Genomic DNA, 461,373 nt, shown 5'->3' with positions numbered 1-461,373 from the left:
TTGATAAGGTGAGCGTTCACCGATCATGTACTCATCAGCACCCATATGCCAGTACTTGGTGTCAAAAGATTGATCGTATTCATCGATCAAATCTTTGTAAAGCTTACGTGCTTCCGGGTTAGAAATATCCAGGAGGCTTGGACGGTATTCGCCTTTCTTATATCCTTCTTGACGAACCAATTGGTATTGAGGTGAGTTTTCAATCCAGATTTCCATATGACCAGGGGAGTTGATCTCAGGAATAACATCAATGTTGTACTCGCGTGCCTTAGCAACAAACTTCTTAACATCTTCAGGTGTGTAGTAGCTCCAGGTTTGAGTATCTGGGTACTTATCAGACTTCACCTTCATTTCAAGAAGAAGGTAATTCAAGCGAAGATCGGCCATATCGTCAAGGAAACGATCAATCCACTCTGTAGAAATATTAATCTGGCAAGCACATAACGTTGCGCCACGCTCATGGTACTTTGGCTTCGAAATAACGCTTCCAGCAGGAAGAGTTAACTTCGCATCTCCACGATCAGACTGACGTAAAAGTTGAGAAACAGAACGTGTGCCATAGAAAACACCAGCATCGGTAGCTGCTGTAACAACTAAACCTTTGTCGCCAATGGTCAGTTCGAAACCTTCATCGCCTAAAGCTGCTTTTCGTGTTTCGTCACGTGTAAGAACAACATCTTTGGCTGTTCCTTGCCCCGTTGCTGCTGGAACTTTATCGCCAAGAAAAGCAGTAAGTTCCGTGGACAACATGTTAGCGCGCTTCTTCAAATCTTCTGAAGAAACAACACGAGCACCCTTACCAAGGCTCCAGGTGCCTTGAGCCGGTTTAAAGTTATCTAAGCTTGGAATGGTATCTGGCAATTTAATTGTTGAAGCGGAAGCATGGTAGCCGCCTGGTGCAACATCTGGTTCAGCAGATGCTACAGAAGTTGCAAATGCGCTGAAAATAAGTGACATAGCGCCAATTGCTCCTAAGAACCAACGTCGTTTCTTCATAGAAAACTCCTATTAGTGAATGGAAATGATGCAACATATGCGTCATATCTGAAGTGTCGTGGAGAGGAGAAAAGTGGTAAAAACTCCTTTCTAAAAGGCCGTGTTGCGTATCCGACGGCGGAGAGCCTAGCGAGATGCTCCCCGGAAGATGGAACCAACTTCCGGGGCGCACGTCAGAGATGTCGGTTAGTTGCTACGACGCCGAAGCACGAGCGTTCCGCCTGCCAGCAGCAGCGCTGCGGCGCCGATCGACAGGCCTGCGACACCCGCGCCTGTGGCGGGGAGGGTAGGCTTCGCGGGCGCTGGCTTCTCCGGAGTCGGTGTTGTGGTCGGCGACGGGGCAGGAGCCGGCTTCACCGCGACGACCTTGCCCTCGAGCCGGTCAGACGACGTCGAGGTGCCGCCTTCGACCGTCCCGGTAACAACGGTCTTGGGCGCCGGTGCGATGTCGAGGCCGTTCGCCTGCTCCACGTCCCACAGGCGGAACTTTGCCTGCTTGATGTAGGACAGGTCGGTGGTCACGTTGTACTGGCCCTTGCTGGGGTCCAGCCAACTACGTGAAAAATCCTTGTCCCAGTGACCATAGGAGACAATGATGAATGTGCCATCCTCGCGCGTCACGATGCCAGAGTACCCGGTGTCGCCGCCGTAGCGGTTATTCGACCAGTCACGCTCGAGCAGGATGCGGTACTGGCCCGCTTCTTGGTTCATCAGCTGATCGTAGGTGCCGACCCAAGCGACCCAGTTTCCGGCCTTCCAGTCGTTTTCTCCGTCGTGGCGGCCATTCTTGTTGAGGTCGTAGCGGATTTCACGCATGGGGACAACTACGCGGCCGGAAGCCGGATCGTACGTGGGCTTGTGGCGCTCGCCGGCCAACGACCCTGGTAGCTCGACGGGCTTGGACCACGTCTTTCCCTCATTATCGGAATAGATCATCGTGGCACGATGGCTGTGCGACTGGCTACGGGCGAGACCGACAATGCGCTTTCCGTCGGGCGAGCGGAACATGCCGATTTCGCACATCTTGTATGTTTCTTCGATGTTCCTGTGCTCGGCGAGGTAAGGCTCAGGATCGGACCACTTTTCGACCCCATTCTCGAAGGTCAGGTAAGTCTTGAAATTGACGAACTTGTAGTTGTGGTAGACACCCATCCACTTGGGGATGAGGTTGCCGTTGTCATCCTTGAGCTGCACGAGCGAGGCCATGGCGACGATGGCGTCGTTATCTGCGTTGTCCCACGTGCGCTTCGAATGGAAGTGGCTGTACTCGGTCCACGTTTCGCCGTTGTCGTCGGAGTAGGAGGTGTTCCACCCATACTTGTGGCCGGCCTTGTCCGTTCCCCAACCGGGATTGGCCGTGATGAGCATGAGGCGCTCCGTGCCGTCGGGGAGGTTGAGCTTGTACAGGGTCGGCGTCTCCTGAGACCCCGCCCACGACGCCGGAATATCCTTCTTCTCGGTCCATGTCGCGCCGTCGTCGTCGGAGGTCATCATGATGAGCGGGCCCTTGCCATGCCCCTCGGGGAAGGCAGCGATAAGGCGACCCGTGTTCGTCCGGATCATATCTGGCTGGCCAAGATATTGACGCTTGCCGCCCGGTTCGCGCATGACCGTGGACAGGTGCTTGTCGGCTAGTTTGTACTCGGCAACGGTGTTGTTCCAGGGGAGAGCCGGGGTGACGGCGTCGGGAGCCTTCTTGCCCGAAAGCTCCTTGACCTGGTCGGCGGTGAGAACTGAATCAAAGACCTTGACCTCGTCGATGTCGCCGGTGAAGCCCGTACCGCCAATGAGGTCGAGGGGCACGAGCGTGCGGTGCGTCTTCGTCCATGCGTTCGTCTCCGTCAGAGCGCCGTCGACATACATGGACAAGCCGGCGTCCTTCGATTGCGTCCACGTGACGTGATGCCAGGTGGCAGCGTCAAAGGTGTGCTTGAACGTCAAGACGTCTCCGCCGCCCTTGCCCACGTGGAAGCCGGCGGAACGATCTGCGGCCATTTTCAGATCAAAAGAAAAGTCCTTATTCTTGTCCATCAACACCGAAACCCGATCGGCCGGAACCTCATCGGTTCGGACCCAATAGGACACGGTCCACGGATCAGACTCGCCCAGCTCATGGGCGGCAGTAAAGGACATGCCCTTGCCGTCAACAACGCGCAGGGCATTGCCTTCAACGCCCTTTGCGAAGGAATAGTCGCCTGCGTCCGCGTTGCGCGAACCTGTGCTATCCGAACCGTCTGACATATCGAAACTGTAGTGATGGATGGGGGTGGGAAGCTCGCCGAGGGGAGCCGATGTTGCCGTGGTTGGCACCACGACGAAGAGAGCAGTCGCAAAAGCTAGACCTGCCCGAGAGCGTATATGCATGGTTTCTCCATATCGGTAATTCCATCGCAACCGCCAATTCGCAACACTGAGAACTGGTAGCCAAAGCCATGGGCCTCGGACTAGGTGATGTCGTCCTACGATGGATCCAACGCCGTGAATTTATCAGATGTCTCATGAGGTGCGCGACAGGTTTTCGATCATTGGTGTCATCCCAATGTGGCGTACGCCGGCAGGAGAAGAGACAGTTGTGGGGGTGGAATAACTCCCACCCCCACAACGAGCGCTAACGCGATTGACTACAGGTCGTAGTACAGCGTGAATTCGTAGGGGTGCGGGCGCTGGCGGAGCGGCTCGATTTCCTTCTCGCGCTTGTAAGCGATCCAGGTTTCGATGATGTCCTCGTCGAAGACACCGCCCTCGGTGAGGTAATCGTGATCGGCCTCAAGGGCGCGAAGCGCATCCTCCAGAGATTCGGGCAACTTCTCGATATCCGCGTGCTCCTCGGGTGGAAGTTCGTAAAGGTCCTTGTCGATCGGTGCGGGCGGCTCAATGCGGTTGCGAATGCCATCCAGGCCGGCCATGAGCTGTGCGGCGAACGCCAGGTACGGGTTCGAGGAGGCGTCTGGAGTGCGGTACTCGATGCGCTTAGCCTTCGCTGACGAGCCTGTCACGGGAATTCGTGTGCACGCCGAACGGTTGCGGGCCGAGTACACGAGGTTCACGGGCGCCTCGAAACCGGGGACGAGGCGGTGGAAGGAATTGATCGATGGGTTGGTGAACGCCAGCAGCGAAGGAGCGTGTGCAAGCAACCCGCCGATGTACCAGCGTGCGAGGTCCGACAGGCCGCCGTAGCCCCGCTCGTCGTGGAACAGCGGCTGGCCATCCTTCCACAGCGACTGGTGGCAGTGCATGCCCGAACCGGCGTCGCCGAACAGGGGCTTGGGCATAAAGGTTGCCGTCTTGCCGGCCTCGATCGCCGTGTTCTTGATGATGTATTTAAACTTCATGACGTCGTCGGCCGCCGCGAGGAGGGTGTCGAACTTGTAGTTGATCTCCTGCTGGCCCACACCAACCTCGTGATGTGCACGCTCGATCTGCAGTCCGACCTGCTGGCACTTCGCCGTCATCTCGTCACGAAGGTCGGCCATCTGATCGTTGGGGGAGACGGGGAAGTAACCGCCCTTCATCCGATTCTTGTAGCCAAGATTGGGGCCCTCGTCGTTATCCGTGTTCCACCACGCCTCGCGCGAATCGATCGAGTAGCCCACCTTGTTGGGCGTATCGTTGTAGCGGATATCGTCGAAGATATAGAACTCGGCCTCGGCTCCGAAGAAGACGGTGTCTGCAATGCCGCTGGCACGCAGGTGTTCCTCGGCGCGCTTGGCGATATTGCGCGGGTCGCGCGAGTAGGGCTCCCCGGTGAAGGGGTCGACGACGAAAAAGTTCATCACCAGGGTCTTGAGCTTGCGGAACGGGTCGACGTAAGCGGTCGACAGATCGGGCATGAGTTTCATGTCAGATTCGTGAATCTTGGTGAAGCCGCGGATCGACGAGCCGTCAAACATCAGGCCCTGATTCAGCGAGTCCTCGTCGAAGGCCGCGATCGGGATGGAGAAGTGTTGCATGACGCCCGGAAGGTCGCAGAAACGAACGTCAACGAACTCTACGCCCTCCTCAACCAGAAACTTGTTTGCCTCATCAACACTGGTAAACACGCGGTACTCCTGTCCGATAGATCAGCAAGCTATTTAGCTCACCTGAAAATTATTCTACGGACACGGGCCTATGAAAAAGGGACACGGCCAACATGTGGCCGTGTCCCTTCCAACACTTTCCTTACCGCCCGCGCATCGCGCGACGATCCGGGCGAGCGTTGAGTGGGTCAATTCCCTTAGGGATAGGCAACGCGTTGGTCTGGATCGCATTCATGCGGGCGGTCACGGCAGCGACTTCTTCGTGTGAGATCGCCTTGGGCAGCTTCTTCAGGGCTCGCTCAAGTTTGATCAGCGGAGTTTGGTTTTCGCCATGACCGACCTTAATAACCTCGACGGGGACCGACGGCGCCACCCGCTTGATAGCCTTCTTTTCGTCGGAGATCAGTTTGTTGACGCGGTCTGCAGGACCTTCTGCGACGAGGACGATGCCCGGGCGGCCGATCACGCGGAAGAGCATGTCTTGCGTACGAGCGTTGAAGCGCACCGGCTCCTGCTCGATGACCCAGCCGCGCTTGATCTGCCCGAGCACGGCGGCAGCGGCACCCGGCATGCCGTCAATTTGTGCATAGGATGCGCGCCTGACCAGCTGGGTCAGGACGAGCAGAGCGAAAGTAACGCCGAGCAAAATTCCAAGCGGGATCCACACAAACCAGAATTTGGTGATCAGGCCGCCGATAACGCCGAGGATGAGCCCCGCAGCGAGCGCTCCGATCAGTGCCCAGATCGTCCACGGATAGGAGTTCTTTGACACCCGGTAGGCGTCAGCCAGATAGCTCCACCAACGCTTCTTCTTGGGCTTGTTCTTCTTGTCGCTTGCCATCGCACTTCCTTGTTTAGATGATTCACCAGAAGTTTAGTTGATCAAGTGGACTTGCTCAAAGATTGGCGCGTCAGCTGTAGGTACGTTCGTCGGCGCGCCCGATGGTTGCCGAGACGATCATGATCCCGACGCCGAAGATAGCGGCCGACCAAAAGCCGTAGGACACGTTCGTCTCCAGGAGCTGTCCGACGACGGCGGACGCGCCAGCCACGCCCAGCACGTTGGCGGAGACGATCGTGGTGTTAGCGACGCCGTCCCCGCCGCGTGGCGCCCAGCGTCCGGCGAGCGTAAAGATTGACACACCAACTGGGCCGATGAAGCTTCCGGCGATCAGGAGGAGGAAGGCGAGAGCAACGGCGTTGGTGGCGAGAATGCAGGCAGCCGCTCCCAGGAAGAGCCCGGCGCCGCCCCAAAACACGCGCGTGTTGAAACTGAGGCGTTCGGGAAGGGCGACCGCGATGAGTGCGGTGACGGCGGCGGATAGGCCGAGCGCGGAATAGATCAGTCCGCCCAAGCCTGCCATGTTGTGGGCCCGGGCGAAGGCGGTCACCGTGGTCTGCATGGCGCCGAAGAACATTCCCATGAACACCATGGCCAAAAGTGGCATGCGTACCCGCCGCAAAACGAGAGGGAATGACGGGCTGGGCTCACCGGCGTCGTTCGCGGGTCCGCGCGCGTATCGCGAGAGCGCGAAGGGGATCACGCAGGTTGCGATAAGCCCGGCGGCGACGAGGAGGGGAGCACCGGGGGTGATCGCCGCCGCAAGAATGCCCACGGCAGCCGGGCCAAGCACGAAGATGAGCTCGTCGTTGACGGTCTCCCACGACATCGCCGCGGGTAGTTGGCGTGGGGAGGCGAGGGGATACCAACGGATGCGGGAGAGAGGGCCGATGGGCGACGTCGTCATGCCGACGACGGCCGACGTCGCTACGAGGGCAAGAAGAGGAGGATTGTGGGGCGCGAGCCACACGAGGAACACGAGCGCACCAACATTGAGGGGAGCGATGGCAAGGAGGGGGCGGCGCTGGCCAAAACGGTCCGTGAGTCGGCCGATCACCACGTTGCCCACGCCATTGGCAATCGCTAACGACGCCGAACAGTAGGCAGCAACGGAAACGGAGCCGGTCTCGGAAACGATCAGCGTCAGAACGCCAATGATGATCATGGCCGTGGGCAGGCGACCAAGAAACGAGATGGCCATGTGCGTGTAACCGACCAAGCTCGGTAGCTCGCGGTAGCCACCAAAAGAAGACCTAAAGTTGCTCATTCGGCCAGTCTAATCTGGGGAAGTGAAGTCCGAAGGGGAGGGTGCTTGTGGAAAAGCCCATCGTTCGTTGGACGAAATGTGATGCCCTAGAAGCATGGACGTTCAAGCATGGAAGGCGTGGCTGATGGCGTTTGCGGCCATCATGGGATTCGCTGCGGGACTTGCAAATGACAGGACCGATTGGAAGGCGTACGCGCAACAGCTGGTCAACACCCGAAACGAGGCCCTGGTCAGCGGAGATTGGGAAACACTTGCGGCTTTGACCATTGAGGAATCCGCTGCGCGGGCGGAAGATGCCCGCCTGATCGAGTGGATGAAACGGAATGACGTCAATGTTGAGGCCGTCTCCACGCAGATCGTCTCGGTGGATGTCGTGTCTCGTCGTGGCCCGGTGCTTGACGTCGTCTCCCACCAGCGCGGAGCCTACCTAGCGGGAGACGAGGGGAGCCACACAGGCGATCGCCTGTGCCGACGGTGGTATCTCAACGAAGGCCGTCTCGAGGAAATCCGACCCTGCCAGGACGAGTGAACACGCATGGGCTAGACGTGCCGTTGTTATGGGTCTGGGCCAACCCCAAAAAGGTGGCTGGGAACGCCACTCAGCGTTCCCAGCCACCTTTACCTGTGAGGCGAAATTAGAGGACTTCGTTACCGAAGTCGCCCTCTTCGAGGCGGAACTTCACATCACGCAGGTAACGCGATGCCGCGGCGCCGTCGATGATGCGGTGATCGTAGGAGATCGACAGGAAGCACTTCGAGCGAATCGAAATCACTTCGTTGCCGTCCTGATCCTTGACCACGCCAGGCGCCTTGAAGATGGCGCCGGTGCCCATGATGGCCACATTCGGCTGGTTGATGATCGGCGTATCGAAGATGGCGCCGGCCGAACCAGTGTTTGTGATGGTGAAGGTGGATCCGCTGAGCTCGTCACCCTTGATCTTACCCTCACGCGTGCGAGCGGCGAGATCCGCGATCTGCTTCGCGATACCGGAGATATTGAGATCGCCAGCGTTCTTGATCACCGGAACGAAGAGGCCACGCTCGGTATCCACGGCAATGCCGACGTGTTCGGCGTCGTGGTACACGATCTCATTGCCCTCGACTGAGGAATTGATGATCGGGTGAGCCTTGAGCGCCTCGGTTGCAGCCTGGACGAAGAAGGGCAGGTAGGTGAGGTTCACGCCCTCGCGAGCACGGAAGCTTTCCTTCGCACGCGCGCGCAGGTTGACGATGCGGGTGACATCGACTTCCATGACGGTGGTCAGCTGGGCCGATACCTGCAAAGACTCGACCATGTGCTTGGCAATAGCCTTGCGCACGCCCGTCATCTTCTGGCGGGTGCCACGCAGTGACGCGGCCTCCTTGGCCTTCTCGGCGATCTGCGACTTGACGTTTCCAGCAGGCGCAGCGGTCGGGGCGGCGGGTGCCGGCGCAGCGGCCGGAGCCGACGTTGCAGCAGCAGTCTTCGCGGCCTCGGCGGCGGCTTCGACGTCCTGGCGACGAATACGGCCGCCCACGCCAGTGCCGGAGATCGAATCGAGATCGACTCCGAGCTCCCTAGCGAGCTTGCGAACGATGGGGGTCACGTAGGCGGACTTGCCATCGGCCGGGGCAGCGGCAGGTGCCGGCGCGGCGGGAGCGGCCTTGGGCGCCTCAGCCTTCGCCTCCTCCTTGGGTGCCTCAGCCTTAGGCTCTTCGGCCTTCGGCTCCTCAGCCGGAGCCTCGGCAGGCATCTCGCCGCCGATAACGGCGAGAACAGTGCCTACTCCGACCGTTTCGTCCTCGCTGACCTTGATCTCGGTCAGTACTCCCGAAGCGGGAGCAGGAACCTCAGTATCGACCTTGTCGGTGGAGACCTCGACGATCGGCTCGTCTTCCTCAACCTCATCGCCGACCTGCTTGAGCCACGTCGTCACAGTTCCCTCGTCAACAGATTCGCCAAGTGCGGGCATCTTGACCTCGACCCCGCCGGTGGAACCGCCGGACTTCGGGGCCTCGGCCTTCGGCTCCTCCTTGGGTGCCTCGACCTTCGGCTCCTCCTGCGGCTCCTCAGCTACAGACTCTTCGGCCGCAGCTGCACCAGAGCCGTCGCCGATGTAGCCGAGGACGGTGCCGACCGACACGGTCTCGTCCTCTCCAACCTCGATCGACTCAAGCACGCCGGAGGCGGGAGCGGGGACCTCGGTGTCCACCTTGTCAGTAGAAACTTCGAGGACGGGTTCGTCGGCTTCAACCGTGTCGCCAACGTTCTTCAGCCACGTCGTAACCGTGCCCTCATCGACGGACTCGCCCAGTGCGGGCATCTTAATAGGTTCAGACATCTTGTCTTTCTCTCCTAGGTCAGTTGTGGGTGTGGAGTGGCTTGCCGGCGAGTGCGAGGATCGCCTCGCCAACGGACTCGTTCTGGGTGGGGTGAGCGTGGATCAAGCCGTCAAAGTCCTCGGGGTAGGATTCCCAAGCAACCATGAGCATGCCCTCGCCGACCTGCTCGCCCATGCGGGCGCCGATGGAATGGAAGCCCACGATCGGGCCATCCTTCTCACGAACCAGCTTAACGAAGCCGGTGGTGCCAAGCATCTGAGACTTACCGTTACCAGCAAGATTGAAGGTGGAAGTCTCCACGTTCTCCTTGCCGAATTTCTCCTCGGCCTTTTTCTGGGAAAGTCCCACCGACGCGATCTCCGGGTTGGAGAAGGTCACCTTGGGGATGTTGTCCTCGTTCGGGACGGCTGGGTTGTTTCCAGCGATCTCGTCGGCAACGAAGAGGCCCTGAAGGAAGCCGCGGTGAGCTAGCTGGACGCCAGGAACGATGTCACCAACGGCGTAAATGTTGCCCACACCAGTGTGGAGACGCTCGTTGGTAATCACGAAACCACGATCGAGCGTGATGCCCTGCTCCTCGTAGCCGAGGTTGGCCGTGGATGGGCCACGGCCGATGGCGATGAGCAGGTATTCCGCATCGTACTGCTTGCCATCCTGCGTGAAGACATGGACGCCGCTTTCGTCCTCCTCCACGCGGTCGAACATCGTCTTCGTCTTGAAGGCAATCTTGCGCTTACGGAACGAGCGCTCGAGCATCTTCGACACGTCCTCGTCCTCGTTAGGAACGAGGTGGTCGAGGCCCTCGATGATGGTGACGTCGGCGCCGTACGAGCTCCACACGGAGGCGAACTCGCAACCGATGACGCCGCCGCCGAGCACGATCACGGAGCCCGGAACCGTGTCCATCGTCAGCGCCTTGTCCGAGGTGATCACACGATCGGTGATGGTCTGACCGATGGTCTTGGAGTAGGAGCCGCTCGCGAGGACGATGTTCTTGCCCTTAATGCGCTCGCCGTTGACCTCCACCGTGTCCTGTGCGACCAGGCGACCCCAGCCCGAGATTGTCTCAACGCCGGAGGCGTTGACCAGGCCGGTCAGACCCTTGAACATTTTCTCGACGACGCCGTTCTTGTAAGCGTTGAGCGCAGCCATATCGATGCCCTCGAAGCTACCCTTCACGCCGATCGACGGGCCTTCGCGCATCTCGTCAGCGACCTCAGCAGCGTGCAGGAGCGCCTTCGTCGGAATACATCCGCGGTGCAGACACGTGCCACCCACCTTATCGCCTTCAATGAGCGCGACCGACATGCCGAGCTGCGCGGACCTAAGAGCACAGGCGTATCCTCCGGAGCCCGCGCCGAGAATCACTACGTCGTATTCCTTTTCAGTCACTTACCTCTCCCTCGAGATCAAGGAGGACTGGATGTTCCAGACCTATTCAAGATAAGTATTCCACGTTGTTTTCAACTTTTCTTCCTCTTCCACTGTTTCTTCCGGAGGAGGTCAGTCACGGCCCTGGGTGGGATAAACTGGCCTAATGGCTCTATTTTCAAGGAAAAAGTCTCTAGGACCAGTGTCCCAGAGGCGTGCGAAAAAGGACACACTCGCGCATTTGGCCGAATTTGTTCACACTCGGCAAGGCGTGTCGGCATACTTCGAGGCGGCCACGTCTCGTGCGCCGAGCGCCATCGTGCTCGTCGCCTACGACGGCGAATGGACACGACGCAAAATCCCCAGCCTCAACGACGCCGTAGAGGTCGCCGATGAGCTGGGGATCAAGCTCTATGATGTCGCCCGGAGCGGCTATCCGCGTGCCATGCGCGAATGGTCAATCAAGCACGGCACACAACGCTAGCAGCCTAGTTCTCCAACGCCGCGAGGAGCGTGCGCACCATGACGCCGGTGGCGCCCTTGGGCATCACGCCATAGGGCTTGCCGCGATTGAAGGACGGGCCCGCGATGTCTACGTGGGCCCAGTTGGGGGCGCTGACGAATTCCTTGAGGAACAGTCCGGCCACCAACATTCCACCGAATCGCGATCCGGAATTCTTCATGTCCGCCACGTCGGAGTCCAATGACTCGCGCAGGTGCTCGGGCAGGGGCATGTGCCAAGCCGGTTCGCCCACGCCAGCGGCGAGTTCGGTGAGTTCCTTGGCATAGTCGCTTCCCATGATGCCGGTGGTGCGCTCGCCGAGCGCAACCATCTGGGCGCCCGTCAGCGTGGCGATGTCGATGATCGTCTCAGAGCCTTCGGCAGAGGCCATGAGGAGCCCGTCGGCCATGACGAGGCGGCCCTCGGCGTCGGTGTTGTTGATTTCCACCGACACGCCGTTGCGGTAGGTGATGACGTCGTCGGGGTGTCCCGCGATGCCGGAAACCATGTTCTCGGCGATACACAGCCAGCCAACAACCTTGCGTTGCACGCCGAGACGCGCCGCCGCGACGATGGTCTGCAAGACGGTGGCAGCGCCACCCATGTCGGTCTTCATCTCGGTCATGGCCGTGGACGGCTTGAGCGAGTAGCCGCCGGTGTCGAAGGTGATGCCCTTTCCGACGAGCGCAATCGTCTCTCCCTGGGCACCCTCCGGAGCCCACTCGATACGAACGAGACGGGGGAGATTCTTCGATCCGCGGCCGACGTGGATGATGCCCGCGGCGTTAATCTCCTCGAGCTCCTCCTCACGATAGATGCGCACCGAACAGCCCGCCGCGCTGGCCTCGTCCTGCGCGATCTGCGCAAGCACTTCGGGATAGAGCTCGTTGGGAGCGAGGTTGACAAGATCGCGGACGCGGTTAGTCGCCTCGGCAAGGATTTCGCCGCGCGTGACGGCGGCGTCGTCGTCGACAGGAAGGACAAGCGTGCCAAGCGGGGCCTTCTTCGGCGCCTTGTATTCGTCAAACACGTAGGAGCCGAGGAGGCCGCCTTCGACGGCGTCGGCGACGTCGGTGACCTGCGAGGCAACAACGAGCGTGTCGATACCACACGCCGCGCGGGCGAGCTCGCCGAAGGCTTCACGCGTGGTCGTCTTCTCATCACGAACGACGACGAACACGAGCTTGGACTCGTCCGCCGGATTGACCAGGCGCGTCACGCCCGTGCCGGCACCGAGCGTCGTCAACGCACGCACGACGCTGTCGGTGAAGGCCGCGTCGGAAACCAACGTATCGAGGGAGAAAGTATCGTCAGCCTTGGTCGCAAAGAGTGCGAGGTGACGGGAGAGATCCTGATTAAATTGCTGGGAAATGATTTCAGTCATTACCCCAGTATAAGGGGGGAGGCATGAGGCAGGCGATTTCTCACCGGGCGTCATGCCCCAGTATTCCAACAGCAAGGGTAAGGTAAATTCAGCATTAGACATCAGGAGGACCCGTGAGCCAGAAGCTAACCGATACGCGTACGCGTGCCCATGGATGGCCATCCGTGCTCATCGCTTTGCTCGGCGGCGGTGCCCTCATCTTCCTGTGGCGCTCAGTCATTTCCACGCAAATCGCGGTGGGCGCAGGTAGTTACGGTGTTGCCGTGACCTCGGTGGCAGCCGCGGCAGTGTGGCTCATCGGCTTCGCGGGTGTGAAGCACAACGGGCGGCGCATGCGCTACATCGCCTTTGTGGCGTGGACGGTCAACGTCCTCATGCCGCTCCTATCCTTCTTCATCTCCGGTTCTTTGGCGCGAACCAACCCTTGGTTCGCGGCGGGCGAGACCTACTATTACCTGCCAACGATCGGGTCTATCGCTGCCTTGGCTTGGCTCGTGTGGTCACGCCCCGCCGCAATGGCTGCGCGGCAGCTCGAAGAGTCCAAGAAGTAACTAGGACTTGCTCGCCCGGGCCGCCTTGAGGTCCTCCCGCGAACCGCCCTTGGGGAATTCGCCGCGAGCCACCTGCGGGGAGGGCAGGCGCCAGCGACGCAGATAAAAGGCGCGCCCAAGCATTTGGAAGAAGAAGCCCGAGGGCACCTCGCCAAAGCGGTGAATAGCAAGCTTCTTCGCACGCCGCGCGACGAAGATCGCGTGGGCAAGCATGAGAAGGAAAACTACGTACATCGCCCACACCGCCGGGATGACGATCTGGGGGAATTTCGCCTGGAAGAACATCATCGGCAGGAGCAAGATTGCCACGGGCATAAAGAATGCCGAGATCGGCGCGGCGGCATCAATGTAGTCCCGCCCGAAGGCCCGGATCGGGCCCTTGTGCTGGGAGGGCATGTTGCGCTGATCGCCGGTGCGCATGGCCTGCTGCTGGCGATTGTAAAGCTCGTTGGAGCGGGCCCGATCCTCCGCTTTGCGCTGGCGCTTTTCTTCCTTCGTTAGCGACTTCACGTCCGACACGAGGGGGCGGCGATTGCGTGCCTCCACGTCCTTGCGGCGCGGGGTAGGGGCGCCCTTCGAGGCGGTGCGCCCCTTGGGCATATCGCGCCCTTCGTGGTTGGCGCGCGAGGAGTTCTCCACTTCCGAGGTCTTCTTTGATCCGAACACGGTTATCCTTTTTGATTGTGAGCTGTTGGGCATCAGTGTAATAGCTAGGTCCGACAATCACGGAATGCACGCGGATAATCATGCCATCGTGTGCGGTAGGCTGGGACCATGACGTACCAGGATGTTATTTCTTCAGTAGACCAGCGCATGTCGAGGACGACCGCCGATCTCATCGAGCTTGTCGCGATTCCCTCTGTATCGGCGGACTCGTTTGACCAGTCCACCCTCGTTGAATCCGCCCAATGGGTGGCGCAGCGAGCACGGGCCCTAGGCTTGGACACGCAGGTCGTCCAGCTTGAGACGGCTTCCGGGAAGAAGGGCCGCCCGGCCATTCTGGCCACCCGGCCGGCCGAACCGGGCAAGCCGACGGTCGTTCTTTACGCTCACCATGATGTCCAGCCCGTGGGAGACCTCGAGCTGTGGGACACCGATCCGTTCGTCGCCACCGAACGCGACGGCCGCCTCTACGGCCGTGGAACCGGTGACGACAAGGCCGGCGTCGTTGCCCACCTCGCCGCCATCGAGGCCGCTCGGCCAGGGGTCGGCATCACCCTCTTCATTGAGGGAGAAGAAGAGGTCGGTTCGCCGACGTTCGTCGATTTCCTTCAGGCCTATCGTGAGGAGCTCAACGGCGACGTCATCGTTGTCGCCGATTCGAACAACTGGAAGGTGGGAACGCCGTCGCTGACCACCTCCCTGCGTGGCGTCACGCAGCTGTCCGTGACCGTCAGCGTTCTTGACCACGCGCTCCACTCCGGCATGTATGGCGGCCCGGTCCTCGATTCCGTCACGCTCGCCGCTCGCCTCATCTCCACACTTCACGACGAGCGCGGGAACGTTGCCGTCAAGGGGTTGCTGTCGAAGGACGAAACCGACGTCGATTACCCCGAAGCGGACTTCCGCAGGGACGCGGGCCTGCTGGACGGCGTTGAACTTGCCGGCGAAGGCTCGATTACGTCGCGCATGTGGACCAAGCCCGCCATCGCGGTTACCGCCATGGACGTCACCCCGGTCAAGCTCACCTCGAACACCATCTCGCCCTCGACGACCTTCGTCCTGTCGATGCGCGTCACCCCGGGCCAGGACTCCGGCGAGGCGGCCAACATGCTGATCGAGCACCTTCAGGCTAACGCCCCCTTCGGCGCTCACGTCGAGTGCGTTATCAACGAGCGCGGCCCGGCCTTCGCCGCGGGCGAGCCCACGGAGATCTCGACCATGATGGAATGGGCGCTCGAGCAGGCGTGGGGCACCCCGTCCGTCGAGATTGGTGTTGGCGGATCCATTCCGTTCATCGCCGATCTGGCCGAGGCTTTCCCCTCGGCACAGATCCTCGTGACGGGCATCGAAGACCCCGACACCCGCGCACACTCCGCTAACGAGTCCCTGCACTTGGCAGATTGGCGCAACGCTATCGTCGCCGAGGCACTTCTGTTGACTCGCCTCGGAGAATAATGCGCATAGCTCTCATCAGCTCGGCCTTGCCCGGCCTCGGCCCACTGGACGTGGGTGCGTTGGCGGCGGGCGCCTGGCGCGAGGCTCGGCCGGGCGACGACGTCGCCGTCGTCCCGACCTCGGAAGGCCAGCCCGTGGCGCACATCGGCACTGGGCTCGAGGACGTCGTACGCTTCCGTGCCGAGGCTGCCGACACGATCGACGTCCCGGGCGGCAGGCGCTACGTCGTGGCGGGGGCTAGGGCCGTGATCGACCTTGCGGAGATCATGGCGTGGGATGGCCGGGGAGAGCCGATCGGATCGACGGCTTTCCTTGCCTCCGACATATCGATGCTCATCGACCGCGGCGTCACCGACCTTCACCTCCACCTTCCGCAGCTGATGAAGCCCACGGATCTCGGACTCGGGCTTCTCGGCGGGCTCGCCGGGCAGGAGGTCTCCTTCGACGACGAGCCCGGCGACCTCGGGCAGATTCTGCACGACGCGCGGTCTGCCGTTCGTGGCCTGTCCCTGACGGCGACCTACTCCGCCGGCCTGCCGCTGCTCGGCGTCGACGGGATGGCTCGCCGGTGGGCAGCGCTCGGCTACGAGGCTGCGCGCGCCCAGGAGATTGAGAAGAAGGCTGGCGCGTGGGTCCACGAGTTCGAGCGTGCGGCACGGCACTCGACCCGGCGCTCTCTGCTTGCCGGAGGTAGTGACGCAGACTCGCGTGCAGGGTATGCCGGGCCGGGCGGAGGACTGGGCATGACGGCGTCATTGCTTGGGGCCACGACGCGCCTCATCGGCGACATCTTGGTCGCATCGCGCGTGGGGGAGGAGGCCGACCTCATCGTTTACGTGTGCGACTCGATCGGGGTGGACCTGCCCAGCGGGTTGCACGCGGCCGTCCGATGCGGACAAGAGCTCGGCGTGCCCGTGGTTCTGCTCACCGACAGTGCGGGAATGCGCAAGGGAGAAATGCCGCGCCTCGGGCTGAACGGCGCCTATGAGCTTCGCCCGCAACGGGCGTTCCTTGACGAGGACGACGACCCGGCAAGCCTTGCGCTACTGCCACAACTCCTGACCCAGGCCACGCGGAAGGTCGCCACAACGTGGGGATGGGATGGCTAAAGCGGGCGGAATAATATTCGGCCCGTGCGTGTTGGATAATTGCCGATCTGTGTCCAGTTTGGCGTGAACAAAATAGAGAGCCGCGGCTCGAACCGGTAGTGTGAGACCGGTACACAAACTATGGAGGTTTACATGAGCGAATCGCTCGCAACCCACGGCGTGACCCTGACTGAGGTTGCCGCCGCTAAGGTCAAGTCGCTTCTGGAGCAGGAGGGCCGTGACGACCTTCGCCTGCGCATCGCCGTACAGCCCGGCGGCTGTTCCGGCCTGATGTACCAGCTCTACTTTGACGAGCGCATGTTTGAAGACGACGCCGTCGCGGAGTTTGACGGCGTTGAGGTGCTTGTGGACGCCAAGTCTGCACCCTACCTCGATGGTGCAACCATCGACTTCGCCGACTCGATCGAGCGTCAGGGCTTTACGATCGATAATCCGCAGGCCCAAGGCACGTGTGCCTGTGGAGAGTCGTTCCACTGATCGTTTCGCGGCCGCGGTGGCCGCATGTGAGGAGAAATAATGCGCGTTCTTGCCAGCATCGCGGCGCTTGCGCTCACGTTGAGCGTGGCGGCCTGTAGCTCGGATGGGCCGGATTCATCGCCAACTACGTCCGCAAACGGTACATCCTCGGTAGCGCCGAGCATGTCCGGGGAGGGCATGCCCACCCTGAATACCTCGGGTGAGTTCCCGACACTTTCCTTCCCATACGCCAAGGCCCCCCAGGGGCTCCAAGTCGACGTTCTCGAGAAGGGCGAGGGCCGCGAGATCGCGGCTACCGACATGGTGGTTGCCCACTACGTCGGCCAAGTCTGGGGAAAGGAAGAGCCCTTTGACGCCTCCTTTAAGCGTGGCGGGCCCGCAGCGTTCTCGCTGTCGCGGGTCATCAAGGGCTGGACTGACGGCCTCGCTGGACAGACCGTTGGCTCGAAGGTGATTCTTTCCATTCCTGCCGAGCTTGGCTACGGGCCGGCGGGCGGAAATCCGAGCGCGGGAATTGGCGAGACGGACACGATCGCGTTCTATGTCGAGCTCGTTGATGCTTACGGCGTGGATCAGGCTGGCGACCCCAACGCGACCCCGCAGGCCAATCTCGCCGACCTCCCCATTGAGATCACCGGCGATCTTGGCGCTCCGATCAAGGTTAAGGTCAAGGATGGTGCGGCCCAGCCCTCGGGCGAACCCGTGGTGACGATCATCGCGCGTGGCAACGGCGCTCCCGTGGGCGGCAAGGGTACGACCATCTACGACCAGTACGCCATGTCTGTCTGGGACAACTCGGCCAGCGAAGTTACTTACGCAACCTTCGGGCCGCAGTCTCAGACCATCGGCACGGGTAGCTTCTTCGACGCGTTGGAAGGGATCCCGCTGGGATCTCGCGTGCTCGTTGAAGTGCCGGCCTCGGACGGCGGTGAGGGAGAGGTGACCGCGCCAGCTTATGCGGTCGTCATTGATTTGCTTGGTCAGATCATGCCTCCGGCTAACGCGACGCCGACGCCGTCGGCTGAAGAATCCAAGTAGCAAGCATACAAAAGTGGGGCTCGTGCGAGCCCCACTTTTGTATGCGTCAGGATGCTCAGCGGACGATGAGCGAAGACTTCTTGGCGTCCTCAAGGCGAGCGGCGACATCTTCCCAGTTGAAGACGTTCCACACAGCCTTCACGTAATCTGCCTTGACGTTGAGGTAGTCGAGGTAGAACGCGTGCTCCCACATGTCGAGCATGAGGATCGGGTAGGTGCCCACCGGGACGTTGCCCTGCTGATCGAACAGCTGGAAGGTCGTCAGACCGCTAGAAATCGTGTCGTAGGCCAGGACGGCCCAGCCGGAGCCCTGGATGCCGGTAGCGACAGCCGTAAACTGCTTCTTAAAGTTCTCGAAGGAGCCGAAGGCCTCGTTGATTGCCTCAGCCAGCTCGCCTTCCGGCTCGCCGCCGCCGTTGGGGGAGAGGTTCTTCCAGAAGACCGAGTGGTTCGAGTGTCCGCCGAGGTTGAAGGCGAGATCCTTCTCGAACTGGTTGATCTTCGAAAAATCGCCGGCCTCGCGGGCAGCGGCGAGGTTCTCCAGCGCCTTGTTGGCGCCGTCAACGTAAGCCTGATGATGCTTGCTGTGATGCAGCTCCATGATCTTTGCCGAAATGTGCGGCTCAAGCGCTGCGTAGTCGTAATCGAGCTCAGGCAGTGTGTATACCATTTTTCCTCCAACTCGGGAATCCGTGACCCGTGTGGCCGCGGTTCTTTCGTATTCAAGTATCTAACACAACGTGAAAAATGTGGGTATAAAGTCCGTGTATGCGCGCACAGCGAAACCCGCCCGCCTGATGAGCGGCCGTTTGTGGGACTCTTGTGTGATCTTTTCTAAGTTTGCCCACCTAGCCGGTATCATTGGCACGAGCCGATGTATGGAGGTAACAATGGCACAAGAGGTTGCAAAGACCGATTCTTTTGAAGTGATGGTCTACTCGGACAACCGCGATACCCGTAATGACGTCATGCAGGCCGTCGGCCGTCACGTTGGCAAGGGGCTACCCACCATCAATTGGACGGAGGCCGCCACGTGGGAGGGTGCTTACCTCAAGGTGGAAGAGAATCACTTTGATCTCCTCATTCTCGACGGCGAAACTCCGAAGCTCGGCGGAATCGGGTTTGGCAAGATGGTCCGCGACGAGTTGGTGGCGGACATGCCCTACATCGTGCTGATCGGCCGCCCACAGGACGAGTGGCTCGCACGCGTCTCGGCCCCCAATGCCATTTTGCCCTTGCCGGTCGATGCGCGGGCGCTGTCTGAGGCCGTCGCCGCGATTGTCAAGGCCAAAGCCGGCGCTTAAAGCCTGATTACACCTGGCCAGAGCTCACCTGGAAGGTCATGAATCGGCAGGATCTTTCTGCCGACGAAACAGCCTGGCGATGGACAGCGTGATGTGTGGCGAGACCTCTCCGATTGCCCTTGCAGGTTTCCTCACCTCGCTTGCGACCAAGGGTGAGACGACGGAGGAGCTGCTTGGCCTTGCTAATTCGATGCAGGCGCACTCGGCGCCAGTGGACCTTCCCAGCGACTGCGTCGATATCGTGGGAAGCGGTGGCGATCGCCTGCGGACCGTGAATATTTCGACGACAGCGGCCATCGTCGCCGCAGCTAGCGGACTGAAGGCGGTCAAGCACGGCAACCGTGCCTCCTCATCGCGGTCCGGTTCCGCCGACTGCCTCGAGGCACTTGGCGTTAACCTCAACCTCTCGACCGTGGCGGTCGAGCGCGTCTTCGACGAGACCGGAATCACCTTTCTTTTCGCCACTAAGTTTCACCCCTCGATGAAGTATGCGGCGATGGCCAGGCGCGAGCTCGGCATCGCGACGGCGTTCAACGTGCTCGGCCCTTTGACAAACCCAGCCAGGCCAGTTGCGGGAGCAATCGGCGTCTCGAAGTCTTCCCACGCCCCGCTCGTGGCAGGCGTGATCGCGAGGTGCGGCCATCGGGCTTTCGTGTTCCGCTGAGATAATGGACTCGACGAGCTATCGACGGTGTGCCGCAACGACGTGTGGGAGGTCTGCTCGGGGCAGATCACCTTCCATCAGTTTGAGGCCACCGATGTCGGCTTGCCGCGTGCGAGCATCGACGACCTTCGTGGCTCGGAATGCGGCATACAACGCGGCGGTCACCGAGAGAGTGCTTGGCGGCGAGAACGGCCCGGTTCGGGACTCGGTGCTGCTCAACGCGGCCGGCGCAATCGTGGCGGATGGGCAAGTCGAGGGAGCCCGGGCGACGGACGGGAATATCCTCACCCGCGTGCGTCACGCACTGGAGATCGCCGGAGAAGCGGTCGATTCTGGGCGGGCCTGGCAGCTGTTGTGCCGCTGGCGGGAGCTGTCACAGAGCTACCGAGACCTCGAGGAACGAGACCTCTAGCAAGAACCGGGCTAGTCCAAGCCGATGTCGAAGGCGGCCTCGAGATCTGCCCGCGAAAACTCCTGAAAGGCGAGGTAGGTTTTGACGTTCTTCACGCCTGCGACCTTCGCGATCTTATCGGGAATGACGGTTGCCAAGTCTTCGTGCCGGGCGACCGTGACGAGGGCGATGAGATCGACGTCGCCCGTCACAGAATAGACCTGTCGGACGGAAGACAGGGCGGCCAGGGCCTGCGCCACTTCGGGAATCTAGTTGACTTCGGCGTCAATCATGACGATTGCGGTGATCATGCGGGCTCCTTCGCTTAGGGCTCTAGCTTAGTCCGTTGCCGCCGCCGAGCGTGACTGAGAAGGCAACGACGGTAACGCGCAACCGTAGGCACCGTCCACGGCGCGGGAGAGATAGTGGGGGGCAGTGGCTTTCAGCAGCCGGACATCGGGGCGCAACAGCCATTGGGAGAGCAGCCTGACCTCGTCGTGGGAGACATGTTGGCTGGCGAACGTGGGTTCGTCCATGCGGGGCACCATCTGATCGAGCCATCGCGCAAGATCCTCGGGCGACTCACCATTGCGCGTGGTGGCGCTCGTGCGTAGGAGGCCGTAATCGATAACCACCACGTCCCATGCGCCGCGGTTGCCCCGGGCAGCAATGATCCTTTCATTACCGACGAGGCTGAGGAACTCCTCATAGTTTTTCGCACCGGACACGAGCGCGTACAGACGATCTCGCTCGCTCACCGCCTGTTCGAACCTTTCCTCCTGGCTGAGCATCCGCAACTTGGACATGCTCTTCTCCACGATACCTGCCACCCGCCCGTCCAAGCATTTTTCGACGACGCCGACCTGGGCGGCCTGCGCGACGCCGGTGCGGCACGGTGCCGAGCACTTGCCCAGATCGTGCAGGTGGCACCCGCCGCGCCCATCGGGCACGAGGGGGAGCCGTTGCTTGCACTCGCGCAAGCCCGTGGCTGAAGTCAAGAGCTCGGCCGCCCGGTTGGCCTGGGCATTGGACGTGAACGGCCCGAGCGCATTGGTCATTTCTTCGCGTAGGATCTTGCGTTTGACAATGAGGCGGGGGAATGGTTCGTTGGTCAGCGCCAGCCACGGCCGCTGATGGGTTCGCCGAGACCTGCGATTGTAGGGCGGATCTAGTTCCTCGATCAGTCGTACCTCGAGGACATTCGCTTCGAGCTGGGTAGCCGTGGGTGTCGCGTGAACCTCAACACTGAGATCGACCATCTCCGCCATGCGCCTGCGCTTTTCGGCTGCCGTGAAGTACTGACGCACGCGCTTGTATACGTTGATCGACGTGCCCACATACAGAACCTCTCCGCCCGGGCCGATGAACCGGTAGACGCCGGGCCCGTGAGGCAGGTTGTCAGCGAGGCGAGCCTTGGCCCGCCGGTGCTGGGGGACAGCGTCCGTGGCCGTCAGGAGGTCCTCGAGGTGGGTGACGCCAATGCCACCGAGGCGGGAGAGGATCGCGTGAAGGACGTCCACCGTAGCACGCGCGTCATCGAGCGCCCGGTGGCTGGGCTGAACCTGGGCTCCGCACACTTTCGCGAGGCTCGCCAGCTTGTAGTTGGGCGTCTCATCGCGGGTAAAGGCCTTGCGGGCGAGCTTGACCGTGTCAATGACCCGGTTCGATGGGAACGCAAGGCCTAGCTCCCGGCACGCCGCTTTCAGATGCGAGATGTCAAACTGGGCGTTGTGGGCGACGAGGACGAGGTGGGGATCATCGCCCACGAAATCAAGAAACTCGGGCATCACCGCGGCAATCGGCGCTGCCAGCGCAACCATCGAGTTCGTGATCCCGGTCAGAACAGAAATGAAGGCGGGGATAGGCACCTGGGGGTTGACCAAGGTAGAAAACTCGCCGAGGGTTTCGCCACCGCGAACCTTAACCGCGCCGATCTCGGTGATCGAGTTCAGCCCCGGCCCGCCGCCCGTCGTTTCCAAGTCAACGACGAGGAAAGTGACGTCGAAAAGCGACGGCCCGAGCTCATCGAGGGCGAGCTGGACCGAATCTGCCTGAGCAACGCCGCGCTGATGCGGGCGCGACGGCGTCAGGTCGAGGCTGAGACCAGGTCGGTGTCCTTTGACAGTCATGCGACCAGCATAGGAGGAAGCTCCGACAAATTTAGACGCGCGTGCCGTCGTCGTCGGGACCGTGTGCCCACGGAGCGCTGAAGTAAACCCCTGCGGCCGCGCTCAGCAAGCCAAGTGTGCCGAAAACGAGCCACCAAGCGTGGGAGAAGCTGAGAACCTCGAAGAAACCAAGAATATATAAGAGCGCTACTGCACCGGTCAGGCTAAAAGAGATGCGAGCCAACTGAGGCTGGGAAGCGGGGGACGGTGGCTGCGCCTTGGGCAAGTCTGCGGGATCGAAGGGCTCGTCCTCTTCCGGTGCGGGAGTCCAGGTACGAAAGCCCGCCGCCTGCTGGTAGGAGTCCTCGCGGGGATGGTCGGATTCCTTCATCGTGCTTTCAAACCTGATCCACTCGGCGTCCCAGTCACGCCCGCTGTCCTCTTCACGCATGGCCCTACTTTACCGCCGTTTGTCTCGTGCACAACGTGGGCCCTTGTGCACCCACCCCGCCCGTGCGAACCGGTAGTATTAACCCGGACCCAAGTTCCGCGCGCACGCGCTCCCACCAAAGGAAGGTACTTATGACTATTCGCCGTATTGCTCTTTTGACCGCAGGAGGATACGCGCCCTGCCTGTCGACCGCCGTTGGCGATCTGATCGAGCGTTATACCAAGGAACTTCCCGACGCCGAAATCATCGGCTACCAGAACGGATACCACGGCCTGCTCACGGGTAACTTCGTCGTCTTCGACGAGGAAGCACGCCAGAAGGCACATATTCTTACCAAGTTCGGTGGATCGCCGATCGGTAACTCCCGCGTCAAGCTCACCAATTCGAAGAACCTCATCGAGCGTGGCCTGATCAAGCCTGGACAGAACGCCCTCGAGGTCGCGGCGGAGCAGTTGCGTAAGGACGGCGTGGATGTCCTCCACACCATCGGCGGCGATGACACGAACACGACCGCCGCTGATCTCGCCGCTTACCTGCATGATCACGATTACGAACTCACTGTGGTGGGCTTGCCGAAGACGATCGACAACGACATCGTTCCGATTCGCCAGTCGCTGGGTGCCTACTCGGCCGCCGAGCAGGGCGCATTGTTTGCACAGAACATCGTGGGCGAGCACCGCGTCAACCCGCGTATGCTCATCATCCATGAGATCATGGGCCGCGCATGCGGATACCTCGCTGCCGAGACCACGCGCTACTACCGCGACTGGATCGAGGAGCAGGAGTGGGTTCCCTCTGCTGGTCTGTCCAAGAAGCGTTGGGACGTTCACGCACTCTACATTCCGGAGATCACCTTCGACCTCGACGTCGAGGGCTCGCGCCTTCGCAAGATCATGGACGAGCAGGGCAACGTCAACATCTTCCTCTCGGAGGGCGCTGGCGTGAACGAGATCGTCGAGGAAATTCTCGAAGACGGCGGCGAGGTCGAGCGCGATCCGTTCGGGCACGTCAAGCTCGATTCCATCAACCCAGGCGCCTGGTTTGCTGACAAGTTCGCAAAGATCATCGGCGCCGAGAAGGTCATGGTCCAAAAGTCGGGCTACTTCGCTCGTTCGGCCAAGTCCAACGAACGTGACCTCGAGCTCATCGGCCAGATGTGCGATCTCGCGGTTGAGTCGGCGATGAAGGGCGTCTCCGGCGTCGTCGGAAACGACGAGGAGAACGGTGACGTGCTCTCCACGATCGATTTCACGCGCATCGCCGGCCACAAGGCCTTCGATACCAACCAAGAATGGTTCACCGAGCTCATGGATGCGATTGAGCAGCCGTGGGAGGCTCAGCCTACCGAATAGCCAACTGAAGGCATGATGTTGGGGCGGGGAGCATAATGTTCCTCGCCCCAACATTCACCTACCGGACGTGGGCTTGCAGGCGTCGGGATTTGTTTAGAATCAAGATATGTTTGAAGAAGCAGATGAGAAGACCCGGCAGGCTCTAGCGGCGTGGAGGGACCGGCCGGCCAAGCATCAGCCCGTGTACCCCGACGCCGACGTCGAAAGGGCCACGGTCAACTATCTGCGCACCATGCCGCCATTGATCTTCGCCGGCGAGGCGGACTCCTTGACCAAGGAAATGGCACGTGCCGGCCGCGGCGAGACGTTCGTCTTGCAAGGCGGGGACTGCGCCGAATCTTTCGCCGATGCGACGGCGGACCGCATCCGGGCCAAGATTCGCACGATCCTCCAGATGGCGGTTGTGCTCACCTACTCAGCCTCTGTTCCTGTGGTCAAGCTCGGCAGGATGGCGGGTCAGTACGCCAAGCCGCGCTCGAACCCCTTAGAGGATCGTGACGGCACGGAGTTGCCTTCCTACATGGGCGACGCCGTCAACGGCCACGAATTCACGGTGCAATCTCGCACCCCGGACCCGCGCCGCCTAGTGGAGGCATACCAGCACTCGGCTGCCACGCTGAACCTCATTCGTGCCTTCACCCAGGGCGGATTCGCGGATCTGACCAAGGTCCACGAATGGAATAAGGGATTTTCTGCCAACCCGGCCTACCATCGCTACACGGCGATGGCCGGGGAGATCGACCGTGCGATGGAGTTCATGCGGGCGGCGGGAGCATACACGGAGTCGCTGAAGACGGTGGATTTCTACTCCTCGCACGAGGCTCTCATTCTTGATTATGAGGACGCGATGACGCGCATCGATTCGCGCACGGGTCTGCCGTACAACACCGGAGCACACTTCTTGTGGATCGGCGAGCGGACGCGCAATGCCGACGGCGCTCATGTCGAGATGCTCTCCCATGTGCAAAACCCGATCGGCGTGAAGCTGGGCCCGTCGGCGTCGCGGGAGGACATCCTACGCCTGATCGACAAGCTCAATCCCGAGGGTCGGGAAGGGCGCCTGACGTTCATCACGCGCCTGGGGGCGAACAAGGTGGTTGACGTGCTGCCGTCGATCATCGAGACTGTCCGCGAAGATGGGCGCCCAGTGACGTGGATGAGCGACCCGATGCACGGCAACACGATCTCGGTGGGAGCTTTCAAGACGCGTCGTCTCGACGACGTGCTCGACGAGGTGCGGGGTTTCTTCGCCGTCCACCGCCAGATGGGCACGATTCCCGGTGGTCTTCACATCGAGCTGACCGGTGACGACGTCACCGAAGTGCTTGGCGGCTCCGAAGCAATCGGCGAAGACAAGCTGGGAGAACGCTACGAGACGTTGGTCGATCCCCGACTCAATCATCAGCAGTCCCTCGAACTGGCCTTCCTTATTTCGGAGATTCTGCGCGAGAGTTTTTAGGTGACGTAGTGCCCGGCGCGTGTGCGGCGGGCGCTTAGCGTTACGCTAGACGATCGTCAGGGTGATGGTCGAACCAGGTTTGACCATCTCGCCTGCTCCCGGGTTCTGGGAGCGGACAGTGCCGAAGTACCCGCCGAGAATGCGGTGATAGTCAACGTTGAATCCTGCGTCTTTCAGCGCCTTTGTTGCGGCCGCTTCCTGCAGCCCGAAGACGTTGGGAACCTTGATCAGCTCGGGGCCCTTGGAGACCTTGATCGGGAGCGAGTCGCCACGGTAGAGGGTGGTTCCTGGTGCCGATTCTTGGGAGATGACGACGCCGGCCGGGACAGTATCGGAAAACTCTTCCGTAACCTTTGCCTCGAGCCCCGCTTCGGTCAGCCGTGCGGTGGCGTCCTCGATGGTGGCGTTCGTCAGGTCGGGGGTGGAGACCGGCTCGCGTCCGAGTGAGATAGTCAGCGTGACGGGAGTCGTGTGGGGGATGGAGGCGGCTGCCTCGGGCTTTTGCGAGATGACTTTTCCAGCCGGGACGGTATCCGAATATGCCTCGGCGACCTCTGCCTTGAGCCTGCTGTCCTGTATCACCGTCAACGCCTCATCCTTGGCCTTGCCCGCGACGTCGGGAACGATGATGTGCTCGATGCCTGCGGAGACGATGAGGGTGACGGGCGTGGAGGGGTGGATCTTGGCGCCAACCGTCGGGTCAGCGTTGACCACGTAACCCTTGTCGACCTCGTCGGAAAAATCTTCCTTCACGGTAAAGCTCAGCCCCGCATTAGTCAGCGCCGCTTCGGCGTCGGCCTGCACGAGGTTGATGACGTTCGGGACTCCCACACGCAGGCCGGGACCTTCGGAGTAGTACCACCACACGCCGTAGGACCCGCCAGCTATCAGCAGGGTCAATAGCGCGGTGAGAAGCGGCCAGAGGCGCCGACGTCGCTTGGGTACTCCGGCGTAGGTGTCGTTGCGCGAGGCAGCGGCCCGGGTGGTTGGCTGGGACGTTACCGACGACGTCGAGTCGGCGGGCACCACGGGGCTGTGCTGATCGGCGTCGAGAACGGCAGTCTGTGAGACGGGCAGAACCGAGGTCGTGGCGGGAGCCTGCGGGCGTTTTTCGGGCGCCACGGGAAAGACGGGGATCCGGCGAATCAGGACCTCTTCGGGTAGCGAGGCTACGATATCGGTCAAAGCGTCAAGCGCCGCCTCCGCATTCTGGGGGCGTTTGGACGCGCTCTTCGCGGTGAAGAGCGAGATGAGCGAGTCCACGGCGGGAGGCATCCACTCAGCCTGATCGACCAGGCGCGGCATCGTCTCGTTGACGTGCTTGAAGGCGACGTTCATGGCGGATTCGCCATGGAACGGGAGCTGGCCGGCGATGAGTTCGTAGAGCATGATGCCCACGGAATAAATGTCCGACGTCTTGCCTGTCGTCCCTGATGAAACGAATTCGGGCGCGACGTACCCGACCGTGCCGAGCATCGAATTTGTCTGCGTGGAGGTCGCGTCGGAGGCGGCCCTGGCCAGGCCGAAGTCCGTGAGCTTGGCCTGGAACTTCGGACCAAGCGCCGTCGGCTCGAGCGGGGCGGTCAAGAGCACGTTTTCGGGTTTAATGTCGCGGTGAATGATGCCGGCGTGATGGGCTACGACGAGCCCGGCAAGGACCTGTCTGACCAGCTCAAGGCTCATGCCGAGCGGGAAGGAGCCGTGATCGCGTAACTGGGAACGCAAGTCCGGGCCCGTCATCAGCTCCATGACGAGGTAGGGAAGCTCGCCCGACGGCAACTGGGCGACGCCCTGATCGTGGACGGCCACGATGTGGGGGCTCGAGAGGCTGGCGGCTGCGCGAGCCTCGGAGATAAAGCGGCGTACAAAATCCTGTTGCTCCGCCAAGTGGGCATGAATGACCTTGACTGCGACGTTGCGTTCGAGGCGCGTGTCTGTGGCGTGGTAAACGGTAGCCATGCCACCGCGCGCGATGCGGGCGCTGATGGAGTATCGGTTGTCGATGACCGTGCCGAGGAGTGGATCAGGTTTCACGTCTTCTACATTATCTTGAAATGCCGGTCAGCCTGCATGAGACTGACCGGCAATTTCGACTTTCCGCGCTAGAAACGGTCCATCGCGGCTTTAACCTTGGCCACGTAGTTGACCGTGTCGGGACGCATGCCATACTTACGTACGCCGCCCAGACCCTGGTAGTAGCCCGCGATGCCCTGTTCGAGCGAGTCGGCGGACCGCTGAAGGGAGCGGATGATCGCGACGCCGGCGACGATGTTGTCGTAGGGGTTGAGTAGGTTCAGTTGGCGTCCAACCATCTGCGAGGCCCACGTGCCGGAGGAAGGAATCACCTGCATGGTGCCGATGGCGTTGGCGGGCGAGACTGCGTTGGCGTTAAAGCCGGACTCGACGAAGGCGTGTGCCAGAGCCAGCTTTGGATCCACGCCCAACTTGCGTGCGACCTGCTTGATCGTGGTCTGCACCTCGGCGCGCGATGGTAGCTGGGAGTTAATGAGCGCATGCTTATTCTCGTTGGCGGCGGCTACGGTCTCATCGGCATAGGTGTAGCCGGGGAAGTTGTTCTTCACCAGCTGCTTTTTCGGTGCTGCCTTGTGGGCAGCGGGCGCGCTCGGAGCGGGAGTGCCGATGGAGAGCTTTTGCCCGACGCTGATACGGTTGGGATTGGCGATTGCGTTGTCCGCGACAATCTTGGCAACCGACGTTCCGTGCATGAGCGCGATCTTCCCGAGAGTATCGCCCGGGCGCACCACGTAGGTCGTGCCGGTGGCCGGTGCGGCCGGCTGAGCCTTGGCCGGAGCCTGCGGCGCGGGCTTAGCGGGTGCGGCCGCGGTGTTCGCGGCCTGCGCGCTGGGGGCCGGGGCGGTGCTGCCCACCGTCAGGCGCTGGCCGACGCTGATGCGGTTGGGATTGGCGATTGCGTTGTCTGCGGCGAGCTTGGCCACAGTCGTCTTGTAGGCGCGGGCAATCTTACCTAGGGTGTCGCCGGGTTTGACGACGTACACCTCCGACGCCGCGCTGGGCGCGGGGGCAGCCACTGGCGCTGGAGCGGCCGCTGCAGGCTTCGGTGCGGCGGGCGTCGGGGTGGAAACCGCCGAAGGGATGCGAAGCAGCTGGCCGGGGTAGATCAGGTGGGCCGAGCGTAGCTTGTTGGCCTTGACGATGGCGTCAATAGTTGTGCCCGAGCGGAGCGCAATGGCGCTGACGGTGTCTCCACGCTTGACCTGGTAGGTCATCTCGGGGCTCTTGAAGATCGGTGCCTTGACAGGCGTGATCGGGGTTGCGGTTGCGCCGGCGACGGGCGCAATCAGCGTGGCAACGGTTGTAGCTGCGAGTGCGGCACCTGAGCGCCTCATCCATGACGACATGGAACCTCCGTGTGGTGCGATCTTTACAAATGTGACAGATGTGCAACGAGATGTAATTGTTATAAATGGTTCACCTGAGACAGTAGTCGAGTTTTCGGCGTGTTGCCACTCAAATTTTTCTTGTTGCGTTAACATGTGCGCGTGAATGAAGACCTTGAGTATTTCTCCGTCCCCGAAATCGGCCATATGCTTGGCATTCGCCAGCAATCGGTGCGCTCGATGTTGTCCGATAAGAAGCTGCTAGCCGTCCGACGTGGCCCAAATCACGCTCTGTCGATCAGTGCTGATCAGATTGTGGAGAAGGACGGCGTGCACGTCGCCCTCCCGAGTCTCAACGGCACGCTAACGATGCTTGCTGACAGGGGATACTCCGACGAGGAGGCGCACACCTGGTTGTATTCGCAGGAACCTGAATTGGGTACGACGCCGATGCAGGCCCTCCGTGAGGGGCGCCATCGCGCGGTGCGCCGTGTTGTCGTGGGGTTGGGCTTCTAGGGGCGAACGACGCCGTCGTCTGGCTTCCGCCGCCGGACCGGTCTCACGCGCGGCGATTTTCTAGCTCGGTCATGACCGAGCCCAGAATCGGGGCCGCGGTGAACTGGGCCGCCACCTCGAGTGCTGCTCTTTCGTACGCCGCGATCATGTCTTCGTGTTCGGCAAAAGCGCCGGAGTCGACGACGATTCGGCGGATACGTGAAACGTCATCTGAGGACAGTGGGCGGCCGAGCGCGTCGTCGACGAACTTCCTGTCGGCGTCGCTCGCGTGTGCGCGCGTGAGGGCAAGCAACACGGTGTGCTTGCCCTCTGTGATGTCTCCGCCTGCGGGCTTACCGGTGTCCTCGGGGTTGCCGAAGATTCCCAATTCGTCGTCGCGCAACTGGAAGGCGATGCCCAGCGGCCTGCCGAGCTCGGACAGGCGGGCAATGTCGGACTCGGATGCTCCGGCGAGCGCGCCGCCAATCATGAGGGGAAGCTCGACGGAATAGCGTGCGGACTTGTGGCGTAGCACGATGAGGGACTCGTTGATCGCAGCCTCGCGGTGGTCGTTGAGGCACGTCGATTCTGCGCGCAGATCCAGATATTGTCCGTAGGCGGTCTCGGCGGTCATCTCGTGAAAGAGGCGCCGGGCACGGGCGAGGGATTCGGCGTCGGACGCCTCGGCCATCTCGATTTCCACCGCCGCCAAGGACAGCAGGAGATCGCCGAGCAGGATGGCCGCCTTCGTGCCGAAGATTGCCGAGTCTCCGAGCATGGATAAGCCGCGGTGCGAGGTGGCGAAATTACGATGGGCGGCAGGGACACCGCGGCGGGTGGGGGAATCGTCGATAATGTCGTCGTGGACGAGTGCCGACATCTGGTAAAGCTCCGCGGCGACTCCCGCGTGAACCGGGGGAACTTTTCCTCCGCAAGCCTCGTGGCCGGCGGCGATCAGCAAGGCGCGAGTGCGCTTTCCCGACGCGGCGAGCTCTCGGGCCGGCGTAATGAACTCCCGCCACACGATACGAGCGAGGTAGTCGTCGACGAATGGTGCCGACTCCTCGAGGGAGCGTGTGAGTCGATCGGTGACGGCTGCGCGAAAGTTATCCATGGTGAGAGCCTATCGAGACTCGCGAAAGTTAACCACATTCCGCCCAGGTGCATCGGCGATCCACATTTGGCCAATCTCAAAAACGCCGTGGCTGCCTGTGCGTGTTTACTTGGCTCATGAACAAGATCAAACTCAATCAACCTCACGAAATACTCGCCTTCGCCCCTTATGCGCTCGGCTACAAGCCCCGCCAATCGGTGGTCCTTATCGCGATGCGAGGCGCCGGAGGCCTCCCCGGAGGGCCCAGCGCACGCATCGATGCCGCGATCGTCCCCACCGGGCTGTTCGACGTGGTGCTCGACTTCATCGAGACCTTCGACGTTGAAGACCTCTACATCGCCTGGTACGGCGACGATCTGGAACAGATGCTCAGCGATGTCGATTCCATCGATATCCTCGACATGGCCGGACTGGCCGCCCAACAGTGCATCGATGCCCGCAACGGCGGGCAGGGCTTCGTCTCGGTGGGCCTGACCGACTTCACGCAGTGGATCTCGGGTATCGACGCGCGCCAATCTCGCGTCGATACATTCGAGGAGTTGTGCGAGGCCGGATACATCGGCTCTTTCGAAGAGCTCAATTCTTCTGCCGCGGTTGCCGAGGCAGTCTATGCCGGGTCGGCGCCGGTGGAAGATGGTCCTACCTTTCCGCGTTCTCGCGCACCCTGGAGCGAGCGTCAGGAAGCTGTGGCAGCTGCGCGTCAGTGGCGCTCGCGCAAAGGCAGGCGCGGAGTGGGTTTGTGGCAGACGGCGATCGACGCCCTCCAAGAAGGTGCCGATCCGCACGAGGCTGCCGGGACCACCGCAAACATGGGCAAGCTCAACGCGGCGCTTGATCAGATACTCCTTCGTGACCGGCTCATTCTTTTCGGCGTGGACGAATCGATGGTTCGACTCACCAGCGTCTCTGCCAGCCAGTTGGTGCGCAGGCTAGCCCAGGCACACGTCGCGCCTGCGGACAGGGTCACGGCTCTCATTTCCCTCCTCGAACACATCGGCGACTATTCGGACGACGACGACGCTGCGGCCTACGCGGTAGCCGCCTACCTAGCCTGGTGGGCCGATGATCGCGAGCGCGCGATTTCCAACGCTCAGATGGCGATCAATTCCAACAGGCACTACCCGTTAGCCAAGTTGGTTTTGCATGCGCTCTTCGTCAACCTGCCCTCGCCTGCCGAGGAGGCAGAATCGGCGCGGGTGTGGATGGCTGACTGAAATGACAGGGTTTCGAATACCGTGTACATTTGACGTGATCCATATACGCTCGTGTGGAGAGGTTTACATGCATGCCGGTAGTCGTCCCAGTCACACCAGGAGCTCGCGATGACGCGCTCGTTGCGGCCATTGATCTATGCCAGCGCCAGGAACGCCCCCTTGTTGTGCTCCTTCGCCGTCCCGTGTCGGAATTCCATCAAGAAACCGTTGATGCTGAGATTGACGATCTGACGGAGCGACTCGAGCGTGTCGACATCGCTTTCTCGATTGAGGTGCGGCTCGGGGAGGAAGAACTTGCGACCCACATTGCCAACGTCGTGACGCAGACCAAGGCCTCGCTCGTCGTCGTATCATTGGCAAAGCGCCCTGTGAACGGCCGGTTGCGCCTCGGCTCGCAGATCCAAAAGCTTCTGCTTGAGAGCCAGTGTGCGGTACTCGTCGTTCCGGAGAGATAACTCTCGAAGCGCGAGCATTGGGCAAATGCGGGAATAAACGTCGCCGATCGGCGTTAACCTTATCGACGAATAAAGGTTTTTTGAGAAAACCGCTATAATAGGCGAGTTGTACCTACTCCGAGATCGAAAGGTTGCACGTGGCTGCATCTAAGTCCAAGACCGCTTCTTTACCCTCCAAGGCCGATGCGGAGGTTATGGTCGACGTTGCCTCGTTGCCCGGAATGAAGGTCTCCGAGCTTCGTGACATCGCCCAGTCGCTGGGGCTAGATGTCAATTCGCGCGCTGTTAAAGCCACACTCATCGATGCGATCTCCGTTGCGCTGTCCGAGCGTGCGTCCGATGGTGCTGATGTTAAGGTTTCGGGCGATTCGGCTCCCGTGAACGAGGCTGAGCTGAAAAAGCTGAAGGTAGATGAGCTTCGTGAAAAAGCGGCTGAGATCGGTGGAGACGGCACGGGTCTGAAGAAGGCGGAGCTCGTAGAACTTATTGTGAGACTCTCCACGGGCGAAGGCAAGGATGGCGGCGAGCCTTCGAAGGCGCTGCCCGATGTTGATGGCGATGAGTCTGATGCGGAGGACGTGACTCCCGCGACTCCGGATGAGCCGGAGGACCTCGACGACGAAGACCTCGAGGAGGATGATGAGGACCTCGAGGAGGATGACGAAGATCTCGACGACGATTCGCAGTCCGACGACGAGGCCGAGGACGAAGACTCGGACGACGAGGATTCCGACGATGAGGACGATGACAAGTCGGTCGTCATCACGGCCTCTGCGGGCAAGTCCTCCAAGGGCGCCTTCGTAGTGAAGGACTCGGACGACACCGACGAGCCCGCTCAGCGCGTGCTCGTGGCGGGCGCCACCGCCGATCCGGTCAAGGACTACCTCAAGCAGATCGGCAAGGTTTCCCTGCTTAACGCGGCCGAGGAGGTCGAGCTTGCGCAGCGTATCGAGGCCGGCTTGTTCGCCCAGCACATCCTTGAGACCACGCAGATCGACGATCGTAAGTATCGCCGCGAGCTGGAGATCATCGCCCGTGACGGACGCAACGCGAAGAACCACTTGCTGGAGGCAAACCTCCGCCTGGTTGTTTCGCTTGCCAAGCGCTACACCGGTCGCGGGATGCTCTTCCTTGACCTCATCCAGGAGGGCAACCTCGGTTTGGTGCGAGCCGTCGAAAAGTTCGACTACGCCAAGGGATTTAAGTTCTCCACCTACGCCACCTGGTGGATTCGTCAGGCCATCACCCGCGCCATGGCGGATCAGGCACGTACGATCCGTATCCCGGTCCACATGGTCGAGGTGATTAATAAGCTCGCCCGCGTTCAGCGCCAGATGCTTCAGGATCTCGGACGTGAACCCACCACGGAAGAGCTCGCGCGCGAACTCGATATGACTGAAGAAAAGGTCATCGAGGTACAGAAGTATGGCCGTGAGCCTATCTCGCTCCACACGCCTCTCGGTGAGGACGGTGATTCGGAGTTCGGTGACCTCATCGAAGATTCGGAAGCTGTTGTTCCCGCCGACGCCGTTGGCTTCACACTTCTTCAGGAGCAACTCCATCAGGTTCTCGACACACTGTCTGAGCGCGAGGCCGGCGTCGTGTCCATGCGTTTCGGCCTGACCGACGGCCAGCCAAAGACTTTGGATGAGATTGGCAAGGTCTATGGTGTGACCCGCGAGCGGATCCGCCAGATCGAATCCAAGACTATGTCGAAGCTGCGCCATCCGTCCCGCTCGCAGGTCTTGCGGGACTACCTCGAATAAACTGCGTCAATGGGAGCGCGTCCATCCGTGAGCGCGCTCCCATTGTGCGGGCAGAACAGGGGAGCCTTCCCGATTTGTTGCGTGAGAGGTGTAGCGTTGCCCGGCGGCTTCGATGGTGAAGTATCGGCGAAGCAGCTCGGCGCACACCACCGCGTCCTGGAGTGCGCGGTGGTGCGGCTGGAACGGCAGGCCTAGACGGCTTGCCACGCCCTGCAACGAGTGAGGTCCCGGCGGAAGATAGATGCGAGACTGGTCCATTGTGCACACGCACGAATCTTCGCCAATCACATGAGGCAGGCCGGCGCGGGCAAACTCGCTGTTGAGGAAGGCCCGCTCAAATGCGGCGTTGTGGGCCACGATCCGGCGCCTATCAAGGAACGGAAGCAGGCGGGGGAGCAACTCGCGGAAGGTGGGAGCGCCGGCCAGATCGGCGTCGTGAATCCCATGGATGTGCGTTGCCCCCGTGGAACGTTCGGGATTAACGAGCGTGTGCCAATGAGACTCTTCACTGAGGTTCTCATCGAGTAAAACGACTGCGATCTCGATGATGCGGTCCTCGGCTCGGCTCAGACCAGTGGTTTCTAAGTCGATGACAGCGAAGGAAGAATCGGCCATGGCCCCATTGTCGCACAGCGCCATTTGGCCGGGGGCGAACTCGCGTAAGATGAGAGGAATAATTCTCGCCAATCATGCTTTGATCATTGTGTGAATGCAACATTAGAAACACCGACCTTGACAGCTGCAGACCGCTGCGACGCCTGTAATGCACAGGCTTACGTCCGAGTCGAACTAGGATCGGGCGAGCTTTTCTTCTGTGCCCACCATGCGCGCAAGCACATGCCGGCGCTGGAAAAGGTTGCACTGAATATCGTCGATGAGACCGAACTCGTCTCATAATTGAATCCGACCGCCGGGGGATCAGCACGAGCTGGTCCCCCTTTTTTGACCTCTTGGGCCGTTTCTGCCGGGCGAGTGTGTTGCGTACCGCGAGCGTTGCTGACAAAGAACGTCGGGGCAGGCGGATATGATGCAAGGCGTGCCACATACTGAAAAACAGCAATACACAGCCCGCCACCTCTCGGTCCTCGAGGGGCTCGAAGCTGTGCGCAAGCGTCCCGGAATGTATATCGGCTCCACCGACTCCCGCGGCCTGATGCACTGCCTGTGGGAGATCATTGACAATTCGGTTGACGAGGCGACGGAGGGACACGCGTCCTCGATCCGCGTCACGCTCTACCCGGATGGCTCGGTGGAGGTTGAGGACGACGGCCGCGGCATTCCTGTCGACGAGGTGCCAGGAACGGGCGCCTCCGGCGTCGAGGTCGTCTACACAAAATTGCACGCGGGCGGAAAATTCGACTCGGCAAACTATGGTTCTGCAGGCGGCCTGCACGGAGTGGGCGCCTCGGTTGTCAACGCCCTTTCCCAGCGTCTGGACGTCGCTGTCAAACGCGAAGGGAAAATCTGGGAGATGTCCTTCCGCCGCGGAGAACCGGGCATTTACAAGGACGCGGGCCAGCCAAAGCCGGATGCGCCTTTCGAGCCCTTCACCACCCAGTCAGAGTTGCGGGTGACGGGCAAGGTGGCGAAGAAGATCACCGGAACCAGGGTGCGTTATTGGGCGGACCCGGAGATCTTCCCGCGCGATAGCCACTTCAATTACGACCACCTCATCGAGCGCGTGCGTGAAAAGGCTTTCCTCGTCCCCGGGATCGAGATCGTGGTGCGTGACGAGCGCGGCCTGGCCGGCACCCCGGGCGAGGGCGGCCCGATCGAAGAAGTCTTCAAGTTCGATGGTGGAGTGGTTGATTTTGTTGACCACCTTGCCACTGATACCCCCGTGTCTCGCACGATGCACCTCGCCGGCGAGGGAACGTTTACCGAAACCGTGCAGGTGTTGGACAAGAAGTCGGGTCATCTTCGCGCGCGCGAGGTCGAACGCGTCTGTGATGTCAATATCGCACTGCGCTGGGGAAATGGTTACGATACGAGGGAGGAAACCTTCGTCAATATCATCGCCACCCCCAAGGGCGGTACGCACCTGACGGGTTTCGAACAGGGTCTGGTCAAGGTGATCCGCGCCCAGATCGAGGCTAAGTCGCGCCAGCTCAAGGTCACGGCACGCGATCCGCGCATCGAGAAGGATGACATCCTGGCGGGCCTGACGGCCGTCATCGCCGTCCGCTTCCCCGAACCGCAGTTCGAGGGCCAGACCAAGGAAGTCTTGGGCACGGCGCCGATTCGGGCGATCGTGTCGAAGGTCGTCGAAAGCGAGCTTGCCAAGGAACTTTCCTCCACGAAGCGCGATGCGAAGACGGAAAATCAGCGCGTGCTGGAGAAGATCGTTGCTGAAATGCGCGCCCGCGTGGCCGCACGCACGCAGAAGGAAATCTCCCGGCGTAAGAACGCGCTAGAAACATCCACGTTGCCGGCCAAACTGGCCGATTGCCGCTCGGAAGACGTCGAACGTACTGAGCTGTTCATCGTCGAGGGTGATTCGGCACTCGGAACAGCCAAACTCGCGCGCGATTCGGAGTTTCAGGCTCTGCTGCCGATCCGCGGCAAGATCCTCAACGTCCAGAAGGCCTCGCCTGCGGACATCCTCAAGAACCAAGAGGTTTCCTCGATCATCCAGGTCGTCGGAGCTGGTTCCGGGCGGACCTTCGACGTCGATGCGGCGCGATACGGCAAGGTGATCTTCATGACCGACGCCGACGTCGACGGCGCGCACATCCGTACCCTCCTGCTGACTCTTTTCTTCCGCTACATGCGTCCCTTGGTCGAAGCTGGCCGCGTCTATGCGGCGGTTCCACCTCTGCACCGGGTGGAGGTATCCGGCCGCGGAGGCAAGAAGGGGGAATACATCTACAGCTACTCCGACGCCGAGCTGTACCGCATCCTCGCCAGGCTCGAGAAGCAAGGGCGCACGTACAAGCAGCCGATCCAGCGATACAAGGGCCTGGGCGAAATGGACGCCGACCAGCTGGCCGAGACGACGATGGATCCCAAGCACAGGATGCTCCGGCGAATCTCGCTGAGCGACGAGGACGCGTTGCGGTTTGCCGAGGAGACCTTCGAGCTATTGATGGGCTCGGATGTGGCTCCGCGTAAGGATTTCATCATCGAGGGAGCGGACGACATTTCGCGCGAGCAAATCGACGCGTAGGACTTAGGGCGCGTTTGGCGGCGCCGTTGGTAGACTGGGCGATATGCACACGGGAAAAATCACGGGGCGAACGCTTGAACAGCGCCTAGCCGCGCCGAGGGAACTGGCCTATCCAAGCCCGCACTTGGGTTTGTCATGGAGCCAACTCAAGTCTGAGGACTTGGATGAACTCGGCGAGCTTTTACGTCTTTGTGCCGACCCTGAAATCTACGGCGAGCTTCGGATTAGCCAGCAGGTGACTCCGTGGTCCCGGGCACCTGAGTCGGAGCGCGGTAACCTGGACGCGATCGTCGGCCGTGACGCGGCGGGGGCCCTCCAGGCGATTGGGCTCGTCTTCACCAACCCGCATCCCCTCACCGAGGCGCAGGCCAACATTTACGGAGCGATTTCCCCGCACTGGCGTGGCCGGGGGATTGGACGTGCGTTGTTGGAGTGGCAGGACGGGCGCGCTCGGCAGCTGATGCTTGCCGCGGGTTATGACCTTCCCGCGTCGATCCGTTCCCGGGTGAAGCTGACGAATATGGAGCGCCGGCGTCTGCTGGCCGCCGGCGGATTTTCGCCTCAGAATCGCTGGACGTACATGGATGTTCGCCTCGGTGAGGAGCACCGGGAGCATTCGCGTGCGGCGCGCGAGCGCCTCGCCTCCCGCGGCATGGAGGTCATCCCCTTCGACTCGAACTATTCGGAGGAAGTGCTACGGCTCCACAACCGCATTTCGATGGTGATGGATCGTCGGCAGCCCCTATCTGCCGAGGAATGGGAGGAGCGGCTAACGGGGGCGGATCGTGAGGCCTCCGTATTACTGGCAGACGGTAGCAACCTCGTGGGGTATTCTCTGAACTCGATTTTGCATGACAGGCAAATGCGGGTGACGTTCTACGGCATCGACCGAGGTTTCCGCCACAGCGGCAACGGCACCGATCTGATCTTGGCCCAGATGGCCCCTGCCCTCGACGCGGGGATCGTCTCCATGAGCGTTCCGGTCGTCTCTGAATTTACCCCACCCACCGAGTTCCTCACGAAATACGGATTTTTTGAGGGGGCCTCGCAGATCCTTTACTCCATTGATATCTAATGCCTGACGCGCGCTGGATCTGGACCCCGTTGGACGCATCGGATGCCGATGCTATCCACGCCCTCATCCTTGAGATCGAGGAGGCAGACGATTCTGCTAACCGAACCACTCGGGACGAGGTCGACTCCTACTTCCTCAACTCGCACGTGTGGCGGGCCCAGGGCGCATGGGCCGGCCAAGAACTGCTCGCCTTCGGCCTGCTTCGGACACCGGTGGCCAATGGTGGCGAACTGCCGCTGACGATGTCTGGCGGCGTGGCGCCCTCCTGGCGTGCCCACGGCCTCGGCCGAGACCTGATGGAACGCCAGCTCATCACGGCGCGAAGCCTGGCTCGGGAGCTTGGTATGGAGACGGCGTCGGTGCAGATGTACATCGACAATTCTCAGTTCGATCTGCTCGACATGGCCGACCGCCTCGGCTTCGAACGCGAGTCGCAGTACGTTCAGATGCGTCGGAGCCTCGCGATTCCGGTGGGCGAGCCCCAGATATCGCCCTATACTCGGATCCTCAAGCTGACGGGGGAGTGGGTGAACGACACGCGCCGGGCCCATAATCGAGTGCTCGCCGACAACCTGACTTACACCAAGCTCGGCAACGAGGCATGGCAGGCCCGCCTGCGCATGATGGAAGAGGACTGGTGCCTCGTCGCCATTGACTTCTTCGGCGATCGCCCGCGCCTGGCCGGCTACCTGCTGTCCTCGCGCTTCGCCTCCAACACGAAAGAAGGCACGACCAACGATGCCGTCTATGACGAGGGGTACGTGGAGGAGGTCGTGGTCTTGCCGCAATGGCGCGGCAGGCACATCGCGTCCGCCCTCCTCACCGCGGCGATGGGCCGATTTAGAGACGCGGGCCTGTCATACATCGGCCTGGACATCGCCGGTGAGGGCTCGCAACGCTCGAGCCTGATCACCGTCTTCGAACACTTCGATTTCGAGCGTGTGGCGGAGACATACATCGTCACCACCACGGTCTAGCGAGCGCGCACTGAGCCCCTAGCCGATGCTCTTGACGACGGCGGACAGTTGCGTTCCCGAGGCGTCGCGGCGCTCGTCGACATTGGGAAGAGTCACCGGCTTGCCACGATTTCCTGTGGCGCGTGGCGGCAACTGACCCACCCACGCCATCTCGATGACGTCCTCGCCGCGCAGGAACCGCTGGGCACGCACGCCGCCCGTGCCGCGCCCCTTGGCGGGGTAGCGGTCCAGGGGCGTGACCTTCGCCGATCCTGCTACCGTTCCGGGCAGGGATCCGGATGAGCCGGCGATGGTAACGACGCCGTGTGCGGCAAGATCGTCGCCAGGGACAACGCCCATGGCGATGACGGATGCGCCTTCGGCCAGGCGAATTCCCGCAATGCCTTGACCACCCCGGCCCTGGGGACGGACGTCTCCTGCGGGGAAGCGCAGGAGCTGAGCGTTGGAGGTGACCAAGACGATTTGATCGTCCTCGGTAGCGGGCGCGGCGCCGACGACCGTGTCGCCGTCGGCGAGTTTGATGATGTCGATCGCGCCCTTATCCGGATAGTCGGGGTTGACTCGCTTGATCTTGCCCTGCGCGGTTGCGAGGGCAAGGATCGGCGGCTGGTCGAGGTTGACTAGGCCAATGACGTGCGACCCCTTGCCCATGAGGAGAATCTCGAGAATGGGTGCGCCTCCTCCCAAACTCGGAGCGGTCTCGGTTTCGGGAATTGCCGGGATATCGACGACGTTGAGACGGTTGACCGAACCGTCGGAGGTGATGACGCCGATCGAAGAGAGGTTGGTGGTTTTAACCATGGAGACGATCGCGTCGTGGTTGGCGCGCGGCCCGAACCGGGAGGGCTCGGCGTCGGTGACGACGCGGGCGATGAGGCCGTCTCCGGAGAGCATGACCCAACACGGGTCGTCTTCCACCTTCAATGCTGCGCGCGACGACGTCCCCGCGCCGTCGGATTCAAGGAGAACGGTTCGGCGCGCGGTGGCAAACTGCCGAGCGGTTTGGGCCAGCTCCTCGGAAATGAGGGCGTGCAAGCGCGAGTCGGAGGCGAGAATTTCACTAAGGAACTCGATGTCGGCAAGCAGCTCGCTCTTTTCCTTCTCCAGCTCGATCTGCGAGAACTTCGTCAGCCTGCGCAGGCGCAGCTCGAGGATGAATTCGGCCTGCACCTCAGACAGGTCGAAGACCTGTCTGAGCCGTTCCTTGGCGATCGCCGAGTCATCTGAGGAACGAATAACCGCGATGACCTCGTCGATGTCGAGGATCGCGATCAGGAGGCCCTCAACGAGATGAAGGCGGTCCTTGGCCTTGGTGAGGCGGAATTCGGTTCGGCGGCGAGTGACGCTGATGCGGTGGTCGAGGAAGACCTGAAGGAGTTCCTTAAGGCCGAGGGTACGCGGCTGGCCGTTGACGAGCGCGACGTTGTTGATGCCAAAGGACTCTTCGAGCGGCGTGTGCTGGTAGAGGTCCGCCAGCACGGCTTCGGGGTTGAAAGAGTTTTTGACCTCGATCACGAGGCGCGTCCCATGCTTGCGGTCGGTCAGGTTCTGGACGCCGGAGATCCCCAGGAGCTTCTTGTTTTGCACACCGTCCTTAATCTTGTCGATCACCTTTTCGGGGCCGACCATGTAGGGCAGCTCCGTGAAGATAATGCCCTTCTTTCGGGCGGTGATGTTCTCGATGTGTGCGGTGGCACGGGTGCGGAAGATGCCTCGCCCGGTTTCGTAAGCCTGGCGGACGCCGTCGAGCCCCACGATTTTGCCGCCCTCGGGAAGGTCGGGGCCGGGAATGTAGCGCATCAGTTCGTCGAGGCTGGCGTCGGGGTTTTCGAGCAGGAATCGCGCGCCGGCGACGACTTCGCCGAGGTTGTGCGGAGCCATGTTCGTGGCCATGCCGACGGCGATGCCGGACGAGCCATTGACCAGGAGGTTGGGCAGCGCCGCTGGAAGCACCTCGGGTTGCATGTAGGTGTTGTCGTAGTTGGGCACCATGTCGACGACGTCCTCATCGAGGCTTGCCGTCATTGCCAACGCGGCCGGCGCCATGCGTACCTCGGTGTATCGGGGAGCCGCGGGCCCGTCGTCGAGCGAGCCGAAATTGCCGTGGCCGTCAACCATGGGCAGGCGCATGGTGAAGGGCTGGGCGAGGCGGACCATGGCGTCGTAGATCGCGGCGTCGCCGTGTGGGTGGAGGCGTCCCATGACGTCGCCCACGACGCGGGAGGACTTCACGTGGCCCTTGTCGGGGCGCAGGCCCATCTGGTCCATCTGGAAGAGAATGCGGCGCTGTACGGGTTTGAGGCCGTCGCGTGCGTCGGGAAGTGCGCGCGCGTAGATCACCGAGTAGGAGTATTCGAGGAAGGACGTGCGCATTTCCTGCGACACGTCGATGTCAACGATCTGCTCATGAGTAGCCATTGTTCTATTATCTGGCGGTTGCGGATACTTCCCGTGCATCTGACCGACCGTGTTGTCGTGATGTTGGCGACCCGCTTTCGCACATTGGCTCAGCCTTTGAAAGAATGGGCAGATGAATGATTTGCGTTCCGACTTCGATGAGGCACTTGCGCATCTCGTATCCGGGCAGTCTCCCGTCCTCGCTGACATCCGCCACGTCCTGGGTAACGACGCCGTCCGCGCTTTTTACGTCCGACCCGAGACCGTTTTCGATGCCGATTCCGTCTACGACCGGATCGTCGCGTTCATCGTAACTGGGACGCGGCTCCTGCTCGTGTATTCGGATACGAACTATGAGATGGATACTCGGGGCGAATACGTGACAACCACCCAATCCGTCCGGCTGGCCGATATCCGGGAGCATCACGTGATTCGGCGGCGCGAGTTCAAGGGCGACTCGGTGGGAGAACTGAACTCCATCCTTCTTCGGCTGCGGTGGGGAAGCTCGTTCAACCAGGATCTTCAGCCGGGTGCGTGCGACGATCCGGCCTGCACGAACGATCACGGCTACGTCGGGGTTGCCACCAATGAGGATCTGCAGATTTTCCTCGATCGCCATGTCGACACGGCCTATTTCCGCGAGGGTGTGGACTTCATTAATTCTCTCGAAGACATTCTTGGGCAGCGATGAACGGGGCGACGCTTCCGAGCAAGGAGAACGTTTCCGGCGTTCTGGCCAGTGTCCTCGCCGCGCTGGGGGTGGGTGCACACGCTCCGTTCGACTTTCCGCGTGTTGAACGCGCCTGCGTCGTCCTCGTTGACGGGCTGGGGTTTCATAACCTCCAGCAGAGGCGCGGCCATGCGCCGACCTTGCGCGCACTGGGAATGGACCGCGCGATCTCAACTGTGATTCCGTCGACGACGGCCGCCGCGATTACCGCGTTCGGCACCGGACAGCTCCCGGGCAGGACCGCCGTGGGCGGGTATGCGCTACGCGTCCCGCACACCGACGACGTCTTCAACCTCATCGCCTGGAATTCGCCCCAGGTGGATCCCGATACGTGGCAGGCCCAGCCCACACTTTTCGAAACCTCGAATCTTGACACCGTCAAGATTCAGCCCAAGAAGTTCGTCGATTCTGGGCTCACGCGCGCGGCGCTTCGTGGCGGGCGCACAGTCGTGGCCGAGAAGCTTCCGGCCCGGGTGGACGCCACAGTGAGGGAGCTCAAGAGGGGATCCGACCTCGTCTACCTCTACTGGGGAGACATCGATTCCACCGGCCACCACGCCGGGTGGGGCTCGGAGGCTTGGATCGCCCAGCTCGAGCATTTCGATGCCGAGTTGGGGCGCCTGACCAGGTCCCTGCCGGCAGGAACACTGCTTGTGTTGACGGCCGATCATGGCATGATCGACGTCGAGGAGCGACTCGACGTTGCCCACGTCAACCAGCTGACCGCGGGGGTCGACGTCGTTGCGGGGGAGTCACGCGCACTCCATCTCTACACGCGCGAACCCGATGCCGTCGCCGCTCGTTGGGAAGACTACCTCGGCGAGCGCGCGTGGGTCGTGACGTTAGAACAGGCTACATCGGCGGGGATATTTGGGCCGATGAGCCGCTTCGCCAAGGAAGTCTTCGGCGACGTTCTCGCCTTCCCCCGTGACAGGCTCGCCATCGTCGATTCGCGGTATCAAAGCGACGCCGCCATAAACCTCATTGGCGTGCATGGCTCCCTCACCGCGGAGGAAATGCTCGTCCCGCTCGTCGTCCACCTCGCTTAGGTGCGGCTAGTCGTCCTTGGAATATCCGAAGACGATTTCGTCCCACGAGGGCATGGCGGGCCGATTGCGGCGCTTCTTGGCAGGCTTCGGCGTGGCCGCGGAATCTTGCCCGACGCCGGGCAAGACCTGCTGGCTGTTGCCCGGTTGTTGAGAGTCGCTGGCATCAGCTTCGTCGGCAGATTCGGCCGTGGGCGCTGTCGGCGGAGTCGAGAGAGAGGAAACCGGGGTGACAATAGCCTTCTTCTGGCTCTTATCGTCGGCCGCCTCGGGCTTGGGCGAGGGGAAGGCGAGGATGGTCGCGTCCTGAGCCGCTTCGGGCTCGGAATCGGCCGGGTGTGCGCCATCAAATTCGGGCTCTGGCATCGGCTGAGACTTGCCACGCTTGGAATTGAGAGACTCCAGCATAGAATCGATGTCCACCGGCTGGCCGGAGGAGGCCGGGCGGGCGTCAATGGCGGAAATCTTTTCGGCAGGCGCGGCATCCTCGTCTTGGGCGACCGACGGCGTATTCGGCCTGCGCCACGGGTTGGACGGGGCCGGAATCTGGTTCTCGGTCAGCCAGGTGGCTTCGTCGTTGCGAGCGGTCACCGTCTGGGCCTTGGTGTTAATCGTCCACAGCGCCGTGTGGTTGGTGTCCCCGATCCGGTAACGCGCGACGAGGACCCACGGCTCTCCTTGATCGCGGTGGGCATCCCACTCGATGTCATTCGTGTTGACGCTACGTGCCACCAGGCGCGAGACGACGAGCTCTTCGAGAGTCATACCGCCGGCGTCGTGCCCCTGGCGGTAGAGCCGGGCGTTCTGTGCAGTGTATTCACGCTCGGCGAAGATCGGATACGCCAAGGAGTTCAGCTGGGAAGGAGGAAAGGAGGTGATTTTGGAAACTTCGGCGACAGAGAGGCCGGCGCGGAAGTGTGCCTGGATCTCGCGGGGCGTGATGGGCCGCGGCTTGTCGTCAGCCGGTGAGGCGACGTCGGTGCGCAACGCGGCACGGAGCTCGTCAGTAATGGGAAGAACGTAGCGATTACCTTCGGAATCATTCAGGCTGAGCTTTTGCCCCTCCTGAAGTCCCAACAACTCGAGCTCGATCATATGTGTCCTCCTACAGTCCTTCCCTAAGGGTGCCACCTGCGTGGAAAAGATTGGGGCACGGTTGGCGGTGTGTTGAGTGAATTAGCCGAAATCATCTCACTGCTGCGCCATTTCTGATGCGGTCTTGTGAAAACGTCTCACCTCTGGTACAAAGACGGTGAACATTCACCGATTAAGGGACGGTCATGGCCACAGATTACGATGCGCCGCGCAAGCAGGATGAAGAGCTGAAGGAAGATTCGCTCACTCAGCTGAAAGCGCGTGGAAGCAATCACCAGTCTAATTCCGTAGATGAAGACGAGGTTGAGGCGGCGGAGGGCTTCGAGCTTCCGGGTGCCGATTTGTCGAACGTTGAGCTCTCCGTGGCGGTTGTTCCCGCTCAGGATGACGAGTTCACCTGTTCACAGTGTTTTCTCGTCCACCACCGTTCTCAGCTAGCCTACGAGGAGGACGGCCTGCCCGTCTGCGCCGAGTGCGCATCGTAAGGAGCTGAGAGAATCATGGCGTGGTTTTTTAAGAAGAAGGAAGCAGAAGCAGAGCCGGAGCCGGAGCTGATCGCGGACGTCGCGCCCGCCGATGGCGTTCGGGTCGACGGACCGTGGGATGAGTCCGAGGTTGAGCACATAGGCGATCGCCTCGACGCCGGCTCGCTGTGGATTCCGGTTGTTCCGGGAGCCTCGCTTCAATTCACGCTTGATCGCCACCGCCAGCAGGTCCTCGGAATCGTGTACGGCAAGGATGGCTCCGCGCTTCAGCTGCAGGCCTTCGCCGCTCCGCGTTCGGCGCGGCTGTGGGACGAGGTTCGCCTAGACATGCGTACCTCGATAGCCCAGCAGGGCGGGTTTTCTCAAGAGGTCACGGGCCCACTCGGGGTAGAGCTGCAGGCACAGATGCCGGTTCCGAACTCGAAGGCCTTTACCCCGCACCGCTTCTTGGGTGTGGATGGCCCGCGTTGGCTCCTGCGTGCGACCTTGTACGGCAAGGCTGGCGCCGATGAGGCGGCGGCCAATGAGCTCATCGAGATCGTGCGCAACGTCGTCGTCAGCCGTGGCCAGACTCCGCACCCCCCGCGCGAACTGCTACCGCTGGAAATCCCTGAGCTGGTTACGCAGCAGCAATGACCAGGCGCCGGGACCTCATCGGCACGATTCGCTCGATTACCTACCCCGGCGCTGGCCGGGGCAAGCGCGTTACCGCCTACCTTGAACTTGATGAGGGGCCGATCGTCCTTTATTTCATGTCGCGTTCAAACCTTGAATGCATCGATATCGGTTCGAAGGTTCGAGTCATCGGTGCTGTCAGTACCTACCGCGGCGTCCCCACCATGTTTAACCCGTCTTACACCGTTGTTGAGGATAGCGATGAGCACGCATGACCATCCCGAAGCCGCCCCCGACCTTGGCCTGCGCGCCGTCATTCAGGAGGACTTCGATGTGATGGCTACCGTGGGAGGCGTGCGTGGCATCACGGAAGCGACTATCCCGACCGTCCTGTTCCTCGCTTTGTTCACGATTGTGGGGGAGCTCAACCTCGCGCTCCTTGTGGCAGTGGCCTCCTCGCTCGTCTTCATCGGGATTCGAGCCGTCCAGCGCATCGCGGTCACGCCGGCTCTCGGCGGTCTTTTTGCGATCGCACTGTCCGCTTTTGTGGCCTGGCGAAGTGGGCACGCCTCGAACTTCTTTGTCTGGGGCCTGATCACAAACGTGGCCTACCTTGCCGGCATCCTTGTGTCGCTCGCCGTCCGCTGGCCTGCCCTTGGCCTGCTCATCGGATTCCTGCGTGGAGACGCCACCGGGTGGCGCTCGGAGCCCTCCCAGGCGGTCACCCGGCGCCGCTACGCGCTCATTACGTGGATGTGGGCGGGTCTGTTCGCCGCCCGCTTGGCGGTTCAGGCCCCGCTCTACCTGGCCAACGCCACTGAGGCGCTCGGCATTTCCCGCCTCGTCATGGGTGTACCATTCTTCGCCCTCATCGGCTGGTTCACGTGGCTCATGGTCCGTGACCTGCCCGAGCCGCGCTAGAGCATCGCCTCGATCTCAGACAGGCCATCCGAGGCGTTTGCGCCAACGATAAAGATCAGCTGGTCCCCGGCGTCGATGGCCATGTCCGGGCTGGGGAAGAGCGGAACGCCGTCGCGAATCACGCTGGAAACGAGGATGTCTGGCGGCAGCGAGACATGTCCGAGCGCGTGCTCGGTGAAGAGCGAGCCGTTCGGCACCGTGGCCAGATACATGGCGGCACCGGACTGGAACTGCATGCGGCGCACGAGCTTGCCGGTGGACACGGCCTCCTGGATGATCTCCGCCATGATCTGCGGGGTGGACACGGCCACGTCCACGCCCCACGACTCGTCGAAGAGCCAGGTGTTGGCCGGGTTGGACACGCGCGCGATCACCTTTTGAACACCGAACTCGGTTTTTGCGAGAAGGGAAAGGACAAGGTTTGATTTGTCATCGCCGGTGGCGGCGATGACGGCGTCGGTATCCTCGAGGCCCGCGGTCTCCAGGACCGTGAGCTCGCAGGCGTCGCCTAAGATCCAATCGGCTTCGGGAACGGAGGCCACGCGCATGGCTTCCGGCTTGGAATCGATGAGGGTGACCTCGTGGCCCGCCTCGCTCATTTCCCGGGCGAGGGAACGCCCGACGGAGCCTGCTCCGGCTACAAGAATCTTCATCGCGAATCAGCCCCTCCGGGATGGTTGAGGACACGTTGGATGGCTTCGGCTTGGCCGACCGACGCCAGGAGGCGCACCTCGTCGCCGTCTTGAAGGACGGTGTTGACGTTCGGCAAGACGAGCTCGAGGTTACGCGTAATGTAGGCCACCCGTGCGGCCGTGTTACGTTCGATGTCGCCAACGGTGTGGCCGTACCACGTGCTATCGAGGTCCACGTAGAAGAGGGCTGTTCCGGTGGCGGAGTCGATGTGCTCGACATGCGGGCCGAGCGGGATGAGGTTACGCATCACTTGGTCAGAGGTCCACGACACCGGTGCGACGACGTCGATGCCCAGCTTGTTGTAGACACCGGCGCGAGTGGCGTCGTAGATGCGGGCCACGACGTTTTCCACGCCGAAGGTCTCACGTACCACGCGGGCGGCGATGATGTTGGAATTGTCGCCGGAGGAGACAGCGGCAAACCCGGCGGCGTCTTCAATTCCCGCTTGGCGCAGGGCGTTGCGATCGAACCCCACGCCGGTGACCTGCTGACCCTGAAAGTCGTCAGGCAGGCGCCTGAAAGCATGCGAGTTTTGATCGATGATAGCCACGGAGTGGCCTCGATCCATCAGGTTAACCGCGAGACTCGCTCCCACGCGGCCACAGCCCATAATGACGAAATGCACGAGTAAGACGTTACCTCAATTGCAAATACAGCGTAACCTAACCATGTGCTGAATTTTCGCGCCCCCCATTCGAGATCGGAGATCGTTGAGGCGGTCACCCGCTCCACGTCACTGTCGATTATTGCTCTGTGCATGGTGATCGTGCCGCAGATCGTGCTGCGTTCTGCCTCCTATTCAGAGAAGTCGGTGGCGATGCTGTGGGCGCTCTTTAGCGCCGTGGCCTCGCTGGCGGCCGCGATCTACATCGCCGGCCTTCTCCAGCGGCACGTGCCCCGCAGGTCCTCTCACCAGCTCGCCGGCTGGAACATCGGGCACTGGGCCGGCCTCCTGGTCTCCGCGGCCCGCATCCTCGCCTACGCCCTGGTGGTGATCTTGGGTGTGGAGCTCGCAACCAACTCCCTCGAAACCCAGCTGAACATCAGCTGGAGCTGGGTGCTCGATCCGATCCTCATTCTTCTCATCGCCATCGGCGTGCTGGTGATTCAGGTTCATCATCGGCCATGGATGACCTTCTTCACGGTAACCGCGGCGCTGGGTGTCATCGCCCTGCTGGGCTACGGGCTCATCGAGGAGGCGGCCGGGTCGGTCGACTTTGAAAACATCCGCTTGGCCCGCGAGGACGCCTACAACACCGAACGGTCGGCAGGCGTGCGCAATTCGATGGTCGAGGCGGCCCTCGGCGGGGCCATGCTCGGTGGAGCGACAACCCTCATCTCCGAGCGCATCCTCAACGACACGAACTACCGGCGCGTCAGCCGCCGTCGCCTGACGAAGTTCATGACGGGGGCGCTGATTGTCATCGCGATCACGCTCTATTTCAGCGTGGTGTTGCGGATGCCGGGTCAGCGCGTGGCGGTGCCAGCCCTGTCCATGTCCTATGCGTTCTTCGGGGAGAAGGGACAGCTCGTTTTTGTTGTCCTGTTCGTCATGCTTGGCGTGGGGGTGGCGACGGCCGCATACGGGCAGTTACCGCGGTTGTTGCGCGAGCTTGCCCTCGACGGCCTGTTGCCCAGAAGGCTGGCCGCTGCCGACGCCGTCGCCCCGCGTCGCGCCATCGTGGCCATCATCGCGTTGCTGGCAGCGATTGTGACGATCGTGCTCGACTCGGCAAGGTCGATCGCCACCGTCTTCGTCTTCACCGTCTATATCCTCGTGGCAATCGTCAGCCTCGCGATGATTTCGCGATCAAAGACGATCCTGAACGACTCGACGGAAGCCAAGGAGCGCCGCCGTGCGACGGGGTTGGCCTGGATTTTCCGTGCCTACGCCCTCTTTGCGCTTTTCATCGCCGGGGCTGTCGTTTACGCTCAGCCGATGTGGGCGCTGGCCGGGATCGTGGCGCTCAGCGTGCCCGTGGTCTTCCTCGTGGCCTATTCGCGCGGACAGTCCAAGCTCAGCCATCAGCTTCGGCTGGGTGACATGACGTTTGGGCGCAAACTACCCACCCGCGTCCACGGCGTCGTTATCATTGAAAAGGTCGACTCTGCCACGATCCAAGCCGTGACCTGGGCGCGGGCGATGCGGCTATCTACGCTGACGGCGATCTGTGTGGATATCGATCCGCGGCAAACGCGGCAGATCCGTCAGGCATGGGAAGCCGCTCTCGTTCCCGTTGACCTGACGATTCTGGGCGAACCGAAAGGCGCCTGGCGTGGCCCGGTGGTCGAATATATCCGCGCCCGGCTCACGGAGAGCCCGAACGACGTGATGAACGTGGTCATTCCCCGCGTGATCTATTCCAGCTCGTGGGAGCGTTTTTTCTTGCGGCATTCCACGCCACGCGTCATTTCCGATCTGCGCTTTGAACCGCGAGTGATGATTACAGAGGCTCCTTACCGCCTCGGTGAGGAAGAGTAATGCGCCTTGAGATAGTCGACATCGGTCACGGCGGCGTTGGCATCGCCCGTCACGATGGGCGCGTTGTGTTTGTTCGCGGCGCGATTCCCGGTGAGGTCGTCGACGTCGAGGTGGTCTCGCGTCAGTCGAAGTTCTTCCATGCCAACGTTGTCGACGTCGTCGAGGCAAGTCCTCATCGCGTCGAACATCCGTGGGCCGCGGGAGCGGCAGGAGTAACGGGAGCAGCCGATTTTGGCCACGTCGAGCTCGCGTGGCAACGCAAGCTCAAGACGGACGTGGTGGCCCACAACCTTCGCCGCATTGGCGGGCAAGACCTGGCGGAGGCGATCAAGCCACTGCGGGTTGAGGTGCGCGGAGTCGACTCGGCCGACGGCTGGGGGACTCGCACTCGCTTCGACGTGGTGAAAATGGCGACCGGCGTGGGCATGTACATGGAGCGGACGAACCGGCTGGTGCCACTGGACCGCATGCCACTCGCCCTACCCGAGCTTGAGCACCTTGACCTGTTCGGAAATGCCTGGGACGGCGTCGTTGCCGAGGGCGAACGCATGCACGTGGTCTGCCCGGCGTCGGGTCCGGATGTTGTCGTCGCTGGGCAGACCTATACCGCGCCGGGAAGGCAGGCCGATCCCTTCATTCACGAGCGTGCCGTTACGGGAGCTGACGTTTTCGAGTACCGCATCTCGTCGGGCGGATTTTGGCAGATTCATTGCCAGGCTCCGAGCGTGCTCCTTCAAGCGGTGCTAAAGGGTGCCGCAGCCCAGGAGGGGGAGTCTGTGCTGGAGCTGTTCTCCGGAGCGGGCCTGTTCACCGTTCCGCTGGCGCGGGCCGTGGGCGAACGCGGTAGCGTGTTCGCGATCGAGGGCTCCGAGCGTGCTGTCCGCGATGCGAGTGTCAATCTTGCTTCGATGCCGTGGGCGAAAGCCGAGGTCGCCCGGATCGATGAGGGCACGGTCGCGGGCCTGCGCGCCGACGTCGTGGTTGCCGACCCGCCGCGTGCCGGGCTAGGGAAGAAGACGGCTGCGCAGCTGGCCAGGTGCGGTGCCCGCAGAATCGTTCTCGTCTCGTGTGATCCCGCCGCGATGGCGCGCGACGTGGCAGAATTGGTAGCAAACGGGCGCAAGGTCGAGGCCATGGAGGCTTTCGACATCTTCCCTCATACTCATCACATGGAGGTTGTGACTGCCCTATCATGACCGAAAGTGATAGACAGTGGCATCACATCCTGATATTTTGATATCGAGATAGTTGACCTGACGGCCAGCGTTCAAAGGAGAGCAATGAGTATTGATACGTTTAAGGCCAAGTCCACCCTCAATGTCGGTGGCAAGGATTACGAAATCTACCGGCTGGACGCGGTGGAGGGCACTGAGAAGCTGCCCTATTCGCTGAAGGTCCTCGCCGAAAACCTCCTACGCACCGAAGACGGCGCAAATGTCACGGCAGAGCAAATCAAGGCACTGGCTGACTGGGATCCGAACGCCGAGCCCAGCCACGAAATCCAGTTCACGCCCGCACGCGTCGTCATGCAGGACTTCACCGGCGTCCCCTGTGTTGTCGACCTTGCCACGATGCGCGAAGCTGTCACCGATCTAGGCGGCAACCCCGATCAAATTAACCCGCTCAATCCCGCCGAAATGGTCATTGACCACTCCGTGCAGATTGACGTCTTTGGCAGCCCCAACGCTCTCCAGCGCAACATGGAGATCGAGTACGAACGCAACCAGGAACGCTACCAGTTCCTGCGCTGGGGCCAAACCGCCTTCCAGAACTTCAAGGTGGTCCCGCCGGGCACCGGCATCGTTCACCAGGTCAACATCGAATACCTGGCTCGGGTCACGATGGCCCAGGTCAACGACGGCGTCTTGCAGGCCTACCCGGACACGTGTGTTGGCACCGACTCCCACACGACGATGGTCAACGGCTTGGGCGTCCTCGGCTGGGGCGTGGGCGGAATCGAGGCGGAGGCTGCGATGCTCGGTCAGCCCGTGTCCATGCTGATCCCGCGCGTCGTCGGCTTCAAACTCTCGGGCGAGATTCCGCCCGGCGCCACCGCCACCGACGTCGTGCTCACGATTACGCAAATGCTGCGCCAGCACGGCGTCGTGGGTAAGTTCGTCGAATTCTACGGCGAGGGCGTGGGTGCCGTTCCGTTGGCAAACCGCGCCACGATTGGCAATATGTCCCCGGAATTCGGCTCCACCGCCGCGATTTTCCCCATCGACGACGTCACTCTCGACTACCTGCGTCTGACCGGACGTTCCGACGAGCAGATCGCGTTGGTCGAGGCCTACGCCAAGGAGCAGGGCATGTGGCACGATCCGTCACGCGAAACGGCCTACTCCGAATATCTCGAGCTTGATTTGTCGAGCGTTGTGCCCTCCATTGCAGGCCCGAAGCGCCCGCAGGACCGCATCGCCCTCGATGAGGCCAAGCAGTCCTTCCATCAGGCGCTCCCGACCTTCGCGGGAGGCGAGGAAGAGCGCGCCCACAAGATCACCCCGGTGACCATGGCCGACGGCACCGAAACCGAACTTGACCACGGTGCGGTCGCGATCGCCTCCATCACGTCGTGCACCAACACCTCTAACCCGTCTGTCATGATGGCTGCAGCCCTCTTGGCACGAAACGCCAACCGGGCTGGACTCAAACCCAAGCCGTGGGTAAAGACGTCGATGGCGCCGGGTTCGCAGGTCGTCACTGACTATTACGAGGCGGCCGGGCTGTGGGACGATCTTAACGCCCTCGGCTTCAACCTCGTGGGTTACGGCTGCGCCACCTGTATTGGCAACTCCGGCCCGCTTCCGCCGGAGGTGTCGAAGGCCGTTAATGACGCCGATCTGGCCGTCGTGTCGGTACTATCCGGAAACCGAAATTTTGAGGGGCGTATCAACCCGGACGTCAAGATGAACTATCTCGCCTCTCCGCCGCTGGTGATCGCTTACGCCCTCGCCGGCACCATGGATTTCGACTTTGCGACCGAGCCTCTCGGGCAGGACGCGGACGGCAAGGATGTCTACCTTGCAGACATTTGGCCTGATGCGGACGAGGTTCAAAGGACCATCGACGAGTCGGTCAACCGCGAGATGTTTGCTTCTTCCTATTCGGACGTCTTCGCCGGCGACAAGCGCTGGCAGTCCCTCGACACCCCGGAGGGGTCGACGTTCGACTGGGACGCGGAGTCAACCTACGTGCGTAAGCCCCCATACTTTGAGGGCATGACGATGGAGCTTACCCCGGTGGAGGACATCTCCGGAGCACGCGTTTTGGCCAAGCTGGGCGATTCCGTGACGACCGACCACATCTCGCCCGCCGGCGCCATCAAGTGGGACTCGCCCGCGGGCCAGTACCTGGACGAGCACGGCATCGACAAGCGGGACTTCAATTCCTACGGTTCGCGCCGTGGCAACCACGAGGTGATGATTCGCGGAACGTTCGCCAATATTCGCCTGCGTAACGAGCTGCTGGACGGTGTCGAGGGCGGCTACACCCGCAACTTCCTCAACGGTGAGCAAGAGGCCATCTACGACGCGGCGCAGGCCTACCAGGCCGCTGGCGTGCCGCTCGTCGTCCTCGCTGGCAAGGAGTATGGATCGGGTTCATCGCGCGACTGGGCAGCGAAGGGCACGGCGCTTTTGGGTGTCAAGGCCGTGATCGCCGAGTCCTTCGAGCGTATCCACCGCTCTAACCTCATCGGCATGGGCGTACTTCCCCTGCAGTACCCGGCTGGGGAGAGCGCCGAAACCCTCGGGCTGACTGGCCAAGAGACCTTCGAACTGTCCGGCATCACAGAGCTCAACGAGGGCACGACGCCGAAGACCGTCAAGGTGGTCGCCACCGCCGAGGACGGCCAGAGTATCGAGTTCGATGCGGTCGTGCGTATCGACACGCCTGGCGAGGCGGACTACTTCCGCAACGGCGGGATCCTGCAGTTCGTGCTACGCAATTTGGCTCGGACCTCATAAGGGGATAGTTGACCGGTCTCGTCCGCATGGCCCGATCGGCGTTAGCCGGCTTGGTGACCGTGATGGGCGTTGCTGGCTCCATAGGCGTGGTCGGCGTTGACGTTTGCCGCACTTGTCGTGAGGGGCACTTCCGCGAAGTGCCCCTCACGCATGCCTACAAGAGCCGGGCGCGGGTGACGGCGCGAGGTTATCGGTGAGGCCACCCATGCCCGCGCACCATTAATCTGGCTCCCGCTGTAGTAACCTGCGGCAGATTACTACAGCGCGGGGCAGGTTACTACAGCGCGGGTGGGGCCGCGAGGCGCGGGTGGGGCCGCGAGACAGAGCCGAACGACTGGCCCTGAAACCGCGGCGTTCGCGCATGTGGGAGGCGCGAGTATCGGTGGTAATCTATCCCTAGTTGAAGGAGAAGTAGTGATTCTAGATTCGATAAACGGCCCCCAAGATCTGAAGGCGCTCAGGCCCATGGAGCTTGAGAAGCTAGTCGAGGAGATTCGCCGTTTTCTTGTGGTTAACGTCGCCAAGACGGGCGGGCACCTCGGGCCGAATCTGGGTGTAGTCGAACTTTCGATTGCCTTGCACCGCGTCTTTGATTCGCCCCAAGATACGCTCATTTGGGACACCGGCCATCAGGCCTACGTGCACAAGATTCTCACCGGCCGCAAGGACTTTTCGATGCTTCGCCAAGAGGGCGGAATTTCGGGCTATCCATCGCGCGCGGAGTCCTCGCACGACGTCGTCGAGAACTCGCACGCTTCTACAGCCCTGTCTTGGGCCGATGGCCTCGCGCGTGGTGTGCAGCTTTCGGGTCGTGATGACCGGGTGGTGGCAATCATCGGCGACGGTGCGATGACTGGTGGCATGGCCTGGGAGGCGCTTAACAACATCGCCGAAGACCCTGACCGTCCGGTTGTCATCGTCCTCAACGACAACGGCCGCTCGTATGCGCCCACCGTTGGCGGGATTGTTCGGCGCTTCGACCCGGTCCGCAAGCTCGATGCCATGCGCGTCAACAGGGAGTACGAGCATTTCCTCGATTGGGGTAAGCGCACGTTGCAAGGTTCTGGCGTTCCCGGAAAGCTCACCTACGATGCGCTGCGCGGCATTAAGAAAGGGATGAAGGAGATCTTCTTCGACGCCGGCATTTTCGATTCGCTCGGCCTGAAGTACATTGGCCCGATCGACGGGCACGATATCGCAAGCCTTGAAGAGGCCTTGTCAATGGCACGCGATTTTGGCGGCCCGGTCGTCGTGCACGCGATCACGGAAAAGGGGCGCGGCTATAAACCGGCGGAAGAGAACAAGGCTGACCGTTTCCATGCCGTCGGAAAGATCCACCCGGAAACGGGTCTGCCCATCGAGTCGTCCCGGTTCGGCTGGACCTCGATTTTCGCGGAAGAGATCCTCGAGATCGCGCGCAAGAACCCGGCCGTCGTGGGAATTACTGCCGCGATGCTGCAGCCCGTGGGCCTTTCGCTGATGCTCAACGAGTTTCCCAAGCGCGTGATCGACGTCGGAATTGCTGAGCAACACGCGGTGACTATGGCGGCCGGCTTGGCGAAGGCCAACTATCACCCGGTGATCGCGCTGTATGCGACCTTCATGAATCGCGGATTCGATCAGCTCCTCATGGATGTCGCCCTCCACAATGCCCCCGTGACGTTCTGCCTTGACCGGGCGGGCGTGACCGGTGACGATGGTGCGTCGCATAACGGCATGTGGGATTTGTCGATTGCGGCGATGGTTCCCAATCTGCGCACGGCCGTTCCGCGCGATGAGCAGCGCATGCGCGAACTCATGAACGAAGCCGTCGATACCGACGGGCCCACGCTGGTGCGTTATCCGAAGGGCCCAGTGGCCGCTGACCTGCCGGCAATCCGCCAGGGGGGCGAGCTCGACGTGCTTTACGAGCATGTCGTGGACGGCCAGGCGCCTCTTGTCTTTGTGGGCGTCGGCCCCATGGCTCACACGATGGTCGAGGCGGCTAAGTTTTTGGATGAGTCTGTGATCGTCGTCGATCCGAGGTGGGTGCTTCCGATCAGCGACTCCTTACGCGAACTCGTCGCTCGCTCTGCCGGTGCGGTGGTCTTGGAAGACGGCCTGATCAACGGTGGCGTGGGCGATCAACTACGCCTTGCACTGTCCGACGTCGGATGCACGCTTCCTGTCAAGAGCCTGGGGATTCACAAATCCTTCCTCCATCACGCTTCGCGGTCCACGATCATCGCGCGTGAGGGAATGGATGTGCGGGCTGTCGTCGACGCCGCGAAGGCGATCCGCTAAGGCCGCCGAGCCAATGTCAGGATCTAAAGAACCTTGGCGGCCTGCAGGGCGGCGTGAACGGGTTGGGCGACCTGTTTGATTTGCCACGGGCGCGCGCCGTTTTTTGCCAGCAAGGAGACGAGCTCCTCCTGCGTTGTCCAACCCGTCCAGGCCACCATTTTTTGGATAGCGGGTTTGATCAGAAGATCCTGGCGGATGCCGAGTTCCTCGGCGAGGGCGAGCACCTTGGGCCGCATAACTTCCCAGCGAGCGGCGGCTGCTTCGTCGTGGCGATCCCAACGCTTGATCGGCGGGTAGGGGTCCTTATCTTCGGTGTACTTACGTTCAGGGAGAGCGCGTTCGTCGAGCCGCCACGCGATATCGATGGCGTTCCACCACGTGTCCAGGTCGCGCTTGCGTTGGCGCGAGCGAAACAGCGGAGAGTTCACGACGTCCGAGCGCGAACGCGGCTTTCTCGCCGCAAGTTCCGCCAATACCTGGTTGGGGAGCACCTTGCCGGGCGCGAGATCGCGACGCTTGGCAACACCGTCGCGGGCACGCCACAGTTCACGCAGCATGGCTAGGGCGCGCCGGTCTCGGATACCGGCCTGGCGGGAGGTGCGCCGCCAGGGCTGTTTCGCGGGCGGCGCTGGCTTACGGAGACGAACCTCTTCGCATTCTTGCTCGAACCATTCGAGCCTGCCGGCCTCAACGAGCTGGTCGGTGAGCTTCTCTGCGAGTTCGTGGAGGAGTTCGACGTCGAGGGCCGCATAGGCCAACAGCGGCGGGGGAAGCGGACGTTGCGACCAATCGGCGTTGGAATGTTCCTTCGCCAGTGTCCACCCAAGCACCTCTTGGCAGAGCGCCTGGAGCGAGACCCGCTTGTACCCGAGGAGCAGGGCGGCGATTTCGGTGTCGAAAATCTTGGTGGGGTACAGCCCCAACTCGTGCAGGCAGGGAAGATCTTGGTCGGCGGCGTGCAGGATCCACTCGCACGACATGACCCCGCGCAGGTCCTCGAGCTGATCTTCTATCCCGACGGGGTCGATAAGGAAGGTTCCAGCTCCCTCGCGGCGGATCTGAACAAGGTAGGCCCGATTCGAATACCGCAGGCCCATCGCACGTTCGGTATCGACGGCCATCGAACCGCGTCCGGACGCAAGACGCGCGACGGCGTCGTCGATGTCCTCATTCGTGACGGAAGGTAAGCCATCTCGCGGTACGTCGAGAGGGCGGGCGGGGGTAGACGAACTCAAATTTTTTCCACCTTACGAGCAAGGCTGACGACCTGGTCGCTCCAGGGGCCGAGGCCGGCCATGGAGGCCGCGAGATCCGCCCACGCGTGCAGGTGCTCCGTGAGGTAGGGCGTCTGCGGGGTCCACGACGCGCGTAGCTCAAGTTCAACCCGAGAAGAATTAATGTGTAGACCACCGAACGTCTCGTTAAAGACACGCGTCACGGTGCCGTTGAGGCTGTGGTAAGAGGCGCCGGCACCGTCGAGCGCATCAATGAGCCACGTCCAGGCGACCTCACCCAGAAGTGGATCGTCGCCCATCTCGGCGTCCATCGCGGCCTGCGCGTGAATGACGACGCGGAAGGTGCCATGCCAGGCCGGTTGTCCCGCGGGGTCGTGAAGCACAACAAACTTGGCTGACCCACGCAGATAATCGGGATCGTTATCCGGGGAGTCGTTAACCTCAGCTTGTAACGCGACTGCCCAGGGCGCGATCCGGGTCGGGCCCGGAATCTGCCCAATATGCAATTCGGGACGAAAATGTTGGCCTTTGAGGGACTCAAGGGCAGTCACGAATTCCGCTGGCGGCTGATGTATGGTCACCCTTTGACTTTAACGGCGTCACCGCGCCTTTTGGCGGTGCCACGCCGAAGAAGCACGTCACAGCCAACGCGGGATGCTCAAGGCTAGGACTGGTAGACAGCTACGCCGGGGCTACGCAGGTAGACGCCGTCCGCCGTGGCTTGCGTGGGTTCCCATGCCAGCACCTCCTCCTTGCCCGCAACCGGAGCCGGAACGGTGACAGGGGTGGGGGAGACGGAGAAGACGACGACGGTCTGGCCGCGGCTCATCCAGCCCGCCCTGCCATCGACGTGAACGTGCGTGCGGGAGCGATCCCCGGCCCCGACATCGGGATCCGACCGGCGCAATTCAATGAGGGCGCGCACGAAATCATGCATGCGCCGATGAGCGCTATCGTCGAGCTCATGCCAGGGCAACTTGGAAGCAAGGAAAGTCTGCTCGTCCTGAGGGTTGAGCATGACCGCCGGGATGTCGCCATAAATGCTAGCCATATCCCAATCGGCAAACTCCGCCTTGCGCCCCTCCTGAATCATCGCTCCCAGCTCGGGGCCGTGATCGGTGAAGTAATGGAAGGGAGCTGTCGTCGCCCACTCTTCGCCCATGAACAGCATCGGCGTGTAGTGAGACAAAAGGATGAGCGCACGGGAGACGGCTAGCTCGGCAGGCTCAAGCTTCAACGACGGCCGGTCCGAAATGAGGCGGTTACCCACCTGGTCGTGGTTCTCGTCGAAGGCCATGAAGCGGTGTCCCGAAAGCCCCTCAGGAATCTCCGAGCCGCGCGGAGCGGCGGCGAACTGCAGTTCCTGGCCCACGCGCACGAAGCCGTGCTCGAATCCCTGGGCAAGGCTGTGATCATCCGTGTAATCGACGTAGTAGGCGTTCGTCTCGCCCGTCAGCCACACGTGGAGGGCGTGATGGACGTCGTCTGCCCACTGCATGTCCATGCCAAAGCCGCCCTCGGAGGTCGGAAGAACCATGTTCGGATCGTTGAGATCAGATTCGGCGGTCAACGTCAGGTGACGACCAAGGTCGTCTCCCAGCTCCTTAATCTCGTCGGAGAGTTGAGCGAGGAAATGGTAGTCGGACTCGTCGTGAAGGTGGGGGACGGCGTCGAGACGAAGGGCGTCAAAGTGGTAGTCGACCAGCCACTGCTTGGCATTGTCGATGAGGTATCGGCGCACCTGGTCAGCGCCGTCGCCGTCGAGGTTGAGGGCCTCGCCCCAGGGCGTGTGGTGTCTGTCGGTAAAGTACGGGCCAAACTGGGCCAGGTAGTTTCCGTCGGGACCAAAGTGGTTGTAGACCACATCCAAGCATGCAGACATTCCCCGGGCGTGGATCGCGTCCACGAGGGCGGCCAGATCCTCGGGGTGCCCATACGGAGCGTGAATTGCGTAGATGGACACGCCGTCGTAGCCCCACCCGCGCTGGCCCGGCATCGGGGCGATCGGCATGAGTTCGACGACGTCGACTCCGAGCCCTACCAGGTAGTCGAGTTTCTCAATGGCGGCCCGGAACGTGCCGGCGTCGGTGAACGTGCCCACGTGGAGCTCATAAAACACCTTGCCGAGCAGGTCAGTGCCGCGCCAGCCGGCGTCGTGCCAGACGAAGGCGGCCGGATCAACGATTTCGCTCGGTCCATGTGGGCCAAGCGGCTGGCACATGGACCGGGGATCGGGAAGCTTCATCCCGCCGTCGACGCGGACAAAGTAGCGTGTGCCCACATCCAACGGGCGCTCCAGCTCGAACTGGCCATCGCCGGCGGGGCGGAGAGCAAGCTCGCGCCCCGAGTCGGCGAGAACCACGCTGACCGTCGTCGCTGCAGGGGACCAGATCTTGACGTTAGCCATGGACACGCTCCAAAACAGCCGCTGGGAATCGCCCGAGGACAGCCTCGAGGTTCTGCGTACCACCGTCCGTCAGGTCGTCGGTCAGCACATTCCTCCACCTGCCCTCGGGCAGCACGATCGTGTAATCGCCGAAGGTGTCTGGCAAGTGGCGCAGCGAGGCGGTCACGAGCACAGGTTCGTCGCCGATCGTGCGTGCAAAGGCGAGCGCGTAACCCGTCGACACGGGCAGTGCCTGGTAACCGCACTCCGCGGTGGCAAGCTCGGGGTGAGCCTTACGCATGCGAGCAAGGCGCGAGGTGATCCAAAGCTTTTCCTGATCCAAGCTTGGGACGGCCGGCAACCCATCCCGATCGAGCTTGGACAACATCTCGACGAGTGCGGTGAAGTCCACCGGGCGCCGGTTGTCCGGATCGACCAGCGACGTCTGGGTGATCTCCTCACCGTTGTAGGTGTCGGGTACTCCGACGGCGGTCATTTGGATGGCCTTCTGGCCCAGGATCATGGTGCGAATTGCGGGCTTGATGCGCTCATGGAACGCGCTAAGGAGCTCACTAACTGCCTCGTCAGCGAGGATCGCCTGCGCATAGCTGACGAGGGCCTCCTCGGCTGCGACGTTCTGTTCGGTCCACGTCGTCCACGACTTTTGCTCGCGCGCCGCCTTGAGCAGATAGGCGCCCAATCGATCCATATCGATCGGGCCCGCCTCGCTCCACGTACCGATGAGGGTTTGCCACAGGAGATTTTCGGCCTGACCGTCGAGGGCGGCCGGCCGTGCTTGCGAGACAAGTTCACGTGCCTGGGCGAGCAAGGCGATCCACTCGTCGGCATATTGCGAGATTGGGGCGATGCGTGCTCGCACATCCTCACACCGCTTGGTGTCGTGGGTCGAAAGCGTCGACATGGTGACGGGCCAGGTCAGGTGCGTGCGCGCCTGGAAGTCGTGGAACTGGTCAGGAGTGGTCGTAAAGTGACGCGGCCCCCCACCCACCTCGTTGGCGGAGGCCAAGACGGTGTAGCGATAGAAGGTGGTGTCCTCGACGCCCTTGGCCATGACGGCCCCGCACACCTGCTGGAATCGGACGATGACCTCGTTGCGCCGCGCCTCATGGGTCCGCCCGGCCGAGCCGATTTCGTTTCCGAGCAGGATATCGACGACGACACTCAAGCTATCTTGACGATCCTCATCCAAAACCCGGCCGGCCTTCTCGGCGGCCTGGCGCAGGACTCGCTCGTCCTCGGCACTCGGGCGCTCGCCGGGAACCACGTAGGCGCGATAACGATCCATGTGGACGACAAGTTCGACGACGACGTCGCGCAACGATCGGAACGTGTGGTCGCGAAGCCGGACATCGGAATGGCAGATGTCGGCCAAGATATTGGCCAGGCGATCGACCTCGGCGAAGAGGGATGTGGCGATAATTTGACGCTTGGCGGCAGTCTCGACGCTCGCCAACGAGTCAGCAGAATCCGAAAGCTCCCCATAAAGCTGGGTGAGTTCCGGCAGACCGGCGGGGTCGGTGAAGAGGCCCTGAAGGCGCTGCAACGTGTCATAGCCCGTGGTGCCCACACAGGGCCAATCAGTGGGTAGCGCCTCGTCGCCCTCCAGAATTTTCTCGGCCACCGACCACGCCCCGCCGGTGGCCTCGTGAAGGTTGCGGAAGTAGCCGCGCGGATCTGCCAAGCCGTCCGGGTGGTCAATGCGGAACGAATCAATCAATCCCTCGCCCTGGAGCTGCAAGAGCAGGGCGTGAGAGGCCGTGAAAACTCGCGGGTCCTCCACGCGGATGGCAGCGAGCGTGTCAACATCAAAGAACCTACGGTAGTTAAGTTCCTCGTTGGCAACCCGCCAATGAGCCAGCCGATAGTACTGCGCGTCAAGAAGCTCGGCTAAGGGCAAGGCCTCGGTGCCACGCCGAACAGGGAAGACGTGATCGTAATAGCGAACCACCTTCGTCTCGCCCTCAGATTCGAAGCCAGGTACGACCATATCCTCGATGGAGATCTCGCCCGCGGCGAGCACCTGGCCGATCCGATTGCCGAGTACCGGCATGAGAAGACCGTCACCGGCGTCGCTCAACTCAATATCGAACCATCCGTCGTAGGGCGAGTCAGCGCCATCACGAAGCACCGACCACAGGGCACGGTTGTGGAACAGCGGGGTCGGCACGGCCATATGATTGGGCACGACGTCGACGATGAGGTGCATTCCGGCGTCGTGAATCGCGCGCGAAACGCGGCGGAAGCCCTCAATTCCTCCGAGATCCGCGGAGATGCGCTCGTGGTCGACGACGTCGTAGCCGTGCATCGATCCGGGCGCTGCCTGAAGGATGGGGGAGAAGAAGACGTCCGTGATCCCCAAGCTGGCAAGATAGGGGACGATCTGCTCAACGGCCGCAAAATCAAAAGCCGGGCTGACTTGGATACGGTAGCTCGTCAGCGGCTGATGACGATCGATCGGAGGGACATGGGAATGGCGACGAACAACGTCTTCGGTAGTCATAATTCTCCTTGATGGCGTGCCTACATTCTAGGGGAGCCCCCGAAGATTGCTCAACGAGGGCTCCCCAAAAACGCGCGAACTGTTCGCTAGCGCCTTAACCGCGTGCCGGCTGTGCCGTGCAGGGCGTCATTCGAGCGAATGTTAGCTCTGCGCACGTGTTAGCTCTGCACCGGTGAGGCGACGTGCTCACGGACGGTAGCGTCCGTTGCCGCGCCAACCGACGGCGCATTCTCGGCGCGGGCGGAGGCCAGGCGCAACGACGTCGGGCTCAGCGTTTCGCCGTCGAGCGAAGCGTCAACCTCGTGGCGCCGTACCAAAATCGTGATCGAACGCGATGTCACGGAGAACGTGTCTCCTTCGGACAGCGTGGCGCCAATCTCCTGGTCGGCGTCAGTGCTGAGGATCGAATGCCACACGGCCTCCGTTTCAGTACTGGGAATCGTGAAATCCAGGTTCTCGGCGGACGCGTTATAGGCGAGCAAGAAATCGTCATCAATGACCTGGTTGCCGCGCGCGTCAGGCTCGGCGATACGCTGCCCATTGAGGTAGACCATGACTGAACGGGCAAACCACGTATCCCAATCTTGGTCAGCCATTTCGGTGCCGTTATTGGCGAACCACATGATGTCCCCGTGCTCGGATTCTCCACCGCGGCCAGCCGCGCCCTTGAAGAATCGACGACGACGGAAGACCGGGTGGTCATTGCGCAACGAGATAACGGACTGGACGAAGGAATGCATCTCGACCTCCGCCTCGCTCAATTCCCAGTCCATCCATGACAGTTCGTTGTCCTGGCAATAGGTGTTGTTATTGCCTTGTTGCGTGCGCACGAGCTCATCGCCGTGGGAAATCATCGGGACCCCCTGGGAGGTCAGGAGCGTAGTGAAGAAGTTCTTCATCTGCCGTTGGCGCAGTGCGAGAATACCGCGATCCTCGGTGGGGCCCTCAACGCCCATATTCCACGACTTGTTGTTCGGCGAGCCATCAGCCCCGCCTTCACCGTTGGCCTCGTTGTGCTTCTCGTTGTAAGAAACGAGATCATTGAGCGTGAAGCCGTCATGGGCAGTGATGAAGTTGATCGAAGCAAACGGGCGGCGGCCAGAATGCGCGTAAAGATCTGAAGATCCTGTCAGACGTGAAGCGAATTCGGAAAGAACTGAGGGCTCGCCGCGCCAGAAATCACGCATCGTGTCGCGGTAGTTGCCGTTCCATTCTGTCCACAGTGGCGGGAACTCGCCCACGTTGTAGCCGCCTTCCCCGACGTCCCACGGCTCCGCGATCAATTTGACCTGGGAAATGATGGGATCTTGCTGGATGATGTCAAAGAAGGACGACAGTTTGTCGACAGCGTGGAGCTCGCGTGCCAGCGTGGAGGCCAGATCGAATCGGAAACCGTCGACATGCATGTCGACAACCCAGTAGCGTAGCGAATCCATAATCAGCTGCAGCGAATGCGGGGAAGACATGTTCAAAGAATTGCCCGTGCCCGTGGTATCGAAGTAATGGGCGAGGTCGCCGTCAACAAGGCGGTAGTAGGCGCGGTTGTCGATCCCGCGGAAAGACAACGTTGGGCCCATGTGATTGCCCTCGGCCGTGTGGTTATAGACGACGTCGAGGATGACCTCGATATCGGCGTCGTGATACGCCTTCACCATTGCCTTAAACTCCTCGACCTGGGAGCCAACCTCGCCAGAAGACGAGTACGTATTCTGAGGAGCGAAGAAGCCGATCGTGTTGTATCCCCAGTAATTCGACAAGCCCTTATCTTGAAGAGAGGGATCGTTGACAAACTGGTGGATAGGCATGAGCTCCACGGCCGTAATACCCAATTCCTTGAGGTAATTGACCATCGCAGGGTGAGCCATGCCCATGTACGTCCCGCGCATCGCCTCCGGGATGTCCGGGTGCGTGGCTGTCATGCCCTTCAGGTGGGCTTCATAAATGATGGAGTTATGGTACTCGTGCTTCGGCGGGCGATCGTGGCCCCAATCAAAGAAGGGATTGACGACCACAGAAAGCATAGTGTGGCCGAGCGAATCCTCTTCGGCGCGCTGATTGTGATCGAAGAAGTTGTAAGAGAAGTTAGCTTGATGGTTCTCGACTTGACCCTCAATGGCCTTGGCGTAGGGGTCAAGAAGAATCTTTGAGGGATCGCATCGGTGACCGTTTTCGGGCTCGTACGGACCGTGGACGCGATATCCATAGCGTTGACCGGGGCGAATGCCGGGGAGGTAGCAGTGCCATACGTAGGCGTCCACCTCTCGGAGCTCGACGCGCTGCTCGCCGCCATCTTCATCGATCAGACAGAGATCAATCTTGTCCGCAACGGAAGAGAAGATCGCGAAGTTCGTTCCGGTGCCATCAAAAGTGGCGCCGAGTGGGTAGGGTTTTCCTGGCCAAATTTCCATGACTATAGGCTCTCACGGCCCACCGATATTTTGGCGCAACTTACGCTGTTATATCGCTGTGGGCGGGAAAGTCGGTCGTCTTAGCTGCGGGTTTGCCCGCGTTGGGATGGCAGGCTGGCGGGTTGGCGTGCTCGCGGGTTGGCCTGCTGGCGTGCTGCCGGGCTGGCCAACTGGCGTTCTCGCGGGCAGCTTTCATCGTGGTGCCGGCGAGACGGAGCCGTGAGCTCGCCTTTGCGTCGTTCAATGTAGGTTTTTGGACCGATCGTTGTGGATAGCGAAGATCGGTCCAAAAACCTACATCCAAGGACGCGGAGGTTCCTCGGGCCGGGCCAGGAGGGCGTGCGGCTCGCGGAGCGGGGGTTGCGAGGGGCGCCTGTGCCGACAAAAAGAAAAGCGCCACCGAAGTGACGCTTGATTGTGGGCGATACTGGGATCGAACCAGTGACCCCTTCCGTGTGAAGGAAGTGCGCTACCGCTGCGCTAATCGCCCGTTCAGATCTACATAAGTAGTTCTGGTTGCTCACTGAGAGTAGCTGATCCGCGCTTCAGGTTGCAAACAGAATCGGCGTAGCGCACGTCACGTTGACTCGATTAGACATCGTTCCGAAAATCTGGCTATATTTATCAGGCAGTCAACGAGACGGAAAACGAAACGAAAACGTTTCGAGGAACGAAAAGTTGAAAATGCGGATGTAGCTCAGTTGGTAGAGCATCACCTTGCCAAGGTGAGGGTCGCGGGTCCGAGTCCCGTCATCCGCTCGAAGGCCAAGTAGTTTGCTACTACTTCAACCACCTGGTGGGTTGGCCGAGAGGCGAGGCAGCGGCCTGCAAAGCCGTATACACGGGTTCGAATCCCGTACCCACCTCTCATATCGCAAGGGCGATTGGCGCAGTTGGTTAGCGCGCTTCCTCGACACGGAAGAGGTCACTGGTTCGAATCCAGTATCGCCCACCAAAAGCCCCGGATGAAAATCCGGGGCTTTCAGCATCTCGAGGTAAGGCGGCAGGAGACCTTCGCCTTGAGGGAGCTTTCCCCAGACCGCACTAAGCTGATTCGCGCTGTATTAACAAGCAGTAGGTTAATACAGCGCGAATCAGCTTAATAGGGTTTCGAGCGCCTAGAACAATAGGCCCTCGAGCCAGGGTTCGTCACAGGCGCTCGGGTAACTTTTGTCCTTGGATCATTGCCGACTCGCCGAAGTCGCCGGACATCACGCCACCCTCGACGGGAGTTTCGCCGCGATGGGCCACGGGATCTTCGGCTTTTTCCCTGCGCGGCACGAGTGCACTAAGTGCAAGGATGGCCGATGTGGCTAGGAGCGCGATGACGACGAAGATGCGCACATCAATGTGGATTCCGCTCGCCCGAGCAATTCCGGTGGCCGCAAGGACGAGGGCGAGGACGCCGAATGTGGAGGTAGTGGCTCTCATTATTTTCCTTCTTCCGTGGTTGCTGAAGCAGATTGGGATTCAACGCCAGTGCCGGGTTCAGCGCCGGTCGATTCGGGCGCAGCGTCGGGATCGGCTCCGGGCTTCTCGGAGTATTCTTCTGCCACCGGCGGGTCGAAGAAGCTGGGGGAGACGCCGTCTACATCGAGAGAGCCGTAGCTGAACATGATCTTGATGTGGCGCGCTGCCGAAGCGTTAGCGATAGCGGCAGGGCTAGCGAATGTGAGGCTCTGACCTGGGTCGAGTGAGACCGTGGCCTCGTATCGTTGTTCGTCTTGGCTCGAGCGCTGGCCTGGATACCAGGACGTGACTTTTTGGCCGTCGAGGCTGGCCTCCCACGTGCTCGTGCCTGAAAGCCTGACGTGGCTATCACCGTAGGCATCGGGATGCCTGGTGAATTCGAAGATGACGGGAACCTCCTCATTGACGAGGTAGGACTGGCTCGCGACTATGAACGTCTTCACGTGACGGCCTGCCGGGCTGATGTTGTCGATCGACCGAATGACGTTACCCGGAGCTGTGTACAGCAGAGTTGGCGCCTTTGCCGACGTCGACGTGGTCAAGAGCGTCGTGTTGGGCGCCAGCAGGATGTGGTTAGGAATAAAAAGTGCGACGATGAGCGCGATGGTCGTTGGTATGGCAAGTAACCAGGTTGTGGCGGTGAGCCAACTTCCGCGTAGCCCGCGCGCCCCGGCGATCATGACACCGAGGGCGACGACGCCCAGCGGTACGGCGAGAGCCATCAAAATAGACGCGAGGCTGCCACGCGTCGCGAGGAGTGAGATCGCGCCTGCGACGATCGCGAGCGCGAGGAACATGCGTATGAATCGTCCGCTTGCTGCCGGGGTGCGTACGCGGCGAGGTTTGGTCTTCCTTGCTTGGCGCGCGCCGCCGACGCCGTCCGCGCCCGCCACGTCGATCGGTTCTGTCACACCGATCGATTCCGTCACGCCGAGTGGTTGCGTAGTCCCAATCGGTTGAGTTGCATCGATGGGGTGTGCCACACCGAGGCTTTCTGTCACACCGACCGGCTGTGTAGGTGTGACGCCGTCTGGCAGGGACCCGCGGGCAGAATCGAAATCCGACGCATCGTGAGTACCTTGCGCATCGTCAAAACGTCGCGCATCACTAGAACGTGGCGATCTGAAGCGCCCCAAGACGTAAGCCACCGCGACAAGGATGACGAGACCGAAAAACGGTGCGCGCCGGAAAGTGATTCCAGCACTGGCCGTGATGAAAGGCAGGAATACTGCTATTCCGGCAATTGTCAGGACGCTGGCTGCCGCCACGCTGGCGTCGGGATCGTGAAGGGCGCCTTCGAGGAGGATGTCGGCATCGTCGTAGGAAGGAATGAGTAGCCAGCCGAGTCCGTAAAGGAGGAGCCCGATTCCGCCGATAGGAATGAGGACGAGGGCGCCCACGCGCACGAGCACGGGGGAGATGCCCCATCGGTGGGCAAGTCCAGCACACACGCCTGCAACAATGTTGTCCGGTGTACGCCGAAGCGGTTGGGAACGAAGTGAGTCGTATATCTTCATGTCTTAAGTCTTTGACATCGCTTGGCGCGACGCGACCCGGGACACCCCTGAAAGAACCCTGATTTTGCCGAAAAATCCCTGATTTCTTGCCCGGAGGGTTGGGAATGGTCCTGCGAGGTGAGACGATTCAAGCATGAATACGTATGCAGATCTCCGAGCCCCTTGGGCAGTCGAACGTCCTGAGCTTGTCCGGCGTCGACCGTCGGTGCTGGCCGGTGTGTGTCGCGGGATGGCGCAGCATCTTGGTGGAAGCGTGAAAGCGTGGAGGTGGGGGTGCGTACTGTTGATATGGACGTTCTTTGTCCCGCTGGTCTACCTGATCCTTGCGATGATACTGCCGCGGGAGGGGCAGGATCCGACTCGTGCCCGCCTGGTCAGGCCGTTGAGCAGCGGACGTGCGGATTCCTCGCGAGCGACTGTTTCGGTCTTGCTGGCCGGATTGGGCGTAATTGTGCTCATGCTGATGTCGGGAGTCGCCGAGGCGCTGATGGTGTGGATCTTCCCGATGACGCTCGTGTTGGTGGGCGCAGCGCTGGCCTGGTCCTTCCACGAGGGGCGGTGGTCGAACGTCGCTCTCGGTGCGGGCCTCGCCATCGCTACCATGGGCAGCGTGATCGCCGTATCCAACATGGGCTTGCGAAGTGCGACGGCAACTGTGATGCTCACGGGTTTTGCCTCGCTCCTGTCTGCGGCGTTCGTCATCTATCCTTCCCGCCTGCGCGCTCGCCTTTTTGCTCAGGAGCAACAGGCCCAGCTGATTCGGGAGGAGACGAGGGCGGATATCGCCGCGCACCTGCACGATTCCGTGTTGCAGACTCTTGCGCTGATTCGCTCCCGTGCCGACGACGCCGACGCCGTCCGCCTTCTGGCGCGTCGCCAGGAGCAGGAATTGCGTGACTATCTTTATTCTGATCGGGCGGATGAGGCGACGTCGGTGGCGGTGGCTTTGACGAGCAGGGCCCGCGACCTTGAGGTAACGTACGGCGCGCAGATCGACGTCGTGATCACGGGCGATACCGAGATTGACGGGACTACCCAGGCGCTGATCGACGCCGCGGGTGAGGCCATGACGAACGCCTGCAAGCATGGCGGTAGCCCGATCTCGGTTTATGCTGAGCTCGGGCCGGGCGCCGAGGTGTGGATCCGTGACCGTGGAGAGGGCTTCGACGTTGGCGCGATTGGCGAGGATCGCCAGGGCATCCGTCAGTCAATTTATGGTCGAATGGAACGTGCGGGTGGTCAGGCCACAGTCAGGTCCCCGCTTCCCTCGGGAGGAACCGAGGTTCACGTGCGAGCTGCACAAGTAGACTGTAGCGCCGATGTATCTGAGGAGGCATAGATGAAGGTCATCGTGGTGGACGATCATGCCCTTGTCCGGGCCGGGATCATTGCCCAAATCGATGCTCACGATGGTATCGAAGTGGTAGGGGAGGCAGCGAGCGTTGATGAGGCGGTCGAGGCCATCGCAACAGTGCCCTGCGACGTCGTGCTCCTCGATGTCCACCTTCCGGGCGGTGCCGGTGGGGGAGGTGCGGAGGTCATTCGGCGCGTCATGACCACGGTCACGAGGCCGCGCTTCCTGGCGCTGTCCGTCTCGGACGCGGCCGAGGACGTGGTGTCGGTGGTCCGCGCCGGGGCACGCGGATACGTCACAAAGTCGATCAACAGCTCCGATCTTGTGGAGTCCCTTCAGCGGGTGCTCGCCGGGGACGCCGCGTTCTCGCCCAAACTCGCAGGCTTCGTCCTCGACGCGTTCGGAACCAGCGCCAGCGCCGTGGCGGACGAGGACGAGGAACTCGACCGCCTCTCTGCTCGCGAGCAGGAGGTGATGCGGCTGATCGCACGCGGATACACCTACAAGGAGACGGCCGCCGAACTGTTCATCTCGATCAAGACCGTGGAAAGCCACGTTTCTGCCTGCTTGAGGAAACTCCAGCTCTCCAACCGCAAGGAGCTCTCGCGTTGGGCGGCCGCGCGCGGGATCTAGCGCAACATCCGGCGCTCTCTTAACACTCGATCACGTTGACGCCGACGCCGACATGGACGGCGAGGCCGCCCAGCGCGGTCTCCTTATACTTCGACTGCATATCCTGGCCGGTCTCACGCATAGTGGCGATCACCGAGTCGAGCGAGACCATGTGGCTGCCGTTGCCGCGAAGAGCCGTGCGAGCAGCAGCAACAGCCTTAATGGCGGCGATGGCGTTGCGCTCGATGCAGGGGATCTGTACAAGACCACCAACCGGGTCGCAGGTCAGCCCAAGATTGTGTTCCATCGCGATTTCCGCCGCGTTTTCCACCTGGCGGGGGCTGCCCCCGAGTACCGCCGCAAGGCCCGCAGCCGCCATCGAACATGCAGAACCGACCTCACCCTGGCAACCAACCTCAGCGCCTGAAATAGAGGCCGTGGTCTTAAAAATCATTCCGATTGCGCCGGCAGTGAGGAGGAAGGTGGCGACTGCGTCGTCGTCGAACCCGTCAATGAAGTCCCGGCAGTAATGCATGACGGCTGGAATGATGCCTGCCGCGCCGTTCGTGGGTGCAGTGACCACGCGGCCGCCGCCTGCGTTCTCCTCGTTGACAGCGAGGGCATATAACGTGATCCAGTCCATTGCGCGTAAAGGGTCGGTGGGATCGGATTCGACAGATAACTTTGCGTGGAGACTGGGCGCACGCCGTAATACTTGCAGGCCGCCAGGTAAGACGCCTTCGCGGGTGTAGCCACGGGCGACGCAGGTCTGCATGACATCCCAAATTGCTTGTAGCCCTGCCGTGATCTCCTCATCCGTGTGAAGTGCGCGTTCGTTAGCGAGGGCGACCTGCGCGATGGACATGCCGGTGCGCTCGCAGGTGGTCAGAAGGTCGTCGGCGGTACGGAATGGGTAGGGTAAATCCGCGGTGGGCGCGAGCTCCATGTCGGCGTCTTCTTCGCACACCACGAAGCCGCCCCCGATGGAATAGTAGGTACGCTCGAGGATTTTCGCCTCGCCTCGCCACGCTCGAAGCGTCATCCCGTTGGGATGCCCGGGTAGTTCCTCACGCCCGCGAAGGTCGATGTCATACGTCGGGTCGAAATCGATCACGTCGGGCCCCTCGCCGGTTGCCAGCCTGAGGTGATGGTCGGCGCGAACCGCCCGGACGGCGTCGTCGACCCGATCGGGATCGACCTGGGCGGGATCCTCGCCCATCAACCCCAAGATGACTGCCTTGTCGGTGCCGTGGCCAACACCCGTCGCACCGAGGGAGCCGTAGAGGACGACGCGGACCGCCGTCGTGTCGCAGGGCAGGAGGGTGGCAAACATACGTGCGGCGCTCATTGGGCCGACAGTGTGGGAAGAAGAGGGGCCGATACCGATCTTGAAGAGGTCGAAGACGCTTAAACTCATGGGAAGATACTAACGCTATGTAGCGCTTCACATGGAGGAGCGAAAGGGCAGTTGGCGTCGACGGGTATGATGGCAGGGTGCGTACCTTGTATGTGCGTACAGGATTTGAGAGGAGCCACCGTGCCCAACCTGATGATTGATGGGGTCTCGCTGCAGATCGGCGAGTCGATCAATGGAATTGACCACTTTAAGTCCAACCGCGATATCGTCGCCCTCCGGGTCGACGGCGAACTGAAGGACCTGGCCACGGATCTGGCCACGCTTCCCGAGGGCGCCACGGTTGAGGCAGTGTCCATCAACGAGCCCGATGGCCTGAACATCCTCCGTCACTCCGCCACCCACGTGCTGGCGCAGGCCGTGCAGAAGAAGTTCCCCGACGTCAACCTCGGCATCGGGCCCTTCATCACCGACGGCTTCTACTACGACTTTGGCAATATTCCCGCGGTGACACCCGAGTTGCTCAAGGAGCTCGAGAAGGACATGATGCGTATCGTCAAGGAGGGCCAGCGTTTCGTCCGCCGTCCCATCAGCGACGACGACGCCGCGCGTGAGCTGTCCGACCAGCCCTACAAGATTGAACTCATTTCGCTCAAGGGCGGATCGGACGCCGATAACAACCAAGCCGCAGAGGGCGCCTCGATTGAGGTTGGCGGCGGCGAGCTGACGATGTACGACAACGTCAACCGCCAGGGGGAGACGGTGTGGACGGATCTGTGCCGCGGGCCGCACCTGCCGAACACCAAGCTCATCGGAAACGGATTCTCGCTCACCCGTTCCTCGGCCGCCTACTGGCGCGGGGACCAGGCCAACGATTCGCTCCAGCGAATCTATGGCACCGCGTGGCCGAGCAAGGACGAGCTCAACGCCTACAAGACGCGCATCGAGGAGGCCCAAAAGCGCGATCACCGCAAGCTCGGCAACGAGCTCGACCTCTTCTCTTTCCCCGACGAGATTGGTTCGGGGCTGGCCGTCTTCCATCCCAAGGGCGGAATCATCCGCATGGTGATGGAGGAGTACTCGCGCAAGCGCCACGTCGAGGCCGGCTACTCCTTCGTCAATACTCCGCACATTACGAAGGGCAACCTCTTCGAGATTTCGGGCCACCTGGACTTCTATCGCGACGGCATGTATCCGCCCATGCACATGGACGAGGTCGTCGACGAGGCGGGCAACGTCGTCAAGGAGGGCCAGGACTACTACCTCAAGCCGATGAACTGCCCGATGCACAACCTCGTCTTCCGCTCTCGCGGCCGCTCCTACCGCGAGCTACCGCTGCGCCTGTTCGAGTTTGGAACGGTCTACCGCAACGAGGCCTCCGGCGTCATTCACGGCCTGACCCGCGCGCGTGGCTTCACCCAGGACGACGCCCACATCTACTGCACGCGTGAGCAGATGAAGGAAGAGCTGACCACGCTTCTTGACTTCGTGCTGTCCCTGCTGAAGGACTACGGCCTCGACGACTTCTACCTCGAGCTGTCGACGAAGGATCCGAAGAAGTATGTGGGCAGCGACGACGTGTGGGAGGAGTCGACCCGCGTTCTGGAGGAAGTGGCCACCGCTTCTGGGCTCGATCTGATCCCCGATCCCGAGGGTGCGGCCTTTTACGGCCCGAAGATCTCCGTTCAGGCCAAGGACGCGCTGGGGCGCACCTGGCAGATGTCCACCATCCAGCTGGACTTCAACCTGCCCGAGCGCTTCGAACTCGAATACACCGCCCCGGACGGCACACGTCAGCGTCCGGTCATGATCCACCGGGCACTGTTCGGCTCGATTGAACGCTTCTTCGGTGTGTTGACCGAGCATTACGCGGGCGCGTTCCCGGCGTGGCTCGCGCCCGTTCAGGTTCGATGCGTTCCGGTTGCCGAGGCGTTCAACGACTACCTGTTCGAGGTCGCTGACAAGCTTCGTCGCCGTGGTGTGCGTGTGGAGGTTGACACCTCCGATGACCGCTTCGGCAAGAAGATTCGTAACGCCTCGAAGGACAAGGTGCCCTTCACCCTCATCGCCGGTGGCGAGGACGCCGAGGCCGGGGCCGTCTCCTTCCGCATGCGTGACGGCTCACAGGATAACGGCATCGCCGTGGACGAGGCGATTGAGCGTATCGTGCGCGCAATCGAGACCCACGAGAACCAGTAGGGAGTAGCCTCATGCTTTCTCGCAGCGGACGGCCGCTCGCAACCGTCATCTTTGGCCCGGTGGCTAAGGCCTTCGTCAAGATGGGGATTTCCCCCAACGCCGTGACAATCACCGGTGGCGTGCTGTCGTCCGTTGCGGCCCTTGCTCTCTTCCCGGCCGGCTACCTCCTCCTCGGCGCGCTCATCGTGACGATCCTGGTGATCTTCGACAACTTGGACGGCCAGATGGCTCGTTTGACGGGCAAGACCACCAAGTTCGGGGCCTTCCTCGATTCGACGATGGACCGGGTGAGCGACGGCGCCATCTTCGCCGCACTCGCCATGTGGGGTTACCTCCAGGCGGACGACGCCGTCAAGCTCGCCACCGTCACGGGCGCGATCGCAGCCGCCGTCGTCGGCGCAATAGTGCCCTACGCCCGCGCGCGTGCGGAAGGCGTGGGCTATTCGGCGTCGGTCGGCCTAGCCGAGCGCGCCGATCGGCTGATCTTCGCCCTCATCCTCGTCCTCGCCGTCGGGTTCGGCGCACCGCACGCCGTCATGGCCGTTGGCCTGTGGCTGCTGGCGGTTGCCGCACTGTTCACGGTTGGTCAGCGCGTTGTGTACGTCTACACGCAGATGAAGAAGGCCGGCGACGCGTGATTGTCCACGTCTTCCGGCGGGCCATGTGGCTGGTCAAAGTCCTGCCTGAGCCCGTTGGCCGCGCTATTTTCCGGGCGGTGGGCACGCTCGCGGGGCTGAGCTCTTTGGCGGGCGTGCGCCAGCTGCGAGCCAACCTAGAACGCATCGTGCCCGTGGAGGGGAAGTTGGCCGCCCGGCGTCGTTCGGCGCGCGCCATGCGCTCCTACATGGACTACTACTACGAGTCTTTCCGCCTCAACTCGCTCAGCCACGCCCAGATCGATGCGCGTGTCTCCTATGAGAACATCGATGGCATCCGCCGGCACCTGCAGAGCGGGCGGTCGACGTCGGGGGCGCTGCTCCACATCGGCAATTGGGACCTGGCGGGCGCGTGGGCAACCCGCCACCTCGCGCCCGTTCATTCGATTGCGGAAAAGCTCAACCCGCCCGAGCTTGCCGATCTCTTCCTGGATTTTCGGCGCTCAATCGGGTTGACTATTTATCAGACCGGTACCGGCGGAGCCATCACTGATCTTGCGCAGTCGATGCGTGAGGGAGGAGCCTTCGTCCCGCTCCTGTGCGACCGCGACCTGTCGGCGTCGGGGGTCGAAGTGTTGCTTGCCGGAAGGCCCGTCCGCGTAGCGGTTGGGGCGGCCCTGTTGGCCCAACGCACCGGCGAGCCGATGTGGCCGGTGACGATCGTGACGGAGGATTTTAGCGACGACGTCGCCCGTGTTCGCCAAGCCGGCACCCGCTACGGAATCCGATGCATCTTCGGCGAGCCGGTGTGGCCCGCTGTCGGGCAGGAGGCGAGCGAGGAAGATCGGCATGCCGATCTTGTGCGCATGAACCAGGAGTGGCTTGACCAGGTCTCGTCTGTGCTCGCCCGCCACGTCACGGATTGGCATATGCTTCAAAAGGTGTTCGTTGAAGATCTTGACCCCGAGCGGCTCGCCCGCGCCCGTGCCAGGTAAGGAAACTGCATGAAGATTGGCATCGCCTGCGGTTACTCATGGGACGTCCACGGTGGCGTGCAGTACCACATTAGAGACCTCGCGAAGGAGCTCATTGCGCGCGGCCACGAGGTCTCGGTGATCGCTCCCGCTGAGAAGGAGCCTGCCGAGGATTTCGTGTGCCCGGTAGGCGCGGCCGTCCCGGTGCGATACAACGGATCGGTGGCCCGGTTGAGCTTTGGGCCCCGCGTCAATCGTGACGTGCGCAAGTGGTTGAAGGCCGGAAACTTCGATGTGCTTCACGTTCACGAACCATTTACGCCCTCGGTATCGATGCTAGCGCTGATGAGCGCCGATTGCCCGGTGGTCTCCACGTTCCACACGGCGATGGATCACTCGAGAATGCTGAGCCTGGCGGCGCCGTTTATCGTCCCGATCCTGGACAAGATTCAGGCTCGGATCGCTGTCTCGGAGGAGGCCCGGCGTACGGCCGTTCAACATTTGGGTGGGGACGCGTGGATTATTCCCAACGGGGTGTTCGTTCGTGATTTGCAGATTTCGGCGCCCGATGCGCGTTTTATGGGCACCCCGCAGGCCCCGACCTTGGCCTTCCTGGGCCGTCTCGATGAGCCGCGCAAGGGGCTGCAGGTGGTGGCGAAGGCCTTCGGCTCTATTCGCCGCGCACACCCCGGCGTTCGCCTCCTCGTTGCAGGTAAGGGGGACGAGGATGAGGCCCGGAAGATGTTTGGCGACAACGCCGATGCCGTGACTTTCCTTGGCCCGGTCTCGGATGAGGATAAGGCCCTGCTGCTTGGCAGCACCGATGCCTACCTCGCACCAAACACGGGCGGGGAGTCCTTTGGGATTATTCTTGTGGAGGCGATGAGTGCTGGCGCCTTCGTCATTGCCTCAGATATCCCGGCGTTCCGAGCCGTCCTTGCCGACGGCGAGTTTGGTGCCCACTTTCGAAACGAGGATCCTGAAGATCTGGCCCGTGTCACCAACGCGGCTTTGGACGATCCCCACATGCGGGCGCGTGTGGCGGGGCTGGCGGCCGAGGCCGCATGGCGTTTTGACTGGGGAACGGTCGCCTCGCACATCCTGTCCGTCTACGAAACGGCCATCCGCACCGCAAGAATCGAGGTTGACCAGTGACCTGGTGGCAAGTTCTCCTCATCGTGCTCGGCGTCATCGTTGTTGTTATAGGCATGGCGGCCACGCTCATGGCGCGCTCACTCGATCGCATTCACAAGAACGTCATGAAGTCGCGCCTTGCCCTCGAAAGGGCGCTGACGGATCGCCATCAGGCGGCGCTGCGCGTAGCGCGCTCGGGTGACCTCGATGTGGCAAGTTCAATCCTCCTCGCAGACATGGCCACCGAGGCGGTCGAAGTCTCGGTGTTTCCCATCGTCGCGGACGGGCTTGATGCTATCAGCGTGGAAGACGACGACGGGCGCGCGCTTCCCGCCAGGGCGGAGGAATCGCCAGATCGCCTGACGATCGAATCCGAACTGAGCCGGGCTATGCGTCACTCGGTTGACCAGCTTGCGCCCGACGTGCAAAGCCCCGAGCTCGCCGCCCTCGAAAGGGCACGAGTTTACGTGCAAATGACCCGGCGCTTCCACAATAATCACGTCTCGCAGGCGCGCCGCGTACGCAAGAACCGCCTGGTCCGCTTGTTGCACTTGGCCGGAAACGCCCCCGAACCCAAGACGGTCAATCTCGATGACCGGAGGGATCGTGACTGAGCAGCTTCCCGCGCGCTGGCGACAGGCGCCACGTTACGGATCGGGCTATTACTTCTTCGCCACTGCGATCACGGTCGTGGGCGTGATGGCCTTCCTCCATGTGCTACCGCGTCTACTTCAGGCGGGCTCGCACGGATTCTTCTCAGCACTTTTCTTGGCAACCATTCCACTCGGGCTGACGATTTTGTTCGTGGTGTGGGTAGATCGCTTCGAGCCCGAGCCGCTGCAACTCTACATCGTTGCCTTCGTCTGGGGCGCGGGCGTGGCGGTCGCACTCGCTCTCGCGGCCAACAATTGGTTCGAGGCGGAGGTGGCCCCCTCTGTTTTAGGAATGTCGGCGAGCCAGAATGAGATTGCCCGCATGACGGCGTCGGTAGGCGCGCCCCTGATCGAGGAATTCCTCAAGGGGCTGGGGATCGTGGCCATTTTCTTCCTCTTCCGCCGGCACTTCAACGGGCCCGTTGACGGCATCGTGTACGGAGCGCTGATTGGCGCGGGCTTCGCGTTTACGGAAAACGTGTTGTACTTTGCCCGCTACGCCGACACGATCGGCGAGGTTTTCCACCTTCGCTTCCTTGACGGGCCATTTAGCCACGACGCCTATACGGCCCTCTTCGGCTTTTTTCTCGGATTCGCGATCTACACCCGGCGCGCTGCCGTGTTCGCGTGGATGATACCCGCCTGGGTGGGGGCGGCCTTCTTCCATTTCATCAATAACGATGGCATCTATTGGATGAGTTACCGCACCTACCAGTTCGTGAGCAACGTGCCCGTGGCTATCCTCGTCATCGCCATGGTTATCTATGCGCGGCGCGACGAACGGCAAACCGTTATCGCCGGCCTGACGCCGTATGTCAATACCGGATGGATCTCAGCGGCCGAAGCGAACATGGTGTTGTCGATGCGCGAGCGCCAAAACGCCATGAACTGGGCCGAACGGGTCACGCGTAGCCACGGTGCGCCTGCCGGGTCCGGGCGACGCGCCATGAACAGCCTCCAGATGGAACTCATCTACCTTGCTCACGACCGGGCCCGCTACGAGCGGATCGGGCAGGTAGGAACGCCCGATTACTATGCGGCGGCAAACCAGCGCCTGAGCTACATCGAACACGTCCGCAAAGGAATTGCCCACACATGAGCGTATTTCCAGAACACGAATGGCCCCTCGACGCCGACGGCTACCCACATCGCGCGGCGGGCCGGTGCGCGGTATTCAACTCTCGCGGACAGCTTCTGCTCATCCTCGGTCACGACGCCGACAAGCCCGACTATCGTTGGTGGTTCACGCCAGGCGGGGGCCTGGAAGCAGGGGAGAGCCCGGCGCAGGGTGCCGCGCGCGAGCTGGCGGAGGAGACGGGACTCCAGGTGGACCCGAGCCGTATGGTCGGGCCCGTGCTCGATCGTCGTTCGACGTTCTACTTCTATCGTCAAACACGCAAGCAGGATGAGTTGTTTTTCATCCTCCACGTCAATGAGGACGAAGAGGCATTGATTGACGCGCGTGCAGGAGCACAGCTAACGGAGCTTGAAAAGGAAGTGCTTGACGACATGCGCTGGTGGGATCTGGACGAACTCGCCGCCGTCGAAAATGACGGGGAGTTGGTCTTCCCGGTGGGGCTCGTCGACATGGCTCGTGGCTGGCGCCACGGCTGGAATGGCGAACTTATTCGCGCTATTGAGGAATAGTACGTCCGGCAGGGTAGAATACCCGCTGTACTTAACGGAAAGGAAGATACGTGTCAGGACATTCTAAGTGGGCAACCACCAAGCATAAGAAGGCTGCTATCGATGCCAAGCGTGGCAAGCTCTTCGCACGCCTCATCAAGAACATCGAGGTGGCAGCACGTACCGGCGGCGGCGATCCTGACGGAAATCCAACCCTTTTCGACGCCATCCAGAAGGCAAAGAAGAATTCCGTTCCCTCCGATAACATCACGCGCGCGGTCAAGCGCGGCTCCGGCGAAGGCGGGGAGTCGGTCAACTACGAATCGATCACCTACGAAGGCTACGGCCCGGGCGGCGTCGCGCTCCTTCTCGAGTGTCTGACGGACAACCGCAACCGCGCGGCGTCCGACGTGCGCGTGGCATTGACCCGCAACGGCGGCACGTTGGCCGATCCTGGCTCGGTTGCCTACATGTTCTCCCGCAAGGGCGTCGTTGAGGTTCCGACCGAGGGCAACGATGAAGATGAGCTTCTCATGGCCGTCCTTGACGCGGGTGCCGAGGAGATTTCCAACGAGGGCGACATCTTCGAGATTCTCTCCGAGCCCAACGACGTCGTCGAGGTGCGTAAGGCCCTCCAGGCGGCCGGGGTTGACTACAACTCAGCCGAAGTGCAGTTCGTCCCCTCGATGAAGGTCGCCGTTGACGTGGACACCGCACGTAAGGTCATGAAGCTGATCGACGCGATCGATGACGTCGATGACATCCAGGCGGTGTATTCGAACGTGGATATCTCCGCCGAGGTTGCCGCCCAGCTGGAGGCTGAGGGCAACTAAATGCGGGTCTTGGGCGTTGACCCCGGTATGACGCGCTGTGGTATCGGGGTCATTGACGCGCTTGGCGGCCGACGAGTGTCGATGGTCAGCGTCGACGTCGCCCGCACAAAACCCGAGATGGCTCCCCATCAGCGTCTTCTTCTTATCTCGAACGCGATCGAAGAGGCGATTTTGCTCTACCGGCCGGACGTGGTTGCCGTCGAGCGGGTGTTCGCGCAGGAGAACGTGCGGTCGGTTACTGGCACGGCCCAGGTTGCGGGCATCGTGATGCTGGCGGCGGCGAAGGCGAGCTTGCCGCTGGGCATGCACACGCCGTCGGAGGTCAAGGCGGCCGTGACCGGAAACGGGCGGGCGGAGAAGGCGCAGGTGCAGCTGATGGTTCAGCGTGTCCTCAATCTCGACGCTCCACCGCGCCCGAAAGATGCGGCCGACGCTCTCGCCATCGCCATCTGCCACGCGTGGCGTGGGGGAGCTGAGCACATGGAGTCTGTTGATCGATCCCAGCATGGCGGAGCGGGCATGCTCCCACGTGCGGAGGGCAACGACCTCACGCCGGCCCAGAAACTGTGGGCGAAGGCCGAGCGGTTTTCGCGCCGTCACGGAGCAGTGGAACCCAAGGGCTAGCGGCGAGCCGGTGGGAGCGCGTGCCTTCGACACGCTCACGGGCGAGAGGCTACAATCAAACATATGTTCGAATGGGAGGTCTCATGATCGCATCGTTGCGCGGTCCGGTTGTGCGCGTTTCGGCTACGGAAGCAGTGATCGAAGCCGGGGGCGTGGGGTATCTTTTTTCCGCCGCTCCCGATACCTTGGCAGGATTGCGCCCGGGTGAGGAGGCCTTCGTCTATATCGCGATGGTTACCTCGCGCGAGGGGGAGAGCGCGCTGTTTGGCTTCCACGACGACGATTCGCGTGCGACCTTCGAGCTCCTCCGTTCCGTCTCAGGAATCGGGCCGCGATCAGCGCTGACGATCCTTGCTACGTTGCCTCCCGATGATCTGCGGCGCGCCATCTCTTCCAAGGATGAGGCGGCGCTCGTGCGAGTACCCGGCGTGGGTAAGAAGTCGGCGCAGCGAATGGTGCTTGAGCTTAGCGGCAAGCTTGGCCCCGCGGCGGGCGCGCAAGTCACCGCGGCGGACACGTCCGAGGCAGACGTCATTGAGGCTCTCGTGGGCATGGGCTGGAAGGAACGCGACGCGGCGGGCGCCCTCGCCGAGGCACGTAAGCTCCTGCCGGAAGGCACTGTGACGCAGTTGCTGCGGTCTTCGCTGCAAGTCCTGGGTAATCGGAGGTGATCATGGGCGAATACACGGATCCGGATGCGAACGACGTCGAACGTGCACAAGAGGCCGCTCTGCGGCCGAAGGTTCTCGACGAGTTCGTTGGCCAAGAGGTGGTGAGAAACCAGCTTTCCCTCGTCCTGGCGGCGGCGGTGCAACGCGAAAAGCCAGCCGATCACGTGCTCCTGGCAGGGCCGCCCGGCCTGGGCAAAACGACGCTGGCGATGATTATCGCGGCGGAGGTCAACGGCTCGTTGCGGCTCACCTCGGGTCCGGCGATCCAACATGCCGGGGACCTCGCCGCAGTCTTGTCCTCGTTGCAGGAGGGCGATGTCCTATTTATCGACGAAATCCATCGTCTGGCGCGGACCGCGGAAGAAATGCTCTACCTCGCGATGGAAGACTTCCGTGTGGATGTGATGGTGGGCAAGGGGCCGGGGGCGACTTCGATCCCGTTGCCGTTGCCGCCGTTCACGGTTGTTGGGGCGACGACGCGGGCGGGCCTCCTGCCTGCCCCGCTCCGAGATCGTTTCGGGTTCACCGCGCATCTCGATTACTACACCGTTGGTGAGCTTGCCTCGATCGTCGAACGCAACGCACGCAAGCTCGCCGTCGAGCTCACCCAGGACGCGGCCCACGAGATTGCCTCCCGGTCACGAGGCACCCCGCGTATCGCTAACCGACTCCTTCGCCGCGTGCAAGACTGGGCGCAGGTGCGCGGAACGGGTGTTCTTGACCTGCACGCCGCGCAATCGGCACTCGAAGTGTTCGAGGTCGATAAGAAGGGCCTCGACCGCCTGGATCGGGCGGTCCTTGACGTGCTGTGTATCCGATTTAGGGGCCAGCCCGTCGGCCTGTCCACGCTAGCGGTTTCTGTGGGTGAAGAGCCTGAAACGGTGGAGACGGTAGCCGAACCGTACCTGGTCCGGCAGGGGTTCATGATCCGCACACCGCGCGGGCGGCAGGCCACCGAACTTGCCTTCCGGCACCTCGGGCTTGCGGCGCCGGAAGAGACGCTATTTTCGTGACTTTCGTGACTCGATCCACGGGGTGAAATATGCGGTAGCAATCGAAAAATGAGTAGACTTATTTGGTTGTGGCGAAGCAACCGGTGCTTCGCATGATTGGAGATCTCATGCCCCCTGAGTTGATCATTCTAACCGTCGCGATGATCGGCCTATTTTGGCTGATGAGCCGTGGCGCGAAGAAGGCCCAGAAGGCTCAAGCCGCCAAGCGTGAGGAGGCCCTCGTCGTCGGGAACAATGTTGTGACGCAGGCAGGCTTCTTCGGACGCATCGTTGACATCGACGGTGACGCGGTCACGCTCGAGTCGCCGTCAGGTGACGAAACCGTGTGGATGCGCACGGCGATCGTTGCCCAAATGGATATCCCGCTGGGACACACCGACGAGGATACGGGCGACGTTGAAGAGTTCGTTGCCAAGGCCGAATCCGAGCCTTCTGACGCTGGTGAGCATGTCACTGATCCGTCGCCCTTCGACGACGAAAAGCCAACCGATAAGTAACTGACGTCGCGTATGCGACCCTAAGGAACAGCCGTGTCTTCAGCACACCACGCAGAGGAGTCGACGCCCAAGCCATGGCGCCGATTGACAGTCCTCTTTATTCTTATTCTTGCCCTCATCGGCTCGCTCATCGCCGGGACGATGACGACCGACAAGTCGCGCTTTACGCCGTCGCTCGCACTTGACCTCGAGGGCGGCACACAGATCATCCTTTCCCCGGTCACCACCGACGGTTCCGAGGTGACCGCCCAGGACATTCGCGAGGCGATTAACGTCATCCGCCAGCGCGTGGACGCCACCGGCGTCGCCGAAGCCGAGATTACGGCTCAGGGAGGATCGAACATCATCGTGTCCCTTCCCGGAAACCCGTCGAAGGAAACCCTCGACCTCGTCCGCACGTCTGCCGTGCTTCGCATGCGCCCGGTGCTGACGATTCTTGACCCGTCGGCGATGACGGCTGCCAAGGTTGTTTCCGCACTCGGCGACAAGGCCGGCGATCTTGACCCGGCTACCATGGACGAGAAGGCTCTCGACGAAGCGATCACGAAGCTCGCCGACATCAATGGTGACGGCCAGCTTGCGACCGAGCCGACGTCGACGCCGGCGGACGCGTCCGACACGGCGTGGATCACGGAAAAGAACCTCTACGACGCCTACAAGCTTGACTGCGCCGTTCCCGATTCCCGGCCCGCCGCAGAGACGGACAACCCCAAGGGTGCGGTCGTCTCCTGTGACCCTGCAACGGTTACCAAGTACATTCTTGGCCCGTCCGAGCTCGACGGATCGAATCTTGACAACGCCTCGTCCTCGCCGGCCGTGAGCCAGCAGGGTGTGCCGACTGGCGGATGGGCAGTCAACATGTCCTTCGATTCCGAGGGCGCCAAGCTCTTCGGTGATGTGACCACTCGACTGTCCAAGCTTGAGGCTCCGCGTAATTCCTTCGCCTCGGTTCTTGACGGTCGCGTCATTTCCTCCGCCCGCGTGTCCTACCCGATCACGGGTGGCCAGGCACAGATCACCGGTCACTTTAAGGCCGACGAGGCCGGAGCACTGGCGAACCAATTGAAGTTCGGTTCCTTGCCGCTACAGTTCAATGTGCAGTCCGAGGAACAGATTTCGGCGACCCTGGGATCTGAGCAGCTGACGTCCGGTCTCATCGCGGGATTGGTCGGCCTGTTGCTGATCGTCGCGTACATGATTTGGCAGTACCACGCATTGGGCGTGGTTGCCGTTGGTTCGATCCTGCTGTCCACCGGCCTGTCGTACCTGATCATCAGCCTCTTGTCGTGGACGATGGGCTATCGCCTGTCCATGGCGGGCGTGCTCGGCATCATCATCTCCATTGGCGTGACGGCGGATTCCTTCATCGTGTACTTTGAGCGTATCCGCGACGAGATTCGTGACGGTCGGTCGATTCCGGCCGCCGTCCAGCATGGATGGAACCGCGCCAAGCGCACGATCGTGATCTCCGACTTCGTCAACCTTGTCGCCTCGGCTGTGCTGTTTATCTTGACGGTTGGTTCGGTGCGTGGATTTGCTTTCACGCTCGGTATTACCACGGTGCTGGACTTGATTGTCGTCATGATGTTCACCTACCCGCTGATGACGCTGATCGCCAAGACCGCATTCTTTGGCAAGGGCAAGCGCGGTTCCGGTATGGATTCGGCCAAGCTTGAGGCCGCCCCGCGTTACCGCGGCCGTTCGATTCCCGAGCGCACCGTTCGTACCTCTGTTAAGAAGAGCGCGATGACGACTGACGACGGTGTCATCATCCACGACTACGAAATGCCCGACGCGCGCTTCACGGACGCCGGTGTCGGCACAAGCGGTGCAGGCACTGGGGAGTCCCTGGCAAAGCGCCGGGCCCGTCAGCGTCGCGAAGAGCGTCGCGCTCAGCGTGAAGGAGATGAGAACTAATGTCGATGTACTCCTTTGGCAATAGCCTCTACAGCGGCAAGCGGTCGTACAACATCGTTGGACGTCGCAAGTGGTGGTTCTCGATCGCGATTGCGGCCGTGCTGATTTCCTTCGCCGCGTTCCTCATCCGTGATCCGAACCTCGGTATCGAGTTCCGCGGTGGCTCGCAGTTCACGGTGTCCAGCACGACGATCTCCGATCACAAGCCGGCATACGACGTCGTCGCTGAGGTATCGACCTCGGTGCCGCGCGTGTCGAACGTCGGACAGGAGGCCGTGCGTGTCCAGACCGAGTCGCTAGATGACCAGAAGACGCAGCAGGTTCGTGCCGGCCTCGCTCAGGCCTACCAGGTCGACGAGAAGGAAGTCACCTCAACGTTCATTGGCCCTTCGTGGGGCCAGGACATTTTGGCCCAGGCGATCCGGGCCATGGTGATCTTCATGGCGCTGATTTCGATCGTGCTCATGATTTACTTCCGCTCTTGGACGATCGCTGTTGGTGCGATCGGCGCCCTGCTCCATGATTTCATCGTGACGCTCGGCGTCTACTGGCTTCTCGGCTTGGAGGTCACGCCGGCGACCATCATCGGCCTGCTGACGATCATGGGCTACTCGTTGTACGACACGGTGGTGGTTTTTGACAAGGTTCGTGAAAACACGAGCGCGCTCGAAAACCAGCACAAGCTGACGTACGCCGAGGAAGCGAACCTCGCGATCAATCAGACCCTTATCCGCTCGCTGAACACGTCGATCACGGGCCTCCTTCCGGTGCTCGCCGTGCTCGTCATTGGCGTGTGGTGGCTCGGCGCTGATACGCTTCGTGACCTGTCGCTGGTCATGTTCGTCGGCATGTTCCTCTCGGCCATCTCCTCGATTTTCGTGGCAGCCCCGGTGGCTGTGGCTCTCGCTGAGCGCGATCCGAAGATCAAGGCACACACCGAGCGTGTGCGCGAGATCCGTGGCGAACTCGCTGATCCAGCAACTGAAACCAATCAGCCCGAAACCGTGGCTTCGGGTAGCATTACGACCGAACGTGTGTCCGGTGGCCATCGCGGTCAGGGTGCACAACCCAAACGAAAGAAGAGGAATAAGCGATGAGCACTGAGGCCATCTTTCCTGAAGAGACCGTAGAAATTGTTAAGTCGCACGTTCGTGAAGTCGAAGACTTCCCGGCACGCGGAGTGCTCTTCCGGGACATCACTCCGCTGATCGCTGACGGCGAGGCTTTCGCCGCGCTCATCCAGATGCTTGCCGATCGTTATCGCGGTAAGTGCGACGCGATCGCTGGCTTGGAGTCGCGCGGCTTCATCCTTGGCGCACCGCTTGCCCACGAACTGGGCATCGGCATGCTGACCATCCGCAAGGCCGGCCGTCTCCCTGGGCCGGTGGTGGGCGTTAATTATGACCTCGAATACGGATCGGCTCGCATGGAGCTTCAACCCTTCACCGTTGAAGATGGCATGCGCGTGCTCGTGATCGACGACGTGCTGGCGACCGGCGGAACTGCCGGTGCCGCCTTCCACCTCATCGAGAAGGCGGGGGCGAAGCCCGCCGGACTGTGTGTGCTGCTCGAGCTCAGCGAGCTCGCCGGGCGAGGGTACCTCGGCGAGCACTATGACTACCCGGTAGAGTCCGTCATCGCCTACTAGAGACGAGAGCATCCATGTGGGGTGGCGTGACTGCTGGCTGCGGTAGCGTATAATCTCCACATGGATGCTCATGTAGTCAATGAAGAAGAGCCGCGAATCCGTTCGCGGCTCTCGTGGCTTGGGCGCAAGAGTGACGTTCCCGCCTTGCTCGAGCCTTTGATGCGTGCTATTGGCAATCGTAAGTTTGATAGGGCGCGCTTGATCCGTGCCTACGAAACCGCCGAACATGCCCACGATGGGCAGATGCGTAAATCTGGCGAACCGTATATCACACACCCGGTGGCCGTAGCGACCATTCTTGCCGAACTGGGCATGGATGAGGACACGCTCGTAGCCGCGCTTTTACATGACACCGTTGAAGATACGTCCTATTCGCTCAAGCAACTCACGCGCGATTTCGGCCCCACCGTCGCCCTCCTTGTCGACGGCGTGACGAAGCTGGACAAGGTCGAATACGGCGAGGCCGCACAAGCTGAAACCGTGCGTAAAATGGTCATCGCGATGGCGAAGGACATCCGCGTGTTGCTCATCAAACTCGGCGATCGGCTCCACAACGCGCGGACGTGGAAGTATGTCAACCCGGCCTCGGCACAGAAGAAGGCCCGCGAGACGCTCGAAATCTATGCGCCGCTGGCCCACCGCCTCGGGATGAACTCCATTAAGTGGGAGCTGGAGGATCGTTCGTTTAAGGAGCTTTACCCGGCGGTCTATTCCGAGATCGAGCGCATGGTCCAAGATCGCGCTCCCGAACGCGAACGCTACATCGCCCAGATGAAGACGGATCTGGAACGCGAGCTCGGCAAGGCGCGTCTGAAGTGTACGATCTCCGGGCGTCCCAAACACTATTACTCGATCTATCAGAAGATGATCCTGCGCGGCCGGGATTTTGAGGACATTTATGACCTCATCGGTGTACGCGTCCTCGTTGAAGAAATTCAGGATTGCTACACGGCCCTCGGTATCGCGAATTCTTTGTATGTCCCGGTCCAGGGCCGTATCAAGGACTACATCGCCTCGCCGAAGTTCAACTTCTATCAGTCGATCCACACGACCGTCATCGGGCCCGGTAGCAAGACTGTTGAAATTCAGATTCGCACGTACGACATGCACAAGCGCGCTGAGTTTGGTGTCGCCGCCCACTGGCGTTACAAGGAGAACCCGAACGCGTCCAAGACCGACCAAGCAGGGCAGGCCGATACCCAGCTTGAGTGGCTACGCCAGCTCGTGGATTGGCAGCGTGAAACGGCAGATCCAAAGGAATTCCTCGATTCGCTGCGCTATGAGATGTCGGGTAGCCAGGTCTACGTGTTCACTCCTATGGGTGAGGTGATGGAGCTGCCCACGGGATCGACCCCGGTTGATTTCGCCTACGCCGTTCATACGGAGGTTGGTCATCGTACGGTTGGCGCGAAGGTCAACGACAAACTCGTCACGCTCGATCACCGGCTGGAATCGGGTGATACGGTGGAGATCATTACGACCAAGTCTGATGACGCCGGGCCCTCCCAGGGATGGCAGGAATTCGTAGCGACGCCGCGTGCGCGCTCGAAGATCAAGGCGTGGTTCACCAAGTCTCGCCGTGAAGAAGCGATCGAACAGGGCAAGGAAAAGCTAGCCAAGGCTATCCGCCGTAAGAATGAGCCGGTTCAGCGTCTGATGTCTCATGAGACTCTGAAGGGCGTTGCACAGGACCTTTCCAAGGCAGACGTCACAGAGCTATACGCCAGCATCGGTGAAGGAACCGTGTCGGCCGAAACGGTGGTGCGCCACCTGATTTCTTCCCAGGGGGGAACCGGGGGCGTCGAAGAGACAATGGCGGAGGCCGTCACCCCAACCCGCATCCAGCATCAGCAGATCGGATCGGCGTCGTCGGCCGTCGTAGTGTCGGACATCGAGCAGACGGACGTGCTCGTCAAGCTCGCCAAGTGTTGTACACCGGTGCCGCCGGATGAGATCGTGGGCTTCATTACCCGCGGCTCGGGCATTTCGGTGCATCGCAAGGACTGCACCAATATGCGCTCGTTGAAGCGTGAGCCTGAGCGCTTCATCGAGATCGCCTGGGCAGACAGCGCTGACGGCAACGTCTTCTTGGTCCAGGTCCAGATCGAAGCCCTTGACCGCAAGGGACTGTTGGCCGACGTGACGCGCGCCCTGTCCGAACATGACATCAACATGCTGACGGGCTCGATGAACACCTCCAACGAACGCGTTGCACGGCTGAATTTCACCTTCGAAATGGCTGACCCGCATCACCTTCAGCAGGTGCTGCGCGAGCTACGCAAGATCGAAGGAGTCTACGACGCCTATCGTCTCACCGGCTCGGCGAAGCATCCACAACACCGAGATCGTGGGGGAGCTGCCTGAGAATCTCCCTCACACGCACGATTCCGTGGATACGGAGCTTTTGGGCGCGTTTGGCGATTCGATCGACGCTCGTCCCGGCACGCACGAGCAGGCAGAGCAACTCGATGCCCGTGTCCTCCCTAGCGATGAGGAGATCGATGGCGGTCCGCTCGAGCGAGGTCACACGTTGAGAACCGACGATCATGACGTCGACGGCGGGAAGCACGTCCTTGGCTAGCGTGTCGATGCCGTCTTGGAGGTAGGGCGTATGCCAACCGGTGTGGATAAAGAGCGCCGTTTCGCGCACAAACACCATACCGGGCGCGCGAAGCGCAAGTACGCGCGCCCGGTCCGCGGCCGTTCGGCACAGGTCCACGCCGATGTACCCGATTCCGCCGATATCGATCATGAGGCCCTCGCGCACGAGGGAGCGGGCTTCGTGACGTTCAGCGAGGGAACGTGGTTCTAAGAAATGTAGCGTCATGGCGGTAGTCGACCACAGATGGGGCCGCCTTCGGCTGGCTTGGTCACAACTGTGGACAACGCAGGCAGCGAGACCCGATGTGTGATCCGCCTACACGCAGTCGGGTAACCTCTCCAAGAGAGACTGTTGTGGCCCGGGGGATCACCCCGGGCCACAACCTTTGTGTTCTAGCTGTCCAGAATAGCGGAGAGCCAAGCCTGACGCGCGGCGAGCGCCTCCTCGAACTCCTTGACCTTCTTCTCCTCGCCGGCGGCGCGCGCATCGGCGATCTGCGCCTTGAGCTCGTCGATGAGGTGCTGGAGCTGTTCAGCCATCCCGGCGGAGCGCTCGTCCTTGTCCGGGTCGGACTTCTTCCACTGCTCGGACTCTGCGTTACGGATCTGTATCTCGATATCACGCATGCGGCCCTCAGTGCGCTGCATGTCTGCGCGCGGCACGCGACCAATCGCATCCCAACGCTCGCCGATGGCGCGAATCTGCGCCTTAGCGTAGTCGATGTCGGTCACAGGCAGGAGTTTCTCAGCTTCGGCGAGCAGTTCAAGCTTGCGATCGCGGTTCGCGGCGAACTCCTCGTCGATTTCGGCGTTGTAAGCATTGCGCGCGTCGTAGAAACGATTTTGTGCGGCGCTGAAGCGCTCCCAGAGCGCGTCGTCGTCGCGCTTGTTGGTACGTCCGGCGCGCTTCCACTCGTTCATCAGGTCGCGGAACTGGCCGGAGGTTGGCCCCCAATCGGTGGAATCGGCGATGGCTTCCGCGCGTGCGATGAGGTCTTCCTTACGTGCGGTGACTTCCTTGCGTTCGGTGTCCTTCTGCGAGAAGAACTGGCGGCGGTGGCGATCGAACGTGGTGCGGGCGGAAGAGAATCGCTTCCACAGCGCTTCCTCCGTCGACCGGTCAATGCGCGGAGAATGACGCTGAGCGTACTTCCACTGGTCGAGGAGGGTGGACAGTTCGGTCCGCGAGTTCTTCCAATGCGTGTGAGCGGGGTCCTGGGCTGCGATGGCCTCGGCCGCCTCCACAATCGCGGTGCGCTCTTCAACGGCGAGCTTCTTGGCCTCTTCGCGTTCGGCCTTGACCTCTTCGCGGCGCTGGGCGGCCGTGCCCTCGAGTGCCTCGACTCGGCGGCGAAGCGCATCGACGTCGCCCACAACGGCGGGCTCCTTGAGCGCCTCGTTGAGGGACTTCAGCGAGGAGGTGATTTCCTCCGGGGAGATGAGCTGCACGCGTGCTTCGAGGAGACTGACCTGGTTTTCGAGATCGAGGTAGCGGCGCACGTAAAGTCCGAGCGCGTCCTTCTCCGTGCCGTCCATGGTGTACTGGCCGACAATGCGTTCGGCTTCCTTGCCACAGGAGCGCAACCACACGTTACCTTCGTCGTCAACGCGTCCCCACTTTGCGGCTTCGGCTGCTGCGGCGTCGTCGATGTCGGGGACCGGCGCGGCCACCTGTGGCTTGGGGCGGGTCGCCTGAGCGGGAGTCGGGGTCGGGTGAGCCGGCTCCTGGGTCGCCGGGGTAGGGGTTTCGTTCGTGGACTCAGTCATGAGTTTCTCCTCAGTAGACGGGGTTGGCTTCGGCGCCACACCGTTCGCGTATGTCGGGGATAGTCTACGCGTTTTGTCGGCCAGTTTTTTGTTCTCGCGCATGCGAATTCGTATTTCGTGCCAGTTGAGTGAGCGGCGAAAGGGATATATCCGAACTTTGGGCTGTGCGACGGCGTCGCCTCGGCATCTCGAGCGCATCATCGGGTACCGTTGAGGCATGATTTTTCTGCGCAACAGCCAAACCTTCCTCGAAGCAAACACGTACATTCTTGCCGACGACGCCGCGAAGGTCGCGCTCGTGGTGGATCCGGGCGCGGGTTCCCATGCTTGGATCCCGGGCGCGCTTGCGTCGCGGGGACTAACCCTTGGCGCCGTTCTGCTGACCCACGGCCATCCGGACCACGTGTGGGATGTTGCTGTGGTCGCGGGCACGGCGCCGGTCTACCTGCCTGGTCCGGACATGTACCGCATGGACGATCCTCTCAGTCATCTACCACTCGATGCATCGACGAACCTGGCCCTCTCGCGAATGGGAGCCCAGCCGTGGGAAAAGCCCGCCGGCCTGCGCGAGCTTCCGGCTGAGGCGTTCTCGGCTCCCTTTGAAATTGTGCCTGGCATCGTGTTGCGCGCGTTGCCCACCCCGGGGCATTCGGAGGGCTCAACGGTCTTCCTTTTCGAAGGGGACCCGACTCCGGATCGTGAGGGGGCGATGATGTCCACCGGTCGGGTGGAGCCGATTATGATCGCGGGGGATGTGCTCTTTAACGGCGGCATCGGCCGGACCGACTTCCCCGGCGGCGACGAGCAGAAGATGGCATCGTCGTTGCGTTTGCTCGTCCAGGTCATTAAGCCGGAGACCTATGTCTTCCCGGGGCACGGCCCCTCGACGACGCTCTTCCACGAGGTGCGCCACAACCCGTTCCTTCAATCGGCGATGAGCTAGCGCGAAAAGTCGCCGCCGATTCCTAATTCGGGGGCGAAAAGTGGAACAATAGTTACATGGCAAAAATCGCACCTATTTCCGGCTTCCCTGAATGGCTTCCCGCTGGTCGCATCGTTGAACAGCGCATGATTGATATGCTTCGACATACCTTCGAGCTCCATGGTTTTTCCGGGATAGAAACTCGCGCCGTTGAGCCGGTGGAGCGCCTGCTGTCTAAGGGGGAGACGTCGAAGGAGATCTACCTCCTGCGTCGACTTCAGGACGAGGCGGGCGCAGATTCCGAGTTGGGTCTGCACTTCGACCTCACGGTTCCCCTGTCGCGATACGTGCTTGAGAACGCCGGTCACCTGGATTTCCCGTTCCGCCGCTACCAGATCCAGAAGGTGTGGCGCGGCGAGCGCCCCCAGGATGGTCGCTTCCGTGAGTTCCTCCAGGCTGACGTCGATGTGGTCGGCCAGGACACCCTCGCTTTCCACCACGAAATCGAGCTTCCGCTCGTCATGGTCGACGCGCTGTCGAAGCTGCCGATCCCGCGGGTGCGGATTCTGGCCTCCAACCGCAAGGTGGCACAGGGCTTTTACGAGGCCATCGGGTTGGAAGACGTCGAGGAGACGCTGCGCATCCTCGACAAGCTTGACAAGGTGGGCCCCCAGGCGATCACGGAAATGCTGATCGACAGCGTCGGGGCTAACGAGCAACAGGCTCGGCTGGCGCTTGAGCTAGCCGGTATCCGCGCCGACGATGCCTCCGTGGCCGATCGCGTGCTGGCGCTTGGATACCGCTCGGATCTCCTGGACGAGGGCCTGGGCGAACTCGTCGCCCTGGTGGAGGGCGCGAACGATCTCATCCCGGGTGCGGTCATGGCGGACCTCAAGATCGCCCGTGGCCTGGACTACTACACGGGCTCGGTTTACGAGTCGGTGCTCGAGGGCCACGAGGATCTCGGCTCGGTGTGTTCGGGTGGACGCTACGATTCGCTGGTTTCGGACGGCAAGAAGTCGTATCCCGGCGTTGGGCTGTCGATCGGTGTCTCGCGTATCCTAGCCCGCGTCATTGGTCAGGATCTCCTCACGCCTTCGCGTAAGGTGCCGACGGTCGTCCTAGTGGCGGTCAACGACGAAGGTGAGCGCCGCCATGCCGAAAAGACCGCTCAGGCCCTGCGTAAACGCGGCATTGCTGCCGAGGTCTCGCCGAATTCGGCGAAGTTCGGAAAGCAGATTCGTTACGCCGACCGCCGCGGCATTCCCTACGTGTGGTTCTCCACCGACGACGGCGAACAGGTCAAGGACATTCGATCCGGCGATCAGGTAGGTGCCGATGCGGGCGTATGGACGCCGCCCACCGTGGACCTCTCGCCGGAGCTTCGGGGGAGCCATGAGTGAGTTCGCGCAACCGAGCTCGCGCGTGGCCGGGGCACTGAAGCCCTTTCGTGCGAGCCTTGAAAAGTTGCGCTTTCCGCTGGCGATGTCCGGCACCGAGGATTACCTGCTGACCTACACGGACGTGGTTAATCAACTTGATGATTACGTCATCCCGCGCTACGAGTCGCTCGAGGCGCCGTTGCTTGCTGTCTTTGGCGGTTCGACGGGCGCGGGAAAGTCCACCCTCGTCAATTCGGTGCTCGGCGAAGTCGTGGCCCTATCATCGGCGATCCGCCCGACAACCCGGCGTCCACTTCTGCTTCACCATCCCGACGACGCCGACTGGTTCACCGACCAGCGCATCTTTCCGAATCTTGCTCGCGTGACATCGCATGGACCCAACGAACTGTCCACCACGGGTGAGGCGGCTTCTGAGCTGGAGATCCGCTCGACTACCCTGGTCCCGTGCGGGATGGCGCTCCTCGATTCGCCCGACATCGACTCGGTCGTCGTCGAGAATCGTCAACTCGCCGCGCAGTTCCTGGCCGCCGCGGACATGTGGGTCTTCGTCACGACCGCCGCGCGCTACGGGGATGCTATTCCATGGGCAATGCTCGACGAGGCTGCCGAGCGCAACGTCGTCGTCGGCATTATTCTCAACCGGGTGCCTGCGGGAACAGGCGCCGAGGTGCGAGCCGATTTGGACCGGATGCTTGGCGAGCGCGGGCTCGAGCATGCGCCACTCTTTGTGCTCTCGGAGCAAAAGCTCACGGAAGATGGCGTGGTTGCGGCAGAGGATGTCGCTCCGATCCGGGGATGGTTGGAGGGGCTGGCATCGGACGCCCAGGTGCGTTCGTCCGTGGCACGTCAGACGCTATCTGGCACCATCGATAAGCTCGTCGATAACTCGGCGGACATCCTCGAGGGCTACGACGAGCAGCTTGCCGGCATCGACTCGCTGCGCTGGGATGTCAACGCCGCCTTTGACCGCGGTCTGGCCAATATCACCCGGGATGTGTCGGACGGGTCGATGCTGCGAGGCGAGGTGCTCGCACGGTGGCAGGACGTCGTCGGGACGGGGGAATGGTCGCGCAAGCTCGAGCACGGCGTGTCTACGCTCCGCGACAAGATTTCGGGATTTTTCCGTGCCAGCGTCGATACGTCGACGGTCGAGGAAGCCATTGAGGACAACCTCCAGACCCTCATCGCCGCCGAGAGCGAGGCCGCTAACGCCCGCGTGCGTGAGGCGTGGAGCCACGGCATTGCCCAGACGCTCGTGGGGGCCGATGCGTTCCGCAGCGACGAGGAACGCTCGCAGGAGGCTGCGCAGCTCGTGCGGCAATGGCAGACGTCGCTCATCGCGATGATCCGCAATGAGGGCGAGTCGAAGAGGCTGGCGGCGCGCGCCTTGGCCTTTAGTGTCAACGCGATCGGCGTTGCGCTGATCATCGTCGTTTTTGCATCGACGGGCGGGCTCGTGGGAGGGGAGATCGCCGTTGCCGGCGGCACGGCGGTTGTTGCCCAGCGTCTGCTCGAGGCTATCTTTGGCGACGGCGCAGTCCGCCGCATGGCGAAAGAGGCGAAGGCCAACCTTGAGCAGATGGTCAAGGACTACCTCGACAAGGATCGTCATGTGTGGGAAGCAGCCATCGATGAGGTCGGTCTCTCGCGCGAGATCCGAGACGAGTACGCCCAGAACCTACGCGCTCTGACAGAGGCAAAGATTGCCGACGGGAGGAACCTGTGAGTCTGACGGAAGCCATCGGTGACCTGCACGCGGTCAAGGAGATCGTTGAGGCGAAGATGCCCAGCCAGCTGGGGGACGTCGGCCAGATTCTCGACAAGGCTGTTGCCCGGCGCGCCTTGGGCGCGCAGATGACCATTGTGGCTCTGGCCGGCGCCACCGGTGCGGGCAAGTCATCGTTGCTCAACGCGCTCGTGGGAAGCCAGATTGCACACGCGAGCGCTATTCGCCCGACGACGTCACAGCCTCTCGCCGTGTCGAACGTACCGGCGGCCGAGGTGCTGGATTGGTTGGAGATCAAGGAACGCCACGAGGCCGAATTGAGCCACCACGGTCCCACCGTTCTCATCGATCTGCCGGATATCGACTCAACTGAGTTTGTCCACCGCCAGTCGGCGCAGCGGCTCGCGAGCCTTGTCGACGTCGTCGTGTGGGTTCTCGATCCGCAAAAGTATGCCGACGCCGTCGTCCACGAGGACTATTTGTCGATGCTCTCGGAGCATGCGGCGACGACGATCGTGGTGCTCAATCAGGCCGATCGCTTGGATGAGGCGACGCTGGCCGACGTGCTGGCCGATGCGTCCCGGCTGGCGAGGGAAGACGGCCTGGAGGTGGAAATCCTGCCGACGTCGGCGACAACAGGGCGAGGGGTGGAGACTCTACGACACCGGATCGACGCGATTGTTGCAGCGAAAACGGCGGCCGATCAACGCCTGGCCGCAGATATCCGAACTGCCTCTCGGAGCATGCTCGGCCGTATGCACGCCGACGGCGGCCGCCAGGCGTCGACGGCAGCAGACGTGCCCTTCGAGCCGGTGGCCTCCGCACTCGCCGTGGCCGCGGGAGCGAACGTCGTCGCGCGAGCCAGCGCGGATTCCCATCGCAAGCGGGCCCGTGCGGCAACGGGGTGGCCGTTGACGCGCTGGTTCGCCAAGCGTCGCATCGATCCGCTCAAGCGGCTCCGGCTCGATCGCGGGCCACAGGTGACGGGCGTTGCCGATTACGTCTCCCCGGCGCAGCTGAGCGCCGCCCGCGGGAAGGTGCGCGCATACGCTGAGGCAGTGACCTCGCATATGCCCGCCGCGTGGGCTCGCGAGGCGCGTACTGGCATAGCCGAGCGAACGGAGGCCTTCCTCGCGGGCGTCGATGCGACGATCGGAAACGAGGATGTCGAAGCGCGGCGCACGCCCGCCTGGTGGCTGATGTTCAACATCGTGCAGTGGCTCGCGGTTGGCGTGGCGGTGGCCGGCGCCCTGTGGCTGGCGTTGCTCTTCTGTGCCGACACGTTGCAGCTCCAGCTGGGAACGCCACCGGCGTGGGGAATCTTCCCGCTACCGACGATCATGCTCGGCTCCGGACTCCTGACGGGCTGGCTGCTTGCTGGTCTTGGCCGATTCTTGGCCGAGCGCGGCGCAGCGAGGACGCGGGCGAGGGTACGCGCGCGCCTTGAGGGAGCCATCGGCTCACGTGCCGAAGAGGCTATCCTCGCGCCGCTGGAGGCAGAACGCGGCCAGTATGCACATGTTCAAGGACTCCTGACCGGGCTGTTGCAGCTGGGCTAGTTGGTCCCGGCGTCTTGCATGGACCGGCCAGCCGTGGTGGGATTATCTCGCCGCGTCAGTGCGTCGGGTGGTCTCAGGCGCGTGAGGTGACGTCATGCGATCCTTGTAATACTTGGTGACAACCACCAAGAACCGGATGAAGAAGCCAGCAACGATGAGCGCTACGACGAGCGCGAGCACCGGGATGATGAGGAAAGCGGCGCTATTGGCGCCTGCAGCTGGTACGACGAAGCTACTTGTCTGTGTGACCATGTCAATCACCTTTGAGAGATACTTTGCTAGGTAGTAAGCCCGGGCGCGAACAGTACGTGAGAGTCGAGCTCGGCTTTACTTACCACCCTAGCGCGATTCAGGCGCAATGGGGGGATTTAGCAAGGTGACGGATATGGTGGGAATGTTGACCTGGCGGTGGGCTTCCTGAACGAGGAAGCCCACCGCCAGGCGTCGCCTAGTAGGAGTGTCGCGACGTGCGCGGAGCAGAATCAAAGCGCTTGCGCGAATGGTAACGACCATCCTTCCGATCGCGCTTATCCTGCCCAAACTTCCGGTCGGCACGATACTTGCGCTGGGCGCGCTCGTCGGACTGACGTGGGCCGGTGTCCTTCGAGATCTTCAGGTCGCGACCCGAAACGCGGGCCTTGGCGATGCGCCGCTGGGTGTCGCGGTCGATCTCTTGGTTGATCTGGATGAGGGAGAAGGTCGGGTAGATGTCGATCCGGCCGAGCTGCGAGCCGTTCAGACCGCCCTCGTTCGTCAGCGCGCCGACGATTGCGCCAGGCGAGACGCCATCCTTGCGCCCAACCTCGACGCGGTACATCGTGCCCTCGCCCTCGAAGGTCTTCGGCTTCGAGCCGCGCTCCGAGCGATCTCCACGCTCGCGGTGGCCACGCCGTCCACGCTCTTCGCGCCCTTCGAACCGGGCGGTCAGGTGCTCTGGCTCATCGTCAGGCTGCGGCCCCGGATCGCGAACACCGAGGGCGAGCAGGGCTGCGATGAGATCCTCAGGGGAAAGCGGCTTGTCCGACTCGATCTGCTCGTTGCGGAACTCGGCGATGACCTCGCGGTATACCGACAGACGGCCAACCTCGTAGCGTTCCTTGGCCTCGGCCACGAGACGGCGGGCGCGCAGGCCTGAGACCTCGGCGGGGGTGGGAAGCTCAACCTGCTCCATGGTGGCGCCGGTAATCTGCTCGATACGGCGTAGTCGGCTGCGCTCCTTCGGCGTGACGAACGTCAGTGCCGTGCCCTCGCGGCCGGCACGGCCGGTACGGCCGATGCGATGAACATAAGTGTCGACCTCGCGTGGCACGTCAAAGTTCACGACCAGTCCGATGCGTTCCACGTCAAGGCCGCGGGCGGCGACGTCGGTGGCGACGAGCACGTCGAGCGTACCGTGACGCAAACGATCGACGAGCTTTTCGCGGTCGCGCTGCTGAACATCACCGGAGAGCGTCGCGGCGTGAACGCCGCGCGTGGTCAGTTCGATCGCCAGGTCCTCGGCCGTCGCCCGCGTGCGGACGAAGACGAGCGCGGCGTCGGCGGACGTCGTCGCAAGAACGCGGGCAAGCGCGCCGATCTTGTGGCGCGTCGGAACTACGGCGAAGGTCTGGTGGATCGTGGCAATAGTCGAGGCCGGCGGGGTAACCGTGATCTCAACAGGGTCGCTCATGTGGGTCTGCGCGACCTGACGAATCGTTGTCGGCATCGTGGCAGAAAACAGCGCCGTAACACGCTCGCCCGGCAGTCCCGAGGCGATCTTCTCGACGTCCTCAGCAAATCCCATGCGTAGCATCTCGTCGGCCTCGTCGAGCACGAAGTACTTGACGCTTGTGAGCTTGAGGGCCCCCTTGTCGATGAGGTCCATGACACGACCGGGGGTTCCCACAACCACCTGGGCGCCGTTCTTCAGCGCGCCGATCTGTGGAACGTAGGACGAACCGCCGTAGACGGCGACGACGTTGAGGCCCGTGGTGTTCGAGGCGAAGTTGTCGATGGCATCCGCGCCCTGCATTGCCAACTCGCGGGTCGGGGCAAGAACAAGGGCCTGGACGTGGTGGAGGTCGGCGTCCACGTGGGTTAGCATCGGCAGGGCAAAGGCGGCGGTCTTTCCGGTGCCGGTCTGAGCCACGCCGACGACGTCGCGTCCCTCGAGGAGCGGTGGAATGGCCTCTTCCTGAATGGGGGTGGGATTTTGGTATCCCATCTGGGTGATGGCGGACAGGATGTTCTCGGGCAGATTAAGCCCAGCAAAAGTAGTCATACATACCTTGTGATGTGGCGGCATTCGCCGCGTTCAATAAGTGGCGCCCGTGCGCCGCTACACAACAACACAAAACGGCATGGGCCCGGCGCCTTTTGCGCCTCAACTAGTCTAGTGGGCTACTTCCGATGCTGGTAGAGGCGCCGGGGTGACATCAAGCACCCGTTTCGATACGAACAGACCTGAGGTCAAGATAGCAACCATCAGGCCAATCACCCAAGCGAATGCGGCATCGCCCAAGGAGTGTGTAAGTGCGAATATGATGCCTGACCACGCAACGAAGAGCGCCGCCCCGAGAGTGTCAGCGATCGAAAGCGCCGCGGACGTAAGACCATGACGTTCCGGTGGGGTGATTGCAAGTCCATGAACGGTCAGAGCAGGATATGCCCAGCCGATACCTAATCCCGCAATAAGCCAGCCCGCAAGGGCGAAACTGCCGTGAATGTGTTGCCAAGCAGCGACGATAGTCACGGCTGTGCCGAGAAGCTGTGTGAAGGTTCCTACGATCGGCAGAAGCTTTCGATGTTGTGGCAAACTAATTCGGCCACTCATCAGGGAACCGACGGCCCAAGTGATAGAGCCAAGTGTCATAATTATGCCTGCCTGTGTCGGTGACCATCCATGGACTGTCTTGAGCATGAGGGGGAGGAAAATCTCCACTGACAAGAAAGTTCCGTTAATGATGAGGCGCAGAAGGACGGTAGCAGGCAGACCGCGCCCAGCCCTGAAGGTTGTGCGCGGCAGCAGCGGGCGCGCAAGAACAAGTACTAGGATTGATAATACGATGACAGCGCCGATCACCTTTATGCTAAAGCTGTCGGACCGCAATCCGGAGAACATCTGGATCGCTAAAATGCCACTACCTGCGGACACTGCGAACGCGATTGTACGCTTGTAGCCCGACAATGGACGCGGCTCATAGACCCGGGGAAATTTGGCGAACTGTGTCAAGAGCACCGGAATAACAAAAATCATGAGGATCGGCACGATGCCGAAGACGAAACGCCAGTTCAAATGCTCAACGAAGAAGCCTGCGACGAGCGGGCCCACCAATGACGGAACCACCCATGCGGCCGCAAAGGAACCGAAAATCCGAGCTTGGCGATGGGGCTCGACATAGTTGCCCACGAAAACATAGAGCGGGACGATGATTAACCCGCCACCCAATCCTTGGATCGCGCGACCGAAGACAATGGACTGCACATTGGGAGCGAATGTTGCCACGACCAGACCCAGGACGAAAAGGCTAATGCCCGTGTAGAAAGAGGGCTTAGGGCCTTTCGCATCGCACCATGGACCTGCAAATGCAGTTGTCATGAGTTGAGTAGCCATCGCGACGCCGGAGGCAAGAGCATACAGGTGCTCACCGTGAAGGATCTCGACCACAAACGGCATAGCGGTAGCGACGGCCACAGTCTCGAATGCCACAAGGCTGATGAGCGTGACGGCCAGGATTGAAAGCCACTGTTCAAGGCCACGGCTGATGCGTTGTTTTTTGCGTTCTCTCACGTGGGAAATCATAGATCCAGATGTTGGATAGGGCACGTCTCATCAGGTGTGATATTGGGTGGGCTAGGGCGTAGAGTGAGGGGCGTGCATCCCGCCTGTCTCGCGGGAGTGCATCGCCCGCTCGTCTCGCGGGTGAATCGACAACTGAAAGAGGATGAGAGTGCTTCGCACCCGCATGGCAGGTTCCCTGCGCAAGGAAGATATCGGCACCACCGTCACGCTGGCGGGCTGGGTTGATCGCCGTCGTGACCACGGAGGCATCGCCTTCATCGATCTTCGCGATGCTTCGGGCATCGCCCAGGTCACCGTCCGCGAGGAGGTCGCCCACGAGCTCCGTTCGGAATTTGTCATCAAGGTTACGGGCGTCGTCAACGAGCGCCCCGAAGGGAATGCAAACGCGAGCTTGCCCACCGGTGATGTCGAAGTTGAGGCGACGGACGTTGAGATCGTCAACCCCTCAGCGGCGCTCCCGTTCCAGATTTCCGATCACGCCGAAGACGCGGGATCGGTCAACGAGGAAACCCGCCTGAAGTACCGTTACCTCGACCTTCGCCGTTCGTACGAGCAGAAGGCCATCCGCCTGCGCGCGAAGGTCTCCCAGGCGGCACGTCGCGTGCTTGATGGGCACGACTTCGTCGAAATTGAGACCCCGACTCTGACCCGTTCTACTCCCGAGGGCGCACGCGACTTCATCGTTCCAGCCCGCCTTGCCCCGGGATCGTGGTATGCCTTGCCGCAGTCTCCGCAGCTGTTCAAGCAGTTGCTCATGGTAGCTGGCATGGAACGTTATTACCAGATCGCGCGCTGCTACCGCGATGAAGATTTCCGTGCCGATCGTCAGCCCGAATTTACGCAGCTTGACGTGGAGATGTCCTTCGTTGACCAGGACGATGTGATCGCCGTCGCTGAAGACGTCCTCAAGGAGATCTGGGCGCTCATCGGATACAAGCTGGATACCCCGATCCCGCGCATGCCCTACAAGGAGGCCATGGAGCGCTTCGGCTCGGACAAGCCGGACCTGCGCTTCGGCCAGGAGCTCGTGGACCTCACCGAGTACTTCAAGGACACCCCCTTCCGGGTCTTCCAAAACGAGTACGTCGGCGCTGTCGTTATGCCGGGCGGTGCCTCCCAGCCGCGGCGCACGTTCGACAAGTGGCAGGAATGGGCGAAGGCGCGCGGCGCGCACGGCCTGGCTTACGTGACGATTGCCGAGGATGGAACGCTTGGCGGGCCTGTCTCGAAGAACATTTCCGACGCCGAACGCGACGGCTTGGCGGTGGCCACCGGCGCCCAGCCGGGCGATTGCATCTTCTTCGCCGCGGGTAAGCCCTCCGCATCGCGCGATCTGCTTGGCGCTGCCCGCCTGGAGATTGGCAAGCGCTGCGGCCTGATCAACGAAGGCGACTGGGCCTTTGTTTGGGTTGTTGATGCTCCATTGTTCAAGCCAACCGCGGATGCCGAGGCCGAGGGAGATGTGGCTGTGGGCGCGGGCAAATGGACTGCGGTTCACCACGCTTTTACCTCGCCTAAGCCTGAATGGCTCGATTCCTTTGATCAAGACCCCGCCAACGCACTCGCTTACGCCTACGACATTGTCTGCAACGGTAACGAGATCGGCGGTGGCTCGATCCGTATTCACCGTGCCGACGTCCAAGAGCGTGTCTTCAACGTCATGGGCATTGACGAAGAAACTGCCAACAAGCAATTCGGCTTCCTTCTTGAAGCTTTCAAGTTCGGGGCTCCGCCGCACGGTGGAATCGCTTTCGGTTGGGATCGCATCGTCTCCCTACTCGTTGGAGCCAAGTCGATCCGGGATGTTATTGCGTTCCCCAAGATCGGAAACGGCTGGGATCCACTCACTGACGCGCCTGCTCCTATTACGCTTGAACAGCGCAAGGAAGCTGGTGTAGACGCCAAGCCCAAGAAGAAGGGTGAGAAGGCGGACGCGGACAAGGACGCCTAAATGCTCGGAGCGTCATCCGCCTTTTGGCGCCTAGGCGCGTGGAAGCACAATCGCGAGGTCGAGCCTCTCGAGACAATCGAGAAGCCCGACCTCGGGTTGGCGATCGTTGACGGGACGAAGGGTCCTCGGCTCATCGCCTACGGGGAGCCCAAGGCCGCCATCGCCGCGTTGACCGACTTTGCCGGGCGTGGCCTTGTCCCTCACACGACGATGATCAACCGCGAGGTCTATGGGGCGCTCGACGAAGCGACGCGTACCCACTTCGGCCCATACTGGGGACACGCGTGGGACTTCTTTTGGACTGACGCGCCGCTCGCCGAGATTGAGCACTGCGAACGCGTGGAGTTCTTACGCGCGCATTCGGCCAAGCTGGAGCCGGTGCGGGACCAGGTTCGCGCAGCGCTTCTCGCTTCGAATCCGATCTCTGCGGCCGTCGACGAATTCGATCATTTGGATTGGTTTATTCTCCGCGCCCCGGACGGCAATATCGCGACTGTGATGGGCGCTGAGCGCAGTGGCACCGGCATGGGCTTCCACGGTTTGGGCACGGTACCGGCATATCGCGGCAAGGGCTACGGCGGAGCGACGATGGTCGGCGCGGTCAACGCCTCACTCCAGCTCGCTTCGCATATCCAGTTCGGCGTGTGGGGCTGGAACGACGGGGCTATGCGGCTTTACAGCCGGCTCGGCATCCGCCACGACGGCGGGCTGATCTTCGGCAGCGACCAGCCCTTCAAAGAATTGCAGGCGACATGAAGCGCGTCGCGGTTTCGCTGGCGGTACTCCTGCTGGCCGGATGTGGAGCCTCCGATGCCATCTGGTCGGTTCCGCTGAGCCTGGGCAGCCTCTACCAGCAGGTTTCGGTCCTCTCCATCGCCGAGACCGACGACCTCGTGGTCGTGCCGGTCGGACAGACGTTGCACGGCTTCGCGCCTTCTTCGGGCAAGGAGACGTGGACGCTCACGCTGGCTGACGATGTCACCTCCTGCGAGCCGATTGGCGCCAATTTCTTGTGCCAGCTTGCGACGCGCGAGTCCGTCGTCGTCGACAAGGCCGGAACGAGCGAGGCCCGTTCCGGGCTCGTGCTCGAGGGCCGTATAGGTGACAAGCTGTACTTTTCGCGCGGAGGGAGCGAGGGAGTTGAGCTCGTCGAGGAAGACGCCTCGACGTCCCTGACGCAGGTGGGCACCTCCGACGTCGTCCTGGCGCGTTTCGACGGACGCACCAGCTACCTGGTAGATGGGACCAGGGTCGAAAGCGACGCGGGCAACTATCCCGAGCCGCTGGCGAGGCTCCTCGACGGGGGTGTGTTACAGCTGAACTCGCCCTGGCTTAATCCGCCCGGAATCGCGCGCGTGGCCCAACCGCTCAAGGACGGTTTCGTCGTGGTCGAGCCGGGACAGCCAGAACCCAACGCGACGCCCACCAAGGTCAGCGTTTTCGACGGCGCCGGAGAGCAGACGGCCCAAGTCGATGTGACGCCCATGCTTCACCTCACCATCAATCCGCAGTGGACCCGGCAGAACGTGGCCGAGATTCTCGAGCGCGCCCAGACGATCGAGACCGGCCACGCCTTCGTCTTTCCGTCCGGGCAGGTTGAAGGCTTCGACGAGATTCTCACCGATTCGGTCGCACCGTCCTTTGCAAACGTCAAGGGGTTGCGGACCGCCGCTGGCAAATCCTTGGACATCACGCCGGTACGTCCCGAATCGGTCGCGTTCTTCGTGGGGGACTATCCGTTTGTCTCCGTGCGCGGGAGGTCTCAAGACGGCGTCGTCGCAACAACCTTCAACCTCGCCTCGGGTAAGAAGGTCAGCGAGGATGTCACCTGCCAGTGGTCCGCCACCGGCGCGTACTGTTTCGGGCCGGATAAACTGGAGAAGGTCGCCTTCGCCGACTAATGGACGATCTTGAGCTTCTCGTAGAGTCGCTTGAGCGGGGCCGGGGCCCACCAATTCCAGCGTCCAAGAATCGTCATGGTCGCCGGAACGAGGAGCATTCGCACGAGGGTGGCGTCGATGGTCACGATGAGAGCGAGCGCCACGCCCACCTGCTTAATGGCCAGCATGTCGCCGAAGATGAATCCGATGAAGACGGCGATGATGATGGCCGCAGCCGAGGTAATGATGCGCCCCGAGCGCTGGAGACCCTTGGCAACGGCGTCGTCATTCGTTTCGCCACTATCCCAGTACTCTTTGATCCGTGCGAGCAGGAAGACCTCGTAGTCCATCGCCAGCCCGAGCCCGAATGCCATGGCGGAGGCGACGACGAAGGTTTCGAGGCCCTGGGACTGGGGGAGCCCGAACAGGCCGTGTTCGAAGGCAAAGACCGTGGCCCCCATGCCCGCCAGCAGCGAAAGCGAGTTGATGACCAGCGCTTTCACTGGCGCGATGACGGATCCGGTCATGAAGAAGAGCAAGATTAAAACTGCTCCGGCAACGACGCCGAAGGCGAGCGGCGCGCCCTGACGGACGGAGGAGGTGAAATCGAGCTGGAGTGCGGCTGGCCCGCCCACGAACATGTCATAGCCGGGCTCGTAGGAGCGTAGGCTCTTGACGACGTCGGTGACCTCGGGGCCGACCGGGTCTCCCGGCATGTGAAACTTGACCAGCGTCTGGTCGCCATCAAATTCGGCGACGCTGACCCAATCGGCTGGGGCGATGTCACGTATCTTCGCCACCAGGCCGTCGGTATTCTCGGGAGCGGTCTCGGCGAGGATGCTCACCGAGGGCGTGGCCAGTTGCTGATACTTCTGCATGCCGTCGTAGGCCTGCGAGACTCGTGTGTGCGCGGGAATGTATTCCATGAAATTGGAGCGCATCTGAAGGTCGCGGATAGGCATTGCCATGACGATCAGCACGGCGGCCACCGCGAGCAGGATCTGCCAGGGGCGGCGGTGGACCCACTGGGCGAGCCGGGAGAAGAGGCCCTCGTCGGAGGCGGCGTCGCCGACCTTCTTCACGAGGGTGCCGAACAGCGGCGCGCGGGCAAACCAGGAGGGTCGCACGAGCCTCGCGCCCAGCATAGTGATCATGGCGGGAACCATCATGACGGCCGTGGCAACGGCCAACAGTGTGACGATGATGCCGCCCAGTCCGATCATCTTGAGCATCGGCGCGTCCATGAGTAGAAGCCCTGAGATCGCGAACGCGATGGTGAGCGCGGAGAAGGTGACGGTTCGCCCGGCCGTGGCGACCGTGGTTGCGATAGCGCGGGCCACCAGCACTGAGGGCGAGACGGAGTCCGAACTTCGCTGGCGTGCGACCTCCTCACGGAAACGCGAGACGATCAGGAGCCCGTAGTCGATGGAGAGAGCCAGGCCGATGATCGAGAAGATGTTGAGAACGAAGGTGTCCACGTTCGTCACGTGGGTCAACACCCACAGTAGCCCCATCCCCACGGCGATCGAGGTGATGGCCCCGAGGAGCGGTAGGCCCGCGGCGAGCAGTCCGCCAAAGACGACGATGAGGATGAAGAGAGCGATGGGCAGGCCGATGGCCTCGCCGGTGAGCAGGTCCTTCTTGACCAGGTCCATGATGGCGTCCTCGACGACGACGCCGGAGCTCACGTTCGCCCGCGCGCTGGGATCGACCTGTTGTAGCCTGCTTTGGAAACGATCAGTCGCGGCAAGTATGGCTGGGGTGGCGTTCGTGTCGGTGCCATGAACGTTCACGACAACGACGAATCCGGCGTCCTGACGCAGGTCATCGGCGGGATTATGTTCCTTGGATGCCTGCTCTGAGGCGGTCGCGCGCACCTCGTCCTCGATGCGTTTCGTGGCGGCCTCGCGAGCCGCCCGCTCGACCTCATCACTTGCCTGCTGACGGGCCTGGGCGGCCACCTGCTCGGTCGGCGCGCCGGGGTTGGCCTGCCGGAACTGGGCGACTGCACCAGCGACGGCCTGCTGGATCTGCGGCTCGGCCTGCGCGATCGCCTTTTGGGCCGCGCCGTCGATTGCCGCTTGGTTGGCCGCGATCGCCTGCGCGACGGCGTCGTTGACCGCCTTGTCCTGGCCGGCCGCGAACTGCTTGTCGACGTCGAGCGGGTCCACCACCGTCTCTACGCCGGAGATGGAAAGCAATTCGCTACGGAAGGCATCCACCTCGCTCTCCGCGGCGGACGGGCTGATGCCTTCCACGACGACGATGGCCGATTCTGGCGAGGTCACGCTCTTCGTCTTTTGGATGACGACGTCGGACTCAGTATCAGGAACCATCGATTCGGAGGACTGCATGAGGGCAAAGAGATTGCCCTGACCAAAACCCCACAAAGCGGCCGTGCCCCCAAGTACGAGGAGCACGACCCATCCGAAGACGAAAAACTTTGGTCGACGCGCAATCGCGTGGCCCAGACGATCAAACATGACCAACCCTTCCCGTGATGTCTTTCATTATTCCAAGCGGGAGGAGATATTGGGTGCCGTTCACTGACAGCGCGAAATTCCGCGCATAACCCGGGGATGAGCTTGCAGGTACATGGGCCACGAAACTACCTTGTCGGCGCGGCGTACTATGCTAGCGCTATGGATCTGTTCGACTCCCAAGGCTTTGACGACGCCGGCACGCCCGTGGATACGTCGGCGCCCCTTGCCGTGCGAATGCGCCCACGGTCGATCGATGAAGTGCTCGGGCAAGGGCACCTGTTACGCGAGGGCCAACCACTGCGACGCCTCATTGAGCCTGGTGGTGGCGCGCCGTCCTCCGTGTTCCTGTGGGGGCCTCCAGGCATCGGAAAGACGACCCTGGCCTACCTAGTGGCCCGCCAAGGCAACCGGCGCTTCGTTGAGATCTCCGCCGTCTCCGCCGGCGTGAAGGAACTGCGCGCCGTCATCAATGATGCCCGCGGCCACCTGGTCACCTACGGGCAAGAGACCGTTCTTTTTATTGACGAGGTTCACCGGTTTTCCAAGACCCAGCAGGATGCGCTGTTGCCTGCGGTTGAAAATGGCTGGGTGATACTCATCGCGGCGACGACTGAAAACCCCTCTTTTTCGGTCATCTCCCCGTTGCTGTCGCGCTCGCTTCTGCTCACGCTCCATCCTTTGTCCGACGCCGATATCGAGGCACTGGTGCGGCGCGCGTTGGAAGACGAGCGTGGGTACGGCGGGGGCGTCACGGCGAGCGAGGAAGCGATAGGCGAGATTGTTCGGCTGGCGGGCAATGACGGGCGGCGTTCGCTGACGATTCTTGAGGCTGCGGTGACCAGCGATTTTCTCACGCTCGAGGACGTCGAGGCCGCGGTGGACGTCTATGCCGTGCGTTACGATCGCGATGGGGACCAGCATTATGACGTGATCTCGGCCTTCATCAAGTCCATCCGCGGATCGGACGTGGACGCGGCCATCCACTACCTGGCTCGTATGCTCGAGGCGGGGGAGGACCCGCGGTTCGTGGCACGGCGGCTCATGATTTCCGCCGCGGAGGACGTGGGCATGGCCGATCCGTCGGCGCTCCAAACGGCAACCGCGGCCGCCCAGGCTGTTGCCCTCGTGGGAATGCCGGAGGCACGGATCATCTTGGCGGAGGCTGTGGTGCACCTTGCCACCGCGCCCAAGTCCAATCGGGCCTACCTGGCCATCAACAAGGCGATAGCGGACGTGCGCGCGGGAAAGATTGGCGCGGTGCCGGTTCATTTGCGCGATCAGTCGCTCAAATCCTCCCGCATCGCCGCCGATTCGACCGGTAAGAACAAGCCCTACGATTACCCTCACGATTCGCCCGCAGGCGTGGTGGAGCAGCAATATCTGCCCGATGAGCTGGTGGGGACCGTCTACTACGAGCCTCTCGAGCGCGGGTACGAGGCCAATGTCACGTCGAGGATGGCCCGGGTGCAGGCGATTCTTCGGGGGCATTGATGCTAATCTTGTGAGGTTGCTTCGCCGAAGTGACGCTCCGTCATGGAGCACCCCTGGGACCTTAGCCGTTTAGTTGTTGGTCCCGTGCACATCGCACGCCATGAGTCGACAGGAGATTTTTACATGGCAACAAACCGTTCCCGTAAGTCGGTGCGCCAGTCACGCGCCCTCGGTATTGCTCTGACCCCGAAGGCTGAGCGCCTCATGCAGCGCCGCCCCTACCGCCCTGGCGAGCACGGCCGTGGCCGCGTCAAGGAATCCGATTACTCGATTCGTCTGAAGGAGAAGCAGCGTCTGCGCGCCCAGTACGGCATCCGCGAGGCTCAGCTGCGCAAGGTCTGGGACGAGGCTCGCAAGATGGAAGGCATGTCCGGCGAGAACCTCATCGAGCTGCTCGAAATGCGTATCGACGCCCTCGTTCTTCGCGCCGGCTTCGCCCGCACGATCGCCCAGGCTCGTCAGGTCGTCGTTCACCGTCACGTCATGGTCGATGGCAAGATCGTCGATCGCCCGTCCTTCCGCGTCAAGCCCGGCCAGGTCCTTCAGATCAAGCCGCGCTCGCAGGCTTCGGCACAGTTCATGGTTGCCGCCCAGGGCCAGCACGCTGACGTCCTTCCGGCCGTTCCGGACTATCTGTCTGTTGATCTGACCAAGCTCCGCGCCGAGCTCGTGCGCCGCCCCAAGCGCGCCGAGGTTCCGGTGACCTGCGAAGTTCAGCTGGTCGTCGAGCACTACTCGCGCTAAGTCGTCTTTCGCACAACGCGCCGCGGTTTACCCGTGGCGCGTTGTCATATCCCGATAGGCTATCCCCATGGCAGAAATTACTCTTGGGCAAATTGCAGGTCTCCTCGCCGCGATCGGCTTCCTCGTGCTCGTTTACTTCTCGATTAAGCCGTTGCGCAAGGTCTCCGGCGTACTCGACAGGCTGACCGAGTCATTGCGCGAACTGACCGAACACACGCTTCCGGCTATTGATGAGGCGGCACAGACCGTCGCTCAGGCCAATCTTCAGGTCAAGAAGCTCGATGCCATCACCGACGCGGCCACACGTGCAAGTGAGGACATCTCGGCCATGACCACGCTCGTGACGTCAACCGTTGGCGCGCCTTTCCTTGCCGCCCGTCGAGGTGCCGAGAAGGTTAAGGACGTCTTTGGGGCGTCCAAGTCCTAGTTTTCGAAAATACTTCATAGACCACCTAAAATGAGGTGTCATCGCGCCTCAAGACACTATAGGGAGCACAATGCGTACCTCTGAGATTCGTAGCCGCTGGCTCGAATATTTCCGTAAGCATGAGCATGAGATCGTTGATTCGGTGCCGCTCGTGTCCCCGGATCCGTCCATTCTTTTCACGATTGCCGGCATGGTCCCCTTCATTCCTTACATCGTGGGCACGGAGGCTGCGCCCTTCCCGCGTGCGGCTTCAGTGCAAAAGTGTATCCGCACCAACGACATTGACAACGTTGGTCGCACCACCCGCCACGGTACGTTCTTCCAGATGTGCGGCAACTTCTCCTTCGGCGATTACTTCAAGGAGGGTGCTATCGATCTTGCCTTTGGGCTGCTGACCTCTCCCGTTGACGAGGGTGGTTACGGGCTGGAGAAGGATCGCTTCTGGGTCACGATCTGGGAAGAGGACGAGGTTTCGTATAACCACCTGACGAAGGTGATTGGCCTCGATCCCAAGCACGTCGTCAAGCTCACCCGCGAAGAGATTTTCTGGTCCACTGGCCAGCCGGGCCCTGCCGGCGGTTGCGCCGAGATTCATTACGACCGCGGCCCGGACTTCGGCCCCGAAGCTGTGGGCGGCAACATGGATCCGGGCGGCGACCGTTACCTCGAGATCTGGAATCTCGTCTTTGACGAATTCTTGCGCGGCGAAGGCACCGGCAAGGACTATCCGCTCCTGGGCAAGCTAGATCAGACAGCGATCGATACCGGCGCCGGTTTGGAGCGCATTGCTTACCTTCTCCAAGGTAAGAAGAACATGTACGAGATCGACGAGGTATACCCGGTCATCGCCGCGACCGAAGAGCTTACGGGCAAGAAGTATGGCGCCAGCGAGGAAGACGACGTGCGTATGCGTATCGTCGCCGACCATGTGCGTTCGGCGCTCATGCTCATTGGAGACGGTGTACGCCCGGGCAACGATGGGCGCGGCTACGTCCTGCGCCGCCTGATCCGCCGCGCGGTGCGTTCTGTTCGTCTACTTGGTTACGACGCCGTGGCGCTGCCGACTCTTCTGCCGGCGTCGATGAACGTCATGAAGGATTCCTACCCGGAGCTTGAGCGCGACTTTGCGCGCATCAGCCAGATCGCCTACGGCGAGGAGGATGCCTTCCGGCGCACGCTCGAGTCCGGCACGCAGATCTTTGACGTTGCTGTGGAGAAGTCGAAGGCCGACGGGATCGTCCTGCCGGGTCAGACCGCCTTCACCCTTCACGATACGTACGGTTTCCCGATCGACCTGACGTTGGAGATGGCCCATGAGGCCGGCGTCGATGTTGATGAGGAGGGCTTCCGGGCGCTCATGCAGGAGCAGAAGGACCGTGCCCGCGCGGACGCCATGGCCAAGAAGACCGGTCATGTGGACGCCTCGGTTTACCACAAAATCGAGGAGCAAGCCGGCGGCGGCACCCATTTTTTGGGGTACACCGACTACTCGGCGGACGGCAAGGTCGTTGCTATTCTTAAGGACGGCCAGCCTGTGCCGTTCGCGCAGGCCCCGGCCGAGGTCGACGTCGTTCTCGATCAGACCCCCTTCTGGGCCGAGCAGGGCGGCCAGCTTGCCGATCATGGAACTATCTCCGTGGCCGGCGGCTACCTGGAGGTTAACGATGTCCAGATGCCGATCAAGGGCTTGTTCGTGCACCGCGCCTCGTTGACCGAGGGAAGCGTCGCAATCGACGACGCCGTCTTCTCGCAGATTGACGTGGATCGTCGCGAGCAGATTGCCCGCGCTCATACCTCGACGCACATGGTGCATGAGGTTCTGCGCGAGGTGCTCGGACGCGAGGCCACCCAGGCAGGTTCGGAGAACGCTCCTTCGCGCATGCGTTTCGATTTCCGCCACGGCTCCCAGGTTTCGGCTTCGGAGCTCGGTGCTATCGAGGCTGAGGTCAACTCCAAGCTTCAGGACAACCTCGCGGTGACCGATCAGATCATGGGGCTCGACGAGGCGAAGGCCCTCGGCGCCACTGCGCTGTTCGGTGAAAAGTACGGCAAAGAAGTGCGCGTGGTCTCCATCGGAGGCGACTGGTCGCGCGAGCTGTGCGCGGGAACGCACGTGGGGGACACGGGCGAAATCGGCCTCGTGTCGATTCTCGGCGAATCCTCGATCGGCTCCGGCGTTCGCCGCGTGGAGGCGCTTGTGGGCCGTGGCGCGTACGCCGAAGGTGCGAAGGAGCGCGCGCTCGTCTCGCAGCTGACGTCCATGACTCGTGTTCGTGCAGAGGAGCTTCCCGAGCACATCGATGCCCTCATCGCCAAGCTTCGCAAGGCGGAGAAGGATCTCGAGACGTTGCGCACCGAAAGGCTTGCCTCCAACCTCGATGGCCTGCTCGCGGCACGCCAAGACAAGAATGGCATCGCCGTGGTCGCCCACGATTTTGGTCAGGATGCCGATTCCAACCAGGTCCGTCAGCTCGCCACCCAGTTGCGTGAGCGCCTGGGGCAAGCTCCGGGCGTCGTGGCCTTGACCGCGGTTGCCAAGGGGCGGCCCTCGATCGTCATCGCCACGAACGAGGCCGCACGGGAGCGCGGCGCGAAGGCCGGCAAGCTCGTCTCCATCGCCGCCAAGATCCTCGGCGGCGGAGGCGGCGGCAAGGACGACATGGCTCAGGGCGGCGGCCAGGATCCCGCGAAGATTCGCGAGGCTCTGGATGCAGTCGTCGCACAGATCGGCTAATCGTTGAGGATTGGAGTACGCTTCGGGATCGACGTCGGCGCGGCGCGCGTCGGCGTCGCCCGATGCGACGCCTTCGGGATTCTCGCCACGCCGGTGGCCACGCTAAAAAGTGGACGCGGCGACCTCGATAGCGTGGCCAAACTCGTCCGGGAGTCCCAAGCCCTCGAGGTGATCGTCGGCTTGCCGCTGAACATGGACGGCACCGAAGGCAAATCGGCAAAGATGGCCCGCAGGTGGGCCGTGCGGCTCTCGCGCAAGATCGCACCGGTACCGGTGAGAATGATCGACGAGCGCTTGACGACAGTCCAGGCTCATCGTCAGCTTCACGAGGCCGGGCGGAAAGAGATCACCCACCGCAGTGTGGTCGACCAAGCGGCGGCGGTTATCATTCTTGAAAACGCGCTAGAACAAGAACGAGTAAGTGGTCGTGCGCCAGGGAAACTGGCGTTGGCTGTGGAGGAAGAACGTGTCTGAGCTTTTTGATCAACTCCCTAACGCTCAAGCCAAGCGCCAGGCGGCCGCTGAGCGCGCCCGGCAGCGTCGGCGTCGTAAGCTCCGCACGATGGTCGTGACCTTTGTGGCGGTCGCGCTCCTGGCCATGTCCTCGGTGATCGCGTGGCCCCACGTCAAGACTCTCTTGGACCTGAGCGGCACGGCCGCGGCGGATTACGAGGGCGAGGGCTCAGGGGAGGTCATCGTGACCATCCCCGAGGGCTCAACGGGTCGGGACATCGCCCAGATTCTTTTGTCGAACCGCGTGGTTGCCTCCGAGCGCGCGTTCATCGATGCGTTTAATAACGACAAGCGTGCCGCCTCCATCCAGGCGGGCTCCTACAAGCTTAAGCAGAATATGTCGGCGGTGTCGGCGCTGGCCGGTCTGCTCGATCCCGATAGCCGGGCTGAAATCTCCGTGACCATTCCGGAGGGCTTCACCGCAGCTCAGATTTCGGCGCGGCTGGTGAAGGTCATGGGATACGACGCGGCCGACGTCGACAAGGTTCTCGCCGATCCCGCCGCCATCGGCCTCCCGCAGGAGGCGGGCGGTAAGGTGGAGGGCTGGCTCTCGCCGGTGACCTACACCTTCGCCCCCGATACGACGCCGAAGGAAGCGCTCTCGGCGATGGTCTCGCAGCGCGTGAGCGAACTGAACTCGATGGGGCTACCGCGTGAGAAGTGGCAACGGACGATCATCGTCGGCTCGATCGTCGAGCGCGAGGTCAACTGGCCCGACTATTACGGCCAGGTCGCCCGCGTCATTGAAAATCGGCTGACGGACACCTCGCAGGTTAACGGACGCCTCCAGATGGATTCGACCGTCTTGTACGGGGTGGGCAAGTCCGGTGGTGTGCCGACGAAGGAAGAAATTGAGGCCGACACCCCCTACAACACCTACCGCAACGCCGGTCTTCCTCCCACGCCGATCTCGAACCCGAGCGCGGCCGTCATTGCTGCCTCTGCAAATCCGCCTCAGGGCGATTGGCTGTACTTCGTGACCGTGAACCTTGAAACGGGCAAGACGAAGTTCGCTAACAACCTCGACGAGCACAACACCTACGTCGGTGAGCTTCGCCAGTGGGTGGCTGATCACCCGGGCCAGGCGCAGTCGTCGGGGGCGAGCGGGCGTTGACCTTCGCTATCAGCGGCCTGCCACCCGCGGCGTTTGCGCGTCTCAGTTTCGAGGTCGCGCACGACGACGTCGCCCAGCTTCTCGATAGCTACGCCGGCGAGGGGGTCATTTTCACCATTGATCCCCGTCCCGCGCTACGAGAGGCGTGCGGCTTCCTCGATGGCATTGCCGGCCGCGTGGGCGCCGTTGACACGATTGTTTTTCAGCCGATGGGCGCTTCGCGAATGACGGTCGGGTTCGCGGCTCTTCCTGGGGCCCTTGGCCGTGCCATGGACCAGGTCTTTGGCGTGCACTCGGGCCAGTCGGGCAGCTCGATGGCAGTCATCGTGGGTTCTGGGGCGGAGGCCAGCTGCGCTATTGCGGCAGTGGTGCAGCACGGTTATCGGCAAATCTGCATCGCTTCCGCTGTGCCGGGCCCAGCCATGAGTGCGGCGCATCGCATGGGCGTGGACGTCGAGTCGGTGCGGCCGGATTCCCTCGGTGACCTTGACATCGGCGTGCTCGTGAACACGGTTGACGAGCACGTTGCTGCTCGCCCCGCGGCCGTGGTCGATCTTTCCTCAACCTGGGGCGACTTCGACGGTCCGATGGTCGATCGCCAGCTCGTGATGGCCCTGCAGGTGCAAAGCCAGCTTCGCGCTGTGACGGGCTCCAGCCCCTCCATAGAGGAGATCCGGTCCGCCTTGGCTGTGGATTAAAAATCAGGCGGCGCTCGTAGATCGCTAGCCTGAGGGCATGAGTCATCCACTTCTTTACGGCACCCTGTCGAATCGGCGCGCAGTGGCCCTCGCCCTGAGCGGCGCGCTTATCACGCTCGCCGGCGTTTATGCTTTTGCCGGGACCGCCCCCAGTGTCACCTGGACGTGGTGGCCAAAGGCGGCGCTAGGCGCGGCGTTCTATATGCCTCTCACGATTAACGGCTGGATCGACGCCCGCCGGCACGTGCTTGTCAAGAACTTCACTCACCTCGCGGCGGCGATGTGGCTCGTCGGCGTCGTGTTCGTGAGACCGCCCTGGCATTCGTTGCTGATGGCGCTCGTAGTAGCCGTGCCGATGGTAGGGACTTCCTACCTGTCCGGTGGCCGCCTGCTGGGAAAGGGAGATGCCCGCCTGATCGCGGTCCTGGCCATGTGGAACTGTCTGTGGCATCCGTGGGGCGCCCTGACGATGATAACGCTGGCTTTCCTCGGTCACGCCGTGTACGTGACGGGCAGGTTCGTTGCGCGGCGGGCAAACCTAACCTCCCGCCACGCCCTCGGCCCGTGGCTGGTGATGGGTTCGTGGCTGACGTTCGTTCTCTTGTGAGCCGAGGCATCTCTGGCCTCAAGATGGCACAATGGAACCCATGATTCGTTGGAGCACAGCAGGGGAATCGCACGGGCGCGCGTTAGTCGCTCTTTTGGAGGGCATGCCAGCGGGCGTGGCGGTCACCAGCGGGGACATCGAGCACGCCCTATGGCGGCGGCGCTTGGGATACGGACGCGGCTCGCGGCAGAAGTTTGAAAGAGACGAGCTGACGATCCTGAGCGGGCTTCGCCACGGCTCGACTCTTGGATCGCCCATCGCCCTCGAGATCGGCAATTCCGAATGGCCGAAATGGGAGACCGTGATGAGTCCCGATCCGGTGGCACCGGAGGCACTGCTGATCGATGCCGGCACGGGCGATGAACGTGAGGTCTCACGAAACAAGCCGTTGACGCGGCCGCGGCCGGGGCACGCGGACCTCGTGGGGATGAACAAGTACGGATTCGATTCGGCGCGCCCGGTCCTCGAGCGGGCATCGGCCAGGGAGACGGCGGCTCGGGTCGCGGTGGGCGAGCTCGCCAAGCAGCTGCTTCGCCAGGCCGCCGGCGTGGAGATCGTTTCCCACGTGGTCGGGGTCGGCCAGGTGCGTGCGCCCGAAGGCATTGGCCTTCCACGGCCGGCGGATGTCGCCGCGCTTGATGAATGCGACGTCCGCCAGCTCGATTCGGGCCTCGCGCAGTCGTTGAGGGACGAGATTGATCGCGCGAAGGCGGATGCTGACACACTCGGCGGCGTCGTCGAGGTGGTCGCATGGTCGGTGCCCCAGGGCCTTGGCACACACGTCAGCGGCGCCGATCGACTCGACGCGCGCCTGGCTGGCGCCCTGATGTCCATTCAGGCGGTCAAGGGCGTTGAGATCGGCGACGGCTTCGCAACGGCCGCCCGCCGCGGCTCGATGGCCCATGACGAGATGAGCCGCAAGGGCGGGCGGATCGCACGTGAGACGAACCGCGCCGGAGGAATCGAGGGCGGAATGTCCAATGGCGAGCCTGTGGTGGTTCGCCTCGCGTTCAAGCCAATCTCGACCGTTCCCCGCGCGTTGCGCACGGTGGACACGCAGACGGGGGAGCCGGCTACCGCGCTCCATCAGCGGTCTGACACGACCGCCGTGGTACCGGGCGCGGTGATCGCCGAGGCGATGGTGGCGCTCGTGCTCGCACAGGCTCTGGTCGAAAAGTTTGGTGGGGATTCCCTCGCCGAGATCCAACGTAACCTGCGGGCGTGGTGGCAGTCGATCCCTGAGGTGCGCCGCTGATGGGTGCCCGCGCTATTTTCATCGGCATGCCCGGCGCAGGTAAATCCACGGTGGGTAGGCGGGTAGCCGCGGCTCTGGGACTCGAATTTCGCGACTCGGACGAGCTGATTGCCCAGCGTGCGGGCCGAAGCGTCGAGACAATCTTTGCCACTGACGGCGAAGACGTCTTTCGTGAGCTGGAGGCGGATGCGGTCGAGTGGGCTGTCGAAGAATTCGACGGAATCTTGGCGCTCGGCGGTGGGGCCGTCCTTCATGAGCGCACGCGCCGCTTGCTCGCCGGTCAGCACGTTGTCCTGATCGAGGCGACGGATGAGGAACTCGTGCGCCGCGTGAGCCGGTCGCGTACCGTCAGGCCGCTGCTGCGCGAGGATCCCCAGGCCGGAATTTTGCGCCTTCGCCGCCAGCGCTCGACTCTCTATCACGGCGTTGCTAGCTATGTTGTGTTGTCAGATGCGCGGCCGGTTTCGCGGGTTGTCGATGAGGTGGTGAGTCATTTGAAGAATCCTTATGCCCGCATTGGCGTGGGCGGTAGCGAAGAGTATGACGTTGTCATTGGTAGCGGGCTCGCCTCCGAAGTGGTACGGCTCGCGGCAACCAAGGCGGCCGCGTTCGTCGTCTACGGCAAAGACGTGGAGCAGTACGCGCAGCCGATTATCACGGAGTTGAGAATTGCGGACGTGCCGACCGCGTCGTTCGGCGTGCCTCGTGGCGAGGACTGCAAGAGCACCGATGTCCTTCTTGACGGGTGGCGCGCGGCCGGCGAGGCACGCCTGGGCCGGGACGGGGTGGTGATCGCGATTGGCGGGGGAGCCACGACCGACCTTGGCGGTTTTCTCGCCGCTTCGTGGCTGCGCGGCGTCGCCGTCATCCAGGTGCCGACGACGTTGCTCGCCATGGTTGACGCCGCCGTCGGGGGAAAGACCGGGATCAATTCCGAGCACGGTAAGAACATGATCGGGGCGTTCCACCCGCCGCTGGGCGTGTTCTGCGACGTCTATACCCTGGCATCCCTCGACCGCGAGGAGCTGAGGGCCGGCATGGGGGAGGTCGCCAAGTGCGCGATGATTGCCGACACCGAGATCGGCCGCATCATTGACAGATCCGCCGACCCGTTCGGCGGCGAGGACCTGTTCGAGCTGATTTCCCGCAGCGTGCAGGTCAAGGCTGAGGTGGTGAGCGCGGATCTGCGCGAATCCGGCCGGCGCGAGTTTCTCAACTATGGCCACACTCTCGCCCATGCTATCGAGCTGCACTCTCACTATTCAGTGCGTCACGGCGAAGCGGTGGCGGTTGGATGTGTCTTCGCGGCCGCGCTATCGGAAGCTGCTGGGGTGGGACGGCGCGGGCTGGTCGAGCACCACCGGGCGCTCCTGAGCAAGCTCGGGCTGCCGACGACGTACGCGGGCGCGAGCCGCGAGGAACTCCTTCAGATCATGGGCTCGGATAAGAAGGTCAGAGATGGCAAGCTTCGCTTCGTCGTTCTGCGGGATCTGGGCGCACCCGAAATTTTGCTGGCGCCCACGCACGATCAACTTTCGCGGGCCTTCGAGGCGGTGGGCCTGTGAGTGCGATCTTCCTCGTCGGAGCGTCCGGCACGGGCAAGTCGGCGATCGTCAGCGCGCTGGGCGAGGCGGGCTGGACGGTTGCCGATGTTGACCTCGCCGTCGCTACACGGGTGGGCCTGACAGTCGCGGATCTCTATCTGCTAGTTGATCCGGAGGAGCGTCGGGTGCGGATCGCCGAGGCTATCGGAGAGTTACTCGATGATATCGAGGCCGATCCGAGCGGTTCGTGGGCTCTTGCGATTCCCTCCGCGGCGCTCGGAGAGTCTCTCGAGGCCGAGGGCCCGTTTGCGGGCACCAGGGACCGCCTTCGAGCCGCCGGTGAGGTTGTGCATCTGACCGCGGACCTGTCCACGCTCGTGACGCGCAACGGCCTGATCGGCCCGCGGTCAACGGCGGTGGTTATGCCGCGTAAGGAGTTCCGCGCGATGCTCGAGCGCCGCACGCCTATTTACGACGCCGTCTCCACCGCCACGTATGATACAACGGCTTCCACTCCGGCCGTCGCGGCCGAGGAGATCGTTTCCCTCTTAGGGGCGGGATCAGGCTAGGGTAGCCTACTTGAGGATCGCCTTACCTTCGTTGTTATTGGAATCCTTCCAAACTACGATGTGTGTATGGAGACGATCAAGACATTTTTTGTGCGCTATCCGCTGGTTGCCATTGTGGTCATTGCCGGCCTCATCGGCGTCGTTCTGGCGTGGACGGGAGCCGAGCCCGTTGCGCGATGGGTGGTCTCCGGCGTCGCGGTCTTTATCGCACTCCTTCAGCTCAAGGGCATGGTCGAGACGCTCCGCGAGGGGAGCTTTGGCATCGACATCCTTGCAGTGACCGCTATCGTTTCAACCGTGACTGTGGGGGAGTACTGGGCGGCCCTGGTTGTGTGTCTGATGCTCACGGGCGGTGAGGCGCTTGAGGACTTCGCCGAGCACCGGGCCGGTGCGGAGCTGACCGCCCTGCTCGAGGGTGCACCCACGATCGCCTACCGAAAGATGGGCGCAGGCGTGGAGGAGATTCAGGTCGACGAGGTCGAGGTCGGCGATAGGCTCCTCGTACGTCCGCACGAGACAGTACCGGTTGATGCGCGCCTACTGAGCGAACGCGCGCTGATTGATGAAAGCCAGCTCACGGGCGAATCGATGCCAGTGGGCCACGTCAAGGGAGACACGCTGCTGTCGGGCTCGATGAACGGATCGGCGGCGATCGAGGTCGAGGCGAGCGCGACGGCCGCGAATTCTCAGTATCAGCGCATTGTCTCGCTCGTCAATGAGGCTCGCGAGTCGAAGGCGCCTTTCGTCCGCCTAGCGGATCGCGTGGCAGTGCCTTTCACGCTGGCGGCCTTCGTTATCGCGGGGCTCGCGTGGTACTTCAGCGGCAATCCCATGCGCTTCGCACAAGTTCTTGTGGTCGCGACTCCCTGCCCCCTCATCATTGCGGCTCCTGTGGCGTTTATGGCTGGCATGTCGCGCGCGGCACGGGGCGGCATGATCGTGAAGAACGCGGGCACTATCGAGCAGATCGCGAAAATCAAGTCGCTCGCGTTTGACAAGACGGGCACCCTCACGAGGGGTGAGCCGGAGATCGCCGTCGTTTCTGAGTTTGACATCGACGAGCTCATCCGCCTTGCCGCCAGCGCTGAGATGTTTTCTTCCCATCCGCTTGCCAAGGCGATCGTGGCGGCGGCGGGACCCGGCGTCGTTCACCCGGAAGAGTCGCACGACATTGCCGCTCAGGGTGTTGCTGCGACCGTCGAGGGTAAGTCCGTCAAGGTCGGCAAGTACGGATTCGTCACCGGGACGCAGCAGGGCTTGCCCGATCGTTTCGAAGCGGGGCGGTCCGCCATTTATGTCTCCGTCGACGACCAGCTCGTGGGCCGCTTCGAATACAGCGACCCCATTCGCCCCGAGACGCCCGCGACGCTAGAGGCCGTGAAGTCGATCGGCATCGCGAACACGGTCATGCTGACCGGAGACAGCGAACAGGCCGCCACCAGAGTGGCAGGCGAGCTCGGCATCGATCACGTCCGGGCCGGCCTACTTCCCGAAGACAAGGTGGCGGCCGTCACGTCGCTCGGTCCGAGGCCCGTGATGATGGTCGGCGACGGCGTCAACGACGCCCCCGTGCTGGCCGCGGCCGATGTCGGCGTGGCCATGGGTGCGCGTGGCTCTGCCGCAGCCGCCGAGTCGGCCGACGTTGTCATCATGCTTGACGACCTCACGCGACTTCCGCGCCTTCTGCTCGTCGGGCAACGAACAATGCGGATTGCCTGGCAGGCGATCGCGATCGGCGTCGGGCTGTCGGTGGTCCTCATGATCCTCGGCGCCACAGGAATGATGCCGGCCTTCGTCGGGGCATGGATGCAGGAACTCGTTGATCTCGCTTGCATTCTTTGGGCGCTACTGGCGGCACGGCCCTCGAAGCTCGAGGAGAACCTCTTACTTGAGGTTGACGACGCCGAGGGACGGCCCACGATTTGCAGGCGGCTCACTAGCGCGCAATGCCACACGGTGGCAATGGGCGATCGGCGGTCCTTGACGGTAAACTTGACGCGAAACCGAGTCTTACAACGATTGGAAAAATGTGGCAACTACGAATGATCTGAAGAATGGTATGGTCCTCAAGATTGACAACCAGCTGTGGCAGGTCGTCGAATTCCAGCACGTCAAGCCTGGCAAGGGCCCGGCCTTCGTCCGTACCAAGCTCCGCAACGTCCTCTCGGGCAAGAACGTCGATCGGACGATGAACGCTGGCGTGAAGGTCGAGACCGCTACGGTCGATCGCCGCGACATGCAGTACCTGTACAACGACGGCGAAGACTTCATCTTCATGGACCTTGAGACCTACGAGCAGCTCCCGGTCTCGGAAGCTGTTGTCGGCGATGCGAAGAACTACATGCTCGAAAACCAGAACGTCATCGTGGCCATGCATGAGGGCTCGGTGCTCTTCATCGAGCTCCCCGCCTCGGTTGTCCTCGAAATCACCTTCACCGAGCCGGGCCTGCAGGGCGATCGTTCGAACGCTGGCACCAAGCCGGCCACCCTCGAGACGGGCTACGAGATCCAGGTTCCGCTCTTCATCGACCAGGGCACCAAGGTCAAGGTCGACACCCGTACCGGCGAATACCTGAACCGCGCCTAATGTCGAATCGTCCTAACCCGAAGCGAAAGGGCCGTTCGCTCCAGCGTCAGATGGCGCTCGACGTCCTCTTTGAGGCCGACGCACGTGAAGTCGCGGATCTGCGTGGCCTGCTCGAAGAACGCAAGAGCGTGTCTACCCACATGGTGCCGATCGGTGAGTACGGCATCACGATCGTTGACGCGTACGCGGACGCTGCCGCTGACGTCGATTCGATGATCGAGGCCGCGTCTCCCAAGTGGTCTTTGGAACGCATGTCGATCGTTGACCGCAGTCTCCTGCGCGTTGGCGCGACAGAAATCATGTTCCTTGGCGTCGACGTGCCGGTTGTCGTCTCGGAGATCAAGTCGCTCGCGCGCGAGGTCTCCTCTGACAACGCGGTGCCCTTCGTCATGGGCGTGCTGAACAGGGTCGGTGAGATTCGTTACGCGGAAACTGCCGGGTTGCGTGAATCCGGCGATTCTCCGTCTGATACGGGGCGGGGGGACGACGCTCCCTCGGTGAGCTAGTCTCACATCGTGGCAAGCATGCTTGTCGCTATTTGGACGCCGACTTTCGAGTCGGCGTCTTTTATTACGATGAGGTAAATCAACTGGTGGAGGTCACATGAGCACTTCAGCAAGGATCGTTTTAAGTGACGGTCGGGAATTTCGAGGAAAGCTCTTCGGAGCTCGAGGAAGAAGAAGCGGGCCACTGATCATTTCGGCATCGGCCACCGGGTACGAAAAGGAGCTCACGGACGTTGCTCACGCGGGAGCAATCGTCCTCTTTACGACTCCTCACATCGGAAACACGGGCCTCAATCTCGCCGAGGCCGGGGTGGATTCGCTCGCGGCGGCCGGCGTGATCGCGCGTGATCCTGTGTCACGTTCATCGAGTGCCCACGCAGCCGTCGAGCTCGAAGACCAGATGCGCCAGGACGGCGTCGTTGGAATCTGTGAAGTAGATACGCGCGCGATCGTGCGCCACGTACGCGGCCGCGACATGACCGCGACGATTGTGAGTGAGGAAGACTAATGCCACGTCGTAGCGACATTTCATCCATTCTCGTGATCGGATCCGGGCCGATCGTTATTGGTCAGGCGTGCGAGTTCGATTATTCGGGCACACAAGCCTGCCGCGTGCTCAAGGAGGAGGGTTTCCGGGTCATCCTCGTCAATTCAAACCCGGCTACGATCATGACCGATCCGGACATGGCGGACGCCACGTACGTTGAGCCGATCGTGCCCGAGGTCGTCGCACAGATCATTGACAAGGAACGGCCGGACGCGGTGCTTGCCACGCTCGGAGGCCAGACGGCGCTTAACACGGCGATGGCGCTGGCAGAGGACGGAACCTTTGAGAAATACGGCGTGGAGTTCCTTGGCGCCGATGCCGACGCAATTCGCAAGGGCGAAGATCGCCAGGCATTTAAGGACGTCGTCGAGGCATGTGGCGGCGAATCCGCCAGATCCTACATTGCCCACAGCCTCGAAGAATGCCATCGGGCCGCCGATGAGCTGGGCTACCCGCTCGTCGTGCGTCCTTCGTTCACGATGGGCGGCCTGGGTTCGGGCCTGGCGCATAACCCCGCGGAGCTGGAACGGATCGTGGGTGGCGGCCTACACTATTCGGCTACCGCGGAAGTCCTCCTCGAGGAGTCGATCCTCGGATGGAAGGAAATCGAGCTCGAGGTCATTCGCGATGCGAAGGACTGCGCTATCCTCGTCTGTTCCATCGAGAACTTTGACCCCGTGGGCGTCCATACGGGCGATTCGATCACCATGGCTCCCGCCCTGACCCTGACCGACGACGAATTCACCGCCGTGCGAGATCTTGGCATGGCCATTATCCGTGAGGTGGGCCTCGCCGCCGGCGGATGCAACATCCAGGTGGCGATCGACCCGGACACGGGCCGCATGGTCGTCATCGAGATGAACCCACGCGTCTCACGATCCTCGGCGCTCGCTTCGAAGGCCACCGGCGTCCCGATCGCCAAGGTGACCACCAAACTCGCGGTAGGATATACGCTTGATGAGATTGCCAATGACATGACGGGTAGGCCGCTGTCGGAGGGAGATCCGGCCGTCGATTACGTCGTCGTGAAGGTTCCCCGCTTCGCCTTCGAGAAGTTCCCGGCAGCCGACGACACGCTGACCACCACCATGAAGTCGGTGGGCGAGGCCATGTCGCTGGGCCGAAACTTTACCGAGGCGCTACAAAAGGCGATGCGATCGATTGATAAGAAGGGATCGATCTTCCATTGGGAGGGCCAGCCTGATGTTCCTGCTCTTCTTCAGGCAATTGCGCGCCCGACTCAGGATCGCATCATTCAGATCCAGCAGGCGCTTCGCGGCGGGGCAAGCGTCGAGGAGATTCATGCTCTGACGGACATCGATCCGCTCTTCCTCGATCAGATTGCCCTCATCAACCAGGTGGCGGACGAGATCAAATCTTCCCCCGCGCTGACGGTGGATGTGCTGTCGCGCGCCAAGCGTCACGGCTTCTCTGACCAGCAGATCGGGCAGATTCGCGGCATGGGCGAAGAGGCCGTGCGCGAGGTGCGGTGGGCGTATGACCTGCACCCGGTCTACAAGATGGTTGACACGTGCGCCGGGGCACTGCCCGCCTCGACCCCGTACATGTATTCGACCTACGAGCAGGAGAGCGAGGTGCTTCCTCGCGAACGACCCGCCGTGCTGATCTTGGGCTCGGGCCCGAATCGTATCGGGCAGGGCCTCGAGTTCGATTACTCGTGCGTGCAGGCCACGTTCGCGCTCAACGAGGATTTTGAGACGATCATCGTCAACTGCAATCCCGAAACGGTTTCCACGGACTACGATATCTCCGACCGGCTCTACTTCGAGCCGCTCACGCTTGAAGACGTGCTCGAGATCTATCGCGCCGAATCCCTGGCCGGACCGATCGCCGGCGTGATCGTTCAGCTGGGCGGGCAGACGCCGCTTTCGCTGGCCAAGGATCTGGCCGCCGCGGGCCTGCCGATCGTCGGAACAACGCCGGAGGCCATCGACATGGCCGAGGACCGCGCACTTTTCGGCACGGTCTTGGACCAGGGTAACCTTCAGGCTCCCCAGTACGGCACCTCTATGTCGGATCGTCAGGCGATCGAGGTGGCAGAGTCCATCGGCTATCCGGTTCTTGTGCGGCCCTCGTACGTCCTCGGCGGGCGCGGAATGCAAATCGTCTACTCGCGCGAGGAGTTGGAGAAGTACCTTGCACGCCGCGAGTCGGAGAAGACGGACGCCTCGCATCAGGCCGCGCCGTTGCTGATCGACCGCTTCCTCGACGACGCGACCGAGATCGACGTCGACGCGCTCTACGACGGCGAAGAGCTCTTCCTCGGCGGAATCATGCAGCACATCGAAGAGGCAGGCATCCATTCGGGCGACTCCTCCTGCACGCTGCCTCCGATCACGCTCTCTCAAGAGATGATCGACCGGATTTGTCAGGCTACCGAGACGATCGCGCGTGGAGTCGGCGTCGTCGGCTTGGTCAACATTCAGTTCGCAATTCAGTCCGGTGTCTTGTACGTAATCGAGGCCAACCCGCGTGCCTCGCGGACAGTTCCTTTCGTGTCGAAGGCGACGGGCATCAAGCTCGCGCCCGCCGCGACGCGGATCATGATGGGGGAGAAGATCGCTGACCTCAAGGCCAGCGGTGCTTTGCCCGATACGGACGCGAGGATTCTCGACCTCGAGTGTCCGATTTCGGTCAAGGAGGCGGTGCTTCCGTTCAAGCGCTTCGTGACCACCGAGGGCAAAGTTGTCGACACTGTGCTGGGCCCCGAAATGCGCTCGACGGGCGAGGTCATGGGCATCGGCGCGACGTTCCCGGCTGCTTTCGCCAAGTCCCAGAGCGCGGCGTACGGCGGTCTGCCGACCTCGGGCGCCGCATTCGTGTCGGTATCTAATACAGATAAGGCCGGGATGATTCTTCCTGTGCTCCAGCTGGTGGATATGGGATTCGAGATCTATGCGACGACGGGCACGTCTCGCGTGCTTGATCGATATGGCATTCCCACTCAGCCGGTTGCCAAACTCTCCGAGGAAGGTGAAACCAACGTTGTCGATCTCATTTCCTCTAGGGAGGTCGACATGGTGGTCAACACCCCGAATTCGCAGGGGGCTCGCGCCGATGGGTACTCGATACGTGCAGCCACCACCGGTGCGGATCTGCCGATGATGACGACCATTTCCGAGTTCACCGCCGCGGTTCAGGCGATCAAGATGATGCGTGTCGGCAAGCTCGGAATCAATACCTTGCAGGAGCACAACGCGCGCTAGCGCCAGCGAAAATTCGTTGCAGCGTGTCGCCTAATTTTTGTTAGGCGACACGCTGACGTGCAAAAACAACAGAATACCAATTTTACTTACAGCAAATCCCAAAAATGTCCGGAAAATGTCACGTGTGGACGATATATTGGCCTTATCCCAAACGTGAGGAGAGGCACCATGGCTTTACCATCATTAACACCGGAAGAGCGGAAGGCCGCTCTCGATAAAGCCGCAGTAGCTCGAAAGAGGCGGGCGGCTATCAAGGATGACCTCAAGGCAGGAAAGATTCGCCTGTCGAAGGTCCTCGAGCTCGCTAAAGATGACCCGGTCATTGCTAAACTCAAGGTCACTTCGCTCCTGCAGTCTCTGCCGGGAGTTGGACCAGCCAAGTGCGAGGCCATTATGGAGCAGGCGAGAATCGCGCCGTCGCGCCGCGTGGCGGGCCTTGGCAAGCATCAGTTCGCCAAACTCATTGATATGTTCGGCTAAACCGTCCAAGGACGTGAAGAAAATGGCGCTCGTCAGGGCGCCATTTTCCTTGCCCGGTCCTGCCCTGTTACGTGCGTGTGATGTTGTATTGGTAGGCCCGTGTGGCTTGGGGTGATTGCGGCTTTCTGGCACGATAGAGGCATGCAAGCATTCGTACTCACCGGCCCCACCGCGGTCGGTAAAGGAACTGTCATCGCCGAGTTGGTCAAGGCCATTCCAGACCTGTGGTTCTCGGTTTCGGCCACAACGCGTTCGCCTCGTCCGGGCGAAGTTGATGGCAAGAACTACCACTTCATCACGCACGAACAGTTCGACCATATGGTTGCCGATGGGCAGATGCTCGAGTGGGCCGTCGTCCACGGGCAAAACAAGTACGGTACTCCGCGCGGGCCCGTAGAAAAGGCGTTGTCAGAGGGACATACTGTCCTGCTCGAGGTGGATCTCGACGGTGCGCGCCAGATCAGAAAGTCCATGCCTGAGGTCACCCAGATTTTCCTCGCCCCACCCTCGTGGGAAGAACTCGAAGCCCGGCTCAAGGGTAGGGGAACCGAGGGAGAGGCCGAGCAACGGCGTCGTTTGGAAACGGCGAAGGTTGAACTGGCAGCTGAAGGCGAATTCGACGTCGTCGTCGTGAACAATACAGTGGCACAGGCCACCGAGGACCTACTTAAGATTGTGGGCCCCAAGCGCTAGAATTTAAGGTCGATGCCTTGTTTCAAGGCCAAAATTCGTGGAGAGGCAAATATGTTCGGAACCACCCCTAATCCTGAGGGCATCACCTCGCCGGCAATCGATGAGCTGCTGGACAAGGTTGATTCGAAGTACACGCTCGCTGTCTACAGCGCTTCGCGTGCGCGCCAGATCAATTCCTACCGTCAGGAAATGAAGTCGGGCGATCAGAACATCACCAACATCGGACCGCTCGTTGCCGCGCTACCCGAGGAAAAGCCGCTGTCGGTGGCCCTGCAGGAGATCGCGGAAGACAAGCTCTCGCTGACCATTGATTAACATTGAGTCGAGAGCCTCCCATCCGGGGGGCTCTTTTCCATCTACGCCGCCGCGCGTCCTCGTGGGTGTTTGTGGCGGCATCGCCGCATACAAGGTTGCCACTGTCGTGCGGCTGCTCCGCAAAGCGGGCGTTGACGTTCGTGTCGTGCCCACTCCTGCTTCGTTGGACTTCGTCGGGATAACGACATGGAAGGCTCTCTCGGGCCAACCCGTCTACGTCCACACGCCCGAGGGGGCGGAGAACGTCGTCCACGTCAATACCGGCCAGCGGGCCGACCTCGTCCTCATTGCCCCCGCGACAGCCAACACGATGGCCAAGGTTGCGGCCGGCATTGCCGATAATCTTCTCACCGCCTCCGTGCTGGTTGCGACATGCCCGGTCATGATGGCGCCGGCGATGCACACGGAGATGTGGAATAACGCCGCGACACAGGCCAACGCCGCGACGCTTCGGTCGCGCGGGGTCGAGTTCATCGGCCCGGAGAGCGGACACCTGACGGGTAGCGATTCGGGCATCGGTCGGATGAGTGAGCCGGAAACTATCGCCCAGGCGGTCCTCGATCGTCTGGGAGCGCGCGGCCAGGAAGCCGAGACGGCGCACGGGCCCAGCGTGGGCGAGCGCGCGGGAGACCTCGCAGGCCTGAGCATCGCCATCTCTGCCGGGGGAACACGCGAGCCAATTGATCCAGTGCGTTTCATCGCTAACCTTTCCACCGGTCGGATGGGCGTTGAGCTGGCCAACGAAGCCCTCGCCAGGGGCGCGACCGTGAGCCTGGTGTCAGCCAACATCGACGCGTCGGTGGCGGGGATGGTCAGCCCGGGCGTCCAGGTGAGCAAGGTTTCGACGGCGCACGAGCTTGAAGCTGCGATGGAGAAGCTGGCAGCAACTCATGACGTTATTGTGATGTCGGCGGCTGTGTCGGACTTTCGGGTCGACAATAGCGCCGACGTGAAAATTAAGCGAGGGACGCCGCTCAAGCTATCTCTCGTCGAAAATCCCGATATTCTTGCTGGCCTTGCTCGCCATAAGCGGGAAGGCCAGATTGTCGTCGGCTTCGCAGCCGAAACCGGTGATGAACATGTCGATTATCTTGAGTATGGCCGCCAAAAGGCTCGCCGCAAGGGCGCTGACCTGCTTGTGATCAACCGCGTCGGAGCGCAGGCGGGTTTCGGGGATGTGGACACGACTGTGACCATCGTCGATTCACAGGGCCGCACACTCTCCGACGCCACCGGCTCCAAACGTGATGCCGCTGCCGCGATTATGACCGCTATAGCTAGGAAGAAAAGTGACTAAGCTCTTTTCCTCAGAATCTGTAACTGAGGGCCATCCGGATAAGGTCTGTGACCGTATTTCTGACACGATCCTCGATGCGCTGTTGGCCAAGGATCCCCAGTCGCGTGCCGCGATCGAGACGGTTGCGACCACCGGCCTCGTGTTGGTCGTCGGCGAGGTGACGACGTCGGCCTACGTAGATATTCCCGAGCTTGTTCGCGCAGCCGTGCGCGACATCGGCTACACCTCATCGGCAATCGGGTTTGACGCCGATTCGTGTGGCGTGACGGTGTCCATCGACCAGCAATCGCCCGATATTGCAGGTGGCGTGGACGCTTCGCTGGAGGCGCGCACGAGCGGGGAGGTCGATCTTTTCGCCCAGCAGGGGGCAGGCGATCAGGGCCTGATGTTCGGCTACGCGACGAACGAGACCGCGTCGTTCATGCCGTTGCCCATCCACCTGGCGCACCGGTTGGCGGAGCGACTGACGGAGGTTCGTAAGCGTGGCATCGTTCCCGGCTTACGTCCTGATGGCAAGACGCAGGTCACGGTTGGTTACGACGACGAGCGGCCGGTCGCGCTTCGAACGGTCGTGGTATCTACCCAGCACGACGCCGACGTGACCCAGGAATGGCTGGCGAAGGCAGTTCGGGAACACGTGGTGTTGCCGGTCCTAGCAGCGCATGCCGACATTGACACCTCGGACATGGACATCCTTGTTAACCCCTCGGGCCGTTTTGTCATCGGCGGGCCGCAGGGAGATGCTGGCCTGACCGGACGGAAGATCATCGTCGACACGTACGGCGGCATGGCACGCCACGGGGGAGGGGCGTTCTCAGGCAAGGATCCGTCAAAGGTTGATCGTTCCGCCGCTTACGCCGCCCGTTGGGTAGCGAAGAATGTTGTCGCCGCTGAGCTGGCCGATCGTTGCGAGGTACAGATCGCCTACGCGATCGGCCGCGCGCATCCGGTATCGGTGCGCATCGACACCTTTGGGACCAACCATGTGGACGAGGCCACCATCGAGCGGGCAGTGGAGAAGGTATTCGACCTGCGCCCGGCCGCGATCATTCACGACCTCGATCTGCTCAAGCCGATCTACGCCCAGACGGCCGCCTACGGCCATTTCGGCCGGACGAATGCGGAATTTACCTGGGAGCGCACGGACCGCGTCGAGCGGCTGCGCAACGCTCTGTAAAATTTGTCGGCGCGTCATGATTGAATACAGTCATGACGACCAACGTGGCGGGAGGGCTCTTCAACCTCCCAGAATTCGGACATCAGGAAGAGCTTCTCTCCCTAAGCCCGCTGGCGCGCGAACTCGATTCGGGAGTGGATCGTCCCGTCGCGCGCGTCCTGCTGGACATGCCGCAGCCACACATGGATCGCCTGTTCGACTATGAGATTCCGGAAAAGATGGCCGGGATTGAGGAAGGCGCGCGGGTCAAGGTAGATGTGGGCTCGCGCGTGGTTGATGGCTTCGTGATTGAGCGCTCTGAGACGACGGCGGCGGGGCGGCTCCGGCCGCTACGTCGCGTCGTGTCGCCGATGGCGGTGTTGACCCCCGAGGTCTTCGAGTTGTGTCGCACAGTGGCGGCTCGGCAGGCGGCGCCCACAGCTGACGCCGTGCGGCTGGCCGTGCCGCAAAGGCACGCCCGCGCCGAAAAGGAATTTGCGGCGCTCCCCGAGCGCGCAAGCCAGGCCGTTCGCCAGGTCGGCGAATCCGCATGGGATCACTACATCGGCGGTCCGGAATTCGCCGCACAGTTGCGTGCCGGTAGGCGTCCGAGTGCCGTGGTGCAGTTGCGCGCGAGGGATCGCGCTCAGCATTTTCTTCCCTTCCTCATTAGCACCATCCGTCAGGCTGACGAATCCGTCATCGTCGTCGTGCCTACGCCCGTGGTCGCCCGCCGGCTTGCGGCGCTCATTGAGCAGGAGGTGGGCCAGACTCCGGCGCTCATGGTCTCGGAGGACGACCACGCAACGCGGTACGCCACTTTCCTGAGTGTGCTCTCGGGCCGAGCGAAGGTTATTGTCGGCACGCGTAGCGCAGCCTGGGCGCCTGCCCAAGATCTTGGCATGGTTGTGCTTATTGACGATCATCATTCGGCGCTCACTGAACAACGCAGCCCCTACGTGCATGCCCGGGAGGTGCTCGCCATACGCGCCGAGCTCAGCGGCTGCTCATTCGTTTCGCTCGACTACGGACCATCGGCCGAATTGGCCGTTCTCATCGAGCGCGGCAAAGCTCAGTGGATTACTCCGGCCGCGAGCGCGCATCGTGACGGGGTAGCCCAGATCATGTCGGCGAACGATTTTCGTTCCGAGGGCGTGGAGCTCAGCCGGATGCCGTCTGCTGTGTTCGCCGTTGCGCGCGACGGCCTGGAGCGTGGTCCGGTCCTCTTTGTGGTTCCGCGTGCCGGCTACATCCCACTCACGGCGTGCCAGAATTGCCGCGAGATCGCCAGTTGCCCGCAATGCGCAGGACCGCTGTCGGTTACGCACCTGGGCGCTCCGCTCGTATGCTCGCGGTGTTCACTGCGGGTTTCCCGTTTCGTCTGTTCGAACTGCCACGGCACACAGGTGCGGGCCGTGCGGATCGGATCGCAGCGGACGGCCCATGAGATTGGCCGCGCTTTTCGAGACGTACCGATTCATGTGGCCGGTGTGGGCCAGCAGGTGGGGGAGCTGGACGCCTCGCGGAGGATTGTGGTCGCCACGCCGGGCGTCGTACCGAGCGTGGAGGGCGGCTACGCCGCGGCGATCGTCCTTGACTCCGGTTATCTGCTGCGATCGAACCGACTCGAGGCAGAGGTACATTTCCTGCGGACATTGGCCCACGTGGCGGCGCTCGTGTGTCCGCGCTCGTCCGGAGGGAAACTACTTATCGTCGGTGATGTTCCGTCGGATCTCGTCGCAGCCCTGCACACGTGGGACATGGCGGGATGGACATCCATCTTGCTCGCTGAGCGTGCCGAGATTGGACTCCCGCCCACCTCGTGCTGGGTGGAGCTCAGGGGTAGCCGGGACAGCCTTCGAGAGTTTCTTGGGCTGCTGCGTGCCGTGGCATCAGAACAGGGCTTTGTGTCAGACGAAGCGCCGCTGGACGCGTTGTTGGCGGGCGGTGCTCGCGACGTCATTGCGGGACTGACCGTCCTCGGTCCGCACGCGGCGGGTGATGCCCTCGTCGCCTATCTGCGATTCGCCGAATCTGAACGCGCTGTCAAGACCGCTGCCATCTACACAGCGTTGCGCGAGGCGTCGGCAAAGAAGTTGGCTCATGGGCTACGCGTCACGGTCGACCCGGCGTTGTGACGGCGCTTGGGTTTACCACGTAAGATGAGCGCGTGCGTATTATCTTTGCCGGTACTCCAGATACCGCTGTTCCATCGTTGAAGAGGCTCCATCAGGACCACGAGGTGCTCGCGGTGCTCACGCGCGCGCCCGCGCCCGTTGGGCGCAAACGCGTGCTGACGAAGTCTGCCGTGCACGCTTATGCCGAAGAACTCGGGCTACCGGTCCTCACCCCGGCCTCGTTGCGCAAGGGCGAGATTCGCCAGCAGCTTACCGAGCTGGCGCCCGACGCGGTGGCGGTGGTTGCTTACGGCCTTCTCATCCCACCGGCGCTCCTCGATGTGCCTCGGCATGGCTGGCTTAACCTGCATTTCTCACTGCTGCCCAGGTGGCGTGGAGCTGCTCCCGTGCAGTACGCCATCGCGAACGAAGACGCACAGACGGGCACGTCGGTTTTCCAGATCGAGGAGGGTCTCGATACGGGGCCGGTCTTCGACGCCGAAGCGCGCCGGCTGACGGAGGACGATACGGCGGGCGAGGTGCTCGCCACCCTCGCGGAATCGGGAGCTAACCAGCTGGCTCGGGTGCTATCGGCGCTCGAGGCGGGTGAGGCTACCTCCGTAGCCCAAACAGGTGAGGTCACGCTGGCACCTCGCTTTTCTTCTCACCACACCCGCATCGACTGGTCGCTTCCCGCATCGCGCATCTCGGCCCAGACTCGTGGCTGGTGGCCGGCGCCCGGTGCGTGGACGACGCTGGGCGGCACGCGCGTGAAGCTGGCTCCGGTCCGCGTCACTGAGGAGATCCTGCCCGCAGGTAGCATCCGGGTGAGTAAGAACGTTCTGGTCGGCACGGGAACAACCGCCGTCGAGCTCGGCGACGTGGGTCCGGCAGGTAAGTCCTGGATGAGTGCCGATGATTGGGCGCGGGGGATCGCCCTCGACGGGATGGCCTTCGATAACGAGGTGAAAGCATGAGTGAACGCAATACCGGTTGGCGGCCAGGGCGGGCCAAGTCCGATCCGGCACGCCGCGTCGTCTTCGACGTTCTCATGGAGGTGGCGGGCAAGGGCGCCTACGCCAACATCGCGTTACCACGCGCAATTCGCGCCGCGCGCCTGAACAAGCAGGACGCGGCCTACGCCACCAACCTCTGCTACGGAACCTTGCGCCTTCAGGGGCGTTGGGACGCCATTGTCGCTCACTGCATGGATCGCACGCCTGATCTGGCCGTCCAGGTGTTGTTGCGTATGGGCACCCATCAGCTCCTCGAGCTACGCACTCCTGCCCATGCCGCGATTAACGAGACGGTCATGCTGACGCGTAACGAGGTCGGCACCGGAGCCTCTGGCTTCGTCAACGCAGTTCTTCGGCGCGTCAGCGAGCGTAGCCCGAAGCAGTGGCAGGAACAGCTCAAAGCCGACCACGGCAAGGTCAATTCGGTTGGCTTCCTGGCGGACTGGTTCTCCCATCCGGCGTGGATCGTGCGCGCCCTGTCGGAGGCACTGCGGGCCCACGGGCGCACTCACCGCGATCTTCTCAGCGTGCTCAAGGCTGATAACGAGCCCGCCGGCGTCGCCCTTGTTGCCCGGGACATCTCCATCAACGCGCTCCAATCGGATATCGGCCGCGGAAAGATGAGCTCGGAACCGGGTCACCTGGTGGACAGCGCTGTCGTTCTTCACGGGGGAGACCCCGGCCGAATCTTCGCGATCCAGGACAGGATTGCCGGTGTCCAGGATGAGGGCTCCCAGCTGGTGGCCAGAACGCTCGCGGCCGCGCCCCTCGAGGGCCCCGACGCGCGTTGGCTTGACATGTGCTCGGGACCGGGTGGAAAGACTGCCACGCTGGTCGCACTCAACCCCAATGTCACGATTTACGCCAACGAGCTCCACGAGCACCGACTCGATCTCGTGGCCGACTCCGTGGGCCCGTGGGCCGATCGCGTCAAGCTTCGACTCGGCGACGGCCGCGACATCGGCGAGGAAGACCCCCTCAGCTTCGACCGCATTCTCATCGACGCTCCCTGCACAGGCATCGGTGCGCTTCGGCGTCGTCCCGAGGCGCGGTGGAATAAAGACGCGGGCGACGCGCTCGACCTCGTCAAACTGCAGCTATCCCTCCTCGAATCGGGCTGGGAGGCCCTCCGCCCGGGCGGCATTCTCGGATATTCGACGTGCTCGCCGTACCTTCCCGAGACTACCGGGGTTGTGGAGACGTTCCTCGCGGGCCGGGACGACGCCGTCGTTTTCGATGCGAGGCAGATCGCCTCGACGCAGGCCAAGTTCCCCATCGACGGCAGCGGGCCCTACCTGCAGCTCTGGCCCGACGAGCACAAATCGGACTCCATGTTCCTTGCGCTCTTGAGCAAGCGTGCCTGAAGCCCGCCCTCGCTCGTCCACCTTCGATAGACTGGCTCACATGAGAATCTCCCCATCAATCCTGAACTGCGACTTTTCCGATCTGCGTGGCGAATTGAACAAGATTCGTAACGCCGACTGGGCACACGTGGACATCATGGATAACCATTTTGTCCCCAACCTGACCATGGGTGTGCCGATCGTGGAGGCGATTGTGGGAACAAGCCAGATTCCGATCGACACGCATCTCATGATTGAGGATCCGGACCGGTGGGCTCCCGCCTACGCGGAGGCCGGCGCCAAGTCCGTGACCTTCCACGTTGAAGCGGCGGCGGCCCCGTTGCGGCTCGCTCGTGAGCTACGGGCCATGGGCGTCCGCGCGGGACTTGGTCTTAAACCCGCCACGCCCATCGAGCCCTACCTCGATATCCTCGATGAATTCGACATGATTCTCATTATGACCGTCGAGCCCGGATTTGGCGGGCAGTCCTTCATCAGCTCCATGATGCCCAAGGTGCAGCGCACGCGCGAGGCAATTGACAAGTCCGGCTTGGACGTGTGGATTCAGGTCGACGGCGGCATCTCCCGCAAGACGATCGAAATCGCGGCCGACGCGGGCGCGGATACGTTCGTGGCCGGATCCGCGGTATACAAGGCCGAGGACGCTTACGCCGAGGTTGAGGCCCTGCGCGAACTGGCTGGCAAACATTCCCACTAAAGGCGTTATACTAGTTGCGTACGTAAGTGCTCCGGGGTCAGTGAAAATCTGAACCGGCGGTGATAGTCCGCGACCCGGCTCTTCTGAGCCGGTTGATGGGGTGAAATTCCCCGACCGACGGTTAAAGTCCGGATGGGAGGAGCAGGCGGGCAACGCATGTTGCCCTCGCGCGTGGCATGTTGCTACGCCTGCCCTGTCCCGGTGCGATGATCGGGAAGGGAATATGAACGCCATGATGAAATGGGCCGTGCCGCTTGCGGTGGGCCTACTTGTCTTGCTCGCGTGGGTTTTCTCAACTGAGACCGGCCTTGTTGGCAGCTGGGTCTTACCTTCGCCGTCGAAGGTGGGGGACCGGCTCGTGGGCGGCTTTGCGGACGGTTATCTTCTCTCCGCCACGCTTCAGACGCTGAACGAGGCTCTCCTCGGCTGTGTCGTTGCCGCGGGGTTGGGTGTTCCGTTGGGCTTTTCGCTGGCGCATTCGCGCCTGCTTTCGGCCGCAGTTCAGCCGTACTTGGCCGCTTCCCAGGCGATCCCAGCAGTCGCTATCGCGCCGATGCTCGTGCTCTGGGTCGGATATGGAACGACGCCGATCGTGGCCCTGTGTACAATCATGGTCATTTTCCCCATCATCATTAACACGACGGTGGGTGTGCGGGGTATCGATCCTGATCTGATCGGTGCGGCCCGGCTCGATGGAGCCGGATCGTTTCGGTTGCTGGCGATGATCGAGTTACCGCTGGCTGCACCCAACATCCTTGCTGGCCTGAGAAATGGCTTCACGCTCTCGATTACGGGCGCCGTCGTGGGGGAGATGGTCATCGGCGGACGAGACGGGCTGGGAATCTTGCTTGTCGGAGCCCAGGCTCTCAACGATCTCGCCGGGATGTTTGCCGCTATCTCGATTCTCGCGCTGTGCGCGATCACCATTTACGTCATCCTCCTCATCATGGAAAACAGGGCCGTTGAGGCCGTAAGTGAAAGGTAAATCATGAAGAAACTCCTCGCCCTCGTGGCGGTTCTCGCACTGGCTGCCTGCCAGGGAGGAAATTCGGCGCAGCCCACTTCCGCGCCGACCACGCCAAGCACCCAGGCGGAGGTCACGCTTGGCCTGACCTACATCCCTGATGTTCAGTTCGCGCCGGTCTATGTGGCACAGGAGAAGGGCTATTTCGGGCAGGAGGGCGTGCGCGTCAATATTCGTCACCACGGTGTGCAGGAGGCATTGTTGGGTGCACTGCAGTCGGGCGAAGAGGATATCGTCTTCGCCGGCGGAGACGAGATGATGCAGGCCCGATCGACGGGCATTGACGTGGTCAACTGGGCCACGATGTATCAGAACTACCCCGTTGTGCTCATCGCCAAGGCCGATTCCGGAATTGCCTCGCCGGCGGATCTGAAGGGCAAGTCCGTGGGTCTTCCCGGGCCCTACGGCGAGAACTACTTTGGCCTGCTGGCCATGAAGGAAGCTTACGGGCTCGACGACCTCAAGGTCGATTACATCGGCTATACGCAGGCCGCCGCGCTTTCCTCGGGCCAGGTGGACGCCATCATCGGATTTAGCAATAACGACGCCGTCTCGATGGCTCACGCCGGCATCGACGTCGTCGAGATACCGTTGGTTGGGGGGAACCTTCCGCTCGTCGGCGTCGGGCTCGGATCGATGAAGGGCGCGGTGGATGAGGCGACTCTTGCTAAGGTGCTCGCCGCCCTGGAGAAGGCGACGAAGGATGCATCGGAGAATATCGAGGAAACGCTCGACATCGTGAAGAAGTACGTGCCGGCCCTCGCCGAGGCAGACAAGCGGGAGCTGGCCGGCAAGGTCTTGGACGCCACGCTCAAGCTCTACACGGGTGGCAGCGCGTTCGGTGCGCAAGACGCCGCTAAGTGGGAATCGATGGCGGCCTTCCTTGAGAAGAACCAGATTCTCGAAAAGCCGGTTACGGCCAGCGAGGCCTTTACCAGCGCGGTTCTTGAAACGCGGACGAAGTAAAGGCGAGCCTGCTCGAGGGCTTAGGATAGCTTCGTGAAAACTTGTGAAGAACTATTTGCGGAATTGTCCTCCAAAGCCCTCGAGCGCCCCGAAGGCTCGGGCTCGGTCAAGGAACTCGACGCGGGTGTCCATTTCATCGGCAAGAAGATCGTGGAAGAGGCTGGCGAGGTGTGGATCGCGGCCGAATACCAGTCCGACGATGAGCTGGCCGAGGAAGCCTCGCAACTGATCTACCATCTCCAGCTCATGCTTATCGCCCGCGGGCTCACGCTCGACGACGTCTACCGCTACCTCTAGGAGAATCATGCTTCGCATTGCCGTTCCCAACAAGGGATCCCTGTCCGACCCCGCCTCGCGCATGCTCGCCGAAGCCGGGTACCGTCAGCGCCGCGAGTCGCGCGAGTTGGTCTTAGTTGACGCCGATAACGACGTCGAATTCTTCTACATACGCCCGCGCGACGTTGCCGTGTACGTCGGCGCGGGCACAGTTGACGTCGGCATCACCGGCCGTGATCTCCTCCTCGACTCTGAGGCGCCCGCCATTGAGCATCGCGGCCTCGGATTTGCCCGTGCCACGTTCAGGTTTGCCGCGCCGGGCGGGCAGAACATGACGATCGCCGATCTGCAGGGCAAGCGCATCGCAACGTCCTACGACTCGCTTGTGACAAATTATCTGGCCACGCACGGCATCGACGCGACTGTGGTCCACCTCGACGGTGCCGTGGAAAGCTCGGTGCGACTCGGCGTGGCCGATGCGATCGCGGATGTGGTGGAGACTGGCACGACGCTGCGCGCGGCCGGTATGAACGTGTTCGGCGATCCGTTGCTCGAGTCCGAGGCGATCCTGATTCGGCGTGGGGACGAGATCAGCCACGATCTTCAGATCCTCGACGGCCGACTCGAGGGCGTGATCACCGCACGTAATTATGTGCTGATGGACTACGACATTGAGCGCGACAAACTCGACCTCGCCGTCCGGCTCACTCCCGGATATCAGTCACCGACCGTCGCACCGCTGCACGACGAGGACTGGGTTGCGGTCCGGGCGATGGTTGATCGTAAGAAGATGAACAAAGTGATGGATGATTTGCACGACGTCGGCGCGCGCGGCATCCTCGTGACACCGATTTTGACGTCGCGTATTTGATACCGTCTTAGCGAATTGGATGGGAGGGCTCGTTGTCGACGAGCCCTCCCGCGTATGCACCGGCTGCTGCGGTTGCGAGGAACGAGAGGGGATCTTCGTCGAAGGTTCGGCCCATGGTCCGCAGGGGTGCAGGCGGGTTACGAAGCGAGGAGACCAATGCGGCGGTAGGGTAGTCCACCAGCGTTAGGTTCTCGTGCTGGGCAAGCTCAATCAGCTGGCCTGACATCTGAGCGCGGACGTCCTCGGCAACCGTGGCGATCTCGGGAGTGACCACCGTGCACGGTACGTGGACGACCTTCTCCAGCACTGTCATCGTGTGATGGGAGATGCCGAGGTGGCGAGGGCGCGCGTCAGCTTGGGAGGCGCGCAACGCTGCGATCGGGCGTCCGCCGAGCACGTGCGCCGCGTTCAGGGCTTCTCCGATCGATGTGCCGGAAAATCCCCACCGGGTGTCCGTGCCGAGGTTGCCCGGCCCCTGGGTGACGATCGCGATGTCGGCGTTCCAAACGAGCCTAGCGGCGAGGAGAGCCGTGTGAACGTTGACTGCCTCCAAATCGCCGCCGTAGGCTTGGCCTGCGCTAATGGTGCCAAGGATGTGTCCTTTGTCTTTGAGGGCTGCGGCCGTCTGGGAAAACCATGCCGGTAGCGCGCCGCCGTCCGACATGACGTAGGCGATGGTCGCGCCTGGGCTGACAGCGTGCACCCCGGCGACGATGGCGGGGAGTGCCGAGTGCAGGTCGGCGCCGATCACGGGCATTGCGTCGATGGAGTCGGCGTCTTGAAGAAGGCCATGATAGGGAGAATCTTGCTCGTCGACGCCCATGACCATGTACTGTAGCGGCGTATAACGCGCCTTGACGATGTGGCCGGCTGTAGCGTCATCGTCGGCGGGTAGGCGATCGGGGAGCGCGACGATCATGACGTACCCACCGGTGCCAAGGCCGCGAGCGTGCGTGGCGGAGGTAACGAGCGCGCGGTCCCCAGGCTCGGGCCTGCCCACCTGGGGAATATAGGCTAACGCCCGCACGATCTGGCCCTCGAGCTCGGCCTCGTACTCGGCGGCATTTGCCCATGCGTTTCTCTCGCGCAGAATGTGCGCTTCTCGCCACTTCATCACGATGAACACTCTAGTCCACTAAGGTAGAAGTCATGAATGAATCGCGCACGGTCAGTGAGCGCCGCTTTGCACTTTTGGTCCTGTTGCGGCACGCGCGTCCTACCGTCCGTGAGATCTTGGCCCTACCTGCTTACAGTGGCATCGCCCCGGGAAACGTCCAGCGGTATCTCGAACGCGATCTGTTGTCCTTGCGGGAGTCGGGATACAACATCCAGGTCGATGACGAATATCGATATATCCTCGATGATTCTACAAACATCCACGTCGACGGCGGTGACGTTGAAATGAGCATCCTGCGCAGCCTGCTTGGTGCGAAGGGCAAGACGGAGGCGTTCGTCTCCGCCCAGTCGGCCGTGACAAAACTCCTGTCGTCTGCTGAAGCTTCGCAGCCACAAGCACGGCTGAGCATCCACACCCCGCGCGGGGACGCGGCCCTAAAGATTGCACCGGCGATCCAGCTCGGGCGCCGGATCGCCTTTCGCTACCAGTCCGCGACGCGCTCCTCACCGGGGCGATACGTCGTCGACCCGCTCCGCCTCGAGGTGCATTTTGACGCCTTTTATCTGCGTGGCTTCCAGATTCGCGGAGGTAGCGGTGCTGCGGGGGAGCGAATGTACAAGCTCGACCGCATCGCGGGTCCGGTGACGACCCTCGACGAGCGCATCACCCACGAACTCGACGAAGCCGTGGTGACGACGTTCACGCCCGTCGACGCCGTGGTACGCACGCGCCGCGAGCTCCCTCTCATGATGCGCGCGAGCGATGTGCGCCAGGTCGAGGGCGGATATGAGCTCACGCTTGTGGGCATCGACCGCGCCCACCTCTATGAGGACCTCATGTTTTACGGGCTCGATGCCGAGCTGGTCGGCCCCAGCGACCTCAAGGCCGATTTCCTCGCCCGGATCGCACACCTGGAACACCTGGGAGGGGGCGACGGCCATGGCTGACCTGTCACTGTCACGCAAGATCGCCATCCTGTCCCATCTGGATAGCCACACCCCGACCCTGCGCCAGCTCGCCCGGCGATTTGAGAAGACGCCGGCACAGATGCGCAAGGAGCTCCTCGAACTGTTCGTGCTGGAGATTCCGCTGGCGGGCTATGTTGACACGCCCGTTGACGTGTCGATTCCCGACGACGCCGACGGCGAGGTTCGCCTCATCGCCAATACGACGGCGGTCTCGCCGTCGTTGACACTGGCGGAACTCATCACGCTCTTGGCGCTTATCGACGACCTATTCGGCGTCGTCGACTCGGAAACCCGAGTAAACCTTGCACGCCTGCGTGAGCGCCTGACGGCCGGCGCCAAGAAGGCGGGCTATGGAAGTGCGCTGTGGCCCGCTCCGAGCGTCAATCTTTCCGATCGAATATCGGACGCGCTGAACGAGGCGATGAAGTCTCGCCGTCTGATTCGCATGCGTTACCTCAAAGCGGGCGAGGACCTCCACGTTTTCGACGAGGTGGTGACGCTGGCACCGATCACGATCACGACGGGCGCGAGAGCGCTCCTCGTCGCGGCCAAGGACGACCAGCTGCGGACGTATCGCCTCGACCGTGTAGCGGAAGTGACGGTCCTCGACCGGACGTTCTCCAAGGCGCTCGAGGAGGACATTCGCGCCCGCTTTTCCGCACAGAGCCCCTTCGCCGGGCAGCAAGTGACGATCCGGGCTACCCCGGCCGCCCGCTGGGTGGCGGAGACGCTGCCCATTGACGAGTTGACCGAATCCGACGGGCTGCTCGTGATCCACCTGACGGTCTCGTCCATGGCGTGGCTGCGGACCCTTCTGATAAGGATGGGGGAATCGGTGGTGGCAGTCGAACCGGCGCACGTGGCCGAATTGATCTCTTCGCAGGCACGCACATATAAGGAGGCTGGGCCATGTGGTTCTGGGTCTTGCTGATTGGCCTCATCGGGCTAGGCGTATACTTCGGCTTCACGCTGCGGGATATCTGGCGCGCGGCGAAGCGGCTGTTTCTCCAGGCAGGCAAGCTAGGCGAGGTAGCATCGACCATCTCGATACCCGTGAGGGATCTGATTCCAGTCACCGACGTCTATGATGACCCGGCCCGGCGCCGGGCCGCGCGCGAGGATCGCCGCCGAATCCGCGCCGAGCGTGCCAGCCGTCGAAACCGCCGTCTCAACGCGGCGCGGGGCCGTTGGGAGGCCATTGACGAGACGTCGTTCGAATCGATCGGCCCCACCGAACGTGAACGTGCCCGAGCACAGGTCAAGGAACGTCGCAGATGAGAGTGGCTCTTGCACTGAATCCCAGCTCCGGCAAGGGCCGTAGTGATAGTTACAGGAGCGCGCTACGCGAGGTTCTGCTCAAGTATCCGGTCGACATGGTCTGGCTACCCGTGGGTACGCGCGAACAAGCCTTCGTGGCCATGCACGAGGCCAGCCATTCGGGGAAGATCGACGCGCTGATCATCGTCGGTGGCGACGGCTTCATCCACAATGCGGTCAACGCCGTCGGCGACAGCCGCATTGCGCTCGGTATCGTGGCGGCCGGCTCCGGTAATGACATTGCACGCGAGTTTGGTCTACCAATACATAATATTCACGACTCCGTCCACCAGATCGCAGCGTCACTTCTCACTAGGCGCTATCGCGATGTCGACGTCATGGAGATTTCTTGGCATCAGGGCAGCCAACGGGCGCTCGCCATCGTTTCTGTTGGCATCGACGCCGATACCAACGTGCGCACCAACCACATGACGTGGCCCAAGGGCAACCTTCGCTACGTGCGCGCGCTACCGGGCGCGATTGGCGCCTATGAACCGTACGGAGTGCGCGTGAGCATGGGCGGGCACACGCATGCGGGGGCGATGACGCTCCTGTCGATCGCCAACACCCGATACTTTGGCGGGGGATTTTGTGTCTCGCCAGGCGCGCTTCCCGACGACGGCCTGCTCGACGTCGTCCTCACCCCGGGCCTGGGCATGGGCTCCATCGCACATCTGCTGACCCGCCTCGTCTTCTACCGCCACCTGCGCGACCCACGCGTCCACCTCTACCGCACGAGCGAGATACGGATCGATCCTGCCCCCGAGCTCGGTGGTCCCTTGCCGATGATCATGGCCGACGGCGAGGAAATATGCCGCGCGCCAGCCACGGTCCGGGTTCTGCCCGGTGCGTTGAGGCTGGTGATGTAATGGATCTCGTCGCCAACAATTTCGTCGACCGCTATGCAGGGCGCGGCATTTATCTCGATAACTTTCAGCTCGAGGCAATTGAGGCCCTTGGGCAGGATCGTGACGTCCTCGTCTCGGCGCCCACCGGTGCGGGCAAGACTGTGGTTGCAGAGTATGCCGTTGAACTTGCACTGGCACGGATGCAAAAATGCATCTACACGGCTCCGATCAAGGCCCTGTCGAACCAGAAATATCGTGACCTCGCCGAGCGCCTAGGTGTAGAGAACGTCGGCCTGCTAACCGGCGATCAGGCCATCAACAGGGAAGCCTCCATCCTCGTTGTGACCACTGAAGTGCTACGCAACATGCTCTTCCAGCATGACGACGTGGTGGGCGACGTCGGCTACGTCGTCCTCGACGAAGTCCACTACCTTGCCGACGAGTTTCGCGGGCCCGTGTGGGAGGAAGTCATCCTGCAGTTGCCCGCCCACGTCCGGCTGGTCTCGCTGTCAGCCACTATTTCGAACGTCGAGGAGTTTGCGGCGTGGCTACGCTCGATTCGCGGAGTGACCACGGTGGTCGTTTCGCAGGTTCGCCCAGTTCCGCTGGTCCAGCACGTTGCTATCCAGCGGCGGATCGAGCCGCTCTACGACAACGGCGAGCTCAACGCGCGCCTTGTCCAGACGGCGGGCTCCCGTGGCCGTTCGCGACGCCGAACCGGATTGGCCCGCCGCAAGGGAGTCCTCACTCAACTGACAAGCCGCGATCTTCTGCCTGCGATCGAGTTCATCTTCTCCCGCAAGGGTTGCGATAGGGCCGTGTCGGATCTTCTCGACGACGGGCTGACGTTGACCACGCCCGCCGAGCAGCGCCTTATCCGGGCACATCTGCGTGCGCTGCGCCAGGAACTGACGGAGGAAGACCAGCGTGCCGTTCGTTTCGCTTTTTGGTCGAGAGCGATGGTGCGGGGATTCGCAGCTCACCACGCGGGCATGTTTCCCGCCCTCAAGGAATTGGCCGAGGATCTGATGGAGGCGGGTCTGCTCAAGCTCGTCTACGCCACTGGCACGCTCGCCCTGGGAATAGATATGCCGGTGCGCACGGTGGTCCTCGAGGAGCTTCAACGATGGAATGGCTCGGACTTCGTCGATCTGACGGCGACTGAGTACACCCAGCTCATCGGGCGTGCAGGCCGGCGCGGCAAGGATAAGGTCGGCCACGCCGTCGTTTTGCACAGCGACGAGCTGGACCTGGGCGCGTTGGCCAATTTGGGTTCGGGGAGGGTGGAGCCGCTCTACTCGGCGTTCTTCCCCTCGTACAATTCGGTGGTCAACCTGCTGGCTTTTCATTCTTACGAGGATGCGCGGGCCATCATGGGTACATCGTTTGCCCAGTATCAGCGCAACGCCGAGCTGGGCGACTTGCGTGGCCGCATCGCCCGCATTCGTGCACGCCTCGAGGTTCTCGAAGCTGAGCTGGAAAACTCGTGCCTGCTGGGTGACGTGGCCGAATATCTGCGGATTCGGCGTCGTAGCGAGAGAGCGAGCAAGGCTGAGCGTAAGCGCGCCAAGCAGGAGTATCGCAGCCGCATGGAGCGATCGTGGGACGAGGCACGAACCGGGCGGCTCTATGCGTTTGCCCGCCAGGGGGAGCTCGAATACGGCGTCACGCTCTCGGTTGGCCGCAAGCTACGGCTCGTCAACCTGTACGGCGAGATGGTGTGGCTACACGAGGATGAGCTTTCTTCCGAGTTGCGCGACCTGGGCACAAACGACATGCCTTTCGGGTTGTCGCCCAAGGATCCGCAGGTGCGCCAAACCATCGCGGAGTCCATTTGGGAAGCCATCGAGGAGCGCTCGGCGCTGGGAACCGACGCGGATCTGACGAGCTCCTGGGACCGGTTTGCCGTGCGATCCTCGGCCGAGCTCGAGGCACATCCGGTCCACCACTGCCCGGACCTGGGCGACCATCTGCGCCACGGCACCGAGTATGTTTCGCTACTGAACAACCTCGAATCGCTTGAGACGACGTCGGAGCGTTACGACGACTCGGTGGCCAAAGAGTTCGACGCGACGGCGTCGGTACTGTCTCGCCTGGGGTATCTCCAGCCGGGGGAGAGCGGCGAGAGCGCGGCCGGCCACGTCAAGCTCGCCGCGGGGGCGGCCATGCTCCGCGGCATTCACAACGAAGCGGACTTGCTCATCGTCCAGTGCCTGAACGAGGCCGCCATACAGGGACTCACGCCAGCGGAATTCGCAGGGGTTACCTCGGCCTTCCTCTGTGACCGTCGCCTCGGGACGGCACTGCCTCGCCAGGCCACCCTCCGCGCAGCGTGGACCGCAATTGAGCGCAACCTCGACTTCCTGCGCGCGCTCGAGGCGGCGGTAGACATCACGCGCACCTCCGATCCCTTCCCCGGGGCCATGGAGGCCTTTGCCGCCTGGGCAAGCGGCGCCGATCTCGAAACGGTGATGCAGATGAGCGACCTCGTCGTCGGCGATTTTATCTCGGCAAATCGGCGCCTCATCGACCTCCTGGGCCAGATCGAGCAAGTAGCACCCGCTGGGCCGCTACACGAGTGCGCCGGGCGGGCGCGCGACATGATCCGCCGCTGGGAGTGGCTATAGCTCACATCGAGTTGCCCGCAAGTACAAGCAGCTCTACTCTTGTAAAAGCACGCAATAGGTGTGAACGCAGGCTCTTTGTTCGATAGAAAACGATCTGACGATCGGTCCGAGGAACATGGGAGCCTGCGTTATTTTTCCCGTAAGATTTAATGGTGTTCAGAATCCTCCTCGCCATCGCCGGCGGCCTTTCCATGTGGCTGTCGAATGAGCCCATGGGTGTGTGGGCGTTCTCGCTTCCAGCCATCTCCTTGTTGTGGCTCGCGCTGCAGGGCAGAGGCATGCTGGCCGGTTTCGGTCTTGGCTGGGTGTGGGGATTTTTCTTCTTCTTTCCGCTCTTCGATTGGGCGACGGCCGCGACGGGGCTCTACGTTGCACAGATTGCCCTGGCCGCCGTTCAGGCCGCGTTTATCGGCGTTGTGGGAGCATTGTGGGCCGCATTATCGGGCGGAAGTAAGGCCTCGGTGGTGTGGCAGGTTCCCCCGGCCACCTTCGTGTGGCTGGCCGCCGAGCAGGCCCGCGGCACCTGGCCCTTTGGCGGCCTGCCGTGGGGGAGCGTCGGCTTTGCGCTGGTTGATTCGCCGATCGCCCACGTGGCGCCCTACGGCTCGACGGCTCTCGTGGGCGGGGTCGCCATCGCCGGCGGCCTCTTGCTCGCGATGATCCCAAAGCTGAGCTACCTTGGGGCGGCGACAAGCGTCCTCGCCGTGATCGCCCTCGTGATCGTGCCGGTATTCGTCCCCATGGGAGGCCGTGCCGATAGCAGCATCAACGTCGCCGTCGTGCAAGGAAACGTTCCCGACGATGCAGAGAACCGCGCCCTACGCGTGACCGAGAACCACGTACGCGAAACCCGCGCTCTGGTCGAATCCTCCCGCATCAAGCCAGACCTCATTCTCTGGCCCGAATCCTCCTCCGACCGCGATATCAGAACGGACCGGGCCGCGGGGGAGATGGTCTTGAGTATGGTCGACGATGTGGGAATCCCGCTGGTTATGGGAACCCAGCAATACGTTGACGATGGGCGATACAACGACGTCGTCGTCATCGAACCTGGCCGGGGGATCACGGATCGGTATTCTAAGCAGCATCCGGTGCCCTTCGGCGAGTACGTGCCGTTTCGGGAGACGCTCCGGAAGGTCACCGACGTCGTTGACCTCGTCTCGGTTGACATGCTCGCCGGCCAAGGGCCCGCCACTGTGAACGTGCCTATCGGTGAGGGCGTAAGCATTGCGACGCCCATCTGCTTTGAGGTTGCCTACGCAGACATCGTCTCGAAGGCGGCTTCCGCCAGCCAACTTATCGTCATCCCCACGAACAACGCCTCCTTCGGCACCACCGGCCTCAGCGCGCAGCAGTTCTCCATGACCAAGTTTAGAGCCATCGAAAACGGACGGACCGCGGTGCAGGTATCGACGTCAGGAATCAGCGGCATCGTTGACTCTCACGGCCGCGTGGCGTACAAGACCGGACTTTTCGAATCGGACGCCCGGGTCGTCTCGATCGCGCTCCATTCAGCCAACACCTTCGCCGCCACCACCGCGACCCAACGTGGCGTGCTCATCTACCTGCTCGGCGCCGCGGGCGCTATCCTTGCCATAGCATCGAGAACTCGAGGACGATCATGAACGTACTTATCTGTATTCCCACCTATAACGAGCGCGAATCTCTGCCCGGCATCTTGGACCGAACCAGAGCCGCGGCCCCGCAGGCTGATATCCTCGTGATCGACGATAATTCGCCGGATGGTACGGGCATCTATGCCGATGAACGGGCCAGTGAAGATCGCCAGATTCACGTGCTCCACCGCACGGCGAAGGAGGGGCTCGGAAGGGCCTATCTCGAGGGCTTTTCCTGGGCGATCGACCACGGTTACTCGCACGTGTGTGAGATGGATGCGGATGGCTCTCATCGGCCAGAGCACCTTCCTGACCTGCTCAAACGTGCAGATAAGCCGGACAAGCCCGACCTCGTCATCGGCTCGCGTTGGACCGCGGGTGGGCAAGTGGTGGATTGGCCAAAGTACCGCGAGGCTCTTTCGCGCGGCGGCAATCTCTACATCAAGCTTTGGCTAGATCTTCCCGCCAAAGATGCAACTGCCGGATTCCGCGTCTTCCGCACCGACACGCTCAAGAAACTCGATTTCACGAGCGTCGAATCGAAGGGATATTTCTTCCAGGTCGACATGACGTTGAAGTTACGCGACATGGGCGCCCGTATTGTGGAGGTTCCCATTTCTTTCGTCGAGCGCAGCGCGGGCGCCTCGAAGATGTCCGGCAACATCATTAAGGAAGCATTTGTGCGCGCCACGAAGCTCGGGGTTGAGCGGCGTGGCGCGCAGATCAGGCGACTTATCGGACGCTAGCGGCGGCGCTTGTAGAGCCGTCCGGTGCGAAGCAGCTCGAGGCGCTCTTCGAGGAGGACCTTGAGCTCTTCTTCGGAGCGGCGTTCGAGGAGCATGTCCCAGTGCGTGCGCTGGGGCTTGGCCTGCTTCGATTCTTCCTCGTTATCGCCGCCGCCGATCAGCTCGGCCGGCTTGCCGCATTTGCATTCCCATGTCAGCGGCGCCTCGGCGTCTTCGGCAAACGTGACGGTGAACGTGTGCCCGTCTTCGCAACGGTAACTTTCTTCGCGGCGCGCAACGAAGGCGACACCAGAATCCGACTCCAGCGAGTGTGCGCCGATCTTCATTCCGCGTAATGAGCGTTCTGCCATGTTTTTCTCCTTGTCTTTGAGATCTATGTTATCGGAGAGGCGGAGGGTAGCCCGCACACATCATGTCAAACCCCGTCAGCGCGCCGAATGGTGGTGCATGAGTGACGGTAACATCCACACCAGTGAATCCGATAATGTACATTATGACAAATTTGCGGAGCACGACGCGACTCGTTACACCTGCCCGATGTGGCGCTCCTCTGGCAGTGCTCTCCCGCGCTACCCTAGCGTGCTATTGGACGGGCCAGAGCTTAATGACCTTGTATTTCACCCCGGCGAGAAAGCCGTCGATGGCGGCGGCACCAAAAAATGCTCGCGGAGGTTCGGCTTTTTCAGCGCGGAACCTCCGCCCGTCGACGTCAAGGATGATGTCGGGAACGAATTCGACGAACGAGACCTTCTTCTCCTCGGCCGACGCCCACTCCATGATCGCGTCAATCACGCCATCCGTGGTAGCAATGGCTCCGGAGGGCTCAATAAGGTAGGTTGCGTTCTTCACCACCAACAGCTCCTTTAGATGGCGTTACGCTTGGCCGTGCGGCGCGCCGCCAGTTCGTCCACTGGTTCTTCGATGGCGCGCTCGGTGGGTAGCTCCGAAAGTTCGCCTTCCACCTCGCGCCACACCTTACCTACGGCAATGCCGAAGACGCCCTGTCCCCCTTGGATCAGGTCGATGACCTCGTCATTTGACGTGCACAAATACACCGATGCACCGTCACTCATGAGGGTGACCGCAGCAAGATCTTCGACACCGTATTCGGTCAGCTGGGCAATCGCCTGCCGAATCTGCTGGAGCGATACGCCCGTGTCGAGCAGGCGCTTGACCACCTTGAGAACCAGGATGTCGCGAAACGCGTAGAGGCGCTGCGAGCCGGAACCCTTCGCCGAGCGAATGGATGGCTCAACCAGTCCGATGCGGTCCCAGTAATCGAGCTGACGATAGGTAATGCCGAGTGCACGGCAAACAGCCGGCCCGCGGTAGCCGGTCTCGGTGTCGAGATCCGGAACTTGGCCGCCGAATAGCATGCCCTGTGCAAGCTGCGGATGTGCGCCGTGTGCGGGTGCGTCACTCACGTCAGCCTCCTTCAAATTGATCCAAGTTCTAGCTTAAGCCACGTACGGGCGATCCTCCATGAGGTGAGTTGAAACTTGGTCGGTGTGTCTTCCTGCCGTGTCTCAAGTATAACTTTAAGTTTTTGCCGGCCTAACGAAGCTGAACGTCGATATTTTCCGTCAGCAACGCCCGGTAAAGATTGGTCAGCATCGTTGCCATTTCAGCGGACTCGTTGACCACGCGCTCCTTTGCCACCGGCGTGTTTCGCGCACGCTCCGTTGCCAGTTGGGAGACGACGTTGGTCGCGTGTGAGTGCGCCGAGTTGCGCACCTGGCGTAGGCTCCGCAGATCCATGCCGGACTCCCCGAGCATCTTGGAAAAGCGTACGATGTCGACGGCGTGGGCGGTCAGCCGTCCACGCGCGTCCGGGATCAGCATGCCCGCCGCGATCAGATGATCGATCTCGGTCAAGGACGCGCCCGTCAACGCCGCGAGTTCGTCCTTATGGATGCGCGTTCCCGGGGTCGGGCGGGCGTCGTCGGGCAAGGCTCGCATCCGGCCGGGATGGTCCTGGCTCGCCTGTCCAGAGTCGAGCTGGCTGAGCATTTCCTTGATCTGCGGGAGCGGAACATAGCGATCACGCTGTTCGATCAAAATGAAACGCAGGCGCTCAACATCGGCGAGAGAGAATATGCGCTGGTTCGAATCCGTGCGATAGGGCTCTATGAGCCCCTGGGATTCGAAATAGCGGATCTTCGATGACGCCAAGAAAGGAAACTCACGCCGAAGCTGCGATGTCACTTCACCGATCTTCAGTGTCGGTTCGTGAGAAACCTCTTGAGGCCATGTGCGAGGGAGCTCAGCTTCCTCAACACGCTTAGCCTGAGGACTCATTCGCCCGCCTGACGTGAACCATAGAAGGTCAGCTGGTACTTTCCGATGCGCACCTCATCGCCATCGTTCAGCTTCGCCTCTTCGACCTGCTGCATGTTGACGTACGTGCCATTGAGCGAGCCGGAATCGCGCACGAAGAAATTGCGGCCGGAGCGCACGAACAGCGCATGCTTGCGCGAGACCGTCACATCGTCGAGGAAAATATCCGACTTCGGGTGGCGCCCAACGGTCGTGGTATCGGCGTTGAGCAGGAAGCGAGCACCGGCGTTGGCACCGGTGAGGGCGATGAGAAGCGCGGAGGTGGCAGGAAGAGCGTTGATGGTGGCGGTATCTTCGGGATCGAGGCCATGAACCATTTGTTGCGGTTCAAGCGGCACTCCAATCGCCGTAAAACGCGAGGTCGACGTCGGATCGACCCCCTGCGGATGCACCTCAAAATCTGCCATCGCTAGCCCCTCTCTGTTCTTCCTACAACCTTAACGCACTGGTGAATCAGTGTCATTGTCGGCCGGCAAATTTCTCCAAGTTTCCGCGTGTCACCAGCGTGTCGCCTGCGCACGTAGCATGCGCAGGTGCTCGTGGCGGCAATCGAGAATAATCTTGCGAAGGCTGGCCGGTGCCTGCTCGTGCGTCGCCAACCATTCGTCAGCCGCAAGCACCTGAGCGTTGCGCTGAGGAGAAGCAGAATCGAGGTCGCTCATGGGGTACAGACCGTAAATGATGCGCTCGGCAATTTCCTGGGAGTGCGTGGTCCAGATGTCTTCGAGCCGGGCGAAATAGTCTCCCACGGCCGCGGCGGTTTCCCCCGCACGCAACGGCTGACGAAGGCCGTTGATCAGCGCCTGGACGTGATCATTGGACAAGCCACCCGCGACAACCTTGGCAAGGGCATCCGCGGAAGCCCCCGGTAGGCTCGCCGTGGCTTCCAGATACGCGACGACGTCGGCGGCCGTCCCGGTTCGCGCCAGCTCGGCGTCGAGATCGTCAGTACCCAGACTGCCAGTTGCGGCACGCGCCGTCAGAAGCATCCACCGCAGATCTTGGTCGGTCGTCTGGGCGAGGAGCTCGACGACGTCGTCGTCCCGGTCCACCAGCAACTCGCCCGCGCGGGCTACTGCACGGGTCCAAATAAGGCGAACGTCGGCGTCCTCGGAAGCGCGCTTTGTCGCAGCGGCGTCGAAGAAGGAACTGAGCGACTCGATTCGGGTCTGGATCGGCGTGAAGGTACGCAGCGCCGCTACGGCGTTCATGACGCGGCTCGAGAGCAAGCCCGAACCGGTCCCCTCCCCCGAGCGCACCACGAAATCGGCGAAGTCGGCGGCGGACAGCAGCCCGTCGCGAACCATCTCCCACAGCGCGGAGCTCACCACGGACCTGGCGAGCGGATCAGCCAGCTCGTGTGCCATGGCGGCTTGCAACGAGCGCTCGTCGAAGGCGATCTTGATGTAGGACAGCGCCTCGTCGTTGGGGAGGATGAGATCGATGCCCTCTCCCCCGATAGCCTCCCACTCCACGAGCTGGGTCTGTGTCAACTCGACATCCACCGACGCCACGCGGTTAAGCACCCCGTCCTCAATGCGCCAGCCTGACACTTTGAGCAGGTGGGGGCGCGTGATGGACAGGCCGGTCAACGGCTCTGTCCCCACCTGTCGCAGCTGGACGCCCTCGGGCCTGCGCTCGACAGCGACGGTCGACACGCCCGCCGACTCCAGCCACTGCTTGGCCCACGAAACAACGTCCTTACCGGAGACCTCGCCCAACGCGTCAAGGAGGTCATGTAATGTGGCGTTCGCGAAGGCCCTGTCCTTGAAGAGCTTGGCGGCACCGGCAAAGAAGTCATTTTCGCCAACCCACGCCACGAGCTGGCGCAAAACGGCCGCGCCCTTGGCATAAGTGATGCCGTCGAAGGCCTGGTCGGCAGCCTCGAGGTCGACGATGTCTGCCACGATCGGATGCGTGGTCGGGTACTGATCGTTACGCAACGCCCACGCCACTCGCGAGCCGGCAAAGTTCTCCCATCCCTCGCTGTACTGCGTAGCGGCAACCATCGCCCACGCACCCATGAACTCGGCGAAGGACTCCTTCAGCCATAGATCGTCCCACCACACCGGCGTCATGAGGTCCCCGAACCACATGTGACTCATTTCGTGCAGAATCGTATTGGCCCGGTTGGCACGCTGGGAACGCGTGGACTGCCCCCGGAACACGTAGGCGTCCTCGGAGAACGTCACGCAGCCGGGATTCTCCATGGCACCCAGGTTGTATTCGGGCACGAAGACCGAATCATACTTGCCCCACGGGTAGGGATAGTCGAAGACCTTCGGCAGCACGCCAAGTCCCTGCTTGGTCACCGTCACGATGTCATCGATGTCGAAATGATCCTTGAGAGACGTTCGGCAGTAGAAGCCGAGGTCGATCGTCTGCCCGTCGACCTCGGCGACGTCCTTAAACTCGTGGTACGGGCCGCCAATGAAGGCCGTCAGATAGGTCGACATTCGCTTCGTCGTCGCGAACTCATGTCGCACAACGTCGTCGCCCAGGCTGTTCTTGCCTGCTTCGCTCGCGCTGACCTCGGCGCCGTTTGACAGGACGACCCACGACCGCGGCGCGGTGATTGTAATGGCGAAGGTCGCCTTAAGATTGGGCTGTTCGAAATTTGGGTAGACGCGACGGGCATCGGCCGGCTCGAACTGCGTGTACAGATACGTTTCGTTGTCGACCGGGTCACGGAAGCGATGCAAGCCCTCGCCGCTCGTTGAATACGTTCCGCGTGCCGTGACCTCAATGGTGTGTTTGCCGGCGGGAATCTCGAGGTAGATACGTGCGCCATCGAAGGTAAAGTGTACGACGGCGTCGTCAACACGAACCTCGGAAACCTCCGGTCCGATAAAATCAAGGAACGTCTCTGCCGTCTCGCTGGAGGTCAGGGCGATGCGGCTCACCACGCCAAAGGTGGCGAGGGAGCTTGGGGCCTCCGTTACGTCAAGGTCGATCTGGTAGCCGTCCAACTCGAGGTACTCGGCACGGCGATGGGCTTCGGAACGCTTCAGGTTTTCAGTCACAGCGCAATTGTCCCGCCATCAATTTCTCGTTTCAAATCAAAGGTCGGGCCCAAAGTTATACGCTGGATGTATGGAATTGACATACGCACTCGTTCGCGAACCTTCACCCAAGATGGATCAGGGTCAACTGACGCACCTCGATCAACAAGATATGAGCCCGCAGCTGGCACGTGTTCAGTGGCACTCCTACTGCGATATTCTTCGAGACTTTACCGAGGTGGTGGAGGTAGAACCCACCCCCGAGCTGCCCGACTCGATCTTCGTGGAAGACACGGTCTTTACCTATGGAAACCTCGCGGTGAAAACCAAGATGCACCCGACCCGCATCCAAGAACAGGAAAGCCTCGTGCGAGTGCTCGTGGAGCGAGGTTTCGATGTGGTCGACCTTCCGCAGGGAGCACATCTCGAAGGCGGTGATTGCCTCAAGTTCGGCGGAAAGGTCTGGGTTGGGCTGTCAACTCGATCCAATAAGGCGGGCGTGGACGCCTTACAACGCCACCTCGACCCCATGGGCGTCGAGGTGGTTGGCGTGCCCGTCGAACGAGCCTTGCACCTGAAGTCTTGCCTCACCGCGTTGCCCGACGGCACGTTCATCTCCCATCGCGACTATGCGCCACCGGCACAGCACTTTCCGGGCCTACGCTACGTGGAAGAATTTCTCGGCACCCAGGTGGTCATCGTGGATGAAAAGACACTCCTGATGTCCGCCTCTGCGCCCAAGACCGCCCGATATTTGCGGGCCGAGGGCTTCGAGGTTCTCACCACGCCGATGACGGAAATTGAAAAGATGGAAGGCTCGGTGACGTGCCTGTCCGTGCGTGTTCGCAGGTAGACGTTTCGGCCGGGTGAGCTGTACCACCCTCAAACGAGAGGATCGGTTTGGCAATTGTGGGGATGTTTCGGCTAAGATCTATACGTCCACACGACACGGGCTATAGCGCAGTTTGGTAGCGCACTTGACTGGGGGTCAAGGGGTCGTGGGTTCAAATCCCGCTAGCCCGACTCACAAAAGTCTCGCGACACGAGTTGTTGTCGCGAGACTTTTTCATCTTCGGGGGCGGCAGGCCCGGCCGAAACCGTATTAAGCTGATCCGCGCTGTATTAACCTACGCCAGTTTAATTGGGTCGGAGCCAGCTTAATGCTCGAGCGCGGGCGTAAGTGCCGGCGGTTGCGCGTAGCTACTAGTCCCCCATGGCGGTGCCGACTTCGCGGGCGGCGCGAATCCACTCGTGATCCGTGGGAACGTACTTGACCTTGCCAGCGACGGACTCCAAGTCAACCAGTTCCGTCCCGTCGCCGCGATCGGCCACCATGACGTTGAACTGGCCAGCGGCGATCGCGTCAGCTCCGGCAACTCCAAGCCGGGTTCCGAGCAAACGGTCAGCGCCATTCGGCGTACCACCACGCTGGACATGGCCGAGGATGGTGACGCGCGCTTCTAGGCCCGTCCTTTCCTCAAGTGCCTCAGCAAGTGCCAGCGACGTGCCGCGATGAGAATTTTCAATAGCCTTGACCGATTGTTTGGCGATCGCCTTGGCTTCGGGCGAGGAGGCATCGCGAACGAGAGTGCGCGCGAATTCGAGCTGCTGAGCCTCCTCAATCGGCATCGCTCCCTCAGCCACGGCCACGACCGAGAAGCTGAGTCCGTGCGAACGGCGTCGTTCAATCTTTTCCACGATCGCGTCCACCGAGTAGGGAATCTCGGGAATGAGGATGACGTCGGCGCCACCGGCGATACCCGCTCCGAGAGCGAGCCAGCCAGCTCGGTGACCCATCAGCTCCACCACGATAATGCGATGGTGCGAATGCGCGGTTGAGTGAAGGCGATCCACCGCCTCCGTGGCGATCTCAAGCGCAGTCGAGAAGCCAAAGGAGCTATCGGTATAGAGGATGTCGTTGTCGATCGTCTTGGGAAGATGAAGAACGTTGAGGCCGGCCTCGGCCAGGCGATGAGTATTCTTCGCGGTTCCTCCGCCACCGAGACACACCAAGGCGTCCAGCTTGTCGGCATGGTAGTGATCAACGATGGTGGGGATCATGTTCGTCTTCTCCCCATCGACCATCATCTTGTGGACCTTGTCCCGCGACGTGCCGAGGATCGTACCGCCCGTCGTCAAGATACCCGATAGTGCCTTAGCATCAAGCTCGACGAAATGATTCTCCGCCAGCCCACGCATGCCGTCGCGGAAGCCTAAGAGCGTCCAACCATAGTTTCCGATGGCTGCCTTGCCGAAGCCGCGGATGGCGGCGTTCAGCCCCGGGGCGTCGCCACCAGCGGTCAAGATACCAATTCGCTTAGTCGTCATGAAACAATTATGGCCTAGACCGGGCGGCTCCGTCACAGAAAGGCGCTATTTACGCTGGCGGCGCTCCCGCACGCGGACCGAGATCTCCACGGGCGAGCCTGTGAAATCGTAGGTCTCGCGCAGGCGGCGCTCGATGAAACGGCGGTATCCGTGATCGAGGAAGCCCGTGGTGAACAGGACGAAACGGGGAGGCTGCGCGGCCACCTGAGTCGCGAAGAGGATACGCGACTGCCGGCCTCCGCGAACCGGGTGCGGATTGGCGGCCACGAGCTCGCCGAGCGTCGAGTTGAGCTTTCCGGTGGGAATGCGCTTGTCCCACGATTCCAGGGCCTTCTCCATCGCGCGCGTGAGCCGGTTCGTATGCCATCCGGTCTTCGCCGAAATATTGATGCGCTCCACCCACGGCATCTGAACAAGCTCGCGTTCGATCTCCTTGTCCAGTTGCGCGCGCCGGTCGTCGTCAACGAGGTCCCACTTATTGCAAATGAGCACCATCGCCCGGCCAGAATCGATCACCTGTTGCATCACACGGATGTCCTGCTCCGTGAGGTCCTGAGAGGCGTCAATGAGAACAAGCACGAGTTCCGCGTTATCCACCGCGCGCTGCGTGCGCAACGAGGCATAGTAGTCGGCACCCTTCTGGAGATGGACACGACGCCGGATACCGGCCGTGTCGACGAACGTCCACAGCTGGCCGTCTAGCTCGATGGTCTCGTCCACCGGGTCGCGGGTCGTGCCAGCCAGATCGTTGACCACCACGCGGTTTTCGCCCGCGAGCTGGTTGAGCAAGGAGGACTTGCCCACGTTCGGTTTGCCGACGAGGGCCACGCGGCGCGGACCCTCCCCCGGCCGTTCGCGCCGGACGCTGGAGACCTTGGGCAGAATGCGCATGGCCTCGTCGAGGAGATCACCGGAGCCGCGGCCGTGAAGCGCCGACACCGGGAACGGCTCACCTAGGCCCAATGACCACAGGTAGGCAACGTCGGCCTCCTGCGCGGGCGAATCGACCTTATTTGCGGCCAGTACAACAGGCTTACGCGAACGGCGAATGAGCTCGATGATGCGCTCGTCATCATCGGTGACACCCACATGTGCGTCAACCACCAGCAGGACTGCGTCGGCTTCGCGGATTGCGATCTCGGATTGGTCGGCCACCGATCGGTCAATGCCCTGCACGTCCAGTTCCCAGCCGCCGGTGTCAACCACCGTGAAGGGCCGGCCATTCCATTCGGCGTCGTAGTAGACACGATCGCGCGTCACGCCAGGCGTGTCCTGGACGACGGCGACACGGCGGCCGACCACGCGGTTGACCAGCGTCGATTTACCAACGTTCGGCCGTCCCACAATGGCAAGCACGGGATTGGTCGGTGCGGCCTCAACGGGGGCCAGCTCAAACTCGAGGTCGAGGAGGGCTGCGTCGTCGGCCTCCAGCTCGTAGTCGTCGAGCGAGGCGCGCATCAGTTCGTACTGGCGCTCATCTTCTTCAGTCACGGTAAGCCTCCGGAATTAGGGAAATGACGGTGTCGACGACATCATCAATGGTCATGTTCGAGGAGTCGATCGTCGTCACGCCGTCCTCGGCGACCGTAAAGTTCGACACGGTCGAATCGTCGCGGTCACGGCGAAGAACCTCGTCACGCGTGGCCTCGATCGCCTGGCGGTCCGCATTTCCGAGGTTTTCCTTCGCCCGGCGAGCCAGGCGCGCCTCCTCCGAGGCGGTCAGTAGGACGCGAACGGGAGCATCGGGGGCCACAACGGTGGTGATGTCACGCCCCTCCACGACGATCCCGCGGCCTTGCGAGTGGCCCGACGGCGTCGTCTCCTCGGCGATAATCGCCTGCTGCATGCCCACCAGCTCGGCGCGCACGGCAAGGTTAACCGCAACCTTCGACACGACCTTGGCCAGGTCCGACGTACGGATGGCGCCCGTGATATCGCTGTCGGCGCAGACGAAGCGCTGGTCGCGCGGATCCAGATCGATCGACAGCGGCATGTTCTGGGTGGCGCGCAGGACGCTCTCTTCATCGTCAAGATCGATGCCCTCGTGCAGAGCCCACCAGGTGGCCGCGCGATACATCGCGCCCGTATCGAGGTAAGACAGGCCGAGCTCGTCCGCCACGCGTCGAGCGACCGTCGACTTGCCGGAACCCGACGGGCCATCAATAGCAATCACTAGCGGCTGGCGATTCTCAGTCCTCACGACTCTCCATCCCCTCTCTTCGAGCCCGCGCTCCAACGGCAGGCCCTGTTGCGGATTGACCTTCAAGATAACCCTGCCCACCTGCTGCTTGGCAGAATGTTCCATCTCGAGGTCTTCAATATTTACACCGATGTCGCCGATCTCGGCGAAAAGCTTACCCAGCATGCCGGGCTCGTCCGGGATCAAAACGATCACTTCCGCATACGAGGCGCGAGCCCCGCCATGTTTGCCGGGAATACGTGCCACTCCCCTGTTGCCATCGGCAATCACGGACGAGATGCGGTCGAGTCCGCCACCTTGACGATCGAGCGCCGACACGAGTGCTCCCAAGCGGGCAGAAATGCCCCGCAGGACGCCCGCGATCTGCTGGCGGTTGCCGCTAATGATCGACGTCCACAGAAGCGGGTCCGACTCGGCAATACGCGTCACGTCGCGCAGGCCCTGGCCGGCCAGATCGAGCGCTTGTGCGGGAGCATCGCGAAGCGCGCTGGCGACGAGCGAACTCATGACTTGGGGCATATGGGACACGAGAGCAACCGCGTGATCGTGCTCGGCGGAATCGAGCATCACCACGGCCCCGCCCATGTCGACGGCGAGCGTGCGGACGGTGCCGATCGCCGCAGCCGAGGTGCGCTCATTGGCCGCGATCACCCACGGACGGCCAACGAACAGATCCGCGTCCGCCGCAATAGCACCGGACCGTTCCTTGCCCGCCATCGGATGGGAACCGACCCAGCGCTCGAAGCCGGGATGACCCTCAAGCTCGAGGCGAATCTGGTCCTTAACGGAGGCAACATCGGAGACGACGGCGTTGGGGAAACGCTCCAAGGCGGATCGCACGGCCGGCGCCGTCACGTCAGGCGGGATCGCCACGATGACGAGTTTGGGATCCGCCACGGGATCCAACGAGCCCGCGCCGAGGTCCCGAGCTAAGGCGGCCGCCACCGGAGAGGCATCCTCGAGGTGCACGCTGACCCCCGCACGGCGAAGCCGCAAGGCGATCGAGGTCCCCAAAAGGCCGGTGCCGATGATCAGCACCGGAGATTGGGTCAGCACGGTGTCTTTCACAGATCCACCATGCTCATGAGCGCACCCAGCTCGGAGCCTGCGACCGTGCGCACCTGACCGGGCTTGAGCCGCCCGATGGCGATGTTGGCAAACTGCGTACGGACGAGATCGATCACGGGGAAGCCGACCTCCTCCATCATTCGACGAACGATCCGGTTACGCCCGGAGTGCAGGGTGACCTCGACGATGGAGTGCCTCTTGCCCGCCTCACGAATGACGAACCGATCGACCTTGACCGGGCCGTCGTCGAGCGTGATGCCCTTTTCGAGCACCTTCGTCAGCCCACGGGTTACCGTACCCTCCACCCGAGCGATGTACGTCTTGGGCACTTCGTAGGAGGGGTGGGTAAGACGGTGGGCGAGTTCGCCATCGTTGGTCAAAAGGATGATGCCCTCGGTCTCCGCGTCGAGCCGGCCGACGTGGTAGAGGCGCTCCGTTCGCTCAGCCACATAGTCGGCGAGGGTCGCGCGGCCCTGGTCGTCGCTCATGGTGGAGACGACGCCGCGCTCCTTGTAGCACACGAGGGTGACCTTCGTTTCGTCGAGCTGGACCCGGTTGCCATCAACGTGAATGACCGCGGTTTCCGGGTTGACTCGAATTCCGAGCTGACGAACAACGACGCCGTCCACACACACGCGTCCTTCTTCAATGAGCGCCTCGCATGCTCGCCTCGAGCCGACGCCCGCGTGAGCGAGCACCTTTTGCAGACGCTCGCCGTTGGCATCATGCAGGTCCTGTACGCGGCGGCTCATCGTAGCTCCTTTTCGACGTCGTCAAGATCGGCGTCATCTGGTAGGTAGGGTGCCAAGGGGGCAAGGTCATCCAGGGAATTCATTCCCATCTTCTCAAGAAAGAGTGGCGTAGTGCCATAGAGGGACGCCCCGGTTGCGGCCGTCGTACCGACCTGCTCGACGAGACCTCTCGTCACCAAAGTTCGAACAACAGAGTCTACCTCAACACCGCGAATTGACGCGATTTGAGCGCGGGTGGTCGGCTGACGGTAGGCGATCACCGCGAGCGTTTCGAGCGCTTGGACCGAAAGGCGTGTTGATTGGCCGGCCGTGATGAACTCGCCTACGACCTCGCTGTAGCGCGGATGGGAGTACAGACGCCACCCGCCTCCGACCTCCCTGAGAAGGAATCCGCGCTGGTCACCGGCATATTCAGCGGCGAGTTTGCGCAGAAGCCTCAACGTTTCAGCCTCCTCCAGCTCGATTGTTTGGGCGAGCCTGCCAAGCGGCACCGGATCAGGTGCGACCATGAGGATTGCCTCAAGTGCTCCTCTCTGGAATTCCTCACTCATTGCGTTGCTCACTTTCCACGTGCTGTTCTGTACCAGGATTGGGTTCTGCGCTCCCCCACTCGGATTCGTCGACGTCGCGGGAGGGAATCTCCTTCGTCAATCGGGTGACGTACAGCGCGGCGAGCGGCCCCTCTTGAGCGACGTCGACCTCTCGGTTTCTCAGCATCTCGAGCACCGCGAGAAATCGGGAGACGAGCAGCGAGACTGAGTGTGCCTCCCGGCACAGCTCCCGAAACGACACCCTATCGCCGACGATGAGCCGCTCGCGAAGGTAAGCTACCTGGCTCTCCACGGGAATGAGGGGATCATGAAGGTGATCAAGTGTCACCTCATGGGGTGTGCGGGTGAACGCGCGGGCAGCCATGCGCGCCAGATCGTCGAGGTTGATCCGAAGGTCGACCTCGGGCAACAACCGCCGGAAACGATCCTCCATCGGCACGTCACGCGGATGGGACAAGGACTGCACACCAAGCGTCGCGGCGAGGTCGGCCGCCACGTCCTTGAATGCTTTGTATTGAAGGAGCTTGGCGAACAGTAAATCCCGGGCCCCCAAGAGTTCGAGATCCTCGTCCTCCGAATCGTCGTGCGGTAGCAACCTGGCGGCTTTCATATCGAGCAAGGTCGCAGCCACGAGGACAAACTCAGACATTTGTGATAGGTCTGCCTCGTCTTGGGCTCGGACGAAGGCCACGAATTCGTCGGTTACCTCGGCGAGCGACACCTCGGTAATATCAAGCTTTTTGCGGGAAATTAGGGAAAGGAGGACCTCAAACGGCCCCGAGAACACGTCGAGATCAACCGCGAATCCGTCGGAGCTAAAGAGGTCCTCGCCCTGACTCACTACGGCGCGCCGCCGCGGGAAATGAGCTCGCGCGCCAGGCGGCGGTACGCCTCCGCTCCCTTGGATTTCGGGTCGTAGGCGGTGATCGGTTCGGCGGCGATCGTCGCGTCGGGGAAGCGCACGGTGCGCGGAATCTGGGTGTCGAATACTTTGTCAGCAAACTGCTGGCGAATCGTCGAGATGACCTCGCGCGCGTGCAGCGTGCGGGTGTCGACCATCGTCAACAACACGCCGTCAACGGTCAGCTGCGGGTTGAGCCGATCCTGGACGCGCTCGATCTGGTCGATGAGGAGCGCCACGCCGCGCATGGCGAAGAACTCCGCCTCGAGCGGGATCATGACTCCGTGTGCCGCGGTCAGCGCATTGATCGTGAGGAGGCCGAGCGAAGGCTGGCAGTCGACGATGATGACGTCGTACTTGCCAACCACGGGCCGCAAGACCCTCATGAGCGATTGCTCGCGGGCCACCTCATTGATGAGCTGGATTTCGGCGGCGGACAGCTCGATATTGGCTGGCACAATATCCAGGTTCTCGGTGGACGTGTGATGGATGATACGCGTGATGTCAGGCTTGGCCGAGAGCATCTCGTCGTAGAGGGTACGCTCGAGCATCATCGCGTTGATGCCCACGCCCGCCGACGCCGCGCCCTGCGGATCGAAGTCCACAATCAACACCTTCCGACCGTATTCAGCAAGCGCCGCGGCGAGGTTGATCGACGTCGTCGTTTTGCCCACGCCGCCCTTCTGATTACACATCGCGATGATGCGCGCCGGGCCGTGGGAATCAAGATCCGGAGGCAATGGGAAATCGCGGTCCGGATCCAGTTCGTTGAGAAGATCAGTCTGTACAGGAGTCACGACACTAATCTACCCGATCCATCATGTTTCTTACGTGTGCAAGGCACGCGGGTGGGAACTGGCATACATTTCACGGAGGGTCGTTCCCGTCACCTTCGTGTAGATCTGCGTGGTTGTCACCGACGAGTGCCCGAGCATTTCCTGGACGATACGAACGTCTGCCCCGCCCTGGAGCAGGTGGGTGGCAAACGAATGACGGAACGTGTGCGGCGAGACGCCCTCGATCCGGGCTCGTTGGGCTATCTCGGCGATCGCGTTCCACGCCGATTGCCTCGTCAGCGGCTTTCCGCGCTTGTTCAAGAATAACGACGCCGTCCCCGTGCCCTTCGCAGCCAGCGCTGGCCGGCCCCGAACCAGGTAGGCCTCAAGCGCCTCGACCGCGTAGCGCCCGAGTGGCAGGAGGCGTTCTTTACGCCCCTTGCCGAAGAGGCGAATAGTCGCCGAATCGAGGTCGATATCGCCGGCCGTGAGCCCCACGGCCTCGGAGATGCGCGCGCCCGTGCCGTAGAGGATTTCGACAAGGGCGCGATCGCGAAGCGCGACGGTCCCGTCCCCGAACGACGCCGCCTCAATGAGCCTATTCATTTCTTCAACGGTGATGGCCTTCGGGAGTCTGCCCCCAAGCTTCGGAGGGTGAAGGTCGGCTGTGGGGTCCGACGTCGTGCGCCCTTCGAGGAGAAGAAACTCGTGGAGGCGGCGAATGGCCGTCGTCATTCGGGCCACGGACGATGTGGCGAAAGCCTTTCCGGAACGCCCCTCACGCAGGTAGTCGACGAAGGAGACGGCGTCCTCAGCGGTTGCGTCCGTGAAGGCCGAAACGCCGCGGGTGCGCAGATGCGCGACGTAGTGGTCAATGTCCCGGCGGTAGGCGGCGATCGTGTGCTCGGACAGCGAACGTTCGACACTGAGGTGGGCGAGATATTGGCGGATATCGGCGTCAAACGTGTCACTATGCACTTCTGCGCGTCTACTCATGTCCCTTCCTCCCTTTGTGAGAAATACACGTAGGATTAATGCTATCGGCACTCGGACTACGTGCCCCAATAGTAAGGAGAATATTCATGACGACGTTTGAATGGAGCGATCTCGACCAGAAGGCCGTTGATACCGGCCGAGTTCTCGCCGCAGACGCTGTCCAGAAGGTCGGCAATGGCCACCCGGGAACTGCAATGTCGCTTTCCCCTGCCGCCTACGTCCTCTTCCAGAAGGTCATGCGCCATGACCCTCACGATGACCAGTGGCTCGGCCGCGATCGCTTCGTCATGTCGGCAGGGCATTCCTCCCTCACCCAGTACGTCCAGCTCTTCCTCGCAGGCTACGGCCTCGAGATGGACGATCTCGCGGCTTTGCGCACCGAGGGCTCCCTCACTCCGGGACACCCTGAGTATGGGCACACCAAGGGCGTCGAGATCACCACCGGTCCGCTCGGCCAGGGGCTGTCCTCCGCCGTCGGCATGGCCATGGCCGCCCGCCGCGCGCACGGCCTCCTCGACCCCGACGCCCCCGAGGGCGAGTCCATCTTCGATCACTTCGTGTACGTCATTTCCGGCGATGGCTGTCTCGAGGAGGGGATAACCTCCGAGGCTTCCTCGCTCGCGGGCACCCAGAAGCTGGGCAACCTCATCCTCATTTACGACGATAACCGCATTTCCATTGAAGACGACACATCGATCGCCTTCTCCGAGGACGTCCTAGCTCGTTACGCGGCTTACGGCTGGCACACCCAGCACGTGGATTGGCTCAACGGTGGCGATTACCACGAGGACGTCGAGGCCCTCTTCAACGCCATCGAGGAAGCCAAGAAAGTCACGGACAAGCCCTCGATCATCAAGCTGTCCACCATCATCGCGTGGCCGACGCCAACCAAGCAGGGAACCGGCGCCGCACACGGCGCCGCACTGGGCGAAGACGAGATCCGTCAGACGAAGGAGATCCTCGGCCTGGATCCGGACAAGTCCTTCTTCATCGCCCCCGAGGTTCTTGAGCACACCCGTTCCCAGGCCGCAGCGAAGGCCAAGGCTGCCCGCGAAGAATGGCAGGCCAAGTTCGACGAGTGGGCGGCAGCGAACCCGGAGCAGAAGAACCTGCTCGAGCGCCTCCAGGCACGCGAACTGCCCGAGGCCTTCGAAGACGCCTTCCCCACGTTCGAGGCCGGCAAGGCGGTTGCCACTCGCGCCGCATCGGGCGTCGTCCTGAACGCCGTGAAGGATGTTCTGCCAGAGCTGTGGGGCGGTTCGTCCGATCTGGCCGGATCGAACAACACTCTCCTCAAGGGCGAGCCGTCCTTCTTCCCCGAAGACCGCTCCTCGTCGATGTTCCCCGGCAATGCTTTCGGCCGTAACCTTCACTTCGGAGTTCGCGAGCATGGAATGGGAGCGATCGTCAACGGAATCAGCCTTCACGGTTTGACCCGCCCGTACGGCGGCACCTTCTTCGTATTCGCCGACTACATGCGTCCGGCCGTACGCCTGGCAGCGATCATGAAGACCCCATCCATCTTCGTCTGGACCCACGATTCGGTGGGCGTTGGCGAAGATGGTCCGACCCACCAGCCCATCGAGCATCTGTGGGCCTACCGTGCGATTCCAGGCCTCGATATTGTTCGCCCCGCCGACGCCAACGAGGTCTCCTACGCGTGGCGCGGCATCCTCGAGCGCACCGACCGCCCGGCAGGCATCATCCTCTCCCGCCAGAACCTTCCCGTGCCCGCACGTGGCGAGGGCGAGGCAACAGCCGACACGCTTGCCTCCGCCGAGGGCGTTCTCAAGGGCGGTTACGTCCTAGCGGACGCCGAGAGAGTCGACGTCGTCCTCATCGCCACCGGCTCGGAGGTCGCGGTTGCCCTCGAGGCTCGTCAGGAGCTCGCCAAGGAAGGCATCGGTGCTCGCGTCGTTTCCATGCCGTGTATCGAGTGGTTCACCGAACAGGACGAGGACTACCGCGAGTCGGTCATTCCTTCGTCGATCAAGGCGCGTGTCTCCGTCGAGGCCGGTTCTACCTTTGGTTGGCGCACCTTCGTCGGCGACGCCGGACGCATGGTGGGCATTGACCACTTTGGCGAATCCGCCGCAGGCGATCTGCTCCTCGACAAGTACGGCATAAACGCCGCCAATGTCGCACGGGCCGCCAAGGAATCTATCGCGGCAGCGAAGTAAGGAGACTTTCATGACCAATCTTGCACGACTGTCCGATCTGGGCGTCTCGATCTGGCTCGACGACCTCTCGCGTGGCCGCCTCACAAGCGGCAACCTCGCCCAGCTCATCGCGGAGCACAACGTCGTTGGCGTCACAACCAATCCGGCGATCTTCCAGGCCTCGATCTCGGGCTCTGACGATTACCGAGAAGACGTCAAGCGCCTCGCAGACAAGGGCTTGACCGCCGAGCAGATCATTACGGAACTGACCACGGACGACGTCCGCCGCGCCTGCGATGTCTTCGCCGACACCTTCGCAGCGAGCTCGGGTTACGACGGGCGTGTCTCGATCGAGGTCGATCCGCGCCTCGCACACAATCCCGCTCCGACCTTGGCCCAGGCCAAGGAGTTGTGGGCCAAGGTTGATCGACCCAACGCCATGATCAAGATTCCCGCCACGGCCGCCGGGCTTCCGGCTATCCGCGAAGCTATTGCTGAGGGGATCTCCGTCAACGTTACGCTCATCTTCTCCGTTGAACGTTACGAAGCGGTCATCGATGCCTACCTCACCGGCCTCGAAAAGGCGCTAAAGAACGGCAAGGACCTGTCCAAGATCCACTCCGTCGCGTCTTTCTTCGTTTCCCGCGTGGATACGGAAATCGACAAGCGTCTGGAAAAGATCGGTGGCCAGTCCGCGCTGTGCATGCGCGGCAAGGCGGGAGTGGCGAACGCGCGCAACGCCTACGCCGCCTTCGTCAAGCACTTCGAAGAATCCGATCGTTTCCGCGACCTCGAGGAAGAAGGTGCGAACCTTCAGCGGCCGCTGTGGGCATCCACCGGGGTGAAGAATCCCGACTACTCCCCCACCATGTATGTCGACCAGCTTGCGACCAAGTTCGTCGTCAACACGATGCCCGAGGCAACGTTGTGGGCTGTTAAGGATTCGGCGCAGTTCGATGGGGACACGGTTCGCCCCAGTCTTGATAGCGCGAAGAACACGATGGATCACCTCGTCCTACTCGGCATCGACCTGCCGCAGGTTGCGGCCCAGCTCGAGGAAGAAGGTGTGGAGAAGTTCGAAGCCGCCTGGGAGGAGCTCATTGACACAGTGAGTGACGCGATGAACTAGGTAGTACAATTCAGGTGCAGGGTGGCTCGTTGAGTCACCCTGCACCTGTTGTAGAAGGGTGAAATATGGAAAAAGAGTGGGTCAATCCTCTCCTGTCCGACTCGGACACGCGTATGTTGCGCGTTGCTAGCCCATGTGGCTTGGTCCTTTTCGGCATCACCGGCGACCTGTCGAAAAACAAGATTCTTCCGGCGATCTACGATCTTTCGCATCGAGGATTGCTTCCAGCTTCGTTCACGCTCATCGGCGTCGCGCGGCCAAAGGCGTCCATCCCCAACCTCGCCGCCTGGGTGGAAGACGCGATCCGGGACGGCGCGAAGACGGGCATCGACGAGACCGCTCTGAGTCAGCTAATGGCGGGTTTCCGCGTCGTTGAGGGAGACTATGACTCCCCCGAGACGTTTTGCCAGCTCAACGCCGCGCTCTCGGCCGCCGAAAAGGAGCGCGGGACGGGCGGGAATTATGCCTTCTACCTCGCGATCCCGCCCACGCTCTTTCCGCAGGTGCTCACCGAGCTCAAGGAGGCCGACCTCGACAATCACGACCACGGCTGGCGTCGCGTGGTGATCGAGAAGCCCTTCGGAAACGATTTGCGTTCGGCCCAGGAGCTCGACCGCATCGTCACCGACGTCTTCGACGAGTCCTCCATCTTCCGCATCGATCACTATCTTGGCAAGGAAACGGTTCAAAATATCCTCGCCCTGCGCTTTGCCAACGAGCTCTTCGAGCCTATCTGGAACAACGCCCACGTCGACCACGTCCAGATTACGATGGCCGAAGACATTGGCATCGGCTCACGCGCGGGCTACTACGACGGCGTTGGCGCGGCACGCGACGTGATCCAGAACCACCTTCTCCAGCTCTTGGCGCTCATCGCGATGGAAGAACCCACGAGCTTTGAGGCCGATGCGCTGCGACGCGAGAAAGAAAAGGTTCTCACGGCCACGCATCTTTTCGGCAACGCTGGTAATTCCTCCGTCTTTGCCCAGTATGCTTCCGGGTGGCAGGGCGGGGAAAACGTCCGCTCGTATCTCGATGAGGACGGCGTCTCTCCCGATTCGCGGACGGACACATACGCCGCACTACGGCTCGGAATTGATACCCGGCGGTGGGCGGGCGTGCCGTTCTACCTGCGCGCAGGCAAGCGCCTCGGTCGCCGCGTGACCGAGGTCGCCCTCGAGTTTCGCCGCCCGCCCTTCCTCCCGTTTACGGATGAACAGGCAGCGGGAATGGGCTCGAATACGCTGGTGATCCGCATCCAGCCCGACGAGGGCGTGACCTTCCGTTTCGCCTCGAAAGTGCCGGGAGCGCAGATGCTGCTGCGCGATGTCACGATGGATTTCGGCTACGGGCACGCCTTTACCGAATACGCTCCCGAGGCCTACGAGCGACTCATCCTCGACGTCCTCCTCGGTGAGCCGCCGCTCTTCCCTCGTCAAACGGAGGTGGAGCTGAGTTGGAAGCTCGTCGACCAAGTCACGAAATATTGGGAGAATTCGTCACGTCCCCTTGAAACCTATGAGCCGGGCTCGTGGGGGCCTCTCGCCTCAGACGCCATGCTCGGGCAAGACGGACGCACCTGGCGCCGACCCTAGGAGAATCATGCAGATCATTTCGAACACCACCTCAGCGCGGCTGGCGCGCAAGCTCAACGACAACCGCGGCGAGGGCGGGTCAGCGCTAGGCAAGGTACTCAACCTCATCGCCGTCGTGAAGGACGAGGACGGCGTCCGCTCCGTCGTCGAATCGGCCCTCGACGTGGCTCAGGCTCATCCGCTTCGCATCATCGTCGTCCTGCCTGAGGCCTCCGACGAGGCCGAACCACACCTTGACGCCGAAATCATGGATCACGAGGACGTCGGCTCAGCCGAGGTCATCATCCTGCGCCCATACAACGGCGCGGGCACCAACCAGGTCTCCCTCGTCATTCCGCTACTGCTCCCCGACGCGCCCGTGTTCACGTGGTGGGTGCAGGAAGCTCCGCGCAATCCTTCCGACAACGGCCTGGGACAGATTTCCTCCCGCCGCATCACCAACGCCAACTCGACCCGGAATCCCGTGGCCACGTTGACGCAACTCGCCCAGCACCGACAGCCTGGAGACACGGATATCACCTGGGCTGGCATTACCATCTGGCGCTCGCAGCTGGCGGCGCTCCTCAACGAGGCGCCACACGAGGAGGTTACCCGCGCCGAGGTCGGCGGCAACACGAATCGAGCTGGCTCCAACATGCTGGCCGCGTGGCTCGCGCTCCGGCTCGGGGTGCAGGTCAAGCTCGTCCACACGGACGCCGCAGGAATCGACTCAGTCATCCTCCATCGCGCGTCGGGGCCGTTGACCATCAAGAGGCCCAAGGACGGCGACATCGCCGTTCTCTCCCGCCCCGGCCGCTCCGATCTGCAGATCTCGATGCCCATGCGGACCCTCCAGGCCCAGCTCATTGAAGAGCTTCGAACCGTCGGTGATGACAGCGAGTTTGCGGCGGTGATCAGCGAGGGCCTCGGGCTCATTCAGTAAGCCCAAGGCCACAACGGTCGCACGAAAAAACGCGCCCTCTCGGGCGCATTTTTCACACTCTCACTCTAGGACTGAATCTTCGTGATCAACCCAATGAAGACGACGGACAGTGCCCAGACGATCGCGACGCCGATCGTGATGCGGTTCAAGTTGCGTTCTGCGACACCTGAGGAGCGCATCGAGGTCGAGATACCGCCACCGAACACGTCGGAAATGCCTCCGCCACGGCCCTTGTGAAGCAGGATCGAGCCGATGAGAAGCAGGCTCGACAGGACGAGCAGAACAATGCAGATGACAAGGAGTGCCTGCACGATAGAAACTCTTTCATTCGGGGAGGACGCTGAGCGTCAAAGTACCGTTCTAGTGTATAGCACGGGAGGGGAACGGCGTGAATGCCGCTCCCCTCCCGTGTGTGATATCGCTTAAGCGAGGAAGGTCACGATCTTGGCGAACTCCTCGGCGTCGAGCGAGGCACCACCGACCAGGGCACCATCAACGTCAGGCTGAGCCATGATGTCCTTGACGTTGGACGATTTCACCGAGCCGCCGTACTGGATACGCACGGCTTGTGCAGTTGCCTCATTGTACAGCTCGGCGACCTTGCCACGGATAGCGCCACAGACTTCCTGAGCATCCTCCGGGGTAGCGACCTCGCCCGTGCCGATGGCCCAGATGGGCTCGTAGGCGATAACGGAGGTTGCTACCTCGTCGGCGCTGAGGCCAGCGAGCATGTCCTCGATCTGGCCGAGGACGTATTCGACCTGACGGCCTTCCTTGCGCACGTCGAGTGCCTCGCCGCAGCACATAATCGGAGTCATGCCGGCGTCAAGCACCTTCTTTGCTTTCTGACCCACGAGCTCGGAGGTCTCGCCGTGGTACTCACGACGCTCGGAGTGACCGACGACGACGTAGGTGCAACCAAGCTTGGTCAACATCGCGGTGGAAATCTCACCCGTGTATGCGCCCTTGTCGTGGATGGAAACATCCTGTGCGCCGTAGGCGATCTCGAATTCTTCGCCGTCAACGAGGGTCTGAACAGAACGGATGTCCGTGAACGGAACGATGACCGCGGCCTGCGTGGTCGCGAAGTCGTGCTTGAGATCCTTGAGTGTCAGGGCAAGCTTCTGAACGAGGGAGATGGCCTCGAGGTGATCGAGGTTCATCTTCCAGTTGCCTGCCATCAGCGGGGTGCGGGTCATTTAGTCCTCCAGAACTGCAATACCGGGAAGCTCCTTACCCTCGAGGTACTCGAGGGAGGCGCCGCCACCGGTGGAAATGTGATCAAACTTTGCTTCGTCGAAACCAAGGTTGCGGACAGCCGCGGCCGAATCGCCGCCGCCGACGATGGTGAAGCCCTCGGCGTTCTCCATCGCCTCCGCGATAGCCTTCGTGCCGTTGGCGAATGCCGGGAACTCGAAGACGCCCATCGGGCCATTCCAGACGATCGTCTTCGAGTCGGCGATCGCATCGGCGTAAAGCTTGCGGGTCTGCGGGCCGATGTCAAGGCCCATCTCGCCTTCGGGCATGGCGCCCGTGTCGTAGATGGAGGCCGGAGCGTCCGCGTTGAATTCGGGAGCGGTGACGTTATCGACCGGAACCAGCATCTCGACGCCGGCTTCCTTTGCCTTCTTCAGATACTCGGCAGCCTTCTCGACGAAGTCCTCTTCGAGGAGCGAGGTGCCAACCTCGTTGCCCATTGCCTTGAGGAAGGTGTAAGCCATGCCGCCGCCGATGAGCAGGCGGTCTGCCTTGTCGAGGAGGTTATCGATGACGCCGAGCTTATCCGAGACCTTCGATCCACCCAAGATCACGGTGTAGGGACGCGCGGGATTCTTCGTCGCCTTCGACAGGGAGTCGATCTCCTTGAAGACCAGCTCACCTGCGGCACTCGGAAGCTCCTTGGCGATGTCGTAGACGGAGGCCTGCTTGCGGTGTACAACTCCGAAGCCGTCAGACACAAAGGCGTCTGCCAGAGCCGCATATTCCTTGGCCAGCTCCTCGCGCTCGGCGTCCACCTTCGAAGACTCGCGCGGATCGAAACGGACGTTCTCGAGCAGGACGACGTCGCCATCGGCCATCTCGGAGGTCAGGGCCTTGGCAGACTCACCGACGGTATCCTCGGCGAGCTTGACGTCCTTGCCAAGCAGCTCGCCAAGACGCGCCGCCACGGGCGCAAGAGAGAATTCAGGATTGACCTGACCCTTGGGGCGACCAAGGTGTGCAGAGACGATGACCTTCGCGCCGGCGTCGATGAGGCGCGTGAGAGTCGGAAGAGCGGCACGGATACGGCCGTCGTCGGTGATGTTCTTTTCCTTGTCGAGCGGAACGTTAAAGTCCGAACGAACAAAAACCTTCTTGCCGGCGAGATCGCCGAGCGAATCAATGGTCCTCATAAAATCTCCTCATAGATTTTTAAGACAACAGTCGTCATCCACGCAAGTGCTCGGAAGGCTCACGCGCGATACGACTTTTCTGGTGAAAGTGCCCGCACATGTCACGCATGTGCGGGCACTCAATTCACTGGTGCTCTACGAGCGCGTCGGAAGGCTTAGAGCGACTTGCCAACGAGAACGGAGAGGTCAACGAGGCGGTTCGAGTAGCCCCACTCGTTGTCGTACCAGGAAACAACCTTCACCTGGTTGCCGATAACCTTGGTCAGGCCAGCATCGAAGATCGAGGAGTGCGGATCGGTCTCGATATCCTTCGAGACGATCGGATCCTCGGTGTACTTCAGGATGCCCTTGAGCTCGCCCTCAGCAGCCTTCTTGATGGCGGCATTGACTTCCTCAACGGTGACTTCGCGCTCGGCCTCGAAGGTGAGGTCGGTAGCGGAGCCCGTGGGGGTCGGAACGCGCAGTGCGTAGCCGTCGAACTTGCCCTTAAGCTCCGGGAGCACGAGGGCGACAGCCTTAGCGGCACCCGTGGAGGTCGGGATGATCGACAGGGCAGCGGCGCGTGCACGACGCAGATCCTTGTGCGGGCCGTCCATGAGGTTCTGGTCAGCAGTGTATGCGTGAACAGTGGTCATGAGGCCCTTGACGATACCGAACTCGTCGTTGAGAACCTTAGCCATCGGTGCGAGGCAGTTGGTGGTGCAGGAAGCGTTCGAGATGATGGTGTGCTTGGCAGCATCGTAATCGCCGTCGTTAACACCCATGACGATGGTGATGTCCTCGTTCTTCGCCGGAGCGGAGATGAGAACCTTCTTGGCGCCAGCCTCGATGTGCTTCTTGGCATCCTCAGCGTTCGTGAAACGACCGGTCGACTCGATGACGATGTCAACGCCAAGCTCGCCCCAGGGGAGGTTGGCGGGATCGCGCTCAGCGAATGCCTTGATGGCGTGATCACCCAGCTTGATCTCGTCATCGGTGTAGGTGACGTCCTTGTCAAGGGTGCCGAGGATCGAGTCGTACTTCAGCAGGTGTGCGAGGGTCTTGTTGTCGGTGAGGTCGTTAACAGCAACGATCTCAATATCCGCGCCCTGCGCAAGAGCTGCACGCGTGAAGTTACGGCCGATACGGCCAAATCCGTTGATTCCAACCTTAATGGTCACTCTTGTCCTCCTTGTGTGGACGTGCCACACGTTGTAGATGGATAAACGGGAAGTTCCCGCAACGATCGCTGGGCTCGCATCTCGCGTGGCCGCTCACGTTTCCTTCAGATTCTACAACGAAATGACGCTCACAGTCAGGGACCAAAGACGTTTTCAGTTTCCTCTTTCACACTGAGCTGACAAAGTGGCGCGTGTCCACGACGCCGTCGTCACGAGTTTCGCCCAGACCTGCGGGTAACTTAGGAACGCCGCTGAGCGTCCGCGACCGCATCCATGGTGTCGGGAATGCGCAGTTCAGCCGCGCGCTTATCGGCCATCGTGTTGAGCCGACGCAAACGACCCGCCACGGCGTCCTTCGTCGCGGGAGGGTTCAAACGGTCTCCGAGCATATTGAGCGAATCCTCCGGATACTGGATACGGAAGCTTCCAACCTCGCGAAGATTTGCAGGAACATCCTCACCCAAAATCTCAAAGGCGCGCCTGACACGGATGACGGCCACGACCGCCGCATCCGCCGAGCGCCGCATATTGGCGTCATCAAAGTTCGCCAGCCGATTGGCCTGGCCGTGGACCTCGCGCTCGGTGCGCAGATCCTCCCACCGCAACACCGCATCATTGGCGCCCATGCGCGTAAGCATGTCAGAAATGCCGTCACCCTCGCGAATGTCAACACGGAAAGCGCCGCGCGCCTCGCGGGCGCGATAAGGAATCTCCATCCGGCGCGCCAAGCCACCGATGCCGTACGCGGCCTCCAGCGACGGGCACGTCAGCTCCAGCGAGGCGTTACGGCCCGGCTCCATGAGCGTACCCCGAGCCAGAAAAGCTCCCCGCCACGCTGCGGCCGCATCGGCCTTCGTTCCGCCCACAATCTGGGGCGGCAGGCCGCGCACGGGCCGCCCATGCGGGTCAAGCAGGCCAATTCGCCGAGCGATACGCTCGCCGTTTTGACTGATCCGCACAACATAGGTGTTGCCCGCACGCCCAGGATTCTTGACCACAACTAAATCGGCGTCCACAGAAAAGAGGCGCTTGATGAGCTCGCACAGGTGACGCGCCGCGCCCGGGTGGTCAAGCTCAGACTGAAGACTGACCAGGCCTCCATTGATCTGCAATCCGCCACCGAAGCGGAACATTACAGAGACCTCGGCGGTCATTGACGACGCCACCCGCGGGTACACCGCAGAAAGCTCGTCTTTTACCGTTTTGGTCAGGGCGGGCATGTTTCCTCCAATGGCAGATGTGTCCAGCAAGTGCTGCGGCAAGCAAGCCTACCGCGTTTCGAGCTTAGCGGGAACTGAGCATCTCACGAAGCGCTGAGGCAAGGAAAAGGGCGTCGTGAAGGGCAGGATCCGAGCGGTCCGCCAAGGGGCGTGCCAACACCTCAGCTCCGCATTCTCGCGCCGCTACCTGCAGATCCTCCCAATCGGCAGGCGAGTTTTCGTCGATCAGAATCGAGTCGAGTGTGAGACTCGGCGCATGCTCATGGAAGGAGCGGACGTGGTCACTGGGCGAAAGGGTGCGCGTCTCGGCGTCGGGAACAAGATTGATTGCAAGCGCGCGCTTGGCCCGCGTCGAAATCAGCGCCTCATACAGCTCGGGAACCAACAAATGCGGAATGACCGAGGTAAACCAGGATCCGGGCCCGAAGATTACCCAGTCGGCGTCGTTGATCGCGTCGATAGCCTGCGGAACCGCCGGCGGATTGGACGGAATGATGCGCACCTGCTTGATATCGGCATGGCAGGTGGCAACCCCGACCTGGCCCGAGATCGTGTGCTCCCCCACACTGTCGACGACGTCGGCCTCGATACGCAGCGGCGTAGCGGCCATCGGCAGGACCCGGCCCTTCGTGTCGAGCAGACGCCCGACAAGGTCAAGCCCGCCCACTGAATCCCCAAGCAGATCCCACACGCCCGTCATTAAGAGGTTGCCCAGCGAGTGCCCATTGAGCGGCCCGTCGGAGGAAAAGCGATACTGAAGCACGTCTCGCCAGGTCAGGCCCCACTCGCCGTCGTCGCACAGGGCGGACAGGGCCATCCTCAGATCGCCGGGCGGGAGGATATCGAACTCTTGACGCAGGCGCCCCGAGCTACCGCCGTCGTCGGCAACAGTGACAATCGCGGTAATATTGCGCGTCAGCAGACGCAAAGCGCTTAACGTGGCGTACAGGCCGTGCCCGCCGCCAAGCGCAACGACTTTACGACCACGCGCGCCACCTTCACCGGCAATCATTCTCGCCCTAAATCGCGATGGTAGACGCGCACCGAGTGGCCGCGCCCGCGCATGAGTTCCGCAAGCTTTTCGGCCATCGCCACGGAACGGTGTTTGCCACCCGTGCAGCCAATAGCAATCGTGACATACGGCTTGAGCTCGTGCTTATAGCCCTCGAGGATCGGATCAAGGAGCGCCGCATACCCCTCGATGAACTCCTCCGCGCCATCGATATTCAAAACAAAGTCTGATACCGGCTTGTCCTTGCCGGTCAAATGGCGAAGCTCCGTGACCCAGTACGGGTTCGGCAGGAACCGCACGTCGGCCACATGGTCGGCGTCGAGAGGCAAGCCGTACTTGAAACCGAAGGACATGGTCGTCAGGTGCAGATCGTCCTCCCCCGCCTTTTGCAGATTCTGGCGAATCTTACGCGAGAGGTCGTGGACGGAGAGCGTCGAGGTATCGATATAGATATCCGCGCGCCTGCGAAGCTGGGACAACACCTCGCGTTCGAGCCGGATGCCCTCGAGCAAACGCCCATCGCCCTGAAGCGGATGTGGGCGGCGCACCGATTCGTAGCGGCGCACCAGCACCTCATCCGAGGCGTCGAGGAACATGATGCGGTAATCGAGCTTGCGTTCCTGGAGTTGATCGAGAATCTGGACGAACTCTTGGAAATACTCACGCGAACGCACGTCCACGACAGCCGCCAAGCGCCGCACAGACTGCCCGTCGATGGGTGACATGAGCCCGGCAAGGGCGCTGAGCAACCGGGGAGGAAGATTGTCGACGACGTACCAGCCGATATCTTCTAAGGTCGCCGCGGCGCGAGAGCGGCCAGCACCTGACATGCCCGTGATGATGAGGATTTCCGGGACCTGCGTGCTCGGAAGCTCCGCCTCACGATCCAGTTCGGGCACGATCGAGGGGATCTTACCAGTGTCGTTGATGTTCTCGTGCGAGATCTTTTCCATGTGATCTATGGTGCCAGTTTTTCGTCTAACTTTCCTGCAAAGTGTTCGCGGATCGTACGCGCCAAGGCGGGGCCGATTCCCGGGGCGGCCTGCAGTTCTTCCTCGCTGGCAGCCTTGATACAGGCGACTGATTTGAAGTGTTTGATGAGCGCTGCCTGCTTGGCCGGGCCGAGCCCCGCGATCTCGTCGAGTGCCGAGCGGGTCATCGCCCGCGAACGCTTCTTGCGATGGAAGGTGATGGCGAAGCGATGGGACTCGTCGCGCAGATGTTGGAGCAGGCGTAGCGCTGGTGAGGACCGCGAGAGGATGAGAGGGAAAGGCTCACCCGGAACCCATACCTCCTCCAAGCGTTTAGCGAGCCCGATGATCTGCACGTGCGCCCCCAGTTCCTCGACGACACGCTGGGCAGCGTTGACCTGCGGCAATCCCCCGTCGACGACGATAAGATCCGGCCGGTAGGCAAAGCGCGGCTTAGTCTTGCCCGGCGGGGGCTCGGAGGGGTCGTCGTCGGAGGCGTCGGCGGCGTTCGCTGTTTGAGCGAGTCTGGATAAACGACGCCGAAGCACCTCATCCATGGCGGCCGTGTCGTCACGCGCGCCCTGGCCGTCCTCGCCCCGGACGATGAAGTGACGATAGTCTGACTTCTTCGCTAGGCCGTCTTCGAAAACCACCATGGAACCGACCTGGTTCGTTCCTTGGGTATGCGAAATGTCGTACCCTTCGATGCGAAGCGGAGCACGTTCAAGGCCAAGGCCCTCGCGAAGCTCCTCGAGAGCCTGCGAACGCTCAGTGATATCCCCCGCGCGCGCCAGCTTATGGCGCTGCAGGGCTTGCTTTGCGTTGGTCTCGACCGTCTCCATCAGCGCCGCCTTCGCGCCGCGTTGAGGCACCTTGATGGACACCTTCGCCCCGCGCAGCCCCGCCAGCCAGGACCGGAGCGTGTCGGCGTCGTCGGGCAGCGTTGGCACCCAAATCTCTCGCGGAAGCGCGCCCGCGGATGTGTGCTCGACGTCGTCGACTGAGGTGGCGCGTGTCTTCGCCGATTTCCCACCGGCACGCTCCTTGTCCGAAAAACGGCCATAGACCTGTACCAAGAGCTGGTTCATGAGGCCGGTGGCGCCTTCGTCCTCGATCGTCGAAATCCAGCCCTGCTGACCACGGATACGGCCACCGCGGACGTAAAACACCTGCACCGAGGCCTCCAATTCGTCGAAGGTGAGTCCGAAGACGTCGGCGTCCACGTCAGAATCAAGCACCACCGTGTTCCGTTCGGCCACGACCTCGAGGGCGTGAATGTCGTCGCGCAACCGCGCCGCGCGCTCGAAATCCAGATCGGCCGAGGCGGCGGCCATCTCGCGCTTCTTTTCCCGAATGAGTTCTTCGCCGCTACCGTCGAGGAAGCGAACCAGAGCCCGCGCGATGTCCCGATGCTCGTCCTCGCTCACCCTTCCGATACACGGCGCAGAGCACTTGTCGATGTACCCCAGCAGGCAAGCCCGACCGGAGCGCTCGGCGTTGCGGAAGACCCCCGCCGTGCACGAACGCATGGGAAAGACCCGAAGAAGCTGATCGAGCGAATCACGCACCGCCCACACCTTGGTGTAGGGCCCGTAATAGCGGTTTCCCCGGCGATGTGCGTTGCGCGTGACCATCGCGCGCGGAAACTTCTCCGTCAAGGTTACGGCGAGGTAGGGATAGGACTTGTCGTCGCGGTACATGACGTTGAACCGCGGCGCGAACTCCTTGATCCACGAGTACTCCAGCGTGAGAGCCTCGATCTCCGATCCGACCACGACCCATTGGACACGCGCCGCCGTGAACACCATCTGCCGGGTTCGCGGATGCAACAAGACCGGATCCTGGAAGTAGTTCTGTAGGCGCTGGCGTAGGTTCTTTGCCTTGCCCACATAGATGACCCGCTCGTCAGGGTCAATAAACCGGTAGACGCCCGGGTCGGTGGGAATGTCGCCTGTCTTGGGACGATAGCTCTCCGGATTGGCCATTTATTTCAGCGTTCCCGCCTTTTCCAAAATCGGCTTGAGGTACCGACCTGTGTAGGACTCCTCGACGCGGGCGACATCCTCGGGGGTGCCCTCCGCGACGAGCGTGCCCCCGCCTTTACCGCCTTCGGGGCCAAGATCGATCACCCAGTCGGCCGACTTGATGACATCGAGGTTGTGCTCAATGACGATGATCGTGTTTCCCTTGTCGGCGAGCTCTTGCAAGACGCCGAGAAGCTTGCGTACGTCTTCGAAGTGGAGGCCGGTAGTGGGCTCGTCGAGCATGTACACGGTCCGGCCGGTCGAACGCCGGTGTAGCTCGGAGGCGAGCTTGACGCGCTGGGCCTCGCCGCCGGACAGCGTCGTGGCGGGTTGACCAAGCTTGATGTAGCCTAGCCCGACATTTTCCAAGACCTCGAGATACTTGGTAATGCGCCTAACCGAGCCGAAGAACTCCCGTGCCTGGGAGATCGTCATATCGAGAACCTCGGCCACGTTTTTGCCTTTGTAATGGACCTCAAGGGTTTCCCTGTTGTACCGGGTTCCGTGGCAGACCTCGCAGGGAACGTACACATCCGGAAGGAAGTTCATCTCGATCTTGAGCGTGCCGTCGCCAGAACACGATTCGCACCGTCCGCCCTTAACGTTGAAGGAGAAACGCCCGGGGCCGTAGCCGCGTACCTTGGCTTCTTCGGTTTCCGCAAACAGCTTACGAATCGGGTCCCACATCCCGGTGTACGTGGCGGGGTTTGAGCGCGGCGTGCGCCCGATGGGCGACTGATCGACGTGCACCACCTTGTCCAGCTCGTCGAGTCCTTTCACCTTCGTGTGCTTGCCCGGCAAGGATTGTGCGCGGTTGAGTTTGTTGGCCAGCACCCGGTAAAGGATCGTGTTGACCAGCGAGGACTTGCCCGAACCGGACACGCCCGTCACCGCTGTCATGACGCCGATCGGAAACTTGACGTCAATGTCCTTCAGGTTGTTTTCGCGCGCACCGGTCACCTCGATTTGCTTCGTCTTATACACACGACGACGCCGCGCCGGTACCTCGATCTTCTCCCGGCCCTGTAGGTAGGCACCCGTCAGCGACTCCTCGCACTCGAGCAGGCCGGCAGGCTCGCCCGAATAGACGACATTGCCACCGTGCTCGCCAGCACGCGGCCCGATGTCCACCACCCAGTCCGCGGCACGGATTGTATCCTCATCGTGCTCGACGACGATGAGGGTATTGCCCAGATCGCGCAGGCGCAGCAGCGCCGAGAGCAGCTTCTCATTATCACGCTGGTGAAGGCCGATGGACGGCTCGTCGAGCACGTAGAGAACACCGACGAGCCCGGCACCGATTTGGGTGGCCAGGCGAATGCGCTGCGCCTCTCCACCGGAGAGCGAACCGGCAGAACGTGCCATCGTCAGATAGTCGAGGCCGACGGTGACGAGGAAGGTCAGGCGTTCGATGATCTCCTTGAGCACGGCGTCGGCAATCTTCTTTTCCCGCTCGCCGAGCTCAAGATTCTTCAGGTACTCAAGCGCGTCACCGATCGAGAGCTCGGTCAGCTCGAAGATGTTGAGATCACCGACACGGACCGCTAGGACCTCGGGGCGGAGCCTGGCTCCCCCACACGTCTGGCACGTCACTTCGCGCATGAAGCCCTGATAGCGTTCCCGCGACCATTCCGAGCTCGTCTCGTCATGCTTACGCTTGACGAAATGCAAAACGCCCTCAAAGCCCGTCGAATAGACCTTCTCCCGGCCCCACCGGTTGCGGTACTTCATCTTGACCTTGTAATCCATGCCGTGCAGGATCGCTTCGCGAACATTCTGCGGCAGGTCCTTCCACTGGGTGTGGATGTCAAAGCCGAGCTCCTCGCCTAGTCCCTCCAGCTGACGCATGTGATAGTCACGCGCCGGGCCCGATGCGGTGGTCGACCACGGGATGATGGCGCCCTCGTCAATGGTGAGCTCCTCGTCCCCAATTACGAGGTCCTCTGAGACCTGCACGGTGTATCCGATGCCGTCGCAATCCGGGCACGAGCCGTAGGGCGCGTTGAAAGAGAATGTGCGCGGCTCAATCTCTTCGATTTCAAGCTCGTGTTCGTTCGGGCAGGAGCGGAATTCGGAGAACTTGCGCTCGCGGACCGGATCGTCGGCGTCCAGATCGACGAAATCGACGATGAGACGCCCGTCGGCGAGGCGCAACGCGGTCTCCACCGAATCGTTGAGGCGTGAGCGAATGCCGTCGCGTATCGCAAGGCGGTCAACGACGACGTCGATGTCGTGCTTCTTCGTCTTGGCAAGGGCCGGGGGCTCGCTCAGACGCACGAGTTCGCCGTCGACCCGCGCACGCGAATATCCATCGGCGCTCAGCGTGCGCAAAACGTCGGTGTGCTCGCCCTTGCGTCCGCGAATAACCGGCGCAAGTATCTGGAAACGCGTCCCCTCCTCGAGCTGGATGAGCCGATCGACGATCTTTTCGGCGCTCTGGGCCTCGATGCGCTCGCCGCAGACAGGACAGTACTGCGTGCCTGCTCGCGCAAACAGAAGACGCAAGTAGTCGTAGACTTCGGTAATCGTGCCCACTGTCGAGCGCGGGTTACGGTTCGTCGACTTTTGGTCGATGGAGACCGCGGGCGAGAGTCCTTCGATGAAGTCCACATCGGGCTTGTCCATTTGTCCGAGGAACTGGCGGGCATACGCCGACAGCGACTCGACGTATCGGCGTTGGCCCTCTGCGAAGATCGTGTCAAAGGCAAGGGATGACTTGCCCGAGCCCGACAGCCCCGTAAAGACCGCCATCTTGTCACGCGGAATATCGAGCGTGACGTTGCGGAGGTTGTGTTCGCGGGCGCCCTGAATATGTATCTGTTCGTGCACGGGGACAGTCTAGACAATGGCGCGAACACAAATCGAACGCTTGTTTGACGTTTCAGCCACAGGCCGATGAACTAGAATGGGCTCATGGCTATTTACGCAGTTCGATACACCTACAATCACGAAACCGAGCGCCAAGCCGAGGTTCGCCCGGCCCACCGCGTCTTCCTCAAGACCCTCCTGGACGAAGGAGTCCTCCTTGCCTCGGGTCCGCTCGAAGGCGGCCAGGCGCTCATCATCATCAGGGCTGACGACGCCGTCGCCGCCCTTGGCATCCTCGAAGGCGATCCCATGAACACCGAGTCGCTCATTGATTCACGCGAGGCGCTTCAATGGACTGCCGTCTACGGCCCCTGGGCATAGGATGAGGCGGTTTCGGCCGGACTTCCTGCTCACGGGCATCGTCCTGGCCCTCATCTTGGGACTCACGGTGCCCGTGCAGCCGGGCCGACTAGAGACTCTCTCGAGAATCGCCGACATCGGCGTGGGCATGGTCTTCCTCGTCTATGGAATGCGCCTGCGTACAAGCGACGTACTCGATGGCCTGCGCAACATCAGTTTGCAAGCCTCGGTTCTGGCGGCCACGTACGTCATCTTTCCGCTCCTCGGCCTCTTTTTCTACTGGTCAGCGGGCCCGCTGATTGGCTCTGCCTTCGCCACCGGTCTCCTCTACCTGAGCCTGCTGCCTTCCACGGTTCAGTCCTCGGTCACATTCGTCTCGATCGCACGCGGAGACGTCGCAGCCGCGGTCTGCTCCGCCACGATCTCCAACATCGTGGGCATGTTCATCACCCCTGCCCTCGTGCTGGCCTTCATGAATCTCGACGACGCCCACACCGGCGGCGTTCAATCGGTGCTTCTCAAATTGCTGTTGCCGTTCGTCGTCGGGCAATTGTTGCAACCCGTGGTCGAGAACTGGGTCAGGGCACATCGAGCCATCACCAAGTACACAGACAATGCTGCCATCATCTTGGTGGTCTTCGTTGCCGTCGAGAAGGCCACAAGCGAGGGCGCGTGGAGCTCGGTGACGCTTGGGAGTTTCATCCTTCTGCTCGTCGTGCTGATGATCTTCCTCGCCATCATGTTGTCACTGACCTGGCATGCCAGCGGGCGCCTGGGGTTTGCCCGCGCTCAGCGAATCGTGCTACTCATGTGCGGGTCGAAGAAGTCGCTCGCCACGGGGCTACCAATGGCGAAAGCGCTCTTCGATCCTACAATCGTTGGGGCCGTGGCCGTGCCCGTCATTATTTTCCATCAGGTTCAGCTGATGGCCTGCGCAGTTATCGCGCGCAGACTCGCCGACTAGTCGCCGATACTCGGCTTGTGTTCCTCGAGGGGTTCGATCTTCGCCACACGGTCCGCAGGCGTTTTCAAATTCTCATACTTGCGCGAGCCATAAACCGATGCGGCGACCGTGATGAGGATCGTACCGAGAATCACCCCGACAGAGACGCCGATCGAGGGTTCGGGGATGAACATGAGCATGTCGTAGCCATGGAAGGCGTGGACAAGGAGCTTGAGCGCGATGAAGCCGAGGATGACGGCCAACCCATAGTGGAGGTAGATCAGACGCTCGAGCAGGCCGTCGACGAGAAAGAACAGCTGACGCAAGCCCAACAGGGCAAACGCGTTCGCAGCGAAGACAATGAAAGGCTCCTTCGTCAGGCCAAAGATCGCCGGAATCGAATCGAGGGCGAACATCAGGTCGATCGTGCCGATGGAGACGATGCACAGCATTAGCGGCGTGATCCAGGTCTTACCCTGACGGCGCAGGACCAGGCGGTCTCCCACGTACCCATCGGTGACGTTGGCGACGCGAGAGATGAGGCGGGTGACGAAGGTCGGCGAGTATTCGTCGTCGTCAAGCTCGTTCGTCTTGCGTTTACGTCCCTCTTGGATGCCGTCGATGACCTGCTTTACCGCGGTGTAGAGCATCCAGGCTCCGAATACAAAGAACACCGCGATAAACTGCTCGATGAGCTTGGCGCCAATGAGGATGAAGATCAGGCGCAAGATTAGCGCGATCACAATTCCATAGAGGAGCACCTTCTGCTGGTAGATCCGTGGAACTCGGAAGGCCGCGATGATGATGATGAAGACGAAGATGTTGTCCAGCGACAATGAATATTCGGTTAGGTAGCCCGCAAAATACTCGGTGGCGAATTGGCCCCCGTGGCGAACATAGGTCAGGACCCCGAACACGATGGCAAGCGACACGTAGAATGTGGTCCATCGTGCTGCCTCCCCGAGTGTAGGTTCATGAGCGTTTCGTACGTGGCCCACGAGGTCCACAGCAATAAGACCGACGACGATGGCGCCTAGCAGTATCCACTCCCAGGGGTCAACGTGCATCACTGACCCAACGGGAGCTGTATAAATTCCAAGAGTGGACAAGGTATGTGCCTTTCCGGTACGACGAACAAGTACCGGAGGTCTCTTCCCGCCTGAACCAGGCCACGACCCGGGCTAACGCCGTACTGACGAGTCGATATTGAGTGGGAGTACTCCCCTCCGCTGATATTAATTTTAGTGTACGGGCGGTTTTATTCCTTCCCTCCCGCCCGTGCAATGGGCTACATCATGCGTTCTCGATCTGGCGTAGCTCCTTCTTCACGTCCAAAATCTCGTCTCTCAGCCGGGCGGCCAGTTCGAACTGCAACTGCTCTGCCGCAACATGCATCTGTTCGGTTAGGTCCTCGAGCAGTTGGCGGATCTCTCGGCCGTCTTGCGGCAGGCGCTCCGCGATGGAGCTCTCGTGGCGGTAGCCGCCCTCCAGCAGTGCCTCCGTGTCGATGTCTTCGCGCGCGAGCATGTCCGTCACGTCCGAGATCTTCTTACGAAGCGGCTGCGGATCGATCCCGTGCTCTGTGTTGTATGCGATCTGCTTTTCACGACGACGATTGGTCTCGTCAATCGCCTCGCGCATATTTGGCGTGACCGAGTCGGCGTACATGTGCACCTGGCCGGACACATTTCGCGCGGCTCGCCCGATTGTCTGAATGAGGGACGTCGTGGAGCGCAAGAAGCCCTGCTTATCGGCGTCGAGAATGGCAACGAGCGAGACTTCGGGAAGGTCCAGGCCCTCGCGAAGGAGGTTGATGCCCACCAGCACGTCAAACTTGCCCATCCGCAGCTCGCGTAAGAGTTCGACGCGTCGCAGCGTGTCGACGTCGGAATGCAGGTATTCGACCTTAACACCGCGTTCGGCAAGATAGTCAGTGAGGTCCTCAGCCATTTTCTTCGTCAGTGTGGTCACGAGGACACGCTCGTCACGCTCCGTGCGCAGGCGTACTTCTTCGAGCAGGTCGTCAATCTGGCCCTTGGTTGGCTTGACGATCACCTCGGGATCGACAAGGCCAGTGGGGCGAATAATCTGTTCAACCCACCCATCGGACTTCTCCAGCTCATACTTGCCCGGCGTTGCCGACAGGTACACCGTCTGCCCAATGCGTTCAAGGAACTCGTCCCACTTCAGCGGGCGGTTGTCCATCGCTGAAGGTAGGCGGAAGCCATATTCGACGAGGGTGCGCTTTCTCGACATGTCTCCTTCGTACATCGCGCCGATCTGCGGAACGGTGACGTGGGATTCGTCAATGACCAGCACAAAATCATCTGGGAAGTAGTCCAAGAGTGTGTTAGGCGCGGTGCCCGGCCCACGCCCATCAATGTGGCGTGAATAGTTCTCAATGCCCGCACACGAGCCCAGGTTCCGCATCATTTCGAGATCGAAGGTCGTACGCATCTCGAGGCGCTGGGCCTCCAGGAGCTTGTTCTGTTCCCGTAGCTCCTCGAGGCGCTCGTCGAGTTCAACCTTGATCGACGCCATCGCGCGCTCCATGCGCTCCGGACCCGCCACGTAGTGGGAGGCGGGGAAAATGTGGGCGTGATCCGATTCACGGATGACCTTGCCCGTCAGCGGATGAAGGAGTGAAATTGAGTCGATCTCGTCGCCGAAAAACTCAATGCGTACCGCCAGTTCCTCGTAGACGGGGATAATCTCCACCGTGTCCCCACGCACCCGAAACGTGCCGCGTGTGAAGGCCATATCGTTTCGCGTGTACTGCATCGTGACGAATTTTTTCAGGAGCTGATCGCGTTCTAGGCGATCCCCCACTCGCACTTGCACCATGCGATCGACGTACTCCTGCGGCGTGCCCAAGCCATAAATACACGACACCGAGGCGACCACCACCACGTCCCTCCGCGTCAGCAGCGAGTTCGTGGCGGAGTGACGAAGCCTCTCCACCTCGTCATTAATGGAGGAATCCTTCTCAATGAAGGTATCCGACTGCGGAACGTAGGCTTCCGGCTGGTAGTAGTCGTAGTAGGAGACAAAGTATTCGACCGCGTTGTTCGGTAGCAACTCACGAAACTCTGCGGCCATCTGCGCCGCCAAGGTCTTGTTCGGTTCCAAGATGAGCGTGGGCCGCTGGATCTGTTCGATAAGCCAGGCGGTGGTGGCTGATTTTCCCGTACCGGTGGCACCGAGGAGCACGATGTCCGATTCGCCGTTATTGATCCGCTCGGCCAGTTCCGCAATAGCCTGCGGCTGATCGCCCGAGGGCGAATACTCGGAGATAACCTCGAAGGGCGCTTCTTGGCGAATGATGTCACTGATAGGTCGCATGCTTAAAGGCTAGTTCCTCCCTCCGACATTTCTGCAAAGACTATGCCGACAGGGAATCTCGCCGCTGCGCCGTCATATCTAGCGCCGGGTTGGCGAGCCGCCACCGGCCGCCCTCTTCGAACCATCCAGCGGTCAAAAGGCTCTCTTCCGGCCCATCAACTATCAACCCGCCGACTCTATGCTCGGCGTGCAGGCCGCGGTAGCGCAATCGCTCCAGGTGCACGCCAACGTCGTCATTGACGCGTAGCGCCGCATGGGAAAGTGTGCCCGCCTTCCACGCCTTGTTCATCAAGGCGTCATTAAATGGGACAATCCACTCATGCCACGCAGTCTCGGCAGCGGCGCGAACATCGGCCCGATCGGCGTCGTTGGATATCACGAGGTCGCAGATACGCCCGCGTTCCGCGTCGGTAGCTTGCGAATCAATGCGTGCCCGCGCAGCCTGCCTGCTCATCCCCCGACTGCGCGTTAAGCGCTCGATCCGAATCTCCTCGTCAGCCACGATCGACACGTTCGCCATCATCTCGAACTCGCGTCCATAACCGAAGAGCAGTGGAACGTCGTAGACGATGACGGCGGCAGGATCCTCGCTAAGAGCCGCGTCGATTTTGCCCTTGACCGCGTCCCAAATCGCTGGGTGCGTGATGACATCTAGCGCTTCCCTCTCGCGGGGATTGTCAAAAACGATAGCCGAAAGCGCCTCGCGGTCGAGCGTCCCATCGGCTTTGACGACGCCGTCGCCCCACCGCTGCTTGACCTGCTCAAGCGCGCTCCCACCCGGGCCGAGCACGGTGCGAGCCGTCCGATCGGCGTCGACGACGTGGGCACCAAGACCGGCCCAGATCGCGGCCACATGCGACTTGCCCGAGCCGATCCCTCCCGTCAGCGCGATGGTCAGCATAGGCGGTCGACCATCTCTGTCAGCAGGAACTCAACGAGCCCGGCGCCATCTTCTACAGAGAAAGCCTCCGCCGGTGGAAGGTGGAGAAAGCCGGCGCACTGTGACGTCTGGATGGCACTGAACATGACAGTGTTGCACACATACAGCCCTGCTGTACGAGATTCCCTCACGCGGTAGCCCGAGGCATTGGCGTGCTCGATCAGGCGGCGGAAAGGCAGCGTCGTCTCGAAGGCAAGCGGCGCTGACTCGTCGATACTCTCCCCCGCCGCCACGTACCCAGCGTTGTCGGGTGCCGCAGCCTCTTGCCGGTTCATCGCAAAGCGCTCCAACGTGGGCACGTCCCGGTCGGCGGCGAGCCCGAGGGCGAGGTGGACGTCGAAAGGGCCCAAAGCAAAAACGCGCTCCCGTGCGGTGGCGTATTCGACGGGTAAAATCTCCACCGAAAGCTGGGTCGGGTGGGACCACCGCTCCTCCACAAGCCGAGCAACATGCTCAGTCGGATTGTAGGAATGGGAACCGAAAGGGCCAAAGGCCGTTAACAAGATACGCACGTACCCACCCTATGGGTCTGGCCCCACTCATGACCACTTGACTGCCGGCATCTCCTGTCCTGCCCTCGCCATAGGTACGGAAAATGAGAAACTCTCACATCGAATTTGTCATTCTTGACGTAGCCACGCGGCTCCACCAATAACGACGTTCGCCCCACTCACCTATAGGGAGCGGGGCGAACGCCAGAGTTACTCACCGTGCGCGTCGGTCGACGCGCACAGCAAGCGATTAGTTGCCAGTGAGCTTCTCACGAAGGGCGGCAAGTGCCTCGTCGGACGCAAGCGTGCCGGCGGCGTCGTTGCCCGACGAGTAGGAAGCCGGTGCCGGTTCGGCCGGAGCGGAAGTATCGCCCGCTGCGGCGGCCTCGGCGTCTGCCTCCATGTGAGCCAAAACCTGCTTCTTGTGTGCGGTCCAGCGCTCCTCGGCCTTCGCGTACTCGGCCTCCCACGCAGCCTGGTTCTCCTCGAAGCCCTCAAGCCACTCGTTCGCCTCGGGGTCGAAGCCCTCCGGGTACTTGTAGTTGCCCTCGTCGTCGTATTCGGCGGTCATGCCGTACAGCGACGGATCGAAGTCCTCCGAGTGCGGATCCACGCCCTCATTGGCCTGCTTGAGCGAGAGGGAGATCCGACGACGCTCGAGATCGATGTCGATGACCTTGACGAAGACCTCGTCGCCCACCTTGGCAACCTGCTCCGGAAGATCGATGTGGCGCTGGGCGAGCTCGGAGATGTGGACGAGACCCTCGATGCCGTCCTCGACGCGGACAAACGCGCCGAACGGAACGAGCTTGGTCACGCGACCCGGCACAACCTGGCCGATGCGGTGAGTGCGGGCGAAGGTCTGCCACGGATCTTCCTGGGTGGCCTTCAGCGAGAGGGATACGCGCTCGCGATCCATGTCGACGTCGAGAACCTCGACCGTGACCGGGGTACCCACTTCGACAACCTCGGACGGGTGGTCGATGTGCTTCCAAGACAGCTCGGAGACGTGCACGAGCCCGTCAACGCCACCGAGGTCAACGAACGCACCGAAGTTGACGATCGAAGAGACGACGCCTTCACGAACCTGGCCCTTCTGGAGGGTGTCGAGGAAGTGGGCGCGGATCTCGGACTGCGACTGCTCGAGCCATGCACGGCGGGAAAGAACAACGTTGTTGCGGTTCTTGTCCAGCTCAATGATCTTGGCCTGGATCTCGCGGCCAATGTAGGGCTGGAGATCGCGCACGCGACGCATTTCGACGAGCGACGCCGGCAGGAAGCCGCGCAGGCCGATGTCGAGGATCAGGCCGCCCTTGACGACCTCGATGACGGTACCGGTAACGACGCCGTCTGCTTCCTTGACTTCTTCGATCTTGTCCCAGGCGCGCTCGTACTGTGCACGCTTCTTCGACAGGAGAAGACGACCCTCCTTGTCCTCCTTCTGGAGAACGAGAGCCTCGATCTGGTCACCAACTTCGACAACATCATCGGGATCGATGTCGTGCTTGATGGAAAGTTCCTTGGAGGGGATAACACCCTCGGTCTTGTAGCCGATATCGAGCAGGACTTCGTCGCGGTCGACCTTGACTACGGTGCCTTCAACGATGTCACCGTCGTTGAAGTACTTGATGGTTTCGTCGACAGCGGCGATGAGCTCTTCTTCGGTGCCGATGTCGTTGATTGCGACCTCCGTGAAGGTCTTATTGTTGTTTGTCATAGAGTTGGTGACTCCGGATAAATTACTAGTATGGACAATGGTCATGGCTCCAGTTGGCGCCAACAGCCAAGTTTACGGGCATAAGCGCATTTGATTCAAGCGCCAAACCCCGCGATTCTGCCGGATAGCACACATAAGAAGGTCAGACATGAGTGCCGGTTTCATGCCGCTACAGCCCCACGACGACGATGGAGCCGCCAACGCCCAGTGGTGGACGGAGAATTCAGATGAGTATCTGGCTGAGCATGGCGAGGTTCTGGGAGAGGCCGACTTCGTGTGGGGCCCCGAGGGGCTACGCGAGGAAGAAGCACAGGTACTCGGATCCCCGTCCTGCCTCCAAGGCTTAAGGATTCTCGAAATTGGTTCTGGCGCCGCGCAATGTTCTCGCTATCTCGCGGGCCTGGGCCTGGACGTCACAGCCTGCGACATCTCCCCGGGCATGATCGCGGCCGCGGCTCGCCTCAACGCCGATGCTCACCTTACGTTTCCGCTCGCCGTGGCAGACGCACGGCGCCTGCCCTACGAAAACGAGAGCTTCGATGTCGTCTTCACCTCCTTCGGAGCAATCGACTTCATCGAGAACCTCGCCGAGCTTCATCGAGAAGTCCGCCGCGTCCTCGCGCCGGGCGGTCGTTGGGTCTTTTCCGCCTCACACCCCCTTAAGTGGGTGTTTGCCGATGACGCCAATTCCTTCCGCGTCAAGCGCTCGTACTGGGATCGCACGCCCTACGTCGAACGCACCGAATCGGGTGACCTCGAGTACGTCAACTTCCACCACACGCTCGCAGATCACGTCAACGCGTTGGCCGAATTCGGCTTCACGATCGAAGAAATGATCGAGCCCACGTGGCCAGCCGGCCGGACGACGGTCTGGGGCGCGTGGGGACCCGTGCGCTCTTCGCGAATCCCCGGAACGATCATCTTCGCAACCCGAGCTCGCTGACCGCGTCCGATCAGTGTGCGGCTTCGCGCCAGTTCCTGCCAATGCCCACGCCCACCGAAAGTGGCACCGACAGATCGGCAGCGCGCCCCATCTGTTCGCGGACGAGCGCCTCGAGCTGTTCGGCTTCGCTCGCCTTGACCTCCAGAACAAGTTCGTCATGAACCTGAAGAAGGACGCGCGACTCGAGGCCGGCGGAGGCGATCGCATCGTTGACCAGAACCATGGCGTACTTGATGATGTCAGCTGCTGATCCCTGGATCGGGGCATTGAGCGCCATACGCTCGGCGGCCTCCCGAAGCTGTCGGTTCATACTGGTCAGACCGGGAAGGTAACGACGCCGGCCCATGATCGTCGACGTGTAGCCATCCTTGCGCGCCTGTTCAACAACCGATTTCAGGTAGTCACGCACGCCCCCAAAGCGTGCAAAGTAATCCTGCATGAGGCGTTCTGCCTCGCCCACGGAGATGTGAAGCTGCTGAGAAAGCCCATAGGAGGACAGCCCGTACGCCAGCCCATAGCTCATCGCTTTGATCTTAGAGCGTTGCTCGCCCGTTACGGCGTCTTCGGACACGCCAAACACGCGCCCGGCCACGAAGTTGTGCAGATCGGCACCCTTGTTGAAGGCATCAATGAGCGCCTGATCGCCCGATAGATGAGCCATGAGACGCATCTCAATCTGCGAGTAGTCCGCCGTCATGAGGTAGTCATACCCCTCGCCCGGAACGAAGATCTCCCGGATCTGTTGTCCCTCCTGCGTGCGCGCATGGATGTTTTGAAGGTTGGGATCCGTGGAGGACAGCCGGCCGGTGGCTGCCACCGTCTGTTGATACGTCGTGTGAATTCGCCCGTCCTCTTGCACCGAGCGTTGCAGACCCTCCACCGATTGGCGAAGCTTAAGCGCGTCGCGATAATCGAGCAACGCCGACAAAAACTGCTGGGCGGCAAGCGCCGATTCGTCCTCGCGCAAGGCGATCTTGGCCAGGAGCTCAGCCAAAGCATCCGCATTCGTGGTGTATCCCGACTTCGTCTTCTTCGTCTTAGGAAGCTTGAGCCTGTCAAAGAGAACTTCTTGTAGCTGCTTTGGGCTCGAAAGGTTGACCGACGTGTCCCCGATGGCGGCGTGGGCACGCTCGAGCGCGTCCTCAACTCGCGTGTTGAAATCGTGGTAGAGGATGTCGAGTAGCTCGGTGTTAACCGCGATTCCGAGATTCTCCATGTCGAAAAGAATGCCCGACACGGCCATTTCCAGGTCGATGAGCGCGCCCGTCGGATCGACGTCCGTGAGCGCCGCCTCGAACGCCTCGCTCAGATCCTTCAAGACTCCAGCCCGCGGGGTAAGGGTTGTGACTAGTTCACCATCAGCACTGATTCCCAGCGTGTCCTGATCCCCTGCGGAAAGTGGCAGATCCCGCGCGAGATATCGCTGAACGAGATCGTCAAGATCATAGTTTCGTTGATCAGGGTGAAGGAGATAGGCCTCGATCTCGGTATCCGAGGCGATCCCGACCATCTCGATGCCGACGCCGTGCCAGGCGTGGGTGATGCCCTTCATTCCGTGCCCGATCTTCTTGTGCTCCTCGCTTTCGAGGAAGGCGACCAGTGCGCGCTCGTCGGCGACATCGAGCGCAGCGCGGTCACCATAAAACACCGCGTCCGCACTCGCGATCGCGAACATCGTCACGTCTCCGTAGCCGGGCCTGCGATCGCCCTCGATGTCCACACCCCATGGTCCGTTGTGCTCAGTGACGAAGTCCGCCAGTGGCACGCTGCCGGCCTCAATGGCAACCATCTCACGATCCTCGGTGAGTGCCTCAACCTGGTCTGAGCCCGAGCGCATCGGAAGTTCCTTCAAGACCCGTTCGCGCATGCGCGTGAAATCCAAGGTGTCAAAAAGCGCGTGCAATGCCTCGCGATCCACCCCGAGCGGGATCAGCGCATCGAAATCCTCAGCGACCGGCAGATCACGCACGAGATTATTCAACCGGCGGTTGCGGCGCACCAGCTCGATATTGGCACGCAGATTCTCGCCCGCCTTGCCCTTAATCTCGTCAGCGTGCTCGAGCAGGGCCTCGAGCCCGCCATAGTGATTCAGCCACTTCGCGGCGGTCTTCGGCCCCCACAGCGGTACGCCCGGGATGTTATCCGCGCCCTCACCCACCAGCGCCGCGAGATCCGAATACAACGCCGGCTCCACACCAGCCTTGGCGACGATAGCCGCCGGGTCAAGCACCGCCATCTGTGATCGAGGCATCGGATAAAGCAGCGTGATGTTCTCATCCACGAGCTGATAGGTATCCTTGTCACCCGAGGAAACGTAGACCCTCATGCCCCGGCTCTCAGCGCGCGTGGCGAGGGTCGCCACGATGTCATCCGCCTCAAAATCCTCAACCGTCACCCATGCGATGCCCAGGACGTCCAGCACCTGCTGAATGACAGAAATCTGCCCCTTAAACTCCTCCGGCGTAGCCGCACGCCCGCCCTTGTAATCGGCGTATTCGCGGGTGCGGAACGTGCCGCCCGGCAGATCGAATGCCACGGCGACGTGCGTGGGCGAGTAATCGGCCACGAGCTTGAGCAACGTCGAAACAAAGCCGTGGACAGCGTTCGTGTATTGGCCCTGAGCCGTCACGAAAGAATCTGCGGGCAAGGCGAAAAAGGACCTGAACGCCAGCGAATGACCATCAAGGACGAGGAGAGTTTCTTTATTCACTCCCCCAGCCTAGCGCCTAGCGCCGACACTCACATCGCCGAGCAATCGAACGTGATTGGTATTCTTTGCCATATGTGGACCACTCTAGACGAAACGCTCAACATCAGCGTCGAGACCAACACAAGAGAATGCTGCACCGTGAGCATGCCGACCGACCACGCCCGCCAGCCATACGGCGTCGTGCACGGCGGCATCAACGCGATACTCATCGAGCACGCAGGATCGCTCTTGGCCCTTGCCAACGCCCCCGACGGCAAGGTCGCGGTAGGTACCGAACTCTCGGTTTCTCACTTTGTCCCCAACGCCACCGGACTGGCACAAGCTACAGCCACGCTTGTCCACCTCGGGCGCTCGTCAGCAACCTGCCAGGTCATCGTGACCGACGAACACGGCACAACCACAGCCGCAGGCCGAATGACCTGCGTCTTCGTCAAGCGTTAGTTGTCACCAACCTGCTCGACGACGGCGTCCGCCACCTCACGCATCGTCAGACGGCGATCCATCGAGGTCTTCTGAATCCAACGGAAGGCCTCAGGCTCCGTCAGCCCCATCTTCTCCTGGAGCAGACCCTTCGCCTGATCAACCCGCTTGCGCGTCTCAAACTTCTCGGTCAACGAGGAAACCTCGTTCTCGAGCGAGGCGATCTCACGCGAACGGGACAGGGCGATTTCGACAGCCGGAATCAGGTGCTCCGGGGTGAAGGGCTTGACGACATAAGCCATCGCGCCGGCGTCACGAGCACGCTCGACGAGCTCCTTCTGCGAAAACGCGGTCAACATGACGATGGCGACCTGGTGGTCCGAGAGGATCCGCTCCGCGGCCGTGAGCCCATCCATGCCCGGCATCTTCACATCCATAACGATGAGATCGGGATCGTGCTCCTGGGCCAGCTCGATCGCTTCGTCACCCGAAGCGCCCTCAGCCACAACGGTGTAGCCCGCGTCCTGAAGCGTTTCGACAATATCTAGACGAATTAACGTCTCATCTTCGACGACGAGAGCCTTGACGGTTGCAGGATCAGTATCATCGTTGATCTTTTCTACCCGTGCGCCCGCGACTGCATCACTCACGTCTTCCTCCGATCGCTGTTTGGTTCCATGCGAGAAATAAGTTTCCTACATGCTTAATTTTACAAACTGGCAAGATGACATGTGTGCCATTAGGGCAACATCGCCAACCAAGTGCTCCCGGCGGGACTCGAACCCGCACGCCTTTCAGCGCTGCATTTTGAGTGCAGTGTGTCTGCCAATTCCACCACAGGAGCGTGAGACCTAACTGATCATACAGGAAGGTCCTGCGTGATTATCTCAGCCGAAACTGGAGAAAGATCACAGCTCTAGGCAAAAGTTTCGCCCATCTTGTGAACACGAATCGTGTTCGTCGATCCAACCTTCCCCGGAGGCATACCCGAGACGACCACCACGCGGTCGCCATCGACGGCGAAGCCGCGGTCGCGCAACGCCTGATCGACCTGCTCAACCATGTGGTCCGTGTCCTCGACCTCGGGTGTGATGATCGTCTGTACACCCCAGGTCAGCGCCAGGCGCTGACGGATGTCACGGGACGGGGTAAAGACGAGGAGCGGAATGCGAGCACGCAGGCGGGCCATACGACGAGCCGTCTGTCCAGAGGCAGTGAAGACCGCCAGGTACTTCACGCCAAGGGCCTCGCCGATGTCCATAGCCGAACGTGTGATTACGCCGTTACGGGTCCGGTGGAGGTTACCGATCTTCGGGATCGACTCGAGCCCGTGCTCCTCCGTGAACTGGATGATAGATGCCATCGTCTGGACGCAGACGATCGGGTACTTGCCCACCGACGTCTCGCCAGAGAGCATAACCGCATCCGCGCCGTCGAGAATGGCGTTCGCGCAGTCCGAGGTCTCAGCGCGGGTCGGGGTCGGAGAGGTAATCATGGACTCAAGCACCTGGGTCGCGACGATGACCGGCTTAGCATTTCGGCGAGCGATGCTGATGGCGCGCTTCTGGACGATCGGCACCTGCTGAAGCGGAAGCTCAACGCCGAGGTCACCACGGGCGACCATGATGCCATCGAAGACCGAGACGATCTCTTCGAGGGCAGTGACCGCCTGGGGCTTTTCAATCTTGGCGATGACGGGGATGCGCCTTCCGACCATATCCATGATCTGGTGAACATCCTTGACATCCTCGGCCGAACGCACGAAAGAAAGCGCGCAGATATCCGCGCCGTAGTTGAGCGCCCATTCGAGATCGATCTTGTCTTTTTCCGACAGCGCCGGCACCGAGACGGCCACTCCGGGAAGGTTCACACCCTTGTTGTTGGAAACAGTACCACCGATAAGAACCTCGGTCTTAACCTCGGGACCCTCGACGGAAACGACGCGTACCTGCACCTTTCCGTCGTCAATGAGGATGAGGTCGCCGGGCTTGCAGTCACCTGGCAACCCTTTAAAGGTAGTCGAGACAAGATCCTTGTCACCGGGGACGTCCTCAGTGGTGATCGTGAAAATATCACCCTGCTCAAGGAGAACGGGACCCGATTCGAAGGTTCCCAAACGAATCTTGGGGCCCTGGAGATCGACGAGAATAGCCACAGCCTCACCGAGCTCCTCCGCAGCCTCGCGAACCATGTCGATTCGCTGCTCGTGTTCGGCATGAGAGCCGTGGGAGGCGTTAATTCGGGCAACATTCATGCCAGCCTTGACGAGCTCGACAATTCGCTCTTTGGTGTCAGTGGCCGGACCGAGGGTACAAACAATCTTCGCTCTGCGCATGTTTCTATCTTACCTGATGAAATGATGGCGCCGACCCCGACGTCACTGACTTTCTGATGGGTTGATCACGACGACGGCGCTCGCCGGCTCTTCTGTCTGCGGCTCCACCGCCGGGTCGCTGCGCTCTGCCACGCCATCGAGCCCCGGCCCGTCGCCGATCTGCTCGCCGCGTGGGCGGCCGTCGAGATAGATGTCGGCCAGCTGAAGGTGGCTTCGCAGATAGAGTGTCAGCGCCAGAAGAACGACGACGGCGCCGGCGAGGACGATGATTGACGTCCAGACGTTGAGGCGCAAGCCCATAATCATTTGGGCGGTGTCGATTCGCATGTTCTCAATCCATACCCGGCCAAGAACGTACAAGATCACGTATATGACGGCCGTCTGCCCGCCGCGCAGCTTCAGGCGCTTTTCCAACCACACGAGGATGATCGCCATGGCCACGCACCACAGCGCCTCATAGAGGAAGGTCGGGTGGAAAAGCGTACCGGAGGCATACCCAGCGGGAAGGTGGGCGTCGTCAATCTCAAGGCCCCAAGGAAGGGTGGTGGGGCCACCGAACAGTTCCTGATTGAAGTAGTTTCCGAAGCGGCCGATAGCCTGACCGATCAACACACCCGGCGCGACGGCGTCGGCGAACGGGGCAAAACGCAGGCCGCGGCGGTGCAGGGAATACCAGCCCCCCAGCGCTCCGGCCGCGATGCCGCCCCAAATGCCGAGCCCGCCTTCCCAGACGCGCAACGCCTTCCAGGGATCGCCGTTGGGCCCCCAATACGGATCTGGAGTGGTGATGACGTGGTACAGGCGCGCGCCAACGATACCCACCAGCACCATCCATACGGCGACATCGAGTGAGACGTCGCGCGGGCCGCCCCAGCGCGTGTACCGGCGGTCGGCGATCTTCCAGGCCACGATGATGCCCGTCAGGATGCACAACGCATAGAAATGGATCGTCAACGGACCCAGCGGTATGGCGTTGATGGACGGCGATGGGATTGACGTAATCAAGAACGCTCCTTTGGAGAATGCGCGCCCGAGGCGATATCTGTGGTGAGACTGCGCACCTGACGCAGGCTTCCCGCGCGGTCCCCTTCATTATCGATCAGGCCACGAATAATTGCCGAACCCACGATCACGCCATCAGCGTATTGGCCCACCTCGTAGGCCTGTTCCCGGTCCGACACGCCGATGCCCACGCATACGTTGCGCACCCCAGCAGCGCGAGTTCGTTCCACGAGCGAGGCCGTCGAGGGCGCGATCTCCTTTTGCATACCCGTGACCCCCATCCGCGAGGCGGCGTAGACGAATCCGCGCGTGGCCTTGGCCGTGATCGTGAGCCACTCATCGGACGTCGTCGGGGCCACGAGGAAGATTCGTTCGAGGCCGTAGTTATCCGAGGCTTCGATCCATTCGCCACATTCTTCGGGGACGATGTCGGCAATGATCAGGCCGGCCCCGCCCGCGTTGGCAAGGTCGCGCGCAAAATTATCCACGCCGTAGCGGAATACCGGATTGTAGTAGGACATGACGACGGCGGCCGCCTCCACGACCGCCCTGGCCACGTCGATAGAGAAGTCGACGTCGGGGTAACCCGCCGAGAGGTAAGCGATGAACGCCGCGTGGTTGTTCGCCCGGGCCTGTTCGATCTTGTCCGCGGATAAAATATTCATTTCGCCTCCTCGCCCAAGGCAAGGTTGAAGTATGACATCGCCGTCTCCATGTCCTTATCACCGCGGCCCGAGAGCGAGACGGCAATCGTCATCTTTTCTCCGCGTTCGCCCGCCTCGCGGCCCAGTCGCATCGCGGCCGCCAACGCATGGGCCGATTCAATGGCCGGGATGATGCCCTCCGTCCGGGCAAGGGCACGGAATGCCTCCATCGCCGGCGCGTTCGCGATCGGCCAGTATTCGGCCCGCCCGGTGCGTGCCAGCCAGGCGTGTTCCGGGCCGACTCCCGGATAGTCGAGGCCGGGTGAGATCGAGGTGGAATCGAGCGTTTGGCCCTCCTCGTTTTGGAGAACGTACGTCTTCGACCCGTGGAGCACGCCCACCTCGCCTTGCGTGATCGAAGCGGCGTGCCGACCGGTCTCGAATCCATCGCCGCCGGCTTCTGCTCCGATGAGGCGCACGGTCGGGTCGTCGAGAAAGGCGTTGAACATTCCGATCGCGTTCGAGCCGCCTCCCACGCAGGCCACGACGGCGTCGGGCAACTCCCCCGTCAAGTCGAGGATCTGCGCCCGGGCTTCCTCGCCGATGATCTTTTGCAGGTCCCGTACGAGAGTCGGGAACGGGTGGGGCCCGGCGGCGGTGCCGAAAAGATAGTTGGTTGAATCAATGTTCGTCACCCAATCCCGAAACGCTTCGTTGATTGCATCCTTGAGCGTGCGTGCACCGCTATCGACCGCGACCACCTGCGCACCCAACAGGCGCATGCGAGCGACGTTGAGGGCTCGACGCTGGGCGTCCTTCGCCCCCATGTAAATCGTGCAGTCTAGGCCCAGCAGCGCCGCGGCAGTGGCGGTCGCTACCCCGTGTTGGCCCGCACCCGTCTCTGCGATGATGCGTTTCTTACCCAGCGCGCGCGTCAAGAGCGCCTGGCCGAGAACGTGGTTGACCTTGTGTGACCCCGTATGGTTGAGATCTTCGCGTTTGAGAATAATCCTCGCCCCGCCGCAGTGTTGTTCACCGAAACGGTGTGCTTCGGTGATGATGGACGGGCGCCCCGAATAGGTGCGGTGCAGATGATCGAGTTCCTCGATGAACGCCGGATCATCCTTGAGCCTCATCCAGCCCTGCTCAAGATCAGTCAATGCGGTCATGAGAGCTTCGGGGATGAATCGCCCACCGAACTCGTCGAAGTATGGTCCTTGTGCATCAGCCAATCTCATGATCATCCTTCATGGAATCGAGGGAGGGGTGCTGGCCCGCCGCAACCATATCGCGGACCACCTGGAGCGGGTTGCTACTCGTTACGAGCACCTCTCCCATGAGAACCGCGTCTGCCCCCGAGCGGGCGTAATTGAGCATGTCTTGAGTGGACTTCACAGCCGATTCGGCAACCCGGACCACCGAATCGGGAAGCATGGCGACGACGTCGTCAAAGACGCGCGCATCGACCTTAAGGGTCTTGAGGTTTCGTGCGTTGACACCGATCACGCGAGCCCCGGCGTCGAGCGCACGCCAGGCATCGTGGCGGTTGTGTACCTCGACGAGGGCCGTCATGCCCAGCGAGTGCACACGCTCAATCAGCGATGTCAGGACCGTGTCTGAAAGCGCGGCGACAATGACGAGGACCATGTCCGCCCCATGCGCGCGAGCCTCCCAGATCTGGTAGGGAGTGACGATGAAATCCTTGCGAAGGACGGGAATGTCCACCCGGGCACGAACCGCGTCAAGGTCAGCCAGCGAGCCGCCGAAACGCCGCCCTTTCGTCAGTACAGAAACGGCCGCGGCCCCGCCCGCCTCGTATATCTCGGCGAGTTCGGCCGGGTCTGGAATCAGCGACAGCCCGCCCTTCGACGGCGACCTTCGCTTAACCTCGGCGATGACCTGCACGCGGCGATGGTCGGCTGGTTTAAGCACATCGATCACGTTGAGCGGGCTGTGCATCTTCGCGGCCCGCGCTTTGAGGTCATCGAGGCTCACCCGGGCCTGACGCGAGGCGAGGTCCGCGCGGACACCGGCGATGATGTCATCCAAAACCGACATTGCTTTTCCTTCCGCTACGTCTCACTCTACGCAGGGTCCCGGCCAAGACGAAAGCGTTACGCCCCCGCCACCACGTCCGGGATGGTGACGGGCAAGTGCCCGCCTTGCAGGAAGCACGTGCGCTCTCCGGTGTGACAGGCAGCCCCGCGCTGCGTGACGCAGACGAGCAACGTGTCCCCGTCGCAATCTACCTCCACGGAGTGAACCAGCTGGATGGCCCCCGAGGTGTCGCCCTTGCGCCAATACTCTTGCCGAGAACGCGACCAAAACCAAACGCGGCCCGTCGTCAAGGTTCGTTGCAGGGCGACGTCGTTCATGTAACCGAGCATGAGGACCTCGCCGGTGGCGGCCTCTTGGATGATGGCCGGCACGAGGCCATTCGTATCGAACGTGACCCGCGCGGCGACGTCGTCAGGTAGGGCACTCATAGCCGCACCTCGATGCCCGCCTCGGCCAAGGCGGTCTTAACCTCGCCCACCGTCAACGTGCCGAAGTGGAAGACGGAAGCCGCGAGGACGGCGTCGGCACCCGCGCGCACAGCCTCGACGAAGTGCTCTGCCCTGCCGGCGCCGCCGGAGGCGATGAGCGGAACGGACACCTCGCAGCGAACCTTGTCAATGAGCTCAATGTCGAAGCCGTCGGTGGTTCCGTCGGCATCCATCGAGTTCAGCAGGATCTCCCCCGCGCCAAGATCGGCCGACCGAATCGCCCACTCGATGGCGTCAACACCCGCGCTACGGCGCCCGCCGTGCGTCGTCACCTCAAAACCCGAGGGCATGCCCGACGCCCTGCGCGCATCAACCGACAGCGTGATGACTTGGTTTCCAAACTCCGAAGCGACCTCCGTCAGTAGTTCGGGCCGCGCCAATGCCGCCGTATTAATACCGACCTTGTCGCACCCCGCGTCGAGGAGGAGGCGCACATCGTCCACGGATCGCACGCCGCCTCCCACGGTGAGAGGAACGAACACTTCCCTGGCACTTTGCCGCACGACGTCAAGCATCGTCCCGCGATTCTCAACCGAGGCCGAGACGTCGAGGAAAGTGATCTCGTCGGCTCCCATCGCAGAATATCGAGCGGCAAGTTCAACCGGATCGCCCGCATCTTTGAGATTGTCGAAATTGACGCCCTTGACCACGCGGCCGTGGGAGACGTCCAAACAGGGAATAACCCTGACGCTTACGCCCATGCTTCTCCTTTACCTTGATGCCCCATCGTAACGCGAATTAGGCTCTCACCCATGAATGGCCATCTATCGAACATCGCAATCGCCGACATCTGCGACGCGCTCCTCGCCCTGCCCGCCCCCGCCTTGGTGGGCATCGACGGGCGGTCCGGCGCAGGAAAAACCACCCTGGCGAACGCGCTTGCCGCGCGCCTCGAGGCGGCGGGACGCCGCGTGAGCACAGTCGAGGTCGAGGCGTACATTGGCGGGTGGGGCTCGCTCGTCGACGACATCGGAAAGCTCGCGCGCATGGCAGGCGAGCTTTCTCAGCGTGGTTCAACGCAGGCAACGCCGTGGGACTGGGCGAAGGAACACTGGGCGGAGCCCGTTCGCATTCCGCGAGCAGGCCAAGCCGACGTCGTCATCCTCGTCGGGTGCGGATCAACCTCGGCCTCCGTCCGGCCATACCTCGATCTCACCGTATGGCTCGAGGCCGACGCCGAGCTGCGGCTCAAGCGCGTCCGGGCGAGAGACCCTTACGACTGGTCCGAGCACTGGCCGGGCTGGGCCGCGCAGGAGGAAGCGCTGCTAGCAGAATTCCCTTCGAACGAGAAAGCGACCTTCACCCTTCTTTCGGAAGCTTAGCCAGCACGTCCATCACAATCGCAACGTCCGCCTCGCCCTGAGCTTGCGCCGCCGGCACAGCCAACACGAGACGCGAACCGACGCGCGTATCCTTGAGCCCGGACTGCAAGCCGTCGAAGACGTCGTCAACCGTCATCACCACAGGAGCCTTGGACGTCCAGGTGTTCTCAAGAACCTTGCCCTCCCCCGATACAAGGAGGTAGTTCACGACGACGGTATCGCCCGCCTTGACCTGCTGACCGCCTCCGGTAATCAGCTGATTTTCCTGGTAGCCTCCGACCGCCCCGCCGCCGGCCGTGATCGTCGGAAAGCCGTCGGCACCGATCGCCACCCCGGGCAGGCCGTTTGACGGCTCGGTCGCCCCGTGCTGACCGGGCAGGACGGTGTACAAGAGGTCGATCACGGTCACCGTTCCGGCCCTGCGGGTCTCTGGCTGGACGAGGACAATCCGGCTGCCTTCGTGCTTGCCCACCACATGCGCGGCGTAGCCCCCGAGCGAGTCCTCGCCCGCGGCGCCGGTCAGGTACTGCGAGCCCGTCTCCGCCGTCAGCCCGTCCTCGCGCAGGTAGAAGGAGGTGGCCCTTGCCAGCACCTGGGTGCCGGCATCGACGACGCGGCCCTGGCCGTCCTCGTCCACCCGGCTAAATTCGGGGACGAGCCCGTCATCGGCCTCAAAATCGGCCCTGCCCTCAACCGTGACTCCAACCGGCGCGCCGAAGGATCCACCCACGTGGACCGTCATCGGCGCGGAGACCGCACCCATGCGGTATTGCGCCGCGGATGCGGCAAAGCCCATCACCAGTCCCAGGACGATGATGAACACGACGAGGCCGATGCGGCGAAGCTTACTCACTTTCGATGAGCTCCATCAGTTCGGCGACCTCGACATTGACCGGTGCGAACGGGTCCTTGAGCAGCACCTGGCGAGCACCACCGTCCTCGAGCAGGCGAATGTTCATCCAATCCACCATGTAGTCGCGGCGATTTTCCATCGCCAGCGCAACGAAGTCGCCACGCAGTTTCGCGCGAGTCGTCTGCGGTGGGATGCCCGTAGCCCGAGCGACATCTGCCTCACTCACGAGTTTCTTCAGCCCGCCACTCGCCTCGAGCTTGGGGCGCAAACCGGCCCCGGTGATGTCATGCCAGGCAAGATCGAGCCTGAGGATACGCGGATCTCCAAGGTCAGTCCCGAGCCTCTCGGCGTAGCGGGTGAGAAGCTGACGCTTGGCCACCCAATCAATCTCGCTCGATATCGCCACGAGCTCCCCGCGCTCGAGGGCCTCCAGCGTGCGTTCCCACAGGTCAAAGACGTAGCGACGCATCGGGTCGAGTTCGGCCAGCCACCCGTTGTCCTCGAATCGTGACCGAACGAGATCGTGGACCTCGCGCTGAATCTCCAGCGCCGTCATCCTCGACCCGTCCGCCAATTCCAACACGGCGCGGCACGAGGTGTCGGCCGACACCTCGCGGATAGCGCGCACGGGCTCGGCCAGGGTTCGATCCGGAAGACGCAGCCCGTCCTCGATCGCGTCGAGCACCGCCTGCGTCGCGCCCACCTTCAGCGCGGACGTCGAATCCGACATGTTCGAATCGCCCACGATGACGTGCATGCGCCGGTAAAGCTCGGCGTCGCCGTGGGGCTCATCGCGTGTGTTGATCATCGGGCGGGAGCGGGTGGTGGCCGCCGAGACGGCGTCGTTCATCCTGTCCGCACGTTGGGAAAGCTTGAAGCGAACCTCGCCGCCGTCGACCTCGAGGAAGCCGGCCCCCACCATGATCTGACGCGTGACGAAATAGGGAATCAGGCCGTCGATGCGCTGGCGAAAGTCGCGCCGGCGCCGCACGAGGTAGTTCTCGTGGCAACCGAAGGAGTTACCGTAGGAATCACGGTTGTTCTTGAACAGATGAATACGGGCACCCGACGCCGCCAGCTTCTCATTCGCATCGCCGGCCAACTGGGCATACAGCTGATCGCCGGCGCGATCGTTGGCCAGCAGGTCGCCGAGGTAGTCGCACTCCGCGGTGGCATATTCCGGATGCGCCCCAACATCGAGGTACAAGCGGGCGCCGTTGGCCAGGAACGTGCTCGTCGAGCGCGTCTTGCGGAGCAAGGGCTCAAACAGGTGATGGGCAGCCGCCTCCGCGTCCATCGGAGGCTCCCCGCCGTTCGTCGAGGCACACAAGAGACCGTACTCGGTCTCAATGCCCATAATCCGCTGGGGAATCACTGGCCACCCTTTTGCACAAAACCCTGGACGAAGGAGGTCGCATTTTCTTCGAGGATCGAATCGATATCATCCAAAAGATCATCGACATCGAAATCGGCCTGCGAGGCCGTTACCTGCGGCAACTCCTGGCTCTGGCTCTCCTCGCGGCGACGAGGCTGCATAAATTCTTGTTCTGACATGAACTACCTTTCCTTCTTCTCCATCATAGTTCGCCGCACGGGCACGATCAGCGAGCCGCCACCTAAGCCGACGTCAGGCGCACGAGGAAGTCTTCGATCGACGTCGCTTCCTCGAGCATGTCGCCCACCAGATCGTGCCGCGCCCGCTCCGGATACATCAGTGGAATGCGCACCAGCGACTCGTAACCGGGCACGTCAAGCGTGACACCGTCCCACCCAGCCGACATGACCTTGTCGGCGAACCTGCGGATCAGGCCGCCGCGAAGGTAGGCGCGGGTCGACTGCGGGGCATGGCGAGTCGCCCACATGACCTGCTCAGGATGGAAGAGCCGCTCAACGCGGCCCGCCTGATCAAGCCGGTTGACGATCGAACGCTCGGGCCGCAAATCGTGCCACTGCAGGTCAAAGGCGCGCAACTTATCGTTATCCCAGGAACCGCCCGTGCGCTGACGCATCGACTGGAGCATCTGATACTTCGCCACCCATTCGACCTTGCCCGAGGCGGCGAACATGTCGGTGCGGAGCAGGTCGAGCACTTCCTGCCATGTATCGAGCACCTCTCGGGTGTCGTAGTCGATTTTTCCGCGCTCGTCGAGGGCCGAGCGGACGGCGTCGAGATAAATCTGCTGAATCTCGATAGCCGTGCGCTGGGAGCCGTCCTGCATGTCAATCCTCCGCGTCAGCGTGGGATCATGGGATACCTCCCAGGTTGCCCGGATCGGCTCGAAGAACATGAGCGAATCCATGCCCAGGGGCATCGCGTCCTGTTCGATCATCCACAAAACGAGCGAGGTGGCGCCAACCTTAAGCAGGTTCGACACGTCGAACTGGTTGGCGTCTCCGCCAATGACGTGGAGGCGCCGGTAGCGTTCGGCGTCCGCGTGCGGCTCGTCGCGCGTATTGATGATGGGCCGGTTAAAGGTCGTCTCTAGGCCGACGTCGTTTTCCACGTAGTCGGCGCGCTGGGAAATCTGGAATCCCGGATGCTGCGATTTTTGGCCAAGGCCGAGCCTCCCGGCCCCGCAGATGATCGGCCGGGTGACGAAAAAGGGCGTCATATAACGGATAATGTCAGTGAAATCGACGCGTCGATCGACCGAGTAATTCTCGTGTGTGCCGTAGGCGGCGCCCTTGCCATCAACGTTGTTCTTATACATCACCACCGAGCGCCCGGCCTCTTTGAGCAGGTCCATCGACTCGATCGCGATCAATTCACCCGCGCGGTCCCACAAGATGGCCTCGCGCGGATTTATCACCTCGGGGGCCGAGTATTCTGGGTGCGCGTGGTCAACGTAGTATCGAGCGCCGTTGGTCAGCACGGCGTTCGCCGCGCGCGGCAGGGCCAGCTCAGCCTCCGAGGGGCGTCGCACGTGTTCGAGACACGCGTCCCCGGAGGGTGCAGGCAACTCGGGATCGTCCGTGAGCAGCGAGGGATGCGCCGCAGCACGATCGAGGCGGTATCCGCGGGCGTCGTTGAGGGGATCCTCGCCGTGGTAGTCCCACCGGATCGCACCCGCTCCCCCGGAGGCGCTTCCACGCCCGCCAAAGGCATCGACGACCTCCGTCGAGAGCACGATGGGGTTGGCTTGCGGGTTAGATGCGTCGGTGATACCGAATTCCGTCTCTAGCCCGATAGCGCGGCGTACGCTCATATCAGTCCCTTCCGTACGACGTCGTCCCACACGTTAATCGGCCGGTCATCGCCGACGGCCGGCGTCTGTTCTGCTTCCTCGCTCGGCGCGTCGACCTTGCTCGCGGTCAGCGGCTTGACGAAGCTAATGCGCTTACCCGAACTGCGCCCGTGCACGCGAGCCCACTCATCGGGGTTGGTCATCTGCGTAAGGTCCTCGTTTTCCGCCGTCTCCTCGGCGAGGGCGGCAAGCATGTGCTCCGTGCGAATTCCGCGTTCGCCTCGGGAGAGGAGATCCTTGATGGCCAGCTTCTTGGCACGGTCCACGATCGCCGCCAGCATTGCGCCGGACACGAAGTCGCTGACATAAAGGATCTCCTTGGCCCCGTCCGTGTAGGTAAGTTCAACGAACTCGTTGGCCGAATCGCGCGTGAAGAGGCGATCGACCGTGGCACGAGCCATTGCCCGTACCGCGGTCTCGGCACTGCCATGGGCTGCGATTTCGTCGGCGTGAATGGGCAGATCGGGCGTCAGATATTTGAGCAGAATGTCCCACGAACCGTATTGGTTGGGCCGTTCAATGCGAATCTTGACGTCGAGGCGGCCCGGGCGCAAGATGGCCGGATCGATCATGTCCTCCCGATTCGAGGCGCCGATAACGATGACGTTGTCAAGCTGCTCGACACCGTCAATCTCGGCCAGAAGTTGCGGAACGACGGTGGTTTCGACGTCTGAGGACACGCCCGATCCGCGCGTGCGGAACAAAGCCTCCATCTCGTCGAAGAAGATGACAACGGGGATTCCCGACGCCGCCCGGTCGCGTGCACGCGAGAAAATCTCCCGGATCTGCCTCTCCGTTTCGCCCACGTATTTATCGAGCAGCTGCGGGCCCTTGATGTTGAGGAAGTAGGAACGGGACTTCTCGTGCCCGTCACGGCGGGAGATCTTGTGGGCGAGCGAGGTTGCCACCGCGCGTGCAATGAGCGTCTTTCCCGTTCCAGGCGGACCGTACAAGAGGACGCCCTTGGGCGGCTTGAGTCCGTGCTCGCGGTAGAGCTCCGGCTGTTCGAACGGGAGTTCAACCGAATCCTTAATGTGGACGATCTGGGCGTCAAGCCCGCCGATATCCTCATAGGAGACGTTCGGGATCTCTTCGAGCAACAGGTGCTCGACGTCGGGGCGCTCGACATGTTCAAGGATGAACCCGGACTTAAGGTCAGCCAGAACCGTGTCTCCGACCTGGACACGCTGATCCTGCAGGCGCCCGCCGATGCGAAGGACTCGTTCGTCGTCGGCGTGAACTTGGACGAGTGCGCGTTCGGGGTCAATGACGAGTTTGACGGTGACGATTTCGCCCGTGCGCTCATACGTTGAGGTGCCCACCACCACGAGGGCTTCGTTGAGCAGAAGCTCCTGGCCCGGCCGGATAGCCCCCAGCTCGACGAGGGTGGCGGCCGACAGAATCATCTTTCGGCCGTTGACCAGCGCCGTGACCTCATGACGGGCGTGGTCGGCACTGAGAAAAGTCGCCGTCGATCCCGGTGGCGAGGAGAGCTTTTCGACCTGGCCGGAAAGGTCTTGGATGCGTTGACGGGCCTTTTGGAGGGCCTGCGCGAGCCGGTCGTTTTTCTCCTCGAGCGAGGCCAGCGCGCTCTGTAGCCCGAAGATCTCTCCCTGATCGCTCACGATTCCTCCTCGGTGCGCACCTGGCGCCGTTCCTGAAGCCGACGACGATTGCGATCGGTCGACTCCTGATCGAGCTTGGCCCGCATCAGCGCGGCGTTCTGTCCGGATTCCGATGTGCCCGATTGCTCGACGTCGGCACGGTGGGCCACGTCGCGGCGCACCTTGCGCAGCTTCTTATCCGACATGACTCGATCGGGCATGTCGGCTGGATCCCAATTTTCCCACTCCGGAAGATCCGGCCGTGCCGCGGGCGCCGGACGACGTTTGGGAATCAGCGGCTGGCTGCCGCGGGCAATACGGCGTGCGACGACGAGGAAGCCTGTATGGCCCACCATCGAATGGTTGGGGCGGACGGCCAGCCCATCGAGGTGCCAGGTGCGGAGCATGGTTTCGAAGGCTTCCGGCTCCGTGAAGCATTCGCTGTCGCGTAGCTTTTCGACGAAGCGAGACAGCTGGGTCGTGGTCGTGACGTATCCGACGATCACGCCGCCCGAGCGCAACGCGCGAGCCGCATGGCTGATGATCTCCCACGGCGCGAGCATGTCGAGGACGACGTGATCGAGCGCCTCGGCCTCCATCTCGTCCAGCGCGTCGTTGGCGTCCCCCACGTACAAGTCCCACGGGGGTACCGCCGGCCCGTACCACGACTCGACGTTCGCTTGGGCAATCTCGGCAAACTCGTACCGGCGCTCGCATGAGGTCAGGTGGCCCTCGGGCCCGATCGCCGCCAGGAGCGACAACGATAGACCGCCAGAACCGACGCCCGCCTCGAAGACCTTGGCGCCGGGGAAAATATCACCCTGCTGAATGATCTGGCCGGAATCTTTGGGATAGACCGGCGTGGCGCCGCGCGGCATGGACAGCACGTAGTCCGCCACGAGAGGGCGCAGGGCCTGAAGGACGTGCCCCGTCTCGGTTTCAAAGACGGTGCCCTCGGGCTTGCCGATCAGCTCGCGGTGGCGGAAGTTGCCACGCTGGGACTGGAAGTAGCCATCGTGGGTCAGGAGCGTCGTGTATTTGCGGCCCTTGGTGTCGGTGAGCTGAACTCGTTCGCCCGCACGAAAAGGACCACGGCGGCGCTCTGCGCCAAGCGGATGTGGATAGTTACTCATTGAAGCTATCTTACGGAAAATTGTCGGACGCAGTCACTACGGTAGGGAGCATGAAACGTCACGCTGCTCTCTCCCCCTCGCGGGCCAACGATTTTAAGTCCTGCCCGCTGAAATTCCGCTTTCGCACCATTGACAAGATGGAGGAGCCTCCCTCGCTTGAGGCTCTTCGTGGCACACTGGTCCACTCCGTGCTTGAACACCTCTTTGACGCGCCGCCGCTCGATCGCACCCCGGATCACGCCCAGGATCTGCTTGAGCCGCGCTGGCGGGCCCATGTGGACAAGGCCCCCGAGACGGAGGGCCTCTTCGAATCGGAGCTAGCCATAGCCGAGTGGCTCGGCTCCGCGCGCACGCTCATTGCGAACTATTTCAAACTGGAAAACCCTGCCTTCCTACAGCCTGCCGCGCGTGAGGAGTTCGTCAACGCCGTTCTCCCCTCTGGCCTGGCGATTCGAGGCATCATCGATCGCTTGGATCGGGCGCCGAACGGGCAACTTCGTGTGGTCGATTACAAGACGGGCAAGTCCCCTTCCCCGCGTTTCCAAAACGAGGCAATTTTCCAGATGCGGTTTTATGCCGCCGCGCTGTACTACGCCGAAGATACGCTTCCGGCGCGCACTCAGCTCATCTATCTCAAGGACGGGCGGGTGCTGACCTACGATCCGGTTCCTCTTGACGTCGATGGGCTCACGATGGAGCTCGATGCCCTGTGGTCGGCGATTCGTTCGCGTATTGATTCAGGTGCCTTCGAGGCGAAGAAGAGCCCGCTGTGCCAATGGTGTCATTTTCAGAGCATCTGCCCAGCTTTCGGCAACAAGGCGCCCGAGATGGACGGGGAAGGCGCAGCCCAGCTATTGACGGCCCAGGTCGGCGCTAAGCCATGACCGCGCGGAGGAAGTCCTCATCGGCCTCAGCAAGGGAGCCAATAATAATGACGTCCTCGCGGCCGCTGAGGTCCATCTTGAGCGGAACGCCCACTGTGACCGCGCCCGCGGCGCGCGCAGAGGCAAGCCCATAGACCGAATCTTCAAAAGCCAGCGTGCTGCCGGGTGAGACGCCAAACCGCTCGATCGCTTTCGTGTATGGCTCCGGATCTGGTTTGCCGTTCGTCACTTGGTCGCCTGTGATGGCCACCTCGAGGGATCCTGGCGGAGCCTGATCAAGGGTGAGGCGAGCAAAAGACATCCGCGAAGCCGTGACCAGTGCACTCGGTATGCCAAGAGCAGTCACCCGCTCAAGGAGATCGAAGGCTCCGGGGCGCCACGGCATGCCGTGTTCTTCGCCGAGCTCCACCACTCGGTCAGTCAGCGCGTCGGCTAGAAACTCGGCGCTGACAGAGAGCTCCAGATGGGACACCAGGTACCTGCAGGCATCGAGCAGGTTGAGGCCGACGACGGCCATCTCATCACCGGGCCGCCATTGCCGCCCCAAGTCTGCGAGGATCTCCGTCTCGGCCCGAAACCACAGGGCCTCGGTGTCCGTCAAGGTCCCGTCCATATCGAACAAGACGGCGGCTGGCAAAGATGCGCGCATCGACGCTCCTAGTATGTGCTCATCAGGCCGCTGCCCAGCAAGTAGACGAGCAGCCCGGCAAGAAGCAGACGGTAAACGACGAAGGGAAGATAGTTCTTCGTCTCCACAAGCTTGAGGAAGCCCACGATCACCGCATAGCCGACCACGAACGCCGTAACAGTAGCGGCGAGGGTCGCTACGGCACCCGCCTGCGGGCCCGTCCCATCGTCGCTGAGGAGTCGGTAAAAGCCGGATCCCAACACGGCCGGGATTGCCAAAAAGAAGGAGATTCGTGCCGCCGCCGAGCGCGTATACCCGAGCGCCAGTCCGACCGTGATCGTGCCGCCCGATCGCGACACGCCCGGAATGAGCGCCATCGCCTGAGCGAAACCCAGGACGACGCCGTCGCGAATCGACATCCGATCCAAGTCCTTCGCACGCTTGCCCATGCGATCCGCCAAGCCGAGCAGGATGGCGAAGAGTGCAAGCATGAGCGCCGTCAGGTAAAGGTTGCGGAAGACGGTGTCGATCCAGTTTTCCAGTAGCAAGCCGAGTACGACGATCGGAATCGAACCGAGGATGACGATCCAGCCCATCCGCGCGTTGGGATCTGAGGCGGGCACCTGGTTTTTCCACGGCCCCACCGGCAGGGACTTGAACCACTGCGCGATGATTCGCACGATGTCCTTCCAGAAATACAGGACGACGGCGATCTCCGTGCCAATCTGAGTCACAGCGGTGAAGGTCACGCCCGGATCTCCGAGCGAGGGGAAAAGCTCACCCACAATGCGCAAATGTGCGGAGGACGAAATCGGAAGAAACTCCGTCAGCCCCTGGACGATTCCCAAGACAATGGCTTCAATAATACCCACGCGCCCAAGCCTAAACCCTCATCTGGGCTCACCGTACGTTAGGCTCTGGGATATGAAGCACACCTTTTTAGGAGGCACCGGCCTGCGCATGGGCCAGCTCGGCCTCGGCACGCTGACCTGGGGACGAGACACGGAACTCGAGGACGCATCGAAGATGGTCGCCACACTACTGGACCACGGCGGCACCACCATCGACATCTCCCCCGTCTACGGCGAGGGTCTCGCCCAGCACGTGCTCGGCGCCGTCTTCGATGGAGGAATTGACCGCAGCGACGTCGTCGTGGTTGCCCATGCAGGAAACTTCTATCACGAATCGGGCGTGCGCTTTAACGGCGGACGCAGCGCCATCATGGATTCGCTTCACACCACGCTTTCCCAGCTCGGAACCACGTACGTGGACGTCCTTCAACTGGCCGCTCCAGATCCGCGCGTTCCCGTGGACGAACAGCTGGGCACGCTGTCCGCCATCGTGGCCAGTGGCGCAGCCCGATACATTGGCCTGGCAAACCACCCCGCCTGGCGCGTGGCGCGCGCCGCTCAATACCTCGACGATCGCCACCTCACCGCACTCGGATCGATCGGAGCCGACTACTCGGTCCTTCAGCGCAAGCCGGCCGGGGACCTCACCGCCGTCGCGCGCGAATTTAACTTGGGAATCATCGCCCAGGCTCCGCTCGCGGGGGGCGTCCTCACCGGCAAGTACCGCCACACGATTCCCGCCACATCGCGGGCCGCGACCGATCACCTGTCAGCCACCGTGGATCACTACCTCACCGACAAGCCGCGCCGCACAGTCGAAGCAGTCGTCAAGGCAGCAGACGGTCTCGGACGCACACCAGCAGACGTTTCCCTCGCGTGGCTGTTGGGGCAACCCCAGGTGACGTGCGCGCTCATTGGCGCCCGAACCAACGCACAGTTTGAACAAGTGTTATCGCTGGATATCGCGCCGTTGCCGGGTCCCGTCGCCCAAGCAATTTCCGAGATCTGATCGTTCTGAGCGTGTCACTCGCCGTGGCGAGCCCAGCCGCGGCTAGTCGTCAAGATCGAACTCGTCGAGATCCTCGTCGTCGAGGTCGTCGAAATCGAAATCATTGTCATCCTCGAGGTCCTCGTCGTCTTCGAGGTCGTCATCCTCGAGGTCCTCGTCGTCAACGTCCTCGTCGTCGAAATAGTCTTCCTCGTACTCGTCATAGGTATCGAGGGGCGTTTCGACGCCGTACTGCGTGTAGAGCGCGTCGTCGTAGAGTGTGAAGGCATCCGCAAGTGCATCGGCCGCGGCCAAAATGGATGGGTCTTGCGGATCACGGGCCGCCATAGCGGTCGCGTTGAACTCCTGAAGTGCGAAGATCAGTCGATCACATGCTGCTTGAGTTTCTTTAGCCATGAAAGAAGCCTAGCCCACTCCGCCCACATTTACGTACCCCTAAAGCCGATCGATGAATTCGCGCAGCACCTGGGAGCCGAAGGACAGGGAATCCACCGGAACTCGCTCGTCGACGCCGTGGAACATCGCCGGAAAATCGAACCCCTCCGGCACCCGGACCGGAGAATACCCGTATCCGGCGATTCCGAGAGAGCCGAGCGCTTTGTTATCTGTGCCCGCCGACAGCAGGTAGGGCAACACGTAAGCCTGCGGGTCTTTCTCCTTGAGGGCACCGACCATGGCATCGACGAAACTTCCCTCCGTCGAGCACTCGTAGCCATCGGCGTCGTGAAGCATGCCCACCGTTAGCCCTTCGGTGAGCTCGGCGATGCGCGCCCCCACCTCTCGCTCCGTGCCGGGGATGGCGCGCACATCCACGCTTCCCTGCGCCGCCGAGGGAATGACGTTCGCCATGTACCCGCCGTTCATCGACGTCAGGTTTGCTCCCGTGCGTAAGGTGGCCCCGACGTAGGCGCGGGCAGGGCCGAGCGCATCAACCAACGCCCGCAACGTCTTTTCGTCCTGCGGGTCAAACGGCAAACCGGATAGTTGCGCCGTCCCGTTCAAGAGCTTCGTCACCGTTTCGGTGAGTGCCAGGGGCCAGGGCTCATCCGCGATCGCCGCCATCGCGCGGGCAAGCTTGGCCACGGCGTTGTCGTCGTTGACCTGCGAACCGTGCCCCGCCTTTCCTTCCGCGCGCAAGGTGTACCACGTGAGCGACTTTTCGCCCGTCTGTAACAGGTAAACCCGCTTGCCGTCGACGTAGGTGTTGTAACCGCCCACCTCTGAGATCGCATGGGTGGCGCCGTCAAACAGGTGCGGGTGTTGCGACACCAGCCACTGGCATCCCATGTGTCCGCCGGCCTCCTCGTCGGCAAACATGGCGACGATGAGGTCGCGCGGGGGCACGTATCCCGTCCGGGCGATCTCGCGCACGACGGCCAGGATCATCGCGTCCATGTTCTTCATGTCCACTGCGCCGCGGCCCCAGAGATAGCCGTCCTTGATCTGCGCCCCGAACGGATCAACCGACCAGTCTTCAGCCACCGCCGGCACCACGTCAGTATGCCCGTGAATGACAACGCCTCCGCGGCGCTCGCCCGTCTCCGGATCAACCTCAACCTCACGCTTCTTGCCCGGGATCCGCACGACGACGGACGGCCGGCCCGGCGTCGGGCCAAGGTAGTCCGGTTCAAGCCCGACCTCGTGGAGAAGGTCCATGATGTAGTCCGCTGCGGGCTTCTCAATGATATCCCGACCGTCATTCGACGTATCGAAGCGGATGAGCTGCTGAGCGATGTCAAGCGCCTCGGCGTATAGCTCGGCCATTATTTCTCCTTCGACGGCGCGCTCTCGTTGGGCGCATATGCGGGGGCATGAGCCTCGTCGGTTGCGGCGATGCCTTCGGTTTTGAAATGGTCCGGATCTAGCGGATGGCCGGCCGCCATTTCCGCGATCATAAAGTCCACCACCGCTTCGCGCGATTGGCCATAGTACGCACCTGCGCGCAGAAGACGCCGGTAGGGAGCGCCGATGCGCAAGACCGTGTGAACCGTCATGAGTTCCTCAAGGCAACCAAGTTCCTCAGCGATGGGCCGCAGCTTGTCGACCATGCGGGCAAGCGTCTGGCTCACCGGCTCCTCGTTGCCCGCGGCATCAAGGATGAGGGTAGCGTCCATGCCGTAGCGCGCCGCCCGCCACTTGTTCTCGATCACAAACCACTGCGGCAAGGTGGGAAGCTCCCGGCCGGCGTCGTACTCTCTGGAGAAATACTCCACCAAACACTGCGAAAGCGCGGCGATCATGCCCACCTCCGCTAAGTTGGTGGCGGCGTCGGCCACCCGGAACTCGAGCGTGCCGAACTTCAGCGACGGCCGAACATCCCATCGCACCTCGTCGAAGCTGGAGATAATCCCCGTCTTGGCCATCCCGCAATGGTATTCCTCCAGCTCCTCCCAGCAGCTGAACTGGTGGGGAACCCCGGCGGTGGGCAACTGCTGGAAGACCATCGCCCGGTTATCGGCGTACCCCGTGCTCTTCCCGTCCCAAAACGGCGACGACGCAGTCAAGGCTTGGAGGTGGGCGAAGCGGGTCAGAACAGCCTTGAGAATAGGTAACACCTTCGCCCGATCCTCGATGCCCACATGCACGTGCGTGCCGAAAAGGAGCATTTGCCGCCCCCAATACCGCGTTCGGTTGACCAACTCGGCATAGCGTTCGGTGTCCGTCACCCGCTGGTAGACCGGATTGGCGAAGGGATGAGTGCCCGAGGAGGCGAGGACGATGCGCATCGGCTCAAGCACCGGCGCCAACGTGTCAAGCCCCTCCTGAAGGTCATCCATGCACTCCCGGATCGTCGAATGCGGGCGGGTGACCAGCTCAATGGTGTTCAGGAGCATCTCGCCATGAATCATCGAGGTGTCTCGATCGAGCGCGCGCGCCTGGGTGAGGATCGTGTCCGCCGCCTGACGCAGGTCGTTTGAGTCGCGGTCGATCAGCTGAAGTTCCCATTCGATGCCCACGGTCGATCGTGGCGAGGATGCGAATTTCATGGGTCACTCCTAGCAATAGCGATTGATGAAATGGGAAATGACTGCGGCGCTGAAGGAGTAGTCGTAGCCGAGCGATCGTGCGCGAACGGCGTCGACCTGCCCCGGAGCGAAGTACTTGCTGCCGTTGTAGTAGTCGATGCGAATCTTGACCGACTCCTCGCCGATCTCAGGGTGGAACTGCGTGCCGTAGACATTTTCTCCGTATCGGAGTGCCTGGATCGGGCACAGCTCGGAGGAGGCCAGCACCACCGTGCCGGCGGGTGCTTCAACGATGGCCTCCGTGTGGCCGACGACGGCCGGAAAAGCCTCCGGGAGCGAGCCGAAGATGGCGTCCCGCTTGCCTTCTTCCGTCAATTCGATCGTCACGGCCTGAATCTCTTCGCCGTAGTCCCTCGTCAACCTGGCCCCGAGCGAGACGGCGAAGGACTGCAACCCGTAGCACAGACCAAGATAGGGAAGGTCACGCTCGAGGACCACCGCGTTGAGCTCGTCGAGCACCTCTTCAACGGCAATCTGCTCGGCGGTCTTCGACTCGTGTTCCTCGAGGTAGCTGTAGACCGATCCCGAAACGATGATGCCAGAGTATTCGGTGGGGTCGATGCGTGGCCGATCTTCGAGGGAAAAATACACGAGAGCGTCACGGCTCAGCTTGCCCTCGCGCAGGACGGCCGCGTATTCGTCGTCTCTGATGATGCGTGCGCCTGCTGGTCGGGCGGCAAGAAATGCGAACGGCATAGGCACAGCCTACCGAAGAACGCCCTCCGGTTAAGAATTGACCGCCGCCGAAGCAACCTCGAAAGGCATATCGATGCCGAGCCAGATTTTCTCGCACACGGCGGCCTGCCCGAGGAGCATCCGGATGCCCTCGACAGTCCTCGCGCCGGCCTCGCGTGCGTCCTCAAGGAGCTTGGTCAGGCGAGGATGGTAGACCGCGTCTGCGATCGTGTGGTGTGGCGAGATCCAATCCCGCTCAATGAGGGATTGCCCTGCGAGTTCACCCATACCCACGGCGGTGGCGTTGACAACGATGTCGGCCTCGTCGACGGCGGCCGCCAGCACTTCGCGTTCAGCGAGGTCGCCGAGCGTAAGGTCGCATCCGCTCCGTTCGGAGAGCGAGGCGAGCCGGTGAGCAATTTCGTCCAAGCCAGGCTTGGCGCGGTTGAAGACTTTGACACTCGCGACGCCGTCGAGTGCGGCCTGCGTCCAAATCGCGGCGGCCGCTCCCCCGGTTCCCAGCAAAACAACCTTGGCCCCTGCCACGCGCGTTCCGGCCCTGCGGATCTCGTTGAACAGGCCGGCTCCATCCGTGTTGTCACCCATGATCAGTCCGTCGCGGAAAGTCAGCGTGTTAACGGCCCTCATCTCGCGTGCGGCATCGCCCAGAACATCGACATGGTCAACCACCTCAGTCTTGAACGGCATCGTGACGTTCGCCCCGGCGTATCCCAGCTGCCGTAGCGCGGCGACCGCGGGCCCGATCTTGTCAATCTCGTGGGCGACATAGACCGCATCAATTCCTAGGTGGTCAAAGACAGCGTTGTGCAACTGGGGAGACTTCGAATGTTGCACGGGCCGTCCGAGAAGCGCATAAACGGCCGTCGTGGCCCGAGGAAAACTCATGCCATCACTCTAGCCGCCGCGGGCCGCCCACGCGCGAGAGAGCAAGATGTGAAAAGAGCCGGTATCTCTACCGGCTCTTTTCACCTGTGCGCGGAGGGGGACTTGAACCCCCACCCACTATACGTGGACTAGCACCTCAAGCTAGCGCGTCTGCCTATTCCGCCACCCGCGCAGGTCTGCTGCGTTCGCAACAGGTAAGAACTTATCACCACACCCCCACCTTTGCCAAAATCGCAGCCATGGTTTGAGGTGTGATCTGCGACAACATCTCCAGCAAGATTCACGAGCAGGTACATTGGAGGGTATGAGTTCTCATGATTTTCTTCCCGATCCGAACCGGCCGGAAGACTTGGTCCGCCAATTCCACGAGACCTACGGGCTTCCCATCGCCACAGACTCCCCCAATGCTGACCGAGAACGCGTCCACATGCGCATGAGCCTCGTCGCCGAAGAATTCGCCGAACTTGTCGGCGCCGTCTACGGACGCCAGGCGCGCGCAACAATCGAAGACGCCTACACGGCTGCGCGAAGCTCAGACGACGGCACACGCGACACCGTCGAAGTGGCAGATGCCCTCGCCGACCTGACCTACGTCGTCTACGGCATGGCGCTCGAACTCGGAATCCCCCTCGCCGACGTCTTGCGCGAGGTCCAAGCCTCCAACATGTCCAAGCTCGGCGCCGATGGCAAACCGATCTATCGTGAAGACGGAAAAGTCCTCAAGGGGCCAGGATTCTTTCAGCCGGACATCGCCGGAGCACTCGGCCTGGAGTGAGGCTGGGCCCACAACGGCGGACCCCCACGCAGTGCTCAGTCCTCGTCCACGATCTCGGCGTCCTCGATCTCATCCTTCAACGTCAGCGCAAGAACCTTGGCAGCGAGATCGTCGATACGTCCCTCGAACTCCTTCATTTTTTCCTTGCGATTTCTGCCATTCATCGAGTCCACAATCGGCAGGGCGTTCTCGATCGTGTCGAGTTCCTTCCGCCACGCCGTGGCGCGCTCGGCCACCGACGTGTTGTTGGCCGTGCCGTAAAGGTAGGTCGTCTGCTCTCGCAAAACACCGATCCGGCTCTTCAACGCCGCGGTGCCGCGCTTGGACTTTCCGGCGCCAGCCAACGCGCTAACCCGGCCCTTGAAGGCCTCGTACAGCTCCGGGTTGTCATTCATCACCTTGCGAATCTGCGGCCCATATGTGCGCACGATGCTATAGATGGCTGGCCCTGCGGTCGTCGCGATGCGCAGGAGAACTTTCATTTTGCCCAACGTAGGCCCCTTCCATTCTTTCCTTTCATCTTAGCTTCGCACCAAGCGCCGTGGCAGTGTGAAATCCCGGCAACACCCACGCAGGCCTTTACACCTCCTGCGGATGGCGGCGGGTCAGCGAAAGTCCCTCGATGCCAACGGCACGGACAGGTCGAGCTTCTCCGCGGCGTCGGCAACAAGGTTCGTCACCCCATCAGCTCGCTCAACAACGCCACGGACGATCAGCCCTTGGGACGTGCGCAGCACCTTTCGATATCTCTCCCACAGCCCCACCGAGCAGACAACGTTCAGTAAGCCGCTCTCGTCTTCCAGCGACAAGAAAGTAATTCCCGACGCCGTGTGCGGACGTTGCCGATGCGTAACCACCCCCGCCACCTTGACTCGGCGCCCTGGCCGGCACTCAGCCAGCGCACCGATGCTCACCACTCCTTCACTGTCCAGCCTGCTGCGCAAGAACTCCATCGGATGGGCGCTCACCGACAGGCCCGTCGACCGCAAATCCGCCATGTTCTCCTCCACGGGGCTCATCGGCGCAAGTTGAGGAGCCTTGGCACCAACGTAAAGGCCCGGAATAGTCAGCTGGACTGATTGCCTGTTCCTCGTGGCGACGTACGACAACGCTTCGGCCGCCCAAATTCCCTCGCGTCGCCCCATTCCGAGGCTAGAGAGTGCCCCCGCTGCGGCGAGCTTTTCAAGATCAGCAGTGGAAAGTTGAGCGCGACGGGCCAAATCGGCAACGGAGTCGAACTGGCGTTCATCCCGGGCCGCCAAGATTCTGCCGACAGCGCCGTGTAGTCCCTTGATATTCGACAGGCCAAGGCGCACGCCCCGACACGGATCGGCGTCAACCAGAGGATGCGTACGCGCCTTGCGCCACGGCGTCGTCTCCACGTGCGAATGCTCATGCGAGAAGCACACGTCAACCGGCAAGACGAGCACACCGTGACGGCGAGCATCGGCGACCAGCGTCTGAGGCGAATAAAATCCCATCGGCTGGGCGGCCAATATCCCTGCATAAAAATTCTCCGGATAATGCACCTTGAGCCACGCGCTCGCATATACCAAATACGCAAATGAAAACGAATGAGACTCGGGAAAACCAAACTCCGAAAACGCTTCTAGCTTGTTGTAGATCTCTTCGCGCACTGCAGGGCCAATGCCACGCCGGGCCATGCCTTCCATGAGCTCATCACGTAAATCGCGCATACGCTCGTGGCTACGCTTCGCGCTCATCGCCTTACGTAACTGGTCAGCCTGGGCGGGGGTAAAGCCCGCGGCATCGATGGCGATCTGCATCAGCTGCTCTTGAAAAAGCGGGACACCGAGCGTCTTCTCTAACGCGTTTTCGAGGAGCGGATGCGAGTAGGTGACGGGCTCGCGCCCACGCCGCCGATTGATGTACGGGTTGACCGAATCTCCCTGGATCGGCCCAGGACGAATCAATGCCACTTCGATAACGATGTCATAGAACGTCCGAGGCCGAATGCGAGGAAGCGTGGCCATCTGCGCCCGCGATTCAACCTGGAAAACGCCGATCGTGTCCGCGGCACACAGTAGGTCATATACGCGCCCATCGTCCTGGTCAATGTTGTGCAGGTCCAGCGGCTGTCCATTACTCGCCCTGATCCCACGCTCTGTGAGCTCGCTAAAAGCAATCCGAAGCGCGCTGAGCATTCCCAATCCCAGCAGGTCAAACTTCACAAGACCTGCCTGAGCACAATCGTCCTTATCCCATTGGAGGACCGTGCGCCCCTCCATGCGCGCCCAACCAACGGGGCACACCTCAATCACCGGACGGTCACAAATCACCATTCCACCGGAGTGGATACCAAGATGGCGAGGTAGACGTTGCAAGCGTGCCGCAATATCGGCCACCGCGGCGGGGACGTCTTCGTCAATACCCCAGCGTTGAGCGAACGCGCCGGCTGGAGTCTGCTCCGAGACCGTGCCAGTCAGCCGCCGTTCAACCGACTTCGCCCACGCGTCTGCCTGACCGGGCTCATACCCGAGGGCACGGGCGGCGTCCCGGATGGCCGAACGCGGACGATACGTGATGACATTGGCAACCTGGGCCGCATGGCGCCGCCCATACCTTTCATACACGTGCTGAATCACTTCCTCGCGGCGAGAAGCCTCAATATCCATGTCAATATCGGGCGGTCCAGAACGCCCCGGCGAGAGGAAACGCTCAAACAGCATACGATGCCGAACCGCATCAACCGCCGTAATCCCGAGGGCAAAACACACCGCCGAATTCGCGGCCGAGCCACGCCCCTGGCACCAGATGCCCCGCCTCGCACAAAAGTCAACAATCTCGTGGATGATCAAAAAGTACCCGGGAAAGTTCAGCTGCTCAATCACCTCGAGCTCGTGGTCGATTTGTTTCCAAGCGCGCGGGTGGGAGGCACGGCTTCCATAACGGCGCAAGGCTCCCTCCTCCGCTAGGTGACGCAACCACGTGGCTTCGGTATGCCCAGCTGGTGCTGGGAACGGAGGTAGCTGCGGGGCGACGAGGGCGAGGTCAAATGAGCATTCCCGCCCAATCCTGTCAGCTACCTCCACCGCATACGGATGATCCTCGTGGAGCTGAAGCATCTGCTCCCCTGATTTCAAGTAGGACGGCCACGCCGCCAGCCAGCTTCGATAGTCCTCCAACGATTGATTCGCACGCGTTGCCGCCATGACGTCGGCAACCACCGCGTCCCGCGGCCGCGCACTATGAACGTTGCCTGTTGCGACCGCCCGCAGACCCGCCTCTCGTGCTAACTCGACGAGGTGATGGTTGCGCTCGCGATCATAGGGCTGGCAGGAGTTGACGATTTCTACAGCCACATTTTCGCGCCCGAAGAGCGCACTCAGGCGATCCAAGTAGGCTCTAGCCTCATCCAACGCCCACACTCCCGGGGCAGTTTCCAAAGCCCGGCGCAGGCCACCCTTGCGGCACCCCGTCAAAATTTGCCAGTTCTTGGCCGCGCTCGAGAGGCTTTCCAAGCTGTGGTTGGCATAGCCCTTCACGCCTGAAGCCAGCATCGCTTCACCGATAGTCTGCGAAAGCGCGCGGTATCCCTGCGCATCGCGGGCGAGGATGAGCAGGTGTTCGCCGTCAGGATCTTTCTGCCCCAACCGGGGCAGGCCGCCGATCGTCACCTCCGTCCCGATGACCGTGGGCAGGCCATAGCGGCGCGCCGCCGTCGCAAGTTGAACGACGCCGGCAAACCCATCATGGTCGGTGAGCGCCAAGGCGGTCAGCTCGAGTTCGACCGCGCGTTCAACGAGGTCAGAGGGCATGCATGCTCCGTCGAGGAAGCTGTAAGCCGAGTGAACGTGGAGTTCGGCATAGGGAATCATTGATAGACCCCCACCAGCCACCAGCGCTGCCCCTCGCGGCACAGAAGATAGCCGCACAATTCGTTATCGACGATCTCCAGCCAGGCCTGACGCTGATAGGCGGATGGATCCCACCAGCCCGTCATCTGTAGCCAAGGTCCGGCGATTTCCTTGACCACGACGGCCCGCCCTGCCGCACGTAAGCTCGCCGGGCGTGGATCGCCGCACCCCTGCTGACAGGAGAAGACACCAAGCGCATCCAGCATGCATGCATGCCCACCCGAGTCAAGGATTTCCGCCTGCTCCGGAGGGTTTTTCACGCGGGGCGGCCAAGGTAACGGCACCGCCCCCGGCCAAGGATCTTCACGACGCCGGATGCCCGCGGCCTGGTCCCATAAACGCATGCGATACGCCTCCAACGGATGACGCCCACCCACATATTCCGGCACAGTGACAGCCTGGTCACCCAAGAGACCCTGAATCCGACTCACTGCCCGGGCAGCCGCGTCCCGGCTGGCGCGGTCCGTTCCCCACAGTTTGCCTTGGGCATGCCCGGCTGGCGCGACAACGCTTGCGGCTACCGAGATATGGGGGATGGCTGACACAGCATCACAGGAGGCGTCATCTCGGTCAGTCATCCATGCCGCTAGCTGCCAGCGCACGCGATCCGTGATGTCGCGTGCGCTGGCGGCATCCAGTGTCCACACCCGTTGCCAACTTCCCGATTCACCACGGGTAGTGATCGTGATTTCCTGTGCGATGAGGCCTCTATGCACAAGCTCGCCCGCCAATTCCTCCGCCATATCGCGTGCAAGGAAAGCAGCCTGGTCGAAATTCTCTAGCGGCGGATCCGCGTTACGCTCGGCCACAAGTTCGTGGGCATCGTAGGCACGCCCCTCATAGTCGATGTCCCCGCCATCAATGAGCGCACCTACGTGGTGCCCCGTTTGCCCAAAGCGTGTGGCCAACGCATGGCGATCGAGCAGTCGCAGATCGCCAATCCGATGCACACCTAAATCCTCCATCGCGCTGATGAAATGACGCATGTTCTCGCGTGATTTCGCCGTGAAAGTGGCGTGGATGAGATCCCCCACCGGATGGGAGTCAAGAAAAGTACGTGCATGACGAACGTGGGCGTCTTGACGGGCCGCCAGAATACTCGTCAGGAGCCCTTCACCAAAACCGACATGGGCCTCTAGCCCTTCCTCGGCGATGTCACCCACCAGATTTTCCGACAGCTGCCGCATGCTGCCCGCCGATGCCACCGGCCCCTTGGCGAGGAAGGTGATAAGGCCTGGCTCCAACACGCTGATATAGGCGATATGCTCCTCACACGCCCTCACGACCCGCTCAAAATGAATGACGTCCACGTCAGGCACATGCCTCATCAGGCGCAGATTCGGGACGAGCGATTGGGCCTGCCTACGTCTCATTCCTACCCGCACGCCCTCCACATGGGCCAACCCATTGAGCGCGATAACACGCTGATCATACAAGGCAATGGGCTCATCGGCACGAGCTTGCCCGGCCAGGACCACTGCCGCCACCGGCCAATCAGGGATCCACACGCTTCCCCTTAACATGCTGCCTGCCCTCCCACGAGGCTCAGCCCCGTTGGCTCCACGGCGACCATCTGGCTTCCGCCGTCCGAGTAACGCACACGCGCTTGTCCCCAAGGCGTGAGTATCTGATAGTCAGCCGCTCGAATATGGCCTCGGCCCTTCGTCACGCCATGCATCCCCACCAGCTGACATTCGACGTTGAGTGAGGCATGTACCCAACCCCGCCCCAAAAGAAGAGCACCCTGAGAAAGGGTCCGACGCTGGAGCACGCGGCGTTCGCGGTTATCCAAGGCAACGTTGCCAACAATCACCACATCAAACCCATCAACGGCCGCGCTGACCACCCGGGCGCTGTTGGCCTCCACTTTCTCTACGACGGCCACTCGACTCGTATCAACGCCCAAGCTTTCTGCACACGACCATCCCATCTCCGGATCCGCGAGAACGGCGATCCACGCCCCCTGCCGGGACGCGACTGCGGCGAGCAGTGACATGAGAAAGCTCGATCCTTGCACGTTCACCACCCCACGCCGCATGAGCCCCTGGGGCAACGCTCCTGCTAGGTAGGCGGGCACCGGAAAGGCATCTGCGCTCACTTCTCCGGCAACGGTAGCCCTCCGCCCCGCCTCCCCAGCGCGCACGACACGCAAGCCAGCCCGCGCTTCAGCCTCAGCAAGCGCCTTTTGCGCGATCGCTAACCTGTCCACCATTCACCTCCTCGAACACTTGTTCGACATTCATCGTAGGGGTAAGCTCCGACAAAAACTAGCCAGGCGTCCACGCGCGCCCACCCACACTTCCGCACACTTGTGAGCCTCATCGCATATAGTGCAAGCATGAACCTAGAACGACCTCCCGCACCCAACCCCTACGACCTCCTCCCCCACGTCCCCTCCTTCACCCTGACGAGCCCCACGATGTCCGACGGCGGGACGATGCCCGATAAGCACCTCGGATTCAAGGACAACATTTCTCCTGCCCTTGAGTGGTCAGGCTTTCCCGAGCAGACACAAGGCTTTGCCGTCACATGTTTTGATCCAGATGCGCCGACGCCGTCCGGCTACTGGCACTGGACTGTCTTAGACCTCGACGACACCACGACATCACTGGCCGAAGGCGCGGGCCACCATGACCTCACCCTTCCCGGTGCCGCCAGCCACATCCGCAACGATGCCAACGAATTCGCCTACTACGGTGCCGCACCCCCAGAAGGAGACGTCCACCCGCATCGCTATATTTTCGTGGTGCACGCCCTCGACGTCCCTTCTCTCGAACTGGACCCCGAAGACACGACGCCGGCAACCGCCGCATTCCACACCGTCTTCCATACAATCGCACGGGCGCAACTGACCGTGACCTACCAGCGATAGCTCAGAATCGAGCACCCACGCTAAGCTAGGTGGGTGCTCGATTTTGTTTTTCATGAACCCAAGATTCCCGGCAACACGGGTAACGCCATCCGCCTAGCGGCCTGCACGGGCGCCCGTCTGCACCTTATTGAACCGCTGGCTTTTAATTTCGACGACGCTCATCTCAAGCGCGCAGGCCTCGACTATCACGACCTCGCCGACCTCGTCATTCATAAATCTTGGCAGGATGCAAAAGAGTACTTCGGCCCCCACCGTCGAATTTTCGCCTTCACCGGCCACACCTCGAACAATTACGCCGACGAAGCCTACCGTGAAGACGACATCCTCCTGTTTGGCACGGAGCCGACCGGGCTACCGGAATCTGTGCTCGACGATCCCCGGATTACGAAGATGCTGAGGATTCCCATGTTGCCCGGCCGGCGATCGCTTAATCTTGCCAACTCGGCATCCATCGCCCTCTACGAGGCGTGGCGCCAACTGAGTTTCGCAGATGCGGCGATGTAGCTAGCGCCGACGCATCAGTAGCGCCCCGCCCCCTCCTGCCAGACCGACCGCAAGGAGTGTGAGCCCTGAAACTTCGCCTCCCGTATTCGGTAGCTCGCGAGCCGGACCAGTCCCGGCGTTCGGGCTCACCTCTGCGACGGGCGCTGTTGCGGGAACGATCGGCGTTGCGCTGGGCCTTTCCACGAACACGGTTTCGGCGGGTTCGAAGAAGGGCATGACCACGCGCGCCGCAGGCTCATCTCGCCCCTGAAACTCACCCCTGACGACGACGGTGTACCAACCACTGTCGATCCTGTCATCGAAGGAGATCCCGTATTCGCCCGGCGCGTTGATGCTGAGCGGAATCGTGGAATGCGCCACCAGACCCTCCGGCACATGCTTCTGTTCTGGCAGCTGGCTGTCAAACGGACCGTAGAGATCGGCCACGATGTCATAGACGGCCGCCTGGCCCTCCTCGACCGGCCACGCATTCGCATCGACCTTGATCATGTCGGTAATCGTGGCATTGTCACCGGTGAGGTCAACCGAAGCGCGAGTGGATATGGCCACGTTGGGCACAGCCTGGCGGAGTACCGCCTCCTGTTCGACAGTGCCACGCTCGCCCGGCATATGCATATCTTGGGCCACTTCGTGGTGCCCCGTCTTCAATGAATGGCCAGGGATATCGGTGTAGACCACGCGTATGGCCAGTTCGCCCCGAGATTCGGAGATCGCAAACCGCTGCGCAGCACCCTGCGTGTACCCCTCGAGGACAGACTGGCCCGTATCGGCCCAAACGCCGCCACTGAGCTCGGCGCGGAACGGGATTCCTGAAATCGGCACTCCTGCCCGGCCAACAACGGTAAAGCCCGTCACAGACGCCTCACCATAGCTGATATCTCCGGCGCGATGAGGACCCGCGAGCTTAGCCGCCTCACCTAAGAGATCGCGTGCCTGCTCCCTCCACTCGGCGTTGCCCGTGGCACTGATGCCGTATCCGCCGCCCGCGAGCTCGTGGAGAGCAATCGTGAAAACCTCAGGAGGAACGCCGTCCACAGTTTGCGACCCCCACAAATCGAGGACCGCCGCGGCGACGCCCGTCTTTGAAGCGGCAATTGTTGTATCCGGCCCCCTCTCGGTGCCGTGGCGGACATACTCCTCCCCCGCCACCGTCTCGGTATAGCTCGTAAAGTCGGCGTTCTCCAGGCCTTGCTGAAAAGTGAAATTCAGCTGGGTGTCGCCCGTGCAGACAGCTATGGGGACGCCCTCGCTTGTGATCCCTGCCCATCTACTATCTTCTGAGGATAGGCGCTCCCAGTGCCGCTCCGCCGCCGAGGCAGAGGGTGCGAGCACCGCCAGCGCAGCGCCCAGCAAAAGAATCAGAATTGATCGACGAATGTTTGTTTGCATGATTTTCCCTTCGACGAGCTCATCATGGCTAAAACCGAACGCCGACGTTTTTCAAAAACATTCAAAAGTGGACAACCGATACCACTGACGAACATGTGGATAATTTTTCTGCGTCACAAAATGGCCAATGCCGTGTTTACCCTGCAGACTCTTGCCGTGTAAACACGGAATATAGGCATGTGACCGAACATTCTGCAGCCGAACGCGCCTTCGCGTCCACTTTCGGCAAGACGCTCATTAACCATCGCAAGCGCCTGGGCCTGACACAGGAACAGGTGGCACTCGAGGCCGACATCAACCGTAACCATTATCAGCTTCTCGAATACGGCCGGGCAGACCGCAAGTCCAACAACCCTGCCAACCCGCGGCTCAACACACTGATCAAGCTCGCACGGGTATTCGACTGCTCCGTTGCCGACCTCCTCAGACAGGCGCTCGAGGACTACGACACCATGGAGAACCTCACCAAAGCGTCCTAACGCGGCTTCAGCGCCCAAGCAGCCACCGCGCTTGTGGCCGCAACGTTGAGCGAATCAATCCCTCCCGCCATCGGGATCGTCACGACGTAGTCTGAATTCGCCATCGTTCTGCGGGACAAGCCGTCACCTTCCGTGCCTAAAATCAGCGCGACCTTTCCCTCACGCGCGGGTTCCATCGCGGCGAATTCGTCCAGCGAAACGGCGCGGTCCGTGAGGGCTAACGACGCCGTCGTCCACCCTGCTGTGGACAGCTGACCGATCGACCGCGGCCAGTGATCGACGCGGGTCCATGGCACCTGAAACACCGTCCCCATCGACACCTTGACCGAGCGCCGGTAGAGCGGATCAGCACAGTGCTCGGTCACGAGCACCCCGTCTACCCCCAGCGCGGCTGCAGAACGGAAAATTGCACCCACATTCGTATGATCAACGAGGTCTTCGAGGACGAATAGGCGTCGCGCTCGCGGTATCGAGTTCAAGAAGCTCTCCACGCTTGGTAGCGCAGGACGGTCGAAAGAAGCGATAGCACCGCGGTGAACGCGGAAACCAGTCAGCTGCTCGAGGAGATCGTCCGGGAGGACGAAGAGTGCGACGTCGTCGTCGAACAATCCGCCAAGGCTTTCGAGCCACCGATGCGTCATCACGGCCGACCGCGGGCGGTATCCAGCCACGACCGCGCGCCGAATGACCTTCTCGCCCTCGGCCAGAAAGAGCCCACGTTCGCTTTCAAGCTTGCGGCGCAAGGCCACGTCGGTGAGCCGCAGAAAGTCGTCGAGGCGGGGATCGGAAAGGTCAGTCACGTTAATCATCACGGATGCTACTTTGCCACAAAATGCGCAGAAGCGGCCGCTAGAAATGCTAGCGGCCGCCCCATCCTTTTAGTTCAGCTCATCCTCGGTGGAAGGAATCGGGTCAACAACGCTGGGCTGCTGGCCGACCTCCACGCGTGGGTTGAACGTCTTGCCCGAATGGGTGCCGGACTCTTCCGCCTCGGACGAGGCGCGGCTGGCCTCCCCGCGTGCGTCGGCAAGCGCCGCCCCCACATCCTGGAGATTGGTTGAGGCGAGCGAGTCCGCGATGTCCTCATCGAGCCCATCGAAGTTGACGGTGACGGGCTCGTCGCCGGCGCGGCCGGTGAAGCCCTTGGTGACGGCGTCGAGCGCCGCGGTCAGTTCGGTCGGAACAATCCACAGCTTCGAGGACTGCGAATCGGCGATCTGCGGAAGCACCTTGAGATACTCGTAGGACAGCAGCTTCGGATCGGCATTTCCGCGGTGGATAGCGTCGAACACCTGCAAGATCGCTCGCGATTCGCCCTGAGCCTCCAGGATGGCCGACTGTGCAGAGCCTTCGGCGCGGAGAATCGCGGACTGCTTCTCGCCCTCGGCGCGGAGAATCGCGGACTGCTTAACACCCTCGGCGGTGAGGATCGCGGCACGGCGATCACGCTCGGCCTTCATCTGCTGCTCCATCGCGGACTGGACAGTTGCCGGCGGGTCGATGGCCTTCAGCTCCACGCGCGAGACGCGAATGCCCCAACGGCCGGTCGCCTCGTCGAGTACGCCACGTAGCTGACCGTTGATCTGGTCGCGACCGGTCAGCGCCTGCTCCATGTCCATCGATCCGATGATGTTACGTAGCGTTGTCACTGCCAGTTGCTCGATGGCTGACATAGGATCGGCGATCTCGTAGGTGGCTGCCTCAGGCTGAGTGACCTGGTAGTAGATGACCGTGTCAATGTTGACAACGATGTTGTCCGATGTAATCACCGGTTGCGGCGGGAACGGCACGACCTGTTCACGCATGTCGATGCGTTGACGGACCGAATCGAAGAACGGGATCAGGAAGTGCAGACCAGGACGAAGCGTCTTGTTGTACTTTCCGAGCCGCTCGATGATGACCGTGAACCCCTGATGAACCTGGATGACGGACTTGGCGATAATGACGACGACAAGCAGCGCCAGTATCGCAAGGAAGACGAGCAAAACCATGTTGTCTGGCATGACTCCTACTTTCTGTTGTGCTAGGACTCATTGTGGAAGGGTGTGACGACGACTCGTGCGCCTTCCACACTTTGAATAACGACGGCGGTGCCTTCCGCAATCACAGCTCCTGGCGTCTTTGCACTCCATACTTCGCCGCCGACCTTGACGCGTCCGCCCTTGACGTCGACCTCGCAGAGGGCGTAGCCCATCTGCCCGGTCATCGCATACACGTTTGATTCCCCGTGGGAGGAATCGTTGACGTGCTTGCGCGCCCACGGGCGAACGAAGACGATACCGAGAATGGCAACGATGCCGAAGATCACGATCTGAAGCGCTAGCGCGTGAGGTGTGACCACTGAAGTGATGGTCGCAGCAAGCGTGCCTGCTGCAAACATCATGAAGAGAAAATCAACCGTCAGCGTCTCTGCGATGAGCAGGACGACGGTGATGATTGCCCAAATACCCCAAGCCATGAAAATCCCATCTCGTGAATGTTGCGTCCACCCAAGTCTACGTGCGAATCGGCCATTGGCAGCTACGCCTGCGAGGGGAATACTTCCCTGTGCGCCCGGGTCTGTTTGCCCTACTTCGCCTTTGCGGAGAATCGGCCACCCTCGGCCTTGACCTCGACCTCAACGTCGAAAACCTCAGACAGCGTTTGCGAAGTCATGACGTCCTCGAGCGGGCCGCTGGCCGCAACCTTGCCGTCTTTGAGGAGGAGGCCGTGAGTGAAGCCCTCCGGGATGTCCTCCACGTGGTGTGTCACGAGGACCATGACCGGCGCATAGATTCCCCCGGCGAGCGCCGACAGGGAGGCGAGCAGGTGCTCACGACCGCCCAGATCGAGGCCCGATGCCGGCTCATCAAGAATGAGAACCTCAGGGTCAGGCATGAGGGCCCGCGCAATTCCCACCCGCTTGCGTTCCCCAGACGACAGTGTGCCCCACGTGCGCTCGGCCAGTTCGGCCACGCCGAGGACAGCGAGAAGCTCGAGGGCTCGCGCGTCGTCCTGATCCTCGTAGCTTTCTTTCCACGTGCCTACGACGCCGTAGGCAGCGCTTCGTACAACGTTGAGGACCGTTTCGGCGTCGTTGATGCGCTGATCGAGCGCGGAAGATGAAAGCCCAACGAGCGGATAAAGCTCGGAGACGTCCGTGTGACCGAGTTCTTCGCCAATGATCGTCACTTTGCCCGACGTCGGATGCATGCGGCCCGAGACGAGCCGCACGAGCGTCGTCTTGCCGGCGCCGTTGGGGCCGAGCACAACCCAACGTTCTCCTTCGTTGACCGACCAGTCGATACCGTCGATAATTCGGCGTCCGCCGCGGCGGACGATGACGTCATTTACCTCTAAAACATCTCCCATGCCCATAAGCCTAGTTGACGGGGAGGTCGGCGTGCGTGGTAGCGCGCCGACCTCCCCGTTTTGGCCTGTAATAAGCGGGTCTACCGGGCGAGGATGTCCTCGTAGAAGGCCATCGTCTTGATAGCGATAGACTCCCAGGAGAAATGCTCCTCCACGCGCTTGCGCCCGGCCAGGCCCATCTCCTTGGCGCGCTGAGGGTCGGCAACCATGTCGGCCAGGGCAAGCCCCAGGTCCTTCTCAAAGGTGTCCGGATCGAGCGGAGTGCCCGTGCCGTCCTGCTTTTGATCGATGGGCACGAGCGTGCCGGTGACGCCGTCGTCGATACAATCGGGAATTCCACCAGTCTTCGTACCCACAACGGGCAACCCGACGGCCATGGCTTCGAGGTTGACGATGCCGAGCGGCTCGTAGACGGAGGGCGTGACGAACGTGGTCGAACACGCCTCGAGCGCCACAATTTTCTCGTGTGGCAGGTGCTCGTCGATCCACACGACGCCCTCGCGAGTCTTCTGCAGGTCCTCAACCAAGGCCCGCGTCTCGTCCAAAATCTCCTTCGTGTCCGGGGCGCCAGCACACAGGATCACCTGCACGTCCTCGGGCACATACTTCAGAGCACGAAGCAGGCCCGGAACGCCCTTCTGGCGGGTGATGCGCCCGACAAAGATGATGGTCGGCTGATCAGGATCCAGGCCGTAGGAACTGAAATACTCGCGGGCACTGGCCCACTCCTCCTCCGACCGCGGCGCCTTCCAGTCCTCGAGGTCGATCCCGTTATGAATCACGCGCACCCTATCCGGATCCACATGGGGATAGGAGCGCAGGATGTCCTCGCGCATGCCGTTCGAAACGGCGACAATGCCGTCCGCCGCCTCGTAGGCCGTCTTCTCGATCCAGGAGGAAATCTCATAACCACCACCGAGCTGCTCGCGTTTCCACGGGCGAAGGGGCTCAAGCGAATGCGCCGAGATCACGTGCGGAATGCCGAACATGAGCTTGGACAGGTGCCCGGCCATATTCGCATACCATGTGTGGGAGTGGACAAGATCCGCTCCGGCGGTCTTGTCCGCAATCAACAAATCTACCCCGAGAGTCTTGAGCGTCCCGTTGGCATCGGCAAGCTCCGGCAGGTCAGAGTAGCCATGGACAGTGGCGCCGTTGCCGTTTTCCTCGCGCGGGCCGTCAAAGGCGTGTACGTGTACTTCGGCGTGCGCCTTGAGGACCTTGGCAAGCTCCGTAACATGAACACCGGCTCCTCCATAGACGTGCGGAGGATATTCGCGCGTGAGCAGATCGACTCTCATCGGTTTTCCTTTCGTGGGATGCATGTTCAACTGTATCGCCTTCAGTTGGGCAATTTGTGAATCGAGCCAAATTCCTCGGGCTAAACCGTTATGGTTATTTGTATGAGATCAAATCCACGAGTACTCGCCATCGTCCTTGCGGGAGGAGAAGGCAAACGCCTTATGCCACTCACTCAGGATCGTGCCAAGCCGGCCGTTCCGTTCGGGGGCACCTACCGCCTTATTGATTTTGCATTGTCCAATATCGTTAATTCGGGCTATCTGAAGATCGTTGTGCTCACACAGTACAAGTCCCATTCGCTCGATCGCCACATTTCGAAGACGTGGAGAATGTCTTCACTGCTCGGTAACTACGTATCCCCGGTGCCTGCGCAGCAGCGCGTCTCGAAGGAGTGGTTCTCGGGTTCGGCTGACGCCATTTTCCAGTCGCTCAACATTCTGGACGACGAACGCCCTGACTACGTGCTCATCACGGGTGCGGACAACATTTACCGCATGGACTTTTCACAGATGGTCCAGCAGCATATCGACACCGGCGTCGGTATGACCATTTCTGGCATTCGCCAGCCCATCGAGCTTTCCACGTCCTTCGGCGTCATCGACACCGATCCAAACGACCAGCGCAAAGTCCGTCAGTTCCTTGAAAAGCCGGCCAAGGTCAGCGGATTGCCGGATTCTCCGCACGAGATCCTTGCCTCGATGGGCAATTATGTGGTCACGGCTGATGCGCTGTATCAGGCTCTCCACGAGGATGCGGAGAACCTCGAGTCCAGCCACGACATGGGCGGGAATCTGGTGCCGAAGTTTGTGGCTAACGGAGACTGCGGCGTCTACGATTTCACGTTCAACAACGTTCCCGGATCGACGGATCGCGATCGTAACTACTGGCGAGACGTCGGCACGATCGACATGTTCCACGAGGCGAACATGGACCTGATCTCCATCAACCCGATCTTCAACCTGTACAACGACAAGTGGCCGCTGTACACCGGCTACACGGGCCTGCCGCCGGCAAAGTTCGTCTATGGCCACCGCGAACGCCTCGGGCATGCGCTGGATTCGATCATCTCCCCCGGTGTCATCATTTCCGGCGGCGAGGTCCTAGGTTCGGTCCTCTCCCCGCACGTGCGAGTGAACTCGTGGTCGTCGGTGCGTGACTCGGTGTTGTTCGACGGCGTTAACGTCGGCCGTAACGCCACGGTCGTCGGGGCAATTCTGGACAAATATGTGGTTGTCGAGGAAGGCGCCCAGATCGGCATCGATCACGAACACGATCGTGCACGCGGCTTCCACGTCTCCGAGGGCGGAATCGTGGTGGTACCTAAGGGCGCCCGCGTAACGCTGCATTAAATACGCGCTTGCGCGATGGGTGGGGTAGTCCGTGGGGCTACCCCACCCGCGTGTTCGCTGACAGTAACACCGGGTTCAAATGTCTGACAACGCGGCTAGTCTTGAATCATGTTGGTTCGTTTCTCGCTCGTGGCGCCTCACCCGATTCCCACCGCGTTGTGTCATCACGTCCGCCAGACGATTCTCGACGTAGACGCTGACGTGCGCGATCGGCCCGTCGCCGCCGTCGGGCTTCACGCCCACACGTGGCTTTTCAAGGCTCCGATCAGCGAGCTTGGACCACGCAAGATGTCTCTTGCCGAGTTCGCCGACGAGGTGCGCGGACCGGCCATGGCCCTCGCCATCGACTCTGCGTTCATCACGGGCCCGATGGCCCACGAAGGTCCGGCGGCGATCGTCACCGACGTCGACTCGACGTTCATCACCACCGAGGTCATCGAGATGCTGGCTGCTCACGCCGGCGTCGAGGACGAGGTGCGTGAGGTCACCACGGCTGCCATGCGAGGCGAACTCGACTTCGCAGAATCTCTCGCGCATCGTGTGGCTAAGCTCGCTGGCGTGCCCGCGTCCGTCTTTGCGGATGTGTTGCGGGACGTCCAACTCACCGAGGGCGCCACCCGCCTTCTCGACGCCGTCCACGCACATGGCGGGAAGTTCGGCTTAGTCTCCGGCGGATTTTCCGAGGTCGTCGGCCCGCTTGCAGACAGCGCGGGAGTTGATCGATTCGTTGCCAACGGCCTCGAAGTTCACGACCACACCCTCACCGGCCGCACGCGCGGCCCCGTGATTGATAGCGCGGCCAAGGTCGAGGCTATTGAGCGTTGGGAGCGCGAATGGGGCCTGGCCCCCCAGATGGTTTTGTGTGCTGGCGACGGTGCCAATGATCTGCCCATGATGGCCCGTGCGGGCCTAGGCGTGGCCTTCCAGGGCAAGGACGTCGTGCGCGAGAATGCGGACTGCGCCATTAACTTCGCCCGCCTTGACGCGATCGCGGCACTCGTGGGGTGGGACATTCATGGCTAAAACCCCCATGTGTCCGTTACGCTTCGGCGAGCCTTGCACCCTGTGCCAGCTCTATGTGACCGGACCCGAGGATTGCCAGACCGTCAAGCTGGTGATGGAGGATCCCGAACTTCGGCAAGAGTGGGCGCGCAGGCGAGCCGAGTTCAACCGTGCCAAGCGCGCCGCATATGCCGAAAGCGTGGCTCCGAACGGGCGTCAGTCCGCCGACTAGCCTCGATTCCCTTCAGACCTTGCCTGCCTGGGTGGGCGGATGAAGCGCGTCAGTGTCAGGGATCTCGGCGCCAGGTCCGCCCATTCCCCGTCGAAGGTGAAGATCGCGGCGCCCGCTGTCGGGAAGGACGAGAAGCCAGCGTCGCCCACCCCGTTCCACAGCTCATAGGCAACGTCTGACATCGTCGGTTCGTGCCCGAGCACCATCACCACCGATTCGTTGGCGACGACTCGCAGCAGGTCGACGACGTCGTCCCCGCCGGCGCTGTACAGGCTCGGCTCGATCGAACGCTCCTTGACCCGCAGCCCGCCGGAAGTGAGCGCTTCGAGCGTCTGCCGCGTGCGAGTGGCATCGGAGACGAGGACGTGGTCGATGACGCCGGCGATTCGGCTCAGCTCTCCCCCGACGAACCTGGCTTGTCTACGGCCGTGGTCGGTGAGCGGGCGGGCGTGGTCGGTGGGACCGTAGCAGGCCTTCGCGTGGCGCATGATGATGAGCGTCTTCATGGTCCCAGCCTATGCCAGCGAGATGAGGTCGATATAGTCGTCAGACCACAGATCCTCGTCCCCGTCGGGTAGCAGGAGCACCCGGTCGGGATTGAGAGCACTCACGGCTCCCTCATCGTGGGTCACGAGAATGACGGCGCCCTCGTACTTGTGCAGGGCCTCGAGAATCTTCTCCCGAGAGGCGGGATCAAGGTTGTTCGTCGGCTCGTCGAGGAGCAACACGTTGGCGCCCGACGCGACGATGGTCGCTAGGGCGAGCCTCGTCTTTTCGCCGCCTGAGAGAACAGCGGCCGGCTTGTCCGCGTCCTCTCCCGAAAAGAGAAAAGAACCGAGCACGGAACGCACGTCCGTCTCGTTGAACTCCTCGGGAGCCGCCCGGCGCATGTTCTCATACACGCTCGAATCCATGTCGATGAATTCATGCTCCTGGGCGTAGTAGCCGAGCTTGAGGCCATGGCCCTCAATAACCTCGCCCGCATCCGGGTGCTCCACCCCGGCAAGCAGGCGAAGCAGCGTGGTCTTTCCGGCTCCGTTGAGGCCAAGAATTACCACGCGCGAGCCTCGATCGATGGCAAGGTCAACGCCTGCGAAGACCTCAAGCGAACCGTATATCTTCGTCAGACCCTCAGCCCGGATCGGCGTCTTTCCGCACGCCACGGGAGTCGGAAAGCGAAGGTTTGCCACCTTATCGGCAGCCCGCTCGGCTTCGAGCCCCTCGAGCATACGCTCGGCACGCTTTTCCATATTCTGTGCGGCCACGGCCTTCGTCGCCTTGTAGCGCATCTTGTCTGCCTGAGCCTTGAGGGCGGCAGCCTTCTTCTCGGCATTCAGCCGTTCGCGACGGCGTCGTTTCTCATCCATCTCGCGTTGCGTCACGTAATGGTCCCAATCCGTGGCGTACACGTCCAAGGTGGAGCGGTTGGCGTCCAAGTACCACACGGTATTGACCGTCTCGCGCAGAAGCTCGACGTGATGGGAGACGATCACGTACCCGCCGTTATAGGTCTTGAGCCAGTCGCGTAGCCACACGATCGAGTCGTGATCGAGATGATTCGTCGGTTCGTCGAGTAGCAGTGTTTCGGCGTCAGAAAAAAGCACGCGGGCGAGCTCGACGCGGCGCCGCTGTCCACCCGAGAGCGTCTCGAGCGCCTGATCGAGGACGCGCTCAGGAAGGCCGAGCGCCGCCGTGATCCGGGCCGCCTCCGAATTGGCCGCCCAGCCGCCGGCCGCGGTGAACTCGGCGTCGAGGCGAACATAACGCTCCATCGCTTTCTGTTGCTTCGGCCCGCTCAGGGTGGACATCTCGTGTTCAGCGCGCTTGATTCGCCGCAACATTGACTCGATGCCACGGGCGGAGAGGATGCGCTCGCGGGCGATCTGCGACAGGTCCCCCACACGCGTGTCCTGAGGAAGATAACCAATCGTTCCCCTGCGATAAATGCTGCCCGAACGCTCGACCACATCAGAATTGGCGGCCTCGCCCGCCAGAAGACGAAGCAGGGTCGTCTTACCCGCGCCGTTGCGCCCGACAAGGCCAATACGTTTGCCTTTATCGACATTGAGTGTGACCTCGTTGAGAAGGACTCGCTGGCCGATGCGCATATGGAGGTCTTGTCCTTGAATCATGCACCTAGTGTATCGGCAGGTCGCACACTCTCCATATTGCCTGTGAAGGCAGGCGGTGATCGGGTATACAATTTCTACACGGCTAAACCGCCACAGTAGAACCGAAAGGCTTGGCACATGACTTTTAATGAGAACGCCCAACTTGACACCTCGGGCGTCACCCGCGGGCGTCGCGGTGCCGCCGTCGGCGGCGGGTTAGGCGGCTTTGGCCTTATCGGCGTCATCCTCTACGTGCTCATAACGGGTCAGTTGCCCGATCTTGGCCAGGCGTATGAGGCTCCCGCCAACCAGCAGGAACAGCACCAGGGGCAGAGCCTCGAGGAGCAGTGCCGCACCGGCGCGGACGCGAACAGCAACGTCGAATGCCGCATGGTGGCGGGAAAGAACTCCATTGATGCCTTCTGGAACGCACAGACGCGTTCGGAGCTCGGCATCCGCTATCAGCCTGCCTCGCTCAATCTCTTCAGCGGCCGCGTATCGACCGCATGTGGAGCCGGTTCGTCCCAAACCGGACCGTTCTACTGCCCCGGCGATCAGTCCATCTATATCGACGTCTCGTTCTTCGACCAGCTCAACCGCCTCGGCGCCGACAACGCGCCGCTTGCCCAGCTTTACATCCTCGCACACGAGTATGGCCACCACATGCAGCTTCTGACGGGCGATCTGAACAAGATTGACCACCGCTCAAGTGGTGAATCGTCGTCCATGGTGCGTTCCGAACTCCAGGCGGACTGCCTCGCGGGCGCCTGGATTCACAACGCCGCCTCCACCAAGGACGCCAACGGCAACGCTTTTATGAAGCAGCCCACCGAGGCCGAGCTTCGCGCCGCGATGGATGCGGCACAGGCGGTGGGAGACGACCGCATTTACGAAAACGCCGGGCTCGAAGCCAACCCGGACAACTTCTCCCACGGCTCGGCCGAAAAGCGCATGGAGTGGTTGCTACGTGGCATCAAGGGTGGCACCTACCAAACCTGTGACACTTGGAGCGTGGCCAAGCCCTAGTGGGCCTTGATGCAATGATGGCCGGGAAAGAATGAGTCTTTCCCGGCCACCGCCGTCTTACTTGACGATCTTCTTGCCCGTCTTTGCTGCAGCATCCTCAAGCGAGCCAAGGTTGGTCACCTTCGTAAAGCCTTGGCTTTCCAGCATCTGCTTGGCCTGGCCCGCCCGGTTGCCCGAGCGGCAGTACAGCAGGTAGTCACCGTTCTTATCGAGTTGGCCGACCGAATCGGCAAACTGACCCGAGTTCCAATCCAGGTTCTTCGCGCCCTCGAGGTGGCCCGCGCTGTATTCCTCGGCGGTGCGTACGTCAATCACCACGGCATCCTCGGACACCGACGACGTCTCGGCCCCAGAACAGGCGGACAAAGTGAGCATGAGCATTGCCGCGCTCAGCGCCACAAATTTCTTCATCATACGTTGAATCCTAACGCTCGAAGCTGATCGCGGCCGTCGTCCGTAATCCTCTCCGGGCCCCACGGCGGCAACCACACCCAGTTGATGCGGAAGTCGTCCACAAGCCCCGCAACGGCCTGGCGTGCCTGGTCTTCAATGACGTCGGTCAGCGGGCAGGCCGCCGACGTCAGCGTCATGTCTGCGATGGCGCAGTTGTCCTCGAGCGTGATGCCGTACAGCAGGCCGAGGTCAACGATGTTGACGCCCAGCTCGGGGTCAATCACGTCGCGCAACGCTTCTTCAATATCGGCAACGTTGGGCGGGGTCACAGTACTTTCCGTCACTGATTCTCCTTTCGGTCTGCGACTCTACTCGAGAGCCTGGTCGGTGGCGTCGCGCAGGGCCATCCAGCCAAGCAACGCACATTTAATACGCATAGGGAACTTTGACACTCCCTGGAAGGCGGACGCGTCGTCGAGCAGGTCCGCATCGGCGTCGGAGATATCGGCGCCTTGCTGATCCATCATGCGACGGAACGTCGAATACAGGTCGTTGAATTCCTCGACGGTTTTGCCCTGAACGAGGTCGGACATGATCGAGATCGAGGCCTGGGAAATGGAGCACCCGTGCCCGTCCCACGCGAGAGCGATCTTGCCGTCCTCGACGTTGACCTGCATCGTGACTTGATCACCGCAGGTGGGGTTAACCTGGAAAGATTCCCCGTCGGGATCGTCGATCTTGCCCTCGCCGTGGCGATCGCGCGCCGCGTCAAGAATGATCTCCTGATACATCTGTTCAAGTTCGTTCATGACTCTCCTTCATTCTCGCGTCCGAAGAACGAGCGTACACCTGCCAGCGCCTGAAGGAAGATCTCTACTTCTTCCAGCGTATTATACGGACCGAACGAGGCTCGCGACGAGGCATGGACGCCGAAATGGGCGTGCACGGGTTGTGCACAGTGATGCCCCACCCTGATCGCGATCCCCTTCGCGTCGAGAACCTGGCCGACGTCGTGGGGGTGGACTCCCTCCACGTCAAAGCTCACGACGCCGGATCGCTCGGATGCGTCCGCCGGTCCCAGTAGCCTCACGCCCGGTATCGCCGCGATTCCTTCAAGGGCGCGGGCCGTGAGCTGGCGTTCGTGGGCGGCGACGTTGTCCATCCCGATCTTCATCAGGTAGTCAGCGGCGACCCCGAGTCCCACTGCCTGGGCGACGGCTTGCGTGCCGGCCTCGAAGCGTGCCGGGGGCATCGCGAAGGTGGTCTTTTCCATCGTCACAATTTCGACCATTGAGCCACCAAACAGGAAAGGTGGCATGGCCTCAAAAAGCTCCTTGCGCCCGTAGAGCGCCCCGATGCCCGTGGGCCCAAGCATCTTGTGCCCGGAGAAGGCCGCGAAATCGACGTCAAGCTCATGGAAATCGACGGGCATATGCGGCACCGACTGGCAGGCATCCAACACGACCAGGGCGCCGACGGAGCGGGCAAGCTCCACGATTCGCTTCACGGGTGCCACTGCGCCGGTCACGTTCGACACGTGAGCGAACGCCACGACCTTCGTACGCTCATCGACGAGCCCCTCGGCGATGCCACGCTCGATGTCGAGGCGGCCGTCGTCAGTCAGCTCAAACCAGCGCAGCTGCGCGCCCGTTCGCACGCACAATTCCTGCCACGGAATCAGGTTGGCGTGATGCTCGGCGCGGGTAATCACGATGTTGTCGCCCGGCCGCAAGGTCAACCGCTCCTGCGTGCTCGCCAGGCGCTCCTTGAGTTTGCGCCCGCCGCGGAGCACGCACTGGCCACGCCCACGCGATATGTCATCGATGACGTAGGCGATGAGGTTGAGCGCCTCGGTCGAGTTCTTCGTCCAGGCGATCTCCTCGGGCTCGGCGCCGACGAGGCGGGCCACCGCTCTACGGGCGTGCTCGTATGCGACAGTCGCATCTCCAGCCAGCTGATGGGAGCCGCGCTTGACGGCACCGTTAGAGTAAAGCTCCTGGCGGTTGACGGCGTCGATCACTTGCCTCGGCTTTTGCGAGGTCGCACCCGAATCAAGGTAGATGAGCTTCTCCCCACCCTGCATCACACGATCCAAGGCGGGGAAATCTGCTCGAGGGGCAGCGCTATGCATTAGTTTTCGAAACGCTCGTAGCCCTCGGCCTCGAGCTGGTCGGCCAGCTCCGGTCCACCGGAAAGAGCCACACGCCCATCGACGAACACGTGCACGTGATCGGGCTTGATGTACTTGAGAATGCGCGTGTAGTGGGTGATCAGCATGATCCCGTTGCCGTTGGATGCGTGAACGCGGTTAACGCCCTCGGACACGAGGCGAAGGGCGTCGACGTCCAGACCCGAGTCCGTCTCGTCGAGCACGGCAAACTTCGGCTTGAGCATCTCCATCTGAAGAACCTCGAGGCGCTTCTTCTCACCGCCGGAGAAGCCTACGTTGACGTCGCGTCCGGCCCATTCCTTCTCGACCTTGAAGTTGACCATGGCCTCGTTGAGGTCCTTGACCCAGGCACGCAGCTTGGGCGCTTCGCCGTCGATGGCAGTCTTTGCGGAGCGCAGGAAGTTGGTCACCGTCACGCCGGGCACCTCAACCGGGTACTGCATGGCGAGGAAAAGGCCGGCCTGGGCGCGCTCGTCGGCCGTCAGCTCCACGATGTTCTCACCGTCGAGGAGGATCTGGCCCTCGGTGATGGTGTAATTCGGGTGGCCCGCAATTGCGTAGGCAAGGGTTGACTTGCCCGAGCCATTGGGGCCCATGATCGCGTGGATCTCGCCGTGCTGGATGGTGAGGTTGACGCCCTTGAGGATGGGCTTGGCCCCCTCCGGGGTCTCGACGGAGACGTGCAGGTTAACAATTTCGAGAGTGGACACGTTTATCTTTTCTTTTCTCTTGAGGTTTATTTACAGCGAGATGTAGACGCCTTCGCCGTCTACTCGCACCGGATAGGTCTTGACCGGCGCCGTGGCCGGAGGGGTGAGCGGCTTGCCGTCATGAAGATCGAAGGCGGCGCCGTGGCGAGTGCATTCGATCTCTTCGTCGCCGACGTCGCCGAGCGACAGCTTGAACCGCCCATGCGAGCATCGATCATCCATGGCGAACCAGCGGTCGGCGGCTGAGTGGATGAGGGCAATGTTCTTGCCCTCGACCGTGAAGCCGCCCGCGGCGCCGGGCGCCACGTCGGAGGTCGTGCACACGAAAACGTCGCTCATTCGGACAGCTCCAGCGTGATGTCCAGCTCCTTCTCGATGGACTCCATGAGCTTGGCCTGCACCGACTCCACACCGATCTGGTTGATGAGTTCCGCGAAGAATCCGCGCACCACCAATCGACGCGCCTGGTCCTCGGGGATGCCGCGCGAGCGCAGGTAGAACAGCTGCTCGTCGTCGAATCGGCCGGTGGCCGAGGCGTGGCCGGCGCCCTCGATCTCGCCCGTCTCGATTTCGAGGTTGGGCACTGAATCGGCGCGCGCTCCCTCGGTGAGGATAAGGTTTCGGTTGAGCTCGTAGGTGTCCGTGCCCTCGGCGTTGGGTTGGATGAGCACGTCGCCGATCCACACCGAATGCGCTTCCTCGCCCTGAAGGGCACCCTTGTAGGTCACGTTCGAGACGCAATTTGCCTGGTTGTGATCCACGAGCAGGCGGTTTTCGATGTGCTGGCCCTCATCCACAAAGTATGCGCCGAGCAGGTTCACGTTGCCGTTCTCACCGCCGAAGTCCACCGACGTCGTCGTGCGAACCAGGTCTCCGCCCAGTGAGACAACGATGTGCTTTAGATTGCCGTCGCGTGCCACGTGTGCACGGTTGGAGGAGGTATGGACGGCATCGTCGTCCCAATCCTGGATCGTGACGAAGGTCAGGTGGGCGCCGGAGCCGACGTTGATCTCGATGCCTTCGGCCAGGCGCGCGGATCCCACATGGTTGATGACCACGGTCGCCTCGGAGAACGGCTGGGCATCGACGAGCAGCTGCACGGCGGCGACGCCGTCCACGCCAGCGCCGTTGACCGTCACGACGACCTCGGAGTCGAGCTTCGTCTCCTTCGGGAGGGTCAGTACGTAGGCTTCCTTGGCGCTATTCCAGGCCAGAGCTGCCACACGATCCTCGGGGGCCATGAGCTGGCCGAGGCGGGCGTCATCACGCGTGACCTTCTCAACAAGGGACGCGTCGCTGACGGTGATGGCCGGAAGCTCGGCGCCGGCCTCCTCGTCGAAGAAATCCTCCATGCGCTCAAGCGGAGTGAAACGCCACTCCTCCTCGGTTCCCTGCGGAACCGCAAAGTCTGCAAGGTTGAACGAGAGCAGGCGCTCGGCCCTCGATGCTGCGGGTTGAATGTTCATCAGCCGACGGATCCTTCCATCTGAAGTGCAATAAGGCGGTTAAGTTCGAGCGCGTACTCCATGGGCAACTCGCGAGCGATAGGCTCGACGAAGCCGCGCACGATCATGGCCATCGCTTCGGTCTCTTCGATGCCGCGGCTCATCAGGTAGAAGAGCTGATCAGCGGACACCTTCGACACGGTGGCCTCGTGGCCCATTTCGACGTCGTCGGTACGCACGTCCACGTACGGGTACGTATCGGAGCGGGAGATCTGGTCAACCAACAACGCGTCACAGAGCACGTTCGACTTCGAATGCCGGGCGTTCTCGTTGACCTGCACCAGTCCACGGTAGGAGGCACGTCCGCCACCGCGCGCAACCGACTTAGAGACAATCGAACTGTGGGTGTTGGGGGCGTTGTGGACCATCTTTGAGCCGGTATCCTGATGCTGGCCCTCGCCTGCGAACGCGATCGAAAGAGTCTCGCCGTGTGCGTGCTCGCCCATGAGGTAAACGGCCGGGTATTTCATCGTGACCTTGGAACCGATGTTGCCGTCGATCCACTCCATCGTGCCGCCCTGGTCAACCATGGCGCGCTTCGTTACCAGGTTGTAGACGTTGTTCGACCAGTTCTGGATCGTCGTGTAGCGCACGCGCGCGTCCTTCTTAACGAAAATCTCCACGACGGCCGAGTGCAGGGAGTCAGACTTGTAGATCGGGGCGGTACAGCCTTCGACGTAGTGAACCGAGGAGCCCTCGTCGGCAATGATGAGCGTGCGTTCAAACTGGCCCATGTTCTCCGTGTTGATGCGGAAGTACGCCTGGAGCGGGATCTCCACATGGACCCCCTTGGGCACGTAGACGAACGATCCGCCCGACCACACGGCCGTGTTGAGCGATGCGAACTTGTTGTCGCCCAGTGGAATAGCCGTACCAAAGTACTCTTCGAAGATTTCCGGATATTCCTTGAGGCCCGTGTCGGTGTCGACGAAGACGACGCCCTGCGCCTCGAGGTCCTCGCGGATCTTGTGGTAGACGACCTCGGATTCGTACTGCGCGGCGACGCCCGCGACGAGACGCTGCTTCTCCGCCTCCGGAATCCCTAGACGGTCATAGGTCTTTTTGATGTCCTCAGGAAGGTCGTCCCACGTGGTGGCTGCCTTCTCGGTGGAGCGCACAAAATACTTGATCTGGTCGAAGTCGATACCGGTGAGGTCCCCGCCCCAGGTGGGCATCGGCCGGCGCTCGAACATCTTCAGCGCCTTCAGGCGCTTGTTGAGCATCCACTCGGGCTCGTTCTTCAGCGCCGAGATATTGCGCACGACATCTTCGCTCAAGCCGCGTTGAGCCTGCTCGGCGGCGAGATCCTTGTCATGCCACCCGTACTGGTAATTGCCAATGGAGGCAATTGTTTCTTCCTGGGTCAAACCTTCGTTTGTACCCGGTGCGGTTTGGGTCATCAGTATCCTTCCGAGACGCCACCCGAGGGCGGTGTTATAGAAGCGCGCTCCGCAGAGTGCGCATTTGTACGCGAACGAGTTCGCAAGTTCTTGGGCAGGCCGAGCGGGATATTCGTGGTACACACGTGTCCCCCAGCCGCTATCGTCGACAATCGCTGAATGGGCACCCCCAGAAGACGTGCGAACGCCTCCGTCTCGGCCTCGCACAGGAGCGGGTACTCTTCGGCGATCTCGTGGATGGGACAGTGCCCTTGGCAGATTTGGATGGCTAGGGCGTGCGGCCCTCCGCGGCGCAGGGTTGCCACGTATCCATCGTCCCCGAGCGCGTCGGTCAGCGCGGCGGCGCGTTCTGCCGGCGTCGTTCCCGCGGAGTCGAGGATGGGGCCGTATCGCTTCTCGAGAGCCTGGGCACGCGCCTGGATGAACTTCTCCAAGCCGTCCTCACCCATCGCGTCCCGAACGAAGGACAGCGCGTTGCTGGCGAGATCCGAATAGCCCTGGCCGAGCTGTCCCTGACCGTCGGCCGTGGCGACGTATTGCCGCGAGGGGCGCCCACGCCGCGCCGGACCCTTGGCCGGCCCCTCGTATTCCTCAATAAAGTTGTCATCGACGAGCACCCCCAGGTGGCGGCGTACCGCCGCTGGCGTCAGAACGAGTATCTTGGCCAGCTCTCCGGCCGTGATGGGGCCGCGCTCAACAATGAGCCGCAAAATTTGGCCGTAAGTCCCTTGATCGTTCGTCATGTCCGTCACCTCCTTGCTCCCCTATTAAGAAACATCATTGTTACATTAATCGGAAATCGCAAGTCGGAAGGGATACCGCCTCCGCGGCGTGTTGGCGGGCAAAACCCTGCTACCAAGGCATTTGTGAAAAATTAGCCGCGATCTGGGATGCGAATCTCATCGAAAGTGTCCAGGCCACGGCCGAGGGCGACGTTCGCCGCGAGCACTCCGGCGACGAGGCTCGGGCTGCCCAGGTCCGCGCGCATCACCGCGTCCGTGACTTCCCTCAGCCCGAACCACGCGAGCTCAATCTCGGCCTCTTCAGCCTCGCGCACGAACGACGACGGTCTGTGGGTCAGCTCAAAGGCCAGGTACACCGCTAGGTCCTCGTTCGACACGCCCGGCGAGGTCACGAAGTTGACGAGCCGATACCACGACGCCGCAATGTAGCCCGTCTCCTCGTGGAGCTCGCGGGCCGCGGTCGCCACCTCTGCCTCGTCCTGCTCGTCACACAAACCCGCGGGAATCTCCCACATCATCCGACGCGGCGAGTGGCGGTATTGCCTAATGAGCAACACGTCCCAATCCTCGCCGGGACGCGAAGAGGGCCTAAGCGCGACGACTGCGACGGCGTCGTCATGGTCCATCCATTGCCGGCGCGCACGCTCGCCCGACGAGAACTCGATCTCGTCGTCGTAGATGGTGAAAATGGGGCCGCGGAATCGTTCGATGCGGTCCGTTAGGCGGACGTGATCAGGGGCGCTAATATCGCGAAGTTCTTTATGCACGCCTTCAGTCTAACGCGTGAGGCTGGCAAGCGCCTGCCTGTCGGTGAGGAAGATCGTGGCCACCGCGCTTCCAACGACGACGCCCGCGCCGACGACCGCCGCGGCGAAGGCACCCGCGATTGAATCACTCACACCGAGAATCAGGCCCACGCAGACATAGGCCACCGCGCCCGAGGCCGCCAACGTGGGCAGCAGAACGAGGGCCAGCTTCGCAATTCCACGCAGGGCCTCCCGTCCGAGCGACCGGCCGATGAGGACCAGCATCGCACCCCCTCCCACGCTCAACCCGAGCGACATCGCCGCACCGATGCCCACGAGCGTGCCCCATCGGCCCCCGACGCCTACCACCGCCGCTCCCGCGAGGCCAACGATGACGCTCCCCCAGCCCAGCGAATTGGCGAGAATGACCCGGCGGGCCTGACCGCGGGCGTACAGAACCCTGGCACCGTGGTACAGCAGCGAAAAGCCGACGAGCCCCACGGACATCGCTTGCAGGGCCGCGTCGAGACCGTTAATGTCGCGCCCGAGATCGAGCACGATCTTCGCCGGCTGGGCGAGCACGATAAGGAGCGCCGCACCGGACATTCCCATCGCCGTGACGATAGCCGTCGACCGCGCCACGAGCTGGCGAAGATGCTCGCCGCTGGCTTTCGAGATCTGCGGGAACGTCACCGTCGCAACCGGCACAGCCAGCACCGCGTAGGGCACCATGAAAATGGCGTAGGCGTAGTTGAAGGCGGCGTAGGTACCCACGTCTCCCAGGCCGTTGGCCGTGACCATGATCGCGATGATCGCCCCCTGTTGCGCGAGCAACGCGGCGAGCCCGGCGAGGCCGAGCCGCGCAGTCGTGCGGCCAGCCCCAGGCGGAAAAGCGAACGTCGGGCGAAGGCGAAGGTAGCGCGATGCGACCGCCAGCTGCGGAAGCGCGAAAACCGCCACGCCGGCCGTTGTTCCCCAACCCAGCAAGGCCATGCCGGAGACAGAAAGCGAGCCGGGGGCATCAAAGGGATTCGATATGAGCGAATAGACGACGAACATCGCCGTCACGGACACCGAGGATAAGAGCGGCGAAAGGGCAGGCAGCAGAAAGCGTCCGTGGCTGTGAAGGATTCCGGTTGCGACCACCGACAGCCCATAGAGTGGAATCTGGATCGCGAAGATGCGCAAGAGGTTGGCCGCCAGCATGGCAACGCCCGCATCGAGGCCAGGAAGCAACGCGTGCGTCAGCGGCCCGGCGAGGATCGCAACCACCGCCGCAAGCGGCACACCGACGGCGAGTATCCACGTCATGAGGGCCGACGCCGCCTGTTCGGCGTCCCTGGCCTGCCCCTTCGCGATCATCCGGGAGAGCAAGGGAATCACCGCGCCCGCGAGGGCGCCGCCCGCGGCGACCTCGAACAACACGTTGGGCACGGTATTGGCCGTGTCGTAGGCGACCGCGATCGGGGAATCGGACAGAGCCCATGACTGGGCGAGCTTGCGAGCGAGTCCGAACAGACGCGAGGCGAGCGTCAGAGCAGCAACAAGGCCCGTCGCGCCCACTAGCGCCCGCGCCGCGCGCATTAGGACCTACCTAACGCATCCAACTCGCGCAGCCCAGGCGTGGACTCGATAATGGCCGAGAAAGAAACCTTTTCCGAGGCCGCATTCAGACCCGCGAGCAGGGCAAGGAGACCGAGCTTGACGGGAAGCCCAAGCTCCGTCAGCACCACGCCCAGCTGCGCGCCGAGGGCGTTTGCGCCGAGGTCGCCGAGCATCTTCTTGCCCTGCAGATCCTCGCGCAGGCCGGTCGTGGCAACTACCCCGCAGATCCGCGCGGTCTGCGAGCCTGCCAGCGCAGGTGCCAGGCTGGCGGCCATGAGGAATTTGCGTGCACGCCCCGGGCGCAGGTCGAGAAGGTTCGCAACGTTTGCGCTGAGCGCGATGAGGGCTGCGTCCACGAGGCTTTCGGCAGGGCGCTTACGCCCCAACATACCCGCGATGAGGGATCCTGCACCCACAGCACCCATCTTGACCACGCCGGAGGTCAAACGGCCCTCCCGAAGCGCGCCCAAGTGGCCCGCGTAGCCTTTGCCGCGGGCAGGAAAACGGTCCTCGAGGTGGTCATCGACGTAGCCAGCCGCGGCGGCAGACACACTCGCGACGACGGCTGCCATCGCCCTCGCAAGCCCGGGGGCATCCGTCCCGGCACAACGGGCGTGAAGCAGGTTGCCAAACACCAGGCCAGCTGCGGCCTCGACACCGCCGGTCAGGGACACCGGCTGGCCCGAATAGTTGGTCCGGGTCCAACCGCTGATCTTCACCTCTGAAAGCAGATGCCGGGTGAGCACCTCGCCGGCAATCGCGCCCACAGCCGAGATCATTCAGTGGTCTCCTCGCTCGGCGTGGCCTCGCCGTCCGCCGGGGGCTCTGTTGCGGCCGCGGTGGCACCGTCCGCCGGCGCCTCCGTCGCACCCTCGGTGGCAACCGGCGATAGCTCGAGCGTGCCAAGCACACTTTGTGCTCCGCTGTCAATCCCCAGATGGATCACCGCGTTGTTCAGCGCGGAGGCGGCAGCAATGGCCACGTTGATCTGGCCGATGACGAGTTCAGGGGAATCGGCGGTAGAGATTCGGACCCCGCCGTCACGAAGCGCGCGGACGACGTCGCCATCCGAGTTGGCCGCACCCACCGCAACCGCCGGGCCACGCGCCGCGATCTCGGAAACGAGCGCGGTCAAGGTCTCGGACGTGTACTGCTGCTGCGCCACGGCGTCGGCATCCTTGGTGGCATTCTTCGACGGGTCGATGTCGGCTGCGAGCGCAATTACCACATCCGCCGGATCCTTCATGGCGTCCACTGCCAGCATTGGAGTATCGGTGCCGGTCATCAGGCCAGCCAACGTGCCATGCTTCGTCACGCCCTCGCGGGTAATCGCGTTGAGTGCCCCGGCAAGAATCGTGTTCGTGTCGGCATTATTAGCCACCCCAGGAACATAGGTTCGAATCTGGTCGGCAAACGTCGAACGGAAGGATGTCTGGCTCGCCAGCGTCCACGCATCCGTCACGGTCGCCTGGCCCGTCATCGTCGCACCCGCCAGCTCGAGCTTCGCGCGCACGTCGCTGACCTGTGCCTGCGGCACACCCGGAAGCACCACGAGCGCCACCCGGCGCCCATCCAGCTTTCCGTTGACGAGGCTCGGGGCAAGCTCGTTAAACGCCTGGCTCTGCGAATTGGTCACATGCGCCAGGGAAGATTTGTCCGCCTTCAACTGCTCATTGGTGACGCGCAGATCGGCAACCTGGCCCTGAAGCACGTTCCCGATCGAGTTCTGCAGGGGTCCGGCACCCAAGATGATACCAATGGCCAGCGCGAAGAAGACCGAGATGAGTGAGACTAAGTGATACCTAAAATCAACCACAATGACACCCTAAAATAGATTCTTAATCCAGATGATCAAGTCCGACCACCACACGTTGATCAAATCGAACGTAATGCGCCCGACCTCGGTTGCCGACACGGCAGCCATCACACACGCCACGCCCGCGATCAGCAAGAAGGCAATCTGCCAGTTGGAAATCCGCGAACGATACAGGCGCGATACTCCTCTGGCGTCAACGAGCTTGGAGCCGACCTGCAAGCGAGTGAGGAACGTCGAGGCCATGCCACGGCGTCCCTTGTCGAGGAAGTCCATGAGATTTGAATGGGTCCCCACCGCGACGATCATGTTGGCGCCCTTGCCGTCCGCCAGCAACATCGCGATGTCCTCCGAGGTGCCCGCAGCGGGGAAAATACTGTGCTCAACGCCCAGATCTTCGAGCCGCTTTTGTCCGGGCGCGTTGCCGTCGCGGTAGGCGTGCACCACGACCTCCGCGCCCGACCGAAGCGCCTCATCCGAGACCGAATCCATATCGCCAATAATCATGTCGAGCTTGTAGCCCGCCTCTAGGACCGCGTCGGCTCCCCCGTCTACGCCAACAATCACCGGGCGGTATTCGCGAATATAGGGGCGAAGTGTCTGCAGGTCTTCCTTGTAGTCATGGCCGCGCACCACGATCAGCACGTGACGGCCCTCGAAAACTGTACGCACGGCTGGCAATCCCGCACCGTCGAGGATGAGCTCCTGCTCCTTGTCGAGGTACTCCATCGTGTTGTTGGCGAAAGCTTTGAGCTGGACCGTCATGCCCGCCTTGGCCGCCTCGAGATTCTGCTCGATTGACTCGGCCGTCTGATAGTCGCCCTGACTGATCAGCGTCAGCCCGCGATAGACCTCGCCGTCGGCCGTAATCTTCAACGTGTGGCCATCACGAATGTCCATAATTCCCGAGCCGAGGTTGTCGATCACGGGGATTCCGGCGTCGTGAAGAATCTGCGGGCCCATATTGGGATATCTTCCCGACGTCGATTTGGCCGCGTTGAGCACGGCGGCGGGCCGAGCCTCGACAAGGCTTTCGGCAGCGACGCGATCGATGTCCTCATGGTCGATGACGGCGAGCTCGCCGGGGTTAAGCCTCTTGACGAGATTCTTCGTGCGCGAATCGACGCGGGCAATGCCAGCGAGCTCACCCGTGTCGACTTCTACATCGCGGTGTCGGCGCTTAAACTTCATTCTTTTATCATGGCACAACGGCAGTGGAAAGTAATTCAGCCGCATGGGTGCGCGCCGCAGCCGATTCGGCGTGGCCCGAGAGCATGCGGGCCAGCTCCTCGACCCGCTCCTCCCCGTCGATGACCACCACATCGGTCGACGTCGCCGACCCATCTGTCTTCTTCGTGACGACGACGTGGTGGTCGGCGTAGGCCGCCACCTGGGCGAGGTGGGTCACCGTCAATACCTGGCTAGCCTTGCCGACCCGTGCAAGCCGCTGACCGACCGAAAGCGCCGTCTTTCCGCCGATTCCCGCGTCCACCTCGTCAAAGATGAAGGTGTGATCGGGCATCGGGTTGGCATTCAGCGCGCTCTCGAGCGCGAGCATGATGCGCGATATTTCACCGCCTGAGGCCGTCGACGACAGCGGCAGTGCGGGCGTGCCACGATGGGCGGCAAGCAGGAAGGTCACCTCGTCGAGACCGTGGCGGGTCGGGCCGTCAGTCGGCTCGATGGCGACGCTAAATGTGGCGTCTTTCATGGCCAGGCCATGCAATTCCTCACTCACCAACGCCCCAAGTTTTTCGCCCGCCTTGCGGCGTTGCGTGCGGAGCCGGCGGCCGTAGTCCATGACAGAACGATGGGCCTCCTTCACCTTCTCCTCGAGCTCGGCAAGGTGCTCCTCAGGTGCCGCCAACGAACGTAGCTTCGCATCTGCCGAGGCCCGCTGGTCAAGAATCTCCTCGATGGACATCCCCAAGTCGCGCTGAAGCGAACGCAGCTCCGCACGCCTGGCGTGAATCTCGTTCAACTCTTCGGGATCGGCCTCGAGCGCGGCAAGCTTCAAGCCCAGTACGTTGACGACGTCGGAGGCGACGATTGATACGTCGTGGAGTTGCTGAGAAAGATCGCCGAGTTCCGTGTCGGCGTCGCACACCTGGGCGAGCATCTGCGCCGCCGTGTCAATGGCGCCCAACACTCCCCCGTCATCCTCGCCACTGAGCACACTCATCGAACTTGCCATCGCAACGCGAAGATCTTCCACGTGTTCGAGAACCATCGCCCGAGCCTTTAACTCGTCTTCCTCACCAGCCTGCGGCTCGACGGCGTCGACACGCTTGACAAGCGCCTCCAGCGCGAGCCGTTCCGAGGCGGCCTGACGCATGCCCGCGCGGAACTCCTCGAGCGTCGCCTGCGCCTGGCGCAGGTTTGCCCAGGCCCGATCGTAGGCCTCGCGTGCCTCCATGAGTGGCGGACCGCCAAACGCATCGAGTGCCGCGCGCTGCTGCGCCTCCGAGCGGAGCTTAAGCTGGTCGGTCTGTCCGTGGACGGTCACAAGATGCTGGGCGATCTCTTCAAGCACCGCCATCGGGACCGTCTGTCCGCCGACGTAGGCACGCGAGCGTCCGCGGGCCGGAACATGCCGAGCAACGATGATGGCGGCCTGATCGCCCTCCATATCCACGGTGCCACCGGCGTTTTCCACGATCGACACGACCGGCGACTCGGCGGACACCACGAACGTCGCCTCGACGGTGGCCTTCTCGGCGCCCGCCCGCACACGGCTCGGGTCTGCCTTTGCCCCCATGAGCAGGGACAGGGAGGTCAACGCCATCGTTTTGCCCGCGCCGGTCTCACCCGTAATGGCCGTCATGCCGTTCGACAAGTTCAGGTTTGCCGACTCGATGACTCCGAGCTGGGAAATACGCAGTTCATCAATCACGCTGGATCCTTCGGCTGACGCCAGCCGTCGACTGGCAAATGGAACTTGCGCACGAGGCGGCCAGAGAAGGGCGAATCGTTCAAACGCGCCAGCCGGACCGGGTGCTCGCCCTTGACCGCCGTAATGAAGGAACCCTCGGGCGCCTCGAGTGTGCGGCGGCCGTCGAACCACACAACCGCGTTATCCGAGCGCAGGCGCACCTCAAGCGTGGAGTCCTTCGAGACAACCAGTGGCCGAGCAAAGAGCGCGTGAGCGGCAATCGGCGTCAGGAGCAAAGCCTGCACATCGGGCCACACAATCGGCCCGCCCGCGGAGAAGCTGTAGGCAGTCGAACCCGTGGGCGTCGACAGCACAACGGCGTCCGCCTTAAAGGAGGACAAGCCCAGGCCGTCCACGCCGATGTTCGCTTCGATCATGCGCGCGTTGGGCCCCTTTTCGACCGAGGCCTCGTTCAGAGCCCAGTCGCTGGCCGTGTGGCCGTCCGGGTACGTCACCGTCACGTCAATCGTCAGGCGAGTGTCCACCGTCCATTCCTTGCGCACGATAGCGCGAACGACCTGCGCGAACTCCGACGGGTCCTCCTCGGCAAGAAAGCCGACGTGACCGAAGTTGATACCCAAAATGGGCGTCTCGAAGGGCCTGGCGAGCTCAGCGGCACGCAAGATCGTGCCGTCACCACCAACGACAAGGAGAAGATCGGCGCAGGCCAGCTGATCTGGTTCCTCATCTACCCAGAATGCCTGCGCCCCGGCGTCGACGAGGCGATCACGAGCCACCCGGGCATCGTGTGCCGCATCCAGGCGCTGATCGTGGGTCACGATTCCAACGCGAACGGTCAATGCCCCTCCTAGTGTGCCGAACCTGCCGGTCCTGACGCTACCGCTTTTTCCACGGCCTGTTCGAGATTATCCCCGAGATCCACGCCGCCAGCCAACATGTGCAAAAAGTATTCCACATTTCCAGCTGGACCTGGCAACGGCGAGGGAGCCACCGCCTGGATCGCTAACCCCTCGCGCCGGGCCGACTGCGCAACTTTAAGAACCGTCTCCACGTGCTGGGCAGGATCTCGAACGACGCCGCCCGCGCCCAGCCGATCCTTGCCGATCTCGAACTGCGGCTTGACCATGAGCAGAAAATCGGCGCTGGCACTCGCACACCGCGCAAGGGCCGGTATGACCAACGTGAGCGAAATAAACGACAGATCCCCAACCACGAGGTCCGGCGCCGGCGCCACGTCCTTCGGTTCGAGCGTACGAACGTTGGTGCGCTCCATGACGATCACGCGCGGATCCTCTCGCAGCCTCCAGGCGAGCTGACCGTAGCCAACGTCGACGGCGAGCACCTCCTTCGCGCCACGCCGAAGAAGGACGTCGGTAAAACCGCCCGTCGAGGCCCCGGCGTCGAGGGCACGCACGCCCTTAATCACGGGCGCACGATCACCCAGATAATCCAAGGCGCCGATGAGCTTGTGTGCGCCGCGGGAGGCGTAGTCGTCCCTCTCACCCTCCGTCACGAGGAGCGCCTGGGCAGGATCCATCTGACGCGCGGGCTTCGTGACGGCTATCCCGTCAAGCAGCACCCGACCCGCATGAATCAAATCTCCCGCCTCGCCACGCGAGCGTGCGAGACGACGCCGCACAAGTTCGGCGTCGACACGAATGAGCCTCGCCATTTATGCCTGCGCTCGATTCAGCCGCGTTGTCAGCTCCTGGTGGATCTTCTCCAGCTGCGTGATCTGCTCATCGCGGGGCTTTTCCCCCAGCGTTTCCAAGGCTTGGGAGACGTTGATCCGCACCTGACCGGGCTTGGGCGTCGTCATCTATCGAACCACCTTCAGGTTCGGGAGCCAGGCCAAGTCCTCTCGGCGCACGCCGTCGTCGATAGCGCTCCAGACCGCTGCCACCAACGCCCGATAGCCATCGAGGTCAGCCTCAACCGCCGCATTTCCGTCGAGGATCAGCTGCTGGTCGACGACGTCGATACTCGCCCTCCGCTCGCCGCACACGAATTCGTCACCACCGCGGACGATGGCCGGGGCGGGCCGGTTGATATCGAGCATATCGATGCCTAAGAAGGTCGGACGCTCGTTAACAGATGCGAGCATGATGTCACGCGCCTGGCTCACACCCGTGAGCACGTGGAAAGACGGCAGCGCCGCGGCATTAGCGCCGGCGATATCCGTGTTCAGCCGGTCGCCCACGCACAGTGGGCGTTGCGCACCCGTCTCCTTCATCGCCAGACGATACATGTCGGGAGCGGGCTTGCCCGAGCTTAGCGGCTCAACGCCGGTCGCATGCACGACGGCTGCGACCATCGAACCGCACCCGAGGTGCTGGCCGCGTTCGAGCGGAAGCGTCGCATCAAGGTTGGTCGCGACGTAGAGCGCACCTGCCCGAATGGCGAGCGCAGCCTCCGACAGTTCGGCCCACGACAGGTCCTTTGAAAGCCCCTGGAGAACTGCGTCAGGCCGATCGTCAGCCGACGACACGACCACCACGTCTGCCCTCTCAAGCTCATAGAAGAGGCCCTCGGTGCCGAGCGGCAAAACCTTTGCCCCCGCCGGAACGTGTTCGAGGAGCTGAGCAACCCCGGTACGTGAACTCGTGTAAATCTCTTCGGGTAACGCATCGATGCCAACGGCCTTCAGCTTCGCGGCCACATGTGGCGGCGAAGCCATCGAATTGTTCGTAATATATGCCGCGCCAATGCCCTGACTGCGTGCTTGCGCCAGTCCCTCCGAGGCATTCTCAATCGGGGCGGACCCGCGGTAGCACACTCCATCGAGATCCAGCAGCAAGTAGTCGAATTGCGCACTCAGCGCCCGATCACACGTACCGAGGCTCATGCGTTACTCCTCGTCCTCACCATCGTTCAGGTCGAGGTCTTGGTCGGCCTCAAGCGCCGCCTCGATCTCATCGTCGGTCATGAAATTAAACTCGCCCTGGAAGAAGCTCTCCTCGTCAGACTCATCGTCAAGGAGAGACTCGTCTTCTTCCTCGTCAAGTGCGTTAGTTTCATCAAGGTCGTCAGCCTCATCAAGCTCATCAACGTCCAGCTCGTCCTCGTCTGCCTCCGCGGCGTCATCGAGTTCAATGTCCAGCTCGTCCTCCCCGAACTCCTCGTCAAAATCCGCGGCGAGTTCATCATCGAGATCGTCCTCGAAATCGTCGTCAGCGGGCTCGGCCGCGCCTTCGGCGACGTCGGCCGGATCGTCAAGGTCATCGAGGACGTCCTCGAGGTCGACCATAATGTCGCCGCCTTCACCTTCATAGACCGAAGCCCACGTCTGACGAAGCTCCTCGGCCTCGTCCTGACGGCCGAGTTCCTCAAGCCGGTCCGCTTTGATCAGCTGCACGCGCGCAGCGAGCTCTTGGGGAAGATTGTCGACCTTGATCTTTTCGAGAACGGACAGACCTCGCTCGGAGTCGCCCGTCTCCGCGCGCGCACCCGACGTGACAAGCGCCAGTTCGATCTGAGCCTCGGCAGACAGCCGCTGGAGCGGAATGCCCTCGATGAAGCGCAGCGCCTTCTCCGGACGACCAAGCCCACGCTCAGAATCTGCCTCAAGCGGCACGTGCGTGTAATCGTCGCTCATCCGACGATAGGTGCGAAGTTCGCGCAGGGCCTCCGAGTAGCGGCCAGTTGCGTAAGCCGTCAGACCAAGTGCTTCGCGAACCACGTCGATGCGGGCCGCGCTCTGGTAGGCCGCACGGGCATGGTCGTAAGCGACCTCCGGATCGATCTCAAGCATCTCACCTGCATAGACAAGGTGGCGTGCCACGCGATCAGCGTTGTCCTTATTCAGCGAACGAAGCTGCTGGCGGGCGCCCTTGTCTAGGGAATCTCCGGAAATCGAATCCGGGATCTCGAGGTGGCGACCATTGTCGCGGAGCTGCTCGCTATCCCGCTCAGGGCGCTCACGGCGGTCATCACGTTCCCAGCCGCCACGCTCATTACGGTCGTTACAGTCACGGTCCCAGCGGCCCTGCCCATCGCGATTCCAACCACCACGACGATCATCGCGACCGTTGCGATCACGGTCCCAGTTGCCGCGGCGGCCATCACGACGCTCGTCACGGCCCCAGCCCTCACGGCGATCATTGCGATCATTACGGTTACGTTCCCAGCCGCCACGCTCATTACGGTCGTTACGGTCACGGTCCCAGCCGCCACGCTCATTACGGTCGTTACGGTCACGGTCCCAGCGGCCCTGCCCATCGCGATTCCAACCACCACGACGATCATCGCGACCGTTGCGATCACGGTCCCAGTTGCCGCGGCGGCTGCCGAAGCGGTCAGAAGCCGAGTTCCAGCCGGAGGAACGCCTTGCGCGGCCTTCCGAGTTATCGTACTTTTCGTTCTCAGACATAAGTTCCTCACGGTTTAAGTTTTCAAGCAGCAACGCCACGATAGGCGTAATTCAACGTACCCAACACTACCCGAAAGCGAACAGTTAAAGGCTCGAAGTTAGTGAGAGACGCGCGACACGATCATCGCCGGCAAGTACCATTGAGTAGCCTCACATTTGAGTATATTTTCCGAGGTCGGGATTGATATTGTCGCCTCGACGTTAGAAGGGCCGAGTGTGCGCGTGGTTGTGCCTGAAATGTTTTGAGCCCTGACTGTTGGGTCAGGGCTCAAAAAGGGTTTGGTTGACGGCGGTGTCCTACTCTCCCACACCCTCGCGAGTGCAGTACCATCGGCGCTGGTGGGCTTAGCTTCCGGGTTCGGAATGGGACCGGGCGTTTCCCCACCGCTATGGCCACCGTCAAAACATTTGGGGACCAATTTTTATTCAATTTGTCTCTGCCACCAAGGGATGGGGTGGTGGTCCAGAATTGTATAGTGGATACGAAAATTTTTGTTGTCTGGTTTTTTAAGTGGTCGGCCCATTAGTACCAGTCAGCTCCACACTTTACAGTGCTTCCACGTCTGGCCTATCAACCCCATGGTCTATAGGGGACCTCTCAACACCCAAGGGTGTTCGGGAAACGTTATCTTGAAGCAGGCTTCCCGCTTAGATGCTTTCAGCGGTTATCCTTTCCGAACGTAGCCAACCAGCCATGCACCTGGCGGTACAACTGGCACACCAGAGGTTCGTCCGTCCCGGTCCTCTCGTACTAGGGACAGCCCTTCTCACGTTTCCAACGCGCGCAGCGGATAGGGACCGAACTGTCTCACGACGTTCTGAACCCAGCTCGCGTACCGCTTTAATGGGCGAACAGCCCAACCCTTGGGACCTACTCCAGCCCCAGGATGCGACGAGCCGACATCGAGGTGCCAAACCATGCCGTCGATATGAACTCTTGGGCAGGATCAGCCTGTTATCCCCGGGGTACCTTTTATCCGTTGAGCGACGGCGCTTCCACAAGCCACCGCCGGATCACTAGTTCCTACTTTCGTACCTGCTCGACTTGTCAGTCTCGCAGTCAAGCTCCCTTGTGCACTTACACTCGACACCTGATTACCAACCAGGCTGAGGGAACCTTTGAGCGCCTCCGTTACATTTTAGGAGGCAACCGCCCCAGTTAAACTACCCACCAGGCACTGTCCCTGAACCAGATCATGGTCCGAGGTTAGACATCCAGCACGATCAGAGTGGTATTTCAACAATGACTCCACCATAACTAGCGTCACGGCTTCACAGTCTCCCACCTATCCTACACAAACCGTACCAAACACCAATACCAAGCTATAGTAAAGGTCCCGGGGTCTTTCCGTCCTGCTGCGCGTAACGAGCATCTTTACTCGTAATGCAATTTCACCGAGTTCGCGGTTGAGACAGTGGAGAAGTCGTTACGCCATTCGTGCAGGTCGGAACTTACCCGACAAGGAATTTCGCTACCTTAGGATGGTTATAGTTACCACCGCCGTTTACTGGGGCTTAAATTCTCAGCTTCGCCACACAAGGTGGCTAACCGATCCTCTTAACCTTCCAGCACCGGGCAGGCGTCAGTCCGTATACATCCACTTACGTGTTCGCACGGACCTGTGTTTTTGATAAACAGTCGCTTCTCCCTGGTTTCTGCGGCCATCACCCCTAGCACGCAAGGTGCTTCAAGGATCAGGCCCCCCTTCTCCCGAAGTTACGGGGGCATTTTGCCGAGTTCCTTAACCACGATTCACTCGAACTCCTTAGTATACTCTACTCGACTACCTGTGTCGGTTTAGGGTACGGGCGGCTTGGACCTCACGTCGAGGCTTTTCTCGGCAGCACAGGATCACTCTACTTCGACCACACGGTCTCATCATCCAGCCTCACTCACCATGTTCCCCGGATTTACCTAAGGAACGAGCTGCGCTGTTAAACGTGGCAAGCCATTAGCCACGCGGAAGCTACCACTCTGCGTCACCCCTGTTAACACGCTTGCCTACCACAAGATCAGGTCCCACGCTCACTTACCATCAACCCCCGAAAGGGTACAACAGCAAGCAAGGATGGTTAGTATCCCCCGCTTCAGCATGGACGGTCCTTCGCCGGTACCAGAATAACAACTGGTTGCCCATCGACTACGCCTGTCGGCCTCGCCTTAGGACCCGACTAACCCAGGGCGGAAGAACCTGGCCCTGGAACCCTTAGTCATTCGGAGGACGGGATTCTCACCCGTCATTCGCTACTCATGCCTGCATTCTCACTCGCACCCAATCCACCACACGGTCACCCGGCAGCTTCATCTCGAGCACGACGCTCCCCTACCCAACAAAAACTTGTTGCCACGGTTTCGGCGGTGTACTTAGCCCCGCTACATTGTCGGCGCGGAATCACTTGACCAGTGAGCTATTACGCACTCTTTCAAGGATGGCTGCTTCTAAGCCAACCTCCTGGTTGTCACAGCAACTCCACATCCTTTCCCACTTAGCACACCCTTAGGGGCCTTAACCGATGATCTGGGCTGTTTCCCTCTCGACTACGGAGCTTATCCCCCGCAGTCTCACTGCCACGCTCAACTTAAACCAGCATTCGGAGTTTGGCTGATCTCAGTACCCGGTATAAGGGCCATCGACCATCCAGTCGCTCTACCACCAGCAAGCACACGCAACGCTGCACCTAAATGCATTTCGGGGAGAACCAGCTATCACGAAGTTTGATTGGCCTTTCACCCCTAACCACAGGTCATCCCCTCCATTTTCAACTGAAGTGGGTTCGGGCCTCCACACGCTCTTACACGTGCTTCACCCTGCCCATGGCTAGATCACTTCGCTTCGGGTCTAGAACATGCAACTCAAACCGCCCTATTCAGACTCGCTTTCGCTACGGCTACCCCACACGGGTTAACCTCGCCACACATCCTAACTCGCAGGCTCATTCTTCAAAAGGCACGCCATCACCCCCACCAAAAAGGGCTCTGACGGATTGTAAGCGTCCGGTTTCAGGTACTATTTCACTCCCCTCCCGGGGTACTTTTCACCATTCCCTCACGGTACTCATTCACTATCGGTCACACGAAGTATTTAGGTTTACACAGTGGTCTGTGCAGATTCACACGAGATTTCACGAGCCCCGTGCTACTCGGGAACACCACAAAGAAGAGCAACAGATTTCAACTACCCGACTATCACGGTCTACGGTCCAGCTTCCCAACTGATTCACCTATCTGCCACCTTTATCACTCCTCGACCCCCCGTCGGAGGGAATCACTGCAGGCCCCACAACCCCGAATATGCAACGCCCGACGGCTATCACACACACCCGGTTTAACCTCATCCGCTTTCGCTCGCCACTACTCACAGAATATCTCTTCCTACGGGTACTAAGATGTTTCACTTCCCCGCGTTACCCCCAATCACCCTATACATTCAGATGACGGTACCCAGAAACAACTCCAGGCAGGTTCCCCCATTCGGACACCCTCGGATCACAGCTCGTATGCCAACTCCCCGAGGCTTATCGCAGGCTACAACGTCCTTCATCGGCTCCGTGTACCAAGGCATCCACCGAACGCCCTAAAACACTTACAAAAACCAAAAGATGCTCGCATCCACTATACAATTCTCAACCACCACACCAACACCACACACAAACCCACACAAGCAGGCCCACGCACAGGCAGCACAGGTGTTACCCCACACCCCAACAGCATGCCAGCTCCCCACATTGCACACCACTAAAAACCCCAACAAAAAACGACAACCACCAACAAACAGTGACCATCACACCAGGGCTCCCTAGAAAGGAGGTGATCCAGCCGCACCTTCCGGTACGGCTACCTTGTTACGACTTCGTCCCAATCGCCAGTCCCACCTTCGACCGCTCCCCCCAAAAAGGTTAGGCCACGGGCTTCGGGTGTTACCAACTTTCGTGACGTGACGGGCGGTGTGTACAAGGCCCGAGAACGTATTCACCGCAGCGTTGCTGATCTGCGATTACTAGCGACTCCGACTTCATGGGGTCGAGTTGCAGACCCCAATCCGAACTGAGACCAGCTTTAAGGGATTAGCTCACCCTTGCAGGCTCGCAACCCTCTGTACCGGCCATTGTAGCATGCGTGAAGCCCAAGACATAAGGGGCATGATGATTTGACGTCATCCCCACCTTCCTCCGAGTTAACCCCGGCAGTCTCCCGTGAGTCCCCACCCAAAGTGCTGGCAACACAGGACAAGGGTTGCGCTCGTTGCGGGACTTAACCCAACATCTCACGACACGAGCTGACGACAACCATGCACCACCTGTACACCACCCCGAAGGCTGCACCATCTCTGGCACATCGCAGTGTATGTCAAGCCTTGGTAAGGTTCTTCGCGTTGCATCGAATTAATCCGCATGCTCCGCCGCTTGTGCGGGCCCCCGTCAATTCCTTTGAGTTTTAGCCTTGCGGCCGTACTCCCCAGGCGGGGCACTTAATGCGTTAGCTACGGCGCAGAACCCGTGGAAAAGGCCCCACACCTAGTGCCCAACGTTTACGGCGTGGACTACCAGGGTATCTAATCCTGTTCGCTACCCACGCTTTCGCTCCTCAGCGTCAGTGGTGGCCCAGTAACCTGCCTTCGCCATCGGTGTTCCTCCTGATATCTGCGCATTCCACCGCTACACCAGGAATTCCAATTACCCCTACCACACTCTAGTCTGCCCGTACCCACTGCAACCCCGAAGTTAAGCCCCGGACTTTCACAGCAGGCGCAACAAACCGCCTACGAGCTCTTTACGCCCAATAATTCCGGACAACGCTCGCGCCCTACGTATTACCGCGGCTGCTGGCACGTAGTTAGCCGGCGCTTCTTCTGCACATACCGTCACTCATCGCTTCTTCTGTACTGAAAGGAGTTTACAACCCGAAAGCCTTCATCCCCCACGCGGCGTCGCTGCATCAGACTTGCGTCCATTGTGCAATATTCCCCACTGCTGCCTCCCGTAGGAGTCTGGGCCGTATCTCAGTCCCAATGTGGCCGGTCACCCTCTCAGGCCGGCTACCCGTCGACGCCTTGGTAGGCCATCACCCCACCAACAAGCTGATAGGCCGTGAGCCCATCCCCATCCAAAAAATCTTTCCAACCCCCACCATGCGGCAGAAGCAGAATATCCGGTATTAGACCCAGTTTCCCAGGCTTATCCCAAAGACAAGGGCAGGTTACTCACGTATTACTCACCCGTTCGCCACTAATCCACCCAAGCAAAAGCAAAGGCTTCATCGTTCGACTTGCATGTGTTAAGCACGCCGCCAGCGTTCGTCCTGAGCCAGGATCAAACTCTCCACAAAAAACAAAACCAACCCCAACAAACAGGGCCAGCCCAATCCATATGAAAAGCAAGAAAAACAAGCTCAACAAAACCAGAAAACTGGCAAACAAAAACCACAACCAACCAAAAGGCCAGTCACAGCAAAAAACCAACCCCACCACAAAAAATGGAAGAGCCAGCAAAAAAATACAACATAAAAAGCTGACACACTATTGAGATATCAAACAACACACCCACACAAGAAAACCCAACAAAAAAACCTTTGCCAGACCCCCTCAAGGGCACCGAAACCACACAACAAACCCCAACAACAACACCATCGGAATCCGCTGCACAACCCGGCAACAGGTAAACACTCTATACACCCACCCCACCCACGTCAAACCAACCCACAGTGCCCCTGATCACAACCACAAACACCGAAATTTGACGCCGCTTTTGCCTGTAGCGACGCACCTTCACGCCGGCGCGAGCGCAACGGGTTCCAGCCGAGCAGCCCGGCCGAACACCTCGCCGCCGTGAGCCCATCAGCCAGCGTCTCGAGCAAGACGCCTCGGCAACATACGAGATGCAAGCAAGACCAGGCAGAACATGACGCCGTCAACAAAGGCCATCATCGGCGTCGTCGCAAGATCGCCCTGCCAGGCGACGAGAAAGCCAACAAGCCCAGAAAACACCGAAATGCCTATTGTCTGCCCGATCAAGGCGGGAAGCGTGCCTGCGATCAGCACAGCTGTCGCGGCCGGAACCACCATCAGCGTAATGACGAGGATTGCGCCAGCCACATTGAAAGCCGTGACGACAGTCAGCGCGATGAGCACCATGAACACGGTATCGACGATCTTCACGGGCATACCGGAAACGGCCGCAAAGCTCTTATCGAAGGTGGTGGCCTGCAGCACCCTGTAGGCCACCACGATGAAGGCCGCGTTTAAGGCGCCGACACTGATCAATACCCACATCATGCGCGGGCCGATGTCAAAGCCCCCAACGATGAGGTGTTCTGTCTCAAGCGCCATCAGGTTGAGATCGCCAACGAGGACAGTATCGGCGCAGATGTGAACGCCCGACAGCTGCGTGGACAGAAGCAACACCCCGAGGGCAAAGAGCGCAGGATAGATGACGCCCTGATTTGCGTCGCCCGCCAAGAGTCCGGTGCGCTTGAGTCTATCTGCCCCGATGACGATGAGAAGACCACACAGGGTAGCAATCACCGTCATCACAGGAGAATGAGTGGAGCCCGAGATCAAGGCACCCAGCACGATCCCTGGGAGCACCGCGTGCGACAGCGCGTCCACCAGCATCGATTGTCGTCGCAACACGAGGAAGACGCCAGGCAGCGAGCACACCACTGACGTCACCACCGCTAGCAACATCACCGAGAGAATAAAGCTCATGCTGAGACCGCCTTCGTTTCAAGACAACGACGGCGTCCGCGCCTGTGGCTCAGAATCGAACGCCGCGGCGAGGCAAGAATTGACACAAGGAAAACCGTGAAGAGGATGAGAACGACGACGGGGCCGGTCGGCACGCGGCCAGCAGAGATTGATAGGTAGGCGCCGGCCATCCCCGAGACTCCCCCGATGGCTCCGGCCCCCACGACGAGGCCGCGCATCGACGTCGTCCACTGACGCGCAGCTGCCGGGGGCATGATGGCGAAGGCGACCATGAGGATCATGCCCACGGCCTTAATGCCGATGACGATCGCGACCGTCGTCGTCACAATTGAGATCGCGTCAACGACTTTCGGGGAAAACCCTTGGATATGGGCCGCAACCGGATCGAAACAGTACAGGCCGATTTCTTTCCAAAAGAGTGCCAAGACCACGAGGGCGAGCGCGCCGAAAGCGGCGATAGAGATGACGTCAACCTGGCGCATCGTGCCGGCGTTTCCGAACATGTATGAGTCGATTCCGCCTCGATTGGGCAGACTCGAATGGTTGATGAGGCGTAAACCTACCATTCCCCCGCCGTAGAAGATCGCCATGGATACGGCCATCGCCGCGTCGATGCCGACGCGCGAGTGCTGGGCGATCAGGTTCGTCAGAAGGAGGGAGAGAACGGAGGCGGCGGTGGCACCGATCGTCAAGGTAACAATTGACCGGCCGTCAGCCCCCAGGAGGCTCGCGATCACGAATGCCGTCACAACGCCGAAAATGGCGGAGTGACCCACGACATCGGAGGCGAGAGACTGTTTGCGCAGATAGAGAATTGATCCGAGCGCCCCAGCGAGGGCTCCAATGAGGAACGTGCCGATCGCCGTGGTGCGGAAGGCGTACGTTCCAAAAAATTCGGCGAGAGAAATCATCTCCCCACCCCCACCTGGTCGAGCCCGTATGCACGATTGATCAGGCTGGGAGTAAACGCCTCTTCGAGTGGCCCGCTCGCGACGACGCGCCCCTCGCGCAGTAGCGTAGCGTGCGTGCAAAACTCCGCGACCGTCGACAGGTCGTGGTGGACGATCCCGATCGCCCGGCCCTCGCTAGCGAGGTCCCGCAGCACATCCATGATGGCCCTACCAGAGGCTATGTCGACGCCGGCGAAGGGCTCATCGAGCAGCAGAAGATCGGGATCGCTGGCCAGCGTGCGCGCCAAGAAAGTCCGCTGCTTCTGCCCGCCCGACAGCTCCGAGATGTGCTGGCCCGCGAGCTTGGCGATGCCTAGCCGCTCCATCGCGCGGCGCGCGAGCTCGCGCTCTGCTTTCCCCGGGCGTCGCAACCACCCAAGGCGTCCGTACGTCCCCATGAGGACGACGTCGGCGACAGTGGCGGGAAAATCCCAGTCGACGTCGGCAACCTGCGACATATAGCCCACCCGTCGGCGTTGCTCGGCCAGTGTTTGCCCGAAGAAGGTGGCGTGGCCGAAGAGAGGGGGAAGGAGCCCGAGTGCAGTTTTGATCAGCGTGGATTTGCCGGCCCCGTTCGGGCCCAGGATCGCCATGATCGAACCAGGATCGATGTGCATCGAGGCCTCGTGCAGCACCACACGTTCGCGATAGCCAGCCGTGAGATCATGAGTTTCAAAACTGTGCATTCTTCCCCCCCCCCTCTCGGAGCCGCTAGTTACTAAGGGCGGCCACGATGGCCTCGACGTTGTGCCGGAAGGCGCCCGGGTAGGTGTCAACGGGAGACTCGGTTCCCAACGTGTCTGCGAACAGTTCCTTGTCCGAAATGGAAACCTTCCAGCCCGCGGCGGCCACGGCCTCCTGCAGGTGCTTGATAACCTCGGGGTTCTTGAGGTTGTCGGAGAAGATCACGGGAACCTTCTTCTCTGCCACGAGCTTGGCTAGCTCGTGGACCTGGACCGGGGACATCTCAGATTCGGAGGAGACGAAGTCGGTCGCGTAGATCTCCAGGCCGTAGGTGCGCCCGAGGTAGTTGAACGCGTCATGCCCGGTCACAAGCACACGCTTCTCCGGCGGAATCTTGGCAAAGGCGGTCTTGGCCTCTTCGTGGATTGCTTGGATCTTGGAGTTGTAGGCGGCGGCGTTGTCCTTGTAGGTCTGGGCATGAGATGGATCGACCTTCGCCAGCTTGTCGGCGGTTGCGCTCACGACCAGCTGCCAGGCGATCGGGTCGTTCCACACGTGCGGATCGTGGCCCTCGATTTTACCGTCTTCTTCCCAGGGCAGGAGCTGCTCCTCGGGAATAGCCTCGCCCGCAGCGAACTGGCGCTCGCCGAGTTTGTCGAACTGGCCCATCATCTTGTGCTCCATGTCGTGGCTGGTCCACACCACGAGATCAGCCTTGGCGATCTTTTCCGTGTCCGAGGTGGTCAGCTCCTGGGTGTGCGGGTCTCCACCGGGGCCAACAAGCACGGTGAGCTCCGCTTCGGGGGCGATGTTGGCAATCGCGTCGCCGAGGTAGCCGGTGGTGGCGACGACGGTCAGTTTGCCTTCCTTACTGGCCTCAGGCTTCTTGGCGGCGTCCACCGCGCAGGCGGAGGCGCCGAGGGCGAGTGCGCCGGCCGCGGCGAGAGCAACGAGTCGTTTTAAGGTCATGATTACCTTCCATTCGAAAATTAGGGTGTACTAACTTGCTTTGGCTACTATAAACTATTTCTTTCGGTATACCGAACTTTAGGACCTTTGGTCAGCCATAACTTGTGCAAGCATACAAAAAGGCGCCGGGATTTCTCCCGGCGCCTTTGACGAACGAATCTAGACTCGCACCGCTGTCATGTTCTTCTTCCCCTTACGCAGCAGGACGAGCGAGCCGGGCAAGACATCGCCCTCCTCGATCAGGCGTTCAGGATCGTCGACCTTAACATTATTGATATACAGGCCACCACCGGCAATGGTTCGCCGTGCCGCACCGGCGCCCTTTTCCAAGCCGAGCGAGACGAGAACGTCAACGACGGCGTCGCCCATCTTCGCGCTGGCGGAGGGCAACTCGGCGGTAGCCTCGCGCAACGTCTGCTCGTCGAGGCCGGACGGTTCGGCCTTGCCAAACAGGACGAGCGAGGCCTGCTTGGCGCGCTCGGTTGCCTCGGCGCCGTGCACCCACGTCGTCACTTCTTCGGCGAGGACGCGCTGAGCCTCACGCGCCTGCGGACGCTCGGCGACGAGCTGCTCGAGCTCCTCGATGCGCTCGCGCGAGAGGAAGGTGAAGACCTTCAGCATGCGAATGACGTCCTCATCAGCCGTATTCAGCCAGAACTGGTAGAACTTGTAGGGGCTGAGCATCTCAGGATTCAGCCACACCGCTCCACCTTCGGTCTTGCCGAATTTGGTGCCGTCGGCCTTGGTGATAAGCGGATTAGTCAGCACGTGAACCGACTTACCCTCGGTCTTGCGGATCAGGTCGAGGCCGCCGACGAGGTTGCCCCACTGATCGTCGCCACCAACCTCGAGCGTGCACCCGTGACGACGGTAGAGCTGCAGGTAGTCGTTGGCCTGGAGGATCTGGTAGGAGAACTCGGTGTAGGACAACCCCTCCTCGGATTCGAGGCGGCGCTTGACGATGTCCTTGTTGAGCATCGTGCCCATGCGGAAGTACTTGCCAAGGTCACGCAGGAAGTCAATGGCGGACAGCTCGTTCGTCCAGTCCAGGTTGTTGACGGTCGTGGCAGCGTGCTCGCCCTCAAAATCGAGGAGCGATTCGAGCTGACCACGCAAAGACTCGGCCCAGCCAGCCACGACCTCCTTCGTGTTGAGCTGACGCTCCCCCTTGGCGCGCGGATCGCCGATCAGGCCGGTCGCACCCCCCACAAGAACGAGGGGGTTGTGTCCAGCCATCTGGAGGTGACGCATGACCTTCACGGCAACAAGGTGGCCGTGGTGCAGGGACGCCGCGGTCGGATCGAAGCCGCAATAGAACGTGATCGGCCCGTCGGAGAGCGCTTTGCGCAGCTCATCGAAGTCCGAGCTCTGGGCGATCAGCCCACGCCATTGCAGTTCATCGAGGACGTCTTCCACGTCTTTCCCTTTCGTTTGTTGCATCTCCGCCAACGACGGCGGACCACCACTAATCTTGCCCTATCAGCTTCCCGCGACTCAATTCCACCCACGGCGCTCGCATGCCCCCGCCCGCAGATCGAAGATCTGTCGTCACACTTGACTGCATGTAGTAGGTCTACTATATTCATACGTGCCATTACTTCCATTTGGAGGAGGTTCCATGCTCCGCGTCTGCGACGTCCACTTTGCCTATGACAAGAATTCCGTTCTCAAAGGCGTCAGCCTCAGCCTAGGAGCCGGTGAGATTCTCACCATCTTGGGCCCTAACGGCGCCGGGAAGACCACCCTGCTCGAGATCATCCTCGGCACGTACACCCCATCCGCGGGGTCAGTGTCGATCTTCGGGCAACCTCCGAACGCAACAAACTGGGATCGCATTGGCCTTGTCCAACAACATTGGTCCGATCATTCAAAGTGGCGAGTCATCGACCAGCTTTCCTGGGTCGAGCAAGCGTTTAAAGCGACCGGCCGTGCCACCCAGAACATCGATGACCTCCTCGAGGAAGTCGGCCTGACCGAGAAGAAGAAAGCAAAACTCGGCAAGCTCTCCGGCGGGCAACGGCGCCGCGCGGACGTCGCGACCGCGCTCATCGGATCCCCCGACCTGCTCATCCTCGACGAACCCACCACGGGCCTGGACCCCGCCGGCAAAATCCAGCTTCACGACCTCATCGCGCACGCCGCCGACCATGGCACTGCCATCCTCCTGACCACACACGACCTCAACGAAGCAGAAAAGCTTTCCAACCGCATCGTCATCATCGACGACGGCGTCGTGGCGGCCTGCGGAACTGCCTCCGAACTTCGCGAGCGATTGCTCCGGCCGGCCGAGGTGACCTGGATTGAGGATGGCCAGCGCCGGGTTCACGCAACCGACCACGTGGAAGGCTTCGTCTCGAGCCTCGATCTGACCAACATCAGCGGCCTGACCATCTCCCGCCCCACGCTCGAAGATGCCTACCTCGAGCTCGTCGGCCACACGCACGCCTCGAATTGAAAGGATGGCCATGAAATTTAGTCATTTCTTGAAGGCGACTGGCATTCAAGCCCTCGCAGACATTCGCCCGCAACTTCTTGGCGCTTCCGCGCTCAACCTCATCATCGTTCCTGCCCTCTGGGTCTTCTTGGGCCGCACGATGTCTCGGAACATACCGAACCTCGATGTCAGCGCTGGCCACTTCCTCATCGCCGGTTCACTGGTCGGCATGTCTACGTTGGTGGCCTCACAGATCGCCAGCGAGGTCTACAACGAGTTCACCGCGGGCGTCCTCCTGCGCGTACGCACACTTCCCCATGGGGTCAAGATCTGGTCGGCGGCAAAGCTGGCGACGGCGTCGGCGATCATCCTTGCGAGCCAGCTACTCATTTTGATTGCCACTATCGTCTTCATCCCGGCCTTCGAGTTGACCTGGGCGAAAGTGGCCCTCGCGGTGCCTTTCCTTCTCCTCGTGATCCTTGCTGCCGCGCCGCTGGGCTTCATCGTTGGAGCAGTGACGAGGTCGCTGTGGAGCTACCTCATCGGCGTCCTCGCCCTGACGGGCCTGCTGATTATCTCCGGTATCTTTTTCCCGCTCACGGTCCTGCCCGGCTGGGTGCAAGTAATCTCCCAGGTCTTTCCCGTCTACCACGCGGGCGTGGTCTCGCGTTGGATCTTCATCGGGTCCAACGAAAATGTGCTGGCCTCCGTGCTCGTTCTCACCGCGTGGCTGATCGTCGGTATGATGGTCGCTTGGAAGCTCGTCGAAGTCAGCTTCCGCAAAGTGAGTCTTGGGCAAGTGGCTCGCGCGCAGCAGAAGATGAAGACCATGATGGGAATGTGAATGAAGGACGACGTCGTCTTTAACCGTATCGCCCTTCTGCGCACCGACCGCGGGATTTCCCGGCGCGAACTCGCCGACGCCATGGGCGTTCACTATCAGACCATCGGCTACCTCGAACGCGGTGAGTACGCCCCCTCCCTTTACTTGGCGCTACGAATCGCGAAGTTCTTCGATTTGCCCCTCGAACGGGTCTTCTCCCTCGAGGAATTCCCGCCGCTGTCCTAGGGAGCGACGCCTACTGGAGGAGCTGCCCGAGGTCGATATCAATTCGCGTCCCGCCCTGGCGGGGCGTCCACCTGTCCCAGTCCGGTTAAGTATCGTAGGCGAGAGCTGGGTTGATAAGGAAGAGGAAGGCCGCCACGTCAGGAGGCGACGATAAGCGCCGCGGTAAACGCGCGCAGATCCGCCAGGTGGCGCGCCGCTTCCTCGGCCTGCTCGCGAACGCGCTGCGGAGCCGTGCCACCGCGGCCGGCCCGGGCGTTGACGGAGCCTTCAACGGACAGCACGCGGCGGACGCCGGAGGTGAGGCGTGGATCGATCTGGGCGAACTGTTCGTCGCTGAGATCCCACAGCTCGATGCTCTCCGCCTCACACGCCGCCACGCAGGCGCCCGAAATCTCGTGCGCCTCGCGGAAGGGCACGCCTTCGCGCACGAGCCATTCGGCGATATCGGTTGCAAGTGAGAAGCCCTGCGGGGCCAATTCAGCCATGCGCTCGTAGTTGAGGATCATCGTCTCGATCATTCCGGCGACGGCCGGGAGGAGAACGTCCAGTGTGTCGACCTGGTCGAAAACCGGCTCCTTGTCTTCCTGAAGGTCACGATCGTAGGCGAGTGGCAGCCCCTTGAGCATGGTGAGCAAGCCCGTGTGGTCCCCGATCAACCGGCCGGCCTTGCCGCGGGCCAGCTCGGCAACATCCGGGTTCTTCTTCTGCGGCATGATCGAGGAGCCGGTAGAGAATGCGTCATCCAGGGTGACGAACGAGAACTCCTTGGTGTTCCAGATTATGATCTCTTCACTGATCCGCGACACGTCGATGCCGATCTGGGCCATGACGAAAGAAAACTCCGCCACGAGGTCGCGTGAAGACGTGCCATCGATCGAGTTCCACACCGAGCTTGTAAAGCCCAGATCCTCCGCTACCGTCTGCGGATCCATCCCGAGCGTATTGCCTGCCAGTGCACCCGAACCGTACGGGCTCTCCGCCAGGCGAGAATCAAGATCGCGCAGGCGCTGGACATCGCGCAACATCGGCCACACGTGCGCCAACAGGTGATGGGCAACGAGCACGGGCTGGGCATGTTGCATGTGGGTGCGCCCCGGCATCACGGCCTGCCCCGCGCGCTCGGCCTGGACCATGAGCGCGCCGGCCACGTCCAAGAGTTTGCCGCCAATGATGCGCGACTGGTCGCGCAGATACATCCGGATCAACGTGGCAATCTGATCGTTGCGTGAGCGGCCCGCGCGCAGCTTGCCTCCCAGCTGGGCGCCCGCGCGCTCCAAGACACCGCGCTCGAGGGCGGTGTGGACGTCCTCGTCGTCGGGACGCGGGGCAAATCGGCCCGAGACGACGTCGCCTTCAAGGCGCCTCAGGGCGTCAAGCATGCCCGCCAGTTCGGCGTCGTCAAGCAAACCCGCGGCGTGGAGGGCGCGCGCGTGTGCACGCGATCCGGCGATATCGTAACGTGCAAGCCGCCAGTCAAAGTGAGTCGAGCGAGACAGTTCCGTCAGAGCGTCGGCGGGTGCGCCGTTAAAGCGTCCGCCCCAAAGTGCCACATGTTCCATGTTTTCATTGTGCCAAACCTTTTCTTCGCCCGCGCGACGTGTCCAATCGGAGTAGGATTTGTATCTCAAGAACATGCCTATCAGGAGCGAAAATGAAGGTTTTAGTCGCCGGCGGCGCCGGCTACATCGGTTCGCACACAGTCGTGGAATTGGTCGAAGCCGGCCACGAACCGATCATCGTGGATAACTTCTCCAACGCAAAAGAAACGGTCATCGACCGGCTCGAGGAGCTCACCGGCCGTTCCCTCGAGTGGTACAAGGCAGACCTTACCGACCAGGATCTGACGAGGAAGATCTTCGAAAAGACTCACCCCGATGCCGTCATCCACTTCGCCGGGTACAAGGCCGTTGGAGAATCGGTGGAAAAGCCACTCGACTACTACGAGAATAACTTCAACACCACCTTCTCCCTCGCCCGGGCAATGATCGCGGCCGGCACCCGCACAATCGTCTTCTCCTCCTCAGCCACCGTCTACGGCGACGTCGAGCTTCCCCTCCTCGAGGACGAAAAGCACCTCGACTCCCTCTCCCCCTACGGCTACACGAAGGTCGCCGGCGAACGCATCCTCACCGATATCGCCCACGCCCACGGATTCAAGCTCGGCCTGCTGCGCTACTTCAACCCTGTGGGCGCACACAAGTCCGGCCGCATTGGCGAAAACCCGCTGGGAATCCCCAACAATCTCATGCCCGCCATCGCCAAGGTCGCGGCCGGGCGCCAGGACAAGCTCCTCATCTTCGGCGACGACTACCCCACCCGCGACGGCTCGTGCATCCGCGACTACCTCCACGTCGTTGACCTAGCCAAGGCTCACGTGGCAGCGCTCGAGAAGTTGACGACGGCGTCGTGGGACGTGCGCGTGTGGAACCTCGGCACAGGAACGGGCACCTCGGTGTTCGAACTCGTCACTGCCTTCGAGAAGGCCTGCGGGCACGAGCTGCCCAAGGAAATTTCCCCACGCCGCCCCGGTGATCGCGCCGAGGTCTACGCCGAGCCGGCGCGCGCCCTAGCCGAGCTCGGGTGGAAGACCGTCTTGAGCACCGAGGACATGTGTGAGGACACGTGGCGGTGGCAGTCAGCCAACCCCGATGGTTACCCGGACGGGCCGGCGCACTCCACACCGGCCACGGTTTAACACCACCTTTGGAGGCGGCGGATTGGCTCGTTTGTGAGCACATCCGCCGCCTTTTCGCACCAGCGATTAGACTCCTCACTATGCACGAACTTTATGGACGTTCTTTCCTCAAAGAGGCCGACTTCACGCCCGGTCAGTGGGGCGGCCTCATCGACCTCGCGGCTCGCCTCAAGCGTGAGCGGCTCGAGGGGCACGAGGTTCAGCGTCTGACTGGCAAGACCATCGCGCTCATCTTCGAAAAGACCTCCACCCGCACCCGGACCGCGTTCGAAGTCGCGGCGTATCATCAGGGCGCCCACGTGACGATGCTCGACGGGACGAGCTCCCAGATCGGGCACAAGGAAAGCTATGCGGATACCGCCGCCGTGCTGGACCGCTTCTACGACGCGATCGAGTTTCGCGGCACCTCCCAGGAAGGCGTCGAGACGCTGGCCGCGTGGTCGGGGGTACCCGTCTACAACGGACTGACCGACCAGTGGCACCCCACCCAGATGCTCGCCGATGCGCTGACCATCTCCGAGCACATCGATAAGCCGTGGTCCGACGTCGTGCACGTGTACGTGGGCGACGCGCGGTTCAACACCGGCCGTTCCCTGCTCGTCTCCTCGGCGATGCTGGGGATGGACGTGCGCATCGTCGCGCCGGAGGCCTACCAGCCCGACGCCGAAGCAGTGGCGATCGCGCAGTCCTTTGCGGCACAGACCGGCGCGCGCATCACCATCACTGATGACCTCGGGGCCGTAGCAAGTGCGGACGCCATCTCCACCGACGTATGGGTATCCATGGGCGAGCCCAAGGACGTGTGGCGAGAGCGCGTCGAGGCGCTGCGCAGCTATCAGGTTAACCGTGAGCTGATGGCCCGAACCGGAAACGACGAGGCCATCTTCATGCACTGCCTGCCCGCCTTCCACGATCTCAACACCTCCGTGGGACGCGACGTCTACGACGCCACCGGCATGGACGCACTCGAAGTGACCGACGATGTCTTTTCCTCGGCCGCCTCCGTCGTCTTCGACCAGGCCGAGAACCGCATGCACACCATCAAAGCCGTCATGGTTGCAACCCTGAGCCAAACCATCTGACGTGTCTAAGCTCCTGGACCGCAACCCGATCACGCGGCTCATCCTGCCCGTCTATCTGCCGGCCCTTATCTTCGCCGTCGGCTCGGGAGCCGTGATGCCGATCCTGGCCATCGCGGCGCTGAGTGTCGGCTTTGACGACGCCGGATCGTCGGCCGCCGTAGGAGTCTTCGGGTTCATGGCGATCGTCGTCTCGCCGGTGCTTGGCAAAATCATCGCAAGAATCGGCGACAAGGCCGCGCTGATCTACGGCTCCTTCGTGGCGTTAGCGTCCCTGGGTGGATTCCTGTGGACGCTGATTTTTCCCGGTCCGGCCTCGCGCGTCGTCTTCGTGTTGTCCATCGTGGCGCTCGCAATCGGGGCGAACTCCTGGTCGCTCGCGCGCCAGGCCTATCTCGCCGATTCCATTCCGCCGCTGTGGCGCGCCCGCGGACTGTCCACGCTGGGCGGCATGATCCGCATTGGCACGCTCATCGGCCCGCTCATCGCGACGGGCCTGCTCGCACTGTGGGCGCTTGAGTCGGTCTTCATCTTTCACATCGTGCTCGTGATTTTGGCGCTGGCACTCATCGTGGCCTACGTCGTCCCAGACCCAAGTACGGACCGGGAACGCGTCAGCGCCGGGCACAACGACGACCGCCCGCGGGCCCTCGAGCACCGCTCCAAGCTTTCCACCTTCATCCTTGGCGTGGGGCTGAACTGCCTCAATGTCCTGCGGGCGAATAGAAACGTCATTGTGCCGCTCTGGGGCACATATCTTGGCTTCGACCCGACGTTCGTCACCGCAATTTTCGCCGTCACGGCGTTTTTCGACACGGCGATGTTCATCGTCTCCGGCTCTCTCATGGACAGGCGCGGACGCCACTGGGCGTTGCTTCCCTCGTTGATCTTCATGCCGATCGGCATTGTCATCCTCATCCTGTGGACCTCGCCGATCGGTTTCGTGGTCGGGGCGGCGGTCCTCGGTTTCGGAAACGGATTTGGTGCCGGCATCGTCATGACCGTCGGCGCCGACCTCTCGCCTGCCACCAACCGGGCAGCCTTCCTTGGCATCTGGCAATCGATCGTCGCGATCGGGGCGGCGGTTGGGCCCTTTGTGGTCTCGTCGATGACCTCGCTCGTCAGCCTGCGGGCCGGACTGTGGGTGACGGTGGCCATCGGAGTCTTCGGCCTCGTCTGGTCCGCGGCCTTGTTACCGCTGGCCTATCGTCGCTTGGGCACCGATTTGCGCGGCAACGCCCTCGCGTAGGCGGAGCACCCGCCCATAGCTGGAGTGCCTGCCAACTCCTGGGAGGTTTTGGCCCAAATCGCCATCTGTGTTCACGAAACACCCGTATTCTCACAGGATTCGGCGCGCCCTGAGAGTGAGCGCGCGCCCTTGGACTAGGCATGTGAGCGTGGGCAGGTACGGCTGAGGGGCGCAAGCCCCGCTTGCGCCCCTCAGCCACCGCTTTAGGAAAGGTTAAGCTTTGGCATCGCCTCACCCTTACCGAACTTCACGTCGCGGGCGGCGGCAAGCTGGCTGGTCAGGCCCGTAAGGGCGATGAAACCGCGCGCGTTGCCCTGATCGAAGGTGTCGCCCTGATCGTAGGTGGCGAGGTTGAAGTCGTACAGGGAGGTCTCGGACCTGCGCCCGGTGACCACCGCGCGGCCGCCGTGGAGCGTCATGCGGATATCGCCTGACACGTATTCCTGCGTATCGAAGATGAACGCGTCAAGCGACCTCTTGAGCGGTGAGAACCACTGCCCCTCGTAGACCAGCTCGGACCAGCGCAGGCCAACGCGCGCCTTGAAGCGCGCTTGCTCGCGATCGAGCGTGACTCGCTCGAGTTCCTTGTGAGCCGTGATGAGGGCCATGGCGCCTGGCGCCTCGTAGATCTCACGTGACTTGATTCCAACCATGCGATCCTCAACGATGTCGATGCGGCCGATTCCTTGTGCGCCAGCGCGGCGATTCATTTCCTCGATCGCCTGCAGCGGAGTCACCGCCGTGCCGTCGATGGCCACGGGAATACCACGTTCGAAGGTGATGACGACCTCGTCGGGTAGCGGCGGGTAGGCCGGGTCGTCGGTGTAGTTGTAGACATCCTTGGTTGGCGCGTTCCACAGGTCCTCGAGAAAGCCGGTCTCAACGGCGCGGCCCCAGACGTTCTGGTCGATGGAGAAGGGGTTGGACTTGGTGGTCTCGATGGGAAGATTGTGCTTCTCGGCGTAGCCGATGGCGAACTCGCGCGTGAGGGCGAGGTCGCGTACCGGAGACAGGCACGTCACGTCCGGCGCCAACGAGGTGATGCCGTTTTCGAATCGCACCTGGTCGTTGCCCTTACCGGTGCAGCCGTGCGCGACGACGGTGGCATCGAACTGGCGGGCGGCGAGCACAAGGTGCTTGACGATCACCGGGCGCGAGAGCGCGGAGACAAGCGGGTAGGCGTCCATGTACAGGCCGTTGGCCTGCAGGTCGAGCATGCAGTATTCCTCGGCGAACTCGTCGCGGGCATCTGCGACGTAGGCCTCCACAGCGCCGCAATCGAGCGCTCGCTGGCGGACGACCTCGAGGTCTTCGCCGCCCTGGCCGACGTCGACGGCCACGGTGATGACCTCTGCGCCGGTCTGTTCTCCGATCCATCCGATTGCAACGGAGGTGTCGAGCCCTCCGGAGTATGCGAGGACTACGCGTTCCTTAGCCATGTCATTCCTTCTTTTATTTAGTTGTTTGACGTCGAGTGAGCGATGCCGATGAGGCGCTGGAGGAGCTCTTCGGCTCTCTGGGAGCTTTCGGTGACGACCAGAACTGTGTCGTCTCCGGCGATGCAACCGAGTACGCCAGGTAGCACGGCCCGATCGAGCGCCGAGGCCAACAGTTGGGCGGCCCCCGGCGGGGTGCGCAACACGATTTGGTTGGAGGCCGACTTGGCCGACACCATGACTTCGCGTGCCCAACGCTCGAGGTGCGTCATCGCCGGGCTGTCGGCTTCGGATTCCACACCCGGGGTGGGGATCTTATAGGTTCGCCCGCCCTCGGCGTTGGGGACCTTGCGTGCCTGTAGCTCGTCGAGATCGCGCGAGAGGGTGGCCTGGGTGACCTCGATTCCCTCCTTGGCGAGAAGCTGGCGGAGCTCGCCTTGCGAGCCGATTGGCTGAGATTCAACGATGGCGACGATGCGTGCGAGGCGCGCGGCCTTCGTGAACATATTTCCTGTCATGACAGCTCCCTCATAGCGTCCAGGAAGACGGTGAGTTCTTCCTTGGTGATGGTTAGTGGTGGTGCGAGGCGGATCGTCTGCGCGTTGGGTGCGTTGACGATGATCCCGCGTTGGAGAAGTTCTTCTTGATAGGCCGCTGAGTCGTTGACATCGAATCCGATGAGCAGACCCGCGCCGCGCGTGTCGTATCCGAGTTGGGTCAGTTCGCCGCGCAGCCATTCGCCCGTGGCCCGCACATGCCCGAGGAGATTCTTGACCTCGTCGACGACGGCGCTCGCCACGGCACACGCCAGCGGGTTGCCGCCGAATGTGGTCCCGTGGCTACCCGGGCTCATGAGGCGCCCAGCCTTTTCGATGCCGATGACGGCTCCGATGGGTATACCGCCTCCGAGTCCCTTCGCCATCGTGATAACGTCAGCTTTGACGACGCCGGAGTGCGCGAACCAGCGTCCGGTACGCCCGGCACCGGTCTGGACTTCGTCGACGACGAAAAGCGCGTGGTAGCGTTCGGCCAGGCCGCGGGCGCGCCGAAGAAACTCTTCGGACACGGGAACGATCCCCGCCTCACCTTGGATGGTTTCGACGAAGATGGCGGCCACGTCGTCGTCGACGACGCTTTCGAGCGCTTCGACGCTCGGCTCGATGAAGATGACGTTGCCGGCCAGCGGCTCAAAGGGCTCGCGAATCGCGGGCTTGTGCGTGATGGCAAGCGCTCCGAGCGTGCGCCCGTGGAAGCCGCCTTTGAGGGCAATGATCTTGCCTTTGGGCTTGTGCAGCAGGGCCATCTTGATGGCCGCCTCGTTGGCTTCCGTTCCCGAGTTGCAGAAGAAAATACGGGCCGAGGCCCCCACGTAGCCTTCTTCGGAGAGCATGTCCTGAATCTTGCCGGCGAGTTCCAGCTGCGCGGAGGAGGTGAAAAAATTCGACACGTGCATGGCCTTGTGCGCCTGCTCGTTGAGTGCCGTGATGATTGCGGGGTGGCGGTATCCGAGGGCATTGACGGCGATGCCGGCGAGCAGGTCGAGGTAGCGCGTGCCGTTCTCGTCCCACAGGTAGACGCCATCGCCGTAGTCGATCGCGAGGCGCGGGGCGCCGAAGGCGTTCATCATGCGGCGGGCATAGAGGTCTTTGCTCGTCACTTTCTCTCCTGATGGGTCGTGCTCATGCGGTGCGCACCCGCCGTGACCTGGGTTCCGATGCCGGCATCCGTGAAGATCTCCAACAGCATCGAATGCGCCATGCGGCCGTCGATGATATGGGCTTTAGGGACCCCGCGGTCGACGACGTCCAGCGCGGCCTCCATCTTCGGCCGCATCCCAGCATCGAGACGAGGCAGGAGTTCGCGCAGGTCGTCGGGGTGGATCTCCGAGACGAGCGAGGACTTGTCCGGCCAGTCCAGGTAGAGGCCTTCAACGTCGGTGAGCATGATGAGCTTATCGGCTCCGGCTGCATCTGCGATGGCTCCGGCGGCTGTGTCCGCGTTGACATTGAGCACATCGAGCGGACGTTCGATGTCGGTTGCGACGGTGGAGACCACGGGAATATAACCAGAGGCGAGCATCTGGTTCAGCGCCTCGATATTGACCGAGACGACGTCGCCCACATGACCGATGTCGATCACCTCACCGTCGAGGTTGGCGCGTCGGCGGCGGGCGCTGAGCAGGCCGGCGTCCTCACCCGAGATGCCGATGGCGTGCGGGCCGCCCACGTTGAGAAGGGAGACGAGCTCGCGCTGAACCTGGCCCGTGAGGACCATGCGAACAATATCCATCGTTTCTTTGTCGGTCACGCGAAGGCCGCCGCGGAAATACGAGGTAATACCGACCCGTTCGAGCATGGCGTTGATCTGTGGCCCTCCTCCGTGCACAACGATCGGATGGATGCCGACCGAGCGCATGAAGAGGATGTCCTGGGCGAAGGCGCGTTTGAGGTCATCGTTAATCATGGCGTTGCCGCCGTATTTGACCACCACCCGCCTGCCGGCGAATTGGTGTATCCAGGGCAGGGCCTCGATGAGGATCCGGGCTTTGTGTTGCGCGCCGGCGAGGCGCTCTAAGATCGTGTCGTTCATGTCGAGTAGGCCGAGTTCTCGTGGACGTAATCGTGGGTAAGGTCGTTGGTCCACAGTTCAACGACCTCACCTCCTGCGTGCAGGTCGATCTCGATGAGCACCTCACGGCTGGGTGCCAGGTCCACGAGCGCGCGGTCCTGCCCGACTCCCCCGCCCTGGCAGAGGTGGACTCCGTTGAACCAGACGTCGAGGCGATCCGGATCGAAGGGCGCGATCTCTTCCGGTACGGTGCCGACCTGCGAGATCACGCGACCCCAGTTGGGGTCGTTGCCGAAGATCGCGGCTTTGAGCAGGGTGGAGCGCGAGACGGCACGGGCGACGGCGAGGCCGGCTTCCTGGCTGCTCGCCCCTCGGACACGGATGAGGATGTCGTGCGATGCACCTTCGGCGTCGGCAACGAGTTGGCGTGCCAGCGACTGCGCCACGCCGGTGAGACGCTCAGTGAAGTCCTCGGGTACGACGCCGGAGGCCCCGGAGGCGAGGAGGAGCACGGTGTCGTTGGTGGACATTGCACCGTCGGAATCGATGCGGTTGAAGGAGGCGCGCACCGCGGCGTCGAGCGCGTCGCGGGCCTGGTCGGCGCTGAGGAGCGCGTCGGTGGTGATCACGCAGAGCATGGTCGCCAGAGCGGGCGCGAGCATGCCGGCTCCCTTGGCCATGCCGCCGATCGTGTATGGGCCGCGCACTGCGGCCTCCTTGGTCACCGTGTCGGTGGTGCGGATCGCGTCAGCCGCATCCGCCCCACCCTCCTCGCTCAGCGCGGCTACCGCCTCGGCGATGCCGGGCAAGAGCTTGTCCATGGCGAGCCGCTGGCCAATCATGCCCGTCGAGCACACCGCCACGTCGGCAGGCTCGAGACCGAGGAGGCTAGCGAGGTGGCCGGCCGTGGCAACCGTGTCCTCGTACCCGGGGGCGCCCGTGGCGGCATTGGCGCAACCGGAGTTGAGAACGACGGCGCGCTGCCCACCGGTGGCGTTCTTCATCCACGTCACGGGCGCGGCGACGACGCGGTTTGAGGTCAAGACGGCGGCCGAGACGAATTGTGGGCCGTCGTTGACGACGAGGGCGACGTCGCGACCGGACGACTTAATGCCTGCTGCCACGCCGCTGGCCCGGAAACCTGCAGGGGCGGTGACGCCGCAGGTGGTGTCGATCTCGACGTTCGATTGGCTAAAGAGCATCATGGGGCAACTCCTACCTGCGTCAGGCCGGTCTCTTCGGCCAGTCCGAGTGCCAGGTTGATTGATTGGGTTGCGGCACCCGCCGTGCCTTTAACGAGGTTATCTAGGGCGCAGACGGCGGTGATGCGCCGGCCGTCGGCGTCGAGCTCGGCGCGAACGAGCGCCATGTTCGAGGCGAGAACGTTTCGGGTGCGGGGCCAGCCCTCGCTCCAGGCCACGAACGGTTGCACGTCGTAAGCCGAGCAGTAAGCATCGACGACCTCGGACGGCGTCGTGCCCGGGCGAACCGGGATGGAGACGGTGGCGAGGATTCCACGCGACATCGGGACCAGGACCGGCGTGAACGACAGGCTCACGTGCTCGGCACCCGCGATCGTCAGGTTCTGGGCGATTTCGGGGATGTGACGGTGGGTTCCCCCCACCGAGTATGGGGCGGCGTTTTCGATGGCCTCAGCGGCGAGCAGGTGCGTCTTAGCCGACTTTCCCGCTCCCGAGTAGCCCACGGACAGGACAGCCACGATGTCCTCGCCACTCGCCACGCCCGCGGCGAGTGCCGGCTGGGCCGCGAAGGTGACCGCCGAGGCGTTACATCCGGGAGCGGCGATGCGCGCGGTGGCGGCAAGCAGCTCGCGCTGGCTGGTTCCGGAGCGGATGAGCTCCGGCATGCCGTACGTCCACGGTTCGGCCGCAGGTGAGCCGTAGTAGCGTTCCCAGGCGCCGGGGTCGAGGAGACGATGGTCGGCCCCTAGGTCAACAATGAGGGCGTCAGGGCAACATTGCTCGAGCGCGGCGGACATGGCCGCGGAGGCTCCGTGGGGTAGGCCGAGCACGACGACGTCGTGTCCGGCGAGCGTCTCAACCTCCAGGGGCTTGATGTCGAGGTTGCGAAGTGGCCATAGATGCGGCTGGTGCTGACTGAGCGGGCCGCGTGAGGTGTGCGCAGCGACTGTCGTGACGGTGAGGTGTGGGTGCTGGGCGAGGACGCGCGCGACCTCGCCACCCGCGTATCCCGTGACTCCGGCGATTGCAACATTCACAGCCATACGCATAACTATACACATGAGCGCATGATTCACCACGACCATCCACAGTGTGACTGACCACCCGGGACCTTGCGCACATAAGTGCACCCTCAATCTGTGGACACACACATTAGTTGCATTGTGCAAGACTCGGAGCATGGACAAAGCACTGGAGCAGATGTCACGCGAAGACCTAATGTTCGAAGCGGCCTACCTGTACTACATGGAGGGGCTCACCCAGCAGGCAATCGGAACCCGCCTGGGGTACACCCGCTGGACTGTCGGCCGCCTCATTGACGAGGCACGTCAAAGCGGGCTCGTCACCATCTCCATCAACCACCCCCGCGCTCAGACTCATCACCTCGAGCAGCAGATTGCGGCCGAGCTGGGCCTAGACAAGGTGATCGTCGTGCCCAAGAATCAGGAGGACGGCAACGAGGTCGTCGCGCGTGCCGTCGCCCAATTCCTCCTCAACCGTGCACCGATCCGCAACCTGGCCGTGGCATGGGGCCGAACGATGACCGCGCTTGCGAGGGCCCTGCCCGACCAGTGGTCCCCCGGCGTGCGGGTATTTCAGACCAACGGCGGGCCCACCCACCGCGGTGACAACGAGGTTTCCTCCTCCGTTTCTGCCATCGCACACAAGGGCACCGGCACCGCCTACACCCTTCCCGCGCCCGCCATCATCGGCAACCCTGAACTCGGCCCGCAGCTCATGGCCGAACCGTCAATCGCACGCATCTTCGAAGGCGCGCGCCACGCCGAGGTGATCGTCTACTCCCCCGGAACGGTCAGCAAGGATTCGGTGCTCGTCAAGTCTGGCTTCCTCACCGAAGACACCATCGACGTCATCCGCAAGAAGGGCGCGGTTGGCGACATCCTGTGCCACTTCGTCGACGAAAACGGCAGGCCCATTTCGGCCCAGCTCGAACGGCGCACGATCGCCTATCCCCTCGAGAGCCTAGCCCACGCCAACGTGTCCATCGCCATGGCGGGCGACCCTGCCAAGGCTCCGGTCATGGTCGCGGCGGCACGAGCCGGGCTGGCAAAGATCTTCATTATTGACACGAAAACGGCCGAGGACATCTTGGCCATCACCTCCAAGGAGAATTAAATGGCAACCATCGCAGTACTCGGCGCCGGCATCATGGCCACGGCCCTGACTTTCCCCCTAACCGAAAACGGCCACAAGGTCAACCTTGTGGGCACCCACCTCGATCGCGACATCATCGAGTCCATCCAGACGACCGGCATCCATCCCGACCTCGGCCTCAAGGTCAATGACAAGGTCGTGGCCTACCAGCTCGAAGACGCCGAGGAGGCGTTCGAGGGCGCCGACGTCGCCATGTCTGGCGTCAATTCCTTCGGCGTGCATTGGGCCGGCGAGCACCTTGCCACACTGGTCAAGCCCGGGATGAAGATCCTCAACGTCACCAAGGGAATGGAGGCCGACGACGACGGCACGCTCCATCTCCTGCCCGACGTCCTGCGTTCCTTCTTCGACGAGGAGCTCGCCGAGTCGGTGACGTGGAATGCGATCGTCGGCCCGTCGATCGCCGGCGAAGTCGCCGTCCACCATGACACGTGCGTCATCTTCGCGGGCGAAGACCAAGATTCCCTCGACTACCTCGCCGACCTGTTCCGCACGGACTACTACCACGTATGGACCTCGACCGACTTCCGCGGATGCGAGATCGGCGCTGCCACGAAGAACATTTACGCCTTCGCCGCCGGCCTTGGCGCGGGCCTTCTTCGCAAGGAAGGCAAGCAGGACGATCGCTACGTGCGCTTCAACTACAACGCGGCCGTCTTCGGCCAAGGGCAGACCGAGCTCCGCCAGTTCATGACCCTCCTCGGCGGACAGCCGCAGACGGCGGATGGGCTGGCCGGCGTCGGCGACATGTACGTGACCTCCGCGGGCGGCCGCAATGTCAAGGCCGGCACGTTCGTCGGCGAGGGCGTGCCGTTCTCCGAAGTGCGCGATTGCCTCATGAAGGGCGTGACGTTGGAAGGCGTGCAGGCCATCCGCGTCATCGGCGGCGCACTAGAGCCGCTGACCGAGCGCGGCCTCATCAAGCCTGAAGACTTCCCGCTCTGCCGCTACCTCTACCAGATCATCGAAAAGGATGCTCCCCTGGAGATGCCGTGGGAGAAGTTCTTCGGCGGCATGAAGTAACCTGCGGCTTGAAACCAAAAGCAGGCGGCGAGAGCTCGCTGCCTGCTTTTGCTATGCCTAGTCGGCGGCGATGGGGACAAAAATCGCGCCGGTCAGCGATGCGAGATCGGCGGGCCTGAGCGAGGCCGAGAGCGTGCGCTTTCCCGCGGAGACGATCATCTTCTCCAGCTGCTTGGCCGAGGAGTCGATGTAGGTGGGCAACTGACGCATCTGCCCAAGCGGCGAGATGCCGCCCGTGACGTATCCGGTAAGTTTTTCCGCTTGGGCAGGCTCCATCATCGCGGCTGATTTTCCGCCGGCAGCCTTCGCCAGGGACTTGAGGTTGAGTCGGCCCGACGCGGGCACCACCGCGACGACGGCGCTGCTATCGACCTTAGCGATGAGCGTCTTAAATATGAGGCGCGGGTCGATTCCCAGCACCTGGGAGGTATCGAGCGCGTATCCGTTTTCCATCCGCTCCGAATGTTCGTATTCGATGAGCTGGTAGACGACACCGGCCCGATCGAGGGCCTGGAGGGCGCGCGTGGCCCCCGCCTGCTTCTTCTTTCCCATACGATCTCCTCCGTATCCGATGGCTGGAGTGTAAGCCGCCATCAAGCAGCGCTCTGGGCTATCAACATGCCAGACGGAAACAGGGCCGGTCGCAACGACCGGCCCTGTCACTTATGCGCGAAGCTCAGCTCCGAAAGCCTTCTTCGCTGCCTTGATGACACGGTGACGCACCTGGGAGATGTCCTCAGCCGTCAACGTGTAGTCAGCACGCAACCGCAACGCATACGCCAGCGACTTCTTGCCTTTAGCGATTTGGTCACCGGTGTAGATGTCGAACAGGCGGATCTCCTCGAGCAGGTCACCAGCCGCTGCGGCGAGCACGTCCGCCACCTGCGCGGCGGTCACTGTATCGTCGACGACGAGCGCGAAGTCCTCCTTCGCCACCGGGTTCGTTCGCACAGCTGCGACGCTGATGGGATGATGTCCACGAGCCTTCGTCAGCGCATCAACATCAAACTCGAAGGCGATCGAGCGAGCCGGGAGGTCGAAGGCCTTGCACACGCGTGGATCGAGCTCGCCGGCGTGGCCGATGAGAACCTCGCCTACAGAGAGCTCGGCGCACCGGCCAGGGTGGAACGGAGCGCGTTCAGCGTTAGCCGCGGTCAGCGTGAGGTCAATCGTGCGGGCGCACGACTTGACGGCCTCGAGGGCGTCTCGCCAATCCCACGTCTGCCCCGACAGGCCCGCCGCGGCTTGAGTCGCCATCGGGATGGCCACGCCTGCCACGTGGTGCGGCTGGGAGGGGATCGTTGCGCGAAGCGCCGCGAGGGCCTCCTCGCTCGGACGCTTGCCGACGCCCGGGTTATCTGCTGAGCCGATGCCCGCAGGGTTGGTCACGATGCCAGCTTCGAAAATGGCGACGGTCGGATTGCCGCGAGCCACATTGATGCGCGCCGTCTCGAGCAACGAGTCCAGCAGCGACGTGCGCATGTAGGGGGACTCGTCCTGCAAGGGGTTGGCCAGGCGAATGGCGAGACGGCGATCGTCGTCGTCGGGAATTCCCTGCTTGGCAAACGTCTCGCCGGAGACGAAGGGATAGGACAGGACCTCGGTCCACCCCTGCTCGGCGAGGGTGCGGCTGATGTCGCGGCGGTGACGCTGGGTCGGGCTCAGCCCGGCGCCGGCGGGAACCGGGGGCAGCTTCGAAGCGATCTCATCGTAGCCGACGAGGCGGGCAACCTCTTCGACGAAGTGTGCGGGGCCGGTCAGGTCGGGACGCCACGTGGGCGCGGTGACGGAGACGACCGAGCCGTCCCCCTCGTCTTCGACGACGCAACCGATCTGACGCAAGATGCCGACGATCGTGGCCTTGTCGAGCCGCAGACCCGCCACGCGAGCGACCTCGTTGACGTCGAACGCTTGGGGCTTGGGATCGACCGTGACGTTGAAGTCAAAGTTGGCCGGATCGAGCTCTCCCCCGCCGAACTCGACGAGAATATCGGCCACACGCTGGGCGGCCACAGCCGCGATGCGCGGGTCAACTCCGCGCTCAAAGCGCTTGGCAGCCTCCGAAGGAAGCTTGTGCTTGCGGGCCATGCGCGCCACAGAGACCTGGTCAAAGTGTGCGGCCTCGATAAGCACGTTGGTCGTCGAGGCGGTGATCTCGGTCTCGAGCCCGCCCATCGTACCGGCGAGGCCGATGACGCGCGCGCCCTCGCCTCCTTCAGAATCGGTGATGAGCAGGTCGTCGCCACCGAGCTTGCGCTCCACCTCGTCGAGGGTGACCAGCGTTTCGCCATCACGAGCGCGGCGCACGACGATCGGCGCGACCAGCTTATCGAGGTCGTAGGCGTGGAGCGGCTGGCCAAGGTCGAGCATGACGTAATTCGTGGCGTCCACGGCCAACGAAATCGGACGCATGCCCGCGGCGCTCAGGCGATCCTGCATCCACGTCGGTGAAGCAGCAAGCGGATCGACCCCGCGGACGATGCGGGTGACGAAACGATCGCAACCGGGTATGCCATGAATCGGGGCGACGTCGTCGACCTTGACCGGGAAACCCTCCGCATTGGGTACGGGCAACGGCGCATCCAGATTTTCCTCCAGACCACGATCGGTGAAGCGGGCCCCGGTGGAGTGGGAAAACTCGCGCGCCACCCCGCGCATAGCGAAGCAGTAGCCGCGGTCGGGAGTGACGTTAATTTCCAGAACCTCGCCGGCAAGGCCAAGATAGTCGAGCACATCCTCACCCACTGCCGGGATGCCGCGCTCGGCGGCTTCCTCCGGGGAGGAGGCGAGCACGATAATGCCGCTGTGGTCCTCGCCGAGACCGAGCTCGGCCTTCGAGCAGATCATCCCGTCGGACACGTGCCCGTAAGTCTTGCGCGCGGCGATGGCGAAATTGCCCGGCAGGACGGCGCCCGGAAGGGAAACCACCACGTAGTCGCCCTCGACGAAGTTGTGAGCTCCGCAAATAATGCCGCGCGAGGCGAACTCGGAGGGCTCCTTGCCCTCGCCGGGGGCGTCGTTGTGCTCACCGACGTCGACGCGGCAGTAGTTGATCAGCTTGCCGTTCTTTTGCTCGTTCTTTTCCAGCGTGAGCACGCGCCCGACGACGATCGGGCCGGTCACTTCGGAGCGATGAATCTCTTCTTCCTCGAGACCAACCTTGACGAGGTCGGCGGCGAGCTGCTCAGCGCTCAGGCCGGAGGGAACCTCCACGTGATCCGCGAGCCAATCGATTGGAATCCTTGGCATTAGTTGCCCCTTCCCGTGGTGGCGAACTGCGTAGAGAAGCGAACGTCGCCCTCCACCATGTCACGCATGTCGTCGATCGAGTTACGTAGCATGAGCGTGCGCTCGATACCCATGCCGAAGGCGAAGCCGGTGTAAACGTCGGGATCGATACCCGCGTTTCGCAGGACCTCAGGGTTGACCATGCCGCAGCCACCCCATTCGATCCACCCCGGGCCGCCCTTCTTCTGCGGGAACCACAGGTCCATCTCTGCGCTGGGCTCGGTGAAGGGGAAGAATGACGGGCGTAGGCGCGTCTTGGCCTCCGGGCCGAACATGCCCTTGGCGAAGTGATCGAGCGCGCCCTTAAGATGCTCCATCGTCAGGCCCTTGTCAACCGCGAGCCCCTCGATCTGGTGGAACACGGGCGTGTGGGTCGCGTCGAGCGCGTCCGTGCGGAACACCTTGCCCGGGCAGACGATGTAGATCGGCGGCTCGCCACGGTCAAGCATGACGCGCGACTGAACCGGCGACGTGTGGGTACGAAGAACGAGGCCTTCCGTGTCGGCAACCTTCTGGGTCGACTCGACGCCGACTCGCTGAACGGAATCGATGTAGAACGTGTCCTGCATCTGGCGGGCCGGGTGATCGGGGCCGAAATTGAGCGAATCGAAGTTAAACCACTCGTTTTCGATTTCGGGACCCTCGGCGATCTCCCACCCCATCGCGACGAAGAGGTCGGCAACGTCCTCCATGAGCACGGGCAAGGGGTGACGCGCGCCGATGGGGTTGCGCCGGGTGGGGACCGTGACGTCCACGCGTTCCTCGCGCAACACGCGAGCCTGGTCGGCTGCCTCAAGGCGTTTCGTGGCGGCGGCGAGCGCCTCGCCAATGGCCTTGCGTGCGGCACCCATGAGCTTGCCCGCCACGGGCTTGTCCGCCTTATCTAAGTTGCGAATCTGCATGTTCGCGTGGGTGATGGGCGCTTTATCTCCGCTGTGCGAAAGACGTGCCTCTTTCAATTCCTCAAGGCTGCTCGCGCCGGAGAATGCCGCCTTGGCATCCTCGACGGCCTGTGCGATGCCCGCCTCATCGAGTGGACTGAGCGTCATGTCTACCTTTCCTTGCCCTGCCGGGTCTTAACTGTCTAAGTCTAATCATTTGGCCGGCAAGGGGCGATTTTGCCCCTCAATATGTGGTTCTTCGCGCTAAAGGTCGGTGGACATCGGCCCGGGCCAGGGGCCGATGTCATCAACGTTCACGCTGCGCCACCCGTAGGCCGCGGCCACAACATCGGCAAACTCCTGCGCCCAGACCGCATACCAGGGCGAATTGGGGTGGAAGAGATCGGCAGCGTGGTAGCGGACCATGTATTGCCACAGTGGCATGACCTGCGAGCGCCTGCGCGACGGCGTCGAACTAAACCGCGAAATCCTCCCGCGTCATCCAGGCCTGGCCGACGTCGTTTCCGCCGATTCCCCGAGGGCGACGTACACCAGCGGCAACTCCTCGCCGGCCAGTCGGCGGTATCGACATCTCGCCCCTAGTTGTCCTCGCGGCCCCTCAGGTACTGATGTGGCCACGGAACGTTTTCATCAAGCTGGAGTGCCCAATGGCGCGGCAAGTACGGGTCGTGGAGCGCCACCCGGCCGGTGTAAACCACGTCGGCCTCCTCCTCGTAGACGACGACGTCGGCCTGCGTGGCGTTCGTGATCTGCCCGGCCACGCCAACGAGCGCGCCCGTCTCATCTTTAATACGCCGGGCGAAGGGAATCTGGTAACCGGGGCCGACGGGAATCTTCGCGTGAATACAGCCTCCCGAGGTAATTGACCAGAAGTCGACATCGTCAAGTTCCCGAACCAGCCTGATCGAGTCCTTCACTGTCCAGCCGAACGTCCCCTCGCGTTCCTCAAAATACTCGGCCAGCCAGTCCGTGGCGGAGAGCCGCACAAACAGCGGCAGATCACCAATCGCACCACGCGCGGCGCGAAGCACCTCGCGCAACAGGCGCGTGCGGCCCTCGAAGTCGCCTCCCCATTCGTCCTGGCGCACGTTGGACACGGGAGAGAGGAACTGGTGAATGAGGTAGCCATGTGCGGCGTGAAGCTCGATCGCCTGAAAACCCGCCTCGACGGCAAGCTGAGCCGATCGGGCGAACTGTCCGATGACGCGTTCGATATCTTCGTGCGTCATCTCGCGCGGCGCCGGCAACTCCTTGTCGAAGGGAAGAGGGCTCGGGCCAAGGGTCTGCCAACCGCTCTCGCCCAACGCGTGCGAACCCTCCCACGGCACGCCCGTGGAAGCCTTCCTGCCCGCATGATTGAGCTGGATAGCGGGCAACGCCCCGTGCTGATTAATGACGCGCGCGATGTGGCGAAAGGCAGGAACGTCGGCCTCGTCGTCGAGGCAGAGGCAGAACGGAGAAATGCGCCCCTCGGGAGCGACGGCGGTGGCCTCGACCGTGACGAGCCCAAAGCCACCCAGCGAACGCGAGGCGTAGTGCTGGTAATGCCAATCGTTCGGACGGCCGAGCCATTCGCCCTTCTCCCCCGCGCTGTACTGGCACATCGGCGGAAGCCAGAGCCTGTTGCGGATCTGCTTTCCGCGCAGTTCGATCGGATCAAATAGGTGCATGTCTCTCCTCACACCCTTGGAGCAACCTCATGCACTAACCCTACCCCGGCGCACTTACAGCGTCAGTCAGCGCCGCTGGGCAAGCGCGCTCGAATACAGGCACAGCGACGCCGCCACAGCCGCATTCAACGACTCGGCCTGCCCCCACATCGGGATGCGAACCGCCAGGTCAGCGAGCGCCAACTGTTGAGGGGTGAAACCATGGGCCTCGTTACCCACGAGCCACATCGTGGGGTCGGCCAGGTTAGCCCCCGCCTCGCTCGGAGCGGCCAGCAGGTCCACTCTTGCGCTCCCGTCGGCGCACAGAACCGTCAGCCCGTGAGCGTGAGCCGCCGCGACGGCGTCGTCCACCGTCACGTCGCTCAGGATCGGCAGGTGAAACACCGAACCAACAGAGGATCGAATCACCTTGGGGTTGAACAGCTCCACCGAGCCCTTGCACAGCACGACGCCGTCCGCGCCCGCCGCGTCCGCGCTACGAATAATCGTGCCAAGATTACCGGGGTCGCCAGATTCCACGAGGCAGACCACGAGGCGCGGGCTCGCGGCGAAAAACTCCTCCAGGCTCGGCTGTAGTGGCGCCTCGGCGACGGCGAGCCATCCCTGGGCGCTGGTCGAAAGCCGGCCAAACACGTCCTCGCTGAGAATGTGGGTGTAGGGATCCACGCGCTGGGCAAGCGCGTCTAGGTCGGGATGCTGGCTCAGGCCGGCCTCGGTCACGTAGAGGTCACGCACGAACTCCGGCTGGGCAAGAAGCTCACGCACAGCCTGCGGGCCCTCAACAATCATCTGACCGAAACGCTCGCGCTGGCGGCGCTGCTGCAGCCCCGCGACCTTCTTGAGCTGACCCGTGAAACCTTCCGTATGGCGGCGCGGCACTACTTGGCCTTCAGGTCGGCCAGCCGTGGGGCGTTGAGATCCTTGTCGGAGATCATGGCCCGATCGTTGACGTCTACGGGAATCGGCCACTGAATGCCGAGCTCCGGATCCAACGGGGCCAGCGCCGAACCCGGCATCCCCGGCTTCCACTCACGGTCGAAGAAGTAGAGGTATTCGGTCTCGTCCTCAGTGGCCTGGAAGCCGTTGCACACGCCCTGCGGAACGAGAACCATCGTCCCCGGCGCGATATCGACGGTCACGACAGCCCCAAAGCTCGGCGAGCCATCACGGACGTCAACATAGGCGCCGAAGGCTCGGCCGGAAACAACAGTGACAAGCTTCGTCATCGCCTCAGCGTGCAGGCCACGAAGCCCGCCCTTGTGCGTGAAGGTGTTGTTGGCCTGTTCGAAGTCGCTCACAAAGCCTTGCTCGACTAGCCACGAGCGGCGCACCAGCTCGCGAATCGTGCCGCGCTCGTCGGTAATCTGCTTGGGGGTGATGACGACCAGCCCCTCGATGTCCGTCTTTTCAACCTTCGGTTCGATGATCTCAACCATGATTTTTACCTTTCGTCTTGCCCTATCCTATCAGCACACTTACGGGGCTATAGAACAAAGCAAGGCGGTGGATGCGGGTCATTCCCGCATCCACCGCCGTCAGCGATATCGTAAATTACTTCGCAACCGGCGCGTTCACGTCAGCCGGAAGAGCAGCCTTAGCGGCCTCAACAATAGCCTTGAAAGCGGCCGGATCGTTGACGGCGAGCTCGGCGAGCATGCGACGATCAACCTCGATGCCGGCGAGCGACAGGCCCTGCATGAAGCGCGAGTAGACCATGCCCTCAGCGCGGCACGCAGCGTTGATGCGCTGGATCCAGAGCTTGCGGAACTCATTCTTGCGGACCTTACGGTCACGGTAGTTGTAGACGAATGAGTGAGTGACCTGCTCCTTGGCCTTGCGGTACAGGCGCGAGCGCTGGCCGCGGTAGCCCTTGGCGCGCTCAAGCGTGGTACGGCGGGACTTCTTGGAGTTAAGAGCGTTCTTTACGCGTGCCATTCTTTGTTTCTCCTACTGATTAGCGGCCCAGAAGGCGCTTGGTGGACTTGACGTCAGCCGCAGCGACCGGCTGGTCAGAGGACAGGCGACGGGTGCGACGCGTCGACTTGTGCTCGAGGAGGTGGCGCTTGCCCGCCTGCTCACGCATCAGCTTGCCGCTACCGGTGACGCGGAAGCGCTTCTTGGCACCCGAGTGGGTCTTCATCTTAGGCATTTTTTCATGTCCTTCTTTTCTAGTTCTCTTCAGTCCCGGCAGATTTCTCCGCGACTCGGTCCGCGTTCTTCTGGGCCCGCCGCGCCTCATCGGCCTTGCGCTGCTCGCGCTCGGCTTCGCGCCTACGACGCTGATCGGACTTCGCCTGAGACTTACGGCGAATAGGAGCAAGCACCATCACCATGTTGCGGCCGTCAACGCGAGGCGCTGACTCTACAGTGGAGTTTTCCTCGGTATCGTTCGCAATACGCTCCATGAGACGGACACCCATTTCCGGACGTAGCTGCTCGCGGCCCTTGAAGCGAAGCTGAATCTTGACCTTGTCGCCGCCATCAAGGAACTTCTTGATGCGACCGACCTTGGTCTCGTAATCGTGCTTCTCAATCTTCAGACTGAGGCGAATCTCCTTCAGCTGGGTATTCACCTGGTTACGACGTGCTTCACGCTTCTTCTGTGCAGCTTCGTACTTGTATTTGCCGTAATCCATCAGCTTCGCAACCGGAGGATTAGCGTTGGGCGCCACCTCAACAAGATCGAGATTAGCTTCCTGGGCAAGGCGCAGGGCATCCTTAACGCGAACGACGCCGACCTGTTCACCGCCCGGTCCGACTAGTCGTACCTCGGAAACGGTAATTCGATCGTTGACTCTTGGCTCGTTGATAACGGTTCCTCTTCTACTTCGACGTGCAATGCGCACGGAGTATCCAGAGGACAACACGGCTCAGCCCGTTGTGACTCATAACCCGGCTCCCCCAATTTGGGAACTCAAGGTGGGATTTCTCCGCTTGCATTTCCGGCGTTTGCCGGCGTGGTCGTATGGAAGTTTACCAGCCACGTCTGACCTTTTCTATTTTCACCGCCGCCGTCAGGGCCTTTTAACGCGTGAGCTTTCCCACCTGGCGGGGCCTGAGCTCGACGACATCGAGGCGCGCCTTGACGTAAGGGTCAGATCCCATCACAGCCATGAGGGTGTGGGCAATGTTGGCCGCTTGTTCCCGATCCACCTGCTCGGTGAGCTCAACGACGACGACGGCCGCGCCCGCCCGTCCCGGCTCGAGGCACAACCCGGCCAGTCCCGGAAGTTCGCCGTCTACACCGGCGAGGATGCGCGATGCAATCGATGGATCTTCCCAGGGCGCCGTCCACGCTGTGCCGGAGGCCAGCGCGGCGGTGGCGCTCCGGCCCAGCCACGTGGTCTGCTCCGAATCCGGGTCAAGAACCATCACGCCCTGCCCGCGTTGCAAGGCAGCCGATGCAACCTTGGAGACCTCGAGGGGCACCGGCCGCGCCGTCGGATTCCATTCCGCCAGCGCGCGGGCGCTAGAAAATATTGGCAACGCCTGCTTTCCTCCCGGAAATGCGACCCGCACGAGGTCCTCATCAGGGCATTCCAGGGGGTCCGTTTTTCCACTCCGCCCCTCGTGCCCGGCCACGCCGGCGCCGTCCCTGCCCGGGTGGGCATGTGGCAGGACCGGGACAAGAACGCGGCCGAGGGCCTCGACGATCGCAACCGTTCGCCGACGATTGGGCTCGGCATAGGCCGCGGCGAGCTCGTCCGTGATGTCCCCGAGATCCCCTGCGAAAGGCTGGGGGTTTAGCACCCGATTGAAATCCATTACTCGCCTTCGGCAACGGCAAGCGCCTGCGGGAGCGTGAAGTTGCCCGCGTAGAGTGCCTTGCCAACGATCGCGCCTTCCACTCCCAGATCGGTCAGTGTGCGCAGCGCGGCGATGTCCGCAAGGGAGGAGACTCCCCCGGAGGCAACCACCGGCCGGTCCGTTGCCGCACAGACCCTCGCCAAGAGGTCCAGGTTCGGGCCGCTCAACATGCCGTCTTTGGTCACGTCTGTCAGGACGTAACGGGCGCAACCGTCCTCGTCCAGACGCTTGAGCACCTCCCAGAGGTTTCCGCCTTCGCTCGTCCAGCCACGCGCCGAGAGCACCTCCCCTCGCACGTCGAGTCCCACAGCGACCTTGTCCCCGTACTCGGCGATGGCCCGCTTCGTCCACGCCGGGTCTTCGAGTGCGGCGGTGCCGAGGTTGACGCGTGCGGCACCAGCCTCGATGGCGCGGGCAAGCGAGGCGTCGTCGCGAATTCCTCCCGAAAGCTCAATCTTCACCGCGTCGTGATCGGCCACGATCCGGGTCAGCAACTCGTGGTTCGAACCACGACCAAAGGCCGCATCGAGGTCCACGAGGTGGATCCAGCTGGCACCCTGGGCCACGAATGCGGCCACGGCCTGAGCCGGATCACCATAAACCTGCTCGGTTCCAGCCTCGCCCTGGTTGAGGCGGACTGCCTTGCCGTCAACGACGTCGACGGCGGGTAACAGCTGTAGAGCCTGAGACATCTTTTCCTTTCGTGGCCGGAAAGCCTTGCTATTGGCCAATCGAGTCCAGCCAGTTACGCAAAAGCTGCAGGCCGGCGTCGGAGGACTTTTCGGGATGGAATTGGGTGGCCACCAGCGGGCCATTTTCGACGGCTGCCACGAAGCGCGCGCCGTGCTCGGCATACGTTACCAGTGGCGGCGCGAAATGTTCGGTGTCGAAGCCCTCGGCGGGATCGGACATGACAGCGTAGGAGTGAACGAAGTAGAAACGTTCATTTTCTATGCCCGCGAAGAGGGTTGACCCTTCGGGAACCTGTACGGGCGACCAGCCCATGTGTGGAACGATCGGCGCGGGCAGCAGGTCAACCGTACCCGGCCATTGCGCCAGGCCCTCTGCGCCTCCGTGCTCGGTCGAACCGTCGAACATGATTTGCAGGCCCACGCAGATGCCCATCACGGGGCGGCCACCGGCAAGGCGACGCTCCATGAGCCGGTCGGCGCGAAGGCTGCGCACCTTGTCCATGACGGCTCCCATCGCCCCCACTCCTGGAACGACCAGTCCATCGGCGCTCATCACCACGTCGGGATCGGAGGTCAGTTCAACGTCCGCGCCCACCTTTTCGAAGGCGCGGACGACCGATCGGACGTTGCCAATGTTGATATCGAGGACTGCGATCACGAGACTCCGCCTTCCTTATCCGAGCCGCCCGTGCCGAGGATGCGCTCGACGTCGACGAGCGTGAGATCCTTGGTGGCGATGCCGATCTGCGCGGCGTCGGCGTTGCCGATCACCAGGCGTTCGACCAGCGAATCGAGCATGTTGAGCATGATGCCGGCCTGAACCTCCTCGCCGCGTTCTGCGTGGACGTAGCGCACTGCGCTGACGAGTCCGGACACACCTGCCTCGCCCCCGACGTTGTCACCCAGCTCGGCGGTGATGAGGACGACGCCGTAGGCCGACAGCTCGGAAAGCGGGCCGACGATGTTTTCGGGATCGTCCGAAGGATCGGCGGGCTCGTCTACCGGTTCGGGCTCACCGCCGAGGAGCTCTGCGATGTCCCAATCGGCAAATTCGCGCTTCATGACCTCGCGGACGACGCACACCCCAGATTCGGTGGCCACCACATGCGCCTCGATCCCACGCAGGCGCAGGATCCCGGCCACTACTTCGGGCTGGCTAAAGGGCGTGAGAACGACGAAACGGCGGCGCGAATTCACAGTGCCCCCTTTGTCGACGGGACGCCCACCACGCGCGGGTCATATTCGACTGCCGCACGCAGCGCGCGGGCGAGCGCCTTGAACTGCGCCTCAACGATGTGGTGGGGATCGCGGCCGTCAAGGAGCTCGACGTGGAGGCAGATCTCTGCGTTGAACGCGAGCGATTCAAACACGTGGCGCGTCATCGATCCCGTGAAATGCCCGCCGATGAGGTGATACTCCTGGCCTGCGGGTTCGCCGCGGTGCACGATGTAGGGGCGACCCGACACGTCCACGACGGCGCGGGCGAGCGCCTCGTCCAAAGGCACCACGCTGTCACCAAAACGGCCGATCCCCCGCTTGTCCCCCAGGGCGATCTTGAGCGCCTGGCCGAGGCAAATCGCGGTGTCCTCTACAGTGTGGTGCACATCGACCTCGATATCGCCGTCCGCCTCGATCTCCATGTCGATCAGCGAATGCTTCGAAAGAGCGATGAGCATGTGATCGTAGAACGGCACGCCCGTATGGATCTTGGCCTGGCCGGTGCCATCCAGATCGATGTTCACTCGAATCGAGGACTCAGCGGTTGTCCGTTCGACCTTCCCTACACGGCTCATCGCGCCTCCTTCAACGCTTCCACAAATGCCGCATTTTCGTGCGGCTTACCAATACTCACACGAAGCCAGCCCGCAGGGCCAACCTCGCGAATCAACACGCCACGATCGAGCAGGCGCTGCCAGAGCCCGTGGCGGTCCTCGAAGGTGCCGAACATGAGGAAGTTCGCGTCCGAGGGCGCCACGCGGTATCCCAAGCTCGAAAGCTCCTCGGTCAGCGCATCGCGATCGCGCCGAATCTGATCGACCTGTTCCATCAGTGAGTCCCGATGAGCGAGGGCCGCCCGAGCCGCCGCCTGACTCACGGCGGACAGATGGTAGGGCAGGCGAACGATTCGGATCATGTCAACGACCTCCCGGCTCGCCGCCATGTATCCCAGCCGCAGCCCCGCCGCGCCGAAGGCCTTGGACATCGTGCGCGTGACGATCAGGTTATCGAACTCGTCAAGTAGCTCCAGCGCGCTCGGAACGCCGTCACGCCGGAACTCCCCGTACGCCTCGTCGACGACGACGATCGTGGCTGCCGGCCACCCATCGTCGCTGGGGCCGGTGGTGCGGCTTGCCTCTAGGATAACGCGCAGGTCCTCGATATCGAGGGCCGTGCCCGTGGGGTTGTTCGGCGAGGCAAGCAAAACAACGGCCGGCCGGTGTTCGCCAAGCTGGAGCGGGACGTCGTCAACTCTGATAGAGAAGTCCTCATCACGGGCGATCGCGACGAAATCTCCGTAAACGTTTCGCGCGTACTCCGGGTACATCGAGTAGGAGGGGGTGAAGGTCAATACCGTGCGCCCGGGCCCCGCGAAAGCCGTCAGTACCTGTGCCATGACCTCGTTCGAGCCGTTGGCCGCCCACACGCGACTGGCGTCGAGATCGACGCCCGATTCGGCGTTGAGGTACGCGGCCAGGTCGGCCCGAAGAGCTACGGCCTCACGATCCGGATACCGGTTGAGACTCGCGGCCGCCTCGGCAACGCGTTGCGCGATATCGGCGATCACCTCGGGAGCCGGCTCGTGCGGGTTCTCGTTCGTGTTGAGCACGACAGGCACATCCAACTGCGGGGCGCCGTATGGCTCTTGCCCGACGAACTCGGGGCGCAGTGGCAGCCTCATTCTTGTGTCCTCACCTTCAGAGCATTCGCGTGCGCGGGCAGATCCTCGTCCATGGCAAGCGCCGTCAACGGCGCGAGCATCGACGCCATCGCATCGGCGCCGTATTCGATTTCTTGCACCGACTTGATATAGGCCATGACGTTGAGCCCGGCTGCGAATCGCGCGGTTGCCCCCGTGGGCAGCACGTGGTTCGAACCTGCCATGTAGTCCCCGAGCGGCACCGGCGTATACGGGCCGACGAAGATCGCACCCGCGTTACGAATCAGCTTCGCATCTTCGGCAGCGTTAGCCGTATGGATTTCGAGGTGCTCCGCCGCGTAGGCGTTCGCCACCCGGATCGCCTCGTCATGATCGTCCACGATCACGACGCCGGACTGTGGGCCTGCCAGCGCAGTCGCCACGCGTTGAGAATGCTTGGTCTGCGCGGCCATCTCCTCGAGCAGGCGATCGCAGGCGTCGGCAAACTCCGGGCTGTCGGTGATCAGAACCGACGCGGCGGCCGGATCGTGTTCGGCCTGCGAAAGAAGGTCAGCTGCGACGAAACGCGGATTGGCACCCGAATCGGCAATGATGGCGATCTCGGTGGTTCCCGCCTCGGCATCGATGCCAACGACGCCGTGCACCGCGCGTTTAGCCGCGGCCACGTATATATTGCCCGGCCCCGTGACCACGTCCACAGGCTCACACAGCACCGCATCATCCGCGGTTCCTGCTTCGCCCGCGGCGCCGTAGGCAAACATGGCAATAGCCTGTGCCCCACCCACGGCATAGACCTCCGTGATACCAAGAAGCTTGCAGGCGGCGAGAATCGTGGGGTGCGGCAGTCCGCCGAAGCCCTTTTGCGGCGGCGAGGCTAGGGCGATCTGTTGCACGCCCGCCACCTGCGCGGCAACCGCGTTGTGGATGACCGAGGACGGATAGACAGCCAGGCCGCCGGGAACGTACAAGCCTACGCGCTCAACCGGTATCCACCGCTGGAAAACGAATCCACCGGGAACGATCTCGGTTCGCCCCTCACGCGGAAGCTGAGCGCGGTGACCGGCACGGTTGTGTTCGATCGATAGCTGTAAAGCATGGCGGAGCTCCGGCGAAAGCCGTGCCTCGGCGTCGTCAATAGCCTCTTGCGGGACGCGCAAATACTCCGGGCGCACGCCATCAAAGCGCTCACCCAGCTCGCGTAACACGGTGCCCCCTTCGGCGCGCACGCGCTCGATAATCGGGCGGACCGATTCTAGGGCCGCATCAATATCGACAGTCGCACGGGGCAACTTCGCCGCCAGCTCGGCGCGCGTGAGCGACATTCCACGTAGATCAAGACGTTTCAACATGTTCACAAGTCTACGCAAGCCCCCCGACACTTTCTGTGTCCGCCCACCTAGCGGACCCGCAATCAGCCCTCCGCGACGGTGTCTTTGGCCGCGCCGAAGCGACGATCACGGCTGGCATAGGACTCCAAACACCGCCATAGCGATTGCCGGTTAAACTCCGGCCACGGCTCGTCGACGAACATGTACTCAGCGTAGGGCGACTCCCAGATGAGGAAGTTCGACGTCCGTTGCTCGCCGCCAGTGCGAATGAACAGATCCACGTCGGGCAAATCAGGCTGGTACATGTATTGCCCCAGGAGCTCCGGCGTGACCTGGTGTGGCCGAACAAGCCCACGCTGAACGTCGTGGGCAAGTTCCGCTGCGGCGTCGGCAATCTCGTTTCGCCCGCCGTAATTGACACAAAAATTAAGAATGAGGGTATCGCACGCCGCCGTGTGTCGCTCGGCCGCCTGAAGCTCGTTAATCACCGACGTCCACAGCCGCGGCTGGCGGCCCGACCACACGATCTTGACTCCCCACGTCCTCAGCTCCTCGCGGCGCCGGCAAATAACCTCGCGCGAATAATTCATGAGGAAGGCAACCTCGCGCGGCGAGCGCCGCCAATTCTCGGTTGAAAAGGCGTAAACGGAAAGCACCTTCACGCCCGCCTCGATCGCCCCGGCGATGACGTCCATGAGGGCGTCCTCCCCCGCGCGATGCCCCTCCGTACGGGGCAAGCCCTGCGCATTGGCCCACCTACCATTGCCGTCCATGACGATCGCGACGTGAGCGGCTACGTGCTTATCCATGTGTCTCCTCAGTCCTCCCCCACGCGCACCATGCGCAGCGACAACACGTTCGATTCCAGCTGCCATTGGACGAAAGCTGCGATGAGCGCTCCCGCCGAACGACGGGCGGGCTCCGCGGCGGCGTCGGCGATCCGCCAGTCCCCCTCGGCCAACGCGCCAATGAGTTGCCACGTCTCGACGGTTGGGATTGTTGCCCCCGGTGGGCGGCAATCGTTACACACCGCACCTCCGCTGTGGACGTGGAAGGCCTCGTGCGGGCCCGGCGCTGCGCACCTGGCGCATTCAAAGACGGCTAGGGCCCAGCCCGAGAGGGCCATCGCCCGCAGCATGTACGAATACAGGACGAGCTCGGGCCGATGGGCGAAGGTGGCGGCCGCGTGCAGGGCGCCGTGGAGAAGCTGGAACTGCTCCGGATCCGCGTCCTCGCCCGTCAGACGATCGGCGAGCTCGAGCATCGCCGAAGCGGTTGTGTAGGCATCGTAATCGCCTGCGAGTGTACGCCCATACTGACTGCGCGACTCGACCTGCGTGATCGTGTCGAGGCTACGCCCGCGATACAGCTGGACGTCGACCATCGAGAATGGCTCCACGCGGGCGCCGAAGCGAGACTTCGTCCGCCGCACCCCCTTGGCCACCGCACGGACTTTTCCATTGCGGCGCGAGAGCATGGTGATGACGCGGTCCGCCTCGCCAATATCGTGGCAGCGCAGCACAATCGCATCATCACGGTAAGTCTTCACCCCTGCATTATCGCACCGGCCTGACGCCGAATACGTCAGGCCGGTGTGTGAGATTGCGACAGGGCTATCGCAGGGCGCGATTGACGGCCGAAATCATGGCCTTAAAGGCCGCGGTCACCGTCGACGGGTCCAGCCCGACGCCCCATAGGATCTGGCCGCCCACCTCGCACTCAACGTAGGAAGCGGCCGTGGCGTCCCCGCCCTCGGACAGCGCGTGCTCGGCGTAATCCAACACGTCCAGTTCGATGCCAATCTTCTTCAGCGAGGCCGTGAAGGCGTCGATGGGGCCGTTTCCGGTGGAGGCTACTGTGAGGTCGTTCGTCGTCCCGTCCTCGCCGCGTTCGGTCAACGTCACGGTCAAAACCGTGTGCTGCCCCTCGTCCGCCGTCGTGACCGTGGTGCCGCGCAAGGAATACTTGCCCCACGGCTCAAGTCCCTCAGCGGCCGTGTAGGGCAGATACTCGTCAACGAAGATCTTCCACAGCTCGTCGGCCGTGACCTCTCCGCCCAACACGTCGGTGCGGTGCTGGACGAGGTTGGACACCTCCACCTGGAGTCGGCGCGGAAGGTCGAGATCCCGGGTGGAGGACAGCAGGTAGGCGACGCCGCCCTTGCCGGACTGCGAGTTGACGCGCACAACGGCCTCATACGATCGGCCCACGTCCTTCGGATCAATTGGCAGGTAGGGCAGCTCCCAGAGCACCGCGTTCTCGTCCCCGCCGGCTTGGGCGACCTTGGCAGCCCGCGCCGCGAAGCCCTTCTTAATCGCATCCTGGTGCGAGCCCGAGAAGCTCGTGTAGACGAGGTCGCCGCCGTAGGGGCTGCGCGGAGGAACTTCCATTGACGTGCAGTATTCGACCGTGCGGCGAACCTCGTCAATGTTGGACAGGTCAAGCTCCGGATCCACCCCGTCGGAAAACAAGTTCAAGGCAACCGTCACCAGATCCACGTTGCCCGTGCGTTCTCCCTGCCCGAAGAGGCATCCCTCAACGCGGTCGGCACCCGCAAGGAGGGCCAGCTCCGTCGTCGCTACCCCGGTTCCCCGGTCGTTGTGGTTGTGAGCGGACAAGGCCACGAACTCACGGCGCGAAAGATGACGGCTCATCCATTCGATCTGATCGGCGTACACGTTCGGGGTCGAACGCTCCACGGTGGTCGGCAAGTTGAGCACGATCTCGCGATCGGGTCCGGGCTGCCACACGTCCATGACCGCCTCGCACACCTCGAGGGCGAAGTCCAGCTCCGTATCGACGAAGATCTCCGGCGAGTACTCGAAGCCGACGACGGTCTCGTCGCCGAAACACTTTTCCATGTAGGAGATCAGGTCCTGCGCGCCGCTCACCGCCAGCTGCTTGACCTGTGCACGGTTCATGTTGAACACGACGTCACGGAAGACAGGCGCCGTGGCGTTGTACAGGTGGACGGTCGCGCGCGGCAGGCCCTCAAGCGCGTCAACAGTGCGATGAATGATCTCGGGCCGGCTCTGTGTCAGCACCGAAATCGTCACGTCCTCGGGCACGGCATCGTCGTCGATGAGCGAGCGCACGAAGTCGAAATCCGCCTTCGACGCGGCTGGGAATCCCGTCTCGATCTCCTTGATGCCGATGGCCAGGAGCAGATCGAACATCTTGCGCTTCTTGTCCGGGTCCATCGGGTCGATCAGCGCCTGATTGCCGTCCCGTAGATCGGTGGACAGCCAGCGCGGCGCCTTCGTAATCCGCTTTCCCGGCCAGGTGCGGTCCGGCAGCGACACCGGATTCGATTCAAGAAAGTGGCGATACTTCGAAATCGGCATGGACGAAGGTTGCTGACGCGATCCAAAACCTGCAGTCTTCATTGTCTCTCCCATTCGGCCCCACATGGGCCCATCGTGGCGGGTAGTGTGAGCCAACATCAATTCCCGCGGGGAGGCGTCAGCTATTGACCTCGCCGCGGCACATAAGGACCAGTGCCGTGATCATGGCGTCAGCCTACACGGATCCGCACGCTTCGGGGCGGCGTTCCACGTAACGAGCTAGCTCGCCGGGATCTCCAGTTCAGTCACGGCAAGCCCAAGCTCGCTTTGCACTTCCTGCAGGCCGCGACCGATCTGATCGACCGACGCCGTCCGCGCATTCACGTCCCTCTCAAGCGCCCCGGCCAACACCGCCACGAGCTTGTCAAAGGCAAGCCCCGTGACGCCAGGAATCTGCGGGTAGCCGATGTCGGCGTTCTGCACACGCTCGATATAGGCCCGCTTGCCCAAGCCGGCGGTGGCGAATGGCGCGTGGCCATAAATGGCGGTGTAGAGGGTCGCTCCCATCGAATAGACGTCAGCAAGATAGGTGCATTCCTCGCCGCGCAACGCCTCGGGCGCCGCCCACGGCAGGGACATGCCGGTCACATCCGTGCTGGAGTTTCCCACGATCTGCGCAATTCCGAAGTCCGACAGAGCGAAACGGCCAAACGCCGTCGTCAGCACGTTCGAGGGCTTGATGTCGTAGTGGGCGATGCCGAGCATGTGTGCCGTGTGCGTCGCCCCCGACAGCTGAATCCCCATGCGCAGGACCTCCTCGATCGGAAGCGGGCCGTCCACGAGCCGCTCGGCGAGCGAGGGCCCGGGACAATATTGCATGACAATGTAGGGCTGACCGGTAGGCGCGACGTCGGCGTCGAAGATACTTACAATCGACGGATGCCCGCCCAGTTGCCCCATCACATCGATCTCCGAACGAAAATCTCCGCTGCGCCCCTTCCCGGATCCCACCCCAACCTTGATCGCGACCAAGCGCTTGGGTGTCTGCTCCTCATAGAGAAAGACGTCCGCGTAGCCGCCCGAGCCAAGGTAGGACTCGAAGACGAAATCGTTGAGTTCGGGCGCCGTCAGCGGCTGCTCCGCGGCGTGCGTGTGGCCCGCGATGCCCAGGGCCTGCAGGGCCCAGTCGGAGGTGAGGCTCGGCTCGGAGACTTCCTCGTCCAGGTCCTCGGCCATGAGCGTCTCGGGAAAATCGAGCGCAGCGATCGACACGGCGTCGTGTACGTCGACAACGACGGCGGTGGCCGCATTGCGCTCGTCGCTGACGAGCACGGCCGCAGCGCGCTGGGCGCGCGGAAGCTGAGAGATGACGTTGCGAATCCGACCCGCGGAATGCGCCTCACGCAACGATTGGGATAATAGGACGAAACGCTCGCCCGCCCGCATCGGCTGCAGGCGGAAGTCCCCGCCCACCTCGGAGCTAGATGTGCCGTCGTCGTGGACAGCCGTGAGCGGCCCCATCGAGTGGACGAGCCAAGAGTAGTGACCGTCCTCCTCCACGACAGCCAGGAGCACGGCACCCAGATTCACCGACGGCATGTCCACGTCGGTGGCCATGAGGGTAATCGTTGCCAGATCGGATTCGGCGGCCGTCATCGCGTCGTTCCACACGCGGCGAACCTGATGGACGTCGGGGATTCCGCCCGCGCGGGCGAGCGCGCCAAAGCCATCGCGCAGGCGCTTGGCCGCCACGCGGGCACCGGGCTCGTCCGCGGGATCGATGAGAAGAAAGATGGGGGCCTGTGCCACGGCACCCAGGTAGTCCCCGCCGATTGACCACCGAAGTATGTATTGGCCGAGCTCTACTTGCATCAGTCGTCAAAATCCATCGGGTGGGCAAGCATGTCGACGTCGTCGACCGTCACCAGGCGGGTAGCCACCGCATACTCAACGAGCCGGGCGCGCCGGTTGACGGCGAGCTTCTCGGGTCCGCCGTGCAGGCCGCGCACGCCATGGCGCGTCAGCTTTTCGCACACGTGGTCGAGCTTGCGATTGAATCGCGTCAGCGGCCAGCCCAAAAGCTCGGCTGCCACCTTCGAAGACGGAATCGACGACGTCGTTCCCGTGCCTGCCAGCACCGGTCTGGCAAGGGCAACCACGAGTAGCTTCTGCGACGGCGTCAGCTCGACCGGGCCGATCGTCGTCACCCCCGAATCCTCATCCTCGTTGACCACGTTGGCCGGAGCGTACGGAGGCTCATCGTTGACGATCGTCATCTCGTAGGTCGTCGGGCCAGCGGTGAAAAGCAGGTTAGTGCGGGCGTAGACAAGCGGCAGGCGTGCTCCCGGCGCGAGGTAAGCTTGGGTCTGGCCGTCCTCGTCGGCGAGTGTGGCGGACAGGCGAGATCCGAGGTTGTCGATCCAATACATCCCGTCCTGGTGGGTGATCACAAGAAAGCGACGGTGCAGGTAGGGGTTGTCATCGAGCTCGAGCGGGCCCTCGCGTCCAATGAGAAATGGTTCGTTCGGGTCAACCGTGAACCATTCTCCGACGAAGTCAATGGACAGTGCCACGTCATTCTCCAATCTGTGCCAAAACGATAGAAACGTTGTCATGACCGCCGGCGGCGAGCGCCGCGTCACGTAGTTCTTCAACGGCCTGCTCAATCGTCGACGCTCGACGAAGAACGTCCGAGATTTCCTCATCCGTCAGCTCATCGTGCAGGCCGTCGGAACACACCAGCACATAGTCACCCGCGGTGAATTCAGCGGCGGCGAACTCCACGCGAGGGGCCCATACGTGCCGATAGCTCTGGTGATGATGTTCTTGCGCGGGTGAACATGCGCCTGCGCGTCGGTGATCTCCCCCGCATCGACCATCTCCTGCACTAATGAATGGTCGCGCGTGAGCCGCGCCATTTCTCCCCCGCGGTAGCGGTACACGCGAGAGTCGCCCACGTGGAACACGATCGGCTCGCGCGCTAAGTAGACGCCGGCGATGGTCGTCCCCGCAGCCTTGCCAATGTGGAGGACCGAGGTGGAGGTCGTACCCCGCGGATCGCCGTCGACATACCGGCAAATCTCGTCCGCGGCCCTCATGAGGCCAGCCGTGATCGTCGACTCGTGCTCGCCGCGCTCGCGCTCCGATTCCAGCTCCGGCAGCGCGTCTTTGAGCGCGTCGATCGCACAGGTGGCGGCCACATCGCCGAGGGTGTGCCCGCCCATGCCGTCAGCCACCGCAAACAGGCGTTCTGTAGTCAAGAGGCGATCCTCGTTGCGGGCGCGCACGCGGCCAGTATCGGTGATCGATACCGTCGTTGCCCTCAGTCGATTGGTCACGAATCCTCCTTGGATCGCCCTCCATATTAGACGCCGCAGCCAGATTCGGCACGCCGCACAGCGATGGCCGGGAGACTCAGAAGAACGGCGAGGGGTAGATGCCCCAGTATGCCAGGGCGAAGAGGAGCAGAATCTGCCCCGTGACGACCACACGCAAGGACGCCCCGGCGCGGCGCGTCAACATGGGCCGCGCGTACCACCGTGACGCCGCAAACACGAGGAAGAACAGCGCGAGGAGGCCAAGGATCTGCACCCCGAGCACGCCGCCCTGTACCACCCACCGGTTTGTCTCATAGGACAAGGCCAGCCGTGCCACCGCCATGACGTAGGCGAGAAAGGCCAGCCACGTGAGTGTGATGAGGACGCCGCTGGCGAGGATCGGCCGGCCCACACCGCGGTATGTTTGCCGACGCGCCCACGGTAGGCGTCCGCCGATCATGAGCAAAGAGCCCAAGAGTGTCAGCATGAGCCCTGAGGCGAGGATGGCCGCCATAGCGTCTCCGGAGCCAAACCACCGCGGGGTCTCCAGCGTCTGGGCGGTGTAGTCCTGGCGAGGTTGGGCGCCCGCCACCGCCGGGCTCATGCGCACCGACGAGGGAAGACCGTTGATGAAATCCGAGATGTCCTGGTAGGGCTGGGATTGAAGCTCCTTGTCGATGCGCAGGCCGTGGTCGGCGTCCTTGTAATAGCGCAACACGAGGTCGTCGTTGCCCGCTTCCTTAAGATCTTCGGCAACGCGAATCGGCCCTTGCACGATGGGCATCGAAAGGTCCTTTGTCCCGTAGGCCATCATGACGGGCACGGTGATGCGCTCGTGATATGGGCCGGGATCGAAAGTGGCATACAGGAAGTTTCCGTCCGCGATCGCCCCCGAGATGAGCCGTGGGATGGCCTGATACAGCGCCGAGGGCGCCCCCAATTTACGAAGATAGGCGTCGGCGGCGAACGCGCCCTGTTCACGGATCGGCATGGCCGGATCCGACACGAGGACGAGGAAAGCCGCGTCGGCGTCGTTGACGACGGCGATCGGGGCGATCAACGCTCCTTCAGACTCGCCGTAATAGCCCACCTCTCGGGCATAAACCGAGCCTTGCGCCCGTAGCCACGTCGCTACGGCCTGATATTCCTTCGACAATCCAACGTAATCGCGCTCGAAAGCGGAATAGTGGTTGAGTAGCTTGTCGGGGACCGCGGTCACAATTCCGGTGGAAGCTAGCCACGTGGCGTGTTGCGCGAAGGCCTTGTGGGTGAAGGTCCCGGTGCCGTGCAAGAAAACGATTGCTGGGCTCTGGCCCTCCTTGCCCACCGGTTCGCGTAGCGTCACCTGGATTTTCTGGCCGTCACTCAGTGCCACCTCGTGTATCGAACTGGCAACCTCAAAAGCGCCCAGCCTCGGCGTATTGACCGCGGAGATGATCGCCGTCGACGCCGTCTGAGGGACGATCAGATTCGTCATCGGTTGAGGATTCCAGCCGGGCCCAGCCCACGCTCCCCACGCGCCTAGGACGAGAACGGCGAGCACCCACGTGAGAACGAGCGGTACCCGCCGCCTAGCCCCGGTGCGTGCGCTCAAAATCCGAGCCGTCCCAGCATCTTCGGGTCGCGCTGCCATTCCTTGGCGACCTTGACATACAGGTCGAGGTAGACCTGCTGACCCAGGAGACGCTCGATCGACTCGCGGGCCTGCTTGCCCACGCGCTTCAAACGGGCGCCGCCCCTACCGATGACGATGCCCTTCTGCGACTCGCGTTCGACGAAGAGGCTGGCGTGGATCGCCATGACCGGCGGGCGATCGTCACCGTCCTTGCGCGGCCGGGTATACATTTCCTCGACGACAACGGCGATCGAGTGCGGCAACTCGTCGCGCACGCCCACGAGGGCGGCCTCTCGAATCAGCTCACCGATCAGTTCCTCTTCCGTCTCGTCAGTGATCGAATCGCGTGGATAGAGCGGGGGGCTGAGCGGCATGCGCGTGAGCAGAAGCTCGGCCAGCAGCTGGACTTGGTCGCCCTTGACGGCGCTGACTGGAACGATCTCCTCGAAGTCGTGCAGTTGGGAGACTTCGATGATACGGTCGGCCAGCTTGTCCTTGGCGACCTTGTCCGTCTTCGTGATGACGGCGATGATGGGCGCGCCCGTCTTCTTCACGAGGTCGAGCAGGAAACGGTCGCCCGGCCCGGTCGGCTCATCCGCGGGCATGCATAGGGCCACGGCGTCGACGTCGGAGAGCGACTCCCCGACCATGTCGTTCAAGCGCTCGCCGAGGAGCGTTCGCGGGCGATGAAGGCCAGGGGTATCGACGACGATGAGCTGGCCGGCGTCGAGCTGGACGATGCCACGAATGACCCGGCGGGTCGTCTCGGGCTGATCCGCCGTGATGGCGATCTTCGTGCCGACCATCGCGTTGGTCAACGTGGACTTACCCGCGTTTGGCCGTCCCACCACGGAGACGAAACCAGCGCGAAAATCAGGGGGGAAATCATTCATCATTTTCCTCAGCTCGTTGGGCAATAACACTGACGAGGCGCTTTCTGCGCCCCTCGAAACGGTCGGCTTGCAGGTGTAGCCCGGCAATGTTGGTCGCCGACCCGCGGATGGGAATGCGGCCCAGCCCCTTGGTCAGCAGGCCGCCGATCGTGTCCACGTCCTCGTCATCGAAGTCGATGTCGAAGATCTCCACGACGTCGTCAATCGGCATGCGGGCCGGAACTCGGTAGACGCCCTCGCTGATTTCTTCGATCTCAGGAAGGGCACGGTCATGTTCGTCAACCATCTCCCCCACCAACTCCTCGAGCAGATCCTCGATGGTGACCAGGCCGGCAATGCCACCCCATTCGTCGACGGCGAAGGCGATGTGGTTCGATGTTGCCTGCATCTGGGCGAGCAGGTCGTCGGCAAGCATGAACTCCGGAACGAAATGGGCCTCACGCATCACGTCGGTCACCAGTAGCCCGTCGGCGTCTGTGCGCCGATGAATCCGGCGCACCACGTCCTTCATGAACAGCACCCCGAGCAAATCGTCGGAGGATTCTCCGATCACGGGCACACGCGAGAATCCCGACCGGGTAAAGAGTGACAGGGCATGATCGAGATCCTCCGTGGAATCGATGGCCACCATGTCGGTGCGGGGAACCATCACCTCTCGCACGATCGTATGCGACAGTTCGAACACGGAGCGCAGCATCGAGCGCTCGTCGTCTTCCAACACTTCGGATTCGGAAACGCGCTCGACCATCACCTGGAGCTCGTCCTCGTACCGGTTTTCGCGCTCCTCCTCGTCGTCGGGCTCGCGGCGGGTGACGAACACGGAGCCAAGACGCGCCAGAGGCCACACCACCGCATCGCCAACCCGCAACGCCTGCACGGGATACTTCGCCCCCACGTCGGTGCGCAGCCACGCGTTCATGGCCATCAGAGCGAGCACGGAGATCACGACGGTCAGGGTCCACACCGCCCACGGATCATGGAGAAAGTCGGCCACGAGTGTGGACACACCGAGGGCGAGGATGAGGAGAAAAACGTTACGCAGGGCCATGACTGCGGCGAGCGCTGCGGGCCGACGCTGATAGATGCGGGTCAAGTGCTTGCCCGCAGACCCGTCTTCCAGGGCCTGGCGGACGCGCGGGCGCGTGATCGAATTAAGCGCCTCAAGCACGACGCCCGTCAGCGAGGTACCAAGCAGGGCCACCACCGCCACGACGCTCGCGAGGGCCAAAGAAACTTCGGATTCGATCATTAGTCGTCGATCGTGGGCGCGATGTCGTCAATATCTCCCGACCCGTAATCGTGGGGTTTACGGGCGAGGAAGGTCAGCAAGAGCCGGCGCTGGAGATCAAACATCTCCTTCTTTTCCTCCGGCTCGGCGTGATCGTAGCCAAGCAGGTGCAAGATACCGTGCGTGACAAGGAGAAGAACCTCTTCCATGGTCGCGTGTCCCGACTTCAGCGCCTGGGCGGCCGCCACGGTCGGGCAAACCACAATATCGCCGAGCATGCCCGGCTTGGGTTCGGTGCCCACCGGAGCGGGTCGGATCTCGTCCATGGGGAAGGACAGCACGTCAGTGGGGCCGGGAAGATCCATCCACTCTACGTGGAGCGTGCTCATCGCCTCTTCGTCGACGAACAGGATGGACAGGTCAGCCTGCGGATGAACACGCATCTCGGTGAGGACGTATGCTGCCAGCTCCGACACTTCGCTCACGCCGATGGCAGGCTCGAAGCCGGATTCGTCGTTGACTTCAATCATGTCTTCCCCCTATTCCGCATCGAAGCGGGCGTACGCGTCGATGATGTCCGCCACGAGCCGATGGCGAACGACGTCGGCCGAGCCAAGCTCGATGAACTTGATCTTGTCCACATCGCGCAAGATGCGCCGCACGAGGCCCAGTCCCGAGGTCTGCTTCGAGGGCAGGTCGACCTGAGTCAGATCACCGGTGATGACCATCGTGGAGTTAAACCCAAGGCGCGTGAGGAACATCTTCATCTGTTCGGGCGTCGTGTTCTGCGCCTCGTCGAGGATGACGAACGCATCGTTGAGCGTGCGTCCACGCATGTAGGCCAGCGGCGCAACCTCAATCGTGCCCGCGGCGAGCAGCTTGAGGATCGCATCGGGATCGATCATGTCATAAAGCGCGTCATACAGCGGGCGCATGTACGGGTCGATCTTGTCGTTGAGCGAACCTGGCAGATATCCCAACGACTCGCCAGCCTCCACGACGGGGCGGGTGAGAACGATGCGATTGACCTGCTTCTTCTGGAGCGCCACAACAGCCTTGGCCATAGCCAGGTACGTCTTGCCGGTTCCCGCGGGCCCGATGCCAAAGACAATGGTGTTCTCGTCAATCGCGTCCACGTAGGCCTTCTGGCCGAGCGTCTTGGGGCGGATCGTCTTGCCACGGTTAGTCAAAATGTCAGTGCTCAGCAGGTCCGTAGGCTTGGCGAGCCCGGATCGAAGGATCGCGATGGCACGCTCGACGGCGTCGACCGTCATGTGCTCCCCCGTCCCCGCCACCGAGATCAATTCGCCCAGGAGATCACGAGCAAGCGCGACGTCGGACTGCGGGCCGCTGAGGCTAATCTGTTGGCCGCGCACATGTATGACGACGGGCGCGAGGCCGCGTTCGAGCGCGCGAAGAACCTCGTCCCGGTGCCCGAGGATGTTGATCATCGGAATCCGGTCCGGCACGTTCATAGTCGCTGTTGTTTCCATTGCCCTTATCCTACCGGCTATAAGCGCGGATGACGGCCGTGGCCCACGCCCCCGCGCTCGCCGAACGTAACACGTGTTGGCCCAAGAGGATGGTACGCGCTCCGGCACCTTCGAAGGCCTCGATCTCTTGCGGGGAGATGCCGCCCTCTGGCCCCACGATCAGCATGACGTGCCCGGCCAACGGCATAAGGTGCGGTAGGGGCGTCGTCGCTTCTTCGTGGCACACGAGCACGGTCCCGTCGAAGTCGGCGATGATCGAGGCCAGTTCCTTGCTCGTCACAGCCGGACGAACCTGTGGCACATAAGCGCGCCGCGACTGTTTCGCCGCCGCCCAGGCGGTGTCGGCGAGCTTCGCCCGGCCCTTGTCCGCCTTGGCGCGGTCGTTCCAGCGCACGATGGTACGCTCACTCATCCACGGAATGAAGGCGTCGACCCCGAATTCCGTGCACGTCTCGATCGCCTGCTCGTCGCGCCCGCCCTTGGCCAGCGCCTGCACGAGCGTGAGGTGCGGATCGCGCGCGTCCTCGCGCACGCACCCCAGGCGCCGACCCACGACCTCGCTCTTGGTCACGGACTCGACCTCGATCGTGACGCGCAAGCCACGCCCGTCAACGACGTCGATCTGCTCGCCTACCTTCGTGCGGCGCACGGTTGCGGCGTGGCGCCCCTCGCTGCTGCCGAGGACGATGCGTTCGGCGTCGACGAGGTCAGGGTCGATGTAGGTTGGCCGTGTCATCGCCCGCTCAAGCGCTCCCAAATCCGATCAAAAATCGAGGAGCTGGAATGCACCAACGAGCCGGTGTCCTCCCCACGTTGGGCTGCGAACTCCTCCAGTAGCTCGCGCTGGCGGGCGTCGAGCTTCGTCGGCGTAGCCACCTGAATCTGGACCTTCAGGTCGCCACGGCCACGGCGGTGCAGGCGCCCCACGCCGAGCCCGTCGAGGACCTCCACCTGGCCAGCCTGCGTGCCCGGCTCGAGCGTGAGACTACGCTCGCCGTCAAAAGTATTGATCGAAATCTCGGTGCCCAGTGCGGCCGACGTCATCGGCACCTCGAGCGTACACAGCAGGTCATCGCCCGATCGGGTAAAGACCGGATCCGCCTCGATGTGCACCTGTGCAAACAGGTCGCCGGCGGGGCCGCCTGCCAAACCGGCGTCGCCCTTCCCCTGAAGACGAATGCGCATCCCTTCTTCGACGCCGGCCGGGACCTTGACCGTCACCGACTGATTGGCGCGGATGCGCCCCTCTCCCGAGCACTCCCCGCACGGGGTGACGATGATGGTGCCGTAGCCCTGGCAACGCCCACACGTCGCCTGAGACATGACCGGGCCGAATAGGGACTGGGTCACGCGCTGGGTACTACCCGTGCCGTCACAGTTGGTGCAGATCACGGGCTCGGTACCGGGCTCGGTCATCTGTCCCAAGCAATGCGGGCATTCGATGATGGCTTCGTGGCTGATCGTCTTGTCCGTGCCGAAGACGACGTCCTCGAGCGTCAGGCTCATGCCCACGAGGGCATCCTGACCGCGGCGGGTGCGCGAGGCCGGGCCCCGGCGCGTGTTACCGCCCCCGAAGAAGGTGTCAAAAATGTCTTGGAACCCACCGAAGTCTCCGCTGAAGCCGCCTCCGGCGCCACCTCGCAATGCGTCTTCTCCGCCCATGTCGTACATCTGACGCTTCTCGGCGTTCGAGAGGACCTCGTATGCGGTGTTGACTTCCTGATATTTCTCGGTCGAACCGCCGTTGGGGTTGTCCGGATGCAGTTCGCGCGACTTCTTCCGATAGGCCTTCTTAATCTCAGCCTGGGTAGCGTTTCGGCTCACGCCAAGGATGTCGTAATAATCTGCCACAGTGTCCCTTTTTAGTTAGCTGCAAGAATGTCGGATAGGTACTTCGCCACGGCGTAAACCGAGGAGATGTTGGCCGTGTAGTCCATCCGGGTCGGTCCTATGATGCCAAGTCGGGCGAGCGTTTTCTGGTCAGGCCCCACGTAATTGGTGGACACCACAGAGGTTTCGCTGAAAGCATCACCGGAGTTCTCACGCCCGATGCCCACGTGCAGGCCGTCTTGCTGGTTGGCGAGCATGCGCAACAGCACCACTTGCTCTTCAATAGCGTCAAGGATCGGGAAGACAGAATGCTCGAAGTCGATGTTATAGCGCGTGAGGTTGGCCGTCCCGGCAACGACGACCCGCTCCTCGGCCTCGTTGGCCAGCGTGTCTTCCACGGCCCGGCCGATAATATCGGCGGCGTCGACCAGCTGATGCGGAAGACACGCAGCGAGTCGCGCAAGTGCTTGACCAAGCTCGGGCAGTTGCAGCTCCTCCAGCTCGGAGTTGACGGCGAGGCGCAGCGCGGCGAGGTCATCGGCCCCCAACGCGTCCGGAAAACTGACCACGCGCTGTTCGACCCGTCCGGCGTCAGTGATGATGACGACGAGCACCTTGCGCTCGGTCAGCGCTACCAGCTCGATGTGGCGCAAGGACGTGCGACGGAGCGAGGGATACTGGACCATTGCCGTCTGGTTCGTGAGGGAAGCCAGGAGGCGGACAGCGCGCGTGATGACGTCATCGAGGTCGACGGCGTCGTACAACATGCGTTCAATCGCGGCCCGCTCGGCCCGTGAAAGCGGCTTGACGTCGGCAATCTGGTCAACGAACTGGCGGTATCCAGCGTCAGTAGGGACGCGCCCGGCCGACGTGTGTGGCTGATGAATCAGCCCGGCCTCTTCGAGCGCCGCCATGTCGTTGCGAACAGTCGCAGGCGATACTCCCAGGTGGTGACGCTCGACAACGGCGCGTGAACCCACCGGCTCCCCCGTTTTGACGTAGTCCTGCACAATCGCGTTCAGAACCATTGCCCTGCGCTCGTTATTCATCTCCCCTCCTTCGGTAGCACTCCCCCACACCGAGTGCCAATTCTACGCCGTGTTGTCGAAATATCCCAGTCCCCGACGCGATAGCCTTGGGCTTATGCCACATGATTATTCATTTCCCGGCCAGGATCGATACGGCCACGACGTCCTCTCCTCCGCCCGCGCCTCACGCTTTTCCGACGTCGAGGTCGAGGTTGGCATGGTCATCGAGGATCCCTCCTCGGGATTCGTCGGAGAGGTCATGAAGGTGGGCAAGGTTGCCGGGCAGTGGCAAATGGAGCTGGAAGACTCGCGCATGCACCGCCGCCAGTTCCCCCTCGGCAGAGGGTTCTGGCTCGAGGGCCAGGCCGTCAATCTCCTGCCGCCCCGCCCGAAGAAGCGTGCGTCCACCCGGAAGATCACTGCCTCCGGCTCCTTCCACGTCGAACACGAAGCGCGCATTGCCCAGGCCAGCCGCATCTGGGTAGAAGGTAAGCATGACGCCGAACTCATCTCGAAAATTTGGGGCTCGGACCTCGCCTACGAGGGAATCATGATCGAAGAGCTCTTCGGCGCGGACAACCTCGCGCAGATCCTGGCCGTCTTCGGGCCGAGCAATTCCAAGCGGGCGGGCATTATGCTCGACCACATGGTCGAGGGCTCAAAAGAAGCGCGCATCGCCGCCGAGGTCTCGCGCATGGAGGGTGTCCTTGTCCTCGGCCACCCCTACGTCGATATTTGGCAGGCCATCAAGCCCGCGGTGGTCGGCCTGAAGCAGTGGCCGTACGTGCCTCGCGGGGAAGATATCAAGGCCGGAACACTTAAGCGGATGGGCTGGCCCTACCAGTCGAAGGAGGACATCGGGCTGGGGTGGAAACGCATCCTCGACTCCGTGCGCGACTACCGCGACCTAGAACCCGCCTTCCTCGGCCGTATGGAGGAACTCATCGATTTCGTGACGGTGCCCAGCCGCTAGACTCACCGACGACGCCGAGTCGTCCGGCACCGTCCGCACGACGCCGTCTACGTCCACGCCTCCTCGGGGATCAACCCGATGATCCCCTGGGCGTGCTCGTCGACGGTCTTGAGCCGCTCCACCTGATCCTCGCGGTGGCCGTCAAACATGAACGTCACCTTCTCCCCAAGGAAATGCGCCGCCTGCAAGCCCGGCCATCCGAGGAGGAAGCGCCGTACGGCGTCGTCGAGGAATGCCGGAACGTCACCGGCCCCTTCGTACACGAGTTCCCCGTCCACGACGCGCACGAGCGCTTCGGAAAATTCAGGCTCCGCGCCGTCCGAGCGCTGCGGTATCTCGAGAGTGAAGAACATGTGTGTCCCCACCGACGGGGCAACGAATGTTCCCGCCCGCCACGCGGGCCGGCGCCGACCGGAACTGACCGCCTCGATTCCGTGCGCCTTGGCGCTAATCGGCCAAAATTCTGGCAAGTCGGCCGTGCCGAGTAGGAACAAGGCGAGGTTGTCAGTCGTATCCTTCACCCGCCACCCCTCGGCGCGCATGCGCCCCTTCAGCCGCGAGGCCTCATCCCAGCTTCCCTTCGAGTTTTTCGAGACGAGCGCGAATGCCGTGTATAGCAGCGGCAGGCCAATCAGGAGGCCAAGAAGTGTAAAGACGATGTAATCACGGTGCATGGTTGTCTCCTAAACGCCCCACAGGGCACGAATAACGGTGTCGGCCAGGAGCCGGCCCTTGCGAGTCAAGCGTATGCGCCCGGTGAACGTAGCGCTGGAATCGATGAGCTCATCAGCGATGAGCGAAGCGATCACGTGGGCCGGCACACCGTCGGAGGAGATACCCTCGCGCAACCGGATGCCCAGCATGATGTCTTCTTCCCTGCGCTCCTCCGGCGACAGATGCTCTCCCCCGCCGATCGGGGCGATGCCCTGGTCAAGTTTGCCCGTATAAGCGATGGGGTGCTTGAGGTTCCAAAAGCGCCAGCCGTTGATGTGGCTGTGTGCGCCAGGCCCGAATCCCCACCAGTTGGCGTTCGTCCAATAGGCGCGGTTATGTTCGCTGGCCTTGCCCGGCTTGGCCCAGTTAGAGACCTCGTACCAGGAATAGCCGGCTGCCGAGAGGGTGTCGTCTGCCATTTCATATTTGAGGGCGAGCTCGTCCGGGTCGGGTGGCGCAATCTCTCCGCGGCGCAACTGGCCGCCCATCTTGGTGCCGTTCTCGATTGTGAGCCCATAAGCCGAAATGTGCCCCGGCTCGAGTTCGATCGCGGCGTCGAGCGAGGCCTGCCAATCCTCACGCGATTCTCCCGGCGCGCCGTAGATCAGGTCGAGCGAAAACTCCAACCCGAGCTCCCGGGCCCACGCCGCGACAGCGCTGACCTGGCCAGGGGTGTGTTTGCGGTCGAGTACCTTGAGCACGTGGTCAACCGCGGACTGCATTCCGAAGGAGAACCTGGTAAATCCTGCCTCGGCGAGCGCCTCCAGATCGGCACGAGTCACCGTCTCGGGGTTCGCCTCCGTAGTCACCTCCAGCTCGGGCGTGCCGAAGGCCTCACGTAACGCAGACATGATCGCGGCCAGGTCCGTGGCCGGAAGCATCGTGGGCGTCCCGCCGCCAAAAAACACGGTTCGAAGCCCGCTGGGGGCGACGACGTCGCGCGCCAGCTCGATCTCGAGGATCAAGGTCTGGGCGAAACGGCTGGCACTCGCCCCACCACCAAAGTCGAGGTTGGTGTAGGTGTTGAAGTCGCAATACCCGCACCGCACCGAGCAGAAGGGAACGTGAACGTAGGCCGAAAAATCCTCGACCGGGCCCGCGATACTGGCAAGATCGACGTCAGTCACGCCTGCGGATCGCCTCAATGTCGTAGATTGTGCGGCCCGCCTCGATGCCGCGGGATTCGAAGCGCGTCATGACGCGCCCGTCCCAACGCGGGGCAAATCCACCCGTGTACTTCCCCTCGTCCGCCTCGTCGAGGTTCAGCCCGGCGTACGCATTGTCGAAGTGGGAGCTGTCCGCCACCACGTCACGCATCTGCCACGCGTAGTCGGCCCAGTCCGTCGCCAGGCGCCACACTCCCCCTTCTTCGAGGACGAGCGCTGCGGTCTGAGCGAATTCATCCGAGACGATACGACGCTTGCGGTGGCGCTTCTTTCGCCACGGGTCGGGGAAGAACGTCCACATCTCGTGTGCTCGCGGATTCTCCAAATCCCCGCGACGGAAGAGGATGGGAAGCGCCTGGGCAGCGTCGATTTCCATAATGCGCACGTTGCTCACGCCCTCACGCACGGCCGCGTTCACGCACCGAGCAACGCCCGGCGACCAGGCCTCCAACGCCAGGAAGTTCCACTCTGGGTGGGCAAGGGCGGCGGACATCGTCTGCTCGCCCGAACCGGGCCCGATCTCCACCACGAGCGGCGCGCTACGGCCAAAGGCCGCGTTGAGATCGACAAAGGCGTCCTGCGCAATCGTAGTTTGAGCCGCACCCTCCGGGTAATCGATGACGTACTTCGGCCCGAATTCGGCCATGACCTTCTCGTACTTATCGCCCAAGCGCGAGCCGCGGCGAGTGAAGGACATGATGCGCCCATAGTTGGGGTTGTCCTGCCCCTGCGGGCAGCCGTGAACACTGTGATCGTTCATCTACTTCTTCTTAGACTCTGGCATCTCGGAGGAAAGCGCGGCGACGAAAGCCTCCTGGGGCACATCCACGCGGCCGATGGACTTCATACGCTTCTTGCCCTCCTTCTGCTTCTCCAAGAGCTTGCGCTTACGCGAGATGTCGCCGCCATAACACTTGGCGAGCATGTCCTTGCGCAACGCGCGGATGGTCTCGCGGGCAATGATGCGGGAGCCGACGGCCGCCTGGACGGGAATCTCAAACTGCTGGCGAGGAATGAGGCCCTTGAGCTTGCCGGTCATTTCCACACCGTAGTGGTAGGCGTTGTCGCGGTGCACGATCGCGGAGAAGGCGTCGACCTTTTCGCCGTTGAGCAGGATGTCAACCTTGACCAGGTCCGCCTCTTGCTCCCCCTCTTCCTTATAGTCGAGCGAGGCGTAGCCCTTCGTACGGGACTTGAGCTGGTCAAAGAAGTCCGTGACGATCTCGGCGAGCGGCAACTTGTAGCGCAATTCCACGCGATCGGATGACAGGTAGTCCATGCCCTGGAGCATGCCTCGGCGCTGCTGGCACAACTCCATCGTCGTTCCCACGTAATCGGTGGGGGTCAGAATCGTGGCGTTGACGAGCGGCTCATAGATGGCCTTAATCTTCCCTTCGGGAAACTCTGAAGGATTGGACACGACGTGTTCGGCGCCACCCTCAGCGATCACACGGTAGATGACCGACGGGGCTGTGGCGATCAGATCGAGGTCGAACTCTCGCTCGAGGCGCTCGGTCACGATCTCTAGGTGTAGCAGTCCCAAGAAGCCACAGCGGAAGCCAAACCCGAGGGCAACCGAGTTCTCGGGCTCGTAGGTCAGGGCGGCGTCGTTGAGCTTGAGCTTGTCCAGCGCGTCGCGTAGCGCCGGATAGTCCGAGCCGTCGATCGGGTAGATGCCCGAATAGACCATGGGCTTCGGATCACGGTAACCGGAGAGAGCCTCACGGGCAGGATTGCGCGCATCGGTGACCGTGTCACCGACGCGGGACTGGCACACGTCTTTGACGCCCGTGATCAGGTACCCGACCTCGCCGACACCAAGGCCGGCCGAGGGCTTAGGCTCAGGGGAGATAACACCGATCTCGAGCAGCTCGTGGTTGGCGTGGGTAGACATCATTTGGACACGTTGACGCGGGGTCAGGCTGCCGTCGACCACACGCACGTACGTGACCACGCCACGGTAGGAATCGTAGACCGAGTCGAAAATCATCGCGCGCGCCTCGCCCTCCGGATCGCCCACGGGCGCCGGAATCTCGTTGACGATGCGGTCCAGAAGCACGTCCACGCCCTCGCCGGTCTTGCCCGACACGCGGATGCAATCCTCCGGCTCGCACCCGATGAGCGCGGCGAGCTCTTCGGCATACTTATCCGGGTTGGCCGCGGGAAGGTCAATCTTATTAAGGACGGGAATGATGACGAGATCATTATCAAGAGCCATGTAAAGGTTGGCAAGCGTCTGCGCCTCGATGCCCTGCGCGGAATCAACAAGAAGGATCGCACCCTCGCACGCCGCCAGCGATCGCGAGACCTCGTAGGCGAAATCCACGTGCCCGGGGGTGTCGATCATGTTCAGGGCATAGGCTTCGCCGTCGACCGTCCACGGCATGCGCACAGCCTGCGACTTAATCGTAATGCCGCGCTCGCGCTCGATATCCATGCGGTCGAGATACTGGGCTCGCATCTCACGCTCAGTGACGATGTCCGTCAGCTGTAGCATGCGATCGGCAAGCGTGGACTTGCCGTGGTCAATGTGGGCGATGATGCAGAAATTTCTGATCTTCGACGCCGGGGTGGTCGCAGGCTGGATCTTCGCCAGCTCAGGTGCGTTAGAAACGGGCACGAGTCTCCTTCACATAACAGTCGGTCATAACGATACCAGCGCCCTGGCGAGCATCGCGCGGGTGGCTGTGTGAGGTTAGGCGGATAGTATGCCTCCCTCAGCGAAAGTTTCGCCGCGGCGCGTATCCTTCGTGACACAATTCAACGCATGAGCCTAGGCCCTGGATCCATGAATCTGTTCCTTCCCGCGATCGAGCGGCTCTCACGCCTGCCCGGAAAAGCCCTCGTCAGCCTCGCTGGAGTCGGCAACGCACTGTTGCTTGTGGTCGGTTGGCAAGCCGGCAACCACTCCTCGTCGCCCGCGGCGTGGATCCCGTTCGGTGCCGGCGTCTTCTTTTCACTCGTCTTGGTCTTTTTCGCGCTCCGCCGCAGGCGCCTAGAGCAGGGCGTCGATCGCTACATCGAGAGGCTACGCCAAAGCTACCAAGCCCCCACGGGAGCCGCCGAGCTTTCGATGCGCGGCGGAGACGGCGTCGTTATTGACGAGAATGGCGAGGTCATCTCCGGCCCTAACCCGCAGGGAATGCGCGCCGAGGCCGAGCGCCTGGCCGCACGCGAACGTCTCGCCGCCGCCGAACGGGAAGCTTCCCTGAAGAAGAACGTCTTCCTCCCCCGGCTCGAGGCTGCCCAACGCGCGGCGATCGCCCAAGCGGGCGGCATCGAGGAAGCACCCCACCTGAGGGACGACCTACGCTGGACGCTCGCCTCCGCAACGATCACTCTCGCCTCGTTGCCCCTGATTGGCTTCCTGGTCATCGTCAGCCTCTTCATTTGGCTGTAACCTCGCCCGGAGCATGTGGGAAGATAGGGCTATGGGATTTAATGAGAAATTACTGGCAACAGACGAATACGTCGTACGCCACATGCGCGAACACATCAAGGCACTCTTCGGCAACATCGCGGCGCTCGTCATCGTCGTCGTCGCGGTCTCGTTGGCCCTCGCGTTCATGCCAGACTCGCTCTCACCGTGGGGGCCGTGGGCCGTGGGAGCAACCGGCGCGGTTTTAGTGCTCTTCCTCTTCGCAATACCGTGGCTGCAGTGGTTGACGACGACATACACCGTCACCTCGCGCCGCATCATCACGCGCTCCGGAATCTTCAATAAATCCGGCCACGACATTCCTCTCTCCCGCATTTCGAGCGCCTCCTATGAGCGTGACCTTGTGGACCGCTTCTTCGGCTGCGGCACGCTCGTGCTGGAGACGTCGGCAGACAATCCGCTCTACCTGCACGACGTTCCCGACGCCGAACGTCTCCATGTCGACGTCATCAACCTTCTCAACGATGTAGATCAGGAATAGCCGATGTCTTTCAAGGATTCTCTCCTCCAGATCGTCTTCTCCGTCGGCCGATCCGTGGCGCGCGACGTCATGAGTGCGGCGAAAGACAAGAGCGCCTCGCGTAAGCCGGCTCGTCGGTCCTCTCAACCGACCCGGGCCACGAAGGCCGGGCAGCCTGGAAGGACGAGCGTATCTGGGAAGCCGAGCCGGGCTGGGAATAAGCCTTCGTTCTCGCTACCTGGCCGCGACGAGCAGGCTGTCGCGTGGCCGATTGCCACGGTGGGACTGCCCAGTTTCGAGTATCAGCCACGTCACGACGGTTTCCCCGATCCCGGCGAGGTCGTGTGGGCGTGGGTGCCATTCGACGAAAACGACGGACGCGGAAAAGATCGGCCCGTGCTCGTCGTCGCCGATATGGATGACCACGTCATCTTCGCGCAGATGAGCAGCAAGGATCACGACTCCTACACGGGATACGAGGAAGGGCAGGGGCGCCATTGGCTGGATATCGGCAGCGGCCCCTGGGACAGCAAGGGCCGCAACTCGGAGGTCCGGCTCGATCGCCTTCTCGTCGCGCATGTCGGCCAGGTTCGCCGCGAGGGCAGTACCCTCGACCGCGCTCGGTACGACGCCGTCGTCGCCGCTCTCAAGGAGCTCCACGGTTAATGCCAGGGTTTTCCAAGGTTGGCCACTTAGTGTTGGTGTGGTCAGGGAGTTTCCAAGCTTCAAGTTCAACGTAAGGAATGACCATGAGTCTCGGAGATGACATCAAGAACACGGCAGAAGACCTCGGCGGAAAGGCCAAGGAGGCTGCCGGCAAGGCAACCGACAACGAGAGCCTGGAATTCGAAGGCAAGAAGGACCAGATGTCAGCCGACATCAAGGATAAGGTCGCAAACGCTGCCGAAAAGGCCAAAGGCGTCGTCAATGACGCGATCGATAAGCTGAAGGGCAATAAGTAACTCGCCAGCCGCTCAGCCGCGTAGGCACGTTCGGCGTTGTCGCCGAACGTGATTCTCGGGCTCAGGCGCTTACGGCGCCGCAAACGTGAGCAGATGCACCACAATCCGCATCTGGCCTCACTTTTGCGGCGCCGACTGCTTTGCTAAAGTACTTAATTGGACTTTGAACCTGGTCGGGTGAAAGGTCCGGTCATCCTTCTTTCCACGGGCGCCCCACGCCTCAGTCCGAAGGTGGCAAGCCCTCAACCGACCCGCGGCCCGCAAGGGGCCAACCATTTACAACGAAAGAGTTATTCAGTGGCAAACATCAAGTCCCAGATCAAGCGCATCAAGACCAACGAAAAGCGTCGTCTTCGCAACAAGGCCGTCAAGACCGAGGTTCGCACCCTGGTCCGCAAGGTCCGCGAAGCTGCCGCCGCTGGCAACGCCGAAGAGGCTGAAGCTGCGCTTCGCACCGCATCCCGCAAGCTCGACAAGGCTGTCTCGAAGGGTGTTATTCACCGTAACCAGGCCGCTAACCGCAAGTCGAAGCTTGCCAAGCTTGTGGCTAAGATCGAAGGCTAAGCTCTTCAGAGTAAAGCTCGTAGGAGGGGCAGACCATTGGTCTGCCCCTCCTTTTTTGTTACCGTTGGTGCGCAGGAGGTGGGCGTGCCCGGCGCGGCCTGCCCGGTACAGCGCGCCCGGTACAGCCCGCCCAGACCCTATTAAGCTGATTGCCGCTGTAGTAATCTGGCGTAGATTACTACAGCGGCAATCAGCTTAGTACAGCCGCGAGGCCGGGAAGCCGCAACCGCGAGGCCGGGAAGCCGCAACCGAGCCAGCCTCAGAGCGCGGCGTTGATCTGGTTGACAGACTCCTTCGCGTCTCCGAGCAGCATCTGCGTGTTCTCATTGAAGAACAACGGGTTCTGAACACCGGCGTAGCCAGCATTACCCATGGAGCGCTTGAAGACGATGACGTTCTTCGCCTCCCAGACCTTGACCACGGGCATGCCCGCAATGGGCGAACCGGGCTCTTCGGCAGAGGGGTTGACCGTGTCGTTTGCGCCAATGACCAGGACGACGTCCGCCTCCCCCAGCGAGTCGTTGACTTCGTCCATCTCGTAGACGATGTCGTACGGGACGTTCGCTTCGGCGAGCAGGACGTTCATGTGGCCGGGCAGGCGCCCTGCCACTGGGTGAATCGCGAAAGAAACATCAACCCCGAGATCTCGCAGACGTCGCGTCAGGTCAGCAACCGGGTACTGCGCCTGGGCAACAGCCATGCCGTAGCCGGGGGTGATAACTACCTTGTGGGCATCCTTGAGCATGTCGGCTACCTCGGCGGCAGAAATTTCGCGATGCGAACCGTAATCGCGTTCCTCAGCCACGCCGCCATCGGAGCCGAAGCCACCGAGGATCACTGAGATAAACGAGCGGTTCATGGCCTGGCACATGATGTAGGACAGGTATGCACCGGAGGAACCGACAAGTGCGCCGACGATGATCAGCAGGTCGTTGCCGAGCGTAAATCCGGCCATCGCCGCCGCCCAGCCGGAGTAGGAGTTCAGCATGGAGACGACGACGGGCATGTCGCCACCGCCGATAGCCGCTACGAGATGAAGCCCGAGCAAGAGGGCGACGATCGTCAGAAGAACCAACGGGATCATGCCCATGGCCAGGCTGCGGGTGTAGGCAAACCACACGATGAGGACGACGGAGGCGAGGAGCGCACCAAGGTTGAGCCAGTTTCGGCCGGGAAGCGTCAGGGGGCGCCCCGACATACGGCCGGAGAGCTTGAGGTAGGCGATGATCGAGCCGGTGAAAGTCACCGCGCCGATGAAAACAGCCAACCCGACTTCTCCCATGTGGAAGGCGTTTTCGGGCGAGTCCGAGCCAGGAACGATGATGAAAGAGTTGTAGCCCACCAGCACGGCTGCCAGGCCGACGAACGAGTGCAGCATCGCAATGAGCTCTGGCATGCCTGTCATCTCAACCTTGCGAGCAAGCGGGATCCCGACTCCCGCGCCGATGCCAAGCGCCAGCACAATGAGAAGGGCCGAGGTGAGTTGGTTTTCCCCGGCAAAGGAGATCACGAAAATGATGGTGGCCACGAGCACGAGCGCCATGCCAACCATGCCCAGACGGTTGCCCCGCTGGGCAGTAGCCTGCCGGGAGAGGCCCGCAAGAGCCAGGATGAACAGAAGCGCAGCGGCAATGTAAGCCAGCGATTGGAAGCTAAACTGCCACGAATTAAAGATATTAACTACGTCGGTCATTTTCAGCTCCTATGGAACATCTTCAGCATGCGCTCGGTGACGAGGAATCCACCAAAGATGTTGATGGATGCCACGGCGATCGCGATAAAGGCGAGAATCTGGACGGCAAGGTTATGAGCGCCCACCTGCAGCAGAGCCCCCACAACGATAATGCCCGAAATCGCATTCGTGACGGACATCAGCGGTGTATGAAGGGCGTGCGTGACCGCGGTGATGACGTAGAAGCCAATCACCACAGACAGCAGGAAGACCATGAAGTGCGTAGTACTTCCCGGCGGTGCGGCGAGAATTAGCAACGTAAAGAGCGCGGCGGCGGCCGCCTTCCACCAGTGTTTGGCGACCCAGGACTTCTCCTTCACCGGCTCGGGCTCGGCCGGCGCTACCGGTGCAGGCCGAGCGACGGGCGCTGCAGAAACCCTGACAGGCGGCGGCGGGAACATGACACGCTCCTCGAGCGTGACCAGCATCTGTCGAACGATCTCATCGTCGAGGTCCAGATGGAGCATCCCGTCCTTCTCCGGTGTGGTGAGCTTGAAGAAGTTGACGACATTCTGGCCATAGAGCTGGGAGGACTGCGCGGGCAGTCGGCCGGCTAGCTCGGTATAGCCGATGATCGTCACGCCGTTTTCGGTGACAACGACCTCGTCCGGGCGCGAGCCAACGACGTTTCCGCCGTTCGCCGCCCCCATATCCACGACGACGGATCCGGGCTTCATCCCGGCCACTGCCTCGGCAGTCAAAAGGACCGGTGAGCGACGTCCGGGAATGGCGGCAGTTGTGATGACAACGTCAGCTGCCGCAGCCTGCTCGGCGTAGAGGGCTTCAGCAGCGCGAGCCTGCTCCTGCCCCATCTCCTTGGCGTAACCGTCGGAGGATTCCTGAGCGGCAACCGGAATGGCGACGAACTGGGCGCCCATGGACTCGACTTGTTCGGCCGTCTCGGCTCGCACATCCGTAGCCTTGACGATGGCGCCCATCGAGTTGGCTGTGCCGATCGCGGCAAGGCCAGCAACACCGGCGCCGATCACATACACGCTGGCCGGGGCGACCTTTCCTGCCGCGGTGACTTGGCCGGAGAAGAGACGCCCGAAATGATGGGCCGCCTCAATGACGCTTCGGTAGCCGGCAACGTTGGCCAGCGAGGAAAGCACATCCATCGACTGGGCGCGCGAAATACGCGGAACCATGTCCATGGCAAGCCCCGTGATGCCGCGGCTCGAGAGCGCATCGAGAATGTCTTGATGACGCCCCGGAGCCATGCGCGCGATCAACGTTGCGCCCTGCCTCATCATGTCCAATTCGGCTGAAGCAGGGGCGTCCAAAGCGGTCACGATATCCGCGGCCCATGCTTCCTCTTTGCTGACGATCCGCGCCCCAGCACTGTCATACAGTGTGTCTGGAAAACTGGCCCTAGCTCCGGCGTCGTGTTCCACGACCACCTCGTAGCCAAGCTTGATCAGCTTTCCAACAGTGTCTGGAGTAGCGGCGACCAGAGCCTGTTCGTCAGACTCGCGTGGTACACCAATGCGCAACTTCGCTCCTTTGTTCGTTGTCTATCACGGCCTTGTGAGTTACATCTTCAGCATATCGCCACGGCGCTTCATAAAGCGGCAGAGTCTCACCGCCGCCGTAACTCGCAGATCTCGATGATCGCCCGTTCGAGGGCGTATTCGGGATCTCGCGAGAGCCCCTTGACTTCCGCGTCCGCCCGGGCGATCACCTGAATGGCACGCGCGAGCGTATCCCCTGACCACCCCCGAAGGTCCGTCTTAGCTCGGTTAGCCTGCCACTCGTTGATTTTCAGGCGCGTCTTGCCTTTGGCAGACCTTTGCCCAAGCACCTGCGCCATCGCCCGAAGCTTGCTCGCTATTGCGCCGACGATCGAGACCGGCGAATTTCCGGTGGCGATAGCGTGGCGCGCAAGTTCGACCGACCTGCCAGCGTTCCCGACGACGACCGCGTCCGCCACGTTGAAGGTGGTCGCTTCGACCCGCCCGGCGAAATAGGTGTGAACGTCCTCCTCCGTGATCGTCCCCTGAATATCCGCCATCAGCTGATTGACCGAGCTCAAGAGTTCTCGTAGATCCGAGCCCAGGGCTGCGACGAGGGCACCGATCGCATCGGAGGTCATCTTACGCCCGGCCGCTCGGACGTCATCAGTGACAATCTTGACTTTCTGGTTGGGATACTTCACCTTGGGATAGTCGTAGGTTGGTACCTTCGCCTTCTTCAAGGCATCAAGAACCTTCTTGCCGCGCTGACCACCGTTGTGGCGAAGCACCATCACTGAATCGACCTCCGGGGCGGAAATGTAAGACAGGAGGTCCTCTTGGAACGCAGGATTGAGCTGTTCCAAGTGCCCAACGATGATCGCGCGGGGCTCGCCAAAAAGCGAGGGCGTAAGTAAGGCTTCAAGCTGGCCGCTGACGTAGGCGGCCGCATCGAGTTCCACAATGTCGGTGCTCGGGTCAATCCCGCGCAGCTGACGACGCACCGAATCAATAGCGCGATCAGCTAAAACGGGTTCGCCACTCGTCACGAGCACGATGGGTGCGAGGTTTACTTCTGCCATACGTTTCATTATTCCACGTCGCTCCGACACCCTGCGACGACCTCCCCCGCAGTAATCGCAATGTGGCCACATTGGTCGGTACGGGCGAGGATCGGCGCACGCCAGATGTCCAGTGCCTCGCGCGTCGGATGCCCGTAGTCGTTATCCCCCACCGAAAAAACAGAGATCGCCGGGCGTATTTTTCGCGCGAGCTCCGGGCTTTGGTCGCGAGCTCCGTGGTGCCCCGCAACCACGACGTCGACTCCCTCGACTTCGGAGACCAAGGTCACCTGGCGCTCGTAAGGGGCGTCTGCGAGCACGAGGATCCTGTGGGAGGCAGTCTGAAGGACGACGACGAGCGAATCGGTGTTCGACGAGTCTTGGGCGCCGCTGACAGAGCGCGGGCCAACCACCGTCGCCAGCCTTCCCAAACTCTGGCCGTATCTCACTGCGGCATGTTCGATCCCTCTGTCCTTCAGGAGGGCGAGTGCCCAACGCGAATTGTAGTCTGGCGCGAGGTTGGGCGAATGCCAGACCATGTCCACCTGGACGTTCTCAATAACCTCGGCCAGTCCTCGCACGTGGTCGGCGTCGAAGTGACTGAGGACGACGAGGTCGAGTTTGTTGACGCCGGCCGCCCGCAGGCACCCAGAGATGTTGCCGTTTTCCGGACCCACATCGACGAGGACGGTCGTGCGATCGTCGCGTGCGAGAAAGGCCGAGCCTTGCCCCACGTCGCATTGGATCGCCTCCCAGTCGGCCGGCGAGTAGGTCGGCATGAAGGTTGACAGCCACACCGATGTGGCCGCCACGCCCATCGAGGCGAGGAGAAGTCGCACGCCGCCCATCGTCAAGGTGACCGCGAGCGCGAGCAGGATGAGGAAGTTGAAGACGAAGACGACGGAGGCTGGTAGGCCGGAGCCTGGCAGGGCGCCGAGTGTTTTCGATACCGTGACCATCCACCATGTGCATAGCTCGCAGGCGCGCAGAATCGGGATGGCGAGCCAGGGAATGATCGGGAGGAGTAGTGCCGCGCTCATGCCGCCTATTGTTAGTGGCGTGACGACGGGGGCGACGAGGGCGTTGGCTAGCACTGCCCACACCGATGCCTCGTCCTGGATAGTGAGCGTGATTGGGCCGGTCGCGACAGCGGCGACGAGCGAAATGGCGAGGAGGTCGGCAAGGACGCGCGGCATGTGAGTGGCGAGCCGTTGTTGGAGCGGATAGGAGAAGATGATGATCGCGGCGGTCGCGAGGACGGAAAGTTGGAAACCAAGGCTACGGGCGAGGTCAATGTCGAGCAGGCTCACCGCGAGGACGGTGGCGTTGAGGAGGGGTAGTGCGCTGCTCGGGCGGCGGAGAGCGATGGCGAGGCAGAGCAAGATTCCCATATAGCCGGCTCGCAGGACCGATGCCTCCTGCCCTACCAGCTCCACGAGGGCCACTAGCGCGAAGAGGGACACGACGCCGGCGACGACAGGTCGGCGTCGTCCAACTCCGAAGAGCACGAGGGCGAGAACCATGGAGATATGCGCGCCCGAGACGGCGGTGAGGTGGGAGAGGTTGAGCGTGCGCATAAGGGCGATGGCTTGTTCGGGAAGACCGGTGTCGTCGCCGATGACCACGCCAGGTATGAGCTGGGCGTGCCACGGCCGGTCAGCTATCGCCCCACGCAGCGCCGAATGAATGCGTGCGGCGTTTCCGCCGGAGTCGTGGCGAATGTGCGTGAGGTTGAGCTTTGCAAATGCCACGAAGTCCTCCGGAAGGCTTTCCAATTTCCCTCGGCCGTGGAAGCTCATGCCGCGCTCAAGGCGTTCTCCTTCCCAGCGTATGAGTACCTGTGCCGACGACGAGTGCGTCCGCCCCGCCGCCGTCACCGAGGAGATCGTGGCTTTGGCGGTGAATGCGCCGTCTTTTTCTTTCGGGTAGGACTCGACGACGCCGACCGCTTCGACTACTGCGCCGCCGCTGCGCATGACGATGTCGCTATCACGGACGAGGAAGTGCATACCCCCGGCAATGGAGGCTCCCACCAGAGCGACCCCGACGATCGTGGCAAGCCAGTTCTCGTGCATGAGTCCCATGGCGGTGACCAGCAGCGCCATGAGTCCGAGAGCGAGGTAGTCCAATGGGCCGATGATCGCCACCACCCACACCAAACCCGCCGGAAGCAGGAGCCGATAGTCCTCACGAGACACGTACGTGCTCGCGTAGTTGCTCGAGGGTCTTGGGGCCGATGCCGGTCACCTCGATGAGCTGCTCAACCGAGGTGAATCGGCCGTTTTCCTCACGCCAGGCGATGATGGCTTTCGCTGTCACCGGTCCCACCCCGGGGATGGCTTGTAGCCCTGCCTGATTCGCCTCATTGATATTGACCTTCTCCCCGGCAGGGTGGCTGTGGGCGTCTCCGGTCTGACCCTGCCCGCTTCCTCCCTCGAGGAGTGGTTCCTCGGTGGCGCCTGGGACGTGCACGTGCGTGCCATCGTCGATGCTTTGAGCCAGATTGATACGTGCGAGCTGGGCGGCCGGTGTCGGACCACCGGCCGCCATGAGCGCATCGTTGATCCGCGCCGGTGGCGTGAGCTTGACGATTCCTGGATGGGCGACCTCGCCAGAGACGTGCACAACGATCTGGTCAGGCTCGCCCTGCGTTGGGGTGGGGGCCGACCCCGGCATCGTCGACTCACTCGGCATCATCGTCTGGCTCGGCGCCGCCGTGCTCGCCGTCGTGATAGGGATCGCAGCTACTTCCACGGATCGTTGGGAGAAGGCGCCAATTGCGCCCGCGAGCGCCAGCACGGTGATGAGAAGGGCGACGAGCTTGAGGGACTGCCCGTCGAGCACGAAGCGCCGCTTCTTGCCGGTAGTCGTCAGCGCGCCGACGTCGTCACCAGCACCCATGCGCATGGCCGTCGAGACGAATCCTTCGACGCTTTCCCAATGTGAGGCGCGATGACGAACGCGCGGTGATCTGCGCGGGGACGGGCGGCGAGGCGGCGGAGAAGTCATGGCTCTATTATTCAAAGATCGCCCGCGCCGGCGTTTCCTCGATCCGGCAAATGTGGATAGGAACGTCGGCTGATCATGTGTGGACAAAATCGGGCCACGCCGCCCTCTTCGACGTAAACTTGCCTCATGAACGATGCCGAACTCCTCCGCCTCAAAGCCGAATCCCTCGAAGCAGAAGCACAGGCTGCAGCCGCTAAAGCCGCGGCCGCCAAGGCCAAGCTCGAGGCCGCACTCGCCTCGATGCAGGCAGGCACCGCCCAAGAAGGCCCAGCCCAGCCGACGCCCGAGGATCCGACGCCCGACGAGGCCCCTTCCAGCGCTGAGCCGGTTACACAGCCTGAGCCAGTTGCCCAAGCGGAGCCAGACGCTCCAGATGCGACGTCGTCGTACGAAACAACTGTCCGCGATGGTTACGCCTTCGAGGGAGCCACGATGACGGTCGGAACGTATATGGAACAGGGCGAGCCACGCCCGGGCACCCACGTACGCATTCCTTTGGGCATGCTCAACCGCCACGGCATCATTGCCGGCGCCACCGGAACCGGCAAGACTCGCACACTCCAGCTTTTTGCCGAAGGGCTGTCCGCCAACGGCGTTCCGTGCTTCGTGACCGATATCAAAGGTGACCTGACCGGACTGCTGGAGCCGGGCCCATCCTCGGACAAGCTCATCCAACGGGTGGCGGCACAGGGCCAGGACTGGAAGCCCTCCGCCTTCCCCACCGAACTTTATGCCCTCGGCGGCGTGGGCAACGGCACGCCGATTCGAACCACCGTCACTGATTTTGGGCCGATCCTCATGTCGAAGGTGCTGGGACTCAACGAGACCCAGGAGTCCGCACTTTCCCTCATCTTCCATTGGGCCGACGCCGCCCAGTTGGCCCTCATCGACCTGACCGACCTGCGTGCGGTCATCTCCTACCTCACCTCGGAGGATGGCAAGAACGAGCTGAAGAACATCGGAGGCGTCGCGCCCGCGACCGCCGGCGTTATCCTGCGTAACGTCGCCGAGCTGGAGGCGCAGGGTGCCGGCGAATTCTTCGGCGAGCCCGCCTTTAACGTTTCCGAGTTCCTCCGCACCTCCAGTGACGGGCGTGGCGTCATCTCCGCCCTCGAACTTCCCGACGTTCAATCGCGGCCCGCGCTCTTCTCTACCTTCATCATGTGGCTCCTCGCTGAACTCTTCCAAGAGCTGCCCGAAGTGGGCGACGCCGACAAGCCCAAGCTCGTCTTCTTCTTCGACGAAGCCCACCTCCTCTTTAGTGACGCCTCAAAGGAATTCCTAAACCAGGTCGTCCAAACGGTCAGGCTCATCCGTTCCAAGGGCGTGGGAATCATGTTTATTACCCAGACGCCGAAGGACATTCCCGACGATGTCCTCGCCCAGCTGGGTTCGAAGGTCCAACACGCGCTGCGCGCCCACACGCCTAACGAGGCCAAGAAGTTGCGTGAGACGGTGGCAACCTTCCCCACCTCGCCGCTTAACCTGCAGGAAGTGCTTCCCAATCTTGGAACGGGCGAAGCCATCGTCACGGTCCTGGACAAGAAGGGGCGTCCCTCCCCTGTGGCACCCGTGCGCATCTGGGCCCCCGCGGCCGTCATGGGGCCAGCATCGCAGCAAGCCGTGTCCGCGGCGTTGGCCAACTCGCCAACCATGGCTCGCTACAAGAACGCCATCGACCCCGAGTCCGCCTTCGAGCTGCTTGAGCAGCGAATGGCCGAGGAAGCAGCCGCGCGCGCCGAAGCTGCAAGGCAAGAAGAGTTAGCCGCCCAGGCTGCCAAGGAAGAGGCCGAGCGCAAGAAGGAGATGGATCGCCAAGCGCGCGAACTCGAGAAGCAGATCGAGCGTGAACAGCGCGAGGCCAAGAAGGAGGCCGAACGCCAGCGGCGCGCCGAGGCCGCCGAAGCCGAACGGCGTCGTAAACGCCGCGAAAGCACTGTCGACCAGATCGTCAGAACCGCCGGTCGTACGCTCACGCGGGAAATCACTCGCGCAATCTTCGGCACGCGGCGCAGGTAGGGTCTGTTCAGCGCAGATATCGTGAGTGGGCTGTCCTTGGAAACATGGGCAGCCCACACACATCTGCGCAGAAGGATCGAGAGCTTTCTGGCAAGGGGTGCTCTGGCCGCTCAGATCTATGAACGACGCCGGAGCGCCCTCGCCACGGGTGCGCGGCGCGGCCTACTTCACGTAGGTCAGAGTCGCCGTCATCTGGCGGGACTGGCCTGCCTCAACGCGTACCGATCCCACCGCATCAGGGCGGTTGAACGAATCGGGAACTGCCGACATGGGAGCAAGAGCAATGGCCTTGCGCGGATCGCGTTCTAGCTTGTCACCGGTATCGACGTGAACGACGGCGGCCTCACCCGGCTCCTGGGTCAGCTCAATCGAGGCGTTCGAAGGTTGGCCGACCACGCGCGTGGCAACCACGCCGTAGTTGTCGGGAACAAGGCCGCGGTAATAGTCATTCATGGAGGTCGAGCCTAGGTATTCGATTTCCATCGGCATGTTGACGCCAGCGTAGGCAGACTCGCCGGGAAGCGGAATCCCCCGGCGGTCGCACAGAATCTTCGTGCGGGCGGGAACGGAGATACTCAAGTGAGAGACCGTCGACATTCCTGGAATCTTCACGTAAGGGTGCCAGCCAACCGTCATCGGCGCGGCCGTGTCGGAGAGGTTCTTCGCCTCCAACGTGATCGACAAATGCTCCTCACGATCAGCACCCGAGTCGAGGGAGTAATGGACGGCGACCTCGCACTTCCACGGATAAGATTCTGAGGGCTCGATGAGCGTCGCCATCGACAGGGTGGTTCCAGCCGACGTGACGCGGAAGTCTTGACGATAAGCCAGCGAATAGGCGCGCACAGCCTCGTCAACCGTGATGTCCTGGCCGTCAAAGGTGTAGGTACCGTCCGCGATCGGGCCCGCCCAGGGCGCGAGAATCATGGACCGTGCTCCAGCGCCGGACTCTAGCTCTTCCCTCGACTCGTGCGCCGCCAGGAGCTCAACGCCCGGCTCGGGTTGCCATGACAGGAGCGTGGCACCACGCTCCGAGACGAGCGCTCGCGCGCCGGTCGGTGAGACAATCTCCCAGGCTGCGTGTCCAAATTTTTCGACCTTTGAGATGTCTGTTGATGCCATTGCATGCCCTTTCTTTCGATTCGCCCACTCTAGTCGTTTGGCGATCACGGAGCAGGTCCCGTTCCATCTGCTGGGACGGGACCTGAGCGCGTCATCGCGGTGAAGATTGGTCTACGGAACGATGTTGACGAGGTTCGGCTCGCGAACGATGACCTTTCGGGGTTCACCTTCCAAGAACTTGGCAACCTTGTCCGATGCCAGGGCCCGCGTCTGCAGGTCCGCTGCCGAAATGTCGGCCGGCACCTCGAGGCGATCGCGGACCTTACCCTTAACCTGCACGATGGCCGTGACCGTGTCATCGGCCAGCAATGACTCGTCCTCCACCTTCGGGAAGGCTTCGAATGCAAGAGTCTTGCCATGGCCGAGGCGGCTCCACAGTTCTTCAGCGACGTGCGGGGCAACCGGAGCGACCATCAGCACAAGAGCCTCGGCAACCGGACGCGGCACGTCGCGGCCGGTGAGGTGATTGTTGAGCATGATCATCTTCGCGATCGCGGTATTGATGCGCATGGCCTCAAAGTCCTCACGCACGCCCACGATCGTGCGGGCGAGCAGCTTGGCGGTCTCCAGATCAGGCTCTGCATCGGTCACCACCAGCTCGCCGGTTTCCTCGTTGATGATGTTGCGCCACAGACGCTGGAGGAAACGCTGGGAGCCAACCACTGCACGGGTCTCCCACGGGCGGTCGACGTCGAGGGGTCCCATCGACATCTCGTACAGGCGGAAGGTATCGGCGCCGTACTGTTCAGCCATCTCATCGGGAGTGACGATGTTCTTCAGGGACTTACCCATCTTGCCGTACTCACGCTTGACCTTCTCACCGTTGTAGACGTAGGTCACCTCTCCCGAGCCGTCGCCCGCAGCAACTTCCTCCACCTCGTCGGCCGGGACGTACTGGCCGCGGGAATCCGTGTAGGCGTATGCCTGCACGTAGCCCTGATTGAACAGCTTGTGGAAGGGCTCGCACGATGACAGGAAGCCGAGGTCAAAGAGTACCTTGTGCCAGAAGCGTGCGTAGAGCAGGTGAAGCACCGCGTGCTCGACGCCGCCCACGTACAGGTCCGTACCGCCGGAGGCCTTGCCTTCGCGTGGCCCCATCCAGTACTCCTCCACCGCCGGGTCCACGAATGCCTCGGCGTTGTGCGGATCGAGGTAACGAAGCTCATACCAGCACGAACCGGCCCAGTTGGGCATCGTGTTTGTGTCACGGGTGTACTTCTTCACGCCATCGCCTAGGTCGAGTTCGACGTTGACCCAATCCTGCAGGCGCCCAAGCGGGGGCTCCGGGTTCGAGGTCGCGTCGTCCGGGTCGAAGGACCGCGGAGAATAGTCGGGCGTGTCCGGCAGGTCGACGGGCAGCATGGACTCGGGCAGCGCGTGTGCGTTGCCGTTTTCGTCGTAGACCACCGGGAAGGGCTCACCCCAATAGCGCTGACGAGAGAAGAGCCAGTCACGCAGTCGGTAAGAAATCGTGGCCCGGCCGATGCCCTTCTCAGCGAGCCATGCGCTCATTGCGGACACTGCCTCGGCCTTGAACATGCCGTTGAGCGAGATCTCCTCGTTCGCCGAATCGATGATTTCGCCGTCGGCGGTCCACGCGCTCTCCCAGTCGAAGCCCTCTTCGGGTTTCATCGTGGGCACGATGTCGAGGTCGTAGGCCTTGGCGAAATCAAAATCGCGCTGGTCGTGAGCTGGCACGGCCATGATCGCGCCCGTGCCGTAGCCCATCATCACGTAGTCTGCGGTGAATACCGGGATCTGCTTGCCGTTGACGGGGTTCGTGGCGTAGATACCGGTGAAGACGCCGGTCTTTTCGCGGTCGTCGTCGGCGCGCGCCATATCGGACTTCATCGAGGCCGCACGCTGATAGTCCATGACGGCGCCAACGGGCGTACCTCCATCGCCCGTCCATGCCTGCTTGGTGCCTTCTGGCCACTCGCGCGGCACGCCGGCACCTGCCAGCATCGGATGCTCGGGCGAGACCACCATGAAAGTCGCACCGAACAGGGTGTCGGGGCGGGTGGTGAAGACGGTGAGCTGGACGTCGCCGTCGGCGGTATGGGCCGTAAAGGTGACCTCTGCGCCGTGGGACTTGCCGATCCAGTTGCGCTGCATGAGGCGAACCTTTTCTGGCCAATCCACCAGATCCAGGTCCTCAGCGAGACGATCGGCGTACGCCGTGATCCGCATCATCCACTGGCGAAGCTCGCGCTTAAACACCGGGAAGTTGCCCCGTTCGGAGCGTCCCTCGGCGGTGACTTCCTCGTTTGCCAGCACGGTCCCGAGCCCCGGGCACCAGTTCACCGGGGCGTAGTCGATGTAGGCCAGACGACGAGCATCGAGCGCGGCGCGGCGCTCAGCTTCGTCCAGTTCCTTCCAGGGCCGCCCGTCGGGGGTGGGCACGGTGCCGCGGGCGTATTCGTCGACAAGCTCCGTAATCGGGCGAGCACGCCCGACGGTCCCTTCGCGACGACCCGGAGCGGTCTCGTCGTACCACGAATTGTAGATCTGGAGGAAGATCCACTGCGTCCAGGAGACGAAATCCTCGTCCGTCGTCGCCACCGAGCGGCGCTGCTCGTGGGACATACCAAGCCGGCGCAGCTGGCGGCGCATGTTGGCAATGTTTTCTTCCGTGGTCACGCGGGGATGCTGGCCGGTTTGGACGGCATACTGCTCGGCGGGCAGGCCGAAGGCGTCGTAGCCCATGGTGTACAAGACGTTCTTGCCCTGCATGCGCGCGAAGCGTGCGAGCGTATCGGTCGCAATATAGCCGAGCGGGTGGCCCACGTGCAGGCCCTTGCCGGACGGGTACGGGAACATATCGAGCAGGTAGTAGGACTCCTCGGGAATCTCACCGTCTGCAGCGGCGAGGTCCCCCACCGGGTTCGGCGCGTTGAACGTCTCGTCCTGTTCCCAACGATCCTGCCACTTCTTTTCGATCTCGTTGGCAAGCTCAGCCGTATAACGATGCGACGGCGTAATGCTCATGTCTCTCCTTTAACTGCGTGATTCGGGCCAATTCTAGCCCAGCACACGCCCGCGACCTAGGCGAGGTTCGCTGTGAGAGACGCGACTTACACCGTAGAATCTTCCTATGAGTAGCATTTTTACGAAGATCATTGCGGGTGAGATTCCCGGTCAGTTCGTCTGGGTCGACGACGTCTGCGTCGTCATGGCCACGATCGAACCGGTGCGCCCGGGCCACGTGATGGTTGTGCCACGCGCCGAGGTAGCCAAGTTTAACGACGTCGAACCGAGCGCTTTCGCCCACATGATGCAGGTTGCGCAGGTGATTGCGTCCGCGCAGGAAAAGGCGTTCGACGTGCCCCGAGCGATCGTGTCAATCCTCGGCTTTGAGGTACCCCACACCCACGTGCACGTGGTTCCCGCCGAGTCCGAAGAGGCGGCGCAATTCCATGGCGTGCAGGCAGCTAACCCGCAAGACATCGCCCGCGCGATGGACAAGCTCCGCACAGCGCTCGTGGAGGCGGGCTACGAGGAGCAGGTGCGGGCCGCACAATAGCGCGTCCAGCCGACAAGGGCCTGGGGCAAGCCGCTCGACGCCGCGCGCCTAAAACACGAGCGCCCAGGCGTCCCAGAACCACACGACGGTGAAGAGGCCCAACGCGAAGTAGGTTCCTCCGAGGATCACCCAGCGGTTGCGAACCATCGCCGAACCGAATGCTTGCGCGGACTGGCCCAGGTGTCCCGCCTGCGCAGCGCGCCCGAGGAGGGTCAGGAATAGCGGGATGGTCGCTAGCCATACGAGCAGGCAGTACGGGCACAGCGATCCCTCAACGGCGAAGGATTCGTAGGCAAACCACATAACCCACACGATACCGAGGCTACTGCCCGCAAGGGCGCCTTGCCACAGTAGCCGCGGTAGCCGCCCGCCGAGGGCGAGCACGAATCCGAGGGCCGTCATGCCTGCGAAAAACAATGCTCCCCACAGGGCGTTGGGCGTGCCGAGAAGCAGGTGGCCCTGCCAAGCGGTGAACCAGGTCGAGCACCCGAAGAGCGGGTTGATGTCGCAGACCAGATGGCCGGCCGGATTCTTCACGTAACTCAGCTCGGACAGGATGAGCATCGCCGAGGCCAGCATGCCCACCGCCGCCGCGATGAGGATGAGGAGCGCCGTCTCGCGGGACGCTCCCCCGGCGCTTTCGTGCTCGCTGGCGCGCGCCTCGAATTTGGCGATGCGGCGATCTAGCTCCGCGATATCGAGGTCTTCTTCCTTATACATGTGACTCCGTCCGCCCGCCGGCTACATACTCTTCAACAAATGCTACGGTGTCTTCCCACCCGGTGACGGCGTGTGTGTCGATGCCCAGGCGCTTGACCGGATAGTCGTTGCCCCCCTCATCGAGACGATCGCCGATAAAAAGCATGCGATCAATGGGCATGCCCGTCTCGAGCACTAGCTGGGCGATCCCATAGGCCTTGTCCACTCCCTTGCGGGTGATATCTACCGAGGTCGAACCGCCCGAACGCACTTCAAGGTCAGGAAGGCGGACGGCGACGGCGGCGCGTAGCTTTTCCTTCTTCTCACCAGTTGGGTCCCAGGCACGCTTCGCCTCGAGAGGCGCCTGCTGCCCGAGCGCGGAGAACGTGATCTGAGACCCGCGGTCTTCGAGGATCTCGCCCCAGACCTCGCTCTCCCATAGCCCCAAGCGTCTGGCCTCTTCCTCGACCGCCGCCATAGCCTCGGAGCGTTCCTCGTCGGTCAGGTCGCGAACGTACACGGGCGCCCACGCTCCGGCGTCGTACTTCATGTAGCGCGTGCCGCACGTTGGCATCAGATGCAGGCGCGAGAGCTCTTCCGGGCTGGCGTCGAGCCCGGCAAGAAGCTGGTTTTCGAACTGTTCGAAGTTACCGCCAGAGATGACGCACACGTCGCGAATGGCAAGCAACGCCCGCAACGCGGCAGCCATGCGCGCAGGAAGCGGCGATTTCGACGGTGCGAGGGTGTCGTCTAGGTCAAAAGCGAGAAGCGAATACATGGGTCCTTCTTGGTCGGAGCAGGGCGTGTCTCACTGGCTGCGAGCAAATTACATTCTACTGCTCCACCTGCGTTAGGGAATCTGAGAGGAGAAACGTTACTGTTGCGGTATGGACGAAAGAGACAAGACCAAGGGTTTGACACCCGAACCGAGCACAAAAGTCACGGTGAGTTCCACCCGAACAACCAACGTCGTCGAGCATCGCTCCCCCGTGCCCGCCGCCCTTGAAACCACGGCAGGTTGGGCGTGGCGCATCATCGTCATCACCATCATGGTTGTTGGCATGGGCTGGGTCGCTTTCAGGTTCTCGTTAATTCTGGTAGCGCTCATGATCGCCTTGCTTATCGCCGTCGTACTGGAGCCGATGACCTCGGCCTTGAAGAATAGATGGAATTGGCCCCCGGCTGCCGCGGCCGCCGTCGGCGTCGTTGGCCTGGTCCTCGTCATCCTCGGGTTGCTCATCGGTGCAGGAACCGGAATCGTTGCAGGAGTGAGCGACCTGGCTGACCAGGTCAAGGAGGGCATGTCGGCCCTGGTTGACCTCCTGATCCAGAAGTTCCCACACTTGCAAGACACGCTGAGCGAGGCCTGGGCCAAGGGTCAAAAGGCCATTCAGGATAACGCTTCGTCCCTCATCGGCGGGGTCGCCGCGGTGGGCGCCAGCGTGACGAGCTTCCTCACCGGCCTTGTGCTGACGCTGTTTTCCCTCTTCTTCTTTCTCAAGGACGGGCGGCGCCTGTGGCACTGGATCGTGCGGCTGACCCCGCGCTCGCAGCACAACCGAGTCAATGAGGCCGGCATCCGGGCATGGGTGACGATCGGCAACTACACACGCACTCAGGCGATTGTCGCCGTGGTCGACGCCGTCGGCATCGCCATCGTCGCCATGGCACTTCGCACGCCGCTCAGCCTTGCGTTCCCCATCGGCGTCGTCGTCTTCCTCTTCGCTTTCATCCCGATCGTGGGCGCTTTCCTGTCAGGTTTCCTTGCGGTCCTCATTGTCCTCGTCAACACTCAGTCGGTTCCGTTGGCGCTGCTCATGCTCGCTGGCGTGATTCTCATCCAGCAGATCGAGGGCAACGTCCTTCAGCCCATACTCCAAGGTAATGCGCTCAATATGCATGCGTTGGCGATCGTTCTAATCGTGGCCGGCGGCTCGGCTGTGGCCGGCATTTTCGGCGCGCTCTTCGCCGTTCCGCTCGCCGCGGCGATCAACACGGCCATCTTGTACCTGCGTGGTCACGACATCTACCCGTACCTGAACAAGATGGAGAATCGTCCGGGCGGACGTCCACGCGACTTCACCGAGTATTCGGCCGAGCATTGGCAGATCTTCGACGAGCAGGTCGCCCAACACCTGACTCCGAAAGAGCGCCGCGCACGGCGCAAGGGCCTGCCCGAAGAGACTGAGGCATAAGGCTCGCCCCACGGCCGGGCCTCGCCCGGCACCGCACCTAGGCCGAGGGCGGAGCGCACGAACGACATCGGCCCGGGTCATCCCACCGGGCACCATTATCGGCAATAATGGTGCCCGGTAGATTTTTCATCCTGTATTCCGAAGGGGAATTATGGCAACGCCACACATTAACGCAGAAAAGGGCGATTTCGCCCCCGCAGTCCTTATGCCCGGCGATCCCAAGCGTGCCGAGCGCATGGCTCAGATGCTCATGCCGGACGCGAAGGTTGTCTCGGACGTCCGCGGCATCAAGGCCTTCACCGGAACTGTCGACGGCAAGCCGCTGTCCATTATGGCCTCGGGCATGGGCCAGCCTTCCTTGGGCATCTACGCCACTGAGCTCTTCACCCAGTTCGATGTTCAGCGCATCATCCGCGTGGGAACCTGCGGTGGCCTGTCGGAGAAGGTCAAAGTTGGTGACGTCGTCATCGCCAATGGCGCTCACTACGAGGGCGTCATGAACACCTACCTCATTCCCCAAACCCACTTCTCGGCAGTCGCCTCCTACAACCTGGTCAAGGCCGCGGCAGAGGCCGCCGGGGACGACCCAGATGTCGTCGTTGCGCCCGTGATCTCCCGCGACCGCTTCTACAACGTCCCGGCCGAGGTCAACGACGCCGCCGCGAAGGTCGGCACCGCCGGCGCAGAAATGGAGTCCGGCGCGCTGTACGGCATCGCGTCGCTCTACGGCAAGGAAGCCCTGACGGTTCTGACCGTGTCGGATCACATGACCGTGCCTGGTCAGGACATGACGGCCGAGGAGCGCGAGACGAACTTCGTCAAGGCCCTCAAGCTCGCCGTGGCGGCAGCCCTGTCCTAATGGCAGATCTGACAGCCTCGAATGAGGACTACCTCAAGACGATCTGGTCCATCTCCGAATGGTCAGGCGATGAGGTAGTCCCCACCGAACTTGCACGCCGAATGGGCCTGAGCCCCTCGACCGTCACTGAGGCGGTCAAGAAGCTTGCCGCCCAGGGCCTCGTGGACCACCGGCGTTACGGCCCGATTCGCCTCACGGAACTCGGGCAGCGCGAAGCGTTACGCATGGTGCGCAAGCACCGCCTCATCGAGACGTTCCTCCACAGCCAACTCGGCTACGCTTGGCAGGAGCTTCATGAGGAAGCCGAGGCGCTCGAGCATTCGGTCTCCGACCGTTTCGTCGATGCCGTTGACGACGTGCTAGGCCATCCCCTCCGCGATCCGCATGGAGATCCGATCCCGCGCCCGGACGGCACGATGCCGGCCATGGACGTCTTTCTTCTTCATGAGGTGCCGACAGGCGAGGATGTGCGAATCGAGCAAGTTGACGATGACGACGCCGACGTGCTGACCTTCCTTGGGGACTTGGGCGTATGCCCCTCGACCACCGCGGCCATCCTTTCACAGACCCCAGTATTGGGCCTGACGACGATTTCGATCGACGGCCGTGACGTGTCCCTCCCCCTCCCGGCGGCTCGCCGTATCCGCGTCACCATCAAGCCACAGTAGTTTCCACGCAGGAAGCACGTGGATGGGTCCTATCTCCGCCTCATCGCGGCGACTCAGGATCCATCCAAGACGTGGCTTGCCAATATATTTCTCAGGAAGATGCGTCTTGTCCATGAGCACAGCGTCTCACCCAGCTCCGACATTATTTACGATCGTATAGCCTCCGATCGCCTGCACACGAAGGATCACCAGTGGCAAAACTTTATTTCCGCTACGGAACGATGAACTCAGGCAAGACGGCCGGCCTCCTCATGGCCGCCCACAACTTTGAAGAGTCTCATCAGCAGATCCTCATCATCAAACCCGCCCTCGATTCAAAGGCGGGCGGCGCCCTGTATACGCGTATGGGAATCGAGCGCCAAGTCGACCACCTGGCATCCCCGTCCGACGACCTCTACCAGATCGCCAAGCAATGGCTCGAGTCGATCCACGGCAAGACCGTGGGTGGAATCCTTGTTGACGAGGCTCAGTTCCTGACCACAGCCCAGGTAGATCAGCTCTTGCTTGCCGCGCTCAAGCTCAACATTCCGGTGCTGTGCTACGGGCTACGAACCGACTTCTTGACCAAGGTCTTTCCTGGATCGGCCCGCCTGCTTGAAACTGCCCACACGCTCGAAGAGCTCAAAACCATGTGCGGAGCAGGCTGCCGCCGCAAGGCCAACTTCAACGCCCGCAAGGTCAATGGAAAGTTCGTGCTTCATGGCGAGCAGGTTTCCATCGATAACCAGGACGACGTCGAATACATCGCCCTGTGCGGACAGTGCTTCCTCGAACTGGTGGGCCCCATCGATGGCCAGCGCCACTGAGGCTGGCACCAGGGATACTTCTTGCGCCGCCCTCCTCCAAGGGAGGGTAATCTCGAATTAATGCAGGTGGGCCCGGCTGTTGCCGGGCCCACCTGTTGGTTTACTCAGTGCTCGTCGTAGTGGTCGCCGTGCTCGGCGTGGCGGTGGCCGTCGTGCAGGTAATCGACGTGATCGCCGTGCTGAACAGCCTCGTGGCCGCAGCCCTCGCCGTGCTTGTGCTCTTCGGTGGTGTGCTCGGCCTTCGCCTCATGCTCGTCGTAGTGGTCGCCGTGCTCGGCGTGGCGGTGGCCGTCGTGCAGGTAATCGACGTGATCGCCGTGCTGGATCGCGACGTGGCCGCAGCCCTCGCCGTGCTTGTGCTCTTCGGTGGTGTGCTCTGCCTTGGCATGCTCAGTCATGGTCTTCTCCTTTGCCTTCCGGGCGGTTTTCTAGGGCATGGATGATGGCGTCCTCAATCAAGTGAGATACATGGAAATCAGCAATCTGGTATGTCACTTCTTTCCCCTGCCGGTCCCGGGTTACGAGGCCGGTATGCCGGAGGACTCGAAGATGCTGAGAGACGAGCGGCTGAGTCATCCCAGTCTTTTCCACCAGTGTTCCGACAGTAGCCGGATGCTCCTGGAGGAAACGCAAGATCCCCAGCCTTGAGTCTGAACCCAAGACTTTAAACAACCGAGCTGCTTCAGTAAGTCCTCTCTCCATATCCACATCTCAAATCTACATCACATATAAATACATTGCAATATGTTTATTTTATGAAAACCATTCCCATCTACTGCGCAACGCACCACAATTCGACCACCATCATTGGTATTGATACTGATTCCCATTACGCTTGTTGTTGAAAACCATTCTCACACGAAAGCAGGGTGATCCTCCTTGTCACGTCTGACGTGGGCAAAGCGATTCACAATCGCTGCCGCAACAATTGCCTTAGCCGGGGCCACGATGGCTCCAGCCTCGGCGATCCCATCTGAAGATAAGGCCCTTTTCTCACAGGGTCATACCGATTCCCCCAAGGCCTACTGGGAGAACAATGGCCTGACCCTCAAGGCATCAGGTCAGCAACTCACCGCGCTTGAAGAAGGAATCCACTGGCTCCACCAAGGCCATAACGACGACGGAAAGCAATATTTCTACTACACCGTCCCCGAAGGGGATATGCTCAGCTTCCTCGGCGAACCTGACAGTCATCTGTATTTGGGCAGCCCCGTGAACGCCACGGGCGGCGCTTCCAACCTGTGGATCGGCTACGGAGCCGATGCCGCCGTCCCGGTAGAAAAATTCCGCGATAAAACTTTCCAGCTCGAGCTAGTCGACTTCGAGGGGCCAGGACGTATGGAAATGTTCCGCGAGCCTTTCGAGGGCGATCCGCCGGAGCGCTTCATCTCTAGCCACCTAAACGACTACCGTTTTATCCAGCTCACGGCCGGTGCACACAGCCACATTAGCACTACGTTCACCAAGCCTGGCAGCTACACGCTGACCTATCGTACCTCCTACCGTGATGCGACTACAGGCAAGTTCGTTGCTTCTGAGCCGCAAAAGATGTTCTGGCAGGTGGGCGGCTCCGATCCCAGCAAGGCTGAGCTCGAAAACGTCATCGAAGCCTACAACGACTCGAAAGCTGAAGGCTCATCGAAGTCTTTCACTCACACCTTCACCCTGTCACCCACCGACACTGAAGACCCCATGACAGCCCTAACATTCGACACGGGCGACAAGAAGGCCACCGGTACTGTGGCTTTCTATATCGATGGCCACTACCTCGCGCAAGCCTCGCTATCTGAAGGAAAAGCAACGTGGCACGAGATGATCGGATCTTTGGAATCCACGTTCCAAGCCGTCTATGTCCCCGCAGCTGATTCGCCTGCCCCGCGTTGGATCACTGCACCCGTGCACTACACCCACGGTAAGGAAGCGACCTCCACCGATAAGTCTGGCGAATTCCCGACGCCTGCGGAGTCTGACACTCCCGAGCATCACCTTGATCCCGTGAACGTGACGAGCAAGAACTTCACCATCACCAATGAGCTCAAGGGCGATAACTATGTCATCACAGCGATGCCAGAAGATCGCAACATCGAATTCACGCTCTCGGGCGGTTTCGGGCAGGACCTGACCGACACTACGAACTGTCCTGTCAACTTCACATCTACTCGCTCCTCACGCACCATGACACTCCCCAAGGAGTACTTCGAGGAAACGTGTACACAAGGCCACGCCATCTGGAAGGTCACTCCCGCTACCCAGTACGATGCCGGCCAGACAACATTTGAGATTGATGCCGATAATGCCACATTCTCTGGCAAGGGAACTTTCTCCTCGCAAGGTGACAACGGGTCCTCCGCGGACTCGGAAGATCAAAACCCCACCGACAAGGCCACTAACGACTCCAAGGACAAGTCCGACAATCAAGACATGACAGTTCTCAATGAGAAGGTCACCATCAATGACGGACATCTTGATTATGGCCCCATAGCGATGCCCGATGGGACGCTCCGCGTCATCGTCGGTGACGATTCTCGTACCCACGCTAAGAAGACAGTCTTACGCGATCCGGACGCAGTTACTCTAACCGCCACCATTAACGATCACGCTCGATCCAAGCGCGTATTCGGCGACAAATCCTACAACTTCCTCGGAGAGCTTGGAACCGCACTTTTCGTCCTGCCACAGACGAAGGCTGACGGTCTTGTCTGGCCAGGATTCTCAACCGAACGTCTTTCAACATCGACATTCCCGAAGGGAACGACGCTGAAGATCAAGGCAACCTCCACACCAGAAGGTGGAAAGGCCTGGGCCTTCACTTCTGGCCTGACCGAGCTACAAAACTTGCTCGTGGACTCGACCAAGTCTGAAGGCACCACGATCACAAATGCGGGCCCAGCTCACATCCACGCAAACTGGGTGTTCACCAAGCCAGGAACATACGAGTTCTCTATCCAGGCCTCAGCAACTAACAAGGACGGAACATCGGTGACGTCCCAGCCTGGAACAATCCGCTTCGTCATTAACGACAAGACTCCTGGAAAGGTTGAGAAGACAGACGAAGCAAACACCACACCCGACAAGTCGAACTCCAAGAATTCGCACACGGGCGGAACGGACCCGAACGGTTCCGGAACAACCACGAACGGCAAAGCATCCACGGGTACCCAAAATGCCAAGGCAACCCCTAAGGTTGAACAGTGCATCCCAACCCCGATTGAAAAGGAAGTCGCAGCTCCAGCAGCAAAATCCGCGGGTGGCTCCTACACTGTTCCGGCAAACACCCACGCACATCCGAACTGGGTCTTCACCAAGCCTGGCACCTACAAGGTCACCCTTACGCAGACCGCCACTCTCAAGAACGGCAAGCGTGCACAGGCAACCGGCACTCTCACCTTCAATGTGGGCGGATCCGGTAATGCCAATTCTGGCCATTTCGATATTGGTTCCATCCTCGAAGGTGACAACCTTTACGTCAAGGTCAAGGATGATCGTAATCAACCCGCGAAATGGGTTGATCCCAATACCTTGATCTTCGGACTTGGCCCTGCCTCGAAGGCTAAGGCCCCCGCAGGCATTGATTTCATCGCTCCGGCCGGATCCGACATCTGGATGATTTCATCATCCCAAGTTGCCAACGTGCCATGGGTGGGTGCGAACACACAGCATCCCTCGATTGTTTCCGGTACCACCGGAACGGTTAAGTGGACTCTGTCAAACGTCAGCGGCCCCGGTAAGCTCGCAGTCTTCTCCTCCGGCAACCTCGGACAGGTAGTTGGCACCCGTTGGTTCGGCGGAGCCTCCGGCTCAGCAGGCCAGCTTCCCCCGGGTGTGGAGAAGAAGAATGGCAAGTACTTCAAGACCGAGTGGGTCGGCAAGACTCCGTCAGGTAAGGATTGCCAGCTCTCGCCCGAGCAGATCGCAAAGCTGAAAGCCGAAGGTAAGCACGTGGCCTCAAGCCAGGTCAAGGCACTCAAGCACACCGGTGCAACCGTGTCTACGCTTGCAGGATTCAGCGTTGTTCTCCTAGGCGCGGGCATCGCGCTCGCAATCAGGAAGCGCCGTGCATAACAACACAACGTCGAGGGGCGGGCTTGCCCGCCCCTCCCGTCTGCTCCTCGCGGTCAGCCTCGTGCTGACCGGATGTGCTCTCCCACAGGCCCAGGCAGGGTCTGCCTCAGTCGTTGTTGCAACTACGCCAATCGTGGCCGATATGGTGAAGAACGTGGCGGGCGAGGCGATCGACGTCGTCTCGCTCGTCCCACCAACTTCCGACCCGCACACCTACGAGCCGCCTCTGTCCATGCTGCGTCAGGTAACCCGTGCCAAGGCAGCCTTTTCAAACGGATTATTACTTGAAAACACGGCGATACGGGAAATGGTGAGTGCCAACCTGCCAGAAGGCTCTCCCCTCGTCGAGCTCGGCGATGAATCCGTGGCCATGGGCGCATATCATATTCCCCTCGTCGAAGACAGAGCGCTCGACACCGTATGGTTGGGCTTGCGCGTCGAAGGAAAGTACTCCGACCCAGGTGTTGTCACTTTCCGTGCGATCGATGCCAAGGGGCCCGGACATATCTCGGCCTTCACGACCGGTGTCTTTGGTCAGCCCTCCATCTGGCTCGACAGCTCCGATGGGCTAGGCGATGACGAACTTTCCCTTCCCCTCGGCTCACATACCCACATGTCCTGGGGCTTTACCAAGCCAGGACACTACCAGCTCACCCTCGAAGCACTGCACGAAGATAAGCCCCTTTCCAGTGCCACTATAGAATTCGCGGTAGGAGTCGACGCCGGTCCGCGGGCGCTCGCAACTGGCCACGTAGATCTTCTCGCCAGCCTCGATGGAAATCTCCGCTACCGTGGCGAAGAAAAAGGCAAAAGTTTCGAACGTAAGCCTGTTGACGGCGTCGTGGCAGTACCTCACGCCACTCGAACGCAAGTGCCTGCCGACCCCAAATGGCGCTTCCTGGGAAAACCAGGGGACGATGCGTGGGTACTCGCTCAAGCTGTTATCGGCAAACATGTGCATGGCGAAGTCGACCCACACATGTGGCTCGACGCACGTAACGCCATCGCCTTCGCTGAAATCATCCAAGCACGACTCAGCACAATCGCACCTGAACACGCACAAACTTTTCAAGAAAACGCGAAAGCATACATCGCGCGGTTAGAAAAACTCAATCGGTGGATGGCCAACGTTCTTGCAACGATTCCAAAAAAGAACCGCCGGCTCGTCACCGCTCACGATGCGTACGGCTACCTCGCCAACGCCTACGGTTTAACAATCACAGGCTTCGCTTCAGCTAACCCATCTCTCGAGCCATCGGCAGGCCAGCTCGCTATCTTGTCCGCCACGTTACGAGATCTTGGGGTCCCTGCCGTCTTCACTGAGCGTTCAACCAGATCAGGACGTGGAGAACTAACCTCGATCGCTGATGGGCTTGGCATCGAAGTATGTTCCCTATCTTCCGATACCCTCATGCCTGACACTCCTACTTATGTTGATCTCATGATCGCCAACACTAACGAACTCAAGAAGTGCCTAGATCCAGGCGCCTATCCAGCATGGAAATTTGAAGGATAAGAATGAAAATACGCCAAATCGTTACCCTCGGTATGCTCGCTTCGCTCGTGACAGGCCCTGCTTATGCCACGACGGGCACAACTGATAACGGCTCCACTGCAGTTGATCCGGCCCTCACCCAGCGAGTCGACGCTAACGAGGCCGTAGCTCCCATTGGCCAACGCACCGTCATTGAGGCTGGGCACGTCGACATGGGGCCGCGTCTCATTGACGGCCAATGGCAGGTGCTCGCCCGTGATGATACGTCCGCTTCCCCTACTTGGCGGCACACTAACGACGTCGTCTACAAAGTTAGTGACACCGCCCGGCTGGACGTGCCCGAAGGCTACGATTTCGTGGGCGGAAAGCAAGCTTGGGTAATTCCTCAACAGGAAATCGCCGCCGTTCCGTGGTTAGGGTGGAACACTCAGGATCCTGCCGTTATCGAGGGTGTCAATGGCACTGTTTCGATCGTTTTCGATGGGCATGACGGGCCGGGAGATTTCACCGCGTTTGTCCAGGCAGGTAATTTCCAAGGTCCCAATGTTCTTTGGGATTCGAAGAAAAAGGAAGCTCAGCCAATCGCCGTTGAGCTCAACACCCATACGCACGTGAACTGGGCTTTTACGGAGCCCGGCGTACATCGGCTTCGCCTGACCTTTACGGCGACGTTGAAGGACGGCCAGACCGTCGGTGCACCCGCATTTGTCACTGTCGCAGTCGGTTCTCAAACCACCGTCGATCAGGCGTGGGCCGTCGTCGACGACGCCGTTGCCACCGCTCTTCCCTCAGCCACCACTTCCTCGCAATCAGGCCCGGAGAAAACCTCGAGTGAGCCAGCTTCAGTTGCCTCAACAGGCCGCAGCACCGATCGCACCGGCGTGTTCGTCGCAACTGGCATTATTGGCCTTGCCGCCATCGGCCTGGCCGGTTTCCTTCTGGCACGCAAGCGCACGCGGGCAGCGCAATCTGCTGCACTGGCCGACCGCGGGGATGTTGAGTGAACGTTCTCAGCCTTAACGACGTCAACGTTTCGCTCTCGGGCCGGCAGATCCTCCACGCCGTCAACCTCGACATCGGCGAGGGCGAAATTGTGGGACTGTTGGGCCCCAATGGAGCCGGCAAGACCACCCTCATGCGTGCCATCATGGGGCTCATCCCCACGACCTCGGGAAATATCGAACGCGCAGGCGCCCCAGGTTATGTTCCCCAACGCCACGACATCGCGTGGAATTATCCCATCAGCGTCCAAGAGACCGTGATGACCTCGCTACAGGCTGGCATGCGCCCCTGGCAATGGGCCAGGCCGGGACACTGGCGTGCAGTATATGACGCTCTCGATATGGTCGGCATGATGGATTTACGCGATCGTACACTCGACGAACTCTCCGGTGGGCAAAAGCAACGTGTGTTGATCGCGCGTGCTCTCGCACCTAAGCCGCGTCTGCTCCTTCTTGATGAGCCCTTCACAGGTTTGGATCATCCCACCCAAGATTCGTTGACGGATCTCTTCACCGCGCTGTCGACGGCCGGGGTCGCTATCCTGATGTCGACTCATGACCTCACTCAAGCGGTAGGAATGTCCCACAGAATCGCTCTTCTTTCTGGAACGATCCGTGCAGCTGATGCTCCGAAGAATATGCGTGATCCGCAGATATGGATTGACACCTTTCAGGTGCGTCCTGATTCCGCACTATTGCGAACGATTGGATTGGGCTCATGAGTTTCGTTGATTTCCTTGCTGACCTCACTAATCCACAGCTTGCCTTTCTTCAGCGCGCACTCATCGTGGCCGTTCTGTCTGCCATCATTTGCGGCGCTGTGGGTGTCCATACGGTTTTGCGTGGCATGAGTTTTATTGGGGACGCACTCGCTCATGCTGTATTTCCTGGAATTGCGGTTGCTTTCGCGCTGGGTGGATCGGTGCTCTTGGGCGGCGCGATCGCCGGCGTAGTTGTGACGCTCCTGATTGCTTTGTTCACTCAGAATCGCAAAATCGGGGAAGACTCCGTCATTGGGATTTTTTTCGCTGCCGCATTCGCGCTAGGCCTGGTCATTATGGCGCGTATATCGACCTACACGGGTTCGCTAGAATCGATCCTCTTCGGATCACTGACCGGCGTTCAGCCGGGCGATCTACGTACGGTGGCGATCGGAACGGTTTTAATCCTCGCCGCTTTAGCGCTTGCTCACAAGAAGCTCGTGCTTGTTTCCCTCGACCGTGCCTATGCCCAATCGTTGGGAGTACGCGCGGGTGTCATGGACGTCGTGCTCTACCTGACGATAGCCGCGGCCGTCGTCATGAGTGTGCAGATCGTAGGGAACATCCTCGTACTGGCACTCCTTATTGCGCCTGCGGCAACGGCACGTTTGTTGACTGACCGGCTCTTGCCCATGATGCTCATTGCCCCCGTTATAGGATCGGCTGGCGCCTTCTTCGGCATCTGGGCATCCTGGGTATGGGACCTACCCACAGGTGGAGCGATTGTGCTCATTCTTGCAAGTTTGTTCGCCTTCGTGTGGCTGGCCAAGGCCGCGAGTCAGGTGCTCCGGCGCCAGGCGTAGCTCGGCAACGATAGCTTCGTGGCAACAATCGCTCAGCGTGAGGACGAACTCGGCACCCGCCCACATGGCAGAACTGATGCCCGCACGTTTGTGCGGGCATCACTCGTAACGGGCATTAGAGACTGTCGAGTTCCTCGCGCGAGGGCGCATAGGCGCCCGTGTGCGCCACCGTGATACCCGCGTTGTGTGACGCACGGGTCAGCACGGCGACGATCTGATCCTGGCTCGCCTCGGCCAGCGGGGACGGCGAGCGGCCCATCAGCCCGGCGTCGAGAAGGCCCGAGATCAGGCCTGCCATGAACGAATCGCCAGCACCGACGGTATCTACCACCTGCGTGCCCCAGGTGGGCACCGACACCATGTCCGAGCTTCCCTTCCACATGGCCACCGCGCCTTGCCCGCCGCGTGTGACGACGACGAGGTCCGGCCCCAGATCGAGCCACCGCTGGCAGACGGACGCAAGCTCCTGCTCCGAAGCGTTCTCAAGGCCATACATCCACGCAATGTCCTCATCGGATGCCTTGACGAGGGTCGACATGGCAATGATGTCCTCAACAATCGGCACGGTGACGGAAGGCTCAGCCATGATCGCCGGGCGAATGTTTGGATCGTAAGAAACGGTGGCCTCCGGGTTTGCCGCGATCACCGCGCGCACGTGCGAGGCCCCGGGCTCCTCGGTGGCGCCGAAGCTGCCGGTGTGAATGTGATCAGCGTCTTGGAGATCCGCTCCCTCAGGGAGCCGCCATTCGATATCGAAGGTGTAGGTGGCGTTCGAATTCTCGTCCAAGGTGGCCTTCGCCGTCGACGTATGGCTCGCCAGGTCACTACCGTCCATGACCCGCACGCCGTTGATCCTCAGCCCCTCGGCGATGAGCTCCCCGTATGTGTCCTTGGCCCACCAGCTTCCCAACATCGTGTCATGCCCGTGGCGCGCAAGGCCGCAGGCGACGTTGTAAGGACTGCCGCCGGCACGTTCTTCAACGCACCCGGGCTGGTCGCGGCGCTCAATGAGGTCAACGAGGGCTTCTCCGAGGCAGAGTGTGGTCACAGGTTCCCGCTTTCATAGATCCGACCAAAATCGTGTACTACCAAGCGTGTCACAGATGCGCCGCCCGCGACGGTAGAAACAAACAAGTCGCGAGGATTTTCGGGAAATTCCTTCGCCCAACTTGTTACCGTCAGGGTTGTGATCGCAGGACGGGGCAGCCACCTGCGAGGGCCGGTCAAACCGCCGGCCTGAAGCCGCATTAAGCTGTTCCGCGCTGTAGTAATCTACGGCAGATTACTACAGCGCGGGCTACCTTAGCACAGCGGGAGTGGGCCACATCGCCGCTAGCCAGCGGGAGCGGGCCGGGACACCCCGGACGCACCGGAAAGATGTGGCACGGCCCGGCCGGGAGCCGTGCCACATTCACACCAGCCCAAACGCAATGTGGCTGGGAGACACTGTCACCTCCCAGCCACATTTCAGATCAGCCTAGCGGCTACATCTTCTTGTCGTGTCCCCTGACAACCATGCCCAACGTCCCGAGTGCGGAAGCAATGAAGTGGCCGAGCTGCCAGATCACGTTCTTACGGAAATGTAGGGTCAGCCGAGTAGGAACAGGAGCATCCTCATAGGTACGGATGATCGTCGGGTTATCTGCATTCGGATTCACGAGTGTCCCCTCCTCTTTTTATTCCGGAATGAGGGTCCAGCCCGGCAGGGCCTTCGCCTTGTAAATAAACAGATAGTGAAGAAATGTCTTCATCCAGTGACCAGACAAGCCCACCTTACCGGTCGTCAGCTTGGAATTACGCCCCCCGGTATTGGGGTACTTTTGGTTATTCGGAACAACCGGATACATCGCCATCGAAGCTGCCGAGCCATTGAGCATGCCACTGCCTGCCGATGCGACGCAGACGGCACCGAGACGAGCCATCGAAGCCTCATGAGCCGGCGCAGAATCTCCATTCTTGATGCGGTCACGAATTGTCAGAGCGACGGTCTTGCCCATTACGCCCGAGGGCATTCCAGTGCGCGGCGGCGCCGGAGCGATCGGGGTTCCCAACGCAGAAGTGCGCGGCTTCGAGATAGCATGTGGCGGGGCAAAGGCAATACCAACAGCAAACATGTTCGGATACTGAGGAACCTCGTACTTCTCCGGCCAATCTGTAGCGAGCCATTCGTCGTAGCTCTTGGGAGTGTAGTTGCCGTCAACCTTCATGAAGTTTGCCGGGTTGAACAGGCCCTCGATTGGCTTGCCATGCTTATCTACGGCTGACAGGCCCTGACCGGAGAAAGGCGGCAGGAGCATTGCGAAGTCGTACTTGAGTTCGTAAGTCTTATCATCGTCAACACGCTCGTACTTGATTGTGTCTTCAGTGATTTCCTTGCATCCCGCGCCGAGAATCGAGGCAACGCCACGTTCGGTGAAGATGGACTCGGTCCACATCTTCGAGGACTGTTTGAATCCTCGCTCGACGAATTGCATCCCACCGACGCCGAAATCGCCGAGTTCGTACTCGTTGGTGAGGTAGATCAGGTCGGCTTTATCGCGAACACCGTGACGCTTCAGTTCATGGTCCACGTTGAAGGCGTATTCGAAAGCTGCACCCTCGCAGGTACAGTTACCTGCGCCCATGCCGACAACGAGCGTTTGATGCTCGCCTTTCTTCATCTTCTCAATGGATTCAAGGAGCTTCTCGTTTGCCTCAACAGCGTGTTCAGCAGTGCAGACCGAGACAGTGTGTCCGCCCTCGGGACCCAAGCCCGGCGTGGCGCCAAAGTTGAGCTTGGGGCCAGTGGCGTTGACGAGGTAATCGTAGTGAAGGCGAGCTTCTTCACCCTCACGATTCGGGTCAGTGTAGACGATCTCAACATAGGGCCGCTCATCTGTTGCATCGCCTTCCGGATGGATTACGGTTGCTCGAGCTTGTTCAAACTGTACGCCCTTACGCTTGTAGATCGGTGCGAGTGGGAAGACGACGTCCTTCTTCCCCATGCGTCCGACGCCCACCCAAATATTCGATGGGATCCAATTCCAGTGCGAATTGGGACTGACAACAATAACCTTGTGATCTCTGCCTAGCATCCTCTTCAGATGCAAGGCAGTTGTGTGCCCGGAGATTCCCGCTCCGAGAACTACTACAGTGGCCATTTTTCCTCCAGCCATTTCTCTGCGCAGCATCGTTGCCGCTCTTTACCAATCATACCGCATACCCCGCGGGGTATGGGATTTTCTTCCAACAAAAACTTTCCCCGACGACGACCCGGCGACACTACCGCCACGAGACGCTCATCCCCACTCCCTAAGCACATATGCCAACCCCGGAAACTCCAGGAAACACCTTGCATTTCGACAGACACAATCCCGCAATACACCTCAACATAGGAAGGCGCTGTAGGCAGTCCACACAGACTGTTCACCCCCGAAAAGACGCGGTCGCAGGTCAATCCGAGTGAATTTTTCACAGTAAAGTCCTGAACAAGAGCACAGCCTTAAAGATGTTGGCCCGACACCCACAAAAGCCCGAATTTACAAGGTTAAACCCGAGCCTCACATAGCCAGCATGAGACCAAAGTCATAGGCAAGGTTTTCGGAAAGGCGCTATTGAGATACTTGGTGACCGGGTGATCTAGATACCCAACCCGGGACGCGCACCGAAGCTCCTTTTCTCCACGATTTGCACACAGGTTTACGACAGCGCAACGCCGAACAGGGTCCGCCCCCACAGGCTACGAAAATTAATGGAGTAAGAATGACCCGAGCCACCAGCCGAAGGGTAGACAATAGAGTTGATGCAAAAGAATCGACATAACCCACAAAGCAAATTTCTGGGCAACGCACCTAGCCAGCAATGGCTGTATCCCGCCGCAGTTTTCACAATCGCCGCATTGGTCACTGCTGTGTTGGTAGAAGGCGTGCTCCGCCGGGGTTCCCTGACGGTCTGGGACCCGCCTGTTACTTGTGGCGCATTAGGCTTGCGAGCACCATGGCTGACATCAATTGCACAGATTTTTACTTTTATGGGCACGGCATGGTTCCTTGTACCAGTGGCGGCCCTGCTCGTTGTCACGCTAATAGTGAAGGCGCAGTATTTGCAAGGTCTGATCGCCACATCGACGATGCTAACCGGGCTAGGGTTGACTTCCCTTTTGAAACACCTCATCGGACGCGACCGTCCGCCCTTCTTTCACCAAATAGGCGATTTTTTGGGATCGTACGCTTTTCCGAGCGGACACACGCTCAATACATTTGTCGTCATCGGCGTGCTCACCTATTTTCTCGCGAGGGGCCATCGGCGCTGGCGCAACGTACTCGTTATATTTTGGCTTATTCACGCGCTCTTGGTTGGGGCAAGCCGTATCTACTTGGGCTACCACTGGTTGACTGACATTCTGGGTGGTCTGGCAATTGGATTGGCCGTTCTTTGTGTGGGATATGCTGCTTTGCTCTTTACGACGGCCCAGCAGGCGCCTCATCAGCGCGATATTTGCTCAGCTAAAACAGACTCAGTTGGCTGTCCATGGCCTGAGTAAATCCGGGTCAATCTTGTTAGCGTCAAACCTGTAGTGACCAATGGGCTGATAACTAGTATCAATAGTGGCTAGTGGGCTTCCGAGGAAATTCTCTTCTCGATTCTTTTGACCACCGTTATGAATAAGGTAAGGAACACCCTTACTGCCGCGTTTTTCTGACACAATGCCGATGTGGTCAGGATTGGCAAAGATGACGATGTCCCCCGGCATCCACTGATCAATCCGGCCCACGTCGAGAGTCAGTTGCTGGGCATATTTGGCGAAAAAGACATGAAGGTTCTTCACTCTACGGAAATCGATATTGGGGTCGGGTTGGCTCGCGCGAGGATAATGCGTGGGGTTGGCAGCGATATCGGCGTCGACCATATCTTTAAGGGAATATCCAGCTTCACGAAAAGCTCGCCACACGACGTCGGCACACACCCCGACGTCTTCTGCCGGGTATCCACCTGTGACGTAGGAGCCGTCATAACGAGGGTAATTTTGCGCATCACGACGAGCGCCTCTAACAAAGTCCGTGTAGTCGTCTATCCCGTTGCGGTTGTAATCGGCGGGGGATCTCACGATGTCAATGCCGAAATCGGCGGCGGTCTTCTCCTGGTCAACACACCCTCCCAGAGTAAAGGCGAGACACAGCAAGCCAACGAGCGAGCAAAGGCGCGAAAGCTTGACCATGTTTTTAGGATATCGTTTACCCCCCGCCACGAAAGACCCAAGATGCCTGCCAGTGTCAGACGGCGGCCTGGAAAAGCGTATCGCCGCAATTAGCCCCATATGCGCCCCTATCTGCCAAGAGTTTGTGGGGGTAGCAGGGAGCCCTTTTGTTGGTAGGTTCCAGGGGTCAATGCACTACTTTTTGGAGTGTGTTGAATGGTTGGTAGATCGCCGATTCGGCCTTATTCGCAGTCGTTTCGTGATCATGCGGTGGCCTTGGTTGCTTCTGGACGTTCGTGTGCAAGTGTTGCTCGTGAGTTGAAGGTTAATTGTCACTCGGTTCAGGTCTGGGCTCGTGGGGCGGGTTTAGTGTTGGTCCGTGGGCAGGGTGGGCCGGCGCAGGCTCGTGCGGCTGCTAGGGTACGGGTGTGGCAGTTGACGGCTGAGGGCTTGCCGGTTGCCGAGATCGCGAAACGGGTTGGTCATAGTCCGAACTGGGTTCGTGGGAAACAGGCTATGTTGGGGCCTATGGTTGAAGTTTTGCAACGGGGCCGTGTTGGTGGGGCCACGGTCGTGGCCAGTGTTGACCGGGTTGGTAATGGCAGGGTTGGTCGAGGCCGGCGTATGACGCTTGAAGAGCGCGTGGCGATCGGGTTGGGGTTAGCTGATGGTAAGTCGGCTCGGCAGATCGCTTTAAGTTTGGGGCGTAGTCCGTCATCGGTGACGCGTGAGATTAATCGTGGTGCTTTTCCTGATGGTTCTTATGATGCTCGCTGGGCTCATCAGTGCGCTCATCAGCGTCGTTCTCGTCCTAAGCCGGGCAAGCTTACTACCCATGTGGCGCTGCGTCAGAAGGTGGTTGAGCTGTTAAATAAGCGTTATTCTCCCCAGCAAATCAGTGTTCGTTTGCGTCATGATTATGGAGATGATCGGCAGATGCGTGTGTCTCATGAAACGATTTATCAGGCTTTGTATGTTCACGGGGGTGGGGCATTACGGCAAGAGCTTAAACGGGAGAAAGGACTGCGTTCGGGTCGTCAACGGCGTATTGCTCGTTCTGCTCTTGCTGGCACTCCCGGGCGCGGGCGTAAGACGTGGGTCGAGGGCGCTTCAATCGATTTGCGCCCCCACGAGGTCGATGGGCGCCTGACGCCAGGTCACTGGGAAGGAGATTTAATTATCGGTGGTGGTAAGGGCAAGCACACAGCGCTGATCACCCTAGTCGAGCGCTCTTCACGGTTTTTGCTGATCGCTCGTCTTGGGGTGAGCCATGATTCACCGACCGTGATTGAGAAACTGACCCAGATGGTTCAGACCTTGCCCAGTAAGGCCTTCTCCTCGATCACCTGGGATCAAGGTAGTGAGATGGCGCAGGTAGCCCAGTTCAAGGTCGATACCAATATCAAGGTCTACTTCGCTGACCCGCATAGCCCGTGGCAGCGTCCGTCGAATGAACGCCTGAATCGTGATATTCGTGAATACTTCCCCAAGGGAACTAACTTCGCTGACATCACCGACGAGGAAGTCGCTTTCGTCCAAGACGAACTCAACGACCGAGCCCGAGTTGTCTTGAACGGAATGACCCCACGTGAGACACTGGCCGAGTTGTTAAAAAATGATGCATCGACCCCCTGAATCTCCCGTTATTGGGCACGAGAATTCTGGGTCATTGAGGTTCTGGAAGCTGGCGAAAGATCGTGAACACCGATCCATACACGGCTCTGGTGGGGCCCAAGTTCATGCTTCGTGCCGGGTGCTTCCATGCTGGGCCTGCCGGCAGAGCCCGGCCTGCCGAAACCGCAATGAGCTGTTTGGCACTGTACTAATCTGCAGCAGATCGACACAGCGCCAATCTCCTTAATGCGGCACGAGCACTAAGGACGGCGCCAGCGAAGACGCAAGGGTCGCACCCCGCCTGAGCAACTAACACCCCGGAACCAACCACAGACCGCCAAAATCAATTAGACCGACTCATGAAAGGTTGACAAGCATCGGTCGGGGAAGAAAACCGCTTCGATTGTTTTCCCAAAAACACACGCAATGTCAAAAGCAAGGGGTAGCGAAGGATCGAAACGTCCCTTTTCGATAGAGATAATCGTTTGTCTACTCACCCCCAATTTGTCGGCGAGTAGCTGTTGCGACCAGCCTCGTTCTCTGCGAAGCTCGACGATGTCGTTCTTCATGCTCCACGCCGCTTTTGAATGAAATACGCGACGGCAAACACCACGACGCTAAAGAGAGCCACCGCGAGAAGAGTAAACGAAATTTTTTCCTCATTGAGTGCTGCAGCAATCGCCGATCCCCAACCACTGACATTAAGAAGTGCAAAGAAACTGATTTGAGCCGCTTGTCTATGCCAGTGACTCTCAACGCTCACCTCAGGGTGAGCAATCGCGCCCGTGAGCGTGGAGCGATCAACAACGATAGCCCACGCGAGGGCGATGCCGATCGGCGCTGTCATCGCTGCCATGACTGCGAAATATAGGACGACATCTTCCGCCTGCAACCCACGAATCAAGCTGAAGATGACCCCCAGCAAGATCCCGATCAGAACGCCAAGCGGGATGGCGACGAGCATGGCGGGGCGGCCGGCCGGGGTACGCCCCCAGCGTGTTTGCTTCTTCATAGCGATGCCTTTCTTCGAGCCCGAAAAACCAAGAGTGGTGCGTGAACACCACTCTAATGTCAAGCACCCTTGACGTCAAGGGTGCTTGACATATTGGTTTTATGGACACACCTCAGGCATCACGGCTGGCGAGCGACTCGACAAGCAGGTCACGAGGCTGAGGAAGATCGCGAGTGCGATGCAACGCCCAATAACCGGCACAAAGCGCCACAATGTAGGGAATGCCCGCGTACCACACGATCGGAAGCAGCCAATACAAGGCGATGAAAATGGCGATGGTGGCAACGAGCGCGAGAACGTTCGTCACCGGGCTGCCCCACAACCGATTTTCGGGCAACGGGAGCCCAGCGCGCGCACGCTTGCTCCGGAAGGCCAAGTGGGTGGCCATCACCATGACCCACGTGACAAGAATGCCGATGGTCGCCATGCCGTATAGCCACATGAAGACGTTACCCGGGCTGAGAATCGCCAGGGCAGCCGCAATCGCCATGCCGACCATGGCAAGAAGAACCGCACCGCGCGGAGCACCCTTAGCGTTGGTATAGGCCGCAAAGTGCGGGGCCTCGCGATCGACGGCAAGCGAATGGAACATGCGGCTTGACGAGTAAAGGCAGCCGTTAGCGGCCGAAAGAGCAGCAATAATCAGCACGGCATTCATCAAGTGCGACGCGCCCGTCACGCCCGTGAGAGCAAGGACCTTGACGAACGGCGACTGCTCGACCGTGCCCGTCTCGGCCGCGGTCTCGGTCCACGGCTGGAGCATCAGCACCACGAGGATGGCACCGACATAGAAAATCAGCAAACGCCAGATCATCGTGTGCGCGGCGCGCGGAATGTCACGCTTGGGGTTGGCCGTCTCGGCCGCCCCAACAGAAACATTCTCGATACCTCCGAAGGCAAAAACAGCCATACAGGCGGCTGCGAGCATGCCAGTGACGCCCTTCGGCATGAACCCGCCCTGGTTGGTCAGGTTCGCGACCCCTGCGGCGTCGTGCCCTGGAACCGCTCCAAACACCACGGCAAAGCCCAGCAGGATGAAGACGACGATGGCAACGACCTTGATCATGGAAAACCAGTACTCGCTCGAGCCGTAAAGGTGAACGGAGAACATGTTCAAAGCGCCGATAAAGGCTGAACACAGAATTGTCCCCAACCACAGCGGCAGACCCTCAAACCAGTAGGTAAGGTAGGTAGCCGACGCGACGACCTCCGCACCAACAGCGACCATCATCGTGATAGCGAAGTTCCAGCGCGTCACGAAGCCACCAAAGCGTCCCAAATAGGCGGCCGCCACCGCGCCATGCCCGCCGGGCACGGGGTGAACAGTCACCATTTCCGCCAGCGCCCACACGATCGCGAGTGCAAGGGCCCCCGCGATGGCATAGGAAAAGACGGTGGCAGGGCCCGCCAAAGCAATGACGGATCCGGAGCCGAGGAAGAGGCCGGTGCCAAGCGCACCAGAGAGCGCGATCATGGCAACCTGGCCAGACGTTAGGCCACGAGTAAGCTCAGATGTAGTTTTCACGGGCTCGATCTTAGCCCGGCGACCGCTCGTGGCGCTTCTGAGTCCATCAGGCAGGCAATCGGTGCGTTCCCTCCGGCGGTCGGCGGCCGCCGTTCCACAGCAAGGGAGCAAGGCCAACGATGAGAGCCTTGTAGCCGTCATCCCGTTCTTCCGGATCACCATCCATGCTTTCAGCGTAAATGACCCCAACATCGCTGACGGCGAGCGTTGCCGAAAACCCATCGCCGTTTAATAACGTGACAACGATATTGAAGCTACGTGATTGGACAACGTTGGTCTCCCAATCCCAGTCAGTCTCTATCTCGATGAAGCGCACGAGACCGCCCTCCCAGGCGGCGTGAGCCACGCTCGTCCATCGATCTACCGTCTCGATGAGCACCTCGCCCGAATAAAGTCGCTGCGGCTGGTCGTTGCGGTGGCGACGCAAGAGCGAGGCGAGCTGCTTCGTGATACCGTTCGCAAACCCGGGATGCGGGCCCTCGTACCAGACGTCGTCGTCAACGCTGTATCGGGCGAGGATATCGACCGTGGCCGCCCACGGCTCATGGAAGTTTGTGCCATGGAACCAGAGCTGTTCCTTCTCACTCCCCTCACCGAGCACGTTGCCAATGTCAGTCTTGGCGATCCGCATGACCGAAAAGGTCGGCCCTTCCTCACGCTCGTTGTACAGCCTATCGAGGGGAAGGATGTCGAAACTCCATAGCTCATCGAACCACGCATGGAACAGGTCTCCATTTCGCGACAGCCTGAATAGGCCGGGAGGGAAATCGGGGGCCGCCATAGCCGCGTGGATCGGCCACGGCGTGAACGAAGGCTCGATCTCATCCGGCTCGACCAGGAGGTTGCCAAGGTCAGGAAGCCCGCGCGGGTAGTCGTCGTCGGCGCTCGCGAATTCGAGGAAGGAGATCATCCCGTTGTCGATAAAGAGGAGCACGACGACGTTTGAGTTCCATACGCTCGCGCTGAGCACGACGCGCTCGGGGGCCTGCGGGCCCAACTCGTTGCCGTATTCGTCGACCCCGCCCCGCCAGGCCGGAAACGCCTTATCGCCGGCATGGTCCCACACGCGCACCCCGTCGTAGGCGAAGTTCAAACATGGGCAGTCCGGCACGTCGCAGCCTTCCTCGGCGGTCAAGTGCGGAATTTGGCCACGGAGGAATTCCCGGTCAACAACGTCGCCTTCCGCTGGTTCGCACACGTCGATCAGAAAGTCGAGAAAACGCCTCTCAGGGGCAGTGAAGTTACGCATGGCGCAACACTATCGTGTTGGCGGTCAGAAAACTTCCGGGCCGTAAAGCCCGGAAAGAGTCGAGCAAAACCAATATCCTTGAACGCGAGGGTTTTCCTAGTAGAGAGAAAAAACGATGGACGACATCAAGTACAAGGACATGCTCCCCGTTGGACCGGACAAGACGGAATACCGCCTCATCACCACCGAAGGTGTTGAGACCGTCGAGGGTCCGGACGGGATGCAGTTCCTCAAGGTTGACGAGAGCGCACTGGAGCTGCTCGCCGAAACCGCATTTCACGACATCAACTTCTACCTGCGCAACGCCCACCTGCGCCAGGTAGCAAAGATCCTTGACGATCCCGAAGCCTCCCCCAATGACCGCTTCGTCGCCAAGACCTTGCTCCGCAACGCTTACATTGCCTCCGAGGGCGTGCTCCCCATGTGCCAAGATACTGGCACCGCCATTATCAAAGGCGAACGCGGCCAGCACGTGCTGACACCCGGCGTTGACGAGCGCGCGCTCTCCCGCGGCGTTCAGGCCACGTACGGCAAGTACAACCTGCGTTATTCCCAAAACGCTCCCCTCAGTATGTATGAGGAGAAGAACACCAAGACCAACCTGCCCGCGCAGATCGAACTGTATGCGGACACTAAGCCCGGCCACGAGAACGAATACCATTTCTTGTTCATGTCCAAGGGCGGCGGCTCGGCCAACAAGTCCTACCTGTACCAGGAGACGAAGGCCATCTTGAACCCCGACTCGATGATGCCCTTCCTCGAGAGTAAGATCCGCTCGCTGGGCACCGCGGCCTGCCCGCCCTACCACTTGGCGATAGTTATCGGAGGCACCTCGGCCGAATACGCGCTCAAGACGGCCAAATACGCCTCGGCCAAGTACCTCGACGAGTTACCCACGCACGGCGGCGAAGAGGGCTACGGCTTCCGCGACCTCGAGATGGAGGAGAAGGTCCTCGAACTCACGCGTCAGATCGGCATTGGCGCCCAGTTTGGTGGCAAGTACTTCTGTCACGACGTCCGAGTGGTTCGTCTCCCCCGCCACGGCGCTTCTCTTCCGGTGGCCATCGCCGTCTCCTGCTCGGCCGACCGTCAGGCCAAGGGCAAGATCACGCCGGAGGGCGTCTTCGTCGAGCAACTCGAGTTCAACCCGGGCCAGTTCCTGCCCGAGACCACCGACGCCGAGATTGGCCATGCGCAAGGCGACGACGTCGTCAAGATCAACCTCAACCAGCCGATGAAGGACGTGCTCGCTGAGCTGACCAAGTATCCGGTCAAGACGCGTCTGTCGTTGACCGGCACCATCATCGTCGCCCGCGACATTGCGCACGCCAAGATTCAAGAGCGCCTCAACAACGGCGAGGGCATGCCACAATACATGAAGGATCACCCGGTCTACTACGCCGGCCCGGCCAAGACGCCAGAGGGTAAGCCCTCCGGATCCTTCGGTCCGACGACTGCCGGACGCATGGACCCGTATGTCGACCCCTTCCAGGCCGAGGGTGGATCGATGATCATGCTGGCCAAGGGCAACCGTTCCCAGCAGGTCACCGACGCGTGCAAGAAGCACGGCGGCTTCTACCTTGGTTCCATCGGTGGCCCCGCAGCCCAGCTTGCTGAGGACTGCATCAAGCACGTCGAGTTGCTCGAGTACCCCGAACTTGGTATGGAAGCCGTGTGGAAGATCGAGGTCGAGGACTTCCCGGCCTTCATCGTCGTCGATGACAAGGGCAACGACTTCTTCGCCGGTTCCCAGCAGGTTGCGGTCACGCTCGGCAAGCGTCCCGCGCTGTAGAGTAGCGGACGCGGCGCGGGCCCGCGGCTGCACGGCCTCCTAAGCACCCGCCTCCGGCTGCGCGACCCCGAGGCCTCGCGGCTGTACTAAAGTGATTGCCGCTGTATTAACCTACGCCAGGTTAATACAGCGGCAATCAGCTTAATGGTGCGCGGACGGGCCAGCGCAGACCCGGACGGAACCGGGCAACACGGGCAAGCTCGGACGGGCCAGCGCGGACCCGGACAGTACCGGGCCAGCAGCCCCGCCGAGACCCAGGTCCCACTTCTGGCGTGAAGTTGCCGACAATCAGGCAAAAACGCGAGACAGTTTTGCGCGGGCTTTCATCGACATGTTTACATAAAGTAGTTCATCAAGAGCAGTTTAGAGACCCGGCTCTATGAAGCTGCAGCAACCCGCTCGACGGGTGCTAAGGCCGGGAACGATGGGAGACAAATGATCGAGCTTCATGGGGTGACCAAGGTCTACCCCCGTAGAGGTGGCGAGGCCGTCACAGCGCTTGATGACCTCTCGCTGACAATCCCGGACGGGGAGATCCACGGAATCGTGGGCGAATCCGGCGCCGGCAAGTCCACGCTCATTCGTTGTCTGACTGCCTTGGAAAAGCCCACGTCAGGCTCCATCCTTGTTGATGGCAAGGATCTGACCATCCTTTCCGATTCTCACCTGCGTGCAGAACGCCGGCACATCGGCATGGTCTTCCAGGGCGCGAACCTTTTCGAGGCCCGCACGGCGGCCGATAATATCGCCTACCCGCTTAAAGTAGCCGGCGTGTCGAAGGCCGAGCGAAATGAGCGTGTCGCCGAGCTTCTGGACATCGTCGGCCTCGCTGGCCGTGGCGGGTCCTACCCTGCCCAAATGTCCGGCGGTCAGCGTCAGCGCGTGGGCATCGCGCGTGCGCTAGCCGACCGCCCGTCCGTCGTGCTCGCTGACGAGCCGACTTCGGCACTCGATATGGAGACCACAGAACAGATCCTCGCGCTTTTGAAGGATGTGCGTGACCGCCTGGGCGTGACAATCGTCGTCATCACCCACGAAATGTCCGTCGTGCGCAAGATCTGCACCTCCGCCACCCTGCTCGACGCCGGCAAGATCGTCGAATCGGGTTCGATCGAGCACACGCTTGCCAACCCCAATTCGAAGCTAGCGAAGAAGCTCGTCCCGCTTCCCGACGTCGATCCCCGGGCTGTCGGTGACGATTCGGTCGTGGATATTTACTTCACGTCCAGCCCCGGCATCCCAACCGGCTCGCGCGTCATGACCCGCGTTGCCGAGCTCGGCGCCGACATTTCGGCCGGACTGTTCGAATCCGTTGGCGAGATGCAGGTTGGCCGCATGGCCCTAGCGCTGGCCTCGGACAAGGTCCCCCAGGCGCTTGCCGCATTCGCCCAGGATGGTATTCACGCGGAGGTACGCTCACTATGATCACCTCGCTGACGCACGTTGACGCCGTCGCCCAGATTTTCGCGGCCGGCTCCTGGTTCTCCAATCCCGCCATCGAACGCGGCCTCTTTCCGGCCATTATGGAAACCATCTACATGGTCGGCCTTTCTTCCCTGCTGACGGTTCTCATCGGGCTCCCCCTGGGACTCGTCTTGTCTGAGACGCGTAAGGGCGGCCTCATTGCGGCCCCGTTTGTCAACCGCGTGACGGGTGCGTTGGTCAATCTTGGCCGTGCCGTCCCGTTCATTATTCTGGCGATCATCGTCCTCTTCCTTATTCGCGCAGTCGACCTGCCGTTCCTCAAGGCAATCGGTTGGCCCGCCTTCACGATTGCCCTCGCGGTCTCCGCTATCCCATACTTCGCTCGCCTCGTCGAGTCCAACGTGCTGGCCGTGGCCCCGGGCAAGGTTGAAGCAGCGCAAATGACGGGCGCCTCCCGCACCCGTATCATGTGGGACATCCTTGTTCGCGAGGCATTGCCGTCGATCATCAACTCGGTCACGATCCTCGTCATCACCATTGTCGGCTACTCCGCGATGGCTGGCGCGGTCGGCGGCGGCGGCCTGGGCGCCCTCGCCATCAACCAGGGCTACCAGCGTTATCAGTTCGACGTTATCGTCATCGTCGTGGCCGTCATTTTGCTCATGGTTCAAGTGATCCAGTGGGCTGGAGACATGCTGAGCCGGATGGTTGACCACCGCTAAGGCACAACCATCCGGGACCTGCACAAGTCTTAGCAGACCTATATCTACACTAGATTTTAATCAGTCTATTTTTCACAAGGATTATTATCATGCGTAAAGTTTTCGCCCTTCTTGCCTCTGCTGCACTCGCTCTGACCGCCTGCTCCTCCGATGCCGACACCAAGGCCACCACGGCCCCGGCGTCGGAGCCCGGCGCGACCACCCTCGTCGTCGGCGCCTCCCCTGTTCCCCACGCGACCATTCTTCAGTTCGTTGCGGACAACCTCGCTGCCGAGGCGGGCCTGGACCTGCAGATCAAGGAATACACGGACTACGTACAGCCGAACGTCGCACTTGAGTCGGGCGATCTGGATGCCAACTTCTTCCAGCACGTGCCTTACTTTGATGCCGAGGTCGCTGACAAGGGCTACTCGTTCGAGCACGGCAAGGGCGTTCACATCGAACCCTTCGGCCTGTACTCGCAGAAAGTCAAGTCGCTGGACGAACTGAAGGACGGCGCGGTCGTCGTCGTCACGAACGACCCGTCCAACCAGGCTCGCGGCCTGAACCTGCTTGCCGCCGAGGGCCTCATCACCCTCAACGATGCCAAGAACCCGACCATCTACGACATCAAGGACAACCCTAAGAACCTCCAGATCAAGGAGTCTGAGGCTCCGGCGATCCCCGTCCAGCTTCCCGACGTCGACCTGGCAGTTATCAACGGTAACTTCGCTCTCGAGGCCGGCCTCGTCCCGTCAAAGGACGCCCTCGCTCTCGAGTCTGGCGCCGATAACCCCTACTCGAACATTCTCGCTTGGGCCAAGGACACGAAGAAGGCCGACGCGATCAAGAAGCTTGAGGAGCTGCTCCACTCCAAGGAAGTTGCTCAGTTCATCAAGGATTCCTACCCTAATGGTGAGGTTATCCCGGCTTTCTAGGCCCGAACTCCTGACGGGAGCCATGGCTTAAGTCCCCGATGGTGGCGGCCCTCGCGGTCGCCACCATCGCTTTCACCCGTCGAATACACAAACGTGACCCGATTAGCACTCGCCCCTCCTCCCGCCACGAGATGAAGCACCATAGACTAACGCGGGTACGAAAGGACAACCATGACACTTGAGGCGACCAACGACTCCCAGGAATCTCTTCACCGGGGGCTGTCGAACCGCAACATTCAGCTTATTGCGCTTGGTGGTGCGATCGGCACCGGCCTTTTCATGGGATCGGGCTCCACGATCCACTCCGCCGGGCCGTCGATCATTTTGGTCTACCTCGTCATCGGTTTCGTCCTGTTCCTCATCATGCGAGCCATGGGCGAGATCCTGATCCACAATCTGCACTACAAGTCTTTCCAGGACTTTGCCCATGATCTCATCGGCCCGTGGGCGGGCTTCATTACCGGCTGGACATACTGGTTCTTGTGGGTGGTGATCGCGATTGGCGACATGATCGTCATTACAGGATATTTCGATTTCTGGATCGGCAATATGACGGTTTCCGCCTTCCTGACCCTTGGCTTGCTTGGGTGCCTGACCCTCGTCAATTTGCTCACCGTGCGACTTTTTGGCGAAGTGGAGTTTTGGTTCTCGCTCATTAAAATTGCCGCGATTGTCTCCCTGATCGCCGTCGGTTCGGTCATGGTCTTTTCTGGTTTCACCGGGCCGTCTGGCGAAGCGGCGTCGTTTAGCCATCTGTGGGACCACGGCGGATTCTTCCCCACGGGCGCCTCGGGCTTCCTGGGCGCTTTCTCGATCGCCATTTATTCCTTCATTGGAACTGAGCTGATCGGCACGACAGCGGCCGAGACGAAGGAGCCGAAGACGACGATCCCCCGTGCCATCAACCAGGTCCCGTTCCGCATTGCTATTTTCTACGTGGGTGCCCTCGCCGTCATCATGGCGATCACGCCGTGGGACGTCATCGATCCGGAACGTTCCCCGTTTGTTTCTGTGTTCTCCATGGTCGGGTTGGGTGCAGCGGCGTCCATCATGAACTTCGTGGTGTTGACTTCTGCGGCGTCGTCCGCGAATTCGGGAATCTTCTCCTCCTCGCGCATGATGTTCGGCTTGGCCAAGTCCCATCACGCTCCGCGCTTGTTCGGCCAGCTATCGAGCCATCGTGTGCCGTGGCGAGCGCTGATGTTTATCGGCCTGCTGATTCTTATTTATCTTCCGATCCTCTTCATTGGCGGAAGCGTGCTCAAGGGCTTTGAGCTGATCGCGGCGGTTGCCACCACCCTGATCCTCTTTATTTGGGCGCTCATTCTCGTCTCCTACATTCGTTACCGGCGCACACACCGCGCCGAGCACGAGGCGTCGGAATTCAAGGTCCATTTCGCGTCGGTTACCCCGTGGCTTGCGCTTGCCTTTATCGTGTTTATCGCGGGCGTGCTCGTCTATTTTCCCGCGACCCGTTTTCCAACGTTGCTGACTCCGGTGTGGTTTGTCGTGTTGGCGATCGTGTGGGAGGTGCGCAAGCGCGTGTTGCTCCGCCGTGGTCTTCCCCTGGAGTTCATTACCCGATAAGGCTGAGTACCGCCGCGAAAACTGCCGTGCCGCCGATGAGCGAGAGCAGGACCTTGCGGAAAGCCAGGTGAAGTCCCAGCGTTGCCACGACCCCGGCGGCCGGTGGCATCCAGTCGGCGTTCGCGAAGGATACGCCCTGCAGTGTGAAAATGACGAGAATAAGCATGACGCCCGCCGGCATCGCCTTACCGAGGTAGGCCAGCGTCTGTGAGTCGCGCACGCGCGCAAGGAACAGGAAGGGCGCGGCCCGCAGCGAAAACGTGACAGCGAAAACCACAATGACGACGCCGGTGATGTACTCGGTCATGGCATGCCGTCCCTTCGGTGACGCCTCATGTTGAACAGGTCCGGTGTCGGGTACGCAAACCGCGAGGACACGAGGAGTGCGAGTGTCAACACCGTCAAGGCGATCGGAAGGTAGACCGAGGCGGGCAGCAGCAGCGCAACGACGCCGATGCCTGCTGCTAACGCGAAGTCAAGGCGGGCACGGTTGGCAAGGTAGGCCTCCAACATCAGGACGATAAACAGCGAGGTCAGGACGAAATTAAGGATCCGGCCGTCAATGGGGACAGCGAGGCCCACCAGCGCGCCTAGTGTGCATCCGGTCACCCACGTGGCGTGAGAGAACACCTGCGTCCAGATCACTCTCTCCCCCGTCAACTCCGAGCGTGGCTTGGAGGCGACGACGGCGTAGACCTCATCGGTGAGTGCATGGATTGAATACAGCCTGGCGAGCCTACTCTGAACGAGGTCAAGCGGAAAACTGATCCCGTAGAAGACGTGGCGGAACTGAATCAGCAACGTTGTGAGCGCGATGCCGGCTAGGGGTTCATGCGCCACAATCATCGGCACGACAAGGTATTGCATTGAGCCGGCATACATGACCAGTGCAAAGATCGGCGCCCACCACCAGTCCAAGCCGGCGCCCGTCAGCGTCATGCCCATTCCCATTCCGAGTGGGATGTAGCCTAGGCCGACGGGAATGGCATCACGTGCGCCCAGCGCAATGGCGGAGTGCGTTGGTTCGTGAGACATGGAAAAAACCTATGGCGGTTGATCGCGGTAGGCAAATCTGTCCGCTACCCGGCGTGATGGAGGCGCGCATGCACCCTGATCATCGCGCCCTGCGGAACTGGGACAGCGCACGGCATCGAGAACTCGTGGGCAGGGTGATTAATTTCAGCCACCGTGTTCCCCTCGGCGTCTTGAAGTCCCTCACTGGGGACGGTCAACGCCACGGGAGCTGAGCCCGGGAAGAGAATCTCCATGTTCTTTCCCGGTGCAAGCTTGTTCTTAGCGTGCAGGTAGACTCGGCCCTCGACGGCGTCGTATTTCGTGACGATCCCTGCAAGCAGCCATTCGTTGATGTAGCCACCCTTGTGGATTTCTTCGCCCGCCGGGCGATCGGGGTAGTAGAAGCCGGTCGAGTACGCCCGATGAGTGACCTTGTTGGGCTCCTCAGCCAGCCACGGCGAGAACGCCACAGCGGTGGCTGGCCGGGCACCGACGTCGGGACGGTGAACCTGGTCATGGAAAGGTACGAGCGCCGTGCCGTCAGCGCCCTCAAATCCGCGTTGGACCATGTATTCGTTGACGGCGCTCTTGTAGGCGTTGGCCATGGCGGCAACGTAGTAGGCGCTCTTGGCACGGCCCTCGATCTTAAGGGAGGTGACGCCGGCGTCAAGAATTTCGTCGATGTGGCTGATCGTGTTCATGTCGTTGGAGTTGAACAAGAACGTGCCCTGATCGGTGATTTCCACGGGGATGAACTGCCCGGGTCTGCGCTCCTCGACAACGTGATACTTGTATCGGCACGACTGGGCGCAGTCCCCATGGTTGGCGTCGCGGCCGGTTGTGTGCTGCGAAATGAGGCAACGTCCGGAGAAGGCCATGCACATGGAACCGTGCACGAAGGCCTCGATTTCGAGCTCGGGCGAGGTGTGAGCGCGCAGCTCGCGGATGTCAGCGAGGCTCAGCTCGCGGGCAAGCACCACCCTAGTGGCGCCCAGTTGCGCCAACGCGTTGGCTGCCTGGTAGTTGGTGACGCCGGCCTGGGTGGACACGTGGATCTCGGTGTCCGGCGCGACCTCCCGCGCGGCCATGAGCACCCCAATGTCAGTGACGATGAGGGCATCGACGCCGATCTGCCCCAACTCGCGCATGTATTCGTTCATCGATGTCACCTCCGCGGAGGTGGGCAGGATATTGCAGGTGACGAACACACGGCCGCCGCGCTCGTGGGCGTAGGAGACCGCCTCGGCAATGTCACTGAGCGTAAAGTTCTTCGGCGCGGAGCGCATACCGAATTCCTGCCCGCCGAAGTAAACGGCGTCGGCACCGAAGTCAAAGGCAGTCTTGAGAGTATCGAGGTTGCCCGCGGGTGCGAGCACCTCCGGGCGCGTGCGGCGGCGAATGCCAGGGAATCGTTCAGTCACCCAAAGATTGTACTAGAAAGGCGCAACCCCGAGGCACGAGAGAGGCACAAATCTTTATCCTCGTGAGGGGGCTGTCCATGATCATTTGGCCAGTTGACTAGCGGGCGCCGGGGCGCCCGCTAGTTCACATGTCGAGTAATTCGGCGTGTACGGTCGTATCGCCAGTGAGCTCGGGATGGAACGAAATACCAATCGTCTTCCCGGACCTAACCCCTACAATCTCGCCGGACTCGAGGCGGCTGCACACCTCGACACCGGGCGCGACTCGGGTCACCTTGGGTGCACGGATAAACGCCGCCCGCACGGCCTTGCCGTCCCAGCTAAGATCCATTGAGGCCGAATCTACCTGCGGGCCGAAAGCGTTACGCTTAACGTCGACGTCGAGCGCGCCGATTTGCGAGAGCAGAATGAGCCCAGCGCACGTGCCCAACGTGGGGACTTCGCCAACCGCGCGCGCAAGGCGTTCACGCAGACCAAAGGTGTCGATGAGCTTGTTCATCGTGGTCGACTCACCGCCGGGCAGGATGAGCGCATCTAGCCCGTCAAAGTCCTCCACTTTGCGAACCCAGCGGGTGTGGGCGCCGAGCTGCTCGACCATGTCAACGTGCTCGGCAACCCCGCCCTGCAGGGCAAAGATGCCAACCAGCATTACCAGCCACGCTCGGCGAGGCGATGTGGTGCGGGAAGGTCTGCCACATTGATGCCCACCATCGCTTCGCCCAGTCCTCGCGAGACCTCGGCGATCACCGCCGGGTCGTTGTAGTAGGCGGTGGCCTTGACAATCGCGGCAGCGCGGGCGGCCGGATTGCCGGACTTGAAAATGCCTGATCCGACGAAGACGCCATCCGCACCGAGCTGCATCATCATGGCGGCGTCGGCCGGGGTGGCAACACCGCCCGCGACGAAGAGGACCACGGGAAGCTTTCCAGTGCGGGTCACTTCACGAACGAGGTCGTAAGGCGCGGCCAGTTCCTTCGCGGCAACGAACAGTTCGTCGTCGGTCAGGCTCGCGAGCGCCGCGATCTCCTTGTTGATCGTCCGAATGTGCTTGGTGGCCTCCGAGACGTCGCCGGTGCCTGCCTCGCCCTTGGAGCGGATCATGGCCGCACCTTCGGTGATGCGCCGCAGTGCCTCCCCGAGGTTGGTCGCGCCGCAGACGAAAGGCACGGTGAAGTCACGCTTGTTGATGTGGTTGACGTAGTCGGCGGGCGAGAGCACTTCGGACTCGTCGATGAAGTCGACCTTGAGGGCTTCAAGCACCTGGGCTTCGACGAAGTGGCCGATGCGGGCTTTGGCCATGACGGGGATGGAGACCGCAGAGATGATGTCATCGATAAGATCCGGGTCCGACATCCGCGCCACGCCGCCCTGCGCCCGGATGTCTGCGGGCACGCGCTCGAGGGCCATGACGGCGACCGCGCCGGCTTCCTCGGCGATCTTCGCCTGTTCGGCGGTGACGACGTCCATGATGACGCCGCCCTTGAGCATGTCCGCGAGTCCGCGTTTGACCAGTGGTGATCCAGTTTCAATATCCATGGATACTATTGTGACCCCCGCGTGGTCTAAGATAAAGACCAGTTTTATTCAACTATTTTAGACCACGGCGCCGACGCGTCATGGAGGTTTACGTGTCATCCATCCCGGCCCAGGTGGTTGCCGATATCCGAGGGCGCCTCGAGTCGGGCACCCTCGCCCCCGGCGACCGCCTGCCCTCGACCCGCGCGCTCGCGGAACAGCTTGGCGTTTCGCGTGGCTCCATCGTCACGGCATACGAACAGCTGGCCGGCGAGGGCATCCTCGTCGCCGGCTCCGGCGGCAGCCGCATTCATCCGGCGTTGCCGATCCCCGCGTTTCCGCCTCGCCACACCGTCACCGCCGTTTGCCCAGCGCCACCTTTGGAGATGCTGCGCCCGGGGGCCGCGTTGACGGAGGCTTTGACGACGTCGACCTGGCGGGCCGCGTGGCGGGCCGCGGCAGCCGAGCCGCATGCCTACGCCAGCCCGGGCTCCCCCCGGCTTCGTCACCTGCTGGCCGAGCACATTCGCCTCGCGCGCGCGATGCCCCTTGGTCCTGAATCGATCATCATCACGGGCGGAGCCCGCGATGGCCTGAGGGCCGTCCTGGCGGCACTCTCGGCGTCGGGTGTCGCCCCGCGTCTCGGCGTTGAGGACCCGGGATTTCCCTCCCTGCATACCGTCCCCCATGCGGTGGGTTGGGAGGTTGAGACGATGCCATTCGACGACGATGGCCCCGTCCCGCCTCCGGCGGTGTTGCCGGGCCATTCCGCCGAGTCTTCCCCCGTGGCGGCACGCTCCCCCTCCGCCGTGCTCATCACACCCAATCACCAGTTCCCGTATGGCACGCAGATGCCGGCCGGCCGACGGCGACAATGGGTCGAATGGCGGCAGTCGATGCCGGGGGCACTCCTGATCGAGGACGATTATGACTCCGAGTTGCGCGCCACCCACCCGGCGCTCCTTGCCCTCGATCCGGGCGGGACCGTCCTGCTCGGTTCGCTGGCAAAGATCCTCACACCTGCGCTGGGGCTTGGCTACCTCGTTGTGCCTGAACGTCTGCGCGACGCCGTCGCAGCACACGTCACGCCCGTGTCTGGCATCGGCCAAGATGCCCTTGCACACTTCTTAGAGGCCGACGGGCTACGCCGCCACACGGCGCGCGTGCGCCGCGAATACAAGTATCGCCGGAGCGTGTTTGAGAGCATCTTTCCCGAGGGTAACGCGATGGAAGGAGGGCTCGGGGCTACCATTGAGCTCTCCCCCACAGCGGAGTCCGACGTCCTCCACCGCGCCCGCAACCACGGGCTCGCCGTCGAGTCCCTCGCCAAGTATTGGTCCGCGGCCGAAAACTCCGGAATCGTCGTCGGTTTGGGAACGGGCTCACGGGAGAAACTGACGGTGGCCCTCACCACCTTGCGAGGCCTCATCCCCCAACCAACGCGTACGTAATCAGATGGCTCGGTAGAGCAGTTCCCCTTCGTCAACGAAGCCCTGCTTGGCGAAGTAGACCGGATCGGTGGTCTGTCCCATGGTCAGCTCCAGCTTCTTGACACCCATGCCCGCGAAGATCTCCTTGTTGTTGTAGAGGAAAGCACCCGGGGTAAAGTCACGGAAACGCTCGGTGACGAAGTCAAGAACAATATGGCCAACGCCACCGTCCACGCGCATCCCAAACAGCCCGATAATTTCCTCCTCGTGCATGATCAGGAGCGCCCTCGCCTCGGGCAGGCTCTCGCGACGGAACGACGGGAAAGACTTGGCAATGGCGGATGCGTGACGGTCAAGGAAACGCACCACGACGGCGTCGTCCCCACGCGCCTCGACAACGCTGTAGCCACGTTCCTCATCGCCCTCCCGGCTCAGGCGCCACAACCAGTAGGCGTCGATGGCCACGATGACGCCGTTCATGGCGGCATAAGGCCAGATTCCGAAGTAGATGTTGTAGACGGTCGCGATGAAGGAACCGGCGAGGTTGAGAACGCGGAAGCGACGCACGCTCGGCACCATCAACGACACAATGACCAAAACCGATCCGGCCCAGCCAATAATCTCCCACGTATTCATGAACAACTCCGATCGATGTGAAGCACAAGTTGGTGTGTAGTAAATCGGGCACAAGGACCGACATGCTTCCGCGGCGACGCGTACTGCATAAGAGTATAGGGCAATGACTCGGCCCCCAACCTCGTCTATCCTTGAAAGTGAAAAATCACTACTATCAGACGGGATCGCACATGCTCCTCGCATTCTCCATCGCACCGCAGACATCCGACCAGCCCGATGGCTCCGTCTCGGAGGCCGTGGCCGCCGCCGTCAAGATCGTCAACGAGTCTGGTCTGCCCAACGAGACCACGTCCATGTTCACGACGCTTGAGGGTGAGTGGGACGAGGTCATGGCCGTGGTCAAGGCGTGCGTGGAGGAACTTGAGAAGCGCACGCCCCGCATATCCCTCGTCATGAAGGCCGACATTCGCCCCGGATACACGGGCCAGATCACCGCCAAGGTCGAGCGAGTTAACACACTGCTTGGGCAGTGACGGAGCTTCTTCGACGTTCCATGACGATCCCACCCACTGGCGACGCTGGCGCTCGCCTGCGCGCTATCGACCATCCGACCGCCCGGCCTTGGCTCCAGCTGCTTGTTATCCCTTGGCTATCTCGACGGTTGCGCTTTCGCTCACCGGCATCGGGACAGTGCTGACGGAGGCGGTTACCGGTGTCAACATCACCCAAGCCCCGCTGATCTTCCTCATCACCGCCCTCGTGACAGGTGCAGCCTGCCTCACCGTATACGGCGTCCTCCTGCGACTCATCGGCGGGTGCGCTCTTGGGCGGCAAGGAGCCGTGAGGGACATGGGCCTCGGCGCGGTCTTCGTCTCGCTTCCCATGCTCGTCCTTTTGGCCGGGGGGCTGGTGGAAGGTCAGCGCCGTCCGCCTTCCATACGCAGCGATCGGTGGATCGCCGCTGGCCCGCTGCTGTGTGCGGCATACCAGTGGAACGGCAGGCTATGGCTCCCAATCGGCCTTCACGCCGGATCGAACGCCATGCAGTCCTCTTTCTGAGGCGGAAATGTCTCCGGGACAGGCGACGCGCCCGGTGTCCTCAGTGGAACGTTCGCCGGCCCGGCGTGGCTCACCGGTGGCACCGCCGGCATCGAAGGCTCTCTCCTCACCAGCGCGTTCTGTCTCATCGCGACGGGCCTGCTGCTGGCCTACCGTCGGCGCGAGCCCTCGCGCCCGAGCGCCTGGCGCCAACGCCGCCACGGCCGAGCCGCTGACAACGCAAAGCTGCGGCGTTGGGCCATCGAACGGACGCCGTCGACGGCAAGCACAATGACAGCGAGCCAAATGCCGATATACGTCACCCACTCGGCACCCATAATGCGTTCGCCAATGAGGGCTGCAACGCAGGTGACCAAAATCGGCTCTACGTAACTCAGTAGCCCGAAGACGGCGTAGGGCAAGAGCTTCGCGGCCATCACGTATGTGACGACGCCGATGACCGACAGGACGCCCAACATCAGAAGAAGGATGCCGAGGCGTGGGGAGAGGAGCGGGTCGGCCTCGGCAGACCTGACCGCCACCGCGAGCGCGAGCGGCATCGCTAAGGCCATCTCCCACGTCAAGGCTCCTACCCCGTCCGTCTCGAAGATTCGGCGAAGGACGAAGTAGGCCGGATACCCGAGCGCAACCCACGCCGTCACCCACCCCAGGCCGCCCGCCCTCACCATTTCGAAAACAATGGCGGAGCTGGCAATGCAGGTCGCGACAATCGTCAAGGGGCTGAGCGATTCCTTGAAAATGACTCGCCCCGCTATCACCATGACGATCGGCAACAGGAAGTATCCCATGGACAGGGCCAGCGTATTGCCGCTCTGCGGGGCCCAACCGAACAGCCACATTTGCGAAGCCAACATCGGAACCGTGAAGGCGTAGGCCAGAAGTTTACGCGGCTGATCGACGACTCGGCGAAATTCGCTCGAGAACCACAACCAGCGCCCCGACGCCGCAAGCAGGATGAGGATGCCCGGCACGGTCAGCATGATACGCAACGCCCATACCTGTGCCCCCGACAGTGCAGATAGCTGGGCGGCCACAAAAGACAGCGCCGCAAACGTCACAGACGAAAGTAACGAGATGACGACGCCCCGGCCCACAATTCACCCTTTCCTCAGTACACCGCCACTGTAGGCGATATCGCGGGCATCTTAGGCTTCCCTTCACTAAGATGTTTCTATGACCACAGGCTCATCACGACGCGCGGGCCTGCGCACGACGGGAGCGGATATGCCTACACACGAGCGACATAAAACGACGATCTACGACGTCGCCAAACTCGCTGGGGTCTCCCCCTCCACCGTGTCACGCACCTTTTCTTCCCCGGCGCGCGTCAGCGCCGCTACCGCCGCGCGCGTCCAGGCAGCCGCCCGCGACCTCGGATACAAAACGAGCGGCTCAGCATACTGGGAAGAAGCGGACAGCACCTACGTGCTCGGATTCGTTATCGCGCAATTCGGCAACCCCGTTTACACCGATATCCTCAAGGGCTTCCAAGATGCCGCATCAGAAAACGGCTACAGCGTCATCGTCATCAACTCCCCCGGCTCACCGGAAACAGAAAAGGCGACTCTGACCTCCGTCCTTCCCTTCATCGACGGGATCGCCTTCCCCATTTCCCAGCTCAATCCCGCGGGGATACGGGAATTCGAACGGACGAAGCCCGTCGTCCTCGTCAACAGGCATGCGAACGGACACACGTGCGTCGTCGCAGACATTCGCCAGGGCCTCCATCGAATCTGTGAGCACCTTCACAACCTCGGCCATGAGCGTGTGGTCTACCTCGCCGGGCCTCCCTATTCGTGGACGAGCCCTATGCGCTGGCGAGCCTTGCAATACGAGTGCGATAAACGCGGCATGCACGCCCGCCAAATGAGCCACCTCGATCCGCTGTTCGAGGGCGGCATGTCCTACGCCTCAGAATGGACCCCACCCACGGAACCGCAGTGATCGCCTTCAACGACGTGATGGCGGCGGGCTTCCTGCGTGGAATCGAGAACCGTGGGTTATCCGTTCCAGGCGACGTATCGATCGTCGGCTTCGACAACTCCCATACCGCCCTCATCACCAACCCGCAGCTCACCTCACTGTCCTCCGGCGGTGAGCTCATCGGCCGCAAGGCCGCCCAGTCCCTCATCTGGCAGAACAACCACCGCTGGGTGCGCGAACGCAAGTCACTTGTTGTGCCCGTTGAATTCGCGATACGTGGCAGCACGGGACCGGCGCCGATGCGCCACATGTGACAGGAGTGGAGACGCGTGCCTCCACTCCTGTCCTATGAGCTATGGGGCTCGGGCGCTAGCGCCCCTGTTCCTCCTTCAGCCTCAGCCAACGCTCACGCACCTTGTATGCGTTGAGCTTAGGCTGACGATCGCGGGTGAACATGCCCTTCTTATTCCCGCCGACACGCATGATGCCTGGCGTCGTCTGGAAGTCCGCGAAATTCCACATCTGTTCGCCCTGGATCTGCGGATAATCGTCAAACACACGGTGGAACATCGCAATATTTTCGGCCTGGTATTCCTCCGACCATGGACGGGCGAAGAAGTCCTTGTTGCCATTGAGCGTATCGGGACCATACTCGGTGAAGATGATCGGCTTGCCCGGGAAGCGCTCGAGCCATCCGTCGATCTCGGCTCGCAGCGCCGCTTCGGCGTCGTTGATCTTTCCGGTATTGACATACCAGCCGTAGTAGCGATTGAGCATGATGACATCGAAGAGATCGGTGATGCGCTCGAGGTGCGGCGGGGAGAGCATGACGTTGACGTATCCGACAGGGCGGGTCGAATCCGCCGCTCGCGCCACCTCGACAAGCGGCTCGAAGTAGGCCCGTGAGGCGTCCGTGTTCGTCTCGGGCTCGTTCGCGATGGACCAGATGACGACGGAGGGGTGATTCTTATCGCGTGCAATCAGATCGCGAATCTCGCGCGCGTGCGCACGCTGGGTCTCGCCGTTGACGGTGTCTTCTGAAAAGGTCGTGAAGCTCTTCGACTGGAAGACACCTCCCGACAGGCCGGTATTCAGCCCCACCGCCGGCGTCTCGTCGATGACAACCCAGCCCTGCTCGTCGGCGTAGTCCATGACGTCCTCGGCGTACGGGTAATGCGAGGTTCGGAAGGAGTTTGCCCCCTGCCACCGCATGATGTCGAAATCGTTGATCATCGACACGTCGTCGTGCTGCTTGCCACGGATAATGTTGTCCTCGTGGCGGCCATACCCGCGGAAATAGAAGGGCTCGCCGTTGATCTTGAACACGCCGTCCTCGATAGAGACAGTCCGGATGCCGAATCGCTGCGGGTAAACGTCCTCGTCCGCCGTGACCTCCAGCGTGTAGAGTGCCCCGTGGCCGGGTGCCCAGAAGTCGGCGTCGGGTACGCGAACTTTTCCGGACGCCCCCTCGGCATTGGCAACCTCGCGCCCCGAGGAATCCACAACCCGAACCTTCACCTCGGTGGCACCGTCGGCGACGACGTCGTAAGCAACAACACCGTCCGCACCGTCGATATCCGTGACAATCGTGACGTCCTGGATGTGCACAGCAGGGCGAGTGTAGAGCGAGACTGTGCGGTGAATACCGGCATAGTTGTAGAAGTCGTGGAAGTAATGCTGGACGTCGTTGCCCTCACAGTCCTGGTCAACGTACCCCGGAGGAATCGTCTGCCAGCTCAGGCGGTTGTCGACAGCCACGGTGATCGTGAACTCTTCACCGACCTGCACGTGTTCGCTGATGTCGGCTTCAAAGGGGAGGTAGCCGCCCTCGTGGCGCACAACCTCGGCGCCGTTGACGAAGACGACAGCCGCATGAGTGGCAGACCCGAAATGCAACACGAGGCGCTCGAAGCTCGGCGCGAAGGCGGTGGTCTGGTACCAGACGTAGCCCACATGATCGTGGGTAGCGGTGTCGATGAAGACGTCGTTATACGATCCCGGCACTGCCATCTTGCGTTCTGTATCCAGCGGCGCGGCGTACCATTTCTCATCAAACCCGACGTTATGAGTATCTACCTTGAAATCCCACCGGCCATTGAGGGACTTCACCTGACGGGAACGAGATTCTCGCACACGTAACATTTTGGCTCCTTTACCAAACACTAAGCTTGTTCTACTCCAGTATTGCCAAGTCCCCCAGCGCGCGGACCAAGTTGCCAAAAGTTGCACAGCCCACCTCACACCAAAGGCCCACATGCAGCTGCGCCCCGCGTGGCCGATGCACGATTCCGAAGAATTCGAATGCAACTTTTGGCAACAATCCTTTTCGCATGTGAAGCCATGCCAACATTTTTCTCAACCGCAAGGGACACAGATTTGCAATGAGGCAAGTTGGAAGGAGCAGCCATGACTGCAACTGCACAGGGAATCACACCCCAGATTCGCGCGAAGCGACCTTTTGGATTGAGGGACAAGCTCGGATACATGTTTGGCGATTTCGGAAACGACTTCACCTTTATCCTCCAAGCAATGTTCTTCACCCTCTTCTACACAAACGTGGCAGGCGTTAAGCCCGCCCACGTAGCCACGCTTTTGCTCGTGGCGAGGATCTTCGACGGATTTACCGACGTCGGCATGGGAATTATCGTTGACCGCCTGCCCGTCAAGGATGGCGGCGATCGCTTCAAGCGCTGGATCAAGTTCATCGCGATCCCCGTGGCCGTCGCCTCGGCCCTCATGTACCTCAGCTTCATCTCCTCATTCCATTCCTACACGCTGAAGGTTGTGTGGATGTGCGCCACCTACTTCCTGTGGGGCTCGGTGTGTTATACCGCGATTAACATTCCCTATGGCTCGATGGCCTCGGTCATGTCAACCGACGCCGATGATCGCGCTCAGCTCTCCGTCTACCGCTCCACCGGCGCCACCCTGGCTCAGCTCGTCATCACTTCCGTACTACCGCTGGTCGTCTTCACCACCAATGCAGCCGGCATCTCCGTCCTCAACGGCCCTCGCATGACCACCGCCGCCATCGTGTGCTCGGTCCTCGCCGTCGTGTGCTACGCCATCTGCTACAAGCTGTGCGAAGAACGCGTCTTCACCGAATCGATCTCCCACGCGGGCGTTGGCGTCGGCAAGATGCTCAAGGATGTCTTCTCCAACCGTGCCCTCGGCGGGCTCATCCTTGCCGCACTTCTCCTCCTGGTGTCCTCGCTCTTCCTCGGCGGAATCCTCGGATACCTCATGCTCAACTGGTTTGGCAACGGTAAGCTGCAATCGCCCGCCTCGCTCGCGGCTCTCATCCCCGCCGCCGTGATCCTCATCTTCCTCGCCCCATGGCTGTCCAAGCGCTTCGGCAAGGCCGAGGTCGGCGCGTTCGCCATGGGAGTCGGCGGAGCGGTGCTCCTGGCCGCCTGGCTCATCAAGACCGAAAACTTCTGGCTCTGGGTTACCTTCTATGCGGTGGCGATGTTCGCCATCTCCACCTTCAACTACCTCATCTGGGCATTCATCACCGACGTGATCGACTACCAAGAGGTCAAGACAGGCATACGCAACGATGCAACCGTCTACTCGGTTTACTCGTGGGCACGTAAGCTCGGCCAAGCTGCGGCCGGTGGCCTGACCGGATACGCGCTCGCCTGGGTCGGCTTCGACTCCGCCGCAGCCTCCCAGGGACTGGCACAGACCGACGCCGTCAAGTCGGCAATCTACGATCTTTCCACCCTCGTCCCCGGCGTCGGATGCCTCCTCGTCGGCCTCGCGCTCGTCTTCCTCTACCCGCTGAAGAAGAAGGTCGTCGACGAAAACGTAGAAATCCTCAGCGCCCGCCGCGCCGCCGATATCGTCAACTAGGCAAGCGCAACGACAAAAGCACAACTAGGTAAGCAGTGCCCTGAGGGCTCTGGTTCATTTCGACCAGAGCCCTCAGCCCCCAACAGAAGGAAGAACCATGGTTGACCTCACCGCAACGCCCTACAATCTCGACGCCGAGGCGATAGCCTGGGTCCGCGAGACGATCGCCTCCATGACAATCGAGGAAAAGATCGGCCAACTCTTCGTCAACATGGGTGCCGAACGCACTGAAGAGTATCTCACTGACGTTCTCAACACGTACCACATCGGCGCGGTTCGCTATAACCCTGGGCTCGCGGCCGAGGTCTGGGAACAAAACTACATCCTGCAGACCAAGTCGAAGATCCCGCTCCTCATCGCCGCCAACATGGAGGCCGGAGGCAACGGCGCATGCAAAGACGGCACCTACGTTGGCCATGAGGTGAAGATCGCCGCCGCCCACGACCCGAAGTGGGCCTACGAGCTCGGGCGCATCTCCGGCGTCGAGGCAGCAGCAATCGGCTGCAACTGGTCCTTTGCACCGATCGTGGACATCATGCGCAACTGGCGCAACCCGATCATCTCGAGCCGAGCATTTTCATCCGACCCGGACCAGGTTCTCCAGCTGTCGCGCGCCTACATGAAGGGCATTATGGAGTCCGGCATTCTCCCGGCCGCCAAGCACTTTCCCGGCGACGGTATCGACGAGCGCGACCAGCACCTCTCGGCCTCCGTCAACTCCTACTCCGTCGAGGAATGGGACGCCACATTCGGCAAGGTCTACCAAGGGCTCATCGACGACGGCCTGCCCTCTATTATGGCCGGACACATCATGTTGCCCTCCTATCAGGCGCATTTCAACCCGGATATGGAGATCGAGGACCTCCTTCCGGCCACACTTTCGAAGGAAATCCTCACGAATCTCCTGCGCGAAAAGATGGGATTCAATGGCGTCGTCGTCACTGACGCCTCGCACATGGTTGGACTCACCGGCGCGATGAAACGCAAAGAACTCCTGCCGCGCGCCATCGCCGCCGGATGCGACCTCTTCCTCTTCTTCAACGACCCCGACGAGGATTTCCGGTGGATGATGGAGGGCTATCACGCCGGCGTCATCACCGACGACCGGCTCCACGAAGCCCTCGAACGCATTCTCGGCCTCAAGGCCCGCCTCGGCCTACACACGACGCCGCGCGAGAAGATCCTGCCTGCCAAGGACGCGGCCATGCAGCTCATTGGCCTCCCCGAAAACGCCGACATCGCTCGTAAAGTCGCCGACGAGGCAATCACCCTCGTCAAAAGCAAGGAGCCCGCGGTGTTCCCGGTCAACCCGCAGCGGTTTAAGCGCGTGCTCGTCGTCGCCGTCTCCGGTCCGTCCAACCCCATCTCGCGCGCCTTCGGAGGCGGCGGAGAGGCCAGCCACCCGGCCGACGTCGTCGCGCATAAGCTTCGCGAGCGCGGCTATGAGGTAACCCGCCACGAGTCCATGCTCGACAAACTCGCAACCATGAGCCCGGACGAGCAGGCTGACGCGGTCCGGAGCGTCTACGCAGGCAAAGCCCCCATCGCCAACCTCACGGATCGTTACGATCTCGTCCTCATGGTGTCCAAGATAGAAGGTCTCATGCAGCCCGTGGAGCGTGTCCAATGGCCCGCAACCAAGGGCACGCTCGACATTCCGTGGTATGTCTTCGAAATACCAACCATTTACATTTCGACAGCAACTCCCTACGCGCTCGCGGACGTTCCACAGGTCAAGACCTACATCAACGCTTACGACGACAAGGAATTCACCATCGACGCCCTCCTCGACAAGCTCGAGGGGCTATCCGAATTCACAGGCGTCTCCCCCGTCGACGCCTTCTGCGGCAAGATTGACACGAGGATCTGACATGAGCGCACTGACCCAAGCCCTAGTTGACTTCGCACCTCAGAAGGAATATTTCGTCGGCATCGATTCTGATGGCTGCGCTATCGACGCCATGGACATCAAGCATTACGAGTGCTTCACCCCGGCCTACATTAAGGTCTTCAACCTCCAACCCATCTCCACACTCGTGCGCGAGACGGCGATCTTCGTCAATCTCCATTCAAAAACACGCGGGATGAATCGGTGGGTGACGCTCGATATCATCTTCGACATGCTCAAAGAGCGACCCGAGGTCCTCGAACGCCCGGTGACGCTTCCCGATGGCAAAGAGCTCAAGAAGTTCCTCGCCTCGGGGCTTCCCCTCTCGTCTGCGGGGATAGAACAATTTGCGGCCGATAACCCGTCCGAAGAGATCACTACCTGCATCGCATGGGGCGAATGCGTCAACGAATTGGTTGAGTGGATGGTACACGGCTGCGCGCCCTTCCCCGGCGTCCGTTCCGCGATCACCATGATGAAGGAGCACGCCGACCTCATGACCGTGTCGGCCGCATCGCTACGTTTCCTTAACCGCGAGTGGGGTGAACACGGCCTCGATTCGTTGATGGAGATGATGGCGGGCCAGGAGATGGGAACGAAGTCTCAGCAGCTTCAATACGCCGCAAAAGGAAAGTACGACGACGACCGTATCCTGCTCATCGGCGACGCTCCCGGCGACGGGGCCGCCGCCGCCTCCCAGGGGGTGCTGTGGTATCCCATCAATCCCGGCAATGAAAAGGAATCGTGGGAGCGACTTCGAACCGAGGCCTTCGCGAAGTTCCTGGAAGGATCGTATCGCGGCGCCTACCAAGACCGACTCATCGCGGAATACGACGCCCTGTTGCCTGCCAGCCCACCATGGAAGCCATAAAACCGTTTCAGCTGCAGGCAGGACAGACAATGGAAAAGTTCTAAGATGTCTTAAAATACCTTTCTTTGCGCCCCTGGCTTACCCACAGTCTTACTGACGTAGCCGAGAGTGCAAACACCAACAGCACTGGGAAGCAGGCTTGAAGTAGCGCCCAGCTTTCTTCTGAGAATGCGAAGCCAAGTAGTGTAACAGCAACCACACTTTGAATGACTAATGTAAATACCCATGCCCATCTTTGCCTGAGAATTATCAAAGCAAGCAAAATCACATCTATCGCTGCGGATAAGGCGACCGAGGCAAACGAGAACTCACTCAAAGCCAAGTTACTTATCCCTCTTGCGAGCATGACAAGAGCTACGAGCCATATGAGCACAGGAGGTAGTTCTCTTTGGGCATGGGGAGGTACAGGCGAGGCTCCCTTGGCGCACTCCATATATTCGGCATGCGATTCATGGGGTTCATCCTCGGCCTGATCATGGTTGCTTACAGCCTGTACGGCCGTCATCACATCAAGTACAGGCAGGTCACCATCTGTTTTGATGGTGTCTCCGCCTCCGTTACGGGAATGGTAGGCATTGAAGTAGCGCTCGATCACGCCCACCTGCACCTGAGGCGAACCATACAAAATAGTCTCAATCAGGTAATCCCGTTCGAAGTCAATATGGGCATCAATCTTATGCGTGACTTGACCCGTAAACAGTGAAAATCCCACAGAGCGGTCATACGTGGCCGCAGCCAGCCAGTCTACCGAGATACCGCCAGGCAAAGTCCACCCCTCCGGTACCTTCCAAAACCTGACATGGTGACGCCGCGCCGGGTTGCCGTCGACTTCACGCTCGTATGCGAAATCCTCTTGACGACCGAACAAAAATAGATGTGAAACCGGCGCTGAAGGATACGATCTCCTTAGCACCGAAGCAACGACAATTTTCCACGCAGTATGGACTGTGAGGGGATCAGCCTTTGCCCAGCCAGCCCGTTGCATGACCTCATGCATGTGGCTCTCAGTACCGTTGAAAGCCAGATTGATTGGGTCTCCGAGAATGCCATCTGCAGTTCGAGTACGTCCGATAAAGTAGTTTGGCACATAGACGGTAGAAACAATTTGGTGAAGTCGCGGAAAAGCGAGGTAAGCAATTACCGCCCAAAATAGCACCAAGTTGAGCATCCATAGATGTTCCCCTGGAACTCCACGGTCCAATACAAGTAGACTGAACCACAACACGAGAATGACGGAAAGAGTAGCGAAAAAAGACGCTATGACGTCATAAATCTGCCACTTTCGGGTCCTAATTTTCTCAACTGGGTGCACATACTGCGGTTCATCTTCCGGTACAAGCCAACGAGTTGCTTCTGGTTGCAACGATATTTCCATTCATTTCCCATTCCATACGAAATCGTCAATAGATGCGAGAACTGTACCGCGGGAGTTAACCAAAACTAACATACTCTCGCGACACGAGAAGACATAATGTCGGCTAAATAGATAGGTCTGGTCGGGTTCTTCATGCTCCAGCAGGTGTGATTAGTTCACTATGCGATGGCGCATCCCCGGGCTCGTCTCATCGAGTGGCAAGAAAGTGTAGCCTTGAGCTTTCCCCCATCGAATTACCCTATCAACCGCCTCTACACTGAAGCTCTTCGTGTCATGTTGGAGCACCACCGAAACGTCATGAGACTTAATACCTGCAATAACATTCTCATACACGGCATCAGATGATGTTGCCCTGCCAGCATCACCGCTAGATACGTTCCAATCAAAAATGTGGTATCCGCGTGCTGGCAACTCCTGTGCAAGCCGCGACATAATACCAGGCGTAATACGCGAAACTGTGTTTGAGCTACCACCGGGGAAACGCAGCAGATGAGTCGTTTTTCCTGTTTGAGCTAAAACAAGATCGCTGATTTGTTTGAGATCGGCTAGATATGCCTCCATGCTTGCATATATTTGGCTGTAGTTATGCGTCATTGTGTGCACGCCAACTGCATGTCCCTCAGCAGATGCTCGTCCAATCAGTGAGGAATCGCCAAATCCGGTAACGAAGAAAGTCGCTTTGACCTGATGGGCTTTCAAGACCTCAAGCAATTTCCCAGTGTAGGCACTGGGCCCGTCGTCGAAGGTCAGATAAACCACCTTGTGTCCTGGAGCCTTTTGTTCGGCTGGCAGAACAGTCACTACACGTGTTGCGCTTGCCTTATTCCCGCTAGCATCCACGACTTCATATCGAAGGGTATAGTCGCCCGGAATACTGGTATCAACTCGACCAGATGTCAGCACTTTAGCCGTAATATCACCATCGACGCCGTCGTTAGCGCGAACTCCCGGATCCTGAAAAACACCTCCTGCAGGAACACTCAACTTTTCTTCTCCCTGGAGGATCAGTTCAGGTGCTTTCGTGTCCACTACATGTATTGAACGGGTGGACCGACTACACAGATACCACCAGCATGCATCGTAGTTAAGCTGATAATCGCCGAGTCGCCTCGTGTCGACATCACCGCTGGTTTTAACCTCTAGGTGCGAAATATGTTTAGGAAATAACTTTGTTCCGAGGAATGCCGAGGCACCTGGATCTTCAAAGACCTCACCGAAGTTGACAGTAACATCGCTCTCTCCTTGAAGTTTAACGTGCGCCCGCAAGGGATTCACGAACGCCCCCAACGCAAAGATCATCACTACGCCAACAACACTTGTTAAAGCAATCCAGGTTCTTCGGCTCTTCATGACTCATACTCTACTAAAACCGCCTTTCCCGCGGCTCCGCGCCCAGTCTGTTTTTCCCTGCGAAATCGGCATCGTCCGCCATTTGATTATCTTTGACATACGAGGGCTGCACGTCTTACTCTCAAGGCATGCAGATGACAACGATCAACCGGTTCTGGTGGTGGCGCGCGTAACGGCGGGCCCCTTCGTTGACGTCTCCGGCTCGTCGATCGCACTCGATCGTGAGCCGGTTTTTGTATCTGGATAGCTTTCGAGTCGCGAGCTGGTAGCACTCCCTCCACCTCATCCCGACCTCGAAAGGATCACCATGAACACTCCCCTCGTCTACCGCGACACTCTCCTTCCCGCCTATTTCGGCGAGTTTGGAGGCCAATATGTACCCGACTTTCTGCTTCCCGTGCTCGACGACGTCGAACGCAGTTTCGTCGAAGCGATGCAGTCTCAGGATTTCCTCGCCGACCTCGACCGCCTGCAACGTGAGTTCCTTGGCCGTCCTACTCCCATCACCGAACTGGCAAACCTGCCTGGAGAGGGGAACGGCAAAGTTCGCATCTTCCTCAAGCGTGAAGACCTCGCCCACGGCGGCGCCCATAAAGCGAATCAGGTACTCGGGCAAGCCTTGATGGCCAAACGAATGGGAAAGACTCGCCTCATCGCAGAGACGGGCGCGGGCCAGCATGGGACGGCAACCGCAATGGTCGCCTCGCTCATGGGCATGGACTGCACGATTTACATGGGTGCACACGACGTCGCCCGCCAGCAAGCAAATGTTGAACGCATGCGTTTGATGGGCGCCACCGTTGTGCCTGTCAGCGTAGGTGGTCTGGAATCGATGTCGAAGGCGATCGACGTCGCCCTCGAAGACTGGGCTACGCACCTTGACACGACCCATTACGTGCTCGGATCGGCGTGCGGGCCGCACCCCTATCCGACCCTCGTCAAAGAGTTTCAGTCGGTCATTTCCAAAGAGACACGCACGGAGATGCTACGCCGCACAGGCCGCTTGCCTAACGCCGTCGTCGCATGCGTCGGGGGTGGATCGAACGCTATCGGCGCTTTCGCCGAATATCTGAAGGACGAGCCCGGCAACGAAGAAGTACGATTGATCGGTGTGGAGCCAGGTGGCGAGGGTCTAGACACCTATTACAACGGCGCTCCGCTCAACGTGGGAAAGATCGGGGTGCTCCACGGTGCACGCTGCCCGATCGTGCGCGACGCGAATGGTGACATGCGTGAGTCATTCTCCATCGCGGCGGGTCTGGACTATCCCGGCGTCGGCCCCGAACACGCCTACCTTCAGCAAACCGGCCGTGCTGATTACGCATCGGTTACGGACGCCGAAGCTTTGCAGGCCTTCCGGCTCCTGTCACGCTACGAAGGAATCTTGCCGGCACTCGAATCCTCTCACGCTGTCGCCTACGCTTTGAAAATGGCCGAACGAGCGCAAGAGAGCGGCGAAGAGCTCAATATTCTCGTCAATCTCTCCGGGCGTGGAGACAAGGACATGGACCTCGTCATGCGCCTGCTTGGCGATCTCGCATTCAAGGACCCCAAGGAATTCCCAGTCACGGATCAGGAAATCTCCGTGCGGGACGTCGTCGAGCAAATGACAGCGGAGTCGAACGAACGCGAAGGAGTCAAGCGCTAGTGTGGCCGGATCAACGTCAGCGCGCACGGTGATACGGGGTTTCCCGGCGCGAAGCTACAAGCCGCAATCGGAACGGGCGCCGGGATACTGGCAAAGTGGGCTCTTTCCATCTGGATCAATACACGTCGGTCTCTTGGCATTCGGTTCTGTGCGGTAACGCTACCGCGCCCTGCGGGTTTGCGAACGCCGACAACGCGAGCTTCATACCAGACGCGACCCCGTAGCTCACGGCTAAGCCGCGTAAACGCGCGCTAACCTCCTACCCTAGGCATTCGACCTTGAGATGACACCAGAGAGCGGCAGATCTCGTCTTTCGGTGCGATAGAGAAATAGCCAGCATCGTTGCTCTGCGCCGCGTAGAGGAAGGTTGGTGTGCGTACACTCGTCGTCTCTGGTTACACGATGCGCACTCGTTATCGGCGGACCTAGCCAACGCCTACGCCGATGCCGCCCGCCAGGCAGGAAACGAGGTCGAGCTCGTCAACCTCGGTAACAAAGAGTTCGATCCCCTGTTGCGCTCCGGCTATTACAAGCACATGGCCGAAGATCCCTGCATCATGGAAAGCCAAGAGCTCCTCGAATGGTGCGAGCATCTTACGGTAGTTTCCCCGTCTGGTGGGCCGGTGAGCCGTCAGTGCTCAAAGGGCGGTTTGACCGCGTCCTTGTGCCCGGAAGGGCCTACTACTATATTCCAGGTGCGTCCGGAACGGCTCCTTTCCGGACGCACCGCAACGATCGTCGCTACAAGCCACGCACCCACGGCGTATGCCCGGTTTCATCCGGCCTATCCAGTCTCGCGAATCGCCAAGCATGTCTTGAGCTACTGCGGCATCAAGACCACGCAACGTCTCGTATTCGGCGGTATCGATGGAAAGAATGATAATGAAGCTGACATCAGGGCCTTCATCGGCACGGTCGAGTCCGCGGCTCGCGTGCTCTGAGCCGACCTGCTGGCTCTCAATAACACGCCCCTCATCTTTGCCGGCAGTTCCGCCATTGTGGGCACTTGAATCCCCTAGGAGTCGAGCGATTGCGTGTTTAACTCGTCAGAGACCCCAATCATCCAAGTTAGGGACTATTCTTGGCTATTCCGTCCTTTTAGCAGGTCAGCAAGCTCTGGGAGCATAAAAAATAAAGTCCCCCCCAAGGCAACCCACCAGTAGTCCCAGCTCTGTGTAATATTCGTTGTCATGAACAGCAGAACGAAACCTACAAAAATGAGATCTCGTACAAAACGTAGCACTCTCATCACGAGAAGCACCCCGCTACAGCGTCTCCAACGCGAACCCATCCAGAGGCATCGGACCTAAACCAAGCCCATCCGCCTTTGCCAGCACATAATGCGAGCGCGCCGGGTCCAATCTTCTTTACAGCAACCCAGCCCTTTCCTGCGACCCATTTGGTGCCCGACCAAGCTTTACCGCCAAGCCACTTTGCTTTCGGACCAAGCCAGTTGGCGGCTGATTTTGCCTTGCTGACTACCCACGATCCTGCACTCTTGAACCAGCCTTTAACGTTGTCCCACCATGAAGGATCGGCAGTGATTGGGTAGGCAAAATCGCCTGACTTATGCTCGACGACTTGAGTGAGAACGTTTCCTTGGACTTTAAAGTGTGTAGGAACTTCAACCCCTCTCGCATCTCGGGCCCAGGGCGCGTCTACACCACCAACAAGCTCGGGCTCTCCGTCAACATACGCGAAAAGAAATGCAACGCCGGTCTCGGAATCAAGAACAATTGAGTCTACACCCGGAAAGGAATATGAATATTCTTCTGGAGCGCTTTTGTCCCCGATGATGCTGTGCACTCGGACGTTCCCTGCCTCGCTAACTGTCACGGCGTAATCAACATTGCGTGATTCGACTGCGTCCACAGTCGCCATTTCACGACTACCTATATCAAGTGTTCGTCCATCCGAACCCTCAATCACTAGAGAGCCAGAACTTCCCTCCACGGTAGCCTGACCTCCGTCATTGGAAATCCGGATACCTCCAGCGCCCTCCGAGGTGACAATATCGTCACCCAAACTAGTCAAATTCAAGTTAAGCGACGTATCAATCCCCTCAGATACAGATGCGTGCTCAATAGTCTTAACTGTCAACTCTTCAGCAGAATTATCTCTTTCATCCGCGTGGGCTACACCAGTCCAACTCGCGAGCAGCGCACTCGAAATAACCACCGATATTGTGCGCCTTAGTTTCAATTTCAACTCCTTTGCAGAAACACCTGGCGGAAATATATCTGTTTTATTCAATCATTTTGACATAGGTGCGATTTAGGCCTTTTGGGCCACTAGAGAACAATCGGTGCTTTAGGTCGCGTTTTTCATCGATTTTACGGGAAAAGTCGCTGTCATTAAGCTTGTTGGGCTGAATTCTGTTGCTTCCTTGACCTGAGAACGATTATGTGTATGGGGTGAAACACCGTAGTACACGCGTCCGTCTATGCCCGATATGCGGTCGGCCCATGAAGAAAAATGGTAAGAACCCCTCTGGAACCCAGCGTCGGTATTGCACCGAGGGGCATAACCATCATTGCCATAGACCATAACCTAGAGGCCATCGCCCAGGCCGACGACAACATCGATATCGGCCCCGGAGCGGGTGCCCAAGGCGGGACAGTAGTCTTCGCGGGAACGCCGCGAGGACTAGCTGACTGCCCATCCTCTCTAACCGGGAGCTGGCTCCAAAAGGCGCTATTCTCTTCTCACATTCGACTAACGAAATGAGGGGACAAGGAATCGCGTGAAAACTGGACGTTATGGCAAAAGTGCGATGTATTGCGGCCTAGCCTTCACGGCATGGATCATCAGTTCATTGCCGCTATCAAAGATGAGAACAACGGTCTCCAACAACCTGCCAGCATCATCAAAGCGAGTCTAAGTTCGCGCTGTGGATTCTCCTCATCGAGAGGCTCTACCCATAATGCGAACTCGGCAGCGAGAATAATCCCGTCGTCTGTCAGACCCTGATTGGCCTGATGCTTGCGTGCGGAAGCATGGAGCTTCACACTCACAACAAGGCCGCTTCTCGAATCAGCTCCGAGCGCGACATCTCCCGCGACTGCGCCCGCCGATCCAACTCAACAATCTCTTCAGGCGTGAAGCGAACCGCCACAACCTGGCTCGGCTGCGCACCACGACCAGGACGCCCGCGTCCGCGCTTCTTCAGCAGTGCGGCGTCGTAACCATCTTCAGCCTCACGAACCCACTGAGAAATCTGCTCCTCAGTAACCGCTTTACCGTCGATCTTTTCACCCATGAGTAAATCGTAATACACAATTAGGGTTAATAGACAAAACGTGGGTCTTAAGATCGGGTTTTTCGTTGTTATGGCAGGCGAAATTACGCATCATTATGGGTTTCGGGCTTAATCTTGTTGCTTGCTTGAATCTGGCCGGGTTATGTGCGTGGGGTGAAGTCTTTTAATCCGCGTGCCCGTCACTGCCCGATTTGTGATGAACCATGTAAGAAGAAAGGCAAAACAGCAGCTGGTAGCCAACGCTGGTACTGCAAAAACTGCCGCTATAGTTTCACCTCCACCCGCACAGACCAGCAAAAACTAGCGCAATTCCGCGAGTTTTGTGACTATGTCACCGACACCGAACCCAAACGCCGCCTGACCGGCTCTACCCGCACGTGGGATCGCGATCACGCGTGGTGTTGGGATACCCGTCCGGTCTGGGAACCTACCGGGGAGGTGTACGACCAAGTCTTCATCGACGGGACCTATATCGCTCACGGCTGGTGTGTGCTGATCACAGCAACTACCGACGGTGTTATCGCCTACCAGCTGTGCGACAAGGAATCCAAAGCCGCCTACACGGCCTTACTGTCGCGTATCCCCGCCCCGGCCGTGGTCACCACCGACGGCCAACGCGGAGCACTAGCAGCGATCAAAACCTGCTGGCCTACCACACACGTTCAGCGATGCTTGGTCCATATCCAACGCAATATCCGTCGTAATCACGGACCTGACCCCTGTTTGGTAGACACCCGACAACCCGGCTTTCTGCCGGGGAAGAAAGGTAACCTGCCACCATGCCCAGCAAGACCTACACTGAGGAATTCCGCCGCGACGCGGTCGCCGTCTACGAGAATTCCCCCGGCGTATCGATCAACGCCCTCGCCGCCGAACTCGGCGTCAACCGCAACACCCTCCAGATCTGGGTCCGCAAATATGGCACCGGCGCCCGCACCACCACCAGCACCGAGGCCGCCTCGCAGACCCCAACATCGGTGACCGATGCCGAACGTATCCGCCAGCTGGAACGGGAAAACGCCCGACTGAAGGAAGAGCGCGACATTCTGCGCAAGGCCGCGAAATATTTCGCGGAAGAGACGACCTGGTGATCCGCTTCCAGTTCGTTGACGACGCCCGGAACGACCGTTCGGTCAAGCGGTTATGTGAGGTTCTGAAACTCAACCGGTCCTCGTACGACAAATGGAAAAACACCTCCGCCATGCGAAAGAAACGTCTGCTCAGCGACGCGATCCTCGGCGCACGGGTCAAGGCCGTGTTCACAAAAGAACGCGGCTGCTACGGTGCCAAACGCATCACGGCGCAACTCAACGACGACTCGCCCGGCAGTCCGGTCAATCACAAGAAAGTCGCCCGGATCATGCGCTCGTTGCAGCTGGTTGGCTACTCGAAGAAACGCAAGGTCACCACGACTGTCTCGGATAGGAGGAAGCCGGTGTTTGCGGACCTGGTGGGGAGGAAATTCACCGCCCCGGCACCGAACCAGGTCTACGTCGGCGATATCACGTACCTGCCGATCGCGGACGGGTCGAATATGTACCTGGCCACGGTCATCGACTGTTTCTCCCGCCGGCTGGTAGGCTTCGCGATCGCCGATCACATGCGTACTTCCCTGGTTCAGGACGCCCTGGTGATGGCCAAGGGCCAGCGCGGAAGTCTCGACGACGCAATTTTTCACTCCGACCACGGAAGCGTATACACCTCGCACGGGTTCCAGGACACCTGCATACAGCTGGGAGTCCGGCAGTCGATGGGCGCGATCGGCAGCAGCGCTGATAACGCCCTGGCGGAGTCCTTCAACGCCGCGTTGAAGCGTGAGGTCCTCCAGGACGCGAAGACGTTTGCCAATCAGTTGCAGTGCCGGCGAGATGTTTTCCGCTGGTGTACCCGCTACAACACCACGCCTCGACATTCCTGGTGCGGGTATCTCGCTCCAGCAGTGTTTGAACAGCAATGTCCTGTTACGCTGAGATCTGCTTCCTGATCACATCCCCCGTGTCTACTTTCCGGGGGTCGGGCCCCAGGTCTCCCGGTAGACCAGGTCCGCACCGAGCGGTTGGCCGTCGCGCTGCTCGGCCGAGAGGTAGTCGCCGGGTTCTGGCATCGTCTCGCCTGCGAGCAGCGCACCATCGCCGATGTCGGTGCCGTCCAGGTCGAACACATCGAGCTCGGCCGGTGTGGTGAGCCGTGTGGCAGGGCGTCCTGCGGCGAGCTTCTCGTTCAGCGGGTCAGGCTTCGCACCCGCCCGGACACGACGTCCGCCCCGGTTCGTGCCGTCTTTCGCCATGTACATGCCTCCTACACGGAGGTACAGTCTCTACTCCGTCGCAAGTCGAGCAAGCGCCCGAACGCCTGCAGTAAACTGGTCAAATTTCAACCGAACGTGGCCGTTTTGCAGCGCTTGCCCACTGATCCCTAGCTCATCACGCTTAAGCGCCATCAACTGATCGGGAACAAGCCTCGGTCTTGTGCGGTTAATCCACGGCCACCTTTCGTATTGCGCCGGATCAGAAGATTTCCAAAACTCCACGTAGTCAGCAGGCTGATACTCTGGTTCCTCTGTGACCTCAACTATGGCATAGCAGTCTTGAGTGTCTTTGGCGCAAATGAATACTAAGTCGCCAGGCTTGAAACTCGGTTTGCCTTTCTTCGGGCTTGCAAACCACGAAGGCTCTCGCCACCCATCAAGAGCGGGTTCACCGTACTCAAGTTTCACCCACAACTCACGGTTAGGATCCCTAGCATCTATTAGCAGACGTTCGACTTTTCGCAATGCAGAGTCAGCGGTTAGTTCTGTGGTTTCTGCAGGTGTCGGCCTGGTTAGCTCTTTGGATTTCTGCAAAAGCTCATCGAGATCATCGTGATTCACTATGCGAGCTGGCCAACCGCTGATTTCGAGTTGAGCCTGATCCCGCTGAACATCATCAAGCATGACCCCTAGCTCACGATTGCGGTTGGCAGATGATCCTAGCCCTGCTCCCGTCAGGTTCGCCGAGCCCAACATTGCCTGCGTACCAACGATGAAGCACTTGGCATGCAGACGCTCTACATGCCTGATTTCTATGCCAGCATCAAGAAGTTTCTTCAGGCCTTGCACCATCAAGTAGCCACCAGCCACAGCGCTAGGATCGAGGGTCGTCACAATAACTCCCCGAGCATTCCCACCTGAAACCGATTTTGCGATCATTTGACAAATATCGGTCGTTAGATAAGGGCTTGTCAGTAGAAGATCGCCATCAAGGTGGATCAAAGCATCACTTAGCCACTGATAAGCATTGGTAATAATTTCTCCGTCTTGCGCCATGTATCAATCCTAATAGTTCTGTTTCGTCGTCGTGGGGTGGCCTAAGAATTAGGTCCACTTGGTTTAAGCGTTGACCGTGTTTTCTTGTTTCCATTGTTCCGCATACTTCCGCGGGCTGAGGTAGCCGAGTGCGGATGGAAGTCATTGTAGCGCCGTGACCACTGGGCCACGAGTAGGCGGGCATGCTCAAGGTTCTCGATGCTGTTATCCTCCAAGAGCTCGTCTCGCATCCGGTTATGGAACGACTCAACGAACCCGTTATGCCATGGCTGGCCTGGCGGAATGAGCGCTTGGATCGTCTTATCCTCGGCCGCCCAAACCTCGAGGGCGTGGGCGATGAACTCAGGCCCGTTGTCCATCCGAATCACCCTAGGGCGTCCTCCGCGCTCCAGACAAGCCACGTCGAGCAGTTCGATCACCGAGCCCGCATCAAGCTTTTTATCGACCGCGAAGGCGACGTGCTCGCGGGTGTATTCATCAATAATGTTGCAAATCTTGATCATCTTGCCATGCCAGGTTGAATCGAACTGGAAGTCCAACGCCCACACGTCGTTCGGGTACTGGCCAGCAGGAACATCACGCTGGCCGTGACCACTGAGGCGTTTACGCTTCTTGCGCGGCAACACGCGTAGACCTTCTTCACGCCACAAGCGCCGGAAAGTTTCCCGGCATACCCCATAACCCTCGGCGAGGGCGTTTCTCCAGGCACGCCGGTGTCCCCACCGGCGGTGATCACGCGCGAACTCGTGCATCCACTCGCGCAAGTCCGCGTATTTATCCGGCGTGCTTTCACGGGTCCTAGCGCGCCGGTAAGCACTGCGAGAGAGCCCAACGATCTGGCAGGAAAGTCTTTGGGAATAGCCCAGCCCAACGAGATGCCAGACGGCATCATGGCGGCGAGCTGGGCTTAGAAGTTTCCCTCCGATAATTCTTTCCACGCAGCCTTCTCCAGCTCTGCCTGACCCAGGAGGCGTTTGAGGCGCGTGTTCTCATCGCGCAGGCGCTGGAGCTCTTTCGCTTCGCTCTTGGTCATCGACCCATAGGTTGCCTGCCACCTATTCAACGTGGCTTCACTAATCCCAAGTTCGGTCAGGATCTGAGCCGTCGTCGAGCCTGATTCCTTCATCTCCCGCGCCTTATCAAGCTTACGAACAATCTGCTCAGGAGTATGCTTACTGAACTTCTTCACCATTCATCCATTCTCCCCACCCACAGGCAGGGGATCAACGGACAACACTCAAGTCACCTGGACCTAAAAACCTAGGGCACTCCACGTCCTCAATGAGTATCTTTTAAGGTTCACGAAACTGGATACGACAGCGGGCAACGTGCGGGCTGGGCAAATAGGTGCAGAGCCGAGAGATATCTGCCACCAGAGTTCATCGTCCAGAGCTGTCTAGGAAGATAGCTAGGCTAGGGTGCGAAAAGTGCAGATCAGATAAATACTTCTTTCAGCAGGCTCGGTCCCCAAAGAATAAAATTAAGCCTAGTTCGAAAGGTTAACTGACATGAGATTACGCAAGGAACATAGAGCAGAGAAACTTAAGCTCCCCTTTAACGAACTAAGGCCTAGAAAACGGTAGCGTGACAGAGCACACATCCACTACGATTTACATGTGGGTGGTGAGACGCCTCCGGCATCTAACGCTTTCCCACATTGTCAGCGAATCATATTGGCTCATATAACACAAGGGAGTGAGAATAAAATGAAGCGATCTTTCACTGCAGGCTTGGCCGCGATCGTAATGGTGATGGGCGTTGCATCGACTGCATCTGCTCTTACCTACAGTGGAACGAAATATGGTCAGTACACCTACACCTCAGGATCATTTATCTCGATCAAGGACAATGCCGGAGATGGAAAGTTTCCCGCCGTTAACTACAAGTATGACGGAGGTACAAGACAGGCTGGTTTAGCAAACAAGAGCGGCTATGGCACAACGGTCACCAAGTATGCTCCTAGTAAGATCACTGCTATTCAGCCGTGCCTGTCTCGTTCGGGACCTTTGCCGATGGATTGTGGAGGCTGGATTTTTTAGTTGCAGGAATGTGAATGTCGTATCAAGACCTCATACAACGAGTTAATGTAGGCGTTACAGCATTTTTCCTTGTCATATGTTTTTTCGCCCTAGCGGCGATTCCTGCTGAGCTTGATTTGAGGTACTCGATAGCAAACTCGCGTTCACCTGTGTATGTTGCCGATGAGGAGAACGCGAGCTTTGCCTATCGAGTGGATAATACTTTTATCGATTCGCGCCTCGTGGGGATTTTGGAGCTTGAGCCGCTGAGCGTTGACGCTGAATTACCTGTGGGGTTAACAGAATGGCTCGAACCTGGGCAAATCGCGGTGTCAAAGGCTGCGAAGCAGTATTCGGATATTTTGGAAAGCCAGTTTGGGCCGATCCAGGCGATAATCGATGACACGGTGATTCTAGACGGTGAGGTTGTCGTCTATTATCGGCCAAGCAATGGGCAAGCGTTTATTGATTTGGCACGCGAAGACGAGGGAGTATATTTTTCCTCGGGCTTTGCTCAAGAAGGCCATGAAGGTGCTCTATTTGGAGATGTGAACTACGAGCAATGGTCACAGTACTTATTACCGGTGGCTCTTTTAGTTTTCGCTTTTCCTCTTATTTTCAACCTTCGCGCAACACGTGCATCAGTAGAGGAGCTGCTTTCCGGTGAACGGTTCGTGCTCGAGAGCATCGGTGCTCCACGTCGTGAACTCATCCGGCACTCGGTTACCTACCTTTACAGGCCATACCTTGTGGGTGTGAGTCTAGCTGCAGTAGTCATCGTGGTCTTGGCGTCGGGATATGTTCGTCTGCCTTTTACGGGATATCGGCTTCACCCCAATATCTACGTTGATAACCTCGCGCCACTCGTCGCCTATCTCGCAATAGTCACAGGCATCGCTTTTGCGTACTTAACGTGGCCAAGCACGAACCGAACTCGCTCCCGCGCGGGCAAACGATGGTCTCTCAGTACCGGTTCGGGGCTTGCATTATTTGGGCTTGGAATCGTGCTGGCAACTGTGATGGGAGTGTTCTGGCTAAAGATCCCCAACAGCCTTGTGCTCCCGCTTGTCATGGTCACAGTTTTTTTCGTGATTTTGGGGCTACATGCCACCCTCGCAGTGCTGTGCGCCGTCATGACGAATTTCGTGATAAAAAGACGAGCAATAGATCTACGAACTGGTGTATTTTTTCGCTGGGTGATCAATCACCCCTATAAAGCTTCGCGAACGGGTGCTTTCGCAGGAAACTTCGTTGCCATCGGGGTGATTCTCGTGGCACTGTTTGGAATCATTGCTGGAGCTCAAGTTCCCCCGCCAAGGCCTCCAGACGGATTCCAAATTGTCAAGACATCACTGAATTGCTCTGGAGACTACGCAACCTGTTTAGATGACGCAGCAGCTATTATTGCGTCCCAGGACCCTGCAGTGACAGTGTATGTGGCAGCCTATGGTCAAGGTGTGGCAGAAGTGAGTTCAGGGCAGGTGAACCACACATACCTTCGAGACTACGTTCAGCACGTATTGGTTCCCGAATATGGTGCGCAACTTGATGAAATCTCGTTAGAATCTCGATGGGCGTGGATTTATACGATTTCTGAGCAAGAAGAAGACTTACTGACACAGATCCAAGGGATCGAGTTTGATACACCCATTCCCCCACTATCAATTACTGATGGAGAAAGCGGGCGGGCGATCGCACAGATATATCGACAGCAAGCAACTTGGTTGACGCTTTTTACCACGCTTGGTTTCATTTACGCGATGACGTCGGTTTGGATGCAGTACGCGCGAGAAACGAGCTCTCATGCCAAGGAGTTTGCGCCCATCGCATCTTTGACAGGCAAATCTGACACAATTGCGTGGATGATCTCCATGCGTCACGCAACAGTGAGCATCGTGACGGGAATAGCCTCACTTGGTATAGGGGTCTTCCTCGCGAGCCAGTTCTTTTTCACATTTGGTGGATTCTTTCCGTGGTCATTCATGATCGCTATCGGGGTCCTCTACCTAGTTTTTATTCTTACCCAAGCAATCCTCATGTACGTCCTTGTTAAGAAAGAAGCCGCTAACTGGCTGCCCGGAAAGAGCTGAAAAATGAGCATCCTACAATGTCACAACCTGTCATGTGGTTACACAACTTCCTTGTTTACGGCGTTCAACCTTGACATCGACGCGGGTGAGACGGTAGCAATCATGGGGCGTTCTGGCGTTGGTAAAACCACCCTCTTGACAACGATCCTTGGCATGAATCGGCCACTCCAAGGTAGCGTCCTCGTTGACGGCACAAACGTTCATCAGCTCAAGTTCGATCAACTGGCGCGTCTACGCTCAACAACAATTGGTACTGTCTTTCAAAACGGTGAACTTATGAGTGGCTACACCGCACTTGATAATGTTATGTTGCCACGGTTACTCTGGGACAAAAACGATCCAACCGTTCGCGAAGAAGCCTCGCAACTTTTACGCGAGCTTCACGTGGAAGAATCCCGGATGGCCGAACAACTCTCTGGTGGCGAACGTCAACGAACCGCGCTCGCACGCGCCCTTATCAACAGCCCAAAGCTGATACTCGCAGATGAACCCACTGGCGCACTCGACACTGAGCTACGTGAAGAAGCCATGGACTTGCTACTAAGCCAAGTGCACCAACGCAAGTGTGGCCTCATGCTCGTCACACACGATCCCACAATCGCCGCCAAAACTAACCGAACCATCACCTTAGTCCGCCAACAGACGTAGGGTTTCCGACAGCGATTCGGAACCAAAGCAGAGCAGGTAGGCAACTAGGTTCCAGACCATCGCCGCGACTGCGTGCAACGTACGGGCTCATCAGTAGGCGTAGACCCTGGGTGCTTGCCTCCAACGGTCATCCTCGCGCGCGGTCTTGGACGAATGACACGGCTTACACAAGGCTCGCAGGTTCGCCTCATCATGCGTGCCACCATCTTCGAGCGGGATGATGTGGTCAACCTCTTGGGCTGGCGTCACACGCCCCTGAGTCTGGCACTGTTCGCACAACGGGTGGACTTGGATGTAGGCGTTGCGGATTTTGCGCCAGCGGTGGTCGTAGCGTTTGTTGATCGCAGGGTCCCGCTGGTACGTCCGGTACCGCTCGTCTTCTGCACGAGCGTGAGCCGAGCAGAAGCGGTGGTCGGTGAGTTCTGGGCAGCCGGGTTGGGAGCAGGGGCGTTTCGGTTTCCTCGGCACCACACCCACCAAGCTTCCCGTAAATACGGCGTGACCCCCAGACGGGCTACCGAATGCGTCTGGGGGTCTTGGCCTAGTTGGGGTGGCCTAAGAATTAGGTCCACTTGGTTTAAGCGTTGACCGTGTTTTCTTGTTTCCATTGTTCCGCATACTTCCGCGGGCTGAGGTAGCCGAGTGCGGAGTGCGGATGGAAGTCATTGTAGCGCCGTGACCACTGGGCCACGAGTAGGCGGGCATGCTCAAGGTTCTCGATGCTGTTATCCTCCAAGAGCTCGTCTCGCATCCGGTTATGGAACGACTCAACGAACCCGTTATGCCATGGCTGGCCTGGCGGAATGAGCGCTTGGATCGTCTTATCCTCGGCCGCCCAAACCTCGAGGGCGTGGGCGATGAACTCAGGCCCGTTGTCCATCCGAATCACCCTAGGGCGTCCTCCGCGCTCCAGACAAGCCACGTCGAGCAGTTCGATCACCGAGCCCGCATCAAGCTTTTTATCGACCGCGAAGGCGACGTGCTCGCGGGTGTATTCATCAATAATGTTGCAAATCTTGATCATCTTGCCATGCCAGGTTGAATCGAACTGGAAGTCCAACGCCCACACGTCGTTCGGGTACTGGCCAGCAGGAACATCACGCTGGCCGTGACCACTGAGGCGTTTACGCTTCTTGCGCGGCAACACGCGTAGACCTTCTTCACGCCACAAGCGCCGGAAAGTTTCCCGGCATACCCCATAACCCTCGGCGAGGGCGTTTCTCCAGGCACGCCGGTGTCCCCACCGGCGGTGATCACGCGCGAACTCGTGCATCCACTCGCGCAAGTCCGCGTATTTATCCGGCGTGCTTTCACGGGTCCTAGCGCGCCGGTAAGCACTGCGAGAGAGCCCAACGATCTGGCAGGAAAGTCTTTGGGAATAGCCCAGCCCAACGAGATGCCAGACGGCATCATGGCGGCGAGCTGGGCTTAGAAGTTTCCCTCCGATAATTCTTTCCACGCAGCCTTCTCCAGCTCTGCCTGACCCAGGAGGCGTTTGAGGCGCGTGTTCTCATCGCGCAGGCGCTGGAGCTCTTTCGCTTCGCTCTTGGTCATCGACCCATAGGTTGCCTGCCACCTATTCAACGTGGCTTCACTAATCCCAAGTTCGGTCAGGGCCCGACCCCCGGAAAGTAGACACGGGGGATGTGATCAGGAAGCAGATCTCAGCGTAACAGGACATTGCTGTTCAAACACTGCTGGAGCGAGATACCCGCACCAGGAATGTCGACGCGTGGTGTTGTAGCGGGTACACCAGCGGAAAACATCTCGCCGGCACTGCAACTGATTGGCAAACGTCTTCGCGTCCTGGAGGACCTCACGCTTCAACGCGGCGTTGAAGGACTCCGCCAGGGCGTTATCAGCGCTGCTGCCGATCGCGCCCATCGACTGCCGGACTCCCAGCTGTATGCAGGTGTCCTGGAACCCGTGCGAGGTGTATACGCTTCCGTGGTCGGAGTGAAAAATTGCGTCGTCGAGACTTCCGCGCTGGCCCTTGGCCATCACCAGGGCGTCCTGAACCAGGGAAGTACGCATGTGATCGGCGATCGCGAAGCCTACCAGCCGGCGGGAGAAACAGTCGATGACCGTGGCCAGGTACATATTCGACCCGTCCGCGATCGGCAGGTACGTGATATCGCCGACGTAGACCTGGTTCGGTGCCGGGGCGGTGAATTTCCTCCCCACCAGGTCCGCAAACACCGGCTTCCTCCTATCCGAGACAGTCGTGGTGACCTTGCGTTTCTTCGAGTAGCCAACCAGCTGCAACGAGCGCATGATCCGGGCGACTTTCTTGTGATTGACCGGACTGCCGGGCGAGTCGTCGTTGAGTTGCGCCGTGATGCGTTTGGCACCGTAGCAGCCGCGTTCTTTTGTGAACACGGCCTTGACCCGTGCGCCGAGGATCGCGTCGCTGAGCAGACGTTTCTTTCGCATGGCGGAGGTGTTTTTCCATTTGTCGTACGAGGACCGGTTGAGTTTCAGAACCTCACATAACCGCTTGACCGAACGGTCGTTCCGGGCGTCGTCAACGAACTGGAAGCGGATCACCAGGTCGTCTCTTCCGCGAAATATTTCGCGGCCTTGCGCAGAATGTCGCGCTCTTCCTTCAGTCGGGCGTTTTCCCGTTCCAGCTGGCGGATACGTTCGGCATCGGTCACCGATGTTGGGGTCTGCGAGGCGGCCTCGGTGCTGGTGGTGGTGCGGGCGCCGGTGCCATATTTGCGGACCCAGATCTGGAGGGTGTTGCGGTTGACGCCGAGTTCGGCGGCGAGGGCGTTGATCGATACGCCGGGGGAATTCTCGTAGACGGCGACCGCGTCGCGGCGGAATTCCTCAGTGTAGGTCTTGCTGGGCATGGTGGCAGGTTACCTTTCTTCCCCGGCAGAAAGCCGGGTTGTCGGGTGTCTACCAAACAGGGGTCAGGTCCAATTGCAGGTGTGGCTCGAATCCCTCCAGGTCACCTTCGGTGGAGACGCTGAGCTGATCGGGTATGTGCAACGCGTGTGCGGGCTAGCCGCGATCGGCAAGGTACTGATCGAGGCACTGATTATCGCCTACGGCGACGGTAACAACGGGAAATCCACCTTTTGGAACACGATCGCTCGCGTGCTGGGGTCGTATTCGGAGACGATTTCTGCTGAAGTACTGATCGCGGGCAAGAAAAACAACGCTAAACACGAAATGGCTGAAACCCGCGCCCGCAGATTGCTGATCGCGGGCGAGAACGACGAGGGCGTGCGCTTATCGACCTCCTCAACCAAACAGCTCGCTTCGACCGACAAGATCGCGGCGGAAAAGAAATACAAAGACCCGTTCTCATTCACTCCCTCCCACACGCTCGTGCTGTACACCAACCATTTACCGCGTGTGGGTGCGATGGACACCGGTATTTGGCGGCGGCTGATCGTGATCCCGTTCGAACAAACCATCAAACCTGACCGGGACATCAAAAACTATGCCGACCACCTGTTCGAGCAGGCTGGGGGAGCAGTACTCGCCTGGATCATGGAAGGCGCGAAGCTGATTCACGCCGAGGACTACCGGCTCAACCCGCCCCGCCAGGTAGTCGAGGCGTCTGAGGCGTATCGGGCGGCCAACGACTGGTTTGCTCACTTTCTCGAAGAACGCTGCCAGACCGGGCCGGGTTTATCGGAGAAATCAGGTGCGGTCTATGAGGCGTATCGGGCGTGGGCGCTGGGACGCGGTGAATACGTGCGTTCAGCAGCTGATTTCTATGCCGCCATCGACAAAGGCGGTTTTAGCCGCCGCCGCACGAAGAACGCGCGGATGATCGACGGCCTTGAACTCATCAGCGAGTTCCTTGCCTAACAAACTGCCCCGGGTGACAGGGGTGTCAGGTGCTACTGGACTTCTCTTAAGAGAAAAACAATAACTACCTCTATAGGAGTTTAGGAAACCACATGACACCCCTGTCACCTCCAAGACATCACCTGGAGAAGGACCTGACCCCTGTTTGGTAGACACCCGACAACCCGGCTTTCTGCCGGGGAAGAAAGGTAACCTGCCACCATGCCCAGCAAGACCTACACTGAGGAATTCCGCCGCGACGCGGTCGCCGTCTACGAGAATTCCCCCGGCGTATCGATCAACGCCCTCGCCGCCGAACTCGGCGTCAACCGCAACACCCTCCAGATCTGGGTCCGCAAATATGGCACCGGCGCCCGCACCACCACCAGCACCGAGGCCGCCTCGCAGACCCCAACATCGGTGACCGATGCCGAACGTATCCGCCAGCTGGAACGGGAAAACGCCCGACTGAAGGAAGAGCGCGACATTCTGCGCAAGGCCGCGAAATATTTCGCGGAAGAGACGACCTGGTGATCCGCTTCCAGTTCGTTGACGACGCCCGGAACGACCGTTCGGTCAAGCGGTTATGTGAGGTTCTGAAACTCAACCGGTCCTCGTACGACAAATGGAAAAACACCTCCGCCATGCGAAAGAAACGTCTGCTCAGCGACGCGATCCTCGGCGCACGGGTCAAGGCCGTGTTCACAAAAGAACGCGGCTGCTACGGTGCCAAACGCATCACGGCGCAACTCAACGACGACTCGCCCGGCAGTCCGGTCAATCACAAGAAAGTCGCCCGGATCATGCGCTCGTTGCAGCTGGTTGGCTACTCGAAGAAACGCAAGGTCACCACGACTGTCTCGGATAGGAGGAAGCCGGTGTTTGCGGACCTGGTGGGGAGGAAATTCACCGCCCCGGCACCGAACCAGGTCTACGTCGGCGATATCACGTACCTGCCGATCGCGGACGGGTCGAATATGTACCTGGCCACGGTCATCGACTGTTTCTCCCGCCGGCTGGTAGGCTTCGCGATCGCCGATCACATGCGTACTTCCCTGGTTCAGGACGCCCTGGTGATGGCCAAGGGCCAGCGCGGAAGTCTCGACGACGCAATTTTTCACTCCGACCACGGAAGCGTATACACCTCGCACGGGTTCCAGGACACCTGCATACAGCTGGGAGTCCGGCAGTCGATGGGCGCGATCGGCAGCAGCGCTGATAACGCCCTGGCGGAGTCCTTCAACGCCGCGTTGAAGCGTGAGGTCCTCCAGGACGCGAAGACGTTTGCCAATCAGTTGCAGTGCCGGCGAGATGTTTTCCGCTGGTGTACCCGCTACAACACCACGCCTCGACATTCCTGGTGCGGGTACCTCGCTCCAGCAGTGTTTGAACAGCAATGTCCTGTTACGCTGAGATCTGCTTCCTGATCACATCCCCCGTGTCTACTTTCCGGGGGTCGGGCCCCTTCTCTCGAACGCCTCGGCGCCGACAGGTCGATAGGTCGACAAGGCGGACCTGAGCATCGGGGCTCCGCGGTACTACGACACCCGGTTCAGCGCTGAGGTCGCAGAGTTGGTGAAGCGGCCCGAGATGAAGGGCTTCACCGTCAAGACCTTGGGCGAGCTGATCAAGCAGGGGCTGATCCTCAAGAAGGCCGGACACGGTTCTCCATCCGCAGACAGGCGAGGTGGCCACATCTCATACATCAAGGTCTCGGACATCCGGGCGGGTCAGGTCAACATCAATCCGTCGAACCTCGTCCCGACCATCGTGGCCGAGAAGTTCTGGCGCGGCTCCTCGTCGGGGTTGAAGGCGTTCGACCTCATCACGCCCATTCGCGCCTCGAAGAACATCGGTGAGTTCGCCGTGCTCATGCCCGGGCAGGAAGAGGTAGTCCTAACCAAGGAGATGCTGATCCTTCGCGCCGCACCCAAGGCCCCGGTGGACAACTTCTATCTCCTGTGGGCCCTGTCTCTGAGGGTGGTCCGCCAGCAGTGGGACCGAGTGGTTCTCATGCAGACCAACCGGGAGGACGTGGGTCTGCGGTACCTGGAGATCGAGATCCCATGGCCCGATACCGAGGATCGCGGTGCCGAAGTCTCGGTAGCGTTCAGGGACTACTACCGGGGAATAGACGCTCTGCGGCAGACCTTCCTGAACCATCTTGAGAACGGAGGGGCAGCATCACGTGTTCCTCGGAACGATGGGCGACGCCGAGCAGGACAACCTCAGCGAGGACGGCGTGGAGGACTGACCATGCTCGTCGGTTACGCCCGCGTCTCGACCTCGCTCCAGGGTGAGTCCCTGAAGACCCAGCGCGAAGCGCTGGTGGCTGCCGGCTGCGACCCTCAGCGCGTCTACATCGACGAGATCTCGGGTACGATGTGGTCTCGGCCGGAGCTAGTTAAGGCGCTCGCGTTGATGGGCGAGGGTGACACACTCGTCGTGACGCGCCTCGACCGCCTGGGTCGCAACGTCCGGGAGACGATACTGACGATCGCCGACCTCGGCGCCCGGGGCATCAACGTCCGGGTGCTGGAGCCGCACATCGACACTGCCGACCCCATGAACAAGGGGGCCTTCATCATAATGTCGGCGCTGGCCGAGTGGGATCGCGACCTGATGGTCGCGCGCACGAAGGAGGGCGTTGCCAACGCCAGGGCCGAAGGCCGAGTTGCCGGCCCGAAGCCGAAGCTCTCCTCCGAACAGATCCGCCTTGTGCGTCAGGCGGTCACCGGTGGCGAGTCGGTGGCGTCGGTGGCCCGGTCTTTCGACGTCTCCCGCCAGACTGTCTACCGGGCACTCGAGAGAATAGCGAAGTAATGCGAATGCTTGAGCAAGGTATGAGTGACAACAAGTGGACACAGGGTCTGGAAACGACTGTGAACGATGACCCGGAGGAGTTCCCTGTCGCGGTACCTACCAGTAAAGACGAACTGCCAATGACCCTGTCAGAGTTGCAGGAGGCCTTTAGGGACAAGTCGCACCCACGCCATGCTGAAGCAGTCCAGCGCAACGAAGTTCTTGCAGAGCAGCTGCGACCGGCAATGGAACGTCTGCGGCAAACAGTGATGGACCAGTCCGGAATGAATGAGCAGCTGACGCGGATCCAAAAGACATTGTCCGATTCCATGCCGAAGCTGCCACCAGGCATCGACATCTCAAAGCTCGTCGCACCTAGGGCCGACGTGCCGAAGGCCGATACTGCCATCCCCGTGATCGAACAAATCCATACTTGGCAGGACTCATTACGCGATCACCATGAAGAGCTTCAACGTGTCATCGACGCCAACGCCGAAGCCCAGACCGAGCGTCAGGAGATGGAGGACGAGCGCGCCAAGCAGACACTCGAGGTGCTCGTCTCGATGGAAGCCCACCTGGTCCAGCTAAACAACAGGATCAAGAGCGTGGATTCCCGAATTGAGGCCGGCAACGCCAGCTCGTCGAAGGTGGCAGGCAGGACGATAGCTGTGGCGGTTCTGACGCTGTTGGCCACCATCGGGAGTATCGTTGTCACTTTACTGCTGAACACCTAGCACCTTTTGACGCCAGCCCCGATACTTTTTGACGGCAACCCTGAACCTTTTGACGATTGCCCATACTTTTTGACGGATGCCTATACCTTTTGACGGCGGCCCCAGTCTGGACTCAGCGCGACCTTGCGAGCACCCAAATCTGACCCCGGGAAGCCGCCGCCAACCCAACCTCCACCCACTCCCGAGAAACGCTAAACCCCTCGAATCCCGCGAAATACCAGGTAAAACGCGGAACCCGAGGGGTTCAGTTCGCACTCAAATCTTTGTATCAAAATGAGCGTCCTAGTGGTGGAGCTAAGGGGATTCGAACCCCTGACCTCTTCCATGCCATGGAAGCGCGCTACCAACTGCGCCATAGCCCCTTAAGACTTGATTTATATTACTCAGATCTTCTGGCCGACGCCAATCGAAATCCCCCGAACGGCCGTGAAACAGCTCACTGCATGCATGGATGGGTGCGACGCCGTGGAATCTCCGCCTAAAAGCCCGGGCGATCGATAGTAGCCACATCTACCGTTCGCCGATTGTACGAGTACAGACGCCAGGGTGGATTTGCCTTGTGACGAGGCTCAAGGATCGCCCAATGGCAGTTATCCATCCCCTGCAGACCCACCCACTCAGAAGGATTCTGGCCGAGCAACGTCATGACGCCGTTCGAAATGGACCCACCGTGGGCGACGAAGACGACCGTTACGACATCGTCCTTCCCGACAGATTGTGAAAGCTCCGCTTCGACGTCGGCCACCGCACGGCTAACCGCGTCAGCCACGCGCATTCCACAATCTTCACGCCGCTCAACCCCAACGCCTTCGGGCTCTCGCCCCTCGCGCCACACCATCCACTGCTCCGGATCGCGTTCACGAATCTCGGCCGAGGTGAGCCCCTCCCACGATCCGTAGGCTCGCTCCCGTAAACCCGGCTCCATGAGAATCGGTACGCCCGTGACCTCGGAAAGATACTCGGCGGTCTGGCGAGCGCGCCACAAATCGGAGGAATAGATCCGAGCCGGCTTCATCTTGGCCAGTTCACCTGCCGTTTCGGAAGCCTGGGCATGCCCGACGTCGTCAAGAGGAAAATCCTGCGCGCCTTGGATGCGCAAACTCAGGTTCTGGACGGTCTGGCCGTGCCTCCAGAAAACAAGCCGGAGCCTCACGCCTCGCCTTCCGGCCGCCCGTCGCCGTCCTCGGAGGCCGAAGCGAAGTAGGCAGCAAGAGACGACTCGTTGCCCTCATCGACCGTGATGTCTTCGGGCAACTCAATAATCGGGCAATCGCCCCACAACTTCTCGAGCGCGTAGAATTCACGGTCCTCATCTTGCTGGACGTGAACCATAACGTTTCCGAAGTCAAGGAGCACCCAATGTGCCTCCCCCTCAAGACCTTCGCGGCGAAGACGCTTCGAGCCCGCCTTGTGCATCGCCTCTTCGACGTCATCGACGAGAGCACGCACCTGTCTCTCTGACGAGCCAGAGACCACAAGAAAGACGTCTGTGATGACGAGCCGCTCGGAGACGTCGATCGCCGTAATAGAAGTTGCCTTACCTTCAGAAGCAGCCCGTGCCGCGATAAAGGTCTGTTCGATCGATTCCGGTGTAGCTGCCACAGTGTCCTTTCAGTTACAAAAGAAATTCAGTAATGGTCTCATGCGCGCCCGGCACCGCATCCGACAGGAAAGTGACGTTGATCCACGATCCTCCCAAGTAGCCAACCAAGCCCGCAATAAGAATAAGCAAAATAACATTGAGCCAAGTGCGTCGAGGTGCCTCATACTCGGTTTCCTCAACCTCGTCCTCGCCTGCGGCTGGGGTGCCCTCCACAAGCGCAACGCTACTGCCCTTGTCCTCGCGCCGGGTCATCGCCAAGAAACGATCACGCAGGGACTCTTCTTCCATCGAATCGTCGCCATTGTCGGTCTCTTCTTCAACCGGGTCCTGGGCCGGGACTCGCTCGGCTCCGTCCGGATCGACAGCCTGGTCGGCGTTCTGATCGGCTAGCGCGCTTTTGGCGTCATGATCTTCGAAGCGATCGAAAACCGACTTGCGCTCATGCTGGATGGGCTCATCGGCCGCGACTGGTGGGACAGCCGCGGGCGCCGGAATGGCGTCCATGGCCTGGGTCGGTTGCCCGATATAGTCATCAGCCTCGGAAGAACTGGCGGAAACCGCCGGCAGCTGTCTGCTTTCGAGCTCACGTAACTCCTTGCGCGACGGGCGGCGAAGCCTCAGCTCTGTGGTGTCAAGAACCGACGGACCGTCAGCGGGTACAGCTTCGAGCTTTCCCTGCTCACGCAGTTGACGGCGGCTCAGCCGTGGAGTTTCCTCACTCATTCTTCCTCCTTGCCCGCGTCACCACTAGCCTGATTCTCGGCTACCGGAGCGAGGGAAGTAGTCTTTGCCTCGTTCGTTATATACAGATGATACTTGTTTATGTACTGCACTACGCCATCTGGCACCAAATACCACACTGGAACTCCTGCGTGCGCCCGGTTTCGGATGCCTGTCGAGGAGATCGCCATGGCCGGAATCTCGACCACCGAGACCGCATCTTGGGGCAAACCAGAGGTGTCGAGGAGATGGCCCGGGCGATTAACCCCGACGAAGTGCGCCAAGCCCCAGAGCTCCTCGTTGTCTTTCCAGTTGAGGATCTGCGGGAGGACGTCGGCGCCCGTGATGAAGTAGAGGTCGGCGTCGGGATGCTCTTTTCGGAGATCGCGGAGGGTGTCCACCGTGTAGGTCATGCCGCCGCGCTCGATGTCCACCCGCGACACCGAGAAGCGCGGATTAGACGCGGTCGCGATGACAGTCATGAGATAGCGATGCTCGGCGAAGGTGACCTTGCGATCCTTCTTAAACGGCTGTTCACCGGTGGGGACGAAGATCACCTCGTCGAGGTCGAAGTAGTATTGCACCTCCGACGCGGCAACCAAGTGGCCGTGGTGAATCGGATCAAATGTGCCGCCCATGATTCCGATGCGCGCACGACGTTTGGGATCGCCGTCCTTGACCGGCACAGCGCCTGCTTCATCAACCGCATGCAGGTGCGGCTCTTTGGCCTGTGACATCGCATCTCCCTACGTTCCTCTGAGCCGCGGCGGCCCGCACTGACTTTCGCAGCCACGTTTACGCACCACCCGTGGTTATGGCAACTACCATTGAATCAGCAAAAGCCCTCGCCCGTCGAGGGATTTGCCGTGTAATTTATCGCCAGGAACGGCGCCGCAGCCGCATGTGCTTATTTTTCCACTCCCCTGTGTTCGCCGCGAGAATACTCCGCATAGTAGTGGTAGGTATTCCACTGGAGCCCAGTCACGCTCACCTGCCGCTTCATCCACCCTCAGAATCGTTGACATAGCAAGGAAATAAAGTACGCACGACGCCGTCGCTCGGCTTGCAAGCGCAGGCTCACCCCGTGCTGTCGTACTTTCGACCCACCGACTTGGACGCTGTCGAGCTGATATTTTGCTTATTCTTGTCTCACGGGAATAATCCCAACCGGAACGCGTTTTCGCTAAGTGACAATTGAAACGGTGTGTTCAGAAAGTCTTTACGCACCATACGAAAGGACATCAATGGCAACCGTCGAAGTGACCGCAGAAAACTTTAACGACATCGTCAAGGAAGGAACCGTCCTCCTCGACTTCTGGGCAGAGTGGTGCGGCCCGTGCAAGCAGTTCGGCCCGACCTTCGAAGCGGCCTCCGATAAGTACGCAGACATCACCTTCGGCAAAGTGGACACCGAGGCGCAGGGCGAACTCGCCCAAGCTTTCCAGATCATGTCTATCCCGACCCTCATGGTGTTCCGTGACGGCATCCGCATTTATGAAGGTGCAGGCGCGTTGCCGCCGGCCGCACTCGAGGATCTCATCACGCAGGCTAAGGCACTCGACATGGACGAGGTCCGTAAGCAGATCGCCGAGCACGAAGCTCAGTCCGAGAAGTAGCTTTTTCGCCCACGTCCACGGGCGGGCAAAATAGTGTGGCGGGCTGATTTGACCAGCCCGCCACACTTATGCCACAACGCTATGCTTGATCGATTTTCGAACGAGCCTCAATCAGCGGTAACACGCCCTTAAGTACCGAAGCCAGATCCGTAGGCAATGACGCCGGAATCAAGATAACGCCGTCAGCAGCGCCAAGCCCAACCCATGATTCGATCATGTCGGCGACGTTATAGACGCTGCCCAAAACAGACGCAATTCCCGGGAAGAGATCCGTGCCGTTCATGTCCTCGATGAGGAGAGCGCGTTCCTCTGCCGCCGTCACTGAGGCGGAGATGACGATGCCAAGCTCGGCAAAAACGAGGATGTCACGCCCAAGCTCTTGACCAGCTGCCCTGATGACGAAACGGGCCTGGCGCGCAGCGTAGATGTCGACAACACGAAGGCGGACGATGTCTGCGATGCTAGCAATGATCTTGGCACGCTCAGCCGAGATCGCGGGGTTAGTGATGATAACAGTCACCTTCAATCCCGCTTTGCGTGCCCGCGCGGCCGCCGCCGCAATCCCCGCAAAATCGGAATCTGTGTGCAGGGGGATGGTCAGCCCTGCCCACCCTTCGCCCTGCGATGATAGCGCTGTGATGGCCGCATCCATGTCCTGAGGGTCCGCCTCGACACCGGCGAAAACTCCCGCCGTCGAGACCTCGGCCAACTTGGCTGCCGTGCGGACGGCGTCGAAGGTACAATCACGCGAATCGACATCGGTACTCGTGTGGAAGTTGCTGTCCAGCGACACGAAATCGATACCACCTGTCTGGGCCGCGCGCACCGAGGCCGCCAAACGGGGAAAGTTGAGACTCTCGACGCCAGCTTCGTCGACACCGAGCGGCTCGCTCGCACCAAGAAGCGACAGGTCCATTCCGATCCAGGTGGTCGACACCGAATCGTGAGTCAAAGTGTCTGACACGTCAACCGGTGCCGGATTTGATGTAGCTTGGCTTGAAGCCGAAAGTTCGATAGTCATGTCCTTATGTCCGTATCTCATATGGGCCGCTCGCGGCCTAAAAGTCTCGTGATGATAGTTAGCGCGTTCGCCAGGAGGCCATAGACATAAGGCGGTGCGCGAAAGATACGTGGGAATGGATGGTGGAAATCTTCTTGTTAGCGATCATCGTCATTCCTTTCATGTACGTGGCGCACAATCGGCCGAAGCCAGTTAATATTTTTAACCTCGAGTGAATATTCTCCACGCCGGGTTATGCAAGAAAATACCTCCTCGAACGCACACCGGTCAATATCCACGCTTCACCAACCGCACAGATCCAGGCGATGAGCCAGAACATCTCACATAATGAGCCGCCAAATACCGCCAAATTCCGAGGAAAAGTCGCCCCTCACAACTGTGCATGTGACCTTGCACACGAACCGTGTATCATATGCGCCTCGAGCTCCGGTACAGGAAGGCAACGGCGTCGCACAGATGGCCTTGTGAGGGCGGCCCACATGCGACCGACAACTATGCAAAACCCCCTCACACAGAGGGGGCATGCATTGACTATACAACAACGCGTATAACGAATTCTAGTTTTGCGAAGGGTCCGTCCACACGCCACCCTCGCGTTCCATCCACAGCTCGCGCCGCGCCTCTTCCTTCGCATCCATGCGCTCATGGAAAGACGCCTTACGTTCGCGCCGCGTGGCACGGCCAGACTGATCCAGACGCGCATCCGTACCGCGAGGCGAGAGCAACTCGGCACCGGTGGAGATCGAGGGCTCCCAATCGAAAATGACGCCCCCGTCCTCCGGGCCAATCACCACGGTATCGCCCGCCCGGGCGCCCATCTTCAGAAGCTGTTTTTCAACGCCCAGCATGTTGAGTCGGTCGGCCAAGTATCCGACAGCCTCATCGTTGGCGAAATCGGTCTGGTTAATCCAACGCTCAGGCTTGCGGCCGCGAATCTGATAGAACGGCTTGCCGCCCTTGCTGCGCTCGGTGATGGTGAAACCGTTGTCGTCCTGAGTCACCGGGCGGATAACAGCGCGAGCCTCCGGTACGACGTCGTGAGAACGAATCTCCGTGACAATCCTTGCCAACGCGAAGCCCAGTTCGCGCAAGCCCATCCGCGAAAGCGCCGATACCACGTACACGTCCAGGCCACGAGCCTCGAGGTCTTCGCGAACGAAATCAATCATGTCACGCGCGTCAGGCATATCGGCCTTGTTTAGAACCACCACACGGGGACGCTCCATCATGGGGACACGATCCTCCATCGGTGGAACTTGATCAGCATAGGCCGCCAGCTCAGCCTCGATCGTGTCGAGGTCGCGGATCGGATCGCGATCTGATTCGAGGGTCGCGCAATCGATCACGTGGGCGATGACAGCACAGCGCTCGATATGACGCAAGAACTCATGCCCCAGACCCTTGCCCTCAGAAGCCCCCGGGATCAGCCCGGGAACATCCGCCATCGTGAAGCGCATCTCCCCCGCCTGAACGACGCCGAGATGAGGAACCAAAGTCGTAAACGGATAGTCAGCGATCTTCGGGCGCGCGGCAGACATCGCAGCGATCAAGGATGACTTGCCGGCCGACGGAAAACCAACCAAGGCCACATCGGCTACCGACTTCAGCTCCAGTACAACCGAGCGCTCCTCGCCCGGCTCACCCAACAGCGCGAAGCCAGGCGCACGGCGCTTCGGCGAGGCGAGAGCCGCATTGCCCAGACCACCGAAGCCGCCGAGAGCCGCCACAAACTCCTCACCCTCGCCCACGAGGTCGGCGAGAATGTTGCCCTCCATGTCCTTGACGACAGTGCCCGAGGGGACGGTAACCACCAGATCCTCGCCGCGCTTACCATGGCGCATATCCCCCTCGCCCGGCTTGCCATTCTCCGCTTTCAAATGGGGCGAATGGTGAAGCGCCAAGAGTGTCGACTCCTGGGACGAGACGCGCAGAATAACGTCACCACCGTGGCCGCCATTCGCCCCATCCGGGCCTCCCAGCGGCTTGAACTTCTCACGGCGCACGGACGTTGCACCATTTCCACCTTTGCCAGCGGACATGTGCAAAGTTACCCGGTCCACGAAGTTTGCCATGAGATCCTCTCCCGTCGGTTACCCGACCAATTATGACAGAAAAGAAAAGGGGCGGAAGGCTGATGCCCTCCACCCCAATCTATGTTATGCGCTTAGGCCTCGGCCATCACGCTAATGGTCTTGCGGTTACGCTTCACACCGAACTCAACCACGCCAGCAGCAAGAGCAAACAGCGTGTCGTCCTTGCCGCGGCCAACGTTGGCGCCCGGGTGGTACTTGGTGCCGCGCTGACGAACGAGAATCTCACCTGCGTTCACGCTCTGGCCACCAAAACGCTTGATACCAAGTCGCTGTGCATTAGAGTCGCGACCGTTGTTCGAGGAACTGGCGCCTTTCTTATGTGCCATCTGTAGTCCTTCTTTCCTGAAAAAAGCTCGTACTTGATGCCGAATTAGGCGATCTCAAGAACCTTGAGACGGGTGAGCGGCTGGCGATGACCCTGACGCTTGCGGTAACCCGACTTGTTCTTGTACTTGATGATCGAAATCTTCGGACCCTTCTCGTCACGAACGATCTCAGCAGTAACCTTGGCGGAAATGCCATCGGCAGCAGTGGTGATCTTGTCACCGTCGACGAGCATGATCGGCTCAAGCTCGACCTTGTCGCCAGCTTCGCCGTCAATCCTGTTCGTAACCACGATAGATCCGACGGACACCTTCTCCTGGCGGCCGCCTGTCTTGACAATCGCGTAAACCACGTTCAGCTCATCTCTGTCGATTGGATGCACGTTTCCGTGCTCTGGAAAAATTAAATGCGCTCGATGCGCCGAGTTCCAAGTTTACTGAGAGACCCCAGCTGGAACAAGTCCGCCAAGCGCGATCATCGCCACATTCGTGGCGCGTGTCGCGTTTGGCGACTCGTCTAGCTATCGGCCTTCGGCTCGGCCGGGAAGGTCATGATCGCCGAGGACGCCCCCGACCCGGGAGTGATAGCACCCGACGAGGTGACCCGACGGCGTCGTTGACGCTTGGGCTGTTCAGGCTCAGAACTCTTCGAGGCGGCCTTCTCAGACGCCTTCTGGGCGAGCCTCTCGAGCTGCTCGGCCACAGGATTTACCTCAGCCTCATCACGAGGAGACTCCTTGGCTTGGTCGGGAGTCGCCGCGGCGCCTGCCGAGCTCTTCTTCCCCGTCTTGCCGCGTCGCTTCGTCGGACGCTCTACCTTGTCCTCACCCTTGGCGCTCTCCTTGGCCGCAGGCTGAGTATCGGGAGAATCCTCCGCGGAGTAATCCTTCCCCTCAGCCTCGTGCTTCGAAGAGGCCGCAGCGGCGATGTTGGCCAGGGCAGCACGCACCTCCTCATGCTTGGGATCGGCGTCCTCAGCCTTCGGAGCCGCTTGCTTGGGATGCTGGCGGCGAGGGTTAGTCCGCGGATTTTGCTCCTCGGTTTCGCCCCTCTCGACGGGATTTTCGTGCGTGATGTAGCCACGTCCCTCACAGCACTCACACGTGGTCGAGAACGCCTCGACAAGGCCCTGTCCGACGCGCTTACGTGTCATCTGCACCAGGCCCAGCGAGGTCACCTCGGCCACCTGGTGGCGGGTCCGATCGCGACCCAGGCATTCGATCAGGCGGCGCAGAACGAGATCGCGGTTCTCTTCGAGGACCATGTCAATGAAGTCCACGACGATAATTCCGCCGATATCGCGCAGGCGCAGCTGGCGAACAATCTCCTCAGCGGCCTCGAGGTTGTTGCGCGTCACCGTCTCTTCGAGCGAGCCGCCCGAGCCGGTGAATTTGCCGGTGTTGACGTCAATAACCGTCATAGCTTCGGTGCGCTCAATAATGAGCGAACCACCCGAGGGCAGGAACACCTTGCGGTCAAAGGCCTTGGCAAGCTGCTCGTCAACGCGCGAGGCGGCGAAGATATCCTTGTCGCTTTCCCAATGCTCGAGCCGATCAACAAGCTCGGGCGAAAGTTCTTCGACATAGTCGTGGATGGTCGTCCATGCCTCGTCGCCTGCAACCTTGAGCTGGTTGAAGTCCTCATTGAAGATGTCGCGCACGACGCGCACGGCCAGCTCAGGCTCACTCTTGAGCATTGAGGGCGCGTTCTTGGTGGACTTCGACTTGGCCTGGATATCGACCCAAGCCTTGGCCAGCCGATCGACGTCACCCTGTAGCTGTTCCTCCGTGGCACCTTCGGCCGCGGTACGGACGATGACGCCATGCTCAGAGGGGACAACCTTCTTAAGGATGTTCTTCAGGCGCGTGCGCTCCTTTTCGGGAAGCTTACGCGAGATGCCCGTCATCGAGCCTCCCGGCACCAACACGAGGTGGCGGCCGGCAAGGGTGATCTGCCCGGTCAGGCGTGCGCCCTTGTGCCCGATCGGGTCCTTCGTGACCTGAACGAGGACCGTGTCGCCGCTCTTGAGCGCGTCTTCGATCTTACGCGGCTTGCCGTTCATGCCGACGGCATCCCAGTTCACCTCGCCAGCGTAGAGGACCGCGTTACGCCCCTTGCCGATATCCACGAAGGCCGCTTCCATCGAGGGAAGAACATTCTGCACGCGGCCGAGGTAGACGTTTCCCACCATCGACGTCTGGGTGTGGCGAGCCACATAGTGCTCAACGAGTACGCCGTCTTCAAGCACGGCGATCTGGTTGAGGCCGTCCTGTTCACGCACGAGCATCGTCCGGTCGACAGCCTCGCGGCGCGCCAGGTATTCGGACTCGGAGATCGTGGTACGACGACGCCCGGCACGGCGCCCCTCCTTGCGGCGGCGCTTCTTCGCCTCGAGTCGCGTGGAGCCCTTCGGAGCCGTGACCCCGTCGTCGGCCTCTTCAGAGGAACGGCGACGACGACGGCGACGCACGGTCGTCGTTTCTTCCGCTTCCCCGTCAGAGTCGGAGGAGTCATCCTCGGCCTCGGTGGCCTCCTTCTCCCCCGCATCTTCCTTGGCCGTGTCTGCGGCCTTCTTACGCGAGCGGCGGGGGCGCGGAGGCTTTTCCTCGTCGGTGTCCTCGGTGGCAGCTTCTGCCACCTCGGCCTCAGCCTGCACGACATTGTCAGCAGACTTGCGTCCACCACGCTTGCCGCGCCGACGCTTGCGGGCGGACGAGTCGTCGTCGGACTGCTCGACCTCGGGAGCCGATTCGGGGGCTTCCTCCCGCGCGTCCTCGCGGCGCTGGCGGCGCGAGCGTACGGCCCGCGTCAGATCCGGCTCCTGGAACAAGAGCGCAGTCATCGGAGCGACTTTTGCGCCACCTTCTTTCTGTTCGGCATTATCTGCCATAGGTATCCCCTAGCAGGTGGCCGTCTGCATCTGGCAGCCACCTCAATTTAGGTCGTGGCTCGAGGCCACGGAAGCTTAACGATCGAATCGGCCCGGCTGCACGCGGTTGCGGCGCACGAGGCTAATTCTTCGAGCGGATGCACGCTCGTTTCGTCATTATTGTTGCACATTTGGACAACGACTGCCTGCAACGACTGAATTTTTGTCTGCCGGAGCACGATAAAAACAAAGGGACTTTCGTCCCCATGGCGTTGACAAAATCGCCTAGTTATCAAGATTACTCACAAAGACTTTGGTTCCATGCCGCCCTTCGCGACGCAATTGTCTAGCCCTGTGAGTTAAACTGACGGCGAACACTAAGTTCGGGCGAACAAACCTCGCCCGGAGATATTTCAGCACCTCAGCCCCGGCTGAGCACATTCGGGCTAGCGCAGCCCGAATCACTAGAAAGGTGACTCAGGTGGATGTCCTAGACCTTTCACGGTGGCAGTTCGGAATCACGACCGTGTACCACTTCATCCTGGTACCGCTCACGATCGGACTTTCGCCACTCGTGGCAATCATGCAGACCAAATGGCTGCGTAGCGGAGATACCAAGTATCTGCGCATGTCGGAGTTCTTCGGCAAAGTACTTCTCATCAACTTCGCACTCGGCGTAGCAACCGGTATCGTCCAGGAGTTCCAGTTCGGACTCAACTGGTCGGAGTACTCCCGCTACGTTGGTGACATCTTCGGTGCACCTCTGGCATTCGAAGCGCTCCTGGCCTTCTTTATGGAATCGGTCTTCCTCGGGGTGTGGATCTTCGGCCGCGGCCGAATCTCCCCCAAGGCTCATACCATCGCCATCTGGATGACCGCCCTTGGAACGAACATTTCCGCGTTCTTCATCCTCGCGGCCAACTCCTTCATGCAGAACCCCGTTGGCGCGGTCCTCAACCCTGAAACTGGCCGTGCTGAACTCGATGGCATGTCCGGCTTCCTGGAAGTCATCTTTTCCACGACTACCCTCTACGCCGTCCTACACACCATCTCGGCGTCGTTGATGGTGGCAGGCGCGATGATCAGCGGTATTTCCATCTGGTGGATCGTGCGCGCCGTGCGCAGCAACAACGAGGTCGAGGCTCGCGAATTCTGGAAGCCCGCAGCCCAGTTCGGTCTCAAGGTCCTCGCGGTGGCTGGCATTTTCGCGATCGGCTCGGGCCACTTCATGGGCCAGCATATCTACGACGTTCAGCCCACGAAGATGATCGCGGCCATGGGCATTTACGAGTCGGGCGAATCGCACGATCTTGCCTTGGGGATGCTCGGTACGGAGGCCAACGCAGACACGATCATTTCGTTGCCGATCCTGCCGGGACTCGAGTCCTTCATGGTGACGGACCACGCCTCCGGGCCGCAGTCCTACCTCATGGGCAAGGGAGAAATCCAGGACAAGTTCACCGAGGCCTTCGGCGATATCTACGGCACTGATGTCAACTACATCCCGAACGAGTTTGTCGCTTTCTATTCGTTCCGCGTCATGATGGGCCTCGGATTCGCCTCACTCGGCTTGTCCATCCTGGGTCTGTTCCTCCTGCGTGGCGACAGGCTGATCACCAGCAACCTGCTCGCCAAGCTATTCGTGTGGACTATCCCGCTTCCCTACCTCGCATCGACCTTCGGGTGGATCCTTACCGAGATGGGCCGTCAGCCGTGGGTCGTCTACCCGAACTTCGAGCGCGAGGGTAACCTCGCCCCCTCCCAGATGATGCACCTGCTCACCGAGAACGGCGTCTCCCAGAACGTCCTGTCGGCCGAAGTGCTCATCTCCGTGGTAATCTTCACGCTGCTCTACGCCGCCCTGGGCGTCGTGTGGTTCCGCCTGATCGTTCGCTACGTGCGCGAGGGAATCAACCCGTCCAGCAAGCTTCTCCTCGAGGAGGCTCCCACCAAGGGCGTCACCGAGGACACGAAGCTCAGCTTCGCTTACTAAGGAGGAACCGTGGAACTTTCAGCACTGCAGATTATCTGGTTCGCTCTCCTGGCCGTCCTGTGGATCGGCTACCTCACGCTCGAAGGCTTCGGCTTCGGCACCGGTATGCTACTGAAGATACTTCCGAGGAATGAAAAGGAGCGCCGCTTGGCGCTCAACACCATCGGCCCGCACTGGGACGGAAACGAAGTCTTCCTCCTCACGGCCGGCGGAGCGACCTTTGCCGCATTCCCCGAGTGGTACGCAACCATGTTCTCCGGCATGTACATGGCGCTGGTTGCCATCCTCATCTTCCTGATCATCCGCATCTCCGCCTTGGAATGGCGTGGAAAGATCAACTCGGCTGGTTGGCGTTCGATGTGGGACAACCTCCACACCGGCGTCGCCTGGCTCGTCACCCTTGTCTGGGGCGTCGCTTTTGGCAACCTTGTCCAGGGCACCGAGATTCAGGTCGGTCACTACGCTTCGCGTGGCGGCGAGTTTGTGCCGGCCGATCCGGCCAACATCGATAGCGCCCTGGCTGCCGGCGATCAGCACTTCCTCACCGGCGGATTCGTCTCCCTGTTCACGCCCTACACCCTCGTGGGCGGCGTCGTCTTCCTCCTCCTGTTCCTCACCCACGGCGCGCTGTGGTTGTCGATCAAGACAAAGGGCGAATTCCACGACCGCGCGATCGCCATGGCAAAGAAGCTCTCGCTTGCTTCGACCGGCCTGACGGCCATTTGGGCCGTGTGGGGCCAGTTCGTCTACAGCGGCCACCTGTGGGGCCTGATTCCGTTGGCTATCGCCGCCGCCACGCTGATCGGCTCGACGCTGGCCATTCAGAAGGGCAAGGACGTCTCCTCGTTCTTCCTCTCCTTCGCCGGCCTGGCCTTCGCGGTGGTGTGGGTCTTCTCCACGTTCGGCGCGAACGCTATGAAGTCCTCGATCAACTCCGCTTATGACCTGACTCTCGTCCAGGCATCGGCCACCGCACCGACCCAGTCCGTCATGCTCATCGCGGCGATCATTTTCGTGCCGATCGTTCTGGGCTACACGGCTTGGTCCTACAAGTCCTTCGCTGGCCGACTCGGCGTGGAGAACATCTCCGATAAGCCTGCCGGCCTCGACCCGAAGAAGGTTCGTGAGTTCGCTCAGGCCTAACGAGTCGTAGCAGGAAGGGCGTGCGATTGGATCGCACGCCCTTTCGCGTATCCCCCGCACACAATCTAGACTAGTTCTGATTGAGGAATGAGGTGCCGTGAAGCCATTAGACCCCCGGCTGCTTAAATACGCAGCCGCAACCAAACCCTACATTGTCTTCCTCGTTGCCCTCGGCGTCCTCGATGCGGCGCTGATTGCGGCACAGATCGTCCTTATCGCCTACGCGGTCTCTCCGATCTTCTATGGAACCTCCCAGCCTACTGACGTGTTGCCGCTCTTGGGCTTGTTGGCCGTGGTCTTCGTTGCGCGTTTCTTCGTTTCTTTTGTGCGTGACGCCTACGGCCACCGCTCCGCCGTCTTAGTCATCACCGACCTGCGCGGCAAGGTACTGGACAAGGCGGCCGCGCTCGGCGATCGATGGCTGACGGGCAACACGACGCACACGGTCACGCTCGTCACTCGCGGCCTGGACGATCTTGAACCCTATTTCGTCCGGTTCCTCCCCCAGCTGTTCCTCTCGGTCACGGCCATGCCTGCGCTCATCGCGCTACTGTTCTGGTTCGACTGGATATCGGCCATGTTCGTCATCTTCTGCATCCCGCTTGTTCCCCTTTTCATGATCCTCATTGGCAAGATGACCAGCCGCTATTCCGCTGAGCGCCTTGCCGCGATGCAACAGCTGTCCTCCCAGCTACTCGATCTGCTTTCCGGTCTTGCTACCCTCAAGGGCCTTGGTCGCGAGAAGGGCCCCGGAAAGCGCGTACAGCACCTCGGCTCGCGCTTCGCTGAAAAGACCATGCAGACCCTCTACGTCGCGTTCCTCTCCGGCGCGGCCCTCGAGTTTCTCACGACACTGACCACGGCCCTCGTAGCCGTCAACATCGGCCTTCGGATGGTCGACGGTTCGGTTCCCCTCCATATCGGCCTCATCGCCATCATGCTCACCCCGGAGATTCTCAAACCGCTACGCGAAGTGGGTACACAGTTTCACGCCTCCGCCAACGGCGTCACCGCCGCCAACAAGGCCTTCGAGGTTCTCGATACCCCGCTCGTCGCGCACAAGGGCACCGCGCCCGTGCCCGACCTCGACTCGGCACGCATCTGCTTCGAGGACGTTTCGGTTTACGCCCCCGGCCGAGCCACGGTTGCGCCCTCGCACTTAAGCGCATGCATCGAACCCGGCCAGATCACCGTCCTACGCGGTGCGTCCGGCTCCGGCAAAACGACCGCCGTTCATAGCCTCCTCGGTCTCCTTTCACCCGACGAGGGCCGCATCACCGTCGCTGGCCTTCCATTATCTGACATCGACCGCAACCAGTGGTGGTCCTCCATCACGTGGGTCCCCCAACGCCCGGCGATTCTCCCCGGCACCGTCGCCGAGAACGTGGGCGCAGTCGATGCTCGTGCCGCCGAAATCACGGGATTCGACGACGTCGTCGCCCGCCTCCCTCACGGCTGGGACACCCTCATTGGTCACGGTGGCGCAGGCCTGTCGGTTGGTCAACGCCAGCGGCTCGCGCTGACCCGAGCACTCGTGTCCTCTTCCAAAATCGTCATCCTTGACGAGCCTTCGGCGCATCTGGACGCCATGAGCGAGGAATACGTGTGCAACGTGGTGACCTCCCTGAAGGAAGCGGGCCACACCATCGTCGTGATCGCGCATCGGCAAGCCATCACCGAACTCGCAGACCGGGTGATCGACGTCGTGCCCTCGACCCGCGACATCAGCGCCGAACTGCTCGAATCTGCCTCGATCAGGGAGTCGGCGGACTATGCGCACATGATCGAGTCCCGCCGTGCAGATTATGCGATCCCCACGCAGTGGACGGACGCCGACTCCTCGGGCCACAGGATCGTCAAGCTGACCGTGAGCGATGAAGAGGAGCTGTCATGAACGTGATTCCCAAGGATGAGCGCGTCGCCCTCAAGCGCGCGATCTCCATGCTTGACTACAACAAGAAGACGTTCGCATGGTCGGTCGCCGCAGGCTCGGGCGCCGTCGGTTCAGGCGTCTGCCTCGGCGCAACCTCCGCCTGGCTCATCGCCCGCGCAGCCGAATTGCCACCGGTCCTTGACCTTTCGGTTGCCTCGACCGCCGTGCGCATGTTCGGCGTGGGCAAGGCCATCTTCCGCTACCTCGAGCGCATCGCCTCACACTGGGTGGGCCTCTATGGCATGGCCAACCTGCGATCTCGCGTCTATTCTTCGATGGCCAACTCCACCGCCGACGTCGTCACCTCCGTCAAGCGAGGCGACCTCCTCGCACGCACCGGGGCGGACGTGGACGAGGTGGGAAACGTCGTTGTCATGTCCATGCTTCCGGCAGCTGTGGCGGTCATCGTCTCCCTCCTGTCGCTGACCATTGTTGGCCTGTTATCCCCGCTCATCGCGCTCGTCCTCCTGGTATGCCTCCTGATCTCCGGCCTCGTCGCGCCTTTCGTCGCGGCTCACGGTGCGAGCCTTGACCAGGTAGCACAGATCCGCAACCGCGCCGAGCTCAACGCACATTCGCTGACCATCCTCGAGTCGGCCTCCGAGCTGCTCGTGTCAGGCCGAATGGAGGACATGGAGGCGCAGCGTGCCCAGACCGAACACCGCATCCAACGCAGCCGAGACCGTTCGGCGCGTCCGGCCGCACTCGCGTCGGCACTCGACACCCTAGCCATGGGCCTAGCCGTCGTCGGCGCTCTCCTCATCGGCACGCAGCAAATGGCAACTGGGAACCTGTCCGGCATCGAACTCGTGGTGTGCACGCTGCTGCCGCTTTCCGCTTTCGAGGCCACCTCACGCCTAGACGCGGCGGCGACACAGCTGGTACGGTCCGCGGCGGCCGCCAAACGCATCGTCGATCTCCTCGACGCCGCAGACTCGCGCCAACCCCCCGAACTCGACCGGCGCGAGCCCACGGACGAGGGTCTCGTCGCCCGCGGCCTCGTTATCGGCTGGCCTGACGGCCCAACGGTAGCCGGCCCCATCGATCTTGATCTTCGCCGTGGCAAGACCCTCGCGATCGTCGGGCCTTCCGGCATCGGCAAATCGACCCTTCTCTATACTCTCGCGGGCATGCTCGAACCCAAGGGCGGCCAGGTCAGCCTCAACGGCCGCGACGCCTGGCGCATCGAACGCCAGGAAATCTCCGCCGATCTTTCCCTCACCGCCGAGGACGCCCACGTCTTCGAGACGACGGTCCTCGAGAATCTACGCGTCGCCCGCGCAAGTGTGACGCCCGAGGAGGCCGCCGATCTTCTGCGCCAGGCCGGCCTGGCCGACTGGCTCGCCCAACTGCCCGACGGCGTCGAGACCATGCTCGGCTCCGACGCTACCTCAATATCGGGAGGCGAGCGACGCCGCCTCCTGCTCGCCCGCGCACTGGCCGGAGCCTCAACCTACATGCTCCTCGACGAACCCGGCGAGCACCTCGATCCCCGCACTGCCGATGAGCTTATTCGTGACCTGCTGTCAGTTGGCGGCGCCGAGCGCGGCGTCATCCTCGTCACCCACCGCCTCACTCCCCTCGATGCGGTGGACGAAGTCATCATGCTTGGCACAGACGAGACGGGCCAGGTCGGCGTCGTCGCGCGTGGAACACACGCCGAGCTCGCGCAGCGGATGCCCTCCTACGAATGGTCCCTCGCCCAAGAGTAAAATGAGCCCGAGGAAAGGATCTTGATGAAGGCCTCCGAACAGATCGCCGAGTTCTCACGGCACATCTTGACGATCGCGAGCTCGCTCGATCGCACCGAAGTCTCCCGCGCCCTCGTCCAGACGGCCTGCGAACTCACGGGGGCCCAGTTTGGTGCGGTCAGCGTGCTCGACTCGCACGGAGACACGATCCAGTTCATTCAGCAAGGCATGCCGCGCGGCCCAGAGGTCATCATCGACCACCCGCCCATTGATCACGGCGTGTTCAACGACATTCCGCTCGATTCATATCTCATTATCAACGACGTCACCGGCTATGCCGCTGGTAGCGCGCTCCCTGCCAATCATCCCGCCATGAAGAATTTCCTCGGCGTGGCCATCACCGTCAACGAGCAGGTGTGGGGGCGCCTCTATCTCTCCGATAAGGATGGATCCTTCTCCGACGACGACGGCGAGCTCGTCCGCATGCTTGCCAAGGCCGCATCCATTTCGGTGGTCAATTCCCTCCTCTATGCGGAGTCGCAGAACAGGGCCCGGTGGCTCACTGCCTCCCAACACATCGTCTCTTCACTGATGGAAGGCACCGACGAGGACGAGGCACTCGAGGTGATCGCCCACGAGATGCGCATCGCGGCGCGCGCCGATATTGCGATTATCGTCCTTCCTTCCATCCAGGACACATGGATCTCCGAGATCGTCGACGCCGATGACCCGGCTTGCGCCCACGAACTGATCGGTCTGAACTTCCCCAAGGAGGGCCGGGCCCGCACGGTGATACGCGAGCAGTCCGGCGTCGTTGTCGATTCCATGCAGCGCCTGCGCACGATCCGTGTTCCCGAACTGCGTCAATTTGGGCCGGCCATGTACACCCCGCTCATCTCCCATGGTGTCGGCCTCGGCGTCATTCTCTTGCTGCGCTATCCCTCGACACTCGAATTCAATCTCCATGATCTGACGATGGCCGAGTCGGTGGCGAAGCAGGCCACCCTCGCCATCCAGCTTGCCGAAGCCCGACACGCGCGAGCCATGGCCGCCGAGCTCGACGAGCGCGCCCGCATTTCGCGCGACTTGCACGACCTGGCCATTCAGCAATTATTCGCGTCCGGCATGCACATCACCGCGGTTCGCGAGGAGATGGATTCGCGCGGCGCGGGAGCTGAAGTCACTGATTCACTCGACGCGGCGATTTCGGCCATCGACGATTCCGTCAAGCAGATTCGCCAAATCGTTCATTCGTTGCGCGAGGATGGATCGTCCGCCGCCCTCGTGTCACGCCTCCAGCACGAGGCGTCTGTGGCGCTCCAGTCGCTCGGCTTCGCGCCTTCCCTCCTGCTCACCTGGAACGGGGCTGACGTGGTGGAGTCGGATTACCACCTCATCGACGACGCCGTCGGCTCGGACATCTCCGATGACGTGGTGGCGGTGGTGCGCGAGGGACTGTCCAACGCGGCCCGCCATGCAAAGGCATCCTCCGCCTCGGTCAAGGTGGACGTTGACCCCAACGCGATCCTCGTCCAGGTGATCGACGACGGCTCCGGCATTGAACAGACGCTCTCGCGACGCTCGGGGTTGTCTAACCTCGCCGCCCGCGCCCGGCGCCACCACGGCACCTTCAGTATCGAACCGCGCGGAGATGGCCAACGCGGAACCATCCTCGATTGGCGCGTCAGCCTGCGCTAGCCGCGCTCTCGGCACCGAATTTGGCGGTCAGGTCGGGTGAGCCATGACCCTCGACGTGGGTGATGTCAATAATCGTGACGCCGGCCAACTTCTCAGCGATGTTCTCACGAATCTTCCTGGCCAGTTCGACATTCAGGTTGGCAGAGAATTCGTCCAAGATCAGCACGGACGGCCGCATGAGAACAGCACGGGCGAGACCAAGACGTTGGCCCTGTCCTCCCGAGAGGAACGCTCCGTCCTGGCCTGTGCGGGTTGAGAGCCCGTGGGGCATAGCACGAACCTCGTCGGCAAGGCATGCCACGTCAAGCGCCGCCCACACGTCGGCCTCGCTCGCCCCTGGAGCTCCGAGCCGAACGTTGTCCATGACAGTCGTATCGAGAATCTGGTTCTTCTGCGCCACCATGACGACGTTCGCCCGCACGTCGTCCAACCTGATCGAGCGGACATCGACGCCGTTGAGGAAGATTCCGCCCGCCGACGGATCGTCAAAACGGAGCAAGAGCTGCGCGGCTGTTGTCTTCCCGCTTCCCGAGCGTCCCACAAAGGTGGCGTGCGCACCAGCCGGGACGACAAAGGAGAAATCTTTCAGCACGGGCCGATCCTGCGGGTACCCCGGGTAGGAATACGTCACGCCGGACCACTCAATACTGACGCCAGCTCCGCGCGGAAACGCATCGTGCCCATCCACGATAGCGAGCGGGCGATGAGCAATCTCCCAGATCCGCCTCGCCGAGGCGAAGGAGGCATCCAACGCGCCGACGGCATCCTCGACGCCCTTGGGCCCCTCAAAGAGTCGCAGACTTCCGGCGCACAGCGCGAAAAGCAATGCTGGGTCCACACCGCTGGAATAGCCACCGTATGCGACGCCGATCACTGCCAAGGCCGAGAGGCAGATATTCAAGCCTCGCCGTAAGCCACGGAATGTGGCAGGCCCGCTCGCATCCTGTGCAACGAGGCCCCCAAGGCGATCTGTGGCCTGCAATCGGTCCTTTTCGAGGCCATATCCGACCACTTCCTCGACACCAAAAACGGAATCAGTCACGTGTGAAACCAGTTCCGCCCGGTGGCCAAGCTGCACGGACGTCGTCGCAAAAGAGCCCTGCGCACCAAGCATTGGCACGACGGTGATGGATAGAAGGTAGCAAAATCCAGCAAGGGCGACGACGCTCCAGCCCACAGTCATACCCGTCGCAAGTAGAAAGACAGGCGGCACTACCAGCGCTGAGACAACCGGCGCGAATGTGTGGGCATAAACAACCTCGATACGATCTACGTCACGCGTGAGCGATGCCAATAGATCGCCCGACCTGGATCTCGTTTGCACCATTGGGGCCTGCGGCCATAGCCGCGAGAATGCGTAGCCGCGCAGTAGCTCGAGAGCCTTGAAAGCTACATAATGGCCCAGGAATTGCTCGAGATAGTACGCAAGGGCTTTGAGGAGCGCTACCCCGACGAGCCACCACATATGTGCGGATCTCAACTGGCCCGCCAATGCTTGCATAACCGCCCAGCCCGCCAAACCGAACAGGAAGATATCACTGGAAAGGTTGATAAAACGGAACAGAGTCGAGGCGAGAAGTGGCCGATGCACCGGCCGGGTAATTGTTGTTAGCCACACGATAAGTTCGTGTACCGACGGTCTTCTCATTTCTGCGCTCCTTCCGTGAGCACGCCACCCTCAAGGTGATAAACCTTATCGACAATCGAGAGGAGGGACGGCCGATGGGTGACGAGGAGGACAGTCGTGTCAGCCCCAATTCCCGCGATGGCTTCGATGATATGTGCTTCTGATTCGGCGTCAACGTGTGAGGTCGGCTCATCTAAGAGCAGGATCTTGCGGCCAGAGAGAAACGCACGCGCCAAGGAAATACGCTGGGCCTGGCCTCCCGACAGCAGGTTTCCATTCTCCCCAACGTCCGTGTTCAGCCCGCGGGGCATCCGGCGAATATCGTCGGCGATATGAGCGCGAGTCAACGCCAGCCACATTTCTTCTTCCGTTGCGTGGGGGTTGACCAATGCTAGGTTATCGGCGATGGTCCCAGCAAAGAGCCACGTCGTTTGCGACACCGAGGCAGTGAGTTTACGAATGTCGGCCGGTGGGAGCACACCGATGTCCTGTCCGGCGACCGCCAAGCTGCCTTCTTGGATCGGCAGCCCTCCCTTGACCAATCCAAGAATCGTGGACTTTCCCGCACCCGAGGGGCCGACAAGTGCGACCTTCTCTCCCCACGCGACCCGGAGATTCACTGAGTTGAGTATCGGCCCACGACCATAATCGTAGGTCAGGTCAGTAGCGTCGATTGCAAACCGAGATGAACGCGTCGATGAGCCCATGTTCTGCTCGGCGTGGTCGGGGTGCATGGCGAGGTAACGCTTGATTGCCCGTTTGGCTGCTATCCCTCCCATACCAATGTAGAAGAAGCCGGCCACCTGATTGAGCGGCTCGAGGAGGAGAACGAGGAGGACAAGCACGGTGCCCGCACTGGTGGCGGTCAGCCGCCCGTCGTCGATCCCCCACGCAATCAACAGGACTGACCAGCAAACGAACGCCAGAGAGAAGACCCCGTCAAGAATGATGATAACGATCTGATTGCCAGCGAGGATGGCCATAATGGCGCGACGGTTTCGTTCGCCCTGTTCGCCGAGCTCACGTTCGACGCGTTCGCCGGCGCCGTAGAGGCGAATGAGTGTCAAATGCCGGATGGCGTCCAGATATTTGGTCGTGAGTTTGGCTCGTTGCGCACGTGAGCGTGCAGATACGCCTCTGAATGCGCGAAGAAAACCACCGACGAGCATCGGGACGGCGGGGATACTTGCTAACATCCCCAGCCCGATACGCCAATCGATCGCGAGGGTGATGTAGGTGGTTATCACGACGGGTGTGAATAGCGCCGCGAAGGTCGATCCGAGGTATTGCTGACGGTAATCAGTCATACGCTCGGCATTATCGGTCATGAGCTGGACGAGCCGGGCGGACGAGAATTCAGCGTCGTTCTTCGGCATGGCTTGCGCCGCGAAGATGCGTTGTAAGATTGCGTGGCGAATCCGCCTTTCTTCTTCCCGGGCACTCTTGACCCCAAGGCGGATTTCGACGACGCCGAGCGCGCCTGCAAGCACTGCAAAGGAAGCAGCCACGAGCCAGTTTCCCTGCTTCACCGGCTCACCAGTAAGATAGCCACCGAGCTGATGGGCAATGCTGATGAGTGCAGCAGCGAGGGCCAATTCGACGCCGATCCGTGACACCGCGACCAATGCGGTTGATCTGATGCCATGCTGTGAGACGGCGCGTGTAGTAATCGTATCCATGACGTGGCTCCGCAGAGGTCGGCAACGGTTTCAAAACTTAGGATACCCTAATTTTTTTAAAGGTAACCCTTCACCGCTTCCACCAAAACCAACACTTTTATCGACAGGCCAGCACACCACCCTTGCACTCCCCCGGATAGCGGGAGAGTCTTAGCGACACTCCAAAGCGCCTGCCGGCCAACGGCAAACGGTTGACTACCTCACACCTCCATCACGAGTTCAAGATAACCCCGAGCTGACGCGAGAATCCGATGCCATGACCCTGCAACATCACCCACTCCACCTCGATCCATGCGGTAACGACAGGTATAATTTGGAAGTGCTCCAGAAACAGACCGGGTTTCGGAGTGAACTCAACATAGGAGGAATACATGTCTCTCATCAATACCACCGCCCCCGAATGGTCGGCGTCGGCCTACCACAACGGCGAATTTGTTGACCTCACCAACGAGGACTACAAGAACTCGTGGGCCATCCTGTTCTTCTACCCGGCAGATTTCACGTTCGTCTGCCCGACCGAGCTCGAAGACATGGCTGAGAACTACGACGAATTCACCCAGCTCGGCGTCAAGGTCTACTCGGTCTCCACCGACAAGCACTTCTCCCACAAGGCATGGCACGATTCCTCCGAGCGCATCGGCAAGATCAAGTTCCCGATGCTCGGCGATCCGACCACGGAGATCTCCGCAGCTTTCGATACGCTTCGCCCGGGCGAGGGTGCGGCTGACCGCAGCACCATCCTGATCGATCCCAACGGCGTCATCCAGTACGTCGAGACAACCTCCGAGGGTGTTGGCCGCAACGCAACCGAGCTCCTTCGCAAGGTCAAGGCCGCCAAGTACGTTTTTGAGCACCCGGGCGAGGTCTGCCCCGCCGCTTGGGAAGAGGGCGAAGAGACGCTCGCCCCCTCCTTCGACCTTTCGGGAATGCTCTAATGCTTGATTCGAACGCGCTGGCGCAAGTCAAGCAACTGCTGACGAACGTCAAGCTTCCCGTCCTCCTCGAGGCTTCCCTCGACGATTCGGATCGCTCGACGAAGCTGCGTGAGCTCCTGCAGGAAGTCGCGAACCAGAGCGATCTCGTCTCGTTCGCCGAGGTCGCTGACAAGCGCACTCCGTCCTTCGCCATCACGCGCGAAGGCACGGACGTATCGGTGCGCTTCGCCGGCGTACCTATGGGCGAGGAATTCGCAAGCTTTATGCTCGCCATCGTCCAGGTCGGCGGACACCCAGTCCGCGCCGACGAGGCGATCGTCGAGCAGGTGATGTCCATCGATGAGGAACAAGAGTTCGTCACCTACATGTCCCTCACGTGTCAGAACTGCCCGACCGTGGTCCAGACCCTCAACGCGATGTCTATCCTCAACCCGAAGATTCGCCACACCGCCGTCGAGGGAAGCGCTTTCCAAGACGAGGTCAATGCCTTGGGCATCAAGGCCGTCCCCACGATCTACCGCAACGGCGAGCTCTTCGATCAGGGCCGGCGTGGCTTTGAGGAGATCTTGGCAAAGATCACCGACTCCTCGTCCCACGTGGCACGCCTCAATGAGCAAGATCCCTTCGATCTCCTCGTCGTTGGCGGCGGACCCGCCGGTGCGAGTGCAGCCATCTACGCCGCCCGCAAGGGCCTGAACGTCGGGGTCGCCACGCACAACGTCGGCGGCCAGGTTCTCGACACGGATTCGATCTCGAACCTCGGTGTTCTTGACCTTATTCGGGGAACGGAACTGGGCAACCAGCTTGCGTCTAACATGTCCTCATACGGCGTGAATATCATGCGCAACCTGCGCGCGACGAAGCTGAGCCGTCCGGAGGCAAACGCGCCGATCGTCGTCGACTTCGAAGACGACGTACGGCTCCAGGCCAAGTCCGTCCTCATCGCCACCGGCGCCCGCTTCCGTACGACCGGCGTGCCGGGCGAAGAAGAATACCGCAATCGCGGAGTCTCCTTCTGCCCGCACTGCGACGGCCCGCTCTTCGCAGGCAAGCCGCTGGCCGTCCTCGGTGGCGGAAACTCGGCCATCGAGGCGGCCATCGACCTGGCAGGCATCGCCAGCCACGTCACGGTCCTCGAATTCACCCCGCAACTGAACGCGGACAAGATTCTCATCGACAAGCTCAACGAGCTGGACAACACCACGGTCATCACGTCAGCCACCCTCGAGTCCATCCAGGGCGACGGCGAGGAGATGACCGGGCTGACCTATCGAGACGAGCAGGGAGTTTCCACCGACCTCGATGTCAACGGAATCTTCATCCAGATCGGCCTCGTCCCCAACGCCGAATGGCTCGAGGGGACGCTCGAGATGAACCGCGGCTCGGTGGTCGTCGATGCGGACAACGCCACCTCCATGGAGGGCGTCTTCGCAGCCGGCGACGTCACGGACATTCCACACAAGCAGATTGTCATCGCACTCGGAGCAGGAGCAAACGCTTCACTGAGCGCCTTCAACTATCTGATCCGTAACTAGCGATTGTGGCCCCGAGGAATTTCTCGGGGCCACAATCGCATTTCTTAGCTATCAGCCGTTCTGATTACGCCAGCCGGCGGCGCGCTGCCCGGCCACCCACGCCGCAACCTGTGTACGGCGCTGCATGCCCATCTTTGACAGCAGCGAGGTGATGTGGTTCTTGACGGTCTTCTCCGCGACGCCGAGCTTATCGCCGATCTCACGATTCGACAGGCCATCACCGATAAGGTCAAGCACCTTGCGTTCCGAAGGAGTCAGGTTCGCCGTCGGATCATCATGATCGGCGCGTCGCCGCGTTACGGTGCGCTCGTCAAGGAGGACTCGGCCAGCCGCCACAGCCTTGATGACCTCAGTAATCTCCGCCCCACGCACCGACTTCAAGAGGTAGGCCTTCGCCCCGGCGTCGAGAGCCTCGGCCAGAGCGTCGTCGTCGTCAAAAGACGTGAGTACGATTGCCTTCGTTTCGGGAACGACCTCGCGGAACTCGCGGATAATGTCGATCCCCGTGCCGTCGGGCAGACGCAGGTCAACAAGCGCAACCTCGGGCGCCATCAGTTCGGCGCGGCGGACAGCCTCGCTCACAGACCCGGCCTCGGCGACGACGGTCAGCCCGTCGGCTCGATCAACGACCTCGGCAATGCCGCGGCGCACAACCTCGTGGTCATCGATGATCATCACTGAAATATCTGAAGTACTCACCCGGCTATCTTAGCCCGATAGTCCACCATTTTTCACAGCCAAGCCCCTACCGCTGCGACACGAGACGGTGCCCCCGCTGACACGCCGGGCAAAAGTGGGAGGAGCGCCCCATAAACGGCTCGCGCCTGATCGTTTTCCCGCACTCTCGGCAGGCGAGCCCGGCGCGGCCGTAGACTTTCAACGATCGGTCAAAATACCCCGAAGCGCCGTTGACGTTGACGTAGAGCGCGTCGAACGAGGTGCCTCCCACGTCGACGGCTCGCCTCATGACATCCTGTGTCGCCACATAGAGGCTCCGAATTTTCGCCACCGACATGCCACTAGCCTGCCGCCGGGGATGGACTCCCGCCAAGAACAAAGATTCGTCAGCATAAATGTTCCCGACGCCGGAAGCAACCGACTGATCAAGGAGCACTCGCTTAATTTCACTCCGCTTTTTTCGAACAAGCCGCACGACGGCGTCGAGATCGAAGGCAGGATCCAGCGGGTCTCGGCCAATGTGAGCCACCGATCGTGGAACAAGACCCGCACAGCTTCCCCAACCGCCAGGGGCACCATCGGCGGTCGGAACAAGCGCATCGGGCATGAGGTGCCCAAACGTACGCTGATCAACAAAATCGAGGCGCAGGCCATCATCGAGAAAAAGGGATGCCCGCCGGTGGGGATTGTCAGCGCCTCCCACCCGGAACTGGCCCGACATTCCCAAGTGCGCCACAAGGGCGCGTTCCCCGGCGTCGAACCACAGATACTTGCCGCGCCGTGCAACCGCGCCGATCCTCAACCCGATGATCGGTTCTAGCCCGTCCGCCGAACGACGCACGGCTCGCGGGTTGAGTACCTCGACGCCGACGACGCTACGACCCACGACGAGCGGCTCCAAACCGAGCCGAATCGTCTCCACCTCGGGAAGCTCAGGCACTAGGCCTCATCGAGGGCGTAGTAGGCGGCCTGACAGGCCTCTAATTTGGCTTGCTTCTGCGAGGTTGCACTCCCGCTGCCCATCTTCGTGCCGTCAACAAACACGTGAGCCGTATACACCCTCGCATGGTCGGGTCCCGTGCCCTCGATTTCGTAGGTCAAGTTACCCGCGATTCCCCGGGCGCGCGATTTTTCCTCGAAAGCCGTACGCCAATCAAGCGCCGGGCCCATGTCCCGTGCCGCATCAACCTGGGCGATCAGATGGCGGAGCACCACTTCGGTCGTCTTCTCCACGCCGTAGGTCAGGTAGGTGGCGCCGATCAGCGCCTCGACCGTGTCAGCGAGGATCGAATCCTTGTCACGGCCCCCCGACATTTCTTCGCCGCGCCCAAGCTTGATGTAGTCACCAAGGTGTAGCCCCCGCGCGATCTGCGCCAACGAACGCTCAGATACCGCGGCCGCCTTGATCTTGGACATGTCGCCTTCATCAAGATTCGGGTATTCGTTGAAGATGTAGGAAGCAACCACAAACCCGAGGATCGAGTCGCCTAAGAACTCCAAGCGCTCGGCGTGCTCGCCCTCATTCTCATACGCCCACGAGCGATGCGTCAGGGCCGGTTGGAGATATTCCTCCGCGATAACTGCACCCCAGGCGGCAACCTCCGCCGACGTCACGCGCTTATGCACGGCCACCCTCTCCGGCGTCCGTTGCCTCCTCACCCGCGAGCTGGGCTGCGAGCGTATCAAGGGCGGAGAAACGCGGATCTAAGAACTCATGCTTGTGATCGGCCGAAAGTTCATCCCATGGCTCTCCACATTCCGAACACAGTCCCGGGCAGTCCGGACGGCACAGCGGGCTGAGCGGCATCGACAAAATGAGCGCGTCGCGGATAACCGGTTCGAGATCGATGCGATCGTCCACCACGAGTGGCATGTCCTCAGCTTCCTCGTCCCCCTCATCCAGGAGGGCCTGGCGGCTTTCCGGATAGAAGACGAGCTCCGTCACCGCTTCGTCCATCGTGACAGTGAGATCGCGCAGGCACCGAGCACACTGGCCAACCGCCGTGGCGCGAGCATCACCGAGGACGAGCACCCCTTCGGAAACCGACTGGAGGCGAAGATCTACCTCGATCGGCTCGCCCTGTGGAACGCCCATGAGCGCCACACCGCATTCCGCGGGCGCCGGCAGCTCCATCCTGAACTCACGTTCCGCACCCTCGGTGCGAGGCAGATCAACAATAGAAACGATGTAAGGATTCGACATTTAGGCATCCTCCAAACGATGAGCCAAGTGGGCGCGGCCAGCAGCGATCTGCTCCAGCAGGCCGCCAAGCTCCTCAGATAGCTGGTCAAGGGTAGTCGCCGCGTAGTCGTCAGCTCCCCTCTTCAAAGAATCGGCCTTCGCCTGAGCCTCGTCAAGAATACGCGTGGCCTGGGACTTGGCCGCGATCGTGACCTGGTCCTGCGCGACCAGGCGCGACGCCTGCTCACGAGCCTCCGCCAAGATCGTATCCGCATCCTTCTCGGCGCGAGCCCTGATCGTCTCGGCCTCTTGACGGGCATTCTCCGACACCGCCGAGGCCTCCTGAAGTACTGAATCCGCCGCCACGATCTGATCGGGCACGATGTCACGAGCAGTCTCGATGAGGTCGAGGAGCTCGGAGCGGTTCACCATCACCGACGCGGACATCGGCAACGACTTTGCATGCGCGACGATCTCCATGAGCTCGTCGAGGATTTCAAGGAGCGATTCGCCCTGTTCGTTCATTTGACCTTCTCTTTCAGCGCACGCGCCACATTCGGCGTCACCAGATCGTCAATTCTACCGCCATAGGAGGCGATTTCCTTGACAAAGGACGACGCAACGTGATTCAGGGCAGGATCGCCCATGATGAAGACTGTTTCAATACCCGACAGGTGACGATTCAAGAGCGCCATCGCCTGTTCGGCGTCGTAATCTGCGGCTCCCCGCAATCCCTTGACGATCGCTACAGCGCCGCGATCACGGGCAAAGTCCGCGATCAGCCCGGACGATAATTCCACCCGCACGCCGTTAATATCCGCAAGCGCATCCCGGGCCAGCTCCACCCGCTCAGCGTCAGTGAACAGGTGGGTCTTGGCGGAATTTTTCGCGATGGCAACGACGACCTCGTCAAACATTGCGCGTGCGCGCCGGACGACGTCGACATGCCCGAGCGTCATCGGATCGAAGGATCCTGGGCATACGGCAAGAGTCATGATTCTATTCTAGTTCCCTCACGATCGACGACGGCGCTCCACACACGAGTATCTCCCCATTTACGGACGTCATGCGCCACAAGCGCGCCAGGCCACCTCGGCTCCGGAGACTGTTTACGACGTTCGACCACCACCATCGCGTCACTCGCCAAGTGTGCCACAAGCATCTCGAGGACTGCTGCCAGCTCTTCCTCCGTCACGTCATAGGGAGGGTCCAAGAGGGCAAGGTCAAATAGCTCCGATGGAGGCAACGCCACATACGATTCCGCACGCTGATTAACCACCACAATATCCAACCCCGTCGAAGCGGCGTTGGCGGAAGCCACCTGGGCCGCGGCGCGATTGGCCTCCACCGACACGACCAGGCGAGCCCCCCTCGATTTCGCCTCAAGTCCCAGCGCGGCTGACCCGGCATACAGGTCCAAAATGGCGCAGTTTGCGACGTAACCATAGTGTTCGAGCCGAGAGAACATGGCCTCTCGCACCCTCTCCGAGGTGGGCCTCGTCCCATACTTGGGAACCTCAAGCCTACGACCGCCCGCGATTCCCGCAACAATTCGCGTCATTATGCCCTCTCCAGATACTCCGTCGATTCCGTGTCAGCCGCCGCGATCGCGTCGTGGAGATCGGGATACCCCTCCAGCGTCGGATCCGCAACAAGTAGTGCGCGAGCCGCCGCCCGCGCGTCGTCGATGATCTCCTCATCCTTCGTGACCCGCAAGAATCGCAACGACGATTCCCTCCCGCTCTGAGCCGCGCCAAGCACATTACCCTCCGAACGGAGTTCGAGATCCTTGTCCGCCAGCGCAAAGCCGTCCGTGGTAGAGGCGAAAGCCTTGAGCCGTTCATAGGCGAACGTACCATCCGCAGCGTGATGGACCGCCAAACAGATAGACTCCTTCCGGCCACGCCCCACTCGACCACGCAACTGGTGCAACTGGGACAGGCCGAAACGCTCCGCGTCCATAATGATCATCATCGTCGCCTGCGGGACATCCACGCCCACTTCGATGACGGTCGTCGATACGAGGATCGGCGCATCGCCCGAGGCAAAACGAGCCATCGCCCGCGCCTTCGCCTCCGCATCAAGCTGACCGTGGACGAACCCAACCTCGATCCCCTCCAAGGCGGGCTTTATGCGAAGCTCTTGGTAAACAGCCTCCACCGAGGCTAACTCACCGACGACATCGAGCTGCGCCTGTTCGAGCGTTTCCTCGACCAATGCGGGACCGTCCTCCTCGACCTGCGCCGAGATACGCGGGCAGACGACGTACACGCGGCCCCCACCAACGACCTCCTCACGAGCGCGCTGCCACATACGCTCTACCCATGGAGTTCGCGACGCCGAAACAAGACTGGTCGATATCTCCCGACGTCCCTGAGGCAGCTCGCGAAGCGTTGACACCTGAAGCTCACCGAACGACGTCATAGCAATCGTTCGCGGAATCGGCGTAGCCGTCATGACAAGGAGATGAGCGCCAGTTGCCAAGCGGTCACGCTGATCGACGCCGAAGCGATGCTGCTCGTCAATCACAACCAGCCCCAAAAACGGAATCTGCACCACGCTTTCAAAAAGCGCGTGCGTGCCCACCACGATGCCCGCGCCACCGGAGGCGATATTCGCCAGCACCTGACGCCTCTTTGCAGCCGATAGCGAGCCCGTCAACAGCTCAATCGACGTCGACGTCTCGGCAGCACCAAGTTGGCCCGCCATCCCCAACTCGCCCAGCATCGCCTGGAACGACGCATAGTGCTGCGCCGCCAGAACCTCCGTGGGTGCAACAAGCACAGCCTGCCGGCCCGCATCCACCGCCTGCAACATCGCACGCAAAGCGACGACGGTCTTTCCCGAGCCGACATCCCCCTGCAGCAGACGACGCATCGGCACCGTCCCCTCCAGGTCAGCAGCAAGTTCCTGCCCAACGCGCTTCTGAGCCTCCGTCAACGTAAACGGAAGCCTTTGATCGAAAGCCGCCAAGACGGCGTCGTCCCGCCTGGGCATCGCAGGCGCCGCAGTGGCCAAAGCCGCAGCAGCACGCCTCGCGAGAAGCGCCTGCAGGACAAACGCCTCCTCATGCTTGAAGCGACGCAACGCCGCCTCCCACTCCCGATCCGACTCCGGCTGATGAGCCATCCGCAGAGCCTCGAACCGACTGGGCAACGAATGCGCCACGCGATAGTCCTGCGGAAGCGGGTCCGGCACGTCCACGGGCCCAAGCGCGGCAAGCACTACCTCCACAGCTTTCTGAATCTTCCAGCTCGGCATCTTCTGGGCCGCATGGTAAATCGGAATGGGCTGAGCGATCTTCGCAGGATCGACTTCCGCCGCGTCCTGAACCACCTCGTATTCCGGGTGCGCCAGCTGCAGCTGGCCGCGGTAAGAGGAAATCGTGCCGGAGAACGTGGCCCGGGTGCCAGGAGTCAACTGGGCAGCATGGAAATTCAAAGGACGCGCCGATTTAGCGAAAAACGTCAGATCAAGGTTGTGTTCCCCATCCGAAATCCTCACGCTGAGGATGAAGCCACGCCGGGCGTGCATTGGACGCAGGTTCGTGTCTACAACGCGAGCCACCACCGTCACCGAATCGCCATCCCGGACCGCCTCGATCGGCAACAATTCGCCCCGGCGAGCGAGCCGGAAAGGCACATGCGCCAGAAGATCGGCCACAGTGTTCAGGCCCATCTTGGCGAGGGCACCCGCAGTGCGTGCGCCCAACAGCCGTTCTAACGGACGCGTCAAAGCGGTCCACGTCTCTGACCTGGTGGCCGCCCCAGAGTGATTCGACATACTCCCTCCTTCTCGCTTAGGTTACCGCGCCCATCCGACACTAGGATGGATCATGCTGACGCCAGCAAATGCGACGTGCGCAATACCACTGAGCGCTCGCCTTGGATTTGCCTTGGACCGTCAGTTATGATTCATAAGTTGCAATTTTAGGGAGCGCACCCGCGCTCTGAAGCCTAACGAAGGAGATAACCGTGGCCTCTGTATGTGAAGTCTGCGGCAAGGGCCCTGGTTTCGGTAAGTCTGTGTCGCACTCGCACGTGCGCACGAACCGTCGTTGGAACCCGAACATCCAGCGTGTTCGCGCTCTGGTTGCAGGCACGCCGAAGCGCCTCAATGTGTGCACCAGCTGCCTCAAAGCCGGCAAGGTGACGCGCAACATCTAAGCGCTTGCTTAAAGAATTGGCGAGAATCTTCGGATTCTCGCCACTTTTTATGTCACGGTGGGGGCCGCGCGTCCGGGGCGGCCCGGCTTGCGCTCGGCCCGGCCCCGCCACCTCCGCGCTGTACTAACCTGCACGCCGATGCTCCTCGGCTCGGGCCCCGCCACCTCCTTGCTGTAGTAAAATGATCGCCGCTGTGTTAATGTGCGGCATTTTAATACAGCGGCGATCAGCTTAATAGGGCCCCGACGAGACCGCCCACCAGCCCCCACGAGACCGGCCGCCAGCCACGGCCAGCCAGCCACCCCATCGGGCTGACTCGCTGAGGCATTAGAAGTAAGCTAGGGGACGATGACTATTCCACTCATTGACTTTGCCCAGCTCCCATGGCCCCGCGGGCTGATTAAGCACGCTGTCTTTGACATTGATGGCACCCTGACGGATGAGCATTCCGTGACCTCCGACGTCACCATTGACGCCCTTCGACGGCTGGACGCGGCGGGGCTCCCCATCACGCTCGCCACCGGCCGCCTGCTTCACGGCGGCGCGAACTTGGTGCGTCGGGCGGGTATCCACGCGTGGGTCATCGCCGCTGGTGGCGGAGTGATTTGGAACGGCAAGGATATCGTGGCTGCGCGCTACATGGAGCCAGGGCAGGTCGAGGCGATCTCGGAGTTTGCCGAGCGTTTCGGGCTTGTGCCTTTCTATTTCGACGAGGAAGAGGTCTATACAGACCGCGTGGCCATGGCTGATACGGGCATGCTCCGAATTAACGAGAATGCTGGCGAGGGCAGGCCCATGTTGGATCTTGGCGGCTTCGACGTCTCTCACGCCACCAAAGTCTCGCTTGCCGCGGCAACAGGCGAGGAGATTGACGCCGTTATCGACGAGGTCATGGCAGCGTTCCCCGAAACCGTCCGCTCCCACGCCAACTTCCTCGACATTTCCGCGCCGGGCGTCACCAAATGGGAGGGCATCGAGCGTGCTCTCGCCGTGCGCGGATTGCGCGCGGAGGACGGCCTCGGCGTCGGCGATTCGGATAACGATGTGGCGTGGCTCAAGAGGGTCGGCATGCCCGTCGCGGCCCCGGTTGCCTCACCTGCAGTCCGCGACACCTGCCGTTTCGCTCTACCACAGGTGAACGACGCCGTCGCTCGGCTTATCGACGCCGAATTGGCCCGCGTCCCCACAGAGACTAAAATCGAGAACGATTAGTGCCACGCGCAGACCAGCCGGGTCACCAACACAACCGCTGGCCAACCCGGCCATCAGCGCCCCGCGCGCCCCAGCCGTACACCGGCCCACGGCGCACCTACCGGGCGCCGAAGTGGTCCCAACCGCCTAAGCCCGCAATCTCGCGTTGTTCGATCGTCACTCGGCCGCCGAGGGACGGGCCCATGACCTCGCCGATCTCCATAAAACCTGCGGGGATGACGGCGTCAGGCCGAATCGTCGCGAGGAAGCCGTGGTCCTCCCCGCCGGTGAGGAGCCATTCGCGCCGGTCGGCACGCAGACGGCCAGCAGCCCGCCCGAGCGCACCCATTTTCGATTCGAGCATCTTGGCATTGAAGTCGAGCCACACGCCTGATGCCTTAGCCATTCGCCGCGCGTCGCGGACGAGACCGTCGGAGACGTCCATCATCGCTCGTATGCCGCCCGCGCGGGCGGCAGCGAGGGCCTCCCGAAGTGGTGGTTTGGGGCGCTTGAAGTCGTCGACGAGTCCGGCGACAGCGTCGTCGATCACCGCCCCGGCCTCGAGGAGCGCCAGTCCGGCGGCGCCGTGACCGAGGTTGCCGGCGTGGATGATGCGGTCGCCGATGTCGGCTGTTGCGCGGCGAAGAGGCGAGCGCCCCTCCATATCGCCAATGACAGTGACGCTGATGGCTATCTCGTTCGAGGAGACGAGGTCTCCCCCGTCGACCCCCACGCCACCGGGCTCACACGCCTGGGCGAGCCCGGTGGCGAACTCGCTAACCCATTCCACGTCAAGGTCGCTTGGAAGGCCAAGCGAGACGACGAGCGATCGTGGATTGGCACCCATGGCGACGGCGTCGGCAAGGTTCTGCATGGCCGCCCGGAAGCCGACGTCGGCGCCCGTGGACCAGTCACGGCGAAAGTGCCGCCCCTCGATGAGCATGTCGGTGGAGACAACTGCGTCGCCAGCCAGGGAAAGGACGGCGGCGTCGTCGCCCGTCGGGACGATCGCGGCCTCCCCCGTGGGAAGGAGCGGCAAGAAGCGGGAAAGTAAAAGGTCCTCGGTGGTTTCCGAAATTCGCATGCTCACTATCATGCCAGATCAGAATCCATCGAGGACCCGCGCTTCACAAGCGCCGGACGTTTACTTATTCGCCTCAACGAACTGCGCGAAGGCTCCGATGAAGTCGGCCAGGACCTGGCGCGAGGCCTCGTTGGTCACAGCGCCATCCTCCATGATGCCGGTCAGACGCGCGTCAATGTAGGCCTCAGGCTGGCCCATAATCTTGGGGGAAACAAACAGAAGAGTGCTCCGCAGGTGCTGCTGGGCGGCAGCCGTGCCGATGCCGGAGGCGGAGGTGCCGATGGTGGCAACGGGCTTGCCGGCCAGGTCCCACTGTCCGTACGGGCGCGAGGTCCACTCGATGGCGTTGTGCAAGGGAGCGGAGAAGGTTCGGTTGTGCTCGGGGGTAATCAGCAGGACGCCGTCGGCAGATGCGACGAGCTTCTTGAACTCGGTGGCGACCTCGGGGTAGCTGCCGTCGAGGTCACGGTTGTACATGGGCAGGTTCTTGATCTCTGCCTCGACCATCTCAACGCCTTCGGGCGCAAGTTCCACGAGGGCCTCAGCCAGCTTGCGGTTTATGGAGTCCTTCGAGATGGAGCCGACAAGGTAAACGATCTTCATCTTGGTGCCTTTCGAGCGAGTAGTGCGCGTTTGTTCGCGTTCTCTTATCAGCATACGGAAGTTTAGTTCAATATTCAACTATCTTACGAGTGTGGTGAATCACAACGACGCCGTCGCCCGGGTATCACCCAAGCTGACGGCGTCGTTCACGTTGCTAGCTCAGATCCGCGTTATCGCAGGCCCCGCGGGCGCTCCAGCGCAAGATTGACGAGCTCATCCACGAGCTCTCCGTAGGACACGCCCGCCTCGCCCCACAACGCGGGGTACATGGAAAAGGGCGTAAACCCTGGCATCGTGTTGATCTCGTTGACGATCGGCTCACCCTCTTCCGGCACGAAGAAATCTACGCGCGTCAATCCCTCGCATTCGAAAGCGTCGAAGGTCTGCACGGCAAGTTCTCGCACGCGCTGGGTCGTCGCCTCGTCCAGCTGAGCGGGAATCGACATTGTCAGCCCATCGGTGCTGATGTACTTCGAATCAAAATCGTAGAAGCCGCCCTCGGGCGCTTCAAGCAGCACCTCACCGAGAACCGAGGCTCGGCTGGGCTGATCGCCGTGCCCGCCTAACACCGCGCATTCCACCTCGCGCCCCGCGATCCCCTGCTCGATGACAACCTTCGGGTCGTAGGCGTGAGCGGCCTCGACAGCGCTGGGCACGTCATCCAGGCTCGTCACCTTCGAAATGCCGAGCGACGAACCGGCGCGAGCCGGCTTAATGTACAGCGGGAAACTCAAGGTGCTCACGTCGGCCAACACCTCGTCTCGATGGGTGCGCCAGCGCCGAGCAGTCACCGCCACGTAGGGCCCGACAGGGATGCCCGCCATGATGAGGACTTTCTTCATGAAGTCCTTATCCATGCCAGCGGCAGAAGAGAACACGCCGCAACCCACGTAGGGGATTCCCGCCATCTCCAGCAGACCCTGGACCGTCCCGTCCTCGCCGAACGGCCCGTGCAAGACCGGGAACGCCACGTCGACGGGGCCCAGAGAACGCGCCTGCTCGCCGTCGTCCGAGAACTCAAGGAGGGGCTGGTCGCCGGCGCCCGGCGGGATCACGATCCGACGATCGGACGGGGCGACCTCCGTCAAGCCCTGGGAGAGATCAAGCTTGGACGGATCGCTTTCGCCCGGAACCCACGTCCCGTCACGGCGAATACCAATACTGATCACGTCGTAACGCTGCGGATCCAGCGCCCGCATGATCGCTCCAGCTGTCGCGCACGAAATGGGATGCTCGCCGGATACTCCGCCATAAATCAAGGCAATGCGAATCTTTTTCACCCATTCAGATTACCTGAGCTGCTCCCGCATGCGTGTGATGCGCGTTAGTCTGGTAAGCAACACTTCAGCCAGGGAGGGACCATGAAACGCCACTTTATTGCGATGGCCGCGCTTCTCCCGCTCGCCGCCTGCACAAACTTACCCACCGCCCAGACGGAGTCGACGCCGGTGGCCACGCCCATGACCACGATCACAGCCGCACCGACGGCTCCGGCCACCACCGACACGCCGATGCCCACCGCGCAAACCCTCCCGGCCGAGGATCGGGCCTATACCGCCGCCGATCAGCCCTCGCAATCTGCGGGCTGGCCGGCCATGAGCGCGCAAGCCCTTCCCTATGCCGTGGAATACGAAAAGGACAGCATCGCCGTCATCTACAGCTGGGACGGGGCCGGGGAAATGAACTGGTACACGGATGGCTGGGCGGACAGGGCCTACGAAGACGGTTCGGGCTTCCCCATCGACGTCCATTCCGACAACGTTTTGCAAATCTGGGTCAACGGCATTCGCTACCCGGAGGGGCAAGAAGTCGATGTAAGCGCGTTCACCCTCTCCGACACCAAGACGCCTGGCGTCACCCGCATCAAGGTGTCGGCTCCCTTCGAGGGGCAACATTCCCTCGCGATTGGCGGGCTCGCCCGCGTCCCCTATCGCATTGAGACGAGCACCCGCCCCACTGCCGAGGGCAGCGAGGCCGTCCTCAAAGTCTCCTTCAAGCAGGCCGATTAGCTCCACGGCCGCACTGTACGACGCCGTCCGGGCCGCTCGCGCGACAGGCTGAGACGGCGCCTCGAGGTTAGTCCATGCGCTGGACGTCGGCCCCAACCGCGGCAAGCTTGCGCATGAAGTGTTCATAGCCACGGTTAATGATGTCGATGCCGGCCACGTGTGATTCACCCTCGGCCGCGAGCGCGGCGATTAGATGCGAAAATCCGCCTCGCAGATCCGGAACCTCGATGTCGGCGGCGCGGAGCTTGGTCGGGCCCTGGATGACGGCCGAGTGGTAGTAGTTCTCCTGACCGAAGCGGCACCTCTTGGAGCCGAGACACTCCCGATACACCTGGATCTTGGCACCCATCTGGTTGAGCGCCTTCGTGAAGCCGAAGCGGTTTTCGTACACGGTTTCGTGCACGATCGAGACGCCATCAGCCTGCGTCAACGCCACGACCATGGGCTGTTGCCAGTCGGTCATGAAACCGGGATGGACGTCGGTCTCGATCGGCATGCCCGTCAGCGGTTCACCCGGGTGCCAGAAGCGGATGCCGTCGTCGCGCACATCGAACTTGCCGCCCACCTTGCGCAAGACGTTGAGGAAGTTCATCATCGATTCTTGTTCGGCGCCTAGCACCGTGATGTCTCCACCGGTCGCGAGTGCAGCGCAGGCCCATGAACCGGCCTCAATACGGTCCGGCAGGGCGGTGTGAACATATCCGTGGAGGCGCTCCACGCCTTCGATGTGGATGGTCCGATCAGTGTCCACCGTGATGAGAGCACCCATCTTTTGGAGGATGGCGATGAGGTCCATGATCTCTGGCTCGACGGCGGCCCCGCGAAGTTCGGTGATTCCCTTGGCGCGCACAGCAGCGAGGAGGGTCTGCTCGGTGGCTCCCACCGACGGGTAAGGCAGGTGAACCTTCTTTGCTTTGAGTCCGGTGGGTGCGGTCAGGTGAAGCCCCAGTTCCTGGGCGTCGCGCACTGCCCCGAAGTCTTCCAACACCTGAAGGTGGAAATCCACGGGCCGATCACCAATGTGGCAGCCGCCGAGGTCGGGGATGAAGGCCTCGCCGAGGCGGTGGAGTAACGGGCCACAGAAGAGAATCGGGATACGGGACGAGCCCGCGAGCGCATCCACCTTTGCCGGATCGGGAAGATGCACGGCACCCGGGGTGATCGTCAGGATGCCCTCGTCTTGGTTGTAGTCAACCTCTGCGCCGTGCAGGCGCAGGAGTTCTGAGACGACGTCGACGTCACGGATCAGTGGCACGTTACGAAGAACGGAGGTTTCCTCCGTCAATAATGCCGCGACCATCGCTTTCGACACGAGGTTTTTAGCTCCACGCACGCGAATTTCGCCGTTGAGAGGGCGCCCACCGCGCACCGTCAACACTCCACCCATGACTGTCCTTCCTGTCGGTTCTGCCATCTTAGCCACTTGCGGCCACATTTCTTGTGAGCTAGGCGGCGCCGCGTCGTCGTTAACAGCGCCTTCGAAGATGCAAAGATGGTGATTGTGAAGGAAATCAACGCACTGACCTTTGGTGAACTGCTTGGAATCACCGGCTTTCAAGCGCTTGCAATCGTCGTGGGCACGATCGCTATGTATACGTTCTTGCTCGTGCTCCTGCGCGTGCTCGGGCAGCGAGTCAGTGCGCGCCTTTCTACCTATGACATGGCGGCGATCATTATCATCGGCGCCATCGCCGGGCGTGCAACCTTGGGCCACACGCCCACTCTGGCCGGCGGCGTCGTCGCCCTCCTGACCCTCTTTAGCGTACGTGCCGTGTTGGGCTTCCTTCGGTTGCACCCGCGCGGCAACTCAATCATCAACAATCCCCCGATCTTGGTCATGGCCGGGACCACGATTTTCACTGAGGCCCTGCGCGAGGCCCACGTCTCGCAAGATGAACTGTGGATGGCACTGCGTCAGGCTGGCGTGCGTAACGACGACGAAGTCGCGGCGGTCGTCCTCGAGCCCAACGGGAGTTTTTCCGTGTTGCGTCGAGGCGTCCCGATTGATCCTCGCATTCTTGCCCACACTCGCGGCCAGGACCTCATCCCGCCCGCTTTCCTCGGGGACAAGCGCTTTGGGGATCTCGCCTAGATTCCACCTGCTTTCGCCGGGCACCCCACGGCTCACGCCCGCGGGGATAGAATCACGGTGTACTCGACGGTGAAAGGAAAGTAGGATTCATGGGTTGCACCACCATTCTTGTCGGTAAGAAGGCCTCCAACGACGGTTCTACGATGATCGCCCGCACGGACGATTCCGGTTCGGGCAATTTTGAGGCCAAGCAGTTCGTCGTCGTCACGCCGGAGGATCAGCCGCGTACCTACACCTCGACACAGTCCCGGGTCTCCGTCACGCTTCCGGACGATCCGATGTCTTACACATGTATGCCGGATGCTGTCCAGCACAAGGGGGTATGGCCGAACGCTGGAATCAATGCCGCGGGCATCGCGATGTCGGCGACCGAGACCTTGACCTCTAATGAGCGGGTGTTGGCCGCCGATCCGCTCGTCGTCGCCGAGGGTGACACTCCGGGTGGCATCGGTGAGGAGGACCTCGTTCTCCTCGTCTTGCCGTATATCCACTCTGCGCGCGAGGGCGTGCGCCGCCTCGGTTCCCTGCTCGAGGAATATGGCACCTACGAAATGAACGGCATCGCATTTGCCGACGCCGATGAGGTCTGGTGGTTGGAGACCGTCGGCGGGCATCATTGGATGGCGCGCCGCGTGCCGGACGATTGCTACGCCGTTATCCCGAACCAGCTCGGGCTCGACGCTCTCGATTTTGCCGATGCCTTCGGCGAACAGCGCGATTTTATGTGCTCGGCCGACATGCGTGAGTTTGTCGCGGATAACCATCTGGATCTCACCTTGGGTTCGGATTTCAATCCGCGCCTAGCCTTCGGGTCGCACTCGGATTCTGACCACACCTATAACACTCCGCGCGCGTGGGGGTTGCAGCGCCATTTCAATCCGCGCTCATCCGTGTGGGATGGCCCGAACGCCGACTACACGCCCATGTCGGATGACATTCCGTGGTGCCGCGTGCCCGAGCACAAGATTCCGATGGAAGAGGTCAAGTATGCGATGGCCTACCACTATCAGGGCACGGAATTCGATCCCTATGCACGCCATGGCCTTCACCGTGGAAAGTTCCGTCCGGTTGGTATCAATCGCACGACGTCGGTGGGCGGGCTTAACGTGCGCCCCGGCCTGGAGCCGCTCCATTGGGTGGCGTTCGGGTCGATGCCGTTCAACGCGATGGTTCCTTTCTATCCGCGTGTGAGCACGACGCCGTCCTACCTTGCCGACACCTCGGGGCGCGTAACGACGGAGGCCCATTACTGGCACAACCGCATTATCGCGGCGCTCGTCGATGCGCATTTCCATGAGTGCAGTGCACACGTGGCCCGTTACCAGCTCGCTGTTGGTACGCAAGCGCGCGTCCTTATTAAGGAAACCGATACTCAGTTGTCCGACCTGGGAATGGACGGTACGTGTGAAGTGAGTCTGGGAGCCCGCGAGCTGATGGAAAAGACCAACCAGGCGATCGCCGATATGCTTCAGCGCGAGACAGACGATCTGCTTGACAAGGTCCTCTTCGACGCTTCAATGAAGATGCGCAACGCGTTCTCGAGTGATGATGCCTAAGTCTTAGGGTACCGGCGCCACCTGCCTAAGCGAAGGCCTACACGATAGTCGACTGGCCTCGTAGCAAGATTTAGGTAGGCGTATCGCAAACATCATCGATGTCTAGCTTGGGCCCGCCCCGTATCCACTGCCGGGTCGGGCCCAATAGCTCACACTTCAGACGAATAACATTCCTATCTTTGCTACGGCATGTGAACAGGTGCCCATCTGAGAAAAGCCCGATTTACATCAACGGCTCGTCGTCACCGACAGGGCGCGCGGCTACCACCTCAAACTTCGGCTCAGTCTTGGCGGGGAGCGTGCGAGGCTTCCAGCTGGGGCGATTCTTTTCGAATTCGGTGATGAGTTCTTCGTCGCGCAGGGTCAGGCCGATATCGTCAAGGCCCTCCATGAGCATCCAGCGCGTGTAGTCGTCGATCTGGAAAGGACACGTGAATCCGCCGGCGCTCACGAGGAGGTTGTCCAGATCCACCATCACCTCGGTACCCGGGTCGGTCTCGAGGATCTTCCACAGCTGTTCAATGTCCTCCTGAGCGACGACGCCGGCCACGAGACCCTGCTTGCCTGCATTGCCCCGGAAGATATCAGCGAATCGGGGCGCAAGGACGGCCTTGAAACCATAGTCCTTCAGAGCCCAGACCGCGTGCTCGCGCGAGGAACCGGCGCCAAAATCTGGGCCGGCGACGAGGACCGATCCGCGCTTGTAAGCCTCCTGATTCAGCACGAAATCGGGATTCTTACGCCACGCATAAAACAGCGCGTCATCAAAGCCGGTGCGCGCCACGCGCTTGAGGAATACGGCCGGAATGATCTGATCGGTATCCACATTCGATCGGCGCAACGGTACTCCGACGCCCGTATGAGTGATGAACTTATCCATTGCCTACTCCCCTTCCGTGAGGTCAGCCGGCGTTGCCAGGTGGCCCGCGATTGCCGTCGCAGCCGCCACAAGCGGAGAGACCAAGTGCGTGCGCCCGCCCTTTCCTTGGCGGCCCTCGAAGTTTCGATTTGAGGTCGACGCCGAACGCTCGCCCGGCTCAAGCTGATCCGGATTCATGCCCAAGCACATGGAACAGCCGGCGTTTCGCCATTGCGCCCCGAAGTCGCGGAAGACCTTATCGAGGCCCTCCTGCTCGGCCTGGAGGCGGACGCGGGCCGAACCGGGTACGACGAGCACCCGGACGGCGTCGTGCTTCTTTTTGCCCTTCACGACGCCGGCGACGGCGCGAAGGTCCTCGATGCGGCCGTTGGTGCACGAGCCGATGAAGACGGTGTCCACGTTGATATCTCTGATGGGCGTTCCTGCGGACAGGCCCATGTACTCGAGGGCGCGCTCGGCGGCCGCACGCTCGGTTTCGTCGACCATGTCGGCCGGGTCGGGTACCGTCGCAGAAATCGGAACGCCCTGGCCCGGGTTGGTTCCCCACGTCACGTATGGTTCGAGGCCGTCGGCGTCGAGGTCGACTTCGGCGTCGAACACGGCGTCTTCATCGGAGACGAGCGTGCGCCAATACTCGACGGCGGCATCCCAGTCCTCGCCCTCGGGGGCGTGCGGACGGCCCTTGAGGTAGGCAAACGTCGTCTCGTCGGGGGCGATCATGCCAGCACGTGCGCCCGCCTCGATGGACATGTTGCACATCGTCATGCGCGCTTCCATCGACAGCTCGGAAATGGCCTGGCCACGATATTCGAGCACGTAGCCGGCTCCCCCATTGGTGCCAATCTTGGCGATGATCGCCAAGATGATGTCCTTGGCGGTGGTGCCAGGCTTGAGCTTGCCACGAACGTTAATGGCCATCGTCTTAAACGGCGCCACGGGGAGGGTCTGGGTGGCGAGCACATGCTCAACCTGTGAGGTCCCGATTCCGAAAGCGAGGGCACCGAAGGCGCCGTGCGTGGAAGTGTGTGAGTCGCCACAGACGATCGTCATGCCCGGCTGGGTGATGCCCAGCTGGGGTCCCACAACATGGACGATGCCCTGATCGGCGTCGCCCAACGAGTGGAGGCGGATGCCGAAGTCCTCGGCGTTCTTTCGCAGCGTGTCGATCTGCGTGCGCGAGGTCGGATCGGCGATGGGCAGGTCGATGTCGAGGGTCGGGGTGTTGTGATCCTCGGTGGCGATCGTCAGGTCCGGGCGCCGCACCTGGCGCCCCGCCACGCGTAGGCCCTCGAAGGCCTGCGGGCTCGTGACCTCGTGGCACAGCTGAAGATCGATATACAACAGGTCAGGAGCGCCATTGTAGCCGCGCTTGACGATGTGGTCACGCCATACTTTTTCTGCCAATGTTCCGCTCATGCCCTCAACTTTAAGTACGTCTCACACTTCACCGCTTGCATCTCATTTGGTGAGATGGCAAGATCGGCTCATGGAGAAGGAAACAGGTAGCGGCGTCGGCGTCCTCGATAAAGCCACGCTCGTCTTGAGTGCACTTGAATCAGGCCCCCTTACCCTGGCGCAACTCGTCACGGCCACCCATTTGGCCCGCCCGACGGCACATCGCCTCGCGGTCGCGCTCGAGTATCATCGCCTCGTGGCGCGCGACATGCAGGGCCGTTTCACGCTCGGCCCGCGTCTATCTGAATTATCGTCGGCCGCAGGCGAAGATCGCCTCCTGGCCGCAGCGAACCCGGTGCTCACCGCCCTGCGCGACCACACGGGCGAGTCCGCCCAACTTTACCGCCGCCAAAACGACATGCGCGTGTGCGCGGCCGCCGCCGATCGATCCATGGGACTGCGCGATTCGATCCCGGTCGGCGCCACCCTGTCGATGCTCGCCGGTTCGGGCGCACAAGTCCTCCTCGCTTGGGAAGAGCCCGACAAGCTCCACCGCGGTCTGCACGGCGCCGAGTTCACCGCCACCATCCTGTCAGCGGTACGACGCCGCGGCTGGGCTCAGTCTATCGGTGAACGCGAGCCGGGCGTCGCCTCGATTTCCGCCCCCGTCCGCGGACCCTCGGGCCGCGTCATTGCAGCCGTTTCTATTTCGGGCCCCGTCGAACGCATGGGGCGCCAGCCTGGCCGCCACCACGCGGCCGCCGTCGTCACCGCCGCAAACCGCCTAACTGAGGTGCTCAAGCGCTCGGAGATGTAAACGGCCAGCTAGACTAGGCCCATGCGTAAGACTCTCCTCGTCACCAACGACTTCCCTCCACGGGCGGGAGGCATCCAGACCTTCCTCGAAGGCTTCGTCGGCCAACTCGATCCTGAGCAGCTGCTCGTCTACGCCTCGACGCCGCCCGCCGCGGACGGTCTCAGCGGGGCAGAGTTGGCAGCGCGATACGATGCGGCCCAGCCATACGGCGTCGTGCGCTATCCGGGGACGATGATGCTTCCTACACCAGCCGTCAAACGCGAGATGCAGCGCCTGGTCGCGGACCACAACGTCAAGAACGTCTGGTTTGGCGCGGCCGCTCCCCTGGGCTTGCTCGCAAACGCCGCACGCGCCGCCGGCGCCGATCGCGTCATCTCCACCACGCACGGCCACGAGATCGGTTGGTCGATGCTACCCGGCTCGCGCCAAATGTTGCGCAAGGTTTTTCGCGACGCCGATCTGGTGACCTACCTCACCGAGGCGACGCTCAAGCGCCTCGCGCCCTTCATCGGTGACACCGCCATCATGCAACTCCACGGCGCCATCGACCCCGAGCTGTTCGCGTTCAATGCCGCCGCGCGTGAACGCCTGCGCGCGCAGTACGGGCTGGATGAGGCGCCCGTCGTCGTGTGCATCTCTCGGCTTGTTGAGCGCAAGGGTCAAGATCGCCTGATCGACGCTTGGCCGGGCGTCGTCGCACGCCACCCGCAGGCCAAACTCGTCATCGTCGGCAAGGGGCCATATGGCGACAAGCTGCGTGCCATGGCCGCGGCCTCCCCTGTGTCGGCCTCGATCGTCTTTACCGGCGAGGTGCAGTACACCGAGCTCGTGGCCCATTATTCGCTCGGGGACATCTTCGCAATGCCGTGCCGCACCCGCGGCGGCGGGCTCGACATCGAGGGCCTCGGCATCGTCTACTTGGAGGCCTACGCGGCTGGATTGCCAGTCGTCGCCGGAGATTCTGGCGGCGCCCCGGAGGCCGTGATCAATGGGGAAACGGGCCTCGTAGTCAATGGCCGATCGGTGGAGGCGATCACCGCAGCGCTCGACTACCTCCTTCAGGATCCGAAGCGGGCGCAGGCCATGGGCGAGGCCGGCCGGACGTGGGTGGACCAGAAGTGGCGCTGGTCCGACGTCGCCACACCGCTCATCGAGGCCCTCTCCTGAGGCGCAGATGGCAGTCATCGCACTGAGCGGATGCTCCAACCCACCCACCGGCTGGAGAAACGAGAAGTTCGCCAGCCTCGTCAAGCTCCTCGAAGGGGCCGGCCACGAGGTGGACCTCCGTTTTCGCGAGCACTTCGCGGGACACGAACAATTCACCTCCAACGGGACGGTGTGGCGGATAGACCCGCGTGCACGCGCCGGGCTCCTCAACGAGCTTTTCTTCGACGACGACGTCGAGGCCATCTTCGACATCACCGGCGGAGATCTTGCCAACGAGGTGCTTCCGCTCATCGACTGGAAGTTACTGAGCGAACATCCCAAACCGTTTGTCGGCTATTCAGACCTCTCGACGATCGTCAACGCCATCGTCGCCGTGAGCGGGCATGCGACGACGCTGTGGAATCCGTGGACCGCACTCGAACGTGGGCCGCGCGATATCGAGCGTATCCTGGCCGGTGAACGAATCGTGCCTGACGTCCTCGGCGAGCGCGAGCTGCCTACGCTACCGATCATCGGCGGTAATCTGCGTTGCTTTTCCAAGCTCGGCGGAACTTCCTATTGGCCCACGCCTGAGGAGCCGTACCTTGTTGTGCTGGAGGGCATGACGATGAGCATGAAGGCCGTGGCCACCTACACCGAATACCTCAAACAGATCGGTCTCTTCACCGGGGCCGCCGGCGTGATCCTCGGCCAACTGACGGACATCGACAGGGCCGGCGAGCGCGCGTGTGCCCTCGGTCTCGTCCGCGAAATCACCGGCCTCGAGCTGTGGGAAGCGCCGCAGATCGGGCACTCTCGCGACGCGGCGCCCGTCACGATCGGCTAACCTCGCCGTTCTGGTGATCTAAACCGCTCTGCCGCTGTGGAAGCTGTGTGCGTAAGCGGCTGCTGACGGCGTCGTTTTACTCTCGCGGCAGCATCTCCTGCAGGTGCTCAAAATCGGCCTTGCCGAGGCGCTTCTGACCGCGGATAGCCCGGCACCAACTCTCCTTGGCGGCAAATACCTCCCCCACGACGGCGTACTGCCGGCCCACCTTCGTGCGCTCCAGGGAGGAAAGCTCGAAAACGCCGGGCCCGGGCCTGTCGGTGAGGCGGACGAGGTAGACGGCGTTGGGATCGACGACCACAGCCTTCGACGTGCCGTGCCCCTTCAGCCTCGCGGTGACGACCTGCCCAAGGATAAGCGCTCCGCTATCGTTCCCATAAGTTGCGCGTGATCGCGGGCGATTCTTGACAGGTTTGGCGGAGCGAAACGGCCGCAGGAGGAAATCGAGGAGGTCCGAGATGAAGGTCGCATCGATGATGAACTCGATGATGCCGGAAATGATACCCATACCAGAATTATGTCACGCCACTGCATCGCCACTGTTGGGAGTTTGGGATGACGGGCCGGGGCCGAGGCCGGAGATTGACGTCTATACGAGGCTCTTCGTGTATCCGATGAGCGCTGCGCCGACCAACACGAGGAGCACACCGAGCCACGAAGCCGCGAGCTCCTTGCGAGTCTTTGACTCGTGCAGCCAAACGATTCCGCCAAAGACCGAGACCACTACGCCCACCTGTGAGAGCGTGAAACCGGTTGCTACGCCCACCACTTGGTTGGCAACCTGCATGAGCATCACCCCAACCCCGAACATCAAGCCCGGGATGAGCAGGAGTTTGAGGAACGTGCGGTCGAACAACGGATGGCCATCGCGCCACGCGAGCGCGACGCCGAACGCGCCCACCGCCATGCCCAACGCCAACGGGAATATGAACTCGTGGTAGTCGATAGCCTCCCAGCGCATCCACACCATGTACCCACAGAGTAAGAAGGCTGCCACCACATTGACGATGAGGCCCTTGCGCATGGTTGCCTTATCGACGACCTTCGCAGAAACGCCGCCGCTCGGATCGTCTTCATCGATCGTGGCTGCCGGGTCGATCGTCGCATGGTCCACGTGGTCGTGCTCCGAGTAGCTGGTCAGCGCAATGCCCACAATGATCATGGCCATCGCTCCCAATCCCAGAATCGTGCCGATCGGCGTGGCCCATTCGTTAAAGAGGATGACGCCTCCCAGGCCCGTGATGATGATCTGCAGCCCCGTGGAAATCGGCATCGTGCGCGAGACGCCCACGAGCCGGAACGAATACAGCTGCATGGCGATGCCGATCGCGCAGGTCACGCCGCCCGCAAAAGGCACCCAGAAGGACACCGCGGTCCATTGCGGGTTGAGGAACGGCAACGCAATCGTTGCAACGATGAGCGCGCCCGCGAGCTCTCCCGCTGTCTGCTGGCGAATCGTTCCGCCGACCAACGCGAGAGCGATGCCGAGCGGGCCCATGAAGAGGACGGGAGTCAGTGCAAGAAGGATATCCACCTCCTAAGACTACGGCTTCCGGGCTACTGGGAAAACGGCGGCTTGAAAAGGCGGTCAACGTCTCAACTGGGGAAACGGGATCACGAAAAGTAGGATGGTTCTCATGACGAATAATCCACTTCTGACCACATCCACCCTGCCCTACATGGTTCCCGACTGGGCGGCCATCAAACCCGAACATATCGTGCCGGCCGTCACGGAGCTCATGGAGGCCGAGCGCCAAGAATGGGAGCGGATTGCTACCAGCACCGAGCCGGCCACGGCCGCCAACACCGTCGACGCGCTGGAGGACGCCGGCCTCCCGCTCTCCCTCGCACTCAACGCCGCGTTCACGCTCATGAGCTCGATCGGTGGCGACGAGCTTGACGCAGTCCAGAGCGAAATCCTCCCATTGCTTTCCGAGCATGCCAACTCCTTCCGCTTGGACAAGCGCATCTACGATCGATTCGCCGCGATTGACCTCGCCGGGCTCGACCCGGAAACCACCCGTTACGTCACCGAGCAGCTCGACCAGTTCAAGCGCTCCGGCATCGAACTGAACGACGCCGACAAGGCCCGCCTGCGCGAAATCGACTCGGAATTGTCCTCTCTCGAGGTGGAATTCTCCCAGCGCGTCATCAAGGCCATGGACGACAACGCTGCGGTGTTCACCGACGACGCCGACCTGGCTGGCCTCGACGAAAAGCGCATTGAGGCGGCACGCCAGGAGGACGGAAGCTACAGCTTCCCGCTCGACAACTTCACCAACCAGACCCTGCAGGTCGAGCTCACCAAGCCGCAGGCGCGTGCAGCCGTCCTTGCCGCATCAGTCAGCCGCGGTCTGGGCGCGCACGAATCCTCCGATACCCGTGAACTCGTGCTTAAGATTGCGGGCCTACGCGCTCAGCGCGCCGAGATGCTCGGATACCCTCACCACGCACAAGCAGTCGCCGATGCGGGGATGGCCAAGGATTCGCAGGCCATCGTGGACCTTCTCGGCTCCGTCGCACCGAAGGCCCTGGTGGCAGTTGAGAGAGACCGTGCCAAGCTCGAGGCGCTTGCCGCCACCGACGGCGTCGTGCTCAGCGCCTCCGACTACACCTACTACCAAGAGAAGCTACGCGCCGAACTCGGCCTCGATGACTCGGCGCTCAAGCCGTACCTCGAGCTGACGAACGTCGTGGAAAAAGGCATCTTCTTCGCAGCCGAAAAGCTCTACGGTCTGACCTTCAAGCCGCGGGCCGACATCGCCGGCTGGGTCGATAGCTGCAAGACCTGGGAAGTCTTCGATGAAAACGGCAACGGAATCGCGCTCTTCCAGGCTGATTTTTTCCGACGCAAGGGTAAGTCGGGCGGCGCGTGGATGAACTCCGCGGTGGACGGCTCAGCCCACGACGGCCTCAAGCCCGTCATTCTTAACAACTGCAACTTCGCGCCGCCCGCCGACGGCGAGCCCTGTCTACTGACCTGGGATCACGTCATCACCGTCTTCCACGAGTTCGGCCACGCGCTCCACGGAATGCTGTCCCAGACGAAGTACCGCAGCCTAGGCGGCACCGCGGTCCCCCGTGACTTCGTCGAACTTCCCTCCCAGCTCAACGAAATGTGGGCATACAACCCGCAGGTGATGGCGTCCTACGCACGGCACTACCAGACGGGCGAGGCGCTCCCGGTCGACATGGCAGACAAGCTCACGGCCGCCGCGACCTTCGGCCAGGCCTTCGCCACCACCGAGTTCCTTGCCGCCGCCCTCGTCGACCAAGCATGGCACCGACTCGGATCGTCCGAAGTTCCCACCGAAGTGGCCGACTTCGAAGATTTCGAGGAAAAGGCTCTCAAGGACTTCGACATCTACCACGAGCTCGTTCCGCCGCGTTACCGTTCGGCGTACTTCGCCCACACCTTCGGCGGCGGCTACGACGCCGGCTACTACTCGTACATGTGGGCCGAAGTCCTCGTCGGCGACCTCGAGAACTGGTTCCGTGGCGAGGCTTCCCTCGACGGCGACGGCGGGCTGAACCGTGCTGCCGGTCGCAAACTCGCCGACGAGCTCCTCTCACGCGGCAACTCGCGCGACCCGATGGAATCATTCAAGGCCGTTCGCGGCCGCGGCCCACGCGCCGAGGCTCTGCTCGAGCGCCGCGGGCTGGCCTAGGGGCGCTGGGGCTGCTGGGGCTGGCCCGGCTGTTGGGTCCGCTCCGGCCTTGGGCCCGCTCCGGCCCTATTAAGCTGGTCCGTGCTGTATTAATCTGGCGGGTAGGTTCCAGGGGTCAATGCACTACTTTTTGGAGTGTGTTGAATGGTTGGTAGATCGCCGATTCGGCCTTATTCGCAGTCGTTTCGTGATCATGCGGTGGCCTTGGTTGCTTCTGGGCGTTCGTGTGCAAGTGTTGCTCGTGAGTTGAAGGTTAATTGTCACTCGGTTCAGGTCTGGGCTCGTGGGGCGGGTTTAGTGTTGGTCCGTGGGCAGGGTGGGCCGGCGCAGGCTCGTGCGGCTGCTAGGGTACGGGTGTGGCAGTTGACGGCTGAGGGCTTGCCGGTTGCCGAGATCGCGAAACGGGTTGGTCATAGTCCGAACTGGGTTCGTGGGAAACAGGCTATGTTGGGGCCTATGGTTGAAGTTTTGCAACGGGGCCGTGTTGGTGGGGCCACGGTCGTGGCCAGTGTTGACCGGGTTGGTAATGGCAGGGTTGGTCGAGGCCGGCGTATGACGCTTGAAGAGCGCGTGGCGATCGGGTTGGGGTTAGCTGATGGTAAGTCGGCTCGGCAGATCGCTTTAAGTTTGGGGCGTAGTCCGTCATCGGTGACGCGTGAGATTAATCGTGGTGCTTTTCCTGATGGTTCTTATGATGCTCGCTGGGCTCATCAGTGCGCTCATCAGCGTCGTTCTCGTCCTAAGCCGGGCAAGCTTACTACCCATGTGGCGCTGCGTCAGAAGGTGGTTGAGCTGTTAAATAAGCGTTATTCTCCCCAGCAAATCAGTGTTCGTTTGCGTCATGATTATGGAGATGATCGGCAGATGCGTGTGTCTCATGAAACGATTTATCAGGCTTTGTATGTTCACGGGGGTGGGGCATTACGGCAAGAGCTTAAACGGGAGAAAGGACTGCGTTCGGGTCGTCAACGGCGTATTGCTCGTTCTGCTCTTGCTGGCACTCCCGGGCGCGGGCGTAAGACGTGGGTCGAGGGCGCTTCAATCGATTTGCGCCCCCACGAGGTCGATGGGCGCCTGACGCCAGGTCACTGGGAAGGAGATTTAATTATCGGTGGTGGTAAGGGCAAGCACACAGCGCTGATCACCCTAGTCGAGCGCTCTTCACGGTTTTTGCTGATCGCTCGTCTTGGGGTGAGCCATGATTCACCGACCGTGATTGAGAAACTGACCCAGATGGTTCAGACCTTGCCCAGTAAGGCCTTCTCCTCGATCACCTGGGATCAAGGTAGTGAGATGGCGCAGGTAGCCCAGTTCAAGGTCGATACCAATATCAAGGTCTACTTCGCTGACCCGCATAGCCCGTGGCAGCGTCCGTCGAATGAACGCCTGAATCGTGATATTCGTGAATACTTCCCCAAGGGAACTAACTTCGCTGACATCACCGACGAGGAAGTCGCTTTCGTCCAAGACGAACTCAACGACCGAGCCCGAGTTGTCTTGAACGGAATGACCCCACGTGAGACACTGGCCGAGTTGTTAAAAAATGATGCATCGACCCCCTGAATCTCCCGCGCAGATTAATACAGCGGCAATCTTTTTGGTACAGCGCGGGCGAGACCAAGCCCCGGCACGAGCAGCGCGGGCGCATCGGCAACTCAGAAAAAGAAAAGCTCCGAGCCGAAGCTCGGAGCCGATCTGTACCCCGTACCGGATTTGAACCGGTGTTACCGCCGTGAGAGGGCGACGTCCTAGGCCGCTAGACGAACGGGGCCTTGACGATTCGTCGTCGGGTTTTACTCTACACAAGGATTGTCGATCCGAAAAATCCAGGAAGCGCGACCTCAATCACACTCCGAAGCCGCCACCAGCAAGATCGTTGACTGCACGCAAAAATGGCTCCGAGACTACGCTCAGAGCCATTTCGTACCCCGTACCGGATTTGAACCGGTGTTACCGCCGTGAGAGGGCGACGTCCTAGGCCGCTAGACGAACGGGGCCTATTACATGCGGAAACTTCCGCATGAAAACGATCAACATAGCGACCGTTTCGCTGGGGTACCAGGACTCGAACCTAGACTAAATGAACCAGAATCACTCGTGCTGCCAATTACACCATACCCCATGGCGGACATCCCGAAGGAGTGCAACGAGTAAATATATTACGCACCGACCCCCTCCCGCGCAAATCCATTTGAGTGAATGGAGTCACCCTAACGTCAGCTACAGCACCCCGCCCAAACCCTTGCCACGCCAGCCACCCACTCCCACATACACGCCCAAATTGCCCGGCGCCACAACTCGCACCAACACCCCAAAAGGTGTACGTTAGGTGGATCACGGAAACGTTTTCGTATCGTGCGCCGCGAAGTAGTGTCGCAGGGCGTTTCCGATGATGGTCGATTTTCTCGGTCATGGAACCTAGGAGGACGCCACAATGGCATCTACGAAGAAGATTCTGGCGCTCATCGCCGCAGGCGGCATTGCACTTGCCGGGCTGGCAGGTTGCTCGTCAGACGATAAGGGCAAGGGTAATGACGGCGCTGGCTCGGTCTACTTCCTGAACTGGAAGCCTGAGCAGGAGGCGGCATACCAGACCATCGCAAAGGCATATACCGAAGAGACCGGCGTGAAGGTCACGGTCGCCACCGCCGCTTCGGGCACCTACGAGCAGACTCTCAAGACGGAAATCACGAAGTCCGCTCCTCCAACCCTCTTCCAGATTAACGGCCCGGTTGGCCTGTCGGTATGGAAGGACTATGCGGCCGATATCTCCGATGCGGAGTTCACCAAGAACCTCACCGAGGATAACCTCGCGCTCAAGGGTGGAGACGGCAAGACGTACGGCGTTCCGCTCGCAATTGAGGGCTACGGCATCATCTATAACGCAGAGATCATGGATAAGTACTTTGCGATGGATGGAGCCAAGGCGACCTCCATGGATGAGGTCACTACTTTCGACAAGCTCAAGGCTGTCGCCGATGACATGCAGGCTAAGAAGGCCGAGCTCGGAATTGATGGAGTCTTCGCTTCTACCTCCCTGGCACCGGGCGAGGAATGGCGTTGGCAGACCCATCTGTCGAACATCCCGATGTACTACGAATACAAGGCTGACAACGTCACGGACAAGCAGGCAGTCGATTTCAAGTACAACGAGAACTTCAAGAACATCTTCGAGCTTTACCTCACCGATTCCACGATTGAGAAGACCCTGACGCCGTCAAAGACCGTCTCCGATTCGATGGCTGAATTCGCCACCGGAAAGGCGGCAATGGTTCAGAACGGCAACTGGGCTTGGTCGCAGATTTCTGAGGTTGCAGGCAACGTCGTTAAGGAGGATAAGATCAAGTTCCTCCCGATCTACACCGGCATGCCCGACGATGCCAAGCAAGGCCTCGCCATCGGCACCGAGGCATTCATGGCGATCAATGCCAAGGCCTCCGAGGCTGATCAGAAGGCCACCATCGACTTCGTCAACTGGCTGTTCTCTTCCGAGAAGGGCAAGCAATTCGTGGTCAAGGACCTTGGCTTCATGGCTCCGTTCAAGACGTTCGGCAAGGACGAGTTCCCCACCGACCCACTTGCCAAGGAGATTCAGCGTTACCTCACGAACGACGCCGTCACGAACGTTCCGTGGGTGTTCACCACCTACCCGTCGCAGAACTTCAAGGATCAGTTCGCGCAGGCGCTCGCACAATATGCCTCGGGCAACATGGAATGGTCGGCAGTTGCCAAGACCTTCGTGGATGCTTGGGCTGCTGAGAAGAAGTAAAAGCTCGGAGGGCGGGGCGAACATCTCCCCGCCCTCTGCCTTTGATAGGAAGCCTGATGAGATCCGCTTTAAAAAAGTATGGTCCGGTCTTTTTGCTCCCAACGCTCATCGCTTTTGCGATCGCATTCTTCGTCCCCTTTATCATCGGTCTAGCTCTGTCCTTCACCGAATTCACGACGATCACGAATGCACAATTCGTGGGATTGCAGAACTACCAGGACGCTTTCGGAGCGCGCAGTGGTTTCACTAGCGCATTCGTCTTCACTGTGCTCGTGGCGATCGTATCGATTGTCACGGTCAACGTTTTCGCATTCGCTATCGCTTGGCTGCTCACGCGCAAGCTTCGCGGAACCAACTTTTTCCGAACCGTATTCTTCATGCCCAACCTGATTGGCGGAATCGTCCTTGGATACACCTTTCAGGTGTTGTTCAACGCGGTTCTCGTACAATACGCGACCACGATCATTTCCAACTGGAAGTACGGATACCTCGGCCTCGTCGTTCTGATCAACTGGCAGCTCATCGGCTACATGATGATCATCTACATAGCCGGCCTCCAGAATGTTCCGCCGGAGTTGATTGAGTCCGCGCAATTGGATGGGGCGGGCCGTTGGCAGGTCTTGCGGCACGTCACAATCCCGATGGTGATGCCCTCTATCACCATCTGTCTCTTCTTGACACTGTCCTCGACGTTCAAGATGTACGACCAAAACTTGGCATTGACCGCGGGAGCGCCTCTTGATCAGACCGAGATGGTCGCGCTCAATATCGTCAACTCCATGTTCTTCGAGGTTGGCCAAGAAGGCGTCGCGCAGGCGAAGGCAGTGATCTTCGTCGTCGTCGTCGTTGTACTCGCCATGTTCCAACTCCGCGCGACTCGTTCGAGGGAGGTCGAAGCATGAGTATCGCAGTTGTTCCCCAAACCGATCCGAGCGAGGCGCCCAACCCCGCGAAGACCAGAATTGACACAACGACGCGGACGGGGCGTTTCACCGTTGGCAAGGCCCTTATCTATATCCTGCTGGTGTTTCTCACATTCGTATTCGTCGGCCCGATCCTGTTCATTTTGTTGAACTCCTTCAAGGCGAAGTTCTCGATTTCGAACGACCCGTTCTCGCTCCCGCTAGGCGACATGTTTGTGGGCATCGAGAACTACAGGACTGGCCTCGCGCTTTCGGGAACGCAGTGGGCCATCTTCTGGTCGTTCGTGATCACGGTCAGCTCGGTGGTGGTGATCCTCTTCTTCTCGTCGATGACCGCCTATTACATCACGCGCATTAAGACCTGGTGGACGAACCTCATCTATCTGGTCCTCGTGTTCTCGATGGTGATTCCGTTCCAGATGGTGATGTTCCCCACGGTCAAAATTGCCGACTCCCTGGGCCTGAGCAACCCGGCCGGCTTGGTGGTTCTTTACCTCGGATTTGGCGCGGGCCTATCCACCTTCATGTTCGCGGGATTCGTTAAGTCGATTCCGTTGGAGATCGAGGAGGCGGCCATGATCGACGGCTGCAGCCCGCTTCAGAATTATTTCCGCGTGGTTCTGCCAATGCTCAAGCCAACGGCGATCACGGTGGCGATCTTGAACGCGATGTGGATCTGGAATGACTTCCTGCTTCCCAACCTCGTTCTCGGCCCAAGCTCGCAATACCGCACGATCCCGATCGTGGTACAGTTCCTCGTCGGTTCCAATGGAAACCGTGATATGGGCGCCCTGATGGCCATGCTAGTCTTGGCAATCGTCCCGATCGTGGTCTTCTATCTCTTCGCCCAGAAGTACATCATTGAAGGTGTGGCCGCAGGCGCGGTCAAGGGCTAACCAGTTGGGGGTGGGTGCCGCAGCCCGCCCCCAACCACCTCGGGGAGGCAACATGAGCGTGACGATCCGCGATGTGGCGCGAGCCGCCGGCGTATCGATTACAACGGTCTCGCGCGCGCTCAACGACGCTGCCGGCGTTTCCCCCGTCACGCAAAACCACATTCTGCGTACAGCCAGCCTCCTGGGGTATTCCCCCAACCGTTCGGCGCAGTCGCTCCGGCGCACAACATCGAACATGATCGGCGTCGTCATCAAGGGACCTGCCAACCCGTTCTTTACGGAGCTCCTCGAGCCGATTGAGCGATGCCTACGCGAGCACGGTTATGTCGTGTCAACCATTCGCGTCCTGCACAATGACGACGAGATCGGCGCATATCTCGATTTCGCCGCGAGCTACCGAGTCTCGGGTTTCATCATGCTCGGCGGCTGGCGCGGCGCGGGCGCGCAGGGGTGGGAGCGAGTCGACGTTCCCTCGGTTCTGTGCACAGTGCCGGAAATCCTCGGCGCCGATCGCGAGTCCTATTCGAGCGTGGCCGTTGACGACGCGCAGGCCATCGACCTCATCGTCGCCCACCTCCTCGGCCTCGGTCACGAAAGGATCGCCTTTTTGGGGCCGGCAGCCGGGGAAGATTCCATCGGCACGAGCCGCATGGAACATTTCGTCCGCGCGATGCAAGCCCGTGGGATCGATCCCGACCCTCGCCTGCTTTTGCGTGGCAAGAGTGGAACCTCGTCGTATTCCTACGAATATGGACGCCAGGTGACTCACGATTTCCTCTCCAGCGGGGCAAGTGCAAGCGCCATCGTCGGTATGTCGGACGTGATCGCCGTCGGGGCGTTGCGTGCGCTTCATGACGCCGGGCTCAAGGTTCCCCAAGATATGGCCGTCACGGGCTTCGACGGGGTGGGAATCACTCAATTCCTCTCTCCCCGTTTGACGACGGTTGCTCAACCGATCCAAGCCATCGCCGAGGAAACCTGCCATGTGCTGTTCGAACGCATGCGTGGCCCTATTCATCGCCATGTTCTCCTCCCGGCTACGCTAATCGAAGCAGAATCGACCGTGGGAGGGCTTCCATGAATCCAGAATCGGGTCTTTACCAGTCACTGGCGCTGGCCGCAGACATCGTCGTCGTCAACGTGCTGATGATCCTGACCTCGCTCCCGCTCCTCACTGCAGGAGCCTCGTTCCGAGCCGCGAATTACGTGATCGCACAACTCGTCCAGGAAGAAGGCTCTCAGCCGGCGCGCACATTCCTCACCCAGTTCACGAAACACGTGAAGACATCTACGCTATGGTGGCTGATCACCGTTTTACTTGGCTCTCTCGGGCTCCTCGAATGGCTCATGCTGGACGCGGTCGAGGTCGGGGCTAATGTCGACTTCGCCTTCCGTGCAGGCCTCATGTCCGCAGCGCTGATCGTCGCGGGCATCAGCTTGTGGCTCTTCTATTTTGAAGCGAAGCGTCCCAGGAATTTCACGACGGCGTTTACCAACTCGGCTCTTGCGGCACTGCGCTTCCTGCCGCGCACCTTGGTTGGCGTGACGATGCTCGCCCTGCCCGCGGCACTCGCCGTCGTCGTGCCAGAGCGTTGGTTCGCGATCGTAGGCTTCTACCTCATCATCGGGCTGGCTCTGACGCTCTACCTCTTCCAGCTCCTCGTCCGACACGTCGTCTCCCCCGAGGAATAGACATGTGGCCGGTGAAGAATCGTATGCGCGAGTGGCATTCATGCAAACTCATGGTTTATCCCGGGATTCAGGGCCGCGGCGTCGTCCTCAGTATGCTCAACCAATTCGTAGAGCTCGGCGCCAACCCGTTCGCGCCGTCGAACGCCGACCCGGCGTGGACACGCGGGTTGCCCGTGTGTCCATTCCCCTCTCTGTTGCCCCCGGCGGTGGGCGCAAGTGCGGCCTCTTCCGCGCTTTCCACCGTTGTAGGTCAGACCACCGGCGGCGTTTTCCCGGAAGCTCCTCCTCCCACGTTCGAGGCCGTGACAGCCTTCGTCCGCCGCTACCAAGACGCCGCCATCGCCTGGATAGACGCTGCGCTCGACGCCGGGGTCGTCACGTCTGACATGGTTCAGCGGGCGGTCTCAGACTTCACCGTGGCATACGCATTCTCGTCCTTCGAATTACGTGCCGTGGATTCGCTCGCCACGCCGAGCCAGCGCTCGACCGCCGATGCACTCCTCAGCTGCCTGCTAGCCCTGCCCGGCCTCGAATCCTGGCAGGGCCGCCCGCGTTCTGCCCACGTCCACACCGCCCGCTCCGCAGCCACCCGCAAGGTCTCCGCCGACGTGCCCGTCATTGACGATTACAAGTGGTGGGTGACTTCTCAGATCCCGATCGCGTCGTGGGTCGCTTACGATCAGGTTGACGCCACCGTTTTCGCCGACGACGTACCCCACTCACCTCCCGGGGCGATCGAATCGACCTGCGAGGTTTTTGGTGACGACGCCGGAGACGTCGCCGTCGACCATCCGTACGCCCCTCTCCGGGAGGATCTGCGCGTGTTCGAGATCGCGAGCATCGCGGACGTTGGAGAACTCGTCGAACGCTACCCCGCTCGATTCGCCGACGCCGATCGCACCACGCGCCTGGCGCCCGAGTGGGCGGGAATCATGGCACCCATCGAATTCGTCATCGACTGGGCGCGTCTTGGCGCCGATTACGACGGAGTTCGCTTGAGCGTGCCGGCTGCACTCGCCGTGGCCTACGTGCCCGTGCGGGTGGAAACCCCCGCTGGTCACGGCACCGCGATGATCACGGGGTGGACGCCGGGGTCCACCGTTTACCTCGTCGATCCCACCGACCGGCGGTCGGCCCCAGAGCGCTGACGTCCACCTCCTACGGTGGTAAATACGCGCAGACTGACCCCGTCTGCTAACACCGGCCGGCAGGCACAGAAAAGCGCCGGGCCACCGGCCCGACGCTTTTCGTCGTCGTTCGCTTAGAGTGTTGCGCGGAAGCGACGCAGGCGCGTCAGCGTCTCGTCCTTACCCAGGATGGCCATCGAATCGACAACGGGCAAGGAGACGTTTGTGCCCGTCATCGCCACGAAAAGCGGCTGGAACGCGAAGCGAGGCTTCAGCTCGAGCCCGGCCACGACCTGCTCATCTACGGCAGCCTTGATCGTCTCGGCATTCCACGCTTCCTCAGCAAGTCCCTCAAACGCCGCGATGGCGGCGTCGAGGGCGGCGGGTGCCGAGTCGCGGAGCTTGCCCACAGCCTTCTCGTCGTAGGAAACCTCATCGGCGCTCTTGAACAGGAAGCCCATCAGAGCCGGTGCCTCGCCGAGCAACTGGATGCGGGTCTGAACGAGCGGAGCCGCGGCGTCAAGAAGACGCTGCGTTTCGGCGTCGGCGGTCTCGAAAGAGTCGGCGTCGATGAAGCCGTCGCGCTTGAGGAAGGGCACGAGACGCCCGCGCAGATCCTCCACGTCGAGCATGCGGATGTGCTCGGCGTTGATCGCCACGCACTTCTTGTCGTCGAAGCGGGCGGGGTTGGGGTTGACGTTTGCGACGTCGAACGCCTCGGCCATCTCCTCACGCCCGAAGAGGTCGCGGTCAGCAGCAATCGACCAGCCCAGAAGTCCAAGGTAGTTGAGCAAGCCCTCGGGCAGCATGCCACGGTCGCGGTGGAGCAGAAGGTTGGCCTCCGGGTCTCGCTTGGACAGCTTCTTGTTGCCCTCGCCCATCACGTAGGGAAGATGGCCGAACAGCGGAGTCCCCTTAGCCACCCCGATCGCCTTGAGCGCGTCGTACAGGACGATCTGGCGCGGCGTCGACGAAAGAAGATCCTCACCGCGCAGGACGTGGGTGATTTCCATGAGCGCATCGTCAACGGGGTTGGTCAGCGTGTAGAGCGGCTGGCCGTTGCCACGCATGATGACGTAGTCCGGCACGGATCCGGCCTTAAAAGTGATCTCGCCGCGCACGAGGTCAGTGAAGGTCACATCCTCGTCGGGCATGCGAATGCGTAGCACGGGCTGGCGGCCCTCGGCGCGGAAGGCCGCCTTCTGCTCCTCGGTCAGGTCGCGGTCGAAGCCGTCGTAGCCCAGCTTCGGGTCACGTCCGGCGGCCTTGTGACGCGCTTCGATTTCCTCCGGAGTCGAGAATGACTCGTAGGCGAAGCCCGCCTCAAGGAGCTTGGCGGCGACGTCGGCATAGATGTCCATGCGCTCGCTTTGCCGATAAGGTTCGTGTGGTCCACCGACGCCGATGCCCTCATCCCAGTCGAGGCCGAGCCACGTCAGGGAATCAATGATCTGGTCAAAGGACTCCTGCGAATCACGCTGTGCATCCGTATCCTCGATACGGAAGACGAAGGTGCCACCGGTGTGACGAGCGTATGCCCAATTGAAGAGACAAGTACGCACCATTCCCACGTGGGGAAGGCCGGTTGGCGAGGGACAAAAACGTACGCGAACATTCGATGCTTCAGTGCTCATAGTGCCTCTAGATTACTCCGGTTAGAGTAGAAACATGAATTTCGACGAGATCACCATCGACCAGCTTCGCGCGTCCGGCTCCCTGAAGTGGAGCACGTTTCCCGACCAGATAGGAATGTTCGTCGCCGAAATGGATTTGGGACTCGCCGAGCCCGTTCGCGGTGTGATTCACCGCTTCGCCGATTCGCCCGGAATTGGCTACCGTTCCGATACTGACCGGAAAGCCCTGCAGACGGCCACAGCGCAGTGGCTAGGCTCTGTTTCTTCCTTCTCCCCCGATCCAGATTCGGTTTATGCAGTGCCCGACGTCGTTTCTTCGGCACGCTTCGTCATCGAGACGCTCACGACGCCGGACTCGCCCGTCCTCCTGCCGACCCCGGCTTACATGGGGTTCACGCATCTCATTCCTGCCATGGGCCGAGAGATGATCGAGGTGCCCTGCCACTCCGGGGGCCGCTACGAACTCGACCTCGAGGGCATTCACGCGGGATTTGCCGCCGGCGCCAAGGCTCTTCTTCTGGTCAACCCGGCCAACCCCACGGGAAGGGTCTATACACGCGCCGAGTTGGAAGCACTATCGCAGGTGGTGGCCAAGTTCCCGCAGGCGATCGTGTTTGCCGACGACATCCACGCGCCTTTCGTCCTCGACGGCGACTACGTCCCGTACGCCTCGGTCAACGACGCCGCAGCGCGGCACACCGTCATGGCCGTGGCCGCATCGAAGGGATGGAACATCCCGGGGTTGAAATGCGCCCAACTCATCATCACAAATCCAGACCTTGTTGCCCGCCTCGGTGCTCACCTCGATTGGGCGGCCGCCACAACGTCGACGCTTGGCGCGGCCGCCACGATCGCCGCCTACCGCGAGGGCGGGCCGTGGCGCGAGGAGGTGCTCAGTTACCTGCGCGGCAACCGGGACCTCATGGAAGCCGCAGTGGCGCGCTGGCCCGGGGTGGAGATGCCCCACATGGAAGGCACCTATATTGGCTGGCTCGATTTCACGGGTGCCGTGGAGGCAGGGATCGTCACGCGCCCGGTGGATGTTTGGCTGCAGGAGCATGCTGGGGTGGCTACCACCCCTGGCAGCAGTTGTGGGGCCGGCTACGACAATTTCGTGCGCGTCATTCTCGCCACCCCACGCCCTGTGCTCGAACAGGCGATTGCGGGCATCGAAACGGCGTTGGGCGCGTAGCACCCAACGCCGCTGATCGGCCATCATGCCGCGAGTTACCCTGGCCGGACTTACCCTCGACGGATTTGCTCTAGCCGGAGGCGTCTATTCGTCCGAGACGACGGGGTTTCGTAACTGTCCGATTCTTTCAACCGCACATGTCACCTCGGTGCCGGGCCCAGCCGGGATCGAGGGGAAGGCGGCGCCGGTGAGGATAATGTCGCCGGGCAGGAGGGTGAACATTGACGAAGCAAGGGCGATGAGTTCAGGTACGGATCGTGCGAGGTCGGCCGTCGTACCACGGCCCTTCACTTCTCCGTCAACCGACAGTGTGATCTCCAGGTCAGAAACATCTAGATCGGTGACGATCACGGGACCCACCGGGCACGAGGTGTCGAAGCCCTTGGCGCGCGCCCACTGAAGATCGGACTTCTGAGTCACCCCGTCGGCAACGTCGTTACCCACCGTGTAGCCGAAGATCACTTCGTTCGCACGCTCGACCGGCACATCCTTGCACAGGCGCGAGATAACGACCGCCAGCTCGGCCTCGTGAATAATGTTGCCCGACCACTTCGGGGCCACGATCGGAACATTTGGCCCCACCACAGCGGTGTTGGGCTTGAGGAAGGTGGTCGGAACCGTCGTCGGGTCTGGCCGATAGTCGGGACGGTTGTAGTTATCACCGAAACCGATCACCTTCGAACGCGGCAGCATCGGAGCCACGAGGTTGGCATCCTCCGCGGACACGATCTGCCCGGTTGGAGAAATGCCGGCATACATCGGGTCATCGGCGAGAACATGGTAGGCGCCACTGGCCTCGTCAACGACAGCGAAGCGCGGGCCCTGGTCGAGTGAAAGTCGTGCAATCTTCATGGGTCAAGCCTAGCGTGCCTATCGGGGTAGCGAGCCTAACTTGCCCGCCTTGACCTGTGTACTATTGTGAGACAACCCACGCACGCATCCCTCCCCAACCCATTAACTTACGGTAACGTAACATTGTCGAGTTCCTTTCAACGATAGGGCAATCATGGTCAAGAAACGTCGCGACGGCGTCGCCAGCGAAAAACGCAAAGTCGAGATCGAATCCTGGATGAACATCCCCTGGCTCCTCACCCGACGCCAGCAAAAGCATCCCGACCAGATTTGCATCGAGCGCCAGGCAAACCTCGGCCAGTGGAAGCCGATGACCACCACCGCCTACCTCGCTGATATCGACGCGGTTGCCCGCGGACTCGTCGCCGAAGGCCTCAACGAGGGCGACGCAATCGCCATTTTCGGTGCGACGTCCTACGAGTGGAGCCTCATTGACATGGCTGCGCTCAGCGCCGGACTCGTCGTCGTGCCCATCTACGAGTCCGACTCAGCCGAACAGGTGCGATGGATCCTCGAAAACTCGGATATCCGATTCGTTGTCACCGACACGAATACGCAACGTGCACTCGTCGAATCCCAGCGCACCCCCAACCTTGGCCGCGTCATCGCTCTCGACCAAGACGCACTCGTCGAACTCTACACACAGGGCGAGAAAATCACCCAGGACGAAATCAACCGCCGCCGAGGCCGACTGACGATGGACACGCTCGCCACCGTTATCTACACCTCCGGGACAACCGGCCGCCCCAAGGGCGTCGAACTGACACATGGCAACTTCGTCGACACCGCGCTCAACGTCGTTCCGCACATGCACCAGATCATCGACACCAAAGAAACACGCATCCTGCTGTTCCTCCCACTTGCCCATGTCATGGCACGTGCAGTCTTCTTCTACACCATCGCGAGCCGCGGAGTCGTCGGCCATGCGCCCAGCATCAAGAACCTGCTCTCCGATCTGAAGACCTTCAAACCCTCCGCCCTCCTCGTTGTTCCGCGCGTCCTTGAAAAGATCTACAACGCCGCCGAGGCCAAGGCAGGCTCCGGCCTCAAGCGCCGCATCTTCCGATGGGCCGCCAACGTCTCCGTCTCCTACTCGACGCGCGGGCGTGGCCCCATTCGTTCATTCAAGCACGCCATCGCGAACAAGCTCGTTTTCAAGAAGATCACCCGGATCATCGGCGAAGACTGCCACTACGCAGTCTCCGCCGGCGCACCGCTCGGCAAACGCACGGGCCATTTTTTCCGCGGCATCGGGCTAACCGTCGTCGAAGCCTACGGCCTGACCGAATGTACCGGCCCCGCCACCGTCAATCTCGTCGACGCCATCAAAATGGGGACCGTCGGCACCCCACTGCCCGCCACCGAGATCAAAATCGCCGACGACGGCGAAGTCCTCATCCGCGGACCCCAGATTTTCCGGGGATACCAAAACAACCCCCAAGCCACTGCCGACGTGATCGACGACGACGGGTGGTTCCACTCCGGCGACCTCGGCGAACTCGACCGCCAAGGCTACCTCCAGATCACGGGCCGTAAGAAGGAACTGATCGTGACTGCAGGAGGAAAGAACGTCTCCCCCGCGGTCCTCGAAGATCCACTGCGTTCCCACCCGCTGATCTCCCAGATCGTCGTGGTCGGCGATCAGAAGCCTTTCATCGGAGCGCTCATCACCCTCGACGCCGACATGCTGCCCGGCTGGCTCAAGGCCCACAACCTTCCGCCCATGGACGTCGCACAAGCATCGCAGCATCCGCAGGTCCTTGAATCGCTCGAGCGCGCCATCACGAAGACCAACAAGCTGGTCTCCCGCGCCGAATCCATCCGCAAGTTCGCGGTCATCTCCCCTGACCTGACCGTGGAAAATGGAATGCTAACCCCGTCGCTCAAGGTCAAGCGCTCCGCTGTTGCCAAGCGCTACGCCAGCGATCTCAATAAGCTGTACAACAAGCAGTAGTGCCGCGGCTGGAGCCTCCGGCCGGCTCGGCCCCGGCTGTCCCTGCCCCAAACCCGGCCGGCTCCGCCGGCCACCGCCCGCGCTGTACTAAGCTGTCCGCCGCTGTACTATTCTGGCGCAGATTACTACAGCGCGAATCCTTTTAGTACAGCGCGGGTGGCCGGGTTACGCAGCGCGGGTGGCCGGGTTACGCAGCGCGGGTGGCCGGGTTACGCAGCGCGGGTGGCCGGGTTACGCAGCGCGGGTGGCCAGGGCTAAGGCCAGGCGTCCACCGAAAGTCAGGTTCCACAGCTATGACTCGGAGCCGAACATGCTGGGAGTCCCCCGGACAGCTGGTCCGGAGGACTCCCTTACGTAAAATTGTGCGCGAGGTGGGACTTGAACCCACACGCCCGAGGGCACTGGAACCTAAATCCAGCGCGTCTGCCAATTCCGCCACTCGCGCGCTACGCAGAAGTTTAGCCTTACGCAGCTAAGTTACAAAAATGCATCGACGGTGGAATGGCTTACTTTCTCTTCGTCTGCGACGCCCGCGCGGGCTCGGCGTCGATAACCCGCGCGCGGCGGCGTCGTCGAAAGAAAATGCGTCTCAGGCGGCGTCGATACCGAGCTCCTTTCGGATGCGCGCCACGTGCCCCTTGGCCTTGACGTTGTAGAGGGCCAGAATGACGCGGCCGTCCTTGCCGACGACGATCGTCGAGCGAATCACGCCCTCAACTTCCTTGCCGTAATTCATCTTCTTGCCGAAGGCTCCCCACGCCTTCATCACAGCCTTGTCCGGATCAGACGCCAAGGGGAAGTTCAACGATTCCTTCTCGATGAACTTCCCCAAGGAGTCCACCTTGTCAGGAGAAACGCCAATCACGGTGTAACCCGCCGACTTCAAGGAATTCTCCGAATCCCTAAAGTCGCAGGCTTCGGTGGTGCATCCGGGAGTCATTGCTCGCGGGTAAAAGTAAACAATGACGCCCTGCTCGGCCTTTTCCAACTCCTCGGAGAGGCTCA

Annotated in this window: 419 protein-coding genes, 12 tRNA genes, 3 rRNA genes, 5 pseudogenes and 2 riboswitches (2 of these 441 only partly in view); of the genes and pseudogenes, 193 read left to right on the top strand and 246 right to left on the bottom strand. The window is 61.4% G+C overall.

Translation table 11 applies throughout. The features are described 5' to 3' along the window. From HLG82_RS05465 to HLG82_RS05445, 5 genes are all read right to left on the bottom strand, one after another. A protein-coding gene (locus HLG82_RS05465) for a family 20 glycosylhydrolase (protein WP_193325884.1) crosses the window boundary here: on the bottom strand, nt 1–996 show its 5' portion. It extends 2,409 nt beyond the left edge of the window; the window shows 996 of its 3,405 coding nt (coding positions 1–996); it begins with the start codon at nt 994–996; its stop codon lies off the left edge, out of view. 186 nt (nt 997–1,182) lie between these two features. Then, the gene (locus HLG82_RS05460) at nt 1,183–3,360 is read right to left on the bottom strand and encodes a LamG-like jellyroll fold domain-containing protein (protein WP_193325883.1); all 2,178 of its coding nucleotides are present in this window, start codon (nt 3,358–3,360) and stop codon (nt 1,183–1,185) included. Between the two features lie 257 nt (nt 3,361–3,617). Beyond that, entirely contained in the window at nt 3,618–5,036 is a 1,419-nt protein-coding gene (gene glnA / locus HLG82_RS05455) for a type I glutamate--ammonia ligase (RefSeq protein ID WP_193325882.1), read from the bottom strand. 121 nt (nt 5,037–5,157) lie between these two features. Beyond that, nucleotides 5,158–5,856, bottom strand: a complete 699-nt coding sequence (locus HLG82_RS05450; protein ID WP_193325881.1) for a DUF4191 domain-containing protein — start codon at nt 5,854–5,856, stop codon at nt 5,158–5,160. Between the two features lie 70 nt (nt 5,857–5,926). Beyond that, nucleotides 5,927–7,123: an MFS transporter gene (locus HLG82_RS05445; protein ID WP_193325880.1), complete on the bottom strand. Its 1,197-nt coding sequence runs from the start codon at nt 7,121–7,123 to the stop codon at nt 5,927–5,929. A gap of 94 nt (nt 7,124–7,217) precedes the next feature. Here HLG82_RS05445 and HLG82_RS05440 point away from each other — a divergent pair, with 94 nt between their 5' ends. Beyond that, entirely contained in the window at nt 7,218–7,652 is a 435-nt protein-coding gene (locus tag HLG82_RS05440) for a hypothetical protein (protein WP_193327667.1), read from the top strand. Nucleotides 7,653–7,758: 106 nt separating this feature from the next. Here HLG82_RS05440 and sucB read toward each other — a convergent pair whose 3' ends face one another. Together sucB and lpdA are read right to left on the bottom strand one after the other, a co-directional pair. Then, on the bottom strand, nt 7,759–9,444 hold the full coding sequence (sucB, locus tag HLG82_RS05435; protein WP_193327666.1) for a 2-oxoglutarate dehydrogenase, E2 component, dihydrolipoamide succinyltransferase: 1,686 nt from the start codon (nt 9,442–9,444) through the stop codon (nt 7,759–7,761). A gap of 19 nt (nt 9,445–9,463) precedes the next feature. Then, entirely contained in the window at nt 9,464–10,837 is a 1,374-nt protein-coding gene (gene lpdA, locus HLG82_RS05430; protein ID WP_193327665.1) for a dihydrolipoyl dehydrogenase, read from the bottom strand. Between the two features lie 220 nt (nt 10,838–11,057). Here lpdA and HLG82_RS05425 point away from each other — a divergent pair, with 220 nt between their 5' ends. Continuing rightward, nucleotides 11,058–11,300, top strand: coding sequence for an oxidoreductase (locus tag HLG82_RS05425; RefSeq protein ID WP_255313948.1), 243 nt, complete (start codon nt 11,058–11,060; stop codon nt 11,298–11,300). Between the two features lie 4 nt (nt 11,301–11,304). Here the strand turns inward: HLG82_RS05425 and HLG82_RS05420 are convergent, their stop codons facing one another. After that, nucleotides 11,305–12,702 carry a leucyl aminopeptidase gene (locus HLG82_RS05420; protein WP_193327663.1) on the bottom strand — a complete coding sequence of 466 codons (1,398 nt, stop codon included), beginning with the start codon at nt 12,700–12,702 and terminating at the stop codon, nt 11,305–11,307. A gap of 113 nt (nt 12,703–12,815) precedes the next feature. On the opposite strand from HLG82_RS05420, the gene HLG82_RS05415 reads away from it, so the two are divergent. After that, nucleotides 12,816–13,253 (top strand): hypothetical protein, encoded by a 438-nt coding sequence (locus HLG82_RS05415; RefSeq protein ID WP_193327662.1) that lies wholly within the window; start codon nt 12,816–12,818, stop codon nt 13,251–13,253. On the opposite strand, the gene HLG82_RS05410 is transcribed toward HLG82_RS05415, so the two are convergent. Then, nucleotides 13,254–13,919 carry a DUF3043 domain-containing protein gene (locus tag HLG82_RS05410; protein ID WP_193327661.1) on the bottom strand — a complete coding sequence of 222 codons (666 nt, stop codon included), beginning with the start codon at nt 13,917–13,919 and terminating at the stop codon, nt 13,254–13,256. Nucleotides 13,920–14,027: 108 nt separating this feature from the next. Between HLG82_RS05410 and HLG82_RS05405 the strand changes: the two genes are divergently transcribed. From HLG82_RS05405 to HLG82_RS05390, 4 genes are all read left to right on the top strand, one after another. After that, nucleotides 14,028–15,371: a dipeptidase gene (locus HLG82_RS05405; RefSeq protein ID WP_193327660.1), complete on the top strand. Its 1,344-nt coding sequence runs from the start codon at nt 14,028–14,030 to the stop codon at nt 15,369–15,371. Then, a complete protein-coding gene (locus tag HLG82_RS05400; protein WP_193327659.1) occupies nt 15,371–16,480 on the top strand; it encodes a hypothetical protein in 1,110 nt (369 codons plus the stop codon). The genes HLG82_RS05405 and HLG82_RS05400 overlap by 1 nt, the downstream gene beginning before the upstream one ends. A gap of 132 nt (nt 16,481–16,612) precedes the next feature. Beyond that, nucleotides 16,613–16,957 carry an iron-sulfur cluster insertion protein ErpA gene (gene erpA / locus HLG82_RS05395; RefSeq protein ID WP_193327658.1) on the top strand — a complete coding sequence of 115 codons (345 nt, stop codon included), beginning with the start codon at nt 16,613–16,615 and terminating at the stop codon, nt 16,955–16,957. 39 nt (nt 16,958–16,996) lie between these two features. Continuing rightward, nucleotides 16,997–17,995, top strand: coding sequence for an FKBP-type peptidyl-prolyl cis-trans isomerase (locus HLG82_RS05390; RefSeq protein ID WP_193327657.1), 999 nt, complete (start codon nt 16,997–16,999; stop codon nt 17,993–17,995). 55 nt (nt 17,996–18,050) lie between these two features. On the opposite strand, the gene HLG82_RS05385 is transcribed toward HLG82_RS05390, so the two are convergent. Next, a complete protein-coding gene (locus HLG82_RS05385) occupies nt 18,051–18,665 on the bottom strand; it encodes a superoxide dismutase (protein ID WP_193327656.1) in 615 nt (204 codons plus the stop codon). 220 nt (nt 18,666–18,885) lie between these two features. Here HLG82_RS05385 and HLG82_RS05380 point away from each other — a divergent pair, with 220 nt between their 5' ends. From HLG82_RS05380 to HLG82_RS10500, 3 genes are all read left to right on the top strand, one after another. Continuing rightward, nucleotides 18,886–19,299, top strand: coding sequence for a response regulator (locus HLG82_RS05380; RefSeq protein WP_193327655.1), 414 nt, complete (start codon nt 18,886–18,888; stop codon nt 19,297–19,299). Between the two features lie 79 nt (nt 19,300–19,378). Beyond that, a complete protein-coding gene (gene trpD / locus HLG82_RS10505; protein ID WP_369408118.1) occupies nt 19,379–19,963 on the top strand; it encodes an anthranilate phosphoribosyltransferase in 585 nt (194 codons plus the stop codon). Nucleotides 19,964–20,072: 109 nt separating this feature from the next. After that, entirely contained in the window at nt 20,073–20,375 is a 303-nt protein-coding gene (locus HLG82_RS10500) for a hypothetical protein (RefSeq protein ID WP_246462400.1), read from the top strand. A gap of 11 nt (nt 20,376–20,386) precedes the next feature. Here HLG82_RS10500 and HLG82_RS05370 read toward each other — a convergent pair whose 3' ends face one another. The 3 genes from HLG82_RS05370 to HLG82_RS05360 form a co-directional block, all read right to left on the bottom strand. Then, nucleotides 20,387–20,614: an Lrp/AsnC ligand binding domain-containing protein gene (locus HLG82_RS05370; RefSeq protein ID WP_216858966.1), complete on the bottom strand. Its 228-nt coding sequence runs from the start codon at nt 20,612–20,614 to the stop codon at nt 20,387–20,389. Nucleotides 20,615–20,692: 78 nt separating this feature from the next. Continuing rightward, nucleotides 20,693–22,483 carry a DEDD exonuclease domain-containing protein gene (locus HLG82_RS05365; protein WP_193327654.1) on the bottom strand — a complete coding sequence of 597 codons (1,791 nt, stop codon included), beginning with the start codon at nt 22,481–22,483 and terminating at the stop codon, nt 20,693–20,695. Between the two features lie 31 nt (nt 22,484–22,514). Continuing rightward, nucleotides 22,515–22,913 (bottom strand): hypothetical protein, encoded by a 399-nt coding sequence (locus HLG82_RS05360; RefSeq protein WP_193327653.1) that lies wholly within the window; start codon nt 22,911–22,913, stop codon nt 22,515–22,517. A 131-nt stretch (nt 22,914–23,044) separates the two neighbouring features. Here HLG82_RS05360 and HLG82_RS05355 point away from each other — a divergent pair, with 131 nt between their 5' ends. Next, complete coding sequence (locus HLG82_RS05355; RefSeq protein ID WP_193327652.1) at nt 23,045–24,265, top strand: pyrophosphate--fructose-6-phosphate 1-phosphotransferase; 1,221 nt, start codon at nt 23,045–23,047, stop codon at nt 24,263–24,265. A 106-nt stretch (nt 24,266–24,371) separates the two neighbouring features. Beyond that, nucleotides 24,372–25,724 carry a class II 3-deoxy-7-phosphoheptulonate synthase gene (locus HLG82_RS05350; RefSeq protein ID WP_193327651.1) on the top strand — a complete coding sequence of 451 codons (1,353 nt, stop codon included), beginning with the start codon at nt 24,372–24,374 and terminating at the stop codon, nt 25,722–25,724. A 45-nt stretch (nt 25,725–25,769) separates the two neighbouring features. Here HLG82_RS05350 and HLG82_RS05345 read toward each other — a convergent pair whose 3' ends face one another. After that, nucleotides 25,770–27,758 (bottom strand): Stk1 family PASTA domain-containing Ser/Thr kinase, encoded by a 1,989-nt coding sequence (locus HLG82_RS05345; RefSeq protein WP_193327650.1) that lies wholly within the window; start codon nt 27,756–27,758, stop codon nt 25,770–25,772. 68 nt (nt 27,759–27,826) lie between these two features. After that, nucleotides 27,827–29,104, bottom strand: coding sequence for a lytic transglycosylase domain-containing protein (locus HLG82_RS05340; protein ID WP_193327649.1), 1,278 nt, complete (start codon nt 29,102–29,104; stop codon nt 27,827–27,829). Nucleotides 29,105–29,245: 141 nt separating this feature from the next. Between HLG82_RS05340 and HLG82_RS05335 the strand changes: the two genes are divergently transcribed. After that, entirely contained in the window at nt 29,246–29,599 is a 354-nt protein-coding gene (locus HLG82_RS05335; protein WP_255313947.1) for an Rv2175c family DNA-binding protein, read from the top strand. 43 nt (nt 29,600–29,642) lie between these two features. Here the strand turns inward: HLG82_RS05335 and HLG82_RS05330 are convergent, their stop codons facing one another. Next, nucleotides 29,643–30,692 carry a polyprenyl synthetase family protein gene (locus tag HLG82_RS05330; protein ID WP_193327648.1) on the bottom strand — a complete coding sequence of 350 codons (1,050 nt, stop codon included), beginning with the start codon at nt 30,690–30,692 and terminating at the stop codon, nt 29,643–29,645. A 116-nt stretch (nt 30,693–30,808) separates the two neighbouring features. Between HLG82_RS05330 and HLG82_RS05325 the strand changes: the two genes are divergently transcribed. The 3 genes from HLG82_RS05325 to HLG82_RS05315 all read left to right on the top strand — a co-directional run bounded on the left by HLG82_RS05325 (nt 30,809) and on the right by HLG82_RS05315 (nt 34,127). Next, complete coding sequence (locus tag HLG82_RS05325) at nt 30,809–31,906, top strand: DUF4192 family protein (RefSeq protein ID WP_193327647.1); 1,098 nt, start codon at nt 30,809–30,811, stop codon at nt 31,904–31,906. Nucleotides 31,907–31,977: 71 nt separating this feature from the next. Continuing rightward, entirely contained in the window at nt 31,978–32,361 is a 384-nt protein-coding gene (locus HLG82_RS05320) for a universal stress protein (protein ID WP_193327646.1), read from the top strand. Nucleotides 32,362–32,498: 137 nt separating this feature from the next. After that, nucleotides 32,499–34,127: an RNA polymerase sigma factor gene (locus tag HLG82_RS05315; protein WP_439654675.1), complete on the top strand. Its 1,629-nt coding sequence runs from the start codon at nt 32,499–32,501 to the stop codon at nt 34,125–34,127. Nucleotides 34,128–34,133: 6 nt separating this feature from the next. Here HLG82_RS05315 and HLG82_RS05310 read toward each other — a convergent pair whose 3' ends face one another. Beyond that, nucleotides 34,134–34,742, bottom strand: coding sequence for a 3'-5' exonuclease (locus tag HLG82_RS05310; protein ID WP_193327645.1), 609 nt, complete (start codon nt 34,740–34,742; stop codon nt 34,134–34,136). Between the two features lie 90 nt (nt 34,743–34,832). Between HLG82_RS05310 and HLG82_RS05305 the strand changes: the two genes are divergently transcribed. From HLG82_RS05305 to HLG82_RS05290, 4 genes are all read left to right on the top strand, one after another. Then, a complete protein-coding gene (locus HLG82_RS05305) occupies nt 34,833–35,024 on the top strand; it encodes a DUF7455 domain-containing protein (RefSeq protein WP_193327644.1) in 192 nt (63 codons plus the stop codon). A gap of 130 nt (nt 35,025–35,154) precedes the next feature. Beyond that, nucleotides 35,155–37,293, top strand: coding sequence for a DNA gyrase/topoisomerase IV subunit B (locus HLG82_RS05300; protein ID WP_193327735.1), 2,139 nt, complete (start codon nt 35,155–35,157; stop codon nt 37,291–37,293). A gap of 43 nt (nt 37,294–37,336) precedes the next feature. Next, complete coding sequence (locus tag HLG82_RS05295; RefSeq protein WP_193327643.1) at nt 37,337–38,368, top strand: GNAT family N-acetyltransferase; 1,032 nt, start codon at nt 37,337–37,339, stop codon at nt 38,366–38,368. Beyond that, the gene (locus HLG82_RS05290; protein WP_193327642.1) at nt 38,368–39,345 is read left to right on the top strand and encodes a GNAT family N-acetyltransferase; all 978 of its coding nucleotides are present in this window, start codon (nt 38,368–38,370) and stop codon (nt 39,343–39,345) included. Before HLG82_RS05295 ends, HLG82_RS05290 begins: the two co-directional genes overlap by 1 nt. Before the next feature lie 18 nt (nt 39,346–39,363). Here the strand turns inward: HLG82_RS05290 and HLG82_RS05285 are convergent, their stop codons facing one another. Continuing rightward, the gene (locus tag HLG82_RS05285; protein ID WP_193327641.1) at nt 39,364–41,763 is read right to left on the bottom strand and encodes a DNA gyrase/topoisomerase IV subunit A; all 2,400 of its coding nucleotides are present in this window, start codon (nt 41,761–41,763) and stop codon (nt 39,364–39,366) included. A gap of 112 nt (nt 41,764–41,875) precedes the next feature. Here HLG82_RS05285 and HLG82_RS05280 point away from each other — a divergent pair, with 112 nt between their 5' ends. Both HLG82_RS05280 and HLG82_RS05275 read left to right on the top strand, forming a co-directional pair. Then, nucleotides 41,876–42,433 carry a DUF5998 family protein gene (locus tag HLG82_RS05280; protein ID WP_193327640.1) on the top strand — a complete coding sequence of 186 codons (558 nt, stop codon included), beginning with the start codon at nt 41,876–41,878 and terminating at the stop codon, nt 42,431–42,433. Continuing rightward, nucleotides 42,430–43,521, top strand: coding sequence for an alkaline phosphatase family protein (locus HLG82_RS05275; RefSeq protein ID WP_193327639.1), 1,092 nt, complete (start codon nt 42,430–42,432; stop codon nt 43,519–43,521). The genes HLG82_RS05280 and HLG82_RS05275 overlap by 4 nt, the downstream gene beginning before the upstream one ends. Before the next feature lie 6 nt (nt 43,522–43,527). Here HLG82_RS05275 and sepH read toward each other — a convergent pair whose 3' ends face one another. Next, the gene (gene sepH, locus HLG82_RS05270) at nt 43,528–44,613 is read right to left on the bottom strand and encodes a septation protein SepH (protein ID WP_193327638.1); all 1,086 of its coding nucleotides are present in this window, start codon (nt 44,611–44,613) and stop codon (nt 43,528–43,530) included. A 185-nt stretch (nt 44,614–44,798) separates the two neighbouring features. Here sepH and HLG82_RS05265 point away from each other — a divergent pair, with 185 nt between their 5' ends. From HLG82_RS05265 to HLG82_RS05250, 4 genes are read left to right on the top strand one after another with little or no spacing between them, the layout of a single operon-like run. After that, on the top strand, nt 44,799–45,098 hold the full coding sequence (locus HLG82_RS05265) for a DUF4193 domain-containing protein (RefSeq protein ID WP_193327637.1): 300 nt from the start codon (nt 44,799–44,801) through the stop codon (nt 45,096–45,098). Between the two features lie 15 nt (nt 45,099–45,113). Continuing rightward, nucleotides 45,114–45,734, top strand: coding sequence for a DUF3710 domain-containing protein (locus HLG82_RS05260; protein ID WP_193327636.1), 621 nt, complete (start codon nt 45,114–45,116; stop codon nt 45,732–45,734). Next, a complete protein-coding gene (locus HLG82_RS05255; RefSeq protein WP_193327635.1) occupies nt 45,731–45,988 on the top strand; it encodes a single stranded DNA-binding domain-containing protein in 258 nt (85 codons plus the stop codon). The genes HLG82_RS05260 and HLG82_RS05255 overlap by 4 nt, the downstream gene beginning before the upstream one ends. Beyond that, nucleotides 45,975–46,634 carry a DUF3159 domain-containing protein gene (locus tag HLG82_RS05250; protein WP_193327634.1) on the top strand — a complete coding sequence of 220 codons (660 nt, stop codon included), beginning with the start codon at nt 45,975–45,977 and terminating at the stop codon, nt 46,632–46,634. Before HLG82_RS05255 ends, HLG82_RS05250 begins: the two co-directional genes overlap by 14 nt. Here the strand turns inward: HLG82_RS05250 and HLG82_RS05245 are convergent. Both HLG82_RS05245 and HLG82_RS05240 read right to left on the bottom strand, forming a co-directional pair. Continuing rightward, nucleotides 46,631–47,287: a potassium channel family protein gene (locus HLG82_RS05245; protein ID WP_193327633.1), complete on the bottom strand. Its 657-nt coding sequence runs from the start codon at nt 47,285–47,287 to the stop codon at nt 46,631–46,633. The genes HLG82_RS05250 and HLG82_RS05245 overlap by 4 nt on opposite strands. Continuing rightward, complete coding sequence (locus HLG82_RS05240) at nt 47,284–47,952, bottom strand: potassium channel family protein (RefSeq protein WP_193327632.1); 669 nt, start codon at nt 47,950–47,952, stop codon at nt 47,284–47,286. Before HLG82_RS05240 ends, HLG82_RS05245 begins: the two co-directional genes overlap by 4 nt. A gap of 45 nt (nt 47,953–47,997) precedes the next feature. Here HLG82_RS05240 and HLG82_RS05235 point away from each other — a divergent pair, with 45 nt between their 5' ends. The 4 genes from HLG82_RS05235 (at nt 47,998) to dxs (ending at nt 56,057) form a co-directional block, all read left to right on the top strand. Further along, nucleotides 47,998–49,809: an APC family permease gene (locus HLG82_RS05235; RefSeq protein WP_193327631.1), complete on the top strand. Its 1,812-nt coding sequence runs from the start codon at nt 47,998–48,000 to the stop codon at nt 49,807–49,809. Continuing rightward, entirely contained in the window at nt 49,809–51,005 is a 1,197-nt protein-coding gene (locus tag HLG82_RS05230; RefSeq protein ID WP_193327630.1) for a class I SAM-dependent RNA methyltransferase, read from the top strand. The genes HLG82_RS05235 and HLG82_RS05230 overlap by 1 nt, the downstream gene beginning before the upstream one ends. Nucleotides 51,006–51,089: 84 nt before the next feature. Continuing rightward, nucleotides 51,090–53,774 (top strand): aconitate hydratase AcnA, encoded by a 2,685-nt coding sequence (acnA, locus tag HLG82_RS05225; RefSeq protein ID WP_193327629.1) that lies wholly within the window; start codon nt 51,090–51,092, stop codon nt 53,772–53,774. 414 nt (nt 53,775–54,188) lie between these two features. Continuing rightward, the gene (dxs, locus tag HLG82_RS05220; protein ID WP_255313945.1) at nt 54,189–56,057 is read left to right on the top strand and encodes a 1-deoxy-D-xylulose-5-phosphate synthase; all 1,869 of its coding nucleotides are present in this window, start codon (nt 54,189–54,191) and stop codon (nt 56,055–56,057) included. A gap of 23 nt (nt 56,058–56,080) precedes the next feature. Here dxs and HLG82_RS05215 read toward each other — a convergent pair whose 3' ends face one another. The 6 genes from HLG82_RS05215 to HLG82_RS05190 all read right to left on the bottom strand — a co-directional run bounded on the left by HLG82_RS05215 (nt 56,081) and on the right by HLG82_RS05190 (nt 65,097). Beyond that, nucleotides 56,081–57,292, bottom strand: coding sequence for a ribonuclease D (locus HLG82_RS05215; protein ID WP_193327628.1), 1,212 nt, complete (start codon nt 57,290–57,292; stop codon nt 56,081–56,083). Continuing rightward, nucleotides 57,289–57,873, bottom strand: a complete 585-nt coding sequence (locus HLG82_RS05210; protein ID WP_193327627.1) for a DUF3000 domain-containing protein — start codon at nt 57,871–57,873, stop codon at nt 57,289–57,291. The genes HLG82_RS05215 and HLG82_RS05210 overlap by 4 nt, the downstream gene beginning before the upstream one ends. Nucleotides 57,874–57,956: 83 nt before the next feature. After that, nucleotides 57,957–59,699, bottom strand: coding sequence for a malto-oligosyltrehalose trehalohydrolase (gene treZ / locus HLG82_RS05205; RefSeq protein WP_193327626.1), 1,743 nt, complete (start codon nt 59,697–59,699; stop codon nt 57,957–57,959). After that, nucleotides 59,692–62,199, bottom strand: coding sequence for a malto-oligosyltrehalose synthase (gene treY / locus HLG82_RS05200; protein ID WP_193327625.1), 2,508 nt, complete (start codon nt 62,197–62,199; stop codon nt 59,692–59,694). Before treY ends, treZ begins: the two co-directional genes overlap by 8 nt. A gap of 158 nt (nt 62,200–62,357) precedes the next feature. Beyond that, complete coding sequence (glgX, locus tag HLG82_RS05195) at nt 62,358–64,607, bottom strand: glycogen debranching protein GlgX (protein ID WP_193327624.1); 2,250 nt, start codon at nt 64,605–64,607, stop codon at nt 62,358–62,360. 418 nt (nt 64,608–65,025) lie between these two features. Further along, a tRNA-Val gene (locus HLG82_RS05190) sits at nt 65,026–65,097 on the bottom strand. 196 nt (nt 65,098–65,293) lie between these two features. Here HLG82_RS05190 and HLG82_RS05185 point away from each other — a divergent pair. The 3 genes from HLG82_RS05185 (at nt 65,294) to HLG82_RS05175 (ending at nt 65,562) form a co-directional block, all read left to right on the top strand. Beyond that, nucleotides 65,294–65,366: transfer RNA gene (locus HLG82_RS05185), tRNA-Gly, on the top strand. A gap of 36 nt (nt 65,367–65,402) precedes the next feature. Beyond that, nucleotides 65,403–65,473 (top strand) — tRNA-Cys (locus HLG82_RS05180). Between the two features lie 12 nt (nt 65,474–65,485). Next, a tRNA-Val gene (locus HLG82_RS05175) sits at nt 65,486–65,562 on the top strand. A gap of 194 nt (nt 65,563–65,756) precedes the next feature. Here the strand turns inward: HLG82_RS05175 and HLG82_RS05170 are convergent. Beyond that, entirely contained in the window at nt 65,757–66,038 is a 282-nt protein-coding gene (locus tag HLG82_RS05170) for a hypothetical protein (RefSeq protein WP_193327623.1), read from the bottom strand. Next, nucleotides 66,038–67,594: a PspC domain-containing protein gene (locus HLG82_RS05165; RefSeq protein ID WP_193327622.1), complete on the bottom strand. Its 1,557-nt coding sequence runs from the start codon at nt 67,592–67,594 to the stop codon at nt 66,038–66,040. The genes HLG82_RS05170 and HLG82_RS05165 overlap by 1 nt, the downstream gene beginning before the upstream one ends. Before the next feature lie 133 nt (nt 67,595–67,727). Between HLG82_RS05165 and HLG82_RS05160 the strand changes: the two genes are divergently transcribed. Together HLG82_RS05160 and HLG82_RS05155 are read left to right on the top strand one after the other, a co-directional pair. Then, nucleotides 67,728–68,933 (top strand): ATP-binding protein, encoded by a 1,206-nt coding sequence (locus tag HLG82_RS05160; RefSeq protein ID WP_255313944.1) that lies wholly within the window; start codon nt 67,728–67,730, stop codon nt 68,931–68,933. Then, a complete protein-coding gene (locus HLG82_RS05155) occupies nt 68,934–69,581 on the top strand; it encodes a response regulator (RefSeq protein ID WP_193327620.1) in 648 nt (215 codons plus the stop codon). A 19-nt stretch (nt 69,582–69,600) separates the two neighbouring features. On the opposite strand, the gene HLG82_RS05150 is transcribed toward HLG82_RS05155, so the two are convergent. Next, complete coding sequence (locus HLG82_RS05150; RefSeq protein WP_193327619.1) at nt 69,601–70,977, bottom strand: L-serine ammonia-lyase; 1,377 nt, start codon at nt 70,975–70,977, stop codon at nt 69,601–69,603. A gap of 90 nt (nt 70,978–71,067) precedes the next feature. Between HLG82_RS05150 and thrS the strand changes: the two genes are divergently transcribed. From thrS to HLG82_RS05070, 16 genes are all read left to right on the top strand, one after another. Then, nucleotides 71,068–73,113 (top strand): threonine--tRNA ligase, encoded by a 2,046-nt coding sequence (thrS, locus tag HLG82_RS05145; protein ID WP_216858965.1) that lies wholly within the window; start codon nt 71,068–71,070, stop codon nt 73,111–73,113. Between the two features lie 11 nt (nt 73,114–73,124). Continuing rightward, entirely contained in the window at nt 73,125–73,751 is a 627-nt protein-coding gene (pgsA, locus tag HLG82_RS05140; protein WP_193327618.1) for a phosphatidylinositol phosphate synthase, read from the top strand. After that, complete coding sequence (locus HLG82_RS05135; RefSeq protein ID WP_193327617.1) at nt 73,748–74,704, top strand: phosphatidylinositol mannoside acyltransferase; 957 nt, start codon at nt 73,748–73,750, stop codon at nt 74,702–74,704. Before pgsA ends, HLG82_RS05135 begins: the two co-directional genes overlap by 4 nt. Before the next feature lie 9 nt (nt 74,705–74,713). After that, nucleotides 74,714–75,838 (top strand): glycosyltransferase family 4 protein, encoded by a 1,125-nt coding sequence (locus HLG82_RS05130; RefSeq protein ID WP_193327616.1) that lies wholly within the window; start codon nt 74,714–74,716, stop codon nt 75,836–75,838. Beyond that, entirely contained in the window at nt 75,835–76,431 is a 597-nt protein-coding gene (locus HLG82_RS05125) for a hypothetical protein (protein WP_193327615.1), read from the top strand. The genes HLG82_RS05130 and HLG82_RS05125 overlap by 4 nt, the downstream gene beginning before the upstream one ends. Continuing rightward, nucleotides 76,424–77,569, top strand: a complete 1,146-nt coding sequence (locus tag HLG82_RS05120) for a PrsW family intramembrane metalloprotease (RefSeq protein ID WP_193327614.1) — start codon at nt 76,424–76,426, stop codon at nt 77,567–77,569. The genes HLG82_RS05125 and HLG82_RS05120 overlap by 8 nt, the downstream gene beginning before the upstream one ends. Beyond that, nucleotides 77,566–78,117, top strand: coding sequence for an NUDIX hydrolase (locus tag HLG82_RS05115; RefSeq protein WP_193327613.1), 552 nt, complete (start codon nt 77,566–77,568; stop codon nt 78,115–78,117). Before HLG82_RS05120 ends, HLG82_RS05115 begins: the two co-directional genes overlap by 4 nt. A gap of 50 nt (nt 78,118–78,167) precedes the next feature. Next, nucleotides 78,168–78,929 (top strand): YebC/PmpR family DNA-binding transcriptional regulator, encoded by a 762-nt coding sequence (locus tag HLG82_RS05110; protein ID WP_193327612.1) that lies wholly within the window; start codon nt 78,168–78,170, stop codon nt 78,927–78,929. Then, nucleotides 78,930–79,553: a crossover junction endodeoxyribonuclease RuvC gene (gene ruvC / locus HLG82_RS05105; RefSeq protein ID WP_193327611.1), complete on the top strand. Its 624-nt coding sequence runs from the start codon at nt 78,930–78,932 to the stop codon at nt 79,551–79,553. It begins immediately after the preceding gene. A gap of 83 nt (nt 79,554–79,636) precedes the next feature. Further along, the gene (gene ruvA / locus HLG82_RS05100; protein WP_193327610.1) at nt 79,637–80,224 is read left to right on the top strand and encodes a Holliday junction branch migration protein RuvA; all 588 of its coding nucleotides are present in this window, start codon (nt 79,637–79,639) and stop codon (nt 80,222–80,224) included. Between the two features lie 2 nt (nt 80,225–80,226). Further along, nucleotides 80,227–81,237, top strand: coding sequence for a Holliday junction branch migration DNA helicase RuvB (gene ruvB / locus HLG82_RS05095; RefSeq protein WP_193327609.1), 1,011 nt, complete (start codon nt 80,227–80,229; stop codon nt 81,235–81,237). A gap of 107 nt (nt 81,238–81,344) precedes the next feature. Further along, complete coding sequence (gene yajC / locus HLG82_RS05090; protein WP_193327608.1) at nt 81,345–81,734, top strand: preprotein translocase subunit YajC; 390 nt, start codon at nt 81,345–81,347, stop codon at nt 81,732–81,734. A gap of 33 nt (nt 81,735–81,767) precedes the next feature. Continuing rightward, the gene (gene secD / locus HLG82_RS05085) at nt 81,768–83,651 is read left to right on the top strand and encodes a protein translocase subunit SecD (protein WP_255313943.1); all 1,884 of its coding nucleotides are present in this window, start codon (nt 81,768–81,770) and stop codon (nt 83,649–83,651) included. Further along, nucleotides 83,651–84,748 carry a protein translocase subunit SecF gene (gene secF / locus HLG82_RS05080; RefSeq protein WP_193327607.1) on the top strand — a complete coding sequence of 366 codons (1,098 nt, stop codon included), beginning with the start codon at nt 83,651–83,653 and terminating at the stop codon, nt 84,746–84,748. Before secD ends, secF begins: the two co-directional genes overlap by 1 nt. Continuing rightward, nucleotides 84,745–85,299: an adenine phosphoribosyltransferase gene (locus HLG82_RS05075; protein WP_193327606.1), complete on the top strand. Its 555-nt coding sequence runs from the start codon at nt 84,745–84,747 to the stop codon at nt 85,297–85,299. Before secF ends, HLG82_RS05075 begins: the two co-directional genes overlap by 4 nt. 60 nt (nt 85,300–85,359) lie before the next feature. Further along, complete coding sequence (locus HLG82_RS05070; RefSeq protein ID WP_255313942.1) at nt 85,360–87,663, top strand: RelA/SpoT family protein; 2,304 nt, start codon at nt 85,360–85,362, stop codon at nt 87,661–87,663. Here HLG82_RS05070 and HLG82_RS05065 read toward each other — a convergent pair. Next, nucleotides 87,611–88,126: a hypothetical protein gene (locus tag HLG82_RS05065; protein WP_193327605.1), complete on the bottom strand. Its 516-nt coding sequence runs from the start codon at nt 88,124–88,126 to the stop codon at nt 87,611–87,613. The two genes, HLG82_RS05070 and HLG82_RS05065, sit on opposite strands and share 53 nt — an antisense overlap. A gap of 167 nt (nt 88,127–88,293) precedes the next feature. Then, entirely contained in the window at nt 88,294–89,667 is a 1,374-nt protein-coding gene (locus HLG82_RS05060; RefSeq protein WP_193327604.1) for a DUF349 domain-containing protein, read from the bottom strand. 217 nt (nt 89,668–89,884) lie between these two features. Here HLG82_RS05060 and HLG82_RS05055 point away from each other — a divergent pair, with 217 nt between their 5' ends. Genes HLG82_RS05055 through HLG82_RS05040 form a run of 4 tightly spaced genes read left to right on the top strand, consistent with a single transcriptional unit; the run spans nt 89,885 to nt 95,277 of the window. Beyond that, on the top strand, nt 89,885–90,610 hold the full coding sequence (locus HLG82_RS05055; protein ID WP_193327603.1) for an MBL fold metallo-hydrolase: 726 nt from the start codon (nt 89,885–89,887) through the stop codon (nt 90,608–90,610). 56 nt (nt 90,611–90,666) lie between these two features. Next, nucleotides 90,667–91,992 carry a histidine--tRNA ligase gene (hisS, locus tag HLG82_RS05050; RefSeq protein WP_193327602.1) on the top strand — a complete coding sequence of 442 codons (1,326 nt, stop codon included), beginning with the start codon at nt 90,667–90,669 and terminating at the stop codon, nt 91,990–91,992. Then, nucleotides 91,985–93,718: a dynamin family protein gene (locus HLG82_RS05045; protein WP_193327601.1), complete on the top strand. Its 1,734-nt coding sequence runs from the start codon at nt 91,985–91,987 to the stop codon at nt 93,716–93,718. The genes hisS and HLG82_RS05045 overlap by 8 nt, the downstream gene beginning before the upstream one ends. Then, on the top strand, nt 93,715–95,277 hold the full coding sequence (locus HLG82_RS05040) for a dynamin family protein (protein ID WP_193327600.1): 1,563 nt from the start codon (nt 93,715–93,717) through the stop codon (nt 95,275–95,277). Before HLG82_RS05045 ends, HLG82_RS05040 begins: the two co-directional genes overlap by 4 nt. A 42-nt stretch (nt 95,278–95,319) precedes the next feature. Here HLG82_RS05040 and HLG82_RS05035 read toward each other — a convergent pair whose 3' ends face one another. The 3 genes from HLG82_RS05035 to HLG82_RS05025 form a co-directional block, all read right to left on the bottom strand. Beyond that, nucleotides 95,320–95,529, bottom strand: a complete 210-nt coding sequence (locus HLG82_RS05035) for a hypothetical protein (RefSeq protein WP_193327599.1) — start codon at nt 95,527–95,529, stop codon at nt 95,320–95,322. A 196-nt stretch (nt 95,530–95,725) separates the two neighbouring features. Next, a complete protein-coding gene (locus tag HLG82_RS05030) occupies nt 95,726–97,537 on the bottom strand; it encodes a DEAD/DEAH box helicase (RefSeq protein ID WP_439654674.1) in 1,812 nt (603 codons plus the stop codon). A gap of 111 nt (nt 97,538–97,648) precedes the next feature. Further along, nucleotides 97,649–99,058 carry an MFS transporter gene (locus HLG82_RS05025; protein WP_193327597.1) on the bottom strand — a complete coding sequence of 470 codons (1,410 nt, stop codon included), beginning with the start codon at nt 99,056–99,058 and terminating at the stop codon, nt 97,649–97,651. A 148-nt stretch (nt 99,059–99,206) separates the two neighbouring features. On the opposite strand from HLG82_RS05025, the gene aspS reads away from it, so the two are divergent. From aspS to HLG82_RS05010, 3 genes are read left to right on the top strand one after another with little or no spacing between them, the layout of a single operon-like run. Then, entirely contained in the window at nt 99,207–101,009 is a 1,803-nt protein-coding gene (aspS, locus tag HLG82_RS05020; RefSeq protein WP_193327596.1) for an aspartate--tRNA ligase, read from the top strand. After that, complete coding sequence (locus HLG82_RS05015; protein WP_193327595.1) at nt 101,010–101,765, top strand: GNAT family N-acetyltransferase; 756 nt, start codon at nt 101,010–101,012, stop codon at nt 101,763–101,765. Further along, a complete protein-coding gene (locus tag HLG82_RS05010) occupies nt 101,762–102,910 on the top strand; it encodes a hypothetical protein (protein ID WP_193327594.1) in 1,149 nt (382 codons plus the stop codon). Before HLG82_RS05015 ends, HLG82_RS05010 begins: the two co-directional genes overlap by 4 nt. On the opposite strand, the gene HLG82_RS05005 is transcribed toward HLG82_RS05010, so the two are convergent. Further along, the gene (locus HLG82_RS05005) at nt 102,907–105,372 is read right to left on the bottom strand and encodes an MMPL family transporter (RefSeq protein WP_193327593.1); all 2,466 of its coding nucleotides are present in this window, start codon (nt 105,370–105,372) and stop codon (nt 102,907–102,909) included. The genes HLG82_RS05010 and HLG82_RS05005 overlap by 4 nt on opposite strands. 159 nt (nt 105,373–105,531) lie before the next feature. Here HLG82_RS05005 and HLG82_RS05000 point away from each other — a divergent pair, with 159 nt between their 5' ends. The 29 genes from HLG82_RS05000 to hisG all read left to right on the top strand — a co-directional run bounded on the left by HLG82_RS05000 (nt 105,532) and on the right by hisG (nt 136,207). Next, nucleotides 105,532–106,863, top strand: coding sequence for a replication-associated recombination protein A (locus HLG82_RS05000; protein WP_193327592.1), 1,332 nt, complete (start codon nt 105,532–105,534; stop codon nt 106,861–106,863). Nucleotides 106,864–106,986: 123 nt separating this feature from the next. Next, a complete protein-coding gene (gene rpsD / locus HLG82_RS04995; protein WP_193327591.1) occupies nt 106,987–107,607 on the top strand; it encodes a 30S ribosomal protein S4 in 621 nt (206 codons plus the stop codon). 67 nt (nt 107,608–107,674) lie between these two features. Further along, nucleotides 107,675–108,034 (top strand): DUF948 domain-containing protein, encoded by a 360-nt coding sequence (locus tag HLG82_RS04990; protein WP_193327590.1) that lies wholly within the window; start codon nt 107,675–107,677, stop codon nt 108,032–108,034. 70 nt (nt 108,035–108,104) lie between these two features. After that, nucleotides 108,105–110,768, top strand: coding sequence for an alanine--tRNA ligase (gene alaS, locus HLG82_RS04985; RefSeq protein WP_193327589.1), 2,664 nt, complete (start codon nt 108,105–108,107; stop codon nt 110,766–110,768). Nucleotides 110,769–110,771: 3 nt separating this feature from the next. Continuing rightward, nucleotides 110,772–111,242: a Holliday junction resolvase RuvX gene (ruvX, locus tag HLG82_RS04980; protein WP_193327588.1), complete on the top strand. Its 471-nt coding sequence runs from the start codon at nt 110,772–110,774 to the stop codon at nt 111,240–111,242. Next, nucleotides 111,235–112,395 (top strand): endolytic transglycosylase MltG, encoded by a 1,161-nt coding sequence (gene mltG / locus HLG82_RS04975; protein WP_193327587.1) that lies wholly within the window; start codon nt 111,235–111,237, stop codon nt 112,393–112,395. The genes ruvX and mltG overlap by 8 nt, the downstream gene beginning before the upstream one ends. Beyond that, nucleotides 112,392–113,093, top strand: a complete 702-nt coding sequence (locus HLG82_RS04970; RefSeq protein ID WP_193327586.1) for a hypothetical protein — start codon at nt 112,392–112,394, stop codon at nt 113,091–113,093. Before mltG ends, HLG82_RS04970 begins: the two co-directional genes overlap by 4 nt. 37 nt (nt 113,094–113,130) lie before the next feature. Then, entirely contained in the window at nt 113,131–113,700 is a 570-nt protein-coding gene (locus tag HLG82_RS04965) for a hypothetical protein (protein WP_193327585.1), read from the top strand. Between the two features lie 40 nt (nt 113,701–113,740). Next, complete coding sequence (aroC, locus tag HLG82_RS04960; RefSeq protein WP_193327730.1) at nt 113,741–114,955, top strand: chorismate synthase; 1,215 nt, start codon at nt 113,741–113,743, stop codon at nt 114,953–114,955. After that, a complete protein-coding gene (gene aroB, locus HLG82_RS04955) occupies nt 114,955–116,520 on the top strand; it encodes a 3-dehydroquinate synthase (protein WP_193327584.1) in 1,566 nt (521 codons plus the stop codon). Before aroC ends, aroB begins: the two co-directional genes overlap by 1 nt. Next, nucleotides 116,517–117,068 (top strand): shikimate kinase, encoded by a 552-nt coding sequence (locus tag HLG82_RS04950; RefSeq protein ID WP_193327583.1) that lies wholly within the window; start codon nt 116,517–116,519, stop codon nt 117,066–117,068. The genes aroB and HLG82_RS04950 overlap by 4 nt, the downstream gene beginning before the upstream one ends. 66 nt (nt 117,069–117,134) lie before the next feature. After that, nucleotides 117,135–119,114 (top strand): heavy metal translocating P-type ATPase, encoded by a 1,980-nt coding sequence (locus HLG82_RS04945; protein ID WP_193327582.1) that lies wholly within the window; start codon nt 117,135–117,137, stop codon nt 119,112–119,114. After that, nucleotides 119,098–119,655, top strand: a complete 558-nt coding sequence (gene efp / locus HLG82_RS04940; protein WP_193327581.1) for an elongation factor P — start codon at nt 119,098–119,100, stop codon at nt 119,653–119,655. Before HLG82_RS04945 ends, efp begins: the two co-directional genes overlap by 17 nt. Further along, complete coding sequence (locus HLG82_RS04935; RefSeq protein WP_193327580.1) at nt 119,655–120,161, top strand: transcription antitermination protein NusB; 507 nt, start codon at nt 119,655–119,657, stop codon at nt 120,159–120,161. Before efp ends, HLG82_RS04935 begins: the two co-directional genes overlap by 1 nt. Nucleotides 120,162–120,258: 97 nt before the next feature. Next, nucleotides 120,259–120,669: a carbamoyl-phosphate synthase domain-containing protein gene (locus HLG82_RS04930; protein WP_193327579.1), complete on the top strand. Its 411-nt coding sequence runs from the start codon at nt 120,259–120,261 to the stop codon at nt 120,667–120,669. Beyond that, a complete protein-coding gene (gene carB / locus HLG82_RS04925) occupies nt 120,669–123,935 on the top strand; it encodes a carbamoyl-phosphate synthase large subunit (RefSeq protein WP_193327578.1) in 3,267 nt (1,088 codons plus the stop codon). The genes HLG82_RS04930 and carB overlap by 1 nt, the downstream gene beginning before the upstream one ends. 168 nt (nt 123,936–124,103) lie before the next feature. After that, nucleotides 124,104–124,415, top strand: a complete 312-nt coding sequence (mihF, locus tag HLG82_RS04920; RefSeq protein WP_193327577.1) for an integration host factor, actinobacterial type — start codon at nt 124,104–124,106, stop codon at nt 124,413–124,415. A gap of 141 nt (nt 124,416–124,556) precedes the next feature. Beyond that, nucleotides 124,557–125,108 carry a guanylate kinase gene (gene gmk, locus HLG82_RS04915; RefSeq protein WP_193327576.1) on the top strand — a complete coding sequence of 184 codons (552 nt, stop codon included), beginning with the start codon at nt 124,557–124,559 and terminating at the stop codon, nt 125,106–125,108. Nucleotides 125,109–125,159: 51 nt separating this feature from the next. Then, nucleotides 125,160–125,423, top strand: coding sequence for a DNA-directed RNA polymerase subunit omega (rpoZ, locus tag HLG82_RS04910; RefSeq protein WP_193327575.1), 264 nt, complete (start codon nt 125,160–125,162; stop codon nt 125,421–125,423). Then, the gene (gene coaBC, locus HLG82_RS04905; protein ID WP_500814660.1) at nt 125,416–126,720 is read left to right on the top strand and encodes a bifunctional phosphopantothenoylcysteine decarboxylase/phosphopantothenate--cysteine ligase CoaBC; all 1,305 of its coding nucleotides are present in this window, start codon (nt 125,416–125,418) and stop codon (nt 126,718–126,720) included. Before rpoZ ends, coaBC begins: the two co-directional genes overlap by 8 nt. Next, on the top strand, nt 126,713–127,897 hold the full coding sequence (gene metK / locus HLG82_RS04900; RefSeq protein WP_193327574.1) for a methionine adenosyltransferase: 1,185 nt from the start codon (nt 126,713–126,715) through the stop codon (nt 127,895–127,897). Before coaBC ends, metK begins: the two co-directional genes overlap by 8 nt. Before the next feature lie 32 nt (nt 127,898–127,929). Continuing rightward, entirely contained in the window at nt 127,930–130,014 is a 2,085-nt protein-coding gene (locus HLG82_RS04895; protein ID WP_193327573.1) for a primosomal protein N' family DNA-binding protein, read from the top strand. Between the two features lie 32 nt (nt 130,015–130,046). Then, entirely contained in the window at nt 130,047–130,970 is a 924-nt protein-coding gene (fmt, locus tag HLG82_RS04890) for a methionyl-tRNA formyltransferase (protein WP_193327572.1), read from the top strand. Beyond that, nucleotides 130,967–132,373, top strand: a complete 1,407-nt coding sequence (locus tag HLG82_RS04885) for a transcription antitermination factor NusB (RefSeq protein WP_193327571.1) — start codon at nt 130,967–130,969, stop codon at nt 132,371–132,373. The genes fmt and HLG82_RS04885 overlap by 4 nt, the downstream gene beginning before the upstream one ends. Before the next feature lie 40 nt (nt 132,374–132,413). Then, complete coding sequence (rpe, locus tag HLG82_RS04880) at nt 132,414–133,070, top strand: ribulose-phosphate 3-epimerase (RefSeq protein ID WP_193327570.1); 657 nt, start codon at nt 132,414–132,416, stop codon at nt 133,068–133,070. Nucleotides 133,071–133,093: 23 nt separating this feature from the next. Beyond that, nucleotides 133,094–133,218: riboswitch (FMN riboswitch) on the top strand. 75 nt (nt 133,219–133,293) lie between these two features. Further along, nucleotides 133,294–134,055, top strand: a complete 762-nt coding sequence (locus tag HLG82_RS04875; protein ID WP_255313941.1) for an ABC transporter permease — start codon at nt 133,294–133,296, stop codon at nt 134,053–134,055. Between the two features lie 3 nt (nt 134,056–134,058). Continuing rightward, on the top strand, nt 134,059–135,060 hold the full coding sequence (locus tag HLG82_RS04870; RefSeq protein WP_193327569.1) for an ABC transporter substrate-binding protein: 1,002 nt from the start codon (nt 134,059–134,061) through the stop codon (nt 135,058–135,060). A 33-nt stretch (nt 135,061–135,093) separates the two neighbouring features. Then, a complete protein-coding gene (locus HLG82_RS04865; protein ID WP_193327568.1) occupies nt 135,094–135,357 on the top strand; it encodes a phosphoribosyl-ATP diphosphatase in 264 nt (87 codons plus the stop codon). 7 nt (nt 135,358–135,364) lie between these two features. Next, entirely contained in the window at nt 135,365–136,207 is an 843-nt protein-coding gene (hisG, locus tag HLG82_RS04860) for an ATP phosphoribosyltransferase (RefSeq protein WP_193327567.1), read from the top strand. 7 nt (nt 136,208–136,214) lie between these two features. Here the strand turns inward: hisG and HLG82_RS04855 are convergent, their stop codons facing one another. Further along, nucleotides 136,215–137,321, bottom strand: a complete 1,107-nt coding sequence (locus HLG82_RS04855) for a DUF3866 family protein (RefSeq protein ID WP_193327727.1) — start codon at nt 137,319–137,321, stop codon at nt 136,215–136,217. Nucleotides 137,322–137,356: 35 nt separating this feature from the next. Here HLG82_RS04855 and HLG82_RS04850 point away from each other — a divergent pair, with 35 nt between their 5' ends. The 7 genes from HLG82_RS04850 (at nt 137,357) to HLG82_RS04820 (ending at nt 145,446) form a co-directional block, all read left to right on the top strand. Then, nucleotides 137,357–138,271 carry a helix-turn-helix transcriptional regulator gene (locus HLG82_RS04850; RefSeq protein WP_193327566.1) on the top strand — a complete coding sequence of 305 codons (915 nt, stop codon included), beginning with the start codon at nt 137,357–137,359 and terminating at the stop codon, nt 138,269–138,271. Further along, nucleotides 138,264–139,223, top strand: coding sequence for a helix-turn-helix transcriptional regulator (locus HLG82_RS04845; protein ID WP_193327565.1), 960 nt, complete (start codon nt 138,264–138,266; stop codon nt 139,221–139,223). Before HLG82_RS04850 ends, HLG82_RS04845 begins: the two co-directional genes overlap by 8 nt. After that, the gene (locus HLG82_RS04840) at nt 139,202–139,570 is read left to right on the top strand and encodes a hypothetical protein (protein ID WP_193327564.1); all 369 of its coding nucleotides are present in this window, start codon (nt 139,202–139,204) and stop codon (nt 139,568–139,570) included. The genes HLG82_RS04845 and HLG82_RS04840 overlap by 22 nt, the downstream gene beginning before the upstream one ends. Beyond that, the gene (locus HLG82_RS04835) at nt 139,567–140,478 is read left to right on the top strand and encodes a diacylglycerol/lipid kinase family protein (protein WP_193327563.1); all 912 of its coding nucleotides are present in this window, start codon (nt 139,567–139,569) and stop codon (nt 140,476–140,478) included. Before HLG82_RS04840 ends, HLG82_RS04835 begins: the two co-directional genes overlap by 4 nt. Continuing rightward, on the top strand, nt 140,478–143,084 hold the full coding sequence (locus tag HLG82_RS04830) for a DEAD/DEAH box helicase (protein WP_255313940.1): 2,607 nt from the start codon (nt 140,478–140,480) through the stop codon (nt 143,082–143,084). The genes HLG82_RS04835 and HLG82_RS04830 overlap by 1 nt, the downstream gene beginning before the upstream one ends. Nucleotides 143,085–143,233: 149 nt before the next feature. Further along, nucleotides 143,234–144,709, top strand: a complete 1,476-nt coding sequence (lnt, locus tag HLG82_RS04825; protein WP_193327561.1) for an apolipoprotein N-acyltransferase — start codon at nt 143,234–143,236, stop codon at nt 144,707–144,709. Beyond that, on the top strand, nt 144,706–145,446 hold the full coding sequence (locus tag HLG82_RS04820; protein ID WP_193327560.1) for a polyprenol monophosphomannose synthase: 741 nt from the start codon (nt 144,706–144,708) through the stop codon (nt 145,444–145,446). The genes lnt and HLG82_RS04820 overlap by 4 nt, the downstream gene beginning before the upstream one ends. Here the strand turns inward: HLG82_RS04820 and HLG82_RS04815 are convergent. The 6 genes from HLG82_RS04815 to pepN form a co-directional block, all read right to left on the bottom strand. Continuing rightward, the gene (locus HLG82_RS04815) at nt 145,443–145,796 is read right to left on the bottom strand and encodes an RNA polymerase-binding protein RbpA (RefSeq protein ID WP_193327559.1); all 354 of its coding nucleotides are present in this window, start codon (nt 145,794–145,796) and stop codon (nt 145,443–145,445) included. The two genes, HLG82_RS04820 and HLG82_RS04815, sit on opposite strands and share 4 nt — an antisense overlap. Nucleotides 145,797–146,028: 232 nt before the next feature. Beyond that, on the bottom strand, nt 146,029–146,298 hold the full coding sequence (locus HLG82_RS04810; protein WP_193327558.1) for a hypothetical protein: 270 nt from the start codon (nt 146,296–146,298) through the stop codon (nt 146,029–146,031). Nucleotides 146,299–146,309: 11 nt separating this feature from the next. Beyond that, nucleotides 146,310–146,822 carry a MerR family transcriptional regulator gene (locus tag HLG82_RS04805; RefSeq protein ID WP_193327726.1) on the bottom strand — a complete coding sequence of 171 codons (513 nt, stop codon included), beginning with the start codon at nt 146,820–146,822 and terminating at the stop codon, nt 146,310–146,312. A 178-nt stretch (nt 146,823–147,000) separates the two neighbouring features. Beyond that, nucleotides 147,001–147,744 carry a transcriptional regulator FtsR gene (ftsR, locus tag HLG82_RS04800; RefSeq protein ID WP_193327557.1) on the bottom strand — a complete coding sequence of 248 codons (744 nt, stop codon included), beginning with the start codon at nt 147,742–147,744 and terminating at the stop codon, nt 147,001–147,003. After that, entirely contained in the window at nt 147,741–148,190 is a 450-nt protein-coding gene (locus HLG82_RS04795; RefSeq protein WP_193327556.1) for an FHA domain-containing protein, read from the bottom strand. The genes ftsR and HLG82_RS04795 overlap by 4 nt, the downstream gene beginning before the upstream one ends. Before the next feature lie 90 nt (nt 148,191–148,280). Further along, complete coding sequence (gene pepN, locus HLG82_RS04790) at nt 148,281–150,806, bottom strand: aminopeptidase N (protein ID WP_193327555.1); 2,526 nt, start codon at nt 150,804–150,806, stop codon at nt 148,281–148,283. Nucleotides 150,807–150,876: 70 nt separating this feature from the next. Between pepN and HLG82_RS04785 the strand changes: the two genes are divergently transcribed. Together HLG82_RS04785 and HLG82_RS04780 are read left to right on the top strand one after the other, a co-directional pair. Further along, nucleotides 150,877–151,638 (top strand): dimethylarginine dimethylaminohydrolase family protein, encoded by a 762-nt coding sequence (locus HLG82_RS04785; protein WP_193327554.1) that lies wholly within the window; start codon nt 150,877–150,879, stop codon nt 151,636–151,638. A 96-nt stretch (nt 151,639–151,734) separates the two neighbouring features. Then, nucleotides 151,735–151,808, top strand: a tRNA-Pro gene (locus HLG82_RS04780). 180 nt (nt 151,809–151,988) lie between these two features. Here the strand turns inward: HLG82_RS04780 and HLG82_RS04775 are convergent. Genes HLG82_RS04775 through xerD form a run of 8 tightly spaced genes read right to left on the bottom strand, consistent with a single transcriptional unit; the run spans nt 151,989 to nt 160,357 of the window. Continuing rightward, nucleotides 151,989–153,113 (bottom strand): 6-phosphofructokinase, encoded by a 1,125-nt coding sequence (locus HLG82_RS04775; protein ID WP_193327553.1) that lies wholly within the window; start codon nt 153,111–153,113, stop codon nt 151,989–151,991. A 45-nt stretch (nt 153,114–153,158) separates the two neighbouring features. After that, nucleotides 153,159–154,571: a ribosome biogenesis GTPase Der gene (gene der / locus HLG82_RS04770; RefSeq protein ID WP_193327725.1), complete on the bottom strand. Its 1,413-nt coding sequence runs from the start codon at nt 154,569–154,571 to the stop codon at nt 153,159–153,161. A gap of 25 nt (nt 154,572–154,596) precedes the next feature. Further along, nucleotides 154,597–156,381 carry a prephenate dehydrogenase gene (locus HLG82_RS10580; RefSeq protein ID WP_193327552.1) on the bottom strand — a complete coding sequence of 595 codons (1,785 nt, stop codon included), beginning with the start codon at nt 156,379–156,381 and terminating at the stop codon, nt 154,597–154,599. After that, the gene (locus tag HLG82_RS04760; RefSeq protein ID WP_193327551.1) at nt 156,378–157,133 is read right to left on the bottom strand and encodes a pseudouridine synthase; all 756 of its coding nucleotides are present in this window, start codon (nt 157,131–157,133) and stop codon (nt 156,378–156,380) included. The genes HLG82_RS10580 and HLG82_RS04760 overlap by 4 nt, the downstream gene beginning before the upstream one ends. After that, on the bottom strand, nt 157,130–157,684 hold the full coding sequence (gene scpB, locus HLG82_RS04755) for an SMC-Scp complex subunit ScpB (protein ID WP_193327550.1): 555 nt from the start codon (nt 157,682–157,684) through the stop codon (nt 157,130–157,132). Before scpB ends, HLG82_RS04760 begins: the two co-directional genes overlap by 4 nt. After that, complete coding sequence (locus HLG82_RS04750; RefSeq protein ID WP_193327549.1) at nt 157,677–158,525, bottom strand: segregation and condensation protein A; 849 nt, start codon at nt 158,523–158,525, stop codon at nt 157,677–157,679. The genes scpB and HLG82_RS04750 overlap by 8 nt, the downstream gene beginning before the upstream one ends. Further along, nucleotides 158,525–159,382 carry a ParA family protein gene (locus HLG82_RS04745; protein WP_281388912.1) on the bottom strand — a complete coding sequence of 286 codons (858 nt, stop codon included), beginning with the start codon at nt 159,380–159,382 and terminating at the stop codon, nt 158,525–158,527. The genes HLG82_RS04750 and HLG82_RS04745 overlap by 1 nt, the downstream gene beginning before the upstream one ends. A 30-nt stretch (nt 159,383–159,412) precedes the next feature. Beyond that, nucleotides 159,413–160,357 carry a site-specific tyrosine recombinase XerD gene (gene xerD / locus HLG82_RS04740; RefSeq protein ID WP_193327548.1) on the bottom strand — a complete coding sequence of 315 codons (945 nt, stop codon included), beginning with the start codon at nt 160,355–160,357 and terminating at the stop codon, nt 159,413–159,415. An 86-nt stretch (nt 160,358–160,443) separates the two neighbouring features. Between xerD and tkt the strand changes: the two genes are divergently transcribed. The 4 genes from tkt to HLG82_RS04720 all read left to right on the top strand — a co-directional run bounded on the left by tkt (nt 160,444) and on the right by HLG82_RS04720 (nt 166,162). Then, entirely contained in the window at nt 160,444–162,537 is a 2,094-nt protein-coding gene (gene tkt, locus HLG82_RS04735) for a transketolase (RefSeq protein WP_193327547.1), read from the top strand. Between the two features lie 10 nt (nt 162,538–162,547). Further along, nucleotides 162,548–163,645, top strand: a complete 1,098-nt coding sequence (gene tal / locus HLG82_RS04730; protein ID WP_193327546.1) for a transaldolase — start codon at nt 162,548–162,550, stop codon at nt 163,643–163,645. A gap of 65 nt (nt 163,646–163,710) precedes the next feature. Then, nucleotides 163,711–165,240 (top strand): glucose-6-phosphate dehydrogenase, encoded by a 1,530-nt coding sequence (gene zwf, locus HLG82_RS04725; RefSeq protein ID WP_193327545.1) that lies wholly within the window; start codon nt 163,711–163,713, stop codon nt 165,238–165,240. 7 nt (nt 165,241–165,247) lie between these two features. Then, on the top strand, nt 165,248–166,162 hold the full coding sequence (locus HLG82_RS04720) for a glucose-6-phosphate dehydrogenase assembly protein OpcA (RefSeq protein WP_193327544.1): 915 nt from the start codon (nt 165,248–165,250) through the stop codon (nt 166,160–166,162). 65 nt (nt 166,163–166,227) lie between these two features. On the opposite strand, the gene secG is transcribed toward HLG82_RS04720, so the two are convergent. The 9 genes from secG to uvrA form a co-directional block, all read right to left on the bottom strand. After that, nucleotides 166,228–166,473 carry a preprotein translocase subunit SecG gene (gene secG, locus HLG82_RS04715; RefSeq protein ID WP_193327543.1) on the bottom strand — a complete coding sequence of 82 codons (246 nt, stop codon included), beginning with the start codon at nt 166,471–166,473 and terminating at the stop codon, nt 166,228–166,230. Between the two features lie 111 nt (nt 166,474–166,584). Next, a complete protein-coding gene (gene tpiA, locus HLG82_RS04710) occupies nt 166,585–167,361 on the bottom strand; it encodes a triose-phosphate isomerase (protein ID WP_193327542.1) in 777 nt (258 codons plus the stop codon). Next, nucleotides 167,362–168,555 carry a phosphoglycerate kinase gene (locus tag HLG82_RS04705; RefSeq protein WP_193327541.1) on the bottom strand — a complete coding sequence of 398 codons (1,194 nt, stop codon included), beginning with the start codon at nt 168,553–168,555 and terminating at the stop codon, nt 167,362–167,364. Between the two features lie 155 nt (nt 168,556–168,710). After that, nucleotides 168,711–169,715: a type I glyceraldehyde-3-phosphate dehydrogenase gene (gap, locus tag HLG82_RS04700; protein ID WP_193327540.1), complete on the bottom strand. Its 1,005-nt coding sequence runs from the start codon at nt 169,713–169,715 to the stop codon at nt 168,711–168,713. A gap of 239 nt (nt 169,716–169,954) precedes the next feature. Continuing rightward, on the bottom strand, nt 169,955–170,935 hold the full coding sequence (gene whiA / locus HLG82_RS04695) for a DNA-binding protein WhiA (protein ID WP_193327539.1): 981 nt from the start codon (nt 170,933–170,935) through the stop codon (nt 169,955–169,957). Between the two features lie 64 nt (nt 170,936–170,999). Next, the gene (locus HLG82_RS04690) at nt 171,000–171,947 is read right to left on the bottom strand and encodes a gluconeogenesis factor YvcK family protein (protein ID WP_193327538.1); all 948 of its coding nucleotides are present in this window, start codon (nt 171,945–171,947) and stop codon (nt 171,000–171,002) included. Continuing rightward, a complete protein-coding gene (gene rapZ, locus HLG82_RS04685; RefSeq protein ID WP_193327537.1) occupies nt 171,944–172,900 on the bottom strand; it encodes an RNase adapter RapZ in 957 nt (318 codons plus the stop codon). The genes HLG82_RS04690 and rapZ overlap by 4 nt, the downstream gene beginning before the upstream one ends. A gap of 5 nt (nt 172,901–172,905) precedes the next feature. Beyond that, a complete protein-coding gene (gene uvrC, locus HLG82_RS04680) occupies nt 172,906–174,903 on the bottom strand; it encodes an excinuclease ABC subunit UvrC (RefSeq protein ID WP_193327536.1) in 1,998 nt (665 codons plus the stop codon). Continuing rightward, on the bottom strand, nt 174,904–177,771 hold the full coding sequence (gene uvrA, locus HLG82_RS04675; RefSeq protein WP_193327535.1) for an excinuclease ABC subunit UvrA: 2,868 nt from the start codon (nt 177,769–177,771) through the stop codon (nt 174,904–174,906). It abuts the gene before it with no gap. An 84-nt stretch (nt 177,772–177,855) separates the two neighbouring features. On the opposite strand from uvrA, the gene HLG82_RS04670 reads away from it, so the two are divergent. Both HLG82_RS04670 and HLG82_RS04665 read left to right on the top strand, forming a co-directional pair. After that, nucleotides 177,856–178,131: a YciI family protein gene (locus HLG82_RS04670; RefSeq protein ID WP_193327534.1), complete on the top strand. Its 276-nt coding sequence runs from the start codon at nt 177,856–177,858 to the stop codon at nt 178,129–178,131. A gap of 1 nt (nt 178,132) precedes the next feature. Further along, nucleotides 178,133–179,074, top strand: a complete 942-nt coding sequence (locus HLG82_RS04665) for a bile acid:sodium symporter family protein (RefSeq protein ID WP_193327533.1) — start codon at nt 178,133–178,135, stop codon at nt 179,072–179,074. Here the strand turns inward: HLG82_RS04665 and HLG82_RS04660 are convergent. The 5 genes from HLG82_RS04660 to rpsA all read right to left on the bottom strand — a co-directional run bounded on the left by HLG82_RS04660 (nt 179,071) and on the right by rpsA (nt 185,543). Next, nucleotides 179,071–180,120, bottom strand: a complete 1,050-nt coding sequence (locus HLG82_RS04660) for a TerC/Alx family metal homeostasis membrane protein (RefSeq protein WP_193327723.1) — start codon at nt 180,118–180,120, stop codon at nt 179,071–179,073. The genes HLG82_RS04665 and HLG82_RS04660 overlap by 4 nt on opposite strands. A 226-nt stretch (nt 180,121–180,346) precedes the next feature. Beyond that, nucleotides 180,347–182,395: an excinuclease ABC subunit UvrB gene (gene uvrB / locus HLG82_RS04655; protein ID WP_193327532.1), complete on the bottom strand. Its 2,049-nt coding sequence runs from the start codon at nt 182,393–182,395 to the stop codon at nt 180,347–180,349. 40 nt (nt 182,396–182,435) lie between these two features. Continuing rightward, a complete protein-coding gene (gene coaE, locus HLG82_RS04650) occupies nt 182,436–183,296 on the bottom strand; it encodes a dephospho-CoA kinase (protein ID WP_193327531.1) in 861 nt (286 codons plus the stop codon). Further along, on the bottom strand, nt 183,290–183,847 hold the full coding sequence (locus tag HLG82_RS04645; RefSeq protein WP_193327530.1) for a pyroglutamyl-peptidase I: 558 nt from the start codon (nt 183,845–183,847) through the stop codon (nt 183,290–183,292). Before HLG82_RS04645 ends, coaE begins: the two co-directional genes overlap by 7 nt. A gap of 229 nt (nt 183,848–184,076) precedes the next feature. Beyond that, nucleotides 184,077–185,543 (bottom strand): 30S ribosomal protein S1, encoded by a 1,467-nt coding sequence (gene rpsA, locus HLG82_RS04640; RefSeq protein ID WP_193327529.1) that lies wholly within the window; start codon nt 185,541–185,543, stop codon nt 184,077–184,079. Between the two features lie 148 nt (nt 185,544–185,691). On the opposite strand from rpsA, the gene HLG82_RS04635 reads away from it, so the two are divergent. Then, nucleotides 185,692–186,486: a class I SAM-dependent methyltransferase gene (locus tag HLG82_RS04635; protein WP_193327528.1), complete on the top strand. Its 795-nt coding sequence runs from the start codon at nt 185,692–185,694 to the stop codon at nt 186,484–186,486. Between the two features lie 10 nt (nt 186,487–186,496). On the opposite strand, the gene polA is transcribed toward HLG82_RS04635, so the two are convergent. After that, nucleotides 186,497–189,196, bottom strand: a complete 2,700-nt coding sequence (gene polA / locus HLG82_RS04630) for a DNA polymerase I (protein WP_193327527.1) — start codon at nt 189,194–189,196, stop codon at nt 186,497–186,499. A 72-nt stretch (nt 189,197–189,268) separates the two neighbouring features. Between polA and HLG82_RS04625 the strand changes: the two genes are divergently transcribed. Continuing rightward, nucleotides 189,269–189,637: a hotdog fold thioesterase gene (locus HLG82_RS04625; RefSeq protein WP_193327526.1), complete on the top strand. Its 369-nt coding sequence runs from the start codon at nt 189,269–189,271 to the stop codon at nt 189,635–189,637. Here HLG82_RS04625 and HLG82_RS04620 read toward each other — a convergent pair. The 9 genes from HLG82_RS04620 to hisF all read right to left on the bottom strand — a co-directional run bounded on the left by HLG82_RS04620 (nt 189,634) and on the right by hisF (nt 196,844). Beyond that, the gene (locus tag HLG82_RS04620; protein ID WP_246462447.1) at nt 189,634–190,230 is read right to left on the bottom strand and encodes an ANTAR domain-containing response regulator; all 597 of its coding nucleotides are present in this window, start codon (nt 190,228–190,230) and stop codon (nt 189,634–189,636) included. The genes HLG82_RS04625 and HLG82_RS04620 overlap by 4 nt on opposite strands. Before the next feature lie 148 nt (nt 190,231–190,378). Continuing rightward, nucleotides 190,379–190,460, bottom strand: a tRNA-Leu gene (locus tag HLG82_RS04615). Nucleotides 190,461–190,532: 72 nt separating this feature from the next. After that, entirely contained in the window at nt 190,533–191,951 is a 1,419-nt protein-coding gene (pyk, locus tag HLG82_RS04610) for a pyruvate kinase (protein ID WP_193327524.1), read from the bottom strand. Nucleotides 191,952–191,993: 42 nt separating this feature from the next. After that, complete coding sequence (gene lgt / locus HLG82_RS04605; protein ID WP_193327523.1) at nt 191,994–192,956, bottom strand: prolipoprotein diacylglyceryl transferase; 963 nt, start codon at nt 192,954–192,956, stop codon at nt 191,994–191,996. Continuing rightward, complete coding sequence (trpA, locus tag HLG82_RS04600) at nt 192,953–193,618, bottom strand: tryptophan synthase subunit alpha (protein WP_193327522.1); 666 nt, start codon at nt 193,616–193,618, stop codon at nt 192,953–192,955. The genes lgt and trpA overlap by 4 nt, the downstream gene beginning before the upstream one ends. After that, nucleotides 193,615–194,835 carry a tryptophan synthase subunit beta gene (gene trpB, locus HLG82_RS04595; protein WP_193327521.1) on the bottom strand — a complete coding sequence of 407 codons (1,221 nt, stop codon included), beginning with the start codon at nt 194,833–194,835 and terminating at the stop codon, nt 193,615–193,617. The genes trpA and trpB (HLG82_RS04595) overlap by 4 nt, the downstream gene beginning before the upstream one ends. Beyond that, complete coding sequence (gene trpC / locus HLG82_RS04590) at nt 194,822–195,655, bottom strand: indole-3-glycerol phosphate synthase TrpC (protein WP_193327520.1); 834 nt, start codon at nt 195,653–195,655, stop codon at nt 194,822–194,824. The genes trpB (HLG82_RS04595) and trpC overlap by 14 nt, the downstream gene beginning before the upstream one ends. A 56-nt stretch (nt 195,656–195,711) precedes the next feature. After that, nucleotides 195,712–196,083 carry a phosphoribosyl-AMP cyclohydrolase gene (hisI, locus tag HLG82_RS04585; RefSeq protein WP_193327519.1) on the bottom strand — a complete coding sequence of 124 codons (372 nt, stop codon included), beginning with the start codon at nt 196,081–196,083 and terminating at the stop codon, nt 195,712–195,714. After that, on the bottom strand, nt 196,080–196,844 hold the full coding sequence (gene hisF / locus HLG82_RS04580; RefSeq protein WP_193327518.1) for an imidazole glycerol phosphate synthase subunit HisF: 765 nt from the start codon (nt 196,842–196,844) through the stop codon (nt 196,080–196,082). Before hisF ends, hisI begins: the two co-directional genes overlap by 4 nt. A 51-nt stretch (nt 196,845–196,895) precedes the next feature. Here hisF and HLG82_RS04575 point away from each other — a divergent pair, with 51 nt between their 5' ends. Next, nucleotides 196,896–197,465, top strand: coding sequence for a uridine kinase family protein (locus HLG82_RS04575; protein WP_193327517.1), 570 nt, complete (start codon nt 196,896–196,898; stop codon nt 197,463–197,465). On the opposite strand, the gene HLG82_RS04570 is transcribed toward HLG82_RS04575, so the two are convergent. The 6 genes from HLG82_RS04570 to HLG82_RS04545 form a co-directional block, all read right to left on the bottom strand. Further along, nucleotides 197,443–198,318, bottom strand: a complete 876-nt coding sequence (locus HLG82_RS04570; RefSeq protein WP_193327516.1) for an FKBP-type peptidyl-prolyl cis-trans isomerase — start codon at nt 198,316–198,318, stop codon at nt 197,443–197,445. The two genes, HLG82_RS04575 and HLG82_RS04570, sit on opposite strands and share 23 nt — an antisense overlap. Further along, on the bottom strand, nt 198,311–199,675 hold the full coding sequence (pafA, locus tag HLG82_RS04565) for a Pup--protein ligase (protein ID WP_439654677.1): 1,365 nt from the start codon (nt 199,673–199,675) through the stop codon (nt 198,311–198,313). Before pafA ends, HLG82_RS04570 begins: the two co-directional genes overlap by 8 nt. 14 nt (nt 199,676–199,689) lie before the next feature. Then, a complete protein-coding gene (locus HLG82_RS04560; protein ID WP_193327515.1) occupies nt 199,690–199,872 on the bottom strand; it encodes a ubiquitin-like protein Pup in 183 nt (60 codons plus the stop codon). Between the two features lie 62 nt (nt 199,873–199,934). Then, nucleotides 199,935–201,524, bottom strand: coding sequence for a depupylase/deamidase Dop (gene dop, locus HLG82_RS04555; RefSeq protein ID WP_193327514.1), 1,590 nt, complete (start codon nt 201,522–201,524; stop codon nt 199,935–199,937). Continuing rightward, on the bottom strand, nt 201,521–203,188 hold the full coding sequence (arc, locus tag HLG82_RS04550; RefSeq protein WP_193327513.1) for a proteasome ATPase: 1,668 nt from the start codon (nt 203,186–203,188) through the stop codon (nt 201,521–201,523). Before arc ends, dop begins: the two co-directional genes overlap by 4 nt. Continuing rightward, nucleotides 203,185–204,300, bottom strand: coding sequence for a tRNA (adenine-N1)-methyltransferase (locus tag HLG82_RS04545; protein WP_193327512.1), 1,116 nt, complete (start codon nt 204,298–204,300; stop codon nt 203,185–203,187). Before HLG82_RS04545 ends, arc begins: the two co-directional genes overlap by 4 nt. Before the next feature lie 50 nt (nt 204,301–204,350). Here HLG82_RS04545 and HLG82_RS04540 point away from each other — a divergent pair, with 50 nt between their 5' ends. Continuing rightward, complete coding sequence (locus HLG82_RS04540) at nt 204,351–205,184, top strand: RecB family exonuclease (protein ID WP_193327511.1); 834 nt, start codon at nt 204,351–204,353, stop codon at nt 205,182–205,184. Here HLG82_RS04540 and HLG82_RS04535 read toward each other — a convergent pair. Beyond that, the gene (locus HLG82_RS04535) at nt 205,174–205,833 is read right to left on the bottom strand and encodes an HAD family hydrolase (RefSeq protein WP_193327510.1); all 660 of its coding nucleotides are present in this window, start codon (nt 205,831–205,833) and stop codon (nt 205,174–205,176) included. The two genes, HLG82_RS04540 and HLG82_RS04535, sit on opposite strands and share 11 nt — an antisense overlap. 8 nt (nt 205,834–205,841) lie before the next feature. Beyond that, on the bottom strand, nt 205,842–206,684 hold the full coding sequence (gene uppP / locus HLG82_RS04530) for an undecaprenyl-diphosphatase UppP (RefSeq protein WP_193327509.1): 843 nt from the start codon (nt 206,682–206,684) through the stop codon (nt 205,842–205,844). A 52-nt stretch (nt 206,685–206,736) separates the two neighbouring features. Here uppP and HLG82_RS04525 point away from each other — a divergent pair, with 52 nt between their 5' ends. Beyond that, the gene (locus HLG82_RS04525) at nt 206,737–207,672 is read left to right on the top strand and encodes an aldo/keto reductase (RefSeq protein ID WP_193327508.1); all 936 of its coding nucleotides are present in this window, start codon (nt 206,737–206,739) and stop codon (nt 207,670–207,672) included. A gap of 42 nt (nt 207,673–207,714) precedes the next feature. Here the strand turns inward: HLG82_RS04525 and HLG82_RS04520 are convergent, their stop codons facing one another. The 6 genes from HLG82_RS04520 to HLG82_RS04495 all read right to left on the bottom strand — a co-directional run bounded on the left by HLG82_RS04520 (nt 207,715) and on the right by HLG82_RS04495 (nt 212,451). Beyond that, nucleotides 207,715–208,068 carry a hypothetical protein gene (locus tag HLG82_RS04520; RefSeq protein ID WP_193327507.1) on the bottom strand — a complete coding sequence of 118 codons (354 nt, stop codon included), beginning with the start codon at nt 208,066–208,068 and terminating at the stop codon, nt 207,715–207,717. Nucleotides 208,069–208,107: 39 nt separating this feature from the next. After that, nucleotides 208,108–209,436 carry a M20/M25/M40 family metallo-hydrolase gene (locus HLG82_RS04515; RefSeq protein ID WP_193327506.1) on the bottom strand — a complete coding sequence of 443 codons (1,329 nt, stop codon included), beginning with the start codon at nt 209,434–209,436 and terminating at the stop codon, nt 208,108–208,110. Next, nucleotides 209,436–210,659 carry a glutamate--cysteine ligase gene (locus HLG82_RS04510; protein ID WP_193327505.1) on the bottom strand — a complete coding sequence of 408 codons (1,224 nt, stop codon included), beginning with the start codon at nt 210,657–210,659 and terminating at the stop codon, nt 209,436–209,438. Before HLG82_RS04510 ends, HLG82_RS04515 begins: the two co-directional genes overlap by 1 nt. A gap of 9 nt (nt 210,660–210,668) precedes the next feature. After that, complete coding sequence (locus HLG82_RS04505) at nt 210,669–211,394, bottom strand: glutamine amidotransferase-related protein (RefSeq protein ID WP_193327504.1); 726 nt, start codon at nt 211,392–211,394, stop codon at nt 210,669–210,671. A 30-nt stretch (nt 211,395–211,424) separates the two neighbouring features. Next, complete coding sequence (locus tag HLG82_RS04500; RefSeq protein ID WP_193327503.1) at nt 211,425–212,279, bottom strand: shikimate dehydrogenase family protein; 855 nt, start codon at nt 212,277–212,279, stop codon at nt 211,425–211,427. Between the two features lie 87 nt (nt 212,280–212,366). Then, nucleotides 212,367–212,451 (bottom strand) — tRNA-Leu (locus HLG82_RS04495). A 168-nt stretch (nt 212,452–212,619) separates the two neighbouring features. Here HLG82_RS04495 and HLG82_RS04490 point away from each other — a divergent pair. Then, nucleotides 212,620–213,054, top strand: a pseudogene (locus HLG82_RS04490) (pyrophosphohydrolase domain-containing protein); the annotation flags it as partial. Between the two features lie 35 nt (nt 213,055–213,089). On the opposite strand, the gene HLG82_RS04485 reads toward HLG82_RS04490, so the two are convergent. The 4 genes from HLG82_RS04485 to imuA' form a co-directional block, all read right to left on the bottom strand. After that, on the bottom strand, nt 213,090–213,536 hold the full coding sequence (locus HLG82_RS04485; protein WP_193327501.1) for a hypothetical protein: 447 nt from the start codon (nt 213,534–213,536) through the stop codon (nt 213,090–213,092). Between the two features lie 123 nt (nt 213,537–213,659). Further along, complete coding sequence (locus tag HLG82_RS04480) at nt 213,660–216,893, bottom strand: error-prone DNA polymerase (protein WP_193327500.1); 3,234 nt, start codon at nt 216,891–216,893, stop codon at nt 213,660–213,662. After that, nucleotides 216,890–218,440 (bottom strand): Y-family DNA polymerase, encoded by a 1,551-nt coding sequence (locus HLG82_RS04475; RefSeq protein ID WP_193327499.1) that lies wholly within the window; start codon nt 218,438–218,440, stop codon nt 216,890–216,892. Before HLG82_RS04475 ends, HLG82_RS04480 begins: the two co-directional genes overlap by 4 nt. Before the next feature lie 8 nt (nt 218,441–218,448). Continuing rightward, the gene (imuA', locus tag HLG82_RS04470) at nt 218,449–219,144 is read right to left on the bottom strand and encodes a DnaE2-dependent mutagenesis accessory factor ImuA' (protein WP_193327498.1); all 696 of its coding nucleotides are present in this window, start codon (nt 219,142–219,144) and stop codon (nt 218,449–218,451) included. A gap of 126 nt (nt 219,145–219,270) precedes the next feature. Between imuA' and HLG82_RS04465 the strand changes: the two genes are divergently transcribed. Together HLG82_RS04465 and HLG82_RS04460 are read left to right on the top strand one after the other, a co-directional pair. Then, nucleotides 219,271–219,804, top strand: coding sequence for a YbhB/YbcL family Raf kinase inhibitor-like protein (locus HLG82_RS04465; protein ID WP_193327497.1), 534 nt, complete (start codon nt 219,271–219,273; stop codon nt 219,802–219,804). Between the two features lie 33 nt (nt 219,805–219,837). Further along, the gene (locus HLG82_RS04460; RefSeq protein ID WP_193327496.1) at nt 219,838–220,308 is read left to right on the top strand and encodes a tRNA (cytidine(34)-2'-O)-methyltransferase; all 471 of its coding nucleotides are present in this window, start codon (nt 219,838–219,840) and stop codon (nt 220,306–220,308) included. On the opposite strand, the gene HLG82_RS04455 is transcribed toward HLG82_RS04460, so the two are convergent. Continuing rightward, nucleotides 220,309–221,697 (bottom strand): LPXTG cell wall anchor domain-containing protein, encoded by a 1,389-nt coding sequence (locus HLG82_RS04455; RefSeq protein ID WP_193327495.1) that lies wholly within the window; start codon nt 221,695–221,697, stop codon nt 220,309–220,311. A gap of 179 nt (nt 221,698–221,876) precedes the next feature. On the opposite strand from HLG82_RS04455, the gene HLG82_RS04450 reads away from it, so the two are divergent. Beyond that, entirely contained in the window at nt 221,877–222,176 is a 300-nt protein-coding gene (locus HLG82_RS04450) for a helix-turn-helix transcriptional regulator (protein ID WP_197550578.1), read from the top strand. On the opposite strand, the gene HLG82_RS04445 is transcribed toward HLG82_RS04450, so the two are convergent. The 5 genes from HLG82_RS04445 to glgA all read right to left on the bottom strand — a co-directional run bounded on the left by HLG82_RS04445 (nt 222,173) and on the right by glgA (nt 226,828). Beyond that, nucleotides 222,173–222,988, bottom strand: coding sequence for a TrmH family RNA methyltransferase (locus HLG82_RS04445; protein WP_193327494.1), 816 nt, complete (start codon nt 222,986–222,988; stop codon nt 222,173–222,175). The two genes, HLG82_RS04450 and HLG82_RS04445, sit on opposite strands and share 4 nt — an antisense overlap. A 66-nt stretch (nt 222,989–223,054) precedes the next feature. Beyond that, nucleotides 223,055–224,179 carry an SPFH domain-containing protein gene (locus tag HLG82_RS04440; protein ID WP_193327493.1) on the bottom strand — a complete coding sequence of 375 codons (1,125 nt, stop codon included), beginning with the start codon at nt 224,177–224,179 and terminating at the stop codon, nt 223,055–223,057. Between the two features lie 20 nt (nt 224,180–224,199). Continuing rightward, nucleotides 224,200–224,634 (bottom strand): NfeD family protein, encoded by a 435-nt coding sequence (locus HLG82_RS04435; RefSeq protein ID WP_193327492.1) that lies wholly within the window; start codon nt 224,632–224,634, stop codon nt 224,200–224,202. Nucleotides 224,635–224,744: 110 nt separating this feature from the next. Continuing rightward, entirely contained in the window at nt 224,745–225,527 is a 783-nt protein-coding gene (locus HLG82_RS04430; protein ID WP_193327491.1) for an ABC transporter ATP-binding protein, read from the bottom strand. Between the two features lie 80 nt (nt 225,528–225,607). Then, the gene (gene glgA, locus HLG82_RS04425) at nt 225,608–226,828 is read right to left on the bottom strand and encodes a glycogen synthase (protein ID WP_193327490.1); all 1,221 of its coding nucleotides are present in this window, start codon (nt 226,826–226,828) and stop codon (nt 225,608–225,610) included. A 102-nt stretch (nt 226,829–226,930) separates the two neighbouring features. On the opposite strand from glgA, the gene glgC reads away from it, so the two are divergent. From glgC to HLG82_RS04410, 3 genes are all read left to right on the top strand, one after another. Continuing rightward, nucleotides 226,931–228,178 carry a glucose-1-phosphate adenylyltransferase gene (gene glgC, locus HLG82_RS04420; protein WP_193327489.1) on the top strand — a complete coding sequence of 416 codons (1,248 nt, stop codon included), beginning with the start codon at nt 226,931–226,933 and terminating at the stop codon, nt 228,176–228,178. A 108-nt stretch (nt 228,179–228,286) separates the two neighbouring features. Continuing rightward, entirely contained in the window at nt 228,287–229,201 is a 915-nt protein-coding gene (gene serB / locus HLG82_RS04415; protein ID WP_255313938.1) for a phosphoserine phosphatase SerB, read from the top strand. After that, entirely contained in the window at nt 229,194–229,412 is a 219-nt protein-coding gene (locus HLG82_RS04410) for a DUF6767 domain-containing protein (RefSeq protein ID WP_197550580.1), read from the top strand. The genes serB and HLG82_RS04410 overlap by 8 nt, the downstream gene beginning before the upstream one ends. Here the strand turns inward: HLG82_RS04410 and HLG82_RS04405 are convergent. Further along, entirely contained in the window at nt 229,409–229,918 is a 510-nt protein-coding gene (locus tag HLG82_RS04405; protein ID WP_193327488.1) for a SixA phosphatase family protein, read from the bottom strand. The two genes, HLG82_RS04410 and HLG82_RS04405, sit on opposite strands and share 4 nt — an antisense overlap. Before the next feature lie 9 nt (nt 229,919–229,927). Further along, nucleotides 229,928–231,544, bottom strand: coding sequence for an ABC-F family ATP-binding cassette domain-containing protein (locus HLG82_RS04400; RefSeq protein WP_193327487.1), 1,617 nt, complete (start codon nt 231,542–231,544; stop codon nt 229,928–229,930). 117 nt (nt 231,545–231,661) lie between these two features. Here HLG82_RS04400 and ypfJ point away from each other — a divergent pair, with 117 nt between their 5' ends. Beyond that, entirely contained in the window at nt 231,662–232,549 is an 888-nt protein-coding gene (gene ypfJ / locus HLG82_RS04395; protein ID WP_193327486.1) for a KPN_02809 family neutral zinc metallopeptidase, read from the top strand. A gap of 57 nt (nt 232,550–232,606) precedes the next feature. On the opposite strand, the gene HLG82_RS04390 is transcribed toward ypfJ, so the two are convergent. The 28 genes from HLG82_RS04390 to tyrS all read right to left on the bottom strand — a co-directional run bounded on the left by HLG82_RS04390 (nt 232,607) and on the right by tyrS (nt 261,619). Continuing rightward, complete coding sequence (locus tag HLG82_RS04390; protein WP_208584703.1) at nt 232,607–232,963, bottom strand: rhodanese-like domain-containing protein; 357 nt, start codon at nt 232,961–232,963, stop codon at nt 232,607–232,609. Next, nucleotides 232,960–233,286, bottom strand: coding sequence for a metal-sulfur cluster assembly factor (locus tag HLG82_RS04385; RefSeq protein WP_193327485.1), 327 nt, complete (start codon nt 233,284–233,286; stop codon nt 232,960–232,962). The genes HLG82_RS04390 and HLG82_RS04385 overlap by 4 nt, the downstream gene beginning before the upstream one ends. Before the next feature lie 24 nt (nt 233,287–233,310). Next, nucleotides 233,311–233,751: a Fe-S cluster assembly sulfur transfer protein SufU gene (gene sufU / locus HLG82_RS04380; protein WP_193327484.1), complete on the bottom strand. Its 441-nt coding sequence runs from the start codon at nt 233,749–233,751 to the stop codon at nt 233,311–233,313. Continuing rightward, the gene (locus tag HLG82_RS04375; RefSeq protein ID WP_193327483.1) at nt 233,748–235,073 is read right to left on the bottom strand and encodes an aminotransferase class V-fold PLP-dependent enzyme; all 1,326 of its coding nucleotides are present in this window, start codon (nt 235,071–235,073) and stop codon (nt 233,748–233,750) included. Before HLG82_RS04375 ends, sufU begins: the two co-directional genes overlap by 4 nt. Beyond that, the gene (sufC, locus tag HLG82_RS04370; protein ID WP_193327482.1) at nt 235,073–235,822 is read right to left on the bottom strand and encodes a Fe-S cluster assembly ATPase SufC; all 750 of its coding nucleotides are present in this window, start codon (nt 235,820–235,822) and stop codon (nt 235,073–235,075) included. Before sufC ends, HLG82_RS04375 begins: the two co-directional genes overlap by 1 nt. 30 nt (nt 235,823–235,852) lie before the next feature. Continuing rightward, nucleotides 235,853–236,161, bottom strand: coding sequence for a Rieske (2Fe-2S) protein (locus HLG82_RS04365; RefSeq protein WP_193327481.1), 309 nt, complete (start codon nt 236,159–236,161; stop codon nt 235,853–235,855). Next, nucleotides 236,158–237,288, bottom strand: coding sequence for a Fe-S cluster assembly protein SufD (sufD, locus tag HLG82_RS04360; RefSeq protein ID WP_193327480.1), 1,131 nt, complete (start codon nt 237,286–237,288; stop codon nt 236,158–236,160). The genes HLG82_RS04365 and sufD overlap by 4 nt, the downstream gene beginning before the upstream one ends. Next, nucleotides 237,288–238,727 carry a Fe-S cluster assembly protein SufB gene (gene sufB, locus HLG82_RS04355; protein WP_193327479.1) on the bottom strand — a complete coding sequence of 480 codons (1,440 nt, stop codon included), beginning with the start codon at nt 238,725–238,727 and terminating at the stop codon, nt 237,288–237,290. The genes sufD and sufB overlap by 1 nt, the downstream gene beginning before the upstream one ends. Further along, entirely contained in the window at nt 238,727–239,470 is a 744-nt protein-coding gene (locus HLG82_RS04350) for a helix-turn-helix transcriptional regulator (RefSeq protein WP_193327478.1), read from the bottom strand. Before HLG82_RS04350 ends, sufB begins: the two co-directional genes overlap by 1 nt. Before the next feature lie 131 nt (nt 239,471–239,601). Further along, on the bottom strand, nt 239,602–240,237 hold the full coding sequence (locus HLG82_RS04345) for an NUDIX domain-containing protein (RefSeq protein ID WP_193327477.1): 636 nt from the start codon (nt 240,235–240,237) through the stop codon (nt 239,602–239,604). Nucleotides 240,238–240,246: 9 nt separating this feature from the next. Further along, nucleotides 240,247–241,800: a murein biosynthesis integral membrane protein MurJ gene (gene murJ, locus HLG82_RS04340; protein WP_193327476.1), complete on the bottom strand. Its 1,554-nt coding sequence runs from the start codon at nt 241,798–241,800 to the stop codon at nt 240,247–240,249. Then, nucleotides 241,800–242,600 (bottom strand): hypothetical protein, encoded by an 801-nt coding sequence (locus HLG82_RS04335; RefSeq protein WP_193327475.1) that lies wholly within the window; start codon nt 242,598–242,600, stop codon nt 241,800–241,802. The genes murJ and HLG82_RS04335 overlap by 1 nt, the downstream gene beginning before the upstream one ends. Continuing rightward, on the bottom strand, nt 242,597–243,637 hold the full coding sequence (locus tag HLG82_RS04330; RefSeq protein WP_193327474.1) for a copper transporter: 1,041 nt from the start codon (nt 243,635–243,637) through the stop codon (nt 242,597–242,599). Before HLG82_RS04330 ends, HLG82_RS04335 begins: the two co-directional genes overlap by 4 nt. Before the next feature lie 9 nt (nt 243,638–243,646). Beyond that, on the bottom strand, nt 243,647–244,825 hold the full coding sequence (steA, locus tag HLG82_RS04325; RefSeq protein WP_193327473.1) for a putative cytokinetic ring protein SteA: 1,179 nt from the start codon (nt 244,823–244,825) through the stop codon (nt 243,647–243,649). 7 nt (nt 244,826–244,832) lie between these two features. Next, nucleotides 244,833–246,527 carry a DNA repair protein RecN gene (gene recN / locus HLG82_RS04320; RefSeq protein ID WP_193327472.1) on the bottom strand — a complete coding sequence of 565 codons (1,695 nt, stop codon included), beginning with the start codon at nt 246,525–246,527 and terminating at the stop codon, nt 244,833–244,835. Then, complete coding sequence (locus tag HLG82_RS04315; protein ID WP_193327471.1) at nt 246,524–247,366, bottom strand: NAD kinase; 843 nt, start codon at nt 247,364–247,366, stop codon at nt 246,524–246,526. The genes recN and HLG82_RS04315 overlap by 4 nt, the downstream gene beginning before the upstream one ends. An 8-nt stretch (nt 247,367–247,374) precedes the next feature. Further along, the gene (locus HLG82_RS04310; RefSeq protein WP_193327470.1) at nt 247,375–248,199 is read right to left on the bottom strand and encodes a TlyA family RNA methyltransferase; all 825 of its coding nucleotides are present in this window, start codon (nt 248,197–248,199) and stop codon (nt 247,375–247,377) included. After that, complete coding sequence (locus tag HLG82_RS04305) at nt 248,200–248,346, bottom strand: hypothetical protein (protein WP_193327469.1); 147 nt, start codon at nt 248,344–248,346, stop codon at nt 248,200–248,202. Further along, on the bottom strand, nt 248,347–249,372 hold the full coding sequence (locus tag HLG82_RS04300) for an HAD-IIA family hydrolase (protein ID WP_193327468.1): 1,026 nt from the start codon (nt 249,370–249,372) through the stop codon (nt 248,347–248,349). It lies immediately after the preceding gene. 3 nt (nt 249,373–249,375) lie between these two features. Beyond that, nucleotides 249,376–250,896 (bottom strand): tetratricopeptide repeat protein, encoded by a 1,521-nt coding sequence (locus HLG82_RS04295; protein WP_193327467.1) that lies wholly within the window; start codon nt 250,894–250,896, stop codon nt 249,376–249,378. Nucleotides 250,897–251,180: 284 nt separating this feature from the next. Beyond that, nucleotides 251,181–251,297: ribosomal RNA gene (rrf, locus tag HLG82_RS04290) — 5S ribosomal RNA — on the bottom strand. A 102-nt stretch (nt 251,298–251,399) separates the two neighbouring features. Further along, nucleotides 251,400–254,486, bottom strand: a 23S ribosomal RNA gene (locus tag HLG82_RS04285). Between the two features lie 211 nt (nt 254,487–254,697). After that, nucleotides 254,698–256,222: ribosomal RNA gene (locus tag HLG82_RS04280) — 16S ribosomal RNA — on the bottom strand. The 16S, 23S and 5S rRNA genes sit together here, the layout of an rRNA operon. A 508-nt stretch (nt 256,223–256,730) precedes the next feature. After that, nucleotides 256,731–257,600, bottom strand: coding sequence for a metal ABC transporter permease (locus HLG82_RS04275; RefSeq protein WP_193327466.1), 870 nt, complete (start codon nt 257,598–257,600; stop codon nt 256,731–256,733). Then, a complete protein-coding gene (locus HLG82_RS04270; protein WP_193327465.1) occupies nt 257,597–258,511 on the bottom strand; it encodes a metal ABC transporter permease in 915 nt (304 codons plus the stop codon). Before HLG82_RS04270 ends, HLG82_RS04275 begins: the two co-directional genes overlap by 4 nt. Continuing rightward, nucleotides 258,508–259,236, bottom strand: coding sequence for a metal ABC transporter ATP-binding protein (locus HLG82_RS04265; RefSeq protein WP_193327464.1), 729 nt, complete (start codon nt 259,234–259,236; stop codon nt 258,508–258,510). The genes HLG82_RS04270 and HLG82_RS04265 overlap by 4 nt, the downstream gene beginning before the upstream one ends. 25 nt (nt 259,237–259,261) lie before the next feature. Continuing rightward, nucleotides 259,262–260,203 carry a metal ABC transporter substrate-binding protein gene (locus HLG82_RS04260; RefSeq protein WP_193327463.1) on the bottom strand — a complete coding sequence of 314 codons (942 nt, stop codon included), beginning with the start codon at nt 260,201–260,203 and terminating at the stop codon, nt 259,262–259,264. A 159-nt stretch (nt 260,204–260,362) separates the two neighbouring features. Then, complete coding sequence (gene tyrS, locus HLG82_RS04255; protein ID WP_193327462.1) at nt 260,363–261,619, bottom strand: tyrosine--tRNA ligase; 1,257 nt, start codon at nt 261,617–261,619, stop codon at nt 260,363–260,365. Between the two features lie 202 nt (nt 261,620–261,821). On the opposite strand from tyrS, the gene HLG82_RS04250 reads away from it, so the two are divergent. From HLG82_RS04250 to HLG82_RS04240, 3 genes are read left to right on the top strand one after another with little or no spacing between them, the layout of a single operon-like run. Then, nucleotides 261,822–262,658, top strand: coding sequence for an ABC transporter ATP-binding protein (locus HLG82_RS04250; protein WP_193327461.1), 837 nt, complete (start codon nt 261,822–261,824; stop codon nt 262,656–262,658). A 10-nt stretch (nt 262,659–262,668) separates the two neighbouring features. Next, a complete protein-coding gene (locus HLG82_RS04245) occupies nt 262,669–263,481 on the top strand; it encodes an ABC transporter permease (RefSeq protein WP_193327460.1) in 813 nt (270 codons plus the stop codon). Beyond that, nucleotides 263,482–263,706, top strand: a complete 225-nt coding sequence (locus HLG82_RS04240) for a helix-turn-helix transcriptional regulator (RefSeq protein WP_193327459.1) — start codon at nt 263,482–263,484, stop codon at nt 263,704–263,706. A gap of 137 nt (nt 263,707–263,843) precedes the next feature. Here the strand turns inward: HLG82_RS04240 and argH are convergent, their stop codons facing one another. After that, on the bottom strand, nt 263,844–265,265 hold the full coding sequence (gene argH / locus HLG82_RS04235; protein WP_246462240.1) for an argininosuccinate lyase: 1,422 nt from the start codon (nt 265,263–265,265) through the stop codon (nt 263,844–263,846). Nucleotides 265,266–265,357: 92 nt separating this feature from the next. Here argH and galE point away from each other — a divergent pair, with 92 nt between their 5' ends. The 3 genes from galE to HLG82_RS04220 all read left to right on the top strand — a co-directional run bounded on the left by galE (nt 265,358) and on the right by HLG82_RS04220 (nt 268,729). Next, complete coding sequence (galE, locus tag HLG82_RS04230; protein WP_193327457.1) at nt 265,358–266,401, top strand: UDP-glucose 4-epimerase GalE; 1,044 nt, start codon at nt 265,358–265,360, stop codon at nt 266,399–266,401. Between the two features lie 80 nt (nt 266,402–266,481). Beyond that, nucleotides 266,482–267,483, top strand: a complete 1,002-nt coding sequence (argF, locus tag HLG82_RS04225) for an ornithine carbamoyltransferase (protein ID WP_193327456.1) — start codon at nt 266,482–266,484, stop codon at nt 267,481–267,483. A 1-nt stretch (nt 267,484) separates the two neighbouring features. Then, entirely contained in the window at nt 267,485–268,729 is a 1,245-nt protein-coding gene (locus HLG82_RS04220) for an MFS transporter (protein WP_193327455.1), read from the top strand. Between the two features lie 203 nt (nt 268,730–268,932). On the opposite strand, the gene HLG82_RS04215 is transcribed toward HLG82_RS04220, so the two are convergent. From HLG82_RS04215 to argC, 6 genes are read right to left on the bottom strand one after another with little or no spacing between them, the layout of a single operon-like run. Beyond that, a complete protein-coding gene (locus HLG82_RS04215) occupies nt 268,933–270,168 on the bottom strand; it encodes an argininosuccinate synthase (protein ID WP_193327454.1) in 1,236 nt (411 codons plus the stop codon). Between the two features lie 17 nt (nt 270,169–270,185). Beyond that, nucleotides 270,186–270,683, bottom strand: coding sequence for an arginine repressor (gene argR / locus HLG82_RS04210; protein WP_193327453.1), 498 nt, complete (start codon nt 270,681–270,683; stop codon nt 270,186–270,188). Further along, on the bottom strand, nt 270,680–271,822 hold the full coding sequence (locus HLG82_RS04205; RefSeq protein WP_246462241.1) for an acetylornithine transaminase: 1,143 nt from the start codon (nt 271,820–271,822) through the stop codon (nt 270,680–270,682). The genes argR and HLG82_RS04205 overlap by 4 nt, the downstream gene beginning before the upstream one ends. Then, nucleotides 271,819–272,754: an acetylglutamate kinase gene (gene argB, locus HLG82_RS04200; RefSeq protein ID WP_193327452.1), complete on the bottom strand. Its 936-nt coding sequence runs from the start codon at nt 272,752–272,754 to the stop codon at nt 271,819–271,821. The genes HLG82_RS04205 and argB overlap by 4 nt, the downstream gene beginning before the upstream one ends. Further along, complete coding sequence (gene argJ / locus HLG82_RS04195) at nt 272,751–273,938, bottom strand: bifunctional glutamate N-acetyltransferase/amino-acid acetyltransferase ArgJ (protein ID WP_246462242.1); 1,188 nt, start codon at nt 273,936–273,938, stop codon at nt 272,751–272,753. Before argJ ends, argB begins: the two co-directional genes overlap by 4 nt. Beyond that, nucleotides 273,935–274,978, bottom strand: a complete 1,044-nt coding sequence (argC, locus tag HLG82_RS04190) for an N-acetyl-gamma-glutamyl-phosphate reductase (protein WP_216858964.1) — start codon at nt 274,976–274,978, stop codon at nt 273,935–273,937. The genes argJ and argC overlap by 4 nt, the downstream gene beginning before the upstream one ends. A gap of 136 nt (nt 274,979–275,114) precedes the next feature. Here argC and HLG82_RS04185 point away from each other — a divergent pair, with 136 nt between their 5' ends. Together HLG82_RS04185 and HLG82_RS04180 are read left to right on the top strand one after the other, a co-directional pair. Continuing rightward, on the top strand, nt 275,115–276,071 hold the full coding sequence (locus HLG82_RS04185; protein WP_193327451.1) for a sugar-binding transcriptional regulator: 957 nt from the start codon (nt 275,115–275,117) through the stop codon (nt 276,069–276,071). Beyond that, complete coding sequence (locus HLG82_RS04180; RefSeq protein WP_193327450.1) at nt 276,072–277,133, top strand: NAD(P)H-dependent glycerol-3-phosphate dehydrogenase; 1,062 nt, start codon at nt 276,072–276,074, stop codon at nt 277,131–277,133. Between the two features lie 57 nt (nt 277,134–277,190). Here the strand turns inward: HLG82_RS04180 and ybaK are convergent, their stop codons facing one another. From ybaK to hrcA, 32 genes are all read right to left on the bottom strand, one after another. Beyond that, nucleotides 277,191–277,685 carry a Cys-tRNA(Pro) deacylase gene (gene ybaK, locus HLG82_RS04175; RefSeq protein WP_193327449.1) on the bottom strand — a complete coding sequence of 165 codons (495 nt, stop codon included), beginning with the start codon at nt 277,683–277,685 and terminating at the stop codon, nt 277,191–277,193. 111 nt (nt 277,686–277,796) lie between these two features. Next, nucleotides 277,797–280,382 (bottom strand): phenylalanine--tRNA ligase subunit beta, encoded by a 2,586-nt coding sequence (gene pheT / locus HLG82_RS04170; RefSeq protein ID WP_193327448.1) that lies wholly within the window; start codon nt 280,380–280,382, stop codon nt 277,797–277,799. Further along, nucleotides 280,382–281,470: a phenylalanine--tRNA ligase subunit alpha gene (pheS, locus tag HLG82_RS04165; RefSeq protein ID WP_193327447.1), complete on the bottom strand. Its 1,089-nt coding sequence runs from the start codon at nt 281,468–281,470 to the stop codon at nt 280,382–280,384. Before pheS ends, pheT begins: the two co-directional genes overlap by 1 nt. 96 nt (nt 281,471–281,566) lie before the next feature. Beyond that, nucleotides 281,567–281,746 carry a hypothetical protein gene (locus HLG82_RS04160; protein WP_193327446.1) on the bottom strand — a complete coding sequence of 60 codons (180 nt, stop codon included), beginning with the start codon at nt 281,744–281,746 and terminating at the stop codon, nt 281,567–281,569. 155 nt (nt 281,747–281,901) lie between these two features. Further along, nucleotides 281,902–282,993, bottom strand: coding sequence for an NADH:flavin oxidoreductase/NADH oxidase (locus HLG82_RS04155; protein ID WP_193327445.1), 1,092 nt, complete (start codon nt 282,991–282,993; stop codon nt 281,902–281,904). A 66-nt stretch (nt 282,994–283,059) separates the two neighbouring features. Continuing rightward, nucleotides 283,060–283,872 carry a TrmH family RNA methyltransferase gene (locus tag HLG82_RS04150; protein WP_255313936.1) on the bottom strand — a complete coding sequence of 271 codons (813 nt, stop codon included), beginning with the start codon at nt 283,870–283,872 and terminating at the stop codon, nt 283,060–283,062. Continuing rightward, nucleotides 283,872–284,429: a dTDP-4-dehydrorhamnose 3,5-epimerase family protein gene (locus HLG82_RS04145; RefSeq protein WP_193327444.1), complete on the bottom strand. Its 558-nt coding sequence runs from the start codon at nt 284,427–284,429 to the stop codon at nt 283,872–283,874. Before HLG82_RS04145 ends, HLG82_RS04150 begins: the two co-directional genes overlap by 1 nt. Nucleotides 284,430–284,544: 115 nt before the next feature. Continuing rightward, a complete protein-coding gene (gene rplT / locus HLG82_RS04140; RefSeq protein WP_193327443.1) occupies nt 284,545–284,928 on the bottom strand; it encodes a 50S ribosomal protein L20 in 384 nt (127 codons plus the stop codon). Nucleotides 284,929–284,947: 19 nt separating this feature from the next. Continuing rightward, complete coding sequence (gene rpmI / locus HLG82_RS04135) at nt 284,948–285,142, bottom strand: 50S ribosomal protein L35 (protein ID WP_193327442.1); 195 nt, start codon at nt 285,140–285,142, stop codon at nt 284,948–284,950. 19 nt (nt 285,143–285,161) lie between these two features. Further along, nucleotides 285,162–285,839: a translation initiation factor IF-3 gene (gene infC / locus HLG82_RS04130; RefSeq protein ID WP_246462244.1), complete on the bottom strand. Its 678-nt coding sequence runs from the start codon at nt 285,837–285,839 to the stop codon at nt 285,162–285,164. A gap of 178 nt (nt 285,840–286,017) precedes the next feature. Further along, nucleotides 286,018–286,758: an SseB family protein gene (locus HLG82_RS04125; RefSeq protein ID WP_193327441.1), complete on the bottom strand. Its 741-nt coding sequence runs from the start codon at nt 286,756–286,758 to the stop codon at nt 286,018–286,020. Then, a complete protein-coding gene (gene priA, locus HLG82_RS04120; RefSeq protein WP_193327440.1) occupies nt 286,758–287,492 on the bottom strand; it encodes a bifunctional 1-(5-phosphoribosyl)-5-((5-phosphoribosylamino)methylideneamino)imidazole-4-carboxamide isomerase/phosphoribosylanthranilate isomerase PriA in 735 nt (244 codons plus the stop codon). Before priA ends, HLG82_RS04125 begins: the two co-directional genes overlap by 1 nt. A gap of 28 nt (nt 287,493–287,520) precedes the next feature. Beyond that, on the bottom strand, nt 287,521–288,150 hold the full coding sequence (hisH, locus tag HLG82_RS04115; protein ID WP_193327439.1) for an imidazole glycerol phosphate synthase subunit HisH: 630 nt from the start codon (nt 288,148–288,150) through the stop codon (nt 287,521–287,523). After that, complete coding sequence (locus tag HLG82_RS04110; RefSeq protein ID WP_193327438.1) at nt 288,147–288,689, bottom strand: hypothetical protein; 543 nt, start codon at nt 288,687–288,689, stop codon at nt 288,147–288,149. The genes hisH and HLG82_RS04110 overlap by 4 nt, the downstream gene beginning before the upstream one ends. After that, entirely contained in the window at nt 288,686–289,285 is a 600-nt protein-coding gene (gene hisB / locus HLG82_RS04105; RefSeq protein ID WP_193327437.1) for an imidazoleglycerol-phosphate dehydratase HisB, read from the bottom strand. The genes HLG82_RS04110 and hisB overlap by 4 nt, the downstream gene beginning before the upstream one ends. Next, nucleotides 289,282–290,391 (bottom strand): histidinol-phosphate transaminase, encoded by a 1,110-nt coding sequence (locus tag HLG82_RS04100; RefSeq protein ID WP_193327436.1) that lies wholly within the window; start codon nt 290,389–290,391, stop codon nt 289,282–289,284. The genes hisB and HLG82_RS04100 overlap by 4 nt, the downstream gene beginning before the upstream one ends. Further along, a complete protein-coding gene (gene hisD, locus HLG82_RS04095) occupies nt 290,388–291,719 on the bottom strand; it encodes a histidinol dehydrogenase (RefSeq protein ID WP_193327435.1) in 1,332 nt (443 codons plus the stop codon). The genes HLG82_RS04100 and hisD overlap by 4 nt, the downstream gene beginning before the upstream one ends. 62 nt (nt 291,720–291,781) lie before the next feature. Continuing rightward, the gene (gene uppS, locus HLG82_RS04090) at nt 291,782–292,507 is read right to left on the bottom strand and encodes a polyprenyl diphosphate synthase (protein ID WP_246462245.1); all 726 of its coding nucleotides are present in this window, start codon (nt 292,505–292,507) and stop codon (nt 291,782–291,784) included. An 8-nt stretch (nt 292,508–292,515) separates the two neighbouring features. Next, entirely contained in the window at nt 292,516–293,247 is a 732-nt protein-coding gene (recO, locus tag HLG82_RS04085; RefSeq protein WP_193327433.1) for a DNA repair protein RecO, read from the bottom strand. Between the two features lie 64 nt (nt 293,248–293,311). Next, nucleotides 293,312–295,084, bottom strand: coding sequence for a 2-isopropylmalate synthase (gene leuA, locus HLG82_RS04080; RefSeq protein ID WP_193327432.1), 1,773 nt, complete (start codon nt 295,082–295,084; stop codon nt 293,312–293,314). Nucleotides 295,085–295,261: 177 nt separating this feature from the next. After that, the gene (locus tag HLG82_RS04075; protein ID WP_193327431.1) at nt 295,262–296,854 is read right to left on the bottom strand and encodes a serine/threonine-protein kinase; all 1,593 of its coding nucleotides are present in this window, start codon (nt 296,852–296,854) and stop codon (nt 295,262–295,264) included. Further along, entirely contained in the window at nt 296,854–297,555 is a 702-nt protein-coding gene (locus tag HLG82_RS04070; protein WP_197550625.1) for an FHA domain-containing protein, read from the bottom strand. Before HLG82_RS04070 ends, HLG82_RS04075 begins: the two co-directional genes overlap by 1 nt. Nucleotide 297,556: 1 nt before the next feature. Next, the gene (locus tag HLG82_RS04065; protein WP_193327429.1) at nt 297,557–297,721 is read right to left on the bottom strand and encodes a PP2C family protein-serine/threonine phosphatase; all 165 of its coding nucleotides are present in this window, start codon (nt 297,719–297,721) and stop codon (nt 297,557–297,559) included. After that, on the bottom strand, nt 297,691–298,320 hold the full coding sequence (locus HLG82_RS04060) for a PP2C family protein-serine/threonine phosphatase (protein ID WP_193327428.1): 630 nt from the start codon (nt 298,318–298,320) through the stop codon (nt 297,691–297,693). The genes HLG82_RS04065 and HLG82_RS04060 overlap by 31 nt, the downstream gene beginning before the upstream one ends. A 76-nt stretch (nt 298,321–298,396) precedes the next feature. Continuing rightward, nucleotides 298,397–299,776 carry an alpha/beta hydrolase family protein gene (locus tag HLG82_RS04055; RefSeq protein WP_193327427.1) on the bottom strand — a complete coding sequence of 460 codons (1,380 nt, stop codon included), beginning with the start codon at nt 299,774–299,776 and terminating at the stop codon, nt 298,397–298,399. A gap of 113 nt (nt 299,777–299,889) precedes the next feature. After that, a complete protein-coding gene (gene era / locus HLG82_RS04050) occupies nt 299,890–300,807 on the bottom strand; it encodes a GTPase Era (protein ID WP_193327426.1) in 918 nt (305 codons plus the stop codon). Then, the gene (locus HLG82_RS04045) at nt 300,800–302,056 is read right to left on the bottom strand and encodes a hemolysin family protein (protein WP_246462249.1); all 1,257 of its coding nucleotides are present in this window, start codon (nt 302,054–302,056) and stop codon (nt 300,800–300,802) included. The genes era and HLG82_RS04045 overlap by 8 nt, the downstream gene beginning before the upstream one ends. Then, the gene (ybeY, locus tag HLG82_RS04040) at nt 302,056–302,565 is read right to left on the bottom strand and encodes an rRNA maturation RNase YbeY (protein ID WP_193327425.1); all 510 of its coding nucleotides are present in this window, start codon (nt 302,563–302,565) and stop codon (nt 302,056–302,058) included. The genes HLG82_RS04045 and ybeY overlap by 1 nt, the downstream gene beginning before the upstream one ends. Nucleotides 302,566–302,574: 9 nt before the next feature. Continuing rightward, entirely contained in the window at nt 302,575–303,528 is a 954-nt protein-coding gene (locus HLG82_RS04035; RefSeq protein WP_193327424.1) for a PhoH family protein, read from the bottom strand. A 10-nt stretch (nt 303,529–303,538) separates the two neighbouring features. Beyond that, nucleotides 303,539–304,264, bottom strand: coding sequence for a 16S rRNA (uracil(1498)-N(3))-methyltransferase (locus HLG82_RS04030; RefSeq protein ID WP_193327423.1), 726 nt, complete (start codon nt 304,262–304,264; stop codon nt 303,539–303,541). After that, nucleotides 304,261–305,379, bottom strand: a complete 1,119-nt coding sequence (gene dnaJ, locus HLG82_RS04025) for a molecular chaperone DnaJ (protein WP_193327422.1) — start codon at nt 305,377–305,379, stop codon at nt 304,261–304,263. The genes HLG82_RS04030 and dnaJ overlap by 4 nt, the downstream gene beginning before the upstream one ends. A gap of 11 nt (nt 305,380–305,390) precedes the next feature. Beyond that, a complete protein-coding gene (gene hrcA / locus HLG82_RS04020) occupies nt 305,391–306,407 on the bottom strand; it encodes a heat-inducible transcriptional repressor HrcA (protein WP_193327421.1) in 1,017 nt (338 codons plus the stop codon). 94 nt (nt 306,408–306,501) lie between these two features. Between hrcA and HLG82_RS04015 the strand changes: the two genes are divergently transcribed. Then, nucleotides 306,502–307,359, top strand: a complete 858-nt coding sequence (locus HLG82_RS04015; protein ID WP_193327420.1) for a DUF3097 family protein — start codon at nt 306,502–306,504, stop codon at nt 307,357–307,359. A 47-nt stretch (nt 307,360–307,406) separates the two neighbouring features. Here HLG82_RS04015 and HLG82_RS04010 read toward each other — a convergent pair whose 3' ends face one another. The 4 genes from HLG82_RS04010 to lepA are packed head-to-tail and all read right to left on the bottom strand — an operon-like array spanning nt 307,407 to nt 311,859. Further along, nucleotides 307,407–308,033 carry a hypothetical protein gene (locus HLG82_RS04010; protein WP_193327419.1) on the bottom strand — a complete coding sequence of 209 codons (627 nt, stop codon included), beginning with the start codon at nt 308,031–308,033 and terminating at the stop codon, nt 307,407–307,409. A gap of 9 nt (nt 308,034–308,042) precedes the next feature. Further along, on the bottom strand, nt 308,043–309,200 hold the full coding sequence (hemW, locus tag HLG82_RS04005; protein ID WP_193327418.1) for a radical SAM family heme chaperone HemW: 1,158 nt from the start codon (nt 309,198–309,200) through the stop codon (nt 308,043–308,045). After that, nucleotides 309,193–309,999, bottom strand: a complete 807-nt coding sequence (trmB, locus tag HLG82_RS04000; RefSeq protein ID WP_193327417.1) for a tRNA (guanosine(46)-N7)-methyltransferase TrmB — start codon at nt 309,997–309,999, stop codon at nt 309,193–309,195. The genes hemW and trmB overlap by 8 nt, the downstream gene beginning before the upstream one ends. Then, a complete protein-coding gene (gene lepA, locus HLG82_RS03995) occupies nt 310,000–311,859 on the bottom strand; it encodes a translation elongation factor 4 (protein ID WP_193327416.1) in 1,860 nt (619 codons plus the stop codon). It lies immediately after the preceding gene. 168 nt (nt 311,860–312,027) lie between these two features. Between lepA and HLG82_RS03990 the strand changes: the two genes are divergently transcribed. From HLG82_RS03990 to rpsT, 5 genes are all read left to right on the top strand, one after another. Continuing rightward, nucleotides 312,028–312,639, top strand: a complete 612-nt coding sequence (locus HLG82_RS03990) for a hypothetical protein (RefSeq protein WP_193327415.1) — start codon at nt 312,028–312,030, stop codon at nt 312,637–312,639. Nucleotides 312,640–312,670: 31 nt separating this feature from the next. Continuing rightward, nucleotides 312,671–313,159: a PH domain-containing protein gene (locus HLG82_RS03985; protein WP_193327414.1), complete on the top strand. Its 489-nt coding sequence runs from the start codon at nt 312,671–312,673 to the stop codon at nt 313,157–313,159. Between the two features lie 3 nt (nt 313,160–313,162). Next, nucleotides 313,163–313,804, top strand: a complete 642-nt coding sequence (locus HLG82_RS03980; RefSeq protein ID WP_193327413.1) for a type II toxin-antitoxin system PemK/MazF family toxin — start codon at nt 313,163–313,165, stop codon at nt 313,802–313,804. Between the two features lie 83 nt (nt 313,805–313,887). Further along, nucleotides 313,888–314,100 (top strand): CsbD family protein, encoded by a 213-nt coding sequence (locus HLG82_RS03975; protein ID WP_193327412.1) that lies wholly within the window; start codon nt 313,888–313,890, stop codon nt 314,098–314,100. A gap of 297 nt (nt 314,101–314,397) precedes the next feature. Continuing rightward, nucleotides 314,398–314,664, top strand: a complete 267-nt coding sequence (gene rpsT / locus HLG82_RS03970) for a 30S ribosomal protein S20 (RefSeq protein ID WP_193327411.1) — start codon at nt 314,398–314,400, stop codon at nt 314,662–314,664. A gap of 259 nt (nt 314,665–314,923) precedes the next feature. Here rpsT and pntB read toward each other — a convergent pair whose 3' ends face one another. The 5 genes from pntB to HLG82_RS03945 all read right to left on the bottom strand — a co-directional run bounded on the left by pntB (nt 314,924) and on the right by HLG82_RS03945 (nt 321,917). Continuing rightward, nucleotides 314,924–316,357, bottom strand: coding sequence for a Re/Si-specific NAD(P)(+) transhydrogenase subunit beta (gene pntB / locus HLG82_RS03965; RefSeq protein WP_193327410.1), 1,434 nt, complete (start codon nt 316,355–316,357; stop codon nt 314,924–314,926). Nucleotides 316,358–316,359: 2 nt separating this feature from the next. Continuing rightward, nucleotides 316,360–317,889 carry a Re/Si-specific NAD(P)(+) transhydrogenase subunit alpha gene (locus HLG82_RS03960; protein WP_193327409.1) on the bottom strand — a complete coding sequence of 510 codons (1,530 nt, stop codon included), beginning with the start codon at nt 317,887–317,889 and terminating at the stop codon, nt 316,360–316,362. Nucleotides 317,890–317,975: 86 nt separating this feature from the next. Then, on the bottom strand, nt 317,976–318,929 hold the full coding sequence (holA, locus tag HLG82_RS03955) for a DNA polymerase III subunit delta (protein ID WP_193327408.1): 954 nt from the start codon (nt 318,927–318,929) through the stop codon (nt 317,976–317,978). 8 nt (nt 318,930–318,937) lie between these two features. Beyond that, a complete protein-coding gene (locus tag HLG82_RS03950; RefSeq protein WP_193327407.1) occupies nt 318,938–321,106 on the bottom strand; it encodes a ComEC/Rec2 family competence protein in 2,169 nt (722 codons plus the stop codon). Further along, nucleotides 321,096–321,917, bottom strand: coding sequence for a helix-hairpin-helix domain-containing protein (locus HLG82_RS03945; protein WP_193327406.1), 822 nt, complete (start codon nt 321,915–321,917; stop codon nt 321,096–321,098). Before HLG82_RS03945 ends, HLG82_RS03950 begins: the two co-directional genes overlap by 11 nt. A 126-nt stretch (nt 321,918–322,043) precedes the next feature. On the opposite strand from HLG82_RS03945, the gene HLG82_RS03940 reads away from it, so the two are divergent. Then, on the top strand, nt 322,044–323,936 hold the full coding sequence (locus HLG82_RS03940) for a helicase HerA-like domain-containing protein (RefSeq protein WP_193327405.1): 1,893 nt from the start codon (nt 322,044–322,046) through the stop codon (nt 323,934–323,936). 162 nt (nt 323,937–324,098) lie between these two features. Here HLG82_RS03940 and HLG82_RS03935 read toward each other — a convergent pair whose 3' ends face one another. Next, nucleotides 324,099–325,058 (bottom strand): aldose 1-epimerase, encoded by a 960-nt coding sequence (locus HLG82_RS03935; protein WP_193327404.1) that lies wholly within the window; start codon nt 325,056–325,058, stop codon nt 324,099–324,101. 111 nt (nt 325,059–325,169) lie between these two features. After that, nucleotides 325,170–328,046 (bottom strand): leucine--tRNA ligase, encoded by a 2,877-nt coding sequence (gene leuS, locus HLG82_RS03930; protein ID WP_193327403.1) that lies wholly within the window; start codon nt 328,044–328,046, stop codon nt 325,170–325,172. A 106-nt stretch (nt 328,047–328,152) separates the two neighbouring features. Here leuS and HLG82_RS03925 point away from each other — a divergent pair, with 106 nt between their 5' ends. After that, nucleotides 328,153–328,581, top strand: a complete 429-nt coding sequence (locus HLG82_RS03925) for an HIT family protein (protein ID WP_193327402.1) — start codon at nt 328,153–328,155, stop codon at nt 328,579–328,581. A gap of 48 nt (nt 328,582–328,629) precedes the next feature. Here the strand turns inward: HLG82_RS03925 and HLG82_RS03920 are convergent, their stop codons facing one another. Next, complete coding sequence (locus HLG82_RS03920) at nt 328,630–329,301, bottom strand: vitamin K epoxide reductase family protein (RefSeq protein WP_193327401.1); 672 nt, start codon at nt 329,299–329,301, stop codon at nt 328,630–328,632. Continuing rightward, nucleotides 329,294–330,058: an HAD-IIB family hydrolase gene (locus tag HLG82_RS03915; protein WP_193327400.1), complete on the bottom strand. Its 765-nt coding sequence runs from the start codon at nt 330,056–330,058 to the stop codon at nt 329,294–329,296. Before HLG82_RS03915 ends, HLG82_RS03920 begins: the two co-directional genes overlap by 8 nt. Nucleotides 330,059–330,167: 109 nt before the next feature. Here HLG82_RS03915 and HLG82_RS03910 point away from each other — a divergent pair, with 109 nt between their 5' ends. The 4 genes from HLG82_RS03910 to HLG82_RS03895 all read left to right on the top strand — a co-directional run bounded on the left by HLG82_RS03910 (nt 330,168) and on the right by HLG82_RS03895 (nt 333,808). Continuing rightward, complete coding sequence (locus HLG82_RS03910; protein ID WP_193327399.1) at nt 330,168–331,475, top strand: AI-2E family transporter; 1,308 nt, start codon at nt 330,168–330,170, stop codon at nt 331,473–331,475. Between the two features lie 151 nt (nt 331,476–331,626). Continuing rightward, entirely contained in the window at nt 331,627–332,334 is a 708-nt protein-coding gene (locus HLG82_RS03905; RefSeq protein ID WP_193327398.1) for a purine-nucleoside phosphorylase, read from the top strand. Then, the gene (locus HLG82_RS03900; protein WP_193327397.1) at nt 332,334–333,002 is read left to right on the top strand and encodes a metal-dependent transcriptional regulator; all 669 of its coding nucleotides are present in this window, start codon (nt 332,334–332,336) and stop codon (nt 333,000–333,002) included. The genes HLG82_RS03905 and HLG82_RS03900 overlap by 1 nt, the downstream gene beginning before the upstream one ends. A 191-nt stretch (nt 333,003–333,193) precedes the next feature. Next, nucleotides 333,194–333,808 carry a thymidine kinase gene (locus HLG82_RS03895; RefSeq protein ID WP_193327396.1) on the top strand — a complete coding sequence of 205 codons (615 nt, stop codon included), beginning with the start codon at nt 333,194–333,196 and terminating at the stop codon, nt 333,806–333,808. Nucleotides 333,809–333,912: 104 nt separating this feature from the next. Here HLG82_RS03895 and HLG82_RS03890 read toward each other — a convergent pair whose 3' ends face one another. Both HLG82_RS03890 and HLG82_RS03885 read right to left on the bottom strand, forming a co-directional pair. Continuing rightward, nucleotides 333,913–334,206, bottom strand: coding sequence for a hypothetical protein (locus HLG82_RS03890; RefSeq protein ID WP_193327395.1), 294 nt, complete (start codon nt 334,204–334,206; stop codon nt 333,913–333,915). Further along, complete coding sequence (locus tag HLG82_RS03885) at nt 334,199–334,510, bottom strand: ArsR/SmtB family transcription factor (RefSeq protein ID WP_193327711.1); 312 nt, start codon at nt 334,508–334,510, stop codon at nt 334,199–334,201. Before HLG82_RS03885 ends, HLG82_RS03890 begins: the two co-directional genes overlap by 8 nt. Before the next feature lie 177 nt (nt 334,511–334,687). Here HLG82_RS03885 and HLG82_RS03880 point away from each other — a divergent pair, with 177 nt between their 5' ends. From HLG82_RS03880 to HLG82_RS03860, 5 genes are read left to right on the top strand one after another with little or no spacing between them, the layout of a single operon-like run. Continuing rightward, nucleotides 334,688–337,870: a choice-of-anchor M domain-containing protein gene (locus HLG82_RS03880; RefSeq protein WP_193327394.1), complete on the top strand. Its 3,183-nt coding sequence runs from the start codon at nt 334,688–334,690 to the stop codon at nt 337,868–337,870. Then, nucleotides 337,863–339,386 carry an anchored repeat ABC transporter, substrate-binding protein gene (locus HLG82_RS03875; RefSeq protein ID WP_193327393.1) on the top strand — a complete coding sequence of 508 codons (1,524 nt, stop codon included), beginning with the start codon at nt 337,863–337,865 and terminating at the stop codon, nt 339,384–339,386. The genes HLG82_RS03880 and HLG82_RS03875 overlap by 8 nt, the downstream gene beginning before the upstream one ends. Before the next feature lie 2 nt (nt 339,387–339,388). Beyond that, nucleotides 339,389–340,369, top strand: coding sequence for a choice-of-anchor M domain-containing protein (locus HLG82_RS03870; RefSeq protein WP_193327392.1), 981 nt, complete (start codon nt 339,389–339,391; stop codon nt 340,367–340,369). Further along, nucleotides 340,366–341,088: an anchored repeat-type ABC transporter ATP-binding subunit gene (locus HLG82_RS03865; protein ID WP_193327391.1), complete on the top strand. Its 723-nt coding sequence runs from the start codon at nt 340,366–340,368 to the stop codon at nt 341,086–341,088. The genes HLG82_RS03870 and HLG82_RS03865 overlap by 4 nt, the downstream gene beginning before the upstream one ends. Next, nucleotides 341,085–341,930 (top strand): anchored repeat-type ABC transporter permease subunit, encoded by an 846-nt coding sequence (locus HLG82_RS03860; protein ID WP_193327390.1) that lies wholly within the window; start codon nt 341,085–341,087, stop codon nt 341,928–341,930. The genes HLG82_RS03865 and HLG82_RS03860 overlap by 4 nt, the downstream gene beginning before the upstream one ends. Nucleotides 341,931–342,045: 115 nt before the next feature. Here HLG82_RS03860 and HLG82_RS03855 read toward each other — a convergent pair whose 3' ends face one another. The 3 genes from HLG82_RS03855 to HLG82_RS03845 form a co-directional block, all read right to left on the bottom strand. After that, nucleotides 342,046–342,978, bottom strand: coding sequence for a carbohydrate kinase family protein (locus HLG82_RS03855; protein ID WP_193327389.1), 933 nt, complete (start codon nt 342,976–342,978; stop codon nt 342,046–342,048). A gap of 436 nt (nt 342,979–343,414) precedes the next feature. After that, nucleotides 343,415–343,588: a hypothetical protein gene (locus HLG82_RS03850; protein WP_193327388.1), complete on the bottom strand. Its 174-nt coding sequence runs from the start codon at nt 343,586–343,588 to the stop codon at nt 343,415–343,417. Nucleotides 343,589–343,606: 18 nt separating this feature from the next. Continuing rightward, entirely contained in the window at nt 343,607–345,070 is a 1,464-nt protein-coding gene (locus HLG82_RS03845; protein WP_193327387.1) for an NAD(P)/FAD-dependent oxidoreductase, read from the bottom strand. 641 nt (nt 345,071–345,711) lie between these two features. Here HLG82_RS03845 and HLG82_RS03840 point away from each other — a divergent pair. Beyond that, entirely contained in the window at nt 345,712–346,452 is a 741-nt protein-coding gene (locus tag HLG82_RS03840) for a phosphatase PAP2 family protein (RefSeq protein WP_193327386.1), read from the top strand. On the opposite strand, the gene HLG82_RS03835 is transcribed toward HLG82_RS03840, so the two are convergent. Continuing rightward, a complete protein-coding gene (locus HLG82_RS03835) occupies nt 346,426–347,127 on the bottom strand; it encodes a DUF1287 domain-containing protein (protein WP_193327385.1) in 702 nt (233 codons plus the stop codon). The genes HLG82_RS03840 and HLG82_RS03835 overlap by 27 nt on opposite strands. Nucleotides 347,128–347,730: 603 nt before the next feature. Between HLG82_RS03835 and HLG82_RS03830 the strand changes: the two genes are divergently transcribed. Continuing rightward, nucleotides 347,731–348,741, top strand: a complete 1,011-nt coding sequence (locus HLG82_RS03830; protein ID WP_193326020.1) for an IS30 family transposase — start codon at nt 347,731–347,733, stop codon at nt 348,739–348,741. A 326-nt stretch (nt 348,742–349,067) separates the two neighbouring features. Here the strand turns inward: HLG82_RS03830 and HLG82_RS03825 are convergent, their stop codons facing one another. The 4 genes from HLG82_RS03825 to HLG82_RS03810 all read right to left on the bottom strand — a co-directional run bounded on the left by HLG82_RS03825 (nt 349,068) and on the right by HLG82_RS03810 (nt 352,506). Next, nucleotides 349,068–349,289, bottom strand: a complete 222-nt coding sequence (locus HLG82_RS03825) for a helix-turn-helix transcriptional regulator (protein WP_193327384.1) — start codon at nt 349,287–349,289, stop codon at nt 349,068–349,070. Next, nucleotides 349,286–349,732 carry a hypothetical protein gene (locus HLG82_RS03820; RefSeq protein ID WP_193327383.1) on the bottom strand — a complete coding sequence of 149 codons (447 nt, stop codon included), beginning with the start codon at nt 349,730–349,732 and terminating at the stop codon, nt 349,286–349,288. The genes HLG82_RS03825 and HLG82_RS03820 overlap by 4 nt, the downstream gene beginning before the upstream one ends. A gap of 112 nt (nt 349,733–349,844) precedes the next feature. Then, nucleotides 349,845–351,257, bottom strand: a complete 1,413-nt coding sequence (locus HLG82_RS03815; RefSeq protein WP_246462251.1) for an amino acid permease — start codon at nt 351,255–351,257, stop codon at nt 349,845–349,847. A gap of 46 nt (nt 351,258–351,303) precedes the next feature. Continuing rightward, entirely contained in the window at nt 351,304–352,506 is a 1,203-nt protein-coding gene (locus HLG82_RS03810; protein ID WP_193327382.1) for a hypothetical protein, read from the bottom strand. A 115-nt stretch (nt 352,507–352,621) separates the two neighbouring features. Here HLG82_RS03810 and HLG82_RS03805 point away from each other — a divergent pair, with 115 nt between their 5' ends. The 5 genes from HLG82_RS03805 to HLG82_RS03785 all read left to right on the top strand — a co-directional run bounded on the left by HLG82_RS03805 (nt 352,622) and on the right by HLG82_RS03785 (nt 358,949). Further along, nucleotides 352,622–354,298: a fumarate hydratase gene (locus HLG82_RS03805; protein WP_193327381.1), complete on the top strand. Its 1,677-nt coding sequence runs from the start codon at nt 352,622–352,624 to the stop codon at nt 354,296–354,298. A 346-nt stretch (nt 354,299–354,644) separates the two neighbouring features. Next, nucleotides 354,645–354,729: riboswitch (SAM riboswitch) on the top strand. Nucleotides 354,730–354,733: 4 nt separating this feature from the next. After that, entirely contained in the window at nt 354,734–355,723 is a 990-nt protein-coding gene (locus HLG82_RS03800; protein ID WP_193327380.1) for a methionine ABC transporter ATP-binding protein, read from the top strand. After that, on the top strand, nt 355,720–356,445 hold the full coding sequence (locus HLG82_RS03795) for a methionine ABC transporter permease (RefSeq protein WP_193327379.1): 726 nt from the start codon (nt 355,720–355,722) through the stop codon (nt 356,443–356,445). Before HLG82_RS03800 ends, HLG82_RS03795 begins: the two co-directional genes overlap by 4 nt. Before the next feature lie 89 nt (nt 356,446–356,534). Continuing rightward, entirely contained in the window at nt 356,535–357,362 is an 828-nt protein-coding gene (locus HLG82_RS03790) for a MetQ/NlpA family ABC transporter substrate-binding protein (protein ID WP_193327378.1), read from the top strand. A 171-nt stretch (nt 357,363–357,533) separates the two neighbouring features. Next, nucleotides 357,534–358,949: an amino acid permease gene (locus HLG82_RS03785; RefSeq protein ID WP_193327377.1), complete on the top strand. Its 1,416-nt coding sequence runs from the start codon at nt 357,534–357,536 to the stop codon at nt 358,947–358,949. Here HLG82_RS03785 and HLG82_RS03780 read toward each other — a convergent pair. The 5 genes from HLG82_RS03780 to pdxS form a co-directional block, all read right to left on the bottom strand. Continuing rightward, complete coding sequence (locus HLG82_RS03780) at nt 358,939–359,256, bottom strand: branched-chain amino acid transporter permease (RefSeq protein WP_193327376.1); 318 nt, start codon at nt 359,254–359,256, stop codon at nt 358,939–358,941. The genes HLG82_RS03785 and HLG82_RS03780 overlap by 11 nt on opposite strands. Beyond that, entirely contained in the window at nt 359,253–359,984 is a 732-nt protein-coding gene (locus HLG82_RS03775; protein ID WP_193327375.1) for an AzlC family ABC transporter permease, read from the bottom strand. Before HLG82_RS03775 ends, HLG82_RS03780 begins: the two co-directional genes overlap by 4 nt. Nucleotides 359,985–360,028: 44 nt before the next feature. Next, on the bottom strand, nt 360,029–361,384 hold the full coding sequence (locus tag HLG82_RS03770; protein WP_193327374.1) for a peptidase U32 family protein: 1,356 nt from the start codon (nt 361,382–361,384) through the stop codon (nt 360,029–360,031). 124 nt (nt 361,385–361,508) lie between these two features. Next, nucleotides 361,509–362,033, bottom strand: a complete 525-nt coding sequence (gene pdxT / locus HLG82_RS03765; protein WP_193327373.1) for a pyridoxal 5'-phosphate synthase glutaminase subunit PdxT — start codon at nt 362,031–362,033, stop codon at nt 361,509–361,511. Beyond that, on the bottom strand, nt 362,033–362,920 hold the full coding sequence (gene pdxS / locus HLG82_RS03760) for a pyridoxal 5'-phosphate synthase lyase subunit PdxS (protein ID WP_193327372.1): 888 nt from the start codon (nt 362,918–362,920) through the stop codon (nt 362,033–362,035). The genes pdxT and pdxS overlap by 1 nt, the downstream gene beginning before the upstream one ends. A gap of 92 nt (nt 362,921–363,012) precedes the next feature. On the opposite strand from pdxS, the gene HLG82_RS03755 reads away from it, so the two are divergent. Further along, nucleotides 363,013–364,350 (top strand): aminotransferase-like domain-containing protein, encoded by a 1,338-nt coding sequence (locus HLG82_RS03755; protein ID WP_255313935.1) that lies wholly within the window; start codon nt 363,013–363,015, stop codon nt 364,348–364,350. On the opposite strand, the gene HLG82_RS03750 is transcribed toward HLG82_RS03755, so the two are convergent. After that, a complete protein-coding gene (locus HLG82_RS03750; protein ID WP_193327370.1) occupies nt 364,351–364,965 on the bottom strand; it encodes a hypothetical protein in 615 nt (204 codons plus the stop codon). Between the two features lie 170 nt (nt 364,966–365,135). Between HLG82_RS03750 and HLG82_RS03745 the strand changes: the two genes are divergently transcribed. Then, on the top strand, nt 365,136–365,438 hold the full coding sequence (locus HLG82_RS03745; protein ID WP_193327709.1) for a thiamine-binding protein: 303 nt from the start codon (nt 365,136–365,138) through the stop codon (nt 365,436–365,438). Between the two features lie 112 nt (nt 365,439–365,550). Next, nucleotides 365,551–365,964, top strand: coding sequence for a hypothetical protein (locus tag HLG82_RS03740; protein ID WP_193327369.1), 414 nt, complete (start codon nt 365,551–365,553; stop codon nt 365,962–365,964). A gap of 149 nt (nt 365,965–366,113) precedes the next feature. On the opposite strand, the gene rarD is transcribed toward HLG82_RS03740, so the two are convergent. Continuing rightward, nucleotides 366,114–367,058, bottom strand: a complete 945-nt coding sequence (gene rarD, locus HLG82_RS03735) for an EamA family transporter RarD (protein ID WP_255313934.1) — start codon at nt 367,056–367,058, stop codon at nt 366,114–366,116. Nucleotides 367,059–367,137: 79 nt separating this feature from the next. Here rarD and HLG82_RS03730 point away from each other — a divergent pair, with 79 nt between their 5' ends. After that, nucleotides 367,138–367,908: a LacI family DNA-binding transcriptional regulator gene (locus HLG82_RS03730; RefSeq protein ID WP_193327368.1), complete on the top strand. Its 771-nt coding sequence runs from the start codon at nt 367,138–367,140 to the stop codon at nt 367,906–367,908. Then, entirely contained in the window at nt 367,905–368,201 is a 297-nt protein-coding gene (locus HLG82_RS03725) for a substrate-binding domain-containing protein (protein WP_193327367.1), read from the top strand. Before HLG82_RS03730 ends, HLG82_RS03725 begins: the two co-directional genes overlap by 4 nt. A gap of 55 nt (nt 368,202–368,256) precedes the next feature. Here HLG82_RS03725 and uidA read toward each other — a convergent pair whose 3' ends face one another. Continuing rightward, nucleotides 368,257–370,029, bottom strand: a complete 1,773-nt coding sequence (gene uidA / locus HLG82_RS03720; protein ID WP_193327366.1) for a beta-glucuronidase — start codon at nt 370,027–370,029, stop codon at nt 368,257–368,259. 264 nt (nt 370,030–370,293) lie between these two features. Here uidA and HLG82_RS03715 point away from each other — a divergent pair, with 264 nt between their 5' ends. The 3 genes from HLG82_RS03715 (at nt 370,294) to HLG82_RS03705 (ending at nt 374,501) form a co-directional block, all read left to right on the top strand. Beyond that, nucleotides 370,294–371,742 carry an MFS transporter gene (locus tag HLG82_RS03715; RefSeq protein WP_193327365.1) on the top strand — a complete coding sequence of 483 codons (1,449 nt, stop codon included), beginning with the start codon at nt 370,294–370,296 and terminating at the stop codon, nt 371,740–371,742. Between the two features lie 97 nt (nt 371,743–371,839). Next, complete coding sequence (locus tag HLG82_RS03710) at nt 371,840–373,612, top strand: glycoside hydrolase family 3 protein (protein ID WP_193327364.1); 1,773 nt, start codon at nt 371,840–371,842, stop codon at nt 373,610–373,612. 1 nt (nt 373,613) lies between these two features. Next, a complete protein-coding gene (locus HLG82_RS03705; RefSeq protein ID WP_193327363.1) occupies nt 373,614–374,501 on the top strand; it encodes an HAD family hydrolase in 888 nt (295 codons plus the stop codon). Nucleotides 374,502–374,541: 40 nt separating this feature from the next. Here HLG82_RS03705 and HLG82_RS03700 read toward each other — a convergent pair whose 3' ends face one another. Both HLG82_RS03700 and HLG82_RS03695 read right to left on the bottom strand, forming a co-directional pair. Further along, nucleotides 374,542–375,876, bottom strand: a complete 1,335-nt coding sequence (locus HLG82_RS03700; protein WP_193327362.1) for an LssY C-terminal domain-containing protein — start codon at nt 375,874–375,876, stop codon at nt 374,542–374,544. 150 nt (nt 375,877–376,026) lie between these two features. Beyond that, a complete protein-coding gene (locus HLG82_RS03695) occupies nt 376,027–377,226 on the bottom strand; it encodes a polysaccharide deacetylase family protein (protein WP_193327361.1) in 1,200 nt (399 codons plus the stop codon). 307 nt (nt 377,227–377,533) lie between these two features. On the opposite strand from HLG82_RS03695, the gene trpB (HLG82_RS03690) reads away from it, so the two are divergent. The 3 genes and pseudogenes from trpB (HLG82_RS03690) (at nt 377,534) to HLG82_RS03680 (ending at nt 379,815) form a co-directional block, all read left to right on the top strand. Then, nucleotides 377,534–378,874, top strand: a complete 1,341-nt coding sequence (gene trpB, locus HLG82_RS03690) for a tryptophan synthase subunit beta (protein ID WP_193327360.1) — start codon at nt 377,534–377,536, stop codon at nt 378,872–378,874. Between the two features lie 329 nt (nt 378,875–379,203). Continuing rightward, nucleotides 379,204–379,511 (top strand): annotated as a pseudogene (locus HLG82_RS10575) (NAD(P)H-dependent oxidoreductase); the annotation flags it as partial. A 58-nt stretch (nt 379,512–379,569) separates the two neighbouring features. Next, nucleotides 379,570–379,815: an NADPH-dependent FMN reductase family protein gene (locus HLG82_RS03680; protein WP_193327359.1), complete on the top strand. Its 246-nt coding sequence runs from the start codon at nt 379,570–379,572 to the stop codon at nt 379,813–379,815. Nucleotides 379,816–380,122: 307 nt separating this feature from the next. Here HLG82_RS03680 and HLG82_RS03675 read toward each other — a convergent pair whose 3' ends face one another. Together HLG82_RS03675 and HLG82_RS03670 are read right to left on the bottom strand one after the other, a co-directional pair. Continuing rightward, on the bottom strand, nt 380,123–381,127 hold the full coding sequence (locus HLG82_RS03675; protein ID WP_193327824.1) for a hypothetical protein: 1,005 nt from the start codon (nt 381,125–381,127) through the stop codon (nt 380,123–380,125). Nucleotides 381,128–381,884: 757 nt separating this feature from the next. After that, on the bottom strand, nt 381,885–382,133 hold the full coding sequence (locus HLG82_RS03670; protein WP_193327358.1) for a ribbon-helix-helix domain-containing protein: 249 nt from the start codon (nt 382,131–382,133) through the stop codon (nt 381,885–381,887). A gap of 144 nt (nt 382,134–382,277) precedes the next feature. Here HLG82_RS03670 and HLG82_RS10570 point away from each other — a divergent pair. Continuing rightward, nucleotides 382,278–382,820 (top strand): annotated as a pseudogene (locus tag HLG82_RS10570) (IS1/IS1595 family N-terminal zinc-binding domain-containing protein); the annotation flags it as partial. A gap of 92 nt (nt 382,821–382,912) precedes the next feature. Next, nucleotides 382,913–384,117, top strand: a protein-coding gene (locus HLG82_RS03665) for an IS3 family transposase (RefSeq protein WP_193327348.1) whose coding sequence is annotated in 2 segments (ribosomal slippage) — nt 382,913–383,210 and nt 383,210–384,117 — 1,206 coding nt in all. Because the reading frame shifts where the segments join, the coding sequence is not laid out codon by codon here. Nucleotides 384,118–384,153: 36 nt separating this feature from the next. On the opposite strand, the pseudogene HLG82_RS03660 reads toward HLG82_RS03665, so the two are convergent. The 4 genes and pseudogenes from HLG82_RS03660 to HLG82_RS03645 all read right to left on the bottom strand — a co-directional run. Continuing rightward, a pseudogene (locus HLG82_RS03660) lies at nt 384,154–384,420 on the bottom strand (terminase); the annotation flags it as partial. A 30-nt stretch (nt 384,421–384,450) separates the two neighbouring features. Then, entirely contained in the window at nt 384,451–385,437 is a 987-nt protein-coding gene (locus HLG82_RS03655) for a phospholipase D-like domain-containing protein (protein ID WP_193327357.1), read from the bottom strand. 41 nt (nt 385,438–385,478) lie between these two features. Then, nucleotides 385,479–386,375: an IS3 family transposase gene (locus HLG82_RS03650; protein WP_193327356.1), complete on the bottom strand. Its 897-nt coding sequence runs from the start codon at nt 386,373–386,375 to the stop codon at nt 385,479–385,481. Further along, nucleotides 386,345–386,629 carry a transposase gene (locus tag HLG82_RS03645; protein WP_193326469.1) on the bottom strand — a complete coding sequence of 95 codons (285 nt, stop codon included), beginning with the start codon at nt 386,627–386,629 and terminating at the stop codon, nt 386,345–386,347. Before HLG82_RS03645 ends, HLG82_RS03650 begins: the two co-directional genes overlap by 31 nt. Nucleotides 386,630–387,143: 514 nt before the next feature. On the opposite strand from HLG82_RS03645, the gene HLG82_RS03640 reads away from it, so the two are divergent. The 3 genes from HLG82_RS03640 to HLG82_RS03630 are packed head-to-tail and all read left to right on the top strand — an operon-like array spanning nt 387,144 to nt 390,193. Further along, nucleotides 387,144–387,476, top strand: coding sequence for a hypothetical protein (locus HLG82_RS03640; protein WP_193327355.1), 333 nt, complete (start codon nt 387,144–387,146; stop codon nt 387,474–387,476). A gap of 14 nt (nt 387,477–387,490) precedes the next feature. Beyond that, nucleotides 387,491–389,545: a hypothetical protein gene (locus HLG82_RS03635; protein WP_193327354.1), complete on the top strand. Its 2,055-nt coding sequence runs from the start codon at nt 387,491–387,493 to the stop codon at nt 389,543–389,545. 51 nt (nt 389,546–389,596) lie between these two features. Next, nucleotides 389,597–390,193 (top strand): ABC transporter ATP-binding protein, encoded by a 597-nt coding sequence (locus HLG82_RS03630; protein ID WP_193327353.1) that lies wholly within the window; start codon nt 389,597–389,599, stop codon nt 390,191–390,193. A gap of 90 nt (nt 390,194–390,283) precedes the next feature. On the opposite strand, the gene HLG82_RS03625 is transcribed toward HLG82_RS03630, so the two are convergent. The 4 genes from HLG82_RS03625 to HLG82_RS03610 form a co-directional block, all read right to left on the bottom strand. Continuing rightward, on the bottom strand, nt 390,284–390,661 hold the full coding sequence (locus tag HLG82_RS03625; RefSeq protein WP_193327352.1) for an HNH endonuclease: 378 nt from the start codon (nt 390,659–390,661) through the stop codon (nt 390,284–390,286). A 109-nt stretch (nt 390,662–390,770) separates the two neighbouring features. After that, complete coding sequence (locus HLG82_RS03620; protein ID WP_193326468.1) at nt 390,771–391,652, bottom strand: IS3 family transposase; 882 nt, start codon at nt 391,650–391,652, stop codon at nt 390,771–390,773. Next, nucleotides 391,622–391,792 carry a transposase gene (locus HLG82_RS03615; protein WP_255313952.1) on the bottom strand — a complete coding sequence of 57 codons (171 nt, stop codon included), beginning with the start codon at nt 391,790–391,792 and terminating at the stop codon, nt 391,622–391,624. Before HLG82_RS03615 ends, HLG82_RS03620 begins: the two co-directional genes overlap by 31 nt. Nucleotides 391,793–391,843: 51 nt before the next feature. Then, a protein-coding gene (locus HLG82_RS03610; RefSeq protein ID WP_193327350.1) for an IS3 family transposase occupies nt 391,844–393,048 on the bottom strand; the annotation gives its coding sequence in 2 pieces (ribosomal slippage) (nt 391,844–392,751 and nt 392,751–393,048; 1,206 coding nt in all). Between the two features lie 79 nt (nt 393,049–393,127). Between HLG82_RS03610 and HLG82_RS03605 the strand changes: the two are divergent. From HLG82_RS03605 to HLG82_RS03590, 4 genes and pseudogenes are all read left to right on the top strand, one after another. Next, nucleotides 393,128–394,021: pseudogene (locus HLG82_RS03605) on the top strand (DNA primase family protein); the annotation flags it as partial. Nucleotides 394,022–394,222: 201 nt separating this feature from the next. Beyond that, a protein-coding gene (locus tag HLG82_RS03600; protein ID WP_193327348.1) for an IS3 family transposase occupies nt 394,223–395,427 on the top strand; the annotation gives its coding sequence in 2 pieces (ribosomal slippage) (nt 394,223–394,520 and nt 394,520–395,427; 1,206 coding nt in all). Between the two features lie 148 nt (nt 395,428–395,575). Beyond that, a complete protein-coding gene (locus HLG82_RS10415; protein WP_255313951.1) occupies nt 395,576–396,823 on the top strand; it encodes a recombinase family protein in 1,248 nt (415 codons plus the stop codon). A 20-nt stretch (nt 396,824–396,843) separates the two neighbouring features. Further along, nucleotides 396,844–397,536, top strand: coding sequence for a hypothetical protein (locus tag HLG82_RS03590; protein WP_193327347.1), 693 nt, complete (start codon nt 396,844–396,846; stop codon nt 397,534–397,536). Nucleotides 397,537–397,822: 286 nt separating this feature from the next. On the opposite strand, the gene HLG82_RS03585 is transcribed toward HLG82_RS03590, so the two are convergent. The 5 genes from HLG82_RS03585 to nadD form a co-directional block, all read right to left on the bottom strand. Then, a tRNA-Ala gene (locus HLG82_RS03585) sits at nt 397,823–397,898 on the bottom strand. A gap of 116 nt (nt 397,899–398,014) precedes the next feature. Continuing rightward, a complete protein-coding gene (locus tag HLG82_RS03580; RefSeq protein ID WP_193327346.1) occupies nt 398,015–398,689 on the bottom strand; it encodes a histidine phosphatase family protein in 675 nt (224 codons plus the stop codon). Continuing rightward, nucleotides 398,686–399,138: a ribosome silencing factor gene (gene rsfS / locus HLG82_RS03575; RefSeq protein ID WP_193327345.1), complete on the bottom strand. Its 453-nt coding sequence runs from the start codon at nt 399,136–399,138 to the stop codon at nt 398,686–398,688. The genes HLG82_RS03580 and rsfS overlap by 4 nt, the downstream gene beginning before the upstream one ends. A 13-nt stretch (nt 399,139–399,151) precedes the next feature. Beyond that, entirely contained in the window at nt 399,152–399,862 is a 711-nt protein-coding gene (locus HLG82_RS03570) for a hypothetical protein (protein ID WP_193327344.1), read from the bottom strand. Beyond that, nucleotides 399,859–400,596 carry a nicotinate-nucleotide adenylyltransferase gene (gene nadD, locus HLG82_RS03565; RefSeq protein ID WP_193327343.1) on the bottom strand — a complete coding sequence of 246 codons (738 nt, stop codon included), beginning with the start codon at nt 400,594–400,596 and terminating at the stop codon, nt 399,859–399,861. Before nadD ends, HLG82_RS03570 begins: the two co-directional genes overlap by 4 nt. Before the next feature lie 507 nt (nt 400,597–401,103). Between nadD and trxA the strand changes: the two genes are divergently transcribed. After that, nucleotides 401,104–401,475, top strand: a complete 372-nt coding sequence (gene trxA, locus HLG82_RS03560; RefSeq protein WP_193327342.1) for a thioredoxin — start codon at nt 401,104–401,106, stop codon at nt 401,473–401,475. Nucleotides 401,476–401,554: 79 nt separating this feature from the next. On the opposite strand, the gene HLG82_RS03555 is transcribed toward trxA, so the two are convergent. From HLG82_RS03555 to HLG82_RS03535, 5 genes are all read right to left on the bottom strand, one after another. After that, nucleotides 401,555–402,496, bottom strand: coding sequence for an LLM class oxidoreductase (locus HLG82_RS03555; protein ID WP_193327341.1), 942 nt, complete (start codon nt 402,494–402,496; stop codon nt 401,555–401,557). 557 nt (nt 402,497–403,053) lie between these two features. Next, a complete protein-coding gene (gene obgE / locus HLG82_RS03550; protein ID WP_193327340.1) occupies nt 403,054–404,568 on the bottom strand; it encodes a GTPase ObgE in 1,515 nt (504 codons plus the stop codon). Nucleotides 404,569–404,660: 92 nt separating this feature from the next. Next, nucleotides 404,661–404,915 carry a 50S ribosomal protein L27 gene (gene rpmA / locus HLG82_RS03545; protein WP_193327339.1) on the bottom strand — a complete coding sequence of 85 codons (255 nt, stop codon included), beginning with the start codon at nt 404,913–404,915 and terminating at the stop codon, nt 404,661–404,663. 44 nt (nt 404,916–404,959) lie between these two features. Then, nucleotides 404,960–405,265 (bottom strand): 50S ribosomal protein L21, encoded by a 306-nt coding sequence (rplU, locus tag HLG82_RS03540; RefSeq protein WP_193327706.1) that lies wholly within the window; start codon nt 405,263–405,265, stop codon nt 404,960–404,962. A 164-nt stretch (nt 405,266–405,429) separates the two neighbouring features. Further along, a complete protein-coding gene (locus HLG82_RS03535; RefSeq protein WP_193327338.1) occupies nt 405,430–407,802 on the bottom strand; it encodes an Rne/Rng family ribonuclease in 2,373 nt (790 codons plus the stop codon). 460 nt (nt 407,803–408,262) lie between these two features. On the opposite strand from HLG82_RS03535, the gene HLG82_RS03530 reads away from it, so the two are divergent. The 5 genes from HLG82_RS03530 to HLG82_RS03510 all read left to right on the top strand — a co-directional run bounded on the left by HLG82_RS03530 (nt 408,263) and on the right by HLG82_RS03510 (nt 416,239). Continuing rightward, nucleotides 408,263–409,774, top strand: coding sequence for a cytochrome ubiquinol oxidase subunit I (locus tag HLG82_RS03530; protein WP_193327705.1), 1,512 nt, complete (start codon nt 408,263–408,265; stop codon nt 409,772–409,774). Between the two features lie 9 nt (nt 409,775–409,783). Further along, nucleotides 409,784–410,917, top strand: coding sequence for a cytochrome d ubiquinol oxidase subunit II (gene cydB / locus HLG82_RS03525; RefSeq protein WP_193327337.1), 1,134 nt, complete (start codon nt 409,784–409,786; stop codon nt 410,915–410,917). Between the two features lie 97 nt (nt 410,918–411,014). Continuing rightward, on the top strand, nt 411,015–412,811 hold the full coding sequence (gene cydD, locus HLG82_RS03520) for a thiol reductant ABC exporter subunit CydD (protein WP_193327336.1): 1,797 nt from the start codon (nt 411,015–411,017) through the stop codon (nt 412,809–412,811). Continuing rightward, entirely contained in the window at nt 412,808–414,562 is a 1,755-nt protein-coding gene (cydC, locus tag HLG82_RS03515; RefSeq protein WP_193327335.1) for a thiol reductant ABC exporter subunit CydC, read from the top strand. Before cydD ends, cydC begins: the two co-directional genes overlap by 4 nt. Before the next feature lie 24 nt (nt 414,563–414,586). After that, complete coding sequence (locus tag HLG82_RS03510; RefSeq protein WP_193327334.1) at nt 414,587–416,239, top strand: sensor histidine kinase; 1,653 nt, start codon at nt 414,587–414,589, stop codon at nt 416,237–416,239. Here the strand turns inward: HLG82_RS03510 and HLG82_RS03505 are convergent. Beyond that, nucleotides 416,226–417,887: an amino acid ABC transporter ATP-binding/permease protein gene (locus tag HLG82_RS03505; RefSeq protein WP_193327333.1), complete on the bottom strand. Its 1,662-nt coding sequence runs from the start codon at nt 417,885–417,887 to the stop codon at nt 416,226–416,228. The two genes, HLG82_RS03510 and HLG82_RS03505, sit on opposite strands and share 14 nt — an antisense overlap. After that, nucleotides 417,884–419,545 (bottom strand): ABC transporter ATP-binding protein/permease, encoded by a 1,662-nt coding sequence (locus HLG82_RS03500; protein ID WP_193327332.1) that lies wholly within the window; start codon nt 419,543–419,545, stop codon nt 417,884–417,886. Before HLG82_RS03500 ends, HLG82_RS03505 begins: the two co-directional genes overlap by 4 nt. A 371-nt stretch (nt 419,546–419,916) precedes the next feature. Between HLG82_RS03500 and ahpC the strand changes: the two genes are divergently transcribed. Further along, nucleotides 419,917–420,480 carry an alkyl hydroperoxide reductase subunit C gene (ahpC, locus tag HLG82_RS03495; protein ID WP_193327331.1) on the top strand — a complete coding sequence of 188 codons (564 nt, stop codon included), beginning with the start codon at nt 419,917–419,919 and terminating at the stop codon, nt 420,478–420,480. Next, a complete protein-coding gene (ahpF, locus tag HLG82_RS03490; RefSeq protein WP_193327330.1) occupies nt 420,480–422,015 on the top strand; it encodes an alkyl hydroperoxide reductase subunit F in 1,536 nt (511 codons plus the stop codon). The genes ahpC and ahpF overlap by 1 nt, the downstream gene beginning before the upstream one ends. A 51-nt stretch (nt 422,016–422,066) precedes the next feature. On the opposite strand, the gene HLG82_RS03485 is transcribed toward ahpF, so the two are convergent. From HLG82_RS03485 to HLG82_RS03450, 8 genes are all read right to left on the bottom strand, one after another. After that, nucleotides 422,067–422,690: a response regulator gene (locus HLG82_RS03485; RefSeq protein WP_193327704.1), complete on the bottom strand. Its 624-nt coding sequence runs from the start codon at nt 422,688–422,690 to the stop codon at nt 422,067–422,069. Between the two features lie 70 nt (nt 422,691–422,760). Further along, the gene (mutM, locus tag HLG82_RS03480; protein WP_193327329.1) at nt 422,761–423,633 is read right to left on the bottom strand and encodes a bifunctional DNA-formamidopyrimidine glycosylase/DNA-(apurinic or apyrimidinic site) lyase; all 873 of its coding nucleotides are present in this window, start codon (nt 423,631–423,633) and stop codon (nt 422,761–422,763) included. Further along, a complete protein-coding gene (gene rnc / locus HLG82_RS03475; RefSeq protein WP_193327328.1) occupies nt 423,633–424,319 on the bottom strand; it encodes a ribonuclease III in 687 nt (228 codons plus the stop codon). Before rnc ends, mutM begins: the two co-directional genes overlap by 1 nt. Further along, nucleotides 424,312–424,896 (bottom strand): YceD family protein, encoded by a 585-nt coding sequence (locus HLG82_RS03470; RefSeq protein ID WP_193327327.1) that lies wholly within the window; start codon nt 424,894–424,896, stop codon nt 424,312–424,314. The genes rnc and HLG82_RS03470 overlap by 8 nt, the downstream gene beginning before the upstream one ends. Then, a complete protein-coding gene (locus tag HLG82_RS03465) occupies nt 424,897–425,400 on the bottom strand; it encodes an SPFH domain-containing protein (RefSeq protein WP_193327326.1) in 504 nt (167 codons plus the stop codon). Continuing rightward, on the bottom strand, nt 425,397–425,870 hold the full coding sequence (gene coaD / locus HLG82_RS03460) for a pantetheine-phosphate adenylyltransferase (RefSeq protein ID WP_193327325.1): 474 nt from the start codon (nt 425,868–425,870) through the stop codon (nt 425,397–425,399). Before coaD ends, HLG82_RS03465 begins: the two co-directional genes overlap by 4 nt. After that, entirely contained in the window at nt 425,867–426,436 is a 570-nt protein-coding gene (locus HLG82_RS03455) for an RsmD family RNA methyltransferase (protein ID WP_193327324.1), read from the bottom strand. The genes coaD and HLG82_RS03455 overlap by 4 nt, the downstream gene beginning before the upstream one ends. Then, complete coding sequence (locus HLG82_RS03450; protein WP_193327323.1) at nt 426,436–428,658, bottom strand: ATP-dependent DNA helicase RecG; 2,223 nt, start codon at nt 428,656–428,658, stop codon at nt 426,436–426,438. Before HLG82_RS03450 ends, HLG82_RS03455 begins: the two co-directional genes overlap by 1 nt. A 191-nt stretch (nt 428,659–428,849) precedes the next feature. Between HLG82_RS03450 and rpmB the strand changes: the two genes are divergently transcribed. Then, nucleotides 428,850–429,041, top strand: coding sequence for a 50S ribosomal protein L28 (gene rpmB, locus HLG82_RS03445; RefSeq protein ID WP_024964738.1), 192 nt, complete (start codon nt 428,850–428,852; stop codon nt 429,039–429,041). A gap of 348 nt (nt 429,042–429,389) precedes the next feature. Continuing rightward, nucleotides 429,390–430,253, top strand: a complete 864-nt coding sequence (locus HLG82_RS03440) for an HAD hydrolase family protein (RefSeq protein ID WP_193327322.1) — start codon at nt 429,390–429,392, stop codon at nt 430,251–430,253. Nucleotides 430,254–430,350: 97 nt separating this feature from the next. On the opposite strand, the gene thiL is transcribed toward HLG82_RS03440, so the two are convergent. The 3 genes from thiL to HLG82_RS03425 form a co-directional block, all read right to left on the bottom strand. Beyond that, nucleotides 430,351–431,316 (bottom strand): thiamine-phosphate kinase, encoded by a 966-nt coding sequence (gene thiL, locus HLG82_RS03435; RefSeq protein WP_193327321.1) that lies wholly within the window; start codon nt 431,314–431,316, stop codon nt 430,351–430,353. Between the two features lie 60 nt (nt 431,317–431,376). Further along, nucleotides 431,377–431,919 (bottom strand): NADPH-dependent FMN reductase, encoded by a 543-nt coding sequence (locus tag HLG82_RS03430; RefSeq protein WP_193327320.1) that lies wholly within the window; start codon nt 431,917–431,919, stop codon nt 431,377–431,379. A gap of 170 nt (nt 431,920–432,089) precedes the next feature. After that, the gene (locus HLG82_RS03425) at nt 432,090–433,199 is read right to left on the bottom strand and encodes a D-alanine--D-alanine ligase family protein (protein WP_193327319.1); all 1,110 of its coding nucleotides are present in this window, start codon (nt 433,197–433,199) and stop codon (nt 432,090–432,092) included. 81 nt (nt 433,200–433,280) lie between these two features. Between HLG82_RS03425 and HLG82_RS03420 the strand changes: the two genes are divergently transcribed. Continuing rightward, nucleotides 433,281–433,928 carry an AMIN-like domain-containing (lipo)protein gene (locus HLG82_RS03420; protein ID WP_193327318.1) on the top strand — a complete coding sequence of 216 codons (648 nt, stop codon included), beginning with the start codon at nt 433,281–433,283 and terminating at the stop codon, nt 433,926–433,928. Between the two features lie 67 nt (nt 433,929–433,995). Here HLG82_RS03420 and murA read toward each other — a convergent pair whose 3' ends face one another. Then, nucleotides 433,996–435,315, bottom strand: a complete 1,320-nt coding sequence (gene murA, locus HLG82_RS03415; protein ID WP_193327317.1) for a UDP-N-acetylglucosamine 1-carboxyvinyltransferase — start codon at nt 435,313–435,315, stop codon at nt 433,996–433,998. A gap of 105 nt (nt 435,316–435,420) precedes the next feature. Here murA and HLG82_RS03410 point away from each other — a divergent pair, with 105 nt between their 5' ends. Continuing rightward, nucleotides 435,421–436,020 carry a DUF421 domain-containing protein gene (locus HLG82_RS03410; protein WP_193327316.1) on the top strand — a complete coding sequence of 200 codons (600 nt, stop codon included), beginning with the start codon at nt 435,421–435,423 and terminating at the stop codon, nt 436,018–436,020. Nucleotides 436,021–436,109: 89 nt separating this feature from the next. Beyond that, the gene (locus tag HLG82_RS03405) at nt 436,110–437,576 is read left to right on the top strand and encodes a C69 family dipeptidase (protein WP_193327315.1); all 1,467 of its coding nucleotides are present in this window, start codon (nt 436,110–436,112) and stop codon (nt 437,574–437,576) included. A 223-nt stretch (nt 437,577–437,799) separates the two neighbouring features. On the opposite strand, the gene leuD is transcribed toward HLG82_RS03405, so the two are convergent. After that, on the bottom strand, nt 437,800–438,456 hold the full coding sequence (gene leuD, locus HLG82_RS03400; RefSeq protein WP_193327314.1) for a 3-isopropylmalate dehydratase small subunit: 657 nt from the start codon (nt 438,454–438,456) through the stop codon (nt 437,800–437,802). A gap of 3 nt (nt 438,457–438,459) precedes the next feature. Next, nucleotides 438,460–439,872 (bottom strand): 3-isopropylmalate dehydratase large subunit, encoded by a 1,413-nt coding sequence (gene leuC, locus HLG82_RS03395; RefSeq protein WP_193327313.1) that lies wholly within the window; start codon nt 439,870–439,872, stop codon nt 438,460–438,462. Between the two features lie 70 nt (nt 439,873–439,942). Here leuC and HLG82_RS03390 point away from each other — a divergent pair, with 70 nt between their 5' ends. From HLG82_RS03390 to HLG82_RS03380, 3 genes are read left to right on the top strand one after another with little or no spacing between them, the layout of a single operon-like run. Next, nucleotides 439,943–440,668: an IclR family transcriptional regulator gene (locus tag HLG82_RS03390; protein WP_193327312.1), complete on the top strand. Its 726-nt coding sequence runs from the start codon at nt 439,943–439,945 to the stop codon at nt 440,666–440,668. A gap of 21 nt (nt 440,669–440,689) precedes the next feature. Next, nucleotides 440,690–441,835 (top strand): glycosyltransferase family 4 protein, encoded by a 1,146-nt coding sequence (locus tag HLG82_RS03385; protein ID WP_193327311.1) that lies wholly within the window; start codon nt 440,690–440,692, stop codon nt 441,833–441,835. Nucleotides 441,836–441,842: 7 nt separating this feature from the next. Then, nucleotides 441,843–442,661 (top strand): LD-carboxypeptidase, encoded by an 819-nt coding sequence (locus HLG82_RS03380; RefSeq protein ID WP_193327310.1) that lies wholly within the window; start codon nt 441,843–441,845, stop codon nt 442,659–442,661. A gap of 76 nt (nt 442,662–442,737) precedes the next feature. On the opposite strand, the gene HLG82_RS03375 is transcribed toward HLG82_RS03380, so the two are convergent. Next, entirely contained in the window at nt 442,738–443,169 is a 432-nt protein-coding gene (locus HLG82_RS03375; protein ID WP_193327309.1) for a hypothetical protein, read from the bottom strand. An 81-nt stretch (nt 443,170–443,250) separates the two neighbouring features. After that, nucleotides 443,251–444,195, bottom strand: coding sequence for a GRP family sugar transporter (locus HLG82_RS03370; protein WP_193327308.1), 945 nt, complete (start codon nt 444,193–444,195; stop codon nt 443,251–443,253). 103 nt (nt 444,196–444,298) lie between these two features. Between HLG82_RS03370 and HLG82_RS03365 the strand changes: the two genes are divergently transcribed. Further along, nucleotides 444,299–446,329 carry a M3 family metallopeptidase gene (locus HLG82_RS03365; protein ID WP_193327307.1) on the top strand — a complete coding sequence of 677 codons (2,031 nt, stop codon included), beginning with the start codon at nt 444,299–444,301 and terminating at the stop codon, nt 446,327–446,329. Nucleotides 446,330–446,881: 552 nt separating this feature from the next. After that, entirely contained in the window at nt 446,882–447,892 is a 1,011-nt protein-coding gene (locus HLG82_RS03360) for an IS30 family transposase (protein WP_193326020.1), read from the top strand. A 135-nt stretch (nt 447,893–448,027) separates the two neighbouring features. Here HLG82_RS03360 and HLG82_RS03355 read toward each other — a convergent pair. The 3 genes from HLG82_RS03355 to HLG82_RS03345 all read right to left on the bottom strand — a co-directional run bounded on the left by HLG82_RS03355 (nt 448,028) and on the right by HLG82_RS03345 (nt 448,451). Then, a tRNA-Glu gene (locus tag HLG82_RS03355) sits at nt 448,028–448,100 on the bottom strand. Between the two features lie 153 nt (nt 448,101–448,253). Next, a tRNA-Glu gene (locus HLG82_RS03350) sits at nt 448,254–448,326 on the bottom strand. A gap of 53 nt (nt 448,327–448,379) precedes the next feature. Next, nucleotides 448,380–448,451 (bottom strand) — tRNA-Gln (locus HLG82_RS03345). Nucleotides 448,452–448,763: 312 nt separating this feature from the next. Here HLG82_RS03345 and HLG82_RS03340 point away from each other — a divergent pair. The 6 genes from HLG82_RS03340 to HLG82_RS03315 are packed head-to-tail and all read left to right on the top strand — an operon-like array spanning nt 448,764 to nt 454,757. Then, nucleotides 448,764–450,098: an ABC transporter substrate-binding protein gene (locus HLG82_RS03340; RefSeq protein WP_193327306.1), complete on the top strand. Its 1,335-nt coding sequence runs from the start codon at nt 448,764–448,766 to the stop codon at nt 450,096–450,098. A 56-nt stretch (nt 450,099–450,154) separates the two neighbouring features. Further along, the gene (locus HLG82_RS03335; protein ID WP_193327305.1) at nt 450,155–451,000 is read left to right on the top strand and encodes a carbohydrate ABC transporter permease; all 846 of its coding nucleotides are present in this window, start codon (nt 450,155–450,157) and stop codon (nt 450,998–451,000) included. After that, a complete protein-coding gene (locus HLG82_RS03330) occupies nt 450,997–451,917 on the top strand; it encodes a carbohydrate ABC transporter permease (RefSeq protein ID WP_193327304.1) in 921 nt (306 codons plus the stop codon). Before HLG82_RS03335 ends, HLG82_RS03330 begins: the two co-directional genes overlap by 4 nt. Nucleotides 451,918–451,969: 52 nt before the next feature. Beyond that, nucleotides 451,970–452,998, top strand: coding sequence for a LacI family DNA-binding transcriptional regulator (locus tag HLG82_RS03325; RefSeq protein ID WP_193327303.1), 1,029 nt, complete (start codon nt 451,970–451,972; stop codon nt 452,996–452,998). Beyond that, complete coding sequence (locus HLG82_RS03320; RefSeq protein WP_193327302.1) at nt 452,995–453,609, top strand: MusI family membrane protein; 615 nt, start codon at nt 452,995–452,997, stop codon at nt 453,607–453,609. Before HLG82_RS03325 ends, HLG82_RS03320 begins: the two co-directional genes overlap by 4 nt. A gap of 2 nt (nt 453,610–453,611) precedes the next feature. Then, nucleotides 453,612–454,757, top strand: coding sequence for a hypothetical protein (locus HLG82_RS03315; RefSeq protein ID WP_193327301.1), 1,146 nt, complete (start codon nt 453,612–453,614; stop codon nt 454,755–454,757). A 113-nt stretch (nt 454,758–454,870) separates the two neighbouring features. Here the strand turns inward: HLG82_RS03315 and gltX are convergent, their stop codons facing one another. Continuing rightward, the gene (gltX, locus tag HLG82_RS03310; protein ID WP_193327300.1) at nt 454,871–456,370 is read right to left on the bottom strand and encodes a glutamate--tRNA ligase; all 1,500 of its coding nucleotides are present in this window, start codon (nt 456,368–456,370) and stop codon (nt 454,871–454,873) included. 34 nt (nt 456,371–456,404) lie between these two features. Here gltX and HLG82_RS03305 point away from each other — a divergent pair, with 34 nt between their 5' ends. Continuing rightward, nucleotides 456,405–457,562 carry a MalY/PatB family protein gene (locus tag HLG82_RS03305; protein WP_193327299.1) on the top strand — a complete coding sequence of 386 codons (1,158 nt, stop codon included), beginning with the start codon at nt 456,405–456,407 and terminating at the stop codon, nt 457,560–457,562. An 84-nt stretch (nt 457,563–457,646) separates the two neighbouring features. Here HLG82_RS03305 and HLG82_RS03300 read toward each other — a convergent pair whose 3' ends face one another. Further along, a complete protein-coding gene (locus HLG82_RS03300) occupies nt 457,647–458,414 on the bottom strand; it encodes a fumarylacetoacetate hydrolase family protein (RefSeq protein ID WP_193327298.1) in 768 nt (255 codons plus the stop codon). Between the two features lie 154 nt (nt 458,415–458,568). On the opposite strand from HLG82_RS03300, the gene HLG82_RS03295 reads away from it, so the two are divergent. Next, nucleotides 458,569–460,368, top strand: coding sequence for an AMP-dependent synthetase/ligase (locus HLG82_RS03295; RefSeq protein ID WP_255313932.1), 1,800 nt, complete (start codon nt 458,569–458,571; stop codon nt 460,366–460,368). Between the two features lie 363 nt (nt 460,369–460,731). Here HLG82_RS03295 and HLG82_RS03290 read toward each other — a convergent pair. Both HLG82_RS03290 and HLG82_RS03285 read right to left on the bottom strand, forming a co-directional pair. Beyond that, nucleotides 460,732–460,813 (bottom strand) — tRNA-Leu (locus HLG82_RS03290). A 144-nt stretch (nt 460,814–460,957) separates the two neighbouring features. Continuing rightward, nucleotides 460,958–461,373 carry the 3' portion of a peroxiredoxin gene (locus HLG82_RS03285; protein ID WP_193327297.1) on the bottom strand. The gene runs 73 nt beyond the window's last position, so 416 of the gene's 489 nt are visible here — the last part of the coding sequence; the start codon falls outside the window, past its right edge — the gene reads right to left on this strand; it ends in the stop codon at nt 460,958–460,960.

Origin of the sequence: Trueperella pecoris (assembly GCF_014926385.1) — a bacterium.
Lineage (GTDB): Bacteria > Actinomycetota > Actinomycetes > Actinomycetales > Actinomycetaceae > Trueperella > Trueperella pecoris.
The sequence above is the reverse complement of the archived record's forward strand: the minus strand, read 5'-3'. Positions and strand labels throughout refer to the sequence as shown.

What these genes read in the sequence shown, in the direction of transcription:
- HLG82_RS05460 (WP_193325883.1), bottom strand. Translation starts at nt 3,360, where the DNA reads ATGCATATACGCTCTCGGGCAGGTCTAGCTTTTGCGACTGCTCTCTTC.
- HLG82_RS05450 (WP_193325881.1), bottom strand. Translation starts at nt 5,856, where the DNA reads ATGGCAAGCGACAAGAAGAACAAGCCCAAGAAGAAGCGTTGGTGGAGC.
- HLG82_RS05445 (WP_193325880.1), bottom strand. Translation starts at nt 7,123, where the DNA reads ATGAGCAACTTTAGGTCTTCTTTTGGTGGCTACCGCGAGCTACCGAGC.
- HLG82_RS05440 (WP_193327667.1), top strand. Translation starts at nt 7,218, where the DNA reads ATGGACGTTCAAGCATGGAAGGCGTGGCTGATGGCGTTTGCGGCCATC.
- sucB (WP_193327666.1), bottom strand. Translation starts at nt 9,444, where the DNA reads ATGTCTGAACCTATTAAGATGCCCGCACTGGGCGAGTCCGTCGATGAG.
- HLG82_RS05420 (WP_193327663.1), bottom strand. Translation starts at nt 12,702, where the DNA reads ATGACTGAAATCATTTCCCAGCAATTTAATCAGGATCTCTCCCGTCAC.
- HLG82_RS05405 (WP_193327660.1), top strand. Translation starts at nt 14,028, where the DNA reads ATGACGTACCAGGATGTTATTTCTTCAGTAGACCAGCGCATGTCGAGG.
- HLG82_RS05400 (WP_193327659.1), top strand. Translation starts at nt 15,371, where the DNA reads ATGCGCATAGCTCTCATCAGCTCGGCCTTGCCCGGCCTCGGCCCACTG.
- erpA (WP_193327658.1), top strand. Translation starts at nt 16,613, where the DNA reads ATGAGCGAATCGCTCGCAACCCACGGCGTGACCCTGACTGAGGTTGCC.
- HLG82_RS05390 (WP_193327657.1), top strand. Translation starts at nt 16,997, where the DNA reads ATGCGCGTTCTTGCCAGCATCGCGGCGCTTGCGCTCACGTTGAGCGTG.
- HLG82_RS05385 (WP_193327656.1), bottom strand. Translation starts at nt 18,665, where the DNA reads ATGGTATACACACTGCCTGAGCTCGATTACGACTACGCAGCGCTTGAG.
- HLG82_RS05380 (WP_193327655.1), top strand. Translation starts at nt 18,886, where the DNA reads ATGGCACAAGAGGTTGCAAAGACCGATTCTTTTGAAGTGATGGTCTAC.
- trpD (WP_369408118.1), top strand. Translation starts at nt 19,379, where the DNA reads ATGGACAGCGTGATGTGTGGCGAGACCTCTCCGATTGCCCTTGCAGGT.
- HLG82_RS05365 (WP_193327654.1), bottom strand. Translation starts at nt 22,483, where the DNA reads ATGACTGTCAAAGGACACCGACCTGGTCTCAGCCTCGACCTGACGCCG.
- HLG82_RS05360 (WP_193327653.1), bottom strand. Translation starts at nt 22,913, where the DNA reads ATGCGTGAAGAGGACAGCGGGCGTGACTGGGACGCCGAGTGGATCAGG.
- HLG82_RS05355 (WP_193327652.1), top strand. Translation starts at nt 23,045, where the DNA reads ATGACTATTCGCCGTATTGCTCTTTTGACCGCAGGAGGATACGCGCCC.
- HLG82_RS05350 (WP_193327651.1), top strand. Translation starts at nt 24,372, where the DNA reads ATGTTTGAAGAAGCAGATGAGAAGACCCGGCAGGCTCTAGCGGCGTGG.
- HLG82_RS05340 (WP_193327649.1), bottom strand. Translation starts at nt 29,104, where the DNA reads ATGTCGTCATGGATGAGGCGCTCAGGTGCCGCACTCGCAGCTACAACC.
- HLG82_RS05330 (WP_193327648.1), bottom strand. Translation starts at nt 30,692, where the DNA reads ATGGATAACTTTCGCGCAGCCGTCACCGATCGACTCACACGCTCCCTC.
- HLG82_RS05325 (WP_193327647.1), top strand. Translation starts at nt 30,809, where the DNA reads ATGAACAAGATCAAACTCAATCAACCTCACGAAATACTCGCCTTCGCC.
- HLG82_RS05320 (WP_193327646.1), top strand. Translation starts at nt 31,978, where the DNA reads ATGCCGGTAGTCGTCCCAGTCACACCAGGAGCTCGCGATGACGCGCTC.
- HLG82_RS05310 (WP_193327645.1), bottom strand. Translation starts at nt 34,742, where the DNA reads ATGGCCGATTCTTCCTTCGCTGTCATCGACTTAGAAACCACTGGTCTG.
- HLG82_RS05300 (WP_193327735.1), top strand. Translation starts at nt 35,155, where the DNA reads ATGCAAGGCGTGCCACATACTGAAAAACAGCAATACACAGCCCGCCAC.
- HLG82_RS05295 (WP_193327643.1), top strand. Translation starts at nt 37,337, where the DNA reads ATGCACACGGGAAAAATCACGGGGCGAACGCTTGAACAGCGCCTAGCC.
- HLG82_RS05290 (WP_193327642.1), top strand. Translation starts at nt 38,368, where the DNA reads ATGCCTGACGCGCGCTGGATCTGGACCCCGTTGGACGCATCGGATGCC.
- HLG82_RS05285 (WP_193327641.1), bottom strand. Translation starts at nt 41,763, where the DNA reads ATGGCTACTCATGAGCAGATCGTTGACATCGACGTGTCGCAGGAAATG.
- HLG82_RS05280 (WP_193327640.1), top strand. Translation starts at nt 41,876, where the DNA reads ATGAATGATTTGCGTTCCGACTTCGATGAGGCACTTGCGCATCTCGTA.
- HLG82_RS05275 (WP_193327639.1), top strand. Translation starts at nt 42,430, where the DNA reads ATGAACGGGGCGACGCTTCCGAGCAAGGAGAACGTTTCCGGCGTTCTG.
- sepH (WP_193327638.1), bottom strand. Translation starts at nt 44,613, where the DNA reads ATGATCGAGCTCGAGTTGTTGGGACTTCAGGAGGGGCAAAAGCTCAGC.
- HLG82_RS05265 (WP_193327637.1), top strand. Translation starts at nt 44,799, where the DNA reads ATGGCCACAGATTACGATGCGCCGCGCAAGCAGGATGAAGAGCTGAAG.
- HLG82_RS05260 (WP_193327636.1), top strand. Translation starts at nt 45,114, where the DNA reads ATGGCGTGGTTTTTTAAGAAGAAGGAAGCAGAAGCAGAGCCGGAGCCG.
- HLG82_RS05255 (WP_193327635.1), top strand. Translation starts at nt 45,731, where the DNA reads ATGACCAGGCGCCGGGACCTCATCGGCACGATTCGCTCGATTACCTAC.
- HLG82_RS05250 (WP_193327634.1), top strand. Translation starts at nt 45,975, where the DNA reads ATGAGCACGCATGACCATCCCGAAGCCGCCCCCGACCTTGGCCTGCGC.
- HLG82_RS05245 (WP_193327633.1), bottom strand. Translation starts at nt 47,287, where the DNA reads ATGAAGATTCTTGTAGCCGGAGCAGGCTCCGTCGGGCGTTCCCTCGCC.
- HLG82_RS05230 (WP_193327630.1), top strand. Translation starts at nt 49,809, where the DNA reads ATGCGCCTTGAGATAGTCGACATCGGTCACGGCGGCGTTGGCATCGCC.
- acnA (WP_193327629.1), top strand. Translation starts at nt 51,090, where the DNA reads ATGAGTATTGATACGTTTAAGGCCAAGTCCACCCTCAATGTCGGTGGC.
- treZ (WP_193327626.1), bottom strand. Translation starts at nt 59,699, where the DNA reads ATGGCTAACGTCAAGATCTGGTCCCCTGCAGCGACGACGGTCAGCGTG.
- treY (WP_193327625.1), bottom strand. Translation starts at nt 62,199, where the DNA reads ATGACTACCGAAGACGTTGTTCGTCGCCATTCCCATGTCCCTCCGATC.
- glgX (WP_193327624.1), bottom strand. Translation starts at nt 64,607, where the DNA reads ATGGAAATTTGGCCAGGAAAACCCTACCCACTCGGCGCCACTTTTGAT.
- HLG82_RS05170 (WP_193327623.1), bottom strand. Translation starts at nt 66,038, where the DNA reads ATGAGAGCCACTACCTCCACATTCGGCGTCCTCGCCCTCGTCCTTGCG.
- HLG82_RS05165 (WP_193327622.1), bottom strand. Translation starts at nt 67,594, where the DNA reads ATGAAGATATACGACTCACTTCGTTCCCAACCGCTTCGGCGTACACCG.
- HLG82_RS05160 (WP_255313944.1), top strand. Translation starts at nt 67,728, where the DNA reads ATGAATACGTATGCAGATCTCCGAGCCCCTTGGGCAGTCGAACGTCCT.
- HLG82_RS05155 (WP_193327620.1), top strand. Translation starts at nt 68,934, where the DNA reads ATGAAGGTCATCGTGGTGGACGATCATGCCCTTGTCCGGGCCGGGATC.
- HLG82_RS05150 (WP_193327619.1), bottom strand. Translation starts at nt 70,977, where the DNA reads ATGAGTTTAAGCGTCTTCGACCTCTTCAAGATCGGTATCGGCCCCTCT.
- thrS (WP_216858965.1), top strand. Translation starts at nt 71,068, where the DNA reads ATGTGCGTACAGGATTTGAGAGGAGCCACCGTGCCCAACCTGATGATT.
- pgsA (WP_193327618.1), top strand. Translation starts at nt 73,125, where the DNA reads ATGCTTTCTCGCAGCGGACGGCCGCTCGCAACCGTCATCTTTGGCCCG.
- HLG82_RS05130 (WP_193327616.1), top strand. Translation starts at nt 74,714, where the DNA reads ATGAAGATTGGCATCGCCTGCGGTTACTCATGGGACGTCCACGGTGGC.
- HLG82_RS05115 (WP_193327613.1), top strand. Translation starts at nt 77,566, where the DNA reads ATGAGCGTATTTCCAGAACACGAATGGCCCCTCGACGCCGACGGCTAC.
- ruvC (WP_193327611.1), top strand. Translation starts at nt 78,930, where the DNA reads ATGCGGGTCTTGGGCGTTGACCCCGGTATGACGCGCTGTGGTATCGGG.
- ruvA (WP_193327610.1), top strand. Translation starts at nt 79,637, where the DNA reads ATGATCGCATCGTTGCGCGGTCCGGTTGTGCGCGTTTCGGCTACGGAA.
- ruvB (WP_193327609.1), top strand. Translation starts at nt 80,227, where the DNA reads ATGGGCGAATACACGGATCCGGATGCGAACGACGTCGAACGTGCACAA.
- yajC (WP_193327608.1), top strand. Translation starts at nt 81,345, where the DNA reads ATGCCCCCTGAGTTGATCATTCTAACCGTCGCGATGATCGGCCTATTT.
- secF (WP_193327607.1), top strand. Translation starts at nt 83,651, where the DNA reads ATGTCGATGTACTCCTTTGGCAATAGCCTCTACAGCGGCAAGCGGTCG.
- HLG82_RS05075 (WP_193327606.1), top strand. Translation starts at nt 84,745, where the DNA reads ATGAGCACTGAGGCCATCTTTCCTGAAGAGACCGTAGAAATTGTTAAG.
- HLG82_RS05070 (WP_255313942.1), top strand. Translation starts at nt 85,360, where the DNA reads ATGGATGCTCATGTAGTCAATGAAGAAGAGCCGCGAATCCGTTCGCGG.
- HLG82_RS05065 (WP_193327605.1), bottom strand. Translation starts at nt 88,126, where the DNA reads ATGACGCTACATTTCTTAGAACCACGTTCCCTCGCTGAACGTCACGAA.
- HLG82_RS05060 (WP_193327604.1), bottom strand. Translation starts at nt 89,667, where the DNA reads ATGACTGAGTCCACGAACGAAACCCCTACCCCGGCGACCCAGGAGCCG.
- HLG82_RS05055 (WP_193327603.1), top strand. Translation starts at nt 89,885, where the DNA reads ATGATTTTTCTGCGCAACAGCCAAACCTTCCTCGAAGCAAACACGTAC.
- hisS (WP_193327602.1), top strand. Translation starts at nt 90,667, where the DNA reads ATGGCAAAAATCGCACCTATTTCCGGCTTCCCTGAATGGCTTCCCGCT.
- HLG82_RS05045 (WP_193327601.1), top strand. Translation starts at nt 91,985, where the DNA reads ATGAGTGAGTTCGCGCAACCGAGCTCGCGCGTGGCCGGGGCACTGAAG.
- HLG82_RS05035 (WP_193327599.1), bottom strand. Translation starts at nt 95,529, where the DNA reads ATGGTCACACAGACAAGTAGCTTCGTCGTACCAGCTGCAGGCGCCAAT.
- HLG82_RS05030 (WP_439654674.1), bottom strand. Translation starts at nt 97,537, where the DNA reads ATGACTACTTTTGCTGGGCTTAATCTGCCCGAGAACATCCTGTCCGCC.
- HLG82_RS05025 (WP_193327597.1), bottom strand. Translation starts at nt 99,058, where the DNA reads ATGATTTCCCACGTGAGAGAACGCAAAAAACAACGCATCAGCCGTGGC.
- HLG82_RS05015 (WP_193327595.1), top strand. Translation starts at nt 101,010, where the DNA reads ATGCTCGGAGCGTCATCCGCCTTTTGGCGCCTAGGCGCGTGGAAGCAC.
- HLG82_RS05010 (WP_193327594.1), top strand. Translation starts at nt 101,762, where the DNA reads ATGAAGCGCGTCGCGGTTTCGCTGGCGGTACTCCTGCTGGCCGGATGT.
- HLG82_RS05005 (WP_193327593.1), bottom strand. Translation starts at nt 105,372, where the DNA reads ATGTTTGATCGTCTGGGCCACGCGATTGCGCGTCGACCAAAGTTTTTC.
- HLG82_RS05000 (WP_193327592.1), top strand. Translation starts at nt 105,532, where the DNA reads ATGGATCTGTTCGACTCCCAAGGCTTTGACGACGCCGGCACGCCCGTG.
- rpsD (WP_193327591.1), top strand. Translation starts at nt 106,987, where the DNA reads ATGGCAACAAACCGTTCCCGTAAGTCGGTGCGCCAGTCACGCGCCCTC.
- HLG82_RS04990 (WP_193327590.1), top strand. Translation starts at nt 107,675, where the DNA reads ATGGCAGAAATTACTCTTGGGCAAATTGCAGGTCTCCTCGCCGCGATC.
- alaS (WP_193327589.1), top strand. Translation starts at nt 108,105, where the DNA reads ATGCGTACCTCTGAGATTCGTAGCCGCTGGCTCGAATATTTCCGTAAG.
- HLG82_RS04965 (WP_193327585.1), top strand. Translation starts at nt 113,131, where the DNA reads ATGAGTCATCCACTTCTTTACGGCACCCTGTCGAATCGGCGCGCAGTG.
- aroC (WP_193327730.1), top strand. Translation starts at nt 113,741, where the DNA reads ATGATTCGTTGGAGCACAGCAGGGGAATCGCACGGGCGCGCGTTAGTC.
- aroB (WP_193327584.1), top strand. Translation starts at nt 114,955, where the DNA reads ATGGGTGCCCGCGCTATTTTCATCGGCATGCCCGGCGCAGGTAAATCC.
- HLG82_RS04945 (WP_193327582.1), top strand. Translation starts at nt 117,135, where the DNA reads ATGGAGACGATCAAGACATTTTTTGTGCGCTATCCGCTGGTTGCCATT.
- HLG82_RS04935 (WP_193327580.1), top strand. Translation starts at nt 119,655, where the DNA reads ATGTCGAATCGTCCTAACCCGAAGCGAAAGGGCCGTTCGCTCCAGCGT.
- HLG82_RS04930 (WP_193327579.1), top strand. Translation starts at nt 120,259, where the DNA reads ATGAGCACTTCAGCAAGGATCGTTTTAAGTGACGGTCGGGAATTTCGA.
- carB (WP_193327578.1), top strand. Translation starts at nt 120,669, where the DNA reads ATGCCACGTCGTAGCGACATTTCATCCATTCTCGTGATCGGATCCGGG.
- mihF (WP_193327577.1), top strand. Translation starts at nt 124,104, where the DNA reads ATGGCTTTACCATCATTAACACCGGAAGAGCGGAAGGCCGCTCTCGAT.
- gmk (WP_193327576.1), top strand. Translation starts at nt 124,557, where the DNA reads ATGCAAGCATTCGTACTCACCGGCCCCACCGCGGTCGGTAAAGGAACT.
- rpoZ (WP_193327575.1), top strand. Translation starts at nt 125,160, where the DNA reads ATGTTCGGAACCACCCCTAATCCTGAGGGCATCACCTCGCCGGCAATC.
- HLG82_RS04895 (WP_193327573.1), top strand. Translation starts at nt 127,930, where the DNA reads ATGACGACCAACGTGGCGGGAGGGCTCTTCAACCTCCCAGAATTCGGA.
- HLG82_RS04885 (WP_193327571.1), top strand. Translation starts at nt 130,967, where the DNA reads ATGAGTGAACGCAATACCGGTTGGCGGCCAGGGCGGGCCAAGTCCGAT.
- rpe (WP_193327570.1), top strand. Translation starts at nt 132,414, where the DNA reads ATGAGAATCTCCCCATCAATCCTGAACTGCGACTTTTCCGATCTGCGT.
- HLG82_RS04875 (WP_255313941.1), top strand. Translation starts at nt 133,294, where the DNA reads ATGAACGCCATGATGAAATGGGCCGTGCCGCTTGCGGTGGGCCTACTT.
- HLG82_RS04870 (WP_193327569.1), top strand. Translation starts at nt 134,059, where the DNA reads ATGAAGAAACTCCTCGCCCTCGTGGCGGTTCTCGCACTGGCTGCCTGC.
- hisG (WP_193327567.1), top strand. Translation starts at nt 135,365, where the DNA reads ATGCTTCGCATTGCCGTTCCCAACAAGGGATCCCTGTCCGACCCCGCC.
- HLG82_RS04855 (WP_193327727.1), bottom strand. Translation starts at nt 137,321, where the DNA reads ATGAAGTGGCGAGAAGCGCACATTCTGCGCGAGAGAAACGCATGGGCA.
- HLG82_RS04850 (WP_193327566.1), top strand. Translation starts at nt 137,357, where the DNA reads ATGAATGAATCGCGCACGGTCAGTGAGCGCCGCTTTGCACTTTTGGTC.
- HLG82_RS04845 (WP_193327565.1), top strand. Translation starts at nt 138,264, where the DNA reads ATGGCTGACCTGTCACTGTCACGCAAGATCGCCATCCTGTCCCATCTG.
- HLG82_RS04840 (WP_193327564.1), top strand. Translation starts at nt 139,202, where the DNA reads ATGTGGTTCTGGGTCTTGCTGATTGGCCTCATCGGGCTAGGCGTATAC.
- HLG82_RS04835 (WP_193327563.1), top strand. Translation starts at nt 139,567, where the DNA reads ATGAGAGTGGCTCTTGCACTGAATCCCAGCTCCGGCAAGGGCCGTAGT.
- HLG82_RS04830 (WP_255313940.1), top strand. Translation starts at nt 140,478, where the DNA reads ATGGATCTCGTCGCCAACAATTTCGTCGACCGCTATGCAGGGCGCGGC.
- lnt (WP_193327561.1), top strand. Translation starts at nt 143,234, where the DNA reads ATGGTGTTCAGAATCCTCCTCGCCATCGCCGGCGGCCTTTCCATGTGG.
- HLG82_RS04820 (WP_193327560.1), top strand. Translation starts at nt 144,706, where the DNA reads ATGAACGTACTTATCTGTATTCCCACCTATAACGAGCGCGAATCTCTG.
- HLG82_RS04815 (WP_193327559.1), bottom strand. Translation starts at nt 145,796, where the DNA reads ATGGCAGAACGCTCATTACGCGGAATGAAGATCGGCGCACACTCGCTG.
- HLG82_RS04805 (WP_193327726.1), bottom strand. Translation starts at nt 146,822, where the DNA reads ATGCTATTCGGCGGCCAAGTTCCGGATCTCGACACCGAGACCGGCTAC.
- ftsR (WP_193327557.1), bottom strand. Translation starts at nt 147,744, where the DNA reads ATGAGTCCTCAGGCTAAGCGTGTTGAGGAAGCTGAGCTCCCTCGCACA.
- HLG82_RS04795 (WP_193327556.1), bottom strand. Translation starts at nt 148,190, where the DNA reads ATGGCAGATTTTGAGGTGCATCCGCAGGGGGTCGATCCGACGTCGACC.
- HLG82_RS04785 (WP_193327554.1), top strand. Translation starts at nt 150,877, where the DNA reads ATGGAATTGACATACGCACTCGTTCGCGAACCTTCACCCAAGATGGAT.
- HLG82_RS04775 (WP_193327553.1), bottom strand. Translation starts at nt 153,113, where the DNA reads ATGACGACTAAGCGAATTGGTATCTTGACCGCTGGTGGCGACGCCCCG.
- der (WP_193327725.1), bottom strand. Translation starts at nt 154,571, where the DNA reads ATGCGCGCCTCGCTCGACGACTACGAGCTGGAGGCCGACGACGCAGCC.
- HLG82_RS04760 (WP_193327551.1), bottom strand. Translation starts at nt 157,133, where the DNA reads ATGAGCCGCCGCGTACAGGACCTGCATGATGCCAACGGCGAGCGTCTG.
- scpB (WP_193327550.1), bottom strand. Translation starts at nt 157,684, where the DNA reads ATGAGTGAGGAATTCCAGAGAGGAGCACTTGAGGCAATCCTCATGGTC.
- xerD (WP_193327548.1), bottom strand. Translation starts at nt 160,357, where the DNA reads ATGAGTAGACGCGCAGAAGTGCATAGTGACACGTTTGACGCCGATATC.
- tkt (WP_193327547.1), top strand. Translation starts at nt 160,444, where the DNA reads ATGACGACGTTTGAATGGAGCGATCTCGACCAGAAGGCCGTTGATACC.
- tal (WP_193327546.1), top strand. Translation starts at nt 162,548, where the DNA reads ATGACCAATCTTGCACGACTGTCCGATCTGGGCGTCTCGATCTGGCTC.
- zwf (WP_193327545.1), top strand. Translation starts at nt 163,711, where the DNA reads ATGGAAAAAGAGTGGGTCAATCCTCTCCTGTCCGACTCGGACACGCGT.
- HLG82_RS04720 (WP_193327544.1), top strand. Translation starts at nt 165,248, where the DNA reads ATGCAGATCATTTCGAACACCACCTCAGCGCGGCTGGCGCGCAAGCTC.
- tpiA (WP_193327542.1), bottom strand. Translation starts at nt 167,361, where the DNA reads ATGACCCGCACCCCGCTGATGGCAGGCAACTGGAAGATGAACCTCGAT.
- HLG82_RS04705 (WP_193327541.1), bottom strand. Translation starts at nt 168,555, where the DNA reads ATGAGGACCATTGATTCGCTCGGCGATCTCGCCGGCAAGAAGGTTTTT.
- whiA (WP_193327539.1), bottom strand. Translation starts at nt 170,935, where the DNA reads ATGCCCGCCCTGACCAAAACGGTAAAAGACGAGCTTTCTGCGGTGTAC.
- HLG82_RS04690 (WP_193327538.1), bottom strand. Translation starts at nt 171,947, where the DNA reads ATGATTGCCGGTGAAGGTGGCGCGCGTGGTCGTAAAGTCGTTGCGCTT.
- rapZ (WP_193327537.1), bottom strand. Translation starts at nt 172,900, where the DNA reads ATGGAAAAGATCTCGCACGAGAACATCAACGACACTGGTAAGATCCCC.
- uvrC (WP_193327536.1), bottom strand. Translation starts at nt 174,903, where the DNA reads ATGGCCAATCCGGAGAGCTATCGTCCCAAGACAGGCGACATTCCCACC.
- HLG82_RS04670 (WP_193327534.1), top strand. Translation starts at nt 177,856, where the DNA reads ATGGCTATTTACGCAGTTCGATACACCTACAATCACGAAACCGAGCGC.
- HLG82_RS04665 (WP_193327533.1), top strand. Translation starts at nt 178,133, where the DNA reads ATGAGGCGGTTTCGGCCGGACTTCCTGCTCACGGGCATCGTCCTGGCC.
- HLG82_RS04660 (WP_193327723.1), bottom strand. Translation starts at nt 180,120, where the DNA reads ATGCACGTTGACCCCTGGGAGTGGATACTGCTAGGCGCCATCGTCGTC.
- uvrB (WP_193327532.1), bottom strand. Translation starts at nt 182,395, where the DNA reads ATGCGACCTATCAGTGACATCATTCGCCAAGAAGCGCCCTTCGAGGTT.
- coaE (WP_193327531.1), bottom strand. Translation starts at nt 183,296, where the DNA reads ATGCTGACCATCGCGCTGACGGGAGGGATCGGCTCGGGCAAGTCGCAT.
- rpsA (WP_193327529.1), bottom strand. Translation starts at nt 185,543, where the DNA reads ATGACAAACAACAATAAGACCTTCACGGAGGTCGCAATCAACGACATC.
- HLG82_RS04635 (WP_193327528.1), top strand. Translation starts at nt 185,692, where the DNA reads ATGAGTGCCGGTTTCATGCCGCTACAGCCCCACGACGACGATGGAGCC.
- HLG82_RS04625 (WP_193327526.1), top strand. Translation starts at nt 189,269, where the DNA reads ATGTGGACCACTCTAGACGAAACGCTCAACATCAGCGTCGAGACCAAC.
- pyk (WP_193327524.1), bottom strand. Translation starts at nt 191,951, where the DNA reads ATGCGCAGAGCGAAGATTGTTTGTACCCTCGGTCCGGCCACTGACACC.
- trpA (WP_193327522.1), bottom strand. Translation starts at nt 193,618, where the DNA reads ATGAATATTTTATCCGCGGACAAGATCGAACAGGCCCGGGCGAACAAC.
- trpB (WP_193327521.1), bottom strand. Translation starts at nt 194,835, where the DNA reads ATGAGATTGGCTGATGCACAAGGACCATACTTCGACGAGTTCGGTGGG.
- trpC (WP_193327520.1), bottom strand. Translation starts at nt 195,655, where the DNA reads ATGTCGGTTTTGGATGACATCATCGCCGGTGTCCGCGCGGACCTCGCC.
- hisI (WP_193327519.1), bottom strand. Translation starts at nt 196,083, where the DNA reads ATGAGTGCCCTACCTGACGACGTCGCCGCGCGGGTCACGTTCGATACG.
- hisF (WP_193327518.1), bottom strand. Translation starts at nt 196,844, where the DNA reads ATGGGCGTAAGCGTCAGGGTTATTCCCTGTTTGGACGTCTCCCACGGC.
- HLG82_RS04575 (WP_193327517.1), top strand. Translation starts at nt 196,896, where the DNA reads ATGAATGGCCATCTATCGAACATCGCAATCGCCGACATCTGCGACGCG.
- pafA (WP_439654677.1), bottom strand. Translation starts at nt 199,675, where the DNA reads ATGGGCATTGAGACCGAGTACGGTCTCTTGTGTGCCTCGACGAACGGC.
- HLG82_RS04560 (WP_193327515.1), bottom strand. Translation starts at nt 199,872, where the DNA reads ATGTCAGAACAAGAATTTATGCAGCCTCGTCGCCGCGAGGAGAGCCAG.
- dop (WP_193327514.1), bottom strand. Translation starts at nt 201,524, where the DNA reads ATGAGCGTACGCCGCGCTATCGGGCTAGAGACGGAATTCGGTATCACC.
- HLG82_RS04545 (WP_193327512.1), bottom strand. Translation starts at nt 204,300, where the DNA reads ATGAGTAACTATCCACATCCGCTTGGCGCAGAGCGCCGCCGTGGTCCT.
- HLG82_RS04540 (WP_193327511.1), top strand. Translation starts at nt 204,351, where the DNA reads ATGAAACGTCACGCTGCTCTCTCCCCCTCGCGGGCCAACGATTTTAAG.
- HLG82_RS04535 (WP_193327510.1), bottom strand. Translation starts at nt 205,833, where the DNA reads ATGCGCGCATCTTTGCCAGCCGCCGTCTTGTTCGATATGGACGGGACC.
- HLG82_RS04525 (WP_193327508.1), top strand. Translation starts at nt 206,737, where the DNA reads ATGAAGCACACCTTTTTAGGAGGCACCGGCCTGCGCATGGGCCAGCTC.
- HLG82_RS04520 (WP_193327507.1), bottom strand. Translation starts at nt 208,068, where the DNA reads ATGGCTAAAGAAACTCAAGCAGCATGTGATCGACTGATCTTCGCACTT.
- HLG82_RS04515 (WP_193327506.1), bottom strand. Translation starts at nt 209,436, where the DNA reads ATGGCCGAGCTATACGCCGAGGCGCTTGACATCGCTCAGCAGCTCATC.
- HLG82_RS04510 (WP_193327505.1), bottom strand. Translation starts at nt 210,659, where the DNA reads ATGAAATTCGCATCCTCGCCACGATCGACCGTGGGCATCGAATGGGAA.
- HLG82_RS04505 (WP_193327504.1), bottom strand. Translation starts at nt 211,394, where the DNA reads ATGCCGTTCGCATTTCTTGCCGCCCGACCAGCAGGCGCACGCATCATC.
- HLG82_RS04500 (WP_193327503.1), bottom strand. Translation starts at nt 212,279, where the DNA reads ATGAGTTTTCCTCGGGCCACGACGGCCGTTTATGCGCTTCTCGGACGG.
- HLG82_RS04485 (WP_193327501.1), bottom strand. Translation starts at nt 213,536, where the DNA reads ATGAAAGTTCTCCTGCGCATCGCGACGACCGCAGGGCCAGCCATCTAT.
- HLG82_RS04480 (WP_193327500.1), bottom strand. Translation starts at nt 216,893, where the DNA reads ATGATTCCCTATGCCGAACTCCACGTTCACTCGGCTTACAGCTTCCTC.
- imuA' (WP_193327498.1), bottom strand. Translation starts at nt 219,144, where the DNA reads ATGGTGGACAGGTTAGCGATCGCGCAAAAGGCGCTTGCTGAGGCTGAA.
- HLG82_RS04465 (WP_193327497.1), top strand. Translation starts at nt 219,271, where the DNA reads ATGAACCTAGAACGACCTCCCGCACCCAACCCCTACGACCTCCTCCCC.
- HLG82_RS04455 (WP_193327495.1), bottom strand. Translation starts at nt 221,697, where the DNA reads ATGCAAACAAACATTCGTCGATCAATTCTGATTCTTTTGCTGGGCGCT.
- HLG82_RS04440 (WP_193327493.1), bottom strand. Translation starts at nt 224,179, where the DNA reads ATGCCAGACAACATGGTTTTGCTCGTCTTCCTTGCGATACTGGCGCTG.
- HLG82_RS04435 (WP_193327492.1), bottom strand. Translation starts at nt 224,634, where the DNA reads ATGGCTTGGGGTATTTGGGCAATCATCACCGTCGTCCTGCTCATCGCA.
- HLG82_RS04430 (WP_193327491.1), bottom strand. Translation starts at nt 225,527, where the DNA reads ATGGGAGATGTTTTAGAGGTAAATGACGTCATCGTCCGCCGCGGCGGA.
- glgA (WP_193327490.1), bottom strand. Translation starts at nt 226,828, where the DNA reads ATGAGAGTCGATCTGCTCACGCGCGAATATCCTCCGCACGTCTATGGA.
- glgC (WP_193327489.1), top strand. Translation starts at nt 226,931, where the DNA reads ATGAGATCAAATCCACGAGTACTCGCCATCGTCCTTGCGGGAGGAGAA.
- serB (WP_255313938.1), top strand. Translation starts at nt 228,287, where the DNA reads ATGTTGGTTCGTTTCTCGCTCGTGGCGCCTCACCCGATTCCCACCGCG.
- HLG82_RS04410 (WP_197550580.1), top strand. Translation starts at nt 229,194, where the DNA reads ATGGCTAAAACCCCCATGTGTCCGTTACGCTTCGGCGAGCCTTGCACC.
- HLG82_RS04405 (WP_193327488.1), bottom strand. Translation starts at nt 229,918, where the DNA reads ATGAAGACGCTCATCATCATGCGCCACGCGAAGGCCTGCTACGGTCCC.
- HLG82_RS04400 (WP_193327487.1), bottom strand. Translation starts at nt 231,544, where the DNA reads ATGATTCAAGGACAAGACCTCCATATGCGCATCGGCCAGCGAGTCCTT.
- ypfJ (WP_193327486.1), top strand. Translation starts at nt 231,662, where the DNA reads ATGACTTTTAATGAGAACGCCCAACTTGACACCTCGGGCGTCACCCGC.
- HLG82_RS04390 (WP_208584703.1), bottom strand. Translation starts at nt 232,963, where the DNA reads ATGATGAAGAAATTTGTGGCGCTGAGCGCGGCAATGCTCATGCTCACT.
- sufU (WP_193327484.1), bottom strand. Translation starts at nt 233,751, where the DNA reads ATGAACGAACTTGAACAGATGTATCAGGAGATCATTCTTGACGCGGCG.
- HLG82_RS04375 (WP_193327483.1), bottom strand. Translation starts at nt 235,073, where the DNA reads ATGCATAGCGCTGCCCCTCGAGCAGATTTCCCCGCCTTGGATCGTGTG.
- HLG82_RS04365 (WP_193327481.1), bottom strand. Translation starts at nt 236,161, where the DNA reads ATGAGCGACGTTTTCGTGTGCACGACCTCCGACGTGGCGCCCGGCGCC.
- sufD (WP_193327480.1), bottom strand. Translation starts at nt 237,288, where the DNA reads ATGAACATTCAACCCGCAGCATCGAGGGCCGAGCGCCTGCTCTCGTTC.
- sufB (WP_193327479.1), bottom strand. Translation starts at nt 238,727, where the DNA reads ATGACCCAAACCGCACCGGGTACAAACGAAGGTTTGACCCAGGAAGAA.
- HLG82_RS04350 (WP_193327478.1), bottom strand. Translation starts at nt 239,470, where the DNA reads ATGACGAACGATCAAGGGACTTACGGCCAAATTTTGCGGCTCATTGTT.
- murJ (WP_193327476.1), bottom strand. Translation starts at nt 241,800, where the DNA reads ATGCGCGCGGCGCGGGCGCTAGTGGGCGCGACGGGCCTTGTTGCTGCT.
- HLG82_RS04335 (WP_193327475.1), bottom strand. Translation starts at nt 242,600, where the DNA reads ATGATCTCGGCTGTGGGCGCGATTGCCGGCGAGGTGCTCACCCGGCAT.
- steA (WP_193327473.1), bottom strand. Translation starts at nt 244,825, where the DNA reads ATGAAGTTTAAGCGCCGACACCGCGATGTAGAAGTCGACACGGGTGAG.
- HLG82_RS04310 (WP_193327470.1), bottom strand. Translation starts at nt 248,199, where the DNA reads ATGGCGAGGCTCATTCGTGTCGACGCCGAACTTGTGCGGCGTCGTCTC.
- HLG82_RS04305 (WP_193327469.1), bottom strand. Translation starts at nt 248,346, where the DNA reads ATGACGACGCCCAAGCCCGGTCAGGTGCGGATCAACGTCTCCCAAGCC.
- HLG82_RS04300 (WP_193327468.1), bottom strand. Translation starts at nt 249,372, where the DNA reads ATGAGCCTCGGTACGTGTGATCGGGCGCTGAGTGCGCAATTCGACTAC.
- HLG82_RS04295 (WP_193327467.1), bottom strand. Translation starts at nt 250,896, where the DNA reads ATGTCTGAGAACGAAAAGTACGATAACTCGGAAGGCCGCGCAAGGCGT.
- HLG82_RS04275 (WP_193327466.1), bottom strand. Translation starts at nt 257,600, where the DNA reads ATGAGCTTTATTCTCTCGGTGATGTTGCTAGCGGTGGTGACGTCAGTG.
- HLG82_RS04270 (WP_193327465.1), bottom strand. Translation starts at nt 258,511, where the DNA reads ATGATTTCTCTCGCCGAATTTTTTGGAACGTACGCCTTCCGCACCACG.
- HLG82_RS04265 (WP_193327464.1), bottom strand. Translation starts at nt 259,236, where the DNA reads ATGCACAGTTTTGAAACTCATGATCTCACGGCTGGCTATCGCGAACGT.
- HLG82_RS04260 (WP_193327463.1), bottom strand. Translation starts at nt 260,203, where the DNA reads ATGACCTTAAAACGACTCGTTGCTCTCGCCGCGGCCGGCGCACTCGCC.
- HLG82_RS04250 (WP_193327461.1), top strand. Translation starts at nt 261,822, where the DNA reads ATGCTCCGCGTCTGCGACGTCCACTTTGCCTATGACAAGAATTCCGTT.
- HLG82_RS04245 (WP_193327460.1), top strand. Translation starts at nt 262,669, where the DNA reads ATGAAATTTAGTCATTTCTTGAAGGCGACTGGCATTCAAGCCCTCGCA.
- HLG82_RS04240 (WP_193327459.1), top strand. Translation starts at nt 263,482, where the DNA reads ATGAAGGACGACGTCGTCTTTAACCGTATCGCCCTTCTGCGCACCGAC.
- argH (WP_246462240.1), bottom strand. Translation starts at nt 265,265, where the DNA reads ATGGAACATGTGGCACTTTGGGGCGGACGCTTTAACGGCGCACCCGCC.
- galE (WP_193327457.1), top strand. Translation starts at nt 265,358, where the DNA reads ATGAAGGTTTTAGTCGCCGGCGGCGCCGGCTACATCGGTTCGCACACA.
- argF (WP_193327456.1), top strand. Translation starts at nt 266,482, where the DNA reads ATGCACGAACTTTATGGACGTTCTTTCCTCAAAGAGGCCGACTTCACG.
- HLG82_RS04215 (WP_193327454.1), bottom strand. Translation starts at nt 270,168, where the DNA reads ATGGCTAAGGAACGCGTAGTCCTCGCATACTCCGGAGGGCTCGACACC.
- argR (WP_193327453.1), bottom strand. Translation starts at nt 270,683, where the DNA reads ATGACAGGAAATATGTTCACGAAGGCCGCGCGCCTCGCACGCATCGTC.
- argB (WP_193327452.1), bottom strand. Translation starts at nt 272,754, where the DNA reads ATGAACGACACGATCTTAGAGCGCCTCGCCGGCGCGCAACACAAAGCC.
- argJ (WP_246462242.1), bottom strand. Translation starts at nt 273,938, where the DNA reads ATGATGCTCTTTAGCCAATCGAACGTCGAGATCGACACCACCTGCGGC.
- argC (WP_216858964.1), bottom strand. Translation starts at nt 274,978, where the DNA reads ATGGCTGTGAATGTTGCAATCGCCGGAGTCACGGGATACGCGGGTGGC.
- HLG82_RS04185 (WP_193327451.1), top strand. Translation starts at nt 275,115, where the DNA reads ATGGACAAAGCACTGGAGCAGATGTCACGCGAAGACCTAATGTTCGAA.
- HLG82_RS04180 (WP_193327450.1), top strand. Translation starts at nt 276,072, where the DNA reads ATGGCAACCATCGCAGTACTCGGCGCCGGCATCATGGCCACGGCCCTG.
- ybaK (WP_193327449.1), bottom strand. Translation starts at nt 277,685, where the DNA reads ATGGGAAAGAAGAAGCAGGCGGGGGCCACGCGCGCCCTCCAGGCCCTC.
- pheT (WP_193327448.1), bottom strand. Translation starts at nt 280,382, where the DNA reads ATGCCAAGGATTCCAATCGATTGGCTCGCGGATCACGTGGAGGTTCCC.
- pheS (WP_193327447.1), bottom strand. Translation starts at nt 281,470, where the DNA reads ATGACGCTCAGTCCACTCGATGAGGCGGGCATCGCACAGGCCGTCGAG.
- HLG82_RS04160 (WP_193327446.1), bottom strand. Translation starts at nt 281,746, where the DNA reads ATGCCACTGTGGCAATACATGGTCCGCTACCACGCTGCCGATCTCTTC.
- HLG82_RS04155 (WP_193327445.1), bottom strand. Translation starts at nt 282,993, where the DNA reads ATGCACCTATTTGATCCGATCGAACTGCGCGGAAAGCAGATCCGCAAC.
- HLG82_RS04145 (WP_193327444.1), bottom strand. Translation starts at nt 284,429, where the DNA reads ATGGTTGAGATCATCGAACCGAAGGTTGAAAAGACGGACATCGAGGGG.
- rplT (WP_193327443.1), bottom strand. Translation starts at nt 284,928, where the DNA reads ATGGCACGCGTAAAGAACGCTCTTAACTCCAAGAAGTCCCGCCGTACC.
- rpmI (WP_193327442.1), bottom strand. Translation starts at nt 285,142, where the DNA reads ATGCCTAAGATGAAGACCCACTCGGGTGCCAAGAAGCGCTTCCGCGTC.
- HLG82_RS04125 (WP_193327441.1), bottom strand. Translation starts at nt 286,758, where the DNA reads ATGGATTTCAATCGGGTGCTAAACCCCCAGCCTTTCGCAGGGGATCTC.
- priA (WP_193327440.1), bottom strand. Translation starts at nt 287,492, where the DNA reads ATGTCTCAGGCTCTACAGCTGTTACCCGCCGTCGACGTCGTTGACGGC.
- hisB (WP_193327437.1), bottom strand. Translation starts at nt 289,285, where the DNA reads ATGAGCCGTGTAGGGAAGGTCGAACGGACAACCGCTGAGTCCTCGATT.
- HLG82_RS04100 (WP_193327436.1), bottom strand. Translation starts at nt 290,391, where the DNA reads ATGAGGCTGCCACTGCGCCCCGAGTTCGTCGGGCAAGAGCCATACGGC.
- hisD (WP_193327435.1), bottom strand. Translation starts at nt 291,719, where the DNA reads ATGTTGAAACGTCTTGATCTACGTGGAATGTCGCTCACGCGCGCCGAG.
- uppS (WP_246462245.1), bottom strand. Translation starts at nt 292,507, where the DNA reads ATGGATAAGCACGTAGCCGCTCACGTCGCGATCGTCATGGACGGCAAT.
- leuA (WP_193327432.1), bottom strand. Translation starts at nt 295,084, where the DNA reads ATGAAGACTGCAGGTTTTGGATCGCGTCAGCAACCTTCGTCCATGCCG.
- HLG82_RS04075 (WP_193327431.1), bottom strand. Translation starts at nt 296,854, where the DNA reads ATGCAAGTAGAGCTCGGCCAATACATACTTCGGTGGTCAATCGGCGGG.
- HLG82_RS04055 (WP_193327427.1), bottom strand. Translation starts at nt 299,776, where the DNA reads ATGACGAATCTGATCGTCCCTCAGACGGCGTCGACGGCGATCATCTCC.
- era (WP_193327426.1), bottom strand. Translation starts at nt 300,807, where the DNA reads ATGAATGATTTCCCCCCTGATTTTCGCGCTGGTTTCGTCTCCGTGGTG.
- HLG82_RS04045 (WP_246462249.1), bottom strand. Translation starts at nt 302,056, where the DNA reads ATGATCGAATCCGAAGTTTCTTTGGCCCTCGCGAGCGTCGTGGCGGTG.
- ybeY (WP_193327425.1), bottom strand. Translation starts at nt 302,565, where the DNA reads ATGATTGAAGTCAACGACGAATCCGGCTTCGAGCCTGCCATCGGCGTG.
- HLG82_RS04035 (WP_193327424.1), bottom strand. Translation starts at nt 303,528, where the DNA reads ATGGAAACAACAGCGACTATGAACGTGCCGGACCGGATTCCGATGATC.
- HLG82_RS04030 (WP_193327423.1), bottom strand. Translation starts at nt 304,264, where the DNA reads ATGACACGGCCAACCTACATCGACCCTGACCTCGTCGACGCCGAACGC.
- hrcA (WP_193327421.1), bottom strand. Translation starts at nt 306,407, where the DNA reads ATGAATAACGAGCGCAGGGCAATGGTTCTGAACGCGATTGTGCAGGAC.
- HLG82_RS04015 (WP_193327420.1), top strand. Translation starts at nt 306,502, where the DNA reads ATGCCACATGATTATTCATTTCCCGGCCAGGATCGATACGGCCACGAC.
- HLG82_RS04010 (WP_193327419.1), bottom strand. Translation starts at nt 308,033, where the DNA reads ATGCACCGTGATTACATCGTCTTTACACTTCTTGGCCTCCTGATTGGC.
- trmB (WP_193327417.1), bottom strand. Translation starts at nt 309,999, where the DNA reads ATGAACGATCACAGTGTTCACGGCTGCCCGCAGGGGCAGGACAACCCC.
- HLG82_RS03990 (WP_193327415.1), top strand. Translation starts at nt 312,028, where the DNA reads ATGAATCTGTTCCTTCCCGCGATCGAGCGGCTCTCACGCCTGCCCGGA.
- HLG82_RS03985 (WP_193327414.1), top strand. Translation starts at nt 312,671, where the DNA reads ATGGGATTTAATGAGAAATTACTGGCAACAGACGAATACGTCGTACGC.
- HLG82_RS03980 (WP_193327413.1), top strand. Translation starts at nt 313,163, where the DNA reads ATGTCTTTCAAGGATTCTCTCCTCCAGATCGTCTTCTCCGTCGGCCGA.
- HLG82_RS03975 (WP_193327412.1), top strand. Translation starts at nt 313,888, where the DNA reads ATGAGTCTCGGAGATGACATCAAGAACACGGCAGAAGACCTCGGCGGA.
- pntB (WP_193327410.1), bottom strand. Translation starts at nt 316,357, where the DNA reads ATGACCGACGTAGTTAATATCTTTAATTCGTGGCAGTTTAGCTTCCAA.
- holA (WP_193327408.1), bottom strand. Translation starts at nt 318,929, where the DNA reads ATGGCAGAAGTAAACCTCGCACCCATCGTGCTCGTGACGAGTGGCGAA.
- HLG82_RS03945 (WP_193327406.1), bottom strand. Translation starts at nt 321,917, where the DNA reads ATGACTTCTCCGCCGCCTCGCCGCCCGTCCCCGCGCAGATCACCGCGC.
- HLG82_RS03940 (WP_193327405.1), top strand. Translation starts at nt 322,044, where the DNA reads ATGAACGATGCCGAACTCCTCCGCCTCAAAGCCGAATCCCTCGAAGCA.
- HLG82_RS03935 (WP_193327404.1), bottom strand. Translation starts at nt 325,058, where the DNA reads ATGGCATCAACAGACATCTCAAAGGTCGAAAAATTTGGACACGCAGCC.
- leuS (WP_193327403.1), bottom strand. Translation starts at nt 328,046, where the DNA reads ATGAGCATTACGCCGTCGCATCGTTATACGGCTGAGCTTGCCAACGAG.
- HLG82_RS03925 (WP_193327402.1), top strand. Translation starts at nt 328,153, where the DNA reads ATGAGTAGCATTTTTACGAAGATCATTGCGGGTGAGATTCCCGGTCAG.
- HLG82_RS03920 (WP_193327401.1), bottom strand. Translation starts at nt 329,301, where the DNA reads ATGTATAAGGAAGAAGACCTCGATATCGCGGAGCTAGATCGCCGCATC.
- HLG82_RS03915 (WP_193327400.1), bottom strand. Translation starts at nt 330,058, where the DNA reads ATGTATTCGCTTCTCGCTTTTGACCTAGACGACACCCTCGCACCGTCG.
- HLG82_RS03910 (WP_193327399.1), top strand. Translation starts at nt 330,168, where the DNA reads ATGGACGAAAGAGACAAGACCAAGGGTTTGACACCCGAACCGAGCACA.
- HLG82_RS03905 (WP_193327398.1), top strand. Translation starts at nt 331,627, where the DNA reads ATGGCAACGCCACACATTAACGCAGAAAAGGGCGATTTCGCCCCCGCA.
- HLG82_RS03900 (WP_193327397.1), top strand. Translation starts at nt 332,334, where the DNA reads ATGGCAGATCTGACAGCCTCGAATGAGGACTACCTCAAGACGATCTGG.
- HLG82_RS03890 (WP_193327395.1), bottom strand. Translation starts at nt 334,206, where the DNA reads ATGACTGAGCATGCCAAGGCAGAGCACACCACCGAAGAGCACAAGCAC.
- HLG82_RS03885 (WP_193327711.1), bottom strand. Translation starts at nt 334,510, where the DNA reads ATGGAGAGAGGACTTACTGAAGCAGCTCGGTTGTTTAAAGTCTTGGGT.
- HLG82_RS03870 (WP_193327392.1), top strand. Translation starts at nt 339,389, where the DNA reads ATGAAAATACGCCAAATCGTTACCCTCGGTATGCTCGCTTCGCTCGTG.
- HLG82_RS03860 (WP_193327390.1), top strand. Translation starts at nt 341,085, where the DNA reads ATGAGTTTCGTTGATTTCCTTGCTGACCTCACTAATCCACAGCTTGCC.
- HLG82_RS03845 (WP_193327387.1), bottom strand. Translation starts at nt 345,070, where the DNA reads ATGGCCACTGTAGTAGTTCTCGGAGCGGGAATCTCCGGGCACACAACT.
- HLG82_RS03840 (WP_193327386.1), top strand. Translation starts at nt 345,712, where the DNA reads ATGCAAAAGAATCGACATAACCCACAAAGCAAATTTCTGGGCAACGCA.
- HLG82_RS03835 (WP_193327385.1), bottom strand. Translation starts at nt 347,127, where the DNA reads ATGGTCAAGCTTTCGCGCCTTTGCTCGCTCGTTGGCTTGCTGTGTCTC.
- HLG82_RS03830 (WP_193326020.1), top strand. Translation starts at nt 347,731, where the DNA reads ATGACGCTTGAAGAGCGCGTGGCGATCGGGTTGGGGTTAGCTGATGGT.
- HLG82_RS03825 (WP_193327384.1), bottom strand. Translation starts at nt 349,289, where the DNA reads ATGAAGAACGACATCGTCGAGCTTCGCAGAGAACGAGGCTGGTCGCAA.
- HLG82_RS03820 (WP_193327383.1), bottom strand. Translation starts at nt 349,732, where the DNA reads ATGAAGAAGCAAACACGCTGGGGGCGTACCCCGGCCGGCCGCCCCGCC.
- HLG82_RS03810 (WP_193327382.1), bottom strand. Translation starts at nt 352,506, where the DNA reads ATGCGTAACTTCACTGCCCCTGAGAGGCGTTTTCTCGACTTTCTGATC.
- HLG82_RS03805 (WP_193327381.1), top strand. Translation starts at nt 352,622, where the DNA reads ATGGACGACATCAAGTACAAGGACATGCTCCCCGTTGGACCGGACAAG.
- HLG82_RS03800 (WP_193327380.1), top strand. Translation starts at nt 354,734, where the DNA reads ATGATCGAGCTTCATGGGGTGACCAAGGTCTACCCCCGTAGAGGTGGC.
- HLG82_RS03795 (WP_193327379.1), top strand. Translation starts at nt 355,720, where the DNA reads ATGATCACCTCGCTGACGCACGTTGACGCCGTCGCCCAGATTTTCGCG.
- HLG82_RS03790 (WP_193327378.1), top strand. Translation starts at nt 356,535, where the DNA reads ATGCGTAAAGTTTTCGCCCTTCTTGCCTCTGCTGCACTCGCTCTGACC.
- HLG82_RS03785 (WP_193327377.1), top strand. Translation starts at nt 357,534, where the DNA reads ATGACACTTGAGGCGACCAACGACTCCCAGGAATCTCTTCACCGGGGG.
- HLG82_RS03780 (WP_193327376.1), bottom strand. Translation starts at nt 359,256, where the DNA reads ATGACCGAGTACATCACCGGCGTCGTCATTGTGGTTTTCGCTGTCACG.
- HLG82_RS03775 (WP_193327375.1), bottom strand. Translation starts at nt 359,984, where the DNA reads ATGTCTCACGAACCAACGCACTCCGCCATTGCGCTGGGCGCACGTGAT.
- pdxT (WP_193327373.1), bottom strand. Translation starts at nt 362,033, where the DNA reads ATGCTGGTTGGCATCTTTGCCCTGCAGGGCGGGGTTGCCGAGCACGTT.
- pdxS (WP_193327372.1), bottom strand. Translation starts at nt 362,920, where the DNA reads ATGGATATTGAAACTGGATCACCACTGGTCAAACGCGGACTCGCGGAC.
- HLG82_RS03750 (WP_193327370.1), bottom strand. Translation starts at nt 364,965, where the DNA reads ATGAATACGTGGGAGATTATTGGCTGGGCCGGATCGGTTTTGGTCATT.
- HLG82_RS03745 (WP_193327709.1), top strand. Translation starts at nt 365,136, where the DNA reads ATGCTCCTCGCATTCTCCATCGCACCGCAGACATCCGACCAGCCCGAT.
- HLG82_RS03730 (WP_193327368.1), top strand. Translation starts at nt 367,138, where the DNA reads ATGACCACAGGCTCATCACGACGCGCGGGCCTGCGCACGACGGGAGCG.
- uidA (WP_193327366.1), bottom strand. Translation starts at nt 370,029, where the DNA reads ATGTTACGTGTGCGAGAATCTCGTTCCCGTCAGGTGAAGTCCCTCAAT.
- HLG82_RS03715 (WP_193327365.1), top strand. Translation starts at nt 370,294, where the DNA reads ATGACTGCAACTGCACAGGGAATCACACCCCAGATTCGCGCGAAGCGA.
- HLG82_RS03710 (WP_193327364.1), top strand. Translation starts at nt 371,840, where the DNA reads ATGGTTGACCTCACCGCAACGCCCTACAATCTCGACGCCGAGGCGATA.
- HLG82_RS03705 (WP_193327363.1), top strand. Translation starts at nt 373,614, where the DNA reads ATGAGCGCACTGACCCAAGCCCTAGTTGACTTCGCACCTCAGAAGGAA.
- HLG82_RS03700 (WP_193327362.1), bottom strand. Translation starts at nt 375,876, where the DNA reads ATGGAAATATCGTTGCAACCAGAAGCAACTCGTTGGCTTGTACCGGAA.
- HLG82_RS03695 (WP_193327361.1), bottom strand. Translation starts at nt 377,226, where the DNA reads ATGAAGAGCCGAAGAACCTGGATTGCTTTAACAAGTGTTGTTGGCGTA.
- trpB (WP_193327360.1), top strand. Translation starts at nt 377,534, where the DNA reads ATGAACACTCCCCTCGTCTACCGCGACACTCTCCTTCCCGCCTATTTC.
- HLG82_RS03670 (WP_193327358.1), bottom strand. Translation starts at nt 382,133, where the DNA reads ATGGGTGAAAAGATCGACGGTAAAGCGGTTACTGAGGAGCAGATTTCT.
- HLG82_RS03655 (WP_193327357.1), bottom strand. Translation starts at nt 385,437, where the DNA reads ATGGCGCAAGACGGAGAAATTATTACCAATGCTTATCAGTGGCTAAGT.
- HLG82_RS03645 (WP_193326469.1), bottom strand. Translation starts at nt 386,629, where the DNA reads ATGGTGAAGAAGTTCAGTAAGCATACTCCTGAGCAGATTGTTCGTAAG.
- HLG82_RS03640 (WP_193327355.1), top strand. Translation starts at nt 387,144, where the DNA reads ATGAAGCGATCTTTCACTGCAGGCTTGGCCGCGATCGTAATGGTGATG.
- HLG82_RS03635 (WP_193327354.1), top strand. Translation starts at nt 387,491, where the DNA reads ATGTCGTATCAAGACCTCATACAACGAGTTAATGTAGGCGTTACAGCA.
- HLG82_RS03590 (WP_193327347.1), top strand. Translation starts at nt 396,844, where the DNA reads ATGAGTGACAACAAGTGGACACAGGGTCTGGAAACGACTGTGAACGAT.
- HLG82_RS03570 (WP_193327344.1), bottom strand. Translation starts at nt 399,862, where the DNA reads ATGAGTGAGGAAACTCCACGGCTGAGCCGCCGTCAACTGCGTGAGCAG.
- nadD (WP_193327343.1), bottom strand. Translation starts at nt 400,596, where the DNA reads ATGTCACAGGCCAAAGAGCCGCACCTGCATGCGGTTGATGAAGCAGGC.
- trxA (WP_193327342.1), top strand. Translation starts at nt 401,104, where the DNA reads ATGGCAACCGTCGAAGTGACCGCAGAAAACTTTAACGACATCGTCAAG.
- HLG82_RS03555 (WP_193327341.1), bottom strand. Translation starts at nt 402,496, where the DNA reads ATGACTATCGAACTTTCGGCTTCAAGCCAAGCTACATCAAATCCGGCA.
- obgE (WP_193327340.1), bottom strand. Translation starts at nt 404,568, where the DNA reads ATGGCAAACTTCGTGGACCGGGTAACTTTGCACATGTCCGCTGGCAAA.
- rpmA (WP_193327339.1), bottom strand. Translation starts at nt 404,915, where the DNA reads ATGGCACATAAGAAAGGCGCCAGTTCCTCGAACAACGGTCGCGACTCT.
- HLG82_RS03535 (WP_193327338.1), bottom strand. Translation starts at nt 407,802, where the DNA reads ATGGCAGATAATGCCGAACAGAAAGAAGGTGGCGCAAAAGTCGCTCCG.
- cydC (WP_193327335.1), top strand. Translation starts at nt 412,808, where the DNA reads ATGAACGTGATTCCCAAGGATGAGCGCGTCGCCCTCAAGCGCGCGATC.
- HLG82_RS03510 (WP_193327334.1), top strand. Translation starts at nt 414,587, where the DNA reads ATGAAGGCCTCCGAACAGATCGCCGAGTTCTCACGGCACATCTTGACG.
- HLG82_RS03505 (WP_193327333.1), bottom strand. Translation starts at nt 417,887, where the DNA reads ATGAGAAGACCGTCGGTACACGAACTTATCGTGTGGCTAACAACAATT.
- HLG82_RS03500 (WP_193327332.1), bottom strand. Translation starts at nt 419,545, where the DNA reads ATGGATACGATTACTACACGCGCCGTCTCACAGCATGGCATCAGATCA.
- ahpC (WP_193327331.1), top strand. Translation starts at nt 419,917, where the DNA reads ATGTCTCTCATCAATACCACCGCCCCCGAATGGTCGGCGTCGGCCTAC.
- ahpF (WP_193327330.1), top strand. Translation starts at nt 420,480, where the DNA reads ATGCTTGATTCGAACGCGCTGGCGCAAGTCAAGCAACTGCTGACGAAC.
- HLG82_RS03485 (WP_193327704.1), bottom strand. Translation starts at nt 422,690, where the DNA reads ATGATCATCGATGACCACGAGGTTGTGCGCCGCGGCATTGCCGAGGTC.
- HLG82_RS03470 (WP_193327327.1), bottom strand. Translation starts at nt 424,896, where the DNA reads ATGTCGAATCCTTACATCGTTTCTATTGTTGATCTGCCTCGCACCGAG.
- HLG82_RS03465 (WP_193327326.1), bottom strand. Translation starts at nt 425,400, where the DNA reads ATGAACGAACAGGGCGAATCGCTCCTTGAAATCCTCGACGAGCTCATG.
- coaD (WP_193327325.1), bottom strand. Translation starts at nt 425,870, where the DNA reads ATGACTCTTGCCGTATGCCCAGGATCCTTCGATCCGATGACGCTCGGG.
- HLG82_RS03455 (WP_193327324.1), bottom strand. Translation starts at nt 426,436, where the DNA reads ATGACGCGAATTGTTGCGGGAATCGCGGGCGGTCGTAGGCTTGAGGTT.
- HLG82_RS03450 (WP_193327323.1), bottom strand. Translation starts at nt 428,658, where the DNA reads ATGTCGAATCACTCTGGGGCGGCCACCAGGTCAGAGACGTGGACCGCT.
- HLG82_RS03440 (WP_193327322.1), top strand. Translation starts at nt 429,390, where the DNA reads ATGACTATTCCACTCATTGACTTTGCCCAGCTCCCATGGCCCCGCGGG.
- thiL (WP_193327321.1), bottom strand. Translation starts at nt 431,316, where the DNA reads ATGCGAATTTCGGAAACCACCGAGGACCTTTTACTTTCCCGCTTCTTG.
- HLG82_RS03430 (WP_193327320.1), bottom strand. Translation starts at nt 431,919, where the DNA reads ATGAAGATCGTTTACCTTGTCGGCTCCATCTCGAAGGACTCCATAAAC.
- HLG82_RS03420 (WP_193327318.1), top strand. Translation starts at nt 433,281, where the DNA reads ATGAAACGCCACTTTATTGCGATGGCCGCGCTTCTCCCGCTCGCCGCC.
- murA (WP_193327317.1), bottom strand. Translation starts at nt 435,315, where the DNA reads ATGGGTGGAGTGTTGACGGTGCGCGGTGGGCGCCCTCTCAACGGCGAA.
- HLG82_RS03410 (WP_193327316.1), top strand. Translation starts at nt 435,421, where the DNA reads ATGGTGATTGTGAAGGAAATCAACGCACTGACCTTTGGTGAACTGCTT.
- HLG82_RS03405 (WP_193327315.1), top strand. Translation starts at nt 436,110, where the DNA reads ATGGGTTGCACCACCATTCTTGTCGGTAAGAAGGCCTCCAACGACGGT.
- leuD (WP_193327314.1), bottom strand. Translation starts at nt 438,456, where the DNA reads ATGGATAAGTTCATCACTCATACGGGCGTCGGAGTACCGTTGCGCCGA.
- leuC (WP_193327313.1), bottom strand. Translation starts at nt 439,872, where the DNA reads ATGAGCGGAACATTGGCAGAAAAAGTATGGCGTGACCACATCGTCAAG.
- HLG82_RS03390 (WP_193327312.1), top strand. Translation starts at nt 439,943, where the DNA reads ATGGAGAAGGAAACAGGTAGCGGCGTCGGCGTCCTCGATAAAGCCACG.
- HLG82_RS03385 (WP_193327311.1), top strand. Translation starts at nt 440,690, where the DNA reads ATGCGTAAGACTCTCCTCGTCACCAACGACTTCCCTCCACGGGCGGGA.
- HLG82_RS03380 (WP_193327310.1), top strand. Translation starts at nt 441,843, where the DNA reads ATGGCAGTCATCGCACTGAGCGGATGCTCCAACCCACCCACCGGCTGG.
- HLG82_RS03375 (WP_193327309.1), bottom strand. Translation starts at nt 443,169, where the DNA reads ATGGGTATCATTTCCGGCATCATCGAGTTCATCATCGATGCGACCTTC.
- HLG82_RS03365 (WP_193327307.1), top strand. Translation starts at nt 444,299, where the DNA reads ATGACGAATAATCCACTTCTGACCACATCCACCCTGCCCTACATGGTT.
- HLG82_RS03360 (WP_193326020.1), top strand. Translation starts at nt 446,882, where the DNA reads ATGACGCTTGAAGAGCGCGTGGCGATCGGGTTGGGGTTAGCTGATGGT.
- HLG82_RS03340 (WP_193327306.1), top strand. Translation starts at nt 448,764, where the DNA reads ATGGCATCTACGAAGAAGATTCTGGCGCTCATCGCCGCAGGCGGCATT.
- HLG82_RS03335 (WP_193327305.1), top strand. Translation starts at nt 450,155, where the DNA reads ATGAGATCCGCTTTAAAAAAGTATGGTCCGGTCTTTTTGCTCCCAACG.
- HLG82_RS03330 (WP_193327304.1), top strand. Translation starts at nt 450,997, where the DNA reads ATGAGTATCGCAGTTGTTCCCCAAACCGATCCGAGCGAGGCGCCCAAC.
- HLG82_RS03325 (WP_193327303.1), top strand. Translation starts at nt 451,970, where the DNA reads ATGAGCGTGACGATCCGCGATGTGGCGCGAGCCGCCGGCGTATCGATT.
- HLG82_RS03320 (WP_193327302.1), top strand. Translation starts at nt 452,995, where the DNA reads ATGAATCCAGAATCGGGTCTTTACCAGTCACTGGCGCTGGCCGCAGAC.
- HLG82_RS03315 (WP_193327301.1), top strand. Translation starts at nt 453,612, where the DNA reads ATGTGGCCGGTGAAGAATCGTATGCGCGAGTGGCATTCATGCAAACTC.
- gltX (WP_193327300.1), bottom strand. Translation starts at nt 456,370, where the DNA reads ATGAGCACTGAAGCATCGAATGTTCGCGTACGTTTTTGTCCCTCGCCA.
- HLG82_RS03305 (WP_193327299.1), top strand. Translation starts at nt 456,405, where the DNA reads ATGAATTTCGACGAGATCACCATCGACCAGCTTCGCGCGTCCGGCTCC.
- HLG82_RS03300 (WP_193327298.1), bottom strand. Translation starts at nt 458,414, where the DNA reads ATGAAGATTGCACGACTTTCACTCGACCAGGGCCCGCGCTTCGCTGTC.
- HLG82_RS03295 (WP_255313932.1), top strand. Translation starts at nt 458,569, where the DNA reads ATGGTCAAGAAACGTCGCGACGGCGTCGCCAGCGAAAAACGCAAAGTC.